Genomic DNA, 461373 nt, shown 5'->3' on the forward strand with positions numbered 1-461373 from the left:
CCTACCTTCCTTTTTCTTCTCATCTGAAGTTTTGTTTAATAATTACACTCGTTTGTCAGAACAACACCAATAAAAAAGCCCGGTCGTTTTTGTCGACCGGGCTTTTTATTCGATACCTGTTTTTTACAGTTTCGTTTAAACACAACCTGGTCGTATTCGAGTACTATCCTCTTGCTTGCCGCCATTGATATACATTTCCACTTGCGCATTTGCACACGTATTCCAATGAATAAATCGTTTTGTATTATCCACCATCATTCGTCGTATATGTTGCAATGATCCCGGCATCAATTTGTATATGATTATTTAGATGTTGTTACTAATAAATTTCATAAGCCTGTTTTAATAATTTTTTTCTTTCCCAAACTCACTTACTAACTATTACACACATATGAATATAGCACACCCATTCCTATTGGTCATGGGATTTCCTTTTCGCTGTTATTTTTTAAACAGCCGATAAATAAAAAACCCCGCAATTCCTTGCGGGGCCTGTGTTATATCGAATTCGTTTTTTCAACTTATTCTTCAGCGTAACACGCCCCGCAAACAGTAAAGTCACCTATCGGACTCCATCCGTTCAGTACTTCAATATGTGATTGTTTGCGTAACATGTTTGTTGATTTTGATATTGCAAAGGTGTCAATAATTTTTCAATTACACCAAATATTTTGATAAGTTTTTTTAAAAAAACTTTTTCACTGCCCGAAAGCGTATCCGTTTTTTCGGTTATCCATCAGTGATCAATTGAAGGCAATGAGGTGATAGTCAACAGGGGTTTTATACCAATGGCCTTATATATTGCCGGGCTTGTACAGGTTGTTCTTGATTGCGTAAATGATAATGCCGGCGGTATTTTTCACTTCCATTTTTTCCATGATCTTTAACCGCAGGCCTTCCACGGTACGTACGCTTAAAAATATCTTTTCGGCAATTTGCTTACTGGTAAGGCCATTGCAGATATCGGCTACAATATCTATCTCCCGTTCATTAAAATCGGGTTTCTGTTTCTGCTTATAAGGATTGAATTTGCTTTTGGCCACCATCTGGGCCAGCTTGTTTGAGGTATGGCGGCAATAGTAAGGTTGTTGCTGGTAAACCGATTTGATGGCTTCTATGATCTCGTTCTTGTCGGCATTTTTTAGCAGGTAACCGCGGGCCCCTGCCTCCAGCATATCGATAATAAGATCTTCTTCATCAAACATGGTCAATGCGATGATGCCTACTTGCGGATAGTTCTCGGTTAAATGGCGGGTGGCGGCAGCACCATCCATTACAGGCATCTTAACATCACTGATCACAATATCCGGTTCCTGCGATTTTACCTGTTCAATCAATTCTTTTCCATTGGCAGCTTCCGCTACCAGTAAAATATCTGGCTGCTTTTGCAACATTGCCCGCAATCCGTCGCGAAAAATTTCATGATCGTCAGCAATAGCAACTTTTATATTGCCATATGTTCTCATAATAACACCTGGTTCTGGTCAAAGAGGAATTTCAAAAGTATACGTGGTGCCCTTTCCTGGCTCAGACTGACAGGTAAGCTCACCTCCCATCACCTCTGTTCTGCTCTGCAAGTTACGAAGTCCAAGGCCGGGATTGTCTTTTACTTTAGCAAAATAATCAAATCCTTTCCCATTATCGGCTGTCATGAGCAAAAGACGGTCGCCTTCGGCAACCATTTTAATGATCAACAGGGAGGCCTGGGCGTGTTTTACGGTATTGTGAAGAATTTCCTGAATGATGCGGTAGATGTTGACTTCTTTATGCTGATTCAAATGAATGTCCTGCTCACATATAAATCTTATTTCTAATCCGTAGGCATTACGGTTATTATCAATAAACTCGGTAATGGCTTTTTGAAGCCCTTTTCGCACCAGCGTATTGGGCATGAGGTTATTTGAAATTTCCCTCAATTTCCTGATGATGCTGTCAAGATGGGTGCTTGATTTGCTGATCACCTGTTCGTCGTCGGGGTCGGTGGTATTGAGGCTGTTGATCTGAAGTTTTACCGCAGATAAAAGGGGGCCCAGTTCGTCGTGAAGGTCAGAAGCTATACGCCGGCGTTCTTTCTCCAGTGTATCAATTTCGGCCTGTATCTTCTCCTTATGCAGTTTAAGGCTGCGGCGCTGATAGCGAATAATGGTGATAATGAAATATAGCAAAATTATACCCACTACCCCTACTACTATCAAAAGAGACTGGTAAAGTTCTTTTTCCTGGGTATCCATATTACAGCTACTGCATACAAAAGATTAACCAATAAATTTGAATATACGTTAATGGCCTGTAAACCCCGCCTGAATTCATCGCTGGTTTTGTGGAAAGAAAAGCCTGTTGATGACCAAACCACAAAAAATGAATAAAAAATAATAATGCCCAAACATATCCAAAACTTCGGGTTCCTGAAAATGCTGCTTCGTTCATTCACCACCATCTTGTTAAATGTACTTACACTGAAAAAGATCAATGCAAATGAATATACTATGAAAAAGTACAAATTAATTTCAATAAAGCGTGTAAATATCGCATTGGTTACTATCCAAATCAGAAAAAACATGCCGGCAATGGTGATGAATGTTGTCTTCTTTCTGTTAAAGAGGCCCCAGTTATGAAAAAGCCATGTAAAGAGGAAGAAATCAATATAGGAATAGGTATTCAACAAAAAAATGAACAACTTCGGTTGTCCTGTTTCCATCAGGATTTTATGCATTATCTCTATTACTAATGCTGCTGAAGCATTAAAAATAAAGGGATAGTAAGATGGATCTATCCTTCGAAATCTTACTATCCCGATAATTACAGCAAATCCGATGCTTAAACTTAAAATAAAACGTACGGTAGCATCCATTGTATGGGAAAATCTCAGTCTTTGAGTTACAAATAAACCATTCCACTACTACGGCTCTTGAGGCTCAAACCCATCACAGGGAGGGGTACATTGTCCATATTCCAATCCACCATCCTCATCGGATGCCTGGGCTGCCAAGGCCGATTTCTTATTCTTTATGTATACATTATTACCCGCTGAATCAACACCCACTATCATCAATCGCAATGACTTTTTCTTATCATCGCCAGGCTTTACCCCATAATAGAATTTAAGCCCAACAACTTTGGGATTTTCGAAAAATTTAACAATTGATGCTTTGTTAAATGTTTCGCTATTGGGAATAAACAATTCAGGAAACTTCCTTGTAAGCGAGTCGCGTGTAGCCCTGAAATCCTTTTCATAGATGTCAATGCTCATTACAGGAATGAAATGATTTTTGCGGCCAAGCGCAGATGTGTCGTTCGGTACAGGAATGCATATCAGATCTTTTGGTTGCTCTTCTTTGCAGGAGCCAATCAACAGTACTCCCATCAGGAAAATAAGTGCATAAGGGTAAGTCATAAAAGACTTCTTCGAGTTAGTTGCCATAAAAAAAAATTTGGTTAAACGGGGTGCTAAAGGTATTGGTTAATGCCAGCCCGAAAATCCGTAGAACTACTTATTTTAACTACAGCTACTACCTGTATCTTTTGGTACTTTAACTCTTGCTGCTCAAGGCTATAACAAAGAACTTCGATTCAACAATTACCCATTCCCGAGTCCGGTAGAAACCTTCCACCCAATCAGACATTTATAACTTTTTAACTTTAATTCATGAGACAGCAACACTCAGCCATTAGTAAATTAAACCCTGTTTCGCCAAAGGAACTCGTTTCCGACTCCTTTCAAATGATCATGGCCGACTCAGCGGAAGTAATGGCATATTATTACAGGGGAAAAATTCAGGAACTGGAACAATCACTTTCCCAGTTGAACATACTGGAGAATGCCCGGGAAATTGCCGGTCTTTGTAAAGAAATTGTGCGTATTAAAGAAGTATTGAAAAAAATCATTATAAAAAAAGGTGGCCAAAGTTCATTTCAAATCTCAATCAAATAACCTTCCCTGTGTACCAGGCCGTCTAAAGGTGGTCGCATCCAGGTCCATCTCCTCAGCGTTCATGCCATAGAGTTTACCGTATTTGCGATATTGCTGAGCAACCATCTCGGCAATATCGCCTTCCCCACGCATGCGTACGCCCCAACGTGAATCATTCACCTGTCCATTATGGCTCTGTTCAATCATATGCCATACTTTGTTTGCCCGGTCAGGGAAATTTTTATGCAGCCAGTCATGAAACAATAATTTAACCGACCCGTTCAACCTGATAAAAGTATAGGCAGTAAAGGTTGCCCCATGGTCTTTGGCTGCTTTCATGATCCTTTGCATTTCATGCTCATTCAAACCAGGTATCATAGGGCCCATCATTACACCCACCCGTATACCTTCCTGGCTCAACTCCTGTATCAACCGTAATCGCTGCATAGAGGTGGTGGTACGTGGCTCCATTACCCGGCGCAGGTCTTCATTGAGGGAAGTAATGGTGACCAGCACAGAAACCAGTTTCTTTTTTGCCATCTCCTTCAGGACATCTTTATCACGCACCATGCCGCCATTTTTTGAAATAATGCCTACGGGCTGGTTAAACTCCTGGCATACCTGCAATAACGACCTGGTCAAACGGTATTTCTGTTCGGCCGGCTGATAACAATCGGTATTACCGCTTAAACTAATAGGTACACTTTCCCACTTGGGATTCATTAAAAACTTACGCAACAATTGCGGTGCATTTGTCTTTACTATGATCTTTCTTTCAAAATCGAGCCCGGCGCTATAACCCCAATACTCATGGGTATTGCGCGCATAACAATAAATACAGCCATGTTCACAACCGGTGTATGGGTTCATGCTGTACCACATGCCTACGTCGGGACTGGTAACTTTATTCACCAGGCTTTTTGCTTCCTGTTCTAAGTATTGAGTAGGTTCCTGCTTTTCGGTCCAGTCATCAATGCCCTCAACGTGTTCCTGTACATGTTGATCTTTTATAAAACGGTTCTTTGTATTGATCTGAGCACCGCGGCCCTTTTTATAATTTTCATCTCCTTCCATTTTCCTGGGAGCAACCCGGTAGTGATCTTGTTTTATTTCTTTCATTCTCTACAAATTTTAATGTACACATTTACTATCTCACAATTATAGGTTCCCGTACGACGCTCCCCCGATTAATCGGGGGAGGTGGTCCCCATTATTAAAAGAAATACTGCAACAACACCACAACAAGCATGGCTATACAAACAACTCCCCTTGTTTTGTCGTAACGGGTAAATTCATAAATTCAAAACGTTGTGCTATTTGCCAGGCTTTATCGCCCAGGCGACGTTTTAACAACAACATATTATCGGCTATAAAGGAACCGGTAAATTGCCGGTGCGAAAATTCGAGCCAACCCTTTTCATATTGCCAGGGTAACAACCTGCGACCAATAACAATATACGGCTCATCAATAAAATGTGGTTTATGGTCATTATCCAACTTCATAAGCCGTTGCGCTCCGCGTATTTCCCGTACCAGGTTATGAACGGGTACTTTGGTAGTAACATTGATATGTATTGTATGCGAAGGAAAACTTCCATAATCTTTTAATACTACCTTAAATGGCTGAAACCCCATGCCTACTACTTTTAACCGGTTTACGATCCGCTCTTCCATCATTTCAAGTTGCGTAAACCGCACCAATGCAATATGTGGTTTGCCAATGAGGGCAGCGGAATTTTTATACGTTTCGCTGAACTCGCTTCTCACACGCATTATTTTATTGCGCAACTCCTCATGCGGGTTCAACACCAACATATATTCATTAATTCTGCAACCGGGTATAGACTGAATATTGATTTTCATAATTGATTGTTTTGTGATGAAATAATATCTCAGGCCACTTCACTGTAGGATTTATGGTTAGCTGGTAAAAAGCGAAATACGGTTATGGTTTTACTGGCAGCATAGGGATGATCGCGGCCCAGCAACACCAGTTCAGTTGCCATAAAGCGGGCACGAAATGTTTTGCGTGAATACACAGGCATGGTTTTCTGGTAAACAGCTTCTGGTAATTCCTTGGCCAGGTTTATATGCGGTATCCGTTCAGCGGCATTGCCTCTCATGGCATGTACATGACCATCGAGCATTTTTAATTGCGTAGCCAATTGCTGCAACGGTTGAGGGTCCTGCACCCGCAGATAAATACTATGCTGTGGTAAACCGCTATAATTATTAAGTAATACTTCGAAACTATTGTGCTGGCTGCAGATCCGCTGTATCCATCTGATCAATGTTTCCTCCATGCCTTCGCCCGCATAAAAACCAGCCACCATTATATAAGGAAAGGAATTAACCCCGGCTTCTATTCCGTAATTCATAAAAAATCGCTGCTTTTCCGCCATAATCTTTTCATACACAACGGCATCAGGATATATGACCAGCCTGTACTCCCGATGACCGCTCCCATTCCATTCGAACGAAGCATTTTTTACTAACCCGGTATTCATAAAACATTTTTTATTGGATCATAAATTTAGTATAAATTTACTAAATAATTTAGTACACCAAAATTTAAATTATATGGAGGGGGATTATTTTAACGAAACATCGTACCGGGGAACCAAAAAGTTCTCGCAACAGGATGTTAAAACAGCCGATGCAACCGGCTTTGGTGCTGCTGCAGATGATTATATGGAACGAGGCATTGATCTTAATGAACAACTGATCAGAAATAAACCGGCTACTTTCTTTATGCGTGTACGCGGCGACGCTATGACGGGCGCAGGCATTTTCGACGGCGATACTATTATTGTAGACCGCAGCCTGAAAGCCGAAAGCGGCAAAGTGGTAGTAGCAACGCTTAACGGTGAAATGCTTATCAGGCGCCTCGAAAAAACATTTAATAAAGTTCGGTTATTGCCCGAAACACCAAAGCACGCGACCATTGAAGTAGATGCATCCTGTGATTCATTGGGTATATGGGGAGTGGTCACTTACAGTATTCATCCGGTTTAGATTTTTTTTGTACCTGGCGCTTGTGCTACTATGTAGCTTCTCTTGCGTCGCACACCTGTACCCAGGGATCGCTATTCTGCAACCACACAACCATATTAACCATTCCATTAAACCATCCTAGTTTCCCGTCTGTATCCGCCTAAAGGCGGAGAAGGCGGGTACAATTTATGAGTAGTCCCGAATTGCCCCGCAATGCGGGGCTACTCCAATCCCAAACACAAATCATTTTCACTGGTGGATCACCGGCGATGTAAACTAATTTTGTTATGAAAGCAATTGTTGATTGCAACAGTTTCTATTGTTCGTGCGAACGATTGTTCAGGCCCGACCTGCAACAAAAACCGGTAGTGGTGTTAAGCAACAACGATGGCTGCATAGTTTCCCGCAGCGATGAAGCCAAAGCCGCCGGTGTGGGTATGGCTGTTCCCTATTTTGAGGCCAGGCCACTGATTCAGCAACACGGCATCACAGCATTCTCATCCAATTACAATTTATATGGCGACATGAGCTGGCGCGTAATGGAAACATTACGACATCTGCTTGGTAATGCAACCAAAGTAGAAGTATACTCGGTTGATGAAGCTTTTATTGATCTCGGCGATATACCTGCAGAAAAGTTGTATGATACAGCCATGAACATTCGACAAACTGTTGAACAGTGGACCGGTATTTCTGTTTCCATTGGCGTTGCTCCTACCAAAACGCTGGCTAAGCTGGCCAATTTCCTGGCCAAGAAAAATAAAGCAGCTACCCAATGTGTAAAGGTGTTGGCTACCCGCGAAGAACAGGTAACGGCTATGCGGCAAACGCGGGTAAGTAATGTTTGGGGGGTTGGCTGGGCCTATGCAAAAAAACTCATTGACCTGGGCATTACCAGCGCCTGGGAATTAAGCACCATGCCCGAAGAATGGGGATATACAAATTTAGGCGGTGTTGTAGGGGCCCGGTTGATCAGGGAATTGAATGGCCTGCCTTCGCGCGAAATGGAAAAGCCACTGGTAACTAAAAAAATGATAGCTACTACCCGTATGTTTGGCCAGCCGGTTACCGATATCAATGATATAAAAGAAGCTATTGCTACCTACACATCGAGGGCAGCCGAAAAGCTGCGCCGGCAACACAGTGCGGCCAAAGTGATCAGCGTATTTATTGTTCCCAGAGAGCAGAATTATGAAGTAAGTTTTCGGCGGGGCGCTACCATTAGTTCGCACATTACCCTGCCTGCAGCAACGAGCAGCACGAATGAATTAATAAAACCTGCGGTGCAATTGGTAGATGATTTGTACGAACAGGGAAAAGTGTACAAAAAAGCAGGGGTTATGCTGGCCGGGTTGGAACCGGATGAATCTATTCAGGGAAATTTATTTGCAGCCGGCCCGCAAAAATATCAGCGCCTGTTAATGGATATGATGGATAATATCAATTTCAGCATGCGTGATGATGTATTAAAGTTTGCCGCTTCGGGCCTTGCCCGCAACTGGAAAATGCGCCAGGAATTACGCAGCAAGCGATACACCACCCGGTGGGAAGAGTTGTATGAGGTAAGGTGAACATCGAATGCCAGGCAAAAAGCTCCAAACTGATTCTCACGAAAAAAGAATTTTTCTCATGAATTTCATGTTGTTTTCATGAGAAATGATATGATTCTCATGAATCCATACTGTTTTTCATGAATTCGATACCGTTCTTACTAAAAAAAGAACTTTTCCCGCGAGTTTCATACGTTGTTTGTGAGAATGATCATGTTGTTCCCACAGATCCAATGTTAATCAAAAAATTTTATCTGCGAACCAGCCGCCCGTCCTTCCGGTTCTATAAACTTCGGCTGCGCGAGCTGCAATCCGCATGCGGTATTTAATTTATCTGTAAGGTAAATGATCAACTCAGGCGAATACAATTCATCTTCCATGTGCACGAAAAAATACAGTTCCTGCAATCCCAGTTCTATCCAGTTAATGATACGCGCTATCCAGGTGTCGAGGCGGATATAATCAGAGGGATGCAGGCTATTGGCTACAAACCGAACAAATGCTTTGGGAATGGTCAGGTGCATATGGGCGCAATCTCTGCGGCCAGCAGTATCAGTTATAACAGCTCCGGTTTTTAGTAAATACAACGTATTAAATAATTCCTTTCGAACCGCATCCTGTACAAACCAATCGGGATGCCGCAGCTCCAGAAAAAAAGTTACCTCTTTTGGCAGGGATTGCAGAAAGGCAAACAGCTCTTCTTTTCGGGCAGGGCTAAACGAATCGCTTAATTGCATGAACACCGGTCCCAGGTGTTCTTTGAATGCTTTTATCCCCTGCAAAAACCCGGCAACCATTCCTTCCTTTCCCCGTAAACCGCCCTGGTGCGTTACTCCCTGGTACAGTTTAGGACAAAATATAAAGTTGCGGCCATTGGCCTTATCGGCCCATTTGGCGATGGCCGCCTGATCGTATATTTTATAATGGGTGGCATTCAATTCAATGCCGTTAAAATGCTGTACATAGTTGGCCAGGAAATCTTTTTCCCTGGCTTTCGGCGGATAAATTTTACCCACCCAGCCCGGTACGCCCCATTGCGGGCACCCGATGTGTATACTTACCTTGTTTCGCTTTTCACCCCCCAATATCTTTATATTGCCGGCAGGTTCCTGCGGCAGGCTAAAATCAACTGTATTCAGTTCACTTTCAGGTAGTTTGCCGAATTTCATATTAGATTAAGTTCTCAAGTCAACGGAGCTTGCCCTGATGAATTCAGGGTTTACAAGTTACCAAGTTGGCGGCATTTTTTCCCATCTTTTAACCTTTTCAACTTTTTAGGTCGTCAACTTTTCAACTTTTTCACCCATCTTTAAAATATAACTATCCGTTGGTCGTCTACCCAGGTATAATACATGAAGGAGACGCTGACGATAGCACACGGCATGACGGCAGAAAGGAAACGCAATATAACGCAGGTCATCACCGACTATAGCAAACGCCTCATGGGGTTTATCCGCAAACGGGTAAATAATGAGGCCGATGCAGAGGATATATTGCAGGATGTGTTTTACCAGTTTATTGGTAACACGCAGCCTATTGAGCAAATGACTGCCTGGATGTTTACAGTGGCTCGCAATAAAATAATCGACCGGCAACGAAAAAAGCGACCCGAGGCTCTGGAAGACCTGTTTGGGGAAGAAGAAGGTGACGAAGGCGGGCTTAACTGGACAGAATTTTTATTCGACGCCAGCGATAACCCTGAAAAAGATTACCTGCGAACGCTGTTCTGGGAAGAGTTGAACAATGCGCTCAATGAACTTCCGGCAGAACAAAAGCAGATATTCATCCTGAATGAACTGGAAGGAGTACCATTTAAAGAAATTGCCGAACGAACCGGTGAAACGGTAAATACCCTGCTTAGCCGAAAACGCTATGCGGTATTGCATCTGCGCAACCGGTTAAGTGTATTGAAAGATGAATTATTAAATTATTAAACAACGTGTAACATGAAACGTAGATTCTGGTTTGGAAAAGCTGTTTTGATCCTGATATGTGTTACAGCTTTTGTCATGTTGTTCAGCTTTATAGTAATGAGCTTATGGAACGCCATATTACCCGGAGTACTGGGGGTAAAAATGATCACCTTCTGGCAGGCTTTGGGCATACTGGTATTGTCTAAAATATTATTCAGCGGTTTTGGCGGGTTCCATCATAAAAAGGAACAATTTAAAAATCGTTTCCGTCAAAAAATGATGGCTAAATGGGAAAACATGACGCCCGAAGAAAAACAAAAGTTTAAAGATGAATGGAACAGATGCAGGGGCTGGGGTAGCCGCTTTGATGAAAAGAGTTTCACTACCAATGAACCTGATCAAAAAATATAAACCCGTTTTCTTAATACAGCCTATACATTATGGAAGTGCTTGTATTTAAAACCAATCTACGCTTTAAAAAGCAGATCTCTGCTGTAACACCGCATATCAACAACCTGCAGGGCATTACGCGCTGGAATGTTGACCTGGACGATAAAGACAAGATCCTTCGTATTGAATCTGCCGACCTTTGCCCACGCACGGTAGAAACCACTTTACAACAGGCCGGGTATTATTGTGAAGAACTGCCATAGCTCCTGGCTATTGATACCGCTGCGACAAATCAAATAAGATTTTCTTATCAGCATCCGTTAAAGTACGAATGGCCACCGTATCCTGTGGTATAAAATGTAATTTGAAAGAACGGATAGCGGCCAGTGTATCTTTAATATTATAACCGATAATGCGTAAAGCTTGCGGTGCATTAAAATATGCCGGCATTACAACAGCCGTGGTATCGTACCACAAACCAAAACCACGCTGCGACAGGGTTTGCCAGGGAAAGAAGGCGCTGGGATCAACTTTGCGACCGGGCGCAATATCAGAATGGCCAATAAAATTCGCTGTGGGTATTGAGTAGTTTCGTTTTAACGTATCCAGTAATTTAATTAAACTGGTGATCTGTGTTTCCGGGAAAGGTTCACTCCCATTATTATCCAATTCAATGCCGATGCTGGAAGAATTGAGATCGGTAAAATTACCCCACTTGCTTACACCGGCCTGCCAGGCGCGCAGGTAATCATTCAGCATGTGATGTATGGTGCCGTCTTTACATACAACATAATGTGCGCTCACCTTTGTACGCTGCAGGGTAAACGTTTTTAATGTTTGTTCGCATGAGTTTTGCGCGGTGTGATGAATGATCACAAAATTCGGTTTACGCAGATCGAAATTGGTAGTACCTACTGCATACACCGGCATAATGGCTGAATCGAGAAAAAGTTTATTGGGAACAGGTTGCAGGTTTTTAGCCAGCTGTTTCGCCTGTTTTTTATACTGCTTGTTTGTTTTAGCATAGGGATTATGCGCACAACTGTATACAATAGCTGAAATAGTGGCTATAAATAACAATGAGCCTGCAAATAAACGCATAGCGAAAGGTTTTTTAACACCTGCAAAGTAAGTTAAATGGTTGGATAGTTTGATGGTTGGATAGCCCTCAATCAATCCAAAAATAAATGGGACTAACCTTTTTGGTCAGTCCCATTTATAGTTATTAAACGGCTCGTTTATTTTTGATTACCACCGCCCATGCCGCCGCCGCCACTGTCAGCCGCACGTTTGTTCTCTTCTTCCAGACTCGTTTTACGTTGACGGGCTGCTTTTACCTGGCTGTTTCCAAAGCGGTAAGTAAAGTTCAGCTTCAACTGACGGCTTTCCCAATTACCGCTGGCTAAAGTTTGCTGACCTGCAAAATTGCTGGTTCCTTTCCATTTAAAGGTTCTGAAAATATCGCTTACAGATGCTTTAACAGTGCCATTTCCTTTCAACACGGTTTTCTGAACCCCGCCATCTATGCTCCATATTTTACTGCTCTTGATAGTTCCCTGCCAAATGGAAGGAGAAGTATAGAATCCACTCATTTCAGCCGTGTAGCCTTTGCCCAAACGGAAAGATTGTTGGGCGTAGAAGTTAAAGGCAAACACATCCAGGTTAACTTTCCGGTCAACACCCAGATCTGCTTTGTATTTGGAATAGTAAGCATTCAGGTTACCAAAAATGCTATACCATTTGTACATGAACGGATAGCTGATGTTCAGGCTTACAATGTCCTGCGTAGCCAGGTTCTTTTGGGTAATGAATGCTTTTGACTTTTCAGTAACGTCAACCAGTTGTGAAAAGATATCTTTCACGTGACTATAGTTCAACGTGGTATTTAACCGGTATTTATAGGTATGCGTAATACCAAAGCTGTTGGTATACTGCGGCCTTAATTCCGTATTTCCCTTTTGATAGGTATACTCATCGAGTTTGAATTCAAAAGGATTCAGGTTCTGGTAGTTTGGCCTGTCGATGCGGCGGCTATACGTAAAGCTGAACTGGCTCATCGGTTTTTTATTCAGCGTAATGGCGGCACTGGGAAACAGGTTTGTATAATCGCGGGTAAAGGTAGAATCGTACGTAACAAAATTACCACCTGCATCTTGTTTAATGCCTTGCGAGCGGCCGGTGGCATGCGTATTCTCTACCCGCAAACCGGCTTGTATCATAAAGCCTTTAAACTGCCTGTTATAATTGAGATACCCGGCGTTAATATTCTCTTTATAAACAAAACTATTGCTGCGGAAAATATCCAGTGTTTCATCTTTTGTATTAGGATCTACATCGAACCGCCTAAAGTCATTATTGCTTTCAACAAAAGATACTTTACCGCCTACACCCAAACGTCCTTTTTTAAAGTTTTGTTCATAATCAGCTTTCATGCTATAGATATCAATATCAGTTGGCGCCAACATGTGATATATACGACTATATAACGGGTTGTTGTTTGGATCGAAATAGTAGTTTGGCTGGAACTGATCGCTTTTATTACGATAAGCGCCAAAATCTGCATCTATGTTCAACTCATGACCGGTAGAATCGGCATACCGGTAATTCAGGTTTCCATTAATATTGTTCTTCTTGTTCGCATTCGTATTATCAGCGATCAATAACCTGTCAGGCTGCTTGGTTGGGATATATGAAATTTCAGTGCGGCTATAGTTATCCATATCCATATCAGAAAAAGAACCATTGGTCATAATACCAATTGTGCTTCTCTTATTTATGAAATAATCCATACCGGCTTTGAAATTATGGCTCCTGGTGTCGATGTTCAGTTTAGATTTCTGATCAAACAATGTATCCAGGATCTCACGGCGCAGGGTGATATTAGTCTCGTTGGTATTATCATTATAACTATAGTTACCAAACAGGTTAACATGTTTGTTGCGATGGTTCAATGAGATACCGCCGTTGTATTTAGGCGTAATGCCCTGATTGTAACCGGCATTTACTGAACCATTGGTACCGTAAGATTTGTTCTTCTTCAACCTGATATTGATGATACCGGCATTACCGGCCGCTTCGTATTTGGCAGAAGGGTTGGTAATGATCTCTATAGCTTCAATAGAAGAAGATTGCAATGTCCTGAGATAATCCGACAGGTCTTTTCCATTTAAAGGAGTTGGACGCCCGTCAACATATACCTGAACGCCGTTTTTACCACTTAAGGTGAGGTTATCGTCTTTATCAACTATTACGCCGGGAGCTTTACGCAACAGATCAAGGGCATCCTGACCTACTGCATTCACACTACCTTCAACGTTCAAAATTGTTTTATCAGCTTTAACCTCGATCATAGGTTTACGTGCCGCTACAACAACTTCTTTTAAATTTCCTGAAGTTTTAGTAAGAACAACTTCCGGTACAGCGACATCACCAGTACCACTTACCTCGAATGCTGCAGAAGTTTTGGCCTTGTGGCCAGTGTAAGAAACAGCAACAAAATAGTTACCGGCATTTATACTCGCAAATGAGTATTGCCCGGCTGCATTGGTAGCAGCCAGTTTAACCAGTGCAGAGTCTTTTACTTTTTTAAGTGTTACGGTTGCTCCCGATAAGCCTTTTCCCTGGTCATCTTTAACATTACCCGTTATTTGTTGTGCCTTCGTAACTGCTGCACAAAACAACAATGGTAATATTATCAGTATCAACTTTTTCATGGACTAAAATTATTTAACGTTTTAGTCGGCAAAAGTATCTGCGTGTTACAGTAAGCAGCATTTGTATACACCAGCGGTAAATAAATACTATTAACGGTTACATTATAACATATTGGAGTTATAATCTGTTGTTATAATATTTCTATTTACCAGGTAGATTATTAAGATGACCGAAATAGATGTTTGATCATTGAATGTAAAACTGACACTTGTCATCATTTTTTATTGACACTTACGATTGTTTGTTTGTGTCATCGATCTTATGGTGATCTGCCAGAATGGTATTCCATTGTTCTCCACACATTATAAATTTTTACATTTCACTACCTGAAAAGGTTGGTTTCACATGCATAAATCTGCAGTTCACACACATTGACGGCAAACATCAACAACAACATATTAGTTTTGGCTCCGGTTATCAACAACTCAACTTTCAGGTTCTTAAACATAGCGCAGGAAATTGCTGATAACAGATTCCGTATTGCCAGGGAGGCCTGGTAGCATAATATCCTTGTTGGTTACGGGCGTTTGCAACAAGGCGCTTGCGAACGTGATGTTACCTGTTGAAAAACCCAAAACCGGAAACGAATGAGGCCCTTTCTGAACCACAAGCATAGGAAAAATCATTACAGTAATGAGTGGCTGGGCTGGTCACTCTTCCTGCGCTTTTTCTCATACCCTCCCCCAATGGAGAGAGTTTTATATTCGTAATTTTCTGTTTACCGATTGTCGGGACTTCAGATTCTATATTATTTGAAATTCATCTCTCGCTGGCCAATACAATACTGCTTAGGCGTTTACCTGTACACAGGCAGGTTCTGCATTTGGCTTGCAGCAGTTTATCAATTAGCAGATTTAGTAATTATATACTAACTTCGTTAGCATCATGAAACGCTCCGGCACCGCAGATCTTCCTTTACATTATGGCGCTGTTCCGCCCTGGCTTGCCGAACGCATGGCCAAATTAGGCCTTGCCATAACCGAGGTGATCCTTATGGAATATGGAAAGGCCGAGTGGGTGCGCCGGCTCAGCGATCCCTGCTGGTTCCAAAGCCTGGGTGCGGTAATGGGTATGGACTGGCATTCTTCAGGCATTACTACTTCTGTATTAGGAGCGTTGAAAAAAGCGATCAATCCTTTGTCAAAAGAGTTAGGCATTTACATCTGTGGGGGAAAAGGAAAACACTCCCGCCAGGTACCCAATGAATTAGTAGCGATCGGCGAACAAACCGGTTTGAATGCGCAGCAACTAGTTCATTGCAGCAAACTCAGCGCTAAAGTTGATAACACTGCTATTCAGGATGGCTTTCAATTATACCTGCACACTTTTATTGTAAGCAATGAAGGTGAGTGGACGGTAGTACAACAAGGATTGAATGATGCCACCGGCACTGCGCGGCGTTATCACTGGCATTCGCAACAATTACAATCATTCGTCAACGAGCCACATACCGCCATATGCGGATTGCAATCGGGTAATATTTTAAATCTTGTTGATAAAGATGCCGCTTCTACCCGCTCTGGCATTGTGTCCTTATCAAAAGAATCACCTTCCTATCTGTTACCAGAAATTCAACAACAACTCATTTTACCGGCGCATCACGATGTTAGGGCAAAGGATGTAGACCTGAAAAGATTGGGCGCCATGTTATGGCTTACCCATGAGAAGAAGCCGGTTGATTTTGAAGAATTATTAATGCTGGAAGGAATGGGCCCACGCACCTTACAATCACTTGCGTTAGTAAGCGAAGTTATTCACGGCACTAATTCCCGGTTCAAAGATCCGGCCCGGTTTGCCTTTGCACATGGTGGTAAGGACGGACATCCGTTTCCGGTTCCTACTAAAGTATATGATGAAACCATCAATACCCTGCACCAGGCTGTTCAAAAAGCAAAGATCGGGCAGAGCGATAAATTGCAGGCCATTAAAAAACTAACCGAACTTTCTCAAAAAGCAGAAGAGAATTTCATTCCCAATAGCAACTTCGAACAGCTTATAGAAAAAGAGCGCAACGAATCATGGCGCTATGGTGGAAGAACCGTGATGGGTGAAGCGAAAAAACCTAAAAGATCAAAAGGAGTTCAATTAAGATTGTTTTAATAACCCCAGCCTTCCAAAGGGGGGTAACTAATCTGCAACAGGCAACTGACAATGGGCAAAGAAAACATATTGTACATTAAATTGCCATTTTGCCTTTGCCTTGTTGCTTCGTTACCTTTATGCCTCCTCCCTTACGCCTTATTTCCTCGTTGCCTTCCATTATTCGGCCTGCCCTGATGAAACCTCCTTCCTCCGCCCCTGTTCTTCGAGCGAAATTGCGGTTGATATTCAGGTGTTTTGCCAAATTCTTCCGGCACAGCAGCTTTATCAACCGGTTTCCCGATTAATTTCTCAATAACGGCAAACTTATTTTGTTCTGTCTGACTTACCAGCGTAAACGCCATGCCATCCGCCTCAGCCCTGGCCGTACGTCCAATACGATGCACATAATCTTCTGCATCGCGGGGCACATCGAAATTAATAACCAGGTCAATGGTATCGATATCAATTCCGCGGCTTAAAATATCGGTGGCCACGAGAATGGGTATACGTCCACTGGTAAAGCCATTCAACACATTTTCGCGTTGCGCCTGTTCCAGGTCGCTGTGTATTTCTTCAATACGAAAACGGGCCCGTTGCAGATCACGCACCAATGACTTTACGCTTTGTTTGCGACTGCAAAATATAAGCGCACTTTTAAAGGGAACATTCCCTAAAATATGTTTCAGTAAAGGAAGTTTCTGCGGTTCATAAACCACAAAAGCCTTCTGCACAATCTTTTCCGGTGGTTTTGAAATAGCGATATTGATCTCAGCAGGATCGGTCAGGATCTTCCTGGCCAGTTGACGGATCTTTTCGGGCATGGTAGCTGAAAACAATAAGGTTTGCCGTTTGGCCGGCAGCGAAGCAATGATCTTATTGATGTCATCTGAAAATCCCATATCAAGCATGCGGTCTGCTTCATCCAGCACAAGGAACTGCAATTGTTTCCATTGTACATATCCCATATTCAGGTGGGCGATCATCCGGCCTGGGGTGCAGATAACGATATCCGTACCTGTTTGCAGCGCCTTCTTTTCGGCAATGAAGTTACTGCCATCATTACCCCCGTAAACAGCAATAGAGCTGAGGTTGGTAAAATAGGCAAGCCCTTCCAGGTGCTGGGCAATTTGTATCGCCAACTCACGGGTAGGCACAATTACCAGGGCGCCTACCTGTCCTTCAATGCGGTGATTCAGCAAACGATGGATAAGCGGCAGCAAAAAAGCGGCTGTTTTACCGGTACCCGTTTGGGCAGATGCGATAATATCTTTACCAGCTAAAATGGGAGGTATTACCTGCTCCTGTACGGGGGTAGCATTTTCATAATTGGAGGCGTCGATGCCTTCTAATAAGTCAGGGTGAAAACCGAATTCTGTAAAGCGCAAGATGAAATGATATTTAGGTGTTTGCGGAGCAAGGTCCTGCAGATAAAATTATATATCAGCAAATATAATGGAATTTGGCCATGTTTATCAATAAAGTACGAATACCGCTCCCGGGGCACATCCTTTGCCATAATACCCCAAAGCATATTTATGGAAAAACGAGCTTTGGGCATTATACTCGCACTGGCCGGCGTAGTTGGACTCATACTGGCTGGTGTAAACTTTATTAATGGCGGAGCCAATGCGCATAATATTAAGCAAATCATACTATACGGCGTGTTAGGCGCTATCTTTTTCTTTGCCGGCGTCGGCCTCATCCGCAATACCCGTGATAAAGCTACTTAGTATAATTGTGGAATTCTGTACTCAGTGACGAACTCTTCATATAAAACGCTACCACCTCTTTTTTCCCTGCCTATAGGGAACAATATTGTATCATACAAAAGTTTATTCGTTTATGCCCGAAGGGCCAAGTATCGTCATTCTCAATGAAGCCGTTCAGCCATTCAAAGGCAAAACAATATTGTCTGCAACCGGTAATTCATCCATTGATAAAGACAGGTTGGTCAATCAAAAAGTAACTGACTTTAAAAGCTGGGGTAAACATTTTCTCATCTGTCTGCCTCGTTTCACCCTGCGTATTCACTTTCTCCTGTTTGGCTCTTATAGCGTTAATGAACAAACCAAAAAGGCTCCCCGGCTCCAACTTCATTTCCCTAACGGCGACCTGTATTTATACAGCTGTTCAATTAGAATAATAGAAGAAGACCTCGATCTGGTATACGACTGGACCAGCGATGTGCTTAATGAAAACTGGGCCCCCAAAAAAGCTCGGAAAAAGTTAAAAGCGCAACCCGGCCAACTCGTATGCGATGCATTATTAGATCAGAACATTTTTTCGGGTGTGGGTAACATTATAAAAAATGAAGTGTTGTTCCGTATTAAAGTTCATCCCGAAAATACCATTCACTCACTTCCACCACGCAAACTCACCGAACTCATCAACGAAGCCTGTAATTACAGCTATGATTTCCTGGCCTGGAAAAAAGCTTTTGTGCTGAAAAAACACTGGCTGGTGCACACCAAAAAAACCTGCCCGCGTTGTAACATCCCTGTTATAAAAAAATACCTGGGCAAAACCAATCGCCGCACATTCTATTGCGAGAACTGCCAGGTGCTTTATAAAAAAGCAAAGCAAGCTGTAAAGAAAAAAGCCCGGAAGAAAACGCATAAAGTATAGGCTTTCATCCGTACTTCGATTTCTGGCGTGGCGTGTTATGCAGCACCATAGATTGGTGTGCCATACATTGGGAAATTAAATGAGGAAATTATTACTCAAGTGGATAACCGAAGTTATCTTTCAATTGATTCTACAAACTTATAATGAGTCAAAGTTGATATAAAAAGCAGAAGTAAGAGGTATAAAATACAAGCTCTTCTTACTTCCTACTACAGAACACCGATCCGCTTAGCTCAATACTTTCATAAAAACTTACATGTTTCTCCTGTACTGCCCGCCCACTTCAAACAAGGCATGGGTTATTTGTCCCAATGAACAATATTTGACGGTTTCCATCAATTCTTCGAATATATTTCCATTGTTGATGGCTACCTTCTTAAGGCGGTTCAACATGTCGGCAGACCTGCTTTCATTACGCTTCCAGAAAGCATGGAGGTTTTGGATCTGTTGTTCTTTTTCTTCGGTAGTACTGCGAATTACTTCGCCTGGTAAAATGGTGGGACTTCCTTTTTTATTAAGAAAAGCATTCACACCAATGATGGGTAATTCACCACTGTGTTTCAAGCTTTCGTAATACAAACTTTCTTCCTGAATTTTATTGCGCTGGTACATGCGCTCCATAGCGCCCAGTACGCCGCCGCGTTCGGTTATGCGATCGAATTCCGCCAGAACGGCTTCTTCAACGAGGTCGGTCATTTCTTCAATTAAGAAAGAACCCTGTATAAAGTTCTCGGTTTTGGCGCTGCCCAATTCGCGGTTAATGATCAACTGTATGGCCATAGCCCGGCGAACACTTTCTTCGGTGGGTGTTGTAATAGCCTCATCGTAAGCATTTGTATGCAAACTATTACAGTTATCATAAATAGCATACAATGCCTGCAGCGTTGTACGAATATCATTGAAGTCAATTTCCTGGGCGTGCAAACTGCGACCGGAAGTTTGAATGTGATACTTTAACTTCTGGCTACGATCATTGCCTTTGTATTTAAACTTCATGGCCTTCGCCCAAATGCGACGCGCCACACGGCCAATTACGCTGTATTCAGGGTCCATGCCATTGCTGAAGAAGAATGACAGGTTCGGTGCAAATTCATCGATATGCATTCCGCGGCTAAGGTAATATTCCACATAGGTAAATCCATTCGCCAACGTAAACGCCAGTTGGGTAATGGGGTTGGCGCCTGCTTCTGCAATATGATACCCGCTGATACTTACGCTGTAAAAGTTGCGCACCTTCTGCTGTATAAAATATTCCTGCACATCACCCATCAGTTTCAAAGCAAACTCGGTACTGAAGATGCAGGTATTCTGCGCCTGGTCTTCTTTCAGAATATCTGCCTGCACGGTACCACGCACCTGGGCAAGCGCTTCGGCTTTCATCTTTTCATACACTTCTTTTGGCAGCACGTCTTCTCCCGATACGCCTAATAATTTCAATCCTAATCCATCATTCCCGTCAGGCAAGCGTTCAGGAGAAGAAGGATTGTAATAAATTGGTTTGGGTAAATACTTAAATAGCTTTCCTAATTGACCATTCACCTTTGACCATTCACCGTTCGCTTCAATCCACTTTTCACATTGCTGATCAATTGCCGCATTCATAAAAAACGCCAGTATAATAGGAGCAGGGCCATTAATGGTCATGCTTACAGAAGTCTTGGGATCACAGAGATCGAAGCCGCTGTACAACTTTTTAGCATCATCCACCGTAGCAATGCTCACACCGCTGTTGCCCACCTTACCATAAATATCGGGACGGTGAGCCGGGTCTTCTCCGTATAAGGTTACACTGTCAAACGCAGTAGACAATCGCCGGGCGGGTTGATCGAGCGATACATAGTGAAAGCGTTTATTGGTACGCTCGGGGCCGCCTTCACCGGCAAACATTCGCGTGGGGTCTTCGCCTTCGCGCTTCAAAGGAAACACACCCGATGTAAAAGGATATTCACCGGGAATATTCTCCTGCAACTGCCAGGTAAGAATATCGCCCCAGTCGTTGTACTTAGGTAATACCACTTTAGGTATTCTGGTACCACTGAGCGATCTGGTGATCATCGACTGTTTGATCATTTTATCCCGAACCTGGTATTCAAAGAAATCAGCTTTATATTTTATAACGAGCGCAGGCCATTGTTCAATCAATTTCCTGCACTCAGGATGTAATTTTTCTTGCAGTGCTTTTTTAATGGCTGTTAATTCATCCTTTACCGGACCAGATAAGTTTGCAACTGCATTCAGCGTTCCCTGCACCTGGTATAACTGTGAGGCCAGTGCGCCCTGTTCTTTCACCCAGGTATCGTAGGTCCTGTTGGCATCAGCAATTTCTGAAAGATAACGAACCCGTTTGGGTGGAATGATCTGCGATTTGGTAGTAGTATCTTTAATGTGTGCGTGCAGGTCGATCTGCCCGAACTGAACACCCGTTTTTGTTGTGATGGTTACTATTAATTTCTCAAACAACTCATTAATACCCGCATCATTGAATTGAGCGGCAATAGTGCCGATGACCGGCAGCTCCTCATCCTTGGCCGTCCACAAACCATGATTGCGTTTGAATTGCTTGCGAACATCATGCAATGCATCCAGCGCGCCGCTTTTATCGAATTTATTTATGGCAATTACATCGGCATAATCGAGCATATTGATCTTCTCCAGTTGCGAAGCAGCGCCATACTCGGGCGTCATCACATATAAGCTCACATCACAATAGTCCAGGATACTTACGTCGCTTTGTCCAACCCCGGCCGATTCCAGGATGATCAGGTCAAAGGTCGCTTCTCTGCACACATCAATAGCGTCCTGTACATGTTCGCTTAACGCAATATCGCTGTCGCGGGTAGCGAGGGAGCGCATATAAGCGCGGGGAGAATGAATGCTGTTCATGCGAATGCGGTCGCCCAGCAAAGCGCCGCCTGTTTTCTTTTTGGAGGGATCAACAGAAATTACCGCGATCGTTTTTTCGGGAAAGGCATTGAGGTACCGCCGCACAATTTCATCGGTAACAGATGATTTACCAGCGCCGCCAGTGCCGGTTATTCCCAAAACCGGGATGCCGGATGGAGATTTAGTAGCCGGCTTACTGCCATTCACCTTATTTTCTGCATTGGAAATAGCGCGGGAGATCTTTCTGATATCTTTCCACTCTCCCAGCCTGAGCTCGTTTTTAAAATTAGCAGGATTGCCATTGACCGCGAAGTCGCACAACCTGATCACCTCCTCGATCATCCCTTCCAACCCAAGCCGGCGGCCATCATCGGGGCTATAAATGCGGGTGATGCCATAATTATGCAGCTCGGTAATTTCCTGCGGCAGAATGGTTCCGCCCCCACCCCCGAATATTTTAATATGCCCGCAACCATTCTCATCCAACAGGTCCTTCATGTATTTGAAAAACTCCACATGGCCACCCTGGTAACTGGTAATGGCAATGCCCTGGGCATCTTCTTCAATAGCACATTCTACGATCTCCGCTACCGACCGGTTATGGCCTAAATGAATGATCTCGGCGCCTTTCGACTGTAAAATGCGGCGCATAATATTAATAGCTGCATCATGACCATCAAAAAGGGAAGCGGCGGTAACGATCCTGACTTTATTAACTGGCGTATAATTCATAGTTGCAAGCATTACAAAATCGGCCTAAAGTTAGTTCAAAAAAACTAATGATTGTTAGCATTGCTCGGCTCCTGTTTTTATAATTGAATAAAATGCCAAACTTCCGGGAAGGATTCCAAATTTTTTCGTTTGGTTTGCAGTGAAAATGAAATAGTTTCGGCCATCAAAAAATTATACTGGAAAAATGAAGCTTATACGTTTTGGAAAATCAGGACAGGAAAAGCCTGGTATTGAATTACCCGATGGAAAAAGAATTGACACGAGCGCTTTTGGAGAAGATTATACCGAGCAATTTTTCACCAACAATGGTATTTCCCGTTTGGCGACCTGGTTAAAAACAAACCAGTCGGCTTGTCCAGTTGTTGATGCCAGTGAGCGTTTAGGCGCCCCGTTGGCCCGTCCTTCAAAAATTATATGCATTGGGTTGAATTATATCGACCATGCTAAAGAAAGCAATATGGCCGTGCCTACTGAGCCTGTGGTGTTCTTTAAAGCCACTACAGCCATGTGCGGCCCCAACGATCAAACGGTGATCCCTAAGAATAGTACCAAAACCGATTGGGAAGTAGAGCTGGCGGTTGTGATCGGCAAAAAGGCATCCTATGTTGAAGAAAAAGATGCGAATGATTATATCGCAGGTTACATGCTGCACAATGACCTTAGCGAACGTGCTTTCCAGTTGGAACGCAATGGTCAATGGGTGAAAGGCAAAAGCTGCGACACCTTTGCACCGCTCGGTCCCTGGTTAGTGACGCCCGATGAAATTGCAGATATCAATAATGTAAGGTTGTGGCTTTCTGTAAATGGTAAAATGATGCAGGATGGCAACTCGGGCAACCTCATTTATAAGATACCATTTTTAATTTCTTACCTGAGCCAGTTCATGACCCTGCTCCCGGGCGATATCATTAGTACCGGTACACCAGCAGGTGTTGGCCTGGGCCAGAAGCCTGAACCGGTTTATTTAAAACCCGGTGATGTGATGGAGTTGGGGATTGATGGATTGGGAACAAGTAAACAAGTGGTTGTTGCATATAAATAGTTTATTGTTTATAGTTTATAATTTCTTGTAGTTTTCTTATTCGGAAAGTCCGAATAGTTAATGACTTCACCCATAAAAGAACCAGAAACATAATGAAACGTTATTGCCTTGCCCTGGATTTGAAAAACGATCCGGAATTAATTGCAGATTACGAACGCTACCACCAACAGGTGTGGCCCGAGATCATTCATAGTATTAAGTCGGCCGGTATTGATGTGCTGGATATTTACCGCACGGGTAACCGCCTTTTCATGATCATGGAAACCAATGATCAGTATTCTCCTGCAGAAAAGGCCAAGGCCGATGCCGCCAATCCTAAAGTTCAGGAATGGGAAACCCTTATGTGGAAGTTTCAACAGGCACTTCCCTGGGCCAAGCCCGGCGAAAAATGGATAGTGATGGAAAAGATATTTGGCCTTCCCTGAAAAAAGTAAATGTCATTACCCATGAACATGAAAAAATATTACGATGCTGACTTCGCCGATGCCACTGCTGGTGGTGATCCGGAGCGAACAGCCGTGATCGATTCACACGTTCACTTCTGGAAATACGATAAAATAACCTACGACTGGATAGATAATACCATGAAGACGCTTCAGCAGGATTATCTACCCGAACACATCTCGTCTACATTAAAACGAAATGATGTTGATGGCGTGGTGGCAGTGCAGGCTACACAAACAGAAATGGAAACGCATTTCCTGGTTGAACTGGCCAAAACACATCCTGTTATCAAAGGCGTAGTAGGCTGGATAGATCTTCAGGCCGATAACATTGGTGAACGCCTGCAATACTTTTCACAGTACCCCATCATCAAAGGGTACCGCCATGTGGTGCAGGGTGAGCCGCTCGATTTCCTGGCAAGAGAAAATTTCCGTCGCGGCGTTGCTGCTTTACAGGCATACAACTATACGTACGATATTCTCATCTTCCATAACCAGTTGCAACCGGCCATTGATTTTGTACGCGCATTCCCTGATCAACCGTTTGTTATTGATCATTGCGCAAAACCCGCCATCAGGCATAAAGACATCGATGAGTGGAAACGACTGATGAAAGAAATGGCCGCCTTCCCGAATGTAAGTTGCAAACTGTCGGGTTTGTTTACAGAAGCAAAATGGAAAGAATGGAGTGCGGCTGATTTTTATCCGTACCTCGATGTGGTGTTTGAAGCTTTTGGCACCAACAGGTTATTATTCGGCACCGACTGGCCAGTGATGTTGCTCAGCGGCATTTATGTACAATGGAAAAGTTTATTGGATAAATACATGGAAAACTATTCGCCCGAAGAGCGGGAGAAAGTTTTTGGCCGTAATGCTATACAATTCTATAATTTATAACTAACATGGATTTACATCTCACCAACAAAGTATATATTGTTACCGGAGGTGCCAAAGGGATTGGTGCTGCCATAAGTAGTTCCATTGCGGCCGAAGGTGCTATAGTAGTTATTGCAGGAAGAAAGAAAGAAGATAACCAGGCTAAAGTTGATGAAATTATAAAAGCAAAAGGTAAAGCCGCCAGCATTGCTGTGGAACTGGCCGAAACAGCAGCTTGCAAAGAGGTTATTGATTTTACCGTAAAAGAATTCGGTCGCATTGATGGTGTTATCAATAATGCCGGAGTGAATGATGGTGTTGGGTTGGAAAGTGGCTCACCGGAAAAATTCTTTGAATCGCTTCAAAAGAACCTCAGTCACTTTTATAACCTGGCCCACTATGCATTGCCCTACCTGAAGCAAACAAAGGGTTCTATAATCAATATCGGTTCTAAAGTAGCAGACACCGGTCAGGGAAATACCTCTGGTTATGCAGCATCAAAAGGCGCCATCAATGCATTAACGCGTGAATGGGCTGTTGAATTATTACCTTATTCTATTCGCGTGAATACGGTAATACCGGCTGAAGTATGGACACCATTATATGAGAACTGGATCAATACGCTGCCGAATCCGAAAGAGAAATTAGCCCAGATCGTTTCGAAGATCCCATTGGAAAAACGGTTCACTACCTCGGAAGAGATCGCCGATATGGCGGTATTCCTGCTCAGTGATCGTTCGAGTCACACAACGGGACAGATCATTTACGTGGATGGCGGGTACACCCACCTCGACCGTTCATTAACTTAATATAGAATCTAAAACAAAAACATAAACTCCCGATTGCATGGCCCTACCAACATCTTCGACCGCCACCACCCTTAATCAGGATCAGAAAAAAAGTTATCTTTTCCCTTTTATATTAGTGACCAGCTTATTTTTCTTTTGGGGATTTGTACATAACCTGGACCCGATCTTAATACCGCATTTGCGGAAAGCTTTTACCTTAAACTATTTACAATCATCCCTGGTCGACTTCTCCGTTTTCATTGCATATTTCGTTATGGCATTGCCGGCCGGATTTGTAATGAGAAAGTATGGATATAAGTCAGGAATTCTTTTAGGGTTATTGCTGTTTGGTGTAGGTTCCCTCCTGTTTATACCGGCTGCCAATACCCGGGAATATGCTTTGTTTCTGGGCGCGCTTTTTGTAATTGCAAGCGGACTTACATTTCTAGAAACTGCAGCTAATCCGTATGCCGCATTGCTTGGACCAAAAGAATCATCTACGCAACGGTTAAATTTCGCCCAATCATTTAATGGCCTGGCCGTTGTGGTAGCGCCTATGATCGGTGGAAGGTTCATTCTGTCAGGAACGAATTTAACCGAAGCGCAAAAAGCAGCCATGACACCCCAGGCGCTGGATGCCTATCTGGCGGCAGAAGCAGCCACAGTAAAAGGACCTTATTTAACGCTTGGAATAATAATACTGGTTGTTGCCCTGATCTTTGCTTTAACCAAACTTCCCGAAATAAAGGAAGAAGAAGGTAAGCCATCCAGTTTCGCACATGCAACCCGGCATAAGCATTTGATCTGGGCGGTAATAGCACAGTTTTTTTATGTAGGCGCCCAGGTTTGTGTGTCCAGCTTCTTTATTAATGTAGCGGTGAAAGCGGCTAACATCAGTGAAATAGCGGCGGCTGATTATTTAGGATTAGGTTATGGACTGGCATTTATGGTGGGCCGTTTTGTTGGCACCTTCTTTATGAAATTTATTAGTCCTAACAAGTTATTAGCGATCTATGCTGGCATTAATATCGTATTATCAGCCATTGCTATTATAAGCAGTGGAATGATAACTGTATACGCGCTTATTGGTGTTGCCTTTTTTATGTCTATTATGTTCCCGACCATTTTCTCATTAGGCATACAGGGATTGGGATCAGATACCAAAATAGGTTCAAGCCTTATCATTATGTCAATTGTAGGTGGTGCGTTATTACCACTTTTAATGGGTCGCATTTCTGACATGACGGGCAATATTCAAAACGGGTACATCATTCCATTAGTCTGTTTTATAGTGGTGCTGTATTTCGGTTGGAAAGGATATAAAGTTAAATCGACCTAATGCTATTTATCAATCTTAAATACCAATAAACATAACGGCCATTCCCAAAAGGTTTGGCCGTTAAGATATAACTTGCAATCATGTTCAGACTCGACAATAAAACAGCCATCATTACCGGTGGCGGAAGCGGTATAGGAAAAGCCATTGCCACCGTATTTGCGCAACAAGGTGCTACCGTACATATTTTAGATATGGATGAACAGGGCGCCACCAACGTAGTAAAAGAAATTGCAGCAGCAGGTGGTAAAGCGCAATTCTACAAGTGCGATGTATCAAAACAAGCCGACGTACAACAATTAGTTGATGGCATCGCCGCCGGCGGTTCCATCGATATTCTCATCAATAACGCCGGCATTGCGCACATTGGCACTGCCGACACTACCGCCGAAGCCGACTTCGACCGGTTGGTTAGTGTGAATGTAAAAGGCGTATATAACTGTTTACATACCGTTCTACCGCACATGAAACAGAACGGCGGTTCTATCGTAAACATGGCTTCCATTGCCTCACTGGTTGGCATACCCGATCGCTTTGCTTACTCCATGACCAAAGGCGCCGTAGTGGGCATGACGTTGTCTGTTGCCAAGGATTACCTTAAATACAACATCCGCTGCAATTGCATTTCACCGGCCCGCGTGCATACGCCTTTTGTAGATGGCTTCCTGTCGAAAAACTATCCGGGTAAAGAAGAAGAAATGTTTGAAAAGCTCTCCAAAACGCAGCCTATCGGCCGCATGGGCAAGCCGGAAGAAATTGGTTACCTGGCATTATACCTTTGCTCAAATGAAGCATCCTTCATCACCGGTTGCGATTATCCTATTGATGGAGGGTTTACCAAACTTAACAACTAAACATTAGTAAATTAATATTTTATAATGCGTTCCGATGTATCGGAGCGCATTTTTTATAATATGGCCCAAGCGGTTCCTTACCTGTTCTTTACCTATTGGTTACCTCAATGCTTTGCAAGCATCTGATCTTCAACAACTGCGACGAGTCATCCTTACCCATTGCTTACCTATTGCTTACCTAAAGCTTACCCCCTTGCTTACCTCTCGGTTACCTTTTGCTTACCTGATGTTTATATTTTCCCTATATCTGCCTTACTTCTTATTTACCCTTTTCTTACCTAACCGGTAAACAAAAGGTAAGTCAGGTATAGAGGAGGTATAAGGGAAAGGTAACAGGGGTGGTATACAGGGGTAAAGAAAAGGTAAAGGTAACCAAACCACAACCTAACGGAAAGCCTCGCCGTCAAATGGCCCTTTTATTAAATGCGCCGTCTTTTGGTTACAAAAACGCTTTTATCATGCACTTATACTTATAGTCTTAAACTGCTTTCGTAACCAAAACACAGCTAAATTATTTTGGCTAACAGCATTTTCATACTCCGAATTGTCTTATTTTGTGGTAACTCAAAGCGATTGTATCACGGATGAAGCGAGCTGCTGCCATATTGCTGCTTTCCATCTTCCTGTTTAACTGGTTTGGATACCGGCTGCTGTCAGATTATCTGCAAGACCGGGCCGATATTCAATTGGAATCACAACTCGATCAGGATCAATACAATGAAGCCAGCCTTATAGAAATTCGCGTTCCGCTCAACATGCCATATCAAAACATTTCCTCTGATTTTGAACGATACGATGGCGAAATCACCTTCAATGGCATTCACTATAAATATGTAAAGCGTAAAGTAGCCAACGGCGAACTCGTGCTGTTATGTTTGCCTAACGAAAACAGGATGCGGTTACAGAATGCCCGCGATGAATTCTTCAAACTGGTTAACGATCTGCAAAATTCTTCCGACAATAAAAGCTCTGCACCGGGGCATTCCATCAAGAACCCGGTAACCGAATACTGGCAACATCAACAAAATAACTGGCAATTGGAAGCATTGGTTGTTCTGCATCACCATTATGTTTCCTATGCCACCGTTATACCTGCTTCTCCATCCACTACAACGCCTGCCCCACCTCCCAAATGTTGCTAATAGCAATTGATTTTATGGGAAAACTATAGCCTGTCGTTCATGCATTTTTTGATTCATTAATAATCGAGCTATATCATGCGTGCATTATTGTTTGCTATCATTATGGTAGGAGCAGCCTCCTGCACACAACGTGCTGCAGACTACCAGCAGGTACTTCATGATCCTGTATTGTATAGTAAGGTAACCGGCCAGTTAACAGATGTTATTACCTACGATATTTTCTCGCCGCCCGTAGCCAGCCGGATCTATGCCTATTCACACCTGGCCGCTTACGAAGCCGCTGTGCGGGGCGATAGCAGCTACACTTCGTTGAAAGGCCAGTTAAAAGGTTTTTCAGAAGTACCCACACCAGAAGCCGGCAAAGCGATCGACTATCCATACGCGGCCCTTATGGCTTTTATGGAAGTAGGCAAAACACTGACATTTTCAAAAGATCTGACCGATAAAATTGTTGACTCGTTGAAAATGCTGGCACAAGACCATGGAATGCCGGCCGGTATGAAGCAAAACTCCGAAGCATATGGCGCTGCCGTTGGGAAAGCCGTACTTGCCTGGAGCAAAAAAGACAATTATGCACAAACCCGTTCTGCTGCCAAATACACCGTGCCGAGTGATGAAGGAAAATGGGTGCCTACCCCGCCCGGATATTTCCAGGCAGTAGAACCGCACTGGAAAACCATTCGCACCATTGCATTGGATAGCTGCAACCAGTTTGCACCCCCGCCCCCTTGTGTTTTTGGCAAAGACGCCACCTGTTCATTTTATAAAATGGCCAAAGAAGTACAGGACACCGTTGTTAATTTAACGGAAGAACAAAAAGCCATTGCCAGTTTCTGGGATTGCAATGGGTTTAAATTAAACGTGGTAGGGCATACGATGTATGCCACCAAGGCCATGACCCCCGGCGGCCACTGGATGGGCATCACCGGTATCATTTCACAAAACGAAAAAGCCGACTTCAATAAAACAGTTTACTCCTTCGCAACGGTTTCCTTTGCGGTAATGGATGCATTTATTGCCTGCTGGGATGCCAAATACACTTTTAACCTTATCCGTCCGGAAACAATGATCAATAAATACATTGATCCCAACTGGAAACCATTCCTGCAAACCCCACCTTTTCCGGAATATACAAGCGGTCACTCCATTATTTCAACAGCCGCAGCCACCGTGTTAGAACATATTTACGGCGCACAAACACCTTTCAGGGACAGTACTGAACGTGCCTGGGGATTGCCCGACAGAAGCTTTCAAACGCCCAGGCAAGCTGCAGACGAAGCAGGTATGAGCCGCTTTTATGGAGGCATTCACTATCGTCCTTCTATATTCGTAGCCCGGGAGCAAGGCATTAACGTCGGAAATTATGTTATAACCAAGCTTAAGATGCGAAAAGAACTGCTCGCAAGTAAATAATAAAACATCCACATTACACCAAAACAACTATTATGAAGAAGTTTCTCGTTGCATCGGTTTTGTACTTGTTATTATCACATCAGGCAAAGACACAAGGCTGTGTAGCTATTCGCAGCACCGGCGGTTTTTGCACCCGCGATCAGGCTATGAATCATGACGCCAACAAATGGATGCTGTCGATCAGCAACCGGTACTTCAAATCTTTCCGCCATTTTGTAGGTACAGAAGAACAAAAAGAAAGGCTGGAACGTGGAACCGAAGTAATTAACTACTCATATACACTGGACCTTGCGCTTACCCGCAATTTGGGTAAGGGCTGGTCTATGACCCTGGACGTTCCCATTGTTAACAATGCACGTTCATCAATGTACGAGCACGGTGGCAATAACGCTAAAAACGCCAGGCATTATACCCGTTCATTTGGCGTAGGCGATATCCGGATAGCTGCGTACCGTTGGCTGTTTGAGCCATCTAAAATGAAAAACTGGAACATCCAGTTTGGCCTGGGTCTTAAATTGCCAACCGGTGACTATCGCTACCAGGATTTCTTTATTAAAAACGACTCTACCAGATTATTAGGATATGTGGATCAGTCTATACAATTAGGTGATGGCGGAACCGGATTCACTACCGAAATAAATGCTTATTATAACATTAACTCTATGATTGGCTTTTATGGTAACTTTTATTACCTGTTCAACCCCCGCGAACAAAATGGCGTATCTACTGCCCGCGGCGGAACGCCATCTTCCGATGCGGTTAAATATGGCACTACCGTAATGAGTGTGCCCGACCAGATGATGATCCGTGCCGGCGCCAGTTTAACCATTAATAAATTCACTTTCTCTGCCGGTATTCGCGATGAAGCACAGCCGTCAAAAGATGTGATCGGTGGCAGTATGGGCTTTCGCCGGCCTGGTTATATAATCTCTATTGAACCAGGGGTAAATTATCAATTTAAAAATGCTACCCTGTATGCATACGGCCCATTTGCTGTTAAACGGAACCGCGTGCAAAGTAATGCCGATAAATTAAAAACAGCCGCTACCGGCGTATATGCCAAAGGCGATGCGGCCTTCGCCGATTACCTGATAAATGTTGGTTGCGCATTTAAATTTTAACCAGACCCGAAAGCCGGTCAGCTACTTTCATGCTTCGGCTTTCGGCTCTTTCAAAACTTACTGTTTATGACACAATGTTGGAAGGCCTGTTTGCAGTACAGCATACTCCTTCTCCTGCTGACAGCAGGAATGTTTACCGCTACAGCCCAAACCGAGTTTGATGCTATCATGATGAAAAAAAACAATTTCTGTGCGGGCGGCATGTATGGCTATAGCAGTTGGAAAAATTACTGGGAAGGCACCCTGAAAAGGGAGAACCTGAACCTGGGCACCGTTTCCACGCAAATGGTGGCCTTTATGGGAAACTATGGATTGAGTGATAAATTGAATATACTGTTTGGCGTGCCGTACGTAACCACCAAAGCCTCAGCGGGTACCCTGCACGGTCAGAATGGTATCCAGGATGGCTCACTATGGTTAAAGTGGATGCCTTACGAAAAAACAATCGGCAAAGGCGACCTTTCTTTGTACGCCATTGCGGGCGTATCGGCTCCATTGTCAAATTATGTGGCCGACTTTCTGCCTGTATCTATTGGCTTACGCAGTAAAACCCTTTCGTTGCGGGCCATGGGCGATTACCAGGTGGGAAAATTCTATGTTACCGCATCAGGCACTTATATGTTCAGGAGTAATATCAAAATAGACCGTGATGCGTACTACACCACTGAAATGCATTACACCAATGAAGTAGAAATGCCCGATGTGTTAACGTTCAATGTGCGAACCGGCTATCGCTATAAAAATTTGATAGCAGATGCTTTTGTCGATAACCAAACTACCCTGGGCGGCTTCGATATCACCCGCAACAACATGCCTTTTCCCAGCAACGAAATGAATGCTACGCGGTTGGGGATCTATGTGAAATACGAATTAAATGCTATTCGCGGTCTCTCCCTGATCGGCACCGGAAATTATGTTGTTGCCGGGCGGAACATGGGCCAGGCCACCACTATAAGCGGCGGTCTGTTTTACATACTCGACTTCAATAAAAAGAAATCAACTTCTGCAACGCCCAAAAAACAAACGCCATGAAAAAGTTATTATACATTATTATACCGCTGCTGGTAATTTGTGCGGCCATCATCCCCTTCGCCTGTTCAAAAAAAATAACGGGCCGCACCGATAACCTGCCGGCACTAACGCCCGCCAAAACAGATCTTGACGCGGGTGCCTGGAAACCCATTTTATTAACATCGGCCAATGAATTTTCAGTGGCAACGCCCATAGCTACCACCACGCCTGAATATATTGCGCAGATGAATGAGATCAAAAGCTGGCAGGCATCATTAACCGATGAGGAAAAAGATAACGTAAAATACTGGAGCGCCGGAGCCGTATTGCGCTGGAATGAAATACTACGCGAACTGGTGGCCAAACACAACCTGCCGCCTTATCAGAACGCGGATGGCACCTACCCATTTCCAAGCGCCAATAACCCGTTGGCCTATCCGCAATTCCCGTTTGCCAATCCGCCATACGCCGCCCGTGCCTATGCATATGTAAGCGCCGCCCAGTACGATGCCCTGGTGGCCGCTTTCTATTATAAAAAATTATACAACCGGCCTGCGCCTTATAAAGTAGACGCGACTATCAATACGCTGGTACCACAATCTGACCTGCCTTCTTATCCTTCAGAAGATGCAGTGGTAGTAGGTGCAGCCGTGGAAATGCTGAAGCTGTTGTTTCCCGGCGACCAGGATTATATACAGCTAAAAGCGGAAGCACATAAACGAGCCCGTATTATTGCCGGCGCCAATGTACGCAGCGATATAGAAGCCGGTGAAGCGTTGGGCAAAGCAGTAGCGCAGAAATTTGTGACCCGCGCCCGTGGCGATCGCGCAGGTGCAGCAGCCGGTACGCAAACAGATTGGACAAAACTGGAAACCGATTGTATTGCCCGCGGCGAAATACCCTGGTATAGTCTTGAAACTCCCAAACGCCCGCCCATGCTGCCTATGTTTGGAAAAGTAAAAGCTTTTCTATTCGATTCATTAACGGCTATTTCACTGCGCCCCGGGCCACCACCACTCACCGCCAGCACTAAAATGAAAGATGAGACCGAAGAAATATATAGTTACATAAAAGACGATACGCGTGAACATTACCGCATTGTACACTATTGGGCCGATGGCGTAGGTACGTCTACCCCGCCCGGTCACTGGGACGCCATTGCCGCGGAAGACTTCATTAAAAAGAATTACAGTGAAGTGCGCTGGGCCCGCAACATGGCTTTATTGAATATGTCGCTGATGGACGCTGCCATTGTATGCTGGGATACCAAGTATTATTATTTTAACCCACGACCTTCGCAAATGAACCCGAAAATAAAAACCCTCACCGGCGTTCCTAATTTCCCGTCTTACATTTCAGGTCACTCCACATTCAGTGGTGCGGCTGCCACCATTCTATCTTATTTAGTACCCGACCGGACAACTGCATACGATGAAATGGCAAAAGAAGCATCCTTATCGAGAATGCTGGCGGGGATACATTATCGCGCCGATTGTGAAGTAGGCTTAGAGACCGGTAAAAAAATAGGCAACTATGCCGTAACACGGGCAAAAACAGATGGCGCCGGAGACTAAAAACGACCAATCTTTTTCTTGAGAGCATAAATAGTAAGTCAAACGTCACCGTCCCGATTTCTATCGGGACGTTTTTTATTTACTACATTTGATTCCGGATTAACCCGTAGTAAATAAAAAGTTAAAAGGATGAATCGTCCATCCCACTGCATCGGGAATGGCAAGATCCATCTGGCCAAAAGCAAAATAATATTGTCAGATGAAAAAACTGATCCTGTGCCTGCTGATTAGCTGGCAGTTTGTTTGCACGATTGCTCAACCGCCGGCAACACCCGATAAAATTTATGGCGCTCTATTTCGCGATGTGCAGTTAAGCAAAGTGTTTGCTGATGGAAAAACTTTTGTTGATTGTGTTCCTAAAAGAAATCCGAAAAACATTGTTGCTGATTATAATCAGCAGAAAGGCACGGCCAAATTCGACCTGAAACAATTTGTAGAGAACAATTTTGAGCTGCCGCAAACGCCGCAGCTCAATTATATTACCAAGGAAAAAGATGTGGTGACTCACATCAGGAACCTGTGGGGCGTATTGCGCCGTGACCCTGATACTATTGTTATCGGCAGCTCTTTACTGGCATTGCCAAATCCGTATATAGTACCCGGTGGCCGCTTTCGCGAAGTGTACTACTGGGATTCTTACTTTACCATGTTAGGTTTGCTGGCAAGCGGTGAAGGCGAAATGATCGAGAACATGGTGAAGAACTTTGCCTGGATGATCGACATCTATGGCCATATTCCCAATGGCAACAGAAGTTATTACCTCAGCCGCTCGCAACCGCCGTTCTTTGCCTTAATGGTAGAATTGCTGGCCGATATTAAAGGCGACAGCACCTACCTAACGTTTATGCCTGCGCTGGAGAAAGAATACGAGTTCTGGATGGAAGGCTCGGCCAAATTAAAAACCGGACAGGCCATCAAACGGGTGGTTAAGGTAAATGACAGCACGGTGATGAACCGCTATTGGGATGATTATCCTTTTCCACGGCAGGAAAGCTATAAAGAAGATGTAGAAACAGCGCAAAAGTCGGGAAGAGACAAAAAAGAAATGTACACCAACCTGCGTGCCGGTGCAGAAAGCGGCATCGACTTCAGCAGTCGCTGGTTCAGAGACAAAAAAAATCTCACTACCATTAGTGTTACCGATAAAGTGCCGGTTGACCTGAACAGCTTGTTATACGCGTTGGAAAATGTGTTGGCAAAAGCCAAGTTCATTGCACATGATAACACGGCATCGGCCGATTATACCCGCAAAGCGGAGAGAAGAAGAATAGCCATTGATAAATACTGCTGGAACAAAAACCTGAAGTATTATACCGATTATAATTTCAGGACCCGGAAGGTGACGGATATCGTAACCCCGGCAGGCATGTACCCGTTCTGCGTGTTCACCAAACAACTGGATTATATGAGTTTGCTGGCCCGGCAGGCTGCTGAACAGGTAAAAACAAAATTATTACAACCCGGCGGAATTACCGCCTCCCCCTTTACTACCGGCCAGCAGTGGGATGCACCCAACGGCTGGGCGCCCCTTGAATGGATGACCATTTGGGGGCTCGATCGCTGCGGCCAACGGGAACTGGCCCGCGATATAGCCGAGCGATGGGTAAAGCTGAACGTAGATGTGTTTAAAAGGACCGGCAAGCTCATGGAAAAATACAATGTGGTTGACCTGAACCTTGAGGCCGGCGGCGGCGAATATCCTTCACAGGATGGTTTCGGCTGGACGAACGGGGTGTTGCTGGCGCTCATCAATAAATATGGGATGCCGAAATAATTTGCAGGATGCCAGATGCCCCACCTAGTTGGGTTTCCGTTTTCCTGTTATCGTTTCTGTATTTTGCTTGCAGCTTTCCTCATTTGCTCATTTTCACATTTGCTAATTTGCACATTCCATTAGCACATTAGCATATTAGCACATTGGTCATTTGCCTTACTTTTGCCCCAAATTTCTGATATGCTTAAATGGATCTCTGGCTGCCTGCTTGTAGCGCTCGCCCTGGCCGCCTGCTCACCCAATAATGTTACAGTAGATAACAGCCTGAAAAAATACTTCGACCAATATAAAGTGACCGGCTGCTTTGGCCTTTTCGATAATGGACAGGGAAGTTTTACCATTTACAACCTGCCCCGCTTTAGTGATAGCGCTTATACACCGGCCTCTACTTTCAAGATCGTGAACTCCCTGATCGGCATTGAAACCGGTATTGTTAAAGATACCAACAGCATAATTCCCTGGGATAGCGTAGTACGCCAACGTACGGAATGCAACCGCGATATGACCATGTGGGACGCTTTTCGTATTTCCTGTCCGCCATGGTACCAGGAACTGGCCCGTCGTATTGGTCAGACCGAAATGCAAAAGCGGCTGGATACATTAGGTTATGCACACCGGTACGATACATTTAAAATAAAAAATAACCTTGATACGTTTTGGCTTGATAACAGCGCCAAAGTAACGGCCGACGAACAATTAGGGCTGGTAAAGAAATTATATTTCGATCAGTTGCCTTTTCAAAAAAGGTCGCAGCGCATTGTACGTAGTATGATGCTGTGGGAAAACAATTCCAACTACAAGCTGAGTTATAAGACCGGTTGGAACACGACAGAAAAAGGCAATCAACTCGGCTGGCTCATTGGCTGGATTGAAGAAAACAGCCACCCTTACTTTTTTGTATTACAGGTTGAATCGCCTGATAAAAATGTCGATTTCGCGCATATCAGGATTAACCTGCTGAAAGCTATCCTGAAAGATTATGGATTTTTTGAAGGGAAAAAATAATGAGAAAATTAGCAAATGCAAAAATGTGCAAATACATTACCGGCCAGCTATGCTTGGATTGACGTAGCTTTCCTGCTGCACATGACGGCTTGCGGTGATGGCTGTTTTCCTTAAACAGTTTGATAACGCTTTGAAACTGTTAATAATACGACGTACTTTAACTATCAGCCGATTGGATTAATACTTAAATTGTATTGAAAATCAATTTGGTTTAATTCTTGCAATTATTGAAAATCAAATTGATAGTTTTTTCATTTGCATAACTTGTCCCGACTTGTCGGGATGTTCAAATTTTCACATTTGCACATTGGCTTACCGTTTCCAACATACCGAGTACCTCATTGCCCTGGCCACTATCCCCCTGCTGGTAGTCCTTTATTTCCAACTCATGTACTGGAAAAAGAATACTATCAGAAAGATCGGGGACCAACGACTGGTTCAAGCCCTTATTGTAAATTATTCGCCTACCAATTTTCTACTTAAATTCCTGTTCTTCGCGCTGGCCCTGGCAGCTATTATTGCCGCCGCTGCCAATCTGCAAAAACCGGGCGCTATGGACAATATTCAGCGCAAAGGCGTAGATGTGGTGATTGCCATGGACGTAAGTAAAAGTATGCTGGCAGAAGATATAAAGCCCAATCGATTGGAAAGGGCCAGGCAGCTTGTTTATAAATTAATGGACCAGTTACCGAACGACCGGATTGGCCTTGTTTTATTTGCGGGAAGAGCTTATTTGCAAATGCCACTTACAACAGATCATGGCGCTGCCAGAATGTACATTCAGCAGGCTGGTCCGGAAGTAGTGCCTACGCAGGGCACCATTATTTCAGAAGCATTACGCGCCGGTAATTCGGCATTCAATAGCAAGGAAAGAAAATTCAAATCAATTGTCCTGATCTCAGATGGTGAAGACCATGATCCGCAGGCTGTTCCCCTGGCACAACAACTGGCCGAGGACGGAGTTATGATCAATACCATTGGCATTGGTTCGGCAGAAGGCGCGCCCATTATGGACCCCGCCACTAATGAATACAAGAAAGACGAGACCGGCAACACCGTGGTATCGCGATTGAACGAAGCAGAATTACAGCAGTTGTCCGCTGCTACCAAAGGCGTGTATGTAAAGTTGAACGACGTAGACGGTGCAGTGAATGCCATTACAAAACAGTTAAGCACCATTGAATCAACTTCGCTCGATGATAATGCCTTCAGAGATTACAAGAGCTATTTTCAATGGTTCCTGGCTATTGCCTTTGTATTCCTGATGATTGAATTCTTTTTGCCCGAACGAAAACTAAAAGCAGCTTGAAAAAATTAATCTACATATTAGGGCTGATGCCTTTGTTCATTGCGCTGCCTTCATTGGTAAAAGCGCAGGACGAGAATGGGGCAATAAGGGAAGGCAATAAACAATATCACCAGGGACAATATGACAAAGCATTGCCTGAATACCAGAAAGCAATTACACAAAATCCCGGTAGTTCAGTAGCCCGATATAATCTTGCCAATGCCCGTTACAGAACCGGTAATTTACCGGAGGCAGAAAAGTCGTTCGATGAATTGATAGAGAAAACACCTGAAAAGAATTATAAAGTAAAGGGGTATTACAATAAAGGCGTAACCTTAACCAAACAAAAGAAACTGCTGGAAAGCATTCAGGCCTATAAAAATGCATTGAAGCTGGACCCTACTGATGAAGATGCCCGGTTCAACCTGCAAAAGGCATTAATGGAGTTGAAGAAACAAACGCAGGGCCAGGAGCAAAAGCAACCCCAGCAAAAACAGCAGCAAAAAAAGCAGCAGAACAACAAGCTCGATAAAAAGAAGATTGAACAATACCTCAAATCGCTGGAGCAAAAGGAACAGGAAGTTCAGCGAAAAATACAGCAGAACCGCTCCCGTTCAGTATCACAGCCTGAGAAGGATTGGTAGACCAGGTTACAAGTTTCAGGTACAGGCTTCAGGGTTTTATTTTGCTGTTACCTGTTACCAGTTTCCGGTTACCGGGTTTAGATCCTGAGCGTAGTCGAAGGATCTGCCAGAGACCAAGCGTAGTCGAAGGCTCAGAATTTAATTTCATTCTTTACCTTCCTGCTTTTGGCTTAAGCTTGTGACTTGAAGCTTATATAGCTATTTTCTCTGCTTTCAGCTTGTATTCCCCCTCCTTAAGCGTTCAGCACTAAGCATTTACCTTTCCTCCCTACTTAACATGTACTACAACCTACTTTGTTGTAATTTTGCAAGCCTTTTGATTGCTTAAAATTGGCAATCTCAAATAATAAATCTCAAATAATACAATGCAGCTTTACTGCGACTCATTAACAGAATATAAACGACTGGCAACCCGTGAAGTACGGATTGGTGACTTGCTGCTGGGCAACTTCAACCCTATTCGCGTGCAAACCATGACCACTACCGATACCATGGATACCATAGGTACCGTTGAGCAAAGTATCCGTTGTATTGAAGCCGGCGCCGAACTGGTTCGTATTACAGCACCCAGCAAAAAAGAAGCGGAAAATTTACTGGTCATAAAGAACGAGCTGCACAAAAGGGGCTATAAAACGCCCCTGGTAGCCGATATTCATTTTACCCCCAATGCGGCAGAAATAGCCGCCCGCATAATTGAAAAAGTGCGCGTGAACCCCGGTAATTACGTTGATAAAAAGAAGTTTGAACAGATCGATTATACCGATGCGGAATATGCCGAAGAAATTGATCGCATTCGTGAGCGCTTTACACCGCTGGTAAAGATCTGTAAAGAATATGGCACTGCTATGCGTATTGGCACTAATCACGGTTCGCTCAGCGATCGCATTATGAGCCGCTATGGCGATACGCCTATGGGCATGGTAGAAAGCGCAATGGAATTTCTGCGTATTGCCCGTAATGAAAGCTATCACAATATTGTATTGAGCATGAAAGCCAGCAATCCGCAGGTAATGGTGCAGGCATACCGGTTGCTGGTGAACGTAATGATGGATGAATTTGGCGAGTGTTATCCCTTGCACCTGGGTGTAACGGAAGCCGGCGATGGCGAAGATGGCAGAATTAAATCAGCCATTGGTATTGGTTCATTACTCGAAGATGGCCTTGGCGATACTATTCGCGTTTCATTGACCGAAGACCCTGAATTTGAAATTCCCGTTTGTCGCGACCTGGTGAAACGATACACCAATAGACAATCGGCAATAGACAATAGTCAATGGACAATTCCTGCCCTAACAAAAATCCCATACTCGCCTTTTGAATATACACGACGAAATACAAACACGGTTTCAAACATTGGTGGCAAGCAGGTACCGGTTGTCATTGCCGACTTCATGAAAGGGGAAACCATTCGCCATGAAGACCTGCAATCCATTGGGTATACCTACAATACCGAAACCGATAAGTTTACTATTGCCGATGCGGCAGCCGATTTTATATACACCGCCAAGAAGCAACTCGGCTTTGCCTTGCCCGGCACCTTAAAAGTCATTTGCGATCATGCTACCTGGTTGCAGGTAACCGATAAGGAAAAATATTATCCGTTATTTCAATCGACCGAATACCTGAAAAGTACCGATCATTCGGGCATCCTGAACTTTGTGGCCGCTGATGTAAACGACCCTGCATCGCAGGAATTATTACAGGCCATTCGCAAAGACAGAACTGTAGTTTTGTGCCTGTATTCATCACATCCGCATGCCATGCCATCGGTACGGCGTTACATCAGTGACCTGGTGAACCAGGGCATTGCCTGTCCGGTAATACTGGCGGTAGAAAGCAACGATACAACGATCGATGAACAATTGATCCATTTTTCAACGGATAGCGGTGCTTTGCTGCTCGATGGTATGGGCGACGGCATCTGGCTGATGAATGAACCGGAAAAGATCCAGAACCAGAAAGTAAGCGGCCGCACTTATCTCGAAACAAAGAACAATCACCAGTTCATTAATAACACATCCTTCTCCATATTACAGGCCACGCGTACCCGTATTTCCAAAACCGAATATATTTCCTGTCCTTCGTGCGGGCGCACCTTGTTCGATCTGCAGGAAACCACGGCCAAGATCCGTTCGGTGACCCATCACCTGAAAGGCGTAAAGATCGCCATCATGGGTTGTATTGTAAACGGGCCCGGCGAAATGGCCGATGCCGATTTTGGTTACGTGGGCAGTGGCGTTGGTAAGATCACATTATATAAAGGAAAAGAAATTGTGAAACGCAATGTCGATAGCGCCATTGCTGTTGAGGAATTGATTAATTTGTTGAAGGAAAATAATGCGTGGGTTGAAAAATAAGTGAGTAGTAAGTGGTGAGTAGCGAGTAGGGGAAACCAATTGCAGTTTGCTGTTGCCGGGTTCCGATTCACATTGACGACTGACGGTTACCAAACTAAAAACTAAGAACTAAAAAACTAAGAACCGCCCACTAGCCACTAGCTACTTACCACTAGCTTGTAGGTTAGGTATCAAAAGTTAATAACTTATAACAAAGCCTCATTGAACAGAATTGACCGTCTTCATGCCATCCTCACCCACCTGCAAAGTAAAAAAAGGGTAACTGCGCAGGAGGTGGCCGATCGCTTTAATATCAGCTTACGTACTGTGTACCGCGATGTTAAAGCATTGGAAGAAAGCGGCGTGCCGGTAATTGGCGAAGCGGGTAGCGGTTATACCATTATGGAAGGATACCGCCTGCCACCGGTGATGTTTACCCAGGAAGAAGCCTCCGCGTTACTGTTGGGCGCCAAACTCACCGAACACCTGTCGGACGAATCAATTAAAAAACATTTTAATGCGGCCTTGTTCAAAATAAAGGCGGTGTTGCGCTCCTCCGACAAGGAGCATATGGACCAGTTGAATGATAACATTGCGGTTTTTAGTCGCCTGCCGGCAGATGATTCCGCTGGTCGCTACCTTGTAGAACTGCAAAAGGCATTAGGCGATAAAAAAGAAATTCATATTCGTTATCAGTCGGGCAAGGATGCAGTGACCGAGCGTTCCTTGGAGCCCATCGGACTGTGCCATTACGGCCAGGCCTGGCATTTGATCGGCTGGTGCAAGCTGCGCAATGGCTACCGCGATTTCAGGGTCAGCCGCATTCAGCACCTGCAAATACTCGATAAAACTTTTGAAGCCGATGCCCATCCCTCCTTGCGGGAATATATGGAATCGATGATAAGCAGCTCCGAGCTGCAGGAAGTAGTAGTCAGGTTCGATAAAACCACCGCCCGTCATATAGGCAATCAAAAGTATTATTATGGCTATGTGCGCGAAGAAGCCAAAGACGATTACGTGTACATGTATTATGTTACGACCCACCTTGAATATTTTGGACGCTGGCTCCTGACCTATACCCATCATGTCACCGTTGAATCGCCCGAAGCCCTGGTTACGATCATGAGAGATCTGTCTGAAGAGATCCGCCAGCATTATTTACCCGTAAATGCTTAACGCTTAATGCTGCCCCCCAAATAGGTGCAGACCGAATAAACTCAATCATCCTGATATTCAGACCAGCCGTTTTACATTCTGCGTATCGCATTCAGCCTTCTACGTTTTCCCGGTCTTACCCCAAAATTTTTCTATTTTTCTAACCCGCTACTGACATACTGTTGTCACAACCTGCCTGTTACTTTGGTCCCATAATCTTAACATTAAAACCAAATCAGATGATACGTTCTATCAGCGACTTTCTCGACAGTTGGAACCGGGAAACCGAAGCAACCCTGAAGATCTTTAACAGCCTTACCGATGAATCCCTGCAGGTGGCCATTCCCGGCGGACGCACTCTGGGCCGGCTGGCTAATCACATTGTTGAAACAGTTACCGAACTGCCCAGCAAACTTGGACTACCGATCAAAGAGGAATTTATTACTTATACCACTGTACAGGACCTGGTAACACATTACAAAAAAAATTCCGATCAACTTATAGGCGCTATTATCAGTAACTGGAACGATAGCAACCTGGATGTAATAAATAACCTGTACGGAGACGACTGGACAAATGGTTTTTCACTATACGTATTGCTGATACATCAAACGCACCACCGGGGCCAGATGACCGTGCTCATGCGCATGGCCGGCTTAAAAGTACCTGGTGTTTATGGTCCCAGTAAGGAAGATTGGGAATCATGGGGGCAGGTTGCTTTAGCGTAGTTTACTTTAATAGGAGGCTAATTTGAAGGGACGACACGAGAGGCAGAATGAGCCGAAGTAAGAGGTAGGAAGTAAGAAGTATTACGAAAACTGATAAAATAAGGATAATGAGTATATAAAACAGGAATTTTCCTACTTCGAATTCATACCTCATACTTCTTATTTCGTTCTTCTTTTTTCTTACTTCATACTTCTTACTTCCTACTTCTGAATACATATACCTATTTTGTCTGAGCTGGTCAGGATCAAACATTCATCTTCCAAAATAAAAATCCATATGCATCATATCAAAACTTATCCCCCGCTAAAGGTGTTAAGCAGTATACATCAAACTACCATTTCGCAAATACATCAGTTTGGTCCGGTAATGGCTGAATTATACGCAGAGGCTGGCCGAAAGAGTTTTATTAATGGCCCGCTGCATTGGATCTATTACGGAATGGATGGGCATCCCGATACAGAGTTCACTTTGGAAATAGCGGTCCCCATCAGAAAGGCATTTCATTCATCGAAATTCAAGATCAGGGAGCTGGACTTTTTTAAAGCCATCACCTTCCCGCATGAAGGTCCGTGGGAACAATTACCGGGCAGTCATGCACAGATCATGGAGCGACTGGCTGAACACCACATACCGGTTACGAATGAGTGCCGGGAGGTATTTTTAAATATAAATTTTGCGCAGCCCGAAAAGAATATGACAGAAATTCAAATTGGGGTAACGCTGGAAAATGTAAGAAGCAACAGTAATAAAAAGAGGTTGGTGCCAATTTATATCTGAAGATGGTTTGATAGTTCTTCAACAATCAAGCAATCCAACCATTAAGCTTGTATTCCATTAGCATATTAGCTAATTATCTTCACTCCGTCTTCAATTTGCGTAACATACACTTCAGGCGTTTGCTTAAACAACCCGTTAAATGCCGCCTGTATCTTTTGTGTGAATGGTTCCACAGCTTCGGCCTGAACAATATTGATGGTGCAGCCGCCAAATCCGCCACCCATCATACGAGCGCCCACTACGCCAGGAATTTGCTGGGCGAATTCCGCCAGGAAATCCAACTCAGTACAGCTTACTGAATATTTTTTGCTCAACCCTTCGTGCGTGGCAAACATCATTTTTCCGAAGGTGGCCAGGTCATTATTCGTGAGCGCCTCACAACCTTTAAGTAATCTTTCTTTCTCATACACTACATACGAACATCGATCGAATACGATCGGCGGCAGTTCTTCTTTATGTTGCAGCAATTGCGCTGGTTCTATATCCCGCAAGGAAGTTACGTTCGGGTAATGCTTTTGCAAGATGGCAATGCCTTCTTCACATTGCTGGCGGCGTACATTGTATTCGCTGCTGGCCAGTGAATGGCTTACCATACTGTTTACCAGCACGATCTTATGACCGGGAAAATTAAAGGGAATGTATTCATATTCGAGGCTGCGGCAATCGAGCTTCATTACATGGCCTGCTTTGCCGTGCAAACTGGCAAACTGGTCCATGATCCCACACTTCAAACCAACAAACGTATGTTCGGTTTTTTGACCGATCAACGCCAATTCCATCCGGCTCAGCCCTAATTGAAATAATTCATTCAATGCAAATCCGAATCCCGAGCATAAGGCAGCTGAAGAGCTCATACCGGCGCCTACGGGAATATCGCCATCAATGATCACATCAACCCCGCCAATTTTTTTCCCTTTCTGTTGAATATGATAACTCACTCCCAGCAGATAGTTCATCCAGCCCTGGTGCGGCTCGGAAACATTTATAGAAAATGAATATGATTCGTTGAACTGGTTGGCAAACACATTAACCTTATCGGTATTATTTGGCGCAATGGCCACATAAATCCTTTTATCAACCGCTCCTGGTAACACAAAACCATTATTATAATCGGTATGCTCCCCAATCAGGTTAACCCGTCCCGGCGCGCCAATGATCATCGGTTCCTTATTAAAACGTTCGCTGAAAGCCTTTTGCAATTTTTTGATCATGCTGCTATCGTTAGATTGATTTAATTTTAAAAATTATTCTTTGTACCTAAATTGATACTATGAGTTTTACCGTTTCCCGCATCACCCAAAATGGGTTTTCCTTAGTGAGGCTGCAAGATAATGCAACAAACACAATCATCACTATTCTACCTGAATATGGTGCGCTTTTACACAGCTTCGAGATCCTTGTAGAGGGTGAACATCTGAACATTATTGATAATTATTCAAGCCGGGAAAATATTGAGAAAGAACTGGGTGTATCCTTTAAAAGCAGCAAACTATCGCCTTTTGTTTGCCGCCTGCGGGATGGTAAATATAATATCGAAGAAGAAGAATTTGAGATCCCCAATAAATTTACCGATGGCAATGCCATTCACGGATTATTGTATAAAAGACCTTTTAAAATAGTTGATGAATTTGCCGATGATCACCTGGCAGCCGTAGCGGTCAGGTATCACTTTAAGCGGGAAGACCCGGGTTACCCCTTCGATTATGTTTGTGAAGTAAGGTATACGCTGCTCCCCACAAATATTTTGCAGGTAGAAACCACTATTTTGAACCTGGATATGGAACCCATTCCCCTGGCAGACGGCTGGCATCCCTATTTTAAACTGGGTGGCCAAATAGATGATTATGAATTTCAGGTAAGCACTGATACAATGGTTGAGTTCGACGACCGCCTGTTGCCCACCGGCAAACTCATTCAGGATCAATCATTTTCTGACCCCGCTCGTATTGGCAGCCAGCACCTGGATAACTGTTTTGTAGTGCAACCAGTTGAGCAAAGACCCTGCGCCGTTTTGTACAATCCCGGCAACAGCGTGTATGTTTCTATTTTCACCAACAACCGGTATCCCTACTTGCAACTTTATACACCCCCGCACCGCAAAAGCATCGCCATTGAGAACCTCAGTGGCGCGCCAGACTGCTTTAACAACGGAATGGGCCTGGTAATGCTGGCGCCCAGCCGGTCGCAAACTTTTACCGTATGGTATCAGGCGGGAGTGGCTGAAAACGATTAACTTGCCTTAAATAACCTTTAATAATGAAGAAGTATTTCAAATATGTCCTTACCGTAGCGCTCAGTATTTTTTTTGTTAGTTGTTATGAAGTGAACGAAGAAATTGAGATCAAAGCTGATGGCAGCGGATCTTATGTTACCAAAATGGATATGAGCGCACTTTTAGATATGATGCAAAACTTTGCCGGTGAAGAAGAATTGAAAAAAGATGGATTGGATAAAGTGTACGATACTACCATTTACATGAAGAACATGCTTGATTCAGCCAAGGATTTGACTGCTGAACAAAAAGAGTTGATGAAAGATGGTAAAATGAAGCTGCAAATGAATATCAAGGAAAAGATATTCAAAATGGACATGAATTTCCCTTACAGGAATTTAAACAGCCTGCAGCAGTTAATGAGCGGTAAGGGCGGCAATGGTACCGGCATAAGCAGTTTATTTAAAGACATGTTCGGCAAAAAAGACGGCGCTGCGGAACAACCCGCCACACCTGCTGGCCCCGACATGGGCGACTTTGCCAGCATCTATGATGTTACTATAAAAAATGGTTCCATCGAAAAAAAGGTAAACGCAGCAAAATACAAAGCGCTTACCGAGCGGCCCGAAATGGCGCAAATGAAACAGTTAACCGGTTCGGGTATGGAGATCCTGTATACCACTACCATTAAATTACCCCGTGCTGTAAAAAAGACCGATAACCCCATGATCAAATTATCGGAGGATAAAAAAACAGTAACCATGAAATACAACCTGCTTGAGTTACTGGAAACCCCCGAAAAGTTTGCTTACTCCATTCAATACTAAGCAAAGCGCATAACATTGGTTTAATGAGCATTTTTAACTAGGTTTGACGTTTCGGAACCCAATAATATGCAAACTGATTTTCTCGTTATCGGCTCCGGTATTGCCGGATTGACCTTTGCACTCAAGGCAGCTCAACGTTTTCCTGATAAAAAAGTGCTGGTCATTACTAAAACGCAGGCAGATGAAACCAATACCAAATATGCCCAGGGCGGTATTGCCGGCGTAACGGATTTTGAAAAAGACAGCTTCGATAAACATATTGAGGATACCCTGGTTGCCGGCGATGGCCTGTGCAATAAACAGGTAGTTGAAATTGTGGTTAAAGAAGGCGTTGACCGCATCCAGGAATTGATTGACTGGGGCGCCCGGTTCGATAAAGAATCGGACGGCGATTATAAACTCGGCAAAGAAGGCGGCCACAGCGAATTTCGCATCCTGCACCATAAAGATATTACAGGGAAAGAAATGGAACGCGCCCTGCTGGAAGCGGCCCATAGCTTTCCCAATATTGAAATAGTAAAGCACTGCTTTGTAGTTGACCTGCTTACCCAGCACCACCTGGGTTACCTGGTTACAAAATCTACCCCACACATCGAGTGTTATGGCGTGTACGTATTGAACCTGCAAAACCACCAGATGGAAAAGGTGCTCGCCAAAATAACGGTATTGGCCAGTGGCGGCAACGGACAGGTTTACCGCTCTACCACTAACCCAAATATTGCAACCGGCGATGGCATTGCCATGGTATACCGGGCCAAGGGACGCATCGAGAATATGGAGTTCATCCAATTTCACCCTACAGCCTTGTATGAACCCGGTGTTCGCGGACAATCATTTTTAATTTCCGAAGCCGTACGTGGTGATGGCGGCATTTTGCGCAATAAGAACGGGGAAGCGTTTATGGAGCGGTACGATCCGCGTAAAGACCTGGCCCCCCGCGATATTGTTGCCCGCGCTATAGATAGTGAAATGAAGATCACGGGTACGGAACACGTATACCTCGACGTTACACATATCCCCAACGATAAATTCATTGAGCATTTTCCGAACATATATGAAAAATGCCGGTCTATTGGAATTGATGTGGCCACCCAATATATACCTGTAGCACCAGCAGCGCACTACAGTTGTGGTGGTATTAAAACCGATGAGTGGGGACGCACTTCTATAAAAAATTTATATGCAGCCGGCGAATGCGCCAGTACCGGTTTGCACGGCGCCAATCGACTGGCCAGTAATTCGCTGCTGGAAGCCATGGTATTTGCCCATCGTTGTTTTATTGATGCTGCAGAGAAGATAAAGGCTAACACCAATGGTGTTGACGCCCAGGCTGTGCCCGACTGGAAAGCCACCGGTACTTCGCAACCAAAAGAAATGATCCTCATTACCCAAAGCCTGAAAGAATTACAACAGGTGATGAGTGATTACGTGGGCATTGTTCGTACCAACATCAGGTTGGAACGCGCTGCCAAACGCCTCGATCTGTTATGGGAAGAAACAGAAGCCCTGTACCAGACAACAGCCCTGTCGCCCCAACTCTGCGAACTGCGCAATATGATCACCGTTGGCTACCTGATCGTAAAATGTGCGCATTTCCGCAAAGAAAGCCGTGGATTGCATTTTAATACTGATTACCCGTATAAGAGCACATTGGTGCAGAATATTGTGTTATAAATTCACGCTTCGACTACGCTCAGCGCTTATGGAGATCCTTCGACTGCGCTCAGGATCACTTCAGGAAGCCGAAGCGCTAAACATACATTCACGATGATGAACAATTCACAATCCACTACTTCTTCCAACTCCCCCTTTAGGGGGTTGGGGGGAATGATCTTCGCCGCCGGCCTGGGAACCCGGTTCAAACCATGGACCGACAAACACCCCAAGGCATTGGCCGTTATCAATGGTAAAAGTTTATTGCAACGCAATATTGAATACCTGCAGCAATACGGTATAACCAATGTAGTGGTGAATGTGCATCATTTTGCCGACCAGATCGTTACCGCATTGGAAAAAAACAAAGGCTATGGCAGCGCCATTACCATCAGCGATGAAACCGACATGGTGCTTGAAACCGGCGGTGGCATAAAAAAAGCAGCGCCGCTTTTTACAGCAGAAAACATTTTGGTGATCAATGTTGATATTCTTACCGATCTCGATCTGGGCAAGCTCATCGCATTTCATCAACAACACAATCCATTATCGACACTCGCAATAACCAATCGCACTACGTCGCGCTATTTTTTATTCGACGAGGACAATACATTGTGCGGCTGGCGCAATACAAAGACCGGTGAAGAAAAGATCGCCCGTGCTGCCACAACCTACATACCCAAAGCCTTCAGCGGCATACACGTCATCAGTAAAAAATTATTATCGCTTATACAACGCGAGGGAAAATTCTCCATCGTTGATACTTACCTGGAACTGGCCGCCACCCATACCATTAAAGGGTTCGACCACAGCGGTTCGCGGTTCATAGATGTTGGCAAACCCGATTCAGTCGCACAAGCGGAGCAATTATTTAGCGAATAAGCCCTTTATTAAAAAATTATTAAACAAATTCTCCAATACCACAATAGCCTATCTTTATCATCTTAGTTACTGCACATGATAAAGACGCTACTTTCAGCTATTGTTATTTTTGTGATTAGCATACCTGTTGCTATTGCACAACCGACTCCATACAACAATAATCCGTTTGCAACAGTAAAGTTGCCGAACGGCTGGTTTTTATCACCTGCCGGCAGGTCATTACCATTGGGCGATCTGCCACTGAACCTGGTCGTTTCTCCTTCTAAAAAATACCTGGCGGTTACCAATAACGGACAAAGCGTACAGTCGTTGCAGTTGATCGATGCTAAAAGTGAAAAAGTAATATATAGTGAAGTGATCCCAAAGAGTTGGTACGGATTGAAATTCTCTGCCGATGAAAAATTCCTCTATGCATCCGGCGGAAACGATAACTGGATCCTGCAATACGCCATTACCGATAAAAAGCTGGTTTTAAAAGATACTATTAAGCTGGGAGGAAAATGGCCGGTAAAGATCTCCCCTGCCGGTTTGGACATAGACGACGTCAACAAATTATTGTATGTGGTAACGCGGGAAGACAATAGTCTTTACATTATTGACCTTACTACAAAAAAAACAGTACAACGCATACAATTAAGCGCAGAAGCGTACACCTGCCTCCTATCACCCAATAAAAAAGAATTGTATATCTCGTTATGGGGTGGCGACAAGCTGCTTGTATTCAATACCGACGCCAGGGCCGTCGCTGGCTCCATTGCCGTGGGCGATAATCCCAACGAGATCTGCCTAACAAAAAATGGCAAATACCTGTACATTGCCAATGCCAACGACAATTCCGTTTCTGTGATCGATGTACTGCAACGAAAAGTGATTGAAACCTTTAATACTGCATTGTATGCCGATGCCCCCAATGGATCTACAACCAACGGCCTTGCATTGAGTGCCAATGAAAAAACATTGTACATAGCCAATGCTGACAACAATTGCCTCGCTGTTTTTGATATTACCAAACCGGCGGCCAGTTCATCAAAAGGGTTTATTCCAACCGGCTGGTATCCTACCAGTGTAAAAGTGATCGGGCGAAAAATTTATGTAGCCAACGGCAAAGGATTTTCTTCCATGCCTAACCCCAATGGACCTAACCCGGTTAAAAAGCGGGAAGAAGTGAAGTACCAGGAAGGCGATTCCAAAAAGCCGGTAACGGTTGAATACATAGCCGGGTTGTTCAAAGGCACCTTAAGCATTATTGACGAACCATCGGAAAAACAAATGAATGCTTATTCAAAAATGGTTTACGACAATACACCGTATTACAAAGGAAAAGAGCTGCAAACACAAGGTGAAGCAGGTAACCCTGTTCCTATGAAGATAGGTGATGCTTCCCCCATTAAGTATGTGTTTTATGTAATTAAAGAAAACCGCACCTACGACCAGGTGTTAGGCGATATGCCCGAAGGCAATGGAGATAAAAAACTGGTTCTATTTGGCGAACAATATACGCCTAACCAACATGCCCTGGCGCGTGAGTTTGTGTTGCTGGATAACTTTTATGTAGATGGCGAGGTTAGCGCCGATGGCCATAACTGGACCATGGGCGCCTATGCAACAGATTATCTCGAAAAAACCTGGCCCACCAGTTATGGCGGCCGCGGCGGCACTTATGCGGCTGAAGGTAATCGTGCCATCGCCAATAATAAAAAAGGGTTCCTCTGGGACCATTGCAAAAGGGCCGGCGTAACCTTCCGTACCTATGGCGAATTTGCAGATGACTACAAACCCAATATTCCTGTTTTAAAAGGTAACTACTGTACCTATTATACCGGCTGGGATATGGCAACCCGGGATACGACCCGCTTTTATCAATGGAAAAAAGATTTTGATTCCCTGCTGGCCATTAACCAATTGCCCAGGTTTAACTCAGTTCGCTTTGGTAACGACCATACAGAAGGCTTGCGCAAAGGAAGACCTACCCCCTATGCACATGTGGCCGATAACGATCTGGCAGTAGGTTTGTTTGTAGAGTACTTAAGTAAAAGCCCTATCTGGAACGAATGTGCGATTTTCATTATTGAAGACGATGCGCAGAACGGCGCCGATCATGTTGATGCGCATCGCAGCACGGCTTATGTGGCCGGCGGTTTGGTTAAACGCAATTACGTTGACCATACTATGTACTCAACCACATCGATGCTAAGGACCATAGAACTGATATTGGGCATAGCGCCCATGAGCCAGTACGATGCTGCTGCAATACCTATGTGGCGTTGCTTTACCAATACACCAAACAGCAAACCTTTTAACGCGCTGCCGGCTAATATAGATTTAAATGAAAAAAATGTTGCCCTTAACAAATGGCAACAACAGTCAGAAACCTTTAACTTAACAAAGGAAGATGCGGTGCCCGACCTGGAGTTTAACATTGTACTGTGGCACGGCCTTAAAGGTGATCACATCCCCTTCCCCGGTCCTAAACGCGCAGCTTTTGTAAAACTGCATAAGGAAGAAGAAGAGGATGAAGATGATTAAGCCAATCATTTTTCGGCGTGCAAACCAACTTTATTGCCTTCGGTATCTATAATGATGGCAATAAAACCTGCCGGTATTTCCATACGCGGTACAATTACTTTTCCGCCTGCTTTTTCAACTTTATCAACTACCAATTGCAGATCGGGACTGGCATTTATATAAACCATTGTTCCTTGGATGGCAGGTTTGTTCCTTTCGGTTTTTGACAATACACCGGTTACGCGGCCACTTGTTGCCTGAACCACATTGGGATTGTATGGAAAGAAAACAGATTCATCATTTCCATCGGCCCGCTTAACCATGGCAATATCAAGAATAGTTTCATAAAATGTTTTTGCCCTGTCGATATCCGTTACCGGTATTTCAAACCACGTAACTACATTCGTTGTTTCGTTGATCTTCTGAAGCTTTTGCATAATGTATTCTTTCTGCAAAAATCAAACCCTGCGCCGGCTTCATCCTGTGACGATCGTCACAAAAATCAAACATGCGAACGACGCTTTCTTATGCGGCTCAATGTTTCGCGGGCTACACCCAAAAATGAAGCTAACTGGGAAAGCGAAACCCTTTGTAACATGGCGGGGTGCCTGGTCTCTATATACTCAAGGCGTTCCTGAGGCGAATACAGTTTAAATAAATTTGAAAACTCTTCCTGTTTGGTGGCAAATAAACGAATGCAATGGCGGCCTAATGTTTCAATTTCAGGAGCCTGTTGCGCCGCCTGAAAAAGCTTCTCTTTATCAAAAACGATAACAGTTAATGGCTCACAGGCAACAATATTAAATTCACTTTTCTGCCCGCTGCCAAAGCTGCTGATGTTGGTGGCTATTTCGTTCTCAAAAAAGAAACCGGTGTTCTTTACCAGTCCGTCAACTTCATAATAACTTTTACAATAACCTTTAACAATAAAGAACAGGGAACGGCAAACCTGCCCTTCCTTTAGCAATAGTTCATTTTTATTGAAAGTTTGTTGCGTTAAGGCGGGTTGCAACAATGCCAAGCTTTCGGGAGAGAAAGCCGTTAGGGAATGAATGTATTGTAAAAGCTCGTTCATGTGTTGCGCTGTTCGGTTGCTGAACGGCTAAAGTTAATGACTTTGATCAAGTTTGCTTACCTGAAGGATACCTTTTGCTTACCTCCCGCTTACCTAAAGTTTACCTGTTGCTCGTATTTGCTAAACACCTACATTACCCTAACATAACCTTTTTCTTACCTAAAGGGTAAACAAAAGGTAAATCAGGTACGACCGTGGTACGACGCAAAGATAACAGGGGTAGTAAAGAAAGGTAAAGAAAAGGTAAAGAAATACCCTTCATTTCCGGGAACCCTTCTGCGGCCTTCGGCCTGATTGGGGAAAATTTAACTGCGTTTTTTTGCACTCGCCCATGACATTATTACATTACTTTTACTGACCCAATAACACTATGCAATCAATATTAGACGGAATCAATAAACTGTATGCGGAGTGGAGCGGCTCAGCCTGTGAGCGAATAGAAATATTACCTCAATCCGGCTCAGACAGACGGTATTTCCGCATCCATACCCAAAACGGAACCTGTATTGCCACGCATGGCCATAACATTCCGGAAAATGAAGCCTTCCTCTATTTTTCTCAACACTTTTATAACCAGCAGCTTCCGGTGCCGCAGATCTATGCGTTAGGGGAAGATAAAACCATTTACCTGCAACAGGACCTGGGAGATGTTTCTTTATTGAACCGCCTTGAGGAAGAAGGTTTTACCGACAAAATATATAACCTTTTCAAGAAAAGCCTGCATCAACTGGCTCTATTGCAGATAAAAGGCCATGCAGGGCTCGATTATACCCGCTGCCTAACCAACCAGGAATTTGGCAAACAGGCTATTATGGCCGACCTGCTGTATTTTAAATACTATTTCCTGGATGCCCTGCGCAAGCCATACGACAAACAAAAGCTGATCGACGATTTTGAAGCGCTGAGCAATTACCTCACACACACAGAATATAAATACTTCATGTTCCGCGACTTTCAAAGCCGGAACATACTGGTACTTCCCGATAACTCGGTACACTTTATCGATTACCAGGGCGGCATGCAGGGCGCTCCGCAATACGATGTGGCCAGTATGATCTGGCAGGCGCGCGCCAACCTGCCCGACGAATGGAAGGAAAGCCTGCTGAACGATTATATCGATTCTTTTGAACAGATCATGAATGAACAGGTGAACCGCGACCTGTTCAAAAGCCAATATAATGGGTACGTGCTCATCAGGCTGCTGCAGGTGTTGGGCGCTTATGGTTTCCGGGGACTGTTTGAGCGCAAGGCCCAGTTCCTGACCAGTATACCGCAAGCATTAAAGAACCTGCGATCATTCATTAACGAACATAACCTGGGCATTGCCGTACCGGAGTTTAATAAGGTATTACAGGTTTGTGTAAGTGATGAAATAATTGACCGCTTCACCCCGCTTTGTGCCGATGAGGAAACACCGTTGGTAGTACGGGTGCAAAGCTTCTCTTTCAAAAAAGGTATTCCTGCCGACCCCTCCGGTAATGGCGGCGGCTATGTGTTCGACTGCCGGGGAATTTTAAACCCGGGCCGTTTGGAGCAATTCAAAACCCAAACCGGTCGCGATAAAGGCGTTAAAGATTTCCTGGAACAACAAACACGCATGTCGGAGTTTTTGAACAGCGTATTTGATATTGTAGACATCTCCGTTGAAGATTACATCCGCCGTGGGTTCGAAAGCCTTACCGTAAGTTTTGGCTGTACGGGCGGTCAGCACCGGAGTGTGTACGCTGCCGACTCCATGGCCCGCCACCTGCGTAACAAGTTCAAGGTAAAGGTTGAGTTGAACCACGTAGAGCAGGAAGCGAAAAATTGGGTGAATGAAGGGAAATGAGGAATGAAGAATTAGAAACAGAGAAATAAAGAAGGAAAAACCTTAAGGCAACGAGATTGAGTTACAAATAGTTATGAGTTTGGTAGATAAACAACCAAAAACAATAAACTATAAACCATAAACCGTATTCAAGCTATCTTTGCGCTTTATGTACTACATAGTTTACGGTTTATTGTACCTGGTATCGTTATTACCCCTGCGAGTATTATATATCGTTTCAGACGGCTTGTATTTATTGGTGTACCGCATTTTGGGTTACCGACGAAAAGTGGTGCTGGAAAACCTGCAGATCGCATTTCCTGAAAAAACCCTGGCTGAGCGAAAAAAAATAGCCAAAAAATTCTACCATAATTTTATCGACTCCATTATAGAAAGCTTAAAAATGGTTTCGGCCAGTGATTCCTATATTCAAAAACGGGTCAGCGGCAATTGGGAATTATTGAGCGACCTGTATAAAACGGGGCGCAGTTGCCAGATCCACCTGGGGCACACTTTTAACTGGGAATGGGCTAACCAGGCTGGCGCCAAAATAATGCCCTATACTTTTCTGGGCGTTTACATGCCCATAACTAATAAAATATTCGACCGGTTATTCAGAAAACTCCGCGCCAAATCAGGGTCGGTATTATTGCCTGCCACTGATATGCGCAAGGCCATGCTTCCCTGGCGCAACCGGCAATATTGCATTGGACTGGTTGCCGACCAGGCGCCATCCGCACCGGAAAAATCTTTCTGGCTGAACTTTTTTGGAAAACCTACCGGGTTCGTTGCTGGTCCCGAAACCGGTGCCCGGGCGTCCAACATCCCTGTTGTTTTTGCCTCTATTGAAAAGCCACGGCGTGGATATTACAAGGTAATATTTACACTGGCTGAAGATCAACCAGCTTCTGTTGAAAGAGGAGAACTTACCCGGCGCTACGCCCGCTACCTCGAGAATGTTATCAGGCAGCAACCCGATATGTGGTTGTGGAGCCATCGCCGCTGGAAAAAGGAATGGAAAGAAGAATACAGGGCCAACTGGTTAGATTAATGGCGGTCCATTAGCAGTATTTAATCAGCATGGTTTCACGAAACACTTCAATAATAAATCACTTCATACAGAAAGTTACAACATCGTATTACGCGATCAGGCCCCACAAACTCTTAATCGTGATCAATTTCTTACTAGGGTATCGCCAATAACTATAACGGATAGGGGATAAGCTATTTATTTACGTTGCGGATATAAATGAAAATCCTAATTTTGAATTAGGGCCTCGGAAATGCAGAGCCAGGCCCAATTAGTCGGTGCACAAAACAACCTTACCAGTATCCCCCGATAGGACCTACCGTGATTCTCTTCCTACCCTTTTCCTCACCATAAACCCTTAACCATTATGCTAAAGACTAATGCCAGCGTGGCCATTGTAGATGATCACATTCTGCTACGCAACGGACTCGCCAATCTCAATCTTATCCGGGGCCTCGAAACGTATGCGGTTCTTTTTGAAGCCAATAGCGGAAAAGATTTTATCAAACAGTTACAACCCAGGTACTTACCGGATATTGCATTGCAAGATATCAATATGCCGGGAATGGATGGCTATGAAACGGCCCTGTGGCTTAAACGTAGTTATCCTGGTATCAAGATCCTTGCCCTGTCAATGTATGATAGTGAGAGCTCAATAATCCGTATGATGAAAAGCGGCGTCAAAGGTTATATCCTGAAAGATATTGATCCTACAGAATTTCGTCGCGTCCTTGATCCGCTTTTGCGAAAAGGATATTATTATTCCGAACTGATCACCGGTAAACTTATACATGCTGTTAGCCAGTTAGATGAACCAGACGAACCAATAAAATGCCTTGTTTCTCTGAATGTTCGTGAGATTGAGTTTTTAAAGTTGGTTTGCACAGAAATGACTTACAAGGAAATAGCAGAAAGAATGTTCTTAAGCGCCCGCACTATCGACGGTTATCGCGATGCATTATTTGAAAAGCTGAACGTAAAAAGCAGGGTGGGCCTCGTATTGTATGCTATCAAGAACAACATTGTGAACGTGTAATCAGCTGGCAGGAAGTGGTTAGTGGAAGAAAAAAACAAAAACCTATAAGGTTTTAGTCAATACTAAGCCTTATAGGTTTTATTATCTTTATCCGCCTTGACTTTGCGGAGGATCGATTATTAAAGGAGAAGCCGAGTTAAAGGCCCTCACTCACCACTCACTAATTCAGCACGCTATTATCTTTCACGATCTCAATACCTTCCTGAACTCGTATAGCATTAAAACCACCCAATACATTCCGCAGGTTATGTATGCCCTGCCGCTTCATTAATGAAGCTGCAATAACGCTGCGATAACCACTGCCGCAATAAATGTACAGGTTCTGCAACTCTTCAATATTGGCCATAGAGCCGGGATCGGTAAGATCATTTAAGGGGAAATTGACAGCACCCCGTACATGGCCATCTGCAAATTCAGCTTCCCGCCGAACATCTACCGCTACCAGGTGATCGTCGTACGGCATGTCCATTGCCAGCTCATCCACTTCAACATCAATGATCAGGTCAATTTCTTCACCGGCCTGGCGCCAGGCTTCTACCCCACCGGCCAGGTAACCATGTATTTGCGAGAACCCAACCCGCGCTAACCGTACCACGCTTTCTCTTTCCTGACCCTCCTCGGTTACCAAAATGATGGGTTTATCAAACGGCAACAAACTACCGGCCCATTCTGCAAAGCGCCCTTCGAGCCCAATGCTTATAGAACCGGGAACAAATTGTTTGGTGAAATCGCCGGCGCTACGGGTATCGAGTATGATGGTATCTTCATTTTCCATCCATTTTTTAAAATCAGCCGGGCTTAATGGCGTTAAAGCTGCTTCCATGATCTTATCCAGGCTGTCATAGCCTTCTTTATTTATTCTTGCATTAATAGGGAAATAGAGTGGAGCTGCCGGTAAATCGGTTGTTACGGCTTTTATGAATTCCTCTTTGGTTTGTGATTGCAGGGCATAGTTCGACTGCTTTTCTTCCCCGATAGTGCTTGAGGTAGCCGGACCGAGGTTTTTACCACAGTTACTACCAGGCCCATGCGCGGGATATACTATAACGTCATCGGGCAACGAAGCAAGCTTCCCGTTCAATGAATCATATAGTAAGGACGCCAGTTCTTCTTTACTCATTTCGCCGCTGCTGAGGTCGGGCCGGCCAACTTCGCCAACAAACAAGGTATCGCCGGTAAAAACAGCGTGGGGCTTACTGGTTTCATCGCGCAGCAAATAGCAGGTGCTTTCTACCGTATGACCGGGCGTATGCAGCACTTCAATAGATACTTTGCCTAATTGGAAGATTTCCCCGTCTTTAGCCAGGTGAATGGGAAAATGGGTTTCGGTATTGGGCCCGTAAACGATGGGCGCGCCGGTAGCTTTTTGCAGATCGAGGTGGCCACTTACGAAATCGGCGTGAAAATGGGATTCAAAGATGTATTTGATAGTAGCATTCCGTTCCCGGGCGAGCTGAAGGTAACTGTCAACATCCCTGAGGGGGTCCACAATAGCCGCAATCCCATCACTTTCAATGTAATAGGCCGCTTCGCTCAAACAGCCGGTATACAATTGCTTAATAAACATGTAGTCTTATTTTAGGCAAAAGTACGCCATAACAAGTTAACCCATAGCCGTATAGTGGCTACAGGTTAACTGTTTAAACAATTTGTCGAGTCTCCGTCTTATCAGATGTTGAGGTCGTCCACGCATTTCATGATGTGAGCTACCCGTGCACTGTTAACAGAATAGTAAATAAATTTACCATCCCGGTCAGTTTTCACGATGCCGGCTCTTCGTAAAATTGCGAGGTGTTGGGATGCAACGGACTGTTCTAACCGCAAACGTACATAGATCTCCGTCACGGTAAGACGCTTGTTCTCATCGATCAGTTTGACGATCTGTTGACGCAGCTTGTGGTTCAAGGCTCGAAGTATCATCGCAGCCTTTTTCAGGTTCAGGAAGTCAACTTTTACCGATTCACCATCCCCACCATCTGCATTTAAGACCATGGAGTAATTGGTTGTTACGTTCATGTGCACATCAGAGCTTTTAAGATATTTAATAGGATAACGCTAAAAATCAAATTTACAAGAAAATTGATATGCTAGGGATGAAAGGGGGATAAAAGTTTCATTTGGTCATTTTTTGATATAAGAGTAAAATTCTTTTAGATAAACGGGCTCAGCATACGCTAAGTTGGCAAAATTCTGACTCAAATACAGGCTGGAAGCCAGTTTAGCAAGGCTTTTAGCAATATCAATTTTTTCATCTATAAATAGAACGTTAGGATACCTGCTTACATTTTTCCACTTAAAAGAGCCATTTCCGAAGCATACCAGTGACTTATTATTTAACTCTTCGTTAAAGGATAATGCATCAAGGATCATGGCTTTAGGGGAAATGATCTCATGTAACGCCGCATCATAAACGGCCGTAAATACTTCCATACGGCGTGCATCTATCATTGGGCAATAACACAGCGGTGGTTGCATATGAGCAGCCAATGACTGCCATTGGTTAATGGCGCCATAGGCCATTATCTGTAAGGTATTAATTGTTATGAGTGGTATTTGTAAGGCAAAGCATAACCCTTTAGCCGTAGCCATACCCACCCGTAAGCCCGTATAAGAGCCAGGGCCATGGGTAACGGCAACAGCCTGTATTTGCTGCATGGTATACCCTTCTTTTTGTAATAAGGTGTTGATAGCCATCTGTATCCAGGCTGCATGATCTTTCTGGTTCTCATTAATAAGCGTACTAATTACAATTCCGTCTATTGATGAGACGCATACACTTGCCTGATCGGTGGCTGTATCAATATTTAAAATCATCTTTTGTATTCTTGATTAATTCTTTTGATTGTAAACTTTAGGTACACGCTGCAAGCCTAAAGTCGAAAGCAATAAAGTTCGGGTTTGACGTTTGCCTTATGCCTCGTTGCCTTTTCTTCCTATTACTTACTTCTTTCTTTATTACCTCTATCAACTTTATCAACCTGTTACCTTGTCAACTTGTTAGCTCGTCAACCTCAACTGCTCGCTTCATCAACAAGTAACGGCGCAGGCATATAACGTTTATCATCATGGCTTAATTCAGTTAATAATTCATGAATACGCGTTAAGCCTATTTTAGCGCTCCATTCAAACGGGCCATACGGATAGCTGGTGCCCAGTTTCATGGCAATATCGATTTCCTGCCGGGTGCTTACCTGGGCGCCCAGCGTATGATATGCTTCGTTAATGATGGTAGCCAGTACCCGGGCAGTGATCATACCTGGTATATCTGGCGCCACTACGTATTTCCAATGCAGGGAAGAGAATATAGGTTGTATGTCTGCTTCAGTCATGGAGACCGGCAGGGCAATTTCGGTTATAGACCGCTGCAGTAAACCTGGCCAGGCGTTTATTCGAATAAAATCAGCACCCAGCTTTTTTGTTGGCCAGCTTACCGCATTTACGATCACCGGTTTAGGCAATAACTTTTTTAAATGGGCTGTTCTTTCCGCATCCAATTCAAACAACAGGTCTATATATACATCGGCTTCTGCAATGGTCAATGCACGCATGGAATCAGCAAATATCATATCAATACCATCCGGCAATCCTTTGCTCTTGAGTTCCTGTAATAATTGCTCATCGGCTAATATGGCCACTGTCATGGGCGTTCTTAATTTTACCCGCAAAGAAAAACCTTTATGGTGAATGGTCAATGGGGAATTGTTTATTGGCTATTGCATATTGTAAATTGAATATTGCTAAGGCCTATTACCGGGCATGTTGCTTGCCTTCCCTCGTTGCCTTTATACCTTGTTGCCTTTATTCTTTGCCTATTGATTATCTTTGGTTATGCAAAAAACCATCATCAACACCACCCATGCGCCTTCACCTATTGGTCCTTATAGCCAGGCAGTACAAGCCGGCAATTTGTTATTTATCTCCGGCCAGGTAGCGCTTAACCCGGCTACAGGCACTATTGAAGCTACAGATGTGGCCGGCGAAACCGACCAAATAATGAAAAATCTGAAAGCGGTATTAACAGAAGCCAGTTATGATTTCAGCCATGTGGTAAAGACGACAATTTTCCTTAGCGATATGTCGCATTTTAATACCATGAATGAAGTATACGGCAAGTATTTCACCGGCAATTTTCCCGCCCGGGAAACAGTGGCCGTAAAAGGACTGCCCCGGAATGTGAACGTTGAAATAAGTATGATCGCGGCGAAGTAATGCAGAACGCTTAACCGGAACGCCTGGTTCCCCATCCCTGGCCTTCTTAACATAGCAGGATTTACGCAGGATCATCAGGGCAATAAAAAAAGTCCGGGAGGCACCATTTTCCAGGCATCTCCCGAACTTTACTATTGAACCTGTTAACCTGTGAACTTATTAACTTGTTAACTTATCAACAACCCCTGTAAGCACGCCTAATTCTTTACCAATTTTGGCAAAGGCGGTAATGGCTTTGTCAAGATGGTGTTGTTCATGCGCCGCACTCAATTGCACCCGTATACGGGCCTGCCCTTTAGCCACTACAGGATAAAAGAAGCCTATTACATAAATGCCTTCTTCCAGCAAGCGGGCAGCAAAGTTCTGGGCTATAACGGCATCGTATAGCATAATAGGCACTATGGGATGATCGCCGGGCTTGATGTCGAAGCCGGCTTCTGTCATCTTGCTGCGGAAGTATCTGGTATTATACTCGAGCTTATCGCGTAATTCGGTGGTTTCGCTCAACAGGTCAAGCACGGCAATAGAAGCGCCTACAATGCCCGGAGCCAGTGTATTGGAGAACAAATAGGGCCGGGAACGCTGCCGTAACATCTCAATCACTTCTTTACGGCCACTGGTAAAACCGCCTGAAGCGCCGCCCAGCGCTTTTCCCAGGGTGCCGGTGATAATATCAATTTTACCCATTACCCCTCTGTATTCATGTGTACCTCTACCTGTTTTACCTAAAAATCCGCTGGAGTGGCTTTCATCGATCATAATAGCCGCATCATATTTTTCGGCCAGTTCAACAATCGTATCTAACTGGGCAATGGTGCCATCCATACTGAAAGAACCATCGGTAACAATTATGCGGTTACGGAGCGATTGCGATTCTTTTAATTTCTCCTCCAGGTCGGCCATATTATTGTGCTTATAGCGGTACCGTTGGGCCTTACACAACCGAACGCCATCTATAATAGATGCATGGTTCAGTTCATCGGAAATAATGGCGTCCTGCTCATTATACAAGGGTTCAAACACCCCGCCGTTAGCATCAAAGGCTGCTACGTACAGAATTGTGTCTTCAGTACCCAAAAAGGCAGATATTTTCTCTTCCAGTGCTTTATGAATATCCTGCGTGCCGCAAATGAAGCGTACACTGCTCATACCGTAACCCCGGTAGTCAACATACTTTTTAGCAGCTTCAATTACTTTGGGGTGAGAGGAGAGGCCGAGGTAATTATTGGCGCAAAAATTAAGCACCGTTTTGCCATTCACCTTAATTTCAGCGCCTTGCGGCGATTCAATAATACGCTCTGTTTTATACAAACCGGCAGCCTTGATCTCTGCCAGCTCACCGGCCAGGCGTTTTACTAATTTTTCATTCATGGAGCATGTAGTTTTTTGTAATGTCACAAATGTAAGAATTTGAAGTTTGTTCAAACACCAGTGGCATAAACCCTTCATATCGTATTACTTAGTTTTCGCATTTGCGAAATATCAAATACGACGGAAAATAATTCTAACTTTTTCTTATAAAAACTGTAACAAAATCCCAATAACTTCGTCTTATAATACAAAACGACTCATTATGTGGAAGAAAAACTTTATCCGTTCAACCCTCATACTATTGGTGGCCTTGGCTGGAATATTTGTTTTTGCCACAACCCATACTTCAAAAAAGCCGGCAGGCCGGGAGTGTATCAAATCAAACAAAGAATGCTGTAATGGCAGAGATAATAAAAGTCAGAGCGATTTTATTATCTGGGAGTCGCTTAGCCGGGCCATCGCTGCAAATTCTCATTACTAACATTATGACAATCAACATTTCAATATAAAAGGTCCCGCTTTACGGCGGGATCTTTTTATTTTTTGAAATCGTTGTAACTATTTACATCCTGGTACGTACCACACCAATACAAACAGAATAACAGACAGGTTCTGCTTATGACCGAAAAAGAATACAATCAATGTGTAGCTGAGTATGCGGACAACGTGTACCGGTTCATCCTTAAAAACCTTCGCCATGAAGAGGATGCCCGGGATGTTGTTCAGGCTGCATTTGAAAAAATGTGGCGCAACAGAGCGGATGTAGAAAATGCCCGATGCAAAAGTTACTTGTTTACGGTTGCTTATAACCAAATGATCGATCACCTTCGAAAAGTAAAACGTATTCAGTTACGCGATGAATTCCGGGAAGAAACAAAGGTATATGACAAACCAATGCATAATACCCGTAAGATCCTGGAAGAAGCACTGAGCCGGTTAAACGAAACACAACGGGCGCTGGTATTGCTGAAAGATTATGAGGGGTACTCGTATGAAGAGATCGGACAAATTACCGGACTTAACGAAAGCCAGGTAAAAGTATATCTTCACCGGGCCCGTATTCAATTAAAAAACTATCTGGTAAAACCTGAAAATGTCATTTAATTTTTATCATATAAGAACAGATGATTTCTCTGCTTATGCCGGTGGCGGACAGCGTGAAGTTATTACCCGTGATAATTACGAGGCATATTTTGTAATGTATGTAGATGATGAGCTGAACGCTGCTGAACGCAAAGCCGTTGAAAGCTTCATACAACAAAATCCCGACCTGGAAGAGGAACTGGTTATGTTGCAACAATCGGTATTACGTGCCGATGAACACATCGTTTTTGAAAATAAGGAAAGCTTACTGAAAGGTTTGAACGAACAGGAACAGATAAATGAGCACAATTATTCAACCTTCTTTGTACTGTATGCCGATGATGAATTAACAGATGCAGAAAAAGATATAGTTGAACAGTTCGTATTTCAACACCCCGAATACCAGTCGGCATTTGAACTGATACAACAGGCGAAGCTGGTGCCCGACAGCACCATTACTTTCCCTGATAAAACATACCTGTACCGCACAGAAGAAGATGACAATAAAATAGTCGCCTTTCCCTGGTGGCGGTTTACGGCGGCAGCCATTGCATTTCTTGTTATCGGCAGCCTGGCCTGGTATATATCAGTACAAAATGCCAATAATAAAGAAGTAGCCAGTAAAGATGCGTCAACAAAACCATCCCTGAAAGTAGTTACGCCGTTGCAGGGAAAAGAACAACAAATTATTTCTCCCGACACACCGGAAACAGTAGCCGACAGTGCTCCTGTTATTCCTGAATTAGATCCTGATTCCAGGACAAACAAAGAGCAACTCGTAGTTACAGACAAGCTCATTCAAAAAAATATTTCAGATGCCAGTAACATTCAAGAACCCTCATACGTAAAACAAGTAAGCAAACAACAACTGGTGAAGGATCCTGAAAATATCGATATCGCTATTAAAGCAAAACCGGTTGAAGTAGCTGTTGACAATTCGAATGAAAAAATAGTTGTTAAGGGCGGTATTTTAAAACGCACTATCAATGCACCATTAGCGGTTAATACAATAGTAGAAGAAACTCCAGATATTGAACCTGATCAGTCACATACGGCAGTTTTAACTACACAAATAAATAAAACACCGTTGCGAGGCTTTTTCCGCAAAGTATCGCGGGTAGTTGATAAGGTTACCAACCCCGAAGACAATGGCAAAGGAGGCATACGCATAGCCAACCTTGAAATAGCATTAAAATAATACCATTAAATAGTTAAAAAAAGTAAAGATGAAACAGGTAATTATACTCCTGGCAGGGATTAGTATGTACTTTACTGGCCTGGCCCAAACAGACTCAACCGGAAAAGAAAGAGAAAGCGATACCATTCGCGTAGGCGGAATGATCATTATTAAAAAGAAAAGTCGCGACAAGGACAAAGAAAAAGAGGATGAAGCCAAAACATATAATCGTAAAAGCAAGAACTCACGCGTAAGTACAAACTGGTGGATCGTTGACCTTGGTTTTGCCAATTACGATGATAAAACAAATTATACCGGTAATAGCTTTGCGCCCGGCCTCGATAAAGACGATTTTAAATTACGCCCCGGCAAATCGGTGAACGTAAACATCTGGGCGTTCATGCAAAAACTGAACATCTCTCATAACGTGGTGAACCTGAAATATGGTTTAGGTGTAGAACTGAATAACTATCGCTATAAAGCACCGATAAAATTCAATACGAATCCCACTCAGGTAGTATACGATAACACCAAGAACTATTCAAAAAATAAACTGGCCGCCGATTATATTACCGTGCCCATTATGGTGAACTTTAACTTCACGCCACATAGAAAAAGAGGGTTTGGCTTTAGTATAGGCGCCAGCGGTGGCTACCTGTATTCGAGCCGGCAAAAAACCATCACCAATACAGATGGTAAAGAAAAAGAACGCAATGATTTCGATCTGCGCCCCTGGAAATTGTCTTACATCGGTGAATTAAGTTTAGGGCCGGTAAAATTATACGGTTCGCTTGCTTCGCAAAGCATGTTTGAAAAAGGGCTCGATCAAACACCTTATAATTTCGGATTACGTTTAAGTAACTGGTAGATTAATTATCATAGCCATGAACAGAACCGGTATTGAAAAATACCGGTTTTTTATTTTTGCAACATTGATTATCCATACCCTGCCTGCGATCACTTGATTTTCAACGGCATTTATTTTAGCCTAAGTATTGCCAATAAAAAATTCTGTTAAAAGCCCACTACAAAAAAATAAGAATTGGTAAGCGACGTTTTGATATGTGGACTATCCCATTATCCACATCCGGGTAATTGAAAACAAATTTTTTTTATTTTTAAACCCATTAATCATTTGCTTGGTCTTTACGCTTAAACCAGGTTTACTTATGAAATCTAAATGGCTCTTTGCAGGCTTAATCATTATTTCCGTTACAGGATTAGCGGCATTTAAAACCATTGAAAGAAGGGTTATTAAAAAGAATTTATTGCGATCGAAGCCAATGGGCGAGGTGTATGTTGTGGTAGATAAATCTGATTATGAATTGCAGGTATTTGACGCAGAAGGCTGGTACGCCACGTATCCCGTTGTATTTGGTAGCAAAGATCTCTCAGACAAACTTGTGGAAGGCGATCGCCGCACCCCCGAAGGCACTTTCAAGATCACTTATAAAAAACCTCACCAGAAGTGGCATAAAATGCTCATGCTGGATTTTCCTACCCAGGAAAGCTGGAGCAAATTCAAAGAACGCAAAGCCAAAGGAGTAATTCCTAAAACCGCTAAAATCGGCGGTGGTATTGCCATACATGGCACCTGGCCGCATGACGACCTGGTGGTTGATGATTTCACCAACTGGACCAATGGTTGTGTTTCTTTAAAAAATGAAGACCTCGATGAACTGGATGAAATCCTGCCAGTTGGGTCAAAGGTTATTATCAAAAGATAAATACACGATCTATAAGTTGTGACTTGCTATTTTCGTAAGCAGCCTCATTAAGGTGCATTTACGAAGACCCAATAAATGTTTTTACGCAATACCACTTAGTATTATTACTAATTTGTCTTTTATTTTATGGACAGCCGCAACTATCCATAACTTTTTGTTGTCATGTTGATATTTATTAACAGGTATTGACCAACCTGTTTGATATTTCACCCGTATATTGCATGGTCATATATCCCGCAGAGCGGGATCCAAACATGTGAGACAATACAATCCATACAAGCATTGGCTTTAGAAAACGGTCAATGTTTCCGTCTCTATGAAGACCCCACACCCTCCAGCCAGTGGGGTTTTCTCTTTACTCCCATTATCATTTGCATCAATAAAGATTAGATAAGTTTCTTCTTCTGCGGTAGCAATGCCTGAATGATCATAATAGAATGGACATCTGTATTAAATTATCTCAGGAAAGTTATGCGCGAAAAGCGGCTGCAGGCAGGAAAATAAATTATGCTTCTTTCAGCAGTTTCATAAACAGGTTAGCCTGTTCTTTGGTTTTGATCACTCTATGTAACGAAGAACTAACAGGAGCCTTTGCCTCTGCTTTTCTGCCATCTTCTTTGGCTTTTTTGTTAAGAGCAGCCAGTTTGCGTTCTATCGTTTTATTCATTGTTACCAATTTACATAGAAACCAAATTTACATAGTTTTTTCGATCTTTTATACACAGGCCCTATTCCTTTAAGTTAAAAATGAAGTAATTGTACATCTGGTCCTGCGAAATCTTAAAACCTTTATCAATTCTGAACGGATAAGGCATAATATCTTCAAAATCAAAGGGATTATCGTATTGGGTCTTTCCAAACCGGGTAATCCGAACAAAATACTTGATGCCAAACATCCGGAAATGCTGATCGAGGTACCTGAAGTTCCGCTGAATTGCCCGGTAATAAAAATAGGCCCGGGCATTATCCGAACCATCGATCCCCAGGTAATGGCCCGGATTGTTCTTTAAATAGGCAAATGCTGAAAACAAAATGGTTGAAAACACCTTCGAATAATCGGTATGGTTGAGTTCAGCTTTATCATTGATCTTACCTTTCGAATTCAGTGGACCGAATGCCAGGTTATAAACGTTGGGCAACAGGGCATGTGATTCGTTGCTTATTTTAACTACCAGGGGAATTTCCTTACCAGACTTCACACTGGTTTTAAAACTACTGTACCGCAGATCGGTTGAAATATTATCTATTTCATACAGGTTCTTAAAATCAATCTTTAAAGGAACTGCCATATACCTGCTATTTTGAAGATAAAGACGTTGGTATCCCCATTGGAGGTTTTAATTTTGGAATTGCTTGATGGTTAATCCTGCCTGCCGGCAGGCAGATTGCTTGATGGTTATTCGTTGAACGATTAACCTTACGGGAATTCAAGATCTGCAGAACAATTCTTAGCCTCAGCCATCTAATAATTAAACCATCTTGCCATCAACTGGTCAGCCCCTCATTATAAAGCATTGATCACAATCTTCCTTTTGCTATTTCATCTACCACAGAAGGATCTAACAAAGTAGTAGTATCGCCCAGTTTATCAATTTCACCTTCGGCAATCTTGCGTAAGATCCGGCGCATAATTTTACCGCTTCTTGTTTTAGGCAATCCACTTACAAATTGAATTTTATCGGGTTTGGCAATGGCGCCTATGATCTTTGATACCGTTTTAGTGATATCCTGCCGGGCCAGCGCATCATCACCATGCGTTCCCTGGTAAATAACAAATGCATAAATGCCTTGTCCTTTAATATCGTGCGGATAACCTACCACCGCGCTTTCTACTACCCCCGCATGCATGTTAATGGCATTTTCCACCTCAGCTGTACCAATGCGGTGACCGCTTACATTCAGCACATCATCAACCCGGCCGGTTATACGATAATTACCATTTTCATCGCGCAAACAACCGTCGCCGGTAAAATACAAATTCTCGTACGTGGCAAAATAATTCACACGGCAACGTTCATGATCGCCATAGGTTGTGCGCAGCATACCCGGCCAGGGGAATTTGATACAAAGGTTGCCGCTTACCGAGTTACCGGTAACTTCTTTCCCGTTTTCATCGACCAGTAATGGCTGAACGCCTGGTAAAGGCAACGTAGCGTGGGCCGGTTTGGCCGGTGTAACACCGGCTAAATTGGAAATAAGGATACCACCGGTTTCAGTTTGCCACCAGGTATCAACAATCGGGCATTTCTTTTTACCAATTTGCTCATCGTACCAATGCCATGCTTCTTCATTAATGGGTTCGCCTACGGTACCTAAAACTTTCACTGAATCAAGACTATGTCCTTTTACAGGATCAAGGCCAAAGCCCATCAATGACCGGATGGCTGTTGGCGCCGTGTACAAAACATTTACTTTGTATTTATCAACTATATCCCAAAACCGGCCTGCATTGGGCCAGGTAGGAATTCCTTCAAACATCAGCGAAGTAGCACCGGCGCTTAACGGGCCATATACGATGTAACTATGACCGGTTATCCAGCCAATATCGGCCGTGCAAAAGTGAACATCGCCCGGCTGGTATTGAAACACGTTTACAAAACTATAATTGGTATACACCATATAGCCACCGCAGGTATGCACTACCCCTTTGGGTTTACCGGTTGAACCGGAGGTGTATAATATAAACAGCATGTCTTCCGCATCCATTTCTTCCGCCACACAATCAGGATTGCCCTGCGCTTCCACTTTCCTGATCTCTTCTTCCCACCAAACATCGCGTCCTTCGATCATGGAAACCTGTGTACGCGTTCTTGTTAATACGATCACCCGTTTTACAAAGTGGCATTGTACCAGGGCATCGTCAATGACACTCTTGAGCGGTATTTCTTTATTTCCACGGAAACCACCATCGCAGGTAACTACAAATTCGGCCTTTGCATCCTGCAGGCGATCGGAAATGCTTTGTGCGCTAAAACCGCCAAAAACGACGGAATGAATAGCGCCGATACGCGCACAGGCCAGCACGGCAATAGCCAGTTCAGGTACCATGCCCATATAAATACAAACGCGATCGCCTTTTTGTACGCCATTATTTTTTAGTACGTTGGCAAATTGCACCACTTTGGCGTGCAGTTCGCGGTAGGTTAACACGCGGTTGGGTTCTTCGGGATCATTTGATTCCCATATAATAGCAGGTGTATTGCCTAAAGTGTTAAGGTGACGATCGAGACAGTTCTCTGTAATATTCAACTTGCCGCCGGCAAACCATTTAATAGTAGGCTTTTTGAAATCCCACTCCAGTACTTTATCCCATTTTTTACGCCAATAAAAACTAGATGCTATTTCACCCCAGAAGCCTTCCGGGTCGTTCACACTTTTATCATAAGCCGCTTTGTATTGGTCTACTGATTTTATCTGATAAGGAAATGACATATCAAGCTGTTTAACCCTTTTTAAAATTAGGGCGTTAAATTACGAAGAAAAAGGAAGAAGCAGGAAGAAAGGTTACAAGTTCCAGGTTGCAGGTTGTAAGGCTATTTTGCAGGATGCAGTACGAAAGGTGGGGTTACAAATTTCAAGGCCCTGAAACTGGTAAATTGTAACTGTAATTATTTGCTCGCTGCCCTTTCACCATTGACCATGCCGACGCTTACGGTCGGCATCCCGATAAGCAAAGCTTCGTCGGGATTCACCAATCACGTTTGCCGTTTCACGATTCACGATTGTCGTTTCACGCCTGCGCCTTATATTTATAGCTTAAAATTGGAACAAACCCGCTTCCCATATGACGCACGAATCAGAATCAAAAAAAATCTGGCAGGTGATTGCTGCCTCTTCAGTAGGAACCTTAATTGAATGGTACGACTTTTACATTTTCGGTAGTCTCGCAACTGTTATTGCAAGCCAGTTTTTTCCAAAAACAAATCCCACAGCCGCTCTGCTTTCAACGCTGGCGACATTTGCAGCCGGGTTTATTGTACGCCCATTTGGTGCATTGGTATTTGGCCGCCTCGGCGATTTGATCGGCAGAAAATATACTTTCCTGCTGACGCTGATCCTCATGGGCGGTTCAACTTTTGCCATTGGACTGGTACCCGGGTATGCCAGCATTGGATTTGCTGCCCCTATCCTGGTATTGTTGCTTCGTTTACTACAAGGGCTTGCCTTAGGTGGCGAATATGGCGGCGCTGCTACATACGTAGCAGAACATGCGCCCGCCAACAGACGAGGGTATTATACAAGCTGGATACAAACAACTGCTACCCTGGGATTATTTTTTTCGCTGGGGGTAATATTACTAACCCGCCACTTTCTGGCGCCTGATCTTGATACATCTATCAAACGATTTAATGATTGGGGCTGGCGCATTCCATTTTGGGTATCTATATTATTGGTAGGCGTATCTATCTATATCCGTTTACGCATGAATGAATCGCCGTTGTTCGCCAAGCTGAAAACAGAAGGCAAAGTATCGGTAAACCCATTGAAAGAAAGTTTCGGCAATAAAACCAATCTTAAAATGGTGTTGCTGGCCTTGTTCGGCGCTACCATGGGACAAGGCGTGGTATGGTATACCGGCCAGTTTTATGCGCAATCTTTCCTCGAAAATGTTTGTAACATAGATTTTGACCAGTCGCGCACCATCCTTATCTGGGGTATTTTGTTAGCCACTCCGTTCTTTGTGGTCTTCGGTGGCTGGAGCGATAAAATAGGCCGCAAATGGATCATGCTTGTTGGTATGCTGCTGGCCATTGGCACCTATCAATTTATTTTCAAGCAATTCATTACATTAACTGATCCCGCAGGAAAAACGGAGTTGACCGGCCACAGAAAATTGCTGGAAGACAAAACGATCGTTAGTGAAAAAAATGCGGCTGATTCCATACACCAGGTAACATCAGAAGTGCATTACACCGATGGCGCCGTATTTAAAGAGGTAAAAACTGATACTTTATTTGCCAATGCCGCTCATGCTGCCGTTACTCAAACAGTTATTAAGTATAAAGATAAAAAGGTTGACACCTGGACCTATCGCAAACTAGTAGGTTGGATATTTGTGTTAATACTGTATGTGACCATGGTATATGGGCCCATTGCCGCCTTCCTGGTGGAGCTCTTCCCTACCCGCATCCGGTATACATCCATGTCGTTGCCTTATCATATTGGCAATGGCGTGTTCGGTGGTTTAACACCTTTCATCGCTACTTTACTCACAACTATATATGTAACCGATAAATTGTCAGGGCTGTGGTATACGATCATAATTGGCGCTGTGTGCCTGTTCATCGGCGCTGTTTATATCTCCAATCGCATTGATCCTGATGTTAACGATTAAATAATATTAAAAGAGAACCACATGAATAGCTTAAAAAGATGGTTGGGGATAGTATGGTTGATCCTCGGGCCTGTTACCATATATTATCTTATTAAAACGGCCGCTGATGAAATTGCTAAAAAACCGGTCATAGATACTAAAATACAATGGGCTGTGTTTGTGATCGTATTTATTCCTATTGCCATTGGCATGATAATTTTCGGCTATTATGCCATTAAGGGTGAATACGATCATTTGCCTGAAAATTCGAAAGAATTATAAATATTTCTAATTAGCGTAAACAATATTTGACCCCGCCTGTTCGACATTCAGGCAGGCGGGGTTAACATAGTTTGAATATACATATATAAGCGGTTTGGCTTTACGGTATTTATTGCATAATTTTTGTGAGTTATTATGGCAATTGTTAACAAAATTTAACGTTTGTAACCGGGCAATGAAAGCTTATTTTTGTAACGTTAATTTCAAGCATGAATAAAGAAATACAAAAAGAATATACTGTGTCTGTTGCGAAAAGGATCGTGGCTGGTACCATGGTGCTTTTACTGCTCTGGATCACCGGTATTAATTTTTTGTATTCTTCGAAAGACATGGGGTCGGTAATAACATGTATTGATATAGATGGCGATGAAGAAAACGGCGCCGATTGCAACAATTCCCCAACCGGTCCCGATGAAAAATCGCCCGATGCGCCGCTAACAGTTTCAGAAGAATTCCTGCACATATATCACAGTCCGGTGAACCCCGATTGGATAAATATGTATTTTCAGCATAAGGTACATGAAGCTGAAAAGCTCTGCATTTTTCATCCGGAATTATTTTCACCTCCCCCGGAAGCATAACTTTTCCCTTTTTTCAATTAACATTCCTTGTTATACCCCGCAAGGCGGGGATACGATTGCTTGTTGATATGAATTGTACATCTGGCTATAAATAGCATTTGTTTCCGGATGCGTCATTATATTCAACCGGGTATCTTATTGTAAAACCGGGCAAGCCATGTGCTTCTCATAAAAACATTTTTATTATGGTTAAGAAAGTTAAAGGATACGCAAGCGCCCTGGGAAGTGACTTGCCGTCTTCAGTGGTCGTTTTTCTCGTAGCGTTACCCCTGTGTTTGGGGATTGCATTGGCTTCAGGCGCGCCATTATTTTCAGGCATTATTGCCGGGATGGTAGGTGGTATTGTTATTGGCGCTTTAAGCGGCTCGCAATTAAGCGTTAGCGGACCGGCAGCCGGTTTAACAGCTATTGTATTAGTAGCCATTGGCAAATTGCAGGTATATGAAGCCTTTTTGCTGGCCGTTGTGCTGGGTGGTGTAATACAAATTATACTGGGCTTTTTAAAAGCCGGTATCCTGGGTGATTATATTCCTGGCAGTGTTATTAAAGGCATGTTGGCCGCCATCGGGTTGATCCTGATCCTGAAACAATTTCCCCACCTGGTAGGTTACGATGCAGACTTTGAAGGTGATGATAGCTTTATGCAGGCCGACGGCGAAAATACATTCAGCGGGCTGTTCGGTGCGTTTAGTCATTTGATCCCGGCAGCGTTGCTCATTGGGGTGGTTTCCCTGCTCATTATGATCGTTTGGGAAAAATATGTAGCCCCCAAAGCCAGGCTCCTGCAACTTATCCCTGCCCCATTGATCGTGGTGGTGGTTGCTGTAATTATCAACGAATTATTCAAATCATCAGCGACCGGTATGGCTATTAAAGAATCGCACCTGGTAAAAATTCCGGTGGCCGATTCTTTTAACGGGTTCATCTCTTTCTTTACGTTCCCCGATTTCAGCCATATTTTGAATCCGGTTGTATGGACTACCGCTTTAACGTTAGCCATTGTAGCAAGCCTTGAAACTTTGTTGAATATTGAAGCGGCCGATGACCTTGACCCGTACCAACGGGTTACGCCTACCAACCGTGAGTTGAAGGCACAGGGAATTGGTAACCTGGTATCAGGTTTAATCGGTGGCTTACCCATTACTTCGGTGGTTGTACGCACTTCAGCCAATATCAATGCCGGCGCTAAAACTAAAATGTCGGCCATTTTCCATGGTATATTATTGTTACTTTCGGTAGCTTTTATACCAGGTCTGCTGAACCTAATACCATTGTCGGCACTGGCAGCTATTCTTATTTATACAGGTTTTAAACTGGCGAAACCTTCGCTGTTCATTAAATTCTATAAAAAAGGATGGGACCAGTTTTTACCTTTTGCTCTCACCATAGTGGCAATATTGCTTACCGACCTGTTAAAAGGTATCATGGTAGGATGTGTTATAGGATTGTTCTTTGTTATTCGCAGCAACTTTAAATCGGCCGTATTTGTGGTAAATGACGCCAATAAATATTTGTTCCGTTTGCGCAAGGACGTATCGTTTTTAAATAAACCGATCATTAAGAACAGACTAGAAAAAGTACCGGAAAATTCTTACGTGCTCATAGATGCGACGCGTGCTGATTTTATTGACAAAGACATTATTGAGGTGATTGAAGACTTTTTAATACATGCCCAGTTGAAAGGAATTACAGTTGAGCTTAAAAAAAGCACCTATAAAGACCAGGGATTTTCAACCAATGGAGGTAATGTTTTAGTACAGCCAAAAATGGTTGTAGCAAAAGAAGCTATGGCTGAAATGTCGAATTAAAGTTTACCTCAACGGTCTGTGCAGGTAAACCACACCCTGAGCTAACAGAAAGGTTGTCTATTTTTTAAAGACGAAAAAAGTCTGATCATGAAATCATACGAAAGATTATTATTAGAAAATAAGGCCTGGGCATCAGAAAAAGTTGCAGATGATCCGGAATATTTCAACCGGCTTGCCCATTTACAAACACCGGAATTTTTATGGATCGGTTGCAGCGACAGCCGCGTACCGGCCAATGAAATTACGAATACCCAACCTGGTGAAATTTTCGTACATCGCAACATAGCCAATATGGTGGTAAACACCGACGTGAATTTGCTGAGTGTGCTCGACTATGCGGTCAATCACCTGAAAGTAAAACACGTTATTGTATGCGGCCATTATGGTTGTGGTGGCGTAAAAGCTGCCGCTACTCAAAGCGATTTCAACCCCGTACTGAACATGTGGTTGCGTAACATAAAAGATGTATACCGCCTGCACCGCGAAGAGCTAAGCTCTATTAAAGATGAAGAACAACGTACCGACAGACTGGTAGAACTAAATGTTCGGGAACAGGTAAATAACCTGGCCAAAACCTCTATCATTCAACGTGCGTGGAAACAAAATAACGCACCCGACCTGCATGGATGGGTATATGGATTAAAAGATGGAATTATTAAACCGGTATTTGAAATGAAGTCCGGCACCCATATAGACCCGCTGTATGAATTCGATGGTTTATAAGAACAATATTTTATTACAACGAGTCTCGCTGTTTAGCGGGACTCTTTTATTTATAACTGGTTTGTTCTCAACTATACAGTTTCCATTATTCTTTTCGCCGGTGTTTGGGCAGGAACAGGAATATCCTGCAACAGTGGTTTTTTAACCCAGCCCAACAATACCATAATTACAAAAATTACGATAGCTGTTAACACAGCAGGCATAAACCCCCATAGCGGTACTGCCGCAGCCGTATAGATCATGAGCAAAATATGACAGGGATTCTTTGATTCAAGCACTTCCCTGATCTCCTTTCTTTTCACCATGCCATTGGCTACATATAAGAGAATACCGCCTATGCATGCCATAGGTACCTGCTCAAGGTAAGTAGCTAAAAAAGCAGCCATCAGTAATTTGAATGTAAACTTGGCAATACCTGCCAACGGCGATACCGCTCCTACTTTAATATTCACGGCCGTTCTGGCCAGGGCGCCGGTATGTGGAAATCCATTGAACAATGGCGTTATAATATTTACCATTCCCTGGCCCCACAATTCTTTATTGGGGTTATATGGTATCCCGGTATTGTTCGCCAGCCTGTCGGCCATGCGGGAACACAATAGACTTTCAATAGCTGCTACAATAAATATTGCCAGCACGTAATACACCAGGTCAAACACTACCGATGCTGTCATAGCCGGCAATTGCGGCGTAGTGATCACTAAAAAATCAGTAGGTATAGCGCCATATTTATCTTTTATTAGAATTAGTCCATTGCTTTTCCACAATGTTGAGCTAACCAGCCAGCCAACACCCAATGCAATCAGCGGAGCAGGAATAAATGCAGAGAACCTGATTAAAGTTTTACAAAGAGCAAACGTAATCAGCGCCAGGGCAAAGGCAAACCAATTGGCATCGGGCAAATACAACATCGTTTTTTGAATCTGCTGCAACAGGCCATAGCCTATTTTTTCTTTAAACCCGAAAATTTCACCCAGTTGCGAAAACGCAATTACGATCGAAATACCGATAGTAAAGCCTACTACAATGGAATGCGGCACCAGGGCCACTATGCGGCCAAATTTACCAACCCCGCAAATCATCAGCAACGTTCCTGCCAGTATAGAAACCAGTATCAGGAAACTATGATTATAGGTAGCCATCAAACCACCAATAACAGGAATAAAAGCAGCCGTAGGGCCATATACCTGGTATTTTGACCCGCCAAATAATGCACCCAGCAATCCCGCCACGGCTCCCCCAACAATTCCCTGTTCAGGCCTTAGCCCCGAAGCCATGGCGAACCCCATAGCCAGCGGAATAGCTACCATAGCAACTATTAATCCTGCTGTGAGGTCTTTAATTATATTGAGCTTTTTGTTTCCTTTTAACAGGTCTTCATAACGTCCATCAATGGGGGTCATAAAAAAAGCGATCCTGCTTAGTATACCCTCAGATTTTGTATGCGTCTTTTTCATAAGCAAGAATTTTTTCGTTTTGATTCTGCATAAATTCTACACGCCCGGTTTCCACATCATAGATGGCGCCCATTAAATTGATTTCCCCGGTTTCTATCAGGTCGGTGATGATGGGGCTTTTGCGAAGAATGATATCGATGTTATAATGTACATTCAACCGGGTTACATTGTTAACGAATGTTTTATTGTGAGAAGTTCGGTCGTGCAAGGTTTCCGTTTCTGCTTCAATAGAAGGCCTGATATGATTGAATATCTCATTCAAATTATCCATTTCCAATCCATCACAGGCACCCTTAACTGCACCACAGTTCGTATGTCCCATTACTACAACCAGCTTCGAACCCAGGTATTTGCAGGCATACTCCATACTTCCGATCGCATTCACACTGGCAATATTGCCAGCCAGGCGAATACTGAATAAATCGCCAAGGCCCTGGTCAAAGATCAGCTCAGTAGAAATTCTTGAATCGCTGCAACTGAGTATGGTGGCAAATGGGAATTGCTGATCTTTGGTTTCATTCACCAGTTGCAGCAGGTTACGATTTACACGCAGGTTATTGATAAAACGTTCATTGCCTTCCATTAAAAATTGAAAAGCTTTTTGAGGCGTCAAAGACTGGCGCGACTCCCAATAATGATTCTTCATAATAAGAGTTATTTATTATCGTAGTTAATCTATTGAGGATAACAATTTGCCTGTTGTGCAGAGATAAGAAGTAGCACAACAGCATTGATGATATGTTTAACTACGCTTCGGGAGGTTGATCTATAAGCGCGCAATGTCCTTTGAGGCAAAGGCCCGATTTGCGAAGGTGTTTCTTTTGTTCGTTAAGAAAAGTTAACAAACTGGCGTAATCGAAGTTATAGTGATGTTTTTTGAATTTCTTGAAGTCTTTTTCTGATTTGTTTTCTTCTTCCGATTCGGGGTCATCACAGAATATAACAATTTCCACTTCAGTTAAATTAAATAACTGATCCAGGTTACTGTATTCAGCAAAGAGCAGTATAGCAGCTATGACCAATAAAAATCGCATTTGAGTGTTATTTACTCAATACGGATTATGATATTATCACTTACATCATGCCTACTTAAATATAACCAATAAAGCTGGCTTTTGGAGCCATTGTTCAAAATAATACTCATTATTTAGACCAACTGCTTATACATACAAACGCATGTTTAACAGGGCGAGGGAAAGAAATATCATTTTCTTATCATGTATTTTCTAAATGAAAAACAATGGGTGTAAATTAACCTACAATATGAACCTGCATTTAATAAAGCATTTATGTTTACACTGCCAATAAAAAATACGATTGCCTGTAAACCAACCGTATTGTGTAAACAGGCACGCAAACACAGCATTGTTTCCTGGTGCCTTCCGGCCTTTTTTACCTGCCTGTTGGCCTGTCAGCAACCCGAAGCCCAAAAACAGGATGTAACAAACAATGGTTCCACTGCCGATAGTAACTGGATGCTGCTGCCCTTTGTAAAAATAGATTCTGTGAACCCCATTCTTCAACCCGGCCATGGATCGTTTATTTGCCCCGTGCGAAAACAGCCAGTTAAATGGGAAGAAAAGGATGTATTCAATCCCGCCGCAATTGTAAAAGATGGAAAGGTGTTCCTGTTGTACCGCGCCGAAGATTCCATTGGCAAATTTGCCGGCACCTCACGCATTGGATTGGCCGAAAGCGCCGATGGCCTGCATTTCACCCGGTATTCACAACCCGTTTTGTATCCGGCGCCCGATGAGCAGAAAAAATATGAATGGGAAGGTGGTTGTGAGGACCCCCGTGTTGTGCAGGACAGCAGCGGGGACTATATTATGACCTACACAGCCTTCGATGGTCAAATCGCACGGTTAATGGTGGCTTCTTCAAAAAATTTATTGCAATGGACCAAACATGGGCCCGCATTCGCCAAAGCATTCAATGGTAAATACCTCAATACCTGGTCAAAGTCAGGCTCCATTGTTTCAAAATATGTAAATGGAAATATCATTGCCCAAAAGATCAATGGCAAATACTGGATGTACTGGGGCGATGTGAATATTTGGGCCGCCACTGCAGATGACCTCATAAACTGGACACCCGTATTGTATGCCCGGGGAGAAAAACCAACTATTGCATTACGCCATTATGCCAAAGACATACCCGAAATAAAGATCGTAATGGGTCCAAGACCCCAAAAATTCGATAGTGACCTGGTAGAACCTGGCCCTCCTGCCCTCTTAACAGATAATGGCATTGTGCTGCTTTACAACAGCCGTAATATTCCCGCTATTGGCGACAGCAGTTTACCCGAAGGCACATATACAGCTTCGCAGATCTTATTAAATAAAAATGACCCAACCCAAGTATTGCAACGAATGGACACCTGGTTTATACAACCCGACAAACCTTACGAAGTGACCGGACAGGTAAACAGGGTTTGCTTTATAGAAGGCCTGGTTCACTTCAATAATAACTGGTTACTTTATTACGGGACTGCGGATTCTAAAATAGCTGTGTGTAAATTAGGTAAATAGCTTATTTGAAAATGAAAACCAATGCGCTAAGGGGGGGATCTTCATTTTCTAATTTTCAAATTTGCACATTTTCAAATTAAATTTGCTGAATGTCAATAGAAGTAAACAAGCTCACCAAACTATATGGTGAACAAAAGGCCATCGATAACATATCCTTTACAGTAAATAAAGGGGAGATCGTTGGTTTTTTAGGTCCCAATGGCGCTGGTAAGTCTACCACTATGAAGATCATCACCGGCTATTTGCAGCCAGATGAAGGTGAAGCCGTTGTTTCGGGCATTTCTGTAAAAAAACAACCGCTCGATGCCAAAGCCACCATTGGCTATTTGCCTGAAGCCAATCCACTGTATTACGACCAGTATGTGCGGGAATACCTTGATTTTGTCGCAGATGTACATAAAGTACCAGCTAAATCAAAAAAAGAGCGTATTGAATCGGTTATTCAAACGGTTGGGTTAAGCCTGGAAAGCAAAAAAAAGATTGGCCAACTGTCAAAAGGCTATAAACAGCGGGTAGGCCTGGCAGCCGCCCTCATTCACGACCCGGAAGTGTTGATCCTTGATGAACCAACCACCGGTTTAGACCCCAACCAGATCATCGAGATCAGGGAAGTGATCAAAGCTCTGGGGCAAAATAAAACTGTTCTTTTCTCTTCCCATATTTTACAGGAAGTGGAAGCCATTTGCGACCGGGTGATCATCATCAACCGCGGCAAGCTGGTAGCCAACGATAAATTAAGCAACCTGCGCTCGCAGGTTAACAGCAATAATGTGCTGAAAGTAAACTTTAAAGAACCGCTGGAAGCTGCCTGGCTCGAAAGATTGAGCAGCGTACAGTTGGTAAACAAACTCAATACCAATGAGTGGGAGCTGATATGCCACGATGCCACCGAAGCCAAACGGCAATTGCTGGAACTGGCCCTGCAGCAAAACCTCAATATTGTTTCCCTGCAAACGGGTGGACAAAGTTTAGAAGATGTATTCAGAAGTTTAACCGCAACAACATAGAGATTGTAATACAAACTTTGTTTCTTTGCACCTCCTAAGACATCCACCTACGTGGTTCAACGCTGAAGCTTTTGCACAAGCGTTCAATTTGGTGGGCAAGGCGCTTAGGACCCGAGATTGAAAAACCGAGCATTTAAATTCAAAAAACTAATACCAATCATGAGTTACATTGCAGACATTCATGCCCGCCAAATTTTAGACAGTCGCGGCAATCCAACTGTAGAAGTAGATGTAGTTACCGATAACGGATTTTTGGGAAGAGCAGCCGTTCCCAGCGGTGCTTCTACCGGTAAACACGAGGCAGTTGAGCTGCGCGACGGTGATAAAAAAACCTACCTGGGTAAAGGCGTTTTACAGGCAGTAAAAAATGTAAATGAAGTTATTGCAGACCAACTGATTGGTATTGAAGTAGTAAAACAAGCCCACATCGATGACCTGCTGATCAAGATAGACGGTACTGAAAATAAAGCCAAGCTGGGCGCCAACGCTACCCTGGCTGTTTCTATGGCCGTAGCCAAAGCTGCTGCTGAAGAAAGCAACCTGCCTTTATACCGTTACCTGGGCGGCGTAAACGCTACTGTGCTGCCCATGCCACTGATGAACATCCTGAACGGTGGCGCACACGCTGATAACAAAATTGATTTCCAGGAATTTATGATCGTTCCTATCGGCGCTCCTTCATTTAGCGAAGGTTTGCGTTGGGGCGTGGAGATCTTCCATACGCTGAAAACCGTTCTTAAAAAGAAAGGCTACAGCACCAACGTGGGCGACGAAGGCGGTTTTGCACCTGATATTCAAAGCAATGAAGAAGCTATTGAAACCGTATTGCAGGCTATTGAAGCTGCAGGTTACAAACCCGGTGAGCAAATTGGTATTGCCATGGATGCAGCCAGCACCGAAATGTTCGACGAAACCAAAAAAACTTATAAATTCTACAAGAGCTCAGGCAAAACCATCAGCAGCGATGAAATGGTAGCTTATTGGGCTGACTGGGTGAAAAAATACCCCATCGTTTCAATTGAAGATGGTATGGCTGAAGATGATTGGGAAGGTTGGAAAAATCACACAACCTCTATCGGCAGCAAATGCCAACTGGTAGGTGACGACCTGTATGTAACCAATGTAAAACGCCTGCAGGAAGGTATCAACAAAGGCATCGCCAACAGTATCCTCATCAAAGTAAACCAGATCGGAACGGTAACTGAAACCATCAATGCCGTACAATTGGCACAAACAAATGGTTATACGTCAATTATGAGCCATCGTAGCGGTGAAACCGAAGATACGACCATTGCTGACCTGGCTGTTGCCTTAAATTGCGGTCAAATTAAGACTGGTTCTGCCAGCCGTACCGACCGTTTGGCAAAATACAACCAGCTCATTCGCATTGAAGAAATGCTCGGTGAAAACGCTATTTATCCCAAAGGAAGAATTAAATTTGGTAAATAGGCAAGTTGCAAGGTACAGGTTACAGGTTCCAAGGGGTTTTCCCTGAAACTTGTAACCTGCAACCTGTAACCAGATAAAATCTCAAAATCCAAATCACAAAGCCTGCCCCGCTACTATGGGGAACTAAATAAATACACAAGACCGGAACCTGAGATTTGAATTTTTTGAGAATTGAAATTTGAAATTTGAGAATTTTAAAAAACATACCCTCCTGGCTCAAGAACAAATACCTGCTCACCATGCTGGTATTTTCGGTATGGCTGCTTTTTTTTGACGACCGCGACATTATTACCACCCACTTCAAGCATCGCAACGAACTCAGGCAATTAGAACAAAGCCGGAATTACTACCTGCAACAGATCGATACCACCAAAAAAGAGCTGGACGACCTGAAACAGAATCCTGAAATGCTGGAAAAGTATGCCCGGGAGAAATACTGGATGAAAAAAGACAACGAAGATTTGTTCATACTACCTGAATAAGTTGTTTTGATGCGTCCTATTGCATCATTCAACGCCTTTTTTTATCTTTCCACCGAATTAGCAACTTCCCATCCAATTTCCTGCACAATAAGAGAAACCTAATATCGTTTTATTAATCGGACGGACTCCGAAATTGACTCTTTCGGAATTTTAAAGGACATAAATGGTTTGCCTATGACTATTCTCTTTACACCGGAGGACCTTTTACGCTATTTGTATAAAGAAACCTCACCGGCAATGAATGCCGCTATTGAAGCTGCATTGGACGAAGACTGGACGCTTCGCGAAAAATTAGAGGTACTGAAAGCCTCTGCCCGTAACCTGGATAAGATCGTAGAATCTCCCAGAACAGAAGTTATTATGAACATTTTGCAATACGCCCGTGAATCGGTGATTGCAACTGCTTAAAGCTTCCGGCAGAACAAGTAGCCCACAATAATATAACAATCATTGGGCTACATTAATCCACTCCCTTAATTTCGCAGTCATTCTAAACAAAGAATGACAAGAAAACAACGATTCCAGTTTGTAATTGACTTTTTCCTGCATCATGCACCTGATGCGGAAACTGAATTGTTATATGATAATCCCTACCAGTTACTGGTAGCGGTCATCTTGTCGGCCCAATGTACCGACAAGCGGGTCAACATGACTACGCCGGCTATTTTTGAGAAATATCCGGACGCAGCCAGTTTGTCGAAAGCCACTTTTGATGAACTGTTCCCGCTGATAAAAAGCATATCATACCCCAACAACAAAACAAAACACCTGATCGGAATGGCCATTAAGCTGCAGGAGCAGTTCAATGGCCAGATCCCACTTACGGTTGATGAGTTGGTTACCCTGCCCGGCGTGGGCAGAAAAACGGCCAACGTTATTACCTCAGTAGTTGATCAGCAACCCAATATGGCGGTAGACACCCATGTTTTCCGGGTATCGGCCCGTATTGGCCTTACTGTTGGCGCCACTACCCCACTGGCTACCGAAAAGCAACTCCTTCAACACATTCCCAAGGAATTGGTGCATATAGCCCATCACTGGCTTATTTTGCATGGACGGTATGTTTGCGTGGCCCGCAACCCCAAATGCGATAAATGCGGTATAACAGAAGTCTGCAAATACTATCAGAAAGAGGTGAAGCCTAAAAAGAAATAATGGTGTTCACAAGTTCTACTGTTTCTTAACTTTTCCCGGTTTTCTATTCAATTAGCAGACCGTTCAATTCAATTAGCAGATTGTGTAATTGAATTAGCAAAACAGTCAATTAATTAACAGCCCATGTAATTCAATTAGCAGACCGGTCAATTGAATTAACAGGACCTTCAATTAATTTACAAGGTGGTTCAATCTATTTACAAAACGTTGTCAATCAGGAAATGGCATTGTTTCAATAGTAAAATGCTGCGAGCCAGCCGGGAAAGACGACCCGGGAAGGCAACAACTCCCATTGTAGACCATTTTCTACACTTTCCAATAGAAAAACTATTCTTACCTGATTCAATCTTAGTGCAACAGCAGCATGGCACCAGATTTTGACGTGTAACCTATGAGTTATTCTGAATTCTTATGCTTTACAGATATGCCTGCTTCATAAGCTTATTCATTGCTTTTATCAATAGCCGCTGTACACAATCAGCAGACAACCAACATGCGTATAAAAGTCCTGATGGGTATAACCTGAATAAACCTTTCTTATTAAAATTACCGGTAGAACTGGATGAAATTTCAGGGGTGGCCTTTTACCCCCGCGATTCCAGTGTTTTTGCCATTGGCGATGAATTCGGCTGGCTCTATAAAATACCTTTAACGGCCGGCAAACCGATTCGAAAGTGGAAGTTTTCAAACGAAGGCGATTTTGAAGACCTGGCAATGGTTGATAAAGTTTTTTATGTGCTGCAAAGCAATGGCAATATTATCGCCTTTACGTTTGATGATCATAACCAGATCCTGACGCATCATCAGGAATTCCCGGTATCCGGCAATGAATTTGAGATCCTGTTCTATGACCCGCATATCTTTAAGCTCACCCTGCTTTGTAAAGATTGCGAAACAGATAAAAAGAAAGCATTGACGGCCTTCTATTTTAACCTGCTTAATAAACGTTTCGACGATTCTTCTTCCATAAATGTAACGGCCATCGCCAATATGATAGGAGAAGAAAAGATCAAGTTCAAACCCTCTGCCGCAGCTATTAATCCTGTTACTAATGAATTGTTCATTATATCGTCGGTTAACAAACTATTGGTAATAGCTGACCGTAAAGGCAATCCGAAACAAACCTTTCCTATTGATGTAGCGCTTTTTAAACAACCTGAAGGAATTACTTTTACACCGGAGGGAGATTTGATCATTTCAAATGAATCGGCCGATCGGGGAGTAGCTAACCTCCTATTTTTTAAATATAATAAGAAAGTGACACCATGAAATATGTGCTTGCCCTTTATATGGTATTTACTGGTCATGTAATATTTGCCCAAACAGATGACACCCTTAGTGCGCGGATTATATTAATAGGCGACGGCGGCGCTTTGATCAACGGCAAACACCCGGTTGCTTCGGCAGTTAAAAACTACCTGCTCCCCGATAAAAAAACAACCATTGTTTACCTGGGTGATAATTTATACCGGCATGGCCTGCCCGATGAAGGCAACGTCAATTACGTTATATCACGAACCGTGCTGGATTCGCAAATGGCAGTGGCAGCCAATACCCAGGCACATGTTTACATGATACCTGGTAACCACGACTGGTCGAACGGCAGCTCTGATGGCTGGGAAAGCCTGCTGCGGCAGGAAGCCTATGTAAACGTAATGAAAGAGAAAAACATAGAATTCATTCCTTCAGAAGGTTGTCCCGGACCGGTAGAAGTTCCCATAGGTAAAGACGCAGTTATGATCGTGTTCGATAGTCAGTGGTTTTTACACCCTTACGAAAAACCCGGCATTGAATGGGACTGCCAATGCAAAACAGAAAGCGAATTCATGCTGCAGCTTTCTGAGCTGTTGCAAAAAAACCATAACAAACTCGTAATAATAGCCAGCCACCACCCTTTTAGAAGTAATGGCATACATGGCGGTTATTATGGTTTTAAACAACATCTTTTTCCATTCACCGATCTGCGAAAAAAATTATACATACCGCTGCCCATAATAGGGTCTATTTATCCTATCAGCCGCAGTGTATTTGGCAGCCCGCAGGATATCAGTTACCCAGCCTATACCAATATGGTAACAAGAATACAGGCTGAATCAAAATTACATCCTAACGTGATCTTTGCTGCCGGCCATGATCATAGTTTACAATTGTTACAGGATAGCAGCCACTTTTATATTGTTAGTGGCAGCGGTTGCCAAACCACCCGGGTTGCAAGCAGCAAAAACTCTTTGTTCACCCAGTCAGCCATTGGCTTTTCCGTACTCGAAGTGTCGGAGAATAAAAATGTACGCGTTAAATTTTATTCGGTCAATATAGATTCAGCCACACCAAAAGAAGTGTATTCAAAAAATATCATCGACTTCTCCAAGTTACCGCCCCTTGCTCCGGATACAGCCAAATTAAAAATACCTGCATATAAAGATTATCATGTATCTGCTGCCAGTAATCAGTATAAAGACGCATCGGCATTAAAGCGATTGATATTAGGTAACAATTACCGAAAGGTTTGGGCTGAGCCGGTGAACCTGAAAGTTTTTAGATTGCATGAAGAACACGGTGGATTCAAGATAAAAAGCATAGGTGGCGGAAAGCAAACCAAATCATTGACGCTGGAAGATAAAAATGGCAAAGAATGGTCGCTGCGCACGATTGATAAAGATCCCGAATTAGCACTGCCCGAAAACCTGCGTAATACGGTAGCTTCTGAAATTGTTCAGGATATGATCTCGGCAGCCCATCCTTATGCGCCATTGCCGGTTGCTTCATTAGCTACCTCAGCACGTATACCACATGCCGATCCTGAGTTCTTCCTTGTGCCCGATGACCTGGCTTTTGGCACCTACCGGCCTTTGTTTGCCAATAAAGTTTGTATGCTCGAAGAAAAAGATGCCTCCTGGGATGGCACCGACACTAAAAGCTCTATTACTGTTTTTAATGAATTGGTAGAAGACAATGATAAACGCGTTCTTCAAAAAGAAGTATTAAAAGCCCGTTTGCTCGATTTACTAACTGCCGATTGGGACCGGCATATGGACCAATGGAAATGGGGCGTTAAGGATACCGGCCGCGGCAAATTATACTATCCTATTCCCAAAGACCGCGACCAGGCTTTCTTCTATTCCGACGGGCTGTTAATAGCCTATGTATCACGTAAACGGTTACCCTTTTTAAAAGGTTTGAAATATAAGATCCCCGATGTAAACCATTTGTCAGCCGTTTCAAAAGATTTTGACCGCCTGTTCTTAAATGACATCGACAGAGAAGAATGGGATTCGGTAACAACCCTTTTCAGGCAACAATTACCGGATACAGCAATAATGAGGGCGGTAAAAACCATGCCGCCCGAAATATATGCCATCAATGGCCAAAGAACAATCGATAAACTCATCAGTCGTCGTAACGAATTGGGAAATCAATCATTAAGGTATTATGATTTTCTGGCCAAACAGGTAACCGTACTGGGTAGTAACAAAACCGAGTACTTTAAGATCTTCAACGAAGGAAAAAATATCCGTGTGCAGGTTTTAGCCCGGGAAGGCAAGGATACCGGTTTCATTATGTATGACCGGCTGTTTGATCCTAAAAGAACCAAAGAGATCCGGTTATATGGTCTTCGTGGCAACGACAAGTTTGATATAACGGCCAATACCCCCCAAAATACATTCTTTAGAATAATTGGCGGAAAAGGGGATGACACGTTCCATATAAACAGCAATATCAATAATTATGTGTACGATCTGAGCAGTGAAAAGAATTTCCTGGAAAAAGGCAGGAACACAAAACCCCGCTTCAGTACGAACACCAAGGTAAATGATTATGATTTCAATGAATACCAGTATAACATTTTTCATTTTCCCCGCATTAATATCGGTTGGAATGCCGATGACGGATTTATGTTTGGCTTTGGCTTATGGTACCGCCGGTATGGCTGGCGTAAATCACCCTACTCCTCTGAACAGCGGTTATCTGCGCTTTTTGCAGCCGCCCATCGTGCTTACCAGTTCAAATACCGGGGATTGTTTGTAGATGTATTCCGCAAAACAGATATTGTACTCAATGCAGAAGTTATGAACCCCGCCCTGAATAACTTTTTTGGGTTTGGTAACAACACCAAGCTCAATGGCGATACAACCATCAGGTTTTACAGGACCCGGTTTAAGAACGTAGCGGCCGACTTCCTGTTCAGGAAAAAGATCGCCGGCGTATTGAGCGTGTTCGCCGGGCCATCGTTCTATCATTACTGGAATAAATTAAAGAACAATGAAGATTATATTCTTGGCAAACCATCACTCATAGGGCTCGATTCTTCGAATATCTATTCGGTAAAAAGCTATGCAGGTGTTAAGCTGGGCGCCTTGATAAATAACCTAAACAACGAGCTCTTCCCAACCCGCGGTATAAACTGGCTTACCACTTTTACCCAAATGCAACCGCTAACCAAATCCAGTTCGCCCTTAACAAAACTGGAATCAGAAATGGCGGTATATGCCAGCATGAGCTTTCCGGCCAGGTGGGTAACCGTTTTACGGGTAGGTGGTGGCCATATTTATAGTGACAGCCTCGAATATTTTCAGGCCATGACATTAGGAGCTAATAACTATTTACGCGGATTTAGAAAGAATCGCTTTGCAGGAAATTCATTGGCTTATGCCAGTCTTGAATTCCGCATAAAGTTGTTTGAAAGCAAATCGTATGTATTTCCGGGTCAGGTAGGGCTGGTAGCCTTTAATGATGTTGGCCGGGTTTGGTTAAAAGGAGAAAGAAGCCGTTTATGGCATTACGCTTATGGTGGCGGCTTTTATTACGTGCCATATAATATGGTGCTGGTATCTGCCACCTTTGCCTTATCGAACGAAGAACGCCTGGTGAATTTTACACTGGGCACAAGATTGAACTTAACATTTTAATTCTATTGGTATGTCAACATATAATGCCCTTCTGATAGATACTGAAAGCTATGTAAAAGGCCTTTTTAAACAACACGATCATGCCAACCTGGTCTTTCATAACCTGGAACATACAGAAAGCGTAGTAGAACACATTCATGAAATTGCATCGCAGTACGAAATACCTGATAAGGATCTGCTGGAACTGTCTATAGCAGGCTGGTTTCACGACACAGGACACCTGTTCACTGACCCGGCCGATCATGAAGAAAAAAGCGTAGCATTGATGGATGAATTCATAAGAACAAAAACAGATGATGAAGAACTTATCAATACAATAGCGGCCCTGATCCGCATCACCAAATTTCCGCCAACGCCCCAATCATTGCCGGAAATGATCATTTGCGACGCAGACACCTATCATTTCGGACTGGAAGATTTTAAGCAGACAAATAAAGCCATGAAGAAAGAGTTGATCCTGCGCAATATGAATACCATGGTAATGGATTGGGAAAAGAACAGCCTTGAGCTATTGGGGAAGCACCAGTACTTTACCTCCTATTGCATTAACAAATTACAAAAAGGTAAAGAAAAGAACATCAGAAGGCTGAATAAAAAAGTAAACAAGCTCGAAGGCATGAATGTGAGCGAAACCCTGTTGTTGCCCGGCCTAGAAAAAGATGAAAGCAATAAAAGAAAAAACTCCCTTGTTTCAAGAGGCATACAAACCATGTTACGGTTAACATCAGAAAACCATGTGGAGTTAAGTAACATGGCCGATGGAAAAGCAAGTATTTTGATCAGCGTTAACGCCATTATCATTTCGGTAATTCTTTCCGTATTGATCCGCCGCATTGAAGTGGAAACCCATTTAACCATTCCTACTTTTATCTTCCTGGCATCTTCACTTACTACTATCATCATTGCAATTATGGCTACGCGGCCAAAAGTATCGCAAGGTAATTTCAGCCGGGAAGACATTTTGAATAAAAACACCAACCTGTTATTCTTTGGAAACTTTTATAAAACCAAGGTGAACGAATACCAATGGGCCATGAACACGATGATGCGCGATCCTGACTATTTATACAGTTCCTTAATAATGGATATACATCAGTTGGGAGTTGTACTGGCCCGCAAATACAAACTCATCAGGCTGGCTTATACCGTATTTATGATAGGGTTATTGGTTTCGGTAATTGCCTTTATGGTAGCCATTATGGTACATCAACCACAACAACCCGTTATTAATTCGTCATCTGTTTCGCCATACAGCTAAATGATATGAGAACTTTTGGTCGTCGCATAATAATCAGGCAGGGAGTGATCAGCAAGTACCGTATTAAGCTGGTGCTGGTAATTGCATGCCTTTGGACGATCATTGATACAGGTGTTTACTTATTCAGGTTTTACCGCGACTACATTGACGATGTGGAGCTACCGTTCGCTATGCAGGCCTGGGCTGTATTGGCACTCCGGTTTGGGTTAATATTCTTTATCTGCCTGGCCATGGCCTACCTGTTGATCTATCAGTTAAAACAATTTGTGCGGAACATGCCTTTATGGTTAAGCCTGCTCATAAAAAGTATAATCCTGGTGGCTGCTGCGTTCTTACTAAACTTCATATTGCACTTCACCTATATCTGGCTAATTGAAAAGGAGCCGCTTACTACGGAGATCGGACAATCTTATTACAATATCTTTCAAACCTCGTTGTTTGTTAGTCAAATGATCCGTTGGCTCATCATCTTTTTAATTACGATCCTGATAATTGAGGTAAATGAAAAATATTCGCCGGGCGTGTTTTTAGATATTTTGGCCGGCCGGTATATAACGCCGAAAATTGAAAAGAGAACTATTATGTTCATCGACCTGGTTGATTCAACTACTATAGCGGAAGAGCTGGGACATAAAAAATACTTTCGCTTCATTCGTGATTTTATCTATTTTATTTCTGTTGGCCTACTCGAAAACGATGGACAGATATACCAGTATGTGGGTGATGAAGTAGTAGTATCGTGGGTGGTGAAAAAGCCAAACGCAAATAGAAAATGTTTGCAAGCGTTACTGGACTGCAAAAGAATGTTACAACGAAATAAAAACTATTTCAAAAAACAATACGGCATTGTGCCTGAATTCAGGGCAGGTATCCATACCGGTGAAATCACCATAGGTGAAATAGGTGTAATTAAAAAAGACCTGGCGATGAGCGGTGATACCATGAATACGGCTGCCCGACTGCGTTCCGCCACCAGTGAATTTAACCAAAAGGTGATCATCTCCAAAGACTTCGCAGCGCAAACGAATTTAAAGAACTGGGAGCCCATCCCTTTAGGACTGGTAGACCTGAAAGGAAAGGAATCTGCCATGGAGTTATATGCATTGAAGTTTTGATAGTTATTAAAGCGTTGCCGTTTTTCCCCAACATGTACATTTGTTATAACATTTTACGCAGCGCATGATAATTGCTTAAGGTTCTAAAAATCCTTTATGAGCATGTTAAAACAACTATTAGCCATTACCGGCAGTGCATTGATCATAGCATCTTGTCAGGATGCCAACAATCAAAGTGATGTTACAACCGATTCAGCAACAGCCGAACAACCACTCGCAGATACCACACCAAAATCGAATACACAATATGTTGACCTGAAAACAGGACAGCCGGCTGATCTATATTATAACTCCAAAAAGAAAAGGACCTATTCTGAAACTACCAACGAACCTGTAGACCTGTATGTAAACGTTGTTACAGGTGATACCATTTACGGACAGGGCAGGTACGTTGTAAACGGATATATCGTCAAAACAGCAGATGGCACTTATAAACTGGACGACAAGAAAATCAAGATCGATGGAGATGAGATCAAGATCAAGGAAGGTGACAAGAAGTTTAAAATGGAAGAAGGTGAAATGAAGATCAAGGATGGTGATGAAAAAATGAAAACAGATGGAGATGAATCAAAGATCAAGACAGAGGACATGAAGTCTAAAACTGAAGATGGACAAACAAAGACGAAAGAATAATAAACTAAAAAGAGAGGGTCCCCGTTGAAAGGGGGCTCTCTCTCTTTCTATTTTTAAATAGTTATCTTAATTTACTCTGCCCAGCATTTCCTGCAGCTTCATTATCAATTCTGTTTTGGTAATAGGTACACCCATGATCTTGTTGTACCCTTTCGCATCTATAAAATACTGGTCGCGAATTATCTTTATCAGTTGCCCGTTATTGATTTCGGGTATTAATACCTGTTCGAAGTTCTTGAGTATGGCGCCCAGGTTTTTGGGGAAAGGACGCACATACCGTAAATGAGCATGGCTTACCGCATAACCTTGCTGTTGCAGTTCAGCCACCGCGCTTTTAATAGCACCATAGGTACTACCCCAGCCCAGTACCAAAATCTTTCCGGTTTCAGGACCGCTGTCTAAAGTTTGTTCGGGAATATAATCAGCTATCTTATCAACCTTCTCCTGTCTTATCTTAACCATCAATTGGTGGTTCTCAGGTTCGTAACTTACGTTACCGGTATTATTTTGTTTTTCCAAACCACCAATGCGATGCTCAAGACCAGGTACGCCTGGGATAGCCCATGGACGAACCAGTTTCTCATCGCGCAAATATGGCTGGAATTTGTCTTCACCATGTCCCAGCTCGGTTTTAAATTTAACCGTTATCGGTGGCAGGTCCTCGCTTTTAGGGAAGCGCCAGGGTTCAGCGCCATTGGCAATATATCCATCGCTCAGGAAGATCACCGGCGTCATATGTTGAACAGCGATGCGCACCGCTTCGTAAACCGCACTAAAGCAATCACTGGGTGTGCTGGCAGAAACGATCGGCATGGGACATTCGCCATTACGACCATAATAAGCCTGCAACAGATCGCTTTGTTCTGTTTTGGTAGGCAATCCGGTAGAAGGACCGCCGCGTTGAATATCGCAAATGAGTAATGGAATTTCCAACATTACGGCCAGGCCCATAGCTTCTGCCTTTAAAGCCATACCGGGGCCGGAAGTTGTAGTAACGCCCAAAGATCCGCCATAAGCAGCGCCTATAGCAGATGTAATACCGGCAATTTCATCTTCGGCCTGAAAGGTTTTAACGCCAAAATTCTTGTACCTGCTCAATTCATGCAAAATATCAGAAGCGGGTGTAATCGGATAAGAACCCAGGAACAAAGGCAATCCGCTTATTTGCGAAGCCGCAATCAACCCATAGGCTACTGCCTGGTTACCCATGATGGAACGGTACTCACCGGATTCCATGCGGGCTTTATCAACTTTATAGCGGGTAGTAAAAGTTTCTGTAGTATCGCCGAAATTATAACCAGCCTGCAAAGCCTTTACATTGCTATCCAGGATCTCAGGTTTCTTACCAAACTTGTCTTTCAGGAACTGGATGGTATTTTCCATATCGCGGTTATACATCCAATACAAAAAGCCCAGCACGAACATGTTCTTGGCGCGGTCCTTTTCTTTCGTGCCCATGGTAATATCTTTCAGCGCTTCACGCGTCATCTTGGTCACATCCATTTTTATGACCTCGTAGTTGCCGAGACTGCCGTCTTCCAATGGATTTACACCATCGGGATAATTGGCTAAACGCAGGTTCTTTGAATCAAAACCATCGGTATTGGCGATGATCTTACCGCCTTTCTTCAACGCTTTCAGGTTCGATTTCAACGCCGCCGCATTCATAGCTACCAATACGTCACATTCATCACCGGGAGTAAACACCCGGTCGCTCGAGAAGCGTAATTGATAACCACTTACTCCCGGCAGGGTTCCCTGGGGGGCACGTATTTCGGCCGGAAAATCAGGAAAAGTGGCAAGGTCAATACCCAGCAACGCAGTATTGTTAGTAAACTGGGTGCCGGTTAACTGCATCCCGTCTCCGGAATCCCCGGCAAATTTTATCACTACATCCTGAAGGACCTGTTCTTTACGAATCATTTGACTGTTGTTCTAGTTAGTTTGCAAAATTACTATAAGTTAAGACAGATTGTGGATATTATTGTTCCTTGTTTATGGTTTTTAGTTTTGGGTTATTTTATTAGAAAAAAAGCTATTAATTTGATTTTCCGGCATTTCCAGAGTCTAAAGCGGGATGGGTATCAAGTACAGATTATCATTTTAACTTTTTCACTCATTTGTATACCCACTTGACATCTCACTTTTTACCTGTGGCTCATTTCCTTCTTCTTACCAGCTTTCCTCCCCCACTCGCTACTTACCACTTGCTACTAGCCGGATTTATACATTCTTTAACCAAAACGAATTATACAATTCACCGCACTCATTATAATTTCATACAACAAAATCCCCAAAACAATTTATGGAAACAAATGCTGAAGAAGGCGAGAGTAATACCGCCGCTTTCTTTTATCGCCCCCTTATGCTCTTATTGGTATTAATAACAACCACCAAAACCGCCCGCGAGGGTAAAACCCATTACCACTTCAACAATGTGCCCAACGACCCGCCAAAAGAAACGGTCAGGGCATCGCCGCCAAAAAAGAAAAAGAAGAAGATCTATCTCACCTTCGATGATGGCCCTAACAAAGGCACCCGAAAAGTTTTACGCATTGCACAACAGGAACAGGTGCCAGTTACTTTTTTTATTGTAGGCGAACACGTATTTGCCAGCACCTCGCAGCACGCTACCTGGGACAGCCTGAAACTGGCCGACTCTATTGAATTGTGCAACCACAGCTACACGCATGCGCACAACCGCTATGAACGTTTTTATCAAAAGCCCGATTCGGTCGTGAAGGATTTCAAACGCTGTCACGACAGCCTGCAGCTTGATAACAGTATTGTACGAACGCCGGGACGAAACATCTGGCGGGTAGATACGCTCACATTTACCGATCTGAAAAAAAGCGCTGCTGCTGCCGATTCATTGCAACAGGCCGGCTTTACCATTATGGGCTGGGACCTGGAATGGCATTACGATCACAAAACATTCACGCTTAAAAACAGGTCGGAAGCTTTGATGCAGGAGATCGATAGCCTGTTTGCGTATAACAAAACAAAAATGCCTGAGCACCTGGTATTGCTGGCCCATGACCAGGTATATGACGATAGTGATGACAGTTGCGAACTGCACGAGTTGATCAAAACATTAAAAAGACGGGAAGAATATGAGTTGGTAGTCGCGAGTAAATACCCGGGAGTCAAAACCATCCAGTAATTGAAAATGTATCATTGAGGATATGGTTCCTTGCTTCCTACTTTAATATTTTCACCGTCACCATCAATTGCCCGGTATGGCGCATAGTGTGTTCAGCGGCATGAAACAGTAACCCAAGTATTGTAGAAGGAAGTTGCTGACGGCCAACACCTCTTGGTTCAGTCAGGGTAGCGCTATCGATAGCTTTTAATGCTTCGAGCGAAGAGGCTATCTGCGCATCCAGGTTGTTAAGCAGGGATGTTATGGTGATATTTTCCACCTGTGCCCCTTCTGCTTTCAGGTAATCCAGTTGTTGTATAGTAAGAGACTGGCCGGCAGCATAAGTAAATAACCGGTCAAGCACACCCGTTATATGCTGCAAATGAAACCCGGGTGAAGCTACGCCGGCAGGGCGTTCCCATAGCAACGCATCAGGAAATTCCTTCATCATTTCATGGATCTCCTCCTGTGCCTGTAATAACGCATGTGCCACAGGTTGTACCAATGCAGGTATGCCGGCCAATGGCCCCCGCAGCCATACTTCAGGTTGTTTGGATAGTGCCATATGTTAAAATCAGGGACTAAGTGTTATTAAAATTAGCATTTGAGGACATAGGCTTATGAAGTCGGGAGTCGGCAATCGGCAAATTGAAACGTGAAATGGCCCCCCTCTTCAAAATGGCTTCAATGACTGATAAATGGCTTCATGCACTTTCGGCCTTACGCTCATTTTCAAAAACTTGTTTACATCGGAACTATTCACCCGGTTCGACAGAAAAACATAGATCAGGTTGTATTTGGGATCAACCCAAAAACAGGTGCCGGTAAATCCGGTGTGCCCAAATGTTAACGGTGAAGCAGAAGCGCAGGGATACGGTTCAGCCCGGGTAGCATTGTCTTTTTCAGGTTTATCGAAACCCAATCCGCGACGGCTGATGTCACTATGATATTGATTAAAATACTCCACTGTTGCCCGGCTAAAAAAGTTTTGCCCGTTCAATACACCGCCATTCAATAGCATTTGCGCCAGCACGGCCACTTCATACGCATTGCTGAACAAACCGGCATGGCCCGCTATGCCACCAAACATGGCAGCGCCGGGATCGTGTACATAGCCTTGTAATAATTGATTGCGGAATCCCTTTTCCCGTTCAGTAGGCGCAATATAATACAGCGGAAAACGCTCGGCGGGGTTGAAGCCGGTTACATTAAGATTCAGTTTATCGTAGAATGTTTTCTTTACATACCGGTCAAGGGGCAATTTTGATAAACGTTCTACCAACTTGCCCAGGAAAATATAATCATTATCGCTATAAATATATTTATGCTGAGGGCCCAACTCGCTTTGTAAAATGCGAACAAACATCGTGTCTTCCCAATCCTTCCGGATGTATAAATTCGCAGCTACGGGTATCTTGAAAATAGAATCATTTTGATTACTATAGATAGTTGGCAGCGGCTGGTTCTCGTGCGTCGCATCGAGCGTTTCGCGGTAAAATGGAATAAAAGCCTTCAGCCCCGCCTGGTGTAATAAAATATCCCACAGCTTTAATGGTGCTTTGTTTGTACCACGTATCTGCGGTATATAATCACCCATCGTTTTCTGCAGGTCGATCTTGCCTTCATCGTATAATTTCATTACCGACAAAGTAGTGGCCATGATCTTGGTAACAGAAGCCAGGTCATAGATCGTTTCGGGATAAACCGGTTCAGTACTGTCATAGGCGAGATAACCGAATGCTTTTTCATAAGCTATTTTTCCATCTTTTGCCACCAACACCACAGCGCCGGGTATAGCATGTTGTTTAATGGCGTCATTTACGATGGAATCGATGGATGTAGTTAGTTTAAGCGCATTAAAACCCAACTGGTTGGCCGGCACTGCAGGTAACAATCTTTTGGCAATAATGCCATCGCCATATTTGAACGAAGAACAAACCGTTACCGGCAATTTACCACTTGCCAAAAAACGCCCATGCAGCAGATCGCAGGCTGTAACCTGGGTAATATCATCATCTTCATAGGCGGCCACCAACACCGATGCATTGCACACGTTTTTGATGGCATATGGATTACCAAATACAAACGTGATCGTTTTTTGCTGCGCCTGAATTCCGTTTATCAATTGCAACGCCGCATTGCTGATACCGAAATTATTGGCCGGATACCGGGCATATTTGTGCACGCCAATGACCACAATATCATATCCACTTTTTAATTTTTCCAGCAGGGGCGCCACCTCGGTACTATCCTTTTTATAATCAAAATAAAACACTCCCGCATTGTAATCCTTCCTGATATGTTCTGCAAAAGCATTGTCCTGTGTTAAACCAATGCCTACGTATGCAATGTTCTGCCCTTTAAACAGAGGGAAAATGGCGGGATCATCATTTCGTAACAGGGTAAGCGCATTTTTGGCAATGGAACGACGCATGGCCGGCACCTTGCTATTGAGGTCAGTTAACAGGTTGGCCGTATCAATCGGTTGCCAGTTAGCCAACCCATATTGATACTTTGCGTATAACACTTTTCTCACATGTTCATTGATATCGCTCCAACTGAGCTTTCTTTTTCTAATGGCTTTTCGTATTTTCTTAATACTGCCGGGAATATCGCCGGGTAAGCATAACATATCGTTACCGGCAATTAAAGCCTCGCGCGATGCTTCACCATCGGGGTAAAACTTGGCCACACCTTTCATTTCAAGCGCATCGGTAAAAGTGAGTCCGTTATAATTAAGCTCTTTGCGTAGCAGTTGGGTAACGTTGTTATAAGAAATAGAAGTAGGCTTGTGCTCGGTGTTATCAATAACCGGGATCGATAAATGGGCTATCATTACGCTGCCCACGCCGGCCCTGAAGATCTGATTGAAAGGATACAGTTCCAGCGAATCGAGCTGGGCTTTTGTTTTATTGATTACAGGCAGATCGAGGTGTGAGTCTACATCTACATCGCCATGACCGGGAAAATGTTTCGCACAGCCCATTACCCCAACATCCTGCATGCCCTTCATATAGGCAATCCCGTATTCAGCCACTTTGTATTTATCTTCTCCAAACGACCGGTCATTAATGACCGGGTTATTGGGATTATTATTTATATCAACCACAGGTGCGTAATTCACCTGAATGCCTATTCGTTTACATTGCTCGCCTACCACCCGGCCATAATCGTAGATCAGGGAACGGTCCTGAACGGCGCCCATCATCATTTGCCGCGGCAATGGCAGTACGCTGTCCATACGCATGCCTACCCCATTTTCGGCGTCTATGGTCACCAGCAATGGTGTTTTGGCTATTGATTGCAACCGGTTTAGGATGGTAGCTTGTTTAATGGGTCCGCCCTGAAACAAACAAAGACCGCCAATATTGTATTTACGAATGGCCTTCTCTACCTCTTTATCATAAAATATAATGGTACGGTTAGCGCCGATAGCCGACACCCTGACCACCATAAGCTGGGCTATTTTTTCATTTTTTGATAATGTTTTAAGAACGCTGTCAACCCAACGGTCGGCAGCCGGGTTACCTGAACGCTGTGCCGAAACATTACTACCAACCAGGACCATCAATAGAATAAAACCAATTGTTTTTAACTTATTCCGCATGAATAGGAAGTGATTTTAGTTAAGCAGAAAAGAATACCAAATTTACTGTTAATAAGGTGTCTGGACCATTAAAATTCTTCTAATATTAACTGCGTTTTTGTGCAGACCAGTGCATTCAAAACATTGACTATATAGCATATAGCGTACCTATTTTTTCCGGATTTCCTTCATGGCTAACTACCATCAGGAGCGCTGTTTTATGCAATCAAATAGTCTTACATTTGCCCATCCAAAAATCAGGAGTAGCCATTGGCGGATATCATTAATTTATTGCCCGATAACATTGCGAATCAAATCGCTGCCGGTGAAGTGATTCAGCGGCCAGCCAGCGCCGTAAAGGAACTGCTGGAAAATGCCGTTGATGCCGGCGCCACCGAAATCAAATTAATTATCCAGGATGCCGGTAAATCACTGGTACAGGTAATTGATAACGGTAAAGGCATGAGCGAAACGGATGCCCGTATGTGTTTTGAACGCCATGCTACTTCCAAGATCCGCAACATCGACGACCTGTTTCACATTCGTACCATGGGTTTCAGGGGCGAAGCCCTGGCTTCTATTGCCGCCGTAGCGCAGGTAGAACTGAAAACCAAACGCGCCGATGACGAAACAGGTACTTTTATAGAAATAGAGAACAGTGTGGTTAAAAAACAGGAACCGGTGGCCGCTGCCAACGGAACCAGCATTGCCATGAAGAATTTATTCTTCAATGTGCCCGCCCGCCGCAACTTTTTAAAAAGCAATGCGGCCGAAATGCGGCATATTGTAGATGAATTCATGCGGATAGCCCTGTCATTTCCCGGTATTTTTTTCTCTCTTACCGGTGGCGGGCAGCAGATATTCCACCTCGAAAAAGGCAGTCTTAAACAACGCATAGTTCAGGTACTGGGCCAGCATTATAATGCCCGGCTGGTAACTGTTCAGGAAAAGACCGATTACCTGAACATCTATGGTTTTGTAGGCAAACCCGATACTGCAAAAAAAACGCGCGGCGACCAATACTTCTTCGTAAATAACCGGTTCATCAGAAGCGCTTACCTTAACCATGCCGTCATGAGCGCATTTAAGGAAATGATACCGGCCGATAGTTTTCCGTTGTACGCGCTGTTTATTGATCTTGACCCCGCACAGGTTGATATCAACGTGCATCCTACCAAGCAGGAGATCAAGTTCGAAGATGAAAAGATCGTGTATGCGTTTGTACAGGCAGCCGTTAAACATGCGCTGGCCCAGTTCAGCATTACCCCTACGCTTGAGTTTGACCTTGACCCCGGTATTCAACAACTGGATGCGGTAAACAAACCTTTTACAGAAGATAAAAAAGAAGCCGCCCTGTCATCCGATCTGGCCAAAAACTTTACGCAAAAGAACCAGGCCCATTTTATTCAGCCTACCGATAAAAGTGAGCTGAAGCATTGGAAAGATTTTTTTGAACCGGGAAATCAATCGGAAACTAGCAACAGGCAATGGGCAAATGCAAACCCAACTTCTGGCGGAAACGGCGAGAAAGAAGAAAAGTTTGAATCCCTGCTCGATCAATTGAAAAAACAGAACGGTGGTGACAATACTTCAAGCCAGGCTTCGCTTGGTTCCGGCTTTTCCCCACTATCTACTCGCCACCAGCCACTTGCCATTGACGACAATGCGCTGCTCTTCCAATTGCATAGCACCTACATCATAGCGCCTACTGCCCGCGGATTTATGCTCATTCATCAGCAGTTGGCGCATGAACGGATCTTATACGAGCGTTTTGTGTCAGCTACCAATGGCAAAAGCATTGCTACCCAGCGTAGCTTGTTTCCTGTTACGCTTCAACTGTCGGCATCTGATGCAGTTTTATTACAGGAATTAACCACCGACCTGAACCAACTGGGCTACCTTATTGAACCATTTGGAACCAATGCCTTTGTTGTACAGGGTACGCCGGCCGATGTTTCAGCAGGTAATGAAAAACTGGCTATAGAAAGTTTGCTGGAGCAATTCAAACATTTCAGCAGCGACCTTAAATTTTCACGCCGTGAAAAATTGATCCGGTCACTGGCCTGGCAACAGGCAATTAAGCCCGGCACATCACTTTCATTGGAAGAAATGCGCGTGCTGACAACTGATCTTTTCAAGTGCACACAGCCGAATGTTACCGCCAGCGGTAATCCCACTTATATTGAATTTAAGAAGGATTACCTGGAGCAATTATTTAAGCGTTAACATTGGCTTGTCTTTCGACTGTTTCCTTTTTTTATCTTCCCAGATATTATATCGCAGGTAAAACTGAAGGCTTTTGTTTTTATCGAATGTATAAGGTGCAGAAGGGTTCACCTGGAAGCTCACATAATTATTGAAAGCCTGGTTATACTGCAACCCAACTGTAAACCGGCTCCAGTAATAACTCATATCAATTAGCAACCGCACCTCGTTGCCATTCAACCGGCTCGATAGTGAATCGTTCCGGAACTTGGTAAAGTAATTTTTAATTACATACTCTTGCGGTGGCCCCATCTGACTGGTACGGCGTTCTACCTTCTCATAATGCGCTACACCACTTAACAAAGAAGAGAACTGTAACCCCGTACCCATATAAAAATTCCTGAGCGGGCTATGATAAATGGTAAGTGGCACGTTGAAATAATACAACTTACGGGCAGAAATAGAGGTAGTTTGTTCTATCCAGCTTGGTCCCTGCGAATAAAAACGCTGGTCCTGGTATAACAGCACCGGCCTGATAAACTGGGGTTGCGAAAATTGCAACCCGGCCTGCATATAGGTTTTGCTATTGAAATGATATTGAAAATGCGGTGATGGGATATAATCTGAAATAGTATTAACACCAGCATTGCGATTATAAGCCAATGGCTGCTGATCACCTACCGGAAAGCCCAGCGGTAAGGAAAAACCAAACGCAAAAGTTTTATCCTCCTGGGAATGTGTTGACCAGGCCGATTTACGCTTTGCGGTTTTCTTTTTAGCCACCATTTCTGGGAAAAGGTCTGCCTGGGTATAATACGTAAATTCTCTTTGCACCACGCCCGAAGGAGCCACAACCGATGAACCGGTGTAATTAACATTGATAGCAACCGGCGATTCCTTTAAACCCGATCCTGCAGATGGTTGGGTAGGCAATGTGATCGTAGGCTTATAGGTGTACCGGGTTGCTGACGGCTCTTCCTGTGCAGGCTTATTTACATTAGCCGCTGCCTTTCTTACCGGCTTCTTTCCTTTCTTATTTTTAACCCTGTTATTGGCGGTATTCGATACAACTGCATTTTCATCATCTGGCTGAATGCCAGTAACATTACCGGCATTATCATTATTATTTAAAGTGCCGATAGCTTTTGTGCGATTATTGGTTGTACCATTATTGCCGGTTCTCTTATTATCATTTTTTGAATCAGGAGTGTAGATTTTGTTTCGATCAACGGTGGTTTTGTTGTGATAGCTTGTTGGGGTTTCATTCGTTTCCTTGTTGTTATCGTTCGCTGTTAACAATGGAGGGGTATTTACGTTATTACCGCTACTTCGCGCCTTTTCAGCTTCTTCAAGGGTTAACGCATCATTTTTTGCTGAGTTATTGGTAACAGCACCCTTATTTTCCGGTGCGATAATGTTTTTATCAACGGCATCATTTCCGGTTGCCGGTTGTTGCAGACCCGAAGCAGCTGACGTGCTATTATCAGGGGTGCTGGTACTGGAGGCATACGCCGCCCCTGGCAAATTGTTGTTTACCTCAGTATTTCCGCCCGCTGCAGGGGTAGTAGTTTTTGAAGCACTTTTTTGACCGGCATTTTTATCGGTTAATGCAACGGAAGGCGCGGTTTTATTGTTAACGGTTTTAATGGTTCCGGCAACATTACGTGGTTCCCTGTTAAGGAATGTTTTGCCGCCAAACCATGTTCCAACCACTACGGCCACTATAATAGCGCCCGCAATCCACCAGCGGTATGAACCACCAGGCCCACCCCCACCACGAGGCATATTTTTATCCAACAGCACTTTCATCTGCTGCCAGTTTTGGTCAGGGTCATCAGGTGGCGGAAGCTGCACCAGTTTTTCCGCTAAGTGTTTTTCGTATGGATGTTTAAAGTTCATCTCATTTACACTTGCAATGTTTGTAAAAGTTTTTGCAATTGTTTCCGGGCCTCGCTCAGGTGCCATTTGCTGGTACCTTCACTAATGCCCAATAGGTTAGCAATTTCCCGGTGATTGTATCCTTCAACTACATACAGGTTAAACACCGTTTGTGTAGCCGGCGATAACTTCTGTACGAGTAGTAAAACTTCATTGGAAGACATTCGTTGTATAGCATCGGCATCAATGGCTGGTTCTTCTACTTTTTCCAGTTCAATGTGCGTATGAAATTTTCCCCGCTGCCGTATAAAATCAATGGCCGAGTTGATGATAATGGTTCTTATCCAGGTATACAATGATGCCCTGCCCATATCATACGTATGAATGTTCTTGAATACCTTCAAAAAGCCATTGTGCAATACTTCTATTGCATCTTCATGATTGCGGGTATATCTCAGGCAAATAGATGCCATGGGCCCATAAAACTTCTTATATAAGCGTTCCTGGGCCTTTCGGTTGTTATTTATACAACCGTTTATCAGTTCTATATCAGTAGCATTGGTGGACAATCAAGCCTGTTATTTGGTGTTCTTTACCCCGTTGATATACCTGGTTTTTACTATTTGTGGCCTTTTTGAAGCCTTGTAGTGCCTGTACAGGTAAAATAACGTGTGTTTTCCCTAATACGTTTAAACAGGTAGTTCTGTTTAATCTGACTTTCTTTGAATGCTAAATTTCTCTTTAGTTTAACGGCCAATTGCCAGTTGCTGATAATAATACGGGGTATGATAGCTCTACGGTTGGGGAGTAAAAGAGAAAATTTAAAAACTTTGTTAATACCGGTCCCGGATGCCGGTCAGGAATGCTTCAACCCCTCTGCGAATAGTGACTGCGCTGCCTGTGTGATTATTGATGAGAACTGAAAAAATCAGCAGCTTGTTCTTTTTAGTGTATAAATATCCGCTCAACGCTACAACGCCCGACAAGGTTCCGGTCTTGGCAAAGATATAATTACTATCTTGTTTGTACAAATTACCCAAAGTACCCCTGCCACCTGTTGGCAATATCACCTGCAGCCTTTTCATGCCAAATTCCTGCTGCATTTTGTTCAGTAGAATCACAAAGTCATTGGGTGTAAACAAATTATAACGGCTCAGCCCACTGCCATCTACCCAGCGGGGTTTTTGTGGCAGGTTGCTGAGATCGGTTTTCAGTAAGGTATCTATGATCTTTTCATCGTTCATTTCGCCCAGTTTTACCTGGCTTACCATCAGCAGCGATTGTTCAGCATAAAAATTATCGCTGCGGTGCATCATGGGTTGCAACAACGAGTCGGTTGGCTGAGAGAAGATCGTGTTCAGGTTTGCAGGCCGTTTTTTGAGCTCAGGTAGGTAGGTGATCTGTTTGCGAATTGTATCGGGCAGCAGTTCAAGGGCCGATTGAATACCATGCGTAATAAACGGCACATCCTGTTCTTTTTTCTTTTCCATTCCCTCCGTGATCAAAAAGAAATTTTCATCGCGGTTGCGCTGTACGAAAAAAGCTTTACGGGTAACGCCGGCATTAAAACGCACTTTCCAGTTTATTTCAGGAATGGAATAAATAGAAGGTGTTTGATCTTCCTGGGCTGGATTGCTAACGCCACTGTCGCTCATTTCCTGTACCCAGTGCACCATATTGCCATACACCGGCAATGCACTGCGCTCAGCCATATAATTCGTGTTATAATCGTTCCAGGCCCAGCCGGCGCCCAGGGCATCCTCTTTCCAGTTGCCATCAGTTATATAAACCGACTTGTTTGTTTTTTGCAGAAAATCGATAACAGGTTGTTTTTTGAAATCGGTGTGCAGCAGGCTGGGGTCACCGGTAGCTACCAGGTATACCGCTGTATCGTTTTCCCAATACCTTATGCCGGGCAGGCTATCGCCCAGGTATTTTAAGGCTGCATAACAACTAAGGAGTTTGATGTTGGAAGCAGGTACAAAATACTTTTTGCCGTTATGATCGTAGAGGTATTTATTGTCCGATGCATTGAACAGGCTGATGCCCACATGAGCATGTTGCACGCTTGAATCCTGAAAAATAGCTGTGTTGGCAGATCTGGATATTTGCCGCTGGGTGGAACAGGAAGCAAGTTGAAAGCTACAAGCTATAAGCCACAAGCTGAAAGAAGGCTGTAAACTGTAAACTTTAAGCCATAGGCTTTTGAATACAGGATTTATTGTAATGGGAGGGAACCTGCTTCTGTTTCTCATGCTATTGATTGAATATTAATGCAGTAGCTCCATTAGCAAATTAGCTAATTAAGCCTTACTCTCTTTCCTGCGCCCGCAACCACCTTTCCGGAATTTCATTGCTGCTGGCCAGCAGGTAATCTTTATAAGAACAGGCGATATACTTTTTATCGGGTAACTGCATCCACCAGCGACCGGTTTTTTTACTTTGTAAAAAAACCGTTTCTATTTCGGCAAATGCCATATGAAATTCATTAAACGAATCTTTTTCTTCCAAACGGGCTTCGCGCTGGCCGCGACTATAACCATCAACCAGGTACCACAACATATGGCTGATCTGTTTGGCGGTAAGATCGTCTTTATCTTTTTCGGGCACATACCCGTAAATACCAATCGTACTGATAGTAGGACTTAACCCCGCAAAACGCATCAGCACACACGCTTCTTCACCTGTTAGTCCGTTAGGAGTAATTTGATTGGCAGGCGCAAAAGCATGGGCGATGGCTGCAATATCAAAACTGAACAATTGGGAATTGCGGATCACAGGTTCCATTTCTTCAATATTCTCCTTCACATGGCCTACCCTGATACAATCAAAACGCAGCTTATCCATCGTTTCCAGCATGTGCGGATGTACATAATAGCTCTGGAAAGCGATATGATTATAATGCTTTATAAAATTCGGTTCACCGGTAAGCATTTCCATTAAAAAATTCTCCGACCGGTTGTTTGATTCTATGCTCAGGTCTATAAGCGAATCAACGCAAGTAGCTTCAATAATTCTGTTGCGGCTTGTATAAGAATGGTATTGTGCCAGCGTAAGATCGTGTGAACCGCCCAGTATCACCACGGTTTTTCCGGCTTCCGTTAACTCAGACAGTACCGTCTTCAAGGCGGCATACGTATCGTTCAATCCCGCGCCGGGGATAATATTACCAATATCTACCAGGTTAACATCAGAATGCCATTGGTATAACGAATAAAACTGGCGCCTAACAGTATCAGGCGCCGATAATTTGGAGTGCAATTGCAGGTTTCCCCTGATCTCATTACAACCCAACAGTACTATATCTGCAGCCCGCAGGTCGGGCAATTCTTCATCTTCATAAACCACGATCTTTTTGCCGATCTGTCCATCCTTATAACCCTCATCTTCCGAGATCATGTACCGGTTAACAGGTTGCAAAAAATCTCCAATATTTAAAGTATCCGACATATGCCTGCAATATAATTGAATAAGAAACAAGGCACAAGAATCAAGGCACAAGAAGTTCCAATTCGTAGTCCTTGCCAAATGTAAGCGCTTGTGCCTTGAACCTTGAGCCTTGTGCCTTAATCCCCTATCTTTGCCGTATGGATGAATTGTTACAACAAATTGCAGCATATAAGCAGGAAATTGAGAGCCTGCCAACCAATGGAGCTGATTCACTGGAAGCTTATCGTATTAAATTCCTGGGTACAAAAGGTATTGTAAAGAACCTGTTTACCGAAATGAGGAATGTGCCGGCCGATAAAAAGAAAGAATTCGGGTTAATATTGAACGATTTCAAACAACTGGCCGAAGCCAAATACGAAAACTGGAAACAGCAACTGGAAGGCGACAGCACCACCACTGCGGCTGCTATTGATGTAACCCTGCCCGGCGATCCGTTGCCATTGGGTACCCGCCATCCCATCAATTTGTTCCTGAATCATGTGATCAGCATTTTCAACCGACTGGGTTTTTCAGTAGCCGAAGGCCCTGAAATTGAAGATGACTGGCACAACTTCACTGCATTGAACCTGCCCGAACATCATCCGGCGCGCGATATGCAGGATACATTCTATATTCAGCAAAACCCCGATTGGTTGTTGCGTACGCATACCAGCAATACCCAGATACGGGCCATGGAAAAAGGCCAGTTGCCGATCCGCATTGTATGTCCCGGTCGTGTATACCGCAACGAAACCATCAGTGCCCGCAGCCATTGCTTTTTTCACCAGATAGAAGGTTTATATATTGATGAGAACGTTTCTTTTGCCGACCTGAAACAAACCCTGTATTTTTTTGTGCAGGAAATGTATGGCAAAGATGTAAAAGTGCGGTTCCGCCCTTCTTACTTCCCATTCACCGAACCCAGCGCCGAAATGGACATCAGTTGCCAGCTTTGCGGCGGAGAAGGTTGTGCCGTGTGCAAACGTACCGGCTGGCTCGAAATATTAGGTTGCGGTATGGTACACCCGAAAGTGTTGGAGAACTGTAATATCGACCCCGAAAAATACACCGGCTTTGCGTTTGGTATGGGTATAGAACGACCTGCCCTGCTCAAATACGGTATCAATGATATTCGTTTGTTCAGCGAAAACGACGTGCGGTTCCTGCGGCAATTTACCAGCGCCACTTAAATCAATAGGCAATAAGCAATAGGCAATAGACAATGACCGCTAATAATCGTGCATTCCGAATCTTCTTGCCAATTGTAAATTGCCAATTGCAAATTGATCATTATGGTACAAACAATATGCATTTGCGGCGCAGGCACTATGGGCAGCAGTATTGCCCAGACGGCGGCCCAACACGATTTTCATGCAATATTATACGACGTAAGTACAAGCATGCTTGAAAAAGCCAAAACGGCTATGGAAAGCAACCTGAAAACCCTTGTGCAGAAAAACAAGCTTACCGCCGAGGCAAGTGCTGCTGTTTTAAGTCGCATTCAATTTGTGAACGACATCAATTATTGCCTGGCAGACCTGGTTATAGAAGCCATTGTTGAGAAGCCGGAAGTTAAAGTGGGTTTATTCAATCAACTGGCCGAGGTAAACCACAGCGAAGTGGTCTTTGCAACCAATACATCTTCTTTATCGGTTACGGAAATTGCCAAAAAAGTAATTCAACCCGAACGCGTGGCTGGCATGCACTTTTTTAATCCGGCCACTATCATGAAACTGGTTGAAGTAGTAGCTACCCCCTTCAGTAATCAGCAAACAATTGACACCATTGTACAAACAGCCCGTCAAATGGATAAAACGCCCGTTTTATGCCAGGATGCTCCGGGTTTTATTGTAAATCACGTTGCCCGCCCGTATTATTTGGAAGCGTTGAGGCTGGCCGAACAGGGAGTAACCGATTTTCAAACCATTGATACCCTGTTAGAGGCATCAGGTTTTAAAATGGGCCCATTCCGCCTCATGGACCTCATTGGCAACGATATTAATTATGCCGTAAGCTGCCAGGTGTACGATGCCCTCGGCAAACCCGACCGGTTACAACCCTCGCCCATTCAAAAAGAAAAAGTAGAAACCGGGCAACTGGGCCGCAAAACAGGCAAAGGGTATTATGAATATTAGTTAAAGCACCACGCGAATATCTTTCCCGGGCATATAAATTATTTTGAAACATGCATTACGTGTTTATACTGACAGGTTTTGTGTGAGAAAGGTTATCTTCGTGCCCTGTTAATAATTGCACTTGTTTACCAAAATACTCGTTACAGGCGGATCGGGCTTTATAGGCGCTTACATCATAAAAGAACTGGTGGAAAAAGGATATGCTGTGCGGGCTATTCGACACAGTAAGGCAGCGCCATTTTTTATTCCCGAACACGTAAATGCAAAAGTTGAATGGGTTCACGGTGATGTATTGGATGTAGTTTCGCTTCACGAGGCAATGAACGGCGTTGACGCAGTAATTCATTCTGCCGCCAAAGTATCGTTTGGCGACAAGGAAAGAAGCGCTCTTTACAAGATCAATATAGAAGGCACGGCTAACGTGGTTAACATGGCGCTTGAAAATAATGTGCAGCGTTTTGTTCACATTAGCTCAGTAGCCGCCATTGGCCGAACCGTAACGGGGGAAACAATAACCGAAGAAAAGAAATGGCAGCCCGGAAAAATGCATACTTCCTATGCCATTAGTAAATACCACGCTGAATTGGAAGTATGGCGCGCAGCAGCAGAAAGTTTAAATACGGTTATTGTGAACCCCAGCACCGTATTAGGTTATGGAGACTGGAGCACATCGAGCTGCGCTATATTCAAAAGTGTTTACAATGAATTTCCCTGGTATACCAAAGGAATAAACGGATTTGTTGCCGTAACAGATGTGGCCAGAGCCGCCGTATTGCTAATGGAAAGCGACCACACCAACGAACGGTTTATAGTGAGCGGCGATAACTGGTCGTTTCAACAATTACTAAATACCATAGCCGACGGTTTTGGGAAAAAACACCCACACAAAGAAGCTACTCCCTTCCTGGGCAAAATTGCCTGGCGAATGGAAAAACTGAAATCGATGTTCTCGGGTAAAAAACCACTGCTTACCCGTGAAAGCGCCCGGGTAGCTCAAAGCATTACCTACTTCGATAATAGTAAATTATTAAAATCACTCCCGGGATTCTCCTTTACACCGCTTGAAAAAGCCATTCAAAAAGATTGTGAACAATACCTGGCCAGGCTGCAACCGCTATAACTGGCAAAAAACTTGTTATACATGCATGACCCGGCTAATATGTTAAAGAAATTTAACCCGGAAGGTGGTGCTGAAAAATTGGCTCCCGATACTTTCAGGGCGTTCAAAACGTTTTAATGAGCATTAGCCGGTTGTGTATCTGAATTTATTCATATTCATGCAATTGGTGCATGAAAAGATGACGGGGCGAAGCGAAAATCTGTATCAGCCTGAATAAAATATTAAATATTCGCATGAAAAATTTAATTATCCTGTTGTTATCCGTTACCTGCTGTACCACCTTGTTAGCACAGGAAAAATCATTTTCAATATTTGGGAAAGTGATTGATGCAGAATCGAAACAACCCTTGCCCGGCGCTTCGGCCTATTGTCAAAATACTACACAGGGAACCGTCTCCAACAACCAGGGATTGTTTTATATGCATCTGCCCAACGGGGGATACGACATGGTAGTAACCTATACCGGTTACGAAAAAAAAGTATTTCGCATTAGTAATAGCCAGCCTTCAACCGACACCATTCTGGTTGAATTGGCGAAGGTTGACAAAGCATTGTCAGAAGTAGCCGTAGTAGGCAGCACCGAAGACCCGGAAGGATTAACTAAATATGGAAAGTTCTTTGGTGAGAATTTTATAGGTAACACCGGTTTTGCAAACCAATGTACCATTCAAAATCCTGAAGTACTGCGTTTCTTCTATTCTAAAAAAAGAAACCGGTTAAAAATTACCGCCCGCGAAGACCTGGTTATAATCAACTATGCATTGGGCTATAAGATCAGGTACCAACTCGATTCTTTCAGTTACGACTACTCCAGCAATATTACCCAATACACCGGTTCACCGCTGTTTCAGGAAATGGACAGCACCGAAGAGGTAAAAACCCAATGGAAAAAGAACCGCGCACATACTTACCTGGGTTCCCGCCTGCATTTTATGCGGTCGTTTTACGATAGCACGTTAGCCCAGCAGGGATTTATTGTAGAAAAATTGAATGATGACCCGCAAAGCGCCAAAGGCACATTTATTACAAACTTTTATAACGAACAGGATTATCTCGCCGACAGTGGTGATGTGGAAATAAACTGGACGGGCCGTTACCGGATCAGCTATGGAAAAGTGTATCCCGATAAACAATTCCTGGAAGAATATAAACTACCGCCTTCCACCCGTTTCCAGATCACGGTACTTGACATTGCCAATGGTTTTGTAATTGAAAAGAACGGCTACTTTTATGAGCAATACGATGTGATCAATACCGGATACTGGGCCTGGAAAAAACTGGCCGAACTGTTACCGTACGACTACTTATATCAATAAAAATGATAACAGGTGTTTACCATATATCCCTGCCAGTTATCCCATACTGCATATTCGCTTATTAATAAAATCTTTGCATTTTAAACTACCCGACTAAAACCTTTTTTTATACCTTCAACGGAATTCTGATATCCGGCAGGTCTGCTGCCGGTTATTGAGTTAACCAGTCGCTTATGGGGACTCTTGCCATCATAGAAGCCGAACTTTCTATGATCCTTAAACGTTTTATCGGGATTCTGTTACTTTTAACCGGTTTACTAACTGTTTGCTCTTCTCATGCCCAGGAATATAATTATATACATTACGATGTAAAAGATGGTTTGGCCGGTTCTACCGTATATGATCTTTGCCAGGATAAAGACGGGTTCATTTGGTTTGCTACCGAAGCCGGTATCAGCCGTTTCGATGGTAGCCATTTCAAAAACTTCACTACGACCGATGGTTTGCCTGAAACTGAAATCATAAAACTATTTCCCGATTCAAAGGGGCGGATATGGATGGCCCCTTTTAAAAATAATATTTGCTATTATTATAATGGGAAAATATACAACCAGGAAAACGATCCGGTCTTAAAAAAGATTAAACTAGTTTCTGTTGCAGGTTTAATACATGAGAGCGTTGACGCTAATATTGCACTGGTTTCAGACAAAGATCTGGTCATAATTCGTGAGGATACCCTTATCGATGTTTTTAGCCATCAACTAGAAGGATTAAGACGTTTTCTCTTTCGGCCCAATCCCTTAGGCAAAGGGTTTCAATTTAATTTAAACGATTCATGTTTTACCATTATTGATGGTAAAATGAAAATCGTTTCCTGTATAACTGTTGGTGAAGACCTCTTTTTACCTGAAAACCTGCAGAAACCAAGAAGTACATTTAAGATCACCGCTGAAGATTACACCCTTGCCGGTGATAAGATAAGGTTCACCAGCACCTGGAAAGGAACCTGGATGGTAGACACTACCACATATGATCACTATGAAGAATTATTTCTGAAAGGCAAACAGGTGAGCCATGGCCTGGTTGATAATGAAAAAAATATCTGGTTTACCACCCTCGGTGAAGGGGTATATAAACTGGCCTCCCGGGAATTCAAAACCTATTTTTTTAAAACCAACCAGACTGCGGAAATATTTTCACTTGAAAAAGTGAATGACAAATTGTATGCGGGTACAGGATATGGCAAGGTCTATGTGCGGAAAAAAAACGCCGTTATCGATACCCTTAATTTACTTAAAGAATTTGAGGTCATAATTAATAACAACAGTGCCAACAGGATAACCTGCTTAAAACAAATAAAAAATGGGGCATTAATGATAGGTTCAGATGGCCTGTTAATTAAAAAAACGCTTGAAGGGAGGTTAACCAGAACCCAGATCTTTTCAATAAAGTCGCTCGATGCGTTAGATAATGGCTTGTTACTGGTAGGCAACGGCAAAAGAACCGTGCTGGTAGATCCCGAAAAGTCAATCACCCTGGATACCATTTGGCCTTACCGTACTACCAGTGTATGCTCCTATAATAACGCTTATTATATAGGTACGCTAAACGGGTTATATATTGTAACAAAAGATAAACAGACCCGCTTTATGGGTGATGTTTATCCCTCGTTACGGCAACGCATCAACTATTTTAGCAAATCATCCGATGGATGTCTTTGGATTGGCACTTACGGGGCGGGCATAATTTGCATGAAGAACGACCAGGTGATCAACCAAATAACTACCCAAAACGGCATTTCAAGTAATATATGCAGAACGCTGTTTGTAAATAATAACTTCTTATGGGTAGGCACCGACAAAGGGATTAACAAAATAAATATCAGCCAAACGCCCTACCTGGTTGCCACTTACAGCACCTCCGACGGGTTGCCCACTGATATTATCAATGCTATTTATGTCGATGGCAATACCATTTTTGTAGGCTCCCCGGCAGGGCTTACCATTTTTGATGAAACCAAAGTAGCGAATTACTCAAAATGTAATTTGCGCGTACTTGATATTACGGTAGCCAATAAATCACAACCACTGCAAAGCAGTTACCGGTTAGGCTATCGGGAAAACAGTTTAAAGATCTCATATGCCGGTATTTCATTTAAATCGGGAGGAAACATCTGGTACCGTTACCGTTTAAAGGGATTAACGGATGCGTGGGATTCAACCAGTCAAACCGTACTGGAATATCCTTCTGTACCACCAGGCAGTTATGATCTGGAACTGATAGCTGTAAACAGAAAAGGCATTATCAGTAATCCTATAAAAATTTCATTTTTTGTAGAAACGCCGTTTTGGCAAACTTTGCCTTTTCAGGTGTCAGTAATTGCAGTTGTTATTTTAATAACCTGGAGTTTGGTAGCCTGGCGCTTTAGAATTTTACGGAAAGAAGAACAGGAACGATCATCTATACAGCAAAAGCTGAATGAGCTGGAGCAAAAGGCGCTACGGGCACAAATGAACCCTCACTTTATATTCAACTGCCTCAACAGTATACAAAATTTCATAATAACAAACGACCTCGAAGCCTCTAACTGGTACCTTTCCGAATTTGCCCATCTTATCAGGCAAACGCTCGATAATTCTGAAAAGAGCACTATATCCATTACTAACGAAATAAAGTACCTGAAAAGATACCTTGAGCTGGAAATGATGCGCTTTGGCCATTCTTTCAATTATAACATTGCAGTGGACACTGAAATTGATAGCGACATGGTCGATATCCCAACCATGATATTACAACCATATATTGAAAACAGCATTCGGCATGGTATACGGTATAAAGAAAATGGGGAAGGCCATATTGATATAAGATTTCAAAAAAACAATGATGGATTTATATGCATTATCCAGGATAATGGCATCGGAAGGGAAAAGGCTAATGAGTATAAATCGCAAATGCATGTTGAATATCAATCAAAAGGAATGTCATTGACGGCCGAAAGAATAAATATCCTGAATCGTCAGTTAACAGATCCTATAACCATTGAAATAAAAGATCTAACCGATGCACAAGATCGGGCCATGGGCACAAGGATTATCATACACTTTCCTTATACCGTTAATATTAAACCCGTGAAAAATGATACGAACCATAATTATTGACGATGAGCCTAATAACATAGAAGCGCTCAAACAGCTTTTGCTGAAATACTGCCCGCTGATAGAGATCATCGACATTGCCGAAAACATCCGCACCGGGCAGGCTGTTATATTGAATTCACAACCCGACCTGGTTTTCCTGGATATAGAAATGCCATTTGGCAATGCCTTTGAACTGTTGAACAACCTGTCGCCGGTTAACTTTGAAGTTATCTTCGTTACCGCCTTTGATAATTATGCTATCAATGCTATAAAATATTCAGCCCTTGACTATTTATTAAAGCCGGTTAATATAAAAGAACTGCAATCAGCCGTACAAAAGGCAGCCGAACGCATTAAAACAAAAAATATTACCAGTAAAATTGATACGTTACTTTATAATCTGTCGGTAAGTAAACCTGTTTTACAAAAAGTGGCGCTTCCAACCCTCGATGGATTGGTTTTTGTAAATATAAACGATCTGGTTTGGCTCGAAGCAAGAGGAAGTTATACGTTTGTTTATATGCAGGACCAGCAAAAAATAATGGTATCGCGCACTTTAAAGGAATTTGAAGACATTTTACCCTTTGAAAACTTTTCCCGGGTGCATCAGTCGTATATTATCAACCATTTTTTTATAAGAAAATACAATCGCGGCAGAGGGGGAACTATTGAAATGGAAGATGGCACTACAATTGAAGTCTCGATGCGCAAGAAGGATGAATTCTTATCAAAATTTAAGTAATACGGAAGTAAGAGGTAGGAAGTATAAGCTAAGAAATTAGGAAATCTTCTTACTTTATATCTCTTACTTCATACCTCTTACTTCATACTTCTTTTCACCTTGTCAATCTGCCAACTTGTTAACTTTTCAATTTATTCTGAGGAATACTATTTAAGAGACTTTATCTTTTCCCAGATCTCAGGTATCCGCTTTACCCACACCAGCTCTCTTTTTTTAATGCCTGCTTCTTCGGCCGGCGACCCAAAATAAATTTTACCCCTTTCCAGCGTACCACCTACACCGCTTTGCGCCAGTACTACCACATTATCCTCTATAGTCAGCGTTTTTGAAACCCCTACCTGTCCCCATAATATAACACCATTACCAAGGGTTGTAGCGCCTGCTATTCCTACCTGTGCAGCCAGTAAACAGTTTGCACCTAAAACAGTATCATGGCCAATATGAACCATATTATCCAGCTTACTTCCCCGGCCAATGTGTGTATCGTGCGAAACCCCGCGATCGATGGTACAACCGGCACCGATCTCAACATCGCTTTCAATAACTACCCTTCCGCAGCTTTCCATCTTTTTATACCACACCTCCCTGTCTTTTTTGGTATTGTAATAAAAGGCGTCTGATCCAATAACTGTTCCGGCCTGTATAATTACATTGTCGCCAATAACACAGTGATCCAATATGGTAACATTAGGGGCGATAAAGCAATTCTTTCCAATGCTTACTTCATGGCCTATATAAACGCCAGGTGCTATATAAGTTCCTTCTCCAATACTAGCCGAGTCGCTAACCGGTTTAAAAGCGGGTTTAAAAGGTCGAAAGTGACGAACAATAGTTTGGTATGCTTCGAAAGGTTTATCTACGATCAGCAATGCCTTTCCTTCCGGACAATCAGTTTTTTGATTAATGATAATAAAGGTGGCTGCAGAATGCAAACACTTGTCGTAATACTTGGGATGATCTACAAATACCAGGTCACCCGGTTCTACTTTATGTATCTCATTAATGCCTGTAGCTATTCCTTCTGTATTACCTATAAGCTCTGCGCCTATCAAACTGGCTATCCATTGAACTGAAACGGGAGCAGGAAATTTCATATCCGATGATTTTCGCAAAAGTAACGCACGATGGGCACACCAATCAGGTAATTCTTCCCTTCAGTTTCAGGTTTTCTGATATATTAACGTACCAGGCAATGATAAACATCGTGAATTTTCTATGACAACATCCGTTTATTACTTATTTGGGTTCAATATACCGGCTTCAACAACCTGTTATGTCATTAAAGGGAGCTGTTAAGGGCATGATTTAACCTTTCAATCATCTTTTTGGCAAAAAATAAATGAGGGGGTTAATAGCTTAATCAATGGATTTTCTTACTGTGATGCATGTACAAACACGTTGCTTATAAAACTTACTTTGCACGATCGATATGTTATCGCATACAAACTAGTATAGCGTACAACCCGCTGCCAGCACATGTTTCAGCCAATGCAAAAAAACAAAACATAGCAACTTGTTTTATAAACGTGCTATAAAATTGTGTTCAACATTGCACATAACGCTGAATTAAGGCTTCGCTTTTCCCCATTACATAAAAAAAATGTGAATAAAATTTATTAGAAATTTTTTTTAGATAGAAAAAATTATTTTTAATATTGTGGAGGGAAATTTATTTCCCGGTACTTACTAACCCATCCACATAATGAATCTCCCGGCTCCCCGGGAGATTTTCTTTTGTATGCATCGCTATTTTATCATCTATAAACCATACCTGGTACTATCACAATTCACTTCTTCAGAAGGTAAACAAACATTGAAAGCATTCTTCAATGTGCCGTCTGATGTTTATCCTGTTGGCCGATTGGATTATGATAGCGAAGGATTGTTGATCCTTACCAATGATGCATCACTCAATCATCGCCTGTTGAATCCTTCCTTTGCACACGAACGGGAATATTGGGCACAGGTTGATGGAGACATACAGGAAAAAGCATTGCATGAGTTACGATCAGGGGTTTCAATAACTATAAACGGATCAAAATACAGAACGCGTTCATGTAAAGCAACGCGTTTCCCTAACACACCACCTGTTCCCGATCGCAATCCGCCCATTCGCTTCCGTAAAGAGATACCCACCAGTTGGATCAAACTGGTTTTAACAGAAGGGAAGAACCGGCAGGTAAGAAAAATGACCGCCCAAACCGGTTTCCCCACCCTTCGTTTGATCCGCTATCGCATTGGTGGTATTACTTTGGATGGCTTATTGCCGGGCGAGATGCGTGAAATGAATAAAAATGACATCTATACCCGCTTGTTTGGGGGGCGGGCTTAAACTTTTATTCATTACCTTGCTAAAAAAAGGTACGTTATGTTGAAATCAATGACCGGCTTTGGAAGAAGTGAAAAAACCGTGGGAGATAAGACCTTCCTGGTTGACATTAAATCACTGAATGGAAAACAATTTGAACTATCCTTAAAAATACCGGCTTTTTTAAAGCCGTTTGAATTTGACATAAGAACATTGTTATCTAAAAATTTAGGAAGAGGTACCATTGACTGCACGATAAGCCTTAAAGAAAGCGGCGCGGCTAAACCGGTAAGTATTAATACCGATCTGGCCAAAGCCTATTACCAACCAATTGCCGAATTATCGCAGGCATTAAACCTCGATCCTTCTCACATCTTAAGTACCCTGATCAAATTACCCGAAGTGATCACTCCTACCGGTGAAACCCTAACCGAGGATGAATGGATCTCTTTTGAAAAAGTTATTGTTGCCGCCATGGATAACCTGAATAACCACCGGCTCGAAGAAGGTAAGATAATGGAAGCAGACCTGCTTTTGCGCATAAGCAATATTCAAAAACAACAGGAAATAATTGCTACCCTGGAACCTTTACGTAAGCAAAAGATCAGGGAAGGCTTAACCAAGGTACTGGAAGATAATGTGGGGAAAGAAAACTATGATCCCAACCGCCTGGAGCAGGAACTTATTTACTACATCGAAAAAATAGACCTCAGCGAAGAACAAGTGCGTTTAAAAACTCACTGCGAGTATTTTAAAACCATATTGAATGAACCTGAAGAAGGAAAAGGTAAAAAACTATCTTTTGTACTGCAGGAAATAGGTCGTGAAATTAATACCACCGGTGCTAAAGCCTACGATTCATCCATTCAAAAATGCGTGGTATTGATGAAAGACGAGTTGGAAAAAGCAAAAGAACAGGTCCTGAATGTATTGTAGAAGGTGGAAAGTTGAAGGTAGGAGGTGCCTTGCACCTTCTACTGCTGATTCATATCTTTGTAAAAAATTCCCTTGAGCAAGAACATCCTTAACTATATTTCTTACTTCGTACTTCTTACTTCGTACCTCGCGTTACCAGCCTGTGGTACAGTAGATGTTTTTGAAAAACATGCCACTATTCCCCGGCAGATCTGGAAAAGCAGCTTCAAGCCCGAAATAACGTTTAATATAGAACCAAAGGATACAACAACCCGGTTCCATATTTTTATTGTTTTACGGCATACAGATGCCTATCGCTACAAGAACATCTGGATAAATGTACATACCGAATCACCCAATGGCGTAGTTCAAAACCAACCCCTGAACCTGCAACTGGCAACCGACAATAAAGGCTGGCTGGGAAGTGGTATGGACGATATTTTTGAACACCGTATCCAAATTACGCCGCCAAGATCTCCCCTATCGCTAAGCGCCGGAACCTATCGCTTTAAATTGGAAAACATTATGCGGGAAGACCCCTTGAAAAATGTAATGAATGTTGGTATCCGACTTGAAAAAGCGCACCTTGAACAGGCTGAATAGTATTTATATGTTTTCAAATGGACGTATTTACTAAAAAGCGACTTGTTATTGCCAGTGTAGTTTACTGGCTTTTGCTGGCTTACATAGTAATAGCGCTGGTATGGTGGTTTATTGCCCTCGAAAAGCAAAACCACCGGATGGCAGACTATAAGATCAGTGAACTGAAAATGGATGATCCGGCTTTTCAGGCCAAATACCAGGTAATTACTGACGAAAGACACATTAAAGACGTTCAATACATCGGCGAAGGCGCTATTTTCCTGGTGGTTATATTAATTGCTTCCATATTTGTTTACCATGCCGTACGGCGCCAGATAAGATTGCACTCTCAGCAGGAAAATTTTATGATGGCCATAACGCATGAATTGAAAACACCCATTGCCATTGCCAAGCTCAATCTGGAAACCCTGTTGAAGTACAGCCTTTCGGAAGAAAAGAAGCAGAAAATGCTTCAGGCAACCCTGCAGGAAACCAACCGGCTGAATACCCTTGCCAGCAACATCCTGGTCTCATCCCAACTGGAAGGCGGCCGCTACCGGATAGCGAAAGAAGATCTGGAACTTTCTGACCTGGTAAAAACCGCGTTCAATGATTTCAGGAACCGATTTCCCGACAGGCAATGGCAAAGCGAGATAGAACCGGAAATAGACATCAACGGTGATTCCTTACTGTTACAAATACTGGTAAACAACCTCATTGAAAATGCCATTAAATATTCTCCCAAAGAAGGCTTAATTACCTGCAAACTGCATCAAAAGAACAAAACCATTCTGTTTCAGGTAATGGATGAAGGCGCCGGCATACCCGATGATGAAAAGAAACGGATATTTGAAAAGTTTTACCGTATAGGCAATGAAACAACCCGTACCACCAAGGGCACCGGGTTAGGACTATACCTTTGTAAAAAGATTGTCGAAGATCACAATGGACACATCAAGGTAGCTGATAATTTAAACAGAGGCAGTACTTTTATGGTAAGTTTCACGGTAAAACATGTCCATGAGCAATAAACCATCTATATTACTGGTAGAAGATGAAGAAAACCTGCACGAAGCGCTCAAGCTGAACCTTGAATTGGAAGGGTATGAAATCACTTCAGCGTATACAGGCAGCGAAGCATTACAGAAAGTACAAAGCGAGTACTTCGATCTGATCATACTCGACGTTATGCTACCAGATGTAGATGGCATCAGTATAACCGAAACCATCCGCGTTCAAAACAACCACGTTCCAATTTTAATACTCAGCGCCAAAAACACCAGTTCCGACCGGGTACTGGGCTTAAAAAAGGGCGCTGATGACTATCTTACCAAACCCTTTAACCTGGAAGAGTTATTGCTGCGGGTTCAAAAACTGATAGAAAAGAACAAGAAGATGCAGGATAAGGATTCAGTTGGCGATACCTACCAGTTTGGTGGTCATACAATTGATTTTAATGCCCAGGAAGCGCGAACGAAAGAAGGGCAACGCATTCAGCTCAGTAAGAAAGAGGCCATGTTGCTGAAGCTGTTATTTGAAAATAAGAATGATGTGGTGCCGCGGGAAAAGATTCTGCAAACCGTATGGGGATATAACGTTTATCCTACCACCCGTACTATCGACAACTTCATATTGAACTTTCGTAAATATTTTGAACACGATAGCCGCAATCCCAGGTATTTTCATTCGGTTCGCGGCGTGGGGTACAAATACACAGAGTAAACGTTATCCTTTTACTTCTATTAATTCTTTCACTAACTCCTCTGCTTTGCCCATCAAGGCGCCCATACTGTGAACAGACTGGTCGGGAGTATACAAAGCCCATTCGCATTCGTCGAGGATAGCCGAAAAATTATGGATGGTTTCAGCCGGCATGCCCTTTCCAGCAAGCAGTTGGGTAATATGATGCTTATTCATTTTTGATGGTAACACCTGGTATGTATCGGCAACAACCTGCCAAAGCGCTTGTTGAACTTCATGGTAAAAAGCCTGTTGATGCTGATGCAACAATGCCAGTTTTGCATTGGCCAGCAATGTAGCAGCTATTTTTTCAGGTGAAGGAATTTCTTTTACAGGTGCAGGGGTCGACAGTTTTGCCATTTCTTTCTTTTTGCTTTTACGCAAAGAAATAACCTGGTACCCTATGCTGGCGATAATTACCAATACAATACATGCAAACCAGTAAAACTGTGGTTGAATGACAGGTGATTTACTAACAACGCCTGTATCAGATCCCGTATCTGCCTTTTTAACACCAGGCAAAACATGTAACGTAATGGAATCGCTGGTAGCCGTTTTATACTTATTTTCAGCCGGATCGTAAAAAGGCAGGTGCACAGCGGGAATTAAATAATCGCCGGTATCAGGCGCCGCAAACGAATATTCAAATGATTTGGACCCGCTTAGCGGAAAAACATATTTATTAATATTTTCTTTAACGGCCGGTTCGGCTGTATCAACCCCCTTTGGCCATTTTATAACCGGCGGAGTAAGTAACGATAAATTACCACTACCGCTGATAGTTACCTGTATTTTTACCAGGTCGCCCTGGTGTATGGGAACAGCAGGTACTTTTACGATGACGTTAAAGTTACCAACCGCACCGGAAAAATCATCGGGTTGATTAGCCGTTGGTAAAGGTTTTACGGTAATAGTTTGTGGCTCGGTACGTAAAATAGTACGGTGGTTAATGGCCGTTGGAAATAAAGGAGTTGCATTTCTATTAAACAACGAACGTTTTTTGCCGGCCGGTTCATCTGTTTTTATAAAATGAATAACACTTTCAATTTCTGCGGGGTCAAGGGTATATTTACCTTCCTGCAAAGGAAACAACTGCACTTTGCGAACAAGATTGGTATAATACAATCGCCCATTCAGTTTTTCAATGACAGGTTTGCCATCATAGGCATCTACCATTTCCATTACGCTAAATCCGGTTAACGAAGGCCGTTTTACGACCTGGGAGTTGGCATTCAGGCGGGAATACGCTTTATACACTACCATTAATGGTTCACCAACATAACAAGTGGTTTTACTGGTTTCTACCCGCAAAAATAGGTTCTTCTGTATTTTATCAGTTATGTTATCTCCGGGATGCAACTCCGATTCTCCTTCCGTATCAATATCATCGGGATCAATATTGTTCATGTCGGGCACGCCTGGCTTCACCGCAATACGAACCGCATTGGAGCGCATTTGTTTTCCATTAATGATAGCCGTGGCTCCCGGAATGGTAAACCGGCCCTTTTTAGGGGCCAGCAATACAAATATTCTAGAGAAGTTGTAGAAACCTTGGCTAAAATTTGCTGAGTTCTGGTCAAATACACTTGCTATTTCAAACCCTTTAAACTTAGGTGTTTTGAATTGATGAATGCTGCTGGCGCCTTCAACAATATACTGTACCTGGAACGTTTGGCGTGCAGATATAGTTGATTCACTTACGAGTGTATAAAATTTTACCTGTGCCTTCAACGACCCGATGACAAGGCAAAAAAACAGCCCAAATAAAATGATATGTATAATTTTTCTGATGCTTGCTATTTTAGTTTAGCAGTTATTACCACTCATAACAAATATAAATTTTGCCGGTCAAGGCTGGTAAAAATGTTAGCGTTAAAGGAGCGTTAATTGATGGAAGGCAATGGGCAGTAGAGAATATACAGCCTGCTCACTACTGCTACGGCCTTATTATAAATCTCCCAATTGCGGGCGCAGAATAATTTCCTCTACGCAGGCCTGGGCTGATAATTGTGAAGCAGAATAAATCATTTGGGCTATATCATTAGCCTGCATAATACGTTTGGGGTCAACGCCGCTGCCCTCCCAGGAGTCGGTGTAGGCAGCACCAGGATAAACAGCAGTGACTTTAATACCATGAGGTTTCATTTCCTCCCGCAGGTTGGTTGAAAAACCGGCTAAAGCATATTTGCTAATGCTGTAGGCGCCGCCGTTCGGGTACGCCTTTAACGAAGCAATGGAACACATATTGAAGATGTGGCCGCTCTTCTGGGCTATCATGTGATTGATGACTGAGCGGGTTACATGGTAAGCGCTATACAAATTTACCGCCATCATATGCTCCAGGTTGCCATCGGGTTCGTTGTATACACTTCCCGGGTCAAATAAGCCGGCATTGTTTATCAACACATCAATAGTCACCTTCAAACCAAGTGCCCATTTTCCAAATGCCTGCGCTTCTTCTTTCACAGAAAGATCAAAAGCTTTCGCTTTAACCGTGATGCCGGGATAAACAGTCATTATTTCCTGCATTGCATTGTACAAAGCCACTTCATTACGGGAAGTCAAAATAAGATCATGGCCGTTCTGTGCAAATAAATGGGCAATTGCTTTACCCAATCCTCGCGATGCGCCGGTGATTACAACATTCATAATTGCTAAATTAATTACAAAACGGGTCAGGGCAAAGCATTATTAGCTGGTTTACAAAGTATACGAAAATCGCTTTCCTGCACTCCCTGCTGGTTTCAGGAGGTAATGCCTTATTTCGTAACTTGCGGAATGAAGTACCAGCATATCTTTTTTGACCTCGATCATACATTATGGGATTTCGAAACCAATAGCCGCCAAACACTCGAAGAACTGTTTCATTCCTACAATTTACAAGCAAGGGGCGTTCACGATTTTGATTTATTTTACAAAAACTACATGGTGCACAATGAAAAGTTGTGGGACCGTTTCAGGAAAAGTTTTATCAAAATAGATGATTTGCGCTGGAAACGTATGTGGCTTACCCTGCTTGATTTTAAAATAGGAGATCAGACGCTGGCCCTCGATATGGCTAAGCGCTTCCTTGATCTATTACCATCCCGCAAAACTTTATTTCCATATACAGTTGAAATACTTACCTATCTCACCAATAAAGGGTACCGCCTTCATTTGATCACTAACGGGTTCGAACAGGTACAACACAGTAAATTAAAGTATGCCGGTATCGATAGCTATTTTATAGAAGTGATCACTTCTGAAGGCAGCAGTTATATAAAGCCTAATAAAGAGATCTTTGATTATGCATTTCAAAAAACAAAAGCGTTGCCGGCAGAAAGTATTATGATCGGTGATAATATTGAAGTGGATATTCAGGGAGCCATCAATGCCGGAATTGACCAGGTATATGTGAACCACCTCAATATAGATCCTGTGGTACAACCTACCTATACGGTGTATTCATTGAAAGAACTGGAGAATATATTTTAAATGATAAAGGGTGAACCCTCAGCTGGCTGGCAGATGGCTCACCCTTTACTTTATAAAAATCTTTGCGCCGTTTTTACGGTAAAGTGGCAATTACAGATACGCCGCCTTTCACCACTTCATTGAATTTCACATTCACTTTAGCATTCAGTGGCAATAATAAGTCGACCCGGCTACCGAATTTAATAAATCCCATTTCTGCGCATTGCTCTACTTTTTGACCAACGCTCAGGTAGTTTACAATTCTTTTTGCTAAGGCGCCGGCTATTTGTTTTACCAGTATTTCACCTTTCGGGTGACGGATCACCACGGAATGACGTTCATTCTCGGTTGATGATTTAGGATGCCAGGCCACCAGGTATTTCCCTTTATGGTATTGGTTATACACTACTTCACCGGTAACCGGTGTTCGGTTCTGGTGCACATTCGCCGGACTCATAAATATGGAAACCTGCAATCTTTTATCTTTAAAATATTCTTCGTCATACACTTCTTCAATAACTACCACTTTGCCATCGGCAGGTGCAATTACCAGGTTACTACCCAGCATAAGCTGCCGCCGCGGAACCCGGAAGAATGAAATAATAAACAACAGTAAACCCAGGGTTAATATAAATATCAGCCAGCTTAACCAGGCTAAATGAAAACTGATAAAATAGAATGATGCCAGGTTAATAACAGCAAACAGTATAGCTGTGATCAATATACTCTTATATCCTTCTTTATGAATGGTCATTTAAAAATTTTAGGGGTTAAAATTACAAAATAGTATCGCACCATGGCATTTCTTTATTTGGCCGTCTTGGCAACGCCAAATTTATTCCATTGTCTGTTGGCAAATTCCAGGAAAGCATCAGGCGCTTCTTCAAACTTTTTCTCAACCTGTTTATCGCCACCCTGCTTTTCGTTCCCTTTTACTACTGTGGTAGTTCCTTTTATCAGGTACAGGTCCTTCCCTTCATAAAATACCAGTTTCTTTTCTTCGGGTCCCCAAGCAGATCTGCATCCCTTGGCAAAAGCAAACCCAACTTCGGCAATACCATCCCCGTCAAGATCAGTTATAGTAAGTGAATTACTGAAAAAATCGCACCGCACCTCAAAAGCGCATTCTTCAACTACCTCATTTATTTTCCAGACTTCCTTGTATGTACTGTCTGCTGTTTTTATAAAATGATACGCAAATAATTTCGCCCCCCGGGTTGCATCGTAAACACTTGACCAGTAAACGCCAGTTTCTGTAAGTATCACTATATTTTCACCTCTGCTATCTTTCCATCTTTTGCCATCTTTTATCTGGCCTTTGTATAATTTTTTGTTGATCATGCCGGGCTTGAATTCCAGCAAGGGTACCGGGGTTTCTCCGGGTGCGGCGGTACAGCTTAATAAAGCAGTAAAAAGGATAATGATCAATAATTGGTATTTCATTTTAGAGCCAATTGAATATATAACCAAACAAATGGAATTGCTAACAGTAAAGAATCAAATCTGTCTAAAAAACCACCATGGCCTGGCATAATATGTCCACTGTCTTTTACATTGGCAACGCGTTTTAATTTGCTTTCCACCAGGTCACCAGCGGTTCCTACAACAGCAGCAATAGCAGCAATTACAACCCAATGTATAACATGATACCCATTGGCGGGTACGGTAAAGTAACCTAATAACGCTATTACCGCAATACACAGTATGGCACCTCCTACTGTTCCTTCCCAGGTTTTTTTGGGTGAGATCTTTGAAAACGGGGTTTTTCCTATCAATGATCCAACAATGTACGCCATGGTATCATTGATCCAGATGGAAAAGATCAATCCGCAGGGAATCACTTTTCCCCAGCTATCCGGTGTTAAAAAATCAACATTCCTGCTGGGTGGTATAAAGGAATTACGCAGGTCCATCATCAAGCCCCAGGCTAATGAAATATACAGTAACCCAATTGCAGAATATCCAATGTTCTTAGGCATTATTTCCTTCGCAAATAACAATTCAATGATTGGTAGAATGAATATAAATAACAACCCAAGCCACCAACCAATTTCATGTAACCGCATTCCAAAGATCACAAACTGGTCATTGGTGAAATACAACATGATGCACCAGCCAGCCAATTTCACGCCATATTTATGAAAAGGGGTAATGGTAGTATAATCGTGGTCAATTAATCCAACCAGCTTCTGGTATTCTGTCCAGCAGCCGAAATGAATAATACTGAATAATATAAAAAAACTCCAGTGGTTCCATAGCAGGCCGGCAAGCATCACTACTACAAATACCACCGCGGTAAGCGATCTTGTTTTTAATGTTTTTACGTGAAGCGCCATAGGCAGTCGCAAATATTTTATGCCATAAATTGATTGGTTGGTGTCAACTCATCTGTATTGTACACCTTGGAAAAGGTAATTGTAGATTGCTTTTGAAAGTACCACAGTATAGCCCAGACAACAATACCACAAACAAGGGCAACTAATACCGGCGTTTCAGGATTTTTATCAATATACTTCGGAACATAAGAGGCAATCATCACCTGCGCTGCATTATTTACAAAATGAGCTATTATGCTCGTCCAAATACTGCCACTAAACCAGTAAAAAGCGCCCAAAACAATACCTAAAAACATCCGCGGCAAAAATCCCAGGAATTGCATGTGTAACGATGAAAATAAAACGGCTGTTATAACAATTCCGGCCCAGGGGTTACGGGCTATTTGAATAATTATTCTTTGTAAAACGCTTCTAAAGAACAGCTCTTCACATATAGCCGGCAACAAGGCTATAATAAACACATTAATAACAATATCCAGGGTACTTCTTATTTTAAGAAAAGCCGCCATTTGCAGGGAAGATTGCTCTTCCATTTTTATTAGCTGGTCTGGCAAGGGTATTTTTTGATTGAGGTCACCCAACCAGAAAACAAAAGGCAGGGCAAGCAAAATACCTACTACGGCCAACACGTACATATTCGCTTTTTCTGCATTCCTGAAACCCAAAAAATAACGATAGTTCCCTGTAAACGTAAATCGTGCAAATATGTAAACCGGTAATACGAACAGCAGAACAGAGGAGAGCGCCTGTACTATTTTGAATACGGCAATTACTTGATTGTTATTCCAGTCAACTTTTTCAATATGCTCAACATCAATCCCGCTGGATTTGTAAACAATTATAGAAAATACCCCTGTGAAAATGTACAACAAACAAAAGAGCCCAAGGAACAACCCCATCTGTCGCAAGGGTGATTTTAAACGTAAATGACCTCTCATAGGCTGGTATAAACAAAGATTAGTGTGTAAATTTGCTGCCTCGCAAATCCTTGTAAAGGGTGCAAGATAAGGAGTTGTGATTGGCTTTCAAATTATAATGTAATTGGGTCAAACACAGCACTTTCTATTAATAACAACAAAGAAAATGGTACAAATCGCTAACATATTGCTCCCTGATTTTCCGTTGCTTCTGGCACCTATGGAGGATGTAAGCGACCCGCCATTCCGTTTTGTATGCAAGCAAAACGGGGCCGACCTGATGTACAGCGAATTCATTTCGAGTGAAGGACTTATTCGGGATGCTATCAAAAGCAGACAAAAGCTCGACTTTACCGAATTTGAACGTCCTTTTGGAATTCAAATATTTGGGGGCGATGAAGAAGCTATGGCCCTGAGCGCTAAGATCGTAGATACGGTTCAGCCCGATCTGGTGGATATTAATTTTGGCTGCCCTGTTAAAAAAGTGGTTAGCAAAGGAGCTGGCGCAGCCGTTCTAAAGGATGTTGATGCCATGGTACGGCTTACCGCGGCAGTTGTAAAATCAACCTCGTTACCGGTAACCGTTAAAACCCGGTTAGGCTGGGACGACAGCAGTAAAAATATTGAGGAAGTGGCTGAGCGCTTGCAGGATGTTGGCATTAAAGCCCTTACCATTCATGGTCGCACCCGGGCTCAGTTGTATAAAGGAGAAGCTGATTGGTCGTTAATTGCCGCTGTAAAAAACAATCCCCGCATTCATATACCCATCTTTGGAAATGGCGATATTGATACGCCGCAAAAAGCGCTAGATTATAAAAACCGGTATGGCGTAGATGGTGTAATGATTGGCCGGGCTGCGATCGGTTACCCCTGGATTTTCAGAGAAATCAAGCATTATTTACAAACTGGCAATATGCTGCCGCTTCCATCGGTGGAAGAACGCGTAGAAATTTGCCGTACCCATGCCCATAAATCGGTTGAATGGAAAGGTGAAGTTTTAGGCATTCTCGAAATGCGCCGCCATTACTCCAATTATCTCAAAGGGCTACCTCATGTTAAAGAATACCGTACCCGGCTGGTAACGGTAAAATCATTACCGGAAGTAGATGGAATATTGAATGAGATCAAAGAAAAGTTTACCGGCATCGTATTGGAAAGACAGGTTATACCATTATCGGAAGACCAATTACCAGCCTGTGCGTGCTAAGCAGCTGCATTTTTAATTTCTCCATATATGATAACCCTTTTCACTTCCTGTGCAAAAAAAATAACCAGGGCGGCGATTGCTGGGCTGGCTTTTGCTTCTGTTACCATAATCATTACTGGTTGCCCCCCTAATAAAGAAAATAAGAAGAATACCGGCACAACCAACTTACTCATCAATATTGATAGTACTACTTTAATTCATCACTTTGCTTATTTATCATCTGCTGCCCTGGAAGGAAGGGAAACGGCCACACCTGGCAATCAGTTGGCCCGTGAATACATTGTAAAGGTGTTTGACTCCCTGCGATTAGCCAAGGCAGGTGATTCGTTTTTACAGCCTTTTCCATATGGCACCAACAACCAGCAAGGAACCAATATTATTGGCGTTATCAAAGGGTACCAGTATGAAAAAAACTACCTTGCTATTACAGCACATTACGATCACCTCGGTAAGCGCAATGGAGATATTTATTACGGGGCAGATGATAATGCTTCCGGTACAGCTGCCCTGCTGGCAATGGCACAATATTTCAAACAACACCCACCCAAGCACTCGTTGCTTTTTGTAGCTTTTGATGCAGAGGAAAAAGGGTTGGTAGGTTCAAAGTATTTCGTTGCAAATTGTCCCATTCCGTTAAGGTCTATTATGTTAAATGTGAACATGGATATGATAAGCCGCAATGATAGCAATGAAATTTTTGCCACTGGCATTTATCATTACCCCTTTTTAAAGAAATATGTAGATAGTATTCAGCCATTCACCCCCGTACATATACGATTTGGGCACGATGGGGAGAAAGCTGGTTCCCATGACTGGACCAATCAATCGGACCATTTTCCATTCCACCAAAATAGTATCCCATACCTGTACTTCGGGGTAGAAGACCACGCAGATTATCATCGCCCGGGAGATACTTATGACAAGGTGAATAAAAGCTTTTATTACCAGGTATGTACTATGATCACCGCGGTAGCCTCAGTGATAGATCATCCTGATGTTGTGCAGTAAGCAGTGTAATTTTTTGTCCTTTCATGCGACTAACCAGGTAGCAAGGATTATTCATTGGTCTTTCTTTCTTAACTTAAGATTAAAATACACTTCACCATGACTACACGCGAACAAAATGTACGCACCTGGGCAATGCTTTGTCATTTATCTGCCTTAGCCGGTTTATTTTTTAGCTTAGGAAGTGTTATTGGACCGTTGTTGGTTTGGCAAATAAAAAAGAATGAATTACCCGAAATCGATCCACACGGAAAAGAAGCCTTGAATTTTCAGCTAACAATTTTACTCCTAAATATTGTGGCAGGAATTTTTTTTATCGGCTTCCTCGGTGCTGCATTTGGTGTGAGTCGCTTTTGGACAAGTCCATTTTCCTTGTTTAGCGGAGGTTTTGGAATAGTATCAATTTTAGTTATCATCAACTTGGTTGCTTGGATACTTGCCGTAATAGCTGGATTAAAGGCTAATAACGGTGAGTCTTATAAATATCCGTTTTCGATTAAGTTTATTAAATAAAGGGCAGGCGTCATCTCGCTACTGCCTTTCTATTGCCTTCACCACCACCTCACTCAGCGGCGAAACAGAAGGATCAAAATAATGAGTAAGTACGCCCTGCTCATTAAGCAGGTATTTTGAAAAATTCCAGGAAGGAGGCTGCTCATTCCATCCATTTTTCGATTTATCTGTCAGCCATTTAAAGATGTTATTCTGATCGCCAGATTTAATAACCACGCTTTTTTTCGCCAGCGGAAATGTAACGCCAAAATTTACTTTGCAAAACTGGGCAATGTCACTATCGCTTCCTTTTTCCTGTTCCTTGAAATCATTGGCTGGGAATGCAATAATCTCCAACTGATTGTTAAACTGCTGATATAACTTTTGCAGATCTTCATACTGATTGGTATACCCGCAATCGCTGGCCGTATTCACCAGCAACAATTTTTTTCCTTTAAACGTTTGCAGCGGCAATGTATTTCCATTATTTAAAGGAATACTAAGTTCGTAAATAGGATGAATAGGCCGCACATTTTTAGCATTCGATACTACTTTCGTGTTCTTACCCATTAGTTTCGTAAACAATATCCACAGAGGATAAACTACCTTAAGTATTCTTTGCCTGCCTGTCATAACTTTATTTTTTTAGTTGATCTTACGATCAAAATTACGTCAAATGCGACAGACATATAGCGCTTAAGCAAGCATATAGGTACCCAAAGCAATTAGTAAAGGAGATGCAAATGCTTACCTGCATGTAACACTCAATCTTTTATCTGATTATCCATTTAAAAAGTTTCAATCGCCCTTTGAATGGCGGATACTTTATTGCCGGGTCGAACCAGGTAGGTGTTTTCATCACAGCTTTGGCATGGCTAAACAAATCAAAACTGTACTTGCCATGATATCTTCCCATTCCACTGTTGCCACGCCCGCCAAAAGGCAAATGATGATTGGTAAAATGCCAGCTTGAATTATTTACACATCCTCCGCCAAAAGAAATAGCTTGTAACCATTCCTTCTCTTTCTGTTTATCGGAAGTATAGATATAAAACGATAAAGGATCAGGATTGTTTTGAATAATTGCTTTTGCTTCGTTAAGGGTATTAAAGGTGAGTACGGGTAAAACGGGCCCAAAAATTTCTTCTTTCATCAGGGGCGCATCCAATGGTACATTTTCCAGTATGGTAGGTTCAAGATACAACTGGCTACTGTTATAATGGCCGCCATGTACAACAGTTCCCTGGCTTAAATAACCGGTTAGTCGTTGAAATTGCTTTTCATTAATTATTTTACCGTAATTGTAGCTTTCTGAAGCATTTTCAGAATAAAATAATTGTATTGTTTTTTTTAGTGCTGTGATCAGTTCATTCTTTTTTGACGAGTGCACCAATACGTAATCGGGTGCAATACACATTTGACCTGCATTAGAAAACTTGGTAACCACAATCCGGCGAGCTGCAACTGCTATATTAGCATCACCTTCAACCACACACGGACTTTTGCCACCGAGCTCAAGGGTTACAGGAATTAATTGAGCAGCCGCCATTTGATAAATGATTTTACCTACAGCGGTACTACCAGTATAAAATACATGGTTAAACCGGAAATTATTCATTAACACCGGCACTAACTGAGCGCCATCTCCTTCAGCATATAAAATGTATTCTTCTGAAAATATTTCCTTTATTATATCACCCATAACCTTAGCAGTAGCAGGCGCCAGTTCAGATGGTTTTAACACAACACAATTACCGGCAGCGATGGCTCCAATCAAAGGCGTAAAAAGTAACTGCAATGGATAGTTCCATGGACTAATAATAAAAACCACGCCCAATGGTTCGCGCAATATGTAACTGGCAGAAGGGAAATTTACAAGATTGGTTTTTACCCTTTCCCGTTGCATCCAGCGACCCAGGCTACGCAACGCAAGATTTATTTCCGACATCGCTACTCCCAGTTCTGTAACCCAACTTTCTTCGGGGCTTCTTTTTAAGTCGCTGTATAAAGCCTCATATAACGATTGTTCATATTTCAGTATGGTTGTTTTCAGCAATTGCAATTGGTGTTTACGAAACGGCAGCGTTTGGGTAGCGCCGCTTTCGTAAAAAACTCGCAACCGTTGCAGTTTTTGCTGAATGATCTCTGGGTTCATATGTATGCTATTTGGCCGGAAATAGATAGTGTTAGTAAGTTAAGCAATTCAGATGAAGCAGGTATATATTTATTACCAGGAAAAGTTCAAAATAAAAGGCAGGAAGCAAGAGATATAAACTCAATATACCAAATGAAAAAATTTAAACCGGACTAATCAATGCAATTTATTGCCAGGCCCTTCCTCCTTATTCGTATTTCCTGCTTTTTACCTGGCTTATCCTGTGACGACAGTTTCACTTGCATTCTTTTGCAGTTGCCCGCGAATTAAGTTTTTTAATATATAAATTGCTTCTACGAGCATTTCCGCTTTTTCGTAAAAGTATATATGATTATTACGTTCAAGCGCCTCATTTGAAATGCTTCCTGAGCTCGATAACACTTCAACCATCCACTTCCATAATATATCACGAACATCATTCAAATGATAGCATTCGAAAAAATCATCAATTACCAACATCGGGTTTTGTCGTTCTTCTTCATTTAATCGCAGCGGTTCATTATGCCACAGAGGGTGATGATTACAGGTTCGCATAAAATAAGTTTTAAACTGGTTATTATATTTCTAAAGCATTTTAGCAACCGAATGATACAAGTATCATTACCAAATACAACAAAAACAATTATTACGCCCATATAAAAACGCTTTTTTAATAACGTTTCCATTACATGGGCATAACAATGCCTCCTTCTTTTGTAAGCGCGCTAACATAAGCTCGGCAAAGTAAAGATGACTCAATTAAGAAGAATGCTGTTGAATTTGCTTTTGTATGAATTAACCGTAATTCATATCATCTATAACAATATGCAAATTACCTTGTAGAGATAGTATTTCAGATTTTTTGGTAACCGGAGGCAACAATGTATTTGGAGAATATAATTCGGTTATAAACTCCGGTAAATATGTAACGGTAATCACTATCTTATTTCCATTTCTTTAACACCACTAAGATACATCCCCGCTCCCGGAATCCCAAATTTTTTAGCACTTTTTCTCTAATTTTCCAATACTTCGCATTTCTTATGAGCAGGAAATAGAAAGTTTTACAAAGTAATCTATTGATTATTTCGAATTAGCCTCGCTTTTGTGTAAACCATATCGCCCCGGCAAATAACACTACAACATTGAACACGCATCTTAAAAGCAGAACAGGAAATATTTTCCACCCGATTGATGCTGTATAGAAACCTGTTTTGACTGTACCAGTTTACATAGCCGACTTCCGCCTCATCGTCTAATTGCGTGCTGGTATAATCATAAGCTATATTGGAAACCCTGGCCAGCTCTTATTGCACTAGCGGTCTCGTACTTTGGCCAAATGGAAAGCTATGAATTAAAGGACTGAAGATCAAAGTCAGGCTTACAGGGTGCTTCATGTGAGGGGTTATGGGTCAGCCAGAAAATAGAAAATTTTTATAAGGATTTAAAAAGAACCTGGCCGGTTAGGGACCCTCTAAAGCAAAAACATCATATATAAATCAGGGAAAGAATGTATACCACCAGTAAAGTTACCAGTCCCATTAAAAGCGTGGCAATGGTATATACCTGTAGCATTGAACGCATGCCTAAACCGGAAAATTTAGCTATCACCCAAAAATAGGCATCGCTGGCATGCGATAACGTCATAGAACCAGCACCCATAGACAACACAGCTAATAATTTGCCCATTTCGCTATTAAGCCCCAATGATGGTAATAAAGGTTGAATAATCGATGCAGCCGTAATTATCGCTACTGTTGATGAACCCTGGGCTGTTTTAAGAACAGCAGTTAGCATAAACGGGAATAAAATGCCCAACGCCTGCAAATTAAACGCCATACTAACGTGCTCGCCTATCTGAGCAGCCGCTAATATTGAACCAAAAGCACCGCCTGCGCCAATAATAACCAGGATACCGCCGGCTTTTTCAGCAGCGTCCTGCAACAATTTGCCTATCACGTTCTTCTTCCACGATCGAACAGAAACAAAAGCCAGTACTACACCTATTGTCAATGCTATTACCGGATCGCCAATAACTAAAAAAAGCTTCATCCAGGCAGGCATTGACTTTCCCGGTTCTATGGTAAGAAATGATTTGATACCTATCAAAACAATAGGAACTACAACCGGTAAAAATGAACTGAGAACCGAAGGAGAAGGCGTGCCCGGATCCATCACCGGCGCTTCGGCAGTTTCATCATCCTTAATTTTCTTTCCCGCATAGCGCGCCCACCAATACCCCACCAGCATAGCGGGAACGGCTACTGCAATACCAATTAAAATTAGTTTTCCAAAATCAACGCCAATTGTACCGGCTGCGGCAGCCGCTCCGGGATGTGGCGGTATTAAGCAATGTACCGAATACAGACCGGTTGCCAATGAAACCGACATAATAATGGCAGAAATGCCTGTTCGTTTACATAATGATTTATTTAATCCGCTTAGCACTATATAGCCTGAATCGCAAAAAATAGGAAGCCCTACAATAAACCCGGTAATGCTCATGGCCAATGGTGCACGTTTCTCTCCTATTCTTTTTAATATATAAGCAGCCATTACTTTGGTGCTGCCTGTATGTTCAAGCACTACGCCAAGTGTAGTGCCCAATACGATAATAAACCCCAACGACTGCATAATGTGCCCAAAGCCCTGTTTGGTAACATTAATAATATTTTCCACCGGCATCTGCACACCCGATCCTACTACAAAGCAGGCAATCAGCAAGGCAAAAAAAGCATGTATTCGAAATACGGCCGTAAGCAAAATAATTATGCCAATGCCTGTTGCCAAAAAAATCATTACCTGTACAAACGATGCTGTCATAGTACAATCGTTAGAATGATATTAACTAAGATACCAAACCTGTTAGTTTTGGCAATGGGTTAAATATTCACGTAGCCTATCCCTCTAACTATAATAATCATCTGCAGGCAATTCTGTACCTTACCGTTTTAAAAGCAGGAACCGAAAGTAACCTTGATAAAATTTATGAATGACGAATATTTCATGCAACAGGCGCTGAAAGAGGCCCAGCGGGCTTATGACGATGGCGAAGTGCCGGTTGGCGCCGTGGTGGTTATAAATAACCGGATAATTGCCCGTGGATTTAACCAGGTAGAACGATTGAACGATCCCACGGCGCATGCAGAGATCATCGCCCTCACTTCTGCATTCAATTACCTGGGAAGTAAATATTTACCGGATGCGTCTATTTATATAACGGTAGAACCCTGCCTCATGTGCACCGGGGCGCTGTACTGGAGCAAGATCGGAAAAGTTATCTGGGGGGCCGATGATGAAAAAAACGGCCATAAACGAATTACCGAACCGAACTGGCCTTTTCATCCTAAAACCGAGATAACAAAAGGTATACTGAAAGAAGAATGCGCCGAACTGATGAAAAGCTTTTTCAGGAGCAAACGCTGATAAAGTCAGAAAATAACAAGAACCAAAACTCAAATCACAACCTCTTCGTTGCGGAGCTTTGGTTCTTGTTTTTGTTTTTTGGAATCTTAATTATTGATCCCACCACAATCTTTGCGTAACCTCAGTAACACCGGTTGGCACATTAGCGCCGTTACGACTGGTTTCAATACTGGGATACACCATGCGGCGAACAAAAGAGCTGGCCACTACGTTCAGCGGTAGTGTAAAATCTTTATACTGGTAATTGTACCGCCGGGCATCATTCCAGGTTTCAGGGTTCAGGAATAATGCTTTGTACTTCTCTTTAAATATGAGATCAAGCGTAAGATTGGCTGATCCTACTGAAACGGAAGAATGCGTAATATATGCATCTCGTTTGACTGCTGTAACCCCCATTTTATTCATATTGGCTGTAATACCTTCAATATAGGCGTTATATGCCCGTGTTCTATCATTGGCCCGGAAGGCCGCTTCCGCTTCAATAAATTTCAATTCTTCATAGGTGATAAAAAACAATGGTGAATTAGTGCTGGAGTAATAACCGGTCAAATTGATATAAGTTTCTTCAAAGCTAACGCCGGTGCCTGTACGTCCCTTGCCGTTAGGCGTACCGCGATAATCACCATATTTGGTAGTGTCGGTCAGCAACGGAAGCCGGGGATCAAAAATGCCATAGGTTTTTCCATTCATAGCATCAATAAACTGTTCTGACAACCAACCATCGAGCAGCAGGTTCTTATTATTTAATGCCGCCTGGTTCCACGGATTGCGTACATCAAATGAAGTTATAAAGGCATCCTGCGTATTGGAAGTATAGGCAACACCCAGCTCAGTAAATATGGCAGCGGTATTGTACTGGTTGGTCTTACTAAGCTGGTTCAACAAGCGTGCCTTCAATGCATGTGCTGTACGAACCCAGGCAGCGGTTACCCCTTTGTGAACCAGATCGGGATTATTGCCGGCAGCGGTTGGTATGGTAATGGTAGAACCGGATTGTCCCAGTAAGGCTATCCCATCATCCAACAGCTTAATGCAGGTTTGAAAAATGGTCTGCGCATTATCATAGCCAGGCGTTAATGTGGTTCCCGAAAACGCAGATGAATACGGCGCATCGCCCCACAGGCTATTCATAAACTGCAGGTTCATGGCCATTAATATTTTGGCCACCCCCTGGTACTGGGTTGCTCCCTTTTCAGCAGCCAGTTTTTCCAGGTCATAAATATCCGTCATGTTATCGTACAAATTTGTCCAGGTGGTGCTTACATCAACATCATCATAGGTATCCAGCGGCGATGCCGTGTTTGGCGATGCCAGGTATTGCACATAATACGACGTAATATTGGTTGACACCCTATATACATTCAACGCTGAATTCAACGTAGTGCGGGTTAGCAATCCATTTATAGTAGGTTTCGTTGGCTGGTTGGGATTGGTATTTACATCCAGGTATTTCTTACAAGATGATGCCGTTATTACAAATGAAATAACACAGGTATATAGTAGGCTTCTCATAATGCTCCGATTTAAAAGTTAATGTTTACGCTGAACAGATACGACCTAAGGGCCGGATAGGTAAAACCAGTAAACCCATCTGCATTGCTTTCAGCACTGGAACTGCTGGTTTCAGGGTCGTAGCCGCTATAGTTGGTAAACAATAAAAGATTATTTCCGGTGAATGTAACCGAAACGCCCTGGATGGGTGTTCCCTTAAAAAATTTATTGGGAACAGTATACCCCAGGTTCACATTGCGCAGGCGAACCCAACTGGCATCTTCCACAAAATTTTCTGTTACTCCGCGATGTACATTGCGATAAAAGCCCTGGCCATAATCACGACCAGTGCCACCAACCTTACCCATGCCCAGGTAAACAGCTTGCGCATTCACCGTGCCATCGGGTAATACGCCATTGAATACAATGGTTTCAGTCCTGTTCTCCGTATACTTGGCAATACCAAAGGCGCTCATAAAATTTCCTAACTGGTTATACCTGTCCTGTCCCTGTTGTGTTTCCCACAAAAATGACAAGGTGAAATCTTTATAAGTGAAAGTATTGGTGATGCCACCGATCCAATTAGGTTGTGAATTACCGAGTATACGCTGTTTTGTGTCTCTTGCAGGAAATCCGGCATTGCTGCCTGAGGCATTGATAACTACCGGCAGGCTCTTGTCTACTGTTACGCCATCATCTGTTTTCGAACCATAGTACCGTTGATAAGAGGTTCCGTAAATATTTCCTACGGCTGAACCCGGCACATACTTTAATGTAGCGGTTGAGCTGGAATAGCCAAAGTGAGAACCTACAACTATTTCAGAAAGTCCTTCACGAATGCTTACCACTTTGTTCCTGTTTCGGGTATAATTCAACGTAGTATTCCAGGTAAAATCTTTTGTTTTAACCGGTGTACTCGTCAATACTACTTCAATCCCTTTATTCTCTATTTCACCTGCATTTAGTATATAGCTGGTAAACCCAGTTGTGGGTGATAAACTAACCGGAATGATCTGGTCGCGACTGTTGAGTTTATACCAACTGAAATCTAATCCAATGCGGTTGAATAATTTTAATTCAACACCTGCTTCAATAGTAGATGTTCGTTCAGGTTTCAGTAATGCATCGCCCGCCTGATCGCTGCGCGTCCACATGATCTGTCCGGTTGACGTAATTACACCGGAACCATAATATTTATTGATCTCATACGGATCAGTATCCTTGCCCACTTCAGCAACTGAAACACGTGCCTTGCCAAAGTTTAACCACAGTGGCATAGTTAAGTGGTCGGAAAATACATACGATAAACTGGCGGAAGGATAAAAGAATGAATTGCTGGCTACCGGTAATGTAGATGACCATTCATTACGGCCGGTAATATTCAGGAATAAATAATCGCTCCAGCCCAGCGTAAGATCACCGTAAGCACTTACGATGCGGTATTTCTCTTCATACTGGGTTGTGCTGCGCACTTTGGCATTGTTTAATGATAGCAGGTCTGGTATATCCAATTCGGTGCCGGCAGCAGTCAGCCTGCTATACCTGCGATCGCGCACTTCATTACCAATTCGCAGCGTGGTGTTCAGCTTTCTGAACCATTCCTTTTTAAAAGTGGCCATCACATTCGAGGTCAAAATGCGATTGCTGAGGCGGTATTCATTAACAAAGCCGAGACCATTATCGCCAAATACCTGTTCGCCCACCAGGCCTTTTGGGCCGGGCGCAGCATGACGTCGAAAATCTGCGTAATAATCCATCCCGAATTTATAGTCAACATCAAACCATTGCAAGGGTGAGTAAGTAAGGGCCACATTACCAATAATGCGATTCACATTGTCTTTAAACCGATTGGTTGCAGTACCATAAACCGGGTTATCATTGCCGTAAGCATTTTGTGTTCCGTCTGGTTTTACATAATCCATTACATTCCACCTGGGCGACCAGTACGTTAAACTTTCATTATACCGGTCGGCATTTACGCGGTAACCACCTGAGTTTATAAAATATAAACCGGGACTGAACTTTAATTTATCGCTGAACTTGAATTGACCGCCCAGACGAGCTGAGATGTTCTTATAATCTGAATTGGGTAACACTCCGTTCTGCTTAAAATAAGAAACGGAAGATGTTAGTAAGGCCTTTTCAGTTCCGCCCGATAAGTTAATGCTTGTCCTGAATTGGTTACCTGTTTTAAACCCCTGGCCATAATGGTTGTAAAGGCTATTAGGATGGGTAGGATCTATCGCTTTCGCTTCTTCTACCGTAGGCCCCCAACTTGGCCAGAAACTTTTGGGATCGTATTCCGGCACAAAAGAAGTAGCTCCCACATAACCCTGCGTGAATTTCTTTTGTACCTCAGGAAATTTATTCACTTCATCAATGCCGTAAGAAGTAGTAAAGCTCACGCGCATTTTACCTGCTTTGGCCGACTTGGTAGTGATCACCACCACGCCGTTCGACCCTGCCTGACCATACAATGCCGTAGCCGCTCCTCCTTTCAGGATCGACATAGACTCAATATCATCAGGATTAATATCAGCCGCCCGGTTAGTGAGGCCGCGTAGCGATCCGGCATCGTTCACAGTGGTGGTACTGTTATCAATCAAAATGCCGTCAATTACAAAAAGCGGCTGGTTATTCTTTCCGGGCGACAATGATTTTATACCGCGGATAATAATTCTTGATCCCTGTCCCGGTGCGCCCCCACCACTATTGATCTGCACGCCTGCCACTTTACCACGCAATGCATTCAGGATGTTGGTCTGCCTGGTATTCGTTAACTCTTCACCTTTTATTTCCTGTGCAGAATAACCCAACGATCTTTTTTCCCGTTTAATACCCAATGCGGTTACAACTACTTCATCGAGTTTGTTGTTACCGGCCTGCAATTCAACATCTACATTTACTATGGCTTCGTCATTTATCGAAACATTTCTTATGAAGGTTTGAAAACCGATGGCTGATACCTGCAGACGATAGTCACCAGGCTTTACACCCATTAACACAAATTCTCCTTTTGTATCCGCTGCGGTACCTTTATCGGTTCCCAACAATACGATAGATGCATTGGGGATAGGAGCTCCGGTTTCATCGGTTACCCGGCCTCGTATGCCACCATCAAAAGGCAATACATCAGTAATGGTAACATCAGCCAATTGTTCTTTCTTCCTGATCTTTTTGATAATAATATTGCTGTTCACCTGGTCATATCGTAAACCGGTATGCTGCAGCAGGTCTTCCAGAATACGGGTTACAGAAACATTGGAAGCCTGATAGTTGATATGCTCAAAAGCGGCCACATCAACAGTGCGATAGGTAAACACCAGTTGTGTAAGGGATTCAATTTTTTTGAAGGCTTGTTTAAGAGTGGCGTCTTTCAGGTCTACAGTGATCATGATCTTATTCAAATCCTGACCACTCCCCGATCTTGCCATCAGAAGTCCGCTAAAAGTGAGCAATATGGCCAGAATTGATATTCTCATGATCAATGCTTTGTTTTTCAAAAGCCAAAACCCGGTTTGGTACCCGGCAATACATGACATACTATGTCTGTACGATTTTACATACAAATTCATAGCTTTGAATTGTTTTAAGTAATTCTTTGAAGAGGATTATTTTCAACGTTTCGAACCGCTTCCAGGTCGCAACTGGGGCGGTTCTCTTTTTACTTTATCAAGTAGGTGAAAAGGATGTTGTGTTCATAACAGTTCAAGTTTTGGTATTTATTATTTTATTGAATCAGATACGTATTATTCTCCAGCTTAAATCGGGTATCGGTTAAATTACATAACACCTGCAATGCATGCTCAATATTGATCTCCCGCCTGAAGGAAGTGGAGATCCGCTCATTAGCCAACGTTTCATTTTGCATGCGAATGGTTACATCATATATTCTTTCCAGGTCGGCAATGATATCTTTGATAGTTTCATCATCATACACAAGGTTTCCCTGCTGCCAGGCCCCCGGTTCGGAAATAGCAATTTTTTTCTGTACTATGGGTTTATTGACGTTGCTTATTTTTACTTGTTGTCCCGGGGTTAGGGTGGCTACTTCTTTTTCGTTATAATTAACCCGTACCTTACCACGGCTAACCGATACAATTATATTCTCCCGGCCGGGATATGCTTTTATATTAAAAGCAGTGCCTAGCACCATGGTGGTTACTTTTCCGGTATGAATAAGAAAAGGCTGTTTATCGGCATGCTTTACATCGAAATAGGCTTCTCCCGTAAGAAATACCTCTCTTTTGCCAGCGGCAAATTGATGTGGATATTCCAGGGTACTGGCAGCATTTAACCATACCTTCGTACTATCTGGCAACAACATGTACTTATATTCTGACCTGCCTGTAATTTTTTTGGCCAATGCCTGTTTTGAAGAAGGCTGCCGTTGTTGAATAGGGCGATTTATCAACCAAACAACACCTGCCAGCGCTACCATTACACAGGTAGTAACTGCTAAAATAAACCGATTTCTATTTCGTGATCTTCCTTTGGTAACCTGTTGCTCTTCCCAGGCAGGCTCCGTTAAAACCAGGTTGCCGCGTTCATCAACATATGTAAGGAATGACTGACCGGTTTCTTCATACGTTTTTCTTATCAGTTCCCTTACTATTTCATTATGTGCAGCATCGTTCATCAAGGAAAAGAATTCTTCAAATTCTTTTCTCGTGCAGGTATTGTTCAGGTATTGCCTGAATAAATATTTTATCCTTTCTTCCATTGAAAATGGTTGTGCCTATTATTACAAGACGAAGCAACCGAACAGGGTTCCTATTCCGGTTTGAAATTTTTTTAGAAAAGTAAAAAGAACAGCCGGGCGCTTTTGAGTAAGAAAAGTCGAATAGACTGCAAGGCGGTTGATAACTGGTTTTTAACCGTGTGTTTTGAAATGGCCAGTTGATCGGCAATTTCCTGATAATTCAAGCCTTTTTCCCGGTTCAGTTGGTATATCAGTTTGCGTTGGGGAGGTAACAGATCAACTGCTTTTTGTATGATCTGGCTGTATTCCCGGGCCACTACATTGTCTTCCGTTTCATTCAATTCTCCGGGCTGATTTTTCCAGATGGCTTCCTTCAAGCGGCTGTCTGCAGCAGCTTTACGCAAAAAATCAATTACTTTATTTTCTGTTAGGCGATACAACCAGGCTTCTAAATTATGGATGGAATGAAGGTGATACCGATGCTCCCATAGTTTTAAAAATACTTCCTGAATTATATCCCTTGCATATTGGTTTGAACGGGTAAGTTTTAGTACCAGTGTATGTAACCTATATTCGTGTTTCTTAAAAAGATCAGCGAAAAGCATTTCCAGTGCATGCTCTTCACCGTAATTATTCTTATGTGACACTTGATCATTCATTCGAGAACTATGTAACAAACGTGATAATTCTTCAATGTTCGGCATTCCTGCAAACGCGAAGCTCACGCGAAAGCACCCACAAAAGCTTATATTCCATATCAGATCAGCTAATTAGATTTTCCGTAGCTTGATATTCTTAAACCAGATGCCGCCGCCATGATCTTGTAACGCTATGTGCCCTTTTTTAGCAAGGCCATATGCTTTGGCGTCTTTCCACTTGCCTTTTTCTCTTAATTCGTGCCAGGCGGGCGTCCACAATTCATAATCCACTACTTTTTTCCCATTCAACCAATGCTCAACATGCGAACCTTTTACAGTAATAATTGTATGGTTATATTCACCGGCAGGTTTTGCAGCCAGCTCCAGGGGTGGGTACATGGCGTAATCGGAGCCGCTCTTTTGCCATGCTTCCAGTTTTTGAGGATATCCTTCATCGTCAATTAGCTGGTATTCGGGACCCGTTTCATAACTGGGGCCGCTGGTTTCAACCACGCGATAAATAATACCGCTATTGGCGCCTTTTTCTACCTTCCAGTCTAACGCAAGTTCAAAATTATCATATTGATCAAAGGTGATGAGATCGGCCCGCTGCTTAACATCCTTTGTTTTACAGTATAATTGCCCGTTTATGACCTGCCAGCTATCAAATGGCTTGTTGCCATATCCCCGCCATCCCTCGGTATTACGGCCATTAAATAACAGCGACCAACCGGCATTCTTTTCTTCAGCACTCAGGGTATTATCTTTTTCCTGTTCGGGTTGAAAAGCCCCTGAAAAAGCGCTGAATAATATGGTTGCAGAAAACAGCATCAATTTTTTTGTCGCAATGGTACTCAACATTTTGATTGATTTGATAAGGATTTGCTGGCATCAATTGTTAACTAAAATACTATAAAATTGCACAGCCGGCAGCAAAATTTTCTTCCGTAAAGAGAATGAATTGGTTAATCAACCATTGACCTGTACTTTTGTTACCGTTTGAAAGAACAACCATAAATCTTCAACAATTAAAATTTTAGTGTTATGGCATTCACACTACCGGCGCTTCCTTATGCACACGATGCACTGGAACCGCATATTGACGCATTGACGATGCAGATTCATCATGGCAAACATCACCAGGCTTATGTAGACAACCTGAACAAGGCTATTGCGGGTACTCCCCATGAAAATAAATCGCTGGAAGAACTGGTAAAATCAGCTGGTAGCATTAGTCCGGCCGTTCGTAACAATGGCGGTGGCCACTGGAATCACTCTTTCTTTTGGGAACTCCTGGCCCCCAATGCCGGCGGTCAGCCTACTGGCGCCCTGGCAGCTGCCATCAATGATGTTTTTGGTTCTTTCGATAGCTTTAAAGAAAAATTTAATACTGCCGGTACTACCCGTTTCGGCAGCGGCTGGGCATGGCTGATCATTAACAACGGAACACTACAAATTACGTCTACTCCCAACCAGGATAACCCCCTGATGGATGTAGCCGAAGTGAAGGGCACGCCTATTTTAGGTGTTGATGTTTGGGAACATGCTTATTACCTGAAATACCAGAACCGTCGTCCCGAATATATGGGCGCTATCTGGAACGTTATAAACTGGAATAAAGTAGCAGAGCTTTTTGAAAAAGCTGCGAAATAACAAGCTTTCCCTTTATATTTAATCCCGGTTTTACCGGGATTCTTTTTTTTAACCTTTCAAAATAAAGCCCAATGAAATGTACTTTGTTTAGTACGATGCTTGCCGTACTTTGTTTTGCAGCCTGTTCCCCTGGCGCTGGAAAAAAAGTAAAGGTGATGTCGAGTGGAAAAATTCAGGTTGATGAAGCCACAAAAACCGTTACGCTTACTCCCGGTACCCAACACAACGAAGCTGAATTAACGTTAACTGAAAAAGATAAAGCTGTTACAGTGAAAAGCCCTGAGGGAGATCACGCTTATGAAGTTCCCGACAATGGTGTTTATATCCTGAACCTAAAAACAGATACACTGATCGGGAATATGGTGAATTTTGGAAATGCCGGTGTCCCTGCTTCTATCAGTACTGAACAACTGGAGCATATCATTGACAGTACGCAACAACTGATAAACGGGCAAAATGCCAGCGATGAAAAGAAGACCTATTTCATTGTACCGAAAACCATCAAGAAGCTGACAACTAACCTGAACGCACAGTTGATCAACCCATACAATAATATTCCTTATAAGGTAGAAGTAGATAAAGACGGCAAAGCACCTGAGATCTATAAATTCTTCACCGCCAGGCAAAAGAGAGAATCGCTGAACGAGTTAATAGAACGCATGAAGAAATAGTCAGAATATCGAATATTAAATATTGAATGTCGAATGTCGAAGTATAAAAAACTGCGGCATTCGGCATTTTAGTTTAAAGTGCATTCTACTTCAATATTGGAAATTCGAAATTTAATATTCGAGATTTACGGTACCGGATCATACCCATGCCCGCCCCAGGGATGACAACGGCTTAATCGCTTAATAGTTAGCCACAATCCTTTGAATACGCCGTGCTTTTTTAGTGCTTCTATGCCATATTGTGAACAGGTAGGTGTAAACCGGCATTTAGGTCCAAGAATAGGAGAAATGATCCATTGATATATCTTGATCAATGCAATGAACGGCAGACTTAATATTCGAAGCAACACTTTCATTTCATTACCGATTAATGCCAACGTTAAACACTATCTATCGTTTGCACCAGCTTCTTCAACACCACTTCCATCTTTTCTTTCACCAGCGCATAATCAGGAAGCTCTTTGCCGGTATAAATTAAAAATAACGCCAATTGTTGTTCTTTTGTTTGCAAAGCTTGCTCTAATGGAGCTTTTTGCAAACGGTATGCTTCGCGCATCAGTCGTTTAATGCGGTTACGGTCAACTGCTTTTTTAAAATTACGGCTGCTCGCACTAAAACCAGCCTGTAAGGGAACCGTTAGCCGATCAATCATTTTATATTGCACCCGAAGCGGAAATGCAGCAACAGCCCTCCCTTCACTGAACACCTGTTCAATGATCTTGCGGCGCTTTAGCCGTTCTTCTTTTTTTAAGGTGAGCTTTTTTACCATCCGGTAATCCCAAAAATAAAATAGTCCCGCCAATGCAGGACTATTAATTATTTGAACCACTATTCCCTGCCTATGACGGGGCGGGGATCGCAGGTTTATTTTAATTTTCTTTCGTCGGAAACAGTCAGTTTCTTACGACCTTTTTTGCGACGGCTGGCCAAAACTTTACGGCCATTGGCATCTTGCATACGCTTACGGAAACCATGTACGGTTTTACGACGACGGCGGTGCGGCTGAAATGTACGTTTCATAATTAGTTTCTTTTTTACACTTTTGAAATATGATCCGGGAGAAGCGGATCAGGTTCCAGTTTCTTCGCAGACAGGCCACCATGCCCGCCCCGCCTAAGCGGATGAAAGGACCGCAAAGGTAGGGAATGAAAACTGAAGTATGAAACGTGAGCTACAAAAATGTTTTAATAAATATGGTTAGCCACCGGGATGCTGCCATCCAGGTTTACATGATTTGAGCGTACCGGTTCGCCAAAAAATATACTTGCGTGGTTATCAAAGTCTTCTGTTGAGTCTGTGGTATAAAAAACCCGCCCGCTATTCTTACTGCAACGGCTTTCCAGCTCTGTATGGCGTTGCAGGTAATCGTCCAGGCTGGCAGCAACTATTTCACCCTGCGATACCAGCGTAACGCCTGCAGGTAAAAACTGCAGTATTTTTTCTCGCAGCAGCGGGTAATGCGTGCAGGCCAGCAACAAGGTGTCAATCCCTTTACCGCTCGCCATAATGTGTTGCACATGCTTCTCAACAAAATAATCAGCGCCGGGTTGTTTGTGCTCATTATTCTCAACAATGGGCACCCACATTGGGCAGGCTTCCTGGTATACCGTAATATCGGGGAAGAATTTCTCTATCTCAATCAGGTAGGAACCAGATTGCACGGTTCCATTGGTAGCCAGAATACCTATTTTACGCGATTTGGTAAAGCTTCCAATGATCTCGGTGGTAGGGCGAATAACACCCAATACCCTGTTTTGCGGATTTAACTTTTCCAGATCGTTTTGCTGTATCGTTCGCAATGCTTTTGCCGAAGCCGTATTACAGGCCAGAATTACCAGGGGGCACCCCTGTTGAAAAAACCATTCTACACATTGCAACGTATACCGGTATACCGTTTCAAATGAACGGTTACCATAAGGCGCCCGGGCATTATCGCCCAGGTATATGTAATCGTATTGCGGTAACTTCTTTACGATCTCCTTCATTACCGTAAGGCCACCATATCCTGAATCGAATATTCCAATTGGCTGCGTGATAAGCATAAAACAAATATACACCCCCTAATTCCCTAAAGGGGGAAAATATTTACCCTTAAGGGGTGGTATATAAAAGTAAAAACCGCTCCCTACGAAGGAAGCGGTCAATATCATATAATGAATCAATTCCTATTGTTTAGCGCCGGTTTTTGGTGCGGCTGCAGGTGCTGCAGGAGCAGTAGCAGACGGCAATTTAATATTCAGTTTTTTGGCAACAAGCGGTAAAATATCATCACCGGGGGGAGCTACCAGCAGGGCTTCTTTTTCAAGAATATAACCGTAACCACCTTCTTTGGCAACAGCCTGTACAGCTTCGTACGCTTTTTTATTGATGGGGCCCAGCAGTTCCTGTTGGCGTTGTTGTAATTGTTGTTGAATACGCTCTTCTTCACCACCTAACTCCTGACCCATTTTGGATAATTCGTTTTTCTTAACTGTTTTAACAGACGATGATAAAGTAGCAGAGTCCTTGTTGTATTTTTCAACAGCCGCATAAAATGCATTCTGTTTATCGGTGTAATTTTGAACCAAAGCGTTGCGCAATTCCTGCAGGGCAGAGTCGGCTTTTTTGGTTTCGGGCATTACGCTCACTAATTCCTGTGAGCTGATGTACCCCATTTTTGATTGAGCTTGAATATCACCAGCCGCTAACAGGCACAGGGCGAACAACGTTACGGTAAAAAACTTTTTCATTGAATTTCAATTTTGTTTACGCACCCTTTAGCCAGTTTTCTGTTGCTTGCGGGTGGACGGTTATTTTTTAGTTTAAGTTGAAAAAAACCTACTGATGGTTGCTTTCCCCTTTCTGTCTTATGTTTTATTTAACGCCCAGCTCTTTCAATATATCCTCACTGCGGTCCAATTTGGGGTCGGCAAAGATAACGGTAATTCCTTCACTTTTATCCAAAATAAAATCCAGTTGGCGGTTCACAGCCAGTTTCTGGATAGCGTTGTATACCTTATCCTGTATGGGTTTCACCAGTTCCTGCCTTTTTTTAAACAGATCGCCTTCAAAACCAAAGCGTTTGCGTTGCAGATCGCGCACTTCCTTTTCCCGTACAAACAGCTCATCTTCCCGCTTTTTCTTTAATTCAGGACTCAGCATCACCTGTTCTGCTTCAAAGTCTTTATACATTTTATCCAGCGCGCTTTGCTTACTGTCAACTTCCTTTTGCCATTGCTCGCTGAACTGATCCAGCTTTTTTTGGGCTTCTTTATATTCAGGTAATTTATCCAGTATGTATTTAGTATCTACAATGGCATAACGTCCATATTGGGCTTGCGTGGCGAAAGCCAGCACCATCATTAAGCAGGCAATAAATACTGTTTTTTTCATGGTGTTCCTAATTAAGGTTTATTAGAATCAATTGGCAACCGCAATGGGCAATAAACAAATTTTATCGGGGCTTTGCCTATTGCTAATTGTTATTACCTATTGGTTTATTCAGGTTCATAACCCAGCATAAAGGTAAAGCGGGTTGCATCGCGTAACCTGCCACCCTGGGTAACCCGGTCAAAGCCTACCCCATAATCAAATCCAAGCAATCCGAACATGGGCAGGAAGAAACGCATACCCACACCAGCACTTCTACGCAGGCGGAAAGGATCGTATGATTTATAGTCGAACCATCCGTTGGCAGCTTCAAACCAAACCATACCAAAAATGGTACTGCTCGGGTTAGTGGTGAACGGATACCGCATTTCGAGCGTATACTTATTAAAAATAGTAAAGAATCGCTGTGCGTTTTGCTGATCAGGGTTGAATTTCGGATCAGAACTTTCATACACCGGATAACCACGGTGTGCAATGATATCGTAACCCAGGATAAAGCTACCGTTTGCTAAACCGGCATCGCCTACCTGGAAGCGCTCAAATGGTGAAAAATCGAGTTTGTTATTATAGCGGCCCATGAAACCGTACTTGGCAGCAGCGCGCAATACAAACTGGCGACTTCTGTCGGCACCCATGGCCTTGCCGATAGGAATAAACCACTCGGCATTAACACGCCATTTATGGAACTCAGGTAATTTATAACTATCCTGGTTGGTTACATTTGATTTGAATAATGAATATGGTGGTGTAAACTGGCCGCTCAGTAAAAAGTTAGAACCGCTGGTTGGGAATATAGGATTGGGACCTGCTGAGTTACGGTTAAGCGCAATTTTAACGCTCAGGTTATTTGAGGTACCATTTTTAAAATCCTGTGTAAACAGCGTATAGTTCTGCAGTTTATACTGTGTATAGCTGAGAGAATATACCAGGGTAAAGAAGTCATCGGGCCATTTTAATTGTTTACCCAAAGAAATGCTGGCGCCGAAGTTTTTCAACCTGTTGGTATCGCTGAAGAAATATCTTCCGCTGGCATCAATACCACCGGTACGGAATACGCTCTTGTACATGCTGAAGGTCAGCGAATTTCTTTTCTTGCCACCTAACCAGGGTTCGGTGAATGAAAAGTTATATGACTGGTATGCACGACCATTTGATTGTACGCGCATGCTCAGCTTTTGTCCATCACCGGTAGGCAATGGATCCCATGCCTTTTTGTTGAAAATATTCTTAATAGAGAAGTTATTGAACGAAACCCCGAGCGTACCGGTTAAACCGATACCGCCACCCCAACCGGCACTTAACTCCAATTGGTCAGATGATTTTTCTTCTACGGTATAATGAATATCAACCGTACCATCTTCTGGATTGGGTACAGGGTTGATGCCGATCTTTTCCTGGTTGAAGAAGTTCAACTGCGCAATTTCACGATTAGAACGGATCAGGTCCTGGCGGCTGAATTTTTCACCTGGCAGGGTGCGCAACTCACGGCGAATAACGTGCTCTTTTGTTTTTTCGTTACCCGAAATAGTTACGTTCTTAATAGTAGCCTGCGGACCCTCCTGTATACGGATCTCGAAATCGATGGTATCGTTGTACACAGCAGTTTCTACCGGTTCAATACGGAAGAAAAGGTAACCGTCATCCATATAGTAACTGCTGATATCGCCGCCTTCCTGTGACATTTGTTTACCCAGTTTCTTATTCAGGATTTCCAGGTTATAAACATCTCCTTTGGCAATACCTAATAATATGGTAAGCACCGAATCGGAATATTTGGTATTCCCTTTCCAGGTAACGTTCCCAAAATAGTAACGATGCCCTTCATCTACTTTGAGGTCAATTTTCAGGTTTCCCTTTTGGTTATAATACTGGGTATCGGCAATAATAGCGGCGTCGCGGTAACCAAGTGAGTTATAATACTCCAGCACTTTCTCTTTATCCTCTTCGTATTTCTTGGCGTTGAACTTGGCCGAACTGAATAATTTAAAGCGGAAATAAGGATCAAGGAATTCTTTTGTTCGGGTAGGTGATAAAAAGCCGGCCTGGCTCAGGTATTCTTTAAAGGAGGGTCGTGGGTTAGTACCGTATGGGCTTTGCTCTTTGGTGGGGTACAAGGTGAGCTTGGTCATTTCCTTGGTACCTTTCAATTGCTTTTTTAACCTCAGGCCCGACACTTGTTCATTACCATAGAAGTTCACATTGTCAATACGTACTTTATGGCCTTTTTCAACATACACATTCAGGATAACCGAATTGGGCAAAGCAGGGTCCTGTACTTCTTCCATACGAACCAGGGCGCTTTGGAATCCCTTTTCTGTATAATATTTTTTGATCGCTTCTTCGGCCGTGCGTTTGGTATTTTCAGTAACTACCCGGCCGGCAATAAGGCTCATTTTACCTTTTAATTCATCTGCCTCCGATTTACGAATACCGATAATATTGTATTTCGATAAAGCAGGTCTTTCGGTAACATGAATTTCTATATATAATTTATTACCCTCGAGTTTTGTAAAGAATATCTGCGCGTTCGAAAAAAGGTGCTGGTTCCACAGGTTAATGATGGCTTTGCTGAAATTATCGCCACCCGGTATCATTACTTTGTCGCCCACGTTAATACCGGCAATAGAAATAAGCAGTTGCTGATCGTACCTTTTGGTACCGGTAACTGTAATACCTCCAATAAAATATTCTTTGGGAACTTTTGAGTTGGCTATATTTTCTAATTCCGGATCAATTGACGTAGGAACAGTGTCGGTAACCACCTGGGCACGCAGTGTGCCGACTGTTAAACATGCAAATACCAGTAAAAAAATACTAAAAGTACGCGAACGCTGCATTCCGGGGAGTTTAAAGTGGAGCAAATTAAGGGGGATTTATTAAAAGGGTTTGTTAAAAAGAAACCATAATCGACGGAATCATAAAATATTCATGACCAGTTCGTAGTTATCCGTTTATGGGTTCCTTTTGTACCTGGTCGCCGGTTTTACCAAACCGCCTTTCGCGCCGTTGAAAATCCAGGATGGCTTCGTACAGGTTTTCCTTACGAAAGTCGGGCCACCGAACATTGGTGAAATACAATTCTGCATACGCTAATTGATATAATAAGAAGTTACTGATGCGATATTCGCCGCTGGTGCGAATCATTAATTCAGGATCGGGAAAATTGCTGGTAGCCAGGTATTGCTGCAACGTGTTTTGGGTGATGGCTGCAGGATCAATTTTACCGGCTTTTACATCTTCGGCTATGTGTTGTACAGCCTGTACCAACTCCCAGCGGCTGCTGTAGCTAAGGGCCATTACCAGGTTTAAACCGGTGTTCTGGCTGGTTATCTGCAGCGATTCGTTCAGCTCCTTTTGTGCATATTCGGGCAACATTTTTACATCGCCTATTACATGCAGCTTGATGTTATTTTTATTAAGAGTTTCTGTTTCCTTGCGAATGGTTTCTACCAATAGCTCAATAAGACCCGTTACTTCAGTTTGCGGGCGGTCCCAATTCTCGGTAGAAAATGCATATAATGTAAGATATCCAACGCCCAGTTCGGCGCATCCTTCTACAATATTGCGCACGCTTTCCACGCCATGGAAATGGCCATAGAGGCGGTCTTGCCCCTTTTCCTTAGCCCATCTTCCATTCCCGTCCATAATAATTGCTATATGGCGAGGAAGTCGTTGAAGGTCAATTTGCTCCCGTAGGCTTTGCATACCCTTTTTTTGAAGGGCACAAAGGTACGGAAAACAAGTTTATGGTTTGTGGTTTGTAGTTTGATGTTAAAGGGCCTAAAGCGAGCAGCCCGAATAGTATTCGGGCTGCTCGCTATTTACATATTATGTCTATAATTAGCTGTTAACCAAAGCAAAATGAATGAAGTGCGAACAGCCGCACATAAAGAACCACAAACAACAAACCAGAAAACACAAACTAATTAGCTGTAGGACAACGATATGAAGTAAGATTAAATGATAAAGTGAACTCTGCTAACACATAAGCGTCCCTTTGTTTGGAGTAACCGCGTTGCCGGCCTTCAATTCCAATAATGTCGCCGGTTTCGTAAGAGCGGTCCTGTAATAATTGAGCCGCTGACGGAGAGCCATCGGGTAATGGCGGAAATTTATCGGCGCCTACATAGGTTTTGCTTACATCATCGAGGTAATCGGTAGTGGTGTACCGGTATACAACTTCAAAACCCAGGTTAATTCTATCGTTCAGGGCATATTTAATACCTACCCCAATAGGAAAGCACAGGGCCATCGTATTGTAAGGCTTACGATCGGGATAGGCCGCTGTTCCCTGGCCTTCGGTCCCCAATGTGCGAAGAAAATACTTCTCCCCATTGAGATAAGCAAAGGGATCGTAGCTAAAAATGCCTGCTCCCAGTGTTATGTAAGGAGTGAAGCTGTAATATGGATCGGCTGGAACGAATTTAAAGAAGTTGAAATCGCCTTGCAGGGTGAGCTCAAAAATGTTGGAATTGAAGCTCAGATTGCGTCTGCGTTGATATTCGTTTTGGGTATTGTATACATCTGAATAACCAAGGCGGGCGTAATGCGCAGCAATACGTAAGGCTGTATAATTACCAAATTGTTTACGGAAAAATATACCTAAGGCTGGTTTGGGCCTGTTGAGTTTTGATCTTGTGTTCAGGTCACCAAAATAATGTGCTCCACCTGCCGATATGCCAAACTCACCTTGCTGTACAATACTTTCATATTGGGCAGTAACCTCTTGCACACATAGTACGGAAATAAAGAGTAGTGCTGTTACAACCAATTTCTTCATAATTCGCAATTTAACATTAAGACCGGATTTGCCGGTAAATTTCTTTTGTATTAAAAGGTTAATTCCTGGTATCCAAACCCCATGATAATTTATTACGCAGGGTTTGTAAAAAGTTGTTTTCATTCAATCGAACCAGGCTCAGGGTAAAGGATTCATTACGCACGGCAAGCTGCACTTTTTTATCTACGAGTTCTTTTCTAGAATCCAACGCACAAATAAAATGGTCGGTGCGTCCTTCAATTTCAAAAGAAATTATATTGTCGTCCGGCACTATAATAGGCCGAACATTCAAATTATGGGGGGCTACGGGGGTAATTACAAAACTGGAGGATTCAGGAAAAACCACAGGGCCATTACAGCTTAACGAATAACCGGTTGAACCGGTAGGTGTTGCTACAATCACGCCATCAGCCCAGTATGTATTTAAAAATTCACCATTCAGGTACGTGTGAATTTTTATCATAGGCGATGTATCTGTTTTATGAATAGCAAATTCATTGAGTCCGTATGGAACGTCGCCAAATAATGGTTTACTGGCATCCAGATGAATTAACGATCGCTTGTCTATTAGTATTGTGCGTTTGACCAGGGATTGTACCGCAATGTGCAATTCTTTACTGCCGATGCTGGCCAAAAAGCCCAGCCGGCCAAAATTGATACCCAGAACCGGGATGTTTTTATCGCGCACCAGCGTTACGGTATCCAGTAAAGTACCATCACCGCCAAGGCTAATCAAAAAATCAATCGCTTCCGTCAAATCGTTTGAGTCGGAGAAAACAGTGGTTTTATCGGAGAAACGCACTGCAGACTGGATCATTTCAAAAAAAGGCTTGTATATAACCGGCTGAATATTTTCTTTGGCCAGTTCATCGAGCAATTGCTGCACTTTGCCATACTGGTCATCATCAATAACCCGGCTATAAATGGCTACCTTCATACTATACGGTTAAAAAAATTTACCTGTCGTTTAAAAATCGTTCTTGATGTGTAAAAATAATCCGTTTTGGCCTAATTGGTTGAAGCTGTAATCGAGCCGCAAAATGAAGTCATAGAAAGTAACTATATCAAGCCCAAACCCTCCGGTATATAACATGCGGTTCGTGAGGGAATTATTAGTAAATGTTTTGTTGTAGGAATACCCTGCATCGCCAAACAAACGGGCATAAATACGAAAGGGTATACGATCGTGCGATTTTGATTTAATATAGGTAGGTACGCTAAAGCGGAATAACTCGTGCCGGTAGCTTTGCCTGGTTAAAAAGCCGGCTGAGCCATCAATTACATAATCTTCCAGCCCCCGCAGGTACATGTCGCCATAACCAAACATGCGCTGATTAATATAGGGCTGATTGAACGGGAAGCGCAGTGTGCCCAACCCCTGCCAACTGAAAAAATCTTTTTTGGTCAGTTGCCAGCCTTTGGTAGCTTTTCCGGTTAATTGCCACATGTTCATCTCCTTGCTGAAACCCTTCTTTGAAACACTTCCTTCGGCTATCCAGCCTTTGAGCGGAAAAGGTTTATAATCTACGTTTACATAATTGATGTTGTATATCAATTCAGGATAACTGACCTTATTTCGCAGAGAACCGTAGTATTTTGGATTTAATTCGTTTATGCGCGGATCAACCTGCTGATGGGTGTAAGATAAAATAACAGAATGTACGGTTCGTAAACCCGGGCGATACGTATAATCAATGTGGCCCGACCATTGTTTAATGCCTTCGCGCAGCGAATCAACAAAATGTTGTTGATTGTCGATAGTGGCATAGTTGATCTCCCGGTTATACGAATACGCAAATCCTATTCGATAACCATGTTTGAGCGTTTTATCGGCATAAGGTTGATCGTACTGAAATTGTATTTGCTGGGTATAGCCGGTAATAAGCCACAATTTTAGTTTATCGTTACGCCCGGTAAAGTTGTTGTAGGTAAACTTAAACCCATAATTCACGCGGTCTACTCCATAACCCTGTTTTGCCCATTCGTTCAAATTACGATCAACAGGTTTCAGGTATGGAATTGGGAAAATATACCATCGTTCTTTAACCTGTATTGAAATATCAACTACGTATCCACGAAATGCTTTCAATGAAATGATCACTTCATTAAATAAAGTGGTATTGATAAGTTGCTGGCGCGAAATTTCAAAAGCTTTTACGAGTTCGGGCAGGTATATAGAATCACCCGCTTTAAATGGCAACTCTCTTTCAATAATGTAAGGCTTGGTTCTTTTATTTCCTTCGATGATAATATCGCCTACAACAAATGGCGTGGAGTAATTACCGCTGTAATTAGGGGTTACAGTAGTTAAAGATTGCGAAGAATCAACGGGCGATGGTTGAGCATGCACCAGGGCCACGCAACACAACAATTTTGCTATTATGCAGTAAAATTTCTTTCCCATTCACATGCCCCGGCAAGCAGTTGCTTGTGTTTTCAGAATTTTAAAAAATAAGCTGGCTAATTCTAATGTTGTGCTAAATATTCAGATAATTCATCAAGTGGTCGTAATTGTTCCGCAGTTCGTTTTCGTATAATTCTTCGCCAAAATAATATTTTACATTGTATTCATATCGCTGAAATGTAGCAACAATATCAGAAATCTCGAATTTATTGATTTTTATTGCTACAAAAAAGGAACTGGTGTTATTATCCCAATAACTATTTAACTGCGTAATTTGAGCGTCATTGGTCTCTACCAGCTTGCTGAGTTCAGAAAATGAAAAGTTGCGTTGTTCCATTTCCAGCACAATTAACCCGCCGGGCTCGCTGGCCCCTGTGGTTTTACCCAATTCCTTTAACAGGTCAATAGCTGCAATGGAGCCTATAAATTCATTTTCCTTGTCAACAACCGGTACCAGGGAAAGATTATAATCATTCAACATTTGTACCGCCTCAATAAAGTGTGTATTGGCGTGTACAGCCACTTTTGAAAAGTGAGTATCAAGAGATTGGAGTGTAGCGCGTTCGTCGCTGTTCATCAGGTCGTCCTCAAATACCAGACCAAGGTATTTTTCTTCTGCCACTACAGGTAATTGCATAACATGGAACTCCGACATCAGGTCCAGCGCCTGAATAACCGTATCACTCAGGTTGAGTGTGGGAATCGTGGCTGATATTAATTCTTTATTAAGCACTGCTCAGAGTTTACCTACCTATATAGTGTTATACGATAAAAACCTGTAACTGGTTTGTATCCTTGTCAATCAAAAAGAAATATTTAATAGGTATTAACCTTAGGAAACAGTCAGGAAATTACCTTAACCAAATATAATCAATTATGACGATTGCAGTTAGGCTACCGCTGCAGGCTCATTCAATTTTGTCAAAAATTTATGGAGTATACGATTGAAATCATCCGGCACTTCCATCATAGGCGCATGACCACATTTATCAATAAAATGCAGCTCGCTGTTTGGAATTAACCGATGAAACTCCCGGCCTACAAACGGCGGGGTAATGGCATCATTATTACCCCAGATCAATAACGTGGGTTGTTTGATTTGATTGATATCCTCGCCCAGATTATTGCGGATGGCGCTTTTTGCCAGTGCAATTATTTTTATGGCTTTCAAACGGTTATTTACGATTTCGTACACTTCATCTACCAGTTCTTTGGTAGCAATTTTAGGGTCGTAAAAAGTTAACTCCGTTTTCTTCTTTATATAATCGTAGTCACCGCGCTTGGGATAAGTGTCACCCATACCATTCTCAAATAAACCAGAACTCCCGGTTAATATGAGCGATTTGATGCGTTCGGGTTGCTTCAACACATGCAAAATAGCAACATGACCGCCCAAAGAATTACCAAGCAGGTGAACATTCTGGAAATCGTGAAACTCAATAAATTTATGTACAAACTTTTGCAATCCCCCTACCGAGGTGTGCAAGAGGTCCATATCAAGCAAAGGGAGAATGGGAACCACAACTTTGTTATGGTTCTTGAAGTAATTGATCAAATCACCAAAGTTGCTAAGGGCTCCGAATAATCCATGCAAAAGTATTAGCGGTTCGCCTTCGCCTTCTTCAATATACTTGAATTTATCCACTTGTTTGATCGTATAATTCATCAGCTATGTCTGTTCAAGTCAGTCAATTAATCGCTAAAATAAACGTTTTACTGCAAATAATCCACCCTTGCAGTTTTACACCTGCAATTTTAATGTAAGCTACTGATTTTTTTACGTTTTTGTATATCTGCCTTAGCCTGACGCCTTTGGCGTAGCTAATCCATCAAAAAAGTTACTCAATTCAGTGAACATATCCTTAAACGCCGGAATAAGTTTTCCAAAACCATCAATTACCCAGGGGCCTAATGGTTGTAACCAGGACCAGGTAATAGAGTTAGCAAGCGTTTCGTCGCTAATGAGCTTCACCTTTTGCACAAAGAACAAGAATACACTGAGTGTAAACATATACAAAATAGTGTATAAAATTATCCCCCCTATTTTATTGGCCCACCCCATCATGGCCATTTCAACAGTCGATTCCAGTAAACTGGCCGCCCATCGTACCAATATTACTACGCCAATAAAAACCAGTGCAAATGATATGAATGGCAGCCATTTCGCGGATATATTAACGGAATCTTTTAAATATCCTGCTACTACCACCGATAATTTCATAGCAGCCGCTATGCCTGCAATAAACGCAAAAATGGAGAATACTGCAACAATTAGCCCGCGCCGTAATCCTTTGATAACGGCCATAACCAGAAATATTAAAACTAATATATCTATGATCATAGTTCTGAGATCCGAAGTCTGAGGTCTGATATCCCCTATTTTTAGGCTTTCTACTTCATTCTTCTACTCTCCATGCCTTGTTTACTTCTTTCTATCTGTATTTCCGGTATCCGACTTCTGACATCCGACTTCCCACTTCCTACTTCGCCAGTAACTCCTTCACCAGCGCGCTGATCGCCTTTCCATCGGCTTTACCAGCCAGTTGCTTGGTAGCTACACCCATTACTTTACCCATATCGGCTGGGGAAGAAGCGCCGGTTTCAGCAATTATGGTTGAAATAATGGCCTTCAGTTCTTCGCCGCTTAATTGTTTGGGTAAGAACTTTTCGATCACTTCAATTTCTTCCTGCTCTTTTTGTGCCAGATCGGTCCGGTTCTGCTGCTGGAAAATTTCCAGCGAATCTTTCCGCTGTTTTACCAGTTTCTGCAGTAATTTGATCTCATCCTCCTCTTTAATTTCACCGCCTGCACCTTCTGACGTTTTTGCCAGTATAATGGCTGCTTTAATGGCACGCAAACTACGCACCGTTTTTTCATCCTTGGCCAGCATGGCTGTTTTCAGTTCACCCTGGATCTTTTGTTCTAAGTTCATACAGCGGCTATTTTGGATTATAATTTATTTTCTTTTAATTGAATTTCGCGAAAACGGCCATAAAAATCTTTGGCAAAGTTTTTCATGAGCTCAACCAGTTCGGCCTGGTGGGTTGCCCGTTCAAAACTATCGGCCATAGTCATAATGGTTTGATAATAAAAATCAGCCATTTCATCTACCATCATTTCCTTCGTCCACAGGTCCATGCGCAAAGCCGATTTATCGGTCGCATCCCAAAAAGCCAACATCATAGCCCTGGCTTTCTGGGCCTGTTCAGCAGTGCTGTCGCTTGCCTTCCATAATATTTGATCAGGAATATTTTTTTCGTCAAGCGCTACATTGATGGTTATTGTCGATTGCCTCATTTTCTTTGATTATCAGTTTTTTATATTTTAGAATCGCAAAAGTACACCGATTTTAATAGTTTTTTGTACCTGAATAGCTGTAGAAATCCTGTAAATGTATATTAAACCACCTTCCGGTAAAATGCATTAGTACATATAATTATTTTTAAAAATACAGGCGATGCATAAACTTATTCCAAAAAATAACATACTAACCGGTTGGTAAATACAAGTTTATTTGATAATTTGGTGGAAACACTCCAAAATCTTCCAGATTTTTAATAAACCCTTACCCAATTGTAAATCTGTATCCGTGATTGACCTCTATCAAAGCTAATCTATCCATAAGGTGTCATTTGCAGCTGTAATAGTCACCTAATCACCAACATTTTTTGAAGCACCCCCTCTTAAACCGGATTATAATTTTTTACCATTCTGCCTTACCCAACCAGGATACCAGTTGGGCGGTGTGGCAATACCTCATTAACCTGTGGAAAAACCAATCCTTTATAGAAAGGGCCTTTAACAAGGCCTTTTCTTTTTGTTAACTTACTTTGTTACTTTTGTTAATCTTATATTTATAGAATGAATAGTATCGACAAAATGGAATACAACACTACCAGGAACCACCTGGTAATGCGTGAATACGGAAGGCATATTCAAAAAATGATTGAATACCTGCTGACGCTTGAAGACCATGAGATCCGCCAGCGCAATGCTTATGCGGTGATTGAACTGATGGGCTTTTTGAACCCACACTTAAAAAATGTAGAAGATTTCAGACATAAATTATGGGATCACCTGTTCCTGATCTCTGATTTTAAACTGGCGGTTGAATCGCCCTATCCCATTCCTACACGGGAAACATTAAAATCGAGACCGGGACCGCTGCCCTACCCCAAACGGTATCCCAAATTCTCGCACCTGGGTAAAAACCTTGAATTGGTTATAAATAAAGCATTGAAAGAAGATATTGGCGAAAAACGCCAGGGCTTTGCCAATGCTATCGCCTATTATATGAAGCTGGCTTATAATAACTGGCACAAAGAAACCGTACACGACGATGCCATCCAGGGCGAATTGACCAATATAACCGACGGTCAGCTAACATTCACCAATACACCTTATGTTCGCCAGCATCGCCCCAGCGATAACCGCGACCGGGATCGCGATCGTGGCGGATATGGCGATTATCGTAATAAACGTGGTGGTCAGAAATTTCAGGGACGTGGCGGACGCGATAATAGAGATGGCGGACGTGATAACCGTAACGACCGAAATGACCGGGGTGGTAAGTTCAAAAAAAGATATAAATAAGAGATAAGGTCGCCCGGAGTAAAAAGTGAAAGATTTGGAAATTAAGAAACAAAAGTAGGAGGTAAAAAGATCCTAATTTTTGCACTTTCCTATTTCCTGCGTCATACCTCTTACTTCGGGAGTTTCCAGCCTCCTGCAAATAGGCAGGTGGACAAAAGAATAAATAATAAATAAAAACCCCGACAGTAAAAGCTATTGTCGGGGTTTTATATTTGCACCTTAATAAACGTACCATTAATCAAAAAAACGTCCCGCCCCGCAACGCCTTAGCCCTCCGCGACCAGGTTAGGCGCCATAGCCTAAGGAATAGTGCAACCGGGACGACCCATGGGTAACAAAAAACCAGGAAAAGTAACTATGAATTCTTTTGAAGTCATCGGCGGTAAAAAATTAAAGGGGGAAATTGTTCCGCAAGGCGCAAAGAACGAAGCTTTGCAAATCATCAGTGCGGTATTACTTACACCCCAAAAAGTAACTATTACCAATATTCCCGACATTTTAGATGTTAACCTGCTTATTGAATTGCTGGGCGAAATGAATGTAAAGATCGAACGCCCGCAACGTGATACCTGTATTTTCCAGGCCGATGATGTGAATGTTGATTATCTGAGCAGCGATGCCTATAAACAAAAAAGCGGTCGCCTGCGGGGCTCCGTTATGCTGGCCGGCCCTATGCTGGCCCGTTTTAGAAAAGCCTTCATTCCCAAACCCGGTGGCGATAAAATCGGCCGCCGCAGACTGGATACCCATATCATTGGGTTTGAAAAACTGGGTGCTTCGTTCAATTATTTATCCGGAGACGGCTTTTTTGAGTTAAACGCACCCAATCTCAAAGGCACCTACCTCATGCTTGATGAACCCTCAGTAACGGGTACCGCCAATATTATTATGGCCGCTGTTATGGCTGAGGGCCTCACAACTATTTATAACGCCGCCTGCGAACCATATATACAGCAACTTTGCAAAATGCTCAACCGCATGGGCGCCAAAATAAGCGGTATCGGCAGCAACCTGCTGACCATCGAAGGCGTACAATCTCTCGGCGGAACCGAACACCGGATGTTGCCTGATATGATCGAGATCGGCTCTTTTATAGGCCTTGCGGCTATGACGCAAAGCGACATCATTATAAAAAATGCCGGTATCGAGCACCTGGGCATCATACCCGAAAAGTTTAAACAACTGGGTATTCAACTGCATTTTAAAGGCGATGATATTCATGTGCCCGCGCAGGAAGTGTATGAAATTCAAACCTTCCTCGATGGATCGGTGCTTACGATTTACGATCATCCCTGGCCGGGTTTTACGCCCGACCTGCTGAGCATTGTACTGGTTGTGGCCACCCAGGCCCGCGGTAGCGTGCTCATTCATCAAAAGATGTTTGAAAGCCGGTTATTTTTTGTAGATAAACTCCTTGATATGGGCGCCCAAATAATTTTATGCGACCCCCATCGCGCCGCTGTAATAGGTTTGGGAAGGAAGCAGAATTTGCGGGGTATTCAAATGACCAGTCCCGATATAAGAGCCGGGGTATCGCTGTTAATTGCAGCACTAAGTGCTGACGGAAAAAGTGTTATCCAGAATATTGAACAGATAGACCGCGGTTACCAGTACATTGACAAACGCCTGCAACAATTGGGTGCAGATATAAAAAGAATATAGAAAAAAGATACAGGTTACATGTTTCAGGTTACAAAGGGGTCCCTTAAACCACCCTTCCTGAAACTTGCAACCTGTAACCTGCAACAAAAAACAATTTATTATTATACATGCCCTTTCTTCCCAACCACAAAATCATTATCATTACGGCCCCTTCAGGAGCCGGTAAAACATCTATTACTCATTTCTTACTAAAAGAATTTCCGCAACTGGCTTTTTCCATATCTGTGGCCACCCGTAAAAGACGCGAAAACGAAAAAGAAGGAAAAGATTATTATTTTATTAGTGAAGAAGATTTTACCCGGAAGGTTCAGCATAATGAGTTTGTTGAGTGGGAAATGGTTTATGAAGGCAAATATTACGGTACGTTGAAATCTGAGCTGGAACGCATCTGGCATAACCAGCAAGTACCCGTACTGGATATTGATGTAAAAGGCGCGATCCACGTACAGCAACAGTATCCCGATACTACCCTTTCGATATTTGTAGAACCGCCGTCTGTTGATGAGTTAAAGCGGCGGTTGAGCTCCCGCGGTACCGAAACCGCAGAAAGCCTGCAGGCGCGGGTAAACAAAGCCTCCTATGAAATTTCTTTTAAACATCATTTTCATAGTGTTATCCTGAACGATAACCTCGATAAGGCCTGTAAACAGGCACAGGAAGTGGTTAAAAAGTTTCTGAACGCTTAATAGATCTTTATTGCTTAACAGAATCGACGGCAAATAAATTACCGTTCCCGGCATACCAGTTCAGGTTACCAGGAGGTAATTTTAAGCCTCCTGCATGGCATTTATCGCCCTCCAGGCGCCGCCTGGCCTGCTTTGATTGCGTAATGTTCCAGGTTACAAGGCTGACTGAAATTTGAGCCCTGTAACCCGGAGGCTTGAAACTCAGATCTCATCGGGGTAAGCACTGCAATCCAGGCACCGCCGCAACTGGCAACAGGGGAACCGGTAATCAGACCTTGATTCTTCTGCCTTTTTTTATAATTTCGTACCCGAACTATGAGTCTTCTTACCATTTTAGGCATTTGCATCGGCATAGCCTTTTTGTTGGTCGCTTATTTTGCCGGCATTGAGGTATCCTTTACTTCGGCAAACCGGCTGAATATTGAATTAAAAAAGAAACAAGGCGCCAACAGCGGTATTTTGTTATCCAATCTGTTCGACAATCCTTCCCGTTTTATAGGCACCAATGTAGTGGGGTTCAGCTTTTTTCTTACGGCCGTAGTTTTATTGGGTTCAATCTACTGGAATGAAGTATTCCATTGGGATACCATGGAATTCTCCCAACGCTCATTTCTTAATTTTTTCCGACTGCTTTTTGAGATCGCGGTATCATGGGTGATTATTATCTTCTTAGGCGAATGCATCCCCAAAGCCATTTTTAAGGCAAAAAGCGACAGCCTGCTCTCTTTTTCAGCCCGCATAGGCTTGCTGGGCTTATTCGATTCTTTATTTTACTGGATAGCAGCCGCCTTTGTAAAATTGTCAATATTTATTCTGAATGTGATCTTCGATATGCGAATCGATAAGCGAAAAGAGCCATTTTCACGCAGCGATCTCGATCACTTTTTTCAGCAAACCAGCGAATATAATAGTGACGGTACCGACATGAATACCGAGTTATTTGAGAATGCTTTGTCGTTACCCAAAATAAAAGTGCGCGAATGCCTGGTACCTCGTAAAGAAATTGAGGCCATTGAGCTGAATACCACCGTTGAGGATGCCCGCAAAAAATTTATTTCCACCCGGTTGAGCAAGCTTATTGTTTATGGGGGAAATATTGACCATATTCTCGGCTATATTCACCAGCTTGATCTGTTCAAGCAGCCCGACCACATCAAAGAAATACTGCTGCCAATTCCGGCTATACCCGAAAGCATGAGCGCTACCGACCTCATCAATAAATTCACCAAAGACCGCAAAAGCATTGCCTGGGTAGTGGATGAATTTGGTGGAACCGCCGGTATAGTTACCATGGAAGACCTGCTGGAAGAGATCTTTGGCGAAATAAAAGACGAGTACGACGTAGAAGAGTTTGAAGAAAAAATGATCTCGGAAGATGAATACATCTTATCGGGGCGTCTTGAACTGGATTACCTGATAGAAAAATACAAACTCGAATTCCCGGAAAACGATTCAGAAACCCTTTCGGGCTTCATCATTCACCAGCACGAAACCATACCCCGCTTAAAAGAGCGTATCATCATTGGCAATTACGAATTTGAGGTATTGAACGTAAGCGATACCCGTATTGAAATGGTGCGGTTAAAAATCCTGAGATAGATTCACAGGTTCAAAATTGAACCGCATGGTACATTTTGGATACCCAGCCTCTCACAGCCCGTAATTTCCTTTCTGCCTGGTTGCCAAATTTGATAATTCGCAAGTAAATCATTCCCAACCATCTACTGTCAGCGCCCCCAATTTCATGCCCTTAACAACCTTTATGTTGGTTCCAACCTGAGAAGCCTTAAATTTGCCCGGCTTTTTATATTTTTCAGACATTATGGCGATCCTATGGCGTTAACCTTTTTTGATAGAAGGAGCAATGATAGCGAGATGACCTTTATTGATCATCTTGAACAACTGCGCTGGCATATTATGCGATCTGTGCTGGCCATTTTAGTTGCAGCGGTAGTTATTTTTATAAATATCGATTGGGTATTTGATTACATTGTTATGGGACCGGTGCGCAATAATTTTGTCTCGTACCGGTTACTGTGCAACCTTAGCCATTCACTGCATATTGGCGATGCGTTATGTATGCCGCCAATACCCCCCGGCTATAAACTGCTTGGCAACACAGTAAGTGGCCCCTTCATGTCGGCCATTCAAATTGGTATAATTGGTGGTTTTATTGCCGCATTTCCTTTCATTTTCTGGGAATTTTGGAAATTCGTTAAACCGGCTTTATCCCCCAAAGAATTAAAATACTCCCGCAATGCCATATTCTTTGTATCGCTGTTCTTCTTTATAGGAGCAGGTTTCGGGTATTTTGTATTAGGGCCTTTTACCTTTAATTTTCTGGCCAATTTTACCCTGGGCACTGCTGGTTTATATGAATACAAACCGGCTTTGGCAGACTACATCGATAACCTGGTAAACATTATTTTAGGTTGCGGTATTGCTTTCGAATTACCGGTATTATCTTATGTGCTGACCAAAATCGGGTTAATTACACCCCACTTCCTTTCAACCTATCGCAAATATGCTTATGTAGCCATCCTGGTGGTGTCGGCGATCATTACGCCATCGCCCGACTGGACCAGCCAAATGATCGTATTTTTGCCGCTGGTATTCTTATATGAATTAAGCGTAATAGTTTCTAAACGCGTTTATAAAAAGGACCAGGAGGAACAGGATAACTGGCAATAAAACATTTTATAAATAATAGTTAGTCAACGCAATTAATATGTTCGATCTTTCAAAACCCATTGCCATTGGCAGCGACCATGCAGGATATGATTATAAAGTGGAACTTGTAAAATGGTTAGCTGAAAAAGGCTATCAACTCAGCGACAAAGGCGTCGATGAAAACAAGTCGGTAGACTATCCTGATTATGCGCATCCCGTTGCTAATTCGGTAGAAAAAGGCGAAGTGGCGTTTGGTATTTTGCTCTGCGGAAGCGCCAATGGCGTTTGTATTACAGCCAACAAACACCAGGGCATACGCGCCGGTTTGGCCTTTGAAACAGAAGTGGCCAAATTAATTCGTCAGCATAACGACGCAAACATAATTTGTATTCCTGCCCGTTTTGTATCGTTGGAATCTGCCAAACAAATGATCGAAATTTTTATAAGTACTCCTTTTGAAGGTGGGCGTCACCAGACAAGAGTAAATAAGATAGCTTGCGTTTAATTGGCTAACGCAATGAAATGACAACGGCCCCGCACAAACACGGGGCCGTTTTTATTTTATGCAAAAATCAAATACGTTTACTCAATTGTAAATTAGAATCAAGAAAAAAGCCTCCCCGATGCATCGGGGAGGCTCATTAACAAGCGATTAATATTTTTACCAACCTAAAACGTAGGCAAAAATGAGCGGCGCTACGATAGTAGCATCACTTTCAACAATATATTTTGGGGTGGAAATATCTAATTTACCCCAGGTAATTTTTTCATTAGGCACGGCTCCGGAATAAGAGCCATAGGATGTAGTTGAATCAGAGATCTGGCAGAAATAGCTCCAGAAAGGAACATCATGCCATTCCAGGTCCTGGTACATCATAGGAACAACGCAAATAGGGAAATCCCCGGCAATACCACCGCCAATCTGGAAAAATCCAACGCCCTTGCCTTCGCTGTTTTTGCGGTACCAGTCGGCCAGCCACACCATGTATTCAATACCACTTTTCATGGTGGTAGCCTTCATTTCGTTTTTAATTACATACGAAGCAAAGATGTTACCCAGGGTACTATCTTCCCAGCCACCAACTATAATGGGAATGTTCTTTTCAGCGGCCGCGATCATCCAGCTATCCTTTGTATTGATCTGGTAATTCTTTTCCATTACTTTACTCAGCAACAGCTTATACATGAATTCATGCGGGAAATAGCGTTCGCCTTTAGCATCGGCATCTTTCCACAGCTTAACTATGTTATGCTGAATACTACGAAAAGCCTCTTCTTCTGGGATACAGGTATCGGTAACACGGTTCAGTCCCTGTTCCAGTAACTCCCACTCCTGTTGCGGTGTAAGGTCTCGGTAATTGGGAATGCGTTTATAATGATCATGGGCCACCAGGTTCATAACATCTTCTTCCAGGTTAGCACCCGTGCAGCTTATAATTTGCACCTTGTCCTGACGGATCATTTCGGCCAGTGAAACACCCAGTTCGGCGGTACTCATAGCACCAGCCAGCGTAACCATCATTTTTCCGCCTTCCAGTAAATGGGTCTCATACCCTTTGGCTGCATCCACCAGGGCTGCCGCATTAAAATGCCGGTAATGATGTTGTATAAATTGCGAAATGGGTCCTTTACTCATGATCATTTTTTTATGTGGCGGCAAAGGTAGGGAAATGGGGGGCAATGGGCAATAGACAATTGGCAACAGGTAATAAACAAAAATTGAGCTTTCTGCGCTGAAAAATATGAGGTAAGAAGTAGGAAGTACGAAATTCGCGAACATCCAGCCTCCTGCTTCTACATTCGTGAGGCCGAAATTAAACAATACTTCGACATTCAAACCCTTCTTATCTCCTACTTCCTACTTCCCAAAATCAAAGGCCCCCGAAAAATCAGGAGCCTTTTCTTTCCAACTAAAACCAACTATAAGAAAAACCTTTATTATACAGTTTGTTTCCTTTCTTTTTTAAACACTTCCCAGCCATTGGCCCCGTTTGATTTTAGTACCACTTTGTGATCACCGCTTTCGAGCGTTACATAGTATACGTTCTCGCTATTGGCGGCCATTTCAAAAAGGTCGGTAATCCAATAATCGCTGTAATTTTTCTTTAGATCTGTGAGCAGGTTAATAGGAAGTTGACCTGAAACAATGTTACGGGTAACACCTAACAGGTTGCCGGCAGGGGAATAATACGCATACACAACTTGCTCGTTCAATGTAAAGGTGGCTTTTACAAATTCCCGGGTAGTTACCCATTGTACATTCTGCGCTCCGGCAAATTCTTTCTGGAAAGTTTTAACGATCTTGTCATTCACTTCTTCGTTACCATTGGCAAAGGCACTGCTGATGCCAGTTATAAATACAAATACGCCAATGAGAATTTTGTTTTTCATGTTGCTATTTTTTACTTTAATTCAAATGAATATGGGCATATGAAACATCCTGGCTATAGGGATACCCATGCCCGTTTACTTTTTATTGTTTACTTAATGTTCTAAGCGGTATGAATAATATGTAGCAGCTTGTTGAAAATTGTTACAGGTACCGGAAGATTATTTTTTTCTTAGCTACATCCACACTGAATTGAGCATTGTGTAATAGCACTGGTTACAGTAACCAATACTATACGTGAAGAAAACTTTTTCATGGCTATACTTTTTAAACCTGACGAATCAAGTTCTTTATTGATTAGTCGACACAAAAGTAAAAGAGGTTACACTGCCATCACGAAAATTATGACTAATGGTGTAGTATGTTAAACCAGGTTAAACAAAATACCGGCTTGACTGCTGCCAAAATCGCTGTAACGCAAGCTGGTAAAGGGTTGCAACAAATTGTTTAAATATTTCTTAAAACAAGGTTAATCGATCGTTAAATTGTAATTGTGGAAAGCGCCAGACCTGAAAAAGCTGAAATTTTATTAATTCTTTTTCTCATTTTTCTTACTTAAACCCGAGGTAATACGTTATATTGTCATAATAACATTCATAACCGTTGAATTACCTGGCGCACGCATATTTATCCTTCAATCAGCCGGCAATCCTGGCAGGCAACCTTATTAGCGATTTCGTGAAAGGGAAGCAACTCAATCTTTATCCTGAAGATGTACGTAAGGGAATTATACTCCATCGGGCCATTGATTCCTTTACCGATGAACATGCCGCTACCAGGGAAGCAAAAAATATCTTTAAACCCCATTACCGTTTATACAGCGCTGCCTTTATTGATGTAACCTACGATCATTTTCTGGCAAACGACTGGCAGCAGTTTACCGATGATTCTTTATCAGCATTCTCTCAAGAGGTATATAATTCTCTGGATAAATACCTGGATGTTTTTCCCGAACCCTTCAGGCAAATGTTTCCCTACATGAAACAGCAAAACTGGCTGTATAACTACCGCAACCGGTCGGGCATAGAACGGAGCTTTGCCGGCGTGGTTCACCGTTCGGCCTATTTAACAGACAGCCAAACGGCCTTTAAACTGTTTGAAGAAAACTATAATAAGTTGCAGCAGTACTACGTTGATTTTTTTCCGGCCCTCCACAAATACGCCTTTAATACATTGCAAAATTTGTAAAGACAAAACTGACCAACCGATTAAAATCTTTTTAAAAGTTATTCATCCCGAAGGATTTTTTTTACCAAAATCGTTTAATGAATAGAAAGAAGAGTTAGCAGGGAATCTTTCTAACTTTTATTTTTGCCGATTAATTACAAATGCAGGGGGTGTAACACACTTCTTAAGGGAATAAAAGTTCCATACAACGCATCGCCCGAGTAAAATCGTCTTAACCATTAAAAAATATGCAGATGAAGCAATTGGGGGTTTTGTTTTTTGGATTAGCAGTTATAAGCGCAACCGTAAATGCCCAGTTTAAAGCGCCAGCCCTGGATAAATCGCCCATGGATATGAGCTATTATCCGGTCAATTTTCCCATCCTGAAGATCCAGAATAAAGCCACAGAACCATTGCTGGCCCGGGTATTATACAGCCGGCCGCAAAAAAACGGTCGTGACGTGTTTGGAGAACTGATCGAATATGGCAAAATCTGGCGGCTTGGCGCTAACGAAGCCACTGAAATTGAATTGTATAAAGATGTAAAAATTAATAATACGCGGCTTAAAAAGGGCCGGTACAGTATATATGCCATACCCTACCATGACAAATGGACGTTGATCTTTAACAGAGAAACCGATATTTGGGGCGCATTTCAGTACGACGATAAAAAAGATGTGCTACGCACAGATGTTAAGCTGGAAAAACAACAGGAAGCCATTGAGGCTTTTACCCTGTTATTCGATAAAACCGATTCCGGGGCAAATATGATTATGGCCTGGGATAAAGTGAAAGCTACTTTGCCGATCACCTTTATAAAATAAAATCATGTACCAAACCAGGCCTTTAATAAAGCTTTGCTGTTTAGTATGGATGTTGGGCGTTTTGATAGGATGCGATCAAAATTCTACATCGGGTAATAATACAGTAACCATTACACCCACAGTTACTCCCAACAAACCCACTGAAAAGGAAATTCAGCCGGGCTTGGATAAATCACCCATGGATATGAGCTATTATCCGGTTGATTACCCCAAGCTAAAAATGGCTGGCAATGTTTCAGAACCCCTTATTGCCCGGGTGATTTACAGCAGGCCACAAAAAAATAACCGTACTGTATTTGGCGACCTCGTAAAATATGGCTCGGTATGGCGATTGGGCGCTAATGAGGCCTCTGAAATTGAGTTTTTTAAGGATGTTACCATAAATAACAAAAAAGTATTGAAAGGCCGCTATGTTATTTATTGCATTCCTCAGGAAAATACCTGGACGCTGGTGCTGAATAATGACTTATATACCTGGGGTCTGAAAATCGATTCTTCCAAAGACGAGTATAAGTTTGACATTCCTGTTGCCAAAACACGTTTCCCTTATGAGCTGTTTACCATGGAATTTGAAAAGGCCGGCAAGGGCATGCAATTAAATATGGAATGGGACAGCGCAAAGGCTAGTCTGCCTATTAGTTGGTGAGTAGCGAGTAGCAAGTGGGGAAGGCACCTTCCGCAAATAAATGGAATTTTAGCATTGGTATAAGGCCTGGAGAATTTATTACTGCCGGAGTTAGCTAGCCCACTACCTACTAACTACTTACTACTGGCTTTTTTCTCTATCTTGTTGCCATGTGTGGCATTGCAGGTATTATAACCAATCAATCCGATCGGCTCTCTGTTCATCGCCTGAAAAAAATGACGGCGGCGCTGGCTCACCGCGGACCTGATGGTGAAGGACACTGGATCAATGAAAACAACGCCGCGGGCTTTGGCCACCGCCGTTTATCCATTATTGACCTGGGCCCAACCGGTGCGCAACCCATGCACTATCTGAGCCGGTATACTATCATTCACAACGGAGAAATCTATAATTACCTTGAAGTAAAGGAAATGTTAGTGCAAAAGGGTTATTCCTTTTGCAGTCAATCCGACACCGAGGTAATAATGGCGGCTTATGATTGTTTCCACTCCAACTGCCTGCAATACTTCGATGGGATGTTTGCTTTTGCCATATGGGACGCACAGGAACAAACGTTATTTGCAGCAAGGGACCGGTTTGGGGAAAAACCATTTTATTATTATTTCGACGACAACCAGTTTGTATTTGCCAGTGAAATGAAGGCATTATGGGCCGCGGGCATTGAAAAGCAGTTCAATGAAAAAATGTTTTTCAATTATTTCACGCTGGGGTATACCCAAAATCCAACCAACGCCGAAGAAACTTTTTATTCCGGCATCAATAAACTGCCTGCCCGTTCTTACATACAGTATCATTTACCCGAACACCGCATAACCCGATCGCTATATTGGGATATAGACGTAGACTTCATTGATGAAACCATAACCGAGCAAAAAATTACAACACAGTTTAACAGGTTGTTCAACCAATCGGTTCAAAGAAGGTTGAGAAGCGATGTACCAATAGGTACATCTGTAAGCGGCGGGCTCGATAGTTCGTGTGTGCTGGCCGGTATTCAGGTAACGGCGCCTCACCAATACAAAACCTTTTCTGCCATATTTCCCGGGTTCAGGAAAGATGAATCGACCTGGATAAAACGCATATCTGACCACTTTGCTACCCAAAACTATACCGTGCAACCAAATGCCGACCGCGTGATCGGTGATTTTGAAAAAATATGTTACCACCAGGAAGAACCCTTTCAATCGGCCAGCGTTGCAGCACAATATTATGTGTATGAATTGGCCCGGCAACAACAGGTAAAAGTTTTGCTCGATGGCCAGGGCGCCGATGAAATATTAGCCGGCTATCACAAATATTATCATTGGTACTGGCAACAATTGTTCAGACAGGATAAAAGCATGCTGCACCACGAACTGAACCAGGCCCGTTCCTTAGGCATTTCAGAACCCTGGGGTATTAAAAATAAGCTCGCCGCAGCCTTGCCAACCTATGCCGGGTGGTATCTCCGACGCCAAAGGTCCCGGCAGCAGCTTCGCCTGCACGATCTTACTTCATCATTTGTTAAAGAATATGGAGAGTCTTATTACGACATTGCCCATTTTGATGAATTAAACAACGTACTTTATTACAACACATTTGTAAACGGGCTGGAAGAATTGTTACGATATGCCGATAGAAACTCCATGGCGCATGGCACTGAAGTACGTTTGCCGTTTTTAAACCATGAGCTGGTACAGCTATTGTTCTCAACACCAGCCCGTTACAAGATCCGTGACGGATATACAAAATGGTTGCTGCGAAAAAGTATGGAAGAAAAACTGCCCGCAGGCCTGGCCTGGCGAACAGATAAAATAGGGTTTGAACCACCACAGCAACAATGGATGAGTGACCCGCGTTTACAGGAATATGTACACGAATCAAAAAGAACATTGGTTAAACGCGGCATGCTGAAAGAACAGGCTTTAAATAAAAAAATTCAGCCGCAAGAAGCTCATGCGGCTGATAATTATGACTGGCGCTACCTTGTAGCCGGGCAGTTATTGCGCTGAAATTTATAAAACACCTTGAGGGTTTTGCCTTAGCTGTTGCAACCTTCAAGGCATAAAAGACAGGTTGCGTTAAACCTTCTTGTATTTTTCTACCAACTGGCTATTACCATCCACATCTACCTTCAATGTATACCAGCGTTCGTTATCTTCCAGTTTAATGTAGTAAGCAATAATACCAGCGTAAGTGACTTCTGTTACACCGAACATTTTTTTCTTTGGGTTCTCTTTATTGATCTTATTGAGGATATATAAAGGAAGTAATTGAGGTGCATAATAACGAAGCGAGCTCATCATATTACCCTCTTTGTCATAGTTTACTTTGGATCTGATGCCGCCACTTACAAAGCTAACTGCATAGTAGTTGGGAAATTCTTCCCAGCGAACCTCCTGGGCGCTGCTGAATGTTTCATTAAATGCTTTTAATACCCTTTCGTTTGGATCGAATGCGTAGGCTCCTGCTGTTGTTACCAGCACGGCGAACATAATGGCTATCACTTTTTTCATGGCTTTATAAATTTAAAATGCTTGAATGATGAACCAAATGTATACTGAACAACAGGGTAAGTCAAGACAATTAGTACCGGCGGGGGGTTCAAGACAAGATCTACGAACATTTTCGCACAAGTGCCAATGGCAAGCGTTATTGCCGATCGCAGCAAATGCAGCAGCATAAAGCGTTTGCAGAATGTTTCAGTTAATTTCAAAAGGTAGGTTAAGCTTCTGTTAAACTGGAGATCCGGGTTAACCAATGGGCAATTTGCAATAGACAATAGGCAAAACTTCAATTGTTCGGAAAGCCCGATTTTTGGCAAGCCTTGCCTATTGCTTATTGTCCATTGCCAATTGATTTTTCCGCATCTTTGCACCTATATCAAAGACCAATCATTAAAACATTTATTTAGAAGAAGATATGAAACCAGGAACAAAATGCATACATGCCGGAGCTGAACCTGATCCTTCAACCGGGGCAATTATGACGCCTATTTACCAAACATCTACGTTTGTGCAGGAAGCACCCGGAAAAAATAAAGGGTTTGAATATGCCCGTTCACAAAACCCCACCCGGTTTGCATTGGAAGAAGCTTTGGCTGTTATTGAAAACGGGAAGTATGGGCTGGCCTTTAGCAGTGGCGTAGCAGCTACCGACGCTGTAATAAAATTGTTACAACCCGGCGATGAAGTTATTGCGGCCAATGATATGTACGGCGGAACGTATCGTTTATTCACTAAAATATTCGAAAAATTCGGCATTCGCTTTCATTATGTAAACATGCAGGAGGCCGAAAATATACAACCCTATATAAATAAGAATACGAAGCTCATTTGGACCGAAACGCCTACCAACCCGCTGATCAATATTGTAGATATTGCAGCAGTGGCAGCTATAACCAAAGCCAACAATATTCTCCTGTGTGTTGATAACACTTTCGCTTCACCCTATCTGCAAAACCCACTCGATCTGGGCGCCGATATTGTGATGCACTCCGCTACCAAATACCTGGGTGGCCACAGTGATGTTATTCAGGGCGCACTCGTTATGAATGACCAGGCGCTGCGCGATCAATTGTACTTTATTCAAAAAAGTTGCGGCGCCGTACCAGGTCCCATGGATTGTTTTTTGGTGTTACGCGGTATTAAAACCCTGCATATACGCATGCAACGTCATTGTGAGAACGGAGAAAAAATAGCGCATTTCTTACGCAATCATCCCAAGGTAGGACATGTTTATTGGTGCGGTTTTAATGATCATCCGGGATATGCTGTAGCCAAAAAACAAATGCGCGGCTTTGGTGGCATGATCAGCTTTACTTTAAAAGATGATAGCGTGGAAACAGCCATGAAATTATTATCCTCAACCAAAGTATTTGCGCTGGCCGAAAGCCTGGGTGGAGTAGAGTCGCTTATCAATCACCCGGCCACCATGACGCATGCTTCCATTCCGCGGGAAGAACGCATAAAGAATGGATTGAGCGATTCGCTGATCAGGTTAAGCGTGGGCATCGAAGATGCCGAAGATCTCATTGACGATCTGAAATCCGCAATTGGATAACGGTTGCGGCCTTCAACATTCATCATTCAACATTCGTTATTCGATATCTATAATGAAACAGCCATCTTTAAAAGATTTTCTGAACAGGAAAACGGAGGAATACAATCAACCTTCGTTTATTAAAGATGATCCTGTTTCTATACCTCATTTATTTACCCGGCAGCAGGATATTGAAATAGCAGGATTTTTTGCAGCCATTTTTGCCTGGGGCAATCGTACAATTATTATCAACAAATCGCGTGAACTAATGCAGGCGATGGATATGTCGCCGCATCAGTTCGTGCTGCAACACAATGATAATGATCTAAAAAAATTACTGTCGTTCAAGCACCGTACTTTCAATACAACCGATCTGTTGTATTTCATCGAATTCTTAAAATTCCATTATTCAGGTCATAAAACACTGGAAACCGCTTTTACCCGAAGCATGCATAAAACCGATGCTACTACTGAAAATGCGTTGGCCGGTTTTCACCATTATTTCTTTTCACTGGAACATGTACCTGCCCGTACCCGTAAACATATTGCAACACCCGATAAAAATTCTACCTGTAAGCGGCTGAGTATGTTCCTGCGATGGATGGTACGCCAGGACAATAGCGGTGTTGATTTTGGTATTTGGAAGAACATTTCCCCCGCTCAACTAATTTGCCCTATTGACCTGCACGTAGCCCGGGTTGCCAAACGGTTTAACCTGTTGCCTCGTAAACAGATCGACTGGCAGGCTGCGCTTGAACTAACTACCTGTCTGCGTAAATTAGATCCCGACGATCCGGTCAAGTATGACTTTGCGTTATTTGGTTTAGGCGTTATAGAGAAGTTTTAGATAGCGAAGGATTATACAAGGAGGAACCATCTGTAAAGGTAACCTCCACACCGTTTTATTTTGTATTAAACTTCCTTAAATTATATATGAAACTCAGCAAAAAGTATTGTTGTAACACCTGTGTTTGCCGGTCTTCAATATAGGTTTGTGTAACGCTGCGATATACGCCTGCATTTTGTTTAAGAATATCGTATACAGCCAGCCGCAATATGCCCTGCTTTTTTTTGAACAATAAACAATTAACGGCCGCACTCCACATCGTAACGCTTTTGTTAAACCCTGGAGCTATCTGACTGTTATAGTTATACTGTAGATTATTTTCCAGTATCAACCATTTGGGCTGGTTCCAAAAAGCGCTCAACGAAAAGGTTTTGGTATTGAATGAAGCATCTTGTATCGATTGCGAAGAATACCGGGTCCTGTTAAACCGAATGTTAAAGGTGGGCAAAATGCTGAGCTGCTGTTTATACATAAAATTCAAGCCGATGGACTGTGAAAAACTGTACGCATTGGACGTTACGCTTACCTTATTCGTAAATGTATTATTCCGGTTATAATAACCATTACTGCCCAGGTTCATCCGAAGGGTTGTTTCTCTTTTTTTCCAGGTTTTACTATACTGGAGGTTACCCGACATGCCAAAGTTGCCGTTTACATTCACCGGCTGGCTAAGCTGTTTACCAACATCATCGAACCAGGTTTGATAAATAATTTGATTTTGGGTGGTATTGAAACTAAGGCCTGTAAACCAGTAGTTGTTACCTTTTGATTCCCGCACCTGTACATTAATGTTATGGAAGAACGAGGGCTGCAGATCGGGATTCCCTAGCTGCACATACAAAGGATTGCTGTTATCGGGTACCGGCTGTAATTGTTGAATGGAAGGCTGCTGGCTGCGGCCATTATAATACAGGGTGGCGCTACCAGTCTTACTAAAATTATAACCCAGGTTGGCAGAAGGCGTGAAGTTCACGAAATACTGATGCAACAATTCGCCGTTAGTAACCGATAAATTATCCTGCGTTAAAAACTGTATTCCTGAGCCAATAGAAGCGCGGTACTGGTTTTTGTTAAAGGAAAAGCTGATATCTGGCGTGTGCGCTTCATTCGTATTTCGAAAAGCATTGGTGAACGCCGAGTCTTCTAAATCATATTTACCGGTAGCCGCATTAAACCGGTTCGTGATCTTATCTGAGTAATTGTAATTACGGTTGTAGTTATACCTGAATATGGCATTAATGTACTTATTCACCGGTTCAGAATAGGTAGCCGTAAAAGATAGTATTTTGCCGGTGCTTTTTCCATCACTCCGTTGATTTACCAGGTCGGTGCTATCGGGCAGACCATTTTTATAAAAATCATTTTGTCCAATATTATCACTAACCGAACGCTGATCGTTATAATTATAATTAAACCCAAGGGTTACCCCCCGGCCCGGTTTCAAAAACCGACGGCTGAAGAAAAATTCGGTGCTAAAATTCTTCCCATCTCCTTTTGTACTATAGGTGTTTTCACCGGTATTGATTATTTGATCGTCTAAACCTAAAGAAGCAGCCTGCTTGGTATTAACCGCATCATTATTATTACCGTTAACGTATGAATTAATATGTATTTCGGTAAGCGTATCAATAGTATAACTGGCATTAAGCGAAAAGCGATGGTTGATGTAATCGTTTACGCTGTTGTTATCGGAGTTGTAAAAAAATGAAGAATCGTTTAAAATATTCCGCCGCTGCGACTTTGATAAATTATCGGTATGACTTTTATTATAAAAATAGCTACCGTTTAATTTTAACTGGCGGCCAATATTTTCACTGAAATTCAAACCACCCGAAGCAGCACGGGTAAGCCCTCCTCCGCCACCATCGAGGGTACTGCGGCTATTGGAGATGTTAAAATCTTCGCCCGAAATACTTCCGCGATTGGTATTATTGGCATTGCCAATTACGCTGAACTGTTTTGATCCATTAAAAAAATTAACCATTGCCGATCCTTCATATCGATCATTGGAGCCATAGCCTGCGCTTACTCTTCCAAACCATCCCCTTTGTACTTCTTTTCGCAGCGATAGATTTATTGCGAGGTCTTCATTGCCATTGGAAGTTTTATTAAAGCGCGCCTCGCGACTTTTGTTATCAACCACCTGTAATTTATCAATAATATCTTTTGGTAGGTTTTTAATAGCAATTTTGGGATCGCCGCCAAAAAACTCCCTGCCCTCCACCATGATTTTTGTTACCTTTTTTCCATTGATCATAATATTTCCATCCCTATCCACCTCAACACCCGGCAATTGCTTTAGCAGGTCTTCTACCATGGCATTGGGCATGGTCTTGAAGGAAGAAACGTTGAATTCCAGGGTATCAGGTTTTACTGACACCGGTGGTCGAAGTGCAGTAACGGTCACTGCTTTCAATTCATTAAAAGATTTAACCAGCAGAATGGTATCGAGGCGTAACTCCTTACTATCAGGAGCAAGGGTAATTAATTTAGAAAATACTTCGTAACCCCTATGCGTAACGATCAGATTACAGTGGGTGTTCAGTGGAATATCAGTAACGGTAAATTCACCTTTATCACCAGACAGTGCATAGTTAACAAGGGCAGAATCTTTTGCCAGATAAACGGCTATTGAAGTAGATTCGAGTGAACGGCGGCTTAAAGAATCGATGACAATGCCTTTAATAGTACCATAACGGGGCCGTTGTGCCTGTACACAGGTACCTATGAAGAGTAAGCATACAATTATTCCAGCACTCCAACGCATATCCCGAGAATAAGGTTAAAATGTTACAGTGAAGTGAGGGTCAGTGATGCTATTTCTTCAGGATTGTACCATTCGCTCCTGGCACATCCTTTTGTAAAAATACTTAAATGAAGCCATAAGAAATGACCACCTATAAAATTTCTTAGGCTTACGCAAACAATACCCGTTGCGTAGCATATTTTTTTTATGTAAAATGTATTTATTTACACACTTATGCAATTGTCAGAAGAAAATATCCCGCTGGTGCAACAGGAACTAAGCAACGATTTTAACCTTCCTGTCACAAATAATAAACAGGTGTTGGTGGAAGCGCTGGCCGAGGGTATCAATCATTTAATTCAGACAGATTTTGCACGCCTTATCAACATGTTATATCGTATCGATATCTCTGAAAAAACCCTTAAAGAAACCCTTGAACAGCAGGCTGATACCGATGCCGGGGTGTTAATTGCTGACCTGATCATTGAAAGACAGCTAAAAAAACTACAAATGAGGGCCCAATTCAAACCCCAACAGAATATTCCGGATGACGATAAATGGTGAATAATTCCTAAGTTCGCTACATGAACCTGATAGAGGTAGCAACCTGGCAGCAGGCACGTGACTTTTTAGACCTGCCAAAACGATTATATAAAAATGATCCGAACTGGATCTGCCCATTGAATAGTGATGTGGAAGCAATATTCGACCCTTCCCGTAACGTTTTTTTTTCCCATGGCATATGTAACCGCTGGTTACTGGCAGATAAGAACGGACAATTTATTGGCCGTATAGCCGCCTTTATAAATTACGAGAAATCACATAAAAATCCGCAACCAACAGGCGGTGTAGGCTTTTTTGAATGTATACAGGATGAAAAAGCCGCCTTTTTATTGCTCGATACCGCCAAAGCCTGGCTAAAAAGCAAGGGTATGGAGGCTATGGACGGCCCTATTAATTTTGGGGAGAACGATAAATACTGGGGTTTGCTGATCCACGGGTTCAAATCACCCAGCCTGGGCATGAACTATAACCCGCCCTATTACAAAGATTTTTTTGAATCGTATGGTTTTACAAAATTATATGACCAGCTAACTAATTTTTTAGACGCTACCACTCCCCTGCCTGAACGGTTCACCAAGATCTCCGACTGGGTGATGAAGAAACCGGATTATTCCTTCCGGCACTTTGATAAAAAACAATTCGACCAGTTTGCAGCTGACTTTCGCGAGATCTATAACGATGCCTGGAGCGACTTTGAAAACTTCACCCCAATTGAAATGGGGACTATTAAGGAGTCTTTCCGGCAAATGAAAGCCATTATGGATGAAAAAATAATCTGGTTTGCCTATTATAAAAATGAGCCCATAGCAGTGGTGCTCTGTTTGCCAGATGTAAACCAGATATTAAAACATGTGAACGGTAAACTAAACCTGTGGGGTAAGTTAAAATTCTTCTGGTATTCAAAAACAATGACCGTCGACCGGCTGCGGATCATTATTATGGGATGTAAAAAGAAATTTCAAAACCACGGTATTGAATCGGCGCTTATTCGTTGTTTACAATTGGAAGTTTTACCACGCAATACCATTAAGGGGGTTGAGCTGGCCTGGGTGGGCGACTTTAACGATAAAATGCTCGCCCTGCATGAAGCCACCGGGGCAAAACAAGATAAGATACATAGGACCTACCGGATAGTATTCAGTTGATAAGTTAAAGAGGGAAACCCTTATGATGTAAGCCTGCCTGCAGGCAGGCTTGCCAACATTTTAACTTATCAACTAGTTAACTTGTCAACTAATTTTTAAACATCAGATCTTTCACTTTCTCCTTATCCTCCTTTTCTTTCTTCAAATCGAACATGGTTCCAAAAACCCTGTCCCAAATGGTAGTACTAACACCATAACCCTTATTATCATTTTTGTAATGATGCAGGTGGTGATTGCGCCAAAGAGGTTTCATCCATTTAAAAGGCGGATTCCAGGCGTGGATAGCATAATGCATACTACCGTATAAGAGGTACCCAAGAATAAAACCGGGGAAGAACATAAAAACATGCTGCTTCATGACCAGGTACATCAACCCAAATATGGCTGAGGCCAGAATAACGCTTGGTACGGGTGGCAGAAATAGCCGTTGTCTGTCGCGCGGATAATGATGGTGATTACCATGCATCGTGTATACAAATTTTTGTATCCGCGGGTTTTCGCTTACCCAATGATATAAAAAACGATGAGCTATATATTCAAAGAAGGTCCAAAAAAGCAGAGCGCCAAAAAATGTGAGAACAATACGCAAAGCCGAAAATCCAAAATGATCATAACTATAATATAACATAAAAATGATCACCGGCACATACATACCCCAAATAACAAGGGGATGTGTTTTAGTGAGCATCTCGAGGTATTGGTTTTGAAACAACCGTGCCTGTCCTTTATTATGTATCTTCTCAAATTGCATAACCCGGTAGTTGTGGCAAAAATACAAAATTCAGGTGCAAATATTATGTATAACCCTATTATGGAAAAAAGGTTTAGATCAATGAGCAATTTATTTGATTTTTTTACTAACGGAGATGTTGCATCAAGGGAAATTTTTCTACAAATTAATTCTAGTTTAGCAATTCCTTGATGGTAGTCAACTCATATTTTCTTTGCCGGAGATAGTTTATAAGCCCTGGAAGCTGAAGATAGAATTTATCGGTACGGTTAGGATGTGTACCAACGTGTATTAATAAGATAAAGCCATTAAGTCCCGCGCTGTTTCTTTGTTCGTATGTGATAATAGAATCTAATATGTCATTACTACTCCTATAGTTTTTCATATCAGGCGTAGTATAATCGGCATTGCTGTAAGTACCCGGGGTAAAATTCACCAGTTGCAATCCCTGTTGTTTGGTCCATGAGGCAATGGAATCATTATACCATTCAAATGGCGGCAGAAAGAACCGGGCGTCCTGCCGGTTGATCCCATATGCCTGCATTGCTGTATAGTTACTTTCAAGGTCTTGTACGAACTGCTCCCTGGTCACAAGCAAACTATCTCGCTTGCCCCAGTCACTATACAACAGATGCCGATCGGAATGCGGCCCAAAATAATGACCCTTCATTTTCATGTGCCAGATCATCGCTCTATACATATCATTACGATAAAACCTGCCGGTAAGAAAAAAAGACGCTTTCACATTGTGCTGTTGCAATGTGCGGCTAATAGAACCAAGCCCATCGCCATATTCATCGCCGGTAAAAACCAGGGCCAGTTTTTTTTGCTTTAAATCTCCTCTTGCTATAGCGCCATGATCATAAGTAAAAGGCGTAGGCGTTACTTTTGTTGATAATGCAGTCTGTTGCGAAGCCTGCTTTAAAGTTGTGCCACTGGTTTTAACGAGCGTACCCGCCTCTTTAGCCGCCAGCAAATATATAAGCGAAGCTGTACCATCCATGGTTGGCTCGTTGGTTGAATAATCGCCATAGTCATCATGGTATACAACCAGGTCGCTTTGAAATGTGGCATACTCATCGGGCTCATTCAGCGTAATGCCAATAAGGTTTTTGTAAATAGAACCATATACCGGACCATCAACCAGTCCGCCATCGATGGGGTATTGTTTCAAATGCGTAAAAGCGGAATGTGGATCAACAGGCGTATCGCCCCATGCAGGTAATCCATACACCATGCTCGTACCCCAGGGATTGCAACCAAACAACCAATCAAAACAAGCCTGCTCCAATTCGCTATAGGCGGCATCACCGGTTAAAGTCCTGTACCAATAGCACTGCATGGCAAAAGAGGTGGTGAGGTTGTTGCTGCACCAGATAAAGGGCACGCCCCGGTAAAAAGCATTCTGCTTAGCTTTTTGCCATACCCGGTCTATGCCTTGTTTGTAATAACCCAGCAATTCTTTCCGCTCCTTTCCCTGCAACTGTTTAGCCAATTCATAATGCCCAAGGTTAATGAACGGATACCACTGGTAATGCCTGGCAGTATCGGTCCCTAACCAGGGCGTGATGGTTTCGCCCTTTGCATATTTATAGGCTGCTGTTAAGAACTTTTTATTGGCAGGCGCCATGGAATATAAACAAGCACCAGCCAGCTCCATATCGTCTGTCCAGTTATCTTCTTCATAAAAATACGGCGACCTACCAGGGGCTGTTTGACAAACGCCAGGCTTTTCTATACCTAAGGACCAGGCCGACAAGGCGCGGCTTTTCATAACGGGATCATGAAATAACGTAGCGCCCAATGCAAAGGCGCTTGCAAATTTCCCTGCCGTGGACGCCACGCCGGTTGACCGGTTTTTATATCGCCCAAAACCCTGTGGTGTGCCGGTGCAGAAATATACCGGCCTTTCATACCCCCGGCCATAAAAACTATCTTCTTTGGGTATACGCATTCCGTGATGATCGCGGTCGTCGGCGATCTGGTTAAACAGCCAATCTTTTTTCGGATGCATTTTTAACAGCCAGTTCAACCCCCATCGTGCTTCGTCCAATACATCTGCCTGATTATTTTTTCCAGGCAAGCCGTTCGCCAGGTGCTCGTCGGCAAATACTTTTGGAAAATCCCGATAAGCAGCCAGTAAATGCCAGGTGGCATTGGCAGAAGTAGTTGCATATTGTAAATAATCTGAGGCATCGTGCCAGCCACCGCTTGCATCGATACGGGTGCTATCGGGCATAGGGCCGTATAAAGTATACCCATCATGCGTATGGCAACTGTCTTTCAAAAAAGGATTGAAGCCACTGCGTTGCTGCCGCATATAACGCAGGCAAAAATTCGCTGTTCCTTTATACACATCCTGAATTATAGTAAATTCAGGCGACGTAGCCGATCCGGCTTTTATTATGTACCGCCCGGGCCGGGCAAAGGCAGAAAAATTCAACCGGCAAGTTTGTGTGAACGGCCCATATCCACCAAATGCGTTGCTCGCTTTTGCTGCATATACCGTTTTGCCGCTGGTTACTTCAACAATAGTAAAATTGGTAATGATATTTTTTTCTTTACTACACCACACGGCCACCTTGGTGCTATTAGGTTTGTAGCCTAATAAATTGATGCGTACCCAACTGCTGGTTTGCGCAATGGCATTAAAACCGGTTATGCTTAACAGTAAAATAATAACAAGTTCAGGAATAAATTTTTTCATGGATTGTACTTTAAGCCGCGATGACCTTTAATTGCGATAATCAAACTGAAAAGCGCTCAGATCGGGCACATACTTCCTTTTTCTTTTCAGCTCATATTGATAAATAATGTTACCGACCTCTTTAAAAAAGGGATACCCTGTTTCTTCATACTCGTATTTATCGTCATTCAATACGCCATCGCTATTCACATAAATATTACCGCTCACCATAAACTCAATCTTATTCTTGAAATCAACGATGTAAGCCACATCAGTCAAAAAGCCGTACGACCAGCCTGTTTTATTAAATATGCGGATGTGGGATGGAATTTTACTGCGCCATGCTTTGAACATAAAAAACTTGGTATAGCTGTCGAAAAATTCGGTGGTATCGTAGTGCGGACAATTGCTTTCAGATGGCAGCTCGCTCATGTACCGGTGGAGGAAAGCATAATCTTCGGGCTGCAACCTAAAACGCTTCTTCTCAGGCACTGAATTAGGGAACAACACCGTCTGTAAAATCTGCTGCATATCTTCCAGTGGAAAATTATTATGCGTTGTAAAATCCATGGGCTTCCTGATCAAACTATCCTGGCGGTTGTAATGGGCGCGGCCAATCAATAATTTCCTTTTAAAATTGAAAGGAACGGGATTGTATGCTGCATATTGCAAATACAATAAACTATCGCCTTGCATAAACCGGAGCGGGTTGGTATGGCGGTTCTCGTCTTCATTCATGGTTACAAAGCGGCGGGTAATGCGTATATCGATATACCCCATTTGCCATAATCGTTCATTCAATGTTTGTTGGCCAACAAATTCATATAACCGGTTGTAGGCATCATTATCGCTTACCAGGAAAATCTTTTTCACGTAATGGGCAACCGATGGCAATAAGTTAGCAGCGCTGCTATCATATTTTACTTTTGTTTGGCGACTGTACGCGCTATCGGTAAGCATGGTAGTATACTTGTTAATTCCATACTTACTTAAAGTATTGATCTTCTCCAGCGCCAGTAATGCTGTGGGTAATTTAACCATGGAAGCCGGGTTAAAATATTCGGTACGGTTAACCCTGTAATAGTAATTCGTAAAATGGGGCTGGTTATTTTTATCCCGGTCAATTTTTGTGTAGATAAACTGGCAATGAAACGTATCAGGTTGATTCAGCATGTCTTTTAAAAAAGGCGAAGCCTGTTGCCGGATCAATTGCTCCAACCACACATCCGTTTTACTTTGTGCAGTTACTACACAAGTTGTTGCTAACATTATTATTATTAGCACAGATTGTTTCATGCCCAAACGTACAAACAAAAAAAGTGCGGGGATAATTTTTTACAACGCATAAACCGGCAGGGAATGGTGAAACGTGAAACGGCAAACGTGAAAGCCCGAACCCTGAATGTCGGCAGTCTTCGCCCCGGCCAAGGGCTGAAAGCCAAAAGCCTGGTATTCCTTTCTTATTTCTCAATTTTTATTATTTTTCATTACTCTGCCTTCCACTTCAACGTTCGTTATTCTACATTTAATATTCACCATTTTCCCTCGCTGCTTACTATCATCCCTTACCAACTTTGTCAACTTTTCAACCCTATCAACTATATTGCATCCTCTAAAATACTGCCATACATGAAAATTGTTTCTTATCTCAGCGACGGCCACGACCGTGTAGCTATATTAGTAGACGGATTGTTATTTGATGCCGAAGTTTTACACCCCGATCTACCACAAAATATGAGCATGTTCCTAAGTTATTGGGAAGATGCCTACCGCATGGCGCTGGGCGGAGAAATGATGATCAGAGAAGGAAAGATCTCCAAGAGCAAAGGATTTGCGTACGAAAGTGCAACTATTCTGGCGCCGGTACCTTTCCCCACATCTTGTCGTGATGGCTATGCTTTCCGGCAGCACGTGGAAGCGGCCCGCCGCAACCGCAAAGTACCAATGATCCCCGAATTCGATCAATACCCCATTTTCTATTTTACCAATCACCACAGCATACAAGGTCCGGGCGATATACAATGCATGCCCGATCATTTTGAAAAACTCGATTTTGAACTGGAAGTGGCTATTGTCATTTGTAAACAAGGCCGTAACATCAGGGCAGAAGATGCCGACGAATATATTGGTGGATTAATGATAATGAACGACATGAGTGCCCGCCGTTTGCAAATGGAAGAAATGCTGCTGAACCTGGGACCCGCCAAAGGAAAGGATTTTTCTACCGTTATCGGCCCCTGGTTGGTAACTTTAGATGAACTACAACAATACGAAGTGCCTACCAAAGAAGGGCATACCGGTAAAACCTTCAACCTGCGGATGCAATGCCGGGTGAATGGTCAGCAGGTAAGTGATGGCAATATGAAGGATATGGACTGGACCTTTGCCGAGATCATTGAAAGAGCTTCTTATGGCGTTGATCTGTATCCCGGCGATGTTATTGGCAGCGGCACGGTAGGAACCGGTTGCTTCTTAGAGTTGAATGGTACGGGTAAACTGAACGACCCTAATTACCAGGAACAATGGCTGCAACCCGGCGATGTAGTTGAAATGGAAATAGATGGTTTGGGCATACTCAGCAATACGATCGTTCAGGAAGAAGATGATTTTTCAATATTGGCCAGGAAGAAGTCAGTTTAAATTATCACATTATATTATGATCCTTGATTTAAAAGATCTAACACCGGTTCAACGGCAAAACTATCTGCAACACGCCATAGCACCCCGACCTATTTGCTTTGCCAGTACGGTTGACAGAGCAGGTAATGTGAACCTGAGCCCATTTAGCTTTTTTAATCTTTTTTCTTCCAACCCGCCGATTGTTATTTTTTCACCCGCCCGCCGGGTACGCGATAATACCACTAAGCATACGTTACAAAATGTAATGGAAGTGCCCGAAGTGGTGATCAACATCGTGGATTATGACATGGTATACCAAACCAGTTTGGCCAGTTGTGAATTCCCCAAAGAAGTAAACGAATTCACCAAAGCCGGTTTTACTGCCGAACCTGCCACGCTGATACAGCCGCCGATGGTTAAAGAAAGCAAAGTGAAGATGGAATGCAAGGTGCATGAAATAAAACCTCTGGGTACAGAAGGCGGAGCAGGCAACCTGGTGATTTGCGAAGTACTGCGCATGCATATTGCCGATGAAATACTTAATGAAAAGAACCTGATCGATCAGCGCAAATTGCACCATGTGGCCCGCCTGGGTGGCGACTGGTATTGCAGGGTGAATGAAACCAACCTCTTCCAGGTTGAAAAACCCAATACTCAATTGGGCATTGGAATAGACGCCCTACCAGCACCTGTTAAAAATAGCAAGATCCTTACCGGTAATAACCTGGCCCAGCTAGGCAACGTACACGAAATGCCGGTGATTGATCCCGCGTTTGACGATCCACAATTAAAAAGCATTTTTCAATATTATTCGGTAAACCCTGCCGATATGGAGACCGAATTACATACATATGCCAAAAAGCTGCTAAACGAAGGCCGGGTGCAGGAAGCCTGGCAGGTGCTGCTGGCGCTGAATTAAAAGACTCAAGACCCAAGATCCAGGGCACAAGGAGCTGAATTTGTAAGCGCTACCCGAAAAAAAGCCCTTGAGCCTTGATTCTTGTGCCTTGAACCTTATTTGATTACCTTTGCAGCCGCATTTGCAATTATTATGAGCACACAACATTTGTCTGAACAGGAAATCATTCGTCGCGAAAAATTACAGGAATTACAAAAGCTGGGCATAGATCCTTATCCGGCGCCGCTTTACCCGGTTAATATCACTGCGGCCTACATTAAGGAACATTATAAGGGCGAAGAAAACAAAGCCGACTTTGCCAATGTTTGTCTGGCCGGCCGTATCATGAGCATCCGTGACATGGGAAAGGCTTCCTTTGCCGTAATTCAGGATAGCAGCAGTAAAATTCAGCTTTATATTAAGCGCGACGAAATTTGCCCAGGTGAAGACAAATTGCTGTACGATAAAGTTTGGAAACACCTCACCGATATTGGCGATATCATTGGCGTGAAAGGATATGTGTTCACCACTAAAACCGGTGAAACCTCCGTGCACGTAACCGAACTTACTTTCCTTACCAAATCTTTAAAACCATTACCCATTGTAAAGGAAAAAGAAGGTGAGACGTTTGACGCCGTTACAGATCCTGAGTTCCGTTACCGCCAACGCTATGTTGATTTGATCATCAATCCACAGGTAAAAGACGTTTTTACAAAGCGCAGTCAGTTGATCAATACCATCCGTGATTTCTTAAATGCACAGGGTGCTTTGGAAGTAGATACGCCGGTATTGCAAGCCATACCCGGTGGTGCTGCTGCCCGCCCGTTCATTACGCATCACAATGCACTGGATGTGCCTTTTTATTTGCGTATTGCCAATGAACTGTACCTGAAACGCCTTATTGTAGGCGGGTTCGACTGGGTATATGAGTTCAGCCGTAATTTTCGCAATGAGGGTATGGACCGCACCCATAACCCTGAATTTACCGTTCTGGAATGGTATACTGCATACAAGGATTATTTCTGGATGATGGAGATCACAGAACAACTGGTCGAAAAAATAGCAGTTGCCTTGCATAATACAACTACTGTTCAGGTAGGTGACACAACAATTAATTTCAAAGCGCCGTTCAAGCGCATCAGCATATATGATGCCATTAAAGAACATACAGGCATCGACGTAAGCAATATGAATGAAGATGAGTTACGGCAGGTGTGTAAAAAGCTGAACATTCATACCGAAGCGAGTATGGGTAAAGGAAAACTGATCGATGAGCTGTTTGGTTCAAAATGCGAAGAGCATTATGTGCAACCCACGTTCATCATCGATTACCCGGTTGAAATGAGCCCGCTTACCAAAAAGCACCGCAGCAAACCGGGCCTGGTAGAACGTTTTGAACTGATGGTAAATGGTAAAGAGATCGCCAATGCATACAGCGAGCTGAATGACCCCATCGATCAACGACAACGTTTTGAAGAGCAGGCTGAGCTGTTGAAACGTGGTGATGATGAAGCCATGTTTATCGACAATGATTTTCTGCGTTCCCTTGAATATGGTATGCCCCCAACATCGGGTATTGGTATCGGTATCGACCGCCTGGTAATGCTGATGACCAATCAACCCAGTATACAGGATGTACTGCTGTTCCCGCAAATGCGTCCTGAAAAGACCGGAGAGTAAAGAAAAAGCAACCGTTATTCCATAGATAGTTGTTCGAACATAATTAAAGTAGCACACCACCAATGTGCTACTTTTTCGTTTTAAATTCCCACCACCAACATTAACTTCCCTCTCGCGGACTATTTCTTCCCATACAGGGAAACGCTCCCCTTACAGGTCAATTTTTACTAATAAGTAATGTTATTGTTTAGAGGGCATTAAATAATAGCACTTAGGTTGGCAGCGTAATTGTAAATTTTCAGGTGTCAAAAGATCCGCATATGAAAACCCTCTACACCCTATGCACCCTTTTAGTGCTAAGTACACAACAAACGTTTGCCCAAACGTACACATTTAACTGGGCAACCAGTTTTGTAACCAGTTGGCTTACCGGCGTGCTATCCGGCAATGCTAATAATATTAATAGCTCAACAGTAAATGCAACTGTCAGCATTAGTAGTTCGCAAGGCAATACTGCCTTTACCAATTTCGGCGCTTTTGCCGCACCGGTAGTATCCGGGTCTCCTTTTACAACTAATCTGAGCACCATTACTTCCAACATTGCTATTGGATGCGACTTTAGTAATAAATCTAACTACGCTGATATTGTTATCACCTTCAATTCGGCCGTTAAAAATGTAAGTTTTAATGTGGCGGATATTGATAAACTCGCCTGGTGGAGCAGCACCTACTTTGATGAAATTGTGGTAACCGGCACCAACAGCGGTCTTGCAGTTACCAACCCAACCATTACCAAACTGGTTACAGGGTCTAATTACGTAACCATAGCAGGTAATGTGGCAACCGCCAATACAAACTGGGGCGAAGGCGGAAACAGCGCTTCAAGCGTTGCCGATCAGAATGGTACGGTTATCGTTAATTTCGGTTCTACCATATTAACTGCCATAACTATCCGATACCGAAATAATACAGCGTCACAAAACAACCCCGAAGAACAATCCATTGCCATCGGGAATATTTCCTTTGAACGTGCTTCTACTTTACCGCTTACATTAACATCTTTTAATGGTGTTGTTAATAATAATGCTGTGCAGCTCAACTGGACTTCTGCTCTGGAAGAAAACCTGGAAAAATATATAGTTGAAAAAAGCACCAATGCTACCCACTGGCAAACATTGTCAACTGTAAAAGCGGCAGTGAACAGCAATAGTACGAATGAATACAATGTAACCGACCCCAATGCAGCGCCTGTAAATTATTATCGACTGAAACAGGTTGATGTAGATGGCAACTATACTTATTCACAGATCATCCGTATACGCAGTGGCACCAACGACAAAACAGGAATTAAGCTGTATCCCAATCCTGCCATTAACGCTGCTACGGTTACTATTAACAGTAAAACCAAACTAACTGCTCATATTAAAGTATACAATCAGTTTGGGACGCAGTTACAACATTTACAGCGGCAGCTTATTACAGGTTCCAACAACATCCCTGTTCCCGGTATACAAACGCTACCATCCGGTACATACATAGTATCTGTTGAAGATGAAGCCGGCAATAAAATTGGGACCACGTCATTCATTAAACAATAGCCGCTCTCCTGATAGCCATGAACTGTAACGCAACCTCTGCACAATAGTGCAGAGGTTTTTTATTATCATTATAAGAAAAGATCAAGCATAAGCTTTTGCGCCGGGTTTACTGCGTAGTGGGTAAAATCAGTAACGCCTTGTTGCGTCAGGATTTCCTCATCAATAAAGAAATTACCGGTACATTCCGTAGCGGGACGTTGTAAGATATGATAAGCCGCATCGGCTACTATTTCAGGCTTCCGGCTGCGTTGAACCATCATATCTCCCCCAACTATGTTTTGAATGGCAGCAGTGGCGATGGTGGTCTTGGGCCACAGGGCATTTACTCCGATCCGGTGCGGCTTAAGTTCTTCAGCCAGTCCCAAAACGATCATACTCATCCCAAACTTGCTGATAGTATAAGCCAGGAATCGCCCAAACCACTCAGGATTTAATGTTAAAGGCGGGGATAAATTCAAAATATGCGCATTAGTACTCTTTTTTAACAAGGGTAAACACGCTTTACTCATGAAAAAGGTCCCACGTACATTTATATCATGCATGAGGTCCCAGCGTTTTGGCTCAGTTTGCTCCGTCGGAGACAGCGTAATGGCGCTGGCGTTATTGATCAGAATATCCAATCCGCCCAATTGCTCAGCCGTTATTTTTACTATCTGTTCAATACTATCTTCAAAACGAATATCTCCCTGAATAGGAACCACTTTTCCCGCACCGGCTTTGGAAATTTCTTCCGCTGCGGTATAAATAGTTCCCTCTAATTTAGGGTGCGGTTCAGCCGTTTTGCCAACAATCGCAATGTCTGCTCCTTCAGCAGCTAAGCGCATGGCAATCGCTTTACCTATACCCCGCGAACCTCCTGTAATAAGTACTTTTTTTCCCTTGAACTGCATAGTAGTGTATTTATCGGGTGAATCAATTAGGAATGCGTTTTACAATTTATTCTAATTCAGCGTCAAACAAAAACGAAAAGTATTAGCACAGCAAAAGATCAACGTAATTTTACTATATCATAGGTAATTTCTGAATAATATAAATCAAGCATTTGTTCGCTTGCAATTCAATTTTTTTAACAATATGTTTGTATACGTCAGATTGATCGATTCACAAGAACACCAATATCCAAAGAAAAAACCTGATCCAAAAATCCGAGAAAAACCATCCCGATAGCTATCGGGACCAAAATCCAGAAAAACCAAAACCCGCTAATTAACGGGATATCCAAGATCCAAAGAAAAACCGAGTTCAAAAAACCAATGTTCCTGAAAACCAAAATGAGTTCCTGAATCAATCAATTAAGACAAAGAAGAAATCCAAATCCGTTTTAAATCCAGGCATCCTTTGAAAATGAACTAAAATTTGTACCTCCTGATGAACCCTGTTCCTTCTTGGTAAGGTTTAGTACAAACTTTTTGACAGTCCCGGAGTCTATCTCCTGGACTGTTTCTTTTTATACCAGTCTCAACCCTCTATGTATAAGCAGAAAGTCCGAAAGAAGCTTGCCTGGTGGCGTACTCCTTCCGGACTTAATTCCTCAGACCTCAGACTTATTAACCTTTCAATTATTCATTTTCCGTACCAACCATTTCTGCCTTCCCTGTCTTCCGGTCCTGCTAAAATCTATCTCCAACCTGTCTTTTTGTATTTCAGCTATATGGTTTTTCAATCATTCTTTTCAAATCTCCTTCCTTCAACTTACTATATACTTCCAACTTCTTACCTCTTTCTTAATGCGCATCCGTAACAATCACCGGTTTCTTCTTAAACTTCTGCAAATAGATCACAGGAATGGCTGCCAGTACAAACACCCCGATCAACAGGTACATATGATCATACGTTACCAGCATAGTTTGTTTTATAACTGTTCCTTCCATCATCCCGTTGCTCTTTTGCTGGGCTTCCAATAAGGAATACCCTTTGCTCAGTAACATTTGTATTTGCCCATCCCTACGCTGTATATAAGCCGGATTATACGGATTAATATTTTCTATTAGTAGATTACGGATCTCGCCCGATTTGAGGTGTATAAGGGTTGTGAGAATGGCTACACCAAACGATCCACCCAACTGACGCATCATGTTGTTCAACCCAGTTCCCTGGCCAATTTGTTTTCCCTGAAGACCCTGTACCGCCAATGTGGTAAGCGGTACGAACAGAATGGCCATACCAATTCCCCGGATAATAAGCGGCCAGAAGAAATCACCGGTACCTGATTCGAGCGTACTGTTCGATAGCATCCAACAGAAAATGAAGAACAGGAAAAAACCACCCGTTGCCATAAACTGCGCCGGTACCCCTTTCTTCAACATCGCACCTACAAACGGCATCATTAAAATGGTAGCCACCCCGCTGGGCAATAAGATCAATCCTGTTTGAAAGGCCGTAAACCCTAATAGGTTCTGACAAAACACCGGGAAAATAAATACGGAACCATAAAGCGCGAACCCAAGCGCAAAGGAAGTAATAATACCTACTGCGAAGCTTCGGTCCTTCAGGATGCGGAAATCAACCACCGGATGATCAGTGCTAAGTTCCCGCCAGATAAAACCAATACCTGCCAGAAGCGTAGTAATGGTCAGTGCCGCTATATAAGGCGTAGCAAACCAGTCTTCCGACTCCCCTTTTTCCAACACCACCTGCAAGCTTCCCACACCAACTGCCAGTAACAGGATACCCCACCAATCGATCGGTTTTCCTTTTGCAAACTTTGGCGACTCCCGTACAAACATCGATACGAGAAAGGCAGCAATAGCACCCACCGGAATATTTACATAGAATATATAACGCCAGTTTGAATTGTCAACGATGTAGCCACCAATGGTGGGACCGATCGTAGGACCTACCACCGCACCCAAACCAAATAATGCGGTTGCCATTCCAATTTCTTCCCGCGGCCAGGTTTCCATTAATATGGCCTGTGCGGTTGACAATAAACCACCACCTGCCAACCCTTGCAATATCCGGAACAGGATCAGCTCCGTAAGAGAGCTTGCCTGTCCGCATAAATAAGAAGCCAGCGTGAATATCAAAATGGAGGCGAGAAAATAATTCTTTCTTCCAAAACGATCGCCCAGCCAACCCGACATCGGTAAAATAATTACGTTGGCCACTGCATAACCGGTTACCAGCCAGCCGGCATCTTCCAGGGTAGCGCCCAGGTTTCCCATGATCTCGGGCAGGGCTACGTTCACGATCGTTGTATCGATCAACTCCAGCAAGGAAGCCATGATCACGGTAATGGTAATGATCCATTTCCTAAATCCTTGTTCTGCCATAAAAACATATTTTTTTAGCCTAACGCTTATTCCTCAACTCAAAAATTTTCAGCTACAAGCTGTAAGCCATAAGCCAAAGGCAAGGTTAAACGCCGAGTTGAAACTGTATTTGCTTGAAGCTTGCGGCTTGCAGCTTCCGGCTGTTTTCCGCTTGCAGCTTTCAGCTTTTAACTGCACTTACGACTTCTTAGTATCCACCACCACTTTGGCGCTCATTCCCGGACGTAAGCGATTTACAAAATCAGCATCCGATTTATCGAGTTTGATCCGAACAGGTATCCGCTGCACTACTTTTACGAAGTTACCGGTAGCGTTATCGGGCGGCAGTAAAGAAAATTTAGCGCCGGTAGCGCCTGCAAATGATTCTACCGTTCCGTTCAATAAATGATCGCCAAAAGCATCCACATTGATATGCACAGCCTGACCTACACGGATATTATCAATCTGCGTTTCTTTAAAATTGGCAGTTAAAAACAGTCCATTATCATTTACTATGGAGAATAATGATTGACCGGCCTGCACCAATTGTCCGGGTTGAATGGTTTTTTTGGAAATAACACCATCCGTAGGCGCCGTAATAACAGTATAGCTCATTTGCAATTTGGCATAATCAATATCAGCCTGGCGCAAGCCAATGTTAGAAGCGGTAGCCTGAACCTGCTGGCGGTTGGTACTTACTTTTTCCTGTACAACCGGCACCTGTGTTTCAGCAGCACGCAACGCGGCTTCTGCCGCATCCTTTTCTGCTTTGGCCGCATCAAACTGCGCTTTGGTGATTGCATGATCTTCAAACAGGGCTTCATAACGCTTGAAATCTTCTGTTGCTTTCCAAACCCGTACTCTTGCTGTTTCTACATTAGCCTGGGCAGTGGCGATTCCAGTCCTGGCTTCGGCTACTGCATATTGTGAAACATTAACAGATTGTTTGGCAACTGCCAGCGCCGCTTCAGCCTGTTGCAGCCTGATCTGGAAATCCCGGTCATCGAGCACGACGAGGGTATCTCCTGCTTTTACAAATTGGTTATCTGTAAAACGAATTTCTTTAATGTAGCCGCTTACCCTGGTAACAACCGGACTAATATCGGCGTCAACCTGGGCGTTATCTGTTTCCTCATGGCTTTGACCATAGAAATATTCTTTGGCAGTAAATGCCAATGCACCTACTAATACGAGTCCCAGGATAATCGGGAAAATGATCTTTTTCCCTTTACTGCTCTTTTTTACGTCGTTCATACAATATCTCTTTAATACTTTTTAAAAGGTTAGGGTTGAATATGGCCTGTTGTTTTCAAAAGGGTATAATAAGCGGCGGTAGCATCTGCCTTTGCCAGCTCAAGATTCAAACGCGACTCATACAACAGGGTTTGCGCATCAATACGGTCGGTGGTAGTTGCCAGGTTATTCTTGTACTTCGATTCGGTTATTCTTTCGTTTTCCGTTGCCTGTACAACAGCATCGTTCAGTACTTTAATTTTTTCCAAAGCCTGTTGATATTGGGTGTAGGATCTATTTACATCCATTTTCACCTGGTCGGTAAGCAAGTCGCGCGTGGTTGCTACTTCCTGTTTTTGCAAACTGGCCTCCGTTAACTTGTTCCTGCTCTTAAAGAAACCGGTAATATCCCAACTGGCATTTACGCCTACTACAAATGGAGCCAGGTAAGTAGCGCTTTTGGGGACCAATGCTTTTGTGGGATTGATGTAATACAGATTGCCACCGATGCCTACAGTTGGCAACTTTTCATCGTGCACTTTCCTGATGTTGACATCGGCCAGCTTATCCTGGTAATTCAACGAGCCAAATTCCTTTCTATCTTGCAGGGCCTGCTTCAGATATGCTTCCGGTCTGTCATTCATATCCAGTTTGTAAGCTACGTCCTGTACCTGTATGGCTGTATTTTCTGGCAGACCCAGCAAGATATCGAGGTTATAATTCACCACTTTGCGGTTGTTTTCCAGTTCAATTTGCATCAGTTGTATGTTCGATTTCTGCAGTTGAAACCGCAATACATCATTACGCGTGGCCAAGCCCTGGTTTTCAAACTTTTTTATCTCTGTTAATTTCTGGTCTACATCTTCCAGGTTCTGCGCTACTATTTTTTGATTCTGTTGAATTTTATAGAAGTTGATATACGCACTGATCACATTATATACAATTTCATCCTTGTCTTTTTCCGCATCCAGTTTGCTGCTTTGGATCAACAGGTTGGCCGATTCGCATGCATACCGGTAACGGCGCCCGTTAAAAATGGGTTCATTAATGCTCAGTGTTGCCTGGTACAGCGTGTTATCGAAGGTGAATTGCATTTTCTTCGGATCTGAGCCATCGGATGAGGGCAGTGCAAAATTTCTCGACAACATCAACGCATGGCTATAACCAGCGCTCACTTTGGCGGTAGGCATTCTTTCATCTTTTGCCTGCTCCAATTGCGATACCGCCTGTTCAATTTTATTTTGAGCCAACTTTAATTGCTTGCTGTTTTGCACGCCCAAACGCACAGCTTCTTCGAGGCTAATTGTTTTGGTTTGTGCTTCCGCAGAAAAAATGGTTAGTAATAAGGCTAATCCCGATACTATTATCTTTTTCAAGTTCATGGATCTATATATTAAATGTTATTCTTCGTTTTTTATATCCAGGTGCGCCCGTAATAATTGCTTCAGATGCGTTTTTATCCGAGGAGCAATTTTTTTACGATAAGTGGCATCGTCGGTTTCTTCAACTTTCAATAGCCGGCAATACAGGCTTCTTGAATTGACGATCTGCATCAACGTACCAAACACGCTCGCCATCGTGAGCTCGACATCTACCTTGCGAAAAACTTTTTTCTTTTGCCCGTCTGTGATCACCTTTTTTATTTCTTCCAGGTTCCGCAACTTGATATTTATAATAAGCTCTTTTATTTCTGTTGAGCGCGTATTATTGTACTGTTGCGACATGATACAATGGAACTTGTAATTATTAAATATTTTATCCACATAATGCTCAACCTGCCGGTCAACCTTATCCCAGGGGGTTAGGGTTTGATTTTTATTTAATTCTTCCAGAATACCCAGCGTATACCCGGCCCTGTCTTCTATCAACGCTTCCAGCAACTTTTCCTTTGAACCGAAGTAATAAGATATCATAGCAAGATTAACGTTAGCGAGTTGCGCTATATCCCGCACAGAAGTTCCATCAAATCCATTGTCGGCAAACAATTGCTCTGCAACCGTTAGTATGTGTGCCCTTTTATCAACTTTTTCAGTAGGTGCCATTTTTCAAATCAATTTCTTTGGAGCCCCAAAGTTAAACAAACGTTTAAATTAAACAAACGTTTAAGTAATTTTTACCCTTCATTATTTTATACGGCGTTGCAATTATTACAAACAGAAGCCCGGATTACGGCCAGGGTTAAAGTGTTCTACTTTGTTGATTTTAAATTGGATTGCAGTGTTAGAATAAATGTATGGGGCCCGGCGTATAGGCGGGAAAAAGAACAGTCTCAATAACAATTAAATAACCAAACCAGAAGCCCGGATTTATCGGGGAAAGCGCTTTTTCAACTCCGGGCCCTTTGACATTTATCAATATGTCTTATTTGGGCTATTTTTCATTTGAATTATATGTCACTAAAACAACTCCCGATCTGATGGTTTTTAGTCATCCGACTACCAAATGATTTACCAATGCAGCATTGCGGGTCCCTTTCAGCCTATTTCTTAATGTCTGATTTTTATCATTGATCTTATCTTTTGCAGCCAGCACCGAACCCTTCACAGCTATATTTTTTGCATAGGAAAGGGCTCAAACGTACGCCCAATCAACGCATCAACATCGTTGCAGGTAATTTTTCATAGCCGATAATTTTTACATGTTAATACATAATAAACGATACATATTATCGTTTCATTGGTGTTTTCATACTGGTTCAGTTCGTCTGCATAAATTTTCTATAACCTGGTTGCAGGAGATTTTGAGGAAAGGATGTGGTAGTTGAGCCGGGTTTTACAAACCGTCACTTAGTTCTCATTTAATAATATCAGGGTATGAACCGGCTTCTCTAAGCCGGTTTTCTGTTTATATAACCATACCGGCGGAACTATTAAAATGCTAACAATATTTAGCATAAAAAAATTGCCGCCCTTGAAAAAAGGCGGCCTTTTTGCCCTATGCACTATTTAACCCCTATTAGAAAATTTTAAATTCCTTTTAATGGTTGTGCTGCCGGGGCATTAAACATTGCCCAAACAATGCCGGGCATGTTGCAGCACACACTATAATATTTTGAATTAAATACCTACCAATATTACCATTTGAAAACCGGGACGACCTGATGTTCACGCTGATTTACATTCTACAATTATACGCTGGCTTTACATACAGGCTGCATGAGGATGCCTGCTGGTTTTTTTGTAATGATGGGGGTAGTGTTTTAATACTACTAAAGGCAGAGTGCAAAAAGATAGTGGCCAAAGTGTAACAGTTTAACAAGTACAGGATCAGGTTAGTAACAGCTTTCATAATTAACGGCTTTCGTTGCCAGGTTGCGATGGTTCACCATTGCTTCCTTTGTGAGCCAAAGATATTTAACCAACACATACCACACAATAGCATTATTACTTAGGAGCATCCATACGTACATGTCTCCGTTAGTTGATGAAATTACCGGCGTGTACAAACACGCGATTCAATCGTTTATATCTATCATGCATCCATTCATTTTAAATGATCCAATAACCAAACCTGTAATTATATTCAATACAGATATTAACGTTGAATATAAAAATTGTATAAATGAATAATCCTCTACGATTACATACACATCAGTTGTTAATAAAGTAAAACGTCAATGGCGTCAACAATCAATGTTTGGCCGTTGGATTACTTTACTATTAAAAAGTCCCGACGGTATCGTCGGGACTTAATTGTTATTCGTACAAATATTTTATGAAGCTGCTAATTAAGGTCCATATGTGGCTTGTTCTGTAAAATCTTTTCTATTTCATCCATTACCTCCAGCGTTAATAAAGCCAACGCTTCTGTCGCTTTCAGGTTCTCTTCCAGCTGTTGTGTTTTGGTAGCGCCTAAAATAGCAGTTGTTACATTCGGGTTCTTTATTGTCCAGGCAATAGCTAGTGCCGCTAAAGAAACATTTAATTGTTTAGCAAGTTCAGTTAACTGTTTTACCTTCTTCAATTTTTCATCCTGTATCCATCTGTCCTTTAACCAGCCAAAGCCTTTAATGGCCAGTCGCGATTCTTCGGGGATACCATCATTGTATTTACCGGTTAAAAAGCCGGCTGCCAGCGGGCTCCAGATGGTTGTTCCTAAACCGGTGTTCTGAAACACAGGCAGGTAATCCATTTCCATTTTATAACGCTCGAACATATTGTATTGCGGTTGCTCCATTGTGGGGCCAATTAAACAATATTGCTGCGCTACCCGGTGCGCTTCCATAATTTCAGCACCGCTCCACATACTGGTTCCCCAATACAGCACTTTCCCCTGCTGAATGAGGTTGTGCATCGTCCATACTACTTCTTCAATTGGAACGGCAGGATCGGGTCTGTGACAATAATAAAGATCCAGGTAATCGTGCTGCAGGCGTTCCAGCGCCTCATGGCAGGCTTCTACAATATGCTTTCTGCTTAAACCCGTTTGATTCGGCTTGCTGTTGTTTCCGCGCCAGCCGAAAAACACTTTCGAAGAAATAACATACGACGTGCGGTCCCAATTCTTTTTCTTCAATACCCTTCCCATCATTTTTTCACTCTCCCCCAGCGCATACCCTTCCGCATTATCAAAAAAGTTAATGCCTGCATCATAGGATAAACCCATCAATGCATCAGCGATACTGTCGTCAATTTGTTTGTGAAAAGTTACCCAACTGCCAAAGGAAAGAACACTTAATTGTAAGCCTGATCGTCCAAGTCTTCTATATTCCATAAAATTTGTTTTTGGAATCAAAAGTAAGGCTGGAGCGCTTAACTCGAAGAGTAAAATAGAATTTTAATAATAGCCGGGATCGTTCCTGCCAATCAATTACTGCCTTAATCCATGCAACATCCCAACCATATCATCTCCATCAACCTGTCAGATTTACTGCGGTAACCCGCTATTCGGCACCAACATAGGCCCGGAGCTACTATAAAAAGTGTAAGAGGTAAGATTTTGTGACGCCCGCAAACCATCTTTTGCAAAAATTATTTTATCGCGTTGATAAACATGGGCGGGTTTATTGGTATGAAATTCCTGCTTGTCCTGGTCCCACCATAACTCCTGCGTACGCAGGGTATCGCCATTTTTAATGCTTACCACCAGCACGCTGTCGCGCAGCAACACTTTACGATCAAACTCTACATATTTGGCGTAGCGGGCATCCAACGTGCTTTCTATTATGGTACTATCGTCATAAAAATCAACGTGCAGGCTGTGCGGGAATTCCATATATGGCGAATCCGCCGGTGATTGACCCTGTACCCGTAGCATATACGGTGCGGTGAGTTTTGCTTTTACCTTTCCCGACTGGCTCAGGTAACTTTCTATTTTTTTTGCTTCTTCAACGGCTACTTTCTTTTGAAATAACTGGTCAACCACATTCTGATCGTTTTCACAGGAAGTAAATACAAAAAAACAACCCAATAAAAGGGCTGCGGCAAAAAAGTAGTATGTAATACTGGTACTTCGCATATTTAATCTGCTAACAACCTGGTTCGCTCACCCATTATTGTGCTCGCTGATAGCATAAAGGCCCTTGAAAATCAGATCAGGGTCTGCAAATATCTTGTTTTTCAAATGATACACAAAATAGGGTGCATCCCCTCCGGTTAACACCACGTTAAAGTTATCGTACCTTTCCCCATAGGCATCTATCATGCCGTGGATCTCTTTAGCCATACCCAGGATCACGCCACTGAGTATATTGGTGCGGGTATCGTAGCCGATCAATGGCAGGTTCCAGTCTTTTTCAACCAGCGGCAATTTGGCGGTAAAAAGCTTCAGCGATTTAAACCGCATTTCCATTCCCGGCGAAATACCGCCACCTAAAAATTCGTGGTATTTATTAACGAAATTGTAGGTGATAGCACTGCCTAATCCGATTACCAAATTATTATACTCAGGGAAAAGATCAACAGCGGCTACCATCAACGCCAGGCGGTCGGCGCCAATATCCTGCGGCTTACCCACGGGTGTTGTTATAGGTATTTTAGACTGATGATTTAATTTATGGAAACGGGATGCTGCGGCAAGCATCTGTTCCAGGTTGGGATTATGATTTACAACTGAAGATAGAATAGATTTGTGAGGCTTGTACGTATTGAGCAGGTGTTGAATGGTTTCATCGCTATCATTTTCCAGCACCAGCACTTGCTGCATCTCTCTGTTATTAAAAACAGCACATTTCAACCGGGTATTGCCGAAATCAAAGCAAAGTGTTGTATGAACCAAACTGAATATATTTTACGGTTTCCTGGATCAAATACCGGATGAAGAAATGCGATTTTTTTGTTTCTGCCAAAAAAGATTCAGTCGCTATGGGCGGCAAATTTACCGGTGCACCAATAGCGTTATTAAGAGGATAACCCTGGAAGTTTACAATTCAATATCGAAATCAAAAGCAGATAAATTTCGGAAATGGCCGTTCAGCTTTACTTTTTCCTTTAATTGCTCCATTTCCAGCAGCAGCGGTAATACTTTTTGCAGATGCCGTTTTATATATTCCTGACGTTGCAATTCCTTCATCAATCCAAGCAGCTCATATTCTTCCTCCAGCGATAGCCCCGCATGATGGCCTACATCATATGCCTGCAAAAGCTCCTCTGGTTTCTTGAAATCTTTGGTGATATTCAGCAGGCGGTGCAACTGCTTCACCCCATTCACCACTTTTTGCATCAATTCGCGGTTGCCCGCCTCATCATTTTCCGGATAATTTACAATAGCGCCGCTGTATAATTTATCCGGGACCTGTTTAATTACTTCCAGAACACGAAAAATGCGCAAACCTTCGGTTTTAATATCCATTTCACCATTTTCATAGGTTTGCACAATATCGGTTACCTGCACCAGGGTGCCCATTTCCTGTAACCGGTTATTTACCACAGAGGGGATCCCAAATGATTTTTTAGTTTCGAAACACTCATTAATCAATTGCTTGTATCGCGGTTCGAAAATATGGAGATGTACTTTTTCGCCTGGAAAAACTACAATGCTCAAGGGGAAAATCGGAATAAAATTAGTCATATAAAATACGCGTTTTGCAATCTAACACAATGTTTTTAAACCTGTAAAATATATTCCACATTCAGCTACATTTGCATGGCATATTGTATTACTCTTTAACACCGTATTTAAATAAAAGTTATGAAAATTTCGGGATTTATTATTATTCGAAATGCGGTAATTAATGATTATCCCGTAACGGAGGCTATACGTTCTGTATTACCAATGGTAGATGAAATGATCGTGAGCATTGGCAATTGTGAAGATGATACCCTGGGATTGATACAATCGATCGCCTCTGACAAAATCAAGATCGTACATTCAGTATGGGACCCTGCCTTGCGTAAAGGGGGTGAAGTGCTGGCTGTTGAAACGAATAAAGCTTTTGCACATATATCACCTGATTCCGATTGGGCTTTTTACATTCAGGCCGATGAAGTGGTGCACGAAAAATATTACCCGGTCATTCTGGAAGCTGCCAAAAAATACAAAGATCAAAAAGAAGTAGAAGGTCTGTTATTCAAATACACCCATTTTTATGGTACGTATAACTATGTAGGTGACAGCCGGCGTTGGTACAATCGCGAAATTCGCCTCATACGAAATGATAAAAGCATTTATTCTTATAAAGATGCACAAGGATTTCGAAAAGATGGCCGTAAACTATTGGTAAAACCAATTGACGCATATATTTATCATTACGGCTGGGTTAAAAGCCCGAAGCAAATGCTTCAAAAACAAAAGAACCTTGGTAAATTCTGGCGTAACGATGAAGAATGGGCACAGTTGTTATCGTCTGCAGATTTCTGGGACTTTAATAATGATTTTGATTCACTGGTAAAATTCACCGGTACACATCCTGCCGTTATGCAGGAAAGAATTAAAAATCAAAACTGGCAAATTGAGCTGGATGTAAGCCGCAAACGATTTTCATTTAAAAACCGCCTGTTGTATTACGTTGAAAAAGCAACCGGCAAACGCCTGTTCGATTACAAGAATTATAAAATATTAAGATAACCTAAAACCGGTTTGGTATCTAATCCTGTAAAAATAAGCCATTGAAAAGCATTCCCCGCAATATTATCATCAGTCGTACCGATAGCATTGGAGATGTAATTTTAACCTTACCCGTAGCTGCCGTGTTAAAAAAACATTTCCCAACTATGACTATTGGCTTTATGGGTAAATCATATACCCGGCCGGTAATTGAGGCCTGCAAATATGTTGACGAATTTATTGATGTGGACACCTTTTTTTCAAAAAAGGTGTTGGTAAGCGGTGAAGCGCCAGAATGTATTTTGCATGTTTTCCCCACGTCCCGTATTGCGAAAAGAGCCCGCAAAATGGGTATTCCTTTACGCATTGGCACCACCAACCGCCTGTACCATTGGTTTACCTGCAATAAGCTGGTAAAACTCAGCCGCAAAAAATCTGACCTGCATGAAGCGCAATTGAACCTTGCGCTGTTAAGGCCTTTCGGCATTAATGAAACTTATTCTTTACAACAAATAAGCACTTATTTTGGGCTGGAAAAATTGCAACCATTGCCATCGCAATTTGCCGGCCAGATACAAAAAGAAAAATATAACCTGATATTGCACCCTAAATCACAAGGTAGTGGACGGGAATGGCCGCTTGAAAACTTTTTTCAGCTTATTCAAATGCTTGACCCGAATAAATTCAACATCTTTATTTCGGGCACAGCTAAAGAAAAAGAACGCATGCAATGGCTGTTTGATAAAGCAGGAAATTTGGTTACCGATATAACCGGGAAAATGTCGCTTAATGAATTCATAGCTTTTATAAAACAATGTGACGGACTGGTAGCCAGTGGCACCGGCCCGCTGCATATTGCGGCTGCATTAGGAAAAGACGCATTGGGTATTTTTCCACCCATACGGCCGATTCATCCAGGCCGGTGGGCACCACTCGGCAAAAATGCGCAGGTATTTGTATTAGATAAACAATGTGTTGAATGCAAGGGTAATAAGGTCCCCTGTAGTTGTATAATAAATGTTCCTGTTGCCTTGTTGAAAGAAACATTAGATAAAAAATACCTGGATAAAATGAGCAATAAATAACCAGCAATAACCTAGGCATTAAATTCTTTGTACATGAACTGGCAGTATTTATTAAAGAGGATACAACAAGGCGATCAAAAAGCCATTGCCCGAAGCATCTCTTTAATTGAAAATGAAATACAGGGGTATGAAGAATTGCTGCAATCATTACCCGTTTCGCATATACCTGTTATTGGTATTACCGGCCCCCCCGGTGCAGGCAAAAGTACGTTGACCGATGCATTGATAGGGGAACTGGTAAAACAGGAAAAAAAAGTAGCCGTATTATGTGTTGATCCTTCCTCCCCTTTTAACCTGGGGGCTTTGCTGGGCGATCGCATTCGCATGAGTGAATGGTATAATAACCCCAATGTTTTTATTCGCTCACTGGCCACACGTGGTTCATTGGGCGGTTTACATCCAAAAATTATTGAGATCACTGAATTACTTAAAGCGGCGCCTGTTGATTATATTATTGTAGAAACTGTTGGTGTAGGGCAAAGCGAAGTGGAAATTGCAGGCCTCGCCGATGTTACCATAGTAGTGTTGGTACCTGAAGCGGGTGATGAAGTGCAAACCATGAAAGCAGGTCTTATGGAAATAGCCGACATATTTGTTGTAAATAAATCTGACCGGCCAGACGCAGATACTTTTTATAGAAACCTGAGATCAATGTTACAGCCGGCTTTTCATGCTACGGCATTGGAAATACCTGTAATAAAAACCATTGCTTCGCAAAAAAGGGGCATTACTGAATTACATAATGCTATCAGTAGCTTATTAAAGCATTCACAGTCCACAGAAAAGAGATTCAGGCTGCTGGCAGATAAAGCGTATTACCTGTTGCAAAAGCATCGAATGAAAGACATCAATAAAGAAGAACTGCTGGCTGCCATTCAGAAAGAAAATATCACGAACGTATATTCCTTTATAACCAGGTTCTATTAAACCAACACATCAAATATGATTTTTTAAAATATAAGGTTACCGGTTATTCTTCCACCAGCGGTAGCCAATAAATCCGATAATTAAGAACGGAGTAAGCCCCAGGTAGATGATACCCATATTTAAAGCCTTAGCAGGCCGCTCACCTAATTGCTGGGCGGTTTTTGTGCAAATGGAACACTGAGCCACTATATCGGCAGGTACAATAAAAAACGACAGTAGTAATACAATCAATATCAAACTTCCTCTTGCCATAGCATTAAATTACAGCGCAAAAATACAACGAAAAACTTTACTGCCCTTACAATGAAACTACCCTGGTTATCTGTGTGTAGCGCCAGCCTGTTGCTTCATTTTCCGTTGTAGTTGTAACAATTTGGCGTATTTAGCCAATGTGGCATGGGAAGCGTAACGAGCTATGATAAACCCGTTGTAGCCGTCAAGAAACCCACGTTTTATGATATAACCGGAGATAAAAGACACCAGCGGATTGAGGACTATTTTAATAACATTTGATCTTTTCCCCCGCTCATACATGGCCTTTGACTGAATGGTGGTGAATTTGTTGGTTTGTTCCATGATCTGGTCTATGCTTTCGTAGGTATAGTGCAGCATATCTCCTTTCAGTTGTTTCAGGCAGGAGCCCTCATTCATAACAATTTTATCGTGGGGATTAACGCCACCCCATTTTCCTTTTTGCCGGTTAATGAGGCGAATCTTCCTGTCGGGATACCAGGTTCCGTGTTTTATCCATTGCCCGCAGAAAGAGCTCAGCCGGTTCATACGATAGCAGTCGAAAGCAAAGCCTTTTTGTTTTTCTGCAAGAATGCTTTTTTTCAACGTATCAGTCAGGCATTCATCGGCATCGAGCGACAGCACGTAATCGTGCGAAGCGCGGTCCAGGGCAAAGTTCTTTTGCTCAACATACCCCAGAAAAGGCTGCTCAATAAATGTTACACCATAAGAAGCACAAATAGATTTTGTTCCGTCGGTAGACAGGGAATCCACCACGATGATCTCGTCAGCAACATCCTTCACGCTTTCCAGGCAGCGACCGATATTTTTTTCTTCGTTAAAAGTTATAATGACTACAGAAAAAGGTGTCATGGTTACTGATTTGTATCTCCAATTAATTTACGGTAAACAGATAAATAATCCATGGCCGCCTGGTCCCAACTGTATTTTAAAGCTCTTTCCCGGATGGCCTGCATAGGCTTCGCTCGTTCATAATTTTGCATGCCTTTTTCAAAAACATCCTGCATGTACTCCGGTTCAAAATGGTTAAAACGATACGCCAGGTCACCGCCTATTTCAGGCAGGCTGGTAGTAGCGGCTATAAAAGCAGGCTTGCCATAATACATGGCCTCAACCAGCGGAAGTCCAAACCCTTCCGCCAGGGAAGGGAATGCAAAGGCTGTGCAGTGTTTATAATACCAGAATTTGTCTTTCTCACTGATCTCACCGGTCAATCGTACTCTGTTGGTTACGCCAAATTGGTCAGCCTGCTGCATAATCAAACGTTCGTATTCATTATGTCGCGTACCGGAAATCACCAGTTCGTAATCATTATTTTTCAGCAGGCAGGGAAGTACATGAAAATTCTTTTTGGGAACCAGGGCGCCAAGCGCAAATATATAAGGCCGCGAAGGACGGTAAACAGGCGCATCAAAATCGGGAAATTCATTAATAGTGCAGCCGTTATAAATAAGATCTACCGGTTTTCCATGCGTACGCAAATGTTCCAATACTGTTTGCCTGGTATATTCAGAAATGCAAACAATATGGTCTGCACGGTTAACACTTGCCTGTACGCGGCCAAGGTATTTTTTTATTTTGGAAGGTTCCCCTTTGCGCTGTATAAGGAAATTAAGGTCATGAATGGTCAGCACCATCTTTATGCGACGATTAAGCGGCTTGATCCTGGCATCTTGTATACTACTGTGCCATACGTCGCATGCCTGCAGCTTATGTTGAAAAAAACGATACGATTCTTTATGAATGATATACCGTTGATCCCCTCCGAAAAGATCGGGCTGGCTTTGATGAACGTAAAAAGAAAATTCTTCCCTGGACGGGTCGGCATGCCGCAATAAAGCATTGCCCAGGTTCAAACAAACCTGGTATAAACCCGAAACCGTGTTTTTCGCCGCCAAACAATCCAAAATGATACGATTCTTCAAAGCTGAAAACACTTTTTATTTACGAACGGCATTCAATGCATAGCAATTTGTATGAGCAAAATGCGACTCTACTTCATACCCCTGTTTTTCCAAAAACTTCCCGAGATAGTCTGTATTTCTTGTATCATCATCCAGGTTATGTACTTCAATAGTAAGCCTTTTCACTTTTGCCCATAATGCAACAGGTGTTTCGTAAATGATAGGGTATTCGCTGCCCTCACAATCTACTTTCAACAGATCTATTTTATTGAACCCATTGCCGGTAATGATCTCCTGCAATGAAATGGCAGGCACCTTGGTGCTATATTTATTTTGCCTGTCGAAGTCGGAATAAATGGACGCGATCACCGAATTATCGCCGGAATGTTCCATAAACAGCTCTACGCTGTCCTGAGGTGTTCCGGTTACTGCTTTATTAAAAAGATGTACCTGCTTTTCCATGCCGGGATTTAATGAAATGTTTGTTTTAAACAGTTCATAATTCACCGAAATAGGCTCATAGGCATATACAGTAGCATCTTTTATTTTAGAAAACAGCATGATGTTGAAATAACCTGCATTGGCGCCTATATCTACAATTACCGGTTTGGCCGGAAGCTGCTTTACAAGAGTGTCAATTTCATAAAAATCGGTTACAAAGATCTCCTTGAAAACCAGGTAAAGGCCGGTGGAGGGAACACGAAACCGAACCGGATTGCCTCTGGTAGTGAATTCCATGGTGCTGAAGGCCTTTTTAAACTTCCGGGTAAAATAATCGGGCCAGTTGCGGATATGACGAAACAGGTTTCTATACCTGGCAAATGAATTTTTGACCATAGAGCAATATAAAATGGCTGTAATTTAGGAAAATTTGTACACAAGACCGTTCTTCAACGACAAAGGGGAAAAGCTTTAATCTTTTACGCCTTTTTCTTCTTCAAACACCTTCTCCCAGCTATCTATATATACCACAGCAGTAGACGAAACACGGTCGTGCCATTTAGCGCCGAATAAAAACGCAATCGGATCGAAAGGAATTAAGCGCGATAGCGTTCGAAGTAAGATCCTTCCGGTTGATAACTGTACGCCATCGCTTACTACACATGACCTGGTAACCATTTTTCCCAGGGTTTGCCGAAAGATGGCTTCTGCCAAAAAATAATACAATAAATAACTGACGAAATAATACAAATAAAACAGTGTTGGATTTGCCGAGGAATACGAAGCACTCCCGAAAACCATGTAATTGAATACATACAGAAAACTTGCAGCACTCATCCAGAAAGGTAGTATAAGAAAGTAATCTAACAGATAATGCACAAACCGGTGACCAATAGAAGTATATGCTACCATATCATACTCCTGTAAATTCACCTTTTTTATTGGGTTCTCCGGCTTGCAAATAAGCAATAAAACGATCAGCGTTATCCAGATCAAATGACGGGATATGATTACAAAGCCTGTCGCTGGGTCATTAAAAAACATTCCCCCGGATATAACTAATGAGAATACAACGGTTGGCAAAGCTAAAAAGCCCGTCATTACATACACAAATCTGAATATAGAGTAAGCCCTATCCCTCACTTGTAGATCTGAATAGGACAGCGCTGCAATGCCCAGTATTATTGTAAAAATATCTATGATAAAATCCAATCCCACTTGTAGTATGGTGTAAAGCTTGCCGTAATTTCCACTTATTTCTCCAGTAATTAACCCCTTGTAATAGCTTCCTCTTGAAATATGTTGAAAAAGGATCAGGGCAATTACCAGGCAAATAGTTACAGGCTTTAGTTTCTTCATAGAACCAGTTGTTAACAAGTTTACAAAATAGGTATTTTAATCCTACTACAAATAAAAAGGAATTACCTGTTCGGGTAATTCCTGGGTTATAAGAAGATAAAAATATTGTTTATGCTTCGGCCTTCATTGACTTTGCCTGTTTCTTTCTTTCTTCTTCATTGAGTATGGTTTTACGCATACGAATGAAGTTAGGCGTTACCTCAATACACTCATCATGTTGAATATATTCCATACATTCTTCGAGGGTGAGCAGTATTTTTGGTGCAATGTTGGTTGCTGCATCGCTACCGCTGGCGCGCATATTGGTGAGTTTCTTTCCTTCGGTAATTTGCACCACCAGGTCGCCTGGTTTAATATGCTCACCAATGATCTGACCAGCATATATTTCTTCACCTGGGTCAATAAAGAATGACCCTCTATCCTGCAGTTTATCAAGTGAGTAACCAGTTGAAGATCCATTTTCTTTTGCCAGCAACACACCGTTGTTACGGCCGGGAATAACGCCTTTCCAGGGTTTGTATTCACTGAAGCGGTGGGCCATTACGGCTTCACCTTGTGTGTTGGTTAGCATTTGTGTACGTAACCCTATCAAACCGCGTGAAGGGATATCAAACTCCAGGTGTTGCATTTCACCTTTGGTTTCCATCACCAGCATCTCCCCTTTACGGCGGGTTACCAGGTCAATTACTTTTGAAGCAAATTCTTGTGGTACGTCTACAACCAGCACCTCATATGGTTCACATTTTTTACCATCGATCTGTTTTACGATAACCTGTGGCTGACCTACAGTTAACTCATATCCTTCGCGACGCATGGTCTCAATCAATACGCCCAGGTGAAGGATACCGCGGCCATATACCAGGAAGGCATCGCCGCCGTCGCTATCTACAACCCTTAATGCCAGGTTCTTTTCTGTTTCTTTCATCAGGCGGTCGCGCAGGTGGCGGCTTGTTACAAATTTTCCATCTTTACCATAGAAGGGTGAGTTGTTGATGGAAAACATCATGTTCATGGTAGGTTCGTCAACGCTGATAACCGGTAATGCTTCAGGATTTTCAAAATCGGCAATGGTATCGCCAATGTTGAATCCTTCAATACCCACTACAGCGCACAGGTCACCGGCAATTACTTCACTTACTTTCTTCTTTCCCATGCCTTCAAAAACATACAACTCTTTTACACGGGTCTTTTTTATGCTGCCATCAGCCTGTACCAATGAAATGGGCTGATTTTCTTTTATAACTCCGCGCGATACTCTACCTACAGCAATACGACCCAGGAAAGATGAATAATCCAGGGAAGTGATCTGCAATTGCAGGGTACCTTCGCTTACTTTTGGTGGTGGTACATGTTTCAAAATACCATCCAGCAACGGGTTAATATTTTCACACGGTGTTAATGAATCGTTGAACCAGCCATTTCTGCCGCTACCATAATAGGTGGGGAAATCTAGCTGCTCTTCAGTAGCATCGAGGTTGAAAAATAATTCAAATACCGCATCATGTACTTCATCAGGACGGCAGTTTGGCTTATCAACTTTGTTGATGATCACAATAGGTCGCAGGTTTAACTGCAACGCTTTTTGTAATACGAAGCGGGTTTGCGGCATGGGGCCTTCAAAGGCATCCACCAGCAAACACACACCGTCGGCCATTTTCAGTACACGCTCTACCTCACCACCAAAGTCGGCGTGGCCCGGGGTATCAATTACATTAATTTTTACATCTTTGTATGTTACCGCTGCGTTCTTACTGAAGATGGTGATCCCTCTTTCTCTTTCCAGATCATTACTGTCCATGATCAGGTCACCAGTTTCCTGGTTTTCACGAAACACTTTGGTAGCGTGTAAGATCTTGTCTACCAGGGTAGTTTTTCCGTGGTCTACGTGGGCAATAATGGCGATATTTCTGATATCCATAAATTCCTTTTTCCTGAGCAGGAAATGTTTTTTAATTTCTTAATAATGAATGCCTTTGAATACTTTTTTTTAAGCAATGGCAAACGAGGCGCAAAAGTACGCTAAATCAATGGGCGAGGCAAGCAAAAGCAGAAACTTTATAGATAATTAATCCCCATTTATACGGGTTTTTATGGCTGTTCAGCACCTATAAACCCTCATAAATAAAAGATATTTTCTATGGCAGAAAGCTAAACAAATAGCAGTCACGTCTTTATGATCAATTATGATCAATGTGCACTTCAATCGTGACACTGAGACAAGAAGCGTATGGTGCTGTAATTTAAGCATGCTACTCTAAACCCTGATATAAATTTTTCTTTTATCCAACACCCAGCCTGCCAGCCAACACATTAGCATAAACCAAATAGCAAACAGCAGGGAGCCAATATACATACCAGGAAATTTAAATATGTGCTCAAATATCCATTTATATAAATTCACCCCATGTGCTACGCGTAAGGCGCGCATCATGATCGCCACCACTTCCGACAACAGGTAAATAAACAGCGCATTCTTTCCAAACACTTCAAAAAAGCCTGTCCAGCGGGTTTTATGCAAAAAGTCAATTACGTATATAACGCCAGCCAGTATAAAACAATCGAGCCCAACGGTATACAACACAAAAGAGCTGGTCCACAAGTTTTTATTTATAGGAAAGCTAAGGTCCCAGCAATAGGCCAGCGCAACCAGCAGGCTGCCAGTCAATAGCAAGCGGGTAAGCATTTCCCAGGTTTTTCCGGCATGTTGAATATACTGACCCACCAGGTAACCAGCTACTACATTGGCAATAGCGGGCAAAGTGCTTAAGATCCCTTCCGGTTCAAAAGGGATCACTTCACCATGGTTCATGTGGTTGGCACCAATCAGCAACAGGTCCAGTTTTGTTTCTGCATTTCCCGCCATACTCAGCTCATTACCCGGGTCGCCAAACCACAAGATGATAAGCCGGTAAGCGATCAATAAAATCACGGAAGTAATGAGTGCGCCTTTGGGCTTCCCATAATAGATCAACAGTGATGCAATGCAGTAACATAATGCTATTCGTTGCAACACCCCCAACACCCTTGTTTCAGCAAAAGGTTTTAAAACAACATGGCCTTCCGCTCCATATTTTATAAACGGAAACCAATACAATAAGAAACCCAGCATAAAAAGCAACAAGGTACGCTTGCCTATTTTTGTCAGCACCTGTGCCTGGGTCATGGTCGTCCATTTTTGCATGGCAAAAAACATAGAATTACCTACAGCAAATAAAAAAGAAGGAAATACAAGATCTGCCGGGGTAAAGCCATTCCATTCGGCATGTAACAGCGGGGCAAATGTAGCATCGTGACTGCCAGGCGTATTTACAATGATCATTAAACAAATGGTGATGCCGCGAAATACATCCAATGCAATGTACCGGTTGGTTGGGGTCATACATATGATTAATAAATGATCGCCAATTCCACTTTACTGATCCTTTAATATGACTTAAAGAGAATACAAAGGAATTAAAAATTTATTAAATACATTCGCCCCTTTACTACCGGCATTATAAAAACCTGCGAATTATACTTATGATCACTGTTACCAAAACACTAAACAGGATCATGGTCGTTATGGGGAAATAAAAGCGGAATTTTTCCTTTTCAATGCGAATATCGCCCGGCAGGTGGCCGATCCAGTGCAGTTTATCGTAAAAGAAATAAATGATAATGCCGATTATCACCACAGCGCCACCGATGAGCATGATGTACTTGCCGGTATCGGAATTCATAAAAAAATCATTTTAATTACAACCCACTATTTTTACAGGTAATAAAAAGCTGTTAATTTCAACACCAAATTTACGGTATGCGTAAAAAAAAATGGGCCCTTATTATTCCGGCAATATTGATCATTGCCTACTTTTTAGGGCCAAACCCTTCTACCCCGGTATATTCAACTGCTATGCCAGCTGTTCCGGCCGAACCAGTTGCCCTGGTTAATTATATCAGGCAACAGGAAGCCGCCCATAACATTAAACCCGATAACGAAGCACGGATCGTTTGGGCCAATGATTCCCTGAAAAACAAGACCGAATATTCACTGGTATACCTGCATGGCTTTACTGCCTCGCAGGGCGAAGGCGACCCCGTTCATCGCGATCTGGCCAAAAAGTTCGGTTGTAATTTATATCTGTCCCGCCTCGCAGAGCATGGTATTGACACCACCGAACCTATGGTTAATCTTACTGCTGATAACTATTGGGAAACAGCCAAACAGGCTTTCGCCATTGGAAAACAACTGGGCAATAAAGTTATTCTGGTGGGCACATCAACCGGTGGTACACTGGCGCTGAAACTGGCGGCAGAATACCCCGAAGTATATGCGTTAATTCTAATGTCGCCGAATATTGAAATTAATGATCCTACAGCCTGGATACTCAATAATCCCTGGGGATTGCAGGTAGCCAGATTAGTAAAAGGTTCAAAATACCTCGATTCCGAGGATACCCGCGAGGCTTATCGTAAGTACTGGACTTATCATTATCGCATAGAAGCGGCGGTTAACCTGGAGGAATTGCTGGAGACAAGCATGAACAAAAAGACCTTTGAAAAAGTAAAACAGCCTACACTGACGCTTTATTACTATAAAGACAATATTCACCAGGACAGTACGGTGAAAGTAAGCGCTATTAAGGAAATGTTTTCCCAATTGGGCACACCGGCCGATAAAAAGCGGGAAGTGGCAATGCCCAATACCGGCAACCATGTAATCGGCTCCTGGATAAGATCGCACGATGTACCGGGTGTTGAAAGAGAAACGGAGAAGTTTATGACGGAAGTGCTGGGGATAAAAGCAAATTAGCTAATTGTCAAAATTGGTTACATAAAAAGAAGGGCTGACCTAATTGGAGTCAGCCCTTCTTTTTAATACTTGCTTTAATTAGTATCTGCCGTATCTATCGTCTCTGCCATCTCTGTTCCTGTCATTGTTATTCTTATCGTACCTGTCGTTATTATTATTCCTGTTGTTTCCTCTGAAATTATCATTGCGGTCGAATTTGTTGTTGGTAGTTTTAATCACTACTTTGCCTGCACGATTAATGTCGATATTGATAAACTGAGCAGGAGCAATATACATCGAACTGTTATATACTACCTGGGTCCTTTTTCTAAAACCCATATTTTCTGTTTTATAAATGGTGATGGTATGATTACCTGTTCGGATGTTATCCATTACAAACGTACTATTCAGATTGTACATTACGCCATCGATCTTCACTTGCATTACAGAACGGTCGTTGCTTGAAATTGCCAATCTGGAAGTTTTAGGACCGGGAGCAGCAAAAGTGGTGATACTAAACAATACAGTGATAAGCGTAAAAATCGTTTTCATAAACTGTTTCCTCCATTTGTTTTATGCTGTAATAGATGGAATATAAAATGAGTCGTTTACTAAGGGAGTGTTAAAGGCCAATGTGCTAATGCGATAATGTGCTAATGGAAAACCGCTGACGTAGAAGAATTCACCATTGCTCATTCACCAAAAGAAAAAAAGTCCCTCCAACTGGAAGGACCTTTGCAAGTGGTTATAGCGTTTAGTGTCTGCCGTAACGACCATCACGATCGTTATAGTCAGGGCCACGGTCATAATCACGATCACGACCATAATCCCTATCATTCCCCCGACGATCATCGCGGTCAAAACGGGTGTCTACCCATACCCTTTCAAAACGATTAATGTTAATGTTCAACGATTCCCACGGCTTTACAACCATAGTGTTTCTGTAAACCAGTTGCGGCCTTTTTCTAAACATACCATAGTTATCTACCTTGTACACCTCAATGCGATGGCGGCCAGATCGGATGTTATCCAAAACAAAACCATTGCGATTAACATTGTATTGTCGTCCATCTATCACTACCTGTATAAAGGCATCGCTATTGCTGCGGATGGCCATTTTACTTTCATTGGGGCGAGGATTTCCTGAAGCAAATGCTGTTACGCTGAACAATATGGCTACGAGTGTAAAAATCTTTTTCATAAACTGTTTCCTCCATTTTTATTTTATACTGTAATAGATGGATAACAGCTTATGTCGTTTACAAATGGTATGTTAAAGAGCTAATTAGGCATTCCGTCTGTCGTTAACATTATCTTAGCAGCAGCCTCCTTTATTTACCTTTCTGAAACGCTTCCATCACTTCCATTTCACCCTGACACAATCTTACCTTTATCCAGTCAGTATCTCCTTGCAGGTTCACAATATAAATGGTTGGATGGTTAGGGCTTTCTATTTCCTGTATAATAAAGATCTTATAATCGTAGTATGTACTTTTCACCTGGGCACGTATATTGCGAGGCAGGTGTTTTTCTTCATAGTACTTCATCACAAAACTTAAATCACCGCGGTTGGAATAAACAATGCGATGCTGTACACTATCTTTAAAGAACACGGCTACATAACTTTCGTTATTTCTATGCCATAAAGCATTTGTAGCATCTCCATAACGGCTTACAAAATCACGCATAGCCCTAACGTTAATGTCGTTCAGATACTGGCTTTTTGCATGCATTGGTTTTACTTTAGCGGCGGCCAGCGAATGCCTGCTTTGCTGAGAATAGGCACAACCCGATAATACCACGATAGATATACCGGTGGTGATGAAAATCTTTTTCATAGCTATACTTTTAATTTGGGTTAAACAATCCGTCGCAATTTATTCGCTTACATAAGCACTTATTATAAAATGGTATTGCTGCAGTGCACATGATAAGCTTTCTGTAAGCCCTTGAAAAGTTGAATAAATGGCACCATGCGCTTTTCTGCGGCTGGTCCGCTCCTGCACAGCATTTGCGAAATGTTTCACCAGGTTACTTATTTACGGTTAAGGATATGTTAATTGGGAATTGTGGAAACCATCAATACAAACTGTAATATGTACCCTAAACACTTATCTATTCTCCCCAGCACAAACGCATACTAGTAAATTATTATTGGGGAGAGCTCATATTTTATCAATTAAGTAATATAACCTGGTTGTAGCCTGCCTTTTAAGAAAAGGTCCAAAAAACTGCAATACATCAAGGAATTCCATCGCCTTGTCAAAGTAATTATATATGGCCGCCTGTATTTTGTTGCTTTGTTACGAGAATTAAAACATACTTCTTTTTAAACCTAAAAACTTTCGTTTTATGCAACACAGATCATTAAAACCCGCCCTGATGGCGGTTCTTACAATTATCTCTGCATGCTTACTGGCATTTACAGCAAAGGCAGGGGGTGAAAGTTTTGAAATTTATCTTAACAACAAACTGATCCTGCGGCAGGCGGTTAGCCAATCATTAACATTACAAAGTTTGCAATTGGATAAAGCAAACAAAGAAGATCAGTTGGTAATTTATTATAATCATTGTGGCGCTATCGGTAAAGGCAGAACGATTGCCATAAGGGATGATAAAGGCAATGTTTTAAAAGAATGGAAATTCGACGATGCCACTAAGGGTATGACGATCGCGGTTAAGGAGTTGTTGCAGTTGGAAAAAACGTATACACGCACCAACCTGAATATCTTTTACAGCGCGCAACAGATGCCTAAAGGCCGTACGCTTTCTGCTTTACAATTCACCGGTAAAAGCACTACCTGGCGTTATCAACATGAATCATGGACGGTTTGGCCAATTGCATTTGTCAGGTAAAAAATAAAGCCTCAAGCTACAAGCTGTAAGCTTCAAGCAAAAGAAATTGTATTCATAATGCTTATAGCTTGTGGCCTGTGGCTTGAAGCTGTTTTCACCTACACCCTTCTGAAAAGATCTTTATCGTTTCCTCCTGGTTTGTTAAGGCCAGGCTTTATTATACTCTTCAATCACCTCAATGTCCCGCTCACTTACGAGGATGTTCTTTAGTGAAGTGGCATCTTCCAAATGCACCACGTAAACCAGCGGTTTTGCCGGCTGTTCAATTTGCTCTACCAGTGTTATGGTATAATCATAATACTGGCTTTTTACTATTGCCCGTACATCCCGGTCCATATTACTTTCAGCATACTGCCGCACCGTATACGAAAACTCACCCCTGCAGTTGTATACTGTTCTGCACCGGCTATTTTTTTTGTCGGTATACTTTACAACAACGCCGGTTTCAACAACCATCCAATCGGTATTGGTGGCAGTTTTATCGCGCTTTAAAAAATCACGCATAGCTTTCACGTGAATTTTGTTGATGTACCGGGTGTTTGCATGCAATGACTGTATGTTTTCAGTCAATATGGGGCGGCTGGCTTGTTGCGCGGAAACCTGTCCTGCCACCAGGAAACTGGCAATACATGTTACAATTACATTTTTCATGGCTATACTTTTTATATAAGTTCTGAGTTCTTTAAACAAAGCAACTTAATTATAGCTCACCCGTTTTTTTAAATTAGATGAAACCAACGACTTTTCGGCAACCGTATAAAAAAAGGCAATTATGGCGTTCGGCTGGTAAAATGGTTGTTTGTCGAAAATGGAGGCTTCAGGAAAAGAATGAAAGCTGTACAAGAGATAATAAAAATATAAGACAGGAATGGCCGGTTTGTTGCATAAGTTAACCTGTCATGACAATTCAGGCCATTATCTTTGCCTTTTGTAATTTGATAACATGCAGCGAAAGATCATATATCTTATTAACCCCATTTCCGGCACCAAAGGAAAATCTTCACTGAAAGAGTTGATAGACCGTGAAACCAATAAACGCCAGATACCTTTTGAGATACTGCCTACTTCCGCCGATGGCAATTATGATTTTGTGAAACAAAAAATTGAAACAGAACAGGTAACTGATGTAGTGATCTGCGGTGGCGACGGAACAGTAAACCAGGTAGTTAAAGCATTGACGGTTACCGACGTTCAGTTTGGCATTATTCCCATGGGTTCGGGTAACGGTCTGGCCCTTGCCGCCGGTATTCCCAAAGCCAGTGCAAAAGCCCTGGAAATTGTTTTTACCGGCAAAGCTATTTTAACTGATGGCTTCATGGTGAATGAACGTTTTGCCTGTATGCTTTGCGGGTTGGGTTTTGATGCCCAGGTAGCACATCAGTTTGCTGACCAGCCTAAAAGAGGATTAGGCACCTATGCCTCCCTTACTACCCGTCACTTTTTTTCGGCCAAACCCTACCCCTTTCGGGTAAATGCCAATAAGCTGGAATTTGCTACAGAAGCTTTTTTCCTGAGCATTGCTAACAGTAACCAGTTCGGAAATAATTTTACCATTGCGCCCCAGGCCATCCTGAGCGATGGTTTGCTGGATGTAGTGATCGTAAAGAAAATCGCCAAGCCTTTGTTGCTTTTATCGGTTATGCGGCAGGTGCTGGCCGGTCGCATCAGACGGATTGAGAATTCCATGAATTCACCCGTTATTTATTTTCAAACGGAAGAACTGTTTATCAGCAACCCCGCGGGGGCGCCTATTCATATTGACGGCGAGCCATGGGAATGTCAACGGCAACTACATGTTAAAGTATTACCGCGCTATTTTAAACTGATTCACGCTAACGTACCGTAAGCGAATGTGAACTTTTCATTAGCTGGTTAAACCGGGCAAACATTTGCTGATTACCGGTGCTGCCCAGCGCGCTGGCAATATCTTTTTTCTCGCTTTTGGTAAGATGGAAATTCAATGCTGCGCGCGCATCATTCTTTTCGGGTATGTATTGAAAGCAAAGATTGTAAAAATAATTCCCCATCATCGACTGTGCCAGGCCCATTAAATCGTTCTGACTATACTCCTGCATTTTAAACCAGTTGTATTCGAGCAGCAGCATGGGTTTGGTAGCGATTTCCGTAATATTGGTCGATTCGTATGGATGTTCCCAACCACCGGTCTTCCGGTCGCGGATATGAATTAACACAACGCCAGAAGTGTTTTCCCGTATCCATTGCTGAAATACCTGAATGAAACGCAGGGCCGTTTCCTGTCCGTAATTATCGCGTATACCGGCATCCATAACATCAATGACCGGGTCACTGGGCAACCATACATTCGGCAACACATACGGAAATGTCGCATTCATACGCAGGGCTGTGAGCATACGCAGATTCAAAGGGTCTTGTTTGGCAAATAATGCCTGGTAATCTACCGCATCGGGATCGGCATCCATTGCATGGATACTATCATAGGCCGGGCGCATTAAAAAGCTCATGGGCTGTGTGCTCACGATCATTTTGCGGCCATCGCGGGTTACCACGGAATTGAAAAGCATCAGCGGAATGCGCGCATTTTTTTCGTCGGCGTACCAGTCTTTTAATTGCTTGTCGAGCATGCCGCGGGTATTGGCGTTCAGCTTTTGCTCAAAAGCATAGCCCCGGTCTTTAATATATTCATACGCCCCTACTTTAAACCGTTGCGCCGGCGCTGCCAGATCGCGGGCCACGAAAGAGGTAAATAACGGGTTCAGCAGATCGTTCGAAATATCGTTGAGGTATTTCTTATCCTGCAAATTAATTGGCTTACCTGCCGCCCTGGCCCTGCTTAGTTCACGAAAATAAGAGGCGCCCAGCATACCGCCAGAAGCACCCGTAATGAGCACGGTTTTATTCATTAGTTCGCCATGGGTCATGCTATCGAGATGCTGCAACACATTCATGGTAAAGGTGGCGCTACGGTTTCCGCCCCCACTTGTTGTGATCACAAACATCAGCGGCTTCGCTTCAGATTGTTTCTTCTTCCAGTTCTCCAGGATGGAGATCAGATTGTTTTTATCGTGTTGGATCTTTTCCGGTGCGCACAACGACAATAATGATTCGGCGTTGTATAAAGGCCGCTGGTCCTTGTTCTTATAATTTAACCCATAGGCTTTATTGCTGGGATCAATTATTTCGTACCGGTATAAAACGTTTGTAATAAGGAATAAAACCACTACGAATGGAATGCTCCAGCTTTGCAGAAAATATGAAAAGGCGCCGGATACGGCAATTAAGATCGCAAAGAACAGGGTAATGCCTGCGGCTGCAGGTAACTGGAACAAAGGATTATCTAAACAAAAACCCAGCAGTATCAGCCCGATAAAAGCAATGAAAATAGAAACTACGGCGGCAAAGTGATGCCGGCTGAAAATAGTTTCTATAAACTCCCGGCTGTAGTGCGATACGTCGCGCACTTTTTTAAGTTTGAATAGGGCGCTCAGGTACCATTCTACTTTTATCAGCCGGCTTTGATTAAGCCTTGTTTCGTCTTTTTTGAACTGCGCTTTAAACAATTGCGGATTGCTGATCACCGGAGTAAGACGGCGTATAATATTTTTATCGGCCCTGAAAAAATAGAAAAGCGAAAAAACAACGATCAGTATCAGCCCGCCTAAAAAACCTAACACCAGCAAGCCTATTTCTCCAAATGTCATCAATTCTTTATAACGGTCAAACGACACTGCCTTTATAAAATAAAAAATAAGGAAGATCAGGGGTATGCCGCCATTGTTGATGCAATATTTCAGAAATGGATTGGAAGTAGTGGCTAAAAAACGAAAATGGCGACTGAATAAAATGAAGGTGGTAATGTTCCAGCTCATTATAAATACGCCAATGGCCATACCAACAAATAAGGCGGCCACCATACTCACGTTGCCCAGGTATTCGGGTGCCAGGTAAAGGGAATCGGCGCCGAAAGTCTTCATGAATGTACCATTCACCGTACTGAATAATACAAACCAGAAGATCAGCAGCACCTGGAATTTTTTAAAATGCAGCATTACCAACTGTACAGGAAAAGAGTGATATAGTCCCTTCAAAAAAAGTTTCATACTAACCCGAGCGTTTAAAATACGCCGGAATCGGGAAGGTTCAAATACCTGCAATGTGAAATGTTTGCAACCTTTTAACTTTCCTGACTTTCCGGCTTTCTTCTCAATTTACTACTAAAACGAAAAGACAGTGCCAAGATTATGAAGGTTGCCTAAAAGATGAGGATTGCCGGGTAAGAAATAACATGGCGACCAGGCTCAGCAGTAATAACATCCCGATAATCTGGTGTAACTGTGCCATCCATTCAAACGTGCCCCAACGGTTGGGAATTATGCTGGTACTGGTTAACACCGATAGAATACCCAATATTACCTGTACTAACACCAGTATTAATGGCATACGGCGCGCCTGACTGAAAATGGTGCTGGCCGGCTTTATGCGAAAAACTTTTACAGAATAAATTATTATCAATATTAATAACGTATATGCTAACCCCCGGTGCACAAAATGGATCGTGACCTTATTTTCAAAAAAATTAAGGAGTACAGGTTGTTCTTTTAATAAGCCATCGGGTACCCAGCTACCGTTGATGGTTGGCCAGGTAGGCGCCACTGTGGCAGCTTTGTGCCCGGCCATCAGTGCCCCGAAAATTAATTGCACAAACAAAATTACGATCAGCACCCAGGCCCAGCGGTACAAAGGCGGGTGGTTAATCCTTTTTGGGGCTGGAATTGTCAATCGCAACCCGATCCAGAAAGCATAACATATTAAACCGAGGGCGAAAATAAAGTGCATGGCAAGGCGGGTTGGGCGTACGTATATCGCATCACCGGTCAATCCGCTGGCAACCATGATCCATCCGATGGCTCCCTGCAGGGCGCCTAACAAAAAAAGGATCAGCAAAGGGTTCACCAGTTCCTTTTTCAGGTATTTTTTTGCCAGCAGGTACACAAATCCCACTAAAAATGCCACGCCGATCAGCCTGGCCCAAAGGCGGTGGAACCATTCCCAGAAAAAAATGAATTTGAAATCAGACAGCGAGAAATCGGTGTTCAGGAAACGGTATTGAGGCGTTTGCTGGTATTTGTTAAACTCAGCCAGCCATTGTTGCTCACTCAGCGGAGGCAATGCGCCGGTAACTACATTCCACTCGGTAATTGACAGGCCCGAACCGGTTAAGCGGGTGACGCCACCTAATACCACCTGCACCAATAACATGATCACCCCTAAAAATATCCAGTTCGATACTGCCCGGTTGGCACGTTGTTCAAGAGATATGGTATTCATTGCGGCGCAAAGGTAAGACGGCGAAGCCACAAGTACCAAGAATCAAGGCTCAAGGTCCAAAAATGGTGCTGGCCGAAAAAAATAGCTTATTGCAAATTGCCGATTGCCTATTGCAAACTGTAAATTACCAGTTACCGGGTGCCAATTGCCGGTTACCAGGTATCTGTTACAGGTTGGGTTACCTGTTTCAGGTTACAGGACTACCAGCTGCAGGCGGCTGAATGACAAATGGGGCCCAAAAATTCCCGGCCCTGAAACCTGCAACTTGAAACCTGCAACTACTGGTCAATTGCCATGCCTATTTGTTTTCCCTGCTAGCTACCCACCACTTGCCTATTGCGCCACCTTAATATACCCCCAGCCCTCATGCTGCTTTGTTACAATTTCATAAATGGCATCGGGCACTATATCTACACCGGCTATCAACTGACTTTTATCTACGTTGTTCCGTTTCATGGTAGCGGCACAAACTTTAAAGCTGGCCTTTTTATTACTGCTCAATTCTTTTACGGCATCTGCAATGATCGACTTGTCTTTCAAAACCATGGCCAGCGCATCGCTGTATATGGCCACTTCCAGTTGAGCGTCTGGGCGCGACTGTGATATGCCTTTCAATTGCCTGATTACCGTTTTATGAGCAGCGGTATCGCCACTGGTAATATCAAAGATCACTCTGTATGCTGTTGTTTGCGCAATGGTAAGCACCGGCAGCAGCACAAACACAACGATGAACGTATTAATCTTACACATATAGATGATTTTAGAAACTCAATAAGCAATGAATTACTATAGCCTGTCTATTTTTTCTTTTTGGCGTCTTTTGATTGTTGAATGGGATCAAACGGACCGAGCTTATGTTGTTTTTCGGAAAAAGTATCGCCAAACGGGCCAAATGGATAATCAACAGGTTTAGTGCTAATTTTCGGCCAGTCCTTTGAAAGGTCTTTATAAGGATGCGGCTGCGAATTAATAAAAGCCGCCACATCCCAGGATTCTTCTTCCGAGAGCTGTGAATTGCCGTGCGAAACACCAAACGGCATGTTGTCTTTTACATAACCGGCCATTCTCGATAACCGGTACAAACCGGCGCCAATATTATAACTATTCGGTCCCCACAAAGGCGGGTACAGGTAGCCGGTACCGGTAACCGTATCCCATTGACCAGCGCCATTGGCGCCATGACAAAGCTGGCATTTATCAATAAACACAATTCTCCCTTTAGCGGTATCTGCCGGGCGGTTTAAACTTTTCAATGAGCTTATGCCTGAGCCTAAGGGCTTTTCACCCCTGGGCACATTGGAACCCAGCCAATGCATATAAGCTACAATAGCCCGCATTTCGCGGCTGTTGCTATCCAATGGCTTCCCGTTGAGGCTTCTTTCCAGGCAATCATTCACTCTTTTTTCAATAGTTTCCACCGTTCCGCTCCGGTCGCGGTATCTGGGATAGGTTGATGTCACTGCGCTATAATTATTTCCCCAGGGTTTGGTGCCTGCTGCCAGGTGACAATTCTGGCAATTCATTCCGTTTGAGATATGTGCTACTTTTCCTTTCGGTCCCAGGTAATAGGATGTACGGGCGATCAGATCACGGCCATAACGTATCTGGTCACCTGCAGTGGTTTGCGGTATCGTGCCTGAGTCAGGCGCCTGCCAGGGCATTTCCGGTTTATCCGGCACCAACAGGGTGGCTTTATTTTTTATAACATTAGGGTTACGTTGTTTAACAAACATCCATATAGCAACAAGCACGCCTATCGCCAATAATCCAGTAATCAATTTACGGTTCATAATAGCAGGCAAATCGTATAATAGTTCATGTTGCATACCAGGTGTTCAGCAACCCGGCATGCAACATGGAACTTGTATAAATAGGGGTTAAAAAATTAGAAGCCTTCAGAACAACATGATCCGCACTTAGCCGGCAAAGCAATAGGTACAGCCCTTTTCCTGTGCGCGGCCCAATGCCCATACACCGGAGGGAACCATCTGGATGTTGGGCAATACACCGGCCAGCCATTCTTTCTTCACTACTTCAGGATCCATTTTCATCATATCAGCGGCTACTGCGCTATAAACAGTTACTGCCATACTGCAGGCGCAAAACAATACACCACTCTCCTGTAATTGATTAATAGCAATGGGCACGCTACCTACTCCTGGTATTTTATAATCCTCTTTGGGTTGCCAGAAAGGATTACGGGTAGCATATTCTTTGGTTACAGGGTCGTGTGCTTTGTGCAGCTCACCCAGTTTATATTTTGCCCACAGATCGCTGTTCAATGCATAAGGAATGGCATCGTGACGAAGCACTACTACCACACTGCAATCTTTTTCAGGTGTACCAGTGGCAGCATTCGTAAGCAAAAAAACTTTTGGCCAGGCAAATGGCATTAATTCATGCGGTTGTGTAGCATCAAATACAATGCGGTGCTTCCCTTTTATTTTATTGAACCATGCTTCCGGATCGGCTAATTCATTTTCTGACAGTGCATTCTCTGCCTGCGCTTGAAAAGGAGCAATTGAAACCGTACCCAAAGCAGCTGCACCAGCGGCCAGTTTTCCCAAAAAGTCGCGGCGCGAAGACGAATTAAAATTGTTGGTTTGCATATACAGCCAATTTTAGTTTAGAAAAGGAGAAAGATGGGGACATGGATCAACTCATTCATGGAGTAGGTATAATAATTCGCAACATCCCTTTGTGGCGGTACAATAAAAATCCCTTGATGTTTTTACAATTCCCAAAAAGTGTTATTCAGTGGGCTGGAGACGGTTGGGTTCTATGGGAATTTTCTAAAAAATAGTGAGGATGAGGTTTACAATGCAAAACCGGAACTAGGAAGAATCTCACTCAATAGATCTGGTATAAGCAGTTGCTTATTCCGTATTAAAGATACTTATTCTATTTAGTCATCACCAAATTTATTAATGTGGCAATTTTTCGCGCAGGCGGCCATACACCCAGGTACCTGCTACGGCGCTTAATAAAACTATAATAATTACTGTTGCGCCTGTTCCTATCAACGCATACAATGGGCCAGGGCAAGCTCCGGTCATTGCCCAGCCGGCGCCAAATAACAAGCCGCCATATACCTGTCCCTTATTGAATTGCTTGGGATGTAATTCAATCGGTTCGCCATATATTGTTTTTACTTTGAACTTTTTGATCAGCCATACTGAAATAATGCCTGTTACTACTGCAGTGCCAATTACGCCATACATATGAAAGCTTTGCAAACGGAACATTTCCTGGATGCGAAACCATGATATTACCTCCGCCTTGATCAGCAGAATTCCAAAAAACAAACCGGCAAGTAAATATTTTAATGAATGCCACCACGAATGTTGAATACGTGATTCGTTGATACAAATAGTATCCAGTGATCGCACTTCAAAATCGGTATTGGTTTCTCTTATAGTAGGTTGCGAGATGATGTCTCTTGTTTCCATTTTAAAAACTTTACAGGTGTAAGATTACAGGCAGGATCAGGTTGGCAGTAATAAAGCCGCCGATCATAAAACAACAGGTAGCTACCAAAGAAGGCCATTGCAGGTTAGAAAGCCCCATAATGGCATGCCCCGAAGTACAGCCGCCGGCATACCGCGTACCGAAGCCAACTAAAAACCCACCAACTACCATTAATAAAAACCCACGCACCGTTAACAAAGAAGGCCAGTTAAACAGATCAACCGGAACAATGGATGAGTAATTGTGAATGTTGTATTGCTTAAGATCGTTCACCAACTTTGGATCAACCGCAATAGGCGCCCCATTATTTAACCAGTTGGTTGCAATAATGGCACCCAATATGATCCCGGTTACAAAAAACAGGTTCCAGGTTTCTTTTCGCCAATTGTATTTGAAAAAGGGAATATTGGCCGGAATACAGGCAGCGCAAATATGCCGTAAGGAAGATGAAACCCCGAACGTTTTATTACCCATGATCAATAAGAGCGGCACCACCAACCCAATTAACGGACCAGCTACATACCAGGGCCACGGTTGTTTAATCCATTCCCAAAATTGCATAACAACTAAGTTTTTGTAAAAATGGTGATTTCATAAAAAAAGCTGTGCGACATAAATCACACAGCTATAAGTTAATGAAAATTACTGCTACGTAGTTAATTAAACGAGGTAGTCTTATTACAGCATGGTTGTAGGACAAACATAATCTGTAATTGAAAATTTACCTGAGTCCTTAATAGCTTTAAATCCGCCTTTTACGTCTATTAGTTTGTCAAACCCTCTTGCTTTTAAAATAGAAATAAAGATCATGGAACGGTACCCACCGGCACAATGCACGTACCATGTTTTATTTTTATCTACCATTTGCATGCTGTCGTTAATATAGTCAAGGCTGGCATTTACCGCGCCTTTAACATGCTCAGCATCATACTCGGTATTTTTACGTACATCCAACACATTTATATTTGGGTTTGCAGCGGAAGCAATTGCCAACTCATCAGCCGTAATAGAAGTAATGGTATCGAGCTCTTTGCCAGACTTTTTCCAGGCATCGAAACCACCTTCTAAAAATCCGATGGCATTGTCATAACCAACCCTTGCGAGGCGGGTAACTACTTCTTCGGGGCGACCTTCTTCTGCTACAATTAATATTGATTGTTTGATATCCGGGATCAGCGCGCCAACCCAGGGTGCAAAATTGCCATCAATGCCAATATTTATAGAATTAGGAATGAAGCCCTTTGCAAAAACCTGCGGGTCCCTGGTGTCAAGAATGAGGGCATTCGTTTCGTTAGCGGCGGCTTCAAACGCATCTACGCTTAATGGATGCGTTCCTTTTTTTAAGACCTCATCAATGCTTTCATATCCTTGCTTGTTCAACTGCACATTCAATGGAAAATATTGCGGTGGCGCTGTTAATCCTGTCGTAACTTCCTTAATGAATTCTTCTTTGGTCATATCAGCACGCAACGCATAGTTCGTTTGTTTCTGATGACCTAAAGTGTCGGTAGTTTCTTTACTCATATTCTTGCCGCAGGCACTACCGGCGCCATGAGCCGGATAAACAATCAGCGAATCGGGCAAAGGCATGATCTTACTTCGCAATGAATCATATAATAAACCTGCAAGGTCTTCCTGCGTTAAATGATTGGCTTTTTGCGCCAGATCGGGCCTGCCAACATCGCCAATAAATAACGTATCACCACTGAACAAGCCCACTTCTTTTCCCTGTTCATCTTTCAGCAGGTAACAAGCACTTTCCATCGTATGCCCTGGGGTATGCAATACAGTAATAGTTATTTTACCTAATGTAAATACTTCCCCGTCGCTGGCAATATGCGCATCGAATGATGGCGTGGCAGTTGGTCCATATACAATGGTTGCGCCCGTTGCTTTTGCCAGATCGAGATGACCCGATACAAAATCAGCATGAAAGTGGGTTTCAAAAACATATTTTATAGCAGCGCCATTGCGTGCAGCCTTTTGAACATAAGAATCAATTTCCCGTAACGGGTCAATTACTACAGCTTCACCTTCGCTTTGGATATAGTACGCACCCTGTGCCAGGCAACCGGTATAAATTTGTTCTATCTTCATAACTATGCTGTTTTAATATTCAATGTAAATTCTAAAATATGGTTTTAATAGAGTATGACTTTTATCACAGAACCAACTAACGATAAACAGGAATACTTAAGAAAAAAACAACTCATGTACTAATATGAAAACGCCTATTACCATCACAAACCACCCAAATCCTTTTTTTAATACCTGGCCGGGTATTTTTTCTGACAAAGCCGTCCCTGCAAATATTCCCAACACGGCAATAGCGGTAAATGCCAGCAACTGCCACCAGTTAATGGTGTAATGCGATAATGTGCTGAAGAAACCAAAGAAAGAACTGATGGCCATGATGGTCAATGAAGAACCAACTGCAATTTTCATTGGCAACCGGCTGATCAAAACCAATGCAGGAATGATCAAAAATCCGCCGCCCGCTCCCAGCAAACCGGTAATAGCACCTATCAGCAAGCCTTGTAGTAAAAGTCCGCCGGCACGTTCTTTCTGAATAGCAGGTGAAGGCGTTCTCCCATTCGATCTTATCATGGATATTGCCGCCGCTAACATTAAAAAGGCAAACAGCACCATTAAGAAAACACCTTTGGTTACAACCAGTTCACCTACGGTGAATAAATATTCCGGTATAACCGGCAATACAAATCGCCTTACAACAAATACCGATAACAGCGAAGGCAAGCCGAAATAAAGCACCACATGAAAATCGATTAACTTTTTAACATATGCCCGTGCGCCACCAACCAGGCTGCAGCTTCCTACAACAAATAATGAGTAGGTTGTAGCTAATACCGGCTGCACATGCAACAGGTACACAAATACAGGCACTGTAAGTATTGATCCTCCACCACCTATTAACCCTAACGATACGCCAATTAATACGGCGGCTAAATAACCGGCTATTTCCATTTAAATAATTAATTCGGTAAAACAACAACAGACAGGTTTCTTAATGATCATGCAGGCGTTTACCGGGCATAGGCAAACTGAATCATGCAATCATTAGGTGAAGGTGCGTGAAATTAAAAATCTGAAAGGTGACGAAGGTCACAATAAGGTTGATTGTAATCAAAAATGTTTTTGCCTAATATGTTTTACTAAGACAAAAACGTATGAAGTGAAAAAAGATTTCTAACTCTTTCCAATATAAATTAAGCTGCGTTAAAGCAAATAACAGAATTATTTTACAGCCTTTAATACTTTCAACCTATAATTGAATAATTTCAATAGCATTCCGGTGTAGTTTCACCTTTCCGAATTGTTCCATTTTCTTAAGCAGGCGGGAAATGACTTCACGCGAAGAGTTTAGCTCGTTGGCAATTTCCTGATGATTGATCGCGATCAGGTTTGTTCGCATGGTTTCCTGGTGCTTTTTTAAATAGAATTCCAACCTCTCGTCCATGCCGCGAAAGGCAATATGATCAATGGTGCTTAATAATTCTTCAAAGCGCGACCGGTAAGTACTTATTACAAAATGGTTCCAGCTTTTGTATTTCCCCATCCACTCTTCCATAAAGTTTAGTGGGATGGCAATTATTTCCGTATCCTTTACCGCTTTTGCCATAATGGCGCTGCGTTTATGTTCCGCGGCGCACACCATCGATAAGGCGCATGCCTGACCGGGTTGCAGGTAGTACATAAAAAACTCATTGCCGTCCTCATCCTCCCGGTATATTTTAACCAGTCCATTTAATATTAGCATGGTTGAACGGAAATATTGACCAGTACGCATCAGTTGCTCTTCCGATTTATAAAAGCGGATCTCGCCCTGTTCCTGTATTTCGCGTTGCAGTTCCTTTTCAAAAGCGGGAAAAAGCTGGGGTATTGTACTTAATTCCATAATGGGAATGTGATGTGTAAAAAAACAAAGTTGATAAATAATATTTAAATACGGGCAAACCTTATTTTTGAGCCAAATAAACCCCCGTGCTGAAAACATTCTACCAAACTGAACTTATTGAGGCTGGCTGCGATGAAGCAGGGAGGGGTTGTTTGGCGGGGCCGGTGTTTGCAGCAGCCGTTATTTTGCCTGAAGGGTTTTACCACGAAAAACTGAACGATTCCAAGCAGGTGTCGGAAGAGGACCGGTACGAATTAAGAAGTTTTATTGAGAAAAATGCTGTTTGTTACCAGGTTGCCTCGGTAGATCATGAAGAAATTGACCGCATTAACATCCTGAACGCTTCTTTTAAAGCCATGCACCTGGCCATTGATAAATTGGAAAAGAAAGCGAAGTTCCTTATTATCGACGGGAACCGGTTTACAAAATACAAGCGGGTGCCTCACCAATGTATTGTACAGGGCGACGCCGCCTATGCATCCATTGCTGCCGCCAGCATTCTGGCCAAAACCTACCGCGATGATTTTATGCGGCAGTTGCACCAGGAATTTCCGAACTATAAATGGATTACAAACAAAGGGTACGGCACTGCTGAACACCGGAAAGCCATTGAACAGTTTGGGTTAACGCCCTACCACCGCCGTTCCTTTAATTGCACTTCTACCCAGTTGGAGCTGGAAATGGATTGACCTTACAACATCTCAGGAAAAAAATGAATTTTCCTTTCTTCCCACTCACTTCTGATAATACTATAATAGATAGAATCCCTTCGCCGGCCGTCATGCATCAGCATATGGCTGCGAAAAACGCCTTCGGGCTTCATTCCCACTTTTAACAGGGCGGCTTTGGCGCGTTCGTTCAAATTATCGGTTTTTATTTCAACCCGTTCCATTTTCATCACTTCAAAGGCAAAGGAAAGTAACGCGAATTTTGCCTGCCGGTTTATGCCGGTTCCAATAAACGAAGTACCGAGCCAGGTACTCCCAATTTCAAGGCGTTTATCATAAAAAGAAATGTTGAGGTAACTGGTGCTGCCACAAACTTCATTCGAATGTTTATCTATAACGGTAAATGGCATACACAATTCCGATTCTCTACCCTTGAACAATTGTTCCATCCAGTTTTTTAATTCCTGCTCGTTGCTCAGGTCTTTTGTAAAGTATTTCCAGATTTCCTTGTCTTTGGTCAGGGGTAAAAACACCTCATAGTCCTGGGGGGTTACCAACCGTAACAACACCCGCTGCGTTTCCAGCGTAAATGTATCGGGGAAGAATTTTTGATATTCAGTCATAGTATTGTTAACGTGCTTTTTCTTAAATTAAAGCTTGGGTAGTTTTAGAAACCTCCTACTTCTTACTTCAGTCTTTATTACAACTTAAGATTATCACGAATCATTTCATATTTCATGCCGTTGAGCTACTCCATCCCACTCACCTGCTCCCTGGCGAATTAAGACCGGTTCATCGCCGGTACAATCAATAACAGTGGAAGGTACCATTCCACCTATGCCGCCATCTGCCACCACATCAACCAGTTTGTTAAAATTATCGTGCATCAGTTCGGGATCGGTAAACTCTTCTACCATCGTACCTGGCAAGGTAGTACTCAAAATGGGATGTCCTAATTCTTTAACAATAGTACGGGCTATCAGATTGTCGGGAACGCGCAATCCTATTGTATTCTTTTTACTCTGCAATATTTTCGGCACGTCCTTGCTGGCTGGTAATATGAAGGTATACGGTCCCGGCAAATAATGTTTTAACATTCGATATAATGGGGTACTGATACTTTTTGTATAACGGCTCAAATCACTCAAATCGTAACACACAAACGAAAGTTGCGCCTTTTGCGGATCGATATTTTTAATGCGACAAATGCGCTCAATGGCTTTATGCTGAAAAATATCACAACCCAACCCATAGATGGTATCAGTAGGATAAATAATTATTCCGCCTTTTGATAAAACATTTACAATGGTTGAAATGTTTCGCTGTTGTGGATTTTCTGGGTGAAGGTGTAACAACATAACGGCAAATTATAGTTTTTAATTAAAGGCACATAACGATAATGGCAAAATATGCGCCCCGCTTACACATTCTATTATTTATTTAAATGTTAAAGCCGTTTATGTATTCGGTACTACTTTATGAAGTGAACATGATTTTAATATTAAATTTGCGCAAACTTATTTCATGCAATTACAACCTGTTGACCGCGTTGATACCATCGACGCAGAAAATTTTCAGCAGCGTTACTATCTGCCATTGAAACCAGTTGTTATTAAGAACCTGGCCAATGATTGGCCTGCATTTACGAAGTGGAACTGGGCATACTTTAAAGAAATTGTAGGTAGTAAAAGAGTAGGATTGTACAACAACGTTAAAAGCGACGCCTTCACGCCCATTAACACCGCTGACGATTACAAGACCTTTGGCGAGTATGTTGATATGATCAGCCAGGGACCGGCAGCATGGCGCATATTCCTCTTCAATATTTTTGATCATGCTCCCCAACTAACCCAGGATTTTACCTGGCCCGATCATTTGATGAAAGGCTTTGTAAAAAAATATCCCATGCTGTTTGTGGGTGGCGCTACCAGCATAACCCACATGCATTTCGACATTGACATGTCGCACATTCTGCATACCCAGTTTGCAGGGCGCAAGAGAGTACTGTTGTTCCCTTTCACCGAGCAGCATAAGTTATACCGCAAACCTTTTGAGGTATTGAGCCTGGCCGATTTTTCGAACTACAATCAAAATGGCCGTCCCGATTATACCCAGTTCCCGGCATTGAAACTGGCACGGGGTTATGAAGTGGTGCTAGAACATGGCGAAACCCTCTTTATGCCGGCGGGTTACTGGCATCACATGGAATACCTGGATAGTGGTTTTGCTATGAGTTTGAGAGCTTTACAAGCCTCCATCAGTGGCAAGCTCAAAGGAGCCTGGAACCTGTTTGGCATGCGCAATATTGATACACTAATGAAGAAAACAGCTCCTAAATGGTGGTATGCGTATAAAAAGACCAGCCTTTTAAAGGCGGCGGAAAAAGAATTGGAAGCTGCAGACTTTAGATAGAATGACAGACTATTTAATTACCATTTGATTTAACTTAAGAAATGAGGGATAGTGGGAATACATTAAAAAATTTTAAGAAAAATATTGATTTTTAACAAAACTGTCTTTATTTTTACCGGGCTATGTGCTGAATTAACATTCTCACCGGCAAAGCACACTGATTCTAATCCAATCTCCCGTTATTCCAAACATCCAATTTCCGTTAACCCTCCAATTTCCCTTTAAAAATAAAACTTGTTATTCAGTACGGATATTCATTTGTTCGTACTATAAATTGTCCGCCACCCTTTTTAATTATAATTATCTCTGTTTACCGTGCTGCTGACCATTTGTGTTTAGAAACTGCAAAATAAAAGATTGTACCAGTAACTGAAACTAACTGCTCTTACTCCTGTATCAGCAGCCAATTTTAAATTTACTAATCGTATCGCCTGGAAGGGGGTTAATCCCTGTTATGCAAATGACATTTCAGTCAGCATGCATTGATGTATCGCCTTCTTACATTATAGCCAGTCTGTCCATCATCCATTGAACCCCATTTCAATAAGACTATTACATAACAACTTATAGCTTAACTTCTTTCTTTTTGTGGTTTCAGAGGTAAGCACAGGCCGGCGATATCCATCGCTGGCATCTTTTTTATATACCCCCTTGTAATTGCAGGAAAATAAAAAAAGACCCCGATCTATTATCGAGGTCTCTTGTAGTTATGTTGAACAAAGCATTACAAATACTGAATTGAATTCCTGCTTCGGTTATATGCCAACGTACTAAGGTGTTTAGGTATTTCTGTTCCTTAAGCAATGCTCCAGGTTTCTTTACCACGTAACAGTTTATCGAGGTTGCCTTTGCCTTTAGCCATTACATCATCAATTTGCATTTGCATTACATCTTCATAGCAAGCCCGGTCTGTTTCATAAAACACCCCAAACGGACGTGGCAAATGATCCTCAGCCCGCGGATCATCGAACATGCGTACGAGAATTTGCGCTTTATAAAAATCCCTTTCATCATGCACCCACAGATCATCGGTTGAAGCGCCATTAGCCAGGTCTACGACAACTGGTTTGAATCCTTCTAACTTAATGCCTTTATCCTTGTTGGCGCCAAAAACAAGCGGCTTACCATGCTCCAGGAACAATGTGTTATCGAGCTTGCTTGATTTCTCGGTAAAGATCTCAAATGCGCCATCGTTAAAGATGTTACAGTTTTGATAGATCTCCAGGAAAGAAGCGCCCTTGTGTTTATGACTTCTGATCAATGCTTCCTGCAAATGCTTCGGATCACGGTCCATGGTACGGGCAATAAATGTAGCATCGGCGCCCATAGCTAATGCCAGTGGGTTGAATGGATGATCGATACTGCCGTAGGGTGTTGACTTGGTTACTTTGTTTTCTTCTGAGGTAGGTGAATACTGGCCTTTTGTTAACCCATAGATCTGGTTATTGAAAAGCATAATGTTCACGTCAAAATTACGGCGAAGCAAATGGATGGTATGGTTACCGCCAATGCTCAATGAATCTCCATCGCCTGTAACGATCCATACGCTCAATTCAGGTCTGGCAGCTTTCAATCCGCTGGCAATGGCTGTAGCCCGGCCATGAATTGAGTGCATACCATAGGTGTTCATATAATAAGGGAAGCGGCTGCTGCAGCCGATACCGGAAATGATAACAATGTTTTCCTTAGGAATTCCCAGGCCCGGCATAATCTTTTGCACTTGCGCCAAAATGGAATAGTCGCCGCAACCGGGGCACCACCGTACCTCCTGGTCTGTGGCAAAATCTTTTGGCGTCAGGGGTGGAGCTGTAATTTCACTCATAGTTATAGAATTATTACAAAATTATCGGAATAACCAACAAGGAACAAGGAATATTGATAGCTGAAATTGTTAATATGTAAAGCAGGTTACCGCTGATCATTCCCTATTCAATTTAAGGATAAAAATGTTACTGAATTCGTACTTTCATCGGCTAAAATCAGTCGCATGAAAAGGCTTATAGTTTGTATTTGTCTGTACATAAGTTTCAGTGCATCAGGGCAAAACAAACAACCTGTTACCGTTACAGATATGCTTAAAATCAAATCCATCGGAAATTTGACCCTTTCGCCCGATGGCAGTAAAGCTGCATTTACAGTAACTGCTATTGAAAGTGATGGAGAAAGCAAATTGGACTATAAGTATGTGACCCAGATATGGATGGTATTAACGGATGGAAGCTCAACGCCCCGGCAATTAACCACCACCCGGGAAAACGCTTCGCAACCCGCCTGGAGCCCCGACGGCAGACAATTGGCGTTTGTAAGGGCAGCGGATGGAAAATCACAAATATTCCTGCTTTCACTCGATGGCGGCGAGGCCGTTCAGTTAACGAAGTTTAAATATGGCGCCAGTGCGCCCAAATGGAGCCCCGATGGAAAACAGATACTGTTTGCCGCCGGCATTTCCCTCGCCGATCTTTTAAAAGATTCCCTCTTAAATCCCGATAAAAAATTACCCGACTGGCCATTTGAAAAACCAGGCTTTGAAAAGAATGAACAATTAAAACCTGCTACGGTCAAAATGAACCCCGATGGTACGCTGGAAGAAGTAAGAGCTTACCTCGACAACAACGTCATTGATAAAAAAGCAAGGGTAATTAATAAGCTCAATTTTCAGGACGAACTCAACATCAATAGCGACCTCAGCTTTAATCATTTCTTTTTAACCGACGTACAGCCCGGTGCTGTTCCCACACCTGTCACCCACGGGTTTTATTCATTTGCTACTGCCGAATTTACCCGGGATGGAAAACAACTAATATTATCAGGCGATGTAGATTCCCTGCAACATCCCAACAGGTCGCAGGAGAGCGAAATATTTATAGCGAATGCCGATGGAAGTCAATTACGCAAATTATTGGGTGAAGACCAAAAAGTATATTTTTCTCCCAGGGTATCCCCTTCCGGTAAATGGCTGGCGTTTCAGTTGTCTGAAACATCGTTTGTAAGAGTTCCCCAACTGGCAATAATGCCGTTATCTGGTTCGGCAAAAGATATGATCCTGATCCCATTCGATCGTGCAAAAGGCAATCTCACATGGAGCAGCGATGAAAAATACCTGTACTTCACGGCGCAAAGCAATGGTGGCGCCCCTATTTACCAGGTAAATGTAAAAACCAAACAGGTTGAACAGTTAAGCGACTATAATGCTGGCATCAACAGTCTTGATGTTCTAAATAATAAAATGGTATTTGTAAAAACCGAAATTGCCAGTCCATTTGAACTATACCTGGCCGATGCCAATGCGAAAAACGCCCGCCGCATCAGTTCCTTCAATTATAATTGGATTCAGCAGAAACAATTATCAATTCCCGAAAAGAAAACGTTTACCAATGACAAAGGATTGACCGTAGAATATTGGGTAATGAAACCAGCCAATTATGAGCCCGGTAAAAAATATCCTTTACTGCTGGAAATTCATGGTGGGCCTATGGCCATGTGGGGCCCTGGCGAAAGCAGCATGTGGCACGAATTTCAGTTCTTTTGCAACAAAGGATATGGTGTAGTATACTGCAATCCACGTGGTAGCGGCGGATATGGTGAAACCTTTATGCGGGCAAATATAAATGATTGGGGCAAGGGGCCTACCAGCGATGTATTAACCGCATTAAACAAAACCGTTGCAGAAGGCTGGGCCGATACAGCTAAGCTAATGGTTACCGGCGGATCTTATGCCGGTTACCTGGTAGCCTGGATCATAGCTCATGATCATCGGTTTAAGGCCGCCTGCTCACAACGTGGCGTATACGATCTGAGCACTTTTTTTGGCGAAGGCAATGCCTGGCGACTGGTGCCTGATTACTTTGGAGGCTATCCATGGGAAGCGGCTGCCAAAGCCAATTTGTTACGTGAATCCCCGATTACCTATGTACAGAACATTACCACGCCTTATATAATCTTTCATGGTGATAACGACCGGCGGACCGGCTTTGTTGAAAGCGAGATGCTGTACCGCAGTTTGAAAGTTTTAGGCCGTCCCGTTGAATATGTACGACATCCCAATGCTACGCATGAAATTACCCGTAGTGGCGATAACCGGCAACGTTTAGACCAGATGCTTCGCACCTGGGAATTTTTCGAACGCTGGATCAATCAATAAATTATTTCTTACCTATGCATTTTCAGCGCAATGATTATATTACAGTTCATTGCTTCTTATAAATCTATTTTATAGTGAATAATAAGTTATTGCAGTATGGGTTACCGGTACTAATATTACTGGTAATTTTTTATCCCTTGTTTCATGCCAACTATGTTTATCTCGACGATATACACCAACTGTGGTATAATGAAAAAGGCGCTACGTACAATATCTGGCTCATTCATGGCCGGTTTTTAGCGGGCCACTTAATGGAAAAAGCATTTACTTCAATAAATACGATAGATGCAGTAAAATCGTACAGGATCCTATCCGTAATAGGATGGGCGCTGGCTATTTGCGTTTATGTTAAAGTAGCTACCCAATGGGTACGTTACAAATTGATGGATAGCCGGATGGTTTTGCTAAGCGCCGTTTACATTGCATGCAGCCTTTCGGTTGCCATTGCGAATGGCTGGGGTGGAACCTGTTTTGAAATTTTTATGACGTTTACGGCAGGACTTTTAGGCGGGCACCTGTTATATACACAATTGAAAAAACATAATCGTTACCGGGCCATACCAATACCCATGCAATTGCTGATACTGGCTTTAGGTGTTACTGCTTTGTTCACTTACCAGATTGGTATTGGCCTGTTTTTGATCCCCTTCTTCCTGCATTTCAATAGCAGAAAATTTGAAAAACCCGACCACATTATTATAACCGGTGTTATTGCCATGCTGGTTATTACGCTGGTATACTACCTGTTATTTAAATTACTATTAAATACGCAAGGAGAGGAAGAAGGTCATCGGGCAAGTTTGAACCTAAACATTCTTAGTAAAATTTCGTTTTTCTTTGGTGTGCCTACTGCACAGGCATTCAGCTTTAATTTCCTTTTTAATTTACATAGCATTATTTCGCAGGCATTTTACATAATTGCTATTGCCGTATGGGTTGTTTATTCATTCGCTACCCAACGTGATAAACCGGTTATTAATAAGATCATTTACCTGGCAGGCAGTTTCGCTCTGTTGATGTTAATCTATCTGCCGGTGATGGTAACCATCGAAAATTACTCTTCCTACCGTTCTATGCTGGCATTAAACCTGGCGGTGTTTTTAATGTTTACTAATATGATCCTAGAATGGATCAAAAATGTTAGCAGGAAGAATTATTTTGCAGTTGCGGCGATGATTGTATTTGCAGGAGTAGGCTTTTACAATTTCCGTTACAACTTCTTAAAGCCAATATTAAAGGAATACCAGGCGGTGAGGGCTTATGTAGAGAAGAACTATAAACCCGGAATTACTAAAGTGAATTTTTTGCGGCCGCCTGAAGGTCTTTTTTACAAACAATTTCATGTGCGCTATTACCGCGACGAATTTGGTCTTCCTTCAACACATAAAGACTGGGTTCCGGAAAATTTGGTAAAGCAAATTATTTATGAAATGACCCACGATAAAAACATTGCCCGGAAAATTGAAGTGGTACAGTTCGCCGAAGCAGAACCTTTTAAACAACAGGTTGCCTTGAAAGAAGCTAATACCCTATCAATTGATGTGGAAGCGATTTTCAACAGCAATTAAAAATACCCGTGCCACGGTTTAGAACCGTGGCACGGGTTAATAAAAAATGAATTATTTAAGTTTAATGGAAACGCCTATCTGACCTACTCTATTAAAAAAATCCCGGTTGTCGCCTTTGGTAATATCGGCAAGTCCTATATTGTACCGGCCATAAAAGCCCAACATACTGGTAACTTGAATACCAGCGCCAAAAGCAATACCGGCATCTACTTTTTTATAGTCCTCATCAACTTCCAGTTTATCTTCATCATCTTTAACATTTGCCGATAATAAGAATCCTAATTGCGGGCCAAATTCTAAATAAAATTGCTTCACCGGATGAAACTGGAACATTACAGGGATCTGAATATAACTCAGTGCCAACGTATACTCATTATTCAGAAATACGTATTGCTGTCCCTGACCTGAATAGAGTATCTCAGGTTGTATACTCCACATGGGATTGAACCGGCTGTTCAAAAACAATCCAACATGGCCGCTTAACCGATTATCGCCATTGATACCTGAAACATCCGAAATGTTTAATCCGCCTTTGATACCAGGTGTAATCTTTTGCGCCTGGGTGCTACCTGCAACAATACAAAACAACATAAAGGCTAAAGCATACTTTTTCATGTTTGAAGGTGTTTGTTAACACCTCGGTTTCAAAGGCTATGCCAGTTTATAGGTAAGCTCTGCAAGGAAAGATAAACACTTGTGAAATTTAACTGCAAAAAGGTGGTAGTAAATTAGCAGTCAGCAAAATATTTGCTGACTGCCAGTATATTAAATTAGTTCATGGACAGCGTTTGCACAACGCCCATGTTAACTGTATTCAGTTGTTGTTGCTGTTTAAGTACATAATCAGCAAAACGAAGCATTACAGAATCTGGTAATGGAACAGAAGGCGGGAAAGTTTGTTGCAAGGGATTAACCTGTTTACCATTCTTCCAAAAACGATAACACACGTGAGGGCCTGTAGCCAAACCAGTGCTGCCTACGTAACCAATAACCTGGCCCTGGCGTACGCTTTGCCCGGCCCGCACAGCCTGCTTGCTCATGTGCAGGTATTGCGTCATGTAGGTTTCGTCATGTTTTATCTTTACAAAGTTTCCATTGTTATTTGAAAATTCCGACTCCACCACTACCCCATCGCCGGTGGCAATGATGGGCGTTCCCTGCGGGGCAGCATAATCAGTACCCAGGTGGGTTTTCCATCTTTTTTGTACCGGATGGAAGCGCCTCAGTGAAAAACCAGAAGTAATATGGCTAAATTTAAGCGGCGCTTTCAGGAATGAACTTCGCAAACTTTTACCCTTTTCATCATAGTAGTCACCCGCCTCCGTTGTATCTGGTTTGTAATAAAAGGCATAATGCTTTTCGCCATTATGAGAAAACACAGCCGATTGAATAGCGCCCGTTTCAACCGGTTCATCTTTTATATATCGCTGCTCGTATAAGATCTTAAAATAATCGCCATCGTGAATAGAGTAAAAATCTACTGTATATGCATACAGATCGGCCAGCTTCATTGCCAACGCGGGATCAGTTCCTGACTTTTGAAAAGTTTCATACAATGATCCATTGATGATGCCGGAAGCTGTTTCAAGCCGGGCTGTTACCTGTCTTTTACCTGTTAATACCGATACCGAATCACGCAGATCGTACAGAACATAATCAATAGCGTTAGGTTGATATACGAAATAACAAACCTTATTTGATGTGTCTTTTGTAGAAAAAACGGTGTACTGCGTACCGGCTTTCATTTTCCTTACATCATAAACATATTTCGATTTCTCCTGCAGCCGGGAAATTGTATTATTATCCACATTATATAATTCCAAAATAGAAGCGAGGAACTCATTTCGCTGAATGATGCTTTCCGTAACATTAAATGAATCGAGCGGAAGCCCAAATCGGCGCGGAACTATAATGACAGTCGAATCCTTTTTTGCCTGGGGTGCTTTTTCTCCCGGTAAAGAAAGGTTCAAACTGCTCAATACAATTACCGCCACAATTAATACGGCCATAAGTGAAAAAGCAATGCCCCAATCCCTGTGTGTAAACATATATGTTTATAGTTGCCGGTTTTGTCAAGCCGCTTTTAAGCGCAAAAACAATGCCCGGCCATGTTTTAACGTATGACTTTTTTATTTCATTTTAAAGTCAGGCAGTTATAATCGTTAATAAAGCATGATATATCCCTTTGCGGGTATTTTGACAGGCCTCCTACCCCTCCACATTCCTGCTAAAAGGAAACAGGGAAAGTTCCATCAATTTCAAATGTTGCCTGCCAAAAGGAATTCCAATAATGGTTATAAAAAAGATGGCGGCAAAAACCAGGTGGATAAATGCAGTATATAATCCGCCGAATAATAACCAAATGATATTACACAAAAGCGACAAACAACCTGTTCCGCCCTCTTTGGGTACTATCATTTTTCCAAAAGGCCATAAAACCACGCCGGCTAATTTAAAACATTGCAGGCCCCAGGGTATGCCGATTATTGTAATACATAAAGCGAAACCGCCTAAAATGTATCCCAGCGCGGCCATAAAGCCGCCAAACACAAGCCAAATGATATTGCCAAGAAGATTCATGATAATGTTTGCACTATATATTTTTCCTTATACAATGTACGATAAGCAAAAAAGCTCTTAATAGCATCAATACAGCTCCCACAAAAAAAGGCGCCCCCGGGAAATGGACCGGAACTGATTTCTTTGTAAAATAATAAAAAAGATTCATTATTAATAAAGGGCAGATAATTAAGGCCAGGCTCTTCAAACCGGTATGTATACCCTATAATATTCTCTCGTATCGGGAGGTACAGGAACAAACTTTTTCAACTATGGTGGTATAATTATTTAAGTATATGTAATTATAAAACACCTCGCCGGAAGTAACCGGAATTAGCCAAACAAAAAACAATGGCTAACCTGCAATGGCATATCGGTTGTTCGGGATTTCATTATAAAGAATGGAAAGAACTCTTCTACCCCAAAGGATTGCCACAACGTTTATGGCTTGATTATTATTGCCAGCATTTCAGCACACTTGAATTGAATGTAACCTTTTACCGCTTTCCCCAATTATCCTTCCTGCTAAACTGGTATCAAAAAACTCCGGCTCATTTTGCATTTGCAGTGAAAGCGCCGCGCCTCATTACGCATTATAAAAAATTTGAGGAGGCAGAACTATTGCTAAACGATTTTTACACAACCATTCAAAAAGGACTGCAAGAAAAATTAGCCTGCGTTTTATTTCAGTTGCCCGCCCAGTTGTCTTATTCGGAAGTATTATTACAGAAGATCGTACGCCAGCTAAATTCAGCTTTTAATAATGTTGTTGAGTTTCGACACAGCAGTTGGTGGCAACCCAACGTGTACGAAACCTTAGCCCGGCATCGCATTAGCTTTTGTAGCATCAGCCATCCCCAATTACCCGATGAAGTGATCAGTAATACCGATACTATTTATTACCGTTTTCATGGAGTGCCGCAATTATATTATTCTGCCTATGATCAAAAATTTTTAGAGCAGGTATTCGCTGCAATAAAAAATGCTAAACAAGCAAAACAGGCATTTATATATTTCAATAACACGGCACAAATAGCAGCTATTCAAAATGCTCAATATGTACAACAGCTTGTACGGCAATAAGAAGTTGTTGCAAAATCAATGTTGCAGCATTTTGCCTGTCGTGTGTTCTTTAACTACTTCCATGTAATGCTTTTTAAAATGTTAAAAAATAACATTACAGGAAAACATGTATAGGCACACTTGATTTACGCTAAGAATTTACAAGAAGATATCCTCAATTGTCTTTTTAACACTTTTAGTTCGTTAATTTGCTATGCTTTTATTATACGAAGTTTTGGTTAAGTTCTGATTTTTTAAATCCGTGCGACTATTTACATTTTAATTGTACCCTGTGGATCATTTTTAATTCAATAAAGTCCCTGTGTATGAAAAGCCTGATGGAAATCTCTCACTCCGTATCGTCCAATCAAACAGTAGCAACTGAACCTGTTCCTCTTCACCGGCTCATAGATCAACTTATGGTAGGCCTTTTACCACTGGTTACAGGTAAAAAGAGCTTTATTATTAATGACGTCGACCAAACATTCCAACTTCAAGCCGATGAAAATCTGCTGGCCTATGTGCTGGGTAACCTGTTAAGCGGTGCAATTAATGGTACTGAAAATGTTTGTATCAGGGTTGAGGCGGTTTGTAATAATGAGGGTGTGCAGATCCGTGTTCGAAATAACGGAAGTTATTTCTACAGTACTGTATCAAATGGTTTTTCGCACGTAGTACAGGCTGCCCGGCAACTCGGCGGCAATATCAGCATCTACAATCAGCAAAACGAAGGAACCACACTCACCTTTTCGATGGCTGCGCCTGTTCAAACAATTTGTTAAACTATATCCTGGCAGATACAATGATCTTTTCGACTTACTTTTTCTGTTTAACAGAGATTTTAAGTCCCTTGTCGTCATAACTACCGCTGGCACCTTTTCGCAATAAAGTATAGGTCATTGGCGTGCAAAGTACCGGAGGAATGAGTCCAAAAATATTAATGATCCCCAGCTTTTTTAAGATGGGATAAATTTTAACCAGGGTTTGATGACGTTCTGCAAATTCTTTATCCTCTTCCAGGCGCACAAAGGAATCTTTCATTGCCTTATGCTGAAAACTTACCTCCATACCAATAGCTGAGGCTACTTTCTTTATTTGTGGCAGTGTTATGAAATTGAAAGACTTCCAAAGGTTTTCGTTGGCAACACCTTTTATTTTACCTGTTAACTGCGGGAACATAGGCACCAGCGGAAAACCATAATGAGGATCAAAAGGTATAATGTAGTTGGGGCAGTGGTGATACATCATGCCGTCTTCCGCTAACACGTTTTTAATTTTGGTAAATGCAAGTTGAATATTATCCTTCGGCAAATGTTCTATCACATTTACCGAATAAATCAGGTCGAATTTGTCATGTACAGCAGGGTCAAGATCTTCAGCAATGAGATCCAATATCAAATTTGGCGGTAGTTTATAATAGTCCCATATCGCATTCTTTAGCTGCAGGTTGAACTCGAAGCCTAATTCACTGGGCTCTATACCCATAATATTTACTCCGTTCATGTGCAGCCAGGCTACCAGCATACCCGGGCCAGATCCAACTTCAAGTATACGACCCTCCAGGCTGAATTTAGAAAGCAGTCTCATGCCAAATAATGCCTCTTCTACATAACTAAAATATTGCTTGCTTATCTCATCCCATTGATAAGTAATACGGCTTTTGATATAATTGATTAAAGCATCAGATTTAAGCTCATTAACAAAAGCCTTCATCTTCTGTTCATTGAATACGTCCTGGTTTATTGGCACTTTAAGGATTTGCATTTTCTAAAGCAGCAAAACTAATAAAATGCCATTATTTATTTTGGCTTGCTGTACGTTCCACGTAACAAAATATAAATCCAGTTAATATATCAGGCCGGCTGTAAATAAAAAAGCCTCCCGACTAAAGTCGGGAGGCTGATATCTTAACCTAACAGGATTAATAACGGTTGTTATAGCTGTTGTTACGGCTAAATGAACGTTTTTCACCGCCACCGCCATTACTGCGCTCTTCGCGAGGACGAGCTTCAGCAACTTTGATCTCCCGGCCTTCTACTCTGCCACCATCCAGTTCAGCAATTGCCTTTCTGGCAGCTTCATCATTAGGCATTTCAACAAAACCAAATCCACGGCTTTTGCCAGTGAACTTATCGGTAATTACACGGGCAGAAGAAACTTCGCCGTATTCAGCAAAAAAGCCTTCCAAATCATCATCTGTTACGTTGAAACTCAAATTTGAAACATAAATGTTCATACTACTAACTAAAATTGGTTAAAAATTTTTAATGGATCTGAGGTAAAGCAGGGAGTAAAGGAAGACTAACAACTATTAGCAGAAATGCGTAGCGAGATATATCGTTCACTTACCATATGCTATTATCACTCAAATGTGGCCGCAAAGATACGCTGTTCGCGTTGAATAACAAAGGCTATCTGGTTTATTACAGGTTAATTTATTCTAACGCAGGTTTCTTTTAACAAAAACATCCAATGAATCAAGAACAAATTAAAATCGCACAACCGAAACTGATGGTTTACTTCGGCCTCCCTATTTGACAAGTGTTGTTCCATACAAATACAGTATCTTGAAAATCCTTATTTAACCATTCAATAGCTAAAACACACCTGCTATGTTTTTTAAAAAGAAAATTACGGTTGCCGGCACTTTAGTGGCACTGGTAGTCTTAGGAATTGCAGCCAGTGCCCCGGCCGATCCTACTTTCAAAAACCTGAAAGTACTGCCGAAAAACATCAGCCATGATGAACTCGACAACATTATGCACGAGTTTAACCGTTCACTGGGCGTAAAATGTAATTTTTGCCATGTTGCACAAAAAGAAAATCCTAAAAAACTCGACTTTGCCAGCGATGAAAAAGGGGAGAAAAATGTTACCCGCGATATGATGCGAATGACAGATCGCATCAACAAAAAATTCTTCCGTTTCAAAAAAGACGATCAGCACACCATTCCGCCGGTAGGTTGCGTTACCTGCCACCATGGTAGCCCGCACCCTGAAGCTGTGGCACCTAAGGAAATGAAGGCTCCGCCTCCACCGCCGCCAGCTCAGGCCCCAGCTTCCGGTAAATAACAGTTCCTTTGCCAGCAAACGATCATTCCACATTAATACGGACAAAACTTTCTACAAGCCCTGTTTGTTTTCAGAAGCAAACGGGGCTTTTTCGTGAATGGGGAGTGGTGAATGGCTCGCGATTATTTGAAATTAACGACTAACTTGTGCCGCCGGAAAATTTTGTGCCTTGTGCCTTGTGCCTTGTGCCTTGTGCCTTGTGCCTTGTGCCTTGTGCCTTGTGCCTTGTGCCTTGTGCCTTGTGCCTTGTGCCTTGTGCCTCCCTTACTCGCCTTTTACGCAATCGTTTACGTTAGATGAAACCAAATGATTGCATACTTAATGGTTTGCCTTATCATGCCCGGCTATTCCATCCCGGCTATTTATTTGAAATTTTTCAAATTTCCTGTTCCCCTCCCCCCTATCAGCAATTTGCCTACTTTTGCAACCTTATTTATTTGCAATGAGTGCACAACAATTTGATTTTGGCATGATTGGCCTCGGCGTTATGGGAAGAAATTTTCTACTCAACATGGCCGACCACGGATTTAAAGTAATCGGTTTCGACAAAGACAACCAGAAAACCTCGGCCCTTGAATCGGACGCTACAGCCGGTACTACCGTAAAAGGAGTTGGTTCTTTACAGGATATGATCAACCAACTGGCTATACCCCGTAAGATCATGATGCTGGTGCCCGCCGGCAAACCGGTTGATGATGTAATTGAAAGCCTGTTACCCCTGGTACAAAAAGGCGATATCATAATCGATGGCGGAAACAGCCATTTTACCGATACATTACGACGTGTTACCTATCTGCAACAAAAAGGCATTCATTTCATGGGTATGGGCGTTTCGGGTGGTGAACAAGGCGCCCGCACCGGTCCCAGCATAATGCCAGGCGGCGCCCCTGAAGCATACCCCCATATACGGCCGATGCTGGAGGCAGTAGCGGCAAAAGTTGATGGTGTTCCCTGCGTAGACCACCTTGGTAAAGGCGCAGCCGGTCACTATGTTAAAATGGTGCACAATGGTATTGAATACGCCATCATGCAACTGATAAGCGAGAGCTATGACCTGTTGCACCGCGGACTCGGATTGAACAATGATGAACTGCATACAGTTTTTGATAGCTGGAACAAAGGTGAACTGCGTTCTTTCCTCATTGAAATTACAGCCGACATTTTTTTACAACCCGACGATAAAACGCCCAACCGCCTGGTCGACATGATCCTCGATAAAGCAGGCGCCAAAGGCACCGGTAAATGGACCTCACAGGATGCGATGGACCTGGGCGTTCCCATTCCCACCATCGATATGGCAGTTACCATGCGCAACTTGTCGGCATTGAAAGCCGAGCGTGTACAGGCTTCTGCGTTATATCCTGAAACAACCGGTTTAATAGGCGTGCCTAAACAACAATTCATTCAGCAGGTACACGATGCCCTGTTGTTTGCTACCATCATCAGTTATGCTCAGGGCCTGGCGCAACTGCATAAAGCCGGAACCGAACTCGATATGCAAATTCCCATGCCGCAGGTAGTAAGTGTTTGGCGTGGCGGTTGCATCATCCGTTCAACCCTGCTCGAATTGTTTGGAAATGCGTTCAAACTGAACCCGCAGCTCTCCAATTTGTTATTGGATCCTCAGGTAGCCAAAATACTGCATGCCAAAGCAACCGGTCTTCGTGCAGTAGCCGCCCAGGCTATTCAGCACAGCATACCCGCCGGTGCATTAATGAGCGCCCTGAGCTATTTCGATACTTATCGCAGCAAGCAATTGCCAATAAACCTGCTACAGGCCCAGCGCGATTATTTTGGCGCGCATACTTACCAACGCATCGACCAGGAAGGAACCTTCCATACTGCGTGGGGTAAGAAATAAGTAATATTGAATATTAAATGCTGAAAATCGAATGTTGAAGTGAAGGCATTAAATACTTACTATAAAAATTGGGATAAATTAAAAACATCAATACTCCCGTAAGGGGCTAGTTGAAAGAAAGTAAAAAAGATTTCAATTTAGAATATGACAAACCATAAATGTCCGCCGGCCTCTTTGTTATTTATTTTTGGTGGCAGTGGCGATTTAAACCAGCGAAAACTTTCCCCCGCTTTATACAACTTGTTTATCGATAACTGGATGCCTGAGAAATTCCATATTGTAGGCATTGGAAGAACACCCTATACCGATGAAAAGTTCAGAGGTCATTTGCTCGATGGCATTCATCAGTTCTCCCGCCGCAAAGGCGATCAAAACGGTAAATGGCAGGAGTTTTCAAAAAGCATCTCCTACCTGCAAATGGATGTTGGCAATGATGCCGATTACCAGAAAATTGCCAACATCGTAAAACAAAAAGAACAGGAATTTGGCGAGCATCCCAATGTAATTTTCTACATGTCTGTAGCACCACACCTGGTGCCGCAAATTGCCAGCAAACTGGGACCATTAAATATCTGCCACGATACCAAATGCACCCGCATTGTAGTAGAAAAGCCCTTCGGCCATGATCTTAAAAGCGCACATGAGCTGAATGAGTTACTGACTTCCATGTTCGATGAAACCCAGATCTACCGCATAGATCACTACCTGGGTAAAGAAACCGTTCAAAACATCCTGGCCTTGCGTTTTGCCAATGCCTTGTTTGAACCCATCTGGAACAGGAATTATATCGACCATATTCAAATTACCGCAGCAGAAACTGTTGGTCTTGAAAATCGCGGCGACTATTATGAACGCTCGGGCGCATTGCGCGATATGGTGCAGAACCATATTCTGCAACTGTTGTGTATGATTGCGATGGAAGCCCCCGTATCGTTCGATGCCAATGAAATCAGAAACAAAAAGGTGGATGTTTTAAACGCCATCCGTAAATACAGCAAGGAAGAAGTGCATAAGCATGCCGTTAGAGGTCAGTACTCCGATGGTTGGATGCAAGGCAAAAAAGTGCCTGGCTACCGCAATGAAGGAAAAGTAAGCACCAGCTCACCTACCGATACTTTTGCTGCGGTAAAATTCTATATCGATAACTGGCGCTGGCAGGATGTGCCTTTTTATGTACGCACGGGAAAACGGTTACACGAAAAATCAACCATCATTACGATCCAGTTCAAACCGGCTCCCAACTTTGCATTCCCCCAGGAAGCAGCCCTCACCTGGAGACCCAACAGGCTTACCATCAGCATTCAACCTGAAATGGATATCAGGTTACGCTTCCAGGCAAAACGACCGGGGCAAACTGTAACCCTGAACCCGGTTGATATGATCTTTAATTACAAAGACACTTATGGCGATGATGATCCTGAAGCATACGAAACTTTGTTGCTGGATGTAATGGAAGGAAACGCTACTTTATTCATGCGCAGCGACCAGGTAGAAGCAGCCTGGAAAGTAGTAATGCCCATTCAGGAAGCCTGGGAAAGCAGAGCCCCGGTTGATTTTCCCAACTATGCACCTGATAGCTGGGGACCTGAAGATGCAGAAGCACTCATTGCCCGCGATGGCCGCAACTGGATCACGCTTCCAGTAGCTCACCAGGGCGTGCAGGCACATATATAAAGTCATTGTTACAAGTTGCAGGTTACAGGGAATACATCTGGGCCTTCAACCCTGCAACCTGTAACTTGTAACCTGTAACTTAAATTCAACATGCTTCATATATACAACAATCCCGAAGAAGTAAGCCAGGCCCTCGCCGAGTGGATCACCCAATCTATTGAAACCACCCTGCAAAAGCAGGATCGTTTTACCTGGGTGGTTACAGGTGGCAATTCTCCCAAACAACTGTACGAATTACTGGCTGCTTCGCCTTACAGGGACCGTATTAACTGGAGTAAACTGCATATTTTCTGGGGCGATGAGCGGGCTGTACCATTCACCGATAGCCGCAACAACGCAAAAATGACCTTTGAACACCTGCTCAACAAGGTTCCCGTTGTACGCGAACAGGTGCATATAATGGATACCAGCCTGACGCCCTCAGCAGCTGCCAAAGCATATGAGGCTTTATTGCACCAGTATTTCAGTAACGAAGGGCCCACCTTCGATCTGGTGCTGAATGGTATGGGTGACGATGGGCATACCTTATCGTTATTTCCACATACGCCTGTCATTCATGAAAAGCAAGCCTGGGTACAATCATTTTACCTCGATGCCCAGCAAATGTACCGCATTACACTAACGGCGCCCGTTGTAAACCGGGCCGGTAAAATTGCATTTCTTACCTTTGGCGCTAATAAATCAAATGCTTTATTTGAAGTATTGAAAGGAGCTCCTGCTATTGATCAATTTCCATCGCAAATTATTCAGCCCACCAGTGGCGAGTTGCATTGGTTTGTTGATGATGCTGCGGCCAGCCGGTTAAAATAATCGCTGGGGAAAGCCTGGTAGCAGCAAAGCACCTTCTGCATAAAACAATATAAGTCATTAAATTACAGTTTACGGTTTTTAACAGTTGAACAATTAATAAAACTTTTATCCGAACTGGATAAATTTTTGCCTTTTTCCTGTAGGGGGAAAAGCAAATCGATTGTTTTAATGTTAGTAATTGAGATGGTAACACCCAATCCAGGCACAAAGCACAAGTGTAGGAAAAGAAACTTGCCGGTCATATTCTTGCAAGAACGGGATGCTTTTGCTTATTCTCTTCTCAAATTTCACTGCTCACCTTCCTTAAAGTATTGGTTTTCAAATTCTATTTACAACCGGGTGTTCCCTGCTTTCAATGTCTTTAGCCCAATTATTTACGCTCAAAAAACAATGACAGCATGACTAAACTAGTAACTATCATTGTTCCGGTTCATAATGAAAAAGACAATGTATCTGTGATGGCCAAGGCTATCAAGCGCATTTTCTCAGGCCTGTCTTACCGCTATAACCTGCTTTTTGTTGATGATGGAAGCTCTGATCTGACCTTACATGAAATAAAGAAGCTGGCGGTGCAGGATGAAAATATCAGGTACATTTCTTTCTCCCGCAATTTCGGTCACCAGGCAGCAATCAAAGCGGGGTTAGACAAGGCAGAGGGCGATTGTGTTATTACCATGGATGGCGATCTGCAACACCCACCGCATTTAATTCCGTTGTTACTTGAGAAATGGGAAGAAGGGTATGACGTGGTGTACACGGTTCGCAGAGAAGATAAGAATTTACCCTTTTTTAAAAGAGCAACATCCAATCTGTTTTACCGGGTGCAGAACTGGGTCAGTGATGTAAAAATTGAAAAAGGAACGGCCGATTTCCGGTTAATGAACCGAAACGTAACAAATACGTTGCGAAACCTGCAGGAGTTTGAACCCTTTTTCAGAGGGCTGGTTAAATGGGCAGGATTTAAGCAACTGGCCGTAGAATATGATTCTGACCAGCGTAAATCAGGCGTTACCAAGTATACCTCGAAGCGGATGATAAGGTTTGCGTTACAGGGCATTACTTCTTTCAGCATCAGGCCTTTATACGCAGCCGCATACATAGGCTTTATATTTGCAGCACTATCAACGCTGTATATACCTTATGCGATATATAGCTATTATTTCGGGTATACAATTTCCGGTTGGACCTCAGTGATTGTTACCATTGTGTTTTTTGGTGGCCTTCAGTTAATGATCTTGGGCATTATTGGCATTTACCTGGGCAAGCTATTTATGCAAAACAAACATCGACCTGTTTATATTGTTAAAGAATCAAATATCCATGAGCCGTCAGCGATACATATTGATGAGTTTTGATGTAGAAGAGTTTGATATGCCATTGGAGTATAATCAAAATCTTACTATTGAGGAACAAATGGAAACCGGCCACAAAGGGCTGCAGGCCACTATGTCGGTTTTAAATGGTACTGAAGCGAATTATACCTTTTTTACAACCGCTAATTTTGCCAACTGGTTTCCCGACAGCATTCGGCAATTGTCGCGTAAGCACGAAATAGCGTCGCATACTTTTTACCATTCCCAATATAAAACAGCCGATCTGCTACAAAGCAGGCTTAAACTGGAAGAAATTACCGGTGAACCAGTATACGGATTGAGAATGCCTCGTTTGATGAAAGTGCCGATGCAGGATGTTATTGAGGCAGGTTATAGCTATGATTCGTCAATGAACCCAACCTGGATACCGGGACGCTATAACAATCTTACTTTACCCAGAACAATATACACCGATGAAAATATGCTGCGTGTACCGGCATCGGTAAGCCCGCGCATGCGTATCCCGCTCTTTTGGCTGGCTTTTAAGAACATGCCATATAGCCTGTTTAAATACCTGACCATACAAGCCTTAAAGAAAGACGGTTATGTGTGTTTGTATTTTCATCCCTGGGAGTTTACCGATATCTGGGAATTTGAAATTCCGGGGTATGCGAAAAGATGGTCGGGCGAAAAATTGCAACACCGCTTATACCGCCTCATTAAAGACCTGAAGGTGGAAGGCGAATTGACCACTATGTGGCAAATGGTTACCGAAACCAGGTCGTTGGAACCACGGCCGCTAAACCAATCACCGGCAGGCGCAAAAGCAACTAAAAAGGCGCCGCTCGCTAAATAGTTTCAAGCTAACTAAAAAACGCAGCAACCATTTCATTGGTCAGTTTTCTTTCGCCCTTTGTCCACAAGGAATTTGGCGGCGGAAATTCATTGCGGCAGTAACCGCCATGGTTTTCAAAATCAAATACTGCGTGGCAATAGTTGTTGATGATGAGGCCGCATCGCAACCAGTCGGTTGACCAAATGATTGTAACCTTGCCTACCCGTTGGTCGGCAGGCACTTCCTCTATATTGTAAATATGCACGGCATCCAGGATATTTTGTTTTCCCGTGCCCTGCTCCACTTCAACCGCATAAAAGTACCCGGTATCTGTATCATCCTCAAAAACAACTGCATAGTTGTTCTCTTCAGATGTACTTTCAACAAAAGTATCTTCGCCGGCAGTAAAAGCCTGTTCGCGTAATAAATATCCCTTCATACTTTATCATTTCACATCTACCGTATCATATACAACCACCTTACTCCACAAGTGCGAATATTCTTCAACGAACTTAAGGTGAATAGGGTCGGTTTGATAGCTCTGCTGGTCGGCCGCATTATCAAAAATGGTAAACCACGAAACGGCGTAGGAGCTGTCAATAACGTCCCGTTTGGTATCTGCCGGCTGGCCGATATGAAATGTTTTAATGGTTTTTACTTTCGATAACTTTTTCAGGCCTTCAATTAACATCGCACGGTCTTCTTTGCTTTTTTCATTCTGTAACCAGAAATAAACGTGATGTATAAACTTATTTTCGAGCATATTTGAATCCCCATTTTCTGCGAAGGTAACCAATCCGCCGGCAACCATCGCCTTTCCGGTATTAGTAATAAAGGCACGTCTTGTTGACATACTTGTAAGGTTTTGGTAAAGCTAAGAAAAGAGTTCCATCTCATAAATATTGACTTTTATGAAGGAAAACTATATTTTTACCCATGTTATACCCTTTACAATTGCCATGAAACCCTTTCACACTGTTATTTTCCTCATCTTAATATGTTGCTGTGGCAACGCTGTTTGTCAAAATCTTACTTATTATCAATCTCCCGAAGATGATGCCGGTAAATACAAAGAATGGATAACCGCTACCGAAAAACGGTACCAGGCAGATGTATCTTCTTTGTCGGGAAAGAATAAAAAATACCTGGAGCAGATCTTTAAAGATCGTTTTGAACGTATTAAAAAGATGTACGATCAGAAAGAAATTCTCACCGAAAAGGCAGCCAATGGGTACCTGCAGTCATTGCTCCATGAAATTGTAAAATCAAATCAAGCCATTGGTCAGCTCGAAACCCGGGTGGTGTTCTCGCGTACCTGGTGGCCAAACGCCAGCAGCATGGGTGAAGGCACCATCATTTTCAACATCGGGTTGTTTTATAAATTACAAAACGAAAGCCAGGCTGCATTCGTCCTATGTCATGAGCTGGCGCATTTATATTTGAATCATAGTAATAACGCCATTAACAAATACGTAAATACCGTTTATTCTGATGAATTTCAGAAAGAGCTTAAAAAGATAAATAAAAGTGAATTTCAAAAAACCCAGCAGCTCGAAAACCTGACAAAGGCTATGGCCTTTGACAGCCGCAGGCATAGCCGCGAACATGAGACCGAAGCCGATTCGCTGGCGGTTGAATGGTTGAAAAATACTTCGTTCGATGTTCGGGAATCGCTTTCCTGCTTAAACCTGTTAGATAGCATTGATGGCGATAAGTATAATGTAACGCTCTCTCTAAAGAACGTATTCAATTTTCAGGAATATCCCTTCCAGGATAAATGGACCAAAGAGGAAAAATCGCTTTTTGGTACGTTGGCTGAAAGCAGTGAAGCTGAAAGCAGGAAAGAGCGCGATTCATTAAAAACCCACCCCGATTGCAGTATCCGTATTGGTAAATTAAAAGACAGAGTTCATCAATATCATAAACAGGCCAGCCGCGCATTCGTGGTCAACGAAAAACAATTCAGGCAACTGCAAAATGATTTCGATTATGAGGTCATTGATTTTTGTTACCGGTCAGACAATGTTTCAAGAAGCCTGTATTATACCTTACAAATGTTGGAGGCACAACCCTTCAACGCCTATTTGATCACCAATACCGGCCGGTGCATTAACAAGCTGTTTGTTGGCCAAAAGAACCATACATTAAGTAAGCTTATTGATATGCCTTCGCCATTTAATGATAAAAATTATAATACCCTGCTTGAATTCATTCAACGGGTTCGGTTAACTGATCTCGGCGCATTCAGCTACTACTTTTTACAAAACCGGCAAAGCAACCTCATGGCCAACGAAGATTTTCTGGCAGCCCTTATTGAAAGTAAAACCAATTTCAATAAGCCTGAAGAAAAACAACAACTGATTGAAACTTATAAAAAACAATTCCCTTCGGGAAAATATCGCTTTTAATTTCAAAAACCTTCAACACTATTTTAATCATGAAAAAGCATTTATGCTTGTTACTGCTAATAACCGTTTTGATTTTGCAGCAAAACAGTTTTGGCCAATCAAAACTAAGCATCGAAAATATTAAATCGGTGTACCTGCGTAATTCAGGGCCCATTATTGCCAATGAAGAAATAAAAGGGTATTTTTTATTTTATCAATCTGATAAAGTTGATAAAAAAACCAATGAATATACACTCCAGATCCTGGATGAAAATGTTAACAAGGTAAAAGAAATCAAGTTCACCGACTCCAAGAATATATTGCTGCTTGAATCATCTTATAACGGTTCTGATATCATGTTCATGTTTTATGATCAGGACCAGAAACTGATGGATTACCGCGTATATGAAATAGATGGTAAACAAAAATTCAATTATCAGTATCCTATTGAGAGTAAATCAATGTCTTATATAACCAGTGCCCTCTCTATTAATACGGAAGAAACGCAGAATAAAAGTTTATACGCTATCGAAAACAGAGGCTTTGTTACTTCTATACCTTACAAGGATGGAAAAAACTATTCATTTGAAGTAAGCTTCTACCAAACTGATAAGAAAAAACAATGGAAATATACGCCTGATGATCCTGAGCGCGTGGCTTCTCCTCAATTCCTTGGTTACAGCGATAGCGTGGTGGTCTTTGAAGTGCTGAAAAGAACAAAATTATTATCAACTAAAATGGAATCGTGGTTGTTGGGTATTTACCTGCACAATGGCAAAAAAGCGTTTGAATTTGAAACAGACCGGGAGAAATATAATTTCTATCCCATGAATGTTACCACATTACGCAACAACGGGTTTATGTTAATAGGGCCTTATTACGAAAAAGATGACCGGGTTGTAAAGGATAAAAGCCTGGGGTTGGGCGTATGGGTTATGAACAACCAGGGAAAGGTTGTAAATGCAAAATATAATTCCTGGAGTGGCGACATTAGTAAACACCTGAAGATAGACTCCCGCGGCCGGGTAGATGAATTGGGTTACATTTATTTCCATAGAATTTTACAAACAGAAGACGGGAAGATCTTTGCTATAGGTGAAGGGTATAAAAAAGTAGCCGATGCAGTAGGTATTGGCCTTGCAGTATTAGGTGGAGGCACCAATACCACCAAAATGAAAATCACCGACATGGTGATGTTACAGTTTAACGATAAGTTTGATGTACAATCTGCACAGATATTCGATAAAAACACTAACACCATGTCACTACCCGGCCAGGATATTTACAGCGCTCCCATGTTGGCCTTCATGATCAAATATGTTTACAATGGATTTGACTATGCATTTTCACAAACCGATAAAACGCACAGCACATTTACCGTGGGGTATACTGATTATGTACGGTCGAAAGATTACAAAGGTTTAACCTTTAACGCCATTTCTTACTATAACAATAACATTACTACCGATAAGATCAATCTCAAAACATCTTCAAGCAGCATGCGCATCATGCCTGCCAAAACCGGTTCGGTAATGTTGCTTGAATATTTTAAAAAGGATAAGCGCCTGGATATGCACCTGGAAAAATTAAACTAACAATTGTGCTATTCTAAATAAAAAAACCCGAAGGAGATTATTTCTTTCGGGTTTTTTCTTTTTGGAATTTCTTACTGGCTTATCTTATCTGAGGAAATGCAATACCCGTGATCTTCCGATATACATCCACTGCATACAGATCTGTCATACCGGAAATGAAATCAACTACCGACTGAATATCGTTGTACAGTTTATTTTTATCACCGGTTATTATAAATTGTTGTGAGATCAGTTGCAGCAGCTTCTGCGATTTGGCCGGTTGTGGATTGATCACCGCAGCAAAAAACTCTTTCAACAACCCGCCTATTACATTATAACCGGCTATTTCAATTTCCACCACCGAGCGGTGGTTGTAAATATGCTCAATTGAAAATTTATCAATGGTTTTGATCAATTGCTTTTCCGTTTCTGGCAAATAATCGATCAATGATCTTTGCAAAGTGCCCTGCAGCAACGCTTCTTCATGCTGCATAAACACATTGGTAACGCGGTTAAGCAGCAGGTTGATCAACTTGGCGCGTAAAAACTGCACCCGCTGGTTGTGGTCATTGATCTCATTAAACACCTGCTCTACCCGTTCGCGGGCATCGTACCCTTCTTCATTATTAAAAAATTCCAGGAAAAGGTCCTTAATGGTATCAATGGAAATAATGTTCAGGCGATGGGCATCTTCAAAATCAATGATGCGATAGCAAATATCATCAGCCGCTTCTACCAGGTATACAAAGGGATGACGGGCAAAGATGTTTTTGGATTCATCCAGTTGCGGTATGCCCAGATCCCTTGCAATATGTTTATAGGTAGCAATTTCCGAATCAAAGAACCCCGATTTCTTCGTGACCAGTTGTTGTTTATTAAACCCATTCAACGAATCAGCGGGGTATTTTATAATAGAAGCAAGCGTGGTATAGGTTAAGCGAAAACCGCCCGGCGTTTTTTCATTAAAGCTGTGCGTAAGGGTGCGAAAAGCATTGGCGTTCCCTTCAAAAAAAAGAAAATCGCGCTGCTGGTTTTCGTTCAGCAATTCCGAGAATTGTTGTTTTGCTGTTCCTGTCAATTCCCTGAAAAAAGTGCGAATGGCATCTTCGCCCGAATGGCCGAATGGCGGGTTGCCGATATCATGCGCCAAACAACCGGCTGCAATCACAGAAGGCAATTCGTATTTATAAAACTCCCGGAAATGATCGCTTTCATTCGGGTATTTCTGAGCGATGGCATCCCCTACTGCTTTGCCCAATGAACGGCCTACGGATGCCACCTCCAAACTATGCGTTAACCGGTTATGCACAAACACCGGCCCCGGCAACGGAAACACCTGTGTTTTATTTTGCAAACGCCTGAAGGCAGATGAAAAGATAAGGCGATCGTAGTCGCGCAGAAAAGAGGTACGGATGGCATCGGTATATGCTGTTTTGTGCTCGGAACCGCTTCGTTTGGTGCTGTAGAGTTGTTGCCAGTTCATGGCGGCAAAAATAACCGAAAAAAAGCGAGGGTTTACAAACTGGCGGTACGATTCGGACCAGGGACCGTGGGTTAATCTGTTTAGATACTATTTATTTACAGGTGCTAACCCTTAGATTTTTTACAAAACGGGCCTCATTTTCCACAAAAGTTATAATAATTGCATGGTAGGCATTATATTGAATCTGAATATTTGCTCCATAAAATTAAACCCTATGCGAATCGTACCCTTAGTTAACAGTTTATTTACCGTATGTCTGCTGGCTGTAATTACCTCTTTGGCCATTATGATGACCCGGACAGGTTATAATGATAAAGTATCGCACACCTGCTTTATACTTATGGCAACAGCCGGATTTTTATTGCTGGCCCGCGCCGCTTTTAAATCCGATGAGGGGGAAGGGGAGCAAGTACAATAAAAAAACCTTCTGCCTTGCTTCGCCGAAGTTAAACGAAGGCGGGCGCGGCAAAAGGTTTTATATACTATCCTGATGAACTAATTTAAAGCGGATACCTGTTATCAGCGATCAGCTTTGCAGCAATGCGGCGTTTAGCCTCTTTGCTATTAAAGGGTTCAACCTTCGTAAAGCGCTTTAATCCCAATAACATCATACGTTGCTCGTCGCCGTCGGCAAAAGCATTGATAGCATCTTTGCCATGCTTGTTAATAATGTCGGCGGCATCGTATAACCAGGTTCTGGTTATATCCAGTTCATACGAAACGGCTGCTTCGCCTTTACGTTCAGCCAGTTTCATTACCCGTAACAGGGCGCTTTCGGCCGCAAAGGTTTGAATGGCCATATCGGCAATGTGCATTAATACTTCCTGTTCGTTTTCAAGCTTCATCATGAGCTTTTGCACTGCACCGCCAGCCGTTAGCAATATTGCCTTTTTAAAATTGGCGATTGTCTTTTTCTCTTTGGCAAATGCCTCTTCGTCGCCGCTGCCAAAATCGGGGATGCTCATCAATTCTTTCTGCACGTTCATGGCCGCTGTCATAAGGTCTAAGCGACCTTTCATAGCGCGCTTCAGCACCATATCAACCGTTAACAGGCGATTGATTTCGTTGGTGCCTTCATAAATGCGGTTAATACGGCTATCGCGGTACGCTTTGGAAATAGTGTATTCATCGCTAAATCCATTACCGCCGTGGATCTGCACGCCTTCATCGGCTACAAAATCCAGTACTTCGCTGCCAAACACTTTTAAGATCGCACACTCAATAGCATATTCTTCGGCACCGCCCAACACCGCTTCACTAAACGGTTTGCCGGCGCTCAGCAGTTCATGCTCTTTATCGTCGATCCATTTGGCCGAGCGATACAGGGCGCTTTCGCATACCCACATATTGATGGCCATTTCGGCCAGTTTGTTCTTTATGGCGCCAAAATTTGCGATGGGTGTTTTAAACTGCTCGCGGGTATTGGCGTATTGAATAGTGGTGGTAGTGGCCCTTTTAGCGCCACCCAATGCGGCTGCGCATAATTTTAAGCGGCCAATGTTCAGGATGTTGAACGCAATGATATGTCCTTTGCCAACCTCTCCCAGCAGGTTCTCAACCGGCACTTTACAATCCTGAAAGTACAACTGAACGGTAGAAGAACCTTTAATACCCATTTTATGCTCTTCGGCGCCCTGGGTAAAACCTTCAAAACCTCTTTCAACGATAAATGCAGAGAACTTATCGCCGTCTATTTTTGCAAAAACCGTATATACATCGGCAAAACCACCATTGGTGATCCAGCATTTCTGGCCATTCAGGAGATAATATTTTCCATCGCTGCTTAAGGTAGCCGTTGTTTTGGCGCCAAGGGCGTCACTGCCGCTATTGGGCTCTGTAAGGCCATAAGCGCCCTTCCACTCCCCTGTTGCCAGCTTTGGAATGTATTTCTCTTTTTGTTTTTCATTCCCGAAATAAAGAATAGGCAGCGTACCAATACCCATGTGGGCCGATACCGCTACGGAAAAAGAAAAGCCGCCGCCCAGCCCTTCACCTACCAGGTTAGAAGTAATGAAATCTTTACCCAACCCACCGTATTGTTCGGGAATGGAGGCACCCAGCAGACCCTGCTCGCCAGCTTTGGCAACCAGCGAAGGCATAAGGCCGGGCTCCAGTTTATCGATCCGCTCAAGAATAGGCATTACTTCTGTATCCAGAAATGAAGCGCACATATCTTTTACCATTTGCTGCTCTTCAGAAAAATCTTCCGGGATGAAGGTCTCAAAGGGAGAGCTTTCCTTGATCAGCCACTCGCCGCCCTTGAGTATATTTTTTTGTTGTGTGGTGGTGCTCATATACTATGTTTATGTTGGGTAAATATTGTTGCAATCGTTATGGTGAAAACTACTTCAGATTATCATATACAATTTGTAATACTTCTCGACATATATCTATTCTATCGGGCGACACGCCTTCCAGGGCTTCGTTCAGCGTTTCATTGGCCAGCTCCATTGTTTGGTCCTGTAACTTCTGCGCCTGCTTGGTTAAAAAGATCATGTTCATTCTGCGGTCCGATTCAGATGATACCCGTTTTACCAGTTGCAGTTTCTCCAGGTTATCTACCAACCGGGTAATACTGGGTTTATCCCTGAAAGAGGCGTTGCATAATTCCTGTTGACTGATACCGTCCTGTTTCCACAAATGATATAACACGCTCCATTGCTCAATAGTTAAGTTTAGATTGGCCGCATTGAACTTTTTTTGCAGCCGACGGGCAATGGCTGTCGACGCCTTTCCTGTGATAAAACTGTATAATTCGCCGCGCTTGAATTGGTTGTTTGACATATAGTTGTTTATACAACTATCCAAATCTAGGATTTTCCCGGCATTTTCACAAGTTTTAAATGGTAAATTTTTGTGACCGGCCATGTTGAGGATTACAGATCAGTTTCCGGGTAAGCAGGTCAAAAATAGTGGTGCCGGAACCGCTGATCATGGAAAGTAGCATATAATTACCTGAGAATGAATCCTATCTACGAAAACGCCATTTTGAATTCTCACGAAAAAAGAACTTCCCTTTAAATAAAAAGTTCATTTCTCATGAAAACAGGATCGTTTCTCATGAGAAATGGGTCATTTTTCATGAAGATCACTTCCCTTTTCATGCAGATTTTATAATTACTCATAAAAACGAGATCATTTCTTATAAGAGAAAACCTTTTTTCATGAAAACAGGACTGTTTCTCATGAAAAAAGAACTTTTCGTTTCAGAAAAGATTCATTTCTCTTAAGAAAAAGTTTTTTCTCAAAAGTTCCGGATTCGCCATTAAATTGAAAATCCGGTCTTTCATGCAGACAGTATCCCTTTTCATGCAAACAACAACATTACTTTAAAGAACAGCATTTTTATCCTAAGATCAGGTCCCTTTTCATGAGCACCCTTCGTTTCTCATAAAAAAGTTCCACCACTCCCCGGAAGCTATGCATATCCTTCTTGTATAAACGATTATTTCCGCCGCCCCCTACTGATATCCTTTCTCCTAAAAACTCCATATGCCTCTTAATACTTATATTGTAGTTAATTTTGAATACCATGCGTACTGCTTTTCTTCCACACCGGTTGTCGCGACTGCATTACTGCTGGTTTGGCGCCGGCCAAAAAATACTATTGTGCTTGCATGGTTATGGCGAATCCCAACAAACATTTCATTTTCTTGAAAAATATATACCTCCGGAATACACTGTCTTTACGATCGATCTGCCCTTTCATGGTAAAACAGAATGGAACGAAGGCCTTCGGTTTACCACTGCCGACCTGCTTGAAATTATAGAAACACTGGTGGTAAAACACAACCTGCAAACCAGTAAAATTACCCTGTTGGGCTATAGCATGGGGGGAAGAGTAGCCTTGCAATTGCTGCAGGCTATTCCCGGGAGGATTGAAAAAACTATCTTGCTGGCGCCCGATGGATTGAAAGTTAATTTCTGGTACTGGCTGGCAACACAAACATGCATTGGTAAACGCCTGTTCGGTTTTACCATGAAACATCCGGGTTGGTTCTTTTCCTTATTGCAAGCCGGTAACCGGTTAAAGCTGATCAATCAAAGTGTTTTAAAATTCACCCGCTATTATATTCATGATACTACCGTACGCAGGCAATTATATGAACGCTGGATCTGCATGCGCGCTATTAAACCGGATCTTACATTTATAAAAAAGCTCATTCGTTCACATCAATTGCCTGTTCGGTTGTTATATGGGCAATACGACCGCATAATCCGGCACGAAAGAGGAGAAAAATTTCGTTCAGGTATTGAATCTTTCTGTACGTTGCATATAATTCAGACGGGCCACCAGGTATTACAGGAAAAATATGCGAATCAGATAATACAATTAATACAATCATAAAATATATTGCCAAATCCAATTGAATGATGCCACTTTTCTTTTTCCTGTTTTTTTTGCTCATGGTGGTCTATGCAGTACTGATTGCCTATTATCATAAAGCATGGAACAAAATGCCGGCGTTTGTTTTACCCGAAAAACAGGCATCTGTATTTATTTCGGTTATCATTGCCGCCCGCAATGAAGAAAAGAACATTCAAAACCTTCTGCAATCACTGAACGACCAGCGATATCCCAAAGCATTGTATGAGGTAATTATTATCGATGACCATTCAACAGATAACACCTGGTCATTGCTGCAGGAATTACATTTTGAACAATTGCAAATAAGACCGCTTCAATTAAAAGATCATATAGCAGAAACAAATACTATAGCTTCTTATAAGAAAAAAGCCATTGAAACCGGAATTAATGCGGCAACAGGAACACTGATCGTAACAACCGATGCCGATTGCCGTTTCAATCCGCTCTGGCTGCAAACCATTGCAGCATTCTATGAAGCCAATGAAGCCAAATTCATTGCCGCGCCGGTTACTTATTATAATCAATCTTCTTTGCTCTCTGTTTTTCAAACGCTCGATTTTTTAACCCTGCAGGGCATTACAGCAGCATCTGTGTACAAACGATTTCATTCCATGTGCAATGGCGCTAACCTGGCTTATGAAAGATCGGCGTTTTATGAAGTAAACGGCTTTAATAACATCGATACCATTGCTTCAGGCGATGATATGTTGTTAATGCATAAAATTTTCAAACAGTACCCCGATAAAGTGTATTACCTGAAGAACCGTTGGGCCATTGTAACCACTGAACCGGCTGCCAACTGGAAACAATTCTTTAATCAACGTATCCGCTGGGCCAGTAAAGCCGACCGGTACGACGATAAACGGATCTTTCTGGTATTATTGCTTGTGTACCTTTTAAATGTTTGCTTTCTGGCAGGTGCCATTGCCGCGTTCTTCAAATACACCTGGCTGATGCTTGTACTACTTTTGTTACTGGCTAAAGTCTTGATTGAATTTCCATTTGTTAATTCAGTAGCCATCTTTTTTGGCCAGCAGAAGTTAATGAAGTATTTTCCTTTTTTACAACCGCTGCATATTGGTTATACCATCATTGCAGGCTGGCTGGGGAAGTTCGGTCATTATGAATGGAAAGGAAGGAGAATTAAGAAATAAAACCGTTGCAGGTTACAGGTTGCAGGTTACAAGAAAACCGGGCCTGCCCCTGCAATTTGTAACTTGTAACCTGTAACAATTATGGCTACTGCCACCACAAGAACAACCTGGCGGCGACTTAAACGAAACAAAGGCGCACTGGTTGGAATATCCATTATCATTCTGGCCATACTGGTAGCTTTATTTGCTTATTTACTGGCTCCGGATGGCTCGCCCAATGCGAACAGAATGGTTGTGGAAATAGGCGGTCAGCGGCCTGGTTATACCCAGCAATTCCTTCTTTTGCCCCGCGAAAGAAAAATAAATCCCACTTCTTTTTTTAAGCGACTGTTTGTTGGCGGAGAAGATAAATACCAATACATCCCCATTCAAAGCTATCAACAAAAAAATGATAGTCTCATCATTCAGCAATACCTTGATGAAGGCTTTACTGAACGCGTTGCCTTACCCCTTTCAAAAACAAAATGGCAGGAAGGGCGATCTTCAGGCAACTATAAAATCATTACAAAAAAATTCCGCCTGGGAACCGATAAATACGGCCGTGATATTTTAAGCAGATTACTGGTAGGCGTTAGGGTAAGCCTGGGCGTTGGCCTGGTCACTGTACTTATATCATTAAGCATTGGTGTATTATTAGGGGCGCTGGCCGGTTATTTCAGAGGCAGGACCGATGATGTAATTATGTGGTTCATCAATGTAATATGGAGTATCCCTACACTGCTGCTTGTATTTGCCATTACACTGGTATTAGGAAAAGGTTTCTGGCAGGTATTTGTAGCCATAGGATTAACCATGTGGGTGAGCGTGGCCCGTATTATCCGCGGACAGGTGTTAAGCGTGCGGGAACTGGAATATGTAGAGGCGGCCAAAGCGCTGGGTTATTCGCATACCCGAATTATATTACGACATGTGCTGCCTAACGTAATGGGACCGGTGATGGTGGTAGCTGCTTCTAATTTTGCCTCTGCTATTGTAATTGAAGCCGGTTTAAGTTTTCTTGGTGTGGGTGTTCAACCACCGCAACCAAGCTGGGGACTGATGATCAAAGAAAACTACAATTTCATTATTACGCATAATCCCATGCTTGCCCTGGCGCCCGGCTTTGCGATCATGTTATTGGTGCTGGCCTTTAATATGCTGGGAAATGGTTTACGCGATGCCTTACAGGTGAAGGAGTGAGAGGGTTCCAGGTACCGGTTACCAGTTTCCGGGTCCTTGTTGCGAGGCTCGGTACAGATTTAAGCATGCTGCTTTTGCAGGCTGCCGCTGTAACTGTATTTCCCGGCAACTGGTACCTGGTAACTGGTAACTGTATAATTTGATCTCCGGTAGCTGGTATCTGAATTTTTTTTCTTGTATAGTGATTATTTTGCTGAATACCGGTAGCTGCCTTTCCATTGATTGGTATTGCAGGTTGTTGATGTTACAACAACCTCAACAATACAGGTTACGCCGGTAGGTGTATTGGTAATAGTAAAACTGTTAGAGCCCGTTACTTTGTCTTTAGGACGTTCTTCGGTAAAAAAAGGAGTTGAGCTGGCGCCATCTTGTTTGGCTGTTACTTTTATTGTAACGCCCGATGTAGGTATAGACTCAAGATTAACCACTAAAGGAAAAGATGTTCCCGGAGCCGGGGGATCAACAGTACCAGTAGCAGGAATAGTTGCTACCTTTATTTCAGTTTCGCCACATCTGCTATTACTACCATCATCACCTTTTTTCTTCTTACAACTAACGGCTACTGCAATCAGGAATACGGCCAAACCAAACAGGATAATTTTTTTCATAAGAGGTAAAGATAAATTATTAAAAAGTCATATTCTAAACGTTGAAAACAGCCGTTTGTGTTTGCCTATCCCACTCTGAAAAGTTATTATGGTGTAAACACCTGCACATTACGGCTGAAACTTTCTTCCAAAGAAATAAACGTTTCGGTACGTTCAATTCCCTTTATCTTCTGTAACTCATCGTGTAATACAAACCGTAATTGATTAATATCTTTACATACTATCTCAGCAAACATGCTGTAATTACCTGTCGTATAATTCAATCGTACAATTTCGGGGATGCGCTGCAGTTCTTTGGCTACGGAATCGTACAGGGAGCTTTTCTCAAGATATATGCCAATAAATGCAATTACATCATATCCGAGCTGTTTTAGGTCCACATTTAATTTAGTACCTTTGACAATACCTGCTTCCTGTAGTTTTTTTATACGTACATGGATAGTACCTCCGGAAACGAATAACTTCTTACCCAGATCTGCATAGGAAATTTCTGCATTATCCATCATCTCATGGATTATCTGCAAGTCCAGTTTATCTAAATTCAATTTAGCTGCCATTTTTGCAATCGTTTTTTTACAGAATTCAAGTAAACGTGCAAATATTTATATATTATCGAAACTTTCAAAATTTTTCTTGAATAATTTACAACAATACTGGGTATTTCTTTAATATTGCTATGAAATAGCTCTTTAAACAGCGATAAATACTGTGGGGTGATGGAACCTTGGCAGACATGCCCTCTTGTCTCGAGGGTGGGGAATACTGGTTATTATCAGGAAGGACAAATTACGCTTTCGGGCGTGGCTAACAACCCCGTGGAGGTTCGAATCCTCCTCCTACAGCAGCTTTTTTACACGTTTTTATCTTGTGGAGTGATGGAACTTTGGCAGACATGCCCTCTTGTCTCGGGGGTGGGGAGTTCGGGATAAACGTGGTGTAATGCCGGCTTAGCCCTGAGCTTGTCGAAGGGTTAGGCCGACTGGGGTTGACCACCACAGAATTGCGCCATGGCTAACTGCCCCGTGGAGGTTCGAATCCTCCCTCTACAGCCGATTATCAGCCCTTTCCGATTATATCGGGAAGGGTTTTTTGTTTTTAGAAACTTAAGAAGTGTTTTGATCCCTACTTTCTCGCCACTTGAAAATGATCAAGAAATTGCCAGGCTTATCATGTATAGCTCCCTGCTCACTATAATCCTGCTATCTTACCAGCCTCATGACCGTATAGGTCTCTATCGATTCTACCATTGCCTTACAATGAAGTTGTAGGAGTTGCTATCATCCCGGACAACGAATCGATAAGGCCCGGCGGCGACGGCTGCCGGGTTTTTAAAAAACTGCACATACAATTTGTGCAGGGGTGAGACCCCGCTACCCCGTATTGGAACAGCGGGCATTGCTATATGAGTCATGAGAATAAGCTTTAGTCTTATTGCGAAAAGGTTAAGAGTACTCCTGAGGATCTACTATTAATCACTTTCTCAGCCCGGGGACGCCCGGGCTTTTTTATTGAATATACTTTCTGTTCAAATTGTATCGCGCCCAAGACATAGTAGTAACACCTGAACATCACCGTAATTTCTGAACATCTATAATTTAGTGATTTCGCTACAGTCTATAAACATATTATAGAATATTATTGTGGCTTGATGTGCAAGAGGAGGGCGTTACACTAAAAACGCACCACCGATGAGTGCTCTGAAAAAAAAGCCCGGATGGTTTAAAGGAGCCATCCGGGCGCTCGGGAAAAACCTGAGCAGTTTTAAATCCCTAGTAGAGATCATCAATGTCATTCGAAGTTGGTTTTGATGAATCTACACACGCGAAGGCCGGTTTTTACCGGCTTTCTTGTTTTCAAAAATAATTTAAAAAGGAAATTATATATATAAATAAATACTCTATTTGTCCGTATTTTTACGATCTCCGCGCTCCTTTCCAGGCTCCTTCCACACCCGTCCTTCTTCAAAATTTCCACTTCACCAGCCCAATCTTCATTTTCTCGCCTATTTTTGCCGCTTCATGGGTCAGAAAAAACTAATACGCTTTGCAGAAGTAAGCACTTTCCCAAATGTGCTGCAATACCCCGAAAACACGGCGGGTACCTGGAATACCTTTTTCAAAAATAATAACCCCATTACGCTTGAACTGGCCTGCGGCAAGGGAGAATATGCCGTTGGACTGGGCAGGTTATTTCCGCAACGCAATTTCCTGGGTGTTGATCTTAAGGGGAACCGCATTTGGGTGGGCGCCAAGAAAGCCCTGCAGGAAAACTTAACCAACGTAGGCTTCTTACGCACACAAATCGATCGCATCGCAACCTACTTCGCACCAGGCGAAGTAGCTGAGATCTGGCTTACTTTTCCCGATCCGCAATTAAGAACATCCAAAGCCAGAAAAAGACTTACCCATCCGAAATTCTTACGGCTGTATCAGCAATTACTTAAACCAGGTGGTTATATTCACCTGAAAACCGATTCGCCCAGTCTGTACCGATTTACAAAATGGGTTATTGAGCTGTACGATCTGCCGCTGGTGCAGGATATTGAAGATGTGTATGCACAGGAATCAGTAAGCGAGGTATTAAAAATTAAAACGCATTACGAAAGCCTGGATATAGCCCAAAGCAACAAAGTGCATTATTTACAATTCATGCTGCCCGCTACTCCACTACCCGATAAAGAGAGCGCTTTAAAAATTTTATTGCTTGAAGAAGAATCTGATAGAAGGAGTTGATTTTTATTATAACGAGCAGGGATATATGGTGCTCACGGCGCAATATCACCTCGAAAGAGGTTATTGTTGCGGAAATGGCTGCAGGCATTGTCCGTTTGAATATGTAAATGTACCCGAACCACGTAAAAGCCAGCTCATCATTCAACATAAACAAGATGGCACAACGCAAAAAAAACAGTAGCGCTGCCAGGGAAAAACTGACCACGGTAAACCCTTCAGGCAAAAAAGACAATTCTTTTTTTGAACTGGTTTTTGATGTAGCCCGCCAGATTCCCAAAGGGCGGGTGACTTCCTATGGCGCTATTGCCGCCTGTTTGGGCACAAAGCTATCGGCGCGAATGGTAGGCTGGGCCATGCATGCAGCCGGTTCGGCCAAACCCAAAGTACCTGCACACCGCGTGGTTAACCGCAATGGGATGTTAAGTGGCAAACATCATTTTAACCCGCCTTCAAAAATGGAAGAATTGCTGAAGAAAGAAGGCATAAAAGTTAAAAAAGATACCGTGGTTGATTTTAAAACTTTGTTCTGGGACCCGGCAACGGAGTTAACTCCTTAAGGCAACGAGGCAACAAGGCATAAAAGCAACAAGGATAAAACAAGACGTATGTGAATACCACTTACTTCGACATTCAACATTGGACATTCGATATTCGACATTCCTGCCTTTCATTTCTCATTTCTCTGTTCCTCATTCTTCATTTCTCATTTCCCTGCCTTTATCAACCCTTTCAACTTATCAACTTACCCCACTTCCACCATCGCTTTAATAACGCCCGTCTCAGGCTTCAGCCAACTGGCGAATTCGTTTTTTACATTCTCAAACGATACGTGGTGAGTAATATAAGTAGCCGGGTTTACCAATCCTTTCTTCATGCTTTGCATCACCAGGTCAAAATCTTCTTTGGTAGCATTGCGGCTGCTCATTAATGTGGCCTCGCGTTTATGGAACTCAGGATGTGAAAAGCAGATCTCATTTTTTTGCAAGCCTACCAACACATACCGTGCGCCATGGGCCATATACTGAAATGCATTATTGATGGCTTTCAAACTACCGGTAGCATCAATCACTACAGTAGGCATATCGTTGTTGGTGATCTCCTGCAAGCGTTGTAATGCGTTTTCAGTGCCTGCATTGATCGTGTGGGCCACCTGCAATTTTTCGCGGCAAAATGCCAGCCGTTGCTCGTTGATGTCCATAGCAATAACATGACCACCGGCTATGCGGGCAAATTCCATAATGCCAAGGCCAATTGGTCCGGCGCCAATCACCAGCACATATTCCCCTGGCTGCACACCTGCCCTGCGAACGCCATGTGCACCGATAGCCAATGGTTCTACCAGTGCCAGCTCATCAAAGCTCAATCCATCGCCATGCAATAATGAGTAAGAAGGAACAACTAAATATTCGCGCATGCCGCCATCAACGTGCACGCCGCATACATTGATGCTGGTGCAACAATTAGGTTTACCGCTTCTGCAGGCAATACATTTTCCGCAATTAAAGTAAGGTATGATGGTAACGGGTTCGCCAGGTTGAAAACCCGGTGCATCGCCCGACACAAACTCTGCAGCCAGTTCATGGCCTAATATGCGGGGATAATTAAAGAAAGGCTGCGTGCCTTCATACGCATGCAGATCGGTTCCGCAAATGCCTATGCGTTTTATTTTAAGCAGCGCATGTTTTTCTTTAGCTACCGGCTGCGCTGCATCCTGGTATTCGAGCTGCCCGGGAGTGATACAAACTAATTGCTTCATATGTAAAATTATTTTGGTCAATGATGAAAACAGCTGCAAGCTATAAGCCGAGCCAAAAGCAAATACAGCTCGCGATAATCGTTCAACCAGTCAGCTTTCTGCTTTGATTTCTGTATTCACACTTCAACATTCGACATCGAATATTCGATATTCAAAATTCCCTGTATTCACTTTCTCATTCTTTCTCATTCCTCTTTCTCAATTTCTCATTTTTCATTTCCTCTTCCCTTCCAACCTCACCACTTCTTCACTATTCAGGTTCAGGAACATTATAATGTTAGCCTTACGAGGTGTAAAGACCAATAAGATCAATAAATGAACGATGGCCAGTGCAAGGAATGCGTAATTGCCAGATAAAATAAAACCAACGCCGGCTAAGATCCCCGGCCCTTCTATCATTGCCCACCACAAAATACAGGCAGTGCGGTATAACTCCATCCTTTTCTCGCCTGCCTGCAGGCTATTGCGCGCTGCAAATATCTTCTTTTTAAATATTTTAAACCCTGCAATAAGGCTCAGGGCAGACAGCAGTACACAAACCACCTGAAAGTTTCTTTGAAACGATTCGCCTGTTACAGCAAATGGTTCCTGTTGCACTAATTGTACAGCCACCACAGCCGTCACAGCAAACATTACCATACCTATGAGTAAGGCAATATGGAGGATCTTCAATGCATTAAAAGCGTTAGATTGTTGCATGGTACGTTCATTAATAATATGGGCTGATCAGCAGATACACCAGCACGCCGGTTACAGAAACATATAACCAAACAGGCCAGGTAATGCGGGCCAGCTTAACGTGTTTAGGCCACTCGCCTGTTAACGCTCTGTAAGCAGTATATAATATGAAAGGCAGAATAATTCCGGCCAACGGAATGTGGGTGATAAGAATGATATAATAGACCATTCTTTTTGGACCGGCTAATGCTTTTTCAGCTTCACTTACTACACCATCATGATCAATATCTCCAAACCTGGTATCACCAGCCAGTAAATGATGACTGATATACGATAGCAGGAAGATAACCGACAAAACCAATGCGGTAACCATGATCCGTTTGTGCAGCAGGTATTTGCCTTGTTTTACCACCATAAGCCCGGCCAGTAACAACAGGCTTACAATCGAATTAATGATCGCATTTAACTGTGCAAAAACATGCACGTCAAAACCCAGGTCAACATCGAGTTTTATGCGGCTTAACAGTACAACCGCAGCAAACACTACAAAAGAAAAAACAAGGATCAGCCAGTTGGCCTGCTTATCATTTTTCGCCAGTACGGGAGGTAGCATACTTTATATTTTTGGTTCTTTACCAGGTTTGCGGGTGATCCAAACGAATAACACAACAGCCACGATAACGGCAATATAAATGGGCCAAAGCCCTTTCAGTTGTGCTAATACAGGTGAAGCTTCATTCTTATCCTTTTCCAGCATCAACAGGGTAATGTCCTCTGCCAGTTTTGATAAAGCAACCGTATCTAAACCATCATAATAACCGCGTACAATGCCCTTTCTGTCGAGCACTACAAACTTCGAGGTATGAATGAAGTTGGAGTCAATGCCTTCTCCATCCTGCAGGCCCAGCTTTACTTCGTTCAAAGCAAAATCATAGATCGTTTTCTTAGGGCCGGTCAGCATCCACCACACATCGGAGTTTACGCCAAAACGATCGGCATATCTTTTTAAGGCGGTCACTGAATCTCTTTCAGGATCTACACTGAACGATAAAAAATGTACAAAAGAAGTATCTACCCTTTTAGTAACATCTTTCATTTTGAGGGCATCTTGCAGGCCCTTCATATTTTTTGTAAGATAAGGGCAAATGGTAGGACAGCGTGTAAAGAAAAAGTCGGCCACCACAATTTTGCCGCGCAGGTCATGCAACGATACAGAGTCACCCAACTGATTGCTGAGGGTAACATTGCCCACCTGGTGCCAGATGGTATCGCTTACCTGCTTTCCATTTTTTACCGTATCAATAATGTAATCGGGATAGTAATGCTGCGGCATGTGAATAGCGTCGCGGCTTACTCCTTTTACAATAAAGTAGCTGATCACCGGCAATATAATGGCAATACACAGGGCTAATAATGCTTTCTGACTCACGTTTTTTTCTTTTGCTTCGCAAAGTTACCGCACGAGGCAATGCTATGCAGTTTTTTATTAGATTAAAACATATTTAACTATTCCACATCTGAAGCAACCGCCATACACCGAATATGGGCTGGCTATAACTCCTTGTATAGTAACCGCTTCCCTCACCGCTTCATTCCATATAAAAAAAGAACCACCGCTAAAGCAGCGATGGTTCTTTTTTATATCACATTTAGCAGTAAAGTCGATTAATGTAATTTGCCTGGTTCCTGGCTTTCTCCATGCTTTTCTTGCTGTTGTTCACCATGACCGTGTGGTTTTGGCGCAGGCGCCTGCTCCTTGCTGTGATCCAAATAATGGCGATCGTAAGTATTCCGCAGGTTCTTGTAAGAATTTCCATCCCACAAAAAGGCAGTAAGGAACCAAATGAAAAGTAACGCCGGTATAGATATGGTCAGGATCATATTCCTGATCTCATGACGCAAGTGCATGAACTCGGCTATAATAAAGAATGCTTTGGCCAAGGTAAGCACAACAAATACGCCATTCAGTAAAGTCTTTACCAGATCCGGATTTGAAAAAGTCAATGAATAGTATCCGATGGCCAGGATCAGCTCAAATACGGTAATGTATAGAAGTATCCGGAATGTTCTCCAGATCGCTTTTCTGTCGAATGTATGTTGCTCGTCGTGAGCGTGATGATGCTCTGCTGCATGTGCATTTGCCATAATCGCAATATTATATATAAATCAATAAACTGTCTAAAATATCGTGTCTAACGTGAATCAACTAGAACAGGTAAAAACAAGTGAACACGAATACCCATACCAGGTCAACGAAGTGCCAGTACAAACCGGCTTTCTCGATCATCAGGTAGTGGCCTCTTCTGTCAAACACGCCCTGCCAGGTCATAATGAACATAATTATGTTGATCACTACACCAGAAAGTACGTGGAAACCGTGGAAACCGGTAATGGTAAAGAAGAAGTTGGTAAAGTTGGTAGAAGCTTGTGTACCGTCGATATTATTGAACGGGTTGTGACCCCACCATGCGCCCTGGTGATGCAAGTGCCACCACTCCCATGCCTGGCAACCTAAGAAGGCAGCGCCACCGAGGATCGTCCAGCCTAACCATTTCAATACACCTTTTCTATCCATTTCATGGCCTGAACCTACCGCCAATACCATGGTTACCGAACTCATGATCAGGATGAAGGTCATCAGGCTCACAAACGCCAGCGGAATATTCATTTCGCCGATGATCGGGAACGACCTGAACACGTGGTTGGGGTCGGGCCATGAGTTAGTTGAAAAACGAATGGTTCCGTACGAAATCAAGAATGCGCCAAAAGTAAAAGCATCACTCATCAAAAAATACCACATCATCAGCTTTCCATACTCCACTTTAAATGGACTTTTTCCTCCTGACCACATGCTTTGATTAGCCGTTGCTACTTGTGCCATGTTGCTATTTTAATATTAGTAGTTCTGCAATTATAATTTAAACAAAAAGAACACGAACAAATAAACCCATAACAGGTCTACAAAATGCCAGTAGGTGCTCATTACTTCTACCGGTACTGAATTATAGTTCCTGATGCGTGCGCTGAACGCTTTAATGAACATCACAATCAAAGCAATAACGCCTCCCAGCACGTGCACCGCATGCAATCCGAAAATAACATATAAGAACTGGCCTGCGCCGGTTGATCCTTTTAACCTGGTGCCGCTTTCCCATAGCTGTGAAAATCCAATGATCTGCATAGCAATGAAAGTAAAACCCAGTACCATAGTAAGCGTTAATAAACGGCGATACTGTTGCATGCCCCGCTCTTTAAACGATTTCAGCGCCCATTGCATAGTAAGGCTGCTGATCAGCATTACTGCGGTTGAATAATAAAAGAGCTTCGGCATTTGCATGGTGGTAAAGCCGGCCATGCTTCCTTTTACAATATAGGCACTGGTTAAGCCTGCAAACATCATAATGATGCTACCTATGCCTACCCACAAGGTGAACTTGTGAGGATGTATTTTTTTTCTTTGCGTACTCACTGCTTCTGTCATCACGGTTATTTATTTTTTTCGTGAATGGTCAATGGTGAATGGTGAATAAGTTCCGAATTCGCGTCATTCCTTCTACTTCTCAACAGCCTTCACTTCAACATTCAATATTCAACATTCGATATTCAATATTTCTTTATACGATCTTATCTGCCAGCAATGCCAGTAACACTACGGGCAAATAAATATAGCTGGTGAACATTACCCGGCGCGCGGCTTTTTTCTCCATTTCACGATACAGCCTTATACTTTGCCAAAGCATCAGCAGATTGGCCGCTAATACGATCCATAAACTCATCATTCCACTCATGCCAACCAGGTAAGGTAAAGCACCAACCGGTATCAATACCAGCGAATAAATGACAGATTGAACGGCTGAGTATTTTGTTGGTCCTTCAACCGACGGCATCAGTTTAAATCCCGCATTTGAATAGTCTTTGTGCGCGATCCAGGCAATGGCCCAAAAATGGGGAAATTGCCAGAAAAACTGGATGGCAAAAAGCACCCATCCGCCTGCACTCAACTCGTCTTGCCCGGCTGCCCAGCCAATTAAACAAGGCAATGCACCTGGTACAGCCCCCAACAGCACTGATACGGAGCTCACTTTCTTTAATGGCGTGTACATGTAAGCGTACACAAACCAACTGAACAATGCCAGACCGGCCGATAACCAGTTAAAGAAATACCCCAATATAAACACACCGGCTGCAATGGTGATGATCGCAAAGGCCCAGGCTTCTGCCGGTTGCATTCTTCCGGAGGCCACCGGCCGTTTGGAAGTGCGCAACATCATGGCATCTGTATCCTTTTCAACTATCTGGTTTACGGCGTTAGCGCTGCCTGTCACCAGCAAGCCGCCGATGAACAGCATGATCACGTGAAACCAGCTCCAACCCTGTTTTGGAATTTGTGGCGCCAGCAGGTAACTGATCACAGCTGAAAACACGACCATGAAGCTGAGGCTGAACTTAATCAGCATCATATAATCCCTTACCTTACCGGCTATATTTAAAGAACTATTTTGCTTCACGGTTACTTGCTCCATCAGTTATTTAATGTTTTTTATGGTCAATGGTGAATGGTCAATGGTGAATAAAACCTCATTATCAAACCACCTGACCACCCAAAGCAGTATTAATGCTTAGACTCATTCGGACCGATCGGCTCGGTTTGCGGAATGAAATCGCGTCCATCCTTGCTGTAATCATAAGCCCAGCGATGAACTTCAGGAATTTCACCTTCCCAGTTACCATGGCCCGGGTGAATAGGTGTAGTCCACTCCAATGTAGTAGCGCCCCATGGATTGAGTGTAGTTACTTTTCTACCTTTCCAAATTGAGTAGAAGAAGTTAAATACAAACAGTAATTGTATGGCGAATACGATCATTGCTACAGTAGAGATGAATTTATTCAGATCACCAAACATGTTGAAAGATGACCAGTTGCTGTAATCGAGGTAACGGCGGGGCATACCGGCCAAACCTTCGTAGTGCATAGGCCAGAAGATGAGGTAGGCGCCGATGAGGGTTACCCAAAAGTGAATGTAAGCCAGTGTGTTGTTCATATAACGGCCATACATTTTGGGGAACCAGTGGTAAATACCGGCGAACATGCCAAAGAATGCCGAAACACCCATTACTATATGGAAGTGCGCGATTACGAAATAGGTATCGTGCAGGTGAATATCCAGTGTAGAGTTCCCCAGGAAGATACCAGTTAAACCACCAGAGATGAACAGGCTCACAAAACCTAATGCGAACAACATACCCGGTGTAAACTTGATATTGGCTTTCCAGATGGTAGTTAACCAGTTGAACACTTTGATGGCCGAAGGAACGGCGATCAACAGGGTCAGCAACACGAATACTGAACCGAGGAAAGGATTCAATCCGGTTACGAACATGTGGTGCGCCCAAACCAGGAAGGCGAGGATGGTGATGGCGAACAGCGAACCCACCATGGCCATATAACCAAAGATCGGCTTGCGTGAGTTAACTGATAAGATCTCAGATGCCATACCCATCGCAGGCAACAGGATGATGTACACCTCAGGGTGACCCAGGAACCAGAACAAGTGCTGGAACAGGATTGCGCTACCACCTTCATTAGGTAATGCCTGGTTAGTAGCCGCAATATAAATATCAGACAGGTAGAAGCTGGTGCCGCCGTGACGATCGAACAGCAACAGGATGAAACCTGATAATAATACAGGGAAAGATAAGATACCTAATACCGCAGTAAAGAACAGAGCCCAGATAGTCAATGGCAAACGGGTCATGCTCATGCCTTTGGTACGCAGGTTCAATACGGTAGATACATAGTTCAAACCACCGAGCAATGAAGACACTACGAACATGGCCATAGCCGTGATCCACAGGTCCATACCGGTTTTTGAACCAGGCGACGCGTCACCGAGGGCGCTCAAAGGCGGATAGGCTGTCCAACCACCGCTGAACGGACCGGTTTGAATAAACAGAGAAGATAACATTACGATGCTACCGCCAAAGAAGAACCAGTACGATAACATGTTCATCATGGGAGAAGCCATATCACGGGCGCCGCATTGCAGAGGAATGAGGAAGTTGGCGAATGTACCGCTCAAGCCGCCTGTTAACACGAAAAACACCAGAATGGTACCGTGCATGGTTACCAGGGCATAATAATTCTCAGGGGTAATTTTACCGCCTTTAGCCCAGTTACCCAGGATGTCTTCCAGCCAGGGGAAAGTCTGGTCGGGGTAACCCAACTGCAAACGGAACAGCACCGACATCAAACCACCAATAATAGCCCATATCATACCAGTGATCAGGAATTGCTTGGCAATGATCTTATGATCCTGGCTGAATACATATTTTGTAATAAACGACTGGTGATGATGATGCGCGCCATGCTCATCGTGATGCACTTCATGCGTTGTTATTACTTCTGCGTGACCGTGACTCATTGTATCTTTTTTTGTAAGTCGTAATTAATTCTGTTTTCAGAGCTTGCCCCGACAATGGTCGGGAGTACCGGTTATCTTTTTGCTGCCAAAACCCCTTTAGGCACAATAGCACCCGCGTGGTCCTTTGCTGTTGTATCTGCATGCGCTGGTTGTGCAGCAGGTGCAGGAGCAGCAGTTACTGCCGGGGTGTAAGCAGGCTTTTGTGATGCCAGCCAGAATTTATATTCCTGCTCATCCACCACTTTAATAAGCCCCTTCATTGAATAGTGACCGTTTCCACACATCTGGTCGCAGGCAATTTCATATTCAAAGTTGGGATTTCCGGTAATTTCCTTCATTTTCTTGGTAGTATACTTAGGCGTAAACCACATAGTAGTAGGCGTGCCGGGTACCGCATCCATCTTCATACGAAAATGGGGCAAACCTACGTCATGAATTACATCGCGTGAATTGATGATCAGCTTTACAGGCTTATCTACCACCAGGTACATGGCAGTGGTTTGAATGATATCATCATATCCGGTTGCGTCGGCTTTTAAACTCTGCACACCGTTGGGCGTGTCCATGGTAGAATCTTTCCATAACATACCCAGGAGGTTGCCTTCTGCTTCATCGATCATTCGGAAATATTTCTTTCCGAATGTATTGTCTTTACCCGGGTAGCGATAGATCCAACCAAACTGACGGCCGGTTATTTCTACCTGCATAGCATTGGAAGGCGCTTCACCGGTAATTTTAAACCAGTAATACAAACCAAAACCAACCAGCAAACACAAAGTAATTGCCGGAACGGTTGTCCACAATACTTCCAGTTTGTTGTTATGGGGATAATAGAATGCCCTTCTTTTTTCGCTGTACTGGTATTTATATGCGAACCAGAACAACAAGATCTGTGTAAGTAAAAACACGATGCCGGTAATAAGCAGCGTAATCTTCAACATGGTGTCAATGTTCTCGCCATGGTCAGAAGCTGACGGATGGGGCATCAATGTTTTTGGATACAAAGCTTTATTACAGTACCACACCCCAATGAGGCCCAGTACCAGGAACACTACCATCAAGAATCCGTTGATCTTGTTATTTTGTTCGAAAGACTTTTTTTCTCCCTTTAAAACGGATACATACTCACTCGCCTTGGCTATCTGAAATGTTATCAGAAACCCAAGCGCCAGGATAGCTAACAAAAATAATCCGGTAGTTGTCATGATCTTTCAATAATTTTTATACTATCGAAACTAAGTTCGTTGATTTATTAAGTATCACACCCCTGTTGATCACATTAGGTATGATGGATAATACTCTCTTTAATGAACGGATGGTTTTTAGCAATCAAAGGTGCTTTTGTTAAAGCATTACCAACCGAATACATGATCAATCCCACGAAACCGGCAGCCACACCAAAATCAAACAGGTTCAGGGTAACGTGATCTGGGAACAAGCTGGCAAAGATCATTTGGTAGAAATCCAACCAGTGACCAAAAATGATCAGGATCGCCATAAATGTAACCGTGGTATAGTTTCTCTTTGAACCCCGGCGCATTAATATTAATAACGGAGCCAGGAAGTTGATGCAGAACATGAACCAGAACAAGCCGGTATATGCACCGCTATGGTTTTTGCTGGTAACGCGCGATTTGAAGTAAACAGTTTCTTCAGGAATGTTCGCATACCAGATAAGCATGTATTGTGAAAACCACAGGTATGTCCAGAAGATAGAGAATGCAAACATGAACTTACCCAGGTCATGAATGTGCTCTTCATTGGTATATTCCAGGTAACCCTGATTCTTCATATATACAACGAAGATGGTGATCAATGCCATACCGCTCACAAATGTACTGGCGAATGTATACCAGCTATACATGGTAGAATACCAGTGTGCATCGATACTCATTAACCACAACCAGGGAACGGTTGACATTACTGTTAAGGCAAACCATACGATGAAAATGGAAGCCCAAACGGTATTTTTAAAGATGTATTTACGGCCTGATTCAGCATCAGGTAACGGATTATTATCCAGCTCACGTGATAACTGGCGCATTTTATAACCCAGTACAATCCACAAGCCGATGGCGAGGATGGTCCAGATAATATAAAAGCCGATGTTCAAAAAGGCTGATTTGCCTTCCAGGATCTTATCACCGTGGGGGTGCAGCCAGTGGAAGATATGGGGGTCAATTACCACCAGTGCTATTAATACAATTAACGTTATAATGCCTAAAGGAATAACAGCAACTGAAATGGCTTCAGGAATACGGCGAAAAGCCATTTGCCAGCCGCCAAAGGCCAGGGTAGTGGCACAAATGAAAAACATGGCGGCATTTACTACCAGCAAAAAGAAAACACTGTTTTGCAACAGGCTGGCCCAAAATCTTGCACCGTGGTGATGCTCATCGGTTCCATATAAGAAAAAACCGATGATAACAGATAAAATGCCGACTCCCATCAATGCCATTGACCAGGTTCTGTACCGTGCGGGGATGGCGAAAAATTCTTTAATAGCCATTATCAGTAATTTATATGTTCTGTGTTCTAGTCAGTTAATGTTTAGCGGTTGTATCTGCACTTTTTGTAGCGCCTGCAGCGGTATTAACTGCTGCCGGCTTTGCTGCTGCTGTATCAGCAGTAGCCGCTGCTGCTGGCTGCTTGCCACCACCCTGTTTTGATTTCACATAGTGAATGATCATCCAGCGTTGGGTAGAGCTCAACTGTGAAGCATAGCTTCCCATTTGACCCCTACCATAAGTTACAGAATAAAACATCTGTCCTTCAGGCATGGCTTCATATTTGGCCTGGCCTACCAGTTTAGCTGGCGCAGCCGTGAACGGGCCTTCGCCACCTTTGTATAATGGACCATTGCCATCGAGCGCCGCACCATGGCAGATACCGCAATTTATAAGGTATAAACGTTCTGCTTCTTTCATTTGTACCGCATTCAATGCAGGTAACGGATTGGTTACATGCACAGACTGCGCGTAATTAGTTGTATCACCGGGTTTATCCATAACCAGGTGAAAAGGCAATAATTCGCCTCTTTTAACAGTACCGGCTACCGGCATGCGGTTATAATGAATACCCTGCTTTTCGAGCGTATCAATGGGCGCATAAGTTTCATATGCTCTGCTATAATTCATATCAGGCATATACACGCGGCCCGGACTTCTACGTACGTCACTGCAACTCCAAACTATCACAGCCATCACTAAAACAGAAATAATTGATAATTTTTTCATCTTTAAGTATTCAGATATTATGCAGAAACAGTTTCGCTTTGACCTTCAAACAATTTTTGATCTTTATCATATGTACCTAACCACCAGCCGGTTTCAGCATTTTGCACATTAACTTCTTTGGCGCCAATGCTAGTCAGGAACGAACTTACTTCGCTTTCGTTTGTCTTAGGAGTGCACTCGATAACCATTACAAACAGGTCGTCGGTTGCACGCAGGTGAAAGTGGTGCTTTTTTACAAAAGGCGCTAACTGGCACAGGTAGCAGAAAGTTATAACCATGCCTACGCATGCGCACAATACGGTAAATTCAAATGTAATAGGTATCCAGGCGGGTAACGCAAAATGCGGTTTACCACCAACGTTTAAAGGGAAGTCTTTGGTAAATACCCATGTCATGAACGATAACATGGAAGTGGTACCAAAAATGGCGTAAAGAAATCCGGCCGTATGAATGCTGGTATCCCGTAAGCCCATTGCTTTGTCTAAACCGTGAATGGGGAATGGGGTATACACATCATGCAGTTTATAACCTGATTTGCGTACTTTTTTAACGGCATCAAACAACGGCCCCTCATCATCAAAACAACCGACAACAAATTTTTTAACAGCCATATAAAGATTTTGATATTTCTTATTTCGGGATTTCTGTTTTTCTATTCTCTATCTTTTGCTTCCGGGCTTCAATTAATGATGATCGCCGTGCGTTTCATTATATAAATGATCCGGAGTTTCCTTTTCAATATGGTACATGTTCTTCTTGTAGTTTTCACCTGATCTCTTCAGGATGTGCTTGATCTCCGCCACCGCAATTACGGGGAAGAATTTAGAGAACAGGAAATAGCAGGTGAAGAACAAACCGAACGTACCCAAGTAAAACCCAATTTCCCAAATGGTTGGCCGGTAGTAAGTACTCCAGCTACTGGGCAGGTAGTCGCGGTAGATAGAAGTAACAATGATCACAAAACGCTCGAACCACATACCGATGTTTACGATCACCGACATAAAGAAGGTTACAACCAGGTTACGGCGCAGTTTGCGGAACCAGAAGATCTGCGGTGAGATCACGTTACAACCCATCATCAGCCAGTAGCTCCAGCCATACGGGCTGAACAGGTTCAACCTGTTTTGAGCGAAGGCCCAGCCTTCATTCGGGTTCTGGCCATACCATGATATAAACAACTCGGTTAAGTAGGCAACCCCTACAATAGAACCGGTCAATACAATTACTTTGTTCATTACCTCAATGTGCTCGATGGTAATATATTCTTCCAGGTTCAACACTTTACGGCTGATCAACAGCAGCGTTTGCACCATCGCAAAACCTGAGAAGATGGCGCCCGCAACGAAGTAAGGCGGGAAGATGGTCGTATGCCAGCCAGGCACAACTGAGGTAGCGAAGTCGAACGATACCACCGTGTGTACCGACAATACCAGCGGCGTACTCATACCGGCCAGTACCAGCGATAAGCTTTCATGGCGTTGCCAGTGTTTGGTAGAACCGGTCCAGCCGAACGACAGCAGACCATACATATATTTACGCCATTTCAAACGGGCGCGGTCACGTACGGTAGCGAGGTCGGGAATAAGACCAGAATACCAGAATAATAATGATACGGTGAAGTATGTAGAGATCGCGAATACGTCCCACAACAGCGGTGAGTTAAAGTTTACCCATAACGGACCGCGGGTATTAGCATAAGGCAGTACGAAGAAGGCCATCCACACGCGGCCCATGTGCCAGATCGGGAACTGACCGGCGCACATTACCGCAAAGATGGTCATCGCTTCCGCGGCGCGGTTCACACCCGTTCTCCAACCCTGGCGGAACAGCAACAGGATCGCAGAGATCAGTGTACCGGCGTGACCGATACCCACCCACCATACGAAGTTGGTGATGTCCCAGCCCCAGCCTATCGTTTTGTTCAGGTTCCACTGCCCTACCCCGTAGGTTACCTCACGGTAAATTGAATACACACCAAACAGTAACAGTGCAACTGAGATCAGAAAACCGATCCACCAAAGACGGGATGGGTTTGCTTCAATAGGACGCACAATATCTTCCGTAACCTGGTGATAAGTTTTATCATTTTCTACCAGCGGAGGTCTTACTTGCGATTCGTATCTTAATAATGCCATGTTATATGCTTTTAGCTATTTCCCCGCCCCCTGGCGGAAAATGTTAGCCGAAAAATGTTTATGGTGAGTGGTGATGGTCAATGGTGAATTGCTCCCTTTGATTATCACCTTTAAACTCTATATCAACTTGTCAACTTATCCCTTATGCTCAGCACCATGCTCAGAAGCAGCTACATGCTCTTCAGAGCCTGTGAGCACACCATGATTGCTGATCTCGGCGGTATTTCTCACTTTAGCCAGGTAGTTCACATTAGGCAAAGTGTGAATGTCTTCCAGCGCGAAATAGATACGGTTGTCATTTTCTTGCCGTGTTTTCGAAATGGCGCTTTGCGAGTTGTTGGCGTTACCAAACACAATAGCGTCGGCAGAGCAGGCTTGTTGACAAGCGGTTTGGAAATCGCTATCCTGCAACGGACGGTTTTGTTTTTTGGCTTCCAGCTTACCGGCCTGCGCTCTTTGTACGCAGAAAGAACATTTTTCCATTACACCGCGGCTACGAACGGTAACATCAGGGTTCAGCACCATACGGGTAAGGTCGTCGTTCATCATCAGTACTACATCGTCCAGCTTACCTTCATCAACCAGCGGTTGTTGGTTGTTGGCGAAGCTGTCTGCACCGGTATAATCGGCCCAGTTAAAACGACGTACTTTATAAGGACAGTTATTTGCGCAATAACGGGTTCCGATACAACGGTTATAAGCCATCATGTTAAGGCCTTCGCTGCTGTGGTGCGTTGCTGCCACCGGACATACGTTTTCGCATGGCGCGTTGTCGCAGTGCTGGCACAGCATAGGCTGGAACACGGTTTGAATGCTTTCCGCATCATTGGGGTTACCACTGAAATAGCGGTCGATACGCAACCAGTGCATATCGTGGTAACGCATTACTTCGTGTTTACCAACGATAGGAACGTTGTTTTCGATGTGACAGGCTACCACGCAGGCGCCGCAACCGAAGCAACTGTTCAGGTCGATGCTCATACCCCATTTAATGCCCGGACGGTCATAAACGGGATAGATGGTACCATCTTTTTCAAACTTCTCAATACCGCCATAGTTCTTCAACTCAGCCTTTCTTTCATTGCGAATAATGGCGGGCTCTTTCTTATATTCTTCGTGGGTAACTTCACGGATAACACCATGACGGCCTTCGTAGCTGTTGTGTGTTTGTCCCTGAGCTATTTTGTAAGTAAGATCGGTTTTGGCAATTTCAGCCTGTCCGTTCCATTCAAAGGTAGAACCATTGAAGCTCAGTAACGGATAGGCATTTTTACCTAAAGAACCACCATCAGCAGCATGCACCGCACGGCCAACATTTTTATCGCGACCATAACCAACAGCTATGGCGATGGTGTTTTCGTGTGTACCTGGTATAATTATAATTGGTAGTTCAACTTCTTTACCGCGAACTTTTACCTTGATAACCGGCTTTTCTACTTCAACCTCATACTTGTCGGCAGATCTTCTGTCGCTCAGATCGATCTCGAACATTTTTTTGGCCAGTACAGGCGAAATAACAGCGTAGTTATCCCATGATACGCGGGTGATAGGATCGGGCAATTCGAGCAACCAGGGGTTGTTTGCCTGTTTTCCATCGCCTACCCCCACTTTCTGATAAACTATTACTTCATACTCGCTGTTTTTCTTCATGGCATTGGCAGCGGAGATAGCCTGTGCCACGGGAGCGGCGTTGAAAGCAGCGCCTGCATCAGCAGCAGGGGTTGTTTCAATTACACCATCCTGTAATGCTTTATCAAAAGTTGCCTGGCTGCCTAATTTGGCGATCCAGTAATTTTTAAGGTAAACATCCCAGCGGGTGGTATTGCCAGTCCATTTTAATAAAGACTGTTCAAAAGGTCTTGATTCAAACAACGGGTTGATCGTTGGTTGGATCAGGCTCACATAACCGGCTTTAGGTTCTGCATCACCCCAGCTTTCGAGGAAGTGAGGAGCAGGTAAAACATATTTACACAATTGCGTTGTTTCGTCTTTTCTGTCGTTGAAAGAAACAGACAGTTTAACCGAATTCAACCCTTTTTTGAAACGTTCTGCGTCGTAGTATTCGTAAACAGGGTTGGCGCCATATACGAGCAGGGCTCCTACGCGGCCGGCTTCCATATCCTGAACCAATGCTACCATTTCGCTATCAACGCCCTGGTGCATCAGGATGGGGGCATTCCAGTTGATAGTTGATCCGTAAGCGCCGATAGCTTCGTTGATGGCGTTTACAAGGATCTGTACCTGTGTATTGTTGCTGCCGCTAACAACCAGTGCTTTGCCTCTGTTGGCAACCAGGTCCTTAGCCGCTTTTTTAACTCCTTCTTTTAATTTACCGGAAATGCCGGTTGGCTCCTGGCCGTTAACAGCAGTCAATAATGCTGCTGCTATGATACCGGCTTCTGAAGGACGGTGGGTAAAACGCTCATCCGCAGCAGCACCAGTTGTGCTCATCATGCTTTCGAACTGGTAGTGCTTGCTCATGTCGAGTTTCTTCTCAGTTACCTTACGGTTCTTGCTGTAGCCATGCTGAAATTCAACCGGGCTCAACCAGGTACACAGGAAGTCGGCGCCAAGGCTCACTATAGTTTGTGCATTATCGAAGTTGTAAGAGGGAATAGCGCGTTTTCCGAAAGTAGCTTCATTTGCCAGCAGCATACCGCCGTACGACACAGCGTCGAACGTAACATGTTTACCGTTGGGGTATTTGGCTAAAAATTCTGCGATAACCTGTTTGGTAGAAGGCGAAGTAATGGTAGAGGTAAGTAATACCAACTGACCATTGCCCAGGCCATTTAATGCGCTGATGATCTCGCGATCGATTGCCTCGTAATTGGTAGCCGTGTTCTTAGCTATAGGGTGACGTAAACGGGCCGTATCATACAAATCCAGCACCGACGCCTGCATACGGGCAGAAGAACCGCCCTTACTGAAAGAAGACAGGGTATTGCCTTCTAATTTTATCGGACGTCCATCGCGCACTTTTGCTACAACTGGTATTGCTTCGCCGCCACTTACATAAGTAGTAGCATAATAATCAGCAACACCCGGCACCATATCCTGAGGCTTGTTCACATACGGGATCGCCTTTCTAACTTTAGTTTCGCAACTGGCTGCGGCTATTGCAGCCGCTGTACTAAAACCAAGATATTTCAAAAAGTCTCTACGGGAGGCTGGACTGGTAGACAATCCTTTTTTATCTGCGGTCTCAAACGGTAATTCTTCTTTGAATTCGTTCGAAATCGACTTTTCATAGGCCTCACTGTTGTTGAGCTCTCCGAAACTCTGCCAGTACTTTTTTTTAGCCATTTATCTATGAATTTGAAAATTTGAGAATTTGAGAATTTGAGAATTGGGTCGTTATAATTTAAGACTGCATTATCAAATTCAGCTTGTTACTTTTTGTTTTGAAAATCTGAAAATCGGGGTTCCTCATTTTCAAATTTTCATCCCGAAGCGCATTATACTAGTAGTGACATTTCTGGCACTCCAATCCACCAATATCATTTACAGTTACACTGTCTCTCACGCCTGCTTTGATCTCGTCGTGGTATTTCTGGTAAATGCTGTAGAACTTGTTGCCTTCTTCGCCGCTTTTGTCGCCGAAGTTCACTTTAGTGGTACGGTGACAGTTGATACACCAGCCCATGCTTAAGTCAGCAAACTGTTTTACTTCATCCATTTTCTGAATTTCGCCATGGCAGGTTTGACATTGTACTTTACCGGCATTTACGTGTTGGGCATGGCTGAAGAATACGTGGTCGGGCAGGTTGTGAATTTTGGTCCACTCAATTTCCTTGCCTTTGCCAGTATACTGTCTTTTAGAAGGGTCCCAACCGGCGGCTGCATAGATCTTTTGAATTTCGGCAGTACCGTTTATTTCTGTACCGTCTTCGCGGAACAATTTACCAGCGCTACCAGTGTACTCATTAATGGTCATGTGGCAGTTCATACAAACATTCACTGAAGGAATGTTGGCATGTTTACCTTCCATTGCACCACCATGGCAGTACAAACAGTTGATCTGGTTTGCACCGGCGTGTACTTTATGGGAGTAGTAAATAGGTTGTTCAGGTTGATAGTTTGTGCTACGGCCTAAACCAATGGCACCTTTCACTATATAATAACCGCCTACTACAAAAAGGATCAGCGTTAATAAAGTGATGTAAGATTTGTTGCGATAGAATGGAATTGGCTCGTGAGAAGGAATGCCATCTTTATCATCGGCCAGCTTTCTAAGATTGCTGTTAACCTGCAGCATAACCAATGCTACTACTGCCAGTATCAGGGTTAACACGCCATACATGATGGAGTTGTCTTTCTCGTCGATAACCTGAGCGCCGCCGGCACCAGGTTGTGCGCCGCCACCTGCAGTTGGAGGACCAGCTTTAAAGGTTTTCTCTACGTAATCTACAACTGCATCGATCTCCTTTTCTGACATTGTTGGAAAAGGAGACATCATGTTGCCGCTAAATTTTTGCTTCAACCCCTGGGTATAGGGGTCGGTTTTCATAAAACCTGCCGGATTATGAACCCAGTCGTAAAGCTTTTTACGATCAGTCCAGGGGCCACGTGTTGTTAATCCTCCTAATGCCGGTCCGGTACCATCTTTGAAAACATTGTGACAGGAAGCGCAATTATCTTGAAATATGGCTTTCCCATCCTGAGCTGAGATCTTATTCCCGAACGACAATAGTAAAAAGAACAATGCACTGAGAAGGGTTCGCTTAACGTTTGCTCTATGATCAATCATATTGTTGGATATGATGAAATTATGTGGAAAAATTTCCCGAATTGGGTGCAAAAATAAGTCAGGATTTTAACAAAATCACAACCTGTTTAAAATTTTTTTAATGCAGGCCTGGCGCGGGTTTCAGCCGATTTTACCCCGTACATTAAAACGGTTCAGTATGAAATGTCATGCTTTTGTCAATGTGACAACTAAAGTTTCGCATCTCGTAAACTGATGATAAAATTGACTTTTTTCAACCCCAAAATTTTCCTGCACTTTTGCGTTCATGTTTCAACGACTGAAACAAAAATGGAACGTAAATGGCACACAATTATTTTTAATACTGTGTGTTTTTGCTATTACCGGAACCACAACCGCCTGGTTAACCCGTCAGGTAACCCATTGGTTACAATTGGATGCTTCATCGTTTTGGTACTGGGCCATTAAGATCTTTATATTGCTTATCGGCTACCAGGTCCTTATACTTCTTATTTCCATTCCTTTCGGACAATTCAATTTTTTCTGGAAATATGAAAAGAAGATCTTGAAACGAATGAAACTGATTCCCTCAACAAATAACCCACACGTAGATAATATTAATATGCATAGCTCACAAACCGGCAATCGGCAATCGGCAATTGCCAGTCAGCAAGCCGAAACTGCTCAGAATGCTCTGGCCGCGGCAACTCAACCACTAACAAAAAACGACAAACAACAAACCGTTAATGTAGCCATCTTCGCATCAGGTACCGGAACAAATGCACAGAAACTGATCGATCATTTCCGGCATCATCAACAAATTAAGATCGCATTAATTGTTTGCAACAAACCAGGTGCAGGCGTATTGACCATTGCGCAAAAAGAAAATATACCTTCCTTAATTATAGAGAAGGAAAAATTTTTTCGTGGCAATGCCTACGTCGACGAATTAAAACAACATAACATTAATTTTATTGTACTCGGTGGTTTTTTATGGAAGGTACCGGTACTATTAATACAGGCATTTCCGCAACGTATTATTAATATACATCCCGCGCTATTACCAAACTATGGCGGTAAAGGCATGTACGGCCGGTTTGTACATGAAGCCGTGATCACTGCCAAAGAAAAAGAAAGCGGCATCAGCATTCATTATGTTGATGAACTATACGACCACGGGCAATTGATATTTCAGGCCCGTTGCGTTATTGAAGCCGATGAAACGGCCGATAGCCTGGCCCAAAAAATTCATTCCCTGGAACATGAACATTACCCGCTGATTGTTGAAAAGGTGATCCGGGAACTGCAAAATCGCCGTTAAACCACCCGACATTTTATGTTAATTTCATTTTCTTGCTGTAATATCACAATCTCAATTTCATCAGTTTGAGCTTACATCGGTACATAATTTTAGTTTTACTGGTTTCGGGTTCCATTGCAGGCCATAGCCAGATACAGATCCAGGTTAAAGGAAAAGTGTTTGACATGACCCAGCAGGTACCGCTGGTTTCAGTGAGTGTTTTAAGTACCGGCGGAACAGGTACCGCCACCGATTCTTTAGGCCGGTATTCAATTTATGTGCGCGAAACCGACTCCATTTGGTTTTCTTACCTGGGCAAAGGCACTCCCAAATACCCCGTCAGCTCCATACCCAACCAGCAAAACTTTGAAATTTCCCTGCATGTAAACGTTACCGAGTTGAAACCCATTATGGTAAAACAGCGTAACTACCATTTAGACTCTATTGCCAACCGGGAAGAATACGCCAAAGCATTTAATTTCAAAAAACCTGGGCTGGGTATTGTTACGCCATCAGGTGTCGGTGGTGCCGTGGGTGTAGACATGGATCAATTAATTGAAATATTTCAATTCAAAAGGAACAAGCGCATGGCTGCGTTCAGGGACCGGTTGATAGCAGAAGAAAAAGAGAAATTTATTGAACACCGCTTTAGTAGAGCTCTTGTGATACGGCTTACCCAACTGCGTGGCGCCGAGCTCGATACCTTTATGGTGCGCTACAAACCCGATCTCATCTTTACCGAAACCGCTACCGACTACGAGTTTCAATCTCATATTAAAAGGAGTTTTGAGAAGTATACCAAGCTGAAGCAAGTTATGGGTGAGTTGAAGAAACAGGAGGAGTAAGTTAATTAGCTAATGAAATTCACTGCAGTTTCAGGGTCCCGGTAACCGGTTTGCATTTGGCACTCCCAACCAACATTCCCTGGCCGTCTTTCCTTTCCCATTTCTCTGTTTCTCATTTTTCATTTCTCATTTCCCTATCCACTTCGACATTCTATATTGGACATTCGCTATTCAACATTCCCTGGCCGTCTTTCCTTTCCCATTTCTCTGTTTCTCATTTTTCATTTCTCATTTCCCTGTATTCCACTTCGACATTCTATATTGGACATTCGCTATTCAATATTCCCTGGCCGTCTTCCCTTTCCCATTTCTCTGTTTCTTATTTTTCATTTCTCATTTCCCTGTATTCCACTTCGACATTCTATATTGGACATTCGCTATTCAACATTCCCTGGCCGTCTTTCCTTTCTCATTTTTCATTTCTCATTTCCCTGTATCCCACTTCGACATTCTATATTGGACATTCGCTATTCAACATTCCCTGGCCGTCTTTCATTTCCCATTTCTCTGTTTCTCATTTTTCATTTCTCATTTCCCTGTATCCCACTTCGACATTCTATATTGGACATTCGCTATTCAACATTCCCTGGCCGTCTTCCCTTTCTCATTTCTCTGTTTCTTATTTTTCATTCCTCATTTCCCTGTATTATCCTAACTTACTACTCTAAAACATGCCCAGCTATCATGAGAAAGATCATTAGCACCATTACAGTTATCCTACTTTTTATTTCGGTTGCAATTAGCCAGTCAGCCCATCCGGTATTAAGCATGGCCTCCACGCCAGAAGCCGGCGGCTTCTCCTCAAAGCGGTTAACACGCATCGATACTATATTAAAAGAATATGTAGACAAAGGCAGAATGAACGGCGCCGTAGCCATGATCGTGCACGATGGCAAGATCGTATATTATAAAAATTTTGGCTACAACGATCTCGACACCAAAGCTCCCCTGCAAAAAGATGCCATCTTTCGTATTGCCTCGCAAACCAAAGCTATTACCAGTGTAGCCGTGATGATGTTGCATGAAGAAGGAAAGTTCATGCTCGATGATCCCATCTCGAACTTTATACCTGAATTCAGGAACCCAAAGGTGATAGATAAATTTAATAAAGCCGATACAACTTATACAACCGTTCCGGCCAAAAGAGAGATCACCATTCGCGACCTGCTTACCCATACCAGCGGCCTGGGATATGCACAAATTGGTTCCAGTGAAGCCAAGGCCATATATTATAAGGCCGGCGTAGTGGGCGGAATTGGCATCCCTGAATTTGTACTGGCCGATAAAATGAAAATACTGGGCACGTTGCCTTTGTTCCACCAGCCCGGTGAAAAATTCACATATGGCTTAAATACCGACGTACTGGGTTACCTGGTTGAAGTAGCATCGGGCATGAGCCTGAAAGATTTCCTGCATAAGCGCATTTTTGAGCCGCTGGGCATGAAAGACACCTGGTTTTATTTACCCGCCGATAAACAAAACCGGCTGGCTATGTTGTACACAGAAGACAGCATCACCAAAAAGCCGCTTAAAATGGCAGAGAAATTAAGTTTGTTTGGAGATATGTACCGCGATTATCCCAAAATGAAAGGCACCTACTATTCAGGCGGTGCGGGTTTGTCTTCTACCATTTATGATTATGCCATCTTTTTGCAAATGCTGTTGAATGGCGGTGAATACAATGGCAAACGCTTGCTGAGCCGCAACAGCGTTCGCATGATGACGATGAACCAGATCGGTGATTTAATGCGCGGCCCTAATAAATTCGGATTGGGTTTTGGCATTACTACCGACAAAGGCAGCTCGATATTACCCACACAGGAAGGCACGTTTGAATGGGGCGGTATGTTTGCAACCACCTATTGGGTTGACCCGAAAGAAAAACTGATAGGATTAATTTACCGCAACATATGGCCCACCAGTTGGGGCAGCCTGGGCAACTTATATAAAGTGATGGTGTACCAGGCCATGAATTACTAATGCCTACTTATCAGGTAAGTATTTTAAGTACACGATCAAATTTATTTATTAAAATACCATTGTATATTTCAGGTTGAAAATGTCAATTATATGGATCAGCTCAACCTCGGTATAGGCACCCGTTTACAACATACCCAACATGGGCCGGGTGTAATTGTTGGCATCAGGTATGCCACCTATTTAATTTCTTTTATTCATCACGGTATAAAAGAGATCGATAAAAACGATACGCATCTAGAAGAAATAATTCCTGAAAATGTTACCGAAGAAATAGAAACGCATAGCGATGTAGAAAAATCGCTGTTGAAGATCCTTCGTTTATGGGGTGGCTTTTCAGAGATCGTTCCTTTGGGCGATCGCTGGAAAGGCGGTAACATGATATTGCAGCCGGCCGATAAAACCCAGAAGGGAAAAGAAGTGCCTATAGATGTGTTCTTTCACAAAATTGTAATGTTGCGCGACCGGCTGCGTGTGCTTGAACAACAGATCAATGCCCACAAGCAATTAAGCGATGAAGACAAAGTGAACCTGCAACAATATATAACCCGCATTTATGGTTCATTAACCACGTTTAATGTGCTGTTCAGGAATAAAGAACAATGGTTTATAGGTGAAAAAGGAGCAACTGCCGATTAACACTGGCACGAGATTTTTAACTGTTATAGAAAACAGTTATGGATAAATTAGAAATTAAAGGCAACTGGAATAAGTGGAAAGGAAAAATTAAACAAGCCTTTGGAAATCTAACAGATGATGATATTAAATATGAAGAAGGGAAAGATGAAGAATGGCTGGGCCGTATGCAGGAAAAAACCGGTAAAACCAGGGACGACCTGGTTAAATGGTTGAAAGGGCTAGGCTAAATACACTTATTTCAATAATAAAAAAGAAGGGGCTTAATAACGGCCCCTTTTTTTATGTACAGATATTAACCCCTTATTAAAAACATTATTTATTTCCGTGATCCATTTGCCTGTTCCCAGAGTCCTTAGTTCTACTCGAATCTACGTTAGTACCCATTACAGGAGGCTGCGGATAGGCGTTAGCCGGGTCGTGATGATGTGCGGCATTTATTGAATCGGTATCAATTGTGGTTGAATCATATCCCTGCGCGCCGCTATTACTTTTATCGCCATCATTACCACAAAACATAAGTCCGCACATGCCCAGCACGATCAACAGGTGATAAAAAAAATTAGTCTTTTTCATCTGATAGTTTTTAATTTTCTTTTGCCAGATGCCCGCCTGACCGGGACGGGCACGGATCGTACCACCCCGATGCTATCAGGATGGACGATTTATAAGAATACTCTTTTAATTATAGCTTAAATAATCATTCCACCCAATCCTGTAGCTGAGGCCTTACGGTGGTTTCCTGTGGAAATTTCTCAACACAGCCGGCAGCGAAGTGTGCCACAGCTCAAGTTTTGGCCTATATCTTCCCGCAAAAAAACGCACCCAGAAAATTGAAAATGGTTGCCTAATTTTAAAACCAGCTATGAAAAAAATGCTAAGTGTACTTATCCTTTTTGCCAGCATCACCTGCATTGGACAAACTTCCTGCGATGTACTTATTCAAAACGGCCGTATCATTGACGGCACCGGAAACTCCTGGTTTTATGGCGATGTAGCGGTGAAAGATGGAAAAATTCTGGCAGTAGGAAAACTCGCCGGTTATACAGCAACTAAAATCATCGATGCCAACAAAATGATCATTGCACCCGGTTTTATTGATGTGCACGGGCACGTGGAATCAGGTATTTTTCAATGGCCAACTGCCGACAACTATATTTATGATGGCGTAACAACCGTAATTACCGGTAACTGCGGCGGCTCGGCTTCCAATTTGAAATATTTCTTCAAGCGTATCGACAGTTTACATCCTTCTATCAACATCGCCACATTGGTAGGCCATAACACCGTGCGCGAAAAAGTGATGCACCGGGATAATCGCCTGCCCACTTTCGAAGATCAACAAAAAATGGAATCGCTGGTAAAAGAGGCCATGCAAGAAGGCGCGGTGGGCATCAGTACCGGGCTTATTTATATTCCCGGCACGTTTGCAAACACCGAAGAAGTGGTAGGGCTCGCAAAAGCCGCATCGCGATACAACGGTGTATATGCTTCGCATATTCGCAATGAAGAAAGCAAAGCGGTAGAAGCGATAACGGAAGCTATTAATATTGGCAAGGTAGCCAATATACCGGTTGAGATCTCGCATTTTAAAATAGGCGGCAAAGCGAACTGGGGCAAAAGCAACATTACATTGGCCTTGGTTCAACAGGCCCGGCAGGAAGGCTTGGATGTAACGATAGATCAGTATCCTTACACTGCCAGCAGTACCAATCTTGGGGTACGCCTGCCCGATTGGGCCTTTGCCGGCGGCGCCGATTCATTGAAGATGCGTTTGCATACCGCTGCTATTCGTGCGCAAATAAAAAAAGAAATGCTGGCTCAACTGCGCAAATACAAATTCAAAAATTACAGTTATTGCGTAGTGGCAAATTATTCAGCCGACAGCAGTTATAATGGGAAAAGCATTACCGAGATCAATAAGCTGATGGGCCGCAGATCAAAAGCCGCGTTTGAAGCGGAAACCATTATGGATATGGTTGAAAAAGGCGGTGCCCAAATGGTATATCATAGCATGAATGAAGACGATGTTAAATACATTATGCGCTATCCTTTTTGTATGACCGGCGCCGATGCCGGCGTTCCCGTTCCTGGTAAAGGCATGCCGCATCCGCGAGGGTATGGCACCAATGCCCGGGTGTTGGGCAAGTATGTACGTGAGGAAAAGGTGATCACCCTGGAAGAAGCCATTCGCCGCATGACCTCGCAGGCTGCGCAGAAGTTTCAGTTAAAAGACCGCGGTTTGCTGAAAGAAGGCATGGCAGCAGACATTGTGATCTTTGATGATAAAACCGTTATCGATCATGCCACATTTGAGCAACCGCATCAGTATTCAACCGGTTTTTATTACATCTTGGTAAACGGGCAACTGGTTGTTGATAACAGCAAGCATACGGGAGTGCGCAGTGGTGTGGCGTTGTTTGGGCCGGGATATAAGAGATAAGTTATTCAGTTGCTTAGTTTTTTGAGTTTTCTTATGAACTTAATAACTTACAAACTCATTAACTTGCTATCATGAAGTTGATACTACTCTTGTTATTTCCGTGCTCATTGCTTGCCCAAAACTTCACACCAGAAGAAATTACCCGGTGGCAGCAACAGGCAAAACAGGTTACTATCATCCGCGACAAGTGGGGTATTCCCCATATTTACGGTAAGACCGACGCCGACTGCGTGTTCGGATTATTGTATGCCCAATGTGAAGATGATTTTAAACGAGTAGAAGCCAATTACATTGATATTTTAGGCAGAAGCGCAGAAATAAACGGTGAAAAAAGCCTGTACAACGACCTGTATACCCGACTGCTCATCGATTCGGCCGGCGCTATAAAAGACTATAAGAGCAGCCCCGACTGGCTAAAAAATTTATTGCAAGCATTTGCAGACGGCATAAATTATTACCTGTATAAAAACCCAACGGTTAAACCGGCATTGCTTACCCGCTTTGAGCCCTGGTTCCATTTAATGTGGACGGATGGAAGTATTTCAGCCATACAAAGCGGCGGATTAACCATCGATGAATTAAAAAAATTCTATACCAGCGATTCCACTTCTACGGTTCTAACCAAAAAAACAGAAGATGAAGTTGCAACCGGGAGCAATGGTTTTGCACTGGCGCCCGCCCGTACGGCATCAGGCAATGCCATTTTGTATATTAATCCGCACGTAACATTTTATTTCAGGCCCGAAGTACATGTGATCAGTGAAGAAGGGTTGAATGCATACGGCGCCGTTACCTGGGGGCAGATGTTCGTTTACCAGGGGTTTAATGAACATTGTGGCTGGATGCATACTTCGAGTTATTCAGATGTAGCCGATCTGTATGCATTAAAGATCATTCAAAGAGGTGTAAAAACATTTTATCAATACGAGCAGGGACAGGCGCCGGTAAAGAAACGCGCTGTTATGTTAAGTTACAAAGCAGGCGACAGTATAAAAACAACTACCATTAACACCTGGTATACCCATCATGGTCCTGTGATGGGCAGCCGGAACGATCAATGGATCAGCGTAAGAGCAAATAACCGTTCTTTACGAGCGTTAATTCAATCATGGCAACGAACCAAGGCAAATGGTTTTACAGCGTTCAAAAAGAGTATGGAGTTGTTGTCAAATGCATCAAACAACACAGTGTTTGCAGATGACAGCGGGCATATTGCCTATTGGCATGGCAATTTTATTCCACGCCGCGATTCAACCATCGATTGGAGCCAACCCGTTGATGGCAGCAAAAGGACCACTTCCTGGCGGGGATCTCATTCTTTAGAACAAACGATCCATTTGTATAATCCGGCCAGTGGATTTATTCAGAACTGCAACTCTACTCCATTTACCGCAGCAGGCAGTAGCAGTCCGAAAAAGGAAAAGTACCCGGCTTATATGGCGCCCGACGCAGAAAACTTTCGCGGCATTACCGCAGCACGCTTATTGGAGAAGGCAAAGAAATTTACTATCGACTCCATGATAGCCACCGGGTACAACACTACGCTGGCGGTGTTTGAAGAATTGATACCGGCATTGATCGCCGGTTATGAAAAAGATCTTTCTAAAACCGATTCTATATACATAAAGCTGGCAGAACCCATTTCCGTTTTAAAGAAGTGGGATCTGAAAGCAAACGTAACATCCATCGCCACCACCCTGGCCATTGAGTGGATACAAAAATTGCAGCCATTGATCAACCTGGTGCGGGTAAACGGAAAGGAAGTAGATTTTGTAACGCGTGTACATGAATATGCTGCAACGGCTTCCGCAGCGGAATTAGCAGGCACTTTGCTTTCGGTAGTGAATGAATTAAATGGTAAATATGGAACCTGGAAAACCAGTTGGGGAACCATTAACCGGTATCAGCGATTGACCGGCAAACTTCAGGAAACATATGATGATAGCAAACCCAGTTTGCCGGTGGGCATGGCAGCGTCTACATGGGGTTGTTTGCCCTCGTACGTAAGCCGTTACAATAACGGATCATTAAAAAGATATGGCTATAATGGCAACAGTTTTGTGTGTGCAGTGGAGTTTGGCAAGAAAATAAAAGCGAAATCATTGCTGGCCGGTGGAGAAAGCGGAAATCCCACATCAAAGCATTTTAATGATCAGGCGGAGATGTACACCAAGGGCATTTTTAAAGAGGTGATGTTTTATAAGGAAGATGTGATGAAAAATATGGAGCGGAAGTATCATCCGGGGGAGTGAGGTAAGTAGTAGGAAGAAAGAAACGCTCGAAAAATCTTACTTCCTACGTCAGACATATAAAATGGTTCCACGTATTAAAGAATCATGGCATAAATCCCTAAGGAAGCTTACCCTCTATAATACGGCATATTCGTATCCTGAAACTTCTTTTGCGCCGCTTCCCAGGCATTGATTTGTTGCGTGCGTTCTTTATTTACCGCATTGTTTGTTTTGTTGAAGTTGTTGATGGCTTCGTTGTATTCGTTAACGGCTTTGTTGTACACATCCACATCCGCCTGTGTGCGGCTGTTGGCCGGCTTCGCTTCAAAGGTCTTCTTTGCTTTATTAAAATTCTCTTCCTTTAAATAAAAATCGGTAAGCTTGGGAATATCGGTCTCAGCCATTTTCTTATAATACTTCAATACATCGCGGCAGGCATTGGCCAGTGTGGGGTCGTTATTAAAACTTTTCAACGTATCAACGCCTTTTAATCCTTCGTTGGCAAAGCGCAGTAAGGAGTTGCGCGATTGCTCCACATCGTTCACCTTTTTATTGTTCATGGCCGTTGTCAATTCTCTATCCATCCAGTTACACTTAAAGAAAATAAGGAACAACTCATTTGTATAATCATTCAATTTGCCGGCAACATCCAGCTTTGAGCCCAGGGCGCTTTCTGTTTCATTCAGCTTTACATTATACTTCGCTGCAAATTCCTTCGATGTTTTTTCCAGCTTTTCCGATGCTTCGGTCAACTTCTCCGTTACTTTCTCCTGCAATAACAAATAAGCCGACATGCCATCAAACGATTGCTCGGCCAATTCTTCCATATCTACAATCTTCTTATAATCTTCATTAAAAACACGGTAGCATAAAGTGATATAATCTATGCTACCCTGGCGCAAGGTGTTATCGCCTTTATATTTGGGCAGATCGGTTGTTTTGTATTTGCATTGATTAATGCTTTCCAGCACTTCGCCACGCAGCTTTTCTACTTTACGCGCCCGGCGGCCATGCGCTGCCGCACTCAGGTATTGCATATACTTGGCATCCATTTCGGTGCGGGCCTTGTAAATGGCAGTCATATATTCACCGGGGTTTTCAATGGCTTGTCCGCGCGAAGAAATGGTAACGCTTATAAAGGAAATGAACAGTATAACAAGGTTACGTTTCTTTAGTTCCATAGCTGATTGTTTTGGCTGGTATAAAAGGGTTTTGGTTACAGTATAATATTCGCGAACAGGCTATTGCTTCATGGCTGCTATTAACTGATATGCAATCTTAACGTATGCATCTGTTAACAGTTCTTCATTCCATTCTTCATCTACTTCACTATCGTGTGCCCGTTGCTTCTGACCGGTTGGTTTAACTATTTTATAAATAGCTTTCTCTTCTTCTGGTTCTTTCAATGCTTCTGCCTGCTGCTCTTTCTTCTTCTTATTTTGCCACGCTTCATCTATGAACAGAGAAATATCTTTCTTCACGCCCGCAGTCTTTGATTGCTCAATGTATTGCTGCACATATTTAAAATACGCCGATGAAGCCATTTCCTTCTTCGCAACGCTTTCTGCCGCCGCCACCGGTAATGCAGGCAGGGGTTTATAATACTTATTGGCATCAATAACTGTTGCGGGCAACACATATTTTTCGTTTACTTCTCTTTCGGGAACGGCATCAGTTAAATCGGGCAAAATAATATCTGGTTTTACGCCATGCGCCTGCGCCGTAGTTCCGTTTATGCGGAACAGTTTTGAAATAGTCAGCTTTATGTAACTGGAAGCCGCCTTTTTTCCATCGTAGGTTTCCAGGTTAATAGTTGTATCAATGGGCAAAACATACTGGGCAGTCGCTTTTCCATAAGTTGCGGAACCTACAATCAGTGCACGGTTATAATCCTGCATAACCGCCGCCACCATCTCCGATGCTGATGCACTGAACCCGTTCACCAGCAACAGCAGAGGACCATCATAAATAGTTCCCCGCACTACATCCTTCAATGTATGAGGCTTGGGGTCCTTGGTTTTAACCTGCCCTACCGGACCTGCATCTATAAATATTCCCGACAGTTCAATGGCTTCCTGCAGCGAACCCCCGCCGTTATAGCGCAGGTCGATCATCAGCCCTTCAATATTTTCTTTCTTTAGTTTGACGATCTCTTTAGCCACGTCATTGGCGCAACCGTTAATTCCCAATGTGCCTTCCCAATCTGAATAAAAGGCAGGCAACGAAATATAACCCACCTTGCGGTCGCCCTGCAGAATAAAACTTTTCACCTTGTCTTCTTCCTCTTCTTCTACTTCTTTTTCAAGCCGTTCTTTATGTAACGCCACCTGGCGCATAGTTCCATCCGCTTTCTTTACGGTGATGTTAACTGTGTTGCCGCCTGATGCTGACAGCGCCTGTTCAATTTCTTCCACTTCGGCATCTGCTACATCAATCGGTTCTTTGTTCTCCCATTGTATAGAATGTATCTTATCGCCTTTATTTAACTTCCCGCTTTGGTAGGCAGAACTACCGGGTTTCAGGTAATCGATCTCTGCATGTCCGTCTTCATCTTTGCTAAAAGTGACGCCATATTCCAGCGGCTTTTTACCCAGGTTGCTTTCAAAATCTTCTTTGGCATCAGCAGAAAAATAAGCCGTATGCGGGTCGTAACTTACGGCAAGCGCCTGGCAATACATGTTGCCAATTATAAATTCAACGCCCTGCGGGCTTTGTAATACTCGCTTTACCGAACGCTTCAATGTTACATTGGCCTTTTTGCGAAGGAAAGGCTCCAGGCTGTCAATAAATTTTTTTGATGGCTGTTTATTCGGGTTCATCAAATCGGCATACTCCATTATACCATGCAATACGGTATATTTTATCAGCTTGTACATTTTGGCATGCATGGCCGGTATGCCTGCCGGATAAGTAGTATCTTCTGCAACTGTATATTTTTCTTTCAGTGAAAAATTGAAGGGTGTTTTACAAATATTATCGATCATGGTATCTGCCTGCAACATGCGTTGTTTGTAGGTAGTAACCACTAATTGCAGAAAGGCTGACTTCTTACCTTTTATTTCATCATCGAGTTGCAGGCGATAAGCCAGCAACTTTTTCATATCGTCCTGTGTAAAGAAAATGCGTTGTTCATCCAGGGAGAGCATCAGTTCGTTGAAAATGGCCGCAGACCTTTCATCATCTAACGGCCGCGGTTGAATGTGGTATTTTTCCACCATGCGGCTTACCAGGTAGGCATCGGTAACAGCTTTTTGAAGCGATTGTGCATCGAGGACATTACAGCTTACAACACCAAGAATCAGAAAAAGAAATATACGCATACTACTCCCAAGGTTATAATTTTCAGCAGGGTTGATAAAGATACAAATTCACGCTGAAAAGTGGAAGCAGCCTAACCTCTACACAATTGATATGCAACAGCCTGCAACAACCTTGGTATTAATAATTTAGCAGCTTTTCCACAGTCTCCTGCAAGCGGGCTTTGGCCAGAAAATTATTTTCCAGATCAATGTTGAACGGCACAGGCGTATCCAACGAAGCACAGCGCAACACCGGCGCATCGAGCGATTCAAAACAATGTTCGCCGATCCAGGCTGCCACTTCACCACCAATACCACCGGTAAGCGTGTCCTCATGCAACACCAGCACCCGGCCTGTTCTGGTAACGGCTGCCCTGATGGCTTCGTAATCGAGCGGTAACAAAGTGCGCAGGTCAAGAATATCTATGGAGATCCCGGGATGCCCTGCCGCATACTCTTCAGCCCAAATTACACCCTGTCCGTAGGTTATAATGCTTATATCATCGCCCGACCGCACAAGGCGCGCTTTGCCAATCTCCGTTTCATAATACGCATCGGGCACATCACCACTAACGCTTCTGTACAATGCTTTATGCTCAAAAAATAACACCGGGTTGGGGTCATTGATGGCAGCGATCAGCAGTCCTTTTGCATCGGCTGGGGTTGATGGGTATACCACCTTCAAACCCGGCGTATGTACAAACCAGGCTTCATTGCTTTGTGAGTGAAATGGCCCGGCTCCTACCCCGGCGCCTGTGGGCATGCGAATGACCACATTGGCCGATTGTCCCCAGCGGTAATGGATCTTCGCCAGGTTATTGACGATCTGTGTAAAACCCATCGTCACAAAATCGGCAAACTGCATTTCGATCATACTTTTGAACCCCTGCAGGCTCAAACCCAATGCGGCGCCGATAATAGCGCTTTCGCATAACGGTGTGTTGCGCACCCTTTCTTTTCCAAACTCGGCTACAAACCCTTCCGTTATTTTGAATACACCGCCGTACTCTGCAATATCTTGTCCCATCAAGATCAGATCGTCGTGTTGCTGCATACTTTGCCGCAACCCATCTTTAATGGCATCAATAAGGCGGTGGTGCGAAACGGAATTAGGCTTTTGAACAAAAATTTTCGGCTCACTATATGAAGCCGACTCCCGGGAACCGGAGTTCTCATACTTCTTACTTCCTACTTCATGCTTCGGAATGTTTTCACCCGCATTTACTTTGGCGTACACATCAGCTTCTTCATGATGGGTATTCACCTGCGTCGGCTTCGCATTAAAGCCAATGGTGCACTCTACATCAATATATTCTTTCAGGTCCTGGTAAATGGCGTCCATTGACTCTTTGGTAAGAACCGCTGCTGATAATAAAAACTTTTCAAAGTTTTTAATGGGGTCTTTCATTTCCCAAACCTCAAATAAATAAGCTGGAACGTATTTGGTGCCACTGGCTTCTTCGTGGCCGCGCATGCGAAACGTTGCGCATTCAACCAGGTAAGGCTTCTGGTTTTCAATACAATATTTCCGTACGCCTTTTATGGTGTCGTATACACCGAGGATATTATTGCCGTCTATCTTCACGCCGTCAATGCCATATCCCTTTGCCTTTTCTACCAACGATTCGCAACGGTATTGCTCATGCACGGGCGTGCTGAGGGCGTAGCCGTTGTTCTCAATTACAAATATTACCGGCAGGTCCCACACGGCTGCCACGTTTAGTGCTTCATGAAAATCGCCTTCACTGGTGCCGCCTTCACCACTAAACACAACCACTACTTTATTTTCTTTGCGAAGTTTATGGGCGAGGGCAATGCCATCTGCAATGCCTAACTGCGGACCCAGATGCGAGATCATGCCACATATATGATGCTGTGCATTGCCGAAGTGAAAGCTGCGTTCGCGGCCTTTGCTATACCCGCTCTGGTTGCCCTGCCATTGCATCAACAATTTGTGCAGTGGCATATGGCGGCTGGTAAATACGCCCAGGTTGCGGTGCAGGGGTAAGATCCACTCATCTTCTTCCAGCGCCTGGGTAACTCCCACAGCAATTGCTTCCTGCCCAATTCCGCTAAACCATTTTGAAATTTTGCCCTGCCGTAACAGCACCAGCATTTTTTCTTCGATCATTCGAGGCAATAACAGGCTCTTGTAAAAATGAACCAGTTGGTCGTGGGTCAAATCTTTGCTATCGAAGTGCATACTATATGGTAATAAAAAAATGTACCATGAAGTTAACGCAAATCAAATATCGGCGGTGACTGGCGTCTATTCTTTTTCGTCTCTTTTTTCTTTATATAATACCGAGGTAACAATCGACAGCAGCAGGCTAAACAACAGCGCCCACCAAAATCCGTCAACACGAAAATCTGATATTAAATAATCGGCCAGTAAAATGATGAGGGCATTGATCACAAATAGGAAAAGACCTAATGTTACCACGGTAATGGGAAGGGTGACAAAGATCAGGATGGGTTTTACAATGGCATTTAAAATAGCCAGCACAATGGCCAGCACAATCGCCGATGTAAACGTATCAAAATGTACCCCGCTTAAAATATACGATAACCCAAATGCAACAATGGAGGTGACAATGATACGCATGATGAAGTTCATAACAATAGAGGTTTAGTTATAAATAGGTCGGTTGGAACCGGAAAAAGTAACAAGCCCGTCTGGGTGACTGACGGGCTTGTTGTTAAATCTTATATAACCACTAATTCATAAAACGCCTCTTGCTGCAGATACTTGTTCGCCAACTCCTGCAGTTCTTTGGCCGTTATGGTTTTAATGATCTCCACGCTGCGCTGAAAATAATTATCATCTACATTGTTCAGGATCATACTTTTCCAACGGCCTATAACCTGGAAAGGCCCATCCAGGTCGCCCAGGATGCTGCCGATCATGGAATTGCGCGTCATCATCAATTCCTCGTCATCGATCGGCTCATCACGCAACTGCTGCATTTCAAAATATACTTCCTTAATGGTGTTCGGTGTAACGTCGCGGCCGGCCTCGGTGCTTACCATCCAGCCACTTTCGCTGGTAAAATTTAACAGGTAACTGTAAATACCATACGTATACCCTTTTTCTTCCCGAATATTGCCCATTAACCGGGAGCCGAAGAAGCCGCCAAACACATTGTTCAACACCATCACTTTCTGAAAATCGGGGTGTTGCCGGTTGGGGAAGGGACGGGCGATACGAATGGCAGACTGCACCCCATTGGCATCGTTCAAGATTTCATACTTCTTTTGCGCCGCCGGCTGTAAAGGATGTTGTATGATCTCTGCACTGCTGGTGCGCGGTTTTAAAGGTAAATGCCCAAAATTTTTCTCCAGCGTTTCTATGATATCCTTCGGCAATTTACCTGCTACAAAAATTACGCACCTGCCCTGCTTGTAGTAATTGTTATAAAAAGAAACAATATCTTCCCGTTGTACTGCCGTATAATCTTCCAGGTTCATGTATTTACCGTAAGGGTGATTTTCGCCAAACAAATACGCATCGATCAACCTACTGGCCACAAATTCGCATTTCTGCATATTTACCTTTAACCGCTGTTGTGCGTTTTGCTGGTAAATGGTCAGCTCTTCCTGCGGAAATACTGCGTCCTGCACCATTTCTGCCACCACCGGCAGCAATTCGTTAATGTGTTTGCTTAAGGAATGCAGCGTTATTTCAGCGGTTTCGTTGTGACAGGCGCGGTTAAGATATGATCCATAATATTCAAAATGCTCGTTAATCTCAAACGCGGTGCGTTTGCTGGTGCCGTTCTTCAGCAAAAAATTGGTAGCGGCGGCAATGGCCTTTTTCTTTTCGAACCAGTTACCGGCATAAAATACCCAGTTCACCATCATCGTATCTTCGGTACCCATGTCAACAGCAAACACTTCAACACCGTTGCTGAGGGTATATTTTTTACAAGCCGGTAATTGTAAATCAAATGCAACCGGATCTATAATTGGAGGAGCGATAGTTCTGTTAAGCATATCTTCTTTTTAGTCGTCTTTTATTCTTCAATTAATTCTCACTATAGTATCTAAGTGTACTACCATTATTGGGGTTGAATATTTTTTGACTGTACTTCAAAATATCATCACCGGTTACTGAGAAATATTTGTCCCTGTCGGAATTGAACAGCGCTGCATTGCCCAGTAATTCATAAAATGCCAGGTTATTGGCGCGGGTCAATACGCTCATATCTTCAAATGCCAGGGTAGCTTCGGTTTTGTTCTTTATTTTGGTAAGCTCTTTTTCGCTGATGCCATCCTGTTTCAGTTTTTCCAGTTCTTCGTTAATGGCTTTTTCGGCATCTTCCATCTTCACGCCTTTCACCAGTTTACCTTCCACTGCAAGCAACCCTTTATCAACCGTACCAAAGTGATAGCATTCTATCTGGCTGAACAACTGCTTTTCTTTTACCAGTCGCTGGTACAGGCGCGAAGAACCGCCGCCGCCCATCACTTCGGTAATGAGGTCGGCCACATAATACCCATGATCGAGGCGGTTATCCATGTGCCATACCTTATATAATGCATCAAGCGGCACACCGGCTTTTGCTTCCAGGAAGCGGGCTTCCGTTTGTGTGGGCTCGTCAGGGATCTGGCGTAAGTATTTATCTCCCGAAGGAATATCACCAAACCATTTTTCGGCCAGTTGCCGTACCTGTTCTGTTTTAACATGGCCGCCTATCACCAAAATGGCGTTCACCGGCCGGTAATGCTTGGAGAAAAAGTTTTTTACATCCTGCAGGCTGGCATTTTCAATGTGCGATAATTCTTTACCAATGGTCATCCAGCGGTAGGGGTGTTGTTTATACGCCATTTCCCGCAGTTTGAACCATACATCGCCGTAAGGCTTGTTTATGTAATGCTCTTTAAATTCTTCAATAACCACCTTGCGCTGTACTTCCAGGCTTTTTTCGCTGAAGGCCAGCGACAGCATGCGGTCGCTTTCCAACCAAAATGCGGTCTCCAGGTTTTCGGCCGGCAATTGAATATAATAATTGGTAACATCGTTACTGGTATAGGCATTGTTTTCGCCCCCTGCCATTTGCAATGGGGTTTCAAAGTCATCGATATTACGCGAACCGCCAAACATCAGGTGCTCGAACAAGTGAGCAAAACCAGTTTTATTAGGATCTTCATCTTTTGCGCCCACATCGTACATCACATTTAAGACTGCCATGGGGGTGGAATGATCTTCATGTACTATAACCCGTAAACCATTCGATAGCGTGAATTTTTCAAATTGTATCATATGCCGAAAATACTTTTAAAGTTTTTGAGGATGACCCAAAAAGGGTCGGCCCACCTCTTATTAGATAGCTCGATGGTTTGATGACTGGGTCTGTGAATGTTCGGGATGACCTGCGAATACTCGGAATGCTTAACCGTTCAATGATCAACCATCAAGCAATGCTACCCATCAAGCAATCCAAATTGCTACAAATTAACGACAAGTTGGGGTATTTGGTTGAAAGTGATTGATAAAAGACGTTACCGGCCTGTTAGGATGTTTTTGACTTTCAGGGTAAGTACAACCGGGCCTTCCTTTCGCAGAACCAGTATTTTGAGCCTTTCGCCCGGCGTTTGCATCAGGTTCTTATAGGTTTGAATATTATTACTAAAGTTATTTGCCACCGCCATAATTACATCGCCCGATTTAAACCCGGCTTGTTCGGCGGGCGATTCGGGCATAATATCCACCACCTGTATTTCCCCTTCCACCACATACATGCCCAGGCCGGTGTACGAATAGTCGAAAGCCTCCTTGTAATGCGTATTTGGCATCATATAAATGTCTTTCCTTTCGTAATTGATAATGAGGTTGAACCGGCGCAGCAGGTCGTTGCCAATTAATCCCCCCAGGGCAGGATAAGCCGTTACATTGTATTCATCGTCGAAAATATAGGTGGGCACATTTTTAAATCTATACGGACCAACCTGAATTTGCTTTATAACTCCTTGTTTCATAGGGGCTTTTCCACCCAACCCTTCCGCCTGGGTAGCATACCATTTCCGTTTGGGTTTTATGAAATTGCTATCGCTTACAAAATCGGCCGACAGCAGCAGGCACATGCCGGCGCCGGTATCAAAATAAAACCGGGATGCCAGTTGCCGGTTGTCTTTCAGGCTGGCCGGCATTATGGGAATAGTTTGAATATGCGGTTTCAGCAAAAATCCGCCCCGGGGATATTTTATGGTCCCTTTTGTATAAACAGCAATTTTCAGGCTGTCGTAATCAACTCCAACAATATACCTCGACAGAAAGCTTAACCCAATGATGCCATCTATTTTTTCACCGTAGGCACTGGTCAAAACATCATAATCATTAATATGAAAATCAAGGTTCTCTACCGATAAACCGGGCAGGTGCAGGGTTTGTTTGTAGGCAAAGAACACCCGGCGTACTCCCGCAATACCCCGTATGGTGCGGTCGCTTAAAGTGGTTTGCAATTTCAAATAATCAGCCGTGGCCGAGTCGAGTGAAATACCGCCACTGCCGGTATCAAGAATGAAATTGAGCGTGTCGGAAAAGTTGCTTAACTGGGCTTTTATGGTAATAATGCCACCTGTTAATAATTTGAACGGAAATTTGGAAATCAATTTGGCAGGCGGGGGAATAAATTCTTCCTGTGCCCGAACAATAGACACAGAAAAAAGCAGCAGCAGCATGGGTATGGTCAGCAATCGCATGGGAGCAGGTTTAATAAAGGTAGCGTGGTCATGAAGCCGGTTAGGGAAACGGCCAGTCCCGATATCTTTCGGGATCCCGAAATTGAAACATAGGCTCGGATTCCCGATACTCCGGTTTTTCTGGCTATACAGGTTTTCAAACTGCATTTACTGGTTGTTTGAATGCAGATAGTAAGATAAAATATTTATGCGAAACTTATAAACCATTGGTATAAAAACACATAAACAACCGGATACATATCCTAAAATACCTGCATCAGAATACAAACACCCATTCTATTTGTCATTTATACGTTATATTCTGAACCGATCTTTAGTACTTTTGTTGCAACAATAAATTTTTTATGCAATTGGACGAGCTCTACGCGAAAGCCCTGAATTTTGACATGCTGACCATTGAGGAAGGAATAACCCTGTTTGAACAGGCTCCCCTGACAGAATTGATGTTTGTGGCCAATGAGTTGCGTAAAAAACAGGTGCCGCATGGCAAGGTTACCTGGCAAATAGACCGGAACGTAAATACCACCAACGTATGTATTGCCAATTGCAAGTTTTGTAACTTCTTTCGTATCCCCGGCCATAAAGATGCTTACATCACCGATATAGCCACCTATAAAAAGAAAATCGAAGAAACCATCCGGTGGGGTGGCGATCAGCTATTGCTGCAAGGCGGCCACCATCCTGAACTGGGCTTACAGTTTTATGTTGATCTTTTCAGTCAGTTAAAACAGTTGTACCCCACCATTAAGTTGCACACTTTAGGGCCCCCTGAAATTGCACATATCACCAAACTCGAAAAATCGACCCATCGCGAAGTATTAAGCGCTTTGAAAGCAGCCGGTATGGACAGCCTTCCGGGCGCCGGCGCTGAAATACTGGTTGACCGTGTGCGCCGACTGATTTCCAAAGGAAAATGCGGCTCGCAGGAATGGCTCGATATCATGCACGAAGCGCATAAACTGAACATTACCACCTCGGGCACCATGATGTTCGGGCATGTGGAAACGCTTCGGGAGCGCTTTGAGCACCTGGTTAAGATCAGGGAAGTACAGGCTAAAAAACCGGCTGAGGCCAAAGGATTTCTGGCTTTCATACCCTGGACCTTCCAGGACGTGGATACGCTGCTGACTAAAATACGCGGTGTGCATAACCTCACCACACCCGATGAATATATTCGCATGATCGCCATTAGCCGCATCATGCTGCCCAACGTTAAGAACATTCAGGCATCCTGGCTCACCGTTGGTAAGCAAACAGCACAAATTTGCCTGCATTCCGGTGCCAACGATTTCGGCAGCATCATGCTCGAAGAAAATGTGGTAAGCGCTGCCGGTGCACCACACCGTTTTACATATAAAAGCATACAACAGGCTATCGCCGAAGCGGGGTTTGAACCGCAATTGCGTAACCAGCAATACGAGTTTCGCCAGTTGCCGGTGCAAATTGAAGAACAGGTGATTGATTATTAATAACGTTGAGCAGCTTTTAACGTGATACATTGTAGAATATAAGAGCAGTTACAGGTTTCAGGTTACCAGGTACCAGATACCGGTTTCCGGGGTTTTATTGCCTGGCTCGCCTTAGATTTTAAACATTCAGGTGTTGCAGATCGCTTAATGGTAGTGCGCAGTTGTTGATGCTTCGGAAGCTGTTCCCCCGCAACTGGAAACCGGTAACCGGTAACTGTATTCGGCATTCCCTGCACCCTGAAACCTGCAACCTGTAACGCCTCCTTATCCCCACTTACCCTTGTCCTACCTTATTGATTCTGTTTACAGAAAGTATGACGATAGTCAATTTCTTAATGATTACCCTTATTTACGGTAAAAAACAATGGTTGACATTCAATACAAACCTTATTTATCAGTTATATACCTGGGTAGGTATAGTATCCTAAAAATCAATGAAGAATCCCTTTCGTAAACTGGTTAGAATTGCTGTAGTACTGCTTGCTGCCGTGCTTCTGTTCAATTTCTTCGGTTATTACATGATTCAACTGTCCTCAAAACAGAATGAAAAAATGGTAAAGCTGGTGAATATGAGCGGGCAATTACAAATGCTTAGCCAGTCTATTACAAAAGATGTGCTGCTTCTTACCAATTCCAACCTGCCCGAATCGGAGAAACTAACCCTTCGCGAACAACTGCACCAGGCTACCGATACTTTTATTACCTGCAACCAGTTTTTACGCGACAAAATAAAAATTGTACATGAAGGCCCGGTTACTACCGACCTGCTCGAAATAACCCGCGACTTAACCAATGCACAAACCCACTTCAAGGGTATTGTGGCGGTAGCGCAGGAAGTGTATCAGGCCGATAGCCAGTTGTTGGCCATCAACAGCGCATTATACAAACAACAAATACTGTACAGCGAAAGAAAGTACTTCCCGCTGATGAATGAAGTGGTGCAACGGTACACCGACGTAGTAACCGATAAATTGGAAGAATCGGCCAACATCAATACCGGCAAATTCATTTCGCTTATTGTTGCCCTGGTATGTCTTATTATATTGGTAATAGAACCCCTGTTCCGTAGCAATAAACGCAATTACGAAGCCCTGCAAATGGCCCGCAATGCCCTGCTGCGCGAAAAAAAATACCTGTCCTCCATTCTCAACTCACAAACTAACTATGTTATTCGTATAGATCGCAACGGAAACTTCACGTATGCCAATCCACAGTTTCTGCAGAGCTTTGGCTATACTGAAAAAGAAATTTTGGGACTACCTTTTTACATGACTATTCATCCCAAAGACCTGTACCGTTGCCAGGAAGTGGCCGACCAATGCTGGTTTAATCCAGGTACGGTATACAAGCTGTTGATAAAGAAATCAATTAAAGACACCGGCAATTTTCAATGGACCGACTGGGAATTTATTGCCCTGCAAAATGAAGATGGTTTTTCAGAAATACAGGGTATTGGCGTAAACGTAACGGAAAAAGTAATTGCAGAACAGGCGCTGCAGAACAGCGAACAAAAGTTTCGCCTGCTGGCTGAAAATGCAGAAGACATTATTTCAGTTAGCAGCCCCGATGGTACTTTTCAATACGTATCACCGTCGGTAGAAAAAGCGCTGGGTTTTTTTCGCGAAGAAATGGAAGGCCATTCCATCACGGAATTTGTTCACCCCGAAGATGTGCATGCCTTTAAACCGCATAAGAACAGTGCAGCCCTGGGCAGACTTGATTACCTGACCCTGCGTTACCGCATCAGAACAAAAAGCAATGAATACATCTGGCTGGAAAGTATCTTAAAACCGGTGAAAGAAAATAACCTGGTGGTAAAGATCATTACCACTTCCCGTAACGTTACCGAACAAAAGAAAGCAGAAGTAGAACGGGAACAGTTATTGGCAGAAGTAAGACAATCAGAAGAACTGCTGCGCACCATTATTAATTCTACCCCCGACTGGATTTTTATAAAAGATCCGGGCCACCGGTTCTTGTTGATAAACCAGGCCTGTGCCGATTCACTACGCAGGTCACCGCAGGAAATCATTGGCAAAGACGACCTGGAAGTAGGCTTTCCGGTTGAATTCGTTAAAGGCGACCCGTCACGCGGTATTCGTGGTTTTTGGGCCGATGATGATGAAGTGGTGCGTAGCGGCAAGGTCATGTACATACCCGAAGAACCAAATTTTGCCAATGGCCAGCTAAATACCATGAGTACTGTAAAAGTACCGCTCAAAGATGCGGAAGGGCACGTGTGGGGCGTATTGGGTTTTGTACACAACATTACGCCGCTGAAAAAAGTAGAAGAAAGCCTGCGCCGCAAAGACCAGTTACTGCAGGCAGTAGCCGAAGCTACGCATCTATTGATCAGTAATAACAATCTTGACCAGGCCATTGGTGAAGCAATTCAACTGCTGGGAATGAAAATGCAGGTTGATGGCCTCAACGTATACAAAAATGAATACCTGGTAGCAACAGATAAATGGTATACGAGCAGGCTATGGCAATGGGAAAGCGCTACCGATGAACTAACTTATCGAACACCCGAATTTCAAAATAAGGAAGTCGACACGAAATCTGTCTTGTTTCAAACCCTTATAAAAGAAGAAATATTCTGCAGCCATGTTAAGCACATTCAGGATGTTGAGTTGCGGGAATATTATGAAGAAAGAGGCGTTAAAACATCAGCAGTATTACCCATCTTCACCATGCATTATTTCTGGGGGTTTGTAGCCTTCAGCGACAGAACGGAAGAACGCGAATGGACGATCACCGAGTTCAGCATTCTGCAATCATTCGCCGCTACCCTGGCAGCGGCCATCGAGCGCAAACAAATGGAACAGGAACTGGTGCAGGCAAAAGACATGGCCGAATCGGCCAACCGGGCCAAAAGCGAATTCATGGCCAACATGAGCCATGAATTGCGTACACCCATGAATGGTATCATTGGTTTTACCGACCTGGTGCTTACCACTTCTTTACAACATTCACAACGCGATTACCTCGAGAACGTAAAGAAATCGGCGTACGGCCTGTTAGACATTATCAACGACATTCTCGACTTTTCAAAGCTGGAAGCCGGCAAACTACAAATTGACCATACTACATTCAGAATAGATGAACTGGTTGATGAAACTATAGATATTTTAACCGTGAAGGCTTTTGAAAAGAAGCTGGAAATGATCTGCCACATCGATCCGTTGTTACCTTCACGCGTTAGTGGCGACCCCGTTCGTATTCGCCAGGTTTTTGTAAACCTGTTGGGCAATGCGATCAAGTTTACCCAGAAAGGAGAAATATTTGTATCGCTGAAGAAGGCGGGCAGCATGTATATGAAAGAAGGCAGAAAGTTTATTGACATAAACTTATCCGTTCGCGATACAGGCATTGGCATTCCTAAAGAAAAATTAATAAAGATCTTCGATAGCTTCACACAGGCCGATTCATCAACTACCCGTAAATACGGCGGCACCGGATTGGGATTGACCATTTCAAAAAGCCTGGCCGAATTGATGGATGGCAATTTAAGTGTGAAGAGCGAAGTTGGCCGCGGCAGTACCTTCACCCTGCGGTTGCCGCTTGAAATTGTAAACAGCGAACCGCAAATTACAGCCGCTTACCGGCCGCCATTGCAGAAAGTGTTGGTCATTGACGACAATGCCACCAATCGCTGGCTGATGCAGGAGATCTTCCGCTACTTCAATATTCCCTGCGAAACCGCTGCCAGCGGACGTGAAGCATTGACCATCTTACAACGCATACACAAAAAAGGCGAAGCGCTCGATCTGATCCTTACCGACCACCACATGCCCGAAATGGACGGCATGCAACTGGTGCAGGAGATCCGTAAAACATCAAAAGGACATGAACAGTCAGTTATCCTGATGCTTTCATCGATCGAAAAAAATATGTTCCAGCGACAGGCTGAAAAACTGGGTATTCACAGTTTTCTATCCAAGCCTGTAAAACTATACGAGCTGTATGCCATGATTTCAGCCATGTTCACTACCGGCAAACAGCAACCTGAGAAAATAAGCAACATTCCTACAATCGAAAAAATTACCGACGCAGCTACCATTATGGTGGTGGAAGATGAACCCATTAACATGATGTTGATTACGGAAGTATTGGGTAAAATGGGATTTGCCGTTATTAAAGCGACCAATGGAAAACAGGCGCTTGAAATATTACAGCAACAGGACCCGCAGCTTATTTTCATGGATGTGAATATGCCCGAAATGGATGGCTTCACCACCACCCGCCTTATTCGCCAGTTACCGGAGCCTTACAGCCTGATCCCGGTTATTGCGCTCACAGCCGACGCCATGCAGGGCGATAAAGAAAAATGTATTGAAGCCGGCATGAACGATTATATCTCCAAACCCTTCAAGCTGGAAGAAATAGAAGCGGTGCTGAAAAAAAGGATGTTGCTGGTGTAGAAATTTTAACATTTGCAGAACCCCGCGCCGGCAAACATTTTGGCAGGCAATCCGTAATATTCTTATACCTTTTGCGACTTATTTTTCATCTTAATTTCATTAAACTCAGAAAATGAACAAACAGCAAACAACGACCTCTTTGGTATTTTGTGTGTTGATGGACATCATTGGTTACGCAACTTATGCGATACCAGTGTTGGGTGAATTTGGCGATATCATTTGGGCGCCGATTTCTGCGCTCATTTTCTTCAGAACGTTCGGCGGCTGGAAAGGCGCTTTTGGCGGATTGTTCAATTTTGTGGAAGAGATATTGCCCGGTCTCGATTTCATTCCCAGCTTCACCATCATGTGGTTTATGCAACGAATGAGAAACCCTCAGCCAATAAGGACCATCAAGGGTTATTAATGATGTGAGAGAGAACCGTTTAGTTTACAGGCTTACCCCACAACAAACCTGTACCCAACCCCTTTGATGGTAATAATTTCCAACAGGTCATCTTCTTTAAGATAACTGCGCAATTTTGTGATGTAAACGTCGAGGTTGCGGGAGTTAAAAAATGAATCATTGCCCCACAGCAAATTCAGAATGTCTTTGCGATCAATGATCTTATCGCGGTTCTCATATAATAATTTCAGTAGCTCGCTTTCGCGAAATGACAGTTTTCGCTCTTCATTAATGCCCGCCAATAGCTGGCGGGTAATATGAAAGTTATATTTGCCGATTTGTAATGTATCTTTTCCATTCACCGCCCTGCTGCCCTGTTCTTTAAACCGCAACGCATTTTCAATACGCACAATCAATTCTTCCATACTAAACGGCTTGCGGATGTAATCGTTACCGCCGACCGAAAAACCTTTCACAAGGTCATTGGTTTGTGTTTTGGCCGTCAGGAAAATAATGGGCACGGCAGCATTGATCTCACGAATTTCGCCGGCAAGAGTAAACCCATCTTTGTTGGGCAGCATCACGTCAAGTACACAAACATCTGGATTAACCTGCCTGAAAATGGTCAATACATTGGCGCCATCGCTTTCCATCACCACATCAAAATGCCGGCTCTCCAGGCTTTCTTTTACAATTTTGCCCAGGAATAACTCATCTTCTACGTACAGAATTTTGGTTTTGCTCATGAAGCTGCAGGAAGTTTAATAATAAAACGACTCCCAATGCCCGGCTGGCTTTCTACTTCAATTGACCCATAATGCCGCTGAATAACATACGCTACGTAGCTCAATCCCAATCCATACCCTTTTACATTGTGGGTATCACCGGCCGGAACACGAAAGAATTTATCGAAGATCTTTTTATGAAATTCTGCAGGAATGCCTTTCCCATTGTCTGTTACCTGCAACTGAATTCGTTCTGTTTCATCCTTCAGCTCAATATGAATCGTTGGATTTTCTTTGCTATACTTTAGCGCATTATCCAGTAAATTGAACAGGACGCTGGTAATGTGAAGGCGGTCGGCCTGAATTTCAAAACAATATCCGTGCATTTGCACATTAACCTGGGCTTTGTATTTTTCAAATTGCAGCTTCATGGAGTTAACCACTTCCTTTACCAGCAGGGCCAGGTCAATGGTTTCTTCTTTCAGCTCAACCTGGTGTTTTTCAAACATCGACAATTTCAACACTTTATCTACCAGGAACGATAACCGTTGCAATTCGTTTGAAGAAATGGCCAGGTATTCTTTGGTTTTCTCCGGATCCTGCAACGCATCAAAGTTCCGCAAAGCTTCTATAGCCACACTTACTGTGGCAATAGGCGTTTTCAACTCATGGGTAATATTGCTGATGAAGTCGTTTTTAATCTGTGTAAGTTTTCTTTGCTGCACCAGGCTGCGTAATAAAAGAGTGAATGAAAAAACCGTTAAGGCAACCAATAGTAACGACACCAGTATTTGCGACCACATTTTTCGAAGCACAAAAGGGGTTGTGTCAGAAATATCTACGCGGAACGTTACGGGGTTATTAAAACCAATGGTTACTTCGTTATCGTTTTCAAAAAAGGGCGGTCGCAATTCATCATTCAAAACAGCTTTACGGTTGGTGATTAAAAACGGAACAGAGATCTTTTCCTGTTTTAATATTTGTGCATATTTAACAGAAAGCTCTTTTACTCCAATGCTATCCTGCAGGGAGTCTACCCGGCTAAGCACTTTAACAATGCCCGGTCCGCCGGGGCCATCTTTAAACACGTGAATTTCCCTGATGGAGTCTGTGTCTGGTATAGCACTCCGTGCATATTCTCTGTTTTCTGCGGTTACCATTATGTGGAACCGTTTATCGCGGCCCATTGAATCCAATACTTTTCTTTTTATGGCATCCATCATACCAACGGCGCCATAACCCGCCACCCTCATCTTTTCATTTGAATGAAAATTGGTATCCAGTTTCATTTTATCTGCCCGAATGTGCTGAATGGCTTCGCGAAATAATACGTTGGTACGAAAGGAAAGTTCCTGTTTTTCTTCCCGGAAGTTTTTGATGAGCCAATAAACCTGGAACGATGCTACAGCCACAATAGCCAGCAACATTAAAACAACCGGAAAATACAAGCGTCGCCTGTTCATAACCTAACAAAAATAGCCGATTAATAGTAGTTGGTTGATACCATTAACCTTAATTAACATTAAACCAAGGTGCATTAACCTGTTACCGTTGCCTGCTGCAATAGTTTTGAAACAAAACCAATGAACATGAAAGCGATACACATTTTAGCCAGCTTTTTAATAGTGATACAGGTGCAGGCACAGCAGCAAACAGGGCGTGTTGTGTATGAATACACCCGGCAATTGCAGATCCGGGCAGCCATCATGCGCGATGGCATGGAGCAGGCGCCGCCGCCCCTACCCCACGCCCATACAATTAAACTGGAAGTACTGTTCGGTAACAACCAGATGCTGCGCCGCAGGCTGGAAGAAAATACAGTCAATGATTTTCCCGGTAATGAAAATGGTATTCAGATAAGAGGGTTTGGGATGGGTGATGATGACGTTACCTGGCTCCATTTTTCTGAAGGTCGCAAGGTAGACCAACGCGAATTTGCCACGAAACAATACCTGGTTACCGATAGTATAGGCAAAATGAACTGGAAATTAACCGGTGAAACCAAAACTATTTTGGGTTATAACTGCCAGCAAGCAGTTACCATAAAACCTGGCAAACGAAAAATGATAAATATGGACAATGGTATAATGACAAAAAAAGAAATTGCCGATACCAGTAATATAATTGTTTGGTTTACACCTGCTATTCCTGTTTCTGCCGGGCCCGATTATGAAGGCCAGTTACCCGGTTTGATTTTACAGGTTGATATTAACGGCAACACTACTTATAAAGCGATTGAAGTATCGCAAAAAGCAGATCTCGCTGCCATCAAAGAACCCAGAAAAGGGAAAAAGGTAACCGCTCAGGAATTTAATCAGGAACGCGACAAAGTAATGGAAGAAATGCAACGCAATGGGGGTGGCAGAAGAGTTATGCACATTGGCAATTGACAGCTAAACATTTTCACTTACAACGTTATAAAACATAGCCACAATCATTAAACAGAGTGATGGCCATCATAAACTATTTGGAATAATCATTCTATTTTCACAATGGTTTTTCATAGGATATTGGATTAACACGGGCTGGATATCTATCCGGCCTTCTTTTTTTACACCCTCTTACCCGGTAGCACCTGTATGATTTAATCTCACAACATCAAAAAAAGTTAGCGCTAATCAATAAATTTCTAAACTCGTTTTTCTGTGATGATGGTCATAGGTTTTATGACTAATTGATATTAATTTCAAAGTGGTTTTTCATAGGATATTGGATTAATACGGGGCTGGATGTCTATCCGGCCCTCTTTATTTAATCGCGGGAAAGAATCAAAGCGTTATAAGGTCCTATGTGAATAGCAGCGCTGTATTCCTGGTCGTCTTTTTTGCTTTCAAACGTTTCGGTTTCCAGGGCGGGCGTATCGGAGAAAGATTCATCGTATCCTTTCCAATCGCTATTGAAACGAACTTTCCATACCCCTTCCTCCGGCATTCCTATCACATAATCTTTATGTTCTTTATTGGCAAAGTTCAATACGACTATTACGCTGTCTTTTGGCCCACCTTCGTGCCAGCGATGATAGGCAATCACTTTTTCTTCATTGTTTACATGAATGATACGCGTATGTTGACCTGAGAGTCCTTTGGTTAAACCATCCAGGTTACGACGTAAACGTATGCAATCGCGGTACAGGCAGGCAATACCTTTAAATGTTGAGAACTTCGACCAATCCAGCGGATTTTTTGCATCGAACCAGCCATCTTCTACAAATTCCTGCCCCTGAAAGATCATGGGTATGCCAGCGCAGGTAAAAACCATTACGGCTCCCAATACCGATCTTTTTTTCGCAAACCAGCCTTGCGAATCATCAGGCGCTATTTCTTCAGGCACCCGGGTTTTACCATTCGCTACATCGTCGTGCGATTCAGTATAGATCACCCGCTGTAATGGATCACCGTTAAAATGATGCGTGATCGCGTTCTTTATTTTATCCATATCGCGATGCTCATCTTCAGGTACTTTCAATACATCGCGCACATTAAACGTAAAAGCAGGGTCCCATTGCGTATTAAAACCCTCGCCCCCTTCTTCTCCCTTTTTAGTGATCCATTCGTTGTTTTGCAGGTCTTCGGCAATCATGATCTTCCAGGGGTATCGCTTTGCCACTTCTTCATTTATCCACTTCATTAAAGACCAGCCATCGGGCAAATCGGCATCGGGCAGATTTTTACCATGTACATTACGAACGAATAAAAGCGCATCGGTGCGCAATCCGTCTATATGATATTCTTCCAGCCACATCAATGAATTATCCCGCAGGTATTGTCTTACTTCGGGGCGGCCGTAATCGGGCCGGGTATGCCCCCAGGGCGTTTCTGCCCGCCAATCCTGGTAGAAATAAATGCCGCCGGCGCCATTCTCACTCCAACCATCAAATTGCCACAGATCAAGGTCAGCAGGCCCGAAGTGATTGTACACCACATCCAATATAACGGCAATACCCAGTTCATGTGCCGTATTTACCAGCTCTTTAAAACCGCGTATGCCGCCATAATCCGATTCAATGGCAAATGGGTGCGATAGATCGTACCCCCATGAAAAGCCACCCGGGAACTCGCTAGCCGGCATAATTTCAAGCGCATTAATACCCAGGGCTTTTAAATAACCCAGCCGTTGCCGCGTGCTTTCAAATGTGCCCGGGCGTCCATCTTCCGTTACATTAAAAGTTCCTATATGCAATTCATAAATGACCAGCTCATTCCAGGCCGGCATTTGAAAATCCTGGTCGGTCCAGTCAAAATGCGGATCAACCACAATGGAGTTACCTGCAGAATTGGTTACTTCCTTTGCGTAAGGATCATTGCGGAATAACACCCCTGCGTCGGTATGTAAAATATATTTATATTGATTGCTGATGGAAGCATCTGGAATATTCAATGCCCAATAACCATTGGCTTCGTGGGTCATGGGGTGTTTTGTTTTTGACCACTTATTAAAATCACCGGTTACAAATACTTTTTTGGCGTGCGGGGCCCAAACCCGGAAGAATACGCCGTTTTCATGCGGGATAGATCCCATCCCTTCCATCCTGACTTCAGGTGCTGAAAGCACAGTGCTTTTTCTTGACATTTTAGTATAGTTTGAGGAATTCTATACCATCTATGCAATTTTGCTACCATACCAAGTATGGCGGGCGTGACAAAGGTTGTAGCTGAAGCACTTATGCTATCTTTTAATGATGTGTATACCGCCGGCTTCGCCCGGAGCACTCAAGCCGTTCTTAGTTAAGCTATAAGTAAAGCTTAACAGGAAAAAGCGTTGCAGGTTTTTTACCCGTTTGTCTTCAATATAATTCTGACTGGTACTGCGGCTTACACCTATATTCTGCTTCAACAAGTCAAAGGCAGATAATTTTATTTCACCCCTGTTGAACCGTAAGAACTGTTTACTGATAAACGCATTCCATAACGGCACTTTTGTATTAAAACCGCTGGCGCGCTGGCTGTTGATGGCGTACGTAAATTCGGTATTAAAATAAAACCGCTTCGGCAATTGCCAGTTTATTTCAGTACTGAATTGTTGACTCAAATATTCTGTATTCAGGTTGGCTTGCAAACTGTATTGAGTGCGGTAATAATTGATGCCGGCAGTGAGTGAAATATCCAGTTTTTCTGAAGCATTTATTTCGAACCGTACATCAGGGCCTATGTTAAGGGTGTTGATCATGTTCCCGGCGCCATTGATAAATGATCGGTTTTTTGTGTAGCTGCCATTGGTGCTGAAGTTCACCGTTCCCTTCAAAAACCGCACTGGTAATCCTACATTAACAGAACCGGTAACTTCATAGGCGCCATCAACATTTACCGGCCGGGTTGTTTTTATACCTACTGAATCAATCGTATCGGAATCAACGATCTTGTTATCGGTGCGCCGCAGGTTAACAAATGCAAACAGGTTCTTGTTCCTGAAAGGATTTACTGAAAAAAAGTTCAGTTGCACCGCATGCGTCAATTCCTGTTTCAGATCGGCATTACCGGCTTTAATATTCAATGGGTCGCTGTTATCGGGCACAGGTTGCAACTGCGAAACTGATGGTTGTTTGGTGCTTGTTGTATAATTCAATCGCAGGTTGCGAAATTTGGTAAAATTATACTGCAGGCGGGCATTGGGCAACAGGTTATAAAATGTTTTGTTGATGATGGAATCCTTGCCGTTCGACAGTATGGTTCCTTCCAGTTCAGCCTGTTGCCAGTTTACACCAACCGATGCATTGAATTTTCTTTGCTGCATGCGCCAGCGAATACCTGCCGTATTGTATCCATAATTGTTTTCATAATTGTTTGTTAGCCGGTCGTTCAACTGATCGAACTTGCCGCTGATGGTATTGTAATCGTACGTAGTTTTTTGAGCGGTGCTTTTACTGTTGCTTTTAGCCACACTGAACTCAAGCAACGATCTTTTAAAGATGGGCTCGGTATACACCAACCGTGCCGTATAACTGTTCAGGTCGCTGCTGTTTGTATTGCGTTGATTGATGGAATCGGTCCTTATTACGCTTCCTGCCGTATTACGATAAGTGTTGGCTGAAACAAGACTGCCATCGCCATCGCTTGCATTTAAATTATTTTGCAGGCTCAATGAAAGCGTTCTTCCTCCGCGTCTGAACTTTTTACGGAACAGGATATCGTTGCGAAAGTTATAGCCCTGGCTTGCCGACTCAGCATTACTGTAGCCGCTACTGCCCGGCTTTTGCGCAAGCGAAAATGTATTATAATCGCTGAGAGTGGAAGTACTTGTTCGCTGATACCCTAAAGAAGGAGATATTTTTATGGAATGAAATGAATCGAGTTGAATATCTGCACCCAGATTTAATTTATGGCTGTTATTGAGATTTTTTGAGAAAGCATTCTGATTATAGAGGTATGAAGAATCGGGCAAAAAATATTGCCGCTGAATGTGGCTTTCCGTATTCGGGTTATAGCGGTTATAAAAATAATTACTGGTGAAATTGGTTTTATTGCCAATGATATTGTTGTAGTTAAAACCGCCACCCCAAATGGTCCTGATCCCGTTATTATCGTTCTGATTATTACCGTCATCATTCCTTAGGTTGATCTCTATTGTGCCGCCGCCTGATTGTTGCATGTTACTCATACCGCCGTTAAAACTCAACATATCCATAAAAGAAAAACCGGCTGCATTGGTATTGTTGCCCATGCCTATTACAGAAAACTGCCGGGCGCCCTTAAAGGAATTCACATTAAACCGGCCTTCGTACCGGTTGTTAGTACCGCCACCGGCCATCACTTTTCCAAACATTCCTTTCTTCTTGTCTTTTTTCAATTTCAGGTTGATGGTCTTTTCGCTATTGCCATCATCAAAACCGGTTAACTGGGCCTGATCGCTCATTTTATCATATACCTGCACTTTGTCAACAGCATCTGCAGGCAGATTACGCGTAGCCAGCTTAGGATCGTTACCAAAGAATTCCTTTCCATCAACCAATACTTTCTTCACTTCCTGGCCTTGCGCTTTCACTGTTCCGTCTTTCTCCACCTTAATACCCGGCATCTTTTTCAGTAATTGTTCTACGGTAGCATTGGGCGCGGTTTTAAACGAACCGGCATTGTATTGTACGGTATCATCAAGTAAAGTTACCGGTGGCGCTTCTGCAGTAACTACGACCTCTGCCAATACCCGGGTAACATCGTTCATTATTACATTGCCCAGGTTTACCTGCTTATGGCTATCGTCTATGGTAAACTGCACATTGGTATTATGATAATTTACATGGGTTGCCAGCAAGCGATATTCTCCATTGGCCAAACCGGTTATTTCAAACTGGCCTTTATTATCGGTCATGGAAAATGCTACCAGCGAGGAATCTTTTTTCTGCAGCAAGGTAACGGTAGCCGACAGCACAGGTTGCTTAGCCAGGGTATCCAATGCAATGCCTTTGACTACGCCATTCTTTTGTGCCAATAAAAATGAATATAAAAAACAGGTTACAATCAGCAGGTAGATCTTCTTCATACCGGTCATATTTTCGTGTTGATAGTGGCTACGAAAATATTCTTACACGCCGGCAATGAAGGTTAAGCAGGGTTGGTTTAATGTTAATGAAGGTTAATATTTAAAGCATTATCTAATTTCCCTGAAATCGCAGAAAATTAACAAAATCCGGTTTGCATTTCAGCAGGATAATATTAAATTCACATAAACACAATAAAAAAGTGACTTTGTCCGTTACAATCGGAGGTTAGTTTATTTCATTCATTCACTATCAATTCAATACCATGAAAAAGAATCCAATGTATTATGATGTGCACCGTGCGAAAATTCACAAAACCATCTACCGCCCATCTTCCAACATTATTCGATTTGTTAAGTCTTTGATTGCTGTAGTTATGCTTGGCAATTCACCTATCAGTACACCATCACCGGTAAGAAGAAAATTCCACTAATTAATAAATAGAAACTATTAATTATAACGAATAGCACTTACCTCTGAAACCACAATATGTATGTGCTAAGCCCTTCCCGATAAACCGGGAGGGGATTTTTTTTAAGGGTTATTCATCTGGCGGTCCATTTGCCGTTCTATACTACGCGGTAACCTGGGGCCCTGCCGTTGTTGGTTATTGCCCGCCCGGTTGAGATTATAGGTAAAGGTGAGCATAAAATAACGCCGTAATACAGTGGAGCGGGTATCCTGTATGTAGTTCTCACTTACTGTTCGCGAAATGCTTTGGTTCTGGTTCAACAGATCATTTACAGAAAACTTCAGCTCACCATTCTTCTTCTTGAACATTTGCACAGCAAGGCTGGTATTCCACAATGGTATACTTTGGTTATAGCCGTTTGCCCGGCCTGTATTTACAAAGTAATCAAAGTCGGTAGAAAATACCAGGCTTTTAAGAAAGGTATAGCTGATATCTGCCGAGTAGGTTTGCGTGTAATAATCATCATTCAGATTTGACTGCGCGGTATAAGAAACTTTATTATATGCAAGGCTGGCATTCAGGCCGAGGATCAACACCTGCTTAATGTCCAGGTTAATACCGGCCGTTTGTGTAACAACAAAAGAGTTGGTTACATTTTGTCTTTTGTAAATGATACTTATATCCCGGTTATAGGTGATGTTATTATTAAAATTCAGGCTGCTTCCTTTCAACTTTCCTCTTAACGGCAAGCCCAGTGTTATAAATGATGATGTATTGAATGCGCCATTCTGGTTTACGGGAGTTATGTATTGCGCGCCTTGTACAGTATTATCAATACCCAGTTTGCTTTTCAAGGCCGATGACAAACTGTCTACACTGTTCACAATTTTATTCTGTGTTGTGCCCAGGTTAACATTAACTGATAAGTATTTAAAAGTTGTAGCATCGAACGTGTTGTAATTGATATTAACGTTATGCACAAACTCCTGCTTCAGGGCAGGGTTACCGTTGCTAATTGATAAAATATTCGATACATCAGGCGCATCCTGCAACTGCGATACAGTCGGCTGATTGGTTCTTCCCCGGTAAAACAACCGTAAATTCTTTGAACGGCTAAATGTGTAATTGAAATTAGCTGTAGGGAAAAAGTTGAGGAACTCCTGTTTAAGCGTACTGTCGCCTGTCAACGCCCTTATACTGTGATTATTAAGTTCAGAATATTCAACGGCAGCGCCTACCTGCCAGTTAATTTTTTTGTTTTGTACGCGGAAGTTGGCGCCGGCCCGGTGCGCGATGAAATCATTTTCAAAATAATTGGTCTGGGCCATATTCAATGAATCGTACTTAAGTGAAGTAGGGTTGTAATTATAAGCATCGCGGTCGCTGGTGGTATGCCGGTTGGTATAAGCATAATTTATTTCAAGGAGCTTATTATTACCTATTGGTTCAGTATAAGAAGTACTGACAACGTTACTTAATGATTTTGTTTTTTGAGAAGATTTAATATCCTGGTTGGTTATGCTTAATAAGTTACCATTGGCATCATAAAATCGCAAGGGCGATTGCGAGGTACCTTCTCCATCACTATTGCTGATGCTGTTGTTAAAACCAATGGTTAAAGTGCGGCCCATTTTCCTAAACCTTCGGCGGTACAATAAATTGTTGTTGAGCGTGATGCCGTCGCGGGTATTGGTGTTTATGCTTTTGCCCTCATTGGCTAAATAATCTACGGTTTTAACCGAGCGGGTAAATAAAGAATCGTAGGTATAAGATTCAGAGTGTTGTAACACCAGGTTAGGCGTATACAACAATGAGTTCATGGAGTCGATGTAATATTCAAAACGCAGATTAAACCGGTGGTTCTGGTTCTTGTTGATAGAACTCATGTCTTCATTGCGCAACACCAAAGAATCATCGAATAATTGTTGCGTAAGACTTTGTTGTTCTTTCCGGTTTTCGCTTTGTGAAAAGAAATAGCTGCCTGTCACATCTACTTTACTGCCCCATTTGTCAGTATAATTAATCCCTGCATTGGTAGCTTTTGTTATACCGGTGTTGCTGCTGCCAAAGTTGCTAAATCCGGTAGATCCACCGCCGCCACCTTGTCCGCCGCGGCCACCACCTCCGCCGCCCATGCGAACACCTCCACCACCGCCGCCAAAGCCGCCACCACCGCCACGTGAACCATAACCACCCATATTGCTAACAACATCTGAAAATGAAAAGGATTGTTTATTCAGGTTATTTGAACCGGCCAGTATAGAAATGCGGCGATCATTATCGAACCGGTTGAACATGGCGCTGGCCTGGTAGCGATCGTTATCGCCCGCACCGGCAATAAAGCGGCCGAAATAACCTTTGCGTTTATCCTTCTTCAATTTTATATTCAATGTTTTTGAGCGGCTGCCATCATCAATGCGGGTGAATTTGGCCTGATCGCTCATATCATCAAATACCTGTACCGATTCAATCATATCGGCCGTGATATTTTTGGTAGCCAGTTTAGGATCGGTACCAAAAAACTCTTTTCCATCAACATACACTTTCTGTATATCCTCACCCTGTGCTTTTACATTCCCCTCCTTATCAACCTGCACGCCGGGCAATTTTTTTAAAAGGTCTTCTGCAGTAGAATTGGGTTTTGTTTTAAACGCATCTGCGCGGTATTCAACAGTATCTTTCTTTACCTGAATAGGCGGTGCTTCCACAATTACTTCCTGCAACATACTGTTCTTCTTATCCATGTAAATGGTGCCAAACTGTATGTTGGATGAATCGGCTGAAATGGTGAACCTTCTATACTTTGGCGTATACCCCTGGTAGGTTATCATTAAGCGGTAAGTACCGGCATCGAGGTTTTTGATCTGAAATTCACCCTGTGGGTTGGCAAGGGTATAAGATATTACGGTTGAATCGGTTGCATGTAAAACAGTAATGGTAGCGTCTACCAGGGTCTCTCTATAAAGGGTATCATACAATTTACCCTGTATGCTGCCTGAAACTCTTTTCTGGGCAAAACCAGCGGTGGCTATTAGAAAATTTGCAATAAACAGGGTAAAAATTGTTTTCATGTATGGTTAATGAACGTTAGAGATATAAACTTTTAGACGCCACCCCACCGATAAACTTGTGGCGGAAAAAGGGGATAAGTTAAACAGTACTCTGTTAAATAGTTATGCCACGATCCCTACGTTGTATGCGAAGGAGTCTCGTGGCATAGTTGGAAAATTTTATTGATGTAAACCAGGTGTTTATCTAACTGAAAAGATATTCCACGTCTTCCCTGGTAAGTGACTTCACAAATCCTTCATCATCCGTGATGAGGTCTTTAGCAAGTAACCGTTTTTTATCCTGTAGTTGCAGGATCTTGTCTTCAATAGTGTCTTTACAGATCATACGGTAGGCAAAGATGTTCTTTGTTTGCCCGATACGATGTGTACGGTCAATCGCCTGTTGTTCAACCGCGGGATTCCACCAGGGATCAACAATGTACACATAGTCGGCAGCAGTTAAGTTCAAACCCACACCACCCGCTTTCAGTGAGATCAGGAATACGCGGCAGTTATCATCATTCTGGAAACGCTGAATGGCCTTTTCCCGATCAATGGCAGAAGTACTTCCGTCGAAGTATTCAAAATCAACTTCCAGCTCTTTCAACTTCTCCTTGATGAGGGCAAGCATACCCAGGAACTGCGAGAATACCAGCGCTTTGTGGTTACTGATATTTTCTGTGATCTCACGGGCTAATTCTTCCAGCTTTATTGAATGGTTGGGGAATTTCTCTGCTTCATTCAGGATCGCGGGCGAATCACAGATCTGCCGCAGTTTCATCAAACCCTGCAAGATGGTCAATTGGGAACGTTGTATACCCTGCTGTTCAATGGTGCCCATGATCTTATCGCGGAAATCGTTGCGATAGGCGTCATAAATAGCTTGCTGCTCAGGCTCCATTTCGCAAAACAAAATGGTCTCGATCTTATCTGGCAGGTCTTTGGCCACCTGCTCCTTGGTGCGGCGTAAAATGAAAGGATATAATAATTTACGTAAATGGTCTTTGCGATCGGCCTCACCAAATTTATCAATAGGGATCGCAAACTCCTGCCTGAAAAACTCTACGCTACCCAACATACCCGGGTTCAGGAAGTTCATCTGCGCAAAAATGTCAAAGGTATTGTTCTGCAATGGCGTACCACTCAGGCAGATCCTGTTCTTCGATTGTAACAGGCAGGCGGCTTTGGTAACTTTACTGCTGGGGTTTTTAATAGCCTGCGATTCATCCAGCACCACATAATCAAATGGAATTTCTACCAGCAGTTTTATATCGCTGCGCAATGTTCCATAAGTAGTAATGATGATCTCGGCACTCATGAATTGTTCTTTGCCTCTTGTTCTTTCGCCGCCGTGGTGAATATAATAAGTAAGCGACGGTGTAAACTTCTTGATCTCATTCTCCCAGTTAAACATCAGCGTGGTAGGACAAACCACCAACGCGCGCAACTTACCCCGGCTTGTTCTGTAATAATTCAGGTACGACAAAGCCTGCACGGTTTTACCCAAACCCATGTCGTCGGCCAGAATACCCCCCCAGCCTATTTCACTCAGGTAATGCAACCAGTGATACCCGTGTTCCTGGTAAGGACGCAAAATACTTTTCAGGTGTTCAGGAAGCGGTATCTCCTGTATCTTGTTAAAGCTTTTTAATTGTTCGTATTTCTCTTCGAGCTTCAATACCAGTTCTTCTTCACTGCGATTGTCGTACAATTCATCAATCACGCTCATGTGGTATTTCGACAGGCGCAATTGATTTTGTTTACCCTCGCCCACTCTGAACAGCAGGGAGTATTTTTTGATCCACTCCTCGGGTAAGATACCTAAAGTTCCATCATTCAATTGTACAAACTGTTGCCGGTTGGCCAGCGCCTTCTTCACATCTGCGATGGTCACTTTCTGATCGCCAAACAAAATATCAACCCGTGCATCGAACCAATCGGTATTGCTGCTGATATGAATTTTTGTTTGCGGTCGCGCGGTATTAAAGCGGAAGTTCTTCAATGCATCAAACCCGAACACAGGAATTTTCAATTCCTTCATCGCGTCAACAAACAGGAAAAACCAGTTGTTCTTCAACACATCACTGCCTTTCAGCGCCAGTTGCTGGCCGCCTTCAGGTCTTATAAACCCGGAATGCAGCGCTTCCAGTTTCTTTATAAACTGTAATTCTTTTTCTTTATTCCGGTGAACGATCACAACGCGTTCGGTGTCTGGGATCACCAGCTCGTCTTTACCGCCCGGTTTTGTTTCAAAGCCTTTATATGAGAACAACGGTTGAAATACCAGGTAATCGCCTTTTTCCTGCAACACCACGCGCTTTTCGGGATCGCCGTCTTTTACTTCGCTTACAAGCGTGCCATCAAATTCAACATGGTATTCTTTGGTAAGCGGTAAAACCATCTTACGCAATTGCTCGGGCCAGTCGGCTTTTGAATAAACCAGTTTTCCTTTTCCATGGAACTGGGTCACCAGGCTCACGTCTTCAGGCTTATCCCACAAAAACAAATTATCGTTATAAAAGAAAACCAAACTGCTGTTGATGCCATTATCGCTGATATTCACTTGTTGTCCGTTCAGCTTTACCCAGCACTCGATCTCATAATTGTTCTTTCCGGCAATAACTTTAAAGTACGGCGTAATGTAATCCGTTACTATGCCCGCCGTATGCAGATTCTCTGTTTTGAAAACCTTCTTGCCATTCAAATAAAACACAAAAGGATTTGCCGCTATATCCGCAAACAGTTTTTTCAGTTTGGGATGCAGGTATTCTACCATCAAAGCCTTGGTTTCCTCGGGCAGGTCATCTTCTTCATGATGAATGATGTTTTCCCAAATGCCGCTGAAAGGCGAGTTGCGGTTAAGGTATTTCGTTACCTCCACATCCTGCATTTTACGCAACTGGGGTATCATTTGCTTATCATTCTCACTATATACCTCAATGTTAACAAACTTGCTCAGGTCAAGCTTTTCAACTTTACCCGTGAATTGCGTAGCTTCTTCATTTATTTCACCGCTAATAGCGTCAACGGAAAAACCAGGATAACTTTCATAGTTGAAATTAAACACCACGCCTATACGATGTGAATACGGGATTGTCTTTTCCGGCTCTTCAACCGACACTGTTTCAGCAGCAGCCGGTACTTCTGCCATCACCGGCTTTGGTTTAGCCCGCGAGGCATCCTGTGGCGATATGCGTTTAATGGAAGCATCCAGCACCCGTAAAAAAGGTTTGCCGTCTTTATAGGTGAATTCAAATTTACCGTTGAGGTCATCGCTCAGCGAATACCCATAGGCTTCCAGTAACTTATTTTTTTCTTTATCCCAGTTACGTATACTGTCAAAATAATAGGGACCATAAGAGTTCAGCAATTGCAGAAAAACGATCACTTTAGGTAAACAAAGCGGGTGCTGACGATCTTCGTAATTGCAACTGGTATCAAAATTTCTTTCTTCGTTCTTGCGAATAACCACTTTCCAGGGCGTACCATCAATGCTAACGGTAGCTTTTACTACTTCATCCTGTGCATATTCAATATCTGCCCTTTGCGTACGCAGGTATTTTTCAGCTTCGGTGTAAGTTTCGGGCGAGCACAGCAAACGTAATGTTTTCAGATCAATGAACTTCATCTTCAACACGGTGTGCTTCTGATCATAATCTACCTTTTCGGTCTTCAGCATATTTTTATCCAACATTTCCTGTAGCTGAATAAGCGCGGCAGCTTCGTGGCGACAGATATCGCCCAGGTTATAGGGACACGCACAACGAACCGAAAGCGTACGTGAGTCTTTAAACTTCTGTATGTTTACTTTGTAATAGGTACTATAGCTATCGTCTTTAACCCGAAAGGTTACAGAATCGAGTAATTCATCATAATCCACCAATTCAACGTATCCGATGGCGTGTATCTTTTTTCCCCTACGGATCACTTCGTCAGTTCCATTGGTATACACGTACTTTATAAGATGAGGTAGTGCCATGCTATTATTTAAATTTCCTGTTTGCCGCTTGTTCAAAAAAGGGCAATCTGCAAAAGTAAAGGAAAAAAGGCGAGCTTATAAAGAAAAAAACGATCTTGAACAAAATTAATATAGCACATTGAAGCACACTTGTTTCCGAATTATCCGGTTAACAGGCTTTTACAAACAGCAAATAAAATAATTTGTTCGCTTACTCCCTTGTAACGGCCAAAAACAGCAACAAATTGCATCTATTTTGAATAGGGGTGCCAGGGAAAACTTACTTCTTTTACTTTAACCCGAAAAATGTGTTAAAATAGTATTATTTCTGCCCGGGGTTGAACGCCGGAAAGCCGGCTGATAGCGCTTTTACAGCCTGCTAACCGGTTTTAAAATTATATGATTTTATGACAAACAATTATTGGTATAGGCTTTGTCTAATTATACCTTTGTTTGCACCTAAGCCTGAAAAATTAGTACAATGAACCTGTTCATGCGTTTATTGATCATTCTATTGTTCGCCTCCTTTTCTTCAGTTGGCCAGAAGTTGAAGAAAGCCGATAAGGTTATGATTACCAACCTGCAGGCACACATTGTGTACCTCGCAGACGATAAGCTGGAAGGCAGAAGGGCCGGTACTAACGGAGAAAAACTTGCACGCGAATACATCAGCAGCCAATTTCAAAAAGCCGGCCTGGAACCGAAAGGCGAACAGGGCTGGCTACAGCCATTTGAAATTTATGATGGAAAGCAGATCAGCGCTTCCACTTTGTTGTTCATAAACGATCGTGAACTGAAATTAAATGATGAATTTTTCCCTTTTGTATTCTGTCCGGGCTCAAGCCTCGAAGCGGCCGTATCGCCTGCATTGAAAGAAAAAGGCGTTCCCTGGTTCGATGACCTGAAAGACGTGCTGGAAGAGAATAAAGAAAATCCGCATTTCGATTTAACCAATGCCATTAAAACCATTGCCACAAAAGCTGCTGAAAAAGGCGCTACCGCATTGTTTGTATATAACAGTTCTGGCATAACCGATAATTTAAAATTTGATGGGAAAGACAACTCGCAGCCAACGGTAATTCCTGTGGTTTATTTAACGGCCAAAGCCTGCAAACAATATCTTTCCGATGAATCGGCCACACTGGATATTCGTTTAAAAACGATAATCGGTGATAAAAAAAGGACCGGCCACAACGTCATTGGCATCATTAATAACGGCGCTCCCAGTACGATCGTTTTTGGCGCGCATTACGATCACTTAGGTTATGGCGAAGATGGCCATAGCATGTTACCGCGCGAGCACGGTACCGGCGAAAAACAGATCCACAATGGCGCTGATGATAATGCCAGCGGAACAGCCGCTTTAATTGAACTGGCCCGTCTGCTGAAACTATCAAAAGATAAAAACAACAATTACGTGTTCATCGCTTTCTCGGGCGAAGAGCTGGGCTTGTTTGGCTCGAAGTATTTTACAGAGCACCCAACCATTAACCTGGCAACAGTGAATTATATGGTGAACATGGATATGGTTGGCCGGTTAAACGATTCCAGCAAAGCATTGACCGTTGGCGGTTACGGTACCTCGCCCTCCTGGGGAAGCGTATTTACCGCGCTAAACAAACAGAAATATTTTACTGTTAAATTCGATTCCAGCGGCACGGGTCCCAGCGATCATACTTCTTTCTATTTAAAGAATATTCCGGTGCTTTTCTTTTTTACCGGTTTGCATAGCGATTATCATAAACCAACCGATGATCATAACAAGATCAATTTTACCGGCGAAGCCATCATTATCAAATACATTGAAAGCCTGGTTACCCTTACTAATACAAAAGGCAAGCTGGCATTTCAAAAAACACGCGAACCCGCCGCTTCTACCGCAGCCCGTTTTAATGTTACGCTTGGTATAATGCCCGACTATACCTTCTCTGGCAACGGTGTTCGGGTAGATGGTGTGAACGATGGACGGCCTGCGCAAAAAGCAGGTATTCAAACAGGGGATATTATTATACAACTGGGTAGCTTCGACACCAACTCCCTGGAAACCTACATGCAGGCATTATCGAAGTTCAATAAGGGCGATAAAACCACGGTAAAGTATAAAAGGGGAGAAGAAATGAAAGAAGGCAATGTTGAATTCTAAGTTTTATACCTTTATGGCAATATTATGGCATGAAACTTAAGCTCGACTTTGATGATTTAGCCAATGATTTTTTCGACAATACAAGATTGGCTGGTATTGTGGCGCCCCTGAAAAGTTACCAGTTTTGCTGGCACCTGAACCATTTACTGCACTTTGATTTTCGCATAAACAATGATATAGAGATCCAACTGCAAAAAAAAAAGCGCAACTATTATTTCTCCGTTTTTGAATACCGCGAACCCGTAGGCAGCCTGGTACATTATTTATATAACAATCAATTTGACGGCGAATACCTGTTGCCCGAATTCAGACACCTTGATTTTTTATGGCTCATGAAAGGCGATACCGTGCCCGACGCGTATTTTCAGCAAATATTAGATTCAGTTAAAACAATCGCCGGCGTTCAGCTGGTGATGGAGTTAACGAATGAGAAGATCAAGAATAAAGGACACCTGATATTTTAAATGAGAAATGTGAAATGAAGAATGAGGAATGAGAAAGGTAACACAAAAAACAGACGAATATCGAATGTTCAATTTCCAATGTTGAAGTTGAATACAGTGTGTAGCTGTATTTGCTTCCTGCTTTGAACTTTCCACTTTCGGCTATATTTGTATTCGCTTGCAGCATGCAGCTTGTAGCTATTTCAGATTCTCCATTCACCATTTCACACAACCATAAACCATAAACTATAAACCATAAACTATAAACTATTCTTATGTGGCAGGAACAAGACAACAAACTATACCGGAAGTTTGAATTCAGGAACTTCTCCGAGGCATTCGCCTTTATGACCCGCGTTGCCCTGGAGGCTGAGAAAATGGACCACCATCCTTTATGGACCAACGTATGGAACCAGGTAGAGGTATGGCTCAGTACGCACAGCGCCGGCGATGTGGTTACCGATAAAGACCGGCAACTGGCGAAAAAAATTGATGCGCTGGTTAAATCTTGAGTGACGCGCCATTACATATTTATCGCTTATTTCGTTCTGAAATGCCTTATCAGCGCACCCAGCGACACCAAGGTCCACGTGCCTTCCAGTAATACAAACGGCAGGTAATGGATAAGCCAGGAGGCCAGACAGGCCAATCCTGCCCCCACGATATTAAGCCCGATATACAACAAGCCGTCTTTTGAAAGTTTTCCCGCCAGGTTCATCAGGTAGGCCAGGAGTAAAATAAAAACTCCAATAAAACCTATCCAGTCATTAAAAGTTAAATGCATAAAATAAAGGTAGAGACATTAAAAAAGCCATCCCGTTTTAGCGGGATGGCTTTTTATTATGATTAGAAGCAGTTGGCCTTCAGCCGTTCATGCTTGCTAAAAATTCGTAGTTGTCTTTCGTACCGCGCATACGTTTCAGCAATTCGTGCATAGCTTCTTCCGTATTCATATCTGTAAGATATACACGCAGCAGGTTCATACGTTGCAATACATCGCGTTCCAACAACAGGTCATCGCGTCGGGTAGAAGAAGCTACCAGGTCAATAGCAGGGAATACGCGCTTGTTTGCCAACCGGCGATCGAGCTGCAATTCCATGTTACCGGTACCTTTAAACTCTTCAAAGATCACCTCGTCCATCTTTGAACCGGTATCGATCAATGCTGTTGCCAATATAGTTAGTGAGCCGCCGTTTTCAATTTTACGGGCAGCACCAAAGAATTGTTTGGGTTTCTGCATGGCGTTCGCTTCCACACCACCCGATAATACTTTACCGGAAGCAGGCGCTACGGTATTGTGCGCACGGGCCAAACGGGTAATTGAGTCTAACAGGATCACTACATCATGACCGCACTCTACCAAACGTTTTGCTTTTTGCAACGCAATAGTGCTCACTTTTACGTGCTTTTCAGCGGGTTCATCGAATGTAGAGGCAATTACTTCCGCACGTACACTGCGTTCCATATCGGTAACCTCCTCAGGGCGCTCATCAACAAGCACTACCATCAGGTAACATTCGGGGTGATTGGCAGCAATGGCATTGGCCACTTCTTTCAACAACACCGTTTTACCTGTTTTAGGTTGCGCCACGATCAATCCGCGTTGTCCCTTACCAATGGGTGTAAATAAGTCCATGATACGGGTGCTATATTGATTGGGAGCGGTAAACAGGTTTAACTTTTCGAATGGGAACAATGGAGTGAGATAATCGAAAGGAACCCGGTCGCGAACATCTTCAGGTTGTTTACCATTGATGGTTTCTACTTTCAACAACGCAAAGTATTTCTCACCTTCTTTTGGCGGACGAACAGCACCAAAAATGGTGTCGCCGGTTTTTAAGCCAAATAATTTTATCTGTGAAGGGGAAACATAGATATCATCTGGAGAAGAGAGGTAGTTATAATCTGAAGAGCGTAAGAAGCCATATCCGTCGGGCATCATTTCCAACACACCTTCTGCCATAATAACGCCGTCAAACTCTATATTAAAGGCAGATTCGCGACGATGAGGATATGATTTTTGTTGCTGTTCTACTGAAGGTTGTGGCTCTGCTATTCGTTCGTGGTCCTGGTGAGCAATGATTGTGTGAGGCCCTTCTTCTTCGTCATCCTCATCATGTTCCTGGATCTCTGGCATTTCATCTTCATCGCTATCATCGTTCATCACAGGTAATATGGGCGTGGTTTCGTCCTCTTCTTCTTCTTCGGGCTCTGGTTTTTTACGTCCTTTCTTCACCGGCGGAGCAGGCTTTTCAATCACTTTCTTTTTAGGAGCTTCTTTCTTCAGTTCTTTACGCACTGGTTTCTCATCACCACTTACTACATCAGCTTCTTCTGTAGCGTTAGCAGTAGTAGTTTTTACCACTCGTTTACGTTTACCTTTTTCATCAGCAGCACCATTCTTTACTGCGCTGGCCATTACAGCCTGCTTATCGAGGATTTTATATACTAGTTCCTGTTTATCTAATTTTTTTGCGTTGGGTATTTTTAACTGTTCAGCAATATCTAACAGTTCTGGAACGAGCATGTCGTTCAATTGCAAAATGTCATACATAAAATAACTTGTGAGTTAACACCTTAATCAGACGAGCAAACTTTGTTCGTTGAAAAATCAGTTGAAAAATTGAAATGAGTTTATATGCGTGGAAAAGAATAACTGATGAGCTTTGTGAGTATCGGGTATGACTTATCAGCCCTATTCCAAACACAATAATACGCCAAATTTACAAAAAGCAAAAATTTTTGGGTTTGATCCCGCTTTTCTGTCACTTTTTTAACCCTGAGAACTTAAATCAGGGTAAATGGGCTACTTTTTTCGGCCGGTCAATTCCTGCTATTTTTATGTCTCTGTCGCTGCGGCACCTTATTATGAAATGATCTACAAACAGACTTTATGAAGGATATGCAAATTCAATTCCACCCTTATCAAATTGCAGCACAAATATTATAAAAAATTATTTACATAATGACTGATCTGTTGTATTTAACTGATATTTTTTAATAAAAACAGCTCCCGGCCTGCAGTTTAAGCATTATAATCAGCCAAATACTCACTGATAACCCGTTAAAGGATGTGTATAATTTATTATCCAGGATCAATAAAGGCCCTTCTACACACTATAAGGTATTACCCTTACCTGGTTAGTGGGTAAGTAGCGTGCGGGGCTTTATTTTCAATCACTCCCAGTCTTACAGGCTGATCTTTATTGCCTTTCCTGACAGCCATTAACTACCAGCCATAGCCCTAACTAAGAGGGTTAACCTAAAGCCTGCCCTATCAACAGGTATATACAGCCGTATTATATTTTATCAGGATAGAACGAACCAACATGGAGTTGCTGCAAAAAGAAATCCCTGTGCAAATAACGCACAGGGAATTGAAATTGTTTATTAAAGGATTCCTAAAATATTGTTTTTGTGGCCGAGCTATTGCATGGCTTAGCGCTTCTCATCATGGATCACTAACTTGCCTTCTTCATAAAAAGGCAGCACATTGGCTATATCTGGCGTTAGGCAATACCTGATATCTTTCTCCAAACCAAAATTGGTAAGCCGTTGATAGTGGGTCGCATTCTTTTCTTTAATAAACCCGTACATGTCGCTTTTGGCATTCCGGTACAAGGTTTCGGCAATTCCTGAACTATCGCAATTGATATTAAAATGTTCTTTTACCCGGTTAATAACAGCGCCTGCAAATAACATATCTTCCATATTCACTCTGTCTTTCCAGGCGGCACAACCCAACAATACAGGTTGTTGCTGTTGTATTAGATAGTCGCACACGGCCGACAGATTGGGGAATGAACCGGTAATGATGTGCCCTGCTCCCCGATCCAATGCCATATGTAATAATTTTGTACCATTGGTGGTGGTTAACACCAGTGTTTTACCACCAATAAACTCTTTTGGATATTCAAAGGGAGAGTTGCCGTATTCCAATCCCTCCGCTACTTTGCCATCACGTTCACCGGCAGTGATCGCTTCTATCTTTTTTCCCAGTTCAATACATTTAGCAACACTGTCAACCGGTATAATGCATTTAGCCCCATTGTGCAAGGCGGTAGCAATGGTAGATGTGGCACGGAACACATCGATGATCACTACAATGGTATTATTAATATCGTATAAATCAAGTAACGCGGGAGACGGGGATGTGTAGAGAGTCGGTTTGCTGTTTGACATAATTCAAATAAACCGCAAAAGTAATTAAATCAATTGGCAATTGACAATCGACAATGGGCAAATCCTCGCTTACTTATTGCCTGTTGCCTTAAACGCGGGCCTCGACAAGGACGGGAATTCGAAGAGGTGGATATTGCATATTGTCTATTGGCTCTATTGCTAATTGTCTAATACATGCTGCCATTTATTACTTTCAGCATATTCCTTTATCAACAGGTTCCGCTGTTCCAACAATTTTTCCATGTAGTTCGACAGATAGAGGCCGCTGAAAAATTTACCCAATCCGCCAAAGGGCGCTTCGAATGAGAAGATGTCTATCATCAGCGTGCCATTTTCAATGGCCTTGAAGTGGTGTTCGTGCTTCATGCTTTTGAAATCGCCTTTCTTCATTTCATTGGTAAATGAGAAAGGCCGTTCCATAGCAGTTATTTGCACTTGTAGTACCCTGGTTCTCATCAGGTGTTTGGCTTTCCAGGTTACCGTTTCATTCAGGTTAATTAATCCTATAGTAGTGCCTGCAACGGCTTGTTCGCGGTAATTGGCCATTGATTTTTTATGCAATTCAATGCTACGGCTTAAATCAAAAACCCTTTCAATAGGCGCGGCAATAAAGGTTGTTAAATGAATGGTTGGCATACGAGAATCATATTAAAAAACCGTCTCCCCCAAGCAGCAATAAGCAAGCCAAGTAAAGGTATAAGATACAAGTTTTTCAACGTACAGGGCATAAGGCTCAAGACCCGAGGTTCAGGAACAAAAGTAAAAGGCGCAAAGTACCAGAATCGGCATATAACAAAAAAGGCACAAGCGCTTAATTTCGGGCATTGTCCACTAATTGTACGCCCGACATATAAGCCTTGTGCCTTGATTCCTGTGCCTTATAGCTTATTATACAAAAGGGAACTTCACCACCTTTGCTTTCAACAGCTTATCACGAACGCCAATATATATTTCAGTATCCAGGGTTGCATGGCTCAAATTTACATAGCCCATACCGATGGCTTTTTGTAAACTGGGTGCTTGCGTGCCCGAAGTAACAAAACCAATTTTGTTACCGGCTGCATCTTTTATCTCGTAGTGATGGCGGGGAATGCCTTTGTCAATCATTTCAAACCCAACCAGTTTACGGGTAACCCCGGCGGCTTTTTGTTTTTCCAGGATGGGGCGGGCGGTAAAGTCTTTTGCGAATTTGGTGATCCAGCCCAAACCGGCTTCCAATGGGGAAGTGGTATCGTCTATATCATTTCCATACAGGCAAAAACCCATTTCCAACCGCAAGGTATCGCGGGCGCCTAAACCTATTGGCTTTAATCCTTGCGGTGCGCCCAGGTTAAAAATGGCATCCCAGATAGTTGAAGCACTGCCATCTTTATCTTCAAAATAGATCTCCACGCCGCCGGCGCCGGTATAACCTGTGGCGCTGATCAGCACGTTATCGACCCCTGCGAATTTGCCCTTGGCAAACGTGTAATACTTTAAATTAAGAATATCTATATCCGTTAAGGCCTGCAGCATTTTAGTAGCGTTGGGGCCTTGTATAGCCAGCAGGCAGGTTTTGTCGGAAATGTTATGCATCTCAACATTTTTGGTGTTGAACTTCGAGATCCAGTTCCAGTCTTTTTCAATGTTCGAAGCATTTACTACCAGCATATACACCTTATTCTCTTCAATACAATAAACCAGCAGGTCGTCAACAATACCACCCTGTTCGTTGGGCAGGCAACTATACTGGGCTTTGCCGGCTGTTAATTTGGAAGCGTCGTTGGAGGTAACCCGTTGAATAAGGTCCAGCGCATTTTCTCCTTTCAAAATAAACTCGCCCATATGGCTTACATCAAATACGCCGGCGTTGGTTCTAACCGCAGCATGTTCATCGTTTATGCCGCTATAAGAAATGGGCATATTATAGCCGGCAAACTCAGCCATCTTGGCGCCAAGGGCAATGTGTTTTTGTGTGAAAGGAGTGTTCTTCATACAGTTTGTATAGTTTTTGTTAGGCCGCAAAAATAAGGGAATAAGGCAGAAAACCGCTGCAAGCTGTACTATGCAAGCTACAACCGAATACAAATACAACCGAAAGTGGAAAGCTCAAAGCAGGAAGCAAATACAGCTACACACTATATTCAACTTCAATATTGGAAATTGAACATTCGATATTCGTCTGATTTCTGTCTTCCCTTTCTCATTCCTCTGTTTCTCATTCTTAATTTTTCATTTCTTTGCCCTGACTTCTACATTTGAAATTGGATATTCGATATTCAACATTGCCTTCAATTAAAAAGGGCCCTCAAAAGGGCCCCTGTTGTTCCAACTTCAACCCCGCCTGCTTCCGACGTTCGGATAACAGAGCGGCGGGGGAGTTTTTATTGAATAATATTGATCAGGACATTAATTGCACTTACTTCATGGCTTGTATTTTTCTATCAACATTCACCTAAACCGAAGTGGCTTTAGCGGGTGTGGAATCCTTTTTATTCTCCGGGCTTTGTTTGCGATAGCGGTAACCACCGGTAGAATCGCTATTTCTTTTTAGCCGGTCAGGCACCGCATCTTCCATCTGTTTCTTTTTTCTTATTTCTTTTTCAATCCGCTCTTTAACACTATCCTCAATTTCCTCCTCTTTATCACGCTCTTTATATTCGCCTCTCTTCAATGCCTCCTGGTCGAGCCTTGAAATTTCCTTAGGACCATCGGGTGTCATAATGTATTCTCTACCCGATTCAACCCAATAAGTACGTTCCCAGTTATCATCAATATCAATACCGCCACGGTGGTTATATCGTACATCAAACCAATCGTATCTTGAAACACTTCTGTCTAAATGAAATCTTTTACCAACCGGAACCTGTAAGATCAACAGCACTTGCTGAGCCCGCCACCTTTCATTTTTACTGATAGAAAATCCTTTGGGCAGGTATACAATGCTATCATTTTGTGAAACCGGAAAATTGATCTTCTCAGCGATATTCCGGGCAGTTACCGGGTCTTTACCTCTGCTGAACTTAACTTTAGTAATATGAAATTCGTTATCGTTGCTTTTCACCACATCAACACGAACCGTATTGATCATAATTGAATCGAGGTTAGCGCCGAACAAAGGCCAATCGCCATCTTCCCAATCGAACCAGTCATTGCTGTAATAACGATAGTTAATGTTGTTGGTCGTAACATCCAGGGTCAATTTTCCATTGGTAGGTTGTGCCATGGAGAAATTCTCTTCTATAAAATTCCTTGATTTAAAACTGCGGAATATTGAACCGGTCAGCAAAGCAGCGCTTACGATGCCAACAAACCATAAAGTACCGAATACATAACCGAGATAATGATTTTTAGAGCGAACGCCCATAATGCGGCGGATCAACCAGGTAATCAATGCTATAATGGGAACTCCCAGGAATAACAATACAACTAACCAGGCCAGTGAGTTTTGCCAGAACCCATCCAGCAAAAATTCTTTGAACGACATTACCGGTACACCGCCAAAAAGCAAACCCACCAATACACCGAATAAAACCAGTGCAATCATTCCAACTATAAACAGGAAGAAAGCTTTGAATAATACACCTATGATATGGGCAATACCGCTGCCGGCGCCACGTGCAGCCGTGGAGGCTTCTGATGTAAAGGTTTTAACCCGTTCGCTTTGACCGAACTGCCGTGCCTGGGTGCTGAACTGTTGAGCAGATTGCTTTACTTCATTACCCCAGTTCTGTGCTTTTGATCTGAAACTCTCCAGGTCTTCTTTAACAGTATCACGAATAGAGTTCAGATCAACCCGCTCCCCCCGCATTTCGAGTTTTTCTGCTGCAGTAACGGCAATGGGTACCGCAATCCACAAAACAATGTATGTTACAAACAAGGTGCTGCCTAATGAACCGGTCACTATCCGCGGTCCGATCCAGAAATCAATATCACCCCAGAACCAGTTAAAAGGACCGGATAATAACGTGATGATAAATGGCAAAGCAAAGATCAGGCGAGGGACCCAAAGGCTGATATTGAAATAAGCGGCCAGGCCACCACAAACACCTGCAATTACCTTATCATCGGAACTGCGGTATAATCTTTTAGTAATGTTTGACTGAATTGACTGCGAAGGAACAGCAACCCATAATATCAGGTAAACAAGTATGCCTGAACCGCCGGTGAAAAACAATAACACAAAAACAATGCGCATGATCACGGGGTCTATGTGAAAGTAGTTCGCCAATCCGCTACACACACCGGCAATGATTTTATCGTCGGCATTACGAACCAGTCGGCCGCGACCAGGGCCCGGGCTGTATGCGCCAGTGGCTGACTGCGACTGCTGCGAAGAACTTTGTTGCTGCTGACCGGTTCCCGTGGTGGTGCCGCCATTGGTGCCGGTTTCTGCTTCAAAATCTTCAGGGCGGCCCATGCTGGCCATTACAGCCTGCACATCTTCATCGGTAATGCAGGTAGCGCCCTTTTTTAATCTTTCAGAAAACAATTCAGCAATACGGCTTTCGATATCATTAATGATTTCATCACGCCCCTCTTCATTCGCAAAATACCTTCGCAAACTTTCGATGTATTGCTTTAATATTTCGTAAGCAGTTTCCTCAATAGGAACTACCCTGCCCTGGAAATTTATATTGATTACCTTTTTCATGGTGAATAGTGTTTGTTGGTTGAAGTTTTAGTTGTTGGGTTGGGTTGTTTCTGTAGGATATTCTGAATTTTCTATTGTGTTATTACCTGCCGATGATACCAGCGACTCCCGTTTACTGGCCAGCGTATTCACGGCATTGGCCAGTTCGTTCCAGGTAGTTTCCAGCTCTTTAAAAAACTCCTCCCCTTTTGGCGTTAATGAAAAGTATTTGCGGGGAGGGCCCGAATTACTCTCTACCCATCTATAGGTTAGCATTTCGGCATTCTTCAATCGGGTTAATAAGGGGTAAAGGGTACCCTCCAGGATCTGGAGGTTGGCACCTCTCATTTCATCCACGATATCACTCGGGTAAGCTTCCCCGCGGCGAATGATTGAGAGAATGCAAAACTCCAGTATCCCTTTCCGCATCTGACTTTGGGTGTTCTCAATGTTCATGGCTATTCATTTTACAGACAAACCGCCTGTTTAATATTGCTGTTAATAGAATTGTTTACTGGTGTCAAGGGCTCTGCTTTTATTATTTGGTACAAACCCAAAAACTGAAAAATATTTTCAATAGGGGCGCTTTGCCGTTGGCCTTTAATGATAACAGTGTTGTCGTTTTGCTTGGGGTTCATCACCACTAAGGTATTACAGCTATCTTTTTTATCTACCAGACTATATTGTTTACCGCCTAAGATCACCACTTCGGCAGGACTGCCTTTTGGTTGCTTGTTCATTTTTCCACCCAGTACAAACAGGGCGATCAAAATGGCTATACTAATTGGGATTGGCATGGCTGATTGTGAAGTCGGGGTTTTATTCCCTTTCACAACACAAATATAGGGTGGATTTTAGTACTATGCAACACATAGTACCATTTTTATTATGGTAATATTCATAAGCTGCTAACTAGTTAAGCCAGTAAAACTTGATTTTCAATTAAATATGCGTTTGGCTTATCCAGAAAGAATTTTTTGGGATTGGATGAATGGTAGAAAAAGAGTGGTGAGTGGAGGAAATTGACTGGCCAGAAAGGGGAATGAACCTATAAAAGGTTGTTAAGGGGTTGTCGAGGGTTTTTGTCAAAGCGGGTAAAACTGTAGGAAAATCCTTTCTAAAAGCTCAAAAAAAACAAAATGGATGCATAAAAAACTTAGACAACGACAAAAAAAATTAAATGGGTCACAAAAAAAAATATCTGCGTCAAAAAAATAAATAAAACGATGGCAAAACTTTTTTTCTGCATCAGAAAAAAACTAAAATGGTGGCAAAACTTTTTTTTCGCATCAGAAGAAAATAAAACGATATCGGAAAAAAATCTTCTGCATCAGAAAAAAACTAAAGTGGTGGCAAAACTTTTTACTCGCATCAGAAAAAAATAAAACGATATCAAAAAAAATCTTCTGCGTCAGAAAAAAAATAAAATGGTGGCAAAACTTTTTTTCCGCATCAGAAAAAAATAAAACGATATCGAAAAAAAATCTTCTGCGTCAGAAAAAAACTAAAGTGGTGGCAAAATTTTTTTACTCGCATCAGAAGAAAAATAAACCGATATCGAAAAAAAATCTTCTGCGTCAGAAAAAACTAAAGTGGTGGCAAAACTTTTTTTTCGCATCAGAAAAAAATAAAACGACAGCAAAAATTTTTTGAGAGGGTATTAAAAAGAGTGAACGGGTAAGCACCCTAACTGAGAATGCTCATATACTTAATTACACATATAATAAAATCGGCTTCTGGGCCTTTTACACGCATTGCTTACCGCATCGTACAAACATTCTGTACCTGCAGGCGGCCATTGCCCTCTACTACCAGACGTATTGGTTTGGTTTGCTGATTTTGACCGGTGAAGTTTATTTGCAACTCATTGGAACCCGGTTGCAGGGGAATGCGCGTATATAATATAGTATGGGGTAAACTCTGCCAGTTACGGGTATCGGCTTTTTCGGTAACAAAACTAAATACCTGTATGGCCGCAGCCAGGGCCTCCTTCTCATCCTTGTTCTTATCGTCCTTTTTAGGCCGCGCGGCCGCTTCAGCCAGTTTCTTTATAGCCAACCGGCTAAGCGTTTTGGTCATTTCTTTTAAAAACCGCTCCTTCAAAGTGGCAAATGCCAGGTCATTGATGTTTTCGGCCTGTTCAAAATTGTATTGTGCATTATTTACCGACACAGTACCCTGGGTATAAAAAACAGGTTGCTCCTGGTATCTGGGAAAAGCTACCCTTAGTGACCGCAGCTCTTCTGCCTTAATATTACTCGCATTATAATTATTGTCGTATATAAAAGGAACGTTTACCGAGCCGGCGGCATCAGTGAACATGAAATTGCCGAGCCCATCTTTGGTCAACGAAAAGAAAAAGTTCTGTTCCTGTTTCACCGGCGCCAGTCCGTTTTCCCAAAAAAGAATCAACTCGCCACCGGGTGCTTTTGCAGATGGTTGTATAGTGGTATTGAGCAGGGTTGAATACCGTTGCACTTCATCCATAAAACCATTGGCGGCAGCCGTACGCAAAAGATCCTGCTTCAACTGCCCGGGCAGGCTAACGCCATACCAACGGTTATTGTTCTTTAAAAATATGTCTACGGCATTTCTATACGAGATAAATGCATTGTTCATATCGCCGCTTTGCTCGTAAATAATACCCTGCATCATCAGCGCAAATGCATCATCTGAATAACGGTTTGCATTATTTCCGGTTTTATCCTGTTGTGCATAGCTGCGCAGGGATATACGCCGGGCTTCTACCATCGCTTCATTGCCTTGCCCCAGCCCCAGGTAGTTTAATGCCTTATAGTAATGCACCATGAATTTTTCAAAGTCTTCGCCTTTGTAAGTTTCCATCATGGGATTCAACAAAGTGCCGAGGGCTATGTCTGAGGCCGAGGTGCGGGCATCTTCAATAAACAGGTCGGCTTCGTTAAAGAACAAGTTGCTGCTATCGTATTGCTTCATTAAGTGGGCCATCTTCCCTTTTTCAAAAAGGTACAGCAGCCTGTTGCGTTTTCGTTGCAACAGTTTGTTATGATCTATGGCCATAAAAGCTTTGTCGTACTGATTATTGGTCACTTGTTCGTAATACGTACCAATACGATTATTGTAAGTGGCGCAGGAAAATAACAAAGGCATCAGGCACACTACAGCCAATGCTCTTATCATATGTTGAAATGATAAAACCATGCAGTGATTATTGCAGAGATCCTGCTGTTGAGTACTTTAATTTTGCACGAATTTGGCTATCTTCTTGTCCCCTATCCATACTACCTCATTGCTTTGAATATTGGTGAGCTCCAGATCAATTTGATAGTACACTACCTTTTTACGCTTTTGCGAATCAACGATGGAGTTTATAGAACCTTGCAGAATATAATCAGCGCCTTGTTCAAGCCCAAACTTTTTCATGCTGGAAGCTGAAGCATTGGTTTGCTGATCGGCTTTTTCAGCTCGCAGTTCATCTCTTTTTTTACCACCTTGTACCAACCGCACTCTGCCTGATTTGATAAAAGATTGTTCTACGTCTTTAACGAAAGTTTCAGCCTCAATATGCTCATGGCTTTTGTTGGTAACAAACCCAACAATTACCACTGGTTTTTGTCCGTTATGTCCTTCCTGGTGATCACCTAACCATCTTTCGCGCAAAACTGTTTCAATCATTTGTTCAGCTACGAGGCGGGAATCGGTATTGTTCCAGCGGCCACTCAGGTCAACCTGCTCACCGGGGTCAATACGGGTTACTTTATGCGAACAGGAAGAAAAACTCATACCGGCTACAACCAGGGCCATAACGGCCAGACATACTCGTTTCATTGTAATTATTTTAAAAGCGAAGTTATGTAGAAAATACAATTATTTATTTTTTATTCAGCATAACGTGCATTCATGGAAATGGTTTAAACGTTTTCCATTTACACAGCATTCACAATTAGCTGAGAGGCAATTTTATTACCGCGTTAACAACCAGCCCACCGTTGCTGCTGTAGCCGCCAGTGGCACCAGGTTCCAGTAATTATTACCATACCGGGGGCGATAGTAGTTGTGATATGGATGATAGTTGTACCAGTAATTGCGTGAATAACCGGGATAGTAATTGGTGGGAGAATAATAACTGTAGTCGTTATAGTACCAACCATACCTGGCCCTTTCCATACGCAATTGACGGCGAAAGGCTCTGCGTTCATCGCGCCTTGCCTGTCTGTCGGCCATCCAGTCAATGGCTTTGTAGGTTTCCTGCGGAGTAGTACCGTGCAGGCTGTTGAGTGAATCGGCCATGGCAGTATATTTTGCCTGGCTTACTAAATAGTTGGGATTCTGGTCTTCAACCAGTGTTTGCGACATGCCCCACGTGGCTACAAGCATAGCCAGTGGTAACAGCAACAAATTATAAAGTACATTTCTTTTCATGTGGTCAGGTTTTTACAATTAAAGTGATGTATTATTATTAACGAAAAAGCTCATACATTAATTATTCAATGGGCCCTGTTTGAATAATTATGTTTGATAAATCTAAATTAATCAGCAATTGGTTAAGTAGGAGTTAAAAGAAAGAGTCCCGACAGTAACTGTCGGGACTCTTTGATTATCAATTATTTTTTAAGTCCAATTTCTCTTAATCGTTCATCCAGGTATTCGCCGGCGGTAGCATCGGGGAATGCCTTGGGGTGATCGGCATCTATACAACTTTCCAAACAAGCCAGGCTCATTTCGCCTTTGGGATGCAGAAAGAATGGGATAGAAAACCTGGAAGTACCCCACATTTCCCTTGGGGGATTTACGACACGGTGCGTAGTAGATTTCAGCTTATTATTAGTAAGCCTTTGCAACATATCGCCCACGTTTACTACAATTTGCTCTGGTAAAGACGTTACCGGCACCCATTCATTTTGTTTGGTGAGTATTTGCAATCCATCTGCTGATGCGCCAACCAGTAAGGTTATTAAATTAATATCCTCGTGTTGCTCGGCACGAATGGCCGATTTAGGTTCCTGCGTTATGGGCGGATAATGTATGGCCCGCAATATGGAATTGCCGTTATGTATGTGCCTGTCGAAATAATGTTCATCAAGACCCAGATACAATGCAATGGCCTGCAATAACGCCCTGCCCGATTTTTCAAATGCCCGGTACGCTTTTGTAAATGTGGTATTAAAAGCGGCAATATCATTTACATGTACGTTATCGGGGTATTCGCTTTTAATGGGATCGCTATCTTCAACGATCTGCCCAAACTGGAAGAACTCTTTCAGATCCGGCGCATCACTGCCTTTTGCATGTTCTTTTCCAAAAGAAGTATAGCCACGCTGACCAGCCAGCCCCGGTATTTCATATTTCTTTTTTGCATCGGATGGAAGCGCAAAAAACTGTTGCACATATTTATACAGATCAGCTATCAATTCGTCGGGGATGCCATGATTTTTTACTGCCACAAAACCAACTTCCTCATATGCTTTACCGAGTTGGTTGACGAATGCCTGCTTTAATTGTGGATCGCCTGATAAAAAATCGGCGAGGTTAACTACCGGAATTGCCATAGTATTATTTATTTCGGTTTATACAATGAATTACCTGAAATCACGAGGGACATACAATTTACAAAACACTACTTCCACCACAAAATTTCAGTTATTATTTCTTGTAAAACCGGCTACCGGGTATTTGGGTATCACGGTTAACCATCCGTTAATCTATAGTATGCCTGCAACCAGGATAACTTCTACTGGAGTTCACTTTTAGCTAACGCGATTTCTTTTTCTTCGGGTGTTAAGTCCATAACCGCATAACGCTTTACATCATTGATCAGCATTTCATCTAAAACACTTACAAGATTTTCGTAATTACTTTCAGGTGTTGGTTTTATCATTACTACCAATTCATCCCGGTTGCCGGGTTTCTTTCGGTTGAGGATAACCTGTTTGGTACGCACAATTTGTCCTATTCCTTCAGTGACCGAATAATTGGTAACGCCATAGGTATTTGCCTTTAATGCATCGTTTAAATCACCATGATAGTAAAAGATCTTGTCGCCATTAAGCGGTATCACCGTTAATGCATTGCTTTCTGGCACCTGGTTTTGCTTATCGGGAGGTGTGTCCTTTGGCATTGCCAAATTCATAGCCCTGGGGCTCGACATAGAAGTAGTAAAAATAAAAAAGGTAATAAGCAAAAACCCAAGATCAACCATGGGTGTTAAGTCAACGCGGGTGCTATGTTTTTTACTTCTGCGCACACCGGTTTTTTTACCGCCTGCGGCAGGGATGTTAATTTCAGCCATAACTATTGGTTTGAACCTAAGATGCGGTGGCACAATTTTTCCATATATAATAATCAGTCAGCTTGCTGACTTTCATCAATTTTATAGATAAACAGAGCTAGTACTTTTAATTAATCAAAAAAAGAAAAACATGAAAACACTGGTAGTTCCTACCGATTTTTCGTCTGTTTCGGTCAATGCATTAAACTATGCCGTTGACATGGCGCAGGCTATTAATGCCGGTATCGTATTACTGCACGTGTACAATGTACCGGTATCCTTTGCAGACGGCGCTGTTGTACCTGTAGAAATCGTATCTGTAGAAGAATTGAAAAGAACCGCCGAAGAGCGGTTGGAAGAAATAAAAAGAAATCTTGTTCAGGTAACGTCAGGTCAGGTACAGGTATATAGCGAAGCCCGGTTAGGCGACACCATCGAAGAACTGGAAAAACTTTGCAAATCGGTACAGCCACTGGCTATCATCATGGGCAGCCATGGCGCCACCGGACTTGAAAGAATTATCATGGGCAGCACTACGTTGAATGCTATCCGTCATTTAAAATGCCCGGTTATTGTAGTACCACCCGGCACTACCTACCATGGCATTAAAAGAATAGGCCTGGCTTGTGATTTTGAAAATATAGTACAATCAACCCCGATTGATTATATTAAAAGTATAGTAAAGGAATTTGGCGCTGAATTATATGTGTTGAATGTAAAAGATAAAGATGATGAGGAAACGGATGTAACCGAGGCCACCATGGAAACAGCCTACCTCGATGCCATGCTTGAGGAAAACAGGCCAACCTATGTTCAATTAACGGGTAAAGATGTGGTAGAAGGTATTCATGGATTCGCTGAAAATAATAACCTCGACCTGGTGATGTTGATACCTAAAAAACACCGGTTCATCGATTCCTTATTTCATAAGAGCCAAAGTCGCGAATTAATAACCCATTCACATATACCCATTGTTTCTATTCACGAATAAAAGAGGCGAGGCACGGTTTCGAACCGTGCCTCGCCTTTATAAATATTGCAGTTATATTAGAATTCCGCGTTCTTCGGCGTTCTTGGGAACGCAATCACATCGCGAATATTGGTCATACCGGTAACGAACAATACCATCCGTTCAAAGCCAAGGCCAAAGCCGGCGTGCGGTACAGAACCAAAACGGCGGGTATCGAGGTACCACCACATTTCTTCAACAGGAATATGCATTTCTTTCATACGCTCGGTGAGTTTTTCCAGGCGTTCTTCCCTTTGCGAACCACCTACTATTTCACCAATGCCGGGCGCCAGAATATCCATAGCAGCTACGGTTTTACCATCGTCGTTCTGCCGCATATAAAACGCTTTGATCTCTTTGGGATAACCGGTAACGATCACCGGTTTTTTGAAATGTTTTTCAACCAGGTACCGCTCATGCTCACTCTGCATATCGATGCCCCATTTCACTTCGTACTGGAATTTCTTTTTCTTATACGCCGGTGAATTGAGCAAAATATCGATGGCTTCGGTATAAGTGATGCGCTCGAAATTATTGTTTATTACAAATTCCAGCTTTTCTATCAGGCCCATTTCACTGCGTTTATCCTGTGGCAGTTGTTTTTCTTCTTCTGCCAGGCGTTGCGCCAGAAACTCCAGGTCTTCGCGATTATGCTCCATGGCATAGCGAATGATATATTTAATGAACTCTTCGGCGAGGTTCATATTATCTTCCAGGTCGTAAAACGCCATTTCAGGTTCTATCATCCAGAACTCAGCCAGGTGGCGGGCGGTGTTTGAATTTTCAGCGCGGAAGGTGGGGCCAAACGTATACACTTCACTAAAGGCCATTGCTGCCAGTTCGCCTTCCAACTGTCCGCTCACCGTTAAATTGGTGCTGCGGCCAAAGAAGTCTTCTTTAAAGTTTATAGAACCGTCTTCGTTGCGCGGCGGATTATCGAACGGCAATGTAGTTACGCGAAACATTTCACCAGCGCCTTCTGCATCGCTGGCAGTAACAATGGGCGTGTGCATATATACAAAGCCCTTTTCATTATAAAACTTGTGAATGGCGAATGCCAGTGCATGGCGCACGCGGAATACCGCACCAAAGGTGTTGGTACGAAAACGGAGGTGGGCTATTTCGCGTAAAAACTCCAGGCTATGCTTTTTGGGTTGCAAAGGGTATTTCTCCGCGTCACTATCGCCCAATATTTCCAGTGACTTTGCTTTTATTTCTACTTTTTGACCCTTACCCAAAGAAGGCACTGCTTCGCCGGTTACTTTCAGGGAAGCGCCGGTAGTGATGCGTTTGAGGGTATTTTCATCGAGCATACCCAGTTCAACTACTATCTGCAGATTATTATTGGTACTTCCGTCGTTCAGCGCTATAAACTGGTTGTTACGAAAAGTACGCACCCAACCCATAACAATAACTTCCTGACCGGTAGCCTCACTGGCCAGCAGATCTTTAACTTTTACCCGTTTGTTGAACATATCCTGTAAATTTTTAAACCTTTCGCCGCCTTTTGGCGGGTGAAAAGGAGGGCAAAGATAAGTATTGCATTGTGGTGTGGGCGGGTATTTAGCTACTTTTGTTACCATGAAAATCGCCTTTTTCTCCACCCAGCTATATGATAAGGAATATTTCAGCCGCTATAATACCAGCCACGAACTGGTATTCTTTGAAGCCCAGCTGAACGAACAAACAGTTACCCTGGCAGATAGCTGTACTGCTGTTTGTGCCTTTGTAAATGATGTATTGAATGCAGCAGTGATCAAGCTGCTGGCGGGCCTGGGTGTAAAAATAGTTGCCATGCGTTGTGCGGGTTACAACAATGTTGACCTTCCGGCTGCACAATTTCATAATATAAAAGTGGTTCGGGTGCCGGCTTATTCGCCCTATGCGGTTGCAGAGCATGCAGTCGCTTTAATATTGACCCTCAACCGCAAAACGCATAAAGCGTATAACCGGGTGCGGGAAGGCAATTTTTCGCTGGAGAAATTGACCGGTTTTGATTTGAATGGAAAAACAGTGGGCGTAATCGGTACCGGAAAAATTGGTCAGGTTTTTTGCCATATCATGCAAGGGTTCGGGTGCCGTGTGTTGGCATTTGACCTTATTGCCAATAAAGAACTGGAGGCAAGGGGTATAGAATTTCTGCCATTGACCCGTTTATTGCCACAATGCGATATTATTTCTCTTCACTGCCCGCTCACTGACCAAACCAGGCACATTATAAATTCAGATACATTCGGTTTAATGAAACCGGGTCTTATGTTAATTAATACCAGCCGCGGGGGATTGATAGATACCCGCGCAGCTATTCATGCTTTAAAAACCGGTCATTTGCGATATCTTGGAATTGATGTATATGAACAGGAAGAAAAATTGTTTTTTCATAATTTATCAGAAGAGATCATTGAAGATGACGACATTATGCGGTTGATGAGCTTTCCGAATGTATTGATCACCAGTCACCAGGGCTTTTTTACTGATGAAGCGCTTACCCAAATTGCCCAAATCACCCTGCAAAATATAAATGACTTTGAAGCAGGCATGCCTTTAGTAAATAAAATTGTATAATAACAGCCGCATTTAAGGTGTGCCAGTTATATTGAAAAAAATCGTTGAGCAAGTCTGTTGCGGAAAATTTAAAAATAGTATAAAACCAAATAAAATCCCTACCAGCCTATATAACGTCATCAGTACATTTATTACCTTCATGCCCCGGTTACCCAATTATTTTATCTAACGAAACGCCATCTATGAATAAATTGGTCGCTTTATGCCTGGCCGCTCTTATTGTTTGTAATATCTCTTTCGCCCAATCACCCGCGGTTACTATTTCCAGTCCTAATAAATTAATTCAGGTTACCAGCCGCCTTGATGCGTTGGGACAACCGTCATATTCGGTTCAATATAAAGGCAGCGTAGTGCTGGAGCCTTCGCAACTGGGCCTTGTTCGCGCCGATGCCGATTTCTCCAAAACACTTACACAAACCGGGTTGTCTCCAGTTTCAGTGGTTAAAGACAATTATCGCCTGGTTACCGGCAAGCGCCAGAACAATACATATACAGCCAACCGCCGGGTGGTTCATTATAAAAATGCAGCCGGTGCATTGATAGATATCATCTGGCAGGTTTCCAACGACGGCGTAGCTTTTCGCTATTATTTCCCCGGCGCCGCTACCGAACCTAAAAAGGTAGATACCGAGTTTACTTCTTTCCACTTGCCCGCAACCGCCAAAGGCTGGCTGCAGCCCATGAGCGTAGCCAAAACCGGTTGGCAACAGGTTAATCCCTGCTATGAAGAGTTTTATGAGAAAGGAATAGCGGCAGGAACGCCTTCGCCGTTGAAAGCGGGCTGGGTATACCCTGCATTGTTTCAATCGGCTGGCCATTGGCTGCTGATCACAGAAGCTGATATGGATGGCAGCTATTGCGCCACGAAGCTGAACAACGATCCGGCCAACACCAATTATCATATTGCCTTCCCCGATGCACGGGAAGTGATCCCCGGCGGTGGTTTAAAACCTCAATCTACCCTGCCCTGGTACTCACCCTGGCGCATTGTTACCATTGGCAGCCTGGCCACTATTATAGAATCTACGCTGGGTACCGACCTCGCCAGGCCTGCATCCACACAAAACTTTTCATTTGCCAAAGCAGGTAAATCGTCCTGGAGCTGGGCGTTGTTGAAAGATGACTCTACCATTTATTCCGTACAGAAACGCTTTATAGACTATGCGGCCGATATGAACTGGCAGTATTGCCTGATTGATGCCGATTGGGATACCAAGATCGGTTATGACAGCATGCAGTTACTGATCAATTATGCCAAACAAAAAAAGGTAGGCATTTGGCTGTGGTATAATTCGGCCGGAAGCTGGAATAACACGCCTTACCATCCGCGCGACAAATTGCTTACGCACGAAGCCCGGGAAAAAGAATTCAGTCGCCTTGAAAAAATGGGGGTAGCCGGCACCAAGATCGATTTCTTTGGCGGCGACGGACAATCGTTTATCCGGTATTATCTCGACATTTTAAAAGATGCCTCCGCTCACAGATTGATGGTGAATTTTCATGGCGCTACCCTGCCTCGTGGCTGGCAGCGTACCTGGCCTAATTTAATGAGCGCAGAGGCCATTAAGGGTTTCGAATATATCACCTTTGATCAGAAAGATGCCAATCAGGAACCTACGCATGCCGCCATGCTGCCGTTTACCCGCAATGCCTTCGACCCCATGGATTTCACGCCCATGTGTCTTTATAAGATCCCGAGAATAGAACGGCAAACTACCCCATCGTTTGAGCTGGCCTTATCGGTATTGTTCTTATCCGGTTCGCAGCATTTTGTAGAAATTCCTGAAGGCATGGCCCATATGCCGGGATTTGTAAAAGATTTCCTGCGCAAGTTGCCCACTGGTTGGGATGATGTAAAATTCATCGATGGCTTCCCTGGTCAATATGTGGTGCTCGCCCGTAAATCGGGTAACAAATGGTATATCGCCGGCATAAACGGAACCAAGGAAGAAAAGTCATTAGCGCTCAACCTTTCCGCTTTCAAAGGGAAAAAAGCCACTTACCTTTTGAACAGCAAAGGCGACACGTTTATTGATCAAAAGATTATTGTTGTAAAGCCCGGTAAGCAGGAAACTGTTACTATCGGCGCTCATGACGGGTTTGTGATGGTAGTGGAATAATACAAATCACAGTAAATCAAATATGAAGGTGAGCCCTCCTGTAGCGGGGGGCTCACCTTTTTGCTTCAATAATTTACTTATATCGTAAATAGCGGCCCGGTTTAAATCGATACTTTTGCACTCTTTTTCAAACCCTTTTTACTTATCGTAAAAGGGTATTTTAGTAATGGCGAAGACGATACATATTGCATTAGTAGGAAATCCAAACAGCGGCAAAAGCTCCCTGTTCAATGTTTTAACCGGCCTGAACCAGAAAGTAGGCAACTTTCCGGGTGTAACGGTTGACAAAAAAGTAGGCTCCTGCCAACTGGCAGATGGGCTTAATGCTACTATTATCGACCTGCCTGGTACGTACAGTTTATATCCCCGGCGCGAAGATGAGTGGGTGGCCTACCGGGTATTGATGCAGCAGGATAAAGAGGTGGTGGAACCGGAAATGGTAGTGCTGATCGCCGATGCCAGCAACCTGAAACGCAACCTGCTATTTGCTTCACAAATAATCGACCTCAAAATACCCGTGGTGGTGGGTTTAACCATGATGGATATCGCCCGCCATAAGGGCATCCAGATTGACGTGGCAGAACTGGAAAGAGAACTGGGCGTGCCGGTAATTCCCATCAATCCCCGCAAAAACAAGGGCATTCAACCTTTAAAAAAGGCCATTGAACAAACTGCGCTGGAGCTATACAAAGCACCCGTACGCGATTTTATCAATAACGAAGCGCTTGCTCCTGCCGCTATTGGCAGTGTAAAGGAGTTGTTTCCCGAGCTAAGCGATTACAAAGCCATTCACTACCTCATCAACCACGAATCATTTGCCCTGCATGGGCATTTGCAGGAAAAGATAGAATCGATTGAACAGGTTAATAATTTCAACCATACAAAGACGCAGGCCGAAGAAATTCTGCAGCGATATCAACGCATAGGTTCCATTCTTAAACAATCGGTATCGGAGCCATCGCCGCTGAAAAAAACCCTGTTTACCGAAAAGCTCGATAACATCTTTCTGCACCGGCGCTGGGGTTATATTATTCTGCTGGCGGTATTGTTCCTGTTATTTCAAAGTGTGTTCTGGCTGGCAGAGTACCCAATGAATATAATCGATTGGGGGTTTGGTGAAATAAGCAGTTGGTTAGGGAATGTATTGCCATCAGGCTGGTTTGCCGATCTGCTCATCAACGGTATTTGGGCCGGGTTAGGCGGTATTCTTGTGTTTATACCACAGATCATGATCCTGTTTGGGCTGGTGACCATTTTGGAAGACACCGGTTATATGGCGCGCATTAGTTTTTTAACAGATAAGCTGATGCGTAAAGTAGGGTTAAACGGAAAGAGCGTAATGCCTATGATCAGCGGGTTTGCCTGTGCCGTACCGGCCATTATGAGCGCCCGCAATATTGAAAACAAAAAAGAAAGATTACTAACTATACTGGTTACCCCTTTAATGAGTTGCAGCGCCCGACTGCCGGTGTACACGATCCTGATCGGGCTGGTTATTCCAAAAACAATGTTTGCGGGCTTTTTGGGATTGCAGGGTCTGGTGATGATGGGTTTATATTTACTGGGGCCCATCATGTCGATGTTTGTGTCTTACATTGCCCGTTTCTTTATTAATATAAAAGAGAAAAGTTTTTTCATATTGGAGCTTCCGGTATACCGGGCGCCGCGCTGGAAGAATGTGTTGATCACCATGGTCAACAAGGCAAAGATCTTTGTATTTGACGCCGGTAAGGTGATCATGGTCATTAGTTTGATCTTATGGGCCTTGAGCACTTATGGTCCTAAAGAGAAAATGAGAAGTGTAGCCGCGCGTTATGAGCAGCAAATAAAACAACACCCCGAACAGGAAGCCGAGTTGAACCGTTTAAAAAATACCGAGCTTTTACAAAACTCCTACGCCGGTTTATTGGGCCGTAGTATTGAACCGGTGATACAACCTTTGGGTTACGACTGGAAAATAGGCATCGCCCTCATTACCTCTTTTGCTGCCCGCGAAGTATTTGTGGGAACCATGGCCACCCTGTATAGTGTTGAAGGCGGTGATGATGCCGATGAAAATACGTTGATGGAAAAAATGAATGCCGCCGTTCGACCAGATGGAACGAAAGTATACAGCCTGGCCACAGGAATTTCTTTAATGATCTTCTATGCCTTTGCCATGCAATGTATGAGCACGTTGGCTATTGTAAAACGTGAAACGCGTACCTGGAAGTGGGCGCTAATACAACTGGTATATATGACCGGGTTGGCATACATCATGAGTTTAATTGCTTACCAGTTGTTGAAATAGCTTATAAAGATTTTGAGATTTGAATTGCAAAAATCGGGATTTGCGGAGTGCTCGACTATAAGAAATCACAAAATCACTAAATCTCAAAATCAGCAATAAAAAAGGGCTCGCGAAAGAGCCCCTTCTATTTTGTCCAATCCATGAAAAATAAACCGTCCTAATAATTCCTTGATGCTTTATTATAATTGCATTTTTCAGTTGTATAGTAAATATAATGTGTATTGCCTTGCTTTGCCTTCACCAACGACTCCCTTAACGAGCCACTAACAAACCGGGTAATTCATCTGCAACATGCATGTATATATGACGCCAAATGGCCTAAAAGGTTTGTTATAGAAATCTTAAATAGTTGCATTAACAACCTTCAATAGAAAGCGAAGATTAAACGCAGATATAATGAGGTATGAATTTTAATCGGGAGAATATTCCTATTGGCCTACAGTTTTGCTTCGCTTTTCCAACATGACAGTTGTTCGCCAGATGCCATCCAGTTGCGCGATGCGTTCGCGATAACCAATATAGCGGAAACCACATTGTTCATGCAGGTGAATACTGGCCCTGTTCTCTTCATGGATCACGCTTAACAACGACCAAATGCCGTTCTGTTCACTGACCCGGATCAATTCTTCCAACAACAATCGTCCAATGCCTTTTCGCTGGTGTTGTTGATGAACATAAACACTCACTTCCGCCACGCCGTTATAGCATTCCCTTGCTGATACGGGCGTTAAGGCCGCCCAGCCTACAGGTTCAATATTATCAATTGCAATGATCCTTGAATGCGGGAGGTATTTGTTGTTAAACCCAATCCAATCGGGCGCCTTTGTTTCGAAAGTGGCCATTCCAGAGGCAATTCCATGGCCATAAATCTCCAGTACCGGGTTGGCATGTTCGGGAAGCATGGGTATCAGCGTGATCATATAGCTAAATTAAGCAACAGAAAGAAACTTCATAAGGTGGGTCTTCCACCAGTTGGCAAACGGCTCACAAAAGGAGGTTCATCGATGAACCACCCGCAATTATTTTAAATGCGTGATAACCGTTCAGCCGCCAACGCCAGGGTTTCCTCTTTCTTGCCAAAACAAAAACGAACCACCTTGTTATCGGTGCCATTCAGGTAGAAGGCCGAAACAGGAATAACGGCCACCCCAAACTCCCTGGTGATGCGAATGGCAAAATCCTTATCACTTTCATCGCTGATGCGATCATATTGGGCGCAAATGAAATAACTACCCTTACTATCCAGCATGGTAAACCGGGTATTTTTCATCAGTTGTAAAAAGTAGTCGCGCTTTTTTTGAAGAAAGGGGGCAAGCGTTAAATATGAATCTTTGTTTCGCAGGAAAGTAGCGATGGCTACCTGCGAAGGGGTATGACAGCTAAAGCAATTGAACTGGTGCACTTTTCGAAACTCCCGGGTAAAGGCATCGGGCGCCACGCAGTAACCCAACTTCCAACCAGTGCAATGGTATACTTTTCCGAATGAAAAACATACAAAACTTCGTTGCGCCAGATCGGGGTACCTTAAAATGGACTGGTGTTTTATATTATCAAAAATAATATGCTCATATACTTCATCAGATACGATGATAATATTTGTTTGCTGCACCAGGTTGCGCAATTGTTGAATATCTTCTTCACCCAAAACAGCACCGGTAGGGTTATGTGGCGAGTTAAGCAGGAGAACCCTTGTTTTGGGCGTGATCTTCTGACGTACTTCTTCCCAATTGATCTTATATTCAGGAAACTGCAAATTGATGCGCACCGGCACAGCACCATTCACAATTATATTGGGAATGTAGCTATCGTACCCCGGTTCAAAAACAATCACTTCATCGCCCGGTTGTAATACCGCCGTCAGGGCGGTGTAAATGGCATACGTACCGCCAGGGGTAATGGTTATTTCCGTATAGGGATTAACCCTTGTGTTGTATAAAAATTCAATTTTTTCTGCAATGGCTTCCCGCAACGGCATCCAGCCCGGCATGGGTGAATATTGGTTGAACCCGTTGCGCATGGCTTCATTCACCAGTTCGGTGAGTTCTGCGCTCATGGGAAAATCAGGGAATCCCTGGCCCAGATTTACCGCCTTGTGTTCGGTAGCGAGGGCGCTCATCACCGTAAAAATAGTAGTGCCTACGTCGGGTAATTTGGATTTAATTTGAAGATTACTCAATTTGAAAATTTGAAAATGATGAAGACAAAAAATTAAAACTTTTCGGCTTCGCGTAAGATTAAGCTGAACCCAGATAATATTCTTAATTGAAATCCTGCATCATATTTCTGAATTCTTAAATCCGACCACCGGGCCACCTCTTACTTCCTATTTTTTCCCTTTGATCTTTTCCCGCGTTTTTGCCGGCAGGCTTTCCACGATCAAATCATAAGAATCGTTTATCCATTCTTTTAGCATGGAGTTGGAAACCGTTCCGTCAACCACAATGGTATTCCAATGTTTTTTATTCATGTGATAACCGGGTTGAACGCAGTCGTACCGTTCCCGCAATTCGATGGCTTTTTCGGGATCGCATTTTACGTTAAACCGGAATTCTTCAGAATCCAAAGAACAAATTAGAAATATCTTCCCGCCCACTTTGTATACCAGGGTTTCTGGTCCAAAAGGAAAGGTTTCTTCTACCGCCGGTTTCGATAAGCAATAGTTGCGAAGTGATTCAATATCCATATATTACCAGGTTCTTTCTTTATGGTTTGATCTCAATATTATCCGCAGCAATCAATTCTTCACCCGTCATTCGCAAATATACCTGGGCTACAGTAATTACATCTTTCTGGCAATAACAAACAATACGTTCTAAATTCTTTTCTTTCCAATATACTTCCCATACCATGCTGCCGTCAATGTCATCTTTTGGGGTGGGAATGCCCAGGGTACAGGCCAGCAGGTTCAGTGAGGTATACGTTTTGTAATCACCAAAGCGCCAAAGGTCCATTGTATCGAGGTGATTTATTTCCCAGGGCTTTTTACCACGGGTATTCAGAATGGTGGGTAGCGGAATATTATGTATGACCATTCGCCTGCACAGGAAAGGAAAATCAAATTCTTTTCCATTATGTGCACATAAGCATTTATTGGCATCTGTTGCCCAGCGTTTCAGCATTTCTGCAAACTGCAGCAACACCTCTTTTTCATCGTCGCCGCAAAAAGACTTTAATATGAGTTTTTTGGTTGGATTGTACCCTTGAATAATACCACAGGTAATGCATACAATTTTACCAAACTCGGAATATATGCCGGCGCGGTTATAAATGGTTTCTACCGTTTCTTCTTCTTTGTTCCGGATTAAATAAGCGGCTTTCAAATCCCACAGGGCTTTCCACTCGGGCGGCATTTTGTCGTAGCAATCGTATTGCGGCACCGTTTCAATATCAAGAAAAAGAATGTTATTGAGTGTAACCATAGTAATTTGAAAATTTGAAAATCCCAACAATGCCGGGACAAGTTGTGCAAATTTGAAAATGCAACCCAACATTTTCAAATTCTCAAATTAACACTTTATTTTTAAAGGAATTTATCTCCCTTGTTCCTTTTCACTTCAGCTACATATTCCTTAATATCCTGTTCTTTTTCTCTTTTGCAGATCAGCAGTACATCGTTGGTATCAACTACAATAAAGTCTTCCATTCCCTGCAACACCACGAGCTTGTTTTCGGGTGTTTGGATCATACAATGGTGTGTGTCGAATACAATAACATTGCCGCCACCGGAGGCATTATGCATGTAATCTTTTTCGAGGTTTTCCCAGGCGCTGTTCCAGCTACCCAGGTCGCTCCAGCCAAATGAAGATGGGATGACGTATACGTTATCGGCCTTTTCCATTATGCCGAAATCGATAGAAATATTCGTGCAAAGGGGATAGATGCGTTGTAAAGCCGGGCCTTCCTGTACGGTATTGAAGTGTGCTTTTTCCGCTTCAAACACATCGTACATTTCGGGCAGGTATTTTTCGAATGCGTAGATAATATTTTTAACCTGCCATACAAATATGCCGGCATTCCATAAAAATTCGCCGCTGGCTATAAAGGTCTTGGCCAATTCAAGATTTGGCTTTTCGGTGAAGGTCTTTACCTTAAATACATTGTCGCTCACCGCCTGTTGTTCATATTGTATATAACCATAACCGGTATTAGGGTAGGTAGGTTTTATTCCAAGCGTTATAAGCGCATTGTGCTTGCCAACAAAACTCAGCGCTTCAAAGCAAACTTTATTGAAGGCAACCGGGTCAAGGATCAGGTGATCAGATGGTGCAATAATCAACGAAGCCTGCGGGTCGAGCTGGTTCAGTTTATATGAAATATAGGCAATGCAGGGCGCGGTATTTTTGCGGGAAGGTTCGCCCAGAATATTTTGCAAAGGCAATTGGGGCAACTGCTTCTTAACAATATTTATATACTCGTTGGAGGTAACAACATAAATATTTTCGGCCGGGATAAAAGCAGCAAATCGATCATACGTAGCCTGTATGAGTGTTTTACCGGTATTCAATATATCCAGAAACTGCTTTGGGTAATTGGTACGGCTCATAGGCCAGAAACGACTGCCTATTCCACCCGCCATTATTGCTACGTAATTATGTTTGTTCATTTTTTGTAAAGTTGTCCTTCGGCTAAGCCTAAAATGTTGATAGGTTTACTGGTTAATGATGCAATTTCCGTGAAAACGAAAAAATGGCAACATTATTAGTTGATAAAGTTACAATCTTGTTGATTTTATTAAAACAACTAAATGAGCCCTTCCCTGATAAGGTCGTGCAAATGAATGAAACCAACATATACCGAATCATTTGTCACAACAACCAATTGATTGATGTCAAACTTTCGCAAACGATCAAGTGCTTCTACAGCCAGCGCATCGGCTGTAATGGTTTTCGGATTAGCCGTCATGATTTCTTTGGCGGTAACACTGTCTAAAGGAATGTTCTTTTCAAGCATTCGCCGCAAATCACCATCGGTAATAATTCCCAGCAGCCGGTTGTTTTCATCTGTAACGGCTGTTGTTCCCATCCGTTTTTTAGATATTTCAACAATTACTTCTTTTAATGAAGCCGATGGGGAAACCTGGGGCTTTTCGTTATTTACATACAGGTCGGATACACGCAGGTATAATTTCTTTCCAAGGGTACCACCAGGGTGGAACCGGGCAAAGTCTTCAGAGGTAAAACCTCTTAGCTCCATCAGGCTTACCGCAATGGCATCGCCCATTACCAACTGGGCTGTTGTACTGGAGGTAGGCGCCAGGTTATTGGGGCAGGCTTCCTGCGACACCGTGGTGTTTAAAACAATATTCGACTGGCGGGCCAGGAACGAACCCATATTACCAACCATGCCGATCAAAGTATTTCCGAAATTTCTAACCAGCGGCACCAATACTTTTATTTCGGGACTTTCGCCGCTTTTGCTAATGATCATCACCACATCGTTCTGTTGAACCATACCCAGATCGCCATGAATAGCATCAGCCGCATGTAAAAAGATAGCTGGTGTGCCGGTAGAATTTAAAGTAGCAACCAGTTTCTGGGCGATCAACGCGCTTTTACCGATGCCACTAATAACCACCCGACCCTTTGTATCATAAATTGCTTTAACAGCCTTCTCAAAATCATCGTTCACCATGGTTTGTAACGATGCAATAGCCTCCGCTTCCAACCCTATGGTTCGAAGCGCAACAGACTTAATATCAATGGCAGACACAGTTGACATATTAAGGCGCAAACCTACTTGAAAATGTTAATTGCACAAAGCATTATGCATTTTGCAACAGTAAACATCCGGTTTTAAAACAACAAAGGAAGGCATCCTTCGTAATTTTTCGTATCCATAGGATCACTGCTTCGCGATGCATTAGCTATCAGATGCTTATACAAACAACAATGATTCGCTTTTGTTAAGTTACACTGTTTATAAGTAAATCAGGTGTAGTATCTTATTAATAAGGCATCAAAAATACAGGTTGAACATCACTTAAGTACGTTTTTAAATATGAGGATTTGACAATTAAAAGGTTGGCATAACAACAAAAATGAATTAAATTCGCATCCCTTTACGTAATGCCAGTTACATTCTTATCCTAACGGCCTGATTTAAACCCATTCAAACTGATCTAACGATTCGCTAAAGGGCATCTAAATACCATTAAATTATTGTCGTGATATGCGGCAATAGTCAGGCTGAGCAATAAATATTTTCTGAAACAATCTGTGCGAAGGAAACACTTTGAGCAATGTCAACCACATCAAAAAAAACACCGTCAAAAACGGCAAAACTTCAGAAAGACACTACAGTAGCAAAGAAAAAAAGTACTGAATCTTCTTCTACTATTTCCAGTACTTCTTTACATCAATCTCTCCAGGAAGAATTTGGATTCGACTCTTTTAAAGGCAACCAGGAAGCCATCATCAAAAGTTTATTAGCAGGTAAAGACACGTTTGTAATTAAACCTACAGGCGGTGGAAAAAGTTTGTGCTATCAACTGCCGGCAATCATCAGCGATGGCGTGGCTATTATTATTAGTCCGCTTATTGCGCTTATGAAAAACCAGGTTGACCTGGTACGCAGTTACAGCAGCAAAGATGATGTAGCGCACTTTCTTAACTCTACTTTAACAAAAAAGGAAATTCGCGAAGTGCACGATGACCTTCTCAGCGGACGCACCAAGATGTTGTATGTGGCTCCTGAAACGTTGACCAAACAGGAGAACCTGGAGTTCTTCTCAGATCTGAAGCTTTCTTTTTTTGCAGTTGACGAAGCGCATTGTATTTCAGAATGGGGACATGATTTCCGCCCTGAATACAGAAGATTGCGTGAGATGATGACGCAAATCAATCCAGACATTCCGGTGATTGCGTTAACGGCTACCGCTACACCAAAAGTGCAAAGTGATATTATCAAGAACCTGGGATTAAAAGAACCAGAGATCTTCATATCTTCTTTCAACCGTCCTAACCTGTATTACGAAATACAGCCCAAGATCAAGAAAGATCAAACGATCAAAAACATCGTGCGTTTCATTGTTCAAATGAAAGGCAAGAGCGGCATCATTTATACATTAAATCGTAAGACCACTGAAGAGCTGGCCGACATGCTGATGGCCAATGGCATTAAAGCGGTTGCTTATCATGCCGGTCTCGACAGCAAGCTGCGCGCAGAAAGACAGGATCTGTTCCTGAATGAAGACGTACAGGTTATTGTTGCAACCATAGCTTTTGGAATGGGTATCGACAAACCGGATATCCGGTTCGTAATTCACTTTAACATTCCTAAAAGCATTGAAAATTATTACCAGGAAACAGGCCGTGCCGGCCGTGATGGACTGGAAGGAAAATGTGTTTTATACTATTCACATAAAGATGTATCGAAGCTTGAGCATTTGATGCGGGATAAGCCGCTCAGCGAACGCGAAGTAGGCGCCCAACTCATTAGTGAAACAGTAGCTTACGCCGAAAGCGGGGTGTGCCGTCGCAAGATCCTGATGAGTTATTTCGGTGAAGAGTATACTGAAAAGAATTGCGGAGAATGCGATAATTGCTTACATCCTAAAGAGCAGGTAGAAGCGAAGGATAACGTGGTGAAGGCATTAAAGGTGATAAAAGCACTCGACGAACGTTTTGCATCTGATTATGTGGTTAATATTATAATTGGTCGTTTAACGCCCAATATTGCCATGTACCGTCATGAAGGCATTGCGGAATTCGGTATAGGAAAGGATCAGCCAGACCATTACTGGAATTCATTGATCAGGCAAATGTTGCTGGAAGGCCTGTTGAGCAAGGATATTGAAGATTATGGCGTATTAAAGCTCACCAAGGCTGGTGATGCATTCAGCAAAAAGCCCAAATCGTTCAAGATCGTCTTGAACAATTTGTATGAAGAGGCCAATGCAGATGATGATGAAGGATCAGAAGCAGCTACTGGCGCCGCAGCCGATGAAAAGCTGTTTGAAATGCTGAAGGAACTGCGCCAGAAAGAAGCCAAGAAAAAATCACTGCCGCCATTTGTGATCTTCCTGGAAACATCCCTGCAGGATATGGCCACTTTGTATCCTACTACGCTGGAAGAATTGGAGAAATGCCAGGGTGTAAGCAAAGGGAAAGCCATTCGTTATGGCAAACCTTTTATTGAACTGGTAAAACGTTACGTTGAGGAAAACAATATTGTTCGCCCCGATGATTTCGTGATGAAAAGCGTGGTGAACAAGAGCGGCAATAAAGTGTACATTATTCAGCAGACAGATAAAAAAATACCACTTGAAGTTATAGCCAAAAACAAAGGTTGGCGGATGGATGAAATGCTGGAAGAAATGGAAACCATTGCAGCCAGCGGCACCAAGCTCAACCTTGATTATGCCATTGCAGAAATGCTTGACGAAAATGAGCAGGAAGAAATTATAGAATATTTTAAAGGATGTGAAACTTCGTCGCTGCAGGTGGCGTTGGAAGAATTGTCTGAGCATAATTTCACCTGGGAGCAGGTAAAGATCATGCGAATCAAGTTCCTGGCCCAGTACGGCATGTAATTGCAGCTTAAAAATCATATTGGAATGTATGCCCGTTTAAAAGCGAGCATACATTTTTTTATAGCCAAACCGATTATAGCAAACATTCATCGAACAATAAAGACATTTAATCGAAATAACAGGTGCATTTAGTTACTTGTTAATACTTTACACTACAGATTTACGTTTAAATGTCAGAGATTTTATTTAACCCCCTAAACGCTAAATTTAATCCTAATGAAAACCATTGTACTCATGGGCATGTCGTGCCTGGTGCTGGCGGGAGTGTATGGCGTAATGATCAAAAAGAGTGAGGTTAGCAAATTATTATCCTTTACCCAGGCGAACAATACGGCTTCACCATTGGGTTCAGAAAATGTAGAAAAAACCACTTCGCGGTCAATTGCCGACAGCAATTCCACTTCAAATACATTAGATGACAGTCATTGGATCGAAGATCCTCTTTTTGAAAAAGCGGCAGCATCAGATCTATTAACTGAAAACGAGCCTGCTGAGACGACTGTTCCCCAACAAGAAATTGCTCCTGAAACGATTAAACAAAACGCACCCGGGAAAGGCGTGGAAGAGCCTGTTACGGTACCAATACCTGAAATTAAACAGTTAATTCTGGAATTGAACCCCGATACCACCGTTAAGAGAAAGGTTCCGGTGGATGTGGTATAAGAGCTATTATTAGAAAGAATTGATATAAAGAGACTGCAATAAGGGCATGAATAATGAATAAGCCGATAGCATCCGCCAGGTGGTGGATGCTTTTTTTGTAAAATAATTTGGGGGAAAACGGGAATTCTTTTACAACTTTTTTCAGTTTTTAATGGAATATCCCCTATTTTTGCAGCCCGATTTCGCCACCTGGGTGGAAAATTTGAAAAAGGTGCGGTAGCTCAGTCGGTAGAGCAAAGGACTGAAAATCCTTGTGTCGGCGGTTCGATCCCGCCCCACACCACAAGACAACCAAGCAGTTATGAAGTAATTCATAGCTGCTTTTTTATTTGGGTCTAACATAGGTCTAACAAACTAATGTAAGGATCACGAGCTTTTATTATATTCGATAATAATGCAGGTTATTTGCCTGGAATGAGTCAGGCTACATTAAATTATTGGGCACCACCAAACAGAAATTCCGGGACAAAGGCCGCTTTCAAGCAGATCGAAAATCATCGAGTCAATTAATAATATTTAAGACAAGGCGAGAGATGAAGTGTGATAAAATGCTTTAAATAAGGCTATTTAATTTAATTATTATATGGTATTTTGATGTTAACCCCCCATCTTACCCTAATATAGAAATGATAATTGAAGAAACGATCAATAGAGAAGCAGGAGATAAGGCCAAAGGGCCTAGGCTTCAACGGCTCAGATGTGTTTCTCTAGTTCTTGATGCGATCAAAAATGCAGAAAACCCGCATATTTATGCGGCCGTCGAACATAAAGATGATGTCTTCATAAAGGACGCATCGAAAAGTTCTGACTATTTAGAGCAAAACAAAAATTTTGACGAGGCCACGACCTTTACCTTTAATAGCGCACCGGTTCTAAATACTATGGTGGGCTTTTGCGATCTTTGGGTGGAATATATTGTAAAGAGCAAAGAAGTTTTCCTCGGCTTTTATACCACTCGCAAAGTAGGAAAGGAATATAAAACTACCGAAATTAAATCGCTCGGCATCGAACTGCCGGATAAATCAATTCTTGAATTGCTGAAGAATTACGAACTTGATCATCCAAATCTTTTACCCTGCGTAAAGGCTTTAATATTATCCGAATATAAAAAACAAAACTCTGGTAAAAAAGGTCAAGGGAATATTAAAAATTTAGAAGCATTTACCGACGAAGACTGGAAGACGTTTCTAAAATCAATTGATTGGAAATTCGAAGAGATCGACGAGGAGGAACTCCAAAAACAAGTGATTCAGAAAATCAAGGATTGTAAATACTATAGTGTTACTGCTTTATCTGGTACCGAAGAAACGATATTAAGAAATTTGCTTGATCTGTTGGATGAAAGACAGTGTATTCCCGATCTTTTGGGAAGGTTTGTGAACACCTCAGATATAAAATTGATTTTTTATCAAGTTGGCGGAGGACAAATCCAGACCAAAAAAGATGATCCAGTTTATGAATTATGGTCAAAATTACCATCTCCAACCGATAAAAGGAACTTGCCTGATAAAATTCAGGCTGTTTGTGCGTCATTTGATACAGCCAGAAAAAAACAGCTAGTTAGGCGCACCGCAATGAGCAGAGTTTTGCAGGACGCTAATACAGCAGATAAAAGCTTTCTTTCATTACGCTATAGAATATTTGATAAATGCGAAGAAGCTTTACTTGAATATCTAAAAAACATCAAAGTTGAAAACTTAAACAGTTCCGATGAAGTGATGAAGGTATTTAATTTATTGTTTGACGTAGCAAGGAAACACATTCAAACAGTATCATTGGACTTCAAATATTCCTTCAGTAGTGACACTGTAATAGAGGGTATTGTCCTAGAATTATTTGACAGTTGCTTTCTAGCTTTGGACTAATAATGAACAATGATCTTACCATAAAAAAGAAAATCATGTTCTCCAAGGGAGATGATTTTTATTTTCTGTCGTATAATATTTTAGTTATTTTATATGGGCTAGATTGTGTATGCGGAAAGAAGGTGTTCAAGGACTATAGAAAGCTTGCATTCATGATTGATGTAATTGCATCTCGCAATCTTGTTCAAACGATTTGCAAAAAAGAAATCATTATTAACTCAATAGACCGCGAACAGCTAACGAGAGCTTATGCGGATGGATTGCTGCGTTTAAACCAAATCATAAGGCTATTGTTTACGTTAGAGAAAAAGGGATTAATTTTGTTACAACGAGAGCAAGGAAAAGATACAGTTAACGTTTGTCTAAATGAAGCTCTTTTGAAGAATCAGTTTTTTAATAAAGAGCTTTTCAAACTTGAGTTGGCCAACCTGAAAGTATTTAATTCATCGATCCAGAGAATAACGCAACTAACCCTTGAAAACTTATTAATACGAATGTTTGACAATCATGGAATTAAAAGATGGGCAAGCTCTTTATAAAAAAGGTAAAATATACCGGCGAGAAATTTAACTTTGAATCTCCTGAATTTACGGGAGGATTGAACATTATTGAAGGTAAAAATGGCAATGGTAAATCTACCTTCATGAATCTTATTTACTTTGGTTTGAGTGGAAAAGTTGAAGAATTTTCGTCAAGCAATCGAGAGACCCACAGAGAAATCACACAGGATAAAAATAATTTTGTCGCGCTAGATGTATTGTTGAATGATACTCCTTACACTTTTACAAGATATATCAATAGCAACGATATAACCGTTTTTTCAAGCGACGGCCCAGGAAAGGTATTTCCGATCCATCGTTCCAAAAATGAAAAGGAAATTTTCTCAGATTGGATTCTAGCTTCACTGGGCATTGAGCCAATTGAAGTGTTTCAAGGCACACATAACTCAATAATCAATTTCAAGGATTTATTGCGCCTAATTTATTACAACCAAGAACTTAATCCGAAGAAAATTTATAAACCAGCGGATTCAGAAAATTTTATCTCCGACTCTGAGCAAATTCGAAAAATAATTTTTGAACTCCTAGTTGGCAAAACGTACTCAAAGTACTATTCCACTCTTGCTAAGTTTAAAGAAAAAGAGAAGGAGAAAAATATTGCGAAAGGTATTCTTGAAGAATATATCGCATCGACCAAATGGACAACAAAAGAAGAAGATTTAAACTTAGTGTTTTTAAATAAGGCAAAGCAAGAAAAATTGGACCAACTGGAAAAATTAATGATATACCGCGATGGCCTTAGGGAACAACAGCAGCCAAAGGGGCAATTCTATGGTCAGATAAATGAACTTAAGTCTCAGATCGTTTTGGATGAGTTAAAGATTGTTGAAAAAAACAGAGGCTATAATGAAATTGTGGAAGAGCTAACCAAACTAAGAAGATTAAGGGAAAGTGTGATCTTAGAAACCACTCAAATTAGTAAGATTATACACTCCCATGAGAAACTAAGCCTATTTTCCGCTGACACCTGTCCATATTGTCTTCGTGAAGTTGATAGAAAAGAGGGACACTGTGTTTGTGGTCAAGATATAAATGAGGAAGAATATGAACGTTTTTTCTATAGCAGCGATGAATATACAGATATCTTAAAGTCAAAGCAGAAATCCGTTGAAACAATCGACCTAGCAATCGCCGCTTGCCAAGAGCAAGCGGGAGTGTTAGGTAAAGAAATTGAGGACTTAAATTCAAACATTGAAGAATATCAAAATCAGCTTTCTAATTGGATAAAGGATTATCAATTCAGCAGTACTAATCAGGAATTAAAAGAAGCAGATGATCTTATTCTTTCATTGAGGAGTGAAGTAAACACACTAAACGGCCAAATTGATGTTGAACAAAAGAGAGAACTCCTTCAAACCCGCTTTAATACTGTAAATTCTCAGTTCGAAAGCCTACGTGATTCAGTTAGAATACTAGAGGGTCAGGCGAGTGCTGATATTAAAACAAAGGTTGACCTATTTAATACCACTTATAACGATTTAATGGTTAATACACTTGCGAATTGTCGTAGTGCTAAAATCGCATATGATGATTATATGCCAGTAATCGATGAGGGTGTTTACAAAGAGGCTAGTTCGTCTGTTGCCATTAGGATGATGTACTTCTTTACTTTACTTAAGCTTTCACTTGATGAAAGCGAAGTAAAATATCCAAAGCTCTTATTAATAGATACACCTGAAACGGCAGGAGTAGACAGCGAAAACCTATTGAATGCCTTATCAAAAATTAGTGATATAACAAAAAATCATGTAGATTCTGAGTTTCAAATAATTTTGACAACTGGAGTCAATAAATATCCAGAGGCCTTTTCCAAATATTCAAGGATTAAGCTCACTGACGAGAATAAGCTTCTGACACCTTCTCCATAGAAAGTTCAAGGCCCTTGCAAACTTATTCGCTTTTGATTCTAATTTTCTCCAGGCATTCCAGTTTTTGAGCAAGCGTTACCCCTACACCATAATCCGGACGTTCAAACTTGTGACCCATCAAATCAGCCTGTTCGCGATCAAGAGCTTTGGAAGCCAATAGACGATCCTGAAAGCTATGGCGAAGGGAATAAACTGTATGATCTTCGGTTGGGAATAGGTTGTTGCCTCTTAGGTAGCTATTCAGGGTTGCCGAAAGGGTATCAGGTTTGCCCACATAGTCGGTAAACCCATTAGGGCACTCTTTGAACGCATCAAGAGCAAAGCCGACCAGCGGGATTTCCCGGCGGCGATATTTGGTTTTTTGTGAGGTGTATTTGCGTGATACAATAACAATATGTGGGATTTCAGCGTTCAGGCGAATATCTTCAGGCAGTAGTCCAACCAGTTCAGCAATGCAAGCGCCCGTTTCGGAAAACGCATAAAGTGCGTTCCTGGCCTGTACATTCAACCCTTTCAGATTTTCGGGAACTAACAACCTATCAAGAATAAATTGCGTCGAAAAGGGTGGACGTTTTCTTGCATCATCCCTTTTGATCTCCAATTTTTTGAAAATATGTTCAGCATTGATGTCAAGGTTATAATGATCCGCGACAGTGGTAACAATGGTCTTGACATTCACAAGCTGTTTATTGGCGGTATTGGAAACGTAGTTTTCATTATCGATGAGATCAATCCACCAGTTTTTAAATGCTACAATATCGAGACGTGTTAATTCAGTCAGTACTTTGTTGCCAATGCAATTAATAAAATTCTTTAATGCCAATGCTCGCGGATTTTTCCATTTTCTGATCTGATCGGGAGATTTATCAATCAGCTTTTCTTTTGATAGTTCATAAAATTTAGGCAAAATATCTTCAAGCCTGATAAGTGGCTTTTCTTCGCTGCCAAGAACCGCCTCGACGTGTTTTTCATTGAGTTTTTGCTGTTCGAGAAACTGATAACGGGAAACAATTTCTTTCAGCGGTTGCAGGGCCAACAGAGAATTGTGACAATACGTGAAGCCTAATATCTGAGCACGATCAACGAGAGCCTTGTATTTCGATTCGTTATGCTTCTCCCCTGTATGTAGTAATGAAATCCAGTAGGCTTCGAGTTGCGCATTCTTTTCAACTGCCAATTGACGAGCAAGCCTTCTGCTATCCGTGTTGAGGGAAATGCGGACCCTACTGCGTGGATCGTATTTTTTAAAGGTTTTGGGTACTCTGCGATTATAGTAGTAGTTGCCTTTGCGACTTAACAGGTAATCCATGTCCGTGGGTGCCTCTGTGGGTGACAGATTGGGTGACAGATTCGGACAGAACTATAGTTCGCAACCGCAAGCACATGGAAAATTTGCTTGTGTGTTAAGGTCTTAATTAACGCTACAATTAAGGGAGAGTGGTTTTAATTGGAGCGGGCGAAGAGATAACTGTCCGAAAAAGCTGCCCATCTAAGTGGTTGACTTCTTTGAGGAACTTATCGCCATAAACTCAAAAAGTTTAATTTTTGGGTTCCATTGGTGGGTGACAACAAGCCTTCTCGAACTGATTGTATCAGGCGTGTAGTTTAATACAAGCATTATTTAACGTGGCCGATATTCCATTGCTATTTTTAACGCTTGCATCTTTTTAGATTCCTGGCTTTTAGCTTTTTTAAATTCCTGATAGAGGCGATCAAAAGTTGGAATATAAGTGTCCCCATATAATGCAACAACTTTCGCCGCGATTTTCATTGCATGTTCAATTTCCTGAACTGTAGGCATTATTGCTCCTGCTAATCAAAGATGAAAGGGCAGGTAAAATGACACATCTGTTTTTTAAGGTGTGAAAAATGCGAGATCATTAAGCGCGATCATTGGGATTCGCTGAAATGATTCGCAGTTACCAACCAATTCAAAATAAAATTTCATTACGGTAATATTATTAATGTGTCGTTTTCCCATTCGGGCAAATAATAAGTTTCAGAAGAAACTTTGTTGGTGAAATAAAAAAAGATCACGAGTACATCAGTATGATTAGGGCTTAACGCGCACAGCCAATCTCCAAAAACAGATTTTTTTCTATTATTACACTCCACCAATTCTGAAATCTTTCAGAAGTATTTTTTGAATGTGGAGAACCATGAGTAAAAAGGTCGTAAGAGAAGTAAACGGGCAGTGGATAGAAGATATACAAATGAACACACAGGAGTCAGCAGATCATATTGATAGCACTGTTGGTACACTGGAAGTTTGGCGATCCATCGGCAGGCACCCACACCTGAAATCATTCAAGGAAAAAGATGGCCGCGTTTACTACTGGAAATCCAATCTCGATTATCATTTGGATTTGCCACTAATGAAAAGTCGCGCCTAATCCCTTTTCCTTACAATTTATTTTTTCTAGGAGTTTTGCATGAACTGCGAACAAGCTAAATCCATATCTATTATTGATCTGTTGACGAAACTCGGTCACAAGCCCGTCAAAGTCCGCAAGCATAAGGTGCGATACCTGTCACCTTACCGAGACGAAAGAACCGCAAGTTTTGATGTTCACCCCATCAATAATGAGTGGTACGACCACGGCGATAAACAAGGCGGCAATATCATCAATCTTGCCTTAAATATCATGAAGTATCTGAACCCTGAGCAGGACTATACCGTTTCGGATGCCCTGCGCTGGCTGGAAAACATGTCAGGTTTGGCACCTTCCATTAAGCCTATTCAGGAAGATAAAGACTACTCAAACAATGAAAGCTGTTTGTCGTTGACAAAAGTTACAGCGATCGAGCGCCCGCGCTTGATTGAATATCTGGCGTCGCGCGGCATTCCGTTGTCCGTAGGCAAGAAATACATGCAACAGGCCCTGATTTACAACAACGAAAGCGGAAAGCATTTTTACACGCTGTCCTTCAAAAACGAAGAAGGCGGGTATGAGTTGCGCAATCCGTTTTTCAAGGGATGTATCAAGCCAAAGGACGTAACGTTCATCCGGGGTAAAAAACCGGAAGGTGGTATTCACCTGTTTGAAGGGTCAATGGACTACCTGACTGTCGTTACAATCAACAAAGGCAAAGCATTGCGGGATGATGCTATTATCCTGAATTCGGTTTCCTGCATGGATAAAGCCACAGGGTACATCAAAGGTTATGGCTATAAAGTTGCCTATTCCTGGATGGATAACGACATGGCCGGGAAAGACGCGACTGCATCACTTGACGCATTTTTCAAAACTGAAGACGGCCTGCAACACCAGCCCATGAATTACATGTACGCGCCTTACAAAGACGTGAACGCATGGCATCAAGTTAAACTCGGTCTTTGTGAGCCTGCAAGCTGACAGTAATCGTGTTTGATGCGTAGCGATTCTCATTTTTCTTTCTTGATGAAACTTGATTGATGGACAAGGGAGTGTGCCGAAAACGCTCCCTTGCTTCCAACAAAAATTTTCGCCGCGCTTTCCGCTTCCCCGCCCAACCAAAATTTTTGCCGGATGGTCGCTGACCTTTCGGCTGATCCCTCCTTGTCACTATCAACCCCACAAGAAAGGAAATACAATGAAACTCTATACGCAAGCCCAATATGAGCAGCTTATCAAGAACGGCCAAAACCGAGGAAAAGACCATTATCCAGTCATCAAATTGTTTATGCCCGGCACAGGCTGTACCTGGCTGATTACCGAGCTTGATCCCGAAGAACCTGACCTTGCATTCGGTCTATGCGATCTCGGGATGGGATTTCCAGAGCTTGGCTATGTCAGCCTTGATGAAATTTCCAGCGTCAAAACCCGATGGGGTCTTGGCGTCGAACGTGATCTGCATTTTGAAGCAAAATACCCGATTAGCGTGTACGCAAGTGCTGCGCGTTCCCGTGATTGCATCACAGAAGATGACACGATCCTTTCAAGGTTTTTAAAGAAAAAACCGCCCGGCTGTACCCCATCATAATTCATGTGTAGTCCTCAACTTGCAACGCCTCGCAAGGGGCGTTGCCTTTTTATGCGCTTCAATTCTTTTTTGGAAGTATGCCTACGCATGATCCGTATGGTTCAATGTACCTCAGCCGAACAGGCTGAAAAATATTTCAGTGACGCATTATCGCGCGCCGATTATTACATCAACGATCAGGAATGCATCGGCCAATTTCAGGGTAAGGTTGCAAACCGTTTGGGAATGGCCGGCCCGGCGACGAAGGAATTGTTTCATGCGCTCTGCTGGAACATGAACCCGGCCACCAATCAACCGTTAACACCACGCACCACCGAAAACCGCACTGTCTATTACGATATCAATTTCCATTGCCCAAAATCGGTTTCAATCGCTTTTTCCGTTTATGGCGACGACCGCATCCTGTCGGCTTTTCAGGATAGCGTTCGGGAAACGATGGCCGATATTGAAAGCGACATGCAAACACGTGTCCGCAAATCCGGCCAGAACGATAACCGCCGCACGGGTGAGATTTTATATGCTGACTTTATTCATTTCACGGCAAGGCCGCAGGACGATGAAACGGCCCCCGATCCGTTATTGCATGCGCATTGCACCACCTTCAATGTGACATGGGATGAAGAGGAACAGGTATACAAAGCCGGGCAGTTTCAGGACATCAAACGCGACATGCCCTATTATCAGGAGCGGTTTTTCAAACGGCTATCGGACCGCCTGATGGCATTGGGTTACGGCATCCGCAAAACTCGCAATGCCTTTGAAATCGAGAACATCCCGGATCAGGTCATTGCCCTGTTTTCCAAACGCACCCGGGACATCAACCGCATTGCCAAAGAAAACAACATCACGAACGATTTCGAGCTTGACAAACTTGGCGAACGGACACGCAAGAAGAAAAATAAAAGCCTGTCTTTGGCTGAACTGAAACAGGACTGGCAAAGACAGCTTGCAGCACTGGAACACTCCGGCGGGAACGGATTGGCGGGCTTTACAAGTAACCTGATAAATCCCGCTTTGTCCGTAACAGCGCAAAACTGCATTGACCATGCGCTGTTGCAAAAGTTTGAACGGGCATCGGTCGCCCATGACAGGCGCATCCTTGCCGAAGCCTATAAATACAGTATTGGCCGATCCGGCACATCTATCGAAGCGATTACCTACGCCTTTCAGGATGATAAGCGGATCATCCAGATACAGGACGGCAAAAAACTCATGTGTACCACACATGATGTGTTGCAGGAAGAAAAGCGCATGGTTGACCTTGCAAAAGCGGGCAAGGGCATGGTGTCGCACCTGTATTCGGAGATCCCGCCTTTGACTGTTGAAGGCGATCAGGCCGCAGCCTTGACCCATACTTTGACCTGTACGGACAGGGTGACCATCATTCGCGGCGGGGCAGGCACAGGCAAAACCACGTTAACAAAGGAAATAGTTTCCCTTATCCGGCAGACGGGGATCGATCCGGTGATGGTTGCCCCGACCGCCAATGCCGCACGATCCGTATTGCGGGAAGAAGGTTTTGCCGAAGCGGACACGGTGGCAAGGCTGCTGATCGATCCCGATATGCAGAACAAGCTAAAGAACGGGTGCTTGATCGTGGATGAAGCCGGACTGTTAGGAGTGAAAGACTTGTCGGCATTGCTGCAACTGGTCATCGATCATGATGCCCGTCTGATCCTGATTGGCGATACGCGCCAGCACAGCGCAGTAACAAGAGGTGACGGGCTTAGAATATTGAATACCGTTGCAGGAATCAAAGTGGCAGAGGTCAACAAAATATACCGCCAGCGTCATGAAGCCTATCGAAAGGCCGTGTCTGACCTGGCTGCAGGGAGTGTCAAAGCAGGGTTTGAGTTGCTGGATACATTCGGGGCCATTCAGGAAATTGATCCCCTCGAACCGCATAAGCAACTGGTCGCTGATTATATGGCCGCCGTGAACAGGGGTAAGACGGCCCTTGTCATTTCCCCTACGCATAAACAGGGAGAAGCCATCGCCGCCAAAATCCGAGAAGCCTTGAAAGAGGCTGGAAGCATCGGCGCAAAGGAAACAACCATCACCAGATATATTGCGCTGAACCATACCGAGGCCGAGAAAGCCGATCCGCGCCAGTACCAGTCCGGCATGGTGGTACAATTCAGCCAAAATGTTTCCGGTGCAAGGCGCGGAAGCCTGTGGACGGTGGATGAGGTGACATGCAATGCCGTTATGCTTTCAGGGCCAACAGGCAGGCTTGCCCTGCCATTGGATAAAGCCCATCAGTTCAGCCTGTACCAGAAATCCGACATTGCACTTGCTGTAGGCGACAGCGTTGCCATCACCAAGAATGCGTTTGACCTTGACGGCAAGCGGCTGAATAACGGCCAGTCAATGCAAGTGCATTCGATTGGGGATGATAACAGCGTCACATTCATCAATCCGTCCAGCAAGACCATGTACCGCCTTGCCCCTGAATTCGGGCATATCCGGTACGGCTACACAACGACCTCACATGCCTCGCAGGGCAAAACCGTCGATGAGGTTTTTATTTCGCAGGGATCATTCACCGACCCCGCCGGAAGCCGTGAGCAATTCTATGTATCCGTGTCACGCGCGCGCGACATGGTACATATATACACTGATTCCAAGTCAGCATTGCTGGAACAGGTCACGCAAAGCGGACACAGGCAATCGGCCCTTGAACTGGTCGGCGGAGATGAGCTTATGCCACCCATTGGGGAGCGGCTGGCGCATATGGAACAAGCAGCCCTGCGATCCCTGAAAACCGAAACAAACCACCTGCCATCCATAAAACCTGCAAAGCCCCATGCCCCGAAACCTGTATTCTAACAAGACATTTCAGCAGTTGATTGAAAACGACCCGACGCGGCCACTGGTCGAAAGACAGCTTGCCCATTGCCTGACCTTGTTTTTGCACGAAGGACGGCAAATGATCTTTTATTATCTGTATTTGGTGAAAGTGGAGTTTCTGTTGCAAGACCCGCTGAATGCCCTGATCCTGCGTTTTACATCCGACAAGGTTACGTTGGAAGGCTATAGGCTTCATGGCCTGTTTCTGGAATTCGCCCAGGGTAAACCGGACAGTATCGTTGTGCAGGAAGAACGCTATGTGACGGCGGGAGTGGTTGGCGGGCCAGCGGTTATAAATGCCACGGTCGAGCCGACTGACAGATAAAAGCGTTATAAGGCAAAGCCAAAGTGCAAGACCCTAACACTGATGGTAACTTGCTTCTAATCGAGCACCCTATTTCCAAAGACATCTTCCCTATCTCTGCATAGGCGTGCCTGTTAACCATTTCGGCCTTGACCCCGGGTATTCAATATGGTAAATAGCGCTATTGAAGGAGATTAAGAATGTCAGTTAATGAAGATTTTTCCGACAACAGCGAGCTGTATGAAAACAGCAAGCCAGAAGATCGGCTTAATGTCAGCACTCTCGAAAAATATTTGAATGACTACGGGCCTGAAAGGTTGCGAGGTTACCTTGATGCATTGACTCATTTAAGCGATAGCGTTGCAGAGGCTATATATAAGGATATAAGCGGGAATACGGTGCTTCCTCATAAGCCTAAAATAGCAGTACAAAATGTTGAACAATTGTTTTCAAATTACAGCTATTTAAAGCTTGAAATGACAAAATTATTGAACAAAGGTGCTCAACCCGCCGCTTCAACGAATAATCCGGCAGTTAAACCGGAATAATATTTTTTTTATTAAATTGGCATGTTAACTAACATGTGATGCGTATTCCATCAGAAGTCTATTTAAAGTTTTATTCCCTGCTATTAGAAAAATTTGTAGAAAAAGTTAAAGAAGAAGGGGGTAGGCTTGTATCGGAAGAAGAAATATTATCTGGTGATATTTGGTCGCGAAAATTCAAAAGATCTAAAACTGATCAGTTCGAAGCAGAATTCATTTCTGTGAAGGAGTTCGATGTAAAAAATCATCAATATTTCTACGACAGAAAATACAATATCGAAAAAGCTAATCCAGAAACAGAGAGCGTAAACAACCGATCTTTTTATAAAGCTCTTAAATTTATAGGGATTGATTTTCCCCCTGACTTTGATCCAGAGATATACAAACATCTGCCTGAAACAAGCAGATCAAAAAAGTATGCTGAAATACTTTACGACCAATTCAAAAACAAACATTTTCCTGACTTATTCAATGATATTTTAGTCACCAATCCAGATGAGATTGTTGAATTCAAATTGATTGAAACATTGATACACTCTTTTTTTGCAGCGATTGATAGTAAACAATTTGCCGATGCATGGGAGTTATTGTCGAACAGGTATAAAGTCCAAAACATTTGGAAAGGAAATCGTGAGTATTTTGAAAACAGCTTTCAAGTAAAAATCCCCCTTTACGATACAAGCAAAGACATATCAAAAATGATTGGCCGGGAATCAATTAACACGCCCCTGTCTAAAAATCCGAAGGCAGACATTGCAATTGATGATTTTACGTACAAATACCAATCCATCGGTGTTACAGTTTTTCATTGGATGTGTGTAAAAAATTACGATCTAAGCGAACTATATAAACTTCACGACGAGTACGATAATTCTCAGAAGCGATTAGCAGGATATCAAATGACGCAGATAATAGACGATACGCTCGGTTCCAGTTTTGGCGAAGAAGCTGCATCAGTTTATAAAGAAGTTTTGCGAGACCCTAATTTTATCGCCTATGTAATGATGCTCTCAAAAAGTGATCAAATGGCTAAACTTTTACCAACTCCACAAGAGATATTCTTCTACACAGGTTCAAGGTTTGATTGTATATTAGAGAACGGAAAATGGGTCATTGATAATATAACAGATTCCAACCCCAATATTCAATAAGTCAGCAAGAAAACCATCAACTTTCAAATTATGCTTCACTCTATATCGCGCTGACAATCAATGGAATAATTTTTGGAAAATTTATATTTTTTTGAATTCGCAAAGTGAATTCAGATGATATCATTTTTGCATAGAAGTAATGAATAACATTACAACTGATGTATCAGGTCATATAAAATGTAGCAAAGTGAATTGACATCCTTCAGTTGTGAAATTTCATCGCTTAATCTTAATTAGTCGGCTAATTCCAAACTGTTCCCTGCAAATCCAACACATTGTCATTTGATTTCAAATGTTTTGCTTTTGGCAAGACCTGGGCCCGGTTTGCCTGAACCAATCCATTGATAAGTAAACAATTTTTATTAACACTCAAAACTCGATCTATGAAAGATAACATCAACAGTCAATCACAACTGGAAGCCCCACGGGCTGAGTCCCTGACTTGTCAGCCCTGTATTGTGTCCAGCTTTGTACCTGTACCGATGGCCGAGGATATGGCCCGGAAACAGCAGACAATAGACGCATTACAGGCATACAAAGAAGGTGCAGGCCTTCTAATTGTGTTGACGGCATCTGGTCAAAGGGCATAGTCCCTTGTCACGATCCGGCGGGAAGCGATCGGTCCTGCCGGATCATTTCAAAACGAAACATCATTCATTCTTAAAATCATTGTATATGACACTTCCTAAATCAGCCTTGCAGGCTGTCAGGCATATCGCACTGGTGCTTACAGGCATGGGCGCCGGGTTTATGTGGCTGGCAAGCCAAAAGGTATCACAGTATTTCTTTGCCTTTGTCCTTACCGCTGCTTTTTTATTTATCAAACTGCGCTGGAAAATTAAAACGGAGATTCCGGAAGAAATTCCACAGGTACACGAAGGCGACGCACACTGGTGCACCATCGAAGAATTTGAGGAAACCAATAACCCCGACGGCAATTTTGATAACGGTCTGTGGATCGGTGGCAGATTAACCCGGTCGAAGTTTTTCAATGCCGTTGTCATAGGGGGTGCAGGCGCAGGCAAATCTAGCGGGCATGTTATACCTAATCTGTTGATTAAACCTATCGGCTCATATGTCGTGCTGGATATTAAAGGCGAGCTTTCATACACCACGGCACGCGCGCAGCGGGAATACGGCCAGAAAGTCTACATACTGGATTTTTGGGGTGTGCAGGACACGTTAGGGGCCAGACACGGTATCAAAAGCTCCGGCTTCAATCCCTTCGATTTCATCAAGCACGATCCCGAAAACCTGATTGATAACTGTTATTCCATTGCATACTTCCTGTGTCCTGATCGGCCCGGGGACAAAGACCCGTATTGGGTGGAGCGCAGCCGGGCCATGATAAAGACGGTATTGCTGCATATCATTACAGGCATGCCGGAGAAAGAACACAATTTCTGGACCCTGTACAAGGCACTCAGATATAGCGGCGACCAGTGGATAAACCTGTTACTTGAAATGAAAAAGAATTTGGCGCTCGGCGGCCTCATTCAAATTGCTGCCGAAGAATTCTTGTCCATGGATGAAACCAGCGCCACATTGACGGGGATCAAATCCAATGCACAGGCTGCTACAGCCATCTTTGAATCGCCCGCCTTGCGAAATTTCATGCAGCGTTCCGAGTTTAACCCATTTAATTTGACCAATGGAGACTGTACTGTTTACGTGGTTATTCCTGAACGTTTCCTTGACACACATTCAACCTGGCTGCGACTGGTCATTGGCCTTTGCCTCAAAGCCTGTAATGCCAAACCAAATAATCCGGTCTGTTTCTTTCTGGACGAAGCACCGCTGTTGAAGAAAATGGCAGACATACAGAAAAACTTCGCCTTTGGCCGTGGGCAGAACATTCGCATGTTCCTGTATGCGCAAAGCGTATCGGCCCTAAAAGAAATCTACGGTGATGCGTGGGAAGGCTTTATCGCCAATGCTGCCGTCGTCCAGCTTTACGGAGGTGCACGCGATCACATGACGCGGACGTATTTCAGTAACCTGTTGGGCCAGAAAACAGTCACCAAGAAAAGCAAATCTTTCGGCAGTAGTACATCAAAGGACGGTGAGTCCAATTCTACAGGTACAAGTTATAGCACCGAGAAGCAGCCGCTACTGACACCGGAACAGATAGGCAACGTTGACGGCATCATTACCATTGCCGACGGCAAGAAGTTTGTCATTTCAAACCTGCCTTACTTTAAAAACAGGTATGAGAATGTAAGCGTTGACGCCGAATGGCTGGACGACGAAGAAAAAGCCCTGCTTCGTCAGGGGATAATACCGAGCGATGCAATTCATGAGCTTTTCATGCAAAAGGCCGATCAACCGTTGCGCTTTTGATGGACGCCTGCAAGGTCAATGGAATAGTCGCTGGTCAATGCAAGCGGGTTGCATTCAAGGAAGATCGCCAGAAACCGCAAGGTTGATTCCCGAACCGCGCAGGGATAGGCAAGCTGGCAACAGATGCCGTGGTGTGCGTATTGGTACTCGACGGATTCAGGATGATTTTTCCACCATCGGGTGCAATGCCTTGAAGCGATCAGCCGGGAAGCGACGGGGATATGTTTCGCGTAAAGCTGTCTTTCCGGCCAATCCTTTCCCCTCAGCCATGAAAAGAAAAAATTGTCATTTGCATTGACCAGCTTACGAATATCCGAAAATCCCATACGCCTATTTTATACCATGAGTACAAAATATTCAACGTAAAATTCATCACGATGACAAAAAGTGAATTAGTCGCAAAGCAGATCAGAGAAATGCAAAGATTAATTGAATCGCAGGATAAGGAGGTGAGCGATATGCTAAAACGGCATGACCTTCACAGAGAAAAAAACACCGCAGCTTATTGGGAACAGCGGCGGGAAAAACAACTGGCTGAACTGAAAAAAAGGCATGTCATGGAACGGGATCAACTCAAAGGTATTCATGATGAAGAATATCATGACCTAGCCATCATTCATTCCATTAATCGAGATGCAGAAATTACAGAGAAGGCCGAGAAAAATACCTTGAACAGAAACCTTGAGGAAAGGAACCATAAGGAAGAATTAGAAAGGGAAAAAACGTTGCTCGAAAAGGTCAGGGAAATGGTAAAGCGGAAGTTTAAAACGAAAAACCGTGAGCCGGAAATGTAACCTGTTACGGTGCCGGGTTGATAATTAGTCAGCTTGAAAACAACACAGCCCGTTGGCTTTTTGGTTGCCCGGTCTGTTGTTGTTTTCCGCTGACGCTCCAAAAATTTTCTGGCAATTCCATTGCTCAAGATGTGGCTTGTTCCGTACAAAATAAATTCTGTCCTGCACAAGCCATCTTGAAAGGGAGAGGTACTGCGTTCTCCCTTTACCCTCACGCTGCACGGCGCAGCATTTAAAACCATTATTTATGCCACGTCAAAATAAGGCTGCCGACAGGCGGCGCAGTGAACGTTTTGAGCTAAGATTAACTATTGATGAGGCGCACGAGTTAGTAACGCGCTCCATAAATGCAAATATGACCACCAGCGATTTTTTGAGAAAATCCGCATTAGGGTCGGATGCTTATATACTCAAAGCACCACCCGACAAGGCCGCGCTGATAACAGAACTGAATGATCTGAATAAAATCGGAATGGTATTAGGTCAGATCGTCAGGTCGGGCAAGTATGCCAACGTGACCGAGCAGACGCAGCTATTGACGGATGCACTGACGAACATCAAAACGCTATCCGGCCACCTGATTAAAAAACTGTCGTCATGATCCTGATTGGAAGGGTACGCGGCAACGGGGCGCAGTTAGCCAACTACCTGATGAAAAGCCCGGTCAATGATAACGCCGAGGTGTTTGATATACGCGGCACACTTCACACAGATGATATTTATCTATCCTTGCGTGAAATGTCGCTGACCAGCGAACTCACGAAATCCAAACAAGGAATTTTTCATCTGGTCATTAACCCGCCGCAGGACGTGTCAATGTCTGCCGAGGATTGGTTGACCTGTACCAAGATCATCGAAAAGCACATGCCCTTTGCCGCCCAAAAACGGACGATGGTCTTGCATGAAAAAGGCCATGTTCATATGCACGTTGCCTATGAACGCTATGACCATACAACGGGAAAAATGCTGCCCTTAAAGTTTTTCAAACTTGCCTTGTCAAAGGCCCGCCGTGAAATCGAGGAAGTGCTGGAACAGAAGCGCACCCCGTTTCGCAATAGAGATCGTGATGACATTAAAAAAACGCTGACCCAGCTATGGCAGCGGTCATATACAGCCCAGGAATTTATCAGCCTTGCCTTGCAGCATGGGTATCGTATTGCCCGCAGCGAATCACGTCGTCCTTTTAAAGTCGTCGATCAAAAAGGAATTGGTCATGATCTTGTCCGGCAGTTGAAAGGCGTGGTGACAAAACAGGTCAGGGAACGCTTTCAAGGGGTTAAACTGGAGCTTGATAAAACCGTGATCCGTGAAGTCCGTACAGAAGTAGACGCGGATTATTTCGATAGGCTACAGGCAAACAGCATCGCCGCCATCCTTGAGCAGAAAAAGAAATACGACGAGCGGCAGGAAGAATTGCTGGCCTTCAAGGAAAAAATGCTGGCGATGAAAGAAGCGAGCAAGAGCATAGTTCAGGACAGCAACCCGTTGACATCATCCGAAAAGAAAATGGTTGAAAAGCTGGAAGCCTATAAAAAGAAACAGCTTGAAAAGCAACAAAGGAAATCCCTGACCGGAAAACCGAACAGAAAACTTGAAACGGCTTTGCAGCAATTGAAACTGGCTTTGGAAGAAGCCGACGAACGCGACAGGCAAAAATCCCAAAACATGGGTTAATCACTCACATCAAAATCTTTTTATGAAGAATACATTTTTTACCGCGCTTTTAGCAAAGCACGAAAACCAGATCAAGGCATTCGGGATCATGCGCCTTGAAGCATGGCAGGGTTTATTGCGGCAAGAAAGGGAACTGCTACAGGAAAAGCGATGTGACTACACCACCGCAACCTACGATGTATGGCTAGAGCTTGAACACCTTCGAGCCGAGTTTGAGAAAAATTGGGGAGGTAATGGCCGCCTGATAAAAGAACTAAACAGGTGGCAGATGCGAGAGATTCAAAAAATTATTAGTGAACACACTTAAAAAGAACGTATGAAAATAATTTGTCTACAGGAGGATGCGTTTTACGAACTCTTTGAAAAAGTAATTTCCCGTCTTGAATTAAAGCGGGATGAAGAAGCCCGTAAATGGGTTTCGGATGAACAAGCAATGGATATGTTGGGCGTTACCAGCAAGACCACATTACAGCGGCTGCGGGATAATGGGGAAATTGAATTCACACAGCCCATGAAGAAAGTAATTCAATATAATAAGGAATCAATTTTGGCCTATCTTGAAAAACACAAACGCAAAACATATTAGGCGTGCAATCAAGTTTTGCAGCACCTATGCACTGACATCTTTGTATCAATGCTTACATATATCCCTGTACTGTTCTGAACAGCCCCCTTTTTAAATTTTTGGATATATAATTTTTTGTCTATATTTTCACTTTCATAGGATAAGGTTTAATGGTTAATGGTATTTGATTAGTGCAGCCTCCTGAAAGGGAGGCTGTTTTTATTTATCCAATTTATGTGGATGGATCGGAACAATGAGAATAACGTTTTTAATACTAACTACCTGAATGGATTGTCCGTATATGAACCCGGCCCGTTCCATCCAGCGACCACCGAAGCGTAATTGAGCTGGTTTATCTTTGACGCACGCACCTGGGCGAAACGCCACCTGATATATTTTAATATAGGATTCTGTTTGCTTGCTACAATAATCCCTAATCCACCGGGCTTTCTCCAATGCTGTTTGCAAGTCGGAGTTATTTATTAGCCGGGTAAGGAGTTTAAATATCCCCGGTTCCTCATCGACTGATTCCGGCTGAATTTCTGGCTGCGTTTCTTCGGTGACTGCCTGTTTTGGTACAACTTCAGCAAGTGGCTTTTCTTTCATTTCACCGCTTGCTGTCACAAACAAGGGCCGATCCGCATGTCTGGCGTCTATAACCAGCCCCGCCTGAATCATTTCAGATAAGCTGCCATAGTCAGTATACCCAAGATCAAGGTCTAAGTCTGTTTCACCAAATCTTTCAAGCCATTTTGGGTATGAGAACCAAACCTTGTTGCCGCTTTCGCATTTATAGACCAAGACTTCGCCTTTATTGAGGTGGAAGAACGACCCTTCCAGTCCGTCATGCAACCTGAAAGGCAAACCATCCTTCCCATGCTGGACGATATACATGTTGTCCAAATCGCCGCTTTCACAATAATTCAGCCTGTACCCTGTTCCTTCCTGCTCAAAATCGCATGTCCCATTGACTTTCCTGATCTGATTGACACGGCGGAACAATGTTTTCTGTGTCGCATGAAACTCTGACTTTATTTCCATTGCATGTGTTTTATGGTTTCCAATCACAATCATTCAAATACTGCTGTAATCGCTGCAAACCTGTTTCCAGCAATTCTTCCACCCGATACACAGGCAGGTTCAGCAGGCACCCGACCTGGGCTTTGCTATATCCTTCATCGTAGATAAGCCGGATAACGGCCCTTGAAACAGGCTCCATTGCGTTCAGGATGGAACAAAGGGTGCAGGAGGTTTCCTGCAACTGGCTCGCCGTGGGCCATCGATGGAGGGCCTGCACAGGTTCAAGCACGAGGCGCAGGGCGACATGCATTAGCCATGTATAAATTTTTTGCTTGCCCCGTTTATGCTGGCTGATAGTAAAATAAGCAGCCGCCAACGCCTTTCTAAGAACATTTTCGGCTATATCCTTATCGGCCATCAGCTCAATAATGCTGCCGTGTAAAGAGGGCGAATACGTGTCATGCAAAAACGCAAAGGCGCTCCTATCCTTATTCACCAGCAGATCAACCATGAGTTGATCCGAAATACGCAGCGCCTTCATGTTAAGAAGCCTTTGCTTGCTTACTCTGGTGGATGAATTCGTAACCACCTTCCATGAGGTCGTTAAGCCGCTTCAGTTCATCTTTCTTTTGTTTGATGATTTCTTTTTGTGTTCTTATCTGTTCGAGCTGTCGCGCCGCTTCGAGAAAGTAATGGGATTTGATATTGTAAAGGTTTTCGAGCGCCTTGCCATGTTCAGTTGTCATGGCCAGTTTGGCTGTTTCCAACTCATAATACTGTGTTGATGGAATGCCCATTTTACGGGCGACTTGTCGCTTGGTCAGGTTGTGCGTTTCACGGCACACCTGCATTAAAACGTTTTCCATTGAGGAAGGTTTTTTTGTGAAGTAAAGAACGTTTTAAGTGCTGCAAATCGAAGCCATCAGAATTGCTCATCAAATTTATTTGTTCGTTTTGATATGAAGATTCCTAACAGAACAGGCAAACTTCATTTGTGAAAAAATCAAAATAGCTACAAGCCCTGAATACACAGGGTTTCAGAAATATCGCCTTATTTAATATTTATTCTGTCTTGCTCAAAAATACTTGTTGGAGACTGACAGAACAGATTCACGGTTAAGGTATGATAAAGGCGATTTCTTATATCCGTGTCTCAACGGTGGGACAAGGACAAAGTGGGCTTGGTTTGATGGCGCAAAGAAGCATGATCGCCAATTATTGCAAGGCGCATAAGATTACACTCATTAAAGAATTCAGAGAAATCAAAAGCGGCGAGGATCATGAGAAGCGGCCCGAGGTGCAGAAAGCAGTCAATTGGTGTTTGCTATATCCTGATTTTCTCTTATTGGTAGCAACACAAAGCCGTCTTGGTCGCAGCGTATTCTTTATTGCCAGCCTGATAAAGAAGAAAGTTCACTTTATCAGTATTGAGCAGCCAACAGCAAATGATTTTCAAAAACAAATACAAGCGGCCTTTGATGAAAAGTTCTTAGAGGATAACAGAAACAATACGAAACGCTCATTGCAGGCAAGACGTGAAAAAGGGTTCAAGTTCGGAGGGAACGTTAAGAAGCTGAAACGAACATTGAAACGAAAGAAACGGGCCTATCTAAAAAGGATCAAGCGCACCATTCGCAGGGAGCAGAAAAAGTATAAAACGCAGCGAGACCTCACAAACAGACTCAACCGCATGCGATTAAAAAAACTCAATGGTAAAAGGGGCGGCTGGCATGTCAGTGAGGTGCATAACATCTTGCATGATTTGTCCAAACTAAAATAAAAAACCATGAACATGAAACCGATTGTCCTTACGTTCTGTGCAATTTGTATGGGGTTGTTGTATTCCTTCTTTACGCTCTGCACATTGAGCTTATCCGCTTGCAAGAAGAAAGACGATGGTGGTACGTGCGGCTCTTACGGCGGAATTGTTTCTCCTAACGTTTATCTATTCTGGATTGACCATGATTTTTCCTGCGGCCAGATCACCGTCGAGGTGAAGGATGCAGACGGCAAAACGGTTACACCGTTTCAGGACAAGATTTCCTACACATCAGGCACCGCGCCAGAGTGCAACAGCGCCAACTACGGCAAGTATGCCACCTTCGACCTGTATCAAGGAAAGACCTATACGTACAAAGCCACATGCACAGGCAAGACGTGGACAGGCACGATCATCGTTCCTTGTGAACAGGGTCAATGCAAAAACATTCAACTTCAGTAACTCCATAAATTATCATTATGAAACAGGCAATCCTTTTAACCGTGTGTTTCGGGATAGGCATAGCCAACGGGCAAACAAGCAAAGCCCCCATACCGGAAGTCTTGAACGACATCCGCTACCATCAGGCAACCGATAATTCCCTGAAACCGCTTGAAAAGACCACAGCCAGGTATGTCACCAAATCAAAGGCGTTGGGCTATGGCGGTATCATCATCAGCTTTGTACTGGACAGCGACAAGTCGCCCATTCGTTTTGTATCGGCAGAACGAATGAGGTTCGTTGTGGCAATGGCCGATGGTACAGGGGATCCCACAGGTTGGTTCACGCTGTACAAGGCGACAGTGAAGAAAGGCAAGCGATCGGGAAACTTCGGCGACTATAAGGTGTTCGGCAAATCGTCCGGCAACAAGGAAGTCGTATCGTACAGTGTCAAGTCACTCGGTAAACAGGTGTATGAAATCATTCCCGATACAAAACTGGACAAAGGCGAGTATTTCTTTGCGAATAAAGGTTCATTGAGCAAGTACGGCAACACGGCGGTTGACGTGTTCGCCTTCGGAATAGATTAAATGTGCTACTAATCAGAGCCTTAACCAATAGTCCCGGTATATCTATACTGGGTCTATTTGTTTTGTCACCAATCCCGCCCTGATGAAACGTTCCTTGCGACGCTCCTGTTGACTGGAGTACATCCACATTCTTACGTTATGACAGTGCAAGAAGCCTTCAATAAGTTAGCATCCGCTAGAAAGCGATCTAAAAAAACAAGGACTGAAATTATCAGTCTGCGGCAGTTTATTATTGATGCTGGCGTCAATCCCGATCCTGAAAAGGAGAACCTGGTAAAGAGGAACAAGGAAATTTATAAGAAATGGAAAAAGGGTCGGCCCGTATCGGAAATCGCAGAAGAATATAACAGATCAACGAGTACCATTGGGGTGATCTGTAGACGTATTGACTACATACTTGAAAGGAAAGGCGCACGCTTCAAAGAGTACAAGGATTTATTGCGGTACTATAACATGTAACGCGTTAAAAGCGCAGTTAGCCAGAATAAGGGCAGCGGTTCTAACGAAACCGTCTGACGCGTCTGTAGGTAAAGACGGCTTGAATGTCGGGACTAACATCATGCGCTTGATTTGCCATGAAAGAAAAAAGCTGGTGCCTAACTGGTTGTTTTTATACATATCTATTAAGATATTAAATTGACCGTCCTTCACCTTTGGCAACGGCCCATTTTGCCCGTTGACGATTCCTTGATTATCTGTCTCAAATGGAATCCCCGAACCCCAAGGATCACATGCAGCAACAACCCAGATTGCTCATATCCTCTAAAAACACGCATTGCGTGTTGGGTTCTCTTTCACTCCAAAAAAATAATAAGCAGTCGCGATCAGCCAGAAAACCGCTGGCTGGCATCGTCATGCTTATTTCAACACTTCATAAAAATTCACGAGGGCTAAAATGAATAAAGTTTCTTCCTGGGTACAACAGCATAAAGTTTTGTCGACAATACTTGCTTTGGTGTTTGTCTCATATCTCTGGTACGACATGCCATTTAAAGCGACCGATCCAGCAAGTCCGTATTTTATCGAATCTTTATTCAGAATGCGCGATTACGGAAGCGCGTCAGGCGTTGGTCAACTGAGAGACAATGTTCTCCCGAAATTATTCCCTGTTGGTACTCCAAAAGACTATGTTGATCTAATGTTAGTTGATCGTGGTGGAGCACATATCATTGACATCACTCAATATAATATCGGCGGATACATCTATAGTTATAAACCAGTCCAATTAACTTTCACGCCTGATGATCTAAATATCCGGATTTACTACGATAAAAATATGAAAGTCGAAGCTGTAAACTTCTATGGACGCACGGTTGTTGGAAAGGGCTATAAGCCCAAAAAAGTTTCTGAAACTCTAAAGACTGAAGGACAATCACCATGACTGGGAAAATATATCTTGCTTCAAAAGTTATTATTAGTCAGTACAACCCTATACCTGTTAAACATCTGTATTTAATTTATTCGCCAAGTGGTGATATTTCGAACACGTCAGAGGATCAACAAGTAATTCGTGGAGGTGATCATTACGGAGATGTTAGTAGCAGTCATTTAATCGTTGAAGTAGGGCCAGTTTTAGTAGACTCGCAGGATAGGTATGAGTCTGGTGAAGATTATCTCACAAGGGGATCGATACCATTAAATTTAGGGGGGCGTGATGCTGATGATGTGTGGAATGATTTAAAATATACTGCATTAAGTTTAAGCAGCATTGGAAGTGAAATACATTACGAATATTTGAACGGTCTCGGTAGTGTGGTAGATACGGGATTAAATTATGAATCGGTTGATGGGTCTGATTCACTAGGTTTTACAAATAATAGCAATGCAACAATTCGATCAATATTAGCCGCAAATGACATTATTTTAGAAGGGAATCTGCCTTATAACATGCTCTCATTTGAGGGTGCGCCGGGGCAAGATACTGTTTTCGCTAGTGCTAATGATGACACCTTATTGATCGGATATGGTGTTGAACATATAGATGGTGATACAGGTATCGACACAGTGGATTTTAGCCACGGATTCACGCCACTCACAATAAACTTAACAAGCAACAGTTTCGCAGGCACAGGTATCACGGGCGAAATCATAAATGTAGAAAACATTATCGGCACAAATTATTCCGATACAATTACTGGAAATGCATCTAACAACACCTTAAACGGTGGCGCTGGCGTAGATACACTTAATGGCGGTGATGGAAATGATACTTTCAAAGCTCATTTCACCGATCCGAATAAACTTGAAGGCGACACCTACAATGGTGGAAATGGTGTTGACACTATTGACTACTCTGATTTCATCTCAACCACAGACCATGGTGTTCGCGTAGACCTTGAAATTTCATCTACCTATAACATGTCTGCCGCTCTCTCACTCACTGATAATCTAACGTCAATAGAAAGAATTATTGGATCACAATATACAGATGTACTAGCTGGAGATAGCGGAGATAACTTTATTGATGGTAACGGTGGTAAAGATGGCTACGTTGGCGGAGGTGGATCAGATACATTTTTGCTTAAATCAACATATAATTTTGTAAGTTTTGAAGATACATCTGGTAATGATTTTATTCAACTTGAAGGATTTACTACTGCTGATTTGATTGGCGGATATTTTCGTCCATCTGTTTCAAGAAATGACTCCACGGGTGAATTTGCAACTTTCGCTTTCTGGGCTAAAAACGGAATAAATAACGATGTTAATTATGATTCCGTGTATTTTGTTCGCATAGTCGGATTAAACTACAATTATCATTTCGATTATCAAGAGATTAATTCTGCGGACTATATAAAATTTAAAAATCCAGACGGAAGTCTTGTTTCTCTTGCAAGTATCTTAGTAGCAAGCATGACAGATATAGATGCAAATCTTTTCTGGGGTTCTTATTATTCTACTAGTTATGGGTTCACAACTGGTGATGACCAGATTTTTGGAAACTTTGAGAATGACACCCTTAATGGGGGCGCAGGTAACGACACGCTGAATGGTGACAGTGGTAACGATATTCTCAATGGCGGCGCCGGAAATGATTTGGTGCGCGGAGGACTTGGTAACGACACTTTAGACTATATCTACAGCGATAATGTGGCGGCGACCGATGAATATTTTGGCGATCAAGGAAATGACACATTAGTTCTCAGCTTCAATAGCGGGAATCTGACTTCAGGGATAAAACAGGATATTGTTGACTACCGCAATTTCATCCAAAACCCTTCAAACATCGATCCTAATTCCGATACCGTTGGAGAGTTTGAGTTTACAAATTTCGGTCTGACAGTAACCGGGTTTGAGAATCTTTCTTTGCTTGTCAACGGTGTTACTACTTCCACTGGCGTTGACACAAGAGAAGATAATTTCTCCGGCGCTATTAATACCAATATCACAGGCAACTTATTTTCCGATAATGGTAATGGGGCAGATAGCTCTTTTATCGGGACACTCAACGCTACGGCAGGAACCTTTACAACAACCCAGGGCGGTACGATTGTTATTTCCTCAAACGGAGCGTTTACCTATACGCCACCGACAAGCTTTACGGGTGCGGATTCCTTTGCCTATTCCGCTAATGACGGTAACGGCGCGACCGGGTCAGCAATCGCGCATTTCATTGTTGGTATGGCAAGCACGATCAACGGCACCACAGGCAATGACACGTTGAACGGTACAAGTGCCAATGAATTGCTTTCCGGCGGCAGTGGTAATGATACGCTCAATGGGAACGACGGGAACGATATTCTCAATGGCGGTGCTGGCAACGATACGCTCAACGGCGGTAATGGCAATGATACCTACCTTGTCGATAGCACGTCAGATACTGTCAGTGAGAGCGCCAGCGCAGGAACCGATCTTGTCCAAGCATCCGTAAACTATACGCTCACCAGCAACGTTGAGAACTTATTGCTTACAGGAAACGCTTCTATCAACGGAACAGGCAACTCGCTTAACAATACGATCACTGGTAATGCTGGCAATAATACGCTTGATGGCGGAACAGGTAGCGACACCTTGATCGGCGGTGCTGGCGATGATGTTTATATCGTCGATACGACTTCCGATGTTATCACAGAAAATGCGAATGAGGGCATCGATACCGTTTCTCACAGAACGCCGAACGACTATACGCTGGCGGCTAACATCGAGAACATGACAATGGATCGCCCCGATAATATGAACGGTTGGGGCAACAGCTTGGATAACAGAATAACCGGAACAGATTATCAGAACAATATTTACGGGCTGGATGGAAACGATACCCTGATTGGCTATGCTGGCAATGATAACCTTATCGGCGGGAATGGTAACGATTTCTTGGATGGCGGCACAGGCATTGACTCGCTCTTGGGCGGCGCGGGTGATGATACTATGGTTGTCGATCATGCTTCTGATAGCTTGACCGAGAACTCCGGCGAAGGAACAGACACAGTACAGTCGTATATTACCTTTACGCTCGCAACCAACTTTGAAAACCTCACCTTGCTCGGTAGTACAGCTATCAATGGCACAGGAAACAGTGTCAATAACGTTATCACCGGAAATGGAGCCAACAACACTTTGGATGGTGGCGCGGGTAACGACACGTTGATCGGCGGAGCCGGTAACGACATTTATGTTGTCGATTCAGCGTCTGATACAGTTACCGAGAATGCCAATGAAGGAACTGATGCTGTTCAAACGGCGTTGGGTTATACACTCGGGGCAAACGTCGAGAATTTGACAATCACGGGATCGTCAACAGTAAACGGTACAGGCAATAACCTGGACAACATCATAACCGGGAATAGTGCGAACAATACACTGACCGGGAATGATGGTGATGATACACTTGACGGTGGCGCGGGGAACGACACGCTGATTGGTGGCGCTGGCAATGATACCTATATCGTTGACAGCAATTCCGATGTGGTTACCGAAAATTCCAATGAAGGTATCGATACAGTTTATGCCAGAACGACTTCGTCCTATACATTGGCAAGTAATGTCGAAAACCTGACGCTTGATCGTGCCGACAATATGAACGGTACGGGTAATAGCCTCAGCAATACCATCATTGGCACGGATTATATCAACGTCATTGATGGATTGGCTGGCAATGACATTCTACAAGGGAAAGCCGGAAACGACACTCTCAATGGCGGTGATGGTAATGACATTCTGGACGGTGGTTCAGGCAATGATACGATGGCGGGCGGAACGGGTGATGATGGTTATATCGTCGACAGCGCATCCGACAGCGTCAGTGAGAATGCATCGGAAGGAACGGACAGCGTTTATTCGTCTGTCACGCATACCCTGCAATCGAATTTCGAGAACCTGATCCTGACAGGAGCATCAGGGATCAACGGAACTGGTAACTCCCTCGATAATACAATTATCGGTAATAGCGCAAACAACACGCTCGACGGTAATTCGGGGAACGACTACATTGATGGTGGTGCCGGGAATGACGCAATGTACGGCGGTGCCGGGGATGATACGTTCGTTGTCGATAGCACCTCGGATAGCGTCAATGAAAACGCAAGCTCGGGAACCGATACAGTCCTAGCATCTGCAACTTTCACACTCACGGGAAATGTAGAAAACCTGACTTTGACGGGAACTTCTGCAATCAACGCAACTGGTAACTCGCTTAACAATACGATAACTGGAAACTCAGCTAACAACGTGATCGACGGCGGTAGCGGCAACGATACGATGGTTGGCGGATTGGGAGACGATACCTACGTTGTCGATTCAACGTCCGATGTCGTTACAGAGAATGCTAGTGAAGGTATCGATACAGTTCAAACGGCAATAACCTTGTCATCATTGGCTGCCAATGTTGAAAACCTGACATTGACAGGAAGCTCGAACATTAGCGGTACGGGCAACTCATTGGATAATTATATCACCGGAAATAGCGGCGGCAATACGCTCAATGGTGGTGCCGGTAATGATACGTTGGACGGTGGCGCTGACAACGATATTCTCGTTGGTGGCACAGGTGATGATACCTATATTGTCAATCTTGTCGGTGATGCCATCACAGAAAATGCCAGCGAAGGCACCGATACTGTTTCCCACCGAACGCCGAACGACTATACGCTTGCAGCGAACATCGAGAACATGACGATGGATCGCCCGGATAATATGAATGGCTGGGGTAATTCTTTAGCTAATATCATTACTGGCACTGCTTACCAAAACAATATTTATGGTTTGGACGGCAACGATACCTTAAGTGGTTTCGCTGGAAATGATAACCTCACAGGAGGTAACGGCAACGATATCATGGATGGTGGGGAAGGCATTGATTCCATGATTGGCGGCGTAGGGGATGATACCTATGTTGTCGATCATTCGTCGGATAGCCTGACCGAGAACGCCAGCGAAGGCACCGATACGGTACAAAGTTCTATCAACTATACTTTGTTGACGAACTTTGAAAATCTGACGCTGATCGGAAGCTCGAATCTTAATGGCACTGGTAACTCAGTGAGCAACATCATCACGGGCAATAGTGGCAACAATACGCTCGACGGTGGATCAGGGGTAGATACATTAGTTGGGGGTCAAGGTAACGATATTTACCTTGTCGATAGCACCACTGATACTATTACAGAGAATGCCAGCGAGGGTACGGACACTGTTCAAAGCTCTGTGACCTATACGTCATTGGCTGCAAACATCGAAAATCTGACCTTAACAGGCAGCTCGAATATCAACGGCACGGGCAATAGCCTGGATAATTACATCACTGGCAACAGTGGCATGAACACGCTGACAGGTGGTGATGGGAATGACACCTTGGATGGTGGCTCCAGCAACGACACCCTGATTGGTGGCTTGGGTAATGATACGTATATCGTCGATAGTACGTCCGATACCATTACCGAAAACTCGGGTGAAGGCACCGACCTGGTGCTTTCGCGGACATCACTCGATTTCACGTTAGGGGCCAATATCGAGAATTTGACGCTGGATCGTGCTGATAACATGAACGGCACGGGTAACAGCCTTGATAATATTATCACAGGTACAGCTTACCTGAACACGATCTATGGTATGGATGGCAACGACACGCTCTATGGCCTTGCAGGAAACGATACCCTGTATGGCGGTAATGGTAACGACAGGCTGGATGGCGGTTCAGGCATCGATGGCATGACAGGTGGTGCAGGGAATGACACTTACGTCGTTGACAACGCATCCGACAGCATCGCTGAGAATAACGGTGAGGGAACCGATCTGGTGGAAAGCTCGATTTCCTACACGCTCGGCTCCTATCTCGAAGATCTGACGTTGACCGGCACCTCGGCCATCAACGGCACAGGTAACGCGCTTGCCAATACCCTGACCGGCAACAGTGCCGTCAACACCCTTAGTGGCGGCGATGGCAACGATGTCCTGATTGGTCATGGAGGCGCTGACGCTCTTACAGGAGGCAATAATTCAGATACCTTTGTATTCGATGATATCAGCTTTGGCGCTGTTGATACCGTCAGTGATTTCAGCACGGCTCAAAGCGACAAGCTGGATATTTCCGATCTGTTGATCGGGTATAACCCAGGGACGAGCAATATTGATGATTTTGCTACTCTGTCTGTTGCTGGTGGGAATACGACCTTGCTTGTGGATCGTGATGGCAGTGGATCAGCGTACACAGATCAGTCGGTTGTCGTCCTTACAGGTGTAACTGGCCTCAACCTAGCCGATATGCTGACCAACGGACATTTGATTGCATCCTGATTTTTGCTTATGAAAGAAAAAACTAAGCAGGTTTAGGCTGTGATCTTACCTTACTGATGACAGCATCCAAGGCTTCGTCTGCATCTTCATGGATGAAGTTTTGCTGGTAATTTATCGTCGTTTTCACGTCCGAATGCCTGTAGAGCTTTTGCAGCTTTTGAATGTCTACAGTGCCACCCGCTAAAGTCGCGAATGTATGGCGGGCAATGTGCAAAGTGAGTTTCTTATCTATCCCGGCAGCAGGAGCAACATGTTCTTTAAGGAATTTATCAAGCGCGCTGATCTTGAAACCAATCGTCCGCTTTGTGACAAACTGATCGCTGAGGTCAACACCCTTTAATTCAGGGAACACCATGTCGTGTTTGTTCTCCTTGAATTGCTCATAGTATTTAAGGATGCGGGCGGCTTGATCGGGGACTTTCAACGACCCCGTTTTTTTATTCTTGCCCATCGTGTAATACAACCGCCCGTCCTGAAAATCGGGCCACTTCAAGCGGAAAGCATCGGACGCCCGCATGCCAGCAAAATAGAACAGGAACAACCACAGTTTCCGGGCATGTTCATACCGGGGGTCAGATAGTTCTATGGTTTCAAGAGCAATGACTTCCGCCCGTGAAAGACCGATCTTTGTTGTTTCAGGAAAAACGATCTTGAAGCCCTTTTTACCGAAAGGTGTCAGTTTTTCATCTACAGCGCCCTGATCCCTTGCGAATGCAAAGACGGAACGGATTGTGACAAAATGATTGACCACCGATGTTTCGGCCAAGCGTTTTTTCTTTTTCCCTTTGGGTTTGTATTCTGTCTTAAGCCAGGTTTCAAAACGCTGGAGCAATCCCACGGTCAAATCTGAAAAGGCAAGGTCTTGCCCATGCAGAAATTCCCTGAAATGCTTGATCCGGGGCCTTTCGGACATATAGATGTTATAATTTGTCGCCTTTGCTACTTTCAGGTATTCTTCGGCCTGCTCAAAAAATGATACCCCGGTTTTCGGTTTGATCTTTTGCCGAATAGCTTTGGCGCTGGCTTCAGGCTTCTTTGTTTCAATATCGAGCGCGTTGTCAGTCGCTTCGGCCAGTTTTTTGCGAAAAAAATTATTGAGGCGATGATGGTTAGGATGTGATTTTTTTACCTGTCCCTTTTCGTCATCCCAATGTTGTAAGTCTATCCTACCAATCGTGATAAGGGAGGGGAACCGATCTTTGATGATCTGAATTGCGATTGGATAGGTGCCGTCCTTGTTTTGCTTTTTGCGCCGTATGATGCTGACTGATGCCATTAAATTCTTGCCCTCCTGATTCGAGGTCAAGCAATCTAATGTTTTTGACTACGCTGTGCGTTTATTCGTCGCGCGTTAAGGTGTGACTATCAGTTCGTTGTGCGAGTATTAAACCAAGTGAAATCATTTGAGCATCAAATGAAAAAAATTTAATTTCGGCCCGAGCAAAGAATTTTGTGCGGTCTAACACGGTCGTTTTAGGTCTAACATAGGTCTAACAATGGCGTTGTTTTTATGGTTTGATGTGAACTAGCTTTTTGAATGCACTATTGATAATCAGCGTTTTGAATCCATTTGAAACCTAATTAAGTCATTGATTTTACTCTGAAAATCCTTGTGTCGGCGGTTCGATCCCGCCCCACACCACGAAAGCCTCTGATTAAAGTCAGAGGCTTTTTTTATATTCTTTGAATCAAAAAATGTCGCTGATTTAGGATCAGATTGAATTTCTGAGGGATTAAAGTAAATCGTGTATTGTTTCGATACAGCAAAATTCGCCACAGCGTAAAAGGACTGAAAGCGGAATTAAATAGGTTTAACCTAACAACCTATTTATATACGTCTTATACATTTTGCCAATTGGTACGCTATGATCCCCGATCGATATTTGATTTCCTTCAATACTTTTGATGTGTTTTGGAGCTATTGCAAATGACCTATGCACTTGCAAAAAGTTCTCAGGAGGCAAAGAATTTAATAAAACTGCGAATGTTTCTCTTATCAGAATAGCGTCATTTCCTGTAACCACTTTCACAAAGTTACCGGCAGCTTCCAGAAAAAGAATATCAGCAATACTCACCTGTATATATTTATTATCCGATCGAAGGAAAATGGTAGCAGATTGATTGCCGGCCTGAACGTTTTTAGGGGCCGTAGATGGTGCTGAAGCGCCCACTGCCTTATTTACTGCTTTCACAAAGCGCTCAAAGCTGAAAGGCTTCAGCAAATAGTCTACTACATTGAGCTCGTACCCCTCCAGTGCAAACTCCTGGTATGCCGTGGTAACAATCACTCTGGGTGGAGACTGCAAGGTTTTAAGAAATTCAAAACCTTTCAATTTTGGCATTTTGAGGTCCAGAAAAATAAGATCTACTGTACGTTCATTCAGGTATTCCAATGCCTCAATGGCATCATAGCAGTTCTTCTGCAATATCAAATTGGGCAGCATATCGCAATAACCCTTGATAATGTCATGGGCTATGTGCTCATCGTCTATTATCAGATACTTGATCATAAATTCTTCAACCTTAGTTCTGCCAGGTATTCACCATTATGTTGAGCCAGCTTCAATTGATATTTGTTTTCGTAAGCTAACTCCAACCTCCGTTTCAGGTTGTTTAAGCCAATGCCAGGCCGCCCTTCAGGCGCCATCGAATCATCAAAATTATTCTTTATTTTAAAATGAATTTCATTATCCGCAGCGGTAAGTGACAAGTGAACAAAAGCCTTATCACGCAGATTTTCCACCCCATGCTTAAACGCATTCTCCAATAATATTATAAACAGCAGGGGCATAACCATATAACCTTCCTTTATATCCACCTGAAAGTCTACGTCTATTTTTTTATGATAGCGCATTTTGTGCAATTCAATATAGTTGTTGAGGTATTCAACTTCCTTTTCAAGCGTTACCCGCTCATTGTCCGCTTCATAAATGCTGTAACGCATGAGATCTGAGAGCTTAAGCACAAGTGCTTCCGCTTTCTTTGGATCGCTTTTGATCAGGCCATACAAATTGTTAAGTGTGTTAAAAAAGAAGTGTGGATTTACCTGGCTCTTCAGATGCAGCAACTCGCTTTTTTTCCGCTCATGTCGCAATCGAACAACTAAAATAACCTGCCATATTAACCAGGGAATAAATATTAATACAGTAAAGAACAACGCTGCAATTGTGAAATATAGTTCATACTCCTCCATTACAGCAGCCATCACCAATAACGTGAAATAAAAGAAGGCTATAAACGGCAGACTATACTTTTTTAAGAACACTGTCATATTCAAAAATAGGCAGTTGAAGCCAATAAATGTAGTGAACGACCGCAATTGGATCAATAAATGGGATGAACAACCCTGAAGTGATTTCGAACAGTTAATAACTGGTGATGAAATTACTTTGACCCCGTTCAAATGCTGTATACCAGCTTCACGGGTGGCTTGAGCACACTTATTTGGAAGGCCCCTTATCGAACATTAGGTTTGAGATAAATAAAACGGAAATGGAGACACTTACAATATCGGGACTATCAAAAACGTACACGAACGGAGTTCAGGCACTCAGCAATGTTTCGTTAACTATCCCGGTAGGAATGTTTGGGCTTTTAGGGCCCAATGGCGCCGGTAAATCAACCTTTATGCGCACCATAGCAACGCTGCAGGAACCTGACAAAGGCACAATCATATTAGGAGAAACAGACGTTCTCAAAAACAAGCATCAGGTAAGAAAAAAACTGGGATATCTGCCGCAGGAGTTTGGCGTATACCCCAGGGTATCTGCCGATGTACTATTAAACCATCTGGCGGTGCTTAAGGGAATCACCAATAAAAAAGAACGAACAGAAATAGTCAAAGCGCTGCTCTACAAAACCAACCTCTATGAGAAAAGAAAGAAGAACCTGGGAAGTTACTCAGGCGGAATGAAACAACGCTTTGGTATTGCTCAGGCATTGCTCTTAAATCCTACATTGCTCATCGTTGATGAACCAACAGCAGGACTTGACCCCGCGGAAAGAAATCGATTCCATAATTTGCTCAATGAACTAAGTGCAGCAACAATTGTGATCCTTTCCACACACATTGTGGAAGATGTTAAAGAACTCTGCACCAGTATGGCCATTATCTGCAATGGTAAAGTTCTTTTGACCGGAAATCCTCTACAGGCCATTGAGGATATAAAAGGAAAAATATTCAGCAAGGTTATTAAAAAAAGTCAACACGAGACTTACAACGAGCAATATACGATTATCGCAGACCGGCTTTTCCAGGGCAACACCGTCATTCACATATTCAGTGACGGTGATCCGGGCAACGGATTTAAACCGGTTGAAGCCGATCTGAGTGATGTGTACTTCTCTCAGATCTTTGGCCAATTTACATCTGTTAAAAAGCAATATTGATTCCAATCCTAACACTTTCTTCATGCTGTTCGAAATATTCAAATTCGAGATCAATTACCGTATCCGCCAGTATAATACCTACCTCTATTTTATCATTCTGTTCCTGTTTTCCATCGTGGCGGTGGATTTCATTTTTGAAGGTCAACTCGGTCCCCTCAAACGAAATGCTCCAATAATCATCGCAAGAACCATGGGTATCAGCTCCGCGCTGCTTCTAATGATACCCTCTATGATCATGGGAGTGGCTGTGCTGCGGGATTTTGATCACCAGATGGAATCATTGCAATTCGTCAATCCTATTAAGAAAAGCGACTACCTTCTGGGCAGGTTTCTGGGATCTTTCGTGATCCTGGTTTTCATTTTCACGGCAATTCCATTCGGAATGATGGTTGGCGATAGGATGCCCTGGCATGACCCGGATAAACTTATACCATTTGATTTTTGGCATTATCTTCAGCCGTTCCTTTTTTTGGTGGTCCCAACCTTGTTCTTTAGCGGCTCTCTCTTTTTTGTTACCGGAGCATTAAGCCGGAAATTACTCATCGTATATATTCAGGGATTTTTTTTCCTGATTGTTTATCTGGTGGCGATCAATCTGGCAAAAGGTTCTGACAATCCATTCCTGACGGGTCTTCTCGAACCTTTCACCTTTCAAACAGTACCCATAGTTACTTCTTCCTGGAGCGTCATTGAGCGCAACACTGCCATAGTGCCCATAACGGGAATGCTGCTTTACAACCGATTGCTCTGGATAGCGCTCGGAATGCTCACCCTTGTGATCGGACATCATTTATTCAGCTTTCATGTGGTGAGGGATAAAGCAGCATCCAGAAAAAAGAAAAAAGCCGGGGAAACGGAAAATAAGAAGCTAAATCCCTGTACGATGGAAAACCAGCTTCAGCAGGCGCAGTCGGCACCCATGCCATTGGTTTTTCCACAAACAGGGATACAAGCCAATGTCGTTCAGTTGTACCACCTTACTCTTTTTAGTTACAAATCGATAGTTGCAGCAATTTCTTTCTGGGCTATTGTTCTCTGTGGAATGGGAATTTTGTTCATCAATTCATTCAATCTCGGCACCTCCTATGGGGTGAACAATGTGCCAGCCACCTACATTATTGCCGGCGAATTGGTTGAACTCACCTGGATCTTCTTCGTGGCAATCATTCTTTTCTATTCGGGTGAACTCGTTTGGAAAGAAAGAGATACCAGGATCAATCTCCTTTTTGATACACTACCCATATCGAACCTGATAAACTTAAGCGGCAAATTCCTGGGACTCATGCTTACACTGGTTCTACTGATTTTTACAATGATAGGTACAGGTATGCTGTTCCAGTCGCTCCATGGTTACTATGAGTACGAACTGGATGTTTATTTCGCAGCCTTTTTTGTTGAGGTATTCCCTTTTCTGATTTTGCTAGGTATTGTTTGTTTTGTTTCCCAGGTGCTGGTGAATAACAAATATCTGGCACATTTGGTGGTACTTATATTTATCGGGATAAGTACTGTTGGATGCAGGGTGCTGGGACTGGATCACGGCCTTATTACTTTTGGCGGCTCCCTGCTAACCACTTATTCCGACATGAATGGGTATGGTCACTTTTTAAAACCCTATCTGTGGTTCAAAGTATATTGGATTTCCTTTTCTCTACTCCTTTTTATGATTGCAGTGCTTTTTTCAGTAAGGGGTACTGAGGCCGGATTCAGGAGGCGTTGGCAACAAAGCCGGGTCCAACTTACGGCTCCTGTAAAGCGAATCTCAATGACTGCGATAATTATCTTGATTTTGTCCGGTGGATATATCTTTTATAACACCAATATTGTAAACAGGTATGCATCCCGGGCCACCCAACATAAGTACCGGGCTAAATATGAACAATTGCTAAAGCCGCTTACGTCTCTTCCTCAACCCAGGATAGCCGCGGTAAATCTGAATCTGGATCTGTATCCGGGTGAAAGAGCCTATTCAGTTAAAGGACAGTACATATTGTTCAATCCGGCAGAAAAAGCCATTAATGAAATACATATCCAGAAGCTGCCAGCAGACCAGGTACAACTGGAGTACCTTACCGTTGAAGGAGGAGCCATTTTAGATAGCACATACAACTATTATGGATATCATATTTTAAAACTTAATCAGCCATTGCAACCGGGAGACTCTTTGAAAATGGAATTCAAACAGCATTTTACATCCATTGGGTTTGCAGAGCGCCCAAATACCTTTGTAGTATATAACGGCACCTTCCTCGATAATTATCATTTTCCAACAATTGGCTACAATCAGGATATTGAACTGGAGGATGCAACTATTCGTGCGGAATTCGGATTGAAACCTCAGCTTAAAAGGGCAAAGATCAACGACTCCGCAGCCCTGCTTGAAGGTAAGTCGAATGGCGATGGAGAAGAGATCGATTTTGAGATAATAGTCAGTACAGACTACAATCAGTCAGTGGTGGCCCCTGGTAATTTAAAAAAAACCTGGGCCGAACAAGGCCGGCGTTATTTTCATTTTGCCTCGGATAAACCGATTTCGAATTTCTACGCTATCCTTTCAGCCCGGTATGAGGTCCTCAGGAAATTTTGGTATCCGGATAAAGAAAATATTGCCATGGAGATCTATTACCATTCGGGACATATCTTTAATCTTGATCGAATGATGAATGGAATGAAACAGTCGCTGGGTTACTACAGTAAGCACTTCTCTCCCTATCAATATCAACAGATGCGTATCGCGGAAACTCCGGCCTATAGCGGCAGGGGGCAATCCTTCCCCGGGCTAATCTCAATTTCTGAGAATGTAGGATTTATCATGGATATTGATGATACAACAGATATGGACATGCCTTTTTTTATCGTAGCGCACGAAATGGCTCATCAATGGTGGGGCGATCAGGTTAACCCGGCCAACGTTCAGGGTAAGACTATGGTCTCAGAATCCTTAGCCCAGTATTCGGCCCTTATGGTATTTAAAAAAGAATTTTCTGAGCAGAAGGTTAAAAAATTGCTGAGATGGAATATGAGGCAGTATTTAAAATACAGATCCGGAAAAGCCATGCATGAAACTCCGCTTTCGTTAGTAGGGTCCAAACAAGAATATATACACTACAACAAGGGGATGATCAACCTGAATGCATTACAACATTACATCTCTGAAGATAGTGTCAATAAAGCGTTACAGCGTTTTATCAGGGATTGGAACAGTTATACCGGATTGAAAAAGCAACGTACTGACCGGTATCCTACTACAAACGATCTGCTGGGTTACTTCAGGGATGTTACCGCCGACAGCATGCAACATATTATCCAGGATTTGTTTGCATCCGTTATACTTTATGATAACAAATTGCGCCATGCGGAATATGAAAAAGTTTCTGAAAAACAGTATTCGGTGACTGTGACGCTGGATATGAAAAAAATGCGAATAGACAGTTTGGGCAATGAAAATTCCGCAGCCATTAAAGATTGGATCGAGCTGGGTATATATTCAGAGGATGTACACGGGAAAGAGAACCTTGTTCTCTTAAAAAAGATTATGATCAATTCAACACAAACAACACTGAAACTATTCGTTCCGCAAAAGCCTGCGAAGGTCGTACTGGACCCCAATTTACTTTTAATTGATAAGAACATGGCCGACAATGAAAAGTCGTTTAATAATCTTTGACCACAACATTGACCACAACCTGTATTCCATAATTCTTTTAAAAATAAAATATTCACTTATCGCTAATCTAAGTATATACGTGTAGTTATTACATATAACTGTTTTTCCGTTTTTCCTATTCCGCTAGTTTTGGGCTTCCATTATTTAAGCGCCTGATTTAACGATCAATACCTGATGAAAACACCAGTAACCTATTTCTTTGTTGCCCTGCTTACATTGGCCACATTGTCTGCCTCCGCTGTAAATTATTATGTAGATCCTTCTTCTTCAGGATCTAATCTGGGAACAGTCAATGATCCCTGGAAATCTATTGCCGATATTCCCGAGTATGTTAATTATTTCCATCCCGGGGATACTGTCTTTTTCAAACGAGGCCAGCAGTATGCGGGCACGCTTTCTATCAACAGCTCAGGCAGCAGTGCTGCCCCCATTGTATTCATGCCTTACGGCTCAGGCAACGCACCTGTTTTTCAGTATAACCTGGCCAACACAACAGAATCCCTGATCTACAACCGGGTAATAATACGGCTATACCAGGCAAATTATGTGGTGATCGATGGTTTTGAAATGAAAGATGCCACGATGTCTGAAACCGATCACACTATTACTGCCCATGTAGGATATGGAGTGTACACCTATAATAGCTCTCATAATATAATTAAAAACCTTACCATAACCCGATTGGGCGCAGGCATAGCCATAGATGGCGGAAGCCAAAATACAATTACCCATTGCAACATCCGCAATCTGCGTATGATACTCAATACGCCCGATGTAGCCTGGGACGATTTTGGCGCAAATGGAATAATCGTAAAAGGTTCTGATAATATCATTACACACAATCATATTCAGGATTGCTGGGCCCCCAGCTATGATTATCAGATAGACGGTGGTGCTATAGAAATGTATGGCCCTATATCCAATAACAAAATACTGTACAATACAGCCAGTGAAAACCTGGGCTTTATGGAATTTGGCAGTGGGAGCGCAGGACAGGCGCTCAATAATGTTGTCGGGTACAATCTTTCAATCAACAATGGACATGTTTTTTGGCTCAATACAGAAGGAACATATAGCCTGGATGTGCGTAACCTGCAGTTCTTCAATAACAACATTATCGAAACACATGCACACCGCCTTCCTGATGTAAGAAACCTGATAGGCATATCATCAACGCCTTCAGTTTCGAATGTCCTGACGATGAAGAACAATATTTTCTGGCTCACCACTCCTATGAACATCACAGACCCGGTAACGCAGCCATTTAACGGACCGCAGCTTATTCATCAAAATAACCTGTTTCATTTGAGCGGCGGAAGTCTGGGATATACGCTGGAAGCTTCAGAACAGAACCTCAATCCGGCAGTATCCCTGTTCGCAGACATTACCTCTTCCCCTGATCCGGTTTCATGGAATTATAATCTGCAACCAGCCTCTACCGCCATTAATTTTGGGCAAACAACCGGAATTGATAAAGACTTTTATGGCCAGGCCGTTCCCATTGGCGGCGCTCCTGATGCAGGAATTGCAGAAAGCATTTCCAGCGTACTACCTTTACAAATCCTTTCCTGCAGCGGTTTCAGGGGTACAACCGGAAATATTATAGAATGGGAAACTACCACTGATAAGGCCGATCACTTTGAAATTGAAAAAAGCAACGGTGGAAATAATTTTAAAACAATCGCAACAGTTCCATACAAACCGAACCCTGGTTCAACTACAGTAAAATATGAATTCACAGATAAGGATATGTCGAACGAGATTCTGTATTACCGTATTAAAGCAATTGAACCTGGTACCCAGGGTTTTTATTCTAAAATCATCAGCATAAAGAACACTTCTGCTACAGATAATATGATCGTGTCACCGAATCCTGCCCGGGATTATGTGTACCTGAAAATTCCCGGAAATGATTTTCTCAATAAAGAAATGATGCTCGTTAATATGGCTGGTATGGTAATAAGAAAAGAAAAGTTTAACAATTCTGGCAGCCAGGTACAACTAAACGTAAGCATGTTGCCACCCGGCGCATATATTATTAAACTTACTGACTATAAGACTGGCAAAAATCATAGCACCCGGTTTACAAAATAACGTAGTTATCGTCCACAACCCGAAAGAAGGTCGCAGAGATGTGGCCTTTTTTTATGCCTTTATGTAATCCGCCCTTTGCCACTGAATTTAGAGTCCCTTTTTTATTAAACCCCGATAAAAAACCGCTCTCGCTTTACAGAATTCTTTTTCTTTGCCGGTATATGAATTACCTGACAGCCATAATTGGGGAAGAAAATGTCTTTTGGTACTTTTTTGGGTTTGCAGAATACCTGTGGGTTAAGGAGTGATAGCACCGTACTCCCTATTTTTCCCAATAAATGCCACACTGCTTACCGTTTCATCGTTCGTAGTTATTTTTGCTTCTTTTTAGGACCGGGCATTTTTAGTACTTTCAAAATGATCCTTTAAATAATTGCAGGCATGAAGATCCTTTTAGTTGAAGACGAAGCGGCGTTGGCCAGTATGCTGAACAAAGGACTTAAAGAAGCTGGTTATGAAGTAACCGTAGCGCCTGATGGCCTTATTGGCCATGAAATGGCTATAAAAAACCAGTTCGATGTAATGATCCTCGACATTATGTTGCCGGGCCTGAATGGCATGCAATTATGCAAACAATTAAGGAGGCAACAAATAGATACACCCATACTGATGTTAACCGCATTGGGCACTACAGAAAATATTGTGGCCGGCCTCGACAGCGGCGCTGATGATTACCTGGTGAAACCTTTTCATTTTGCCGAACTGGAAGCCCGGCTTCGAACACTGGTACGGCGTAAATCTCCCGGCAATAATGGAACTTCCGACTTACTTCAAATTGGTACGCTTACGCTGAACACCAGCACCCGCTCTGCCAGTTTGAACGGAGATCCCGTGAACCTAACCGCAACAGAATACCGTTTGCTTGAATTTATGTTACAAAATCGTGGCCGGGTACTGAGCCGCATGGAACTGCTGGAAAATGTATGGGGAATCGATTTTAACATGAGCACCAATGTGGTGGATGTATATGTAAATTACCTTCGTAAAAAAATCGATACTGATCCTGCACAGAAACTAATTCATACCATGATCGGTATGGGCTATATCCTTAAAGAAGATAAAAAAGGTTAACAGGTGAAAATACAAACACAAACCGCCCTGCTCTTTACTGTGTTAACGGCATTGCTGATCCTGTTCATCAGCATAACCACCTATTACTTCGTTAGCCGGTTTGCTTCCAACGATTTCCTTAAACGGCTTGAGCTGCGGGTAAGGGTAGCTGCTAAACTTCGTTTTGAGCAAAACAAAATATCTACTGATACGTACAAAGAATTGCGGCGGCAATACCTGGAAGTGCTGCCACAGGAGCAGGAGTATTTGCTAATATGGGATTCCGCAACGAATGTTATTCATCCACAGGCACAATCCAAATTACCCAAATCATTTTACCAGAAGATTATAGCCGCACAAGGCAATACAGTCTTCATACATAAGAACAAAGTTCATTATGCCGGCATTTTGTATCGTGATGAAGGTCATAATTACCTGGTTATAAAATCAGCGGTAAACGAATATGCAAACACGTTGTTGTACACCCTGGCCAGGGCAAAGATCGCCACGTTTGTGGTTGGCGTATTACTGGTATTTACTGTTGGTATTTTCTTTAGTCGCAAAACATTTCAACCGCTGCGGCAGCTTATCAGCAAAGTGCAGGACATCAGTGCGCATAACCTGCACCTGCGTTTGGAAACTAAAAAAGGAAAAGATGAAATGACCGAGCTGGCACATACGTTCAATACCATGCTCGACCGCCTGCAAACAGCTTTTGAAACACAAAACAATTTTGTAAGCAATGCATCACATGAATTGCGTACACCGCTAACAACTATAATTGGCGAAGCTGAAGTAGCGCTCAAGAAAGCCCGCACCGACGAAGAGTACCGGCAAAGCCTGCAGATAATTTTAAATGAAGCCGGTAAACTCGACCATTTGACCCACAGTTTGCTTGCTTTAGCACAAAGCGGATTCGACGGCAAAAAACAACGCCGCAGCCTGGTAAGAATGGATGAATTATTGTGGGAAGTAAAACAAGCGGTGGATGAACTGCACCCCAACAACCGGGTACAACTGCATTTGGGCGAACTGCCACCTAATGAGCAGCAGCTAGCCGTGGAGGGAAATTATCATTTATTAAAACTGGCGCTTACCAATATTGCCGTCAATGCCTGCAAGTATAGCAATAACCGGCCGGTACAGCTCTCCTTACAGGTGGTGAAAAAAAAGATCAGAATTAGCATAATAGACGAAGGCATTGGCATTCCCGCGTCGGACCTTAAATATGTATTTGAACCATTTTACCGGGCATCTAATACCGATCGTTATGAGGGCCACGGCGTGGGGTTACCCCTAGCTCGTAACATTATACGACTTCACAATGGAGAATTAGTGATAAACTCTGTAGAAGGCAAAGGAACTGCTGTAGAAATTACGCTACATTCACAGTCTTAATTATTTTTCTAATCTAATTCTTATTACTTTTTTAATGTAATCTTAAACCCTTCTTAAGCCGCTCTAATACCATTGTGCCAGTTTTGTACTGTAAACTTCATTATTAAATTAATGTTTTCAGTATGCGCAATGTATTGGTTCACACCGATTTTTCTTCGGCTTCTTTTGATCTGGTTGAGAAAACCATACTCACCATGGGCGAACAGACTTTGAACATTACCATGTTCCATGCTTTTCAAGTCCCTTTTTTTGTAAGCGACCTCATAAGAAATCAAAGGCAGCCGTACCATGATCTGTTAACAGATTCATTTAGAAATAACTGCAAACAAATTAAACAACAGTACCCAAAGCAGGTAAATAGCATTATATTCCGCCATTTATATGGAAATACACCGGCCGTATTTCGCAATTTTGTTGATGCACATGACATCGATCTTATTGTTTATCCGGAGCCTTTTGAATTTATGCAGGTGCATCCCGATAGTGTAAACCCCGACAGCATGTTTAAGAAAAGCAGGGTACCCCTGTTACGTCAATTCAAACCAAAACGCCGGGTAGTATCCATTCCAGAGATCAAAGCGGTAGAAGAAGAAGCCGTTGCCATACTGAGATTACTGAATGCACAAAATTAAAGGTGCATCCAGGTTGGCTATGGGAGCAAAAGTATTGACTGCGATAGAAGATTGGCTTTGATTAATTCAGAACGTTAAACGCTACATTGATGTTACTAAAAAAGAATATTCCTATTGGCTACGTGTTTGGAAAAGTGAAGATAGAGTTGTTGATAATACTGGTGTATAGCTTGTCCATTGCCGTAATACATGAACTATTCCTGGTAGTACCAATAAGTATCCCATTGGCTGTGCCAGCCATTCTGGGTACAGTTATCTCATTGCTGCTGGGCTTCAGAAGTAATCAGGCCTATGATCGCTGGTGGGAAGCCCGGCAAATCTGGGGCGCTATTGTAAACGACTCGCGTACATTGGCGAGGCAAATATTGAATTTTACCGAGAGCCAGTATGAAGAAGATGAAGTGCAACAATTGCGGCAACGAATGATCCGCAGGCAAATGGCCTGGTGTTACTCGTTGGGACAAAGCTTGCGCCGGTTAAACCCTACAAGCGGGTTAGACAAATTTTTAAGCCGGCGTGATCTGGAAAATCTCAGTAGGTATAACAACGTGCCAGTGGCATTGTTAGATCAGCAGGCACGTGACCTGAAACGCGCTTTGGAAGAAGGTTATTTAAACCGTTATCAGCAAATTGAAATTGATCGTACGCTTACCCGGTTGTGCGATGCAATGGGTAAATGTGAGCGCATAAAGAATACTGTATTTCCAAGCACGTACAGCTTGTATATACACTTTTCACTTTTGTTGTTTATCAGCATGCTGCCCTTTGGTGTAATTGATTATTTTGGTTTTCTGGAAGTACCGTTGGTAGTAGCCATCAGCGCCTGCTTTTTATTGATAGAAAAAATGGCCATTCATTTGCAGGACCCCTTTGAAAATAAACCAACCGATACGCCTATGACAACCATTGCCAGCAATATTGAAAAAGACCTTCGCCAGTTGCTGCACGACCAGGAGTTGCCGGAAGAAGAACGCCGGGAAAAGTTTTATTATATTCTGTAGCGTTTACAGTATGAATGAAAGGTTGAATCATTAAATAATATCAACCGCTTTTACTCGTACGGTGAATGATTTTTAATGAATCTTCCACGTTCATTTACATATTCAATTTCTCTATGATTGACGGTCAAAGATGGGCCTATACTTGTTTTTACCTAATATCTTTGTACCATCAATCATTGCACAATGGCTATTCGCATCTTTACTACAGGTGGTACTTTTGATAAGGAATACAATGAACTGAACGGTGAGTTGTATTTCAAAGACACCCACATGCATGAACTGCTAACATTAGGCAGAAGCCGTTTACCGGTGAGTATTACACCACTTATGATGATCGACAGTCTTGAAATGACTGCTGAACACCGCAACCTTATTGCTGAAGAATGCAAGCAATGTAAAGAAGATAAGATCGTTATTACACACGGCACCGATACCATGGCCGAAACAGCCCGGGTGCTCGCGAAAAAGGTAACCGGTAAAACCGTTGTATTAACCGGCGCCATGATCCCCATTAAGTTTGGTAGTTCTGATGGCCTGTTTAACCTGGGCAGCGCGCTTGCCTTTGTACAATCGCTGCCGCCCGGTGTTTATGTTGCCATGAATGGCCGTTATTTTAACTGGGATAATGTTCGGAAAAACAGGCAGACCGGCATCTTTGAAGAACTGAAACCGGTGAATGCAGGTACTGAGTAAACAAAGCTATCTCCAGCCTTATTGTTTCTTTGGTGGCAGGCTAAAAGCTATCGCTTCATGTTCGAAATGACCTTTATGAGCGCCATCGCAAAAAGGTTTGTTTTTCGACATACCGCAACGGCAAAATGAAATTACTTCCCGTCCGCCGAGATCGTAAACATTTCCGTTTTTATCTACCACTTCAAAATCCCCTTCTACCCGTAAAGAACCATTGCTGTTTACCGTAATTTTTGTTGATGCCATTTTATATAAGAATAATGTTGAAGGCGCAAGATACAGGAAAAGGTTGCATCAATAAATTGTTTCAATAGCAGTTTCCTTACCATTAAAAACAAAATGATCTCCTGCCTTTTTATTATGTAACAGCTTCGCCAGTGGTGCTTGCGGAGAAAGATAAATAATCAACTTTCCCTCTATGGTTTGCTTACCCAGTCCGGCTGCAATAAAAAAGATCATTGCCCAGCACTCAATGCAGGCGCCGGAAGTTGCCATCTGATAAATAATATCTGTTTTTACTTCGTGTAATAAGGCTAGTTCATGAAGATGTTGCGCCAACTGCTTCGAATACATTTCTTTTTCCAGTTGGTTCATGGCCCTGGCGGTTTCATACTTATCACCTGCAGAACTTTTTTCTTCATTATTGGCTGCTTCCTGTGCATTGTTGATCAGGGTTTTGGCAGCCGCTATTCGTTGCTCAATAATTTGCTGGCCAGCCAGCTTCAGTTTGTTTTTAAATGTTATTTTTTCGGGTTCCGTCACAGCCACTAATTTAGGTGAAAACCAGCCAATCCCTGAATTTGTTAAAATAATCTAAAAGCAGGCACATATTTAAAAAGGGCTTATGTAAACAGAAAAAAGGCGCATCAGGTATAAAACAAAGTTTATGAACACCCTGTATAAGCTGTTTGCAAGTTGCCTTTTGATCATGGGCGCCATGACGCTCCTGTATTCAAAAAAACCGCCTGTTACCCAGGCAAAAAGAATCGTAAAGCCTACCCCACCATCGCCTGCGGCCCACCCTCATAAAAAAGTACAGGTTGCGGTGTTGCTCGATGTAAGCAACAGCATGGACGGGCTAATAGAGCAGGCCAAAGCACAATTATGGAATATGGTAAGCGTACTGGGAAAAGCCACCTGTAATAATGCTACTCCGGCCATAGAAATTGCCCTGTACGAATATGGCCGGCCTACCAACGATGCACAGGCTGGTTATGTAAAACAGATCAATAGTTTTACCAGCGACCTCGATGAAGTTTCACGCAACCTGTTCAGGCTTACTACCAACGGCGGTAGCGAATATTGCGGCCATGTGATGTACACATCCCTTACCAAACTTGATTGGGATACCGATCCCGGTAATTATAAAGTTATTTTCATTGCCGGTAATGAAGATTTTTTACAGGGCGATATTTCCTATACGCGCGCCTGTGATGAAGCCATGAAAAAAGGGGTTACCATAAATACCATTTATTGCGGAGATAGAAGCAAGGGTATTCAGGAACACTGGAACCTGGGCAGTGAATGCGGCGCCGGAAGTTTTACCAACATCAATCAGAATGCCGCCATAGTTGATATCCCTACGCCTTATGATACCATCCTGTTTATGTTGAATATTAGATTAAACGCTACTTATATTGGTTATGGACGCGCTGGAAGCGCCGCCGTTTCAAAACAAGCTGAAGTTGACAAACTTAATTACAGTATGAATAAATCAGCGGCCGCCCAACGGGTATCTGTTAAAGGGAAAAAGGATGTATACAATAATTCAAGCTGGGACCTTGTAGATGCCAGCCGCACCGACCCTGCCATTGTTGAAAAAGTAGAGCTTTCTACCCTGCCCGAAAACCTGAGATCAAAAAGCCGTGTAGAGATCAAGGAAATTGTAAAGTCAAAAAGTGATGAACGAACAGCTATACAAAAGGAGATCGCGGAGGTATCGGTAAAAAGAGAAGCGTTTATTGCTAAAGAAAAAACCCGCCAAACAACGAGGAGCAATGAACAAACCCTGGAAAGTGAAATTGAAAAAATACTCAGGCAACAGGCTAAAAAATACAACCTGATCATTCAATAAAATATAAACAAGGACGGTTCTCACTATAAAAACAAGCGGAGGTAGCTAATTCATAAATTAACTATCTCCGCTAATCTTTTTAAATCAATCTGCTTAAAATGGCAGATCATCATCGCCGGCGGATGATGATTCAAAAGTTCCGGGCATATCATTGTAGCTGGTATCTGCTGCCGCTGCGCCTGCTCCGGCTTTTTTAGAAACCATTTTCCAGGCTTTTACATCGGTGTACCAACGACCATTATATTCCCTGCTCTCCACATCAAAAGAAACATCCACCATATCGCCGGTTTTAAAGCTGCCCATATCAATTTTATCGCCCCATACAGCGATACATATTTTTTTAGGATAAGTGTCGCCGGTTTCAAGAATAAACTCCTGTTTCTTCCAGGTGCCGTTTTTCCCCTGACCGGTTTGAACCTGTAAAAATTGAACAATTTTGCCGCTGATATCCATAATTAGTATTTTTCTGTTATACCCTTGCCAAAGGTATGTTTACCATTCACATTTTCTGAAAACTTATCGCACAATTTTTTAACAGGTATTAAAAAGAAAGATTGTCCGGATCAACATCTTCTCCGTCGTCATTATACTGATCTTTAAGCCCCAATTCTTTACAGGTGCACCATTCGTTAAACGGGCAGGAAGGCGGGTCGTAGGAACAAAATTCAATGGTTTCAAATCCATTTTCCACAATTGCTACTTTTCTTTCAAGCACACTGACCAGCAAGCTGTATTTTCTGGAAATGGGCAATTTATCAGGCATTTCCACACCAATATTCCAGGTGAATAGCAACCTTTCAAATGCAAGGCTCACTGCCGCCATTTGTTCATTCGATAATTTCTCCACTGGCGGAAATTGCTCTTTTTGCAAACCGCTATAATAACTGAAATCATGCTCAGGTTCATTTTCAAGCCAGCGCTCTACTTCTTCAAAGTATCGCTCAATGGCTTCCATATCGTTTTCTGCAGAAATAGAAGAGTAAGTTTCGGGTTGTTCTTCCCGGCACGCTTCGGCAATATCTGAAAGAAGGTGGTTAATATAGGACTGCATACAATTAAACTTCAATTATGCAAGCATAATCGTATTTAGTAATTATAATGAAATAGGACTGTTTTAGGCTAAAAGTTTTGTTTTTCGGATGCGGCTTTGATTGAGTATAACAATGGAATAGGATGTACAATGACCAATACCGTTATACCCGTTATATATTATATGGAAAGTTAATAATTATTGTAATAAAAAAAGCAGGAATTTAACATCCCTGCTTTCATTAAATAATTTCAAAATAATTCTTCAGGCTGCCATTCTGCTGTATAACTGATGGCCAATGGCCTCAGCAACTTTAGGTGGAATATTAGTCGCGGCAGATCCCCGGTCGATGGCCGTTATTCGTTTCAATCCCGGATGCCATCCGAAAATATACACAGGACTCCCATTTACACTTACCCGGTATTGTGTTTCCATAGTATACGTTTGAAATGAGGTGGCTTTTACAAAAAAAGGAATGTCATCAACCATCATTTCAAACTCCTCTGTTCTTGTTGCATTTTTCTTAGTTTTCATAAGAAATCTCCCTTTTAAAATGTAATGAATACCGCTAATTTCCCAACAACTATGCCGGAATAGCCGTATCATGCCAATCAATGGCCATGTACTTTTTCACATTTTTATGCGGAGATCTTACGAATTAGCGCAATATGATTTATACCCGTAATAAGTGGGCAGTAAAAACAACAAATTGAGGAAACGATAACCCTATGAGCCTCTTTGCGCGCGGCCGGCTACCCGGGTTGATTTAGCAGCTCCTTTACTATTGCTTTTTCCTTTAGTTGGAATGGGAGATTGTTTGCCTGCAGTTTGATTGCCCTTCTTTTTGTCTTTATTCTTATTAGTATTAAACAGTGACATATAATTCAATTTTAAGCTGGTAAAGTTACGAAAGCCATTCAAATTTGATCACGTGCCTGCAAGTGTTCAATATAACGAATTACCAATTACAAACGTATGCAACTCTGTTTTATAATCCGGAATTTGTGAATCTTTTACCAAATGAAAAAGTCATCCTGCAACAGATGACTTTTTCTTTTTCATGGCTAAAATTCTAATACTGAAAACTTAAAACGTAACAACTGAGTTGCACATGGATTTGCTTCCTGCCCACCGTATACTAACGCTCGTTATTCCATAATCACCTGTAATTCAAACAATAACACCATGCCACCGTCGATTATTCGGCAACTCACCACAAATTTACAATAAATTTCTTAAAATATTCCAATCTTCAGAATTTTATTCAGAAATACCCTAATTTTACAGAAAATTCATCGGAATGGATGTCGTTTTAGATAATACCGATTTGCAAATCCTGGAGCGCATGCAGGCGAATGCCCGCATTTCAAATGCCGATCTGGCGCGTGAACTAAATATGGCTCCATCAGCCGTTTTGGAACGGGTAAAAAAACTGGAGCAAAAAAAAGTGATCCAGGGTTACACTACACAGATCAACCCAACAACAGTTCAGCAAAAATTGCTGGCATTCATTTTTATTCGCTCTTCAGAAGGTTTTACCTGCAGCAGCAACACGGCCCAGGCATTAGCAGCTATCCCTGAAGTGCAGGAAGTACATCACATAGCCGGTGAAGATTGTTACCTTATTAAAGTTCGTACAGCAGATTCGTCGTCATTAATGAACCTGATGCGTACTCAGTTACAACATATCCCAAACATCGCATCCACTAAAACAACCATCGTTTTGGAAACTGTGAAAGAGCAACAACAATTGGTGATTCCTAAAATTTAACCTTATGTCGAATGAATTAAAAAGAAGCGCTTCTCCCGTAATGGTCGTAATTGCCTTTGCTACCGTGTACCTGGTATGGGGCTCAACGTATTTTTTTATACAACGCGCTGTTGCAACCATTCCGCCTTTTATCCTTGGTGCTATCCGTTTTATTATTGCGGGTGCAATATTATTGGGCTGGTGTATGTACAAAGGAGAAAAAATATTTAACTGGTCGCACATAAAACCCGCAGCAATTAGTGGTTTGCTGATGTTATTTATTGGTAACGGTGCTGTTATCTGGGCCGAATTATCACTGGCCAGCTCACTGGTAGCCGTACTCGTTTCATCGGCGCCCATCTGGTTTGTTGTATTGGATAAACCAAAATGGCATGAAAACCTTACCAGCCGTCCGACCATATTAGGATTGATCGTAGGTTTTATAGGTGTGATCTTGTTATTCAGCGAACAAACTTCCAAAGCATTGGGCAATGGTAATGGGCACCAGGTAATTGGATTGATCGTATTGATCATTGGCGCCATGAGCTGGGCTGGTGGCTCTTTATATTCCAAATACATGTCAACCTCTACCTCTGCAACGGTAAATTCCGGTTGGCAAATGATGGCTGCCGGTATAGCCTTTATCCCAAGCAGTTTTGCAAATAATGAATGGAGCACATTCAATATAGAAGCAGTAACAGCCAGTTCCTGGTTTTCGCTGGTATACCTGATCACGATGGGTTCATTGGCAGGTTATAGCGCCTATGTGTGGTTATTGCAAGTGAGGCCGGCCACCCAGGTTAGTACCTATGCTTATGTAAACCCGGTTGTAGCTGTTTTATTGGGCGTACTATTTGCCCATGAAACGATGACCATACTGCAAATAGTTGGCTTAGCGGTTATTTTGTTAAGCGTATTGTTGATAAACATGGCAAAATATCGTAAAGAAAAAAAGGCAGGACCGGGGCAACCCGCTTCGCCCATAAATAAGAATATTACTATTCCTTCACCCAGGCAAAAAGTGGTGATCTAAGTCGTAAGTAATAGTTCACAGGATAATGCCGGCCGGTCGTGCTTTCACGAAGTTTAAGTGACGCATGATCGGCCGGTTTTGCTTTTGGTGCGTTTATTGAATTGGCTCTTACATTTTGTGTTAATTCCGGTTGAAATACCCTGCCGGTGGCAGTTTAATTGTATATTGTGGCGAACCCCTGAACGCAGAACCCCGCCAGGGCGGGACAGGCGCAGAACTAAATACCAAGAACTAAAAACTTAGAACTTTTCTCCCCTACCGTTGAAAATAATAGGGCTTATTACTATTTTTAACACTGTACCTTAATATTAGCATTATTAACATTCAACGAACACTGTACCTATAATCTCTGATCTATGAAAAAGGGTGTAAAAATCTTCTGGTGGGTCTTTTTTAGCGGACTAATATTGGGAATCTTGTTTATTGTTGCCGCCAATGTTGGTTTGTTGGGCAAAATGCCTTCCATTAAAGAATTATCAAATCCAACCGCACTTATTGCCAGCCAGGTGTATGCCGAAGATGGCAGCCTCATAGGAAAATACCTGATCGAAGACCGTATTGATGTGGAATACAAAGACATCAGTCCACAAGTGATGAATGCGCTGGTGGCTACGGAAGACGAACGTTTCTTTAAACATAATGGAATAGATGGCCGTTCCCTGCTGCGCTCTTTTGCCTCTTTTGGTACCAGCGGTGGCGCCAGTACCATCACCATGCAAACAGCTAAAAACCTTTTCACTGAGGGTTGGAGCACCCGTAATATCGCCGTTCGCGGAATTCAAAAATTAAAAGAAGCCATCATTGCTGTAAAGCTGGAGCGTAATTTTTCGAAAGAAGAAATTATTACACTTTACCTGAATACCGTTGCGTTTGGGGATAATGTTTATGGAATTAAAAATGCCGCCAAAACATTTTTCCAAAAAGAACCGGATGAGTTAACCACTTCCGAAGCTGCCGTACTGGTTGGTATGTTGAAAGGTGAGATCTACAATCCCCGTCGCTTTCCCGACAGAGCAAAATCAAGAAGGAATACGGTATTAGGACAAATGGTTAGAAGTAATTTTTTAACTGAAGCAGAAGCCAGTGCATTAAGTAAAGAAAATATAAAACTGAATTATAAAAAGCTGAATGAAAATACCGGGTTGGCGCCTTACTTCCGCGGCGTGTTGGGAGAAGAATTAAAAAGATGGTGCAAAGAAAATGAGAACCCTGCTACCGGCAAGCCTTACAACTTATATAAAGATGGGTTGAAAATATATACCACCATCAATCCGCGCATGCAACAGTATGCTGAAGAAGCGGTTTCAAAGCACATCAGCTACATGCAAAAAATATTGAATGCGCAAAAGAACATTAAGAATGGTTCGGTTTGGAAAGAACACGAAAATGTGCTGGAAGCAGCCATGAAGCAAAGCGATCGCTGGAAGAGTATGAAAAAAGAAGGCGTTAGTGAAGATGATATCCGCAAATCCTTCTTTGTGAAAACGCAAATGAGTGTTTTTGCGTGGAACGAAAAGCGGGAAATAGATACGCTAATGACCCCGTATGATAGTATTAAATATCACCGGCAAATGCTGCAGGCTGGTTTCATTGCCATGGACCCGCAATCAGGCGCTATAAAAGCCTGGGTTGGTGGTATTGATTTTAAAACATTCAAATTCGATCACGCAAATATTAATACCAAACGGCAGGTTGGTAGTACCATTAAACCGTTATTATATGGTCTGGCTATTGAAAACGGCGGCTTTACACCTTCTACACCGGTTGAAGATGTACAACAGAATTTTGAAGGTTTTGGTCCTGTGCCTGCTACCACAGCCTCTTGTTCCAATCAAACCATGCCAATGGCCGAAGCATTGGCTCAGTCACGCAACTGCGCAACGGCCTATATCATGAAACAACTGGGCAACAAAGGCAATGATGCAGCCGTACGGTTTGTTGAATTTTTGAAAAATTGCGGGGTGAAAACCGATATTGAACCCGTGCCTGCTATTTGCCTTGGTAGTGGAGAAACCTCACTGTATGAAATGATGCATGCTTACAGTATGTTCCCCGCTGGTGGCTTTTCTGTAAAACCCATGTACCTCACCCGCATTGAAGATAAAAATGGCAATGTGTTGCAAACATTCACTTCAGAGCGTAAAGAAGTGATAAGTACCGCTACTGCATATAACATCATTACTATGATGAATGGTGTTATGAAATACGGTACCGGTAAACGTTCTGCCAGTTATGGTATCAATGTTTCAAATGTTTCGGGCAAAACTGGTACAACCAATGATAACAGCGACGCCTGGTTTATGGGCTATTCACCGCAATTACTTTGTGGCGTATGGACGGGTTGCGATGATCGTTTCATCCGGTTCAGCAGCACCTCAGTTGGTCAGGGTTCTTCAGTGGCATTACCGGTTTGGGCTTACTTCTATGTAAATTGTTTAAAAGATAAAAACACGGGGCTTGATAGTAAAATAGCTTTTGCAAAACCAGAAGGAATGGTAGCAGATACTTTGATCGACTGGGCTAAAATGAAACCTGTACTTGATGAAGGCGCCCAAAGCACAGGTGGTGGAACCACTGCTGATGATTACGGAGCCATGCCAACGCAACCCGCACCGGCGTCTGGCAAAAAAGACAGTGTGTCAAAAGCAAATGTGCCGAAGCCAAACGACTATTAGTAGTAAGTTCCTATAAATATATTGGGCCGACTAAAAATTTTTAGTCGGCCCTTTTTCTTTTAAATTGCTTCAATATACACTTACATGCGCCAATTATTTTTGTCAGTCACCATTGCATTCATTTTTTCTTTTTCCTGCATAGGACAACCCAAACCAGTATATAACCCGGCAGAAACTTTTGCGCCGGGGTTCTATACAAATAAAGGCAGCACCATACGATCGGCCAATGGCGCTCCCGGTCCGGCTTACTGGCAAAACCGCGCCGATTATACTTTGCAGGCGACCATCGATACGGTGAAACAGCAATTGTCGGGTTATGCTATAATCCGGTATACCAATAATAGTCCAGATTCATTGCAATCATTGTGGTTGCAACTCGATCAGAACATTTATCAAAAAGGAGCTCGCAGCAATTACCTGTTCGATCAACAGCCGGAACAGTTTACAACAGGTTATGCATTTGACCAGGTACAAATAGAGCAAAATGGAAAAATTTTTACCGCCGATTATATAGTAACCGATACCCGGATGCAGGTTCGGCTTATAAAAGCCCTGCCTGCCAAAACCGGGAAGATCAACATTCGTATTAAATATCATTACACCATTCCCGGCGCATTTGGCGGCCGTACCGATTATGTGAAAACAAAAAATGGCACCATTTATGAAATTGCGCAATGGTATCCGCGTATGTGCGTGTACGATGATCTGACAGGGTGGAACACCTTGCCATTTTTAGGCAGCGGAGAATTTTACTGCGAATACGGCAATTTCGATTATAGTGTAACAGTTCCCTGGAATATGATCGTCGCTGGTGCCGGTGAACTGCAAAACCCCAATGAAGTACTTACGCCCCAACAAATAGCCCGACTGGCAACCGCCCGCAGCAGCGACAAAACAGTTATCATCAGGTCTGCAGAAGAAGTAACTGACCCGCGTAGCCGGCCGGTACAAAAAGGAACGTTAACCTGGCGTTTCAAAATGAATAATACCCGCGATGTGGCATTCGGCGCATCGGCTGCTTTTATGTGGGATGGCGCCCGGGTTAATTTACCCAATGGCAAAAAATGCCTGGCCATGTCGGTATACCCGGTTGAAAGTGACGGTAACGATGCCTGGAGCCGTTCTACTGAATATTTGAAAGCATCCATTGAACATTTTTCCAGCAAATGGTTTGTATATCCCTACCCTACTGCCATTAATGAAGCCGGCATTGCCGCAGGGATGGAATACCCCGGTATTTTGTTCGATGGCATGAATGACAAGGGCAAAGAATTATACTGGGTCACAGCCCATGAAATAGGTCATAACTGGTTTCCAATGATCGTTGGTTCCAACGAACGCAGCAACGCCTGGATGGATGAAGGCTTTAATACGTTTATTGATATTTATGCATCGGATGCTTTCAACAATGGCGAATATGCGCCCAAGCGCGATAGCGAGTACGCACCCGGCGGCGGTAATCCGGCTGATGAAATCCTGCCTTACTTAAGCGATTCAAAAGCGCCCTCAATGATGATGGCGGCTGATGCCATACCTGAAACGTATCGCCATCCGATCTCTTATTTCAAACCTGCCTTTGGTTTGTACCTGTTGCGAGAATACATTTTGGGTAAAGATCGTTTTGATTATGCGTTCAAACGGTATATTCATAACTGGGCTTACAAGCACCCTTCACCGGAAGATTTTTTTCGTACCATGGACAACGAAAGCGGTGAAGACCTTAGCTGGTTCTGGCGCGAATGGTTTTACAACAACTGGGCGTTAGACCAGGCAGTACAGCAGGTAACCATAACCGATAATAAAGTTCAGATCACCATTGCCAACCTTCACAAAATGGTAATGCCCGTAGTTGTTCAAATAGCATTCACTAATGGAACCACGCAGCGGTTCCAATTACCGGTTGAAACCTGGTTCCAGCATACTACCTACACACTGAGTGTTCCGGTTACAGCCACTATTACATCCGTTACCATTGACCCCGACCATCAATTGCCGGATGCCAACCGGCAAAATAATGTGTGGGCGGGTAAGTAAGCAGCCAATGAACTATTAACTTTGAGTAATAAAAATAGGAGCGAATGAGCCTGACAGAGAAATTATTATTCCTGGCATTTGGGTTTCTGGTCATCATTTTCATTGCCGTTGGATATTTAAATAAAAGCGATGCGTTAAAGCTTTTAAAAGAAAAATATGAAGCGGCATTGCAGGGAGAAGATCGGGCAGATGCTATTGCAGCCGGTCAGGCTTATTACCGTTCATTACGCGGGGGAGAATTAACTATTGAAGATGAACGGACTATTCTTCGCGACGTAGCTCACCTGCCAGAGCCGAACATTACAGAAGAAAATCTATAAATATATTTATTGCATAATAGAAGCTAGATTTCATTTAATTGGCTATAGCAACAAGCAAAGATCAATTTGCCTATTGTCAATTGCCTATTGCCCATTGATCATTCAACTTCACCCCACATCCCACATATATAATGCCGTTATACTTAACTTCTACTTTATATTCATACCAGTTATCGCTCATGCCATCGCTGCAAAATTGAGGCGTGATAATTATTTGCATGGTAGTTGAATCTTTTTGAGTGTTGTGCACATACTGCCTATTTTGTTGTACTGCCGTCACATAGGGAAATACGGCCGGCTGGCTGTTATCTACCTGCAAAAAACTGATCTGTTTATCCTTATCCATTTCCATCAACCAGAAAGGCTCATTACCCAGGGCAAAAAAATCAATCCCGGCGGTTTTCTTTTCCATCCAGGCAATATTATCTGCTCCTATGGTTTTACGCGTGAGGTAAATATCCGGGTAAACCGGCACTGGCGTACCCGTCATACTTAATTCAGTCAACCCTTTATTGGTAACAGCAAACCGTTTTGCAACGGCGTTGTTCACCAACAATTGCAACTGATCATTAGTGGTTTGCCAGCGGCCTTCTGTTTCAACAGGCGCTGCGTCTCTTCCATTAAACTCATCTTTCATGTGGAAGTGGTGATCTGCCAGGAAAAGAATTTTACGGGTGATATTCCGACAATCATTGCACGGTATTATACCAGTATAATAACCGGGCACAAAAGAAGTGGGCGAACCCAAGTCTTCCGTGTCATTTTGTTGTGTTGAATAGGGAGTATCAGAAGTTGGCGTAATGGCAGGTGGATGCGGTACAGGTACTGATGAGGGATTATTGCAGGCTATGGTAACCAGCATAAACAGGCCAAAACAGAATTTCATAATAATTATTACGAGCAAAGAGTGGGCCGTTGTTATGAAACCTGAATAATCTTATTGTTGATTTGTGATCTAATAAAAGGCTGTAAGCAGAGAATATTCCTATTAAAAAATCAGCAAAAGTAAGTTTTAGCGCATAACGTTAGAATAGGGTACGGATATTTGTAATTTGTCCTTCAGTAATAGGACCCATCCTGCTAGCTTGACTTGCCCTTGTGTTCCCAAAACTCTTTTACAATCCTTCCGTTAGCCATTTGTCTTAGCCGTCGTGTGAAGCGTTCTCCCTTTATCTGGCCGCTATCATCCTTACGGCCAAGGACCAGTACAATGGCATCCCCCTCTCTGTCGGTTTTAAATGACAGATCATAATGATTGCAATGCGTTTCAATACAAGAAGATGGTTGGTACTTCTTGCGCAAAATTTTTAAAACAGGTTCTTCCAGCTCCATAGTAGTAAATTTTTAACATGAGCAAATGAATTTCATTTTCATAGTTGGGCGAGGGCCTGCTTTCAACACCGTTATATGTTAGCCTTATCCTAATGAATCTAAAAAAAGCGGTCGGGGGAGTTGTAATCTATTAAGCATCTATCGTTAAGCGATTCAGCTATACTGTTATTTTACTAACACCGGTTAGTTCACCGGTTAAATAAGTACGTAGTTTACCCTGATTAATTATTATGGGTCAATAAAACGGTTAAAATAATAATGCCAGTTTATGTGAACCTACAAAATGCACAGTTTTTTTCGCACTTATACAAAAACGTGGCATATGTTATACAAATCAGGGAAGGATTTAGCGAATAAGGCGGTAGCTTGAACCACGCACAATATGGCCTGTGATGCATTTAATTGGAGAGCACGGAATGCCAATAGCTTCAAAAATTATAGCAGGTCTAAAAAAAGTTTTAGGAGAGCGGCATCCGAATTTAGACGGAAAATGTCTACAGCTTTTTAAAGTTACAACTTTACTAATATAAAAAACACACCCCTGTATTATGTTTGGCCCTATATTCCACAATTTTTATCAAAAGTCAAATGGCGAGACCCTGGTTGTTAAAATAGTCATATTATACTAAGCCATTTGTATTATCGTTTATTATCAACCTTTTACCGCTTACACCGTTAAAAATACGTACTTTAAATACGCTATGGATTATTTGAAGAAGTATAAGAGCTTTTTATACAGTTATTATCTCAGTTCCGGTGTAAGAATTACAGCAGGGGTGGTTTTACCTGCCGTCATTTTCAGTTATTTTGATATGCTGTCGCAAGGGGTGGCCATATCGTTGGGCGCCATGTGTGTAAGCGGCACTGATAATCCGGGACCTATTCACCATCGCCGCAATGGTATGCTGATATGCCTGTTGTTTTTAGTAGCGGTAGCCACTTTAACCAGCCTTGCAGCGGCTTACCCGGTTTTTCTGGGTATCCTCATCACAGTTTTTTGTTTTGTATTTTCCATGATCGGGGTATATGGCAGCCGGGCTATTTCCATTGGGGTATCGGCTTTACTAATCATGGTTTTACAGATCGGGCATCCCAGCCAGGGCAAAGAAGTAATTATTCAGGCAGCTTATATTTTACTCGGTGGGTTATGGTATACCGGCTTAAGTTTATTGTTACACAAGTTTGCGCCTTACCGGCTGGCGCAACAGGCATTGGGCGAATGCATTGCTGCTACGGCTAATTATATTCGAATTCGCGCTCAATTTTATGATGAATCGGCCGACTTTGATAAAGCATCACGCCATATGATAGAGCAACAGGTGATCGTTCACCAGGAACAGGAACTGGTGCGGGAGCTGTTGTTCAAAAGCCGTTATATCGTTAAAGAGTCTACCAATACCGGCAGAACCCTTTTGATGTTGTTCAGAAGCCTGATCGATCTATTTGAAAAGATAATGACCACTTACCATGACGATTACAAAGAACTGCATAAATTATTTGAAGGAACCGAGATCATGAGCCGCTACCGGCAGCTTATATTACAATTAGCTGCCGAGCTGGATGATATCAGCATTGCCGTAAAAAGTGGCCGCCGGTCGCGCGAAACAACGGCGCTCGCTGATGCAATCAAAGAAACGCGTCGTTATTATGTTGAATTGCGGAATAAAAAAAGGAACCCGGAAACTTTAGAATCTTTTATCACCCTGCGGAACATCCTGAGTAATATTGAAGACATTGCCAACCGCATTCATGCCCTGCATTTATATACTTCTTATCAGCAAAAAGTTACCACTACTACCGAACCGGGCGATTATGAAAAATTTGTCAACCGGCAGGATTTCAGTTTAAAAGTTCTTACTGATAACCTCAGCCTGCAATCCAACTTTTTCAGGCATTCCTTGCGGGTAAGCCTCGCTACCCTTGCAGGATATATTATATCCCTGTCGCTGCAGGTTGGCCATAACTACTGGATCCTGCTTACCATTATTGTGATCTTAAAACCTAACTATAGTCTTACCAAAAAAAGAAATTTCGAAAGGTTGTTTGGCACCATTGCCGGTGCGCTTGCCGGTTTGATCATTTTGTATTTTATAAAAGACAGAACGGCGTTATTTATGATCATGCTGGTGTTGGCGCTGGGTACTTACAGCCTACTTCGTACCAATTATATGCTGAGCGTTATCTTCATGACGCCCTATGTGCTGTTGATCTTTCAATTATTGTACGATACACCAATCAAGAATGTGCTTACCGACAGACTGATCGATACCGGTATCGGTTCGGCCATTGCCTTTATTGCCAATCTTTTGCTGGTGCCGTTATGGGAGCATGAACAGATCTCCACATTAATAGCTACGTCTATTGAAAAAAACACTGCCTGGTTTAAAACAGTTGCTACAGCCTTTATGGGGAAACAGGTACCGCCCACAGAATACCGCGTAAGCCGTAAAGAAGCATTTGTGGCATTGGGTAATTTGTCGGATGCTTTTACCCGCATGTTGTCGGAACCAAAATGGCAGCAGAAGAACATTAACTTAATACACCAGTTTGTAGTGTATAATCATTTGCTTACCTCGCATATCGCTACGTTATCGCATTTCGGACAACAATTTGCGACGATGAATGCAACGAAAGATTTTATTCCGGTAATTAACTACATTGAATCAGAGTTATGCGCTGCTAAAGCAATTATTAACAAGGAAGAAACGCTTACCGAAACAGCGCGGCCACCACATTGGCAACAGATCGATAAAAGAGTAACCACTTTAATGATAAACCGCCAGAAAGAACTACAACAAGGGTTAACAGATACCGACACCCGTAAATTATTATTGCCGGTAAAATCTGTTACCGATGAATTCAGGATCATCCACGATGTAGCGACTGATATTAAAAAGGCGGGTTTACAGTTGGTAGAAAGGGGTGAAATCCGCTAAAAGCCACAGGCTACAGGCAAAAGCCGAAAGCCAAGATCCTTTTAACCCCGTCTTCATCGGGGCAGGCTGTGAAAGCATTTAAAGCCCAGGCCGCGACCCTTGTAACATGTAACTTGCAACCTGTAACCTCAACTTCGCGGCAAGCGCAACCCAGGTAAACCGGCAACTGGTAACCGGCCACCTACTCCCTCATCTTTCCCGATTTCTTCAAATACCGCACAAACAGGTACATTACCAGCAGGAACGGTAAAATTATAGCCAGCAATAAATTGCGAAGTTGTGTATCGTAATTGGTGAGCTCGGGGTATTTGAATAATAAAATGAGGGTAATACCGCTGAGCCAGATGTATTGGGTGTTGTATTCTTTCAATATCCAACGACGCCATTTAAAGTGCATGCTTTTAAATGTAGTTGAAATGCCCTGCAACCTGGGTACCCACCGGTTCACCGATTTGGCGTACCTGTTATATTGATCGCCGAATTTGTTTCGTAGAAATTTCTCTTCGGCCAGCACAATGGCCTGGTATACAAAAAGAAAAAACGGAATAAATACCGCCACATACAGGAGAGAATTTGACAGCACGCCAACTCCGCACAACATTAAAATATTACCTACATACAATGGGTTACGGCAATGATTAAAAATGCCCCCGGTCACCAGTTCCTCAGCATATACCTTCCCCTCTTTACCGCCGCGTATGATGTAGGCAAGGCCAATGGTGCCCCCTCTGATCAACTGGCCGCTAATGGTAATGATCAAACCCAACGTAACAGGCCATACGTAATAATATGGCCCCAGGTACGAAGGCGAAAAAAGCGGCGCCGACGGAATAAAAAGTGCGAGATACAGGAACAGGAACAAAAAATTCCTGTACCGGAAAAAGAAATTACCGATTGAGATCATTCTTGTTATATACGTTTTAGTTTTTTACGGCAATCAGGCCTGAGAAGTTATACCATTTGAAAAATATTTCACAATGCGAAAACCCGGCTTCACGCAACATCAAAATGTTTTCGCTGAGCTTATAGGGGATCAATACATTTTCCAGGGCTTCCCGCTTTTGAGAGATCTCCATTTCACTGTAGTGCTGCCGTCTTTTATAATTGTAGTAGTAATCAATAAAATCGCGATTGAACTGACTCTCTTCCGCCAGAATTTTTTCTACTATGATCAATACACCATTATCCACTAACCCGTCAACTATTTTTTTGAGCAATTTTTCGCGGTACAATGGCCGTACGAACTGGAGTGTTAAACAAAGGATTACAACCGAAGCGTTTTTGATTTCAATTCCATTGTTAAGGTCGCCCACACACAGATCGTAGGGTCTGCTGATGCCGGCATCATCGAGCTTGGTCTTACATTTTTGCAGCATATCGGCCGAATCATCAATACCCACAAAACGAATATCCTTTGATATCGTTTGGTCCATCAGCAAAAATGAAGTCCCGGTAGAACAGCCAAGATCGTACACATTGGTCCCATCAAGTGCATGATTAGCAGCCAATTCGGCAATCATCCGCTGCATCTCACCATAAAACGGGACCGACCGGTTCACCATGTCATCGAAAACGTCAGCTACCTTTTTACTAAAGGTAAAGTCGGCCGGCTTTGCTGTCTGTTCTTTGAAAACTTCGTCTTTTAACATCGAGCTGGTTTCTTTTTAGGTTTTTTAATGAGACGACATTCGTTATTGGATATTGCTATTTTGTCATAAATAATTGTACCAGAAAAAAGCATTAAGCAGGCCTTTTTGTACAATTTTCCACCGTGTGATGTATTCAATATACTCAAAAATGCCCAAACAACCTATCATGTAGGCCTTCTTACCCAATTACAAGTAGACAAAATGGCAAATTGTGTAGACAGAACAATTAATAGTCAGGTTTAATTGGTTAAGACTGATATTTATAATGAAATGTATTTTTTACAACATGGACCATTTTGAGACAAAATTGTCCCAACGCAGGAGCCTGTTTGGCTCGGTCTAAGAGTTTGTCAGTAATTTAAAATAAGTTTAATATAAAGGCCGGGCAATTAAGCGGCGAAATAGTTTGAAATGCTTGCATGGCGTAGCATCTTTGTGTTGTTAACAGTTAACGCGAATCCAATTTCTTGAAATATCCAGTCCTGTCCTTTGAAAGCTATCTGAATCCAATAGTTGAAAAAACCATGTATCCAAACCTATGAGATCCGTCCAATCCTAATGTAGAAAAACCATTCGTTTACCAAAGGATCCCTTAAATGAAGTAATTACCCCGCTTCCATTCCGATTGCTATCGGTACGGAACGGGGTTTTTCTTTTTTGCTTACTAACGGATAAAAACCTCCTGCTTTATGCGAAATATGCTTATTTTTACTTATGCATGTCGGTTGCAGGTAAGCTCCTTCAGTTGCCCGGCATCGTTTCTCTCTGCAGGTTTTTCCCGATCATTCGCCTGAAACCAGTTGTTATAAAATGATCGAATCCCAACCCTGTGCAACTCAGGTTTTCCCGCGCATCCTATTTACTGTAATGGTGAAGTTCCCTGGTTAGGTTAATTGGTGATTTGTATTCAATTATTGTAGCGACTCTTAATCAGCTTTTAAAGAGAATGTCTCATTACATGAAACAAAAACTTATGTGCATTTTATTTATTGATGATGACGAACCAACCAACTTCTTAAACAAATTATTAGTGGAAGAAATGGGTTGTGCCCATCATGTACAGGTAGTTACCAGCGGTATGGAAGCGCTGGAATATTTAACGGGGACCGGTTCTTTTAATAACAACGAACAAAATCATCCCCGGCCCGACCTGATCTTTCTCGATATTAATATGCCGGGTATGGATGGCTGGGAGTTTTTAGATCATTATCAAAAACTTCCTCCACATCAAAAAGCAAACATTGTTATGGTCATGCTCACCACGTCATTAAACCCTGATGATGAAAAAGCAGCGCAACAAAATATTGAGATCTCCGGGTTTGAAAATAAGCCACTGCAACCCGAGGTGATAAAAAAAATATTAACCAGGTTTTTCCCGGAAGTTTGTTAAAGAACTTGCGATTGTTTCCTTATGAAAGATCCTAATGAAATTCTACTTGAAAACGAAAAAGCATTCAAATCTTTATTTGAACATGCTACCATAAGTATTTTAGTAACCGATGAAAAAGGTGACATAAACCTGGTTAATCCCAATGCCGAAAAACTGTTCGGGTATACGAAGGAAGAATTAACCGGAAAATCCATTGAACTGCTAATTCCCGAGCAGTTGAAAGATAAACACCGCCATTACCGCCAGCAATATTTTAAAGCCCCGAAAGCCCGCCCGATGGGATTGGGCAAAGACCTGTTTGCCCTCGATAAAAATGGCCGCACCTTCCCGGTGGAGATCAGTTTAGGTTATTATAAACTGGGCAGGAAGAAAATGGCCGTTGCTTTTATAACAGATGTAAGTGAAAGAAAAAAAGCTGAAGAAATTTTACGGTCGAGCGAAGAAACCACGCGGCTCATTATGAACTCCGCGCTGGATGCCATTGTTTGCATCGACACTGATGGTTATATCACCGTATGGAATCCGCAAGCTGAAAAAATATTCGGTTGGCTTGAAAGCGAGGTCAAAGGTCATCGCTTGTCGGAAACCATTATTCCTGTACAATACCGCGCTTTACACGAAGCAGGGTTGAAGCGTTATTTAACAACCCGGCAGCACACCGTCATCAATAAACTGATTGAAATTTCGGCGCTGAATCGCAATGGAAAAGAATTTCCGATTGAGCTAACGATAATACCAATGCGCCAAAAAGACAATGACTTTTTTTGCGCTTTTATCCGTGATATTACCGAACGGCGCGACGCAGAGGCCCGTCAAAAAGAATATGCAGAAGACCTTAAACGCAAGAACATTGAGCTGGAACAATTCGCCTACGTGGCATCCCACGACCTGCAGGAGCCATTGCGAACCGTATCGGGTTTTGTTGAATTACTGAAACGTCATTATAAAGACCAGGCCGATGAAAGTGTAACCAAATACATTAATTACATTACCGATGCCTCTGACAGAATGCGGCGCCTGGTGCAGGACCTGCTTGATTATTCGCGCCTGGGCCGGCAACGCATTCTGGAGCCGATCGACTGTAACCAGGTGGTAGCGGATGTGCTGTCGGACCTTACAATGGCTATTCAGGAAAGCCAGGCAGTTATACATAAAGAGCAGTTACCCGTTATTTCAGGCTATGCAACCGAAATAAAACAGTTATTTCAAAACCTGATCAGTAATTCGCTTAAATTCAGAAAGCCGGGTGAGCCGCCGGTTATATCTATATCGGTCATACCAAATGAAAACCATTGGCAATTCAATATTACCGATAATGGTATTGGTATTGAAGAAAAATACTGGGAACGCATTTTTGTGATCTTTCAACGGCTACATACCAAGGCGGAATATGAAGGGACCGGCATTGGGCTGGCCCATTGTAAAAAGATAACTGAACTGCACAACGGAAAGATCTGGCTAGATTCAACGCCTGATAGCGGGAGTACTTTTTATTTTACTGTTAGGAAGAGGAGTAACGATACGTGGGTTGGAAAAGGCAACAAGGTATAAAGGCAACAAGAAAATACAGCTACAAGCCACACGCTGCATGCTGCACGCACATACAGATCGCGCTATTCAACTAACTTGTTAACACGGTAACTTCTCAACTTTCCAACTATTCTTTCCCCTCCTTCAACTCATTCACTACACCCTTCACCAACTCCGGCTCAAACCCTTTTTGCAACAAATAATCAGTGGTTTTAGCCATCTTTACAAACCCATTCACACCTTCGCCTTTTATGGTGCTCCATTTTTGTTTAGCCAGCTTGTGCAATGTTTTATCGTAGTCTGCGGCATCCAGTTCTTTCAGGGCTTTGTTGATACAATAATCGCTTACCTGCTTTTGCTTCAGGGCATGTTTTATTTTCACGCGACCCCATTGCTTCATGCGAAATTTTCCGCCGGCAAACTGAATGGCAAAACGTTCTTCATTCAGGTAATCCTCTTCTATTAACTGCGCCAGCGATTCTTCTACCATTTGCTTTCGCAAGCCAAAAGAATATAGTTTTTCTTTGGCTTCTATATGGCAGCGTTCCTGGTAAGCACAATAATGCCGCAGTTTTTGCAGCGCCTGCTCTTTGGTAAGTTGTTTTCTCTGTAACATCTCGTAAATCAAAAATCGGGAATCACTTGTTGATTCCCGATTATATAAACTGTAACTTTTCAACATTTGAACCCCAACTCGCCGGGGCAACCCATCAACTACTCTTCAATCCTATCCAAGCAACCAAACTCATTCTTCAGCAGGTCATCATAAAAATCGGCCTTCTTAAACAGGTTGTCAAAGGTTTTTACACCGCTTTCTTTGGTGATATCGAGGTCGTACATAATGCACGATAAAACAATGTTCTGCTTCTGACAGCTTAATACCAGGCTGTTCGTGCGGTAGTTTTCCTGCAACAGGAACTGGTATAGTGGCTTTATCTTAAGTGCATCCTGCGGCATTTGCACCAGGTACGCATCGCTCACCACAAAGTAATTTTCAGCATTGTAGGTGATCTTGATCTTGGCGCTTCCTTCACGAACTTCCCAGCGGTTCACACCATCGCGGGAAAGCTTAATGTCTTTACCCAGTTCTTTCAGGATATCTTCAATGGTTTTGGCCACACCCGTAGGAACTACTTCCTGTTCTGGCATCACCGGCAGTTTTACTTCGGTACCGCAGGCCGGACAATATTTCTCCGAATCAATATTGTTAGGCAACACCAGGTAATCGCAGCTATGGCAACGGGTACTGGTAACCCCTTTATGCGGTGCATACAACTGCAGGGCAGTCCGCAGGTAATTCACCGGTAAGGCAAAACCCATGTTATCGCCGCCTTGTATGCGGAATGAATTCACACCAATTACTTCTCCATTTGCATTCAATAGCGGCCCCCCGCTGTTACCCGGATTGATGGCTGCATCTATCTGAATAAATTTTAACCCGTCGCGAATGCGGTCTACTTTCGAAATAACACCTTGCGTTGCGGAGTAATTAAAACCATAAGGGTGGCCGATAGCCAGCACTTCATCCCCATCTTTCAGGGTTTCATACTGGCCTAACCGTATAGCCGGTATTTCAACATTGGCCGGGCTTTGTAAAAAGGCCAGGTCGTGTTTGCGATCGGTATACCAAACCCGGGATAATGTTTTTTCAAAAGTTTTACCGGCAATGGTTACTTCGGCATTGTCCTGCACCACGTGATCATTAGTTACTATTATATCAAATTCCTTTAAATAAAAGCCGGTACCGGTACCGGTTTGTGTAGCTATTTGTATGATGGCTGGATGAAACTGCCCGATTATATCTTGGACCATAATTAGTTTGAATCAAAATTTAAAAAAGTGATTTCCGTACTAAAACTGCTGTTGAAGGCTACAAGGCTGTTGAACTTCAGCGTATCCATTCTGAATTGCAGTTTGGGATACTTTGCTTTCCAGGTTTCAACAATTTGTTCAATCCGTTCGCGAATGGCTTCGGGATCGAACCGGTTGGCTGCAGCGTCGTAATAGGGAACAGTAAATCCAAGCGCTTCAAAATATGCACGATAGTTGATCTGCATAAATAACAATACCAGTTCGCTGAGCGCTTTGGGCAAACTATATGAATACTGGCTGAATGAAAGCGCGTATTCCATTACATTGTTTGCAATTAGCGGATAGTTGTTATCCTGGTACCAAACCGCATTTTGAGCGGCGGCGTTGATCGCGTCTACTATTGTTTTGTGATGTTGCGGTACAACGATGGCAAACGTATGTTTTGAGCGGAACAGGTATGGGTGCACTTCCTCTTTTGACTTACTGAGAAGTTTCTTATATCCTTCTATCATCCCCTGGTTGCGCTCCATGGTTTGCTTCTCATCTTTTCGATAATAGATCTCCACTATCTTTTCAAGTTCGTTCAACAGCTTGCCGTCGGGACAAATCAAATAATCAATTCTGAAAGCCAGGGACAGCAACAGGTAAGCAATACCACCGGAGAACTTATCTGCGTCTAAAGAGGCTGCATAATCAAGCGTTTCCCTGATCCAAAGCATCATGAAATCGTATTTCACGTCTTTTTCTGACTGGGGAATTTCAATGATATGTTCCGTATCTACTGTTTGCAGTGCGGCAAATTCCTGTACCAGCAGGTCGTCGAGCTTATCGGCTTTAATGGCCAGTTCTTTTAAACCATAGTACAGCTTATTGGGATTGGCAGTTTTTATATCGCTGTCGAAGCGCATGCACAACCGGTCATTATCGAGTGCATAACGGCTGTAATAGAGGGTAAAATTCATTTCGAGCAACCGGCGCATGACAGGTACGTTGGGTTGCGGCATTTTGGCCAGGGTTATTTCGGCTTTCAGGCTATCCTTGTCAAATTCGCCTCGAACGATCTTTGAACCCTGGAAAAGCTGGAAAGTGCCACTGTCGTTGGTGCGGTTCAGGATCACATTTCCCTCTTTGTTGTCGGCCAGGTAATCGAAAAATGCATCGATGCTTTCGTAATATGACTGTTGCTTGAACAGGTTGTCGGCATCGGTCCAGCGGCGTACTTTTTCTACCGTTTTGTTGTTATCGGAATAGCGGCCAAAAGGAATCTCCGGGTTTTCCGGCTTCTTCTTACCCCGACCGAAAAGTTTGTCGAACATATAAGGTTTTATTGATTATAAATACAAATCAGGTTACTATATAAACACCAATATACAAGGTAAAATTGCTGCTTGCTCCATATTTAATCAATGACTTACAAAAATGCCCAGAAACGCTAAAGGTTTAACGCCCAAAGCTTAACGTTTAAGCCCCGGCATTCGGCGCTTCTCTTTCTCTGCCTGTTTGCCGGCTGGTTCAGCATTTTGCACCGGCGATTACGACTACGGCCGCCTGAGGCTTCATCAAAGAAAGGCCTGCTGCCCTGGATTCGCCTTCAGCATTCTGCATTCGTGTTCTGCGGCATTACCGTGCATTAACGAAAGCACTGCTTGTATAAGTATTATAAGGGAAAGCCGCCTTAACCAAATAGGTAGAAAACCAGTTGAATTGTCCCAGTTTTGCAGTAAAACGACGGTAACGGCCTTCATTTACATTCTACGGTTTGGGAAGTGGTAATATTGAAAATGGCGCCCAATACACATTTCAGGCGCCGGCTTTTCAATGCCGTTGGCAGGCAAGTTATGATTTTTGTGGATTTCGTGTTTTAAAAAAAGCGGGTAAATTATTAAGTCATAACCCTATATTTGCTCAAATCTTAATCAGTTATATGAAGTTTATCGTTTCATCTTCGGCTTTATTGAAACAATTACAACAGATTAGTGGGGTGATTAATGCCAATACGGTATTACCGATCCTGGAAGATTTTTTGTTTGATGTACAAAAAAATCAACTATCGGTAGTAGCAACCGATTTGGAAACGGTAATGAAAATACAACTGGAGGTAGAAGCGAAAGATACCGGTCGGGTTTGTATTCCTGCCAAAATACTGATGGATTCTTTAAAGAACATTCCTGAGCAACCGCTTACGTTTAATATCGATAAGAACTATGCCGTTGAAATTACCAGTGATAACGGTAAGTATAAAGTGATGGGCGAAAATCCCGATAACTTTCCCAAAGACCCGGTTGCTGATGAAACAAATTCTTTCACCGTTACTTCATCAGCCCTGGTAACCGCTATTAACAAAACGCTGTTCGCGGTGAGTAACGATGACCTGCGTCCTGCCATGACGGGTGTATTCTTCGAAATGGATAAAAAAGGATTGCAGTTTGTGGCTACAGATGCGCACCGCCTGGTACGGTACAAACGCACTGATGTAAGCTGCCCTAAAAGCGATTCGCTGATCGTTCCTAAAAAACCGCTCACGCTGTTGAAATCAGCCATGCCGGTGAACGATGATGAATTGACCATCAGCTACAACAGCAATCACCTGTTTGTAACACATGGTACTACACAATTAAGTTGCCGCCTCATCGATGCGCGGTTCCCTGATTATAAAGTGGTAATTCCTGCCGACAACCCATATAAATTAACTGTTAACCGAACCGATTTTCAGGGTGCTTTACGCCGCGTAGGTATATTTAGTAATAAAAGCACCAACCAGGTAGTATTGAGTATCAGTGGCAGCCAGTTACAGTTAACGGCTCAGGACATTGATTTTTCTTTTGAAGGTAATGAGCGCATGAAATGCCAATACAATGGTGAAGACCTGCAGATTGCCTTCAACGCCAAATTCCTGATTGAAATGTTAAACGCTACCGATACAGATGATGTAACGGTTGAGTTATCAACTTCTACCAAGGCTGGTATCATAAGACCAAGTGATCAGGATGAAAATGAAGAGTTAATGATGCTGGTTATGCCATTAATGTTGAATACCTGATCGCTATTTTTATATATTTTGTTATTACATAGCAAATCCCGCCAAGGCGGGATTTTTTCTTTTTATGATGACAAAAAATTATAAGTGAAGCAGATAAAAAATTAAACGGTCACAAAAAATTATTTCTGCATTTTAATGAGTAAACACCTGCTTAAACAATTGCCTGTCTACCGGAAGTGTACAAAGGGGTTCTTTTATAGTTTAGCATTGCGTTACCGCAATTATATAACAGTAAAAATTCATGTCCCCCTCAATAAATTTATAAAATGTGCGGTCCTGTAGAACAGGCTATCTCCCGAAAGATTTTTCTGCGTAAATTACTGTACAAACGATTCTTTCTGCCATGCAAGACTTCATGAACTTTTGGGAGAATATCCAAAGTTGGCATAGGATGGCCATTCTGCTGGGCGGTATGGTTCTCTTTTGGCTGATAGAAGGATATTACCCTCTTTTTACCTTTTCCTGGAAACGGTATAAACATGCCGGGGTTAACCTGGTATTTCTGTTTACTACCGTTGTACTGAATTTAGTATTGGGCTCCATTACCATCCTTGCCTGCCAATGGGTTACCGAAAACCAGTTTGGTTTGCTATATATATTGAACCTGCCGCTTTGGGCCAATATTATTCTGGGATTGCTCTTTATGGATTTCTTCGCCCAATATGCACCGCATTACATGATGCATAAAGTAAAATGGATGTGGAAGTTCCATATGATCCATCATAGTGATACCAAGGTAGATGTAACTACCGGCACCCGCCATCATCCCGGCGAATGGATCTTCAGGGAATGTTTTACCATCATAGGCGTTTATGCAATGGGTTTATCTATCGGGATGTATTTTTTGTATCGTAGCGTGTCGGCTATTTTTACACATTTCAATCATGCCAATATTCGCGTACCCCGGTGGCTCGATAAACCCATCAGTTGGATCTTCGTTTCCCCCAATATGCATAAGGTGCATCACCATTATAAACGCCCCTATACAGATACCAACTACGCAAATATTTTTTCTTTGTGGGACCGCCTGTTTGGCACTTTTGCTTACACCGACCCGAAGAAATTACATTACGGCCTCGACGTGCTTGACGAAAAGACTGATGAAAGTTTGATGTATCAGTTGAAGTTGCCGTTCGATAAGAATGTTAAGACGGATTATTAAGTTTATAGTTTTTGGTTTATAGTTTATTGTTGTTGCAGTTCGGGTAGCCCGCACAATTACGGCCGTCCCGCATTGCAGAACCATAAACAAAAAACTATAAACAATAAACGGTTATTGCTGCTGCTGTATCATCTCCATATACCTCCGGTACGAGTTTTCATCACTCCTCTGCTGGCCGTTGGTAATGGGTTGCGGCGTTAAGATGGTAGCATGATCATCCTGCACATTTCCATCTTCATAACTAACAGCCACGCCTACTTCCAGGCTATGGTTGGAAGTGCCTTTGTACGTTCCTTTCACCGGTGAGCAATCACTGAAATTACGGCCCACCGCCAGTCGCACATGCAGGTCGTTTACAAAACAATTATTGGTGGGGTCCAACCCCAGCCAGCCGTATGCTGGTAAATAGGCTTCTACCCAGGCGTGGGTGGCGCCTTCGCCGCGCATGCCGTTGCGGTTCGGACAAATATAACCACTCACATAGCGGGCGGGAATGCCGGTCATGCGGAGCATAACCAATAAAATATGCGCAAAATCCTGGCAAACGCCGGCTTTCAGCTTCCAGATCTCATCGGGTGTGGTCTCTACGTTTGTAACTCCTTTTATATATTGAAATTCTTTATAAACATATTCATTTAATTGCTGCACCGCAACAAATGGCGTGAATTGCAGGTGCTGGCCTACCTGGGTATCGCGTTTTATTTCATGCACTACTTCACAGGATTCCTGCTTCAGAAAATCAATAAACGGCACCTGGTATTTGATCGCCTTTAAATTATTCCATTGCTCTTCTTTGGGAATGGAATCCTCTGGTAACTCCCTGCTTTTGGTGATCACTTCAATTCGTGAGTCGATCTTCAGTTCGCTGTGCGGGTCGGCAAACATAAAGGAGCCCACTTCGTTACCATAATAATCTTTATACACATCCAACGCCGGTTCGCCGGTTATGGTGAGGTCTTGCTTTAAAACTGTCTGATACTCATCCTTTACAGGGAACAAAATGATCTGGTTGGCACTATCACGAACCGGCACCTCGTACATATACCTGGTAACGTGATGAATTTTGAATTGTGGCATGGTTGGCAAAAATACAAAGTCCGTACTAGTTTATGAATACGCAAAACAACATTGGTTCAGGGCGTTGGCAATAGCGTATAGATCTTTCTTGATGTCAAGTAAGTATTGGTGAAGATCCTGGCTAATGATGGATTCAGGTGTACTATATCGCACCTTACTCAGCAACTTACCGATCATAAAATCGAGTTGCTGATAATTGTTCACTTTGCCCTCCTGCTTCAGCCGGTCGAAATAGCGCTGCAACCGGGTTACTGAATAGATGATGGAGCGGGGAAAATGATTGTTCAGCACTACCTGTTCCACTACATTCCGGGCTTCAAAACCGGAGCGATACGTTTTCAGATATAATTCATAGCCGGCGATCGATAACAACAGGTACTTCCAATAGGGAGCATCGGCCACCGTATCGTTATCATATTCATTATTAATGACCCGCATATTGAGCAGGTCGGCCGATAAAATGGCGCGCTCCAGGAATTTGCCAATGTTCATAAAGGAATAGCCTTCGCCGCGCGACATGGTGATCTCGGCTGTTCCGTAATACAACAATCCCTGTTTTATCAGCACATCCAGAATGGTAATGGGATCATCTTTCTGCAACCAGTGAGCAAGCCATTCCTCTTTGGTGGTGTGATAATAATCATTCAAAGATTGCCATAGTTCTTTGGTGATATTATCCTGTACGCTACGGGCATTTTCGCGGGCCCGGGTTACAATGTTCACCACAGAATTGGAATTACCTTTATCGGTGACAATATATTGTAATATGGCGCGCGGATTTGTCTCCAGCTTTTTGGCGGCTGTTTCATCGAGATAAGTAAACAGGTGCAGAACCGGTTGCCAGGAAAATTCCATGATGCTATCCTGCGAATACGCGTAGTTGACCTTCAACATTCGTAACATACCATCGCTGCGTTCAATGTAACGGCTCATCCAGTATAAACTATCGGCTACTCTACTTAACATATTTTACCCCCCAGCCCCCTAAAGGGGGAGCAATTGCCCCAGCCTTTAAAGAGATGATGTTTTATTGTTTTAGTTATAGGTTACAAATTTTCAAGCTCGCCCATTTCCGGTTTCACTTCAACATTCAATATTTCCTTCACTTTTTCATTTCTCTGTTCCTCATTTCTAATTTTTCATTACCCTGCCAGCACCCACGTATCTTTACTCCCTCCGCCCTGCGATGAATTCACCACCAGGGAACCTTCGCGCAAGGCCACCCTCGTCAATCCACCCGGTACAATTTCAATACCGTCCGGTCCGCACAAGGCGTAAGGCCGCAGATCAACCCGGCGTGGTTGCAGCTTTCCCTGCATATAACAAGGTGCAGAAGATAAACTGATGATGGGTTGTGCAATAAACTGACGCGGGTCTTTCTTAATAGCCTCACAGTAATTTTTTATTTCTTCATCGCCGGCCGCATTGCCCATTAACATGCCGTACCCGCCGCTTTCATTCGTTTTTTTAACCACCATGTTGGTGATATTGCTGAAAACATATTCCTGGTGTTCCGGATCATCTAACCGGTACGTAGGCACATTTTTCAAAATGGGTTCCTCATTCAGGTAATAGCGGATCATATCGGGCACATAACAATAAATCGCTTTGTCATCGGCCACGCCATTACCGATTGCATTTACGATAGCCACATTCCCTTTGCGATAAGCATTCATAATGCCTGAAACACCCAGCATGCTATTAGGATTAAAAGTAAGCGGGTCGAGGAATTCGTCATCTACGCGGCGATAAATAACATCTACCTGCTGCAAACCATGGGTGGTTTTCATATATACTTTGTGATTATCTACCACCAGGTCACGGCCTTCAACCAATTCTACTCCCATCAACCGCGCCAGCGTGGTATGCTCGAAGTAGGCGGAATTATAAATACCCGGGGTTAATAAAACAATGGTAGGGTTGGCAATTTGCCTGGGCGAAAGCGATACCAGGTTCTTATGTAAAATATTAGGATATTCTATTACACTACGCACATTATTCTGCGGCAGCAGATCGGGGAAAATGCGCTTGGTGATCTCGCGGTTCTCCAGCATATAGCTTACGCCGCTCGGCGTTCGCAGGTTATCTTCTAAAATATAAAAAGAACCGTCGTTGTTGCGGATCAGGTCAATGCCCGCAATATGCACATACAGGTCGTACGGCACAGGCAGGTTGTACATTTCGCGCAAATAATGCGGACAACTATATATCATGTCAATGGGCACTTTCCCATCTTTTAAAATAAACTGGTTGTGATAAACGTCTTTCAAAAAAAGGTTCAGGGCCTTCAGCCGTTGTTTTATGCCTTTTTCAATATGATCCCATTCTGCAGCGGTAATGATGCGGGGAATGATGTCGAATGGAAAAATTTTCTCAATGCCTTCCCCGCTGCTGTACACGGTAAAGGTGATGCCCTGGCTCATAAAGAGCCGTTTGGCCAGCTCTTCTTTTTTATTCAGTTCGTCGAGATCCAGTTGCTGCATAAAGGCCACCACCCGCTGGTATTGTTCGCGCACGGACGACTCCATATACATTTCATCCCAGGTATTGGTATCTACATAATAAGACTTTAGCAATTCGGTGGCTTGCATACAGATTAGTTTGGTGAATCAATTACCGGCAGGCAAATCGTTGGAGGGAAAAACAATGGTACGTATTCAAATATAATGAAATCAACGCGTTTAGCCATCATTCAATGCGGCTTTCTTATCTTTATCCCGATGAAAAAAATTGCAATGATCCCGGCCCGCTATGCGGCTACCCGGTTTCCTGCCAAACTGATGCAGCTACTGGGTACTAAAACTGTTATCCGGCACACCTATGACAACACCGTGGCCACAGGTTTATTTGATGAAGTTTGGGTGGTAACTGATAGTGAAATTATTTTTAATGAAATTGCATCCAATGGCGGCAAGGCCGTAATGAGCCGCCAGCAGCATGAAAGTGGCAGCGACCGTATTGCCGAAGCAGTGGCAGATATAGAAACAGATATTGTAGTAAATGTGCAGGGCGACGAACCCTTTGTAAAAAAAGAACCGCTTCAAAAATTATTACAGGTATTTGAAGGCGAAACCGGAGAAAAAGTACAGGTTGCTTCCCTGATGCAGGTGTTGAAAGAACCACAGTTCATTGCCGACCCGAATTATGTGAAAGTGGCGGTTGATAAAAACATGAACTCGCTTTTTTTTAGTAGAAGCATCATCCCTTATCCCCGGAACAACGAAGCGGTGATCACCTATTACGAACATATTGGTGTATACGCTTTCCGCAAAGAGGCCCTGATGGGCTTCACTACCTGGCCGATGACCCCCCTGGAAGCTGCAGAAAAAATTGAATGTCTCCGCTACCTCGAAAATGGCATACCATTAAAAATGGTAGTAACGGAATATATGGGTGTTGAAATTGATACACCTGAGGACCTTGAAAGAGCAGCCCGGCTATTAAAATGATTGAAAAATTATTAATCTCTTTTAACTAACACCATGACGCAACCACTTTGGGGTATTGATCTGGGAGGAACCAAAATAGAAGGGGCCATCGTTCCTTCATTAGATAATCCACAACCCATTCTCAGGACCCGCATCGATACCGAAGGACATAAGGGATATGAACATATCATTCACCAGATTGATAAGCTGGTGCAAACGATGAAACAACAATCGGGTTTGCAGCCTGCGCGCCTTGGGTTGGGAACGCCCGGCGTACTGGACCCTATTTTGCAAACCATGAAAAATTGCAATAGTACTGCTCTGAATGGTCAGCCGCTGAAAAAAGACCTGGAAGAAAAACTGGGAATTCCCTGTGTGCTGGCCAACGACGCCAATTGTTTTGCCCTTGCTGAAACGCACTGGGGTGTTGTAAAAGAAAAAGCACCCGGCGCACAGGTTGTATTCGGTATTATTATGGGCACAGGCGTAGGCGGCGGTCTTGTCGTAAATGGCCATGTATGGAATGGCAAGCATGGTATTGGCGGTGAGTGGGGCCACAACTTTCTCGATGAATCCGGCGGTCCCTGCTATTGCGGCAAAACCGGCTGCGTAGAAACGGTATTGTCGGGCCCCGGTTTGCAACGGTATTATAAAAGCATTACCGGTTCCATGCTTTCTTTGAAAGATATTCTGGCGCATGCCCTGCAGGGTAATGACCAGGCGGCCATCAAAACCATTGACAGGCTGAACCATTTCTTTGGAAAAGCCGTTTCGGTAATTACCAATATGCTCGATCCCGATGTAATTGTTGTAGGTGGTGGCGTAGGAAATATCGACAGCATATATACAGCCGGTGTAGAATCGCTGCATAAATTCATTTTCAATAACCGGGTTGATGTGCCTATTTTAAAACCCAGCCTGGGCGACAGTGCCGGTGTATTTGGCGCGGCAGCGTTGGTAGCATAAGATAATGTCGAATAACGAATATCGAATGTCAAATATCGAAGTGAATTTCTTTTCAACATTTAATATTCGACATTCGATATTGTTTAGCTTTTAGGCTAAAACTGTTATCAACGACTTTATAATCGCTCCCAGTTTCACTCCTTCCAGGATCCGGCTTTCAGAACCGCCGTGTTGTAAAATGGATTGTTCGTGTGAAGTAATGCACATTTCACAACCATTGATAGAAGAGATCACCAGGCTCACGAGTTCAAAAAATTCTTTGCCCAAAATTGGGTTCATCATAATGCTCATTTTTATACCGGCTGGGGTGTTGGTATAAAAATCTTTCTTTACATAATGACGGAACCGGTAGAAAATATTGTTCGCGTTCATCAGGGATGTACACGAAACGATCTCGGCCACTTCTGCATCTGTAGCGCCTGCTTCCTGGGCCTGCGCACGGAAAGTGTCTTTCAGCAGATCGAACTTTTCATTAACGGCTACAGCGTATGCCAGTAATAACGCTTCTTTTTTATTGAGGTACTGCGTATTGTTCAGCACATTGCTCACATTGATCTTCAGGTCCTTTATATATTTCGATTCTACCTGCAACAATTGCTGTGCGGCGGAAGAAGGACTATAGTCGGGTATTTGCAGATCATTTAACAGGTTAGTGAAAGTCTCATTCTGTATTGCTATTTCCTGGCTCATGTTGTTGGGTTTTTAAAAAAACGGGGCCTTTTTAGTCGGCCCCGTAGCGTTATCCAAACACTCTGAAAAATTAGTTCATGCTTAATTGGGTAGTCAGTGTATCCTGACCTTTTTGCCAGTTGCAGGGGCACAGCTCGTCTGTTTGCAATGCATCCAGTACACGAACAACTTCCTGTACATTACGGCCAACATTCAGGTCATAAACACTTACCCAGCGTACAATACCTTGTGGGTCGATGATAAATGTAGCGCGGTAGGCGATCTTTTCTTCTGAATCTAAAATGCCCAGTTCTTCTGCCAATGACTTAGAAGTATCGGCCAGCATAGGGAATTTCAGGTCGCGAAGATCGCTGTGATCTCTTCTCCATGCAGCGTGCACAAATTCTGAATCGGTTGAAGCGCCGATCAGGATGGCGTCTCTATCAGTGAATTCGCTGTGTTTTTTATTGAATTCTGCAATTTCTGTAGGACACACGAAAGTGAAATCTTTCGGCCACCAGAACATTACTGTCCATTTACCTTTGGCAGTAGCGTACTCGTTGGTTAATTCCATGAATTCTTTTCCTTTCTCTAAAGATACAACCGCTTTTTTCTTAAATGCCGGGAACTGAGTTCCGATAGACAACACTTTGTTACTCATATTGTGATTTAAATTTTTACAATTTACGCTTAAGGCAGAACGCGAAAACCATTTTTCAACTGGCATTAAGCATTCTAAATAAAACTAAAGCACACTTTTTCGCTGAAGCCATTGTATGTTGGCGTTTAGCGTTTAGGTTTTAGCGTTCAAAATGGCTGGAAACAATCGATGCCCGCTTAGGGCGTTGTGGATAGGCAGGTGCAAAGATGCTAAAAAACGATATAGATTTTAATAGGATTATTCTATAAAGAGATAGATTTTGTCTATATAGGAAGTTTATTAATTATTCGCATGGCTAAGAATCTGATTTACTTCCGACTCGTTAAATAGTGTTGGAATAGCGAAATAATTTTTATCTAAAGGCTGATATATTTTCTGATTGGAAAAAACAATCCCATTTATTAAAATGGCGATTTTTTTATGGAGATATTCTTTCAAAAACGCTGCCAGACGCTTCCCGGCGGTTTCGTTCAACTCAACTTCAATCTCCGGATATCTATGTGCATCAGTAAAAACAACACTTTTTATTTCTGCACCTTTAAATGATACAGCATTGTCGAATATTTTATACAGATTTAAATATCCATTCATATTATTTTTAACGTCTACGCCATAGGCAAATACAGGTTTCTCTGGAAAAAAAGATTGATATGAAGGATTTACAATTAACTGATTGAACTTAGCAGTATCCTCTTTTGCTACGCAATAAAATGGGACGGAGTTTAAATAACTTGTTTTGCCTTGATAGGTTATACGATATCTCTTTACCCAATGAGTTATGTAGAACTTATTTGCAGTGTCCGCCATATCCAAAGGGTGCTTAAAGTTTTTAGGGGTTTCTTTTTCCATCTGTCGATTGATTTTCCAAAAACAGGTGTCCGAATCCAAAGTATCTATCAAAGCTAATTTTATCTCGTACCTGAAATTTGTAATGGGTTTGGCTTCAGGTTTTTGGGCGTTGTTTGCGCAGGCAAAACAAAAAAGAGTGATAAAAAAAATTACAAACAGTTTCATAGTACGTTAAATTAATAATATTAGTCAACACTCAAAATACATAAGTTAATATTAAACCGTTCTCAGCATTACGTCCTGCGTCTCTGTTTCAAAAATTATTATTCCCTCACCGGTGTCATCCAGCTGCGCTGCCAATTCTCCTTTGTTATTCCACACCGCGCTTTTTCCGGCACATAACCCATCTTCACACATCCCAACACAGTTCGACATAAAGACTGTCATCGAATATTGACGGGCAATATCACTTAAAGTTTTAGTAGCTTTTTCAACCCCGCCGGCTGTTTTTGCCACACTGGCTATATATACCTGCGCCCCGCTTTTGGCAGCACTTTCCGAATGTTCCGGTATGGATATTTCATAACAAATGGCCAGGGCAACGGGTGTGTTGTTAATTATTAATCCCTGTAAATTATTACCACTAATGAAAAAGGGCTCTTCATCGGCATGCAAATACATTTTTGAATTTGTTTGCCGTAATCTGTTTGGCTGAAACAACACCATCGTAATGTGAATGCCGTTTGGGCTTTTTGTTGGAACGCCCACTCCAATGGTGATCTGCTTTGTATCGCTGAGTTGTTGAAAAATCTCAAACCGGTTATCGGTTGTGTCAGCCGCCAGTTCTTTTGCCAGCGATGGTTCGTAGCCGGTCAATGAAAGCTCGGGGAAAACAATAATATCGGCGCCGTTAGAAACCGCCAGCTCTATTAAAGAAATATGGTTCTTTATATTACTGTCAATATCACCGGTGACCGGTCTTGTTTGCGCTACGCCTATTTTCATTGGATGGTTATTAAATTTGAAGGTAGCTCTAATGCGGATATCCCCAACGTTTTTCGAACAGCTTAAATTTCGGAAAAGCCTTCCACTTTCAACCTTCAGATATTAAAAAAAATAATTAGATTTAGTATCCAAGTCCGGCAGCCCAAAACACATTCACTATCCCAAAACAAAACTCACAATGAAATCCTTGCTGGTATTATTAATAGGTATGATCCCTGGTGCCGTTATATCCCAAAATAAACCAACTTATAAAGAACCCTTTCGCCCGCAATTTCATTTTACGCCGTATCACAATTGGATGAACGATCCCAACGGACTGGTATATTATAAGGGAGAATACCATTTGTTCTATCAATACAATCCCATGGGCAATACCTGGGGACATATGAGCTGGGGCCACGCCGTTAGTCGCGACCTGGTTCGCTGGCAACCCCTGGCGCTTGCTATTCCGGAGGATGATAAAAACATGATCTTCTCCGGTAGCTGTGTAGTTGATAAAAACAATTCCAGCGGTTTTGGGAAGAAACCCGGACAAATTCCACTGGTAGCAATATATACCGCACATATCATTCCTGATAAAACAAAACCCGATGACTACCAGCAAAACCAGCATATCGCTTACAGCCTCGACGATGGCAGGACCTGGAAAAAATATGATGGCAACCCGGTACTCGATCTGAAGAAAAAAGATTTTCGCGATCCTAAAGTATTCTGGTACGGGCCTGGCAAAAAATGGATCATGGCCATTGTATTACCGCAAGAACATATTGTTCAATTTCATGGTTCCACCGATCTGAAAACCTGGTCGCACCTGAGTGATTTTGGTCCGGCCGGCGATACCAATGACATTTGGGAATGTCCCGATCTGTTGCAGGTGCCCATCACTGGTCAACCCGGCAAAAGCAAATGGGTGCTGATCAATTCGCAACAAACCACCATGCAATATTTCGTGGGCGAATTTGATGGCATCCGATTTCAAAATGAAAACCCCGCCGACACTATACTTAGACCCGATTACGGTCCCGATTTTTATGCGGCCGTTACCTATAATAATCTCCCACCCGGCCAGGACCCGGTATTACTGGGTTGGGCCAATAACTGGAAATATGGCCAGTCTATCCCTACTTCGCCCTGGCGAAGCGCCATGTCGGTACCCCGTTCATTGAGATTAAAAAAATCAGGCAATACCTGGATATTGCTGCAGCAACCCGTGAAATCATTATTATCGCTGCGGGGTAACGTCACCGAATGGAAAAGCAAGATTATTTCCGGGGAAACCGTTTTCCCGGCAAAAGGCCAGGTAATTGAACTGGATGCGGATCTTATTCCCGCCAAAAACGCCATTTGCGGCGTACGGCTGGCGGCCGGGGGCGGGCAATCAATTATTATTGGATATAATGCGGATAGTGCAAAATTGTACATCGACCGTTCAAACAGCGGCAACACCTATTTTAATAACCAGTTTGCTGCCTGGCAATATTCCTCCGCCCGGGTTCCTTTGCAAGACGGCAAGTTGCGGTTACACATATTCTTCGATAAAAGTATAGTGGAGGTTTTTGCCAATGATGGCGCCACGGTATTAACAGCCCAGTTGTTCCCCAGCGCCACCCACGATGGAATTGAATTCTTTAGCGAAAAAGGCCCCACCCGTATTCCTATCGCCAAAGTATGGTCTTTGAGCTCGGCCTGGAAATAGCTAGTGGCCAATGGATAGGTAAAGAAGCATTAAATTGGCAATGGGCAATAAGCAAGCCTTAATAGGTTTATGAGCTAAAAAATTCGGTAACATTTGCCTATTGTCTATTGCCTATTGCCAATTGATTTTCCGACCTTCGCAGCGCTAAATCACAGTATCTGTTAAAAATCATTTAGCGTAAGCATATGAAGTTCAGAAACTTTAAAATGGTCGGCTTTGTTATTTATGGCCGAGGCAGTTTTAACCAGCTCGATGAAATTTTAGCTCCACATAGAAAAGGCGAGGCGCCGATGATCTTTCTCGTAGATCATTTTTTTGAAAACGGCGCCGCTACCGGCGACGGAAAGCCGCTCATTAATCGCATTCCCCTGCGTGGCAAAGACAAAGTGATCTTCGCCGATGTTACTTACGAACCAAAAACCACCCAGGTAGATAAACTGGCAAAACAATTGAAAGACGAGTTTGGCACAGTGAGCGGCATCATTGGCATTGGCGGCGGTTCTACCATCGACCTGGCCAAAGCAGTTTCCCTGATGATGACCAACCCCGGTTCTTCAGCCGATTACCAGGGCTGGGATCTTGTTAAATTACCTGGCGTATATAAAGTAGGTATTCCTACATTGAGCGGAACCGGCGCCGAAGTTTCCCGTACAACCGTGTTGACGGGTCCAACCCGTAAACTGGGTATGAACTCTGACTTCACGCCATTTGACCAGATCGTACTGGACCCCGAATTAACAGCCAATGCACCTGCCAACCAGCGTTTTTATACCGGTATGGATTGCTATATACATTGTATTGAAAGTTTGGAAGGAACTTACCTCAACGAGTTCAGTAAATCGTATGGCGAAAAAGCGCTCGAGTTATGCCGGGAGGTTTTCGTAAACAAAAAACAATGGGATGCCGAATGCGATGATAAACTGATGATGGCTTCTTATGCCGGCGGTATGAGCATTGCCTACTCACAGGTAGGCGTGGCCCATGCGGTGAGCTATGGGTTAAGTTATTTGCTGGGAACCAAACATGGCATTGGCAATTGCATTGTGATGAATCACCTGGAACCCTACTACCCTGCAGGCGTAGCAGAATTCAAAAAAATGGTAGAACAAAATAACATCGATATTCCCGTAGGCATTTGTAAAGGATTGACCGATGAACAGTTCGATACCATGATCAATGTTTCCCTGGGCATGAAACCCCTGTGGGAAAATGCGCTGGGAAAAGACTGGGAAAAAATCATGACGCGCGAAAAGCTGCGGGCGCTGTATGAGAAACTGTAATTAATAATAATATAATTATAACGAAATGATATACGAAAACGGAGTTGCAATTTGCAGCTCCGTTTTTGTTTAACTGAGGCGGCACATTTAATGGGCAACGAGTAATGAGAAATGTCTGCTCATCGGTAGCATGCGTTTAGCCTTGTGCGTTTAGCATTAAGCCTTTTTCCGTAAATTCACTTAAACCTATTTGTATGAAAAAAATCATGTTGGGGCTTTGCCTGCTTGCAGCCCTTTCTTCCAATGCACAGGAAAAATATACGCCCGTAATTAAACAAGGCTCAAAATTGCATTATTCGGCAGCCCTGCACGGTCAAAGCTTCCCCTGTACTTTTTCTCTTGATTCGGTATCTGTTAACTACGTTAAAGTAGGTTGGCTTGTTGAAGGATTTGGCAGCGGTACCTGGGTTATGAAAACTAAATCATTGGAAAGTGGTTCCCGGGGTTATTGGGGCCAGCCTACGCCAGGCACGCAGGAAGACATGGCCGACGACCAAACCGTTATCCTGTTTTCGAAGGCCCAATGGGACATGTTGCAGAAAGACAAAAAATTGAATTTCGATCAGCAAACCTTTACCGTAAAATCGCCGTCTGAGCAACAACAATTAAAATTATCGGGCAAGCCGGTTGATGTTTTTCTGCTTGAAAACCCAAATGGTTCTACCCGCATCTGGTTGCTCAACAATGCAGCCTTCCCGGTATTGTTAAAAATTGAAGGCAATACCCTGGGCGCCGATCTCACTATCAATTCTGTAGAATAGGTATTATAATTGCAAGTTAAACAACTGAAAAATGTATTTTCTTCCCCTCCGCGGGTGGGGAGCTTGTCCCGACTTGTTGGGAGACCAGGGGGGGTGGCCGCATTTTTTCAGTTTTTTTAGTCATTTTTGTTATATGAGTCCTCAGAAATACCTGCGTTATTTAATGTTGCCATCATTGTTCGGTACCGACCGGACCAAAGAAATTTTGCAGGTAAATCCAACCGTTCTTCCGCAACGCGAAGAAGCCAAAGAAGTAAAGATCTCTGTGCATGAATACAATGCAACCTCTTTTCAGGAATATGGGGTTGAAAGCGTTTCGGAATGCCTGCATTGTAAAGAAAACGAGTATATCAGTTGGATAAATATCGATGGCCTGCGCAAAAATGACGTAGAAACCATCTGTAATTATTATGGCATTCACCCCCTCATTATTGAAGACATACTCAGCATTAACCAACGTCCCAAAATGGATGAGGTAGAAGGGGTTTTATTTTGCCTGCTGAATATGTTATACTTCAATGAACAGAAAAAATCGGTAGAAACAGAGCAGATCAGTATAGTGCTGGGACCGAATTTTGTGCTTTCTTTCCAGGAAGATGCGCACCGGGATGTTTTTAATCCTATCAGAACGCGGTTGAAGATCAACAATGCCAAGATCAGGCAACGAAATGCCGATTACCTGTGTTATTCGCTGCTTGATATGATCGTGGATAATTATTTTATCGTCATGGAAAAAGTGAGTGAGCAAATTGAAGTGGTGGAGGAAGAAGTGATCCGTAACGCCAATACCCGTTCATTGGCCAAGATCAATCAACTGCGTAAAGAACTGATCGTATTAAAAAGGAATTTCGCGCCCGTGCGCGATCTGCTGAGCGGCATCATTCGCAGCGAAAGTGAATTACTCGAAGACCGGACTACCAAATATTATAAAGACGTATACGATCACATTGTACAGGCCTATGATCTGAGCGAAAACTACCGCGATATTATAATGAGTATGCAGGACCTGTATATAAACAATGTGAACCTGAAGATGAATGAGGTAATGAAGGTAATGGCCATTGTAACCTGCTTAATGGCCCCCGCAACCGTTATCGGCGGCATATTCGGCATGAACTTCGACCAGATCCCCACCATCCATAACCGTTGGGGATTTTTTATTGCCGTAGGGTTAATGCTGATCGTTCCGCTATGGATGCTGAACCTTTTCAGAAAAAGAGGTTGGTTTTGATAATTTATGGTTCGATGGCCTGATGGTTTGATGGTTGTAATTCCCGAACTTTATAAAAACCGATCTATGGTAAGCTGCTAAAAATTTTCAGCAGCTACAGCCATCTAACAATTCAACCATCAAACAGTCTAAATAATGCCCTCTAATCGCCGACATTTTTTAAAACAACTGGGTGGCCTGGCTGCCGGCTTTGGCGCCGCTTCCACCGGATTATCATTTATTAATCCTTTACCGGCCGATATTCAAACAAACACCCATACGTCTGACACAGATTCGTCAGCAGCTCCTTTGTTTTTTACCATTTCACTGGCCCAATGGTCCCTGCATAAAAAGTTGTGGGCAAAAGAAATGGACAACCTCGATTTTCCCGCAGTAGCAAAAAATACCTACGGCATCAGTGTAGTGGAATACGTGAACCAGTTTTTTAAAGACAAAGCAAAAGATGAAAAATACCTGGCTGAGTTGTTGAAACGATGCAATGATAATGGCGTTAAAAATCATCTGATCATGTGCGATGGAGAAGGTGACCTGGGCGATGTGGATGCCAAAAAAAGAATGCAGGCTGTAGAAAACCATTATAAATGGGTGGATGCCGCCAAATACCTGGGCTGCGCTACTATTCGCGTGAATGCATTCGGCGCAGGCAGCTATGAAGAAGTACAAAAAGCGGCCATCGAAGGCCTTGCTAAACTTGGTGAATATGCCGCCAAAACCGGTATTAATGTAATTGTAGAGAACCATGGCAGCTATACTTCCAATGGTCAATGGCTGGCTGGTGTAATGAAGGGTGTAAAAAGAAAAAACGTAGGCACCCTACCCGATTTCGGCAACTTCTGCATTAAGCGCGAAGGCGGTCAAATGTGGGGTACGCCATGTATAGAAGAATATGATCGCTATAAAGGGGTTGCTGAAATGATGCCCTTTGCCAAAGGAGTAAGCGCCAAAGCCCACGACTTCGACGAACAGGGTAATTGCATTGAAACCGATTATGTAAAAATGCTCAAGATATGTAAGGATGCAGGTTTCAAGGGTTATATGGGCATTGAATACGAAGGCGATAAATTAAGTGAAGAAGAAGGCATCAGGAAGACAAAAGCGTTGCTCGAACGAGTTGGCGCCAGCATTAAATAAAGAACCTAATAAAATACAAATCAAAATTTTAAAGACCCCAGGAAGCCTGGTGTTTGTTGGATCTTGTAATTTAAGTTTTGAGATTTCTTTCTTTGGTTCTTGTTATTTGCTTTTTGGAATTTTTTCTTAATAACTTGTTTCGTCGAGTTTTACTTTTCCTTTGAACGTCCAGAATACAAATGATGTGTATGTTGCCACCAGCGGCGTACCAATCAGAGCAATGATCAATAAGATCTTCATGGTCTTTGCCGATGCAGCCGCATTGTGCACGGTTATACTATTTGCCGGGTTATCTTTCGAATACAATAAATAAGGAAACACTTCCAGCGCCACCATCGCCAGTAACAAAGCAATTGTAACCGATGAACTGATAAACGCATACCGGTATTTACCAATTTTCAATTGCCGCGGTATATTGGCAATGGCCAATACCATTAGTACCGGAATAATAAATGAAGAAGGATGCAATCTGAAAAAGTCGCTGAGGTGCGGTACATACAATAATGTATACAACGTAGTGATCACAAAACTCAGCACAAAAAATATAATGAACTGCCGGGCCAGCATGTACAATTTGGTGTACAACCGGTTCTCTGTTTTCATGGTTAGGTAAATAGCACCGTGCATCATAAACAACGCAAGCGTTGTAATGGCCACCATGATAGAAAAGAAATTAAAGAACGACAACCAGTCGCCATTAAACTCTTTCTGTTCATTCAATGAAATACCTAATGCCACATTGCCCAACATTAAACCCAGCGATAACGAAATTATTATCGAGGCTACACAGTATACCACATCCCAGGTCTTGCGCCATAATAACCCCGGTTCTTTACTTCGAAATTCTATGGCCACGCCTCTAAAGATCAATCCCACCAGGAAGATCATAAACGGTACATAGAACGCAGAAAATATGGCCGCATACGCTACCGGGAAACCGGCAAACAACGCACCGCCGCCAATAACCAGCCATACTTCATTACCATCCCAAACCGGACCGATAGCATTCAATGCAATACGCCGGCTTAGTTCTTTATTTAAGAAAAGGTGCAATGCCCCGGCGCCCAAATCAAATCCATCGAGAATAGCATAACCACTAATAACAGCGCCGAAAACCAAATACCACCAAACGTTGTAGTCGAGACCTAAAAATGTTTCCATTGTTATAATTTGAGCAATAATTACAATAGATATTTTTATTTAGAGATTTAGAAATTGCGGGATTTCGAGATTTAAATACGGCCGAAGCAGAAGAAATCTCAAAATCACTAAATCAGAAATTACCAGTGTGGTCTAATATGGGGTTATCCCGCTTGCTTCCCTCATCAATATCTTCTTTTGTTCCATGATCAACCGGCCCATGTTGAATTTTCTTATTCAGCAAATAAAGGAACAAAACAAGTAACAACGTATACACTACTGTAAACAGCACCAATGAGAATATCACCTGGTTGGCCGTTACTGTTTTCGACAATGCATCGGAGGTTCTAAGTAAACCATACACCACCCAAGGCTGACGGCCCATTTCGGCGGCAAACCATCCGGTTTGGTTCGCGATCTGCGGAGCTAACACTGCCCATACAAAAACCCACATCAACCATCGCTTTTCAAAGAGTTTATTTCTAAAACTCAACCACGAAGCATACACCGTTAAGCCTATCATAAACATACCTATGGCTACCATAATGTGATAGAACTGGAATATGGTATTAACCTGGGTTGGCCTTTCTTCCGGTTTAAACGTATTCAATCCTTTCACCGGTTTTTTAAAATCGCCCTGCGTTAAAAACGATAACCCGCCGGGAATTTTTATGCCGGTCACTTTTTGTTTTTTATTATCAACATACCCCAGTAAAAACATATCGGCCACGGCCATGGAATCATAATGTCCTTCGAGCGCGGCCAATTTAGCCGGCTGATGTTTATATACTACATCAGCGCTTCGATGACCGGCGAACAGTTGCAACAAAGAAAAAATGGTCCCGGCTACCAATGCAATTTTAAAAGAAGGCTTTGCAATGTCGAGGTGTTTGTTTTTTAAAATATACCAGGCATTTACACTCAGTACTAAAAATATCCCGGCGAGAAAAGCGGCGATCCACACATGAATCAATCGGTCAACACTGGAAGGATTAAATACCATGGCCCAGAAGTCGGTGATCTCGGCACGGGCTTCCATCCCATTACCTACAATGTGATAACCGGCCGGTGTCTGCTGCCAGGAGTTAGCCACTACGATCCAGATGGCAGAGAACATCGAACCGAGGAATACCATAATGGTAGAAAAGAAATGCACGCGCGAGCTCACCCGGTTCCAGCCAAAAAGCAGTATTCCCAAAAAGCCCGATTCAAGCGCAAATGCAAAAATACCTTCCGCTGCCAGGGCGCTGCCGAAAATGTCGCCTACATATTTTGAGTACGTTGCCCAGTTGGTGCCAAACTCAAACTCCATGATAATACCGGTGGCTACGCCAATACCAAAGATCAGGGCAAAGATCTTGATCCAGAAACGGGTGATCTGTTCATATATCTTCTTCCCTGTTTTCAGGTACAACCCTTCAAATACCACCAACAACAATCCGAGTCCGATACTTAATGGCGGATAGATGTAATGAAAGGCAATGGTAAAGGCGAATTGAATACGTGCTAATATTTCTACGTCCATGGTGAACGGTTTTAAATTCTTAAGTATTAACTGGCGTGCCACGGTTCGTTTTTCGTTGCGAGCATAACCGTGTCACGCTATATTCCAAAAAAAAAGCCGATGCGGCGGCATCGGCTATCGTTAGTTATTTTTTCTTAAAGATCGGAACAGTGCTGCAAGGTTCGCCATACATAATGCTCTTGGTCACCGGCATTAATTTTTTTGTGATGGCCAGGTAGGCAAATTCTCCAATGGGGATATCGCCGCACCCTTTTACAACAACTCTTTTATCAATGAAAGGCTCAGGATCTATTGCCTCGATCCGCTGCACAAAAAGTTGTTGCCTTGCCGTTTGTTCATTGCCAAAGATGATATCTTTTGCAACCGGTTGCAGGTAAGAACCTACCAGCATATATGCCCACATGGGAATAATGGCATCTGCTGTACAGGTAACTGCTACTACCTTATTTTGATAAACAGACCAATCGTTATTTTGGAGCGCTGCCCTGAATTCTTTCTCTTTCAGGATGAGTTCCATGAATAAATGCGGTTTCAGATCAAAGACCGCAATTTCTTCCGCAGGATAATAGGTCTCCAGGTCAAGCGTGACCAGTTGACTTTGCGCAACCTTATTTACAATTTCTTCACTCATATTAATCATTTTCACTTAAACAGGGACAAAGTTAGTTGATATGTTGATATGTTGCCAATCATAAGGAAACAAACTACCCCTCCACCCAGGGGCTAATCAAGTTGACAGGTAACAAAGCTTGCCCCAATAAGTTGGGTTTACAAGTTAACGCCCTCATTTTGTGTTAAAAGAGAATGGTTGAAAAGTTAAAAAACTCAGTAACCCAATGAATTATAGAAAAAAGAAACGGGGTTGACCGGTTTAAACCCAGTCAACCCCGTTAAATTATTAGCTTATTAACTAAAAGAATTTGATCCTGTTATCTTTAATATTAGCAGACTTCTTCATGATCTCGAGGGTTCTGTACCCGAACATTGCTCCCATTTGTTGTGACATGGCAGCCTGTTGTTGTTTCACATCGAAATTAGGATTGGGCACTGCTGAAATGTTATCAACTTTGATCACAAACACCCCAATTTCTCCTTTAATAGGACCTGAAATTTTTGCCTGGTAATCTTTATTGAAAGCAGCCCCCAGTACTCTCATTTCATTACCAACATTAGGAATGAAGGTGCTGCTGAACGTAACACTATCAGCTCTTAATACCTGTTGGCCGGTAGCCTGTGCTACTGCTTCTAATGTAGCAGCAGTACCAATTTTCTTACTGATGGCCTCCGCCTTTTTAATGTTCCGCACTTTATACTCAACCAATGGACGGGCTTTTTCAACCGGCATAGTTCCTTTTTCATAAACCTGGGCAACGGCAGGAACAACATATTTATCACCTACCAAATAGGCATGTTCAGCCACAGTTCCCTTTTTAGCATCTGTGAAAGCCCAACGAATAATTTCGCGTGCTTCACCTAAGCCCATGATCATGTAATCAGTTTCTTTTACATCGGCAGGGAATCTGCTCAGCTTTCTTTTTGTAATGTTATCATCAAACTCCTTCAGTGAACGGCTTTCTGAGGCAAACTGTTGAGCTATACCGCTGGCCCCATTTACAGTTTCATCACTTGCCACAACCGGGCGAGACAGATACGCAATTTTATAGGCAGTCTCCATTTTCTTCTGGTTCAGCACTTCTATATAATGGTATCCGCTATAAGAAGCGTTTTCAACTTTCACTACTTTTTTATCACCGGAGTTGCCATAGAATATCACTTCAGCAAATTCTTTGCTCAGGTTAGAAAACTGCATAGAAGTAAATTCATATTCACCTTTTTTATCTTTACTACCTGCGTCGTCGCTGAATTTCACCACCATGCTGTCGAAGCTGGCGCCACCTCTGATAGCATTTTCAATACTATCGATTAATTTCTTGGCAGCGCTGTCTGTTCTTGTCTGGCCTTGTTGGTCAGCCATTTTAACAAGGATGTGACGGCATTTCACGCTATCGGGCATTGTACGGCGACCAACCATTTTAGCCAGGGTATAATTAGGACCATCCAGGTAAGGACCAATCACTTGACCATCGCTCAATTTGCGAAGGGTATCAGCATTGGTCATTTGCATGTGGCTGCTTAATACATAACCATCGAAGTAGGGCGTTTCGCTCGAGTTGTTCGTGAGCACATTTTGAATTTCGGCAGTAGAGGCGGCTGCAGCCAAAGCGTCTCTTTGTTTAGCTACATTATTATATATAGCTTCACTATCGCTTTTGCTGGGCGCTGCATCAAAAGTTACATACACCAGGCTGCGCTCATTTTCCTGTTTGTACATTTCTTTATGTTTATCTACATATTGCTTCACATCTTCGTCAGTTACCTGCACAGTAGAATCAGGAATAGTAGAATAAGAAACATTCACATATGAAATGGCAGCACGCTGGCTGTTTTCAGCATTGCTCTTTTCAAGCAACCATTTTGGAACGTACATGCTTTTTCCCACCAATGCAGAAAATTTTTCGCGCTGACGGGCTTTCATTAAAGAATATTGAAACTCCTGGAAACTTTCATATTGAGGGGTGCCCTTTTTCAATGACTTTATAGCCTGGTAAGCTGCATTTACATTAAACTGACCAGTAGAATCAGTGAACTGCTGTCTCAACATTTGGGGCGGGTTAGCTCCATATAATATATCGCCTAATTCTTTCTCACCAACCTTGATACCTAATTTTTCATACTCATCAACCATGATCGCATCTTCAACAAACTCGTTCCACAGACTTTCACGAATTTGATTACGCGTTTGGTCATTAATAGGATAATTCTGGGCACGGTAGTTTTCTTCGGCCATTTTGTACCGTTGCTCAAAATCGCGGGCATCAATACTGTTGCCATTCACTTTGCCAAGTGTTGTGGAACTACCACTGAACATACCACGGCCTCCTCCCTGAAGAGCATCCTGTACAATAAAGGCGATAAGGGCTAATGCAATCGCTCCAATGATGATCCACGCTGCTTTGTCGCGGATGGTTTGAATAACTGACATATTATATGTGTATACCTCTTTTTATAAGGATGGCAAAAATAGGAAAAGAAAGTTTATGAACAAACTGTGGAAAACCATTCAAAACCAGCATCGAGTAAAGGTTTTACCCATCCAGATATGTGAACAACCGCCAATTTTTTAATAAATCCCGGATTCGTGAAACAATGCCGTGAAAACAATGCTAACAGGGGGTGCTGAATAACCCCTAAAACATGTGGGTAACCCCGGTTTTTGCACTTTGGTTTTGGTGGATAGATGGATTAAAAGTTTCAATGAATAGTTTTCCCTAATCCCTGATGTATAAAAACCCTTAGTTATTCCACCTCCGTTAACACCATTTTTGTATCCACAGCCCCTTCTATTTTTCCCGGCGCTTTTTATTCCACCGGGGTGGATAAGTGCGTAAAACCCGCGTCTGCTTTCATTTGTTTATTGTTGAAAGAAAGTGGAAAACCGTGGATAACCAGGTTGTTGTAACTTTACCAAATTTTACGGCTTTCATTTTATCCACGAATCCACAGCCGTAATAATAATAGGTTATTTATAAAAAAATAGAATTAATATAAATACTATGGAAGATATCCACGTAGCTAACGCAAAAAAAAATTTGACGAAGGCGGGGTTTCTCGACATTGAAATTGATCCCACGCTGGATCTGTTTCACGAAATTGAACGGTTAAAAAAAGAAAAAAATGCGATCCTGCTCGCGCACTATTACCAGGAGCCCGATATCCAGGACGTGGCCGATTACATTGGGGATAGCCTGGGCCTGGCGCAAAAAGCACAAAACACGAATGCGGATATCATCGTTTTTGCCGGCGTGCAATTCATGGCGGAAACTGCCAAGATCCTGAACCCGAACAAAAAAGTTTTACTGCCCGACCTGAATGCAGGTTGTTCGCTGGCTGATAGTGCACCGGCCGATCTGTTCAAAAAATTCAAAGACCAACATCCCGATCATATCGTGATTTCTTACATCAATTGCACGGCTGAAATAAAAGCACTGAGCGATATCATTGTAACGTCGAGCAACGCCGAAAAGATTGTTGAAAGTGTACCGCGCGATCAAAAAATAATTTTCGCACCCGACAAAAACCTGGGAGCCTACCTGGTGAAGAAAACGGGCCGGGACATGGTATTGTGGAATGGCGCCTGTATGGTGCATGAGATCTTTAGTCTGGAGAAGATCACGAAGTTGAAAACCCGGCATCCGAATGCGAAATTCATCGCTCACCCCGAATGTGAGGAAGCCGTGTTACGATTGGCCGACTACATCGGGTCTACTACCGGTTTGCTGAAGTATACCCAGCAAAGCGATGCAATGGAATTTATTGTTGCCACCGAAACAGGCATTTTGCACCAGATGCAGAAGTCGTCACCTGAGAAGACCTTCATCCCAGCTCCACCCAACAACAGTTGCGCTTGCAATGATTGCCCACACATGAAACTGAACACCCTGGAAAAGCTGTATCTGTGCATGGAATATGAGGCGCCAGAGATCACCATGGAGGAGGAATTGAGGAAGGCAGCCAGGAAGCCAATTGATAGAATGTTGGAAATCAGCGCACAATACGGTTTATAGTGGGGAAAACCATGTGAATAACCTATGAATAAGCGGCTTTTTCGTAACAATGGCTGTTAGGTAAGGGGTTTTAGTTCAGAACCATTTTGTTGAATTAGCAATCAAACTATATTTGCTCCATGGCAGAAGACTTGAGCATAGTGCAGGGCACAAAAGAAGAAAAATATCAATCTGTAATTCCTCAAATAAAGGCTTTGATTGAAGGGGAGCCCGATGTGGTGGCCAACCTGGCTAACATTGTAGCGGCGTTGATGGAACAGTTCGGCTGGCTGTGGGTTGGGTTTTACCTGATAAGGGAAAACCAACTGGTATTGGCTCCTTTCCAGGGACCGGTTGCCTGTACCCGTATTAAAAAAGGCAAAGGCGTTTGTGGTTCCAGTTGGGAACATGCGAAAACTATCATTGTGCCAGACGTAGAAAAATTTCCGGGTCATATTGCCTGCAGCAGTAAGTCGCGATCGGAAATTGTTGTGCCCATCATTCGAAACGGTAAGGTGATGGGTGTTTTGGATGTGGACAGTGAGCAGCTTGCTGCTTTTGATACGATCGATCAGCAGTACCTGGAAGAGATCGTTGATCTGATCATTTTCGAGTAAGCACATAACAACTTGTCATATGAGAAGAAGAAAATTCATTGAGCATGCTGCAATGGCTTCCTCCGCTGTTCTTTTGGGGCAGACTGCGATTGCGGATTCCGGCAAAGCAGTTAAAAAGGAACTGTATGAATGGCGTGAATATGAATTTAAGTTTCGGGGCAATCAGAATTTGTTGCATGACTATCTGGAGAAATCCCTCATTCCGGCATTAAATAAATTCGGGGTTAAGACAGTTGGTGTTTTTAAAGAGATCAGTAAAACTGAACCGGTAAAAGTTTATGTGCTGATCGCCTATCCATCGTTTGAGGAATATCTTTCCATAAATACGAATATTAAGAAGGACCATGATTTTATAAAGAGCAGTGCTGCCTGGAATCAGGTACCTGCGGAGAAGCCGGTGTATAACAGGATCTCTACCTCGTTATTGTTAGCTTTCGATGGATTGCCGTCGGTAAAAGTTCCTGCTAAAGAATCACGCATTTTTGAGTTGAGAACTTATGAAGGTTATAACGAAGATGCCGTTAGCAGAAAGATAAAGATGTTCAATGAGGAAGAGTTCCCGATCTTCTATAAAACAAAGTTGACTCCTGTTTTCTTTGGCGAGGCAATTGCCGGCGCCAATCTTCCATGCCTCACCTATATGATCACGTTTAAGAATATGGAAGAGCGTGATAAGAACTGGGAGGCATTTCTTGCAGATGCTGACTGGAAACGGATTTCGGCCGATACTAAATATGCCAATACGGTATCGAACATACGAAGAGTTTTTCTTGAACCACTTCCCTACTCTCAGGTTTAGTAAAAGGCTTGATCTATAAGTACGATTTTATATATTACCAATCCCGATAAATCTTCACTTTATTTTAGCTTCTATTTCTTCCCGTTATTTTAAAAGAAAAGTAAATTAGTTAAGGTAGAAAGGCCAGGGAATATATTTACAATATTTATAAACTGATCCTTATGCTATTTCTTCATTTGCTTGATATTACATTATGGACACTTGCTTTTATTTACAGAAAAAAATTAAGAAGGGAAACCAGTCCCAGTATAGGGGAAATGATTAAAGAGTGGAAACAAAAAAAGGTTTCCGCTACGCCGGCTAATTAAAAGTGTTGATTTAGTTACCTGCCCATATACACCATCAATATTTGTACATCGCTAGGATTTACACCACTGATACGACTTGCCTGGCCAAGTGTACGTGGTTTTATTCTTTTAAATTTTTGCATGGCTTCAGCCGATAAAGAAAGAATGCGATCGTAGTCGAAATTCTCCGGGATCAGCAGATCTTCCAACTGATTCATTCTTTTTACAAGTTCTTTTTCTTTTTCTATATACACATTGTATTTGATCTGGATGTCGGCTTGTTCAATGATCTCATCTGTAAAACCGTTTAACGCCTGTTGAATTTTTGGTAATCCGGCAATCATAGCATCCAGCGTAATATTCGGACGCAACAATAGCTGAATTGCTTTTTGTTTTTGCGGAAGCGGCGCAGAATTATTTTCAGCCAGGAATCCATCTGCCTCATTAGGCTCGAGTGAGATCTCTTTCAGAATGTCTTTAATTTTTTCAACACCATCTCTTTTGCTGATCACTTTATCCATTCTATCCTGAGATGCCAGACCCAGGCGATAACTTAATTCGGTTAACCGAAGGTCTGCATTATCCTGGCGAAGGATCGTTCTGAATTCAGCGCGGCTGGTGAACATGCGGTAAGGTTCTTCAGTTCCTTTGCTGATGAGGTCATCGATCAAAACGCCAATGTAAGCATCACTTCTTTTTAAAATAACCGGTTCCAGTTCTTTCGCTTTTTGATGGGCATTAATGCCGGCCATCAAACCCTGGCAGGCAGCTTCTTCATAACCGGTGGTACCGTTTATTTGTCCCGCAAAAAATAAATTGCTGATCAGTTTTGTTTCCAGGGAATGATTCAACTGTGTTGGTGGAAAGTAATCGTATTCAATGGCATAGCCCGGACGGAATACACGAACATTTTCAAAACCGGCAACCTGACGCAAAGCTGCAATTTGAACTTCTTCAGGTAAAGAAGTAGAGAAACCATTAACATAAATTTCAATGGTGTTCCAGCCTTCCGGTTCCACAAAAAGTTGATGTCTTTCTCTTTCTGCAAAGCGATTGATCTTGTCTTCGATACTGGGACAATACCTGGGACCAGTTCCTTCAATTCTTCCTGTGTACATAGGACTCCTATCGAACCCTGTTTTCAGAATATCATGCACTTTCTGGCTGGTATATGTGATCCAGCAGCTCCGTTGTTCAACAGGTTTTTTTGTACCGGTATAAGAGAAGCCAACTATTTCGTCGTCTCCTTTTTGTTCTTCCATTTTACTGTAGTCGAGACTGCGACCATCAATACGGGGAGGCGTACCGGTTTTAAGGCGATCGCTTTCAAAGCCGAGTTCAACCAATTGCTCGGTAATTCCGGTAGCGGCTTTTTCAGCCACCCTACCTCCGCCGAATTGTTTTTCACCAATATGAATGATACCATTTAAAAAAGTACCGCTGGTTATTACGACTGATTTGGATGGAATATGATGACCAAGACCAGTGACAACACCACAAGCCCGACCCTCTTTAATGATGAGTGAGCGCACCATGTCCTGGTAAAAATCAACGTTTGGAGTTTTCTCCAGCATCTCACGCCAGGTGGCAGCAAACAACATGCGGTCGTTTTGTGCCCTGGGGCTCCACATGGCCGGACCTTTTGAAAGGTTCAACATGCGAAACTGGATCATACTGATGTCGGTAACGATACCTGAGTAACCACCCATGGCATCTATTTCACGAACTATTTGTCCTTTGGCAATACCACCCATGGCTGGGTTACAGCTCATTTGAGCAATGGTTTGCATGTTCATTGTTACTAAAAGAACCTTTGAACCAAGGTTGGCGGCAGCAGCGGCAGCTTCGCAACCTGCATGGCCTGCGCCTACTACTATTACATCGTATTCTGGAAACATGGTGCAAAATTACACTAAGCATGTCAAGGGGTAAAAAGAGAAAAGGAACGATAAGTGAAAACAAGGACCGGGAGGTTTTCCTTGCCCTTGCCTAGGGAACAATGTTTATGACTTTGTGCCTGGTAAAAGCACTGCTATCATTGGGAGTATAGCATTGTGAGTTTATCATTTTTTCCTGGTGACACAAACACTACTAATGAAGCCAGGGGTCATATAGTTATGCGTGTATACTTATGCCTCTATGGAGAATAAGTATGATTAGAAAGATGGACTGCATTTGACAAGTACGGGGATTAAAATTGGAGAAGATCCTTGTTATGATATCAACTAAAGGGTACTTGAGCAGGTTCAAATAAAGGGCTGGGTATTTTAATACCTGCCTTTTAAGTAAGTATGTGTTGTTGGCATTTAAGCTGTACCGGTGAATTGAAAGTAGTAACAATATTATTTGCTTTGCTTGACCTGTGATCCTCCGGTCTGTGCCTGAGATTTTGGGTCCCCACCTTGTAAACTTGTAATGTAGTAGTTTGCATACTCTAATTTCTTTATCCTTTTCCCTGAAGTATGGCACATTTGGTTGGTCTTGCTTTTCTGTCCCTATGACCTGAACTATCTTTTCTTTCTCTTACTTCGTTTATGTTACTCATTTGTTCTTTTTATGTTAGTCCTTCAGATAGTATAGAATAATAACCCTTTCGTTGAGCATGTATCTCAACTCATTTATTGCTTCTTACCTTTCGGCTTTCTCGTCCTTGGTACCTTATTATGATACTCCCTCTTCTTCTTTTATTGCTGCCTTGCACTTAGAATAGGATCAAAAACCCTTGGTACTTTCCTTGCTCATTTTCAATTAGAATGCCTATGATTACTACTTCTTTCCCTTGTTCCCTTTGATGCATATATTCCCGACCTACCATCTTGTGTTTAATCATACCTATTTTTCATTTATGCCGCTATCTTGATACAAATTCGTCCTGTATTGTAGTATTTAGTCACTATTTCTTTGCTTAGACAGGTAAAGTAAGCCTGAAACACTATTGTTCCACGTGGAACTCTTTGATTTGCATTGTTTTTGGAAAGAACCGGGTTATTATCACCATATGATGAGGCAATTTGGATATCAGAAAGAGAGGTGGGTGTCCCTGATTCCCTGAACTTATAATTTTTTTAAGGGTTAACTGGATTCATTTTAAGCTTTTAAATAAGCGCAATCTTCTTCTTTTCTCGTCGAGGTTTTCTGTATAGGTTATACCTAAGTATCTCGTGCTTTTTTAAATAAGTCAGTCTTGCCATAGCAAGATGGCTTATTGAAATCAACAATATATCCTAATTGTTCTAGTCCTTTTTTGGTTTATAGAGAGGGCAGGAATAGAATACCCTTTGTTCAATTCATTCTATTCCCTGGTTTTGGCTCCGCTTACATTAATATGAGTTAACTACTCCCCCTATTTTCGTTTCTACTGATCTCCCAGGTCGTTTAATTAACCATCTTGTGCCTTAATAGAAAGGCTATTATTCTATTAAGATGTTGCTCTGTATCCTTTCTGTAAGCCACCCTATCAGCTATCTTTCTTGAATGGTGCCGGGGGAAGTTCTGTTTCATGAGGTAGGTGAATGAAACAAGCGCAGGTTCGAATCCCTCTTTCTCCGCGATAACGATAATATGGAAAAGTTCTCCAGTAATAGGGTTTGAATGATTTCTTCTGGTAAGTAAGCGGTATGTATAAGAAAATGGTAGCGCTTCCATAGGGGCATAGCTAAAGTTCAATATAGGGCTGCCCTCTTATGATGTGGCTTTATTATTATCCTTCTTGGAACCCTTTATACTTTCCAGGTGGTTGAGTCCTTTTAAAGAGCGTTATGCCAGGTGGATACCGCTTTAAAGGTGATTTTTCCTTTTAAAGCACTTTCTTTTTGGGTATTTCATTTCAAAATAGCGACGGAAGTTCCATTTTAAGGTAAGGAGTAATTCACCTGACCCCAGGTATAATTAAATATGTTAGTGGCTTTCATTGGAGAAGATTCTTTCACTAAGGTTATATAAGGGGCTCTTCCTTTATATTAAGAGTAGATATGGGAACATTAATGGATAGGATCCTGGATTAGATACCTTGCAGGTAGATATTTAGGCTAACCTTCCCGCTACGGTTCTTATATACCTGGTATACTAACAACCTAAATTTAAAGGAATGAAGTTGGTGTTTCTGTACTGTTTTCATGAACTGGTCCAAGCTTTCTAAGGGTTACAACCTCCTTGTTGGGCAGGGACTAAAAGGGTTCCATTGGCCCACTCCATTGTTACTTTCTATTATGAAGTAAGGTGGGTGGAACCAAATGGTTTTCCAGAGAATTGGTGGCACTGGTCTTTAATGACAAACTCTCCACTTAATTGTGGTCGCGAGATACAGGCCTGGGAAGTAAAGGGAGAGCAAGGACTTTTCTATCATTTTCGAAAATGGCATTGTTTCTCCAGGGGGAGGATTCCGCAAGTAATGAAACACGAAAGCCTTTTCGAAGTGTAGGCAGGGAACGCTCAAGGCTTAGTAAGATTATAGAAGGGATGGATCAAAGAGGTCCACATCCTTAAAAATGATACCTATGGTTATTTTTCCAGGTTAAACCTACAATGAAGTATACCTAATTAAACCATTGTCAACCAATTTATTTTGTTCCACGTGGAACACGCTATTTGATTTTTGACAAATAATACTGTAGATATTTATCCTCAGCCTTTCTCATAAGAGCCTGGTCTTTTTCTGACTTATCCTTATAACCACATAAATGCAGGGCTCCATGGAAGATCACTCGTAAAAGTTCATGCTTAAGAGGTACCTTGTAGGTTTGGGCATTATCCTTAACCCGGTCAACACTTATATAAATTTCGCCGGTGACTGCATTGGGTTTGTCTGAAAGATCAAAGGTGATAATGTCGGTGTAGTAATTATGCTGCAGGTGCTGCTTGTTAATCTCCAACAGGTATTCATCTGAACAGAAGATGTATTGGAGTGTTTCCAACCGGGTTTTCTCTTTTTTAAAAAGGTCCCGGATAACATCTTTTACCAGGGTTCGCTGGGTAAAGGAAACTGGTAACAAAAAGTGAAATTGAATGAGGGGGGATATTTTATTATTATGCATTTTTCGAAATTCGTAACTGTCATTAATTAATACAAAGCTACATTTGTTGACTATTGAATTATGAAACGATTATCAGAAATAGAAACAGGAACCATTGCCCGGATACTTTCTTTTGAGAATAATGATCTGTTCCTTAAACTTATGGAAATGGGTTGTGTTCCCGGTGAATTGGTTAAGGTAGAACAGGTAGCTCCCTTGGGCGATCCCATCTCAATAACGGTGGCTGGTTATAACCTCAGCTTACGATTAAATGAAGCCGATAACATCTTTGTAGAGGAACTGGGACTTTCATAATGTGGTCCCCGTTTCTTTTTTGACATATCCCTTCCCTTTTGCCATAATTATAATAGCTCCATCCTTCACGTGTTTTTGAGGTTTCATTGACTTCATCCCTTTCTCAAACGCAGTAACCGATTTTTCCCAGAACCTATTCTGTTTTCATGAAATGGATATTGTTTCCATAAGTTTGATACTATTCTCATGAAAATATATGTTTATTCATGAGAAACGATCCTATTTTATTGAAGAAAATGTTTTTTCCGTTCGAAATGATCCTGTTTTCATGAAAATGGATGTCTTTTCATAAGAGTTGACACTGTTCTCATGAGAATAGATATTGTTTCATGAGAATGGATGTTATTTGCATGAGAAAGGATACTGTTTCCATAAGAACTGATACTGTTCTCATGAAAATATATGTTTGTTCATGAGAAACGATCCTATTTTATTGAAGAAAATGTTTTTTCGGTGAGAAATGAAACTGGTTTAGTGGAGAGCGATGTTTTTTCGTGCGTATCGTTTCTTTGCAAAAAATGGTCATCGCTACTCGCGATTAATTCAGAACTTTAAAGAGCGGAATTACAATTACTAATTACAGATGAAAGTTGGACTTTACTTTGGGTCGTTTAATCCTATACACCATGGTCATTTGATCATTGCTAATTACATGTTGCAGAACTCTGATCTCGATCAGATATGGTTAGTGGTGTCACCTCAAAATCCTTTTAAACAATCGGGCAGTTTATTGAATTCGTATCACCGGTTATACCTGGTACAACTGGCAATTGAAACTGAGCCAAAATTAAAAGCCAGCGATATAGAATTCAGGTTGCCGCAGCCATCCTATACCGTGAATACCCTTGCCTATTTGCAGGAAAAGTATCCAATGCATCAATTTGCCATAATTATGGGCAGCGACAGTTTTGAGAATCTTTCCAAATGGAAAAACTATGAATTCATTTTGCAGCATTGTCCTATTTATGTGTATCGCCGGCCCGGCCATGAAGTGATCAATAATTTTAAGCAAGGCAATATTATCGTCATGGACGCTCCCCTGTTGCAAATCTCCGCTACCCTCATTCGCAACAATATAAAACAGGGCAAATCCATCCGATACCTGATTCCCGATAAAGTAATTGAAGAAATAGAGAGAAACGGTTTCTATCGATAACGAACAAACGAAGTTAGGTATGATTGTATTCACAGCTACAGTTTCACCTGATGCCATCCATCGTGCCACTTTGAAAATTTAAACCGCGCACCCGGGAAATGAGGAATATGTCGAATTTAATCATATTATGAAAAAACATACTGTAACTTCATTCTCATTAGTGATCGCGCGTGACCAGCAAAAAGTCAGGGGAAAAAAATGATTCGTTTTACCCGGAAGAAATTATAACGAAGTACAAGCGATTGCAGAAATTACACCGTACATATTTGTGGCATCCGGGAATGGTTGTGTAAATGCATCGCGCAGTGAAATCTTATTATTGACGGCTCTGCATGGTTCGTACATATTTTCAGTACAAACTAAAAAAATTGCAGCAACAAAGTTGGGATGGCGCAAATGAAGCCAGGGTGCTTACCGCATTATGTTGGAAATATTTTGAACCCCGATTGCGCTGGAAACCATCATTATAAGTCGTCGAAGTGTTGTACAATGCCTAACTTGTGACCTTTCGGGTTTTGAATAAACGGGAATGATAATTCTGCGCCATATACCTTTTTTAAAAGCAGTTTTTCTTCATAGTGTTTCTGCCTTTGGCGGACCGCAAGGTCATTTCGGGATGATGATGAAAACATTCGTTCATCGCCGGCGCGATGTAACTGAACAGGAATTGCTGGAGTATAATTCTTTTTGTCAACTGTTGCCCGGCGCTTCTTCTACCCAGGTTTTAACATTGATCGGTTATAAGCGCGGTGGTATTCCGTTGGGCATCTTAACCCTGTTGATATGGATCTCCCCTGCCTGCCTGCTGATGGGCGCTTTTTCTTTCCTGCTTGAATTTTTCGAAAGCAAATCTATAAGCGATGGCATCTTTAAATTCATTCAACCCATGGCCGTCGGCTTTCTGGCCTTTGCAGCCACCCGGTCTTTCAAACTCGC

Annotated in this window: 400 protein-coding genes and 1 tRNA gene (1 of these 401 cut by a window edge); 198 read left to right on the forward strand and 203 right to left on the reverse strand. The window is 42.8% G+C overall.

Annotation, left to right across the window (positions count from 1 at the left end; genetic code table 11):
• Positions 1 to 794 precede the first annotated feature (794 nt).
• The 4 genes from FAM09_RS05520 to FAM09_RS05535 all read right to left on the reverse strand — a co-directional run bounded on the left by FAM09_RS05520 (position 795) and on the right by FAM09_RS05535 (position 3421).
• Positions 795 to 1466, reverse strand: a complete 672-nt coding sequence (locus tag FAM09_RS05520; protein WP_136576045.1) for a response regulator transcription factor — start codon at positions 1464 to 1466, stop codon at positions 795 to 797.
• An 18-nt stretch (positions 1467 to 1484) separates the two neighbouring features.
• Positions 1485 to 2231: a sensor histidine kinase gene (locus FAM09_RS05525; protein WP_136576046.1), complete on the reverse strand. Its 747-nt coding sequence runs from the start codon at positions 2229 to 2231 to the stop codon at positions 1485 to 1487.
• On the reverse strand, positions 2192 to 2713 hold the full coding sequence (locus FAM09_RS05530; protein ID WP_136576047.1) for a hypothetical protein: 522 nt from the start codon (positions 2711 to 2713) through the stop codon (positions 2192 to 2194). Before FAM09_RS05530 ends, FAM09_RS05525 begins: the two co-directional genes overlap by 40 nt.
• Before the next feature lie 186 nt (positions 2714 to 2899).
• Positions 2900 to 3421: a hypothetical protein gene (locus FAM09_RS05535; protein WP_136576048.1), complete on the reverse strand. Its 522-nt coding sequence runs from the start codon at positions 3419 to 3421 to the stop codon at positions 2900 to 2902.
• A 225-nt stretch (positions 3422 to 3646) separates the two neighbouring features.
• On the opposite strand from FAM09_RS05535, the gene FAM09_RS05540 reads away from it, so the two are divergent.
• Positions 3647 to 3931: a hypothetical protein gene (locus FAM09_RS05540; protein ID WP_136576049.1), complete on the forward strand. Its 285-nt coding sequence runs from the start codon at positions 3647 to 3649 to the stop codon at positions 3929 to 3931.
• On the opposite strand, the gene FAM09_RS05545 is transcribed toward FAM09_RS05540, so the two are convergent.
• The 3 genes from FAM09_RS05545 to FAM09_RS05555 all read right to left on the reverse strand — a co-directional run bounded on the left by FAM09_RS05545 (position 3920) and on the right by FAM09_RS05555 (position 6417).
• Positions 3920 to 5029 carry a PA0069 family radical SAM protein gene (locus tag FAM09_RS05545; protein ID WP_208025484.1) on the reverse strand — a complete coding sequence of 370 codons (1110 nt, stop codon included), beginning with the start codon at positions 5027 to 5029 and terminating at the stop codon, positions 3920 to 3922. The genes FAM09_RS05540 and FAM09_RS05545 overlap by 12 nt on opposite strands.
• A 132-nt stretch (positions 5030 to 5161) precedes the next feature.
• Positions 5162 to 5773, reverse strand: coding sequence for a 2'-5' RNA ligase family protein (locus FAM09_RS05550; protein WP_136576050.1), 612 nt, complete (start codon positions 5771 to 5773; stop codon positions 5162 to 5164).
• Between the two features lie 29 nt (positions 5774 to 5802).
• Positions 5803 to 6417, reverse strand: a complete 615-nt coding sequence (locus FAM09_RS05555) for a 2'-5' RNA ligase family protein (protein ID WP_136576051.1) — start codon at positions 6415 to 6417, stop codon at positions 5803 to 5805.
• Between the two features lie 73 nt (positions 6418 to 6490).
• On the opposite strand from FAM09_RS05555, the gene FAM09_RS05560 reads away from it, so the two are divergent.
• Together FAM09_RS05560 and FAM09_RS05565 are read left to right on the forward strand one after the other, a co-directional pair.
• Positions 6491 to 6925: a LexA family protein gene (locus tag FAM09_RS05560; RefSeq protein ID WP_136576052.1), complete on the forward strand. Its 435-nt coding sequence runs from the start codon at positions 6491 to 6493 to the stop codon at positions 6923 to 6925.
• A 266-nt stretch (positions 6926 to 7191) separates the two neighbouring features.
• Complete coding sequence (locus tag FAM09_RS05565) at positions 7192 to 8475, forward strand: Y-family DNA polymerase (protein WP_136576053.1); 1284 nt, start codon at positions 7192 to 7194, stop codon at positions 8473 to 8475.
• 215 nt (positions 8476 to 8690) lie between these two features.
• On the opposite strand, the gene FAM09_RS05570 is transcribed toward FAM09_RS05565, so the two are convergent.
• Positions 8691 to 9623 (reverse strand): DUF72 domain-containing protein, encoded by a 933-nt coding sequence (locus FAM09_RS05570; protein ID WP_136576054.1) that lies wholly within the window; start codon positions 9621 to 9623, stop codon positions 8691 to 8693.
• 183 nt (positions 9624 to 9806) lie between these two features.
• On the opposite strand from FAM09_RS05570, the gene FAM09_RS05575 reads away from it, so the two are divergent.
• Genes FAM09_RS05575 through FAM09_RS05585 form a run of 3 tightly spaced genes read left to right on the forward strand, consistent with a single transcriptional unit; the run spans position 9807 to position 11020 of the window.
• The gene (locus tag FAM09_RS05575; protein ID WP_136576055.1) at positions 9807 to 10388 is read left to right on the forward strand and encodes an RNA polymerase sigma factor; all 582 of its coding nucleotides are present in this window, start codon (positions 9807 to 9809) and stop codon (positions 10386 to 10388) included.
• Between the two features lie 12 nt (positions 10389 to 10400).
• Positions 10401 to 10778, forward strand: a complete 378-nt coding sequence (locus FAM09_RS05580) for a hypothetical protein (protein WP_136576056.1) — start codon at positions 10401 to 10403, stop codon at positions 10776 to 10778.
• A gap of 29 nt (positions 10779 to 10807) precedes the next feature.
• Positions 10808 to 11020 carry a hypothetical protein gene (locus FAM09_RS05585; RefSeq protein ID WP_136576057.1) on the forward strand — a complete coding sequence of 71 codons (213 nt, stop codon included), beginning with the start codon at positions 10808 to 10810 and terminating at the stop codon, positions 11018 to 11020.
• Positions 11021 to 11027: 7 nt separating this feature from the next.
• Here FAM09_RS05585 and FAM09_RS05590 read toward each other — a convergent pair whose 3' ends face one another.
• Both FAM09_RS05590 and FAM09_RS05595 read right to left on the reverse strand, forming a co-directional pair.
• Entirely contained in the window at positions 11028 to 11858 is an 831-nt protein-coding gene (locus FAM09_RS05590) for an N-acetylmuramoyl-L-alanine amidase (protein ID WP_136576058.1), read from the reverse strand.
• 137 nt (positions 11859 to 11995) lie between these two features.
• Positions 11996 to 14470 (reverse strand): TonB-dependent receptor, encoded by a 2475-nt coding sequence (locus FAM09_RS05595; RefSeq protein WP_243751600.1) that lies wholly within the window; start codon positions 14468 to 14470, stop codon positions 11996 to 11998.
• A gap of 886 nt (positions 14471 to 15356) precedes the next feature.
• Here FAM09_RS05595 and FAM09_RS05600 point away from each other — a divergent pair.
• On the forward strand, positions 15357 to 16571 hold the full coding sequence (locus FAM09_RS05600) for a DUF763 domain-containing protein (protein WP_136576059.1): 1215 nt from the start codon (positions 15357 to 15359) through the stop codon (positions 16569 to 16571).
• 131 nt (positions 16572 to 16702) lie between these two features.
• Here the strand turns inward: FAM09_RS05600 and FAM09_RS05605 are convergent, their stop codons facing one another.
• Positions 16703 to 17938, reverse strand: a complete 1236-nt coding sequence (locus FAM09_RS05605) for a DEAD/DEAH box helicase (protein ID WP_136576060.1) — start codon at positions 17936 to 17938, stop codon at positions 16703 to 16705.
• A gap of 150 nt (positions 17939 to 18088) precedes the next feature.
• Here FAM09_RS05605 and FAM09_RS05610 point away from each other — a divergent pair, with 150 nt between their 5' ends.
• Together FAM09_RS05610 and FAM09_RS05615 are read left to right on the forward strand one after the other, a co-directional pair.
• The gene (locus FAM09_RS05610; RefSeq protein WP_136576061.1) at positions 18089 to 18283 is read left to right on the forward strand and encodes a hypothetical protein; all 195 of its coding nucleotides are present in this window, start codon (positions 18089 to 18091) and stop codon (positions 18281 to 18283) included.
• Positions 18284 to 18395: 112 nt separating this feature from the next.
• A complete protein-coding gene (locus tag FAM09_RS05615) occupies positions 18396 to 19178 on the forward strand; it encodes a DNA-formamidopyrimidine glycosylase family protein (RefSeq protein WP_136576062.1) in 783 nt (260 codons plus the stop codon).
• A gap of 252 nt (positions 19179 to 19430) precedes the next feature.
• Here the strand turns inward: FAM09_RS05615 and FAM09_RS05620 are convergent, their stop codons facing one another.
• Positions 19431 to 22793 (reverse strand): methylmalonyl-CoA mutase family protein, encoded by a 3363-nt coding sequence (locus FAM09_RS05620; RefSeq protein WP_136576063.1) that lies wholly within the window; start codon positions 22791 to 22793, stop codon positions 19431 to 19433.
• A gap of 184 nt (positions 22794 to 22977) precedes the next feature.
• Between FAM09_RS05620 and FAM09_RS05625 the strand changes: the two genes are divergently transcribed.
• The 19 genes from FAM09_RS05625 (at position 22978) to FAM09_RS05715 (ending at position 44101) form a co-directional block, all read left to right on the forward strand.
• A complete protein-coding gene (locus FAM09_RS05625) occupies positions 22978 to 23835 on the forward strand; it encodes a fumarylacetoacetate hydrolase family protein (RefSeq protein WP_136576064.1) in 858 nt (285 codons plus the stop codon).
• A 92-nt stretch (positions 23836 to 23927) separates the two neighbouring features.
• The gene (locus FAM09_RS05630; protein WP_136576065.1) at positions 23928 to 24260 is read left to right on the forward strand and encodes an L-rhamnose mutarotase; all 333 of its coding nucleotides are present in this window, start codon (positions 23928 to 23930) and stop codon (positions 24258 to 24260) included.
• Positions 24261 to 24281: 21 nt separating this feature from the next.
• Positions 24282 to 25175: an amidohydrolase family protein gene (locus FAM09_RS05635; RefSeq protein ID WP_243751601.1), complete on the forward strand. Its 894-nt coding sequence runs from the start codon at positions 24282 to 24284 to the stop codon at positions 25173 to 25175.
• Positions 25176 to 25180: 5 nt separating this feature from the next.
• Positions 25181 to 25963, forward strand: coding sequence for an L-fucose dehydrogenase (locus tag FAM09_RS05640; RefSeq protein ID WP_136576067.1), 783 nt, complete (start codon positions 25181 to 25183; stop codon positions 25961 to 25963).
• Positions 25964 to 26000: 37 nt separating this feature from the next.
• Positions 26001 to 27281: an L-fucose:H+ symporter permease gene (fucP, locus tag FAM09_RS05645; protein ID WP_136576068.1), complete on the forward strand. Its 1281-nt coding sequence runs from the start codon at positions 26001 to 26003 to the stop codon at positions 27279 to 27281.
• 80 nt (positions 27282 to 27361) lie between these two features.
• The gene (locus FAM09_RS05650) at positions 27362 to 28132 is read left to right on the forward strand and encodes an SDR family NAD(P)-dependent oxidoreductase (protein ID WP_136576069.1); all 771 of its coding nucleotides are present in this window, start codon (positions 27362 to 27364) and stop codon (positions 28130 to 28132) included.
• A 584-nt stretch (positions 28133 to 28716) separates the two neighbouring features.
• The gene (locus FAM09_RS05655; protein WP_136576070.1) at positions 28717 to 29274 is read left to right on the forward strand and encodes a hypothetical protein; all 558 of its coding nucleotides are present in this window, start codon (positions 28717 to 28719) and stop codon (positions 29272 to 29274) included.
• Positions 29275 to 29349: 75 nt separating this feature from the next.
• Positions 29350 to 30687, forward strand: a complete 1338-nt coding sequence (locus FAM09_RS05660; RefSeq protein WP_136576071.1) for a vanadium-dependent haloperoxidase — start codon at positions 29350 to 29352, stop codon at positions 30685 to 30687.
• Between the two features lie 32 nt (positions 30688 to 30719).
• Complete coding sequence (locus FAM09_RS05665; RefSeq protein ID WP_136576072.1) at positions 30720 to 31808, forward strand: transporter; 1089 nt, start codon at positions 30720 to 30722, stop codon at positions 31806 to 31808.
• 66 nt (positions 31809 to 31874) lie between these two features.
• Positions 31875 to 32840 (forward strand): hypothetical protein, encoded by a 966-nt coding sequence (locus tag FAM09_RS05670; protein WP_136576073.1) that lies wholly within the window; start codon positions 31875 to 31877, stop codon positions 32838 to 32840.
• A complete protein-coding gene (locus FAM09_RS05675; protein WP_136576074.1) occupies positions 32837 to 34393 on the forward strand; it encodes a phosphatase PAP2 family protein in 1557 nt (518 codons plus the stop codon). Before FAM09_RS05670 ends, FAM09_RS05675 begins: the two co-directional genes overlap by 4 nt.
• 199 nt (positions 34394 to 34592) lie before the next feature.
• On the forward strand, positions 34593 to 36167 hold the full coding sequence (treF, locus tag FAM09_RS05680; RefSeq protein ID WP_136576075.1) for an alpha,alpha-trehalase TreF: 1575 nt from the start codon (positions 34593 to 34595) through the stop codon (positions 36165 to 36167).
• Positions 36168 to 36347: 180 nt separating this feature from the next.
• Positions 36348 to 37172, forward strand: coding sequence for a penicillin-binding transpeptidase domain-containing protein (locus FAM09_RS05685; RefSeq protein ID WP_136576076.1), 825 nt, complete (start codon positions 36348 to 36350; stop codon positions 37170 to 37172).
• A gap of 307 nt (positions 37173 to 37479) precedes the next feature.
• A complete protein-coding gene (locus FAM09_RS05690) occupies positions 37480 to 38481 on the forward strand; it encodes a VWA domain-containing protein (RefSeq protein ID WP_136576077.1) in 1002 nt (333 codons plus the stop codon).
• Entirely contained in the window at positions 38478 to 39104 is a 627-nt protein-coding gene (locus FAM09_RS05695; protein WP_136576078.1) for a tetratricopeptide repeat protein, read from the forward strand. Before FAM09_RS05690 ends, FAM09_RS05695 begins: the two co-directional genes overlap by 4 nt.
• Before the next feature lie 365 nt (positions 39105 to 39469).
• Positions 39470 to 41461, forward strand: a complete 1992-nt coding sequence (gene ispG, locus FAM09_RS05700) for a (E)-4-hydroxy-3-methylbut-2-enyl-diphosphate synthase (protein WP_136576079.1) — start codon at positions 39470 to 39472, stop codon at positions 41459 to 41461.
• 201 nt (positions 41462 to 41662) lie between these two features.
• Positions 41663 to 42616, forward strand: coding sequence for a helix-turn-helix transcriptional regulator (locus FAM09_RS05705; protein WP_136576080.1), 954 nt, complete (start codon positions 41663 to 41665; stop codon positions 42614 to 42616).
• Positions 42617 to 42834: 218 nt separating this feature from the next.
• The gene (locus FAM09_RS05710; protein ID WP_136576081.1) at positions 42835 to 43323 is read left to right on the forward strand and encodes a DinB family protein; all 489 of its coding nucleotides are present in this window, start codon (positions 42835 to 42837) and stop codon (positions 43321 to 43323) included.
• Positions 43324 to 43600: 277 nt separating this feature from the next.
• On the forward strand, positions 43601 to 44101 hold the full coding sequence (locus FAM09_RS05715) for a GyrI-like domain-containing protein (protein ID WP_136576082.1): 501 nt from the start codon (positions 43601 to 43603) through the stop codon (positions 44099 to 44101).
• A gap of 65 nt (positions 44102 to 44166) precedes the next feature.
• Here FAM09_RS05715 and galK read toward each other — a convergent pair whose 3' ends face one another.
• Positions 44167 to 45312 carry a galactokinase gene (gene galK / locus FAM09_RS05720; RefSeq protein WP_136576083.1) on the reverse strand — a complete coding sequence of 382 codons (1146 nt, stop codon included), beginning with the start codon at positions 45310 to 45312 and terminating at the stop codon, positions 44167 to 44169.
• Between the two features lie 59 nt (positions 45313 to 45371).
• Between galK and FAM09_RS05725 the strand changes: the two genes are divergently transcribed.
• The 5 genes from FAM09_RS05725 to FAM09_RS05745 all read left to right on the forward strand — a co-directional run bounded on the left by FAM09_RS05725 (position 45372) and on the right by FAM09_RS05745 (position 52201).
• Positions 45372 to 46334: an aldose 1-epimerase gene (locus FAM09_RS05725; protein ID WP_136576084.1), complete on the forward strand. Its 963-nt coding sequence runs from the start codon at positions 45372 to 45374 to the stop codon at positions 46332 to 46334.
• Between the two features lie 23 nt (positions 46335 to 46357).
• Positions 46358 to 47140, forward strand: a complete 783-nt coding sequence (locus tag FAM09_RS05730; RefSeq protein WP_136576085.1) for a hypothetical protein — start codon at positions 46358 to 46360, stop codon at positions 47138 to 47140.
• A 66-nt stretch (positions 47141 to 47206) separates the two neighbouring features.
• On the forward strand, positions 47207 to 48814 hold the full coding sequence (gene nadB / locus FAM09_RS05735; RefSeq protein ID WP_136576086.1) for an L-aspartate oxidase: 1608 nt from the start codon (positions 47207 to 47209) through the stop codon (positions 48812 to 48814).
• Positions 48815 to 48907: 93 nt separating this feature from the next.
• On the forward strand, positions 48908 to 49675 hold the full coding sequence (locus tag FAM09_RS05740) for a nucleotidyltransferase family protein (RefSeq protein WP_208025485.1): 768 nt from the start codon (positions 48908 to 48910) through the stop codon (positions 49673 to 49675).
• A 75-nt stretch (positions 49676 to 49750) separates the two neighbouring features.
• The gene (locus FAM09_RS05745; protein ID WP_136576087.1) at positions 49751 to 52201 is read left to right on the forward strand and encodes a bifunctional YncE family protein/alkaline phosphatase family protein; all 2451 of its coding nucleotides are present in this window, start codon (positions 49751 to 49753) and stop codon (positions 52199 to 52201) included.
• A 5-nt stretch (positions 52202 to 52206) separates the two neighbouring features.
• Here FAM09_RS05745 and FAM09_RS05750 read toward each other — a convergent pair whose 3' ends face one another.
• On the reverse strand, positions 52207 to 52617 hold the full coding sequence (locus FAM09_RS05750; RefSeq protein WP_136576088.1) for a VOC family protein: 411 nt from the start codon (positions 52615 to 52617) through the stop codon (positions 52207 to 52209).
• Positions 52618 to 52682: 65 nt separating this feature from the next.
• Positions 52683 to 53255, reverse strand: coding sequence for a Crp/Fnr family transcriptional regulator (locus FAM09_RS05755; protein WP_136576089.1), 573 nt, complete (start codon positions 53253 to 53255; stop codon positions 52683 to 52685).
• 370 nt (positions 53256 to 53625) lie between these two features.
• On the opposite strand from FAM09_RS05755, the gene FAM09_RS05760 reads away from it, so the two are divergent.
• From FAM09_RS05760 to FAM09_RS05770, 3 genes are all read left to right on the forward strand, one after another.
• Positions 53626 to 55083, forward strand: coding sequence for a RapZ C-terminal domain-containing protein (locus tag FAM09_RS05760; protein WP_136576090.1), 1458 nt, complete (start codon positions 53626 to 53628; stop codon positions 55081 to 55083).
• A gap of 148 nt (positions 55084 to 55231) precedes the next feature.
• Positions 55232 to 56113 (forward strand): lysophospholipid acyltransferase family protein, encoded by an 882-nt coding sequence (locus FAM09_RS05765; RefSeq protein WP_136576091.1) that lies wholly within the window; start codon positions 55232 to 55234, stop codon positions 56111 to 56113.
• Positions 56114 to 56459: 346 nt separating this feature from the next.
• Positions 56460 to 57128 carry a response regulator transcription factor gene (locus tag FAM09_RS05770; protein ID WP_136576092.1) on the forward strand — a complete coding sequence of 223 codons (669 nt, stop codon included), beginning with the start codon at positions 56460 to 56462 and terminating at the stop codon, positions 57126 to 57128.
• A 160-nt stretch (positions 57129 to 57288) separates the two neighbouring features.
• Here the strand turns inward: FAM09_RS05770 and FAM09_RS05775 are convergent, their stop codons facing one another.
• The 4 genes from FAM09_RS05775 to FAM09_RS05790 form a co-directional block, all read right to left on the reverse strand.
• Complete coding sequence (locus FAM09_RS05775) at positions 57289 to 58695, reverse strand: MBL fold metallo-hydrolase (RefSeq protein WP_136576093.1); 1407 nt, start codon at positions 58693 to 58695, stop codon at positions 57289 to 57291.
• A 101-nt stretch (positions 58696 to 58796) separates the two neighbouring features.
• Entirely contained in the window at positions 58797 to 59144 is a 348-nt protein-coding gene (locus tag FAM09_RS05780) for an ArsR/SmtB family transcription factor (protein ID WP_136576094.1), read from the reverse strand.
• Positions 59145 to 59249: 105 nt separating this feature from the next.
• A complete protein-coding gene (tsaB, locus tag FAM09_RS05785) occupies positions 59250 to 59942 on the reverse strand; it encodes a tRNA (adenosine(37)-N6)-threonylcarbamoyltransferase complex dimerization subunit type 1 TsaB (protein WP_136576095.1) in 693 nt (230 codons plus the stop codon).
• 197 nt (positions 59943 to 60139) lie between these two features.
• A complete protein-coding gene (locus FAM09_RS05790; RefSeq protein WP_136576096.1) occupies positions 60140 to 60820 on the reverse strand; it encodes a 3-hydroxyacyl-CoA dehydrogenase family protein in 681 nt (226 codons plus the stop codon).
• Between the two features lie 136 nt (positions 60821 to 60956).
• On the opposite strand from FAM09_RS05790, the gene FAM09_RS05795 reads away from it, so the two are divergent.
• Positions 60957 to 61337 (forward strand): RidA family protein, encoded by a 381-nt coding sequence (locus FAM09_RS05795; RefSeq protein WP_136576097.1) that lies wholly within the window; start codon positions 60957 to 60959, stop codon positions 61335 to 61337.
• Positions 61338 to 61496: 159 nt separating this feature from the next.
• On the opposite strand, the gene kbl is transcribed toward FAM09_RS05795, so the two are convergent.
• A complete protein-coding gene (gene kbl / locus FAM09_RS05800) occupies positions 61497 to 62708 on the reverse strand; it encodes a glycine C-acetyltransferase (protein ID WP_136576098.1) in 1212 nt (403 codons plus the stop codon).
• A gap of 202 nt (positions 62709 to 62910) precedes the next feature.
• Between kbl and FAM09_RS05805 the strand changes: the two genes are divergently transcribed.
• From FAM09_RS05805 to FAM09_RS05825, 5 genes are all read left to right on the forward strand, one after another.
• Positions 62911 to 63129: a hypothetical protein gene (locus FAM09_RS05805; RefSeq protein WP_136576099.1), complete on the forward strand. Its 219-nt coding sequence runs from the start codon at positions 62911 to 62913 to the stop codon at positions 63127 to 63129.
• 137 nt (positions 63130 to 63266) lie between these two features.
• Positions 63267 to 63752, forward strand: coding sequence for an RNA polymerase sigma factor (locus FAM09_RS05810; protein ID WP_136576100.1), 486 nt, complete (start codon positions 63267 to 63269; stop codon positions 63750 to 63752).
• Positions 63742 to 64929, forward strand: coding sequence for an anti-sigma factor family protein (locus FAM09_RS05815; protein ID WP_136576101.1), 1188 nt, complete (start codon positions 63742 to 63744; stop codon positions 64927 to 64929). Before FAM09_RS05810 ends, FAM09_RS05815 begins: the two co-directional genes overlap by 11 nt.
• A 28-nt stretch (positions 64930 to 64957) precedes the next feature.
• Complete coding sequence (locus FAM09_RS05820) at positions 64958 to 65776, forward strand: outer membrane beta-barrel protein (protein ID WP_136576102.1); 819 nt, start codon at positions 64958 to 64960, stop codon at positions 65774 to 65776.
• 301 nt (positions 65777 to 66077) lie between these two features.
• Positions 66078 to 66635 carry a L,D-transpeptidase family protein gene (locus FAM09_RS05825; protein WP_136576103.1) on the forward strand — a complete coding sequence of 186 codons (558 nt, stop codon included), beginning with the start codon at positions 66078 to 66080 and terminating at the stop codon, positions 66633 to 66635.
• 505 nt (positions 66636 to 67140) lie between these two features.
• Here the strand turns inward: FAM09_RS05825 and FAM09_RS30640 are convergent.
• From FAM09_RS30640 to acs, 3 genes are all read right to left on the reverse strand, one after another.
• A complete protein-coding gene (locus FAM09_RS30640) occupies positions 67141 to 67302 on the reverse strand; it encodes a hypothetical protein (protein ID WP_153825442.1) in 162 nt (53 codons plus the stop codon).
• A gap of 61 nt (positions 67303 to 67363) precedes the next feature.
• Positions 67364 to 67924, reverse strand: coding sequence for a DUF6934 family protein (locus FAM09_RS05830; protein WP_136576104.1), 561 nt, complete (start codon positions 67922 to 67924; stop codon positions 67364 to 67366).
• Positions 67925 to 68153: 229 nt separating this feature from the next.
• On the reverse strand, positions 68154 to 70067 hold the full coding sequence (acs, locus tag FAM09_RS05835) for an acetate--CoA ligase (protein WP_136576105.1): 1914 nt from the start codon (positions 70065 to 70067) through the stop codon (positions 68154 to 68156).
• Positions 70068 to 70419: 352 nt separating this feature from the next.
• On the opposite strand from acs, the gene FAM09_RS05840 reads away from it, so the two are divergent.
• The 5 genes from FAM09_RS05840 to FAM09_RS05860 all read left to right on the forward strand — a co-directional run bounded on the left by FAM09_RS05840 (position 70420) and on the right by FAM09_RS05860 (position 75343).
• On the forward strand, positions 70420 to 71970 hold the full coding sequence (locus tag FAM09_RS05840) for an MFS transporter (RefSeq protein ID WP_136576106.1): 1551 nt from the start codon (positions 70420 to 70422) through the stop codon (positions 71968 to 71970).
• 21 nt (positions 71971 to 71991) lie between these two features.
• Positions 71992 to 72231 carry a DUF6814 family protein gene (locus FAM09_RS05845; RefSeq protein WP_136576107.1) on the forward strand — a complete coding sequence of 80 codons (240 nt, stop codon included), beginning with the start codon at positions 71992 to 71994 and terminating at the stop codon, positions 72229 to 72231.
• 209 nt (positions 72232 to 72440) lie between these two features.
• A complete protein-coding gene (locus tag FAM09_RS05850) occupies positions 72441 to 72812 on the forward strand; it encodes a hypothetical protein (protein WP_136576108.1) in 372 nt (123 codons plus the stop codon).
• 185 nt (positions 72813 to 72997) lie between these two features.
• The gene (locus FAM09_RS05855) at positions 72998 to 74620 is read left to right on the forward strand and encodes a SulP family inorganic anion transporter (protein ID WP_136576109.1); all 1623 of its coding nucleotides are present in this window, start codon (positions 72998 to 73000) and stop codon (positions 74618 to 74620) included.
• Positions 74621 to 74707: 87 nt separating this feature from the next.
• Positions 74708 to 75343, forward strand: a complete 636-nt coding sequence (locus tag FAM09_RS05860) for a carbonic anhydrase (protein ID WP_136576110.1) — start codon at positions 74708 to 74710, stop codon at positions 75341 to 75343.
• A 71-nt stretch (positions 75344 to 75414) separates the two neighbouring features.
• On the opposite strand, the gene FAM09_RS05865 is transcribed toward FAM09_RS05860, so the two are convergent.
• The 3 genes from FAM09_RS05865 to FAM09_RS05875 all read right to left on the reverse strand — a co-directional run bounded on the left by FAM09_RS05865 (position 75415) and on the right by FAM09_RS05875 (position 77834).
• Complete coding sequence (locus tag FAM09_RS05865; RefSeq protein ID WP_136576111.1) at positions 75415 to 76800, reverse strand: SulP family inorganic anion transporter; 1386 nt, start codon at positions 76798 to 76800, stop codon at positions 75415 to 75417.
• Positions 76775 to 77446 carry a carbonic anhydrase gene (locus FAM09_RS05870; protein ID WP_136576112.1) on the reverse strand — a complete coding sequence of 224 codons (672 nt, stop codon included), beginning with the start codon at positions 77444 to 77446 and terminating at the stop codon, positions 76775 to 76777. Before FAM09_RS05870 ends, FAM09_RS05865 begins: the two co-directional genes overlap by 26 nt.
• Before the next feature lie 100 nt (positions 77447 to 77546).
• Positions 77547 to 77834: a hypothetical protein gene (locus FAM09_RS05875; protein ID WP_136576113.1), complete on the reverse strand. Its 288-nt coding sequence runs from the start codon at positions 77832 to 77834 to the stop codon at positions 77547 to 77549.
• Between the two features lie 255 nt (positions 77835 to 78089).
• Between FAM09_RS05875 and FAM09_RS05880 the strand changes: the two genes are divergently transcribed.
• The 11 genes from FAM09_RS05880 (at position 78090) to FAM09_RS05930 (ending at position 91337) form a co-directional block, all read left to right on the forward strand.
• On the forward strand, positions 78090 to 79331 hold the full coding sequence (locus FAM09_RS05880; protein ID WP_208025486.1) for a glycoside hydrolase family 130 protein: 1242 nt from the start codon (positions 78090 to 78092) through the stop codon (positions 79329 to 79331).
• 89 nt (positions 79332 to 79420) lie between these two features.
• Entirely contained in the window at positions 79421 to 80338 is a 918-nt protein-coding gene (gene gldA, locus FAM09_RS05885) for a gliding motility-associated ABC transporter ATP-binding subunit GldA (RefSeq protein WP_136576114.1), read from the forward strand.
• Between the two features lie 159 nt (positions 80339 to 80497).
• Entirely contained in the window at positions 80498 to 81787 is a 1290-nt protein-coding gene (eno, locus tag FAM09_RS05890; RefSeq protein ID WP_136576115.1) for a phosphopyruvate hydratase, read from the forward strand.
• 185 nt (positions 81788 to 81972) lie between these two features.
• On the forward strand, positions 81973 to 82269 hold the full coding sequence (locus FAM09_RS05895) for an FtsB family cell division protein (protein ID WP_136576116.1): 297 nt from the start codon (positions 81973 to 81975) through the stop codon (positions 82267 to 82269).
• Positions 82270 to 82443: 174 nt separating this feature from the next.
• Positions 82444 to 82677: a hypothetical protein gene (locus tag FAM09_RS05900; protein ID WP_136576117.1), complete on the forward strand. Its 234-nt coding sequence runs from the start codon at positions 82444 to 82446 to the stop codon at positions 82675 to 82677.
• Between the two features lie 93 nt (positions 82678 to 82770).
• Complete coding sequence (gene nth / locus FAM09_RS05905) at positions 82771 to 83424, forward strand: endonuclease III (RefSeq protein WP_136576118.1); 654 nt, start codon at positions 82771 to 82773, stop codon at positions 83422 to 83424.
• 411 nt (positions 83425 to 83835) lie between these two features.
• Positions 83836 to 84693 carry an SdiA-regulated domain-containing protein gene (locus tag FAM09_RS05910; RefSeq protein ID WP_136576119.1) on the forward strand — a complete coding sequence of 286 codons (858 nt, stop codon included), beginning with the start codon at positions 83836 to 83838 and terminating at the stop codon, positions 84691 to 84693.
• Positions 84690 to 88331, forward strand: a complete 3642-nt coding sequence (locus FAM09_RS05915) for a BamA/TamA family outer membrane protein (RefSeq protein ID WP_136576120.1) — start codon at positions 84690 to 84692, stop codon at positions 88329 to 88331. Before FAM09_RS05910 ends, FAM09_RS05915 begins: the two co-directional genes overlap by 4 nt.
• 10 nt (positions 88332 to 88341) lie before the next feature.
• Positions 88342 to 89589, forward strand: a complete 1248-nt coding sequence (locus tag FAM09_RS05920) for a Pycsar system effector family protein (protein ID WP_136576121.1) — start codon at positions 88342 to 88344, stop codon at positions 89587 to 89589.
• A 5-nt stretch (positions 89590 to 89594) separates the two neighbouring features.
• Positions 89595 to 90704: an adenylate/guanylate cyclase domain-containing protein gene (locus FAM09_RS05925; RefSeq protein ID WP_136576122.1), complete on the forward strand. Its 1110-nt coding sequence runs from the start codon at positions 89595 to 89597 to the stop codon at positions 90702 to 90704.
• Positions 90705 to 90800: 96 nt separating this feature from the next.
• The gene (locus FAM09_RS05930) at positions 90801 to 91337 is read left to right on the forward strand and encodes a lipocalin/fatty acid-binding family protein (protein ID WP_136576123.1); all 537 of its coding nucleotides are present in this window, start codon (positions 90801 to 90803) and stop codon (positions 91335 to 91337) included.
• A gap of 66 nt (positions 91338 to 91403) precedes the next feature.
• Here FAM09_RS05930 and FAM09_RS05935 read toward each other — a convergent pair whose 3' ends face one another.
• Complete coding sequence (locus tag FAM09_RS05935; protein WP_136576124.1) at positions 91404 to 93260, reverse strand: 2-oxoacid:acceptor oxidoreductase subunit alpha; 1857 nt, start codon at positions 93258 to 93260, stop codon at positions 91404 to 91406.
• A gap of 382 nt (positions 93261 to 93642) precedes the next feature.
• On the opposite strand from FAM09_RS05935, the gene FAM09_RS05940 reads away from it, so the two are divergent.
• Positions 93643 to 94500 carry a polysaccharide deacetylase family protein gene (locus FAM09_RS05940; RefSeq protein ID WP_136576125.1) on the forward strand — a complete coding sequence of 286 codons (858 nt, stop codon included), beginning with the start codon at positions 93643 to 93645 and terminating at the stop codon, positions 94498 to 94500.
• A gap of 37 nt (positions 94501 to 94537) precedes the next feature.
• Here FAM09_RS05940 and FAM09_RS05945 read toward each other — a convergent pair whose 3' ends face one another.
• Together FAM09_RS05945 and FAM09_RS05950 are read right to left on the reverse strand one after the other, a co-directional pair.
• Positions 94538 to 95044: a DinB family protein gene (locus tag FAM09_RS05945; RefSeq protein WP_136576126.1), complete on the reverse strand. Its 507-nt coding sequence runs from the start codon at positions 95042 to 95044 to the stop codon at positions 94538 to 94540.
• A 108-nt stretch (positions 95045 to 95152) separates the two neighbouring features.
• The gene (locus FAM09_RS05950; protein WP_136576127.1) at positions 95153 to 98086 is read right to left on the reverse strand and encodes a glycoside hydrolase family 3 N-terminal domain-containing protein; all 2934 of its coding nucleotides are present in this window, start codon (positions 98084 to 98086) and stop codon (positions 95153 to 95155) included.
• A gap of 249 nt (positions 98087 to 98335) precedes the next feature.
• Between FAM09_RS05950 and mutL the strand changes: the two genes are divergently transcribed.
• The gene (gene mutL / locus FAM09_RS05955) at positions 98336 to 100291 is read left to right on the forward strand and encodes a DNA mismatch repair endonuclease MutL (protein WP_136576128.1); all 1956 of its coding nucleotides are present in this window, start codon (positions 98336 to 98338) and stop codon (positions 100289 to 100291) included.
• Here the strand turns inward: mutL and FAM09_RS05960 are convergent.
• The 4 genes from FAM09_RS05960 to FAM09_RS05975 form a co-directional block, all read right to left on the reverse strand.
• The gene (locus FAM09_RS05960; protein WP_136576129.1) at positions 100277 to 102169 is read right to left on the reverse strand and encodes a hypothetical protein; all 1893 of its coding nucleotides are present in this window, start codon (positions 102167 to 102169) and stop codon (positions 100277 to 100279) included. The genes mutL and FAM09_RS05960 overlap by 15 nt on opposite strands.
• Positions 102170 to 102174: 5 nt before the next feature.
• On the reverse strand, positions 102175 to 102717 hold the full coding sequence (locus tag FAM09_RS05965) for an RNA polymerase sigma factor (RefSeq protein WP_136576130.1): 543 nt from the start codon (positions 102715 to 102717) through the stop codon (positions 102175 to 102177).
• A gap of 264 nt (positions 102718 to 102981) precedes the next feature.
• On the reverse strand, positions 102982 to 104403 hold the full coding sequence (dacB, locus tag FAM09_RS05970) for a D-alanyl-D-alanine carboxypeptidase/D-alanyl-D-alanine endopeptidase (protein ID WP_136576131.1): 1422 nt from the start codon (positions 104401 to 104403) through the stop codon (positions 102982 to 102984).
• Positions 104404 to 104458: 55 nt separating this feature from the next.
• On the reverse strand, positions 104459 to 105598 hold the full coding sequence (locus tag FAM09_RS05975; RefSeq protein ID WP_136576132.1) for an arginase family protein: 1140 nt from the start codon (positions 105596 to 105598) through the stop codon (positions 104459 to 104461).
• Positions 105599 to 105735: 137 nt separating this feature from the next.
• Here FAM09_RS05975 and FAM09_RS05980 point away from each other — a divergent pair, with 137 nt between their 5' ends.
• From FAM09_RS05980 to FAM09_RS06005, 6 genes are all read left to right on the forward strand, one after another.
• Entirely contained in the window at positions 105736 to 106767 is a 1032-nt protein-coding gene (locus FAM09_RS05980; RefSeq protein WP_136576133.1) for a phenylalanine--tRNA ligase subunit alpha, read from the forward strand.
• 102 nt (positions 106768 to 106869) lie between these two features.
• Complete coding sequence (locus FAM09_RS05985; RefSeq protein ID WP_136576134.1) at positions 106870 to 107712, forward strand: 3-hydroxyacyl-CoA dehydrogenase family protein; 843 nt, start codon at positions 106870 to 106872, stop codon at positions 107710 to 107712.
• Between the two features lie 121 nt (positions 107713 to 107833).
• Positions 107834 to 108832, forward strand: a complete 999-nt coding sequence (locus FAM09_RS05990) for an SDR family NAD(P)-dependent oxidoreductase (protein WP_136576135.1) — start codon at positions 107834 to 107836, stop codon at positions 108830 to 108832.
• Positions 108833 to 109065: 233 nt separating this feature from the next.
• Complete coding sequence (locus FAM09_RS05995; protein WP_136576136.1) at positions 109066 to 110148, forward strand: carboxypeptidase-like regulatory domain-containing protein; 1083 nt, start codon at positions 109066 to 109068, stop codon at positions 110146 to 110148.
• 173 nt (positions 110149 to 110321) lie between these two features.
• On the forward strand, positions 110322 to 113246 hold the full coding sequence (locus FAM09_RS06000) for a sensor histidine kinase (RefSeq protein ID WP_136576137.1): 2925 nt from the start codon (positions 110322 to 110324) through the stop codon (positions 113244 to 113246).
• Positions 113224 to 113967 carry a LytR/AlgR family response regulator transcription factor gene (locus FAM09_RS06005; RefSeq protein ID WP_136576138.1) on the forward strand — a complete coding sequence of 248 codons (744 nt, stop codon included), beginning with the start codon at positions 113224 to 113226 and terminating at the stop codon, positions 113965 to 113967. Before FAM09_RS06000 ends, FAM09_RS06005 begins: the two co-directional genes overlap by 23 nt.
• Positions 113968 to 114113: 146 nt before the next feature.
• On the opposite strand, the gene FAM09_RS06010 is transcribed toward FAM09_RS06005, so the two are convergent.
• A complete protein-coding gene (locus tag FAM09_RS06010) occupies positions 114114 to 115061 on the reverse strand; it encodes a UDP-3-O-(3-hydroxymyristoyl)glucosamine N-acyltransferase (RefSeq protein WP_136576139.1) in 948 nt (315 codons plus the stop codon).
• A 644-nt stretch (positions 115062 to 115705) separates the two neighbouring features.
• On the opposite strand from FAM09_RS06010, the gene FAM09_RS06015 reads away from it, so the two are divergent.
• From FAM09_RS06015 to FAM09_RS06035, 5 genes are all read left to right on the forward strand, one after another.
• The gene (locus tag FAM09_RS06015) at positions 115706 to 116299 is read left to right on the forward strand and encodes a pseudouridine synthase (RefSeq protein WP_136576140.1); all 594 of its coding nucleotides are present in this window, start codon (positions 115706 to 115708) and stop codon (positions 116297 to 116299) included.
• Between the two features lie 36 nt (positions 116300 to 116335).
• Positions 116336 to 117211: a YicC/YloC family endoribonuclease gene (locus FAM09_RS06020; RefSeq protein WP_136576141.1), complete on the forward strand. Its 876-nt coding sequence runs from the start codon at positions 116336 to 116338 to the stop codon at positions 117209 to 117211.
• 72 nt (positions 117212 to 117283) lie between these two features.
• Positions 117284 to 117793, forward strand: coding sequence for a gliding motility lipoprotein GldH (locus tag FAM09_RS06025; protein ID WP_166437035.1), 510 nt, complete (start codon positions 117284 to 117286; stop codon positions 117791 to 117793).
• A 17-nt stretch (positions 117794 to 117810) separates the two neighbouring features.
• Positions 117811 to 118803, forward strand: a complete 993-nt coding sequence (locus tag FAM09_RS06030) for a sensor histidine kinase (protein WP_136576143.1) — start codon at positions 117811 to 117813, stop codon at positions 118801 to 118803.
• Positions 118793 to 119494, forward strand: a complete 702-nt coding sequence (locus tag FAM09_RS06035; RefSeq protein ID WP_136576144.1) for a response regulator transcription factor — start codon at positions 118793 to 118795, stop codon at positions 119492 to 119494. Before FAM09_RS06030 ends, FAM09_RS06035 begins: the two co-directional genes overlap by 11 nt.
• Before the next feature lie 3 nt (positions 119495 to 119497).
• Here FAM09_RS06035 and FAM09_RS06040 read toward each other — a convergent pair whose 3' ends face one another.
• Together FAM09_RS06040 and FAM09_RS06045 are read right to left on the reverse strand one after the other, a co-directional pair.
• Positions 119498 to 121243: a BatD family protein gene (locus FAM09_RS06040; RefSeq protein ID WP_166437037.1), complete on the reverse strand. Its 1746-nt coding sequence runs from the start codon at positions 121241 to 121243 to the stop codon at positions 119498 to 119500.
• A 216-nt stretch (positions 121244 to 121459) separates the two neighbouring features.
• A complete protein-coding gene (locus tag FAM09_RS06045; RefSeq protein ID WP_136576146.1) occupies positions 121460 to 122161 on the reverse strand; it encodes an SDR family oxidoreductase in 702 nt (233 codons plus the stop codon).
• A 129-nt stretch (positions 122162 to 122290) separates the two neighbouring features.
• Between FAM09_RS06045 and FAM09_RS06050 the strand changes: the two genes are divergently transcribed.
• Positions 122291 to 122986 (forward strand): YjjG family noncanonical pyrimidine nucleotidase, encoded by a 696-nt coding sequence (locus tag FAM09_RS06050; protein WP_136576147.1) that lies wholly within the window; start codon positions 122291 to 122293, stop codon positions 122984 to 122986.
• Positions 122987 to 123059: 73 nt separating this feature from the next.
• Here FAM09_RS06050 and FAM09_RS06055 read toward each other — a convergent pair whose 3' ends face one another.
• Genes FAM09_RS06055 through FAM09_RS06070 form a run of 4 tightly spaced genes read right to left on the reverse strand, consistent with a single transcriptional unit; the run spans position 123060 to position 126239 of the window.
• Complete coding sequence (locus FAM09_RS06055; RefSeq protein ID WP_136576148.1) at positions 123060 to 123719, reverse strand: phosphatidylserine decarboxylase family protein; 660 nt, start codon at positions 123717 to 123719, stop codon at positions 123060 to 123062.
• A 53-nt stretch (positions 123720 to 123772) separates the two neighbouring features.
• Positions 123773 to 124408: a M949_RS01915 family surface polysaccharide biosynthesis protein gene (locus FAM09_RS06060; RefSeq protein WP_136576149.1), complete on the reverse strand. Its 636-nt coding sequence runs from the start codon at positions 124406 to 124408 to the stop codon at positions 123773 to 123775.
• Positions 124405 to 125301, reverse strand: a complete 897-nt coding sequence (locus tag FAM09_RS06065) for a phosphatidate cytidylyltransferase (protein WP_136576150.1) — start codon at positions 125299 to 125301, stop codon at positions 124405 to 124407. Before FAM09_RS06065 ends, FAM09_RS06060 begins: the two co-directional genes overlap by 4 nt.
• 17 nt (positions 125302 to 125318) lie before the next feature.
• Positions 125319 to 126239: a CPBP family intramembrane glutamic endopeptidase gene (locus FAM09_RS06070; protein WP_136576151.1), complete on the reverse strand. Its 921-nt coding sequence runs from the start codon at positions 126237 to 126239 to the stop codon at positions 125319 to 125321.
• Between the two features lie 145 nt (positions 126240 to 126384).
• Here FAM09_RS06070 and dusB point away from each other — a divergent pair, with 145 nt between their 5' ends.
• The 3 genes from dusB (at position 126385) to FAM09_RS06085 (ending at position 128943) form a co-directional block, all read left to right on the forward strand.
• Positions 126385 to 127425, forward strand: coding sequence for a tRNA dihydrouridine synthase DusB (gene dusB / locus FAM09_RS06075; RefSeq protein WP_136576152.1), 1041 nt, complete (start codon positions 126385 to 126387; stop codon positions 127423 to 127425).
• Positions 127426 to 127452: 27 nt separating this feature from the next.
• Positions 127453 to 128433, forward strand: a complete 981-nt coding sequence (locus FAM09_RS06080) for a M28 family peptidase (protein ID WP_136576153.1) — start codon at positions 127453 to 127455, stop codon at positions 128431 to 128433.
• A 96-nt stretch (positions 128434 to 128529) separates the two neighbouring features.
• Positions 128530 to 128943: a DUF4870 domain-containing protein gene (locus FAM09_RS06085; protein ID WP_136576154.1), complete on the forward strand. Its 414-nt coding sequence runs from the start codon at positions 128530 to 128532 to the stop codon at positions 128941 to 128943.
• 18 nt (positions 128944 to 128961) lie between these two features.
• Here FAM09_RS06085 and FAM09_RS06090 read toward each other — a convergent pair whose 3' ends face one another.
• From FAM09_RS06090 to FAM09_RS06105, 4 genes are all read right to left on the reverse strand, one after another.
• Complete coding sequence (locus FAM09_RS06090) at positions 128962 to 129492, reverse strand: glutathione peroxidase (RefSeq protein ID WP_243751602.1); 531 nt, start codon at positions 129490 to 129492, stop codon at positions 128962 to 128964.
• A gap of 202 nt (positions 129493 to 129694) precedes the next feature.
• Entirely contained in the window at positions 129695 to 131077 is a 1383-nt protein-coding gene (locus tag FAM09_RS06095; protein WP_136576156.1) for an aldehyde dehydrogenase, read from the reverse strand.
• Between the two features lie 216 nt (positions 131078 to 131293).
• Positions 131294 to 131611, reverse strand: coding sequence for a hypothetical protein (locus FAM09_RS06100; RefSeq protein ID WP_136576157.1), 318 nt, complete (start codon positions 131609 to 131611; stop codon positions 131294 to 131296).
• A gap of 933 nt (positions 131612 to 132544) precedes the next feature.
• Positions 132545 to 133879: a GntP family permease gene (locus FAM09_RS06105; protein ID WP_136576158.1), complete on the reverse strand. Its 1335-nt coding sequence runs from the start codon at positions 133877 to 133879 to the stop codon at positions 132545 to 132547.
• A 165-nt stretch (positions 133880 to 134044) separates the two neighbouring features.
• Here FAM09_RS06105 and FAM09_RS06110 point away from each other — a divergent pair, with 165 nt between their 5' ends.
• Entirely contained in the window at positions 134045 to 134482 is a 438-nt protein-coding gene (locus tag FAM09_RS06110; protein WP_208025487.1) for a nucleoside deaminase, read from the forward strand.
• A gap of 90 nt (positions 134483 to 134572) precedes the next feature.
• Here FAM09_RS06110 and FAM09_RS06115 read toward each other — a convergent pair whose 3' ends face one another.
• The 5 genes from FAM09_RS06115 to FAM09_RS06135 all read right to left on the reverse strand — a co-directional run bounded on the left by FAM09_RS06115 (position 134573) and on the right by FAM09_RS06135 (position 142174).
• The gene (locus FAM09_RS06115; protein ID WP_136576160.1) at positions 134573 to 135994 is read right to left on the reverse strand and encodes a SusD/RagB family nutrient-binding outer membrane lipoprotein; all 1422 of its coding nucleotides are present in this window, start codon (positions 135992 to 135994) and stop codon (positions 134573 to 134575) included.
• An 11-nt stretch (positions 135995 to 136005) separates the two neighbouring features.
• Positions 136006 to 139455 carry a SusC/RagA family TonB-linked outer membrane protein gene (locus FAM09_RS06120; RefSeq protein WP_166437038.1) on the reverse strand — a complete coding sequence of 1150 codons (3450 nt, stop codon included), beginning with the start codon at positions 139453 to 139455 and terminating at the stop codon, positions 136006 to 136008.
• Positions 139456 to 139703: 248 nt separating this feature from the next.
• Positions 139704 to 140696, reverse strand: coding sequence for a FecR family protein (locus FAM09_RS06125; protein WP_136576162.1), 993 nt, complete (start codon positions 140694 to 140696; stop codon positions 139704 to 139706).
• A gap of 71 nt (positions 140697 to 140767) precedes the next feature.
• Entirely contained in the window at positions 140768 to 141334 is a 567-nt protein-coding gene (locus FAM09_RS06130) for an RNA polymerase sigma factor (RefSeq protein WP_166437039.1), read from the reverse strand.
• A gap of 111 nt (positions 141335 to 141445) precedes the next feature.
• Entirely contained in the window at positions 141446 to 142174 is a 729-nt protein-coding gene (locus tag FAM09_RS06135) for a 3-keto-disaccharide hydrolase (RefSeq protein WP_243751603.1), read from the reverse strand.
• A 183-nt stretch (positions 142175 to 142357) separates the two neighbouring features.
• On the opposite strand from FAM09_RS06135, the gene FAM09_RS06140 reads away from it, so the two are divergent.
• Both FAM09_RS06140 and FAM09_RS06145 read left to right on the forward strand, forming a co-directional pair.
• The gene (locus tag FAM09_RS06140; protein WP_136576164.1) at positions 142358 to 142966 is read left to right on the forward strand and encodes a superoxide dismutase; all 609 of its coding nucleotides are present in this window, start codon (positions 142358 to 142360) and stop codon (positions 142964 to 142966) included.
• A 71-nt stretch (positions 142967 to 143037) separates the two neighbouring features.
• Positions 143038 to 143637 (forward strand): hypothetical protein, encoded by a 600-nt coding sequence (locus tag FAM09_RS06145; protein ID WP_136576165.1) that lies wholly within the window; start codon positions 143038 to 143040, stop codon positions 143635 to 143637.
• A gap of 125 nt (positions 143638 to 143762) precedes the next feature.
• On the opposite strand, the gene yidD is transcribed toward FAM09_RS06145, so the two are convergent.
• From yidD to gldC, 16 genes are all read right to left on the reverse strand, one after another.
• Positions 143763 to 143993, reverse strand: coding sequence for a membrane protein insertion efficiency factor YidD (gene yidD, locus FAM09_RS06150; protein ID WP_136576166.1), 231 nt, complete (start codon positions 143991 to 143993; stop codon positions 143763 to 143765).
• 23 nt (positions 143994 to 144016) lie between these two features.
• Positions 144017 to 144439: a ribonuclease P protein component gene (locus FAM09_RS06155; RefSeq protein ID WP_243751604.1), complete on the reverse strand. Its 423-nt coding sequence runs from the start codon at positions 144437 to 144439 to the stop codon at positions 144017 to 144019.
• A 62-nt stretch (positions 144440 to 144501) separates the two neighbouring features.
• Positions 144502 to 144657 carry a 50S ribosomal protein L34 gene (rpmH, locus tag FAM09_RS06160; RefSeq protein ID WP_014222732.1) on the reverse strand — a complete coding sequence of 52 codons (156 nt, stop codon included), beginning with the start codon at positions 144655 to 144657 and terminating at the stop codon, positions 144502 to 144504.
• A 164-nt stretch (positions 144658 to 144821) separates the two neighbouring features.
• The gene (gene murI / locus FAM09_RS06165) at positions 144822 to 145679 is read right to left on the reverse strand and encodes a glutamate racemase (protein ID WP_136576167.1); all 858 of its coding nucleotides are present in this window, start codon (positions 145677 to 145679) and stop codon (positions 144822 to 144824) included.
• Positions 145680 to 145802: 123 nt separating this feature from the next.
• The gene (locus FAM09_RS06170; protein ID WP_136576168.1) at positions 145803 to 146366 is read right to left on the reverse strand and encodes an OmpH family outer membrane protein; all 564 of its coding nucleotides are present in this window, start codon (positions 146364 to 146366) and stop codon (positions 145803 to 145805) included.
• A 124-nt stretch (positions 146367 to 146490) separates the two neighbouring features.
• Positions 146491 to 147009, reverse strand: coding sequence for an OmpH family outer membrane protein (locus FAM09_RS06175; RefSeq protein ID WP_136576169.1), 519 nt, complete (start codon positions 147007 to 147009; stop codon positions 146491 to 146493).
• 104 nt (positions 147010 to 147113) lie between these two features.
• Positions 147114 to 149843 carry a BamA/OMP85 family outer membrane protein gene (locus FAM09_RS06180; RefSeq protein ID WP_136576170.1) on the reverse strand — a complete coding sequence of 910 codons (2730 nt, stop codon included), beginning with the start codon at positions 149841 to 149843 and terminating at the stop codon, positions 147114 to 147116.
• A gap of 106 nt (positions 149844 to 149949) precedes the next feature.
• Entirely contained in the window at positions 149950 to 150711 is a 762-nt protein-coding gene (locus tag FAM09_RS06185; RefSeq protein WP_136576171.1) for an isoprenyl transferase, read from the reverse strand.
• Between the two features lie 217 nt (positions 150712 to 150928).
• On the reverse strand, positions 150929 to 151786 hold the full coding sequence (porG, locus tag FAM09_RS06190; protein WP_136576172.1) for a type IX secretion system protein PorG: 858 nt from the start codon (positions 151784 to 151786) through the stop codon (positions 150929 to 150931).
• Between the two features lie 58 nt (positions 151787 to 151844).
• Positions 151845 to 152723 (reverse strand): NAD kinase, encoded by an 879-nt coding sequence (locus FAM09_RS06195; protein ID WP_136576173.1) that lies wholly within the window; start codon positions 152721 to 152723, stop codon positions 151845 to 151847.
• 30 nt (positions 152724 to 152753) lie between these two features.
• On the reverse strand, positions 152754 to 154145 hold the full coding sequence (locus tag FAM09_RS06200; protein ID WP_166437040.1) for a POTRA domain-containing protein: 1392 nt from the start codon (positions 154143 to 154145) through the stop codon (positions 152754 to 152756).
• A gap of 118 nt (positions 154146 to 154263) precedes the next feature.
• Positions 154264 to 154923: a CBS domain-containing protein gene (locus FAM09_RS06205; protein ID WP_136576175.1), complete on the reverse strand. Its 660-nt coding sequence runs from the start codon at positions 154921 to 154923 to the stop codon at positions 154264 to 154266.
• Between the two features lie 156 nt (positions 154924 to 155079).
• Positions 155080 to 155856: an alpha/beta fold hydrolase gene (locus FAM09_RS06210; protein WP_136576176.1), complete on the reverse strand. Its 777-nt coding sequence runs from the start codon at positions 155854 to 155856 to the stop codon at positions 155080 to 155082.
• A gap of 132 nt (positions 155857 to 155988) precedes the next feature.
• Positions 155989 to 156531, reverse strand: coding sequence for a CvpA family protein (locus FAM09_RS06215; RefSeq protein WP_136576177.1), 543 nt, complete (start codon positions 156529 to 156531; stop codon positions 155989 to 155991).
• A gap of 139 nt (positions 156532 to 156670) precedes the next feature.
• Positions 156671 to 157123 carry a GatB/YqeY domain-containing protein gene (locus FAM09_RS06220; RefSeq protein WP_136576178.1) on the reverse strand — a complete coding sequence of 151 codons (453 nt, stop codon included), beginning with the start codon at positions 157121 to 157123 and terminating at the stop codon, positions 156671 to 156673.
• 17 nt (positions 157124 to 157140) lie between these two features.
• Positions 157141 to 157488 carry a gliding motility protein GldC gene (gene gldC / locus FAM09_RS06225; RefSeq protein ID WP_136576179.1) on the reverse strand — a complete coding sequence of 116 codons (348 nt, stop codon included), beginning with the start codon at positions 157486 to 157488 and terminating at the stop codon, positions 157141 to 157143.
• Positions 157489 to 158052: 564 nt separating this feature from the next.
• On the opposite strand from gldC, the gene FAM09_RS06230 reads away from it, so the two are divergent.
• The 6 genes from FAM09_RS06230 (at position 158053) to rpiB (ending at position 164307) form a co-directional block, all read left to right on the forward strand.
• The gene (locus FAM09_RS06230) at positions 158053 to 158784 is read left to right on the forward strand and encodes a DUF4290 domain-containing protein (protein ID WP_243751606.1); all 732 of its coding nucleotides are present in this window, start codon (positions 158053 to 158055) and stop codon (positions 158782 to 158784) included.
• A gap of 357 nt (positions 158785 to 159141) precedes the next feature.
• Positions 159142 to 160446 (forward strand): UDP-N-acetylglucosamine 1-carboxyvinyltransferase, encoded by a 1305-nt coding sequence (murA, locus tag FAM09_RS06235; RefSeq protein WP_136576180.1) that lies wholly within the window; start codon positions 159142 to 159144, stop codon positions 160444 to 160446.
• A gap of 107 nt (positions 160447 to 160553) precedes the next feature.
• Positions 160554 to 161132 (forward strand): guanylate kinase, encoded by a 579-nt coding sequence (gmk, locus tag FAM09_RS06240; RefSeq protein WP_136576181.1) that lies wholly within the window; start codon positions 160554 to 160556, stop codon positions 161130 to 161132.
• Between the two features lie 315 nt (positions 161133 to 161447).
• Entirely contained in the window at positions 161448 to 162731 is a 1284-nt protein-coding gene (locus FAM09_RS06245; RefSeq protein WP_136576182.1) for a hemolysin family protein, read from the forward strand.
• Positions 162732 to 163007: 276 nt separating this feature from the next.
• A complete protein-coding gene (tatC, locus tag FAM09_RS06250) occupies positions 163008 to 163823 on the forward strand; it encodes a twin-arginine translocase subunit TatC (RefSeq protein ID WP_243751607.1) in 816 nt (271 codons plus the stop codon).
• Between the two features lie 37 nt (positions 163824 to 163860).
• The gene (gene rpiB, locus FAM09_RS06255; RefSeq protein WP_136576184.1) at positions 163861 to 164307 is read left to right on the forward strand and encodes a ribose 5-phosphate isomerase B; all 447 of its coding nucleotides are present in this window, start codon (positions 163861 to 163863) and stop codon (positions 164305 to 164307) included.
• A gap of 156 nt (positions 164308 to 164463) precedes the next feature.
• On the opposite strand, the gene FAM09_RS06260 is transcribed toward rpiB, so the two are convergent.
• The gene (locus FAM09_RS06260) at positions 164464 to 165438 is read right to left on the reverse strand and encodes a deoxyhypusine synthase family protein (protein ID WP_136576185.1); all 975 of its coding nucleotides are present in this window, start codon (positions 165436 to 165438) and stop codon (positions 164464 to 164466) included.
• Positions 165439 to 165740: 302 nt separating this feature from the next.
• Positions 165741 to 166193, reverse strand: coding sequence for a hypothetical protein (locus FAM09_RS06265; protein WP_136576186.1), 453 nt, complete (start codon positions 166191 to 166193; stop codon positions 165741 to 165743).
• A 601-nt stretch (positions 166194 to 166794) separates the two neighbouring features.
• On the opposite strand from FAM09_RS06265, the gene FAM09_RS06270 reads away from it, so the two are divergent.
• The 4 genes from FAM09_RS06270 (at position 166795) to asnB (ending at position 170819) form a co-directional block, all read left to right on the forward strand.
• Positions 166795 to 167379, forward strand: coding sequence for an acyl carrier protein phosphodiesterase (locus FAM09_RS06270; RefSeq protein WP_136576187.1), 585 nt, complete (start codon positions 166795 to 166797; stop codon positions 167377 to 167379).
• Positions 167380 to 167612: 233 nt separating this feature from the next.
• Positions 167613 to 168182, forward strand: coding sequence for a DUF2911 domain-containing protein (locus tag FAM09_RS06275; protein WP_136576188.1), 570 nt, complete (start codon positions 167613 to 167615; stop codon positions 168180 to 168182).
• A gap of 4 nt (positions 168183 to 168186) precedes the next feature.
• A complete protein-coding gene (locus tag FAM09_RS06280) occupies positions 168187 to 168828 on the forward strand; it encodes a DUF2911 domain-containing protein (protein ID WP_136576189.1) in 642 nt (213 codons plus the stop codon).
• 149 nt (positions 168829 to 168977) lie between these two features.
• Positions 168978 to 170819 carry an asparagine synthase (glutamine-hydrolyzing) gene (asnB, locus tag FAM09_RS06285; RefSeq protein ID WP_136576190.1) on the forward strand — a complete coding sequence of 614 codons (1842 nt, stop codon included), beginning with the start codon at positions 168978 to 168980 and terminating at the stop codon, positions 170817 to 170819.
• Between the two features lie 69 nt (positions 170820 to 170888).
• Here asnB and FAM09_RS06290 read toward each other — a convergent pair whose 3' ends face one another.
• Positions 170889 to 171323, reverse strand: a complete 435-nt coding sequence (locus FAM09_RS06290; RefSeq protein WP_136576191.1) for a hypothetical protein — start codon at positions 171321 to 171323, stop codon at positions 170889 to 170891.
• A gap of 406 nt (positions 171324 to 171729) precedes the next feature.
• On the opposite strand from FAM09_RS06290, the gene FAM09_RS06295 reads away from it, so the two are divergent.
• Both FAM09_RS06295 and FAM09_RS06300 read left to right on the forward strand, forming a co-directional pair.
• Positions 171730 to 172869, forward strand: a complete 1140-nt coding sequence (locus FAM09_RS06295; protein ID WP_136576192.1) for a cystathionine gamma-synthase — start codon at positions 171730 to 171732, stop codon at positions 172867 to 172869.
• Positions 172870 to 172921: 52 nt separating this feature from the next.
• A complete protein-coding gene (locus tag FAM09_RS06300; protein ID WP_136576193.1) occupies positions 172922 to 173695 on the forward strand; it encodes a TIGR02757 family protein in 774 nt (257 codons plus the stop codon).
• Between the two features lie 55 nt (positions 173696 to 173750).
• Here the strand turns inward: FAM09_RS06300 and FAM09_RS06305 are convergent, their stop codons facing one another.
• Positions 173751 to 176462: an outer membrane beta-barrel protein gene (locus tag FAM09_RS06305; protein ID WP_136576194.1), complete on the reverse strand. Its 2712-nt coding sequence runs from the start codon at positions 176460 to 176462 to the stop codon at positions 173751 to 173753.
• 213 nt (positions 176463 to 176675) lie between these two features.
• On the opposite strand from FAM09_RS06305, the gene FAM09_RS06310 reads away from it, so the two are divergent.
• Positions 176676 to 177005, forward strand: coding sequence for a hypothetical protein (locus FAM09_RS06310; RefSeq protein WP_136576195.1), 330 nt, complete (start codon positions 176676 to 176678; stop codon positions 177003 to 177005).
• A 20-nt stretch (positions 177006 to 177025) separates the two neighbouring features.
• Positions 177026 to 178150, forward strand: a complete 1125-nt coding sequence (locus FAM09_RS06315) for a GNAT family N-acetyltransferase (protein ID WP_136576196.1) — start codon at positions 177026 to 177028, stop codon at positions 178148 to 178150.
• Positions 178151 to 178238: 88 nt separating this feature from the next.
• Here the strand turns inward: FAM09_RS06315 and FAM09_RS06320 are convergent, their stop codons facing one another.
• The 3 genes from FAM09_RS06320 to FAM09_RS06330 form a co-directional block, all read right to left on the reverse strand.
• Entirely contained in the window at positions 178239 to 178901 is a 663-nt protein-coding gene (locus tag FAM09_RS06320) for a sterol desaturase family protein (RefSeq protein WP_136576197.1), read from the reverse strand.
• 151 nt (positions 178902 to 179052) lie between these two features.
• Positions 179053 to 181587, reverse strand: coding sequence for a glycoside hydrolase family 9 protein (locus tag FAM09_RS06325; RefSeq protein ID WP_136576198.1), 2535 nt, complete (start codon positions 181585 to 181587; stop codon positions 179053 to 179055).
• 27 nt (positions 181588 to 181614) lie between these two features.
• The gene (locus FAM09_RS06330) at positions 181615 to 182835 is read right to left on the reverse strand and encodes a serine hydrolase (RefSeq protein WP_243751608.1); all 1221 of its coding nucleotides are present in this window, start codon (positions 182833 to 182835) and stop codon (positions 181615 to 181617) included.
• Positions 182836 to 183195: 360 nt separating this feature from the next.
• Here FAM09_RS06330 and FAM09_RS06335 point away from each other — a divergent pair, with 360 nt between their 5' ends.
• The 4 genes from FAM09_RS06335 (at position 183196) to FAM09_RS06350 (ending at position 188301) form a co-directional block, all read left to right on the forward strand.
• Complete coding sequence (locus FAM09_RS06335; protein ID WP_136576200.1) at positions 183196 to 184206, forward strand: fumarylacetoacetate hydrolase family protein; 1011 nt, start codon at positions 183196 to 183198, stop codon at positions 184204 to 184206.
• A gap of 16 nt (positions 184207 to 184222) precedes the next feature.
• Positions 184223 to 185104 (forward strand): flavin reductase family protein, encoded by an 882-nt coding sequence (locus FAM09_RS06340; protein ID WP_136576201.1) that lies wholly within the window; start codon positions 184223 to 184225, stop codon positions 185102 to 185104.
• A 132-nt stretch (positions 185105 to 185236) separates the two neighbouring features.
• The gene (lysS, locus tag FAM09_RS06345; RefSeq protein WP_136576202.1) at positions 185237 to 186763 is read left to right on the forward strand and encodes a lysine--tRNA ligase; all 1527 of its coding nucleotides are present in this window, start codon (positions 185237 to 185239) and stop codon (positions 186761 to 186763) included.
• 260 nt (positions 186764 to 187023) lie between these two features.
• On the forward strand, positions 187024 to 188301 hold the full coding sequence (locus tag FAM09_RS06350) for a T9SS type A sorting domain-containing protein (RefSeq protein WP_136576203.1): 1278 nt from the start codon (positions 187024 to 187026) through the stop codon (positions 188299 to 188301).
• 68 nt (positions 188302 to 188369) lie between these two features.
• Here FAM09_RS06350 and FAM09_RS06355 read toward each other — a convergent pair whose 3' ends face one another.
• The 9 genes from FAM09_RS06355 to FAM09_RS06395 form a co-directional block, all read right to left on the reverse strand.
• Positions 188370 to 189191 carry an SDR family oxidoreductase gene (locus FAM09_RS06355; protein WP_136576204.1) on the reverse strand — a complete coding sequence of 274 codons (822 nt, stop codon included), beginning with the start codon at positions 189189 to 189191 and terminating at the stop codon, positions 188370 to 188372.
• Positions 189192 to 190025: 834 nt separating this feature from the next.
• Positions 190026 to 191573, reverse strand: a complete 1548-nt coding sequence (locus FAM09_RS06360; RefSeq protein WP_136576205.1) for a DHA2 family efflux MFS transporter permease subunit — start codon at positions 191571 to 191573, stop codon at positions 190026 to 190028.
• Between the two features lie 177 nt (positions 191574 to 191750).
• On the reverse strand, positions 191751 to 192806 hold the full coding sequence (locus FAM09_RS06365) for an HlyD family secretion protein (RefSeq protein ID WP_136576206.1): 1056 nt from the start codon (positions 192804 to 192806) through the stop codon (positions 191751 to 191753).
• A 29-nt stretch (positions 192807 to 192835) separates the two neighbouring features.
• Positions 192836 to 194161 carry a TolC family protein gene (locus FAM09_RS06370; protein ID WP_166437041.1) on the reverse strand — a complete coding sequence of 442 codons (1326 nt, stop codon included), beginning with the start codon at positions 194159 to 194161 and terminating at the stop codon, positions 192836 to 192838.
• A gap of 24 nt (positions 194162 to 194185) precedes the next feature.
• Positions 194186 to 194827: a TetR/AcrR family transcriptional regulator gene (locus FAM09_RS06375; RefSeq protein ID WP_136576208.1), complete on the reverse strand. Its 642-nt coding sequence runs from the start codon at positions 194825 to 194827 to the stop codon at positions 194186 to 194188.
• A 1681-nt stretch (positions 194828 to 196508) separates the two neighbouring features.
• A complete protein-coding gene (locus tag FAM09_RS06380) occupies positions 196509 to 197498 on the reverse strand; it encodes a potassium channel beta subunit family protein (protein WP_136576209.1) in 990 nt (329 codons plus the stop codon).
• 153 nt (positions 197499 to 197651) lie between these two features.
• Positions 197652 to 198242, reverse strand: coding sequence for an LPS export ABC transporter periplasmic protein LptC (lptC, locus tag FAM09_RS06385; RefSeq protein WP_136576210.1), 591 nt, complete (start codon positions 198240 to 198242; stop codon positions 197652 to 197654).
• A gap of 27 nt (positions 198243 to 198269) precedes the next feature.
• The gene (locus tag FAM09_RS06390) at positions 198270 to 199001 is read right to left on the reverse strand and encodes a type III pantothenate kinase (RefSeq protein ID WP_136576211.1); all 732 of its coding nucleotides are present in this window, start codon (positions 198999 to 199001) and stop codon (positions 198270 to 198272) included.
• A gap of 144 nt (positions 199002 to 199145) precedes the next feature.
• Positions 199146 to 199793 carry an LON peptidase substrate-binding domain-containing protein gene (locus FAM09_RS06395; RefSeq protein ID WP_136576212.1) on the reverse strand — a complete coding sequence of 216 codons (648 nt, stop codon included), beginning with the start codon at positions 199791 to 199793 and terminating at the stop codon, positions 199146 to 199148.
• Positions 199794 to 199913: 120 nt separating this feature from the next.
• On the opposite strand from FAM09_RS06395, the gene FAM09_RS06400 reads away from it, so the two are divergent.
• The 3 genes from FAM09_RS06400 to meaB are packed head-to-tail and all read left to right on the forward strand — an operon-like array spanning position 199914 to position 202780.
• A complete protein-coding gene (locus FAM09_RS06400; RefSeq protein WP_136576213.1) occupies positions 199914 to 200789 on the forward strand; it encodes a glycosyltransferase family protein in 876 nt (291 codons plus the stop codon).
• 41 nt (positions 200790 to 200830) lie between these two features.
• Positions 200831 to 201853, forward strand: coding sequence for a glycosyltransferase family 9 protein (locus FAM09_RS06405; protein WP_136576214.1), 1023 nt, complete (start codon positions 200831 to 200833; stop codon positions 201851 to 201853).
• Positions 201854 to 201886: 33 nt separating this feature from the next.
• Entirely contained in the window at positions 201887 to 202780 is an 894-nt protein-coding gene (gene meaB, locus FAM09_RS06410) for a methylmalonyl Co-A mutase-associated GTPase MeaB (protein WP_136576215.1), read from the forward strand.
• A 36-nt stretch (positions 202781 to 202816) separates the two neighbouring features.
• Here meaB and FAM09_RS06415 read toward each other — a convergent pair whose 3' ends face one another.
• From FAM09_RS06415 to FAM09_RS06450, 8 genes are all read right to left on the reverse strand, one after another.
• On the reverse strand, positions 202817 to 203032 hold the full coding sequence (locus FAM09_RS06415; RefSeq protein WP_136576216.1) for a hypothetical protein: 216 nt from the start codon (positions 203030 to 203032) through the stop codon (positions 202817 to 202819).
• A gap of 66 nt (positions 203033 to 203098) precedes the next feature.
• Positions 203099 to 203884 (reverse strand): glycosyltransferase family 2 protein, encoded by a 786-nt coding sequence (locus FAM09_RS06420; RefSeq protein ID WP_136576217.1) that lies wholly within the window; start codon positions 203882 to 203884, stop codon positions 203099 to 203101.
• A 2-nt stretch (positions 203885 to 203886) separates the two neighbouring features.
• Positions 203887 to 204957 (reverse strand): glycosyltransferase family 4 protein, encoded by a 1071-nt coding sequence (locus tag FAM09_RS06425; RefSeq protein WP_166437042.1) that lies wholly within the window; start codon positions 204955 to 204957, stop codon positions 203887 to 203889.
• A 15-nt stretch (positions 204958 to 204972) separates the two neighbouring features.
• On the reverse strand, positions 204973 to 205773 hold the full coding sequence (locus FAM09_RS06430) for an FkbM family methyltransferase (protein ID WP_136576219.1): 801 nt from the start codon (positions 205771 to 205773) through the stop codon (positions 204973 to 204975).
• A gap of 75 nt (positions 205774 to 205848) precedes the next feature.
• The gene (locus tag FAM09_RS06435; protein ID WP_136576220.1) at positions 205849 to 206736 is read right to left on the reverse strand and encodes an RDD family protein; all 888 of its coding nucleotides are present in this window, start codon (positions 206734 to 206736) and stop codon (positions 205849 to 205851) included.
• A 109-nt stretch (positions 206737 to 206845) separates the two neighbouring features.
• The gene (gene typA, locus FAM09_RS06440) at positions 206846 to 208654 is read right to left on the reverse strand and encodes a translational GTPase TypA (RefSeq protein ID WP_136576221.1); all 1809 of its coding nucleotides are present in this window, start codon (positions 208652 to 208654) and stop codon (positions 206846 to 206848) included.
• Between the two features lie 336 nt (positions 208655 to 208990).
• Entirely contained in the window at positions 208991 to 210115 is a 1125-nt protein-coding gene (locus FAM09_RS06445; RefSeq protein WP_136576222.1) for an acyltransferase family protein, read from the reverse strand.
• A gap of 115 nt (positions 210116 to 210230) precedes the next feature.
• The gene (locus tag FAM09_RS06450) at positions 210231 to 210455 is read right to left on the reverse strand and encodes a DUF2905 domain-containing protein (protein WP_136576223.1); all 225 of its coding nucleotides are present in this window, start codon (positions 210453 to 210455) and stop codon (positions 210231 to 210233) included.
• Between the two features lie 77 nt (positions 210456 to 210532).
• Between FAM09_RS06450 and FAM09_RS06455 the strand changes: the two genes are divergently transcribed.
• Positions 210533 to 211528: an alpha/beta hydrolase gene (locus tag FAM09_RS06455; protein ID WP_136576224.1), complete on the forward strand. Its 996-nt coding sequence runs from the start codon at positions 210533 to 210535 to the stop codon at positions 211526 to 211528.
• Between the two features lie 78 nt (positions 211529 to 211606).
• Here FAM09_RS06455 and FAM09_RS06460 read toward each other — a convergent pair whose 3' ends face one another.
• The 3 genes from FAM09_RS06460 to FAM09_RS06470 form a co-directional block, all read right to left on the reverse strand.
• Positions 211607 to 212059: a hypothetical protein gene (locus tag FAM09_RS06460; protein ID WP_136576225.1), complete on the reverse strand. Its 453-nt coding sequence runs from the start codon at positions 212057 to 212059 to the stop codon at positions 211607 to 211609.
• Between the two features lie 202 nt (positions 212060 to 212261).
• Positions 212262 to 212708 (reverse strand): hypothetical protein, encoded by a 447-nt coding sequence (locus tag FAM09_RS06465; protein ID WP_136576226.1) that lies wholly within the window; start codon positions 212706 to 212708, stop codon positions 212262 to 212264.
• 130 nt (positions 212709 to 212838) lie between these two features.
• Entirely contained in the window at positions 212839 to 213345 is a 507-nt protein-coding gene (locus FAM09_RS06470; RefSeq protein WP_136576227.1) for a hypothetical protein, read from the reverse strand.
• Positions 213346 to 213859: 514 nt separating this feature from the next.
• On the opposite strand from FAM09_RS06470, the gene FAM09_RS06475 reads away from it, so the two are divergent.
• The gene (locus tag FAM09_RS06475; RefSeq protein WP_136576228.1) at positions 213860 to 214363 is read left to right on the forward strand and encodes a hypothetical protein; all 504 of its coding nucleotides are present in this window, start codon (positions 213860 to 213862) and stop codon (positions 214361 to 214363) included.
• Positions 214364 to 214504: 141 nt separating this feature from the next.
• Here FAM09_RS06475 and FAM09_RS06480 read toward each other — a convergent pair whose 3' ends face one another.
• Positions 214505 to 215014 (reverse strand): hypothetical protein, encoded by a 510-nt coding sequence (locus tag FAM09_RS06480; protein ID WP_136576229.1) that lies wholly within the window; start codon positions 215012 to 215014, stop codon positions 214505 to 214507.
• 292 nt (positions 215015 to 215306) lie between these two features.
• On the opposite strand from FAM09_RS06480, the gene FAM09_RS06485 reads away from it, so the two are divergent.
• Positions 215307 to 216209, forward strand: a complete 903-nt coding sequence (locus FAM09_RS06485) for a diacylglycerol/lipid kinase family protein (RefSeq protein WP_136576230.1) — start codon at positions 215307 to 215309, stop codon at positions 216207 to 216209.
• On the opposite strand, the gene FAM09_RS06490 is transcribed toward FAM09_RS06485, so the two are convergent.
• The 10 genes from FAM09_RS06490 to FAM09_RS06535 form a co-directional block, all read right to left on the reverse strand.
• A complete protein-coding gene (locus FAM09_RS06490; protein WP_136576231.1) occupies positions 216196 to 218442 on the reverse strand; it encodes a patatin-like phospholipase family protein in 2247 nt (748 codons plus the stop codon). The genes FAM09_RS06485 and FAM09_RS06490 overlap by 14 nt on opposite strands.
• 139 nt (positions 218443 to 218581) lie before the next feature.
• Entirely contained in the window at positions 218582 to 219670 is a 1089-nt protein-coding gene (locus FAM09_RS06495) for a COX15/CtaA family protein (RefSeq protein WP_136576232.1), read from the reverse strand.
• Positions 219671 to 220003: 333 nt separating this feature from the next.
• Positions 220004 to 220420, reverse strand: a complete 417-nt coding sequence (locus FAM09_RS06500) for a DsrE family protein (protein ID WP_136576233.1) — start codon at positions 220418 to 220420, stop codon at positions 220004 to 220006.
• A gap of 47 nt (positions 220421 to 220467) precedes the next feature.
• Entirely contained in the window at positions 220468 to 221496 is a 1029-nt protein-coding gene (locus tag FAM09_RS06505; RefSeq protein WP_243751609.1) for a c-type cytochrome, read from the reverse strand.
• A 90-nt stretch (positions 221497 to 221586) separates the two neighbouring features.
• Complete coding sequence (locus FAM09_RS06510) at positions 221587 to 222279, reverse strand: twin-arginine translocation signal domain-containing protein (RefSeq protein WP_136576234.1); 693 nt, start codon at positions 222277 to 222279, stop codon at positions 221587 to 221589.
• 315 nt (positions 222280 to 222594) lie between these two features.
• Complete coding sequence (locus tag FAM09_RS06515) at positions 222595 to 223119, reverse strand: DUF6691 family protein (RefSeq protein ID WP_136576235.1); 525 nt, start codon at positions 223117 to 223119, stop codon at positions 222595 to 222597.
• A 10-nt stretch (positions 223120 to 223129) separates the two neighbouring features.
• A complete protein-coding gene (locus tag FAM09_RS06520) occupies positions 223130 to 223699 on the reverse strand; it encodes a YeeE/YedE family protein (protein WP_136576236.1) in 570 nt (189 codons plus the stop codon).
• A gap of 117 nt (positions 223700 to 223816) precedes the next feature.
• On the reverse strand, positions 223817 to 225235 hold the full coding sequence (locus tag FAM09_RS06525) for an MBL fold metallo-hydrolase (RefSeq protein ID WP_136576237.1): 1419 nt from the start codon (positions 225233 to 225235) through the stop codon (positions 223817 to 223819).
• 96 nt (positions 225236 to 225331) lie between these two features.
• Positions 225332 to 226123, reverse strand: coding sequence for a sulfite exporter TauE/SafE family protein (locus FAM09_RS06530; protein WP_136576238.1), 792 nt, complete (start codon positions 226121 to 226123; stop codon positions 225332 to 225334).
• A 298-nt stretch (positions 226124 to 226421) separates the two neighbouring features.
• Positions 226422 to 227054 (reverse strand): Crp/Fnr family transcriptional regulator, encoded by a 633-nt coding sequence (locus FAM09_RS06535; protein WP_136576239.1) that lies wholly within the window; start codon positions 227052 to 227054, stop codon positions 226422 to 226424.
• Positions 227055 to 227140: 86 nt separating this feature from the next.
• Here FAM09_RS06535 and FAM09_RS06540 point away from each other — a divergent pair, with 86 nt between their 5' ends.
• The gene (locus tag FAM09_RS06540) at positions 227141 to 227743 is read left to right on the forward strand and encodes a ribonuclease HII (protein ID WP_136576240.1); all 603 of its coding nucleotides are present in this window, start codon (positions 227141 to 227143) and stop codon (positions 227741 to 227743) included.
• A gap of 2 nt (positions 227744 to 227745) precedes the next feature.
• On the opposite strand, the gene FAM09_RS06545 is transcribed toward FAM09_RS06540, so the two are convergent.
• Together FAM09_RS06545 and FAM09_RS06550 are read right to left on the reverse strand one after the other, a co-directional pair.
• On the reverse strand, positions 227746 to 228345 hold the full coding sequence (locus tag FAM09_RS06545) for a GNAT family N-acetyltransferase (protein ID WP_136576241.1): 600 nt from the start codon (positions 228343 to 228345) through the stop codon (positions 227746 to 227748).
• A 105-nt stretch (positions 228346 to 228450) separates the two neighbouring features.
• Positions 228451 to 229080 carry an L-threonylcarbamoyladenylate synthase gene (locus FAM09_RS06550; protein WP_136576242.1) on the reverse strand — a complete coding sequence of 210 codons (630 nt, stop codon included), beginning with the start codon at positions 229078 to 229080 and terminating at the stop codon, positions 228451 to 228453.
• A gap of 166 nt (positions 229081 to 229246) precedes the next feature.
• Here FAM09_RS06550 and FAM09_RS06555 point away from each other — a divergent pair, with 166 nt between their 5' ends.
• Complete coding sequence (locus FAM09_RS06555) at positions 229247 to 230134, forward strand: cupin-like domain-containing protein (protein WP_136576243.1); 888 nt, start codon at positions 229247 to 229249, stop codon at positions 230132 to 230134.
• A 796-nt stretch (positions 230135 to 230930) separates the two neighbouring features.
• Here FAM09_RS06555 and FAM09_RS06560 read toward each other — a convergent pair.
• Positions 230931 to 231956, reverse strand: a complete 1026-nt coding sequence (locus tag FAM09_RS06560) for a 2-oxoacid:ferredoxin oxidoreductase subunit beta (RefSeq protein WP_136576244.1) — start codon at positions 231954 to 231956, stop codon at positions 230931 to 230933.
• Positions 231957 to 232121: 165 nt separating this feature from the next.
• Here FAM09_RS06560 and FAM09_RS06565 point away from each other — a divergent pair, with 165 nt between their 5' ends.
• Positions 232122 to 234275, forward strand: a complete 2154-nt coding sequence (locus tag FAM09_RS06565) for a S9 family peptidase (protein WP_136576245.1) — start codon at positions 232122 to 232124, stop codon at positions 234273 to 234275.
• Positions 234276 to 234349: 74 nt separating this feature from the next.
• Complete coding sequence (locus FAM09_RS06570; protein ID WP_136576246.1) at positions 234350 to 235843, forward strand: hypothetical protein; 1494 nt, start codon at positions 234350 to 234352, stop codon at positions 235841 to 235843.
• Between the two features lie 51 nt (positions 235844 to 235894).
• On the opposite strand, the gene FAM09_RS06575 is transcribed toward FAM09_RS06570, so the two are convergent.
• The 3 genes from FAM09_RS06575 to FAM09_RS06585 all read right to left on the reverse strand — a co-directional run bounded on the left by FAM09_RS06575 (position 235895) and on the right by FAM09_RS06585 (position 238423).
• Positions 235895 to 236458, reverse strand: coding sequence for a porin family protein (locus FAM09_RS06575; RefSeq protein WP_136576247.1), 564 nt, complete (start codon positions 236456 to 236458; stop codon positions 235895 to 235897).
• Between the two features lie 155 nt (positions 236459 to 236613).
• On the reverse strand, positions 236614 to 237891 hold the full coding sequence (locus FAM09_RS06580; protein ID WP_136576248.1) for a M23 family metallopeptidase: 1278 nt from the start codon (positions 237889 to 237891) through the stop codon (positions 236614 to 236616).
• A gap of 160 nt (positions 237892 to 238051) precedes the next feature.
• Positions 238052 to 238423 (reverse strand): YccF domain-containing protein, encoded by a 372-nt coding sequence (locus FAM09_RS06585; protein ID WP_136576249.1) that lies wholly within the window; start codon positions 238421 to 238423, stop codon positions 238052 to 238054.
• A 330-nt stretch (positions 238424 to 238753) separates the two neighbouring features.
• On the opposite strand from FAM09_RS06585, the gene FAM09_RS06590 reads away from it, so the two are divergent.
• Positions 238754 to 239485, forward strand: a complete 732-nt coding sequence (locus FAM09_RS06590; RefSeq protein WP_136576250.1) for a DUF72 domain-containing protein — start codon at positions 238754 to 238756, stop codon at positions 239483 to 239485.
• Between the two features lie 305 nt (positions 239486 to 239790).
• Positions 239791 to 240246: a sensor histidine kinase gene (locus tag FAM09_RS06595; protein WP_136576251.1), complete on the forward strand. Its 456-nt coding sequence runs from the start codon at positions 239791 to 239793 to the stop codon at positions 240244 to 240246.
• 34 nt (positions 240247 to 240280) lie between these two features.
• Here FAM09_RS06595 and FAM09_RS06600 read toward each other — a convergent pair whose 3' ends face one another.
• Positions 240281 to 241213 carry a class I SAM-dependent methyltransferase gene (locus FAM09_RS06600; protein ID WP_208025488.1) on the reverse strand — a complete coding sequence of 311 codons (933 nt, stop codon included), beginning with the start codon at positions 241211 to 241213 and terminating at the stop codon, positions 240281 to 240283.
• 172 nt (positions 241214 to 241385) lie between these two features.
• Complete coding sequence (locus FAM09_RS06605; RefSeq protein WP_136576253.1) at positions 241386 to 241700, reverse strand: RNA recognition motif domain-containing protein; 315 nt, start codon at positions 241698 to 241700, stop codon at positions 241386 to 241388.
• Between the two features lie 376 nt (positions 241701 to 242076).
• Between FAM09_RS06605 and FAM09_RS06610 the strand changes: the two genes are divergently transcribed.
• From FAM09_RS06610 to FAM09_RS06635, 6 genes are all read left to right on the forward strand, one after another.
• Positions 242077 to 242535: a c-type cytochrome gene (locus FAM09_RS06610; protein WP_136576254.1), complete on the forward strand. Its 459-nt coding sequence runs from the start codon at positions 242077 to 242079 to the stop codon at positions 242533 to 242535.
• Between the two features lie 442 nt (positions 242536 to 242977).
• Positions 242978 to 244396 (forward strand): NADP-dependent phosphogluconate dehydrogenase, encoded by a 1419-nt coding sequence (gndA, locus tag FAM09_RS06615; RefSeq protein WP_136576255.1) that lies wholly within the window; start codon positions 242978 to 242980, stop codon positions 244394 to 244396.
• 144 nt (positions 244397 to 244540) lie between these two features.
• Positions 244541 to 246070: a glucose-6-phosphate dehydrogenase gene (zwf, locus tag FAM09_RS06620; protein WP_136576256.1), complete on the forward strand. Its 1530-nt coding sequence runs from the start codon at positions 244541 to 244543 to the stop codon at positions 246068 to 246070.
• 90 nt (positions 246071 to 246160) lie between these two features.
• Entirely contained in the window at positions 246161 to 246880 is a 720-nt protein-coding gene (gene pgl, locus FAM09_RS06625; protein ID WP_136576257.1) for a 6-phosphogluconolactonase, read from the forward strand.
• A gap of 398 nt (positions 246881 to 247278) precedes the next feature.
• The gene (locus tag FAM09_RS06630; RefSeq protein WP_136576258.1) at positions 247279 to 248235 is read left to right on the forward strand and encodes a glycosyltransferase family 2 protein; all 957 of its coding nucleotides are present in this window, start codon (positions 247279 to 247281) and stop codon (positions 248233 to 248235) included.
• Positions 248201 to 249049, forward strand: a complete 849-nt coding sequence (locus tag FAM09_RS06635; RefSeq protein WP_136576259.1) for a polysaccharide deacetylase family protein — start codon at positions 248201 to 248203, stop codon at positions 249047 to 249049. Before FAM09_RS06630 ends, FAM09_RS06635 begins: the two co-directional genes overlap by 35 nt.
• Positions 249050 to 249056: 7 nt before the next feature.
• On the opposite strand, the gene FAM09_RS06640 is transcribed toward FAM09_RS06635, so the two are convergent.
• Positions 249057 to 249467 (reverse strand): DUF2251 domain-containing protein, encoded by a 411-nt coding sequence (locus tag FAM09_RS06640; protein WP_136576260.1) that lies wholly within the window; start codon positions 249465 to 249467, stop codon positions 249057 to 249059.
• Between the two features lie 6 nt (positions 249468 to 249473).
• Entirely contained in the window at positions 249474 to 249881 is a 408-nt protein-coding gene (locus FAM09_RS06645; RefSeq protein ID WP_136576261.1) for a Dabb family protein, read from the reverse strand.
• A gap of 58 nt (positions 249882 to 249939) precedes the next feature.
• On the opposite strand from FAM09_RS06645, the gene FAM09_RS06650 reads away from it, so the two are divergent.
• Together FAM09_RS06650 and FAM09_RS06655 are read left to right on the forward strand one after the other, a co-directional pair.
• Entirely contained in the window at positions 249940 to 251436 is a 1497-nt protein-coding gene (locus tag FAM09_RS06650) for a M48 family metalloprotease (protein ID WP_136576262.1), read from the forward strand.
• Between the two features lie 29 nt (positions 251437 to 251465).
• Complete coding sequence (locus FAM09_RS06655; RefSeq protein WP_136576263.1) at positions 251466 to 253010, forward strand: DUF6770 family protein; 1545 nt, start codon at positions 251466 to 251468, stop codon at positions 253008 to 253010.
• 79 nt (positions 253011 to 253089) lie between these two features.
• Here FAM09_RS06655 and FAM09_RS06660 read toward each other — a convergent pair whose 3' ends face one another.
• Positions 253090 to 254472, reverse strand: a complete 1383-nt coding sequence (locus tag FAM09_RS06660; protein ID WP_136576264.1) for a deoxyguanosinetriphosphate triphosphohydrolase — start codon at positions 254470 to 254472, stop codon at positions 253090 to 253092.
• Positions 254473 to 254686: 214 nt separating this feature from the next.
• Here FAM09_RS06660 and FAM09_RS06665 point away from each other — a divergent pair, with 214 nt between their 5' ends.
• Positions 254687 to 254890: a hypothetical protein gene (locus FAM09_RS06665; RefSeq protein WP_136576265.1), complete on the forward strand. Its 204-nt coding sequence runs from the start codon at positions 254687 to 254689 to the stop codon at positions 254888 to 254890.
• Positions 254891 to 254972: 82 nt separating this feature from the next.
• Here the strand turns inward: FAM09_RS06665 and FAM09_RS06670 are convergent, their stop codons facing one another.
• Both FAM09_RS06670 and FAM09_RS06675 read right to left on the reverse strand, forming a co-directional pair.
• Positions 254973 to 256766: an acyl-CoA dehydrogenase family protein gene (locus tag FAM09_RS06670; protein ID WP_136576266.1), complete on the reverse strand. Its 1794-nt coding sequence runs from the start codon at positions 256764 to 256766 to the stop codon at positions 254973 to 254975.
• Positions 256767 to 256815: 49 nt separating this feature from the next.
• Entirely contained in the window at positions 256816 to 257256 is a 441-nt protein-coding gene (locus tag FAM09_RS06675; RefSeq protein WP_136576267.1) for a MarR family winged helix-turn-helix transcriptional regulator, read from the reverse strand.
• A 748-nt stretch (positions 257257 to 258004) separates the two neighbouring features.
• Between FAM09_RS06675 and FAM09_RS06680 the strand changes: the two genes are divergently transcribed.
• The 3 genes from FAM09_RS06680 (at position 258005) to FAM09_RS06690 (ending at position 261174) form a co-directional block, all read left to right on the forward strand.
• Positions 258005 to 258820 (forward strand): alpha/beta fold hydrolase, encoded by an 816-nt coding sequence (locus FAM09_RS06680; protein ID WP_136576268.1) that lies wholly within the window; start codon positions 258005 to 258007, stop codon positions 258818 to 258820.
• A 23-nt stretch (positions 258821 to 258843) separates the two neighbouring features.
• A complete protein-coding gene (locus FAM09_RS06685; protein ID WP_136576269.1) occupies positions 258844 to 259995 on the forward strand; it encodes a glycosyltransferase in 1152 nt (383 codons plus the stop codon).
• An 81-nt stretch (positions 259996 to 260076) separates the two neighbouring features.
• Positions 260077 to 261174, forward strand: a complete 1098-nt coding sequence (locus tag FAM09_RS06690) for an ABC transporter permease (protein WP_136576270.1) — start codon at positions 260077 to 260079, stop codon at positions 261172 to 261174.
• Positions 261175 to 261359: 185 nt separating this feature from the next.
• On the opposite strand, the gene FAM09_RS06695 is transcribed toward FAM09_RS06690, so the two are convergent.
• A complete protein-coding gene (locus FAM09_RS06695; RefSeq protein WP_136576271.1) occupies positions 261360 to 261782 on the reverse strand; it encodes a hypothetical protein in 423 nt (140 codons plus the stop codon).
• 86 nt (positions 261783 to 261868) lie between these two features.
• Positions 261869 to 262339, reverse strand: coding sequence for an Lrp/AsnC ligand binding domain-containing protein (locus tag FAM09_RS06700; RefSeq protein ID WP_136576272.1), 471 nt, complete (start codon positions 262337 to 262339; stop codon positions 261869 to 261871).
• A gap of 1461 nt (positions 262340 to 263800) precedes the next feature.
• Here FAM09_RS06700 and trmB point away from each other — a divergent pair.
• From trmB to FAM09_RS06715, 3 genes are read left to right on the forward strand one after another with little or no spacing between them, the layout of a single operon-like run.
• On the forward strand, positions 263801 to 264514 hold the full coding sequence (trmB, locus tag FAM09_RS06705) for a tRNA (guanosine(46)-N7)-methyltransferase TrmB (protein WP_136576273.1): 714 nt from the start codon (positions 263801 to 263803) through the stop codon (positions 264512 to 264514).
• Positions 264486 to 264695, forward strand: coding sequence for a DUF5522 domain-containing protein (locus tag FAM09_RS06710; RefSeq protein ID WP_136576274.1), 210 nt, complete (start codon positions 264486 to 264488; stop codon positions 264693 to 264695). Before trmB ends, FAM09_RS06710 begins: the two co-directional genes overlap by 29 nt.
• Positions 264670 to 265071, forward strand: coding sequence for an MGMT family protein (locus FAM09_RS06715; protein WP_136576275.1), 402 nt, complete (start codon positions 264670 to 264672; stop codon positions 265069 to 265071). The genes FAM09_RS06710 and FAM09_RS06715 overlap by 26 nt, the downstream gene beginning before the upstream one ends.
• A gap of 185 nt (positions 265072 to 265256) precedes the next feature.
• Here the strand turns inward: FAM09_RS06715 and FAM09_RS06720 are convergent, their stop codons facing one another.
• The 16 genes from FAM09_RS06720 to FAM09_RS06795 form a co-directional block, all read right to left on the reverse strand.
• The gene (locus tag FAM09_RS06720; protein ID WP_136576276.1) at positions 265257 to 266270 is read right to left on the reverse strand and encodes a zinc-binding alcohol dehydrogenase family protein; all 1014 of its coding nucleotides are present in this window, start codon (positions 266268 to 266270) and stop codon (positions 265257 to 265259) included.
• Positions 266271 to 266483: 213 nt separating this feature from the next.
• The gene (locus tag FAM09_RS06725; RefSeq protein WP_136576277.1) at positions 266484 to 266969 is read right to left on the reverse strand and encodes a hypothetical protein; all 486 of its coding nucleotides are present in this window, start codon (positions 266967 to 266969) and stop codon (positions 266484 to 266486) included.
• Between the two features lie 10 nt (positions 266970 to 266979).
• Positions 266980 to 267561 (reverse strand): DUF420 domain-containing protein, encoded by a 582-nt coding sequence (locus FAM09_RS06730; RefSeq protein WP_136576278.1) that lies wholly within the window; start codon positions 267559 to 267561, stop codon positions 266980 to 266982.
• Between the two features lie 3 nt (positions 267562 to 267564).
• Entirely contained in the window at positions 267565 to 268377 is an 813-nt protein-coding gene (locus FAM09_RS06735) for an SCO family protein (RefSeq protein WP_136576279.1), read from the reverse strand.
• A 236-nt stretch (positions 268378 to 268613) separates the two neighbouring features.
• On the reverse strand, positions 268614 to 269093 hold the full coding sequence (locus tag FAM09_RS06740) for a cytochrome C oxidase subunit IV family protein (RefSeq protein ID WP_136576280.1): 480 nt from the start codon (positions 269091 to 269093) through the stop codon (positions 268614 to 268616).
• 61 nt (positions 269094 to 269154) lie between these two features.
• The gene (locus FAM09_RS06745; RefSeq protein ID WP_136576281.1) at positions 269155 to 269829 is read right to left on the reverse strand and encodes a cytochrome c oxidase subunit 3; all 675 of its coding nucleotides are present in this window, start codon (positions 269827 to 269829) and stop codon (positions 269155 to 269157) included.
• A gap of 30 nt (positions 269830 to 269859) precedes the next feature.
• Positions 269860 to 270429, reverse strand: coding sequence for a cytochrome c oxidase subunit 3 (locus FAM09_RS06750; RefSeq protein ID WP_136576282.1), 570 nt, complete (start codon positions 270427 to 270429; stop codon positions 269860 to 269862).
• 133 nt (positions 270430 to 270562) lie between these two features.
• Positions 270563 to 271471, reverse strand: a complete 909-nt coding sequence (cyoE, locus tag FAM09_RS06755) for a heme o synthase (RefSeq protein ID WP_136576283.1) — start codon at positions 271469 to 271471, stop codon at positions 270563 to 270565.
• 89 nt (positions 271472 to 271560) lie between these two features.
• Positions 271561 to 273369 carry a cytochrome c oxidase subunit I gene (locus FAM09_RS06760; protein ID WP_136576284.1) on the reverse strand — a complete coding sequence of 603 codons (1809 nt, stop codon included), beginning with the start codon at positions 273367 to 273369 and terminating at the stop codon, positions 271561 to 271563.
• A gap of 71 nt (positions 273370 to 273440) precedes the next feature.
• Positions 273441 to 274574: a cytochrome c oxidase subunit II gene (locus tag FAM09_RS06765; protein ID WP_136576285.1), complete on the reverse strand. Its 1134-nt coding sequence runs from the start codon at positions 274572 to 274574 to the stop codon at positions 273441 to 273443.
• Between the two features lie 74 nt (positions 274575 to 274648).
• Positions 274649 to 275878, reverse strand: a complete 1230-nt coding sequence (locus FAM09_RS06770) for a quinol:cytochrome C oxidoreductase (RefSeq protein ID WP_136576286.1) — start codon at positions 275876 to 275878, stop codon at positions 274649 to 274651.
• Positions 275879 to 275912: 34 nt separating this feature from the next.
• Positions 275913 to 276605 carry a c-type cytochrome gene (locus FAM09_RS06775; protein ID WP_136576287.1) on the reverse strand — a complete coding sequence of 231 codons (693 nt, stop codon included), beginning with the start codon at positions 276603 to 276605 and terminating at the stop codon, positions 275913 to 275915.
• A gap of 17 nt (positions 276606 to 276622) precedes the next feature.
• On the reverse strand, positions 276623 to 277216 hold the full coding sequence (locus FAM09_RS06780; protein WP_136576288.1) for a DUF3341 domain-containing protein: 594 nt from the start codon (positions 277214 to 277216) through the stop codon (positions 276623 to 276625).
• 72 nt (positions 277217 to 277288) lie between these two features.
• Entirely contained in the window at positions 277289 to 278740 is a 1452-nt protein-coding gene (gene nrfD, locus FAM09_RS06785; RefSeq protein ID WP_136576289.1) for an NrfD/PsrC family molybdoenzyme membrane anchor subunit, read from the reverse strand.
• 135 nt (positions 278741 to 278875) lie between these two features.
• Positions 278876 to 282046, reverse strand: a complete 3171-nt coding sequence (locus FAM09_RS06790) for a TAT-variant-translocated molybdopterin oxidoreductase (protein ID WP_136576290.1) — start codon at positions 282044 to 282046, stop codon at positions 278876 to 278878.
• 157 nt (positions 282047 to 282203) lie between these two features.
• Positions 282204 to 283490: a c-type cytochrome gene (locus FAM09_RS06795; protein ID WP_136576291.1), complete on the reverse strand. Its 1287-nt coding sequence runs from the start codon at positions 283488 to 283490 to the stop codon at positions 282204 to 282206.
• A gap of 265 nt (positions 283491 to 283755) precedes the next feature.
• Between FAM09_RS06795 and purN the strand changes: the two genes are divergently transcribed.
• The 5 genes from purN (at position 283756) to FAM09_RS06820 (ending at position 288436) form a co-directional block, all read left to right on the forward strand.
• Positions 283756 to 284769: a phosphoribosylglycinamide formyltransferase gene (purN, locus tag FAM09_RS06800; protein ID WP_243751610.1), complete on the forward strand. Its 1014-nt coding sequence runs from the start codon at positions 283756 to 283758 to the stop codon at positions 284767 to 284769.
• A 65-nt stretch (positions 284770 to 284834) separates the two neighbouring features.
• Positions 284835 to 285593, forward strand: a complete 759-nt coding sequence (locus tag FAM09_RS06805; RefSeq protein WP_136576292.1) for a carboxypeptidase-like regulatory domain-containing protein — start codon at positions 284835 to 284837, stop codon at positions 285591 to 285593.
• Positions 285594 to 286277: 684 nt separating this feature from the next.
• Entirely contained in the window at positions 286278 to 287573 is a 1296-nt protein-coding gene (locus tag FAM09_RS06810; protein WP_136576293.1) for a serine hydrolase domain-containing protein, read from the forward strand.
• Positions 287574 to 287663: 90 nt separating this feature from the next.
• Positions 287664 to 288209, forward strand: coding sequence for a hypothetical protein (locus FAM09_RS06815; protein WP_136576294.1), 546 nt, complete (start codon positions 287664 to 287666; stop codon positions 288207 to 288209).
• Between the two features lie 38 nt (positions 288210 to 288247).
• A complete protein-coding gene (locus tag FAM09_RS06820; protein WP_136576295.1) occupies positions 288248 to 288436 on the forward strand; it encodes a CsbD family protein in 189 nt (62 codons plus the stop codon).
• A gap of 85 nt (positions 288437 to 288521) precedes the next feature.
• On the opposite strand, the gene FAM09_RS06825 is transcribed toward FAM09_RS06820, so the two are convergent.
• Entirely contained in the window at positions 288522 to 288782 is a 261-nt protein-coding gene (locus FAM09_RS06825; protein WP_136576296.1) for a hypothetical protein, read from the reverse strand.
• A 289-nt stretch (positions 288783 to 289071) separates the two neighbouring features.
• Between FAM09_RS06825 and FAM09_RS06830 the strand changes: the two genes are divergently transcribed.
• Positions 289072 to 290649 (forward strand): N-acyl-D-amino-acid deacylase family protein, encoded by a 1578-nt coding sequence (locus FAM09_RS06830; RefSeq protein ID WP_136576297.1) that lies wholly within the window; start codon positions 289072 to 289074, stop codon positions 290647 to 290649.
• Between the two features lie 71 nt (positions 290650 to 290720).
• Positions 290721 to 292901 (forward strand): penicillin acylase family protein, encoded by a 2181-nt coding sequence (locus FAM09_RS06835; protein ID WP_243751611.1) that lies wholly within the window; start codon positions 290721 to 290723, stop codon positions 292899 to 292901.
• A 107-nt stretch (positions 292902 to 293008) separates the two neighbouring features.
• On the opposite strand, the gene FAM09_RS06840 is transcribed toward FAM09_RS06835, so the two are convergent.
• From FAM09_RS06840 to FAM09_RS06870, 7 genes are all read right to left on the reverse strand, one after another.
• Positions 293009 to 294061 carry an LIC11966 family surface protein gene (locus FAM09_RS06840; RefSeq protein WP_136576299.1) on the reverse strand — a complete coding sequence of 351 codons (1053 nt, stop codon included), beginning with the start codon at positions 294059 to 294061 and terminating at the stop codon, positions 293009 to 293011.
• 60 nt (positions 294062 to 294121) lie between these two features.
• Complete coding sequence (locus FAM09_RS06845; protein WP_136576300.1) at positions 294122 to 296200, reverse strand: S41 family peptidase; 2079 nt, start codon at positions 296198 to 296200, stop codon at positions 294122 to 294124.
• 118 nt (positions 296201 to 296318) lie between these two features.
• A complete protein-coding gene (locus FAM09_RS06850; RefSeq protein WP_136576301.1) occupies positions 296319 to 298382 on the reverse strand; it encodes an alpha-ketoacid dehydrogenase subunit alpha/beta in 2064 nt (687 codons plus the stop codon).
• A 66-nt stretch (positions 298383 to 298448) separates the two neighbouring features.
• Positions 298449 to 298796 (reverse strand): phage holin family protein, encoded by a 348-nt coding sequence (locus tag FAM09_RS06855; RefSeq protein WP_136576302.1) that lies wholly within the window; start codon positions 298794 to 298796, stop codon positions 298449 to 298451.
• Positions 298797 to 298885: 89 nt separating this feature from the next.
• Positions 298886 to 300172 (reverse strand): M16 family metallopeptidase, encoded by a 1287-nt coding sequence (locus FAM09_RS06860; protein WP_136576303.1) that lies wholly within the window; start codon positions 300170 to 300172, stop codon positions 298886 to 298888.
• Positions 300173 to 300203: 31 nt separating this feature from the next.
• Positions 300204 to 301442 (reverse strand): M16 family metallopeptidase, encoded by a 1239-nt coding sequence (locus tag FAM09_RS06865; RefSeq protein ID WP_136576304.1) that lies wholly within the window; start codon positions 301440 to 301442, stop codon positions 300204 to 300206.
• Between the two features lie 239 nt (positions 301443 to 301681).
• The gene (locus FAM09_RS06870) at positions 301682 to 302881 is read right to left on the reverse strand and encodes an aspartyl protease family protein (RefSeq protein WP_136576305.1); all 1200 of its coding nucleotides are present in this window, start codon (positions 302879 to 302881) and stop codon (positions 301682 to 301684) included.
• 344 nt (positions 302882 to 303225) lie between these two features.
• On the opposite strand from FAM09_RS06870, the gene mqnC reads away from it, so the two are divergent.
• The 3 genes from mqnC to FAM09_RS06885 all read left to right on the forward strand — a co-directional run bounded on the left by mqnC (position 303226) and on the right by FAM09_RS06885 (position 309180).
• A complete protein-coding gene (gene mqnC / locus FAM09_RS06875; protein WP_136576306.1) occupies positions 303226 to 304350 on the forward strand; it encodes a cyclic dehypoxanthinyl futalosine synthase in 1125 nt (374 codons plus the stop codon).
• A gap of 434 nt (positions 304351 to 304784) precedes the next feature.
• Positions 304785 to 308774: a response regulator gene (locus FAM09_RS06880; RefSeq protein WP_136576307.1), complete on the forward strand. Its 3990-nt coding sequence runs from the start codon at positions 304785 to 304787 to the stop codon at positions 308772 to 308774.
• Between the two features lie 112 nt (positions 308775 to 308886).
• A complete protein-coding gene (locus FAM09_RS06885; protein WP_136576308.1) occupies positions 308887 to 309180 on the forward strand; it encodes a hypothetical protein in 294 nt (97 codons plus the stop codon).
• Between the two features lie 32 nt (positions 309181 to 309212).
• On the opposite strand, the gene FAM09_RS06890 is transcribed toward FAM09_RS06885, so the two are convergent.
• Positions 309213 to 309905 (reverse strand): response regulator transcription factor, encoded by a 693-nt coding sequence (locus tag FAM09_RS06890; protein ID WP_136576309.1) that lies wholly within the window; start codon positions 309903 to 309905, stop codon positions 309213 to 309215.
• Entirely contained in the window at positions 309902 to 311347 is a 1446-nt protein-coding gene (locus tag FAM09_RS06895; RefSeq protein WP_136576310.1) for a sensor histidine kinase, read from the reverse strand. Before FAM09_RS06895 ends, FAM09_RS06890 begins: the two co-directional genes overlap by 4 nt.
• Before the next feature lie 126 nt (positions 311348 to 311473).
• Between FAM09_RS06895 and FAM09_RS06900 the strand changes: the two genes are divergently transcribed.
• Positions 311474 to 312274 carry a GLPGLI family protein gene (locus tag FAM09_RS06900; RefSeq protein WP_166437043.1) on the forward strand — a complete coding sequence of 267 codons (801 nt, stop codon included), beginning with the start codon at positions 311474 to 311476 and terminating at the stop codon, positions 312272 to 312274.
• A 361-nt stretch (positions 312275 to 312635) separates the two neighbouring features.
• On the opposite strand, the gene FAM09_RS06905 is transcribed toward FAM09_RS06900, so the two are convergent.
• From FAM09_RS06905 to FAM09_RS06920, 4 genes are all read right to left on the reverse strand, one after another.
• Positions 312636 to 314453, reverse strand: a complete 1818-nt coding sequence (locus FAM09_RS06905; RefSeq protein ID WP_136576312.1) for an alpha-amylase family glycosyl hydrolase — start codon at positions 314451 to 314453, stop codon at positions 312636 to 312638.
• A gap of 96 nt (positions 314454 to 314549) precedes the next feature.
• On the reverse strand, positions 314550 to 317357 hold the full coding sequence (locus FAM09_RS06910) for an outer membrane beta-barrel protein (RefSeq protein ID WP_166437044.1): 2808 nt from the start codon (positions 317355 to 317357) through the stop codon (positions 314550 to 314552).
• Positions 317358 to 317889: 532 nt separating this feature from the next.
• Positions 317890 to 320838, reverse strand: coding sequence for an outer membrane beta-barrel family protein (locus tag FAM09_RS06915; protein WP_136576314.1), 2949 nt, complete (start codon positions 320836 to 320838; stop codon positions 317890 to 317892).
• Positions 320839 to 321022: 184 nt separating this feature from the next.
• Entirely contained in the window at positions 321023 to 324796 is a 3774-nt protein-coding gene (locus tag FAM09_RS06920) for a DEAD/DEAH box helicase (protein WP_136576315.1), read from the reverse strand.
• Between the two features lie 460 nt (positions 324797 to 325256).
• Between FAM09_RS06920 and FAM09_RS06925 the strand changes: the two genes are divergently transcribed.
• The 3 genes from FAM09_RS06925 (at position 325257) to FAM09_RS06935 (ending at position 327873) form a co-directional block, all read left to right on the forward strand.
• A complete protein-coding gene (locus tag FAM09_RS06925) occupies positions 325257 to 326918 on the forward strand; it encodes a M28 family peptidase (protein WP_136576316.1) in 1662 nt (553 codons plus the stop codon).
• 29 nt (positions 326919 to 326947) lie between these two features.
• The gene (locus FAM09_RS06930; protein ID WP_136576317.1) at positions 326948 to 327382 is read left to right on the forward strand and encodes an IPExxxVDY family protein; all 435 of its coding nucleotides are present in this window, start codon (positions 326948 to 326950) and stop codon (positions 327380 to 327382) included.
• A 254-nt stretch (positions 327383 to 327636) separates the two neighbouring features.
• The gene (locus FAM09_RS06935; RefSeq protein WP_136576318.1) at positions 327637 to 327873 is read left to right on the forward strand and encodes a 4a-hydroxytetrahydrobiopterin dehydratase; all 237 of its coding nucleotides are present in this window, start codon (positions 327637 to 327639) and stop codon (positions 327871 to 327873) included.
• Positions 327874 to 327899: 26 nt separating this feature from the next.
• Here FAM09_RS06935 and FAM09_RS06940 read toward each other — a convergent pair whose 3' ends face one another.
• From FAM09_RS06940 to FAM09_RS07000, 13 genes are all read right to left on the reverse strand, one after another.
• Positions 327900 to 328145 carry a CBU_0592 family membrane protein gene (locus tag FAM09_RS06940; RefSeq protein ID WP_136576319.1) on the reverse strand — a complete coding sequence of 82 codons (246 nt, stop codon included), beginning with the start codon at positions 328143 to 328145 and terminating at the stop codon, positions 327900 to 327902.
• 79 nt (positions 328146 to 328224) lie between these two features.
• Positions 328225 to 329916, reverse strand: a complete 1692-nt coding sequence (gene rho, locus FAM09_RS06945; protein WP_136576320.1) for a transcription termination factor Rho — start codon at positions 329914 to 329916, stop codon at positions 328225 to 328227.
• 884 nt (positions 329917 to 330800) lie between these two features.
• A complete protein-coding gene (locus FAM09_RS06950) occupies positions 330801 to 331544 on the reverse strand; it encodes a 2-phosphosulfolactate phosphatase (protein ID WP_136576321.1) in 744 nt (247 codons plus the stop codon).
• A 159-nt stretch (positions 331545 to 331703) separates the two neighbouring features.
• Positions 331704 to 332180 (reverse strand): SRPBCC family protein, encoded by a 477-nt coding sequence (locus tag FAM09_RS06955; protein ID WP_136576322.1) that lies wholly within the window; start codon positions 332178 to 332180, stop codon positions 331704 to 331706.
• 252 nt (positions 332181 to 332432) lie between these two features.
• Positions 332433 to 333518 carry a glycine cleavage system aminomethyltransferase GcvT gene (gcvT, locus tag FAM09_RS06960; protein WP_136576323.1) on the reverse strand — a complete coding sequence of 362 codons (1086 nt, stop codon included), beginning with the start codon at positions 333516 to 333518 and terminating at the stop codon, positions 332433 to 332435.
• A gap of 460 nt (positions 333519 to 333978) precedes the next feature.
• Positions 333979 to 336177 (reverse strand): PspC domain-containing protein, encoded by a 2199-nt coding sequence (locus tag FAM09_RS06965; protein ID WP_136576324.1) that lies wholly within the window; start codon positions 336175 to 336177, stop codon positions 333979 to 333981.
• A 27-nt stretch (positions 336178 to 336204) separates the two neighbouring features.
• Positions 336205 to 336612 carry a PadR family transcriptional regulator gene (locus FAM09_RS06970; protein ID WP_136576325.1) on the reverse strand — a complete coding sequence of 136 codons (408 nt, stop codon included), beginning with the start codon at positions 336610 to 336612 and terminating at the stop codon, positions 336205 to 336207.
• Positions 336613 to 336623: 11 nt separating this feature from the next.
• Positions 336624 to 336953, reverse strand: coding sequence for a hypothetical protein (locus FAM09_RS06975; protein WP_136576326.1), 330 nt, complete (start codon positions 336951 to 336953; stop codon positions 336624 to 336626).
• Between the two features lie 961 nt (positions 336954 to 337914).
• Positions 337915 to 339315, reverse strand: a complete 1401-nt coding sequence (locus tag FAM09_RS06980; protein ID WP_243751612.1) for a COG3014 family protein — start codon at positions 339313 to 339315, stop codon at positions 337915 to 337917.
• Between the two features lie 57 nt (positions 339316 to 339372).
• The gene (locus FAM09_RS06985; protein WP_136576327.1) at positions 339373 to 339963 is read right to left on the reverse strand and encodes a penicillin-binding protein activator LpoB; all 591 of its coding nucleotides are present in this window, start codon (positions 339961 to 339963) and stop codon (positions 339373 to 339375) included.
• Positions 339964 to 340098: 135 nt separating this feature from the next.
• Complete coding sequence (locus FAM09_RS06990) at positions 340099 to 340557, reverse strand: hypothetical protein (RefSeq protein ID WP_136576328.1); 459 nt, start codon at positions 340555 to 340557, stop codon at positions 340099 to 340101.
• 182 nt (positions 340558 to 340739) lie between these two features.
• Entirely contained in the window at positions 340740 to 341684 is a 945-nt protein-coding gene (locus FAM09_RS06995) for an isopenicillin N synthase family dioxygenase (protein ID WP_136576329.1), read from the reverse strand.
• Positions 341685 to 341866: 182 nt separating this feature from the next.
• The gene (locus tag FAM09_RS07000; protein ID WP_136576330.1) at positions 341867 to 342424 is read right to left on the reverse strand and encodes an ExbD/TolR family protein; all 558 of its coding nucleotides are present in this window, start codon (positions 342422 to 342424) and stop codon (positions 341867 to 341869) included.
• Positions 342425 to 342554: 130 nt separating this feature from the next.
• Here FAM09_RS07000 and FAM09_RS07005 point away from each other — a divergent pair, with 130 nt between their 5' ends.
• A complete protein-coding gene (locus tag FAM09_RS07005; protein WP_136576331.1) occupies positions 342555 to 343394 on the forward strand; it encodes a universal stress protein in 840 nt (279 codons plus the stop codon).
• 56 nt (positions 343395 to 343450) lie between these two features.
• Here FAM09_RS07005 and asnS read toward each other — a convergent pair whose 3' ends face one another.
• Positions 343451 to 344995 (reverse strand): asparagine--tRNA ligase, encoded by a 1545-nt coding sequence (asnS, locus tag FAM09_RS07010; RefSeq protein WP_449406770.1) that lies wholly within the window; start codon positions 344993 to 344995, stop codon positions 343451 to 343453.
• Between asnS and FAM09_RS07015 the strand changes: the two genes are divergently transcribed.
• From FAM09_RS07015 to feoB, 3 genes are all read left to right on the forward strand, one after another.
• Positions 344994 to 345977, forward strand: a complete 984-nt coding sequence (locus FAM09_RS07015) for a 2-hydroxyacid dehydrogenase (RefSeq protein WP_136576332.1) — start codon at positions 344994 to 344996, stop codon at positions 345975 to 345977. The genes asnS and FAM09_RS07015 overlap by 2 nt on opposite strands.
• A 182-nt stretch (positions 345978 to 346159) precedes the next feature.
• A complete protein-coding gene (locus tag FAM09_RS07020) occupies positions 346160 to 348097 on the forward strand; it encodes a glycoside hydrolase family 97 protein (RefSeq protein WP_136576333.1) in 1938 nt (645 codons plus the stop codon).
• Positions 348098 to 348263: 166 nt separating this feature from the next.
• The gene (gene feoB / locus FAM09_RS07025) at positions 348264 to 350387 is read left to right on the forward strand and encodes a ferrous iron transport protein B (RefSeq protein ID WP_136576334.1); all 2124 of its coding nucleotides are present in this window, start codon (positions 348264 to 348266) and stop codon (positions 350385 to 350387) included.
• 428 nt (positions 350388 to 350815) lie between these two features.
• Here the strand turns inward: feoB and FAM09_RS07030 are convergent, their stop codons facing one another.
• The 6 genes from FAM09_RS07030 to FAM09_RS07055 all read right to left on the reverse strand — a co-directional run bounded on the left by FAM09_RS07030 (position 350816) and on the right by FAM09_RS07055 (position 356105).
• The gene (locus tag FAM09_RS07030; protein WP_136576335.1) at positions 350816 to 351307 is read right to left on the reverse strand and encodes a GNAT family N-acetyltransferase; all 492 of its coding nucleotides are present in this window, start codon (positions 351305 to 351307) and stop codon (positions 350816 to 350818) included.
• A 104-nt stretch (positions 351308 to 351411) separates the two neighbouring features.
• Entirely contained in the window at positions 351412 to 352563 is a 1152-nt protein-coding gene (locus tag FAM09_RS07035; protein WP_136576336.1) for a methionine aminotransferase, read from the reverse strand.
• A 147-nt stretch (positions 352564 to 352710) separates the two neighbouring features.
• Positions 352711 to 353070, reverse strand: a complete 360-nt coding sequence (locus tag FAM09_RS07040) for an MmcQ/YjbR family DNA-binding protein (RefSeq protein ID WP_136576337.1) — start codon at positions 353068 to 353070, stop codon at positions 352711 to 352713.
• A gap of 19 nt (positions 353071 to 353089) precedes the next feature.
• Complete coding sequence (locus FAM09_RS07045; RefSeq protein WP_136576338.1) at positions 353090 to 353806, reverse strand: 3'-5' exonuclease; 717 nt, start codon at positions 353804 to 353806, stop codon at positions 353090 to 353092.
• A 101-nt stretch (positions 353807 to 353907) separates the two neighbouring features.
• Positions 353908 to 354990 carry a mannose-1-phosphate guanylyltransferase gene (locus tag FAM09_RS07050; RefSeq protein WP_136576339.1) on the reverse strand — a complete coding sequence of 361 codons (1083 nt, stop codon included), beginning with the start codon at positions 354988 to 354990 and terminating at the stop codon, positions 353908 to 353910.
• A gap of 137 nt (positions 354991 to 355127) precedes the next feature.
• A complete protein-coding gene (locus FAM09_RS07055) occupies positions 355128 to 356105 on the reverse strand; it encodes a KpsF/GutQ family sugar-phosphate isomerase (RefSeq protein WP_136576340.1) in 978 nt (325 codons plus the stop codon).
• A gap of 520 nt (positions 356106 to 356625) precedes the next feature.
• On the opposite strand from FAM09_RS07055, the gene recQ reads away from it, so the two are divergent.
• The 6 genes from recQ (at position 356626) to FAM09_RS07085 (ending at position 363873) form a co-directional block, all read left to right on the forward strand.
• Positions 356626 to 358917 carry a DNA helicase RecQ gene (gene recQ / locus FAM09_RS07060; RefSeq protein ID WP_208025489.1) on the forward strand — a complete coding sequence of 764 codons (2292 nt, stop codon included), beginning with the start codon at positions 356626 to 356628 and terminating at the stop codon, positions 358915 to 358917.
• 216 nt (positions 358918 to 359133) lie between these two features.
• Entirely contained in the window at positions 359134 to 359580 is a 447-nt protein-coding gene (locus FAM09_RS07065; RefSeq protein ID WP_136576341.1) for a hypothetical protein, read from the forward strand.
• Positions 359581 to 359790: 210 nt separating this feature from the next.
• A tRNA-Phe gene (locus tag FAM09_RS07070) sits at positions 359791 to 359863 on the forward strand.
• Positions 359864 to 360206: 343 nt separating this feature from the next.
• Positions 360207 to 361445: a hypothetical protein gene (locus FAM09_RS07075; protein ID WP_136576342.1), complete on the forward strand. Its 1239-nt coding sequence runs from the start codon at positions 360207 to 360209 to the stop codon at positions 361443 to 361445.
• A 152-nt stretch (positions 361446 to 361597) separates the two neighbouring features.
• Positions 361598 to 361984 (forward strand): hypothetical protein, encoded by a 387-nt coding sequence (locus tag FAM09_RS07080; RefSeq protein WP_136576343.1) that lies wholly within the window; start codon positions 361598 to 361600, stop codon positions 361982 to 361984.
• A complete protein-coding gene (locus tag FAM09_RS07085) occupies positions 361966 to 363873 on the forward strand; it encodes an ATP-binding protein (RefSeq protein ID WP_136576344.1) in 1908 nt (635 codons plus the stop codon). Before FAM09_RS07080 ends, FAM09_RS07085 begins: the two co-directional genes overlap by 19 nt.
• A gap of 22 nt (positions 363874 to 363895) precedes the next feature.
• Here the strand turns inward: FAM09_RS07085 and FAM09_RS07090 are convergent, their stop codons facing one another.
• Positions 363896 to 365182 carry a DUF6538 domain-containing protein gene (locus FAM09_RS07090; RefSeq protein ID WP_136576345.1) on the reverse strand — a complete coding sequence of 429 codons (1287 nt, stop codon included), beginning with the start codon at positions 365180 to 365182 and terminating at the stop codon, positions 363896 to 363898.
• Positions 365183 to 365494: 312 nt separating this feature from the next.
• A complete protein-coding gene (locus tag FAM09_RS30645; RefSeq protein ID WP_153825443.1) occupies positions 365495 to 365644 on the reverse strand; it encodes a hypothetical protein in 150 nt (49 codons plus the stop codon).
• A gap of 388 nt (positions 365645 to 366032) precedes the next feature.
• Here FAM09_RS30645 and FAM09_RS07095 point away from each other — a divergent pair, with 388 nt between their 5' ends.
• From FAM09_RS07095 to FAM09_RS07130, 8 genes are all read left to right on the forward strand, one after another.
• Positions 366033 to 366266, forward strand: a complete 234-nt coding sequence (locus FAM09_RS07095; RefSeq protein ID WP_136576346.1) for a hypothetical protein — start codon at positions 366033 to 366035, stop codon at positions 366264 to 366266.
• A 39-nt stretch (positions 366267 to 366305) separates the two neighbouring features.
• Positions 366306 to 367229, forward strand: a complete 924-nt coding sequence (locus FAM09_RS07100) for a toprim domain-containing protein (RefSeq protein WP_136576347.1) — start codon at positions 366306 to 366308, stop codon at positions 367227 to 367229.
• A gap of 217 nt (positions 367230 to 367446) precedes the next feature.
• A complete protein-coding gene (locus tag FAM09_RS07105; protein WP_136576549.1) occupies positions 367447 to 367836 on the forward strand; it encodes a DUF2958 domain-containing protein in 390 nt (129 codons plus the stop codon).
• 87 nt (positions 367837 to 367923) lie between these two features.
• Positions 367924 to 370665, forward strand: coding sequence for a MobF family relaxase (mobF, locus tag FAM09_RS07110; RefSeq protein ID WP_136576348.1), 2742 nt, complete (start codon positions 367924 to 367926; stop codon positions 370663 to 370665).
• Complete coding sequence (locus FAM09_RS07115; protein WP_136576349.1) at positions 370643 to 371011, forward strand: hypothetical protein; 369 nt, start codon at positions 370643 to 370645, stop codon at positions 371009 to 371011. Before mobF ends, FAM09_RS07115 begins: the two co-directional genes overlap by 23 nt.
• A 179-nt stretch (positions 371012 to 371190) precedes the next feature.
• Positions 371191 to 371538, forward strand: coding sequence for a hypothetical protein (locus FAM09_RS07120; protein ID WP_136576350.1), 348 nt, complete (start codon positions 371191 to 371193; stop codon positions 371536 to 371538).
• 38 nt (positions 371539 to 371576) lie between these two features.
• Positions 371577 to 372686 carry a hypothetical protein gene (locus FAM09_RS07125; RefSeq protein ID WP_136576351.1) on the forward strand — a complete coding sequence of 370 codons (1110 nt, stop codon included), beginning with the start codon at positions 371577 to 371579 and terminating at the stop codon, positions 372684 to 372686.
• A gap of 675 nt (positions 372687 to 373361) precedes the next feature.
• Entirely contained in the window at positions 373362 to 375026 is a 1665-nt protein-coding gene (locus tag FAM09_RS07130; RefSeq protein WP_136576352.1) for a type IV secretory system conjugative DNA transfer family protein, read from the forward strand.
• Here FAM09_RS07130 and FAM09_RS07135 read toward each other — a convergent pair.
• Positions 375008 to 375352 carry a hypothetical protein gene (locus FAM09_RS07135; protein ID WP_136576353.1) on the reverse strand — a complete coding sequence of 115 codons (345 nt, stop codon included), beginning with the start codon at positions 375350 to 375352 and terminating at the stop codon, positions 375008 to 375010. The two genes, FAM09_RS07130 and FAM09_RS07135, sit on opposite strands and share 19 nt — an antisense overlap.
• A gap of 51 nt (positions 375353 to 375403) precedes the next feature.
• Between FAM09_RS07135 and FAM09_RS07140 the strand changes: the two genes are divergently transcribed.
• The 5 genes from FAM09_RS07140 to FAM09_RS07160 all read left to right on the forward strand — a co-directional run bounded on the left by FAM09_RS07140 (position 375404) and on the right by FAM09_RS07160 (position 378080).
• Entirely contained in the window at positions 375404 to 375820 is a 417-nt protein-coding gene (locus FAM09_RS07140) for a hypothetical protein (protein ID WP_136576354.1), read from the forward strand.
• A gap of 247 nt (positions 375821 to 376067) precedes the next feature.
• Positions 376068 to 376421 carry a plasmid mobilization protein gene (locus FAM09_RS07145; protein ID WP_136576355.1) on the forward strand — a complete coding sequence of 118 codons (354 nt, stop codon included), beginning with the start codon at positions 376068 to 376070 and terminating at the stop codon, positions 376419 to 376421.
• Entirely contained in the window at positions 376418 to 377494 is a 1077-nt protein-coding gene (locus FAM09_RS07150) for a relaxase/mobilization nuclease domain-containing protein (protein ID WP_136576356.1), read from the forward strand. Before FAM09_RS07145 ends, FAM09_RS07150 begins: the two co-directional genes overlap by 4 nt.
• Positions 377495 to 377516: 22 nt before the next feature.
• Complete coding sequence (locus tag FAM09_RS07155) at positions 377517 to 377801, forward strand: hypothetical protein (protein WP_136576357.1); 285 nt, start codon at positions 377517 to 377519, stop codon at positions 377799 to 377801.
• A 9-nt stretch (positions 377802 to 377810) separates the two neighbouring features.
• Positions 377811 to 378080 (forward strand): helix-turn-helix domain-containing protein, encoded by a 270-nt coding sequence (locus tag FAM09_RS07160; RefSeq protein WP_136576358.1) that lies wholly within the window; start codon positions 377811 to 377813, stop codon positions 378078 to 378080.
• A 198-nt stretch (positions 378081 to 378278) separates the two neighbouring features.
• On the opposite strand, the gene FAM09_RS07165 is transcribed toward FAM09_RS07160, so the two are convergent.
• Genes FAM09_RS07165 through FAM09_RS07175 form a run of 3 tightly spaced genes read right to left on the reverse strand, consistent with a single transcriptional unit; the run spans position 378279 to position 379945 of the window.
• Entirely contained in the window at positions 378279 to 379100 is an 822-nt protein-coding gene (locus FAM09_RS07165; RefSeq protein ID WP_136576359.1) for a type I toxin-antitoxin system SymE family toxin, read from the reverse strand.
• 10 nt (positions 379101 to 379110) lie between these two features.
• Complete coding sequence (locus FAM09_RS07170) at positions 379111 to 379620, reverse strand: RNA polymerase sigma factor (protein WP_136576360.1); 510 nt, start codon at positions 379618 to 379620, stop codon at positions 379111 to 379113.
• Position 379621: 1 nt separating this feature from the next.
• Positions 379622 to 379945 (reverse strand): helix-turn-helix domain-containing protein, encoded by a 324-nt coding sequence (locus FAM09_RS07175; protein ID WP_136576361.1) that lies wholly within the window; start codon positions 379943 to 379945, stop codon positions 379622 to 379624.
• A gap of 257 nt (positions 379946 to 380202) precedes the next feature.
• Here FAM09_RS07175 and FAM09_RS07180 point away from each other — a divergent pair, with 257 nt between their 5' ends.
• From FAM09_RS07180 to FAM09_RS07205, 6 genes are all read left to right on the forward strand, one after another.
• Complete coding sequence (locus tag FAM09_RS07180; protein WP_136576362.1) at positions 380203 to 380859, forward strand: recombinase family protein; 657 nt, start codon at positions 380203 to 380205, stop codon at positions 380857 to 380859.
• Positions 380860 to 380871: 12 nt separating this feature from the next.
• Entirely contained in the window at positions 380872 to 381300 is a 429-nt protein-coding gene (locus FAM09_RS07185) for a hypothetical protein (RefSeq protein ID WP_136576363.1), read from the forward strand.
• A gap of 41 nt (positions 381301 to 381341) precedes the next feature.
• Positions 381342 to 381869 (forward strand): hypothetical protein, encoded by a 528-nt coding sequence (locus FAM09_RS07190; RefSeq protein ID WP_136576364.1) that lies wholly within the window; start codon positions 381342 to 381344, stop codon positions 381867 to 381869.
• A gap of 138 nt (positions 381870 to 382007) precedes the next feature.
• Complete coding sequence (locus FAM09_RS07195; protein WP_136576365.1) at positions 382008 to 382328, forward strand: hypothetical protein; 321 nt, start codon at positions 382008 to 382010, stop codon at positions 382326 to 382328.
• 436 nt (positions 382329 to 382764) lie between these two features.
• Complete coding sequence (locus FAM09_RS07200) at positions 382765 to 383250, forward strand: hypothetical protein (RefSeq protein ID WP_136576366.1); 486 nt, start codon at positions 382765 to 382767, stop codon at positions 383248 to 383250.
• Positions 383247 to 389600, forward strand: a complete 6354-nt coding sequence (locus tag FAM09_RS07205) for a calcium-binding protein (RefSeq protein ID WP_136576367.1) — start codon at positions 383247 to 383249, stop codon at positions 389598 to 389600. The genes FAM09_RS07200 and FAM09_RS07205 overlap by 4 nt, the downstream gene beginning before the upstream one ends.
• Before the next feature lie 22 nt (positions 389601 to 389622).
• Here the strand turns inward: FAM09_RS07205 and FAM09_RS07210 are convergent, their stop codons facing one another.
• The 3 genes from FAM09_RS07210 to FAM09_RS07220 form a co-directional block, all read right to left on the reverse strand.
• Positions 389623 to 390906 carry a site-specific integrase gene (locus tag FAM09_RS07210; RefSeq protein WP_208025490.1) on the reverse strand — a complete coding sequence of 428 codons (1284 nt, stop codon included), beginning with the start codon at positions 390904 to 390906 and terminating at the stop codon, positions 389623 to 389625.
• 505 nt (positions 390907 to 391411) lie between these two features.
• Entirely contained in the window at positions 391412 to 392110 is a 699-nt protein-coding gene (locus FAM09_RS07215) for a LytR/AlgR family response regulator transcription factor (protein ID WP_136576368.1), read from the reverse strand.
• Positions 392107 to 392871, reverse strand: a complete 765-nt coding sequence (locus FAM09_RS07220) for a sensor histidine kinase (RefSeq protein WP_136576369.1) — start codon at positions 392869 to 392871, stop codon at positions 392107 to 392109. The genes FAM09_RS07215 and FAM09_RS07220 overlap by 4 nt, the downstream gene beginning before the upstream one ends.
• 221 nt (positions 392872 to 393092) lie before the next feature.
• Here FAM09_RS07220 and FAM09_RS07225 point away from each other — a divergent pair, with 221 nt between their 5' ends.
• The 8 genes from FAM09_RS07225 (at position 393093) to FAM09_RS07260 (ending at position 404524) form a co-directional block, all read left to right on the forward strand.
• Positions 393093 to 393989, forward strand: a complete 897-nt coding sequence (locus tag FAM09_RS07225; RefSeq protein ID WP_136576370.1) for an ABC transporter ATP-binding protein — start codon at positions 393093 to 393095, stop codon at positions 393987 to 393989.
• Positions 393990 to 394011: 22 nt separating this feature from the next.
• Entirely contained in the window at positions 394012 to 397656 is a 3645-nt protein-coding gene (locus FAM09_RS07230; RefSeq protein ID WP_166437045.1) for an ABC transporter permease/M1 family aminopeptidase, read from the forward strand.
• A gap of 174 nt (positions 397657 to 397830) precedes the next feature.
• Positions 397831 to 399750 (forward strand): T9SS type A sorting domain-containing protein, encoded by a 1920-nt coding sequence (locus tag FAM09_RS07235; protein WP_136576372.1) that lies wholly within the window; start codon positions 397831 to 397833, stop codon positions 399748 to 399750.
• A gap of 381 nt (positions 399751 to 400131) precedes the next feature.
• Positions 400132 to 400821 carry a response regulator transcription factor gene (locus FAM09_RS07240; RefSeq protein WP_136576373.1) on the forward strand — a complete coding sequence of 230 codons (690 nt, stop codon included), beginning with the start codon at positions 400132 to 400134 and terminating at the stop codon, positions 400819 to 400821.
• A 3-nt stretch (positions 400822 to 400824) separates the two neighbouring features.
• Complete coding sequence (locus FAM09_RS07245; RefSeq protein ID WP_136576374.1) at positions 400825 to 402198, forward strand: HAMP domain-containing sensor histidine kinase; 1374 nt, start codon at positions 400825 to 400827, stop codon at positions 402196 to 402198.
• A 122-nt stretch (positions 402199 to 402320) separates the two neighbouring features.
• On the forward strand, positions 402321 to 402830 hold the full coding sequence (locus FAM09_RS07250; protein WP_136576375.1) for a hypothetical protein: 510 nt from the start codon (positions 402321 to 402323) through the stop codon (positions 402828 to 402830).
• Between the two features lie 89 nt (positions 402831 to 402919).
• A complete protein-coding gene (locus tag FAM09_RS07255) occupies positions 402920 to 403831 on the forward strand; it encodes a bestrophin family protein (RefSeq protein WP_136576376.1) in 912 nt (303 codons plus the stop codon).
• A gap of 183 nt (positions 403832 to 404014) precedes the next feature.
• Entirely contained in the window at positions 404015 to 404524 is a 510-nt protein-coding gene (locus tag FAM09_RS07260; RefSeq protein WP_136576377.1) for an asparaginase domain-containing protein, read from the forward strand.
• 18 nt (positions 404525 to 404542) lie between these two features.
• On the opposite strand, the gene FAM09_RS07265 is transcribed toward FAM09_RS07260, so the two are convergent.
• Positions 404543 to 404767, reverse strand: coding sequence for a CDGSH iron-sulfur domain-containing protein (locus FAM09_RS07265; RefSeq protein ID WP_136576378.1), 225 nt, complete (start codon positions 404765 to 404767; stop codon positions 404543 to 404545).
• 48 nt (positions 404768 to 404815) lie between these two features.
• Entirely contained in the window at positions 404816 to 405283 is a 468-nt protein-coding gene (locus FAM09_RS07270) for a hypothetical protein (RefSeq protein WP_166437046.1), read from the reverse strand.
• Between the two features lie 124 nt (positions 405284 to 405407).
• Here FAM09_RS07270 and FAM09_RS07275 point away from each other — a divergent pair, with 124 nt between their 5' ends.
• A complete protein-coding gene (locus FAM09_RS07275; protein ID WP_136576380.1) occupies positions 405408 to 406595 on the forward strand; it encodes a vWA domain-containing protein in 1188 nt (395 codons plus the stop codon).
• A 93-nt stretch (positions 406596 to 406688) separates the two neighbouring features.
• Here the strand turns inward: FAM09_RS07275 and FAM09_RS07280 are convergent, their stop codons facing one another.
• From FAM09_RS07280 to FAM09_RS30650, 4 genes are all read right to left on the reverse strand, one after another.
• Positions 406689 to 407048, reverse strand: coding sequence for a DUF3127 domain-containing protein (locus FAM09_RS07280; protein ID WP_136576381.1), 360 nt, complete (start codon positions 407046 to 407048; stop codon positions 406689 to 406691).
• A gap of 88 nt (positions 407049 to 407136) precedes the next feature.
• A complete protein-coding gene (locus FAM09_RS07285; RefSeq protein WP_136576382.1) occupies positions 407137 to 407646 on the reverse strand; it encodes a hypothetical protein in 510 nt (169 codons plus the stop codon).
• A gap of 243 nt (positions 407647 to 407889) precedes the next feature.
• Positions 407890 to 408159 (reverse strand): hypothetical protein, encoded by a 270-nt coding sequence (locus tag FAM09_RS07290; protein ID WP_136576383.1) that lies wholly within the window; start codon positions 408157 to 408159, stop codon positions 407890 to 407892.
• A gap of 192 nt (positions 408160 to 408351) precedes the next feature.
• Entirely contained in the window at positions 408352 to 408504 is a 153-nt protein-coding gene (locus FAM09_RS30650) for a hypothetical protein (protein ID WP_153825444.1), read from the reverse strand.
• Between the two features lie 421 nt (positions 408505 to 408925).
• Between FAM09_RS30650 and FAM09_RS07295 the strand changes: the two genes are divergently transcribed.
• The 5 genes from FAM09_RS07295 to FAM09_RS07315 all read left to right on the forward strand — a co-directional run bounded on the left by FAM09_RS07295 (position 408926) and on the right by FAM09_RS07315 (position 415437).
• Positions 408926 to 409396, forward strand: coding sequence for an Lrp/AsnC family transcriptional regulator (locus tag FAM09_RS07295; RefSeq protein ID WP_136576384.1), 471 nt, complete (start codon positions 408926 to 408928; stop codon positions 409394 to 409396).
• Between the two features lie 4 nt (positions 409397 to 409400).
• The gene (locus FAM09_RS07300; RefSeq protein WP_136576385.1) at positions 409401 to 410408 is read left to right on the forward strand and encodes an EamA family transporter; all 1008 of its coding nucleotides are present in this window, start codon (positions 409401 to 409403) and stop codon (positions 410406 to 410408) included.
• Positions 410409 to 410764: 356 nt separating this feature from the next.
• Entirely contained in the window at positions 410765 to 413083 is a 2319-nt protein-coding gene (locus FAM09_RS07305; RefSeq protein WP_136576386.1) for a penicillin-binding protein 1A, read from the forward strand.
• Between the two features lie 84 nt (positions 413084 to 413167).
• Positions 413168 to 415117 (forward strand): M1 family metallopeptidase, encoded by a 1950-nt coding sequence (locus tag FAM09_RS07310; protein WP_136576387.1) that lies wholly within the window; start codon positions 413168 to 413170, stop codon positions 415115 to 415117.
• 44 nt (positions 415118 to 415161) lie between these two features.
• A complete protein-coding gene (locus FAM09_RS07315) occupies positions 415162 to 415437 on the forward strand; it encodes a hypothetical protein (protein ID WP_136576388.1) in 276 nt (91 codons plus the stop codon).
• Between the two features lie 76 nt (positions 415438 to 415513).
• On the opposite strand, the gene FAM09_RS07320 is transcribed toward FAM09_RS07315, so the two are convergent.
• Together FAM09_RS07320 and FAM09_RS07325 are read right to left on the reverse strand one after the other, a co-directional pair.
• Positions 415514 to 416323 carry a copper resistance protein NlpE N-terminal domain-containing protein gene (locus FAM09_RS07320; RefSeq protein ID WP_136576389.1) on the reverse strand — a complete coding sequence of 270 codons (810 nt, stop codon included), beginning with the start codon at positions 416321 to 416323 and terminating at the stop codon, positions 415514 to 415516.
• 194 nt (positions 416324 to 416517) lie between these two features.
• Entirely contained in the window at positions 416518 to 416769 is a 252-nt protein-coding gene (locus FAM09_RS07325; RefSeq protein ID WP_136576390.1) for a hypothetical protein, read from the reverse strand.
• 710 nt (positions 416770 to 417479) lie between these two features.
• Between FAM09_RS07325 and FAM09_RS07330 the strand changes: the two genes are divergently transcribed.
• On the forward strand, positions 417480 to 419705 hold the full coding sequence (locus FAM09_RS07330) for an FUSC family protein (protein ID WP_166437047.1): 2226 nt from the start codon (positions 417480 to 417482) through the stop codon (positions 419703 to 419705).
• 181 nt (positions 419706 to 419886) lie between these two features.
• Here FAM09_RS07330 and FAM09_RS07335 read toward each other — a convergent pair whose 3' ends face one another.
• On the reverse strand, positions 419887 to 420609 hold the full coding sequence (locus FAM09_RS07335; protein WP_136576392.1) for a methyltransferase family protein: 723 nt from the start codon (positions 420607 to 420609) through the stop codon (positions 419887 to 419889).
• Positions 420610 to 420625: 16 nt separating this feature from the next.
• Positions 420626 to 421354: a carboxy-S-adenosyl-L-methionine synthase CmoA gene (cmoA, locus tag FAM09_RS07340; RefSeq protein ID WP_136576393.1), complete on the reverse strand. Its 729-nt coding sequence runs from the start codon at positions 421352 to 421354 to the stop codon at positions 420626 to 420628.
• Positions 421355 to 422327: 973 nt separating this feature from the next.
• Here cmoA and FAM09_RS07345 point away from each other — a divergent pair.
• Positions 422328 to 422744, forward strand: coding sequence for a response regulator (locus FAM09_RS07345; protein ID WP_243751613.1), 417 nt, complete (start codon positions 422328 to 422330; stop codon positions 422742 to 422744).
• A gap of 21 nt (positions 422745 to 422765) precedes the next feature.
• Positions 422766 to 424295: a PAS domain S-box protein gene (locus FAM09_RS07350; RefSeq protein ID WP_136576395.1), complete on the forward strand. Its 1530-nt coding sequence runs from the start codon at positions 422766 to 422768 to the stop codon at positions 424293 to 424295.
• A gap of 106 nt (positions 424296 to 424401) precedes the next feature.
• Here FAM09_RS07350 and FAM09_RS07355 read toward each other — a convergent pair whose 3' ends face one another.
• The 3 genes from FAM09_RS07355 to FAM09_RS07365 all read right to left on the reverse strand — a co-directional run bounded on the left by FAM09_RS07355 (position 424402) and on the right by FAM09_RS07365 (position 427402).
• Entirely contained in the window at positions 424402 to 424890 is a 489-nt protein-coding gene (locus FAM09_RS07355) for a regulatory protein RecX (protein WP_136576396.1), read from the reverse strand.
• Positions 424891 to 424988: 98 nt separating this feature from the next.
• A complete protein-coding gene (locus tag FAM09_RS07360) occupies positions 424989 to 426086 on the reverse strand; it encodes a trypsin-like peptidase domain-containing protein (protein ID WP_136576397.1) in 1098 nt (365 codons plus the stop codon).
• Positions 426087 to 426088: 2 nt separating this feature from the next.
• Complete coding sequence (locus FAM09_RS07365; RefSeq protein ID WP_136576398.1) at positions 426089 to 427402, reverse strand: type III secretion system chaperone family protein; 1314 nt, start codon at positions 427400 to 427402, stop codon at positions 426089 to 426091.
• Positions 427403 to 428010: 608 nt separating this feature from the next.
• On the opposite strand from FAM09_RS07365, the gene dnaN reads away from it, so the two are divergent.
• Positions 428011 to 429126 carry a DNA polymerase III subunit beta gene (gene dnaN / locus FAM09_RS07370; RefSeq protein WP_136576399.1) on the forward strand — a complete coding sequence of 372 codons (1116 nt, stop codon included), beginning with the start codon at positions 428011 to 428013 and terminating at the stop codon, positions 429124 to 429126.
• Positions 429127 to 429469: 343 nt separating this feature from the next.
• Positions 429470 to 430288 carry a sterol desaturase family protein gene (locus tag FAM09_RS07375; protein ID WP_136576400.1) on the forward strand — a complete coding sequence of 273 codons (819 nt, stop codon included), beginning with the start codon at positions 429470 to 429472 and terminating at the stop codon, positions 430286 to 430288.
• Between the two features lie 111 nt (positions 430289 to 430399).
• Here FAM09_RS07375 and FAM09_RS07380 read toward each other — a convergent pair whose 3' ends face one another.
• The 3 genes from FAM09_RS07380 to FAM09_RS07390 form a co-directional block, all read right to left on the reverse strand.
• Positions 430400 to 431365 carry a transglutaminase family protein gene (locus tag FAM09_RS07380; protein WP_136576401.1) on the reverse strand — a complete coding sequence of 322 codons (966 nt, stop codon included), beginning with the start codon at positions 431363 to 431365 and terminating at the stop codon, positions 430400 to 430402.
• A 30-nt stretch (positions 431366 to 431395) separates the two neighbouring features.
• Positions 431396 to 432331: an alpha-E domain-containing protein gene (locus tag FAM09_RS07385; protein ID WP_136576402.1), complete on the reverse strand. Its 936-nt coding sequence runs from the start codon at positions 432329 to 432331 to the stop codon at positions 431396 to 431398.
• A gap of 176 nt (positions 432332 to 432507) precedes the next feature.
• A complete protein-coding gene (locus FAM09_RS07390) occupies positions 432508 to 433956 on the reverse strand; it encodes a circularly permuted type 2 ATP-grasp protein (protein WP_136576403.1) in 1449 nt (482 codons plus the stop codon).
• Positions 433957 to 434085: 129 nt separating this feature from the next.
• On the opposite strand from FAM09_RS07390, the gene kdsB reads away from it, so the two are divergent.
• Complete coding sequence (gene kdsB, locus FAM09_RS07395; RefSeq protein WP_136576404.1) at positions 434086 to 434814, forward strand: 3-deoxy-manno-octulosonate cytidylyltransferase; 729 nt, start codon at positions 434086 to 434088, stop codon at positions 434812 to 434814.
• A gap of 33 nt (positions 434815 to 434847) precedes the next feature.
• Positions 434848 to 435759: an ROK family protein gene (locus tag FAM09_RS07400; RefSeq protein ID WP_136576405.1), complete on the forward strand. Its 912-nt coding sequence runs from the start codon at positions 434848 to 434850 to the stop codon at positions 435757 to 435759.
• A gap of 90 nt (positions 435760 to 435849) precedes the next feature.
• On the opposite strand, the gene FAM09_RS07405 is transcribed toward FAM09_RS07400, so the two are convergent.
• The 4 genes from FAM09_RS07405 to FAM09_RS07420 form a co-directional block, all read right to left on the reverse strand.
• Positions 435850 to 436449, reverse strand: coding sequence for a carboxymuconolactone decarboxylase family protein (locus FAM09_RS07405; RefSeq protein ID WP_136576406.1), 600 nt, complete (start codon positions 436447 to 436449; stop codon positions 435850 to 435852).
• A gap of 70 nt (positions 436450 to 436519) precedes the next feature.
• Entirely contained in the window at positions 436520 to 437089 is a 570-nt protein-coding gene (locus FAM09_RS07410; RefSeq protein WP_136576407.1) for a peroxiredoxin, read from the reverse strand.
• A 279-nt stretch (positions 437090 to 437368) separates the two neighbouring features.
• Positions 437369 to 438103, reverse strand: a complete 735-nt coding sequence (locus FAM09_RS07415; RefSeq protein ID WP_136576408.1) for a SecDF P1 head subdomain-containing protein — start codon at positions 438101 to 438103, stop codon at positions 437369 to 437371.
• A 51-nt stretch (positions 438104 to 438154) separates the two neighbouring features.
• On the reverse strand, positions 438155 to 438883 hold the full coding sequence (locus FAM09_RS07420; protein ID WP_136576409.1) for a carbon-nitrogen hydrolase family protein: 729 nt from the start codon (positions 438881 to 438883) through the stop codon (positions 438155 to 438157).
• A gap of 178 nt (positions 438884 to 439061) precedes the next feature.
• Here FAM09_RS07420 and FAM09_RS07425 point away from each other — a divergent pair, with 178 nt between their 5' ends.
• The 5 genes from FAM09_RS07425 to FAM09_RS07445 all read left to right on the forward strand — a co-directional run bounded on the left by FAM09_RS07425 (position 439062) and on the right by FAM09_RS07445 (position 444982).
• A complete protein-coding gene (locus tag FAM09_RS07425) occupies positions 439062 to 440579 on the forward strand; it encodes a glycoside hydrolase family 32 protein (RefSeq protein WP_136576410.1) in 1518 nt (505 codons plus the stop codon).
• Between the two features lie 185 nt (positions 440580 to 440764).
• Entirely contained in the window at positions 440765 to 441859 is a 1095-nt protein-coding gene (locus tag FAM09_RS07430; protein WP_136576411.1) for an iron-containing alcohol dehydrogenase family protein, read from the forward strand.
• 194 nt (positions 441860 to 442053) lie between these two features.
• Complete coding sequence (locus FAM09_RS07435) at positions 442054 to 442620, forward strand: hypothetical protein (RefSeq protein WP_136576412.1); 567 nt, start codon at positions 442054 to 442056, stop codon at positions 442618 to 442620.
• Between the two features lie 133 nt (positions 442621 to 442753).
• Positions 442754 to 443851, forward strand: coding sequence for a magnesium/cobalt transporter CorA (corA, locus tag FAM09_RS07440; protein WP_136576413.1), 1098 nt, complete (start codon positions 442754 to 442756; stop codon positions 443849 to 443851).
• Positions 443852 to 443986: 135 nt separating this feature from the next.
• Positions 443987 to 444982, forward strand: a complete 996-nt coding sequence (locus tag FAM09_RS07445) for a sugar phosphate isomerase/epimerase family protein (RefSeq protein ID WP_136576414.1) — start codon at positions 443987 to 443989, stop codon at positions 444980 to 444982.
• 126 nt (positions 444983 to 445108) lie between these two features.
• On the opposite strand, the gene cydB is transcribed toward FAM09_RS07445, so the two are convergent.
• From cydB to FAM09_RS07465, 4 genes are all read right to left on the reverse strand, one after another.
• Positions 445109 to 446143: a cytochrome d ubiquinol oxidase subunit II gene (gene cydB / locus FAM09_RS07450; RefSeq protein WP_136576415.1), complete on the reverse strand. Its 1035-nt coding sequence runs from the start codon at positions 446141 to 446143 to the stop codon at positions 445109 to 445111.
• 112 nt (positions 446144 to 446255) lie between these two features.
• Positions 446256 to 447647, reverse strand: a complete 1392-nt coding sequence (locus FAM09_RS07455) for a cytochrome ubiquinol oxidase subunit I (RefSeq protein WP_136576416.1) — start codon at positions 447645 to 447647, stop codon at positions 446256 to 446258.
• A 124-nt stretch (positions 447648 to 447771) separates the two neighbouring features.
• On the reverse strand, positions 447772 to 448278 hold the full coding sequence (locus tag FAM09_RS07460) for a DUF2480 family protein (protein ID WP_136576417.1): 507 nt from the start codon (positions 448276 to 448278) through the stop codon (positions 447772 to 447774).
• Positions 448279 to 448557: 279 nt separating this feature from the next.
• Positions 448558 to 450690 carry a peptidylprolyl isomerase gene (locus FAM09_RS07465; protein ID WP_136576418.1) on the reverse strand — a complete coding sequence of 711 codons (2133 nt, stop codon included), beginning with the start codon at positions 450688 to 450690 and terminating at the stop codon, positions 448558 to 448560.
• Positions 450691 to 451261: 571 nt separating this feature from the next.
• Here FAM09_RS07465 and nadA point away from each other — a divergent pair.
• The 3 genes from nadA (at position 451262) to FAM09_RS07480 (ending at position 453667) form a co-directional block, all read left to right on the forward strand.
• Complete coding sequence (gene nadA, locus FAM09_RS07470) at positions 451262 to 452272, forward strand: quinolinate synthase NadA (protein ID WP_136576419.1); 1011 nt, start codon at positions 451262 to 451264, stop codon at positions 452270 to 452272.
• Between the two features lie 119 nt (positions 452273 to 452391).
• Entirely contained in the window at positions 452392 to 452868 is a 477-nt protein-coding gene (locus tag FAM09_RS07475) for a GAF domain-containing protein (RefSeq protein ID WP_136576420.1), read from the forward strand.
• Positions 452869 to 452887: 19 nt separating this feature from the next.
• Positions 452888 to 453667, forward strand: a complete 780-nt coding sequence (locus FAM09_RS07480; protein ID WP_136576421.1) for an NIPSNAP family protein — start codon at positions 452888 to 452890, stop codon at positions 453665 to 453667.
• A gap of 322 nt (positions 453668 to 453989) precedes the next feature.
• Here the strand turns inward: FAM09_RS07480 and mnmG are convergent, their stop codons facing one another.
• Together mnmG and ybeY are read right to left on the reverse strand one after the other, a co-directional pair.
• On the reverse strand, positions 453990 to 455852 hold the full coding sequence (gene mnmG / locus FAM09_RS07485; protein ID WP_136576422.1) for a tRNA uridine-5-carboxymethylaminomethyl(34) synthesis enzyme MnmG: 1863 nt from the start codon (positions 455850 to 455852) through the stop codon (positions 453990 to 453992).
• Positions 455853 to 458537: 2685 nt separating this feature from the next.
• The gene (ybeY, locus tag FAM09_RS07490) at positions 458538 to 458945 is read right to left on the reverse strand and encodes an rRNA maturation RNase YbeY (protein WP_243751614.1); all 408 of its coding nucleotides are present in this window, start codon (positions 458943 to 458945) and stop codon (positions 458538 to 458540) included.
• Between the two features lie 102 nt (positions 458946 to 459047).
• On the opposite strand from ybeY, the gene FAM09_RS07495 reads away from it, so the two are divergent.
• The 3 genes from FAM09_RS07495 to FAM09_RS07505 all read left to right on the forward strand — a co-directional run.
• Positions 459048 to 459281, forward strand: coding sequence for a FeoA family protein (locus FAM09_RS07495; RefSeq protein ID WP_136576424.1), 234 nt, complete (start codon positions 459048 to 459050; stop codon positions 459279 to 459281).
• A gap of 583 nt (positions 459282 to 459864) precedes the next feature.
• Entirely contained in the window at positions 459865 to 460437 is a 573-nt protein-coding gene (nadD, locus tag FAM09_RS07500; protein WP_136576425.1) for a nicotinate (nicotinamide) nucleotide adenylyltransferase, read from the forward strand.
• Positions 460438 to 460966: 529 nt separating this feature from the next.
• A protein-coding gene (locus FAM09_RS07505; RefSeq protein ID WP_136576426.1) for a chromate transporter crosses the window boundary here: on the forward strand, positions 460967 to 461373 show its 5' end (the start). Its footprint extends 859 nt past the window's final position; the window shows 407 of its 1266 coding nt (coding positions 1-407); the start codon lies at positions 460967 to 460969; its stop codon lies off the right edge, out of view.

This window comes from Niastella caeni (genome assembly GCF_004834005.1).
In the GTDB taxonomy this organism is placed as follows: domain Bacteria; phylum Bacteroidota; class Bacteroidia; order Chitinophagales; family Chitinophagaceae; genus Niastella; species Niastella caeni.

Coding starts and splice junctions, on each gene's coding strand:
- FAM09_RS07225 (WP_136576370.1), top strand. CDS start 393,093: ATGGAGACACTTACAATATCGGGACTATCAAAAACGTACACGAACGGA.
- FAM09_RS06655 (WP_136576263.1), top strand. CDS start 251,466: ATGAAAAAGCATTTATGCTTGTTACTGCTAATAACCGTTTTGATTTTG.
- FAM09_RS07425 (WP_136576410.1), top strand. CDS start 439,062: ATGAAATCCTTGCTGGTATTATTAATAGGTATGATCCCTGGTGCCGTT.
- FAM09_RS06395 (WP_136576212.1), bottom strand. CDS start 199,793: ATGACTAATTTTATTCCGATTTTCCCCTTGAGCATTGTAGTTTTTCCA.
- typA (WP_136576221.1), bottom strand. CDS start 208,654: ATGGATATCAGAAATATCGCCATTATTGCCCACGTAGACCACGGAAAA.
- FAM09_RS06860 (WP_136576303.1), bottom strand. CDS start 300,172: ATGCTTAACAGAACTATCGCTCCTCCAATTATAGATCCGGTTGCATTT.
- FAM09_RS05960 (WP_136576129.1), bottom strand. CDS start 102,169: ATGAACTTTAAACATCCATACGAAAAACACTTAGCGGAAAAACTGGTG.
- FAM09_RS06430 (WP_136576219.1), bottom strand. CDS start 205,773: ATGGTCAAAAATTCATTTGCCAGGTATAGAAACCTGTTTCGTCATATC.
- FAM09_RS07285 (WP_136576382.1), bottom strand. CDS start 407,646: ATGCAGTCCTATATTAACCACCTTCTTTCAGATATTGCCGAAGCGTGC.
- FAM09_RS07380 (WP_136576401.1), bottom strand. CDS start 431,365: ATGCCACAATTCAAAATTCATCACGTTACCAGGTATATGTACGAGGTG.
- FAM09_RS06520 (WP_136576236.1), bottom strand. CDS start 223,699: ATGCAATTTTGGGAATGGATTAAACAACCGTGGCCCTGGTATGTAGCT.
- FAM09_RS05900 (WP_136576117.1), top strand. CDS start 82,444: ATGACTATTCTCTTTACACCGGAGGACCTTTTACGCTATTTGTATAAA.
- gldC (WP_136576179.1), bottom strand. CDS start 157,488: ATGAGGCAATCGACAATAACCATCAATGTAGCGCTTGACGAAAAAAAT.
- gldA (WP_136576114.1), top strand. CDS start 79,421: ATGTCAATAGAAGTAAACAAGCTCACCAAACTATATGGTGAACAAAAG.
- FAM09_RS06245 (WP_136576182.1), top strand. CDS start 161,448: ATGAGTCTTCTTACCATTTTAGGCATTTGCATCGGCATAGCCTTTTTG.
- FAM09_RS06330 (WP_243751608.1), bottom strand. CDS start 182,835: ATGTTAGCAACAACTTGTGTAGTAACTGCACAAAGTAAAACGGATGTG.
- FAM09_RS05670 (WP_136576073.1), top strand. CDS start 31,875: ATGACACAATGTTGGAAGGCCTGTTTGCAGTACAGCATACTCCTTCTC.
- porG (WP_136576172.1), bottom strand. CDS start 151,786: ATGAAGAAATTGGTTGTAACAGCACTACTCTTTATTTCCGTACTATGT.
- FAM09_RS06260 (WP_136576185.1), bottom strand. CDS start 165,438: ATGAGTAAAGGACCCATTTCGCAATTTATACAACATCATTACCGGCAT.
- pgl (WP_136576257.1), top strand. CDS start 246,161: ATGCTTCATATATACAACAATCCCGAAGAAGTAAGCCAGGCCCTCGCC.
- FAM09_RS07305 (WP_136576386.1), top strand. CDS start 410,765: ATGAAAAAGGGTGTAAAAATCTTCTGGTGGGTCTTTTTTAGCGGACTA.
- FAM09_RS06365 (WP_136576206.1), bottom strand. CDS start 192,806: ATGAACGACGTAAAAAAGAGCAGTAAAGGGAAAAAGATCATTTTCCCG.
- FAM09_RS06530 (WP_136576238.1), bottom strand. CDS start 226,123: ATGGAAATAGCCGGTTATTTAGCCGCCGTATTAATTGGCGTATCGTTA.
- FAM09_RS07455 (WP_136576416.1), bottom strand. CDS start 447,647: ATGGACGTAGAAATATTAGCACGTATTCAATTCGCCTTTACCATTGCC.
- FAM09_RS06080 (WP_136576153.1), top strand. CDS start 127,453: ATGATAACCCTTTTCACTTCCTGTGCAAAAAAAATAACCAGGGCGGCG.
- FAM09_RS06380 (WP_136576209.1), bottom strand. CDS start 197,498: ATGGAATATAGAAGACTTGGACGATCAGGCTTACAATTAAGTGTTCTT.
- FAM09_RS07155 (WP_136576357.1), top strand. CDS start 377,517: ATGAAGAATACATTTTTTACCGCGCTTTTAGCAAAGCACGAAAACCAG.
- FAM09_RS05815 (WP_136576101.1), top strand. CDS start 63,742: ATGTCATTTAATTTTTATCATATAAGAACAGATGATTTCTCTGCTTAT.
- FAM09_RS05825 (WP_136576103.1), top strand. CDS start 66,078: ATGAAATCTAAATGGCTCTTTGCAGGCTTAATCATTATTTCCGTTACA.
- recQ (WP_208025489.1), top strand. CDS start 356,626: ATGTCAACCACATCAAAAAAAACACCGTCAAAAACGGCAAAACTTCAG.
- FAM09_RS07360 (WP_136576397.1), bottom strand. CDS start 426,086: ATGGTCCAAGATATAATCGGGCAGTTTCATCCAGCCATCATACAAATA.
- FAM09_RS06445 (WP_136576222.1), bottom strand. CDS start 210,115: ATGACCCCAACCAACCGGTACATTGCATTGGATGTATTTCGCGGCATC.
- nadA (WP_136576419.1), top strand. CDS start 451,262: ATGGAAGATATCCACGTAGCTAACGCAAAAAAAAATTTGACGAAGGCG.
- FAM09_RS07300 (WP_136576385.1), top strand. CDS start 409,401: ATGTCGAATGAATTAAAAAGAAGCGCTTCTCCCGTAATGGTCGTAATT.
- rpmH (WP_014222732.1), bottom strand. CDS start 144,657: ATGAAACGTACATTTCAGCCGCACCGCCGTCGTCGTAAAACCGTACAT.
- FAM09_RS05665 (WP_136576072.1), top strand. CDS start 30,720: ATGAAGAAGTTTCTCGTTGCATCGGTTTTGTACTTGTTATTATCACAT.
- FAM09_RS06725 (WP_136576277.1), bottom strand. CDS start 266,969: ATGCAACAATCTAACGCTTTTAATGCATTGAAGATCCTCCATATTGCC.
- zwf (WP_136576256.1), top strand. CDS start 244,541: ATGACAAACCATAAATGTCCGCCGGCCTCTTTGTTATTTATTTTTGGT.
- FAM09_RS06825 (WP_136576296.1), bottom strand. CDS start 288,782: ATGAAAAAGACTAATTTTTTTTATCACCTGTTGATCGTGCTGGGCATG.
- FAM09_RS06475 (WP_136576228.1), top strand. CDS start 213,860: ATGCAACACAGATCATTAAAACCCGCCCTGATGGCGGTTCTTACAATT.
- tatC (WP_243751607.1), top strand. CDS start 163,008: ATGACCTTTATTGATCATCTTGAACAACTGCGCTGGCATATTATGCGA.
- FAM09_RS06095 (WP_136576156.1), bottom strand. CDS start 131,077: ATGAACCCAGAGATCATTCAGCAAAAACTGCAACGGTTGCGAGTTTTT.
- FAM09_RS05590 (WP_136576058.1), bottom strand. CDS start 11,858: ATGCGTTTATTTGCAGGCTCATTGTTATTTATAGCCACTATTTCAGCT.
- FAM09_RS06740 (WP_136576280.1), bottom strand. CDS start 269,093: ATGGCAAATGCACATGCAGCAGAGCATCATCACGCTCACGACGAGCAA.
- FAM09_RS07265 (WP_136576378.1), bottom strand. CDS start 404,767: ATGGCATCAACAAAAATTACGGTAAACAGCAATGGTTCTTTACGGGTA.
- FAM09_RS06955 (WP_136576322.1), bottom strand. CDS start 332,180: ATGCCAACCATTCATTTAACAACCTTTATTGCCGCGCCTATTGAAAGG.
- FAM09_RS05615 (WP_136576062.1), top strand. CDS start 18,396: ATGCCCGAAGGGCCAAGTATCGTCATTCTCAATGAAGCCGTTCAGCCA.
- FAM09_RS06640 (WP_136576260.1), bottom strand. CDS start 249,467: ATGAAGGGATATTTATTACGCGAACAGGCTTTTACTGCCGGCGAAGAT.
- mqnC (WP_136576306.1), top strand. CDS start 303,226: ATGCAATTGGACGAGCTCTACGCGAAAGCCCTGAATTTTGACATGCTG.
- murI (WP_136576167.1), bottom strand. CDS start 145,679: ATGCTTATCACGCAGCCAATTGGAATATTCGATTCAGGATATGGTGGC.
- FAM09_RS05915 (WP_136576120.1), top strand. CDS start 84,690: ATGAAATATGTGCTTGCCCTTTATATGGTATTTACTGGTCATGTAATA.
- FAM09_RS06730 (WP_136576278.1), bottom strand. CDS start 267,561: ATGCTACCTCCCGTACTGGCGAAAAATGATAAGCAGGCCAACTGGCTG.
- FAM09_RS05530 (WP_136576047.1), bottom strand. CDS start 2,713: ATGCATAAAATCCTGATGGAAACAGGACAACCGAAGTTGTTCATTTTT.
- FAM09_RS06060 (WP_136576149.1), bottom strand. CDS start 124,408: ATGAAATACCAATTATTGATCATTATCCTTTTTACTGCTTTATTAAGC.
- FAM09_RS06915 (WP_136576314.1), bottom strand. CDS start 320,838: ATGAAAACAATTTTTACCCTGTTTATTGCAAATTTTCTAATAGCCACC.
- FAM09_RS05950 (WP_136576127.1), bottom strand. CDS start 98,086: ATGCGGAATAAGTTAAAAACAATTGGTTTTATTCTATTGATGGTCCTG.
- eno (WP_136576115.1), top strand. CDS start 80,498: ATGAGTTACATTGCAGACATTCATGCCCGCCAAATTTTAGACAGTCGC.
- FAM09_RS06610 (WP_136576254.1), top strand. CDS start 242,077: ATGTTTTTTAAAAAGAAAATTACGGTTGCCGGCACTTTAGTGGCACTG.
- gcvT (WP_136576323.1), bottom strand. CDS start 333,518: ATGAAGAACACTCCTTTCACACAAAAACACATTGCCCTTGGCGCCAAG.
- FAM09_RS07480 (WP_136576421.1), top strand. CDS start 452,888: ATGAGAAGAAGAAAATTCATTGAGCATGCTGCAATGGCTTCCTCCGCT.
- FAM09_RS06350 (WP_136576203.1), top strand. CDS start 187,024: ATGAAAACCCTCTACACCCTATGCACCCTTTTAGTGCTAAGTACACAA.
- FAM09_RS07130 (WP_136576352.1), top strand. CDS start 373,362: ATGACACTTCCTAAATCAGCCTTGCAGGCTGTCAGGCATATCGCACTG.
- FAM09_RS05820 (WP_136576102.1), top strand. CDS start 64,958: ATGAAACAGGTAATTATACTCCTGGCAGGGATTAGTATGTACTTTACT.
- FAM09_RS07375 (WP_136576400.1), top strand. CDS start 429,470: ATGCAAGACTTCATGAACTTTTGGGAGAATATCCAAAGTTGGCATAGG.
- FAM09_RS07390 (WP_136576403.1), bottom strand. CDS start 433,956: ATGCAAGCCACCGAATTGCTAAAGTCTTATTATGTAGATACCAATACC.
- FAM09_RS05770 (WP_136576092.1), top strand. CDS start 56,460: ATGCTAAAGACTAATGCCAGCGTGGCCATTGTAGATGATCACATTCTG.
- FAM09_RS06015 (WP_136576140.1), top strand. CDS start 115,706: ATGCATCGCTATTTTATCATCTATAAACCATACCTGGTACTATCACAA.
- FAM09_RS06105 (WP_136576158.1), bottom strand. CDS start 133,879: ATGACAGCATCGTTTGTACAGGTAATGATTTTTTTGGCAACAGGCATT.
- FAM09_RS07230 (WP_166437045.1), top strand. CDS start 394,012: ATGCTGTTCGAAATATTCAAATTCGAGATCAATTACCGTATCCGCCAG.
- trmB (WP_136576273.1), top strand. CDS start 263,801: ATGGGTCAGAAAAAACTAATACGCTTTGCAGAAGTAAGCACTTTCCCA.
- FAM09_RS06360 (WP_136576205.1), bottom strand. CDS start 191,573: ATGGCAGAACAAGGATTTAGGAAATGGATCATTACCATTACCGTGATC.
- FAM09_RS06555 (WP_136576243.1), top strand. CDS start 229,247: ATGCAATTACAACCTGTTGACCGCGTTGATACCATCGACGCAGAAAAT.
- FAM09_RS07005 (WP_136576331.1), top strand. CDS start 342,555: ATGAAAACACTGGTAGTTCCTACCGATTTTTCGTCTGTTTCGGTCAAT.
- FAM09_RS30640 (WP_153825442.1), bottom strand. CDS start 67,302: ATGAATAAAACGATAGAACGCAAACTGGCTGCTCTTAACAAAAAAGCC.
- FAM09_RS06700 (WP_136576272.1), bottom strand. CDS start 262,339: ATGGCAGCTAAATTGAATTTAGATAAACTGGACTTGCAGATAATCCAT.
- FAM09_RS05875 (WP_136576113.1), bottom strand. CDS start 77,834: ATGCGATTTTTATTGGTCATAGCTGCTATACTGCTCTTTGCTGAATAC.
- FAM09_RS06220 (WP_136576178.1), bottom strand. CDS start 157,123: ATGAACTTAGAACAAAAGATCCAGGGTGAACTGAAAACAGCCATGCTG.
- FAM09_RS05840 (WP_136576106.1), top strand. CDS start 70,420: ATGACGCACGAATCAGAATCAAAAAAAATCTGGCAGGTGATTGCTGCC.
- mobF (WP_136576348.1), top strand. CDS start 367,924: ATGATCCGTATGGTTCAATGTACCTCAGCCGAACAGGCTGAAAAATAT.
- FAM09_RS07065 (WP_136576341.1), top strand. CDS start 359,134: ATGAAAACCATTGTACTCATGGGCATGTCGTGCCTGGTGCTGGCGGGA.
- cmoA (WP_136576393.1), bottom strand. CDS start 421,354: ATGTTAAAAGACGAAGTTTTCAAAGAACAGACAGCAAAGCCGGCCGAC.
- FAM09_RS07075 (WP_136576342.1), top strand. CDS start 360,207: ATGATAATTGAAGAAACGATCAATAGAGAAGCAGGAGATAAGGCCAAA.
- FAM09_RS07000 (WP_136576330.1), bottom strand. CDS start 342,424: ATGGCTGAAATTAACATCCCTGCCGCAGGCGGTAAAAAAACCGGTGTG.
- FAM09_RS06870 (WP_136576305.1), bottom strand. CDS start 302,881: ATGCGATTGCTGACCATACCCATGCTGCTGCTGCTTTTTTCTGTGTCT.
- FAM09_RS07135 (WP_136576353.1), bottom strand. CDS start 375,352: ATGGGATTTTCGGATATTCGTAAGCTGGTCAATGCAAATGACAATTTT.
- FAM09_RS06495 (WP_136576232.1), bottom strand. CDS start 219,670: ATGAATACCATATCTCTTGAACAACGTGCCAACCGGGCAGTATCGAAC.
- FAM09_RS06400 (WP_136576213.1), top strand. CDS start 199,914: ATGAAAATTTCGGGATTTATTATTATTCGAAATGCGGTAATTAATGAT.
- FAM09_RS05880 (WP_208025486.1), top strand. CDS start 78,090: ATGTTTACACTGCCAATAAAAAATACGATTGCCTGTAAACCAACCGTA.
- FAM09_RS07240 (WP_136576373.1), top strand. CDS start 400,132: ATGAAGATCCTTTTAGTTGAAGACGAAGCGGCGTTGGCCAGTATGCTG.
- FAM09_RS05520 (WP_136576045.1), bottom strand. CDS start 1,466: ATGAGAACATATGGCAATATAAAAGTTGCTATTGCTGACGATCATGAA.
- gmk (WP_136576181.1), top strand. CDS start 160,554: ATGCCCTTTCTTCCCAACCACAAAATCATTATCATTACGGCCCCTTCA.
- FAM09_RS06885 (WP_136576308.1), top strand. CDS start 308,887: ATGAACAAACAGCAAACAACGACCTCTTTGGTATTTTGTGTGTTGATG.
- FAM09_RS07105 (WP_136576549.1), top strand. CDS start 367,447: ATGAAACTCTATACGCAAGCCCAATATGAGCAGCTTATCAAGAACGGC.
- FAM09_RS06085 (WP_136576154.1), top strand. CDS start 128,530: ATGACTACACGCGAACAAAATGTACGCACCTGGGCAATGCTTTGTCAT.
- FAM09_RS06985 (WP_136576327.1), bottom strand. CDS start 339,963: ATGAAACGAGTATGTCTGGCCGTTATGGCCCTGGTTGTAGCCGGTATG.
- FAM09_RS30645 (WP_153825443.1), bottom strand. CDS start 365,644: ATGAAAATCGCGGCGAAAGTTGTTGCATTATATGGGGACACTTATATT.
- FAM09_RS06030 (WP_136576143.1), top strand. CDS start 117,811: ATGGACGTATTTACTAAAAAGCGACTTGTTATTGCCAGTGTAGTTTAC.
- FAM09_RS06845 (WP_136576300.1), bottom strand. CDS start 296,200: ATGCGTATATTTCTTTTTCTGATTCTTGGTGTTGTAAGCTGTAATGTC.
- FAM09_RS06920 (WP_136576315.1), bottom strand. CDS start 324,796: ATGGCACTACCTCATCTTATAAAGTACGTGTATACCAATGGAACTGAC.
- FAM09_RS06275 (WP_136576188.1), top strand. CDS start 167,613: ATGAAGCAATTGGGGGTTTTGTTTTTTGGATTAGCAGTTATAAGCGCA.
- FAM09_RS05595 (WP_243751600.1), bottom strand. CDS start 14,470: ATGAAAAAGTTGATACTGATAATATTACCATTGTTGTTTTGTGCAGCA.
- FAM09_RS05550 (WP_136576050.1), bottom strand. CDS start 5,773: ATGAAAATCAATATTCAGTCTATACCCGGTTGCAGAATTAATGAATAT.
- FAM09_RS05685 (WP_136576076.1), top strand. CDS start 36,348: ATGCTTAAATGGATCTCTGGCTGCCTGCTTGTAGCGCTCGCCCTGGCC.
- FAM09_RS05855 (WP_136576109.1), top strand. CDS start 72,998: ATGGTTAAGAAAGTTAAAGGATACGCAAGCGCCCTGGGAAGTGACTTG.
- asnB (WP_136576190.1), top strand. CDS start 168,978: ATGTGTGGCATTGCAGGTATTATAACCAATCAATCCGATCGGCTCTCT.
- FAM09_RS07435 (WP_136576412.1), top strand. CDS start 442,054: ATGAAAAAAATCATGTTGGGGCTTTGCCTGCTTGCAGCCCTTTCTTCC.
- murA (WP_136576180.1), top strand. CDS start 159,142: ATGAATTCTTTTGAAGTCATCGGCGGTAAAAAATTAAAGGGGGAAATT.
- FAM09_RS06950 (WP_136576321.1), bottom strand. CDS start 331,544: ATGTCAAACAGCAAACCGACTCTCTACACATCCCCGTCTCCCGCGTTA.
- FAM09_RS06500 (WP_136576233.1), bottom strand. CDS start 220,420: ATGTGTAAGATTAATACGTTCATCGTTGTGTTTGTGCTGCTGCCGGTG.
- FAM09_RS05975 (WP_136576132.1), bottom strand. CDS start 105,598: ATGTCGGATACTTTAAATATTGGAGATTTTTTGCAACCTGTTAACCGG.
- rho (WP_136576320.1), bottom strand. CDS start 329,916: ATGTATGACATTTTGCAATTGAACGACATGCTCGTTCCAGAACTGTTA.
- FAM09_RS06100 (WP_136576157.1), bottom strand. CDS start 131,611: ATGCGAACCTGTAATCATCACCCTCTGTGGCATAATGAACCGCTGCGA.
- dusB (WP_136576152.1), top strand. CDS start 126,385: ATGGTACAAATCGCTAACATATTGCTCCCTGATTTTCCGTTGCTTCTG.
- FAM09_RS05715 (WP_136576082.1), top strand. CDS start 43,601: ATGCATCATATCAAAACTTATCCCCCGCTAAAGGTGTTAAGCAGTATA.
- FAM09_RS05830 (WP_136576104.1), bottom strand. CDS start 67,924: ATGGCAGTTCCTTTAAAGATTGATTTTAAGAACCTGTATGAAATAGAT.
- FAM09_RS06815 (WP_136576294.1), top strand. CDS start 287,664: ATGGATCAGCTCAACCTCGGTATAGGCACCCGTTTACAACATACCCAA.
- FAM09_RS07430 (WP_136576411.1), top strand. CDS start 440,765: ATGAAGTTCAGAAACTTTAAAATGGTCGGCTTTGTTATTTATGGCCGA.
- FAM09_RS06210 (WP_136576176.1), bottom strand. CDS start 155,856: ATGAATTATACGATCAAACAAGTGGATAAATTCAAGTATATTGAAGAA.
- FAM09_RS06580 (WP_136576248.1), bottom strand. CDS start 237,891: ATGTTTACACACAGGGATTGGGGCATTGCTTTTTCACTTATGGCCGTA.
- FAM09_RS06455 (WP_136576224.1), top strand. CDS start 210,533: ATGCGTAAAAAAAAATGGGCCCTTATTATTCCGGCAATATTGATCATT.
- feoB (WP_136576334.1), top strand. CDS start 348,264: ATGGCGAAGACGATACATATTGCATTAGTAGGAAATCCAAACAGCGGC.
- FAM09_RS06535 (WP_136576239.1), bottom strand. CDS start 227,054: ATGGAATTAAGTACAATACCCCAGCTTTTTCCCGCTTTTGAAAAGGAA.
- FAM09_RS05860 (WP_136576110.1), top strand. CDS start 74,708: ATGAAATCATACGAAAGATTATTATTAGAAAATAAGGCCTGGGCATCA.
- FAM09_RS06965 (WP_136576324.1), bottom strand. CDS start 336,177: ATGAAAAAGGTAATCAATATAAATTTCCAGGGCAGGGTAGTTCCTATT.
- FAM09_RS07415 (WP_136576408.1), bottom strand. CDS start 438,103: ATGAAACTGTTTGTAATTTTTTTTATCACTCTTTTTTGTTTTGCCTGC.
- FAM09_RS05910 (WP_136576119.1), top strand. CDS start 83,836: ATGCTTTACAGATATGCCTGCTTCATAAGCTTATTCATTGCTTTTATC.
- tsaB (WP_136576095.1), bottom strand. CDS start 59,942: ATGATTTTAAATATTGATACAGCCACCGATCAGGCAAGTGTATGCGTC.
- FAM09_RS05740 (WP_208025485.1), top strand. CDS start 48,908: ATGATGAACAATTCACAATCCACTACTTCTTCCAACTCCCCCTTTAGG.
- FAM09_RS05555 (WP_136576051.1), bottom strand. CDS start 6,417: ATGAATACCGGGTTAGTAAAAAATGCTTCGTTCGAATGGAATGGGAGC.
- FAM09_RS05810 (WP_136576100.1), top strand. CDS start 63,267: ATGACCGAAAAAGAATACAATCAATGTGTAGCTGAGTATGCGGACAAC.
- FAM09_RS06905 (WP_136576312.1), bottom strand. CDS start 314,453: ATGTCAAGAAAAAGCACTGTGCTTTCAGCACCTGAAGTCAGGATGGAA.
- FAM09_RS06765 (WP_136576285.1), bottom strand. CDS start 274,574: ATGACAACTACCGGATTATTTTTGTTAGCTATCCTGGCGCTTGGGTTT.
- FAM09_RS05585 (WP_136576057.1), top strand. CDS start 10,808: ATGGAAGTGCTTGTATTTAAAACCAATCTACGCTTTAAAAAGCAGATC.
- FAM09_RS06090 (WP_243751602.1), bottom strand. CDS start 129,492: ATGGGTAAGAACACGAAAGTAGTATCGAATGCTAAAAATGTGCGGCCT.
- FAM09_RS06645 (WP_136576261.1), bottom strand. CDS start 249,881: ATGTCAACAAGACGTGCCTTTATTACTAATACCGGAAAGGCGATGGTT.
- FAM09_RS06895 (WP_136576310.1), bottom strand. CDS start 311,347: ATGAACAGGCGACGCTTGTATTTTCCGGTTGTTTTAATGTTGCTGGCT.
- FAM09_RS06140 (WP_136576164.1), top strand. CDS start 142,358: ATGGCATTCACACTACCGGCGCTTCCTTATGCACACGATGCACTGGAA.
- FAM09_RS07160 (WP_136576358.1), top strand. CDS start 377,811: ATGAAAATAATTTGTCTACAGGAGGATGCGTTTTACGAACTCTTTGAA.
- FAM09_RS07175 (WP_136576361.1), bottom strand. CDS start 379,945: ATGGAAAACGTTTTAATGCAGGTGTGCCGTGAAACGCACAACCTGACC.
- FAM09_RS06485 (WP_136576230.1), top strand. CDS start 215,307: ATGCAGCGAAAGATCATATATCTTATTAACCCCATTTCCGGCACCAAA.
- FAM09_RS05805 (WP_136576099.1), top strand. CDS start 62,911: ATGTGGAAGAAAAACTTTATCCGTTCAACCCTCATACTATTGGTGGCC.
- FAM09_RS06170 (WP_136576168.1), bottom strand. CDS start 146,366: ATGAAAAAGTTTTTTACCGTAACGTTGTTCGCCCTGTGCCTGTTAGCG.
- FAM09_RS06835 (WP_243751611.1), top strand. CDS start 290,721: ATGAAGTTGATACTACTCTTGTTATTTCCGTGCTCATTGCTTGCCCAA.
- FAM09_RS05925 (WP_136576122.1), top strand. CDS start 89,595: ATGAGAACTTTTGGTCGTCGCATAATAATCAGGCAGGGAGTGATCAGC.
- mnmG (WP_136576422.1), bottom strand. CDS start 455,852: ATGTTTCCAGAATACGATGTAATAGTAGTAGGCGCAGGCCATGCAGGT.
- nadB (WP_136576086.1), top strand. CDS start 47,207: ATGCAAACTGATTTTCTCGTTATCGGCTCCGGTATTGCCGGATTGACC.
- FAM09_RS07125 (WP_136576351.1), top strand. CDS start 371,577: ATGCGTATTCCATCAGAAGTCTATTTAAAGTTTTATTCCCTGCTATTA.
- nadD (WP_136576425.1), top strand. CDS start 459,865: ATGAAAGTTGGACTTTACTTTGGGTCGTTTAATCCTATACACCATGGT.
- FAM09_RS05850 (WP_136576108.1), top strand. CDS start 72,441: ATGAATAAAGAAATACAAAAAGAATATACTGTGTCTGTTGCGAAAAGG.
- FAM09_RS07020 (WP_136576333.1), top strand. CDS start 346,160: ATGAATAAATTGGTCGCTTTATGCCTGGCCGCTCTTATTGTTTGTAAT.
- FAM09_RS07080 (WP_136576343.1), top strand. CDS start 361,598: ATGATTGATGTAATTGCATCTCGCAATCTTGTTCAAACGATTTGCAAA.
- FAM09_RS07120 (WP_136576350.1), top strand. CDS start 371,191: ATGTCAGTTAATGAAGATTTTTCCGACAACAGCGAGCTGTATGAAAAC.
- FAM09_RS07445 (WP_136576414.1), top strand. CDS start 443,987: ATGCCCTCTAATCGCCGACATTTTTTAAAACAACTGGGTGGCCTGGCT.
- FAM09_RS06590 (WP_136576250.1), top strand. CDS start 238,754: ATGGCTAACCTGCAATGGCATATCGGTTGTTCGGGATTTCATTATAAA.
- FAM09_RS06420 (WP_136576217.1), bottom strand. CDS start 203,884: ATGACACCTTTTTCTGTAGTCATTATAACTTTTAACGAAGAAAAAAAT.
- cyoE (WP_136576283.1), bottom strand. CDS start 271,471: ATGGAGCAAGTAACCGTGAAGCAAAATAGTTCTTTAAATATAGCCGGT.
- ispG (WP_136576079.1), top strand. CDS start 39,470: ATGCAGCTTTACTGCGACTCATTAACAGAATATAAACGACTGGCAACC.
- FAM09_RS06790 (WP_136576290.1), bottom strand. CDS start 282,046: ATGGCTAAAAAAAAGTACTGGCAGAGTTTCGGAGAGCTCAACAACAGT.
- FAM09_RS06635 (WP_136576259.1), top strand. CDS start 248,201: ATGAGCCGTCAGCGATACATATTGATGAGTTTTGATGTAGAAGAGTTT.
- FAM09_RS05675 (WP_136576074.1), top strand. CDS start 32,837: ATGAAAAAGTTATTATACATTATTATACCGCTGCTGGTAATTTGTGCG.
- FAM09_RS06065 (WP_136576150.1), bottom strand. CDS start 125,301: ATGGCGCTTCACGTAAAAACATTAAAAACAAGATCGCTTACCGCGGTG.
- FAM09_RS06340 (WP_136576201.1), top strand. CDS start 184,223: ATGATCCTTGATTTAAAAGATCTAACACCGGTTCAACGGCAAAACTAT.
- FAM09_RS05930 (WP_136576123.1), top strand. CDS start 90,801: ATGAGCATGTTAAAACAACTATTAGCCATTACCGGCAGTGCATTGATC.
- FAM09_RS07095 (WP_136576346.1), top strand. CDS start 366,033: ATGAGTAAAAAGGTCGTAAGAGAAGTAAACGGGCAGTGGATAGAAGAT.
- FAM09_RS06585 (WP_136576249.1), bottom strand. CDS start 238,423: ATGAATCTTCTTGGCAATATCATTTGGCTTGTGTTTGGCGGCTTTATG.
- FAM09_RS06900 (WP_166437043.1), top strand. CDS start 311,474: ATGAAAGCGATACACATTTTAGCCAGCTTTTTAATAGTGATACAGGTG.
- FAM09_RS06325 (WP_136576198.1), bottom strand. CDS start 181,587: ATGAAAAAATTTATTCCTGAACTTGTTATTATTTTACTGTTAAGCATA.
- FAM09_RS06470 (WP_136576227.1), bottom strand. CDS start 213,345: ATGAAAAAGATTTTCATCACCACCGGTATATCTATCGTGGTATTATCG.
- FAM09_RS06685 (WP_136576269.1), top strand. CDS start 258,844: ATGATGCCACTTTTCTTTTTCCTGTTTTTTTTGCTCATGGTGGTCTAT.
- FAM09_RS05565 (WP_136576053.1), top strand. CDS start 7,192: ATGAAAGCAATTGTTGATTGCAACAGTTTCTATTGTTCGTGCGAACGA.
- FAM09_RS05745 (WP_136576087.1), top strand. CDS start 49,751: ATGATAAAGACGCTACTTTCAGCTATTGTTATTTTTGTGATTAGCATA.
- FAM09_RS06795 (WP_136576291.1), bottom strand. CDS start 283,490: ATGATTGATCATAGAGCAAACGTTAAGCGAACCCTTCTCAGTGCATTG.
- FAM09_RS07255 (WP_136576376.1), top strand. CDS start 402,920: ATGTTACTAAAAAAGAATATTCCTATTGGCTACGTGTTTGGAAAAGTG.
- FAM09_RS06850 (WP_136576301.1), bottom strand. CDS start 298,382: ATGCACTTCGATAGCAAAGATTTGACCCACGACCAACTGGTTCATTTT.
- FAM09_RS05540 (WP_136576049.1), top strand. CDS start 3,647: ATGAGACAGCAACACTCAGCCATTAGTAAATTAAACCCTGTTTCGCCA.
- FAM09_RS06990 (WP_136576328.1), bottom strand. CDS start 340,557: ATGAAAAGAAATGTACTTTATAATTTGTTGCTGTTACCACTGGCTATG.
- dnaN (WP_136576399.1), top strand. CDS start 428,011: ATGAAGTTTATCGTTTCATCTTCGGCTTTATTGAAACAATTACAACAG.
- nrfD (WP_136576289.1), bottom strand. CDS start 278,740: ATGGCATTATTAAGATACGAATCGCAAGTAAGACCTCCGCTGGTAGAA.
- FAM09_RS05535 (WP_136576048.1), bottom strand. CDS start 3,421: ATGGCAACTAACTCGAAGAAGTCTTTTATGACTTACCCTTATGCACTT.
- FAM09_RS07145 (WP_136576355.1), top strand. CDS start 376,068: ATGCCACGTCAAAATAAGGCTGCCGACAGGCGGCGCAGTGAACGTTTT.
- FAM09_RS06910 (WP_166437044.1), bottom strand. CDS start 317,357: ATGAAGAAGATCTACCTGCTGATTGTAACCTGTTTTTTATATTCATTT.
- FAM09_RS06810 (WP_136576293.1), top strand. CDS start 286,278: ATGAGAAAGATCATTAGCACCATTACAGTTATCCTACTTTTTATTTCG.
- FAM09_RS06180 (WP_136576170.1), bottom strand. CDS start 149,843: ATGCAGCGTTCGCGTACTTTTAGTATTTTTTTACTGGTATTTGCATGT.
- FAM09_RS05995 (WP_136576136.1), top strand. CDS start 109,066: ATGAAAAATTTAATTATCCTGTTGTTATCCGTTACCTGCTGTACCACC.
- FAM09_RS06125 (WP_136576162.1), bottom strand. CDS start 140,696: ATGGAAGAAAGGATAAAATATTTATTCAGGCAATACCTGAACAATACC.
- FAM09_RS05600 (WP_136576059.1), top strand. CDS start 15,357: ATGAAACGCTCCGGCACCGCAGATCTTCCTTTACATTATGGCGCTGTT.
- FAM09_RS06890 (WP_136576309.1), bottom strand. CDS start 309,905: ATGAGCAAAACCAAAATTCTGTACGTAGAAGATGAGTTATTCCTGGGC.
- FAM09_RS07345 (WP_243751613.1), top strand. CDS start 422,328: ATGTGCATTTTATTTATTGATGATGACGAACCAACCAACTTCTTAAAC.
- FAM09_RS06035 (WP_136576144.1), top strand. CDS start 118,793: ATGAGCAATAAACCATCTATATTACTGGTAGAAGATGAAGAAAACCTG.
- FAM09_RS05865 (WP_136576111.1), bottom strand. CDS start 76,800: ATGAAAAAGACGCATACAAAATCTGAGGGTATACTAAGCAGGATCGCT.
- FAM09_RS05545 (WP_208025484.1), bottom strand. CDS start 5,029: ATGAAAGAAATAAAACAAGATCACTACCGGGTTGCTCCCAGGAAAATG.
- FAM09_RS07195 (WP_136576365.1), top strand. CDS start 382,008: ATGACAGTGCAAGAAGCCTTCAATAAGTTAGCATCCGCTAGAAAGCGA.
- FAM09_RS06525 (WP_136576237.1), bottom strand. CDS start 225,235: ATGAAGATAGAACAAATTTATACCGGTTGCCTGGCACAGGGTGCGTAC.
- FAM09_RS07055 (WP_136576340.1), bottom strand. CDS start 356,105: ATGTCAACTGTGTCTGCCATTGATATTAAGTCTGTTGCGCTTCGAACC.
- FAM09_RS07325 (WP_136576390.1), bottom strand. CDS start 416,769: ATGGAGCTGGAAGAACCTGTTTTAAAAATTTTGCGCAAGAAGTACCAA.
- FAM09_RS05710 (WP_136576081.1), top strand. CDS start 42,835: ATGATACGTTCTATCAGCGACTTTCTCGACAGTTGGAACCGGGAAACC.
- FAM09_RS05575 (WP_136576055.1), top strand. CDS start 9,807: ATGAAGGAGACGCTGACGATAGCACACGGCATGACGGCAGAAAGGAAA.
- FAM09_RS07235 (WP_136576372.1), top strand. CDS start 397,831: ATGAAAACACCAGTAACCTATTTCTTTGTTGCCCTGCTTACATTGGCC.
- FAM09_RS06010 (WP_136576139.1), bottom strand. CDS start 115,061: ATGAAATTTCCTGCTCCCGTTTCAGTTCAATGGATAGCCAGTTTGATA.
- FAM09_RS07315 (WP_136576388.1), top strand. CDS start 415,162: ATGAGCCTGACAGAGAAATTATTATTCCTGGCATTTGGGTTTCTGGTC.
- FAM09_RS07185 (WP_136576363.1), top strand. CDS start 380,872: ATGAAACCGATTGTCCTTACGTTCTGTGCAATTTGTATGGGGTTGTTG.
- FAM09_RS06565 (WP_136576245.1), top strand. CDS start 232,122: ATGAAAAGGCTTATAGTTTGTATTTGTCTGTACATAAGTTTCAGTGCA.
- FAM09_RS07475 (WP_136576420.1), top strand. CDS start 452,392: ATGGCAGAAGACTTGAGCATAGTGCAGGGCACAAAAGAAGAAAAATAT.
- FAM09_RS05980 (WP_136576133.1), top strand. CDS start 105,736: ATGGATGAATTGTTACAACAAATTGCAGCATATAAGCAGGAAATTGAG.
- FAM09_RS06695 (WP_136576271.1), bottom strand. CDS start 261,782: ATGAAAAAAATTATCCTGTTTGGTTTGGCCGTATTCCTGATTGCAGTA.
- FAM09_RS05935 (WP_136576124.1), bottom strand. CDS start 93,260: ATGATTCGTAAAGAACAGGTCCTTCAGGATGTAGTGATAAAATTTGCC.
- FAM09_RS06465 (WP_136576226.1), bottom strand. CDS start 212,708: ATGAAAAAGATTTTTACACTCGTAGCCATATTGTTCAGCGTAACAGCA.
- FAM09_RS05780 (WP_136576094.1), bottom strand. CDS start 59,144: ATGAACGTAACAACCAATTACTCCATGGTCTTAAATGCAGATGGTGGG.
- FAM09_RS05870 (WP_136576112.1), bottom strand. CDS start 77,446: ATGAAGAATCATTATTGGGAGTCGCGCCAGTCTTTGACGCCTCAAAAA.
- FAM09_RS06830 (WP_136576297.1), top strand. CDS start 289,072: ATGAAAAAAATGCTAAGTGTACTTATCCTTTTTGCCAGCATCACCTGC.
- FAM09_RS07165 (WP_136576359.1), bottom strand. CDS start 379,100: ATGGAAATAAAGTCAGAGTTTCATGCGACACAGAAAACATTGTTCCGC.
- FAM09_RS06670 (WP_136576266.1), bottom strand. CDS start 256,766: ATGAGCACCACCACACAACAAAAAAATATACTCAAGGGCGGCGAGTGG.
- FAM09_RS06355 (WP_136576204.1), bottom strand. CDS start 189,191: ATGCAGTTCAAGGGAAAAAAAGTACTTATTACAGGAGGTTCGCGGGGT.
- FAM09_RS07170 (WP_136576360.1), bottom strand. CDS start 379,620: ATGAAGGCGCTGCGTATTTCGGATCAACTCATGGTTGATCTGCTGGTG.
- gndA (WP_136576255.1), top strand. CDS start 242,978: ATGAGTGCACAACAATTTGATTTTGGCATGATTGGCCTCGGCGTTATG.
- FAM09_RS05945 (WP_136576126.1), bottom strand. CDS start 95,044: ATGGCACTATCCAAACAACCTGAAGTATGGCTGCGGGGGCCATTGGCC.
- FAM09_RS05985 (WP_136576134.1), top strand. CDS start 106,870: ATGGTACAAACAATATGCATTTGCGGCGCAGGCACTATGGGCAGCAGT.
- FAM09_RS06515 (WP_136576235.1), bottom strand. CDS start 223,119: ATGGAAACAAGAGACATCATCTCGCAACCTACTATAAGAGAAACCAAT.
- FAM09_RS06005 (WP_136576138.1), top strand. CDS start 113,224: ATGATACGAACCATAATTATTGACGATGAGCCTAATAACATAGAAGCG.
- FAM09_RS06415 (WP_136576216.1), bottom strand. CDS start 203,032: ATGGCAAGAGGAAGTTTGATATTGATTGTATTACTACTGTCGTTTTTT.
- FAM09_RS07320 (WP_136576389.1), bottom strand. CDS start 416,323: ATGAAATTCTGTTTTGGCCTGTTTATGCTGGTTACCATAGCCTGCAAT.
- FAM09_RS06595 (WP_136576251.1), top strand. CDS start 239,791: ATGAAAAGCCTGATGGAAATCTCTCACTCCGTATCGTCCAATCAAACA.
- FAM09_RS07355 (WP_136576396.1), bottom strand. CDS start 424,890: ATGTTACAGAGAAAACAACTTACCAAAGAGCAGGCGCTGCAAAAACTG.
- FAM09_RS05620 (WP_136576063.1), bottom strand. CDS start 22,793: ATGAATTATACGCCAGTTAATAAAGTCAGGATCGTTACCGCCGCTTCC.
- lysS (WP_136576202.1), top strand. CDS start 185,237: ATGAGCACACAACATTTGTCTGAACAGGAAATCATTCGTCGCGAAAAA.
- FAM09_RS07050 (WP_136576339.1), bottom strand. CDS start 354,990: ATGAACAAACATAATTACGTAGCAATAATGGCGGGTGGAATAGGCAGT.
- FAM09_RS05725 (WP_136576084.1), top strand. CDS start 45,372: ATGAGTTTTACCGTTTCCCGCATCACCCAAAATGGGTTTTCCTTAGTG.
- FAM09_RS06760 (WP_136576284.1), bottom strand. CDS start 273,369: ATGAGTCACGGTCACGCAGAAGTAATAACAACGCATGAAGTGCATCAC.
- nth (WP_136576118.1), top strand. CDS start 82,771: ATGACAAGAAAACAACGATTCCAGTTTGTAATTGACTTTTTCCTGCAT.
- FAM09_RS05775 (WP_136576093.1), bottom strand. CDS start 58,695: ATGTTTATTAAGCAATTGTATACCGGCTGTTTGAGCGAAGCGGCCTAT.
- FAM09_RS06480 (WP_136576229.1), bottom strand. CDS start 215,014: ATGAAAAATGTAATTGTAACATGTATTGCCAGTTTCCTGGTGGCAGGA.
- FAM09_RS06745 (WP_136576281.1), bottom strand. CDS start 269,829: ATGGCACAAGTAGCAACGGCTAATCAAAGCATGTGGTCAGGAGGAAAA.
- corA (WP_136576413.1), top strand. CDS start 442,754: ATGAGTCCTCAGAAATACCTGCGTTATTTAATGTTGCCATCATTGTTC.
- FAM09_RS05660 (WP_136576071.1), top strand. CDS start 29,350: ATGCGTGCATTATTGTTTGCTATCATTATGGTAGGAGCAGCCTCCTGC.
- FAM09_RS07045 (WP_136576338.1), bottom strand. CDS start 353,806: ATGGTTACACTCAATAACATTCTTTTTCTTGATATTGAAACGGTGCCG.
- FAM09_RS05630 (WP_136576065.1), top strand. CDS start 23,928: ATGAAACGTTATTGCCTTGCCCTGGATTTGAAAAACGATCCGGAATTA.
- FAM09_RS06175 (WP_136576169.1), bottom strand. CDS start 147,009: ATGAAAAAAACAGTATTTATTGCCTGCTTAATGATGGTGCTGGCTTTC.
- FAM09_RS07365 (WP_136576398.1), bottom strand. CDS start 427,402: ATGTTCGACAAACTTTTCGGTCGGGGTAAGAAGAAGCCGGAAAACCCG.
- FAM09_RS06215 (WP_136576177.1), bottom strand. CDS start 156,531: ATGATCATAGATATATTAGTTTTAATATTTCTGGTTATGGCCGTTATC.
- FAM09_RS07405 (WP_136576406.1), bottom strand. CDS start 436,449: ATGAGCCAGGAAATAGCAATACAGAATGAGACTTTCACTAACCTGTTA.
- FAM09_RS07420 (WP_136576409.1), bottom strand. CDS start 438,883: ATGAAAATAGGCGTAGCGCAAACAAGACCGGTCACCGGTGATATTGAC.
- FAM09_RS06490 (WP_136576231.1), bottom strand. CDS start 218,442: ATGAAACTTTTTTTGAAGGGACTATATCACTCTTTTCCTGTACAGTTG.
- FAM09_RS30650 (WP_153825444.1), bottom strand. CDS start 408,504: ATGTCACTGTTTAATACTAATAAGAATAAAGACAAAAAGAAGGGCAAT.
- FAM09_RS05755 (WP_136576089.1), bottom strand. CDS start 53,255: ATGAACGAGCTTTTACAATACATTCATTCCCTAACGGCTTTCTCTCCC.
- FAM09_RS07275 (WP_136576380.1), top strand. CDS start 405,408: ATGAACACCCTGTATAAGCTGTTTGCAAGTTGCCTTTTGATCATGGGC.
- FAM09_RS05635 (WP_243751601.1), top strand. CDS start 24,282: ATGAACATGAAAAAATATTACGATGCTGACTTCGCCGATGCCACTGCT.
- FAM09_RS06435 (WP_136576220.1), bottom strand. CDS start 206,736: ATGAAGAAACTAAAGCCTGTAACTATTTGCCTGGTAATTGCCCTGATC.
- FAM09_RS07400 (WP_136576405.1), top strand. CDS start 434,848: ATGACGCAACCACTTTGGGGTATTGATCTGGGAGGAACCAAAATAGAA.
- meaB (WP_136576215.1), top strand. CDS start 201,887: ATGAACTGGCAGTATTTATTAAAGAGGATACAACAAGGCGATCAAAAA.
- FAM09_RS06630 (WP_136576258.1), top strand. CDS start 247,279: ATGACTAAACTAGTAACTATCATTGTTCCGGTTCATAATGAAAAAGAC.
- FAM09_RS06120 (WP_166437038.1), bottom strand. CDS start 139,455: ATGAGAATATCAATTCTGGCCATATTGCTCACTTTTAGCGGACTTCTG.
- FAM09_RS07090 (WP_136576345.1), bottom strand. CDS start 365,182: ATGGATTACCTGTTAAGTCGCAAAGGCAACTACTACTATAATCGCAGA.
- FAM09_RS07335 (WP_136576392.1), bottom strand. CDS start 420,609: ATGATCTCAATCGGTAATTTCTTTTTCCGGTACAGGAATTTTTTGTTC.
- FAM09_RS06550 (WP_136576242.1), bottom strand. CDS start 229,080: ATGTTGTTACACCTTCACCCAGAAAATCCACAACAGCGAAACATTTCA.
- FAM09_RS06070 (WP_136576151.1), bottom strand. CDS start 126,239: ATGAGAGGTCATTTACGTTTAAAATCACCCTTGCGACAGATGGGGTTG.
- FAM09_RS06295 (WP_136576192.1), top strand. CDS start 171,730: ATGAAACCAGGAACAAAATGCATACATGCCGGAGCTGAACCTGATCCT.
- FAM09_RS07115 (WP_136576349.1), top strand. CDS start 370,643: ATGCCCCGAAACCTGTATTCTAACAAGACATTTCAGCAGTTGATTGAA.
- FAM09_RS06930 (WP_136576317.1), top strand. CDS start 326,948: ATGAAACTTAAGCTCGACTTTGATGATTTAGCCAATGATTTTTTCGAC.
- FAM09_RS06315 (WP_136576196.1), top strand. CDS start 177,026: ATGAACCTGATAGAGGTAGCAACCTGGCAGCAGGCACGTGACTTTTTA.
- FAM09_RS06335 (WP_136576200.1), top strand. CDS start 183,196: ATGAAAATTGTTTCTTATCTCAGCGACGGCCACGACCGTGTAGCTATA.
- FAM09_RS06770 (WP_136576286.1), bottom strand. CDS start 275,878: ATGGCTATTAAAGAATTTTTCGCCATCCCCGCACGGTACAGAACCTGG.
- FAM09_RS07030 (WP_136576335.1), bottom strand. CDS start 351,307: ATGATCACGCTGATACCCATGCTTCCCGAACATGCCAACCCGGTACTG.
- FAM09_RS05650 (WP_136576069.1), top strand. CDS start 27,362: ATGTTCAGACTCGACAATAAAACAGCCATCATTACCGGTGGCGGAAGC.
- FAM09_RS07280 (WP_136576381.1), bottom strand. CDS start 407,048: ATGGATATCAGCGGCAAAATTGTTCAATTTTTACAGGTTCAAACCGGT.
- asnS (WP_449406770.1), bottom strand. CDS start 344,995: ATGGTAACAAAAGTAGCTAAATACCCGCCCACACCACAATGCAATACT.
- FAM09_RS07465 (WP_136576418.1), bottom strand. CDS start 450,690: ATGTCAGTTATTCAAACCATCCGCGACAAAGCAGCGTGGATCATCATT.
- FAM09_RS06650 (WP_136576262.1), top strand. CDS start 249,940: ATGAAGGAAAACTATATTTTTACCCATGTTATACCCTTTACAATTGCC.
- FAM09_RS06000 (WP_136576137.1), top strand. CDS start 110,322: ATGGGGACTCTTGCCATCATAGAAGCCGAACTTTCTATGATCCTTAAA.
- FAM09_RS06720 (WP_136576276.1), bottom strand. CDS start 266,270: ATGAAGCAATTAGTTTGTATCACTCCCGGGCAGCTCGAATACCAGGAT.
- FAM09_RS06715 (WP_136576275.1), top strand. CDS start 264,670: ATGGCACAACGCAAAAAAAACAGTAGCGCTGCCAGGGAAAAACTGACC.
- FAM09_RS06300 (WP_136576193.1), top strand. CDS start 172,922: ATGAAACAGCCATCTTTAAAAGATTTTCTGAACAGGAAAACGGAGGAA.
- FAM09_RS06290 (WP_136576191.1), bottom strand. CDS start 171,323: ATGAAAAAAGTGATAGCCATTATGTTCGCCGTGCTGGTAACAACAGCA.
- acs (WP_136576105.1), bottom strand. CDS start 70,067: ATGTCATTTCCTTATCAGATAAAATCAGTAGACCAATACAAAGCGGCT.
- FAM09_RS05730 (WP_136576085.1), top strand. CDS start 46,358: ATGAAGAAGTATTTCAAATATGTCCTTACCGTAGCGCTCAGTATTTTT.
- FAM09_RS05920 (WP_136576121.1), top strand. CDS start 88,342: ATGTCAACATATAATGCCCTTCTGATAGATACTGAAAGCTATGTAAAA.
- FAM09_RS07100 (WP_136576347.1), top strand. CDS start 366,306: ATGAACTGCGAACAAGCTAAATCCATATCTATTATTGATCTGTTGACG.
- FAM09_RS05610 (WP_136576061.1), top strand. CDS start 18,089: ATGGAAAAACGAGCTTTGGGCATTATACTCGCACTGGCCGGCGTAGTT.
- FAM09_RS06750 (WP_136576282.1), bottom strand. CDS start 270,429: ATGACAGAAGCAGTGAGTACGCAAAGAAAAAAAATACATCCTCACAAG.
- FAM09_RS06560 (WP_136576244.1), bottom strand. CDS start 231,956: ATGAGTGAAATTACAGCTCCACCCCTGACGCCAAAAGATTTTGCCACA.
- FAM09_RS07200 (WP_136576366.1), top strand. CDS start 382,765: ATGAATAAAGTTTCTTCCTGGGTACAACAGCATAAAGTTTTGTCGACA.
- FAM09_RS05560 (WP_136576052.1), top strand. CDS start 6,491: ATGGAGGGGGATTATTTTAACGAAACATCGTACCGGGGAACCAAAAAG.
- FAM09_RS07015 (WP_136576332.1), top strand. CDS start 344,994: ATGAAAATCGCCTTTTTCTCCACCCAGCTATATGATAAGGAATATTTC.
- kdsB (WP_136576404.1), top strand. CDS start 434,086: ATGAAAAAAATTGCAATGATCCCGGCCCGCTATGCGGCTACCCGGTTT.
- FAM09_RS06980 (WP_243751612.1), bottom strand. CDS start 339,315: ATGATAAGAGCATTGGCTGTAGTGTGCCTGATGCCTTTGTTATTTTCC.
- FAM09_RS05625 (WP_136576064.1), top strand. CDS start 22,978: ATGAAGCTTATACGTTTTGGAAAATCAGGACAGGAAAAGCCTGGTATT.
- FAM09_RS06775 (WP_136576287.1), bottom strand. CDS start 276,605: ATGAAAAAATTATCAATTATTTCTGTTTTAGTGATGGCTGTGATAGTT.
- FAM09_RS07290 (WP_136576383.1), bottom strand. CDS start 408,159: ATGAAAACTAAGAAAAATGCAACAAGAACAGAGGAGTTTGAAATGATG.
- FAM09_RS06605 (WP_136576253.1), bottom strand. CDS start 241,700: ATGAACATTTATGTTTCAAATTTGAGTTTCAACGTAACAGATGATGAT.
- FAM09_RS07385 (WP_136576402.1), bottom strand. CDS start 432,331: ATGTTAAGTAGAGTAGCCGATAGTTTATACTGGATGAGCCGTTACATT.
- FAM09_RS05640 (WP_136576067.1), top strand. CDS start 25,181: ATGGATTTACATCTCACCAACAAAGTATATATTGTTACCGGAGGTGCC.
- FAM09_RS06680 (WP_136576268.1), top strand. CDS start 258,005: ATGCGTACTGCTTTTCTTCCACACCGGTTGTCGCGACTGCATTACTGC.
- treF (WP_136576075.1), top strand. CDS start 34,593: ATGAAAAAACTGATCCTGTGCCTGCTGATTAGCTGGCAGTTTGTTTGC.
- FAM09_RS06935 (WP_136576318.1), top strand. CDS start 327,637: ATGTGGCAGGAACAAGACAACAAACTATACCGGAAGTTTGAATTCAGG.
- FAM09_RS06185 (WP_136576171.1), bottom strand. CDS start 150,711: ATGCAAAGCCTACGGGAGCAAATTGACCTTCAACGACTTCCTCGCCAT.
- FAM09_RS05795 (WP_136576097.1), top strand. CDS start 60,957: ATGCAAAAAACCATCATCAACACCACCCATGCGCCTTCACCTATTGGT.
- FAM09_RS06280 (WP_136576189.1), top strand. CDS start 168,187: ATGTACCAAACCAGGCCTTTAATAAAGCTTTGCTGTTTAGTATGGATG.
- FAM09_RS06320 (WP_136576197.1), bottom strand. CDS start 178,901: ATGCAATTTGAGAAGATACATAATAAAGGACAGGCACGGTTGTTTCAA.
- FAM09_RS06665 (WP_136576265.1), top strand. CDS start 254,687: ATGCGAATCGTACCCTTAGTTAACAGTTTATTTACCGTATGTCTGCTG.
- rpiB (WP_136576184.1), top strand. CDS start 163,861: ATGTTCGATCTTTCAAAACCCATTGCCATTGGCAGCGACCATGCAGGA.
- FAM09_RS06780 (WP_136576288.1), bottom strand. CDS start 277,216: ATGGCTGTTAAAAAATTTGTTGTCGGTTGTTTTGATGATGAGGGGCCG.
- FAM09_RS05845 (WP_136576107.1), top strand. CDS start 71,992: ATGAATAGCTTAAAAAGATGGTTGGGGATAGTATGGTTGATCCTCGGG.
- FAM09_RS05525 (WP_136576046.1), bottom strand. CDS start 2,231: ATGGATACCCAGGAAAAAGAACTTTACCAGTCTCTTTTGATAGTAGTA.
- FAM09_RS07295 (WP_136576384.1), top strand. CDS start 408,926: ATGGATGTCGTTTTAGATAATACCGATTTGCAAATCCTGGAGCGCATG.
- FAM09_RS05940 (WP_136576125.1), top strand. CDS start 93,643: ATGGAAACAAATGCTGAAGAAGGCGAGAGTAATACCGCCGCTTTCTTT.
- FAM09_RS06265 (WP_136576186.1), bottom strand. CDS start 166,193: ATGAAAAACAAAATTCTCATTGGCGTATTTGTATTTATAACTGGCATC.
- FAM09_RS07495 (WP_136576424.1), top strand. CDS start 459,048: ATGAAACGATTATCAGAAATAGAAACAGGAACCATTGCCCGGATACTT.
- FAM09_RS05760 (WP_136576090.1), top strand. CDS start 53,626: ATGCAATCAATATTAGACGGAATCAATAAACTGTATGCGGAGTGGAGC.
- FAM09_RS06460 (WP_136576225.1), bottom strand. CDS start 212,059: ATGAAAACGATTTTTACGCTTATCACTGTATTGTTTAGTATCACCACT.
- yidD (WP_136576166.1), bottom strand. CDS start 143,993: ATGAAAGTGTTGCTTCGAATATTAAGTCTGCCGTTCATTGCATTGATC.
- FAM09_RS06020 (WP_136576141.1), top strand. CDS start 116,336: ATGTTGAAATCAATGACCGGCTTTGGAAGAAGTGAAAAAACCGTGGGA.
- FAM09_RS07310 (WP_136576387.1), top strand. CDS start 413,168: ATGCGCCAATTATTTTTGTCAGTCACCATTGCATTCATTTTTTCTTTT.
- FAM09_RS06940 (WP_136576319.1), bottom strand. CDS start 328,145: ATGCATTTAACTTTTAATGACTGGATAGGTTTTATTGGAGTTTTTATT.
- FAM09_RS07460 (WP_136576417.1), bottom strand. CDS start 448,278: ATGAGTGAAGAAATTGTAAATAAGGTTGCGCAAAGTCAACTGGTCACG.
- FAM09_RS05765 (WP_136576091.1), top strand. CDS start 55,232: ATGTACTACATAGTTTACGGTTTATTGTACCTGGTATCGTTATTACCC.
- FAM09_RS06050 (WP_136576147.1), top strand. CDS start 122,291: ATGAAGTACCAGCATATCTTTTTTGACCTCGATCATACATTATGGGAT.
- FAM09_RS06305 (WP_136576194.1), bottom strand. CDS start 176,462: ATGCGTTGGAGTGCTGGAATAATTGTATGCTTACTCTTCATAGGTACC.
- FAM09_RS07215 (WP_136576368.1), bottom strand. CDS start 392,110: ATGATCAAGTATCTGATAATAGACGATGAGCACATAGCCCATGACATT.
- FAM09_RS07260 (WP_136576377.1), top strand. CDS start 404,015: ATGGCTATTCGCATCTTTACTACAGGTGGTACTTTTGATAAGGAATAC.
- FAM09_RS07150 (WP_136576356.1), top strand. CDS start 376,418: ATGATCCTGATTGGAAGGGTACGCGGCAACGGGGCGCAGTTAGCCAAC.
- FAM09_RS05580 (WP_136576056.1), top strand. CDS start 10,401: ATGAAACGTAGATTCTGGTTTGGAAAAGCTGTTTTGATCCTGATATGT.
- FAM09_RS06865 (WP_136576304.1), bottom strand. CDS start 301,442: ATGATACAATTTGAAAAATTCACGCTATCGAATGGTTTACGGGTTATA.
- FAM09_RS06145 (WP_136576165.1), top strand. CDS start 143,038: ATGAAATGTACTTTGTTTAGTACGATGCTTGCCGTACTTTGTTTTGCA.
- FAM09_RS06505 (WP_243751609.1), bottom strand. CDS start 221,496: ATGCAACATGAACTATTATACGATTTGCCTGCTATTATGAACCGTAAA.
- FAM09_RS07205 (WP_136576367.1), top strand. CDS start 383,247: ATGACTGGGAAAATATATCTTGCTTCAAAAGTTATTATTAGTCAGTAC.
- FAM09_RS07140 (WP_136576354.1), top strand. CDS start 375,404: ATGACAAAAAGTGAATTAGTCGCAAAGCAGATCAGAGAAATGCAAAGA.
- kbl (WP_136576098.1), bottom strand. CDS start 62,708: ATGAATGAAAAATTAGTAAAACGCCTGGCCGGTGAGCTGGCAGAGATC.
- FAM09_RS06310 (WP_136576195.1), top strand. CDS start 176,676: ATGCAATTGTCAGAAGAAAATATCCCGCTGGTGCAACAGGAACTAAGC.
- FAM09_RS05750 (WP_136576088.1), bottom strand. CDS start 52,617: ATGCAAAAGCTTCAGAAGATCAACGAAACAACGAATGTAGTTACGTGG.
- FAM09_RS06675 (WP_136576267.1), bottom strand. CDS start 257,256: ATGTCAAACAACCAATTCAAGCGCGGCGAATTATACAGTTTTATCACA.
- lptC (WP_136576210.1), bottom strand. CDS start 198,242: ATGCGAAGTACCAGTATTACATACTACTTTTTTGCCGCAGCCCTTTTA.
- FAM09_RS05655 (WP_136576070.1), top strand. CDS start 28,717: ATGAAGCGAGCTGCTGCCATATTGCTGCTTTCCATCTTCCTGTTTAAC.
- FAM09_RS06135 (WP_243751603.1), bottom strand. CDS start 142,174: ATGTTGAGTACCATTGCGACAAAAAAATTGATGCTGTTTTCTGCAACC.
- fucP (WP_136576068.1), top strand. CDS start 26,001: ATGGCCCTACCAACATCTTCGACCGCCACCACCCTTAATCAGGATCAG.
- FAM09_RS05570 (WP_136576054.1), bottom strand. CDS start 9,623: ATGAAATTCGGCAAACTACCTGAAAGTGAACTGAATACAGTTGATTTT.
- FAM09_RS06575 (WP_136576247.1), bottom strand. CDS start 236,458: ATGAAAAAGTATGCTTTAGCCTTTATGTTGTTTTGTATTGTTGCAGGT.
- FAM09_RS06510 (WP_136576234.1), bottom strand. CDS start 222,279: ATGCAAACCAACAATTTTAATTCGTCTTCGCGCCGCGACTTTTTGGGA.
- FAM09_RS07250 (WP_136576375.1), top strand. CDS start 402,321: ATGCGCAATGTATTGGTTCACACCGATTTTTCTTCGGCTTCTTTTGAT.
- FAM09_RS06660 (WP_136576264.1), bottom strand. CDS start 254,472: ATGAACTGGCAACAACTCTACAGCACCAAACGAAGCGGTTCCGAGCAC.
- FAM09_RS06690 (WP_136576270.1), top strand. CDS start 260,077: ATGGCTACTGCCACCACAAGAACAACCTGGCGGCGACTTAAACGAAAC.
- FAM09_RS06855 (WP_136576302.1), bottom strand. CDS start 298,796: ATGAACTTCATCATGCGTATCATTGTCACCTCCATTGTTGCATTTGGG.
- FAM09_RS06195 (WP_136576173.1), bottom strand. CDS start 152,723: ATGAAGGTAGCCATTTATAGCCGGGTTATTGATGATGACCAGTATGGC.
- FAM09_RS06375 (WP_136576208.1), bottom strand. CDS start 194,827: ATGGCACCTACTGAAAAAGTTGATAAAAGGGCACACATACTAACGGTT.
- purN (WP_243751610.1), top strand. CDS start 283,756: ATGTTTCAACGACTGAAACAAAAATGGAACGTAAATGGCACACAATTA.
- galK (WP_136576083.1), bottom strand. CDS start 45,312: ATGATCAAAAAATTGCAAAAGGCTTTCAGCGAACGTTTTAATAAGGAA.
- FAM09_RS06975 (WP_136576326.1), bottom strand. CDS start 336,953: ATGCCAATCCCAATTAGTATAGCCATTTTGATCGCCCTGTTTGTACTG.
- FAM09_RS07220 (WP_136576369.1), bottom strand. CDS start 392,871: ATGACAGTGTTCTTAAAAAAGTATAGTCTGCCGTTTATAGCCTTCTTT.
- cydB (WP_136576415.1), bottom strand. CDS start 446,143: ATGGAAACATTTTTAGGTCTCGACTACAACGTTTGGTGGTATTTGGTT.
- FAM09_RS06055 (WP_136576148.1), bottom strand. CDS start 123,719: ATGACCATTCATAAAGAAGGATATAAGAGTATATTGATCACAGCTATA.
- FAM09_RS07085 (WP_136576344.1), top strand. CDS start 361,966: ATGGGCAAGCTCTTTATAAAAAAGGTAAAATATACCGGCGAGAAATTT.
- FAM09_RS06995 (WP_136576329.1), bottom strand. CDS start 341,684: ATGGCAATTCCGGTAGTTAACCTCGCCGATTTTTTATCAGGCGATCCA.
- FAM09_RS06820 (WP_136576295.1), top strand. CDS start 288,248: ATGGATAAATTAGAAATTAAAGGCAACTGGAATAAGTGGAAAGGAAAA.
- FAM09_RS06115 (WP_136576160.1), bottom strand. CDS start 135,994: ATGAGAAGCCTACTATATACCTGTGTTATTTCATTTGTAATAACGGCA.
- FAM09_RS06450 (WP_136576223.1), bottom strand. CDS start 210,455: ATGAATTCCGATACCGGCAAGTACATCATGCTCATCGGTGGCGCTGTG.
- FAM09_RS06230 (WP_243751606.1), top strand. CDS start 158,053: ATGAATAGTATCGACAAAATGGAATACAACACTACCAGGAACCACCTG.
- FAM09_RS06045 (WP_136576146.1), bottom strand. CDS start 122,161: ATGAATGTTGTAATCACCGGCGCATCGCGAGGATTGGGTAAAGCAATT.
- FAM09_RS06925 (WP_136576316.1), top strand. CDS start 325,257: ATGAACCTGTTCATGCGTTTATTGATCATTCTATTGTTCGCCTCCTTT.
- FAM09_RS07350 (WP_136576395.1), top strand. CDS start 422,766: ATGAAAGATCCTAATGAAATTCTACTTGAAAACGAAAAAGCATTCAAA.
- FAM09_RS07410 (WP_136576407.1), bottom strand. CDS start 437,089: ATGAGTAACAAAGTGTTGTCTATCGGAACTCAGTTCCCGGCATTTAAG.
- FAM09_RS06130 (WP_166437039.1), bottom strand. CDS start 141,334: ATGAATGATCAAGTGTCACATAAGAATAATTACGGTGAAGAGCATGCA.
- FAM09_RS06110 (WP_208025487.1), top strand. CDS start 134,045: ATGAATGACGAATATTTCATGCAACAGGCGCTGAAAGAGGCCCAGCGG.
- FAM09_RS06840 (WP_136576299.1), bottom strand. CDS start 294,061: ATGGAACTAAAGAAACGTAACCTTGTTATACTGTTCATTTCCTTTATA.
- FAM09_RS06970 (WP_136576325.1), bottom strand. CDS start 336,612: ATGAACATTGAGAACACCCAAAGTCAGATGCGGAAAGGGATACTGGAG.
- FAM09_RS07180 (WP_136576362.1), top strand. CDS start 380,203: ATGATAAAGGCGATTTCTTATATCCGTGTCTCAACGGTGGGACAAGGA.
- FAM09_RS06880 (WP_136576307.1), top strand. CDS start 304,785: ATGAAGAATCCCTTTCGTAAACTGGTTAGAATTGCTGTAGTACTGCTT.
- FAM09_RS06545 (WP_136576241.1), bottom strand. CDS start 228,345: ATGACTGAATATCAAAAATTCTTCCCCGATACATTTACGCTGGAAACG.
- FAM09_RS07040 (WP_136576337.1), bottom strand. CDS start 353,070: ATGGATATTGAATCACTTCGCAACTATTGCTTATCGAAACCGGCGGTA.
- dacB (WP_136576131.1), bottom strand. CDS start 104,403: ATGAGAAACAGAAGCAGGTTCCCTCCCATTACAATAAATCCTGTATTC.